This is a genomic window from Sphingomonas flavalba, from assembly GCF_047553045.1.
GTDB classification, from domain to species: domain Bacteria; phylum Pseudomonadota; class Alphaproteobacteria; order Sphingomonadales; family Sphingomonadaceae; genus Sphingomonas_L; species Sphingomonas_L flavalba_A.
Window position 1 is genome coordinate 2,843,411 of record NZ_CP180208.1, and the last position, 372,983, is coordinate 3,216,393.

A 372,983-nucleotide genomic window follows, 5' to 3' on the forward strand; every position below is an offset into this window, starting at 1 on the left:
ACTGGCGCCGCGCCGCGCATAAATGCGCCGACAGCGTCTACACCCGGCTGACCGGCGAAGGCCCCTATTTCGACACCCGCGTTGTCTATGTGTCGGAAACAGGACCGAAGAACCGCCGGATCAAGCGGCTGGCGATCATGGATCAGGACGGCGCCAACCACCGTTTCCTGACCAACGGCCAGAACATCGTGCTGACCCCGCGCTTCTCGCCCAATGAACAGGCGATCGTCTATATGAGCTATGCCGGCAACCAGCCGCGCATCTACACCTACGACGTCGGTTCCGGCCGCCAGCACATGGTCGTCCAGGGGGCGAGCACCACCTTCGCGCCACGCTTCTCGCCGGACGGTCGCTGGATTTTGTTCTCGATGACGGTCAACGGCAACACCGACATCTACCGCGTGTCGTCGACCGGCGGCACTCCGACGCGGCTGACCACCTCCCCCGGCATCGACACCGGCGGCAGCTATTCGCCGGACGGCAGCCGCATCGTGTTCGAAAGCGACCGCTCCGGCGGCCAGCAGCTTTACGTGATGAACGCGGACGGATCGAATCAGCAGCGAATCAGCTTCGGCGGCGGGCGGTACGCGACGCCGGTGTGGAGCCCGAAGGGCGACCTGATCGCCTTCACCAAACTGGGTGGCGGCTTCCAGATCGGCGTGATGGCGCCCAATGGCAGCAACGAAAAACTGCTGACCAACGCGTGGCAGGATGAGGGGCCGACCTGGTCGCCAAATGGCCGTGTCCTCATGTTTTTCCGGACCGGCCAGGGGTCCGGCAAGGCCGATCTCTGGTCGGTCGATCTGACCGGAGTCAACGAAAGGCGCGTACCGACGCCACTTGACGGTTCCGATCCTGCGTGGGGACCGTTACTACCCTGAAACCTTTTACCCCCTCATCCGGTTATGCAACGAGGAGACGGACCATGCTCAAAACCACCACCAAACTCATCATGGCGGCATCGCTGATCGCGATCGCGGGCTGCGCCAAGAAAGCGCCGGAACAGCTGCCGCCGCCGCCGCCGACCAACACCGCGCCGCCGCAGGCGACGCCGGCGCCGGTCGACACCGGCAATGTCGGCAACACCATCGTTCCCGGCTCGCGCGAGGATTTCCTGCAGAGGGTTCAGTCTGACCGCGTCCACTTCGCGCTCGACAGTTCCGATCTCGACGGCGAATCGCGCGCGATCCTCGACAGCCAGGCGCAGTGGCTGAACCAGTACGGCAACGTCCGTATCACCATCGAGGGGCATTGCGACGAGCGCGGCACCCGCGAATACAACCTCGCGCTGGGCGAACGCCGGGCCAACGCGGCCAAGAACTATCTGGCCGCCGCCGGCATCTCCGCTTCGCGGATCAACGTCATCAGCTACGGCAAGGAACGGCCGGAAGCGACCGGGTCGGACGAAGGGTCCTGGGCGCAGAACCGCCGCGCCGTGACGGTCATTATCGGCTGATTGCGACCACTCCGCCGCAGCCGGTATCAGCCGGCCGCGGCGGGGTGATTACCGGCAAGGTTTACAGGCATGCCTCAAGGAACGCCTGGTCGAACCCATATTGTTTCGCTTTTTCAAGGGTATAGGGGCGCAGGCCCATCGGCCGGTATTCGCCGATGATTTTCCCGTCGGCGGTCTCGTCCAGATATTCGAACTTGAACAGTTCCTGGGTGACGATCACCGGACCTTCCATGCCGATCACCTCGGTGATGTTGGTCGTCCGGCGCGAACCGTCGCGCAACCGCTTGACCTGAACGATCAGGTCGACGGAATCGGCGATCTGGCGGCTGATCGCCTCCTTCGGCACCTTGATGTCCGACATCATCACCATGTTTTCCATACGCGCCAGGCATTCGCGCGGGCTGTTGGAGTGGAGCGTCGCCATCGAGCCATCGTGGCCGGTGTTCATCGCCGCAAGCAGGTCGAAACATTCCGACCCGCGAATTTCGCCGAGGATGATCCGGTCCGGCCGCATACGCAGGGCGTTGATGACCAGATCGCGAATGGTGATCGCGCCCTGTCCCTCCAGGTTGGCGGGGCGGGTTTCAAGCGGCAGCCAGTGCGGCTGCTGAAGCCGCAGTTCGGCCGCGTCCTCGATGGTCAGCACGCGTTCGCCGGGATCGATCATCTTCGACAGGGCGTTCAGCATCGTCGTCTTGCCCGAACCGGTACCGCCGGAAATGACGATGTTGAAGCGGCAGGCGCCGGCGATCTTCAGCGCCGTCGCCATCTTGTCGCTCATCGACCCGCCCTTCGCCATCATGTCGAGGGTGATCGGCTTGGCCGAGAATTTACGGATCGAGATGGCGGTGCCGCGCAGCGACAGCGGCGGGATGATGACGTTGACGCGGCTGCCGTCCTTCAGGCGGGCGTCGGCCAGCGGGCTGGTCTGGTCGACGCGGCGGCCGACCTGATTGACGATCCGCTGGGCGATCTGCAGCAAATGGTCCTCGTCGCGGAACTGGATGTTGGCCAGTTCCAGCTTGCCCTTGCGTTCGATGTAGGTCTGGGTCGGGCCGTTGACCATGATATCACTGATCGCCGGGTCGGACAGCAGCTCTTCAAGCGGCCCAAGGCCGAGCAGTTCGTCGACCAGCACCTTTTCCAGCGCGAACTGTTCGCGCCGGTTGAGGGTCAGTTTCAGTTCGGCGAGCACCTCGCCGATGATCGGGTGGAATTCCTCCGCCAGTTCTTCCTTGCTGAGCGACGCCGCCGCTTCCGGGTCGACCCGTTCGAGCAGGCGGGGCAGCACCTGTTCCTTGATCCGGTGGACCGACGCCTCGAATCCCTCGACCTTGGACTGCGCCGCTTCGCCGGACGCATCCTGCCGGCTGGCGAGGCGCGCCATCGCGTCCATCGTCGCGGGGGCCGGAGCCTCGGCGACGTCGAGCGCCTCGATCGGCGGAAACTGGTCGCCACCCTGGGGTTCCGGCGCCCGCTGGGGCGCGCCGCCCTGCATCGGCCGCGCAACACCGAAGGACGGACGAGAACCGGCTGTCTTGCCGATTCCGCCCCGCTTACCGAACGCGCTCATCCCGATTGCCACTCCGCCGCTTGTTTGACGAACCAGGGTGAATAGGATGGAAACTTTGAGATTTGGCTAACCGCCGCCCGCGTGGGCCGGCGCCGTGCCCAACTGGCCCGGAAAACCTAGTCGACCGGATAGGGGATAAGGGTGCTGCGGTTTTCATCCACCGCCACCGGGCGGCCGATCGGCGGAAATGCGCGCTGCGGGCAGGCGGGGCGCTCGCACACCTTGCAGCCGACGCCGATCGGCGTCGCCGCCGCCGGATCGGTCAGGTCCAGCCCGCGCGCGTAGACCAGTCGCCCGGCGTGGCGGATGTCGCACCCCAGGCCGACCGCAAAGGTCTTGTGCGGCACGCCATAGCCCGCCTGCCCCCGCCCGACGGTGCGCGCGACCCACAGATAGGTCCGGCCGTCCGGCATTTCCGCGATCTGGGTCAGCACCCGCCCCGGCTGAGCGAAGGCTTCGTAGACATTCCACAGCGGGCAACTGCCGCCTACCCGCGAGAAGTGGAAATCGGTCGCCGACTGGCGTTTCGAGATGTTGCCGGCGCGGTCGACCCGAACGAAGAAGAACGGCACCCCGCGCGCCTCCGACCGTTGCAGCGTCGACAGGCGATGACAGACGGTTTCGAAACCGACACCGAAGCGGCGGCCGAGCTTTTCGATGTCATAGCCTTCCGCTTCCGCCGCCGCGCGGAACGGGCCGTAGGGCAGGATCAGCGCCCCGGCGAAATAGTTGGCCAGCCCGATGCGGGCGAGGCGCCGTGCCTCGTCGCCGACCAGCACCGGATCGTCGGCCAGCGCGTCGATCGTCTCGCCCAGTTCCAGAAAGGCGAGTTGCGTCGCCATCTGGAACGCCTGCTGCCCCTGACGCAGATCGGCGGAGATCGCGAGCAGCCGCCGCGCCGGATCGTAGCGGCGCTGGGCACCGCCGCCGTCGTCCCACCGCACCTCGACAGCGTGGCGCGTCCGCAGCCAGGCGAGCAGCCCGGCATGGACCGAATGCGGGGCAAGGCCTGCCTCTCGATACAGCCGCTCCGCCGCCGCATCGAGCGGCTCGATGTGATTGTGCCGCGTATAGAAGAAATCGCGGACCTGTTCGAACGGCATCCGCGCCGGACCACCGGCGATCCAGTCGTCGCCCAGTTGCGCCGCCATCGCCTCGCTGCGCTCCACCGCCTCGCGATAGCGCCGGTGCAGCGCGATCAGCGTCCGCCCGACCGCAGGCATGTTCATCGCCAGTTCGCGCATCTCGGCCAGCGACACGGTTTCGGTCCCGTCCGCCAGCACATCACGCAGGTCCGTAATCAGCCGGGCCTCGTCATCCTCCGAGAACAACTGGACGTCGATGCCGAAGGCGGCGTTCAGCCGCAGCAGCACCGGCACGGTCAACGGCCGCTGATTGCGTTCAAGCTGGTTCAGGTAGCTGGGCGAGATGCCGAGCGCATCGGCAAGCTCGACCTGCTTCAACCCCCGTTCCTCGCGCAACCGGCGGAGCCGGACCCCCATAAAGGCTTTTCGCATCGCCCGCCCAACATTTGTAAAATTCGCAAAACTTAGCGCAAAAACGCGAAATTATTCGCCAATGCGCCGATAACATCGTATCCGTATAGTGCGTATATTGCAAATTTCTTGATCGGAACTCGCCGCCTCCCCGTCAAGAGAGGGGCGGCGGAACAATCGTGCGGACGATCGACGCGTCGAGCGCCTCGTAGTCGGCAAGCCCGATCGTCTCATAGAGTTCGGCGCGGGTCTGCATGCGGTCGACCATCGCGTGGGCGCCGCCGTCGCGCCGGATCACGGCATAAAGTTCGGCCTGCGCCTTGTTGGCAATGCGCAGCGAGGAGACCGGCCAGATCACCATCTTGTAACCCATCGCCGCGAATTCGGCGGCGGTGAAGAACGGCGTCTTGCCGAATTCGGTCATGTTGGCGAGCAGGGGAACGCCCGGCATCGCCCTGGCGAACGCCTCGAACATGTCCCGCGTATTCAGTGCTTCCGGGAAGATCGCGGCGGCGCCCGCCTCGACATAGAGTTTTGCGCGGGCAACGGCAGCCTCAAAACCCTCGACCCCGGCGGCGTCGGTGCGCGCGACAATGACCAGATCACGCGCGGCCCGGCGCGCGGCGGCGACCTTTGCCGCCATGTCCTGCGCATCGGCGAGCTTCTTGCCGTTCAGGTGCCCGCATTTCTTGGGCAGAATCTGGTCCTCCAGATGGACGGCGCCGGCGCCGGCCTCTTCGAAGCTGCGGACCATGTGCATGACGTTCAGCGCCTCGCCATAGCCGGTGTCGCCGTCGACGAGCAGCGGCAGTCCGGCCGCGCGGGCGATCTGGCGAATGAAGAAGACGACTTCGTCGACGGTGATGATGCCCAGATCCGGCAGCCCCATCGACGCGGTCATCGCCGCGCCGGACAGATAAAGCCCGTCGAAGCCGGCTGCCTTCGCCTGCAGCGCGGCCTGCCCGTTATGCGCGCCGGGCAACTGATAGATGCCGGGCCGCGCCAGCGCCGCGCGGAACCGTTTGCCGGCGCTTTCCCCCGGCAGTTCGTCTGCAACCAGATAGGGCATGATACCTCCTTATGCCGCCGCCGATTCGCGCCGATCGGCCAGCGGAACGAAGGCCAGATTCTCCGGCCCGGTGTAATGGGCCGACGGGCGGATGATCTTGTTGTCCTGCCGCTGTTCGACGACATGCGCCGCCCAGCCGGAGGTGCGGGCGATGACGAACAGCGGCGTGAACATCGCCGTCGGCACGCCCATCAGGTGATAGGAAACCGCCGAGAACCAGTCGAGGTTCGGGAACATCGCCTTCGTTTCCATCATCACCGCTTCGATGCGTTCGGCGACGGCATATTGCTTCAGCGCGCCGGCATCGTCCGCCAGCGCCTTCGCCACCCGCTTGATGACGACGTTGCGCGGGTCCGACACGGTATAGACCGGGTGGCCGAAGCCGATGATCACCTCCTTCGCCGCAACCCGACGACGGATGTCGGCTTCCGCCTCGTCCGGCGTCGCGTAACGCTTCTGGATTTCGAACGCGACTTCGTTGGCGCCGCCGTGTTTCGGCCCGCGCAGCGCGCCGATCGCCCCGGCAATGCACGAATAGACGTCGGACCCGGTGCCGGCGATCACCCGCGCGGTGAAGGTGGAGGCGTTGAATTCATGTTCCGCGTAGAGGATCAGCGAGACGTGCATCGCCCGCACCCAGCTTTCGGGCGGCGGCTTGCCGTGAAGCAGGTGAAGGAAATGGCCGCCGATGCTGTCGTCGTCCGTCTCCACCTCTATCCGCCGGCCGTGATGGGCGAAATGATACCAGTAGAGCAGGATCGAGCCGAGCGACGCCAGCAGCCGATCGGCAATGTCGCGCGCGGCCGGCAGGTTATGGTCCGGCGCCTCCGGCAGCACGCAGCCAAGCGCCGATACGCCGGAGCGCATGACATCCATCGGGTGGGCGGCGGCGGGCAGCGCCTCCAGCGCGTCCTTCACCGATTGCGGCAGACCGCGCAGGCCCTTCAGCTTAGCGGTGTAGGCGGCAAGCTGCGCCGCCGTTGGCAACGCGCCGTGAACGAGCAGGTGCGCGATCTCCTCGAAGCTGCTGGTTTCCGCGAAATCGAGGATGTCATAGCCGCGATAATGCAGGTCGTTGCCGCTGCGCCCGACGGTGCAGAGCGCGGTGTTGCCGGCGGTGACGCCGGATAGCGCCACCGATTTCTTGGGCCTGAAGCCGCTGTCGGCCATGATTCCCTCCCTGCTCAGAAAATGCCGGCCGGCGCCGCCGGGCCAAGCCGGTCAGCGGGGGCGACGACGTTCAGTTGAGCCACTTCCCCGGCGCTCAGCACCGGCAAGCGATCGACCAGCGCGAGAAAGCGCTCCTGCTCCGCCGGGGCGACGATGCCGTCGGCCAGGGTGCGGAACTTGCCGACATAATCGGGCCGGCCGAACGGGCGGGCGCCGGCGGGATGCGCGTCCGCCACACCCAGTTCATCGACGATCGAGCGGCCGTCCTTCATCGTGACGACGACCTTGCCGCCGAACGCCTTGTCCGCGCCTTTCGCGTGGTAGCGCGCGGTCCAGGCCGGGTCTTCCTCGGTCGTGATCTTGTGCCACAGCGCGACCGTGTCCGGCCGACGCGCCCGTTCCGGCGCGTAGCTGTCGACATGGTGCCAGCCACCGTCCTGCAGCGCGACCGCGAAGATATACATGATCGAGTGATCAAGTGTTTCGCGGCTGGCGTTCGGGTCCATCTTCTGCGGATCGCCGGCGCCGGTGCCGATGACGTAATGGGTGTGGTGGCTGGTCTTGATCAGGATGCTTTCGACCTGCTCGAAATCGCCGATCTTCGGCCCCATTCGCCGGGCGAGGTCGATCAGCGCCTGGCTTTGATACTCCGCGGAATATTCCTTTGTGTAGGTGTCGAGGATCGCGCGCTTCGCCTCGCCCGGTCCCGGCAGCGGCAGCTGGTAGACATGGCCGGGGCCGGACAGCAGCCAGGCGATGAAGCCGTCTTCGCCCTCATAGGCGGGGGACGGCGCGCCTTCGCCGCGCATCGCCCGGTCGACCGCCTCGACCGCCATCTTGCCGGCGAAGGCGGGGGCATAGGCCTTCCACGTCGAAATCTCGCCCTTGCGGGACTGGCGGGTGGTGGTGGTCGTGTGCAGCGCCTGCTGGATCGCCTGACAGGTGATCTCAGTCGACAGGCCGAGCAGCGTGCCGATACCCCCCGCCGCGCTCGGCCCGAGATGGGCGATATGGTCGATCTTGTGTTCGTGCAGGCAGATGCCCTTCACCAGATCGACCTGAATCTCGTAGCCGGTGGCGATGCCGCGAACCAGCGCCGCGCCGTCGCGCCCCATCGCCTGCGCGACCGCGAGGATCGGCGGGATATTGTCGCCGGGGTGGCTGTATTCGGCCGCCAGGAACGTGTCGTGATAGTCGAGTTCGCGCACCGCGACACCATTGGCCCAGGCCGCCCATTCCGGGCTGACCCGGCGGCCCGCGTCCAGGCCGAACAGCGACGCGCCACGATTGTTTCCGCCGGCCGCGACCGGGTGACCGAGCGCCTGCGCCCGGGCCGAGCGGATCGGCCCGCGCGCCAGCGACGCCACCGCCACCGCCGCATTGTCGATGATCCGGTTGCCGATCATTTCAACCACGTCGGCATCGACCGCGACCGGGTCGGTGGCGACGGCCGCCAGCTTCCATGCCAACTGGTCCTCGCGGGCCAGCGGCTCCGCCGACTTGTAGGTGCGAACATCGTGAAGTTTCATGCGGGCTGCTCTTTCGTTTCAGCGGTGTATCGGGTGAAGGTGAACCGGCCGGAGCCGGCGATGCGGGCGCCGCCGCCGGGCTGCGCCGCGGTAGCGAGCACGGCCATGGTCACCGTCGCGCCGGTGCGGCGGACGACCCAGCTTTCAACCGTGACGGCGCCGGGTGCGGAAGCGCCGCGCAATTCGACCGCTTCGCAGCGCAGAAGGTGGACCGGACGGCGCGGATGCGCGCCGGCATCGGCCGCCGCGGCGGCGGCCATCCGCGTCATCAGCGCGGTTCCGGGATCGGGTTCTGGCCTGCCCATGGCCGGCACTATCGGCGCCGGCGCACCGGGCGAACATGGCTGAAACAGCGAAGATCGGCGTAGCGAACCCTGCGAAGGCGCGAAGATTGCGAAGCCGCGCCGGCGGCTAGGGGGTCGCGCCCGGCAACGGGGCGGCGACACCGACATTGGTGAACCACTGCTGCCCGGCGGCGCGGCGGCGGCGGACCAGTTCCTCATGCACCTCGAACATGCCGGGCTGCGGGTCGTAGCCCGGCACCGCGCGGTCGGCGAAGCGCATATACCCCTGATCGGCGGCATAGGCCGGCCAGACCGGAAGGCCGGACGCAGCGGGCACCCCGGTGCGGGCGAAGGCGGCCCAGTAGCCGATCATCGCGTCCGACAGCGCCCGGTCGACGGCGCCGGCGGGACGGGGCCAGTTGGGCGGCATCGCCCCGCCGGGATCGATCTGACCGAACACGAACGGCAATTCGCTGGCATGAAAGCCACACAGGCCCCGCGCCGCCGCCGCCGGATAGCAATGATCGAATATGTAGAGATAGGCGGGTAGTCCGGCTGCCGCCTGGCCGCTGACCAGCCGTTCCGTCGCCCAACCGTAAACGGCATCGCGCACCGCCGCCAGCATGCTGCCGGCGATGTCCGACGCCGGGTAGAGACGCAGGAAGGCGGGGGCGAGGGCGCCATAGCGGCGTTCGATTTCACCGACATAGGTTGCCGCGTCCGCCGGGGCCGGCGGCAGCAACCCGCGCTGCGAACGGATTTCATTGCCATTGAACCCGGCGAGAATCGGCACCCGCGCCTGCCGTCCGGCATCGAACGCATCGACCACCTGTTCCGGCAGAACCCGGCCGTCGATCGTACCCTGCGCCACAAAGCGCGCCTTGGCGGCGGCGGCAACCAGCGCGGCCGCATCGAGCGCGCGCAATCCCGGTAGATCGGCGGCGCCCACCCCCGCCGCCAGTGCCGTTCCGGTCTGTTCCGCCGGGGTGAGACCATAGGCAGCGGTCGCGAGCGGCGGCACAGCGCGAATATTCGCGCTTTCGAGGATCGCCTTGTCGAACAGGCCGCGCGCCGCCGGGCTGACCAGCAGGTAGCTGACGCTGAGCGCGCCGGCCGATTCGCCCATGACCGTGACATTGTGCGCGTCGCCACCGAAAGCAGCGATGTTCCGCCGCACCCAGGCCAGCGCGGCAATCTGGTCGCGCAGGCCGTAATTGCCGGAGGTGCCGTCGGCCGCTTCGGCGCTGAGAGCGGGGTGGGCGAACCAGCCGAGCACGCCGAGCCGATAGTTGATCGACACGAAGACAATGCCGCGCCGCGCATAAGCGGCACCGTCGTAGAACGCATCGGCGCTGCTGCCGATACGCAGCGACCCGCCATGTATCCACAGGATGACCGGCGCGTCCTTCGCCCCGGCCGGCGCCCAGATGTTGAGGGTCAGGCAATCCTCGCTCATCCGCGCCGGATTGTCCGCATAGAGCGCGTCTGGCGGCAGGGGCGGCTGGACGCAGGCGGGGCCGAAGGCGGTTGCATCACGGACGCCGCGCCAGCGTGCCGGCGGCGCCGGTGGCCGCCAACGCCGTTCGCCGACCGGCGGCGCGGCGTAGGGGATGCCCCGGAACAGCGCAAAGCCGTCCCCGGCGACACCGCCAACCCGCCCGTCGGCGATGGCGACGACCGGCCGGTCCGGGGCGGACGGCGGAGCGGCCGCTGCCGGGGCCAGCAGCAGCGCCGGGGCGACCGCAGCCAGCCACCGTCCGAAGATACCGTGCCAGCGCCGTTTCGCCATCGCCCGCCCTCCGTCCTTTTCGGCCCCGTTCAGCGCGCCGCCGTCGCCGGAATGGCGACACCGGCGCCGGCCAGTTCGCGCTCCGCCTGGAAGAAACCGTAGGCGGGCACCACCTCCCCACTGCGATCGCTGATCGTATCCCACGCGGCCGCGACCCGGCGGGCGGCGTCCGGGCCGGTGCCGCCGATCTGCGCCCCTTCCGTAAGCGTGACGTTGGCGACGGCGAAATGGCCGGCCCCCGCGCACAGGATCGCCCGGCTCGGCGCATCCGCCCCGACCAGCGCCAGCAGGCCGGGGCTGACCAGATCGGGGGCGAGCCGGGCCAGTGCCTCGCCGGCCAATATGCCGCTGGTCATCTGGGTCGCGGCGGTCGGCGCGAGGCAGTTGACACGAATGCCGTAACGATCGCCCTCGATCGCCAGCGTCTGCATCAGGCCGACCAGCGCCAGCTTGGCCGCGCCATAATTCGCCTGCCCGAAATTGCCGTACAGGCCGGAGGACGACGTCGTCATCACGATGCGGCCATACCCTTGGGCGCGCATCGTATCCCACACCGCCTTGGTGCAGATCGCGGCGCCCATCAGGTGAACCTCGACGACCAGCCGGAAATCGGCAAGGTCCATCTTGGCAAAGGATTTGTCGCGCAAAATACCGGCATTGTTGACGAGGATGTCGATCCGCCCCCAGCGCGCCAGTGTGTCGGCGACCATCGCCGCGACGGCGGTTTCATCGGTAACCGACGCGGCAACGCCCACCGCTTCCCCACCGGCGGCAACGATCTCCGCCGCGACCCGGTCGGCGTTCTCGCCGTTCATGTCGTTGACGACAACCCGCGCGCCGAGTTGCGCGAGCAGCAGCGCATGGCAACGCCCCAACCCACCGCCGGCCCCGGTGACGATGGCGACCCGATTTTCCAGCTCCATGTCCGCACTCCCTTTCATTCGCTATCTTGTTAGTGAATATTTAGACGACCAGGCGCGATCGGCCGCTGCCTTCCTCCTGCTGATGCTCATTGTCCGCGCTCGGCCTTGCGCTGGGCGCACAGCGCGTGAAATCCGCCGGCCATGAAGCTGGCCATCCGCTGCTTCACCGCGCGGAAATCACCGGACTTGCACAGGCCGTGCGACAGCTTGTCGATGCGGCCGGTGCGGGCCAGAGTCAGCATCAGCGCGCCGGTGACGAAATGGTAGCCCCAGAACACGTCCTCCTCCTCGCAATCGGGCAAGGCCCGTTTCAGGAGGTCGATCAGCCGCAGCACGACCGGATCGAAATGCTGGTCCATCAGCTCCGCGCCCCATTCAGGCGTGTTGGCGACCTGCGCGCCGAGCGCGGCATAGTTCCGCCAGCCTTCGCCGCCCTCGATATACAGGTCGAGGTCGGTATCCAGAAAGGCGTGGAGCGCGCCTTCGACCGTCGGCTGGCCGTTGGTCGCCTTGTCGTAATCGTCGAGAACCTTCATCCGCCGTTCGCTGGTCACCGCCGCACGGCGGGCGAAAACCGCGTCGAAAAGCTTCTTCTTGTCCTCGAAATAATAGTTGAGCAGCGTGTGGTGGACGCCGACCTGCTTCGCCACGTCCTTCAGCGTGACGCCGTACAGGCCATGGCGCGAGAAAAGATATTCGGCCGTGTCGAGGATATGCTCGATCGTCTCGGCGCGCTGCTCGGCCTTGCTGGTCCGCTTGCGCCGGGGCGCCTTTTCGGTCGGGCTGCTGGATTTCGTCTGGGTCGTCTTGGGCGCTGCCGGTGGTGATTTTGCCTGAGTCATGCGATGCCAAATTCCAATCTCAGGCGCTTCTTGCCGATCCCGCCGGCCATGACCAGAGGGATGTCGGCCGCCAGACGGCGCGACGCGCGGGGCAGGGCACCCGTCATTCGCACCCCGCGGCGGCCGGCGGCAGCGGCGGCGCGACGATCCCGATATTCCAGTTCCACGCGATATCGGCGGCACGGCGGCGGCAGACCACCGCCTCGTGCAGCGCGAACATCCCCGACAACAGGCCGGTTTCAGCGCGCGGCACGTCGGCGAAATGCATGTAAGCACCGTCGCGCGCATAGGGTTGCCAGGCCGGCTGCCCCGTCGCCTGCGGCGCGCCCGTCCGCGCGAATGCGGCCCAGTAATCGGCCATCGCCGTCGACAATGCGCGCTCGCCGGCGCTGTCGGGTATCGGCGGCCAGTAGCGTGGGGTATCGGCGATGGTACCGAACACATAGGGCAGTTCACCGGCGTGGAAGCCGTGCAGCCCCGCCGCGTCCGCCGCCGGATAGCCATGGTCGAACAGATAGAGGAAAGACGGCAGGCCGCGCGCGCCCTGCGCCGCAACCAGCCGTTCCGCTGTCCAGCCGTACATCGCGTCCCGCACCGCCGCCAGCATGCTCTCATCGACCGCATCGGCCGGGTAACGGGCGAGAAAAGCCGGCGCCAGCGCGCCGTAACCGGCGCGGATCGCCGCCTCATAAGCCGCCGCGTCGGCCGGCGCTGGCGGCAGCAGGAAGCGCAGCGAACGGATTTCGCCGCTGTTGAACCCGGCGAGGATCGGCACCGGCGCCTGAGCGCCCTTATCGAACAGGGTGACAAGCTGATCGGGCAAAACCTGTCCGTCAACGGCGCCGAACGGGAAGAAGCCCGCCTTCTGCGCCGCCGCGGTCAGCGCCGCCCCATCCATCGCCCGGAGCGCCGCGATGTCGCCGGCACCAAGCGCCGTGCCCAGCCGGCTGCCCGCCGCCTCAGCCGGCTCGACGCCGAAGCGCCGCCGCTTCAGATCCGGCGTGGTGATCATATAGGCGCTCTGCGCGATCGCCTTCGCGAACAGGCCGCGCGCGCGCGGCGACGCCATCAGATACATGACACTGAGCGCACCGGCCGATTCCCCGGCGACGGTCACATTCGCCGGATCGCCCCCGAAGGCGGCGATGTTGTCCTTCACCCAGCGCAGCGCGGCGATCTGGTCGAGCAGGCCGTAATTACCGGAAACGGCGTCCGGCGATTCGGCGCTGAGCTCGGGATGGGCAAGCCAGCCGAGCACGCCCAGCCGGTAGTTCATCGTCACCACCACCAGCCCGCGCCGGGCGAGGGCGGCACCGTCATACATCGGCTCCGCGCCCGAACCCGTGGTCAGCGAACCGCCATGAATCCACACGAACACCGGCGCGCCGCCCGCGGCGGCGGGCGCCCAGACGTTCAGCGTCAAACAATCCTCGCTCAACGCCGCATGATCCGCCGCATAGATGCTGCCGGGCCGCGACGGCGGCTGGATGCAGGCGGCGCCGAAACGGGTCGCCGGACGAACCCCCGGCCAGGGCGGCATCGCCACCGGCGCCGTCCAGCGCGCCGGGCCGACCGGCGGCAGCGCATAGGGCAGCCCACGGAACACGTGCAGATCGCCGGTGGCGACGCCCCGGACGGCGCCGGCCGGAGCGTGGACGACGGGGCCGTCCGCCGCCAGCGCCGGAGTCACCGCGCCGAGCAGCATGGCGCCAAACGCCGCAAGTCGAGACAGGATCGTCATCAGCCGGACCTTCCCCGCATTCCCGCACCAGCCGCCACCGGAAACGGTGTGACCGACGCTGAAGCCCGAGTCAACATTCACTATCCGGCGGGTGAATACCGGAAGAGCGGCGGCGACAAGCCGGGCCCGCCGCGCCATTTTACCCCTGCCCCGGCGGCTTCGGTGGTGTCAGCGGCGCAAGATCGGCGGTCATCAGGAAACCGGTGAGCCGGCAGAACATCGCCACCTGACGGCGGAACGAACGGGCATCGAACCGATCGATCCGCGCCGAAAACGCCCAGTAGGCGCCGAGATCGCCCTGGATGCCGTAGGCGGGAATGCCCAGCGGCTGGGCGGCGCGGCCCATGCCGTACCACGGCCCCTGCGAACGGCCGTGGACGCCGGGGCGCCCCGGCGCACGGATCACCGCGGACCGCACCCCGCTGGCCTGTGCCGCGCGATAGGCCGCGTCGATCATCGGCTGGCTGGCGGTCGCATAGACCCAGGTCGGCAGCGAGCGGCCGCTCGGCCGGATCGCATCGCCATCGGCGACATATTCGATCTGGCCGAGATGCTCCATCGCCAGCAGCGCGACGATCGGGTCGCGCGCTCGCGGATTTTTGACGAAATAGTCCTGCGCCGCCCAGGCCTGTTCCATCCCCGGCATGAAATGGCGACAATCCATCTCGATCATCAGCGTGCGCGGGCGGGCGGCACGCGGAACCCGGTTCATATAGGCGACGACGCCAAGCAGACCGAGCGCGCCGTCGTCCTGGCTGATCGACGGCCCGTCCGTGTGGGTCCGCAACTGGATCTGCTCATCCCGGTCGGTGCCGTAATGGCGACCGGGCAGATAGGCGATCAACTGATAGGCCTCGCTGTCGACGCGCTCGCCTTCGACCCGGATCGTCGCCCCGGCGCCCTGCCGCGCATCGGCGATCAGCGCATCGCCGACCAGCCTGTCGACATACAGGGCCGGGAAACCGTAATCGGCGGGCACGCGGAAGGTATACAGCCCGTCCGTCGCCGCCCGGTTCAGGTTCATCGCAAACACGACGCCCGCCGGCCCGGCATCGCGCATCGCCTCGACGAACAGACCGGTGCTGGTCATGTCGTCCCAGACCGCGCTGGAGATCGAGCCGGTGCCGTCCTGCGCCTGCGGCACCGTGCCGCCTTCCGTCGGCCAACTGTCGAACGGCGTACTATATTCATAATCGCTGTCGCTGAACGCGGTGCGCACCTCCGGCCGGGGCACCGGGCGGAAGACGACGATCTTGCCGCGCACATCCTGCTCCATGTCAGGGTCCCACAGCAGCAGCGGCGCGGTTACCCCGTCCGGCCCGGTCGTTCCGCAATTGGCGCCGAAATTGGCGACGCGGACCGGCTGGCCGCCCACGACCAGCCCCCAGCGCGAATCGTCCGGCCACAGGCTGGTTTCCAACCGCTGAAAGCGCCAGGGCGCGCGGTGGACAGCGACGCAGCCGCTGGCGCGAAGCCGGGCCTCCAGAAACGCCATATAGGCCCGCCAGGCCGGGTTCCCAGCCAGCGCCGGGCCGTTCGCGTCCTTGATCCGGTGCCAGGCCAACGCCTCTTCTTCCGACACCAGCCAGCGCGGATCGGGCGTGGTCAGCGGCGACGTAACGGCGGCCCGCGCCGGCAGCCCGATGACGGTGGCGGCCGCGCCGGCACCCAGCCCGCGCAGCATCGCGCGTCGCGGCAGCGGCGTCACCGGCCTTCCCCCTGTGCGGCGCCGCCAATTCGGCCAAGCGGCTGGTCGCGCAGCAACGCGGTGCAGACGAACGAGACCGCGCAGGCGGCGAACATATAGCCGGCGATCGCCGTGCTCGCATGGAAATGGGCGTAGAGCGCGGTGGCGATGATCGGTGCAAAGCCGCCGCCGACGACCGAACCGAGCTGATAGCCGAGCGACGCCCCGGAATAGCGCAGCTCGACCGGAAAAAGTTCGGCGAACAGCGCCGCCTGCGGCCCGTACATCAGGCTGATGAACCCCAGCTCCACGGTGATCGCGAGCAGCACTGCCCATGGCGAGCCGGTCTCGATCAGCGGAAAGAAGGCGAAGGCCCAGACCCCGGTCAGCGCGGCGCCGAGCAGGAAGGGCGGCAACCGGCCCCAGCGATCCGAAATCCAGCCGCAGAAGATCAGGAACGGCGCCATGATGATGCTGGCCGCCATCACGCTACCCAGCATCAGGTTCTTGGACAGTCCCAGCGTCGTCGTGCCGTAGGCGATCGCGTAGGTGATGCAGACATAGAAGCAGATGTTGTTGGCGACGAACGCACCGCCGGCGAGCAGGATCTGGCGCGGGTGGCTGCGCAACACCTTGACGATCGGCGAACGCGGCTTGACCCCGGCCGTGGCCGTGCGCGCCTCGACCGCGCGAAACTCCTCCGAATCCTCCAATCGGAACTGGACGTAGAAGCCGATGCCGACCAGCGCGAGACTGAGCAGGAACGGGATGCGCCAGCCCCAGGCGGCGAAATCGGCCGCGCTCATCGTCACCCCCGCGACAAGGAACACGCCGTTGGCCAGCACCACCCCCAATGGCACGCCGATCTGGACGAAACTGCCGTACAGGCCCTGTCGGCCCGGCGGCGCGCTTTCGATGGCGAGCAACGCCGCCCCACCCCACTGGCCGCCGACCGCCAGCCCCTGAACGATACGGAGCAGCGCGAGCAACAGCGGCGCGGCAACGCCGATGCTGGCATAGGACGGCAGCAGCCCGATCGCCGCGGTCGACAGGCCCATCAGCACCAGCGCCGTCGCCAGCGCCTTCTTGCGGCCGAGCAGATCGCCGAAATGGCCGAACAGCACGCCGCCGACCGGCCGCGCGATGAAGCCGACGGCGAAGGTGCTGAACGCCGCGATCTGCGCCGCGAACAACGGCATGTCGGCGGGGAAGAACAGCTTCGGAAAAACCAGCGCGGCAGCGGTGCCGTAGATGAAGAAATCATACCATTCGATCGCGGCGCCCGCCGCCGCCGCCAACGCCGTTTTCGGCGATCCGCCGCCGGGCGGCGCGGCGGCCCGGCTCTGCTGTCGGTTCAGCACTGCTTCCCTCCCTCTCCGTTGCCGCTGCCCGGCACGTGCCGGAGAGCGGCGCAAACCGGTCACGCGCTGCTGCCGCCGCCGGCATGGTCGGCCCGCAGGCGGGCCTTGTCGATCTTTCCGGTCGCGGCGAGCGGCATCGCCGCTACCGCGACCACCGTGTCGGGCAGCCACCAGTCCGGCACCTTGCCGCGCAGGCCGGCGACCAGCGCGGCGGCATCAATACCATGCCCCGCCTGCGGCTCGACAATCAGCACCGGCCGTTCGCCCCATTTCGGATCGGGCCGGCCGACAACCGCGACCTGCGCCACCGCCGGGTCGCAACCGACAATCGCCTCGATCTCCGCCGGATTGATCCATTCGCCGCCCGACTTGATCAGGTCCTTGGCACGGCCGCAGATCGTCAGATTGCCGGCGGCGTCGATCGAGGCGAGGTCGCCGGTATCGAAATACCCTTCCGCGTCGAGCGCATGGGCCGGCGCGTTGTAATAGCGGTCGAGAACGCTCGCCCCCTTCACCTTCAGATGGCCGGTGCCGGCATGCTGGTCGGGGAGCGGCACGCCGTCGGCATCGGTCAGCTTCACATCAAGGCCTATGATCACCTGCCCAGCCGCCTTGCCCGCCGCGCCGCCGGGCGGCGCGGTGACGCCGAGCGGCGACAATTCCGTCATGCCCCAACTGGTCTGCACCCGCGCGCCCAGCCCCGCCTCCAGCCGCCGGACCTGCGCGGGCGGGCAGTCGGAGCCGCCGACGATCACCCGTTCCAGCGCCGGCAGCGTGCTGCCGGTCCGCTCAAGATGGTCGACAACCCCCAGCCAGACGGTCTGAACACCGACGGCGATGGTCACCGCTTCGTCCCGCATCAGCGCGGCGAGCCCGGCGCCGTCCGCCTCGCGCCCCGGCAGGACGATACGGGCGCCGACGGCGGGAACGGCGAAGGGCAGACCCCAGCCATTGGCGTGGAACATCGGCACCGCGACCAGCACCACATCGCGCCGGTTGATCGCGAACGCATCCGGCAGCAGCGAACGCAGCGTGTGCAGATAGTTTGACCGGTGGGTGTAGAGTACGCCCTTCGGGCTGCCGGTGGTGCCGGAGGTATAGCAGAGGCCGGCCGGCGTCTCTTCCGGGAAACGGCCCCAAGCGACCGCCGCGCCATGCGTCGCCAACAACGCTTCATAGTCCCAGTTTTCCGGCTCGTGCTGCACCGGGCCGTTGCCGTCCAGCCAGATCACATGGCGCAGTTTCGGGCAGAGTGGCGCCAGTTCCGCCAGCAGCGGCGCCAGATTGACCGCAACCGCCAGCACCCGGTCGTCCGCTTCGTTGATCATCATGCTCAGATGGTCGCGCGACAGCCGCGGGTTCAGCGTGTGGCAGATCAGCCCGGCCCCCATCGCCGCGTAATAGAGTTCCAGATGATGCTGGGTGTTCCAGGCAAGGGTGGCGATCCGGTCGCCGCCGCGCAGGCCCAACGCGGCAAGCGCGCCGGACATGCGGTTGGCCCGCGCGCGCAGGTCGGCATAGCCGATGCGCAGCGGCGGCTGCCCCGCGCGCGCGGTGACGACCTGCTGCTCGGCCGCCCATCTGGCGGCATGATCGATGAATTTGTCGACGGTCAGACTATAGGATTGCATGGCCACGCGCGGTTGGAGGAATCGGGGCGCCGCCGGCGGGATACAGGCAGGCGGCGCATGGGCGGTCCGGCATCACGGCGCGCGCGGCGCGGCCGCATGGGCCCGCGCCTGACTGGCGACGATGCGGATCAGGTCACCCATCGCATGATGGACGTCGAGAATATGCAGCCCCCACGACAGATCGACGCCGAATGGGCGGACGATTTCCCCCGACAGATGATCGGTGCGGCCGCCGCCGGGGTTGGGGTTCACATGCAGTTCGAGATAATCGAAGTCGCCGCGCGTCACGCATTGCAGCGATACCAGCCCCGGCGTCTTGACGAACGGCGTGGCGATCGCGCGCAGCGGGCGGGTCCACTCCGGCCGCGCGTCGCCACCGGCATCGTTCAGCGAACCGGAAGTGGCGAAATAGGAATCGGCAGTACCGCTGCCGCCGCCAAGGCTGGCCGGGTTGGTGCAGGCGACGCGCAATCCATCGCGCGCACGGCCGAACAGCGCGTTTTCCGGCGGCGGGAACCGGTCGCGATAGGTGGCGTAGCTGATCACACAGCCAACCTGGTCCTCCGCCTCGCACAGCGGGATCGCCTTGAAGCTGCCGCCAACCGCCTTGCCGGGCGGCACCAGCACCGGCGCGCCGATGACCAGCGCCGAAATCAGCCGCGCCTGTCCCGGCCGGCCGTCGATCTCTTCGGCGAGCAGCCGGGTGATCATCGCCCCGCCCTGGCTATGGCCGATCAGCACGACGCCGCGCCCGTTATTTGCGTGCGCCATGTACCAGTTCCACGCGGCGCGCACGTCACTATAGCCACCAAAGCCGGGCGGCGGCGGATCGCCGACCGGCTGCGGCCCGCCGGCATTCCGGCGCAGCGCGGTCAGCGTCGTCTGCCGATAAAGCGGCGCGAACTGGCGACAGACCTTGCCGAAGCGGGCGAATTGCTGCCTGATGTCGTCGAATTCCATCCGGTCGGGCACGAAATCCGATTGCCAGCCTGGGTCCTTCGACACCGTCGGATAAACGAAGAAGCAGTCGAAGCCGGGATCAGCGGCTGGACGATAATGCTCGATGCTGCTGCTGCCGTCCGCCGCGATCACCGTCGCGTCGATCCCGACCCGGCAGCGGTTGATCGTCAGATCCGGCCGGCATAGCCACAGCGCAGGATCGGCATAGTCGGCATTTGCAACGGTCGGGTCTGGTGCCGGCGGCGTGGCGGCCGGGGCGGACCCGGCAGCAAGGGCGACGGCAGCGACAAACACGGCGAGACGGCCGCCGGCCGCGCGGCGCGCTGAAGGAAGCTGTCTGTCCATCGGCCTGTCCGTTGCAAAAAGCGCGGGCGAGCGCCGGGGCGCCCGCCCGCTCAGGGAGGGTCTAGAAAGTCTTCTTGATGCCAATCTCGAAAGTACGGCCGAGCGGATTGGCCATCCACGGGTCATAGCCGAACTCTTCCTGCGCCGGCGGCGGGTCGCGGTCGAACAGATTGCCGACATTGGCGGTCAGGACGAAGCCGTCGGCGACTTCGAACCGATAGGTCAGATCGGCGGTGATCCACGCGCGCCCGTTCTCGCCATATTGGATGCCGGCCCGTTCATCCTTCACCGCCGACACATAGTTGGCGCCGACGCGGATGTTGTGGCGGGCAAGGTTGTAGTTGACGCTGAAATTGGCCCGCAGCTTCGGCGCCGCCTGCGCGAAGGTCGCGAAGTTGAGCGTCCCCAGCCGATCGTCGCCGGTGGAGATGACCACGCCGTCGAGCGATGTCGCGCCGGTCTTCAGCTTGGTGATCCGCGTCGCGGTCAGCTGGAGGCCCAACTCACCTTCGCCGACCGGCAGGGTGTAGTTCGCCTGCACGTCGAACCCGGTGGTTCGCTGGCCCGGGCCGTTGCCGACCAAAGTGGTGACCGACGAGAAGGCGCCGATCGCGCTCATCCCGACCGTGCAGCCGGCGTTGAAGGCGATGCGGCTGAGCAACGGCTGCGCCGACGGATCGCAGGTGGTCGTGGTTCCGCCCGGCCCGTTGAACACCAGATTGGCGATCTGGTTCGGGTCGGCGATCTGGCCGATCTCATCTTTGGTGCGGATGTCGAAATAATCGACCATCAGCCGGAACCGGTGGTCGCTGCCCAGCCCCCGGCTGTCCCAGATCATGCCGATGTTGGACGTCCGCGCGGTTTCCGGCTTCAGATTGGCGGCGGTGATGAACTGAGCCGCCAGCCAGTTGCTGCCGGCGACGGTGTAGTTGCGCGCCGCGACGGTAAGCGCGCCGGGCACCGTGCCCAGCGGCGGCGTCTGGTAGTTGGTGCCATAGGACCCGCGCAGCGACAGCGGCCCCCAGACATTCCACTTGCCGGCCACCTTGTAGACGGTGGCGGACAGGCCACCGGAGAAACGCTCGTGCCGCGCCGCCGCCTGCAGGTTGACGCCGTCGACCAGCGGGACGTCGATTTCGCCGAACACCGAATACTGGTTGCGCTCGGCGTCGACCGGAACAAGCGGCGCGAACAGCACGAACGGCCCCGGCGCATCCGGCGTACAACCACGGAAATTCGGGCTGGTCGTCGGCAGCGGATTCGCTTCCATCGGCAGCGAGCCAGGCCCGTTGGCGCTGGTCGTGCCGTGCGGCCATTCGCACTGGACCGTGCCGTTGTAGATCGGGTCGGGAATATTCTGGCGGCTGGAGAACCAGCGGGCCTGCCCGCCAAGCGCCCAGTTGACCTCGCCGCCCGGCAGCGTGATGCCGGTCTTGCCGTTCAGCACCAGATCGATGGTCAGCGCGCTGGTCGTCGTCTCGGTCGCACGGGGGTTGAACATCCAGCGGGTCAATTCTTCCGAATTCTCGCTGCCCGCGACATGGTTGGGGTTGTCGAGGCCACGCACCGGCTGGCCAGCAAACGCGCTGGAGAACGGGTTCCACCACAGGCAGCCATTCTGGCCGGCCGCCGCCGGGTTCTGGGTGCCGAACCGGTTGGGGTCGAGGTCGACCGCCTGACAGTTCGCGCCGCCGAAACCGTTCAGCGCCTGCTGCAGGCGATAGCCGATCGTATCCGGGTGGGTGTTGTAGGTCCGCGCCTGATTGTAGGTGACGGCGAAGTCGTAATTGACGTCGCGGGCAAAATCCGCCCAGTCGCCAAGCCGCCCCTTCACGCCACCCGACACACGCCAGACCTTGTTGTCGACCCGGTCGGGCACGCCATAACCATTGTCGCTGAGCGCGGTGTTACCGCCATGGCCGAGCAGCCGATAGGTTACCGGCGTGAAGCCCTGAGCGCCGGTAATGCCGTGATCGGCGGCAAAGGCGGCGGCATAGGGGTTGGTGATCGGCACGTAGAGCTGGTAGACTGCACCGGTCGCCAGCGCCGGGCCGCGCGCAACCGGCTGCGCCGGCGAACCGAAGATTTGCGGAACCGTCACCCGGCCGTAGGACGCCTCGACATGGACCTCCATGTCGTCGGTCACTTCCGCGTTCAACTGGGCATAGGCACGATAGGTGTTGGTCGGCGAAACCAGATCGTAATAGGGAATGTAGTTGTAGGCGCAGGTATAGGCGTTGTCGTAGCGCCCGCCGACCGCGGCGCAACTCGCCGGGGTGAAATCCGACACGATGCCGGCAACGGGCGCGCCGAATTCGCCGTCCGCCGTCACGCTGGGGATTGCCGGCAACGCGCCGCGCGGCAGCCAGCCGGCAAGGTTGGTCAGCGTCGACCACGGCGCCGGGTTGTAGTCCGGGTCAGTCGGATCGAAGGACTTGCGGACGAAATCGCGCTTGATCGCCTTCAGCCGCGAGCGCCGCTCATATTCGCCCGACACCATCAGGTTGACGCGACCGGAGCCGACACCGGCGAGGAAACCGGCGTAGTAATCGCCGTTCGACCCGTTGATATGCTTGTAACGCGCCGCCGCTTCGAAACCGACATAGCGTTCGCGGGTAATGAAGTTGACGACACCTCCGGTCGCGTCGGCACCATAGGTCACCGCCGCGCCGTCCTTCAGAATCTCGGTGCGCGCCAGGGCGATCGACGGGACATTGGCGGTGTTGACGTTCATCCGCCGGCCGTTGAGCAGGACCAGCGTCTTGTCCGCGCCGATGCCGCGCAGGTTGTACTGGACCGAACCGGTCAGCGCCGGGCCGCCGAAATAGTAGGACTCACCGGTGGTCGGGCCGGAAATCGTCAGCGTCTTGGCGAAGTCGAGGGCGGTCGGCGACCCGCGCCGTTCCAGTTCGACGTTGGAATAGACCTCTACCGGCAACGCCGCGTCAACGGCGGTGCCGCGGATCAGCGAGCCGGTGACCACGATTTCCTCGTCCGAGGCGGCGGGCCGCGCCTCCGCGCCCGGCGCGACGGCCTGCAACGCCGCCGCGGCCGCCACCGCATCGACCTGGGCGGCGGCGACGCCGGGCCAGGCAAAGCCGGCAAGGGAAATCGAAATGGCAGCACGGGACACGCCGCGAAATGCGGATTTCATAATCCTCCCCCCTCTTTTATTCACTCTCGTGAGAGGGAAAATTGCCTCGTTCGTTACGGCTTGTCAAGCAACGATGACGCGCTCCGTAACGATCGACCCGCCTGTCAATTTATCGTGGATATTCCAGTAGCTTGGTTTGCAGAACTCGCCTGGAATCAAGCGGCGGGTCGGGACGAAGCCCGACCCGCCGATCAGCGAAGCAGCAAAATGATGGGGCGACGGCGCTCAGAACCCGGCGCGCAACCCGAAGACGAAATTACGGCCGCGCAACGGAGCCGCCGCCGTGATGAACGACGCGTGGTTGAAGGCGAGGGCATTGGTCAGGTTTGTCGCGCGGACGAACAGTTCCGCGCTGGCTTTCGGCTCAAAATCAAGCCGATAGGCCGCCGTCGCATTCAGCATGTCGTAGCCGGCCGTCCACGTTTCGAAAGCCGCAATCCTGTCCTGTTCGAACACGCGGTAATATTCGAGGCCGGCGGACACCGGACCCCAGGCACCATCGGCGCGCCCGCCGAGCCGCCCGGCCGGTATGCGAGGCAGATTGCCCCGGCCGTGGGCCAGCCGGGCGCGAACATAGTCGCCGAACACCGCCACCGAGACGCCGGGCGTCAGTTGCTGGCGGATTTCGCCATCGATCCCGGCGAATGTCGCGTCGGCGGCGGTGTAGCGGATCAGACGGAAATCCTCGAAACGGTCGAGGGTGTCCGCATAGATGTAATTGTCGAAATCCTGATAATAGGCGCCAAGGGTCAGCGTCGTCGCGCCCGCTGTCTTGCGGAAGGTCAGATCGACCGCCTTGCTGGTTTCCTTGCCGAGCGTTGCCGTGCCCAGTTCATAGGTGTTGGTGGCAAGGTGAACGCCACGGGCATAAAGTTCCTGCGCATTCGGCGCGCGTTGCGACCGGGTCAGCGCCAGCGCCAGCGAATAGGCGCCGCCCATGTCCCAGACGGCCGCGCCGGAAAAGGAGAAGGGACGATGGCTGGCCCTGCGGCCGAGCGTCGTCTCGATCGTCTGCCATTCCTGCCGCGCGGCGATTTCGAAGCGCAGCGGGCCGGCGCGCAGCGCTTCCTTCAGGAACAGCGCGGTGTTGCGCGTCTCGCTTTCCGGCAGGAACGCCTCTTCCCCCAGCGCGCTGAACCGGCTTTCGGCGTGCTGGACACCGACGATGCCATGCAGCCCGCCAATCGGCCTGTGAGTCAGTTCGAACCGTATGTCGCGCGCCTTGTTCCTGAAGGTGGTGGCAATCTGATCTTCCTCGATCTCATCATGGGCGTAGTTGGTGAACGCCATGCGGAAGCGCAGCTTTTCCAGCCCCGGCAGCGGATCGCGATAGTCGCTGCGAATGTCGAAGCGCTCGCTCCGCAGTTTCACGAACGGCACTTCGTCATGATCGTGAGCATGATCGTGATCGTGATCGTCGTCATGGTCGTCGTCATGGCCGTGCCCGCCGCAATGCAGGCTGCTACCGTGCGGGTGGCAGGATTCATATTCGTGGGAATGGCCGGGCAGCCCGTATTCGCTGCGCTGGCGGGTATAGGCGACGCCCAGATAGCCGTCGGCGCCGATCCACGCACCGCCGAGAGTGACGGTCGAGGTGTCGTTGTACGAACCGTCGACATGGCGGTCGCCAAAGCGCGCCGGCACCCGATAGGCGTCCGAACGGCGGCGCACCCCTTCGACGCGAAAGGCGAAGGGGCCGGCGCCGACCGTCAGCCCGCCAACCAGAGAACGTTCATCGTCCGCGGTGCCCAGCCGGCCTTCTGCAACACCGGTAATGCCGTTTTCCGGCTGTTCCGTCGGCACCTTGTCGTCGAGCATGTTGATCGCGCCGCCGATCGCGCCGCCGCCATAGAGCAGGGTGGCCGGGCCGCGCAGCACTTCTATGCCGCGCAGCAGCAGCGGTTCGGTCGTCACCGCATGGTCGGGCGATACCGCCGACGCGTCGCGGATGCCGGCGCCGTCGGCCAGCGCTTCGATGCGCGGGGCGGTCTGGCCACGGATCACCGGGCGGCTCGCGCCACCGCCGAAATTGTCGAAATGAATGCCCGGTTGGCCGGCCAGCGTGTCACCCAGCGTCGCCTGTCGGCGGTGGACAAGCGCATCGCCAGTCAGCGTGACGACCGGCGTCGCGGTTTCGTCCGCCGTCTGCTCCAGCCCCATCGCGGTGACGACGATGTCGCCTCGCGCCACGCCATCGGCATCCTCGGCTGTCGCAAAGGCGGGACTGGTCGCCAGGAACGACGCGGCGGACAGAAGCAGGACGCGTATTTTCACCATAAACCCCTTTTGCTCTCGGAAGAGGATCGCTATTACGTGACGATATAACATATCGCAATAGGCAGTAACGAAAGCATGAGCATACGGGATTTACGGACGCGACGGACGGGTGATCGGCCAGCCAATGCCATAGAAGGGGTCGCCGTTTCGGCCTCACTCCTCTGCCTCGTCCATTGCCTGGCGCTACCGCTGCTGCTGATGCTGCTGCCCGGGGCGATCGGCCTGTTCGCGGCGTCGGCCGCCTTCCACTATGTCGCGCTGGCGCTGGTCGTGCCCGCCGCCCTCGCCGCTTTCTGGGTCGGCTATCTGCGCCACCGCGCGCTGCCGCCCGCCGTGCTCGGCTGCATCGGCGCCGGCTGCCTGGCCGCCGCCCTGCTGCCGGGCATGGCGGAAGGAGCGGAGACATGGGCGACCGTCACCGGCAGCCTGTTTCTGATTGCCGGACACCTGCTGAACTGGCGGCTGCGCCGCCATGCGGCCTGACAGCCCCACGCCCCTGTGCATCATCCTCGCCGTCTCACCGGCTGACGCGATAGTCTTCCCTGTCAACGACGAGGGCTGGCGCCAAGCCGGGGTGCCAGGCTGGGAAGGCCGACGGCGTTGGCGCTCGCCAGCGCCGGGGTCTGCCGATGAACGGCCCGACGAGCAACGTCCACAGATCGTGCCGGGGCGCTTCGCCGACGGCACCGAAGGTCAGCGCCGGGCGCCGCGCCGACGGGCGGAGCAGCGTCCCGAACAGCCAGTCAAACAGCACCAGGCTGGCGCCGAAATTGCGGCCGTAATGCGCCGGGTTGCTGGAATGGTGGAGCTGGTGATGCGCCGGGCTTTGCACCAGCCGGTCGAACGGCGCAGGTGGCCTGACCCAGAAATGGGAGTGAAGCAGATGGGTGATCAGATAGAGCGCAAGCACCCCAAGCAGGTTGCGCCCGTCTATGACGTAGACCGCCGGCGCGCCGCCAAGCAGCGGCCGCAGCAGCGCCGCCGCCGTGCCGGTGACCAGCGCGACGATATTGACGAAAACGATGCTGTCGATCGGATGGACCCGGAAGTTGGTCAGCGGCGACAGCGATTCGGCGCTGTGGTGGACACGGTGAAAACGCCACAGCAGCGGCAGCCGGTGCGACAGATAATGGTCCAGCCAATAGCCAAGCTCATAGGCCAGGAACAGCAGGAGCGTCGCGCAGCAGGCGGCCAGCCAGCCGGGCAGCACAGGCGCCGCCGGCGCTGGCAACAGTCCGCCTACCCACAGCTCGATTGCGCGGGCGCTCAACAGCGCCCAGCCGAACAATACGGGAAACACCAGCAGATTGAGCAGGGTCAGCTTGATGTCGGCGCGGCTGGACGCGCTGCGGATCAGGCGACGGGGAAACAGCGCCCGCGCCAGCACCCGCGCCCGCACCGTCCGCACGCGGCGCCGCCGGCCGAGCGTCCACAGCACCGCGATCAGCAGGGCGGACAGCAGCGACTGTAACGATAACAAAGACGCCGGCGCCAGGAACAGCCGAAGCAGGCGATCGCCCGCCACGACAAGCGGCGCAAGCCAGGACGGATCGGGAAGCGCACTCCACATTGCCCGCCGCTTATCGAGTCAACCCGTTGTAATCACATTAATTAGTGGCGCGCGCCGATACGGCGCAACGCCTGCCCGGCTCCGCCGCCATCCCCGCGCCGGGGCGGACCGGAGCAATCAGGCCTTCGTCCATGCCGCGCGTCCACCATTGCCAGCCGCCACCGACATAGCGGACGCCGTCTGCCGCCGGGCCGGCCTCCATCATCATCGCCCGACCCATGAAGCGGACCAGCGCATGGTCGGCGCCGATATAACGCGCCTCGACGATACCGCCGTCCTGGCAGTGGTAAATGCGGCCGGGCGCCTCGACAGCGCTACCGGCAACGGCGGGCGCGGCGAGCAGCGCGACGGCGCATAGCACGGCGCGGGTCACGGCGCCGTCACCGCCGGAACCGACAGGCGTACCAGCTCGATCGCCGGGCAGCGGTTCATCACCACGGTCAGCCCGGCCGCCTCTGCCCGTTCGGCCGCGGCCGGGTTGATCACGCCCAGCTGCATCCACACCGCCTTCGCGCCGGCCGCGATCGCCTGATCGACCGCCTCCCCCGCCGCCGCGCTGTTGCGGAAAATGTCGACGATATCGATCGGGTCGCCAAGCTGCGCCAGATCCCGCCAGACGAATTCGCCATGAACATGGTCGCCGGTGATCTGCGGATTGACCGGAATGACGCGATAGCCGTGCTGCTGGAGGACACTCATCACCTCGTAACTCGGCCGGTTCGGCCGGTTGGAGGCGCCGACCAGCGCGATCGTCCGCGCACTGGCGAGCAGGCGGTAGATGCCGGCATCATCGGTAACAGGCATGGATCATCTCCCAACCCCCGCCCGACAACAATAGAGCGATCAACCCGGCGCGTTAAGCCATTCGTACAACCGATCGGCAACGGCACGGAACGCGGCGCCACCTTCGTCGTCATGGCGGGCGGGCGGATCGCCGGCGTCGGAGGCGGCGCGAATCGCCGCGTCGAGCGGGATGCGGCCGAGGAACGGCACGCCGAGGCGCTCCGCCTCCGCCTCCGCCCCGCCGCTGCCGAACGGGTGGCTGATCCCGCCGCAATGCGGGCAGGCATAGCCGGCCATGTTCTCGATCAGGCCGATGATTGGCACCTGGACCTTGGTGAACAGGTCGATCGCCCGGCGCGCGTCGATCAGCGCCAGGTCCTGCGGGGTGGAGACGATGACCGCGCCGGCCGGACGATATTTCTGGATCATCGTCAACTGGATGTCGCCGGTTCCGGGCGGCAGGTCGACGATCAGCGTGTCGGTTGCGCCCCAGTCGGCGTCGAGCAACTGACCGAGCGCGCTGCCGATCATCGGTCCCCGCCATGCCACCGCCTGCCCCGGTGCGACGAGCTGGCCCATCGACAGCATCGGCACGCCAAGATCGGTGGCGACCGGGAGCAACTGCTTGTCCTTCGCGGTCGGGCGCACCCCTTCCGCCTTCATCAGCCGGGGTAGCGACGGACCGTAGATGTCGGCGTCGACCAGCCCGACCGCCATGCCGCGCCCGGCGAGCGCGACGGCAAGGTTCGCCGCCAGCGTCGACTTGCCGACACCGCCCTTGCCGCTGCCAACCGCGATCAGCCGGCGCGTCGCCCGTTCGGTGGTAAAAGCGATGCGGACGGTGGCGATACCGGGCAGAGCGCCGACCACTTTGGTCAACTCGCGTTCCAGCGCCTCACATTCTGGCGGCGCAAGCCCGGTCGCGTCGACGATCAGGCTGGCAAGGTTTCCGGAAATACGCGGTCGGGCTGCGCGCCGCCCAGCGATCGGGGCGATCGCGGCGGCGATTTCGTCTGCTGTTGTCATGGCAATGACGCCGATAGGCCAGCCGTTTGATGGATGACACTGTTTTTCACGCGTCGCCATCCCTATAACGGCGGGATGAGGAAGATATTGGGCCGGCCGGCGCCGGTAGACGCGATGCTGAACGACGGCGGCGGGCCGTGGGGCGGACGCGGCGGCGGCAATGGCGGCGGGGGTAGCGGCGACGGCGGCGGCTCCGGCGGTGGCGGACCGCGCAACCCGTGGAACCAGCCGCCCGGCGGCGGCCGCCCGCGCGGCAACCGGCCGGGGGCGGGCCCGACCGCCCTCGACGAATTGCTGCGCCGTGGGCGCGCCCGCTTCGGTGGCGGTGGCGGTGGCGGCGGTTTGCCGGATTTCGGCGCCGGACGGCCGCTATGGCTTTATGGCATACTGATCATCCTCGGCCTGTGGTTTCTGCTGACCAGCGTCCACCGCATCGGTCCGCAGGAACGCGGCGTCATCCTGCGGCTGGGCAGTTATGCAGGGACGATGGGACCGGGCGTCAACCTGTCGCTGCCGTCGCCGATCGACACCGTCACCGTCCGCGACGTTGAAGAGATTCGCACGATCGACATCGGGTCGACCTCTCCCGATTCGGAAAACCTGATGCTGACCGGCGACCAGAACATCGTCGACCTCGCCTATTCCGTGCGCTGGAACATCAGCGACCCCGCCCATTACCTGTTCCAGCTCGCCGAGCCGGACGAGACGATCCGCGAGGTCGCCGAAAGCGCGATGCGCCAGGCGGTCGCCAACGTCAGCCTGAATGACGCGATCGGTTCGGGCCGCGGTGCGATCGAGGCCGAGGTGCAGGAACGCATGCAGTTCCTGCTCAACGATTATCGTGCCGGCATCCGCATTCAGGGTGTCGCCATCAAGCAGGCCGATCCGCCGCTGGCGGTGATGGACGCGTTCAAGAAGGTGACGGCGGCGCAGCAGAACGCCATCAGTTACCTTAACAACGCCCGCGCCTATGCCCAGCAGATGACCGCCAAGTCCGAGGGCGAGGCGGCGTCGTTCGACAAGGTCTATGCCGAATATCGGTTGTCGCCCGAAGTGACCCGGCGGCGCATGTATTACGAGACGATGGAGGATGTTCTGTCCAAGGTGGACAAGACGATCGTCGAGGCGCCGGGGGTGACACCCTATCTGCCGCTGCCCGAGATCAAGCGCCGCGCCCAGGCGGCGGACACCCAGACGGTAACCGGGGGGGCCAGCCGATGAACGCGATATCCTGGCGCAACCCGGTCGCGCTGATGATCGCCGCGATCATGCTGATGGTGCTGGCCAGCGCCACATTCTCGGTCGTCCCGGAAACCCGGCAGGCGGTGATCGTCCGCTTCGGCGAACCGATCAGCATCGTCAACCGTTACAAGGCGGACCAGGATTTCGGCCGTTCCGGCGCCGGCCTGATCGCCCGCGTGCCGTTCGTCGACCAGATCGTCTGGGTCGACAAGCGGGTGCTCGACGTCGAGATGGACCGCCAGCAGGTGCTGTCGACCGACCAGCTGCGACTGAACGTCGATGCCTATGCGCGCTACCGCATTGTCGACCCGCTGCGCATGTTCATCACCGCCGGCACCGAGCAGCGCGTGTCGGACCAGTTGCGCCCGATCCTTGGCTCCGAACTGCGCAACGAACTGGGCAAGCGGCAGTTTGCTGCCCTGCTCAGCCCGGAACGCGGCCAGTTGATGGACAATATCCAGGCCGGTCTGAACCGCGTTGCCCGGCAGTACGGCGCCGAAATTATCGACGTGCGGATCAAGCGCGCCGACCTGCCCGACGGTGCGCCGCTCGATTCCGCCTTCGCGCGGATGCGCAGCGCCCGCGAGCAGGAAGCGCTGACCATAGATGCACAGGGCCGCAAGCAGGCGCAGCTGATCCGCGCCGAGGCCGACGCCAACGCGGCGCGCACCTATGCCGACGCATTCAACAAGGATCCCGACTTCTACAATTTCTATCGCGCGATGCAGTCCTACCGCCACACCTTCGGCGTCGACGGCACCAACGCGGAGGGCAACGCGTCGATCATCCTGTCACCAAACAACGGCTATCTGCGTGAATTCCAGGGCAGAGGGCGGTGACGATAAGGGGTCATTCAATTTCCGTTCAGCGTGGACGCGCAAGGACAACGCGCGCATTCCGCGCCCGGGCCTGCAGTCTTTGAGAGGACAATGAACGTGCGTTACGCCTACGCGATCACGACAGCCCTTCTCGTCGGCGGTGCGGCCGCGACGATGACCATGCAGCAGCCGGTTGGCGCTCAGGTCGCTCAGAACGAGCCGAACGCCATCGGTTCCGCCCCGCCGCGCGCCGGCGCGCCGATGAGCTTTGCCGACCTTGCCGCCAAGCTCCAGCCCGCCGTTGTCAACATCTCCACCACCCAGCGCGTCGCGGTGCAGACCAACCCGTTCGCGGGCACGCCGTTCGGCAACCTGTTCGGCGATCAGGGACCGGGCGGGGCGGTCACCCGCGAGGCAACGTCGCTCGGTTCGGGCTTCATCATCTCGACCGACGGATACATCGTCACCAACAATCACGTGATTTCAGGCGGGCGGAACGGCGCGGTCGTCGAATCGATCACCGTCACCCTGCCCGACCGGACCGAATACAAGGCCAAGCTGATCGGCCGCGACGTCGTGTCCGACCTGGCCGTGCTGAAGATCGACGCGAGCAACCTGCCCTTCGTCAAGTTCGGCGATTCGACCCACACGCGGGTCGGCGACTGGGTGGTGGCGATCGGCAATCCGTTCGGGCTGGGCGGCACCGTCACGTCCGGCATTGTTTCCGCCCTGCACCGCAACACCGGCCAGGGCGGCGCTTATGACCGCTACATCCAGACCGACGCGTCGATCAACATGGGCAACAGCGGCGGCCCGATGTTCGACCTGAACGGCAACGTCATCGGCATCAACACCGCCATCTTCTCCCCCAGCGGCGGCAATGTCGGCATCGGCTTTGCCATTCCCGCCGAGCAGGCGCGCCCGGTCGTCGAAACGCTGATGAAGGGCGGCAAGGTGCGGCGCGGCTATCTGGGTGTCCAGATCCAGAACGTCACCGCCGAGATCGCCGAAGCGATGGGCCTGCCCAAGCATCGCGGTGAACTGATCGCCGGGGTCGAGCCGAACGAGGCGGCGGCCCGCGCCGGCATCCGCCGCGGCGACGTCGTCACCAAGGTCAACGGCCAGGAGGTGACGCCGGACCAGACGCTGTCCTATCTGGTCAGCAACACCCCGGTCGGCGCCCGTATCCCGATCGAGCTGATCCGCGACGGCAAGACGATGTCGGTAACGCTGACCGTCGGCGAACGCCCGCCGGAAGAGCAACTGGCCGCCAGCCTTGGCCAGGGCGAAGGCTTCGACAGCGAGGACGACGACAGCGAATCAAGCCAGCAGGCGGCGCAGGCCTCGCTCGGCGTCGCCGTCCAGCCGCTGACCCCGGCGATCGCGCGCAGCATCGGCGTCCCCGCCGACGTCAAGGGCGTGGTCATCACCGGCGTCGACCCGTCGAGCGACGCCGCGACCAAGACGCTGAAGCGCGGGGACGTCATCCTGTCGATCAACCGCCGCCCGGCGCTGACCGCACAGGACGTCGCCACCGCGGTGCGCGAAGCGACCACCGCCAACCGCAACAGCGTGCTGTTGCTCGTCCAGCGGGGTGCCGGCCGGCCGCAATATGTCGGCGTCAAGCTGAAGAGCCGCTGAGCCACGACCGGGCGAGCGCCCGGCGCGACGGCGCTAACAACACCGGCCGCGGGGCAACCCGCGGCCGGTTTTGCGTTGTTCGCCGCGCAATGCGCCGGGGGTACGGGGCGGGAAAGGCCCCGGCGGATCAGTGCCGGCCTTCGCTGTCCAGCGAATAGCCGGCGGAACGGACGGTGCGGATGATGTCCGGCAGCGAATCACCGTTGATCGCCTTGCGCAGCCGGCGGATGTGGACATCCACCGTGCGCGGTTCGATATCCGCGTCCTGGCCCCAGACCGAATCGAGCAGCCGCTCGCGGGAAAACACCCAGCCGGGATGCTCCAGAAAATGGCGGAGCAGGCGGAATTCGGTCGGCCCAAGCGCCACCGGCTTGCCGGCGCGGCGCACTTTGTGGCCGACGGTATCCATCTCGATATCCGCATAGCTGAGCTGGGCGCCGGCCAGCGCCGGCCGCACCCGGCGCAGCACCGCGCCGACCCGGGCGACCAGTTCGCGCGGCGAAAACGGCTTGGTGACATAATCGTCGGCGCCGGTTTCGAGGCCGCGAACGCGGTCCTCCTCCTCGCCGCGCGCGGTCAGCATGATGATCGGCACGTTGGCGGTGTCCGGCATCCGCCGCAGCCGGCGGCAGACCTCGATCCCCGACAGGCCCTCGATCATCCAGTCGAGCAGCACCAGATCGGGGGCGCGCTCCTGCGCGAGGAGCAGTGCTTCCTCGCCGTCGGCGGTGTGGCGGACGGAAAAATCCTCCCGCCGGAAATGCCAGACGAGCAGTTCGGCGAGGGCGGCATCGTCCTCGACCAGCAGCATGTCGGCGCGGGCCATGTCAGCTCTCCGTGCTGTCTTCGTCGCCGCCGCGCTCGCGTTCGGGCATCGGTGTGCCACGCGCGGCGTAATAGACCATCTCGGCGACGTTGGTTGCATGGTCGCCGACCCGTTCGAGATTCTTGGCGACGAACAGCAGATGCGCCGCCTGGCCGATCGTCGCCGGATTCTCCATCATGAAGGTGACGAGGGTGCGGAAGATACTGTTGTAGAAATCGTCGACGCGGCGATCCTCGTCGCAGACCCGGACGGCGGCCTGCCAGTCGCGCGCGGCGAACGCGTCGAGGGCGCCGCGCACCATGTCGACCGCCAGCGTCGCCATCGACGGCAGCACCGACAGCGCCTCTATGGTGTGGCGGCCGCCGATCAGCGGGGTGCGCCGGGCGATGTTCTTGGCATAGTCGCCGATCCGTTCGATGACGCCGGCGATCTTCAGCGCCGCGACCACTTCGCGCAGGTCGTCGGCCAGCGGCGCGCGCAGGGCGATGATCTGCACCGCCAGCCGTTCCACCTTCGCCTCGATCTCGTCGATCAGCTGGTCTTCGGCCACGATTCGCCGCGCCGTTTCCAGATCGTGGCGGACCAGCGCCTGCATCGCCTGCTCGATCGCCGATTCGGCCCGGCCGCCCATTTCGGCGATAAGGCCGCGCAGCGCGACGATCTCGTCGTCGAATGCCTTGATCGTATGTTCGGTGCCGTTCGCCATATCCTGTCCTCTCAGCCGTAGCGGCCGGTAATATAGTCCTTGGTGCGGACTTCCCGCGGGTTGGTGAAGATTTCCGACGTCACCCCGTATTCGACCAGCTGGCCGAGGTGGAAAAAGGCGGTGTGCTGCGACACGCGCGCCGCCTGCTGCATGTTGTGGGTGACGATGACGATCGCGTAGCGGCCGCGCAGTTCGTGGATCAGTTCCTCGATCTTGGCGGTGGCGATCGGGTCGAGCGCCGAGCACGGCTCGTCCATCAGGATCACTTCCGGGTCGACGGCGATCGCGCGGGCGATGCACAGCCGCTGCTGCTGGCCGCCGGACAGCGCGGTGCCGCTTTCGTTCAGCCGGTCCTTCACCTCATCCCACAGGCCGGCGCGGCGCAGCGACTGCTCGACAATCGCGTCGAGATCCGCCTTGCCGTCGACCAGGCCGTGGATGCGCGGGCCGTAAGCGACATTCTCGTAAATCGACTTGGGAAAGGGGTTCGGTTTCTGGAACACCATGCCGACACGGGCGCGCAGCTGAACGACGTCCATGTCGGGCGTGTAGATATCGGTGCCGTCGAGGGTGATCTGCCCTTCCACCCGCGCGCCGGGGATGGTGTCGTTCATCCGGTTCAGCGTGCGCAGGAAGGTCGACTTGCCGCAGCCGGACGGGCCGATGAACGCGACGACATTGTCCATGTCGACATCGATCGACACGCCGCTGATCGCCTGTTTCTGCCCGTAGAAGACGTTGACGTTGCGCGCCGACATCTTCGTCGGCCGGTCGGATTTGACGGAATGGTCTTCGATCATGGTCACCAGCGTCGTTCAAAGCGGTTGCGGAGGTAGATGGCCAGCCCGTTCATCGCGAGCAGGAAGGCGAGCAGCACGACGATCGCCGCCGATGTCTTCTCGACAAAGCCACGGCTGACCTCGTCCGACCACAGGAAAATCTGGACCGGCAGCACCGTCGCCGGATCGGTAAAGCCGTTGGGCGGGGTGGCGATGAACGCGCGCATGCCGATCATCAGCAGCGGCGCCGTTTCGCCCAGCGCGCGGGCCATGCCGATGATCGTGCCGGTCAGGATGCCGGGCAGCGCCAGCGGCAGGACATGGTGGAACACCACCTGTACCGGGCTGGCACCGACGCCCAGCGCCGCGTCGCGGATCGACGGCGGCACCGACTTGATCGCGTTGCGCGCGGCGATGACGATGACCGGCATCGTCATCAGCGCCAGGGTCAGCCCGCCGACCAGCGCCGCCGAACGCGGCAATTGCCAGGTGTTCAGAAACACCGCCAGGCCAAGCAGACCGAAGATGATCGACGGTACCGCCGCCAGATTGTTGATCGACACCTCGATCAGGTCGGTCATCCGGTTGCGGGGGGCGTATTCCTCCAGATAGACCGCCGACAGCACGCCGATTGGGAAAGCGAGCAGCAGCGTGACGATCATCGTCAGCAACGACCCCTTGAACGCACCCCAGATGCCGGCGCGGGTCGGGTCGTTGGAGTTGGACCGGCTGAGGAACCCGCCGTTGAAGGTCTTGCGGACCGCCCCGGCCTGTTTCAGCTTCGCATAGGCGGCCTTCGCCTCGGCGGTCCCATGCCCCTTGGCGGCAAGGTCGATGGCGGTCGCCGCCGCAACCCAGAAGGTCGCCTTGCCGTCGAGCAGCGCCGGATCGGCGCGGATTGCGTCGCGCACGTCGAGCCAGCTATTTTCGGACAGGTAACCGGGCCCGTCGCCGCCATAGGCCGCGGTCGCGGCGGCGTTCAGATGGCCGGGGATGCCAGCGTTGGCGAGGGCGAGGTCCGCCCCGCGCCCGGCCAGCGCCGCGCGGTCGAGCGATAGCGGCGCCGCCTTGAAATCCAGGGTGACGCGCACCTCTGTCCGCAAGAAGCCGGTGGCGCCCTGCCCGATCATCGACACAAGCAGGAAAGCGAGGAAGGCAGCGGACAGCAGTACCGCGCCCAGCCCGATCAGCCGGAAGCGCCGCTCCGCGGCATAGCGGCGGGCCAGGCGCCGCTTCATCGCCGGTCCGTTCCAGTCAGTGAGGCCAAGCCTATTCATATGCTTCGCGATATTTCTTCACGACGCGCAGGGCGACGATGTTGAGCAACAGGGTGATGACGAACAGCACCAGCCCGAGCGCGAAGGCGGCAAGCGTCTTGGCGCTGTCGAATTCCTGATCGCCGGTCAGCAACTGGACGATCTGGGTGGTCACGGTGGTGACGCTGGCGAACGGGTTCGCGGTCAGGTTGGCGGCGAGGCCGGCGGCCATCACCACGATCATCGTCTCGCCGATCGCGCGGCTGACGGCGAGCAGGACACCGCCGACAACGCCGGGGAGCGCGGCCGGGATCAGCACCTTCCGGATCGTTTCCGACTGGGTCGCGCCCATCGCCAGCGAGCCGTCACGCATCGCGGCGGGAACCGCGGTGATCGAATCGTCGGCCATCGACGACACGAACGGGATGATCATGATCCCCATCACCACGCCGGCGGCGAGCGCGCTTTCGGAAGACGCGCCGGGAATGCCGACGGCGGCGGCAAAATCGCGCAACGCCGGCGCCACGGTCAACGCGGCGAAGTAGCCGTAGACCACGGTCGGCACGCCGGCGAGCATCTCCAGCGCCGGCTTCATCCAGGCGCGCAGTCGTGGCCCGGCATATTGGGTCAGGTAGACCGCGCTCATCAGGCCGAGCGGGATGGCGACGACCATGGCGATGATCGCGCCGATGAAAATCGTTCCCCAGAACAGCGGGATCGCGCCAAACTGGTTGGTCTGGCCGGCGATGACCGCCGATTGCGGGCTCCAGCGCAAGCCGAACAGGAAGTCGACCGGCGACACCATCGAGAAGAATCGCCAGGATTCGAACAGCAGCGACGCGACAATGCCGACCGTCGTCAGGATCGCGATCAGCGACGCGACGAGCAGCGTCGCCATCACCGCGCGTTCCACCCGGGTGCGGGCACGGAAATCCGGACGGACGCGGGTGAAGGCATAGGCGCCGCCGGCAAAGGCGAGGATCAGCGCCAGTACCGCCGCAATCCCGTCGAACCGGGCCTGCGCCGCGCGATAGGCGGGGGCGAGCGCGGCCGCTTCGTCATTGAACGCGCCGGCCAGCCTGCCCTGGGCGAGCGCCCGCGCTTCGGCGAGCAACGCCCCGCGCTCAATCCCGCTTTCCGGCAGGACGGCGGCGGCAGGGGTGTCGAGCACCGCACCGGTGACCAGCGCCGGGCTGGTCCAACTCCAGACCGCCAGGAACAGCAGCGCCGGCACCGTCGCCCACAGCGCGACATACCAGCCATGGTACAAGGGCAGCGAATGCGGACGGCCCACCGCCCCGGCGGTGTTGGCGGCAGCGAAGCGGGCGGCGCGGGTCCGCGCGCTGAGCCAGCCGATAAGGCCAAGGCCGATGACGAGGAAGGCAATGGCGGCGACGCTCATTTCAGCACGGCCGGATCGAGGGGGGTGAGCGCGCTCGCCACCGCGACATTTGCCGCGCGGACATCCGGCGTCGCCGCGATCAGGCCGCGGCGCGCGAGCGAACCGCCCGGATTCCACGCGCCGGCATATTCGGCAACGAATTCCTTCAGCCCCGGTATCGCGCGCATATGGGCGCTCTTCACGTAGATGTAGAGCGGCCGCGCGCCGGGATAGGCGAAGCTGGCGATGGTATCATAGGTCGGCTCGACCCCGTCGATCGGGATGCCGGCGAGGGTATCGAGATTCTCTTCGAGGAAACTATAGCCGAAAATGCCGACCGCATCCGGGTTGGCGCCGAGCTTCTGGACGATCAGATTGTCGTTTTCGCCGGCATCGACATAGGCGCCGTCCTCGCGGATGCGGGTGCAACGGTCCTTGTGCCGGTCCTCGTCGACCGCCTTCAGCGCCTTGTTCGCCGGGTTCTGGTCGCAACCGGGGGTCATGATCAGTTCGGTCAGCGAATCGCGGGTGCCGGAAGTCGACGGCGGTCCGTAGACGACGATCGGCGTCGTCGGCAGCGCCGGGTTGATGTCCGCCCAGGTCCGCGCGCGGTTGGGCTTGCCGTCGGGGTTGGCGGCGATCGCCAGATAGATTTCGCGCACACTGAGCGCCATCCGCGAACCGCGCTTCGATTCGCCCAGTGCCAGACCGTCGACGCCAATCTGGATCTCGACGACCTTGTCGACGCCGTTTTTCCTGCACAGCGCATATTCGCTGGCCTTCATCCGCCGCGACGCATTCTCGATATCCGGATATTGCGCGCCGACGCCGCTGCAGAACAGCTTCATACCCGCGCCGGTGCCGGTGGCCTCGATGATCGGCGAACGGTAATTGGGGTTGGCGTTGACGAACTGTTCGGCGACGGCGGTGGTGAACGGAAACACCGTCGACGAACCGACAGCGCGAATCTGTTCGCGCACGCCGCCGCCCGCCCCGCCGGCCGGGTCGTGGCACGCCGACAGCAGTCCGGCCGAAGCCATCAGGATCGCTAGGCTGCGCAGCATGGGTTCAGCGCCACTCCATCGGCGGCCCCGTGGCGGGGCCGGTTCCGGCTCCGCGTCGTGCCCGCGTTTCAGGCGCCCTGTGTGATGTTTCCGTGACAGTTTGATGACAGCGCCGGCAGAAGCACGGTTACGGTGGTGCCAACGCCCGCAATACTGGCGATATCCAGCCGCCCGCGATGCCGCTCGACGATGTGCTTGACGATGGCGAGGCCGAGCCCGGTGCCGCCAAGCGCCCGGCTGCGCCCCGAGTCGACGCGGTAGAATCGCTCGGTCAGGCGCGGCAGGTGCTCTGCGGGAATGCCCTCTCCCTCGTCGGCGACGGTCAGCTGCACCATGGTCTCCGGCCCCGGCGCGAGCGTGATCGTCACCGGCGTGCCCGGCTTGCCGTATTTCATCGCGTTGCCGACCAGGTTGTGCAGCAGCTGCGACAGCTGCGCCGTATCGCCGACGACCGGCGGCGGCGCCTGTGCCATGACCACCGTCAGGTCGCGGCCGCGGTTGCCATGGCTGGCGGCGAGGGTGGCGCGCACCTCCTCGACCAGCCGGACGAGGTCGATCGGGCTGTCCGGCGCCCGGAATTTGTCCGCCTCGATCCGCGACAGCGACATCAGATCGTCGACCAGCCGCCCCATCCGCCGCGCTTCGTCGTCCATTACCTTCAGAAACCGCCGCCGCGTCGGCGGGTCACCACCGGCCTTGTCGTCGGCCAGCGTTTCGACGAAGCCGAGGATCGCGGCCAGCGGGGTGCGCAGTTCGTGGCTGGCATTGGCGACGAAATCGACCCGCATCCGTTCCGCCGCATGGCTGCCGGTGCGGTCGCTCAGATGGACGAGACGGCGGCCGTCGTCGAGCGCGCCGACCTGCATTTCCCACCGCGCCTCGCGCGTGCCGATACCAACCAGGCTGACCGGCGCGCCCGGCAATGTCGCCAGCGGCGCGGTCAGCCGTTCCGCTGCTTCCGGGTGGCGGATGGCGAGCCGGGCATGTTCGCCGACGATATGCGCGCCGAGCAGCGCCAGCGCCGCCGCATTGGCATTGGCGACCCGGTCGTCGGCGATGATCAGGATCGGCTCGGTGATCGCTTCGATCAGAAGCTGGACCCGGTCGCCGTCATCCGATGCGGCAGCGGCGCCGGTGGGCGGCGCCGGCGGCGGCGCGCGCCGGCCGAGCCAGAACAGCCCGCCGCCGCCGGCCAGCACCGCCGCGATGACCCCGGCGGCGGCGCCGGCCCACCACAGCAGCGCCGCCGTTGCCACCAGCAGGAACAGCGCCGATACCACGCGCAAGGAGTCGTCATGCCGCATCGCCATCCCTCCCTATCCGATTTCGGCGCGCGTGACCCGGCCGATTCGGTGTCGTTGATGCATCCATGCGATGTTACGATTATGAAAGCGTGACAGGCGGATAGGGGCGGGATGAGCGACGAGGTGAAGGCGGCGCTGCACGGACGCTCGCTGCCACCCACCTGATCGCCGATGGCGACCTGTCCGGCGGCCTGTGCAATCTGTGGGATATCGACCGACTGGCCCGCGCGCTCGACCCCGCGCGTTCGACGATGCGGAATTCCGGTCGCGCCTTGGCGAGCGTGCCCGGCTGCACCGGCTGACTGGCGCAGTGGCGCGGGCGTTGCGGCTGGCGGAGCGGCTGGCGGAGCGGCTTTATGCGACGGGTGGGGCCGGCCGACCCGGCCGCTCACCCGCCTTGACTTTTATGCGCGTTCGCATGGGTTGCGGATGCCGCCGGTGCTGCTCGCACGGCAGCTGTGGAGGAAATGGCGCCGGCGCGGGTAAGCGTATCCGGGCTCAGCGGCCCGGCTGCCCCAGCCGTTCCAGCGTCGGGACCAGCTCCGCATAGCTGTCGATGATCGCATCGGCGCCCATCGTCTCGATCGGCTGGTTCGGAAAACCAAAACGGACCACGATGCTCGGCACACCGGCATTTTTCGCCGCCATGACGTCATAGATCGAATCGCCGACAAACGCCGCGCGCCCGCCACCGAGCCGGCGGACCAACTCGTGGATCGGCGCGGCGCTGGGCTTGGCGTTGCCGGCACCGAGCGTGTCGCCGCCGATGATCGTTGCGAAGCGGGCGGACAGGCCGAGTGCGTCGACCAGCCGAACCGCCAGCGCCTCCTGCTTGTTGGTGACGATGCCGACCGCGACGCCCAGCCCGTCCAGCCGGTCGAGCGCCGCGAGCAGGCCGGGATAGGGCACGGTGCCAACGGCGATGTTGGCGCTGTAGTGGTCGAGCAGCGGAGGGTAGAGCCGGTCGAGCTGATCGGGGTCGCAACCGCCGCTCTCTTCCAGCCCGCGCTCCAGCATCCGCCGCGGGCCGCCGCCGATCAGCCCCTTGACCGCGTCGAGCGCGATGGCCGGCCGCCCGGCCAGCGCCAGCGCATGGTTGACCGCGGCGCCGAGGTCGGCGCTGGTGTCGAACAGGGTACCGTCCAGGTCGAAGCCGACGATCGCGAATGGAAAAGCGTTCATGCGCGGGCCATGCCCGCCGCCCACTGGCAATAGCAAGCCGTCCGTGCCAAGGGGCGCGACAAAGGACATGCCAGCGATGACCGATATTCCTGTCGCCGCCGTCATCCTTGCCGCCGGCAAGGGCACGCGGATGAAGTCGGACCTGCACAAGGTGCTCCACCCGGTCGCCGGCCGGCCGATGCTGCTGCATCTTGTCGCCGCCGTCGACGCGCTCGCCCCCGCGCGCAAAGTGGTGGTGGTCGGCAGCGGCCGCGATCAGCTGGAAGCGGCGCTGGCCGGGCATGACGCGGCGCTGGCGGTGCAGGAGCCGCAACTCGGCACGGGCCATGCCGTCCAGCAGGCGGAAGCGGCGCTGGCCGGCTTTTCCGGCGACGTGCTGATCCTCTACGGCGACGTGCCGCTGGTTTCGGCCGCGACGATGCGGCGGATGCTCGACCGGCTGCATGCCGGTGACGCTCCGGCGGCGGTGGTCCTCGGCTTCCGCCCCGCCGATCCCGCCGCTTATGGCCGGATCATCGCCGATGGTGACGGCCGCATCGTCAGGATGGTCGAATACAAGGACGCGACCGCCGACGAGCGGGCCGTGACATTATGCAATTCCGGGCTGATGGCGGTGGCGGCCGACGACCTGTTTCGCCTGCTTGCCCGCGTCGGCAACGCCAATGCCGCCGGCGAATACTACCTGCCCGACATCGTCATGCTCGCCGCCGCCGACGGGCGCGCCTCGGCGGTGATCGAGACCGGGGCCGGTGAAGTTGCCGGCGTCAACAGCCGCGCCGAGCTGGCCGCTGTCGAGGCGGCGTGGCAGCAGCAGCGGCGGGCGGAGGCGATGGCCGATGGCGTGACGCTGATCGCGCCGGAAACCGTGTATTTCTCCTACGATACCGAAATCGCGCGCGACGTGACCATCGAGCCGAACGTGGTGTTCGGCCCCGACGTTCGTATCGCGTCGGGCGCGCGCATCCACGCGTTCAGCCATGTCGAGGGCGCCAGTGTTGGTGAAGGCGCCGAGATCGGCCCCTATGCGCGGCTGCGCCCCGGCGCCGAGATCGGCCGCAAGGCGAAGGTCGGCAATTTCGTCGAGGTGAAGAAGGCCCGGCTTGGCGAAGGGGCGAAGGCCAACCACCTATCCTATATCGGCGATGCCGATGTCGGCGCCGGCGCCAATATCGGCGCCGGGACGATCACCTGCAATTATGACGGCTTTCTCAAATACCGTACCGAAATCGGCGCCGGGGCATTCATCGGCTCGAACAGCGCGCTGGTCGCGCCGGTCAGCATCGGCGCCGGGGCGATCGTCGGCGCCGGATCGGTGGTGACCGCCGATGTCGAGGCGGATGCGCTGGCGGTGGCGCGCGGGCGGCAGCAACAGCAGGGCGGCTGGGCAGCGCGGTTTCGGGCGCGGATGGCCGAACGCAAGGCGGCATTGAAGGGCAAGTAGCATGTGCGGAATCATCGGGATCCTTGGCCAGTCGGCGGTTGCCGGGCGCTTGCTCGACGGGCTGCGCCGGCTGGAATATCGCGGCTATGATTCCGCTGGCATCGCCACCGTCCACGACGGGGTGATCGAGCGGCGCCGCGCCGAGGGCAAGCTGAACAACCTGGCAGAGCGGCTGGCGGCGGAGCCGTTGGCCGGCAACAGCGGCATCGCCCACACCCGCTGGGCGACCCACGGCGCGCCGACCGAGGACAATGCCCACCCCCACATCGTCGACGACGTCGTCATCGTCCACAACGGCATTATCGAGAATTTCAAGCCGCTGCGCGACGAGCTGATCGCGGAGGGGCGCGAGTTCCTCAGCCAGACCGACACCGAGGTCGTCGCCCATCTGATCGCGCGCGAGCTGGCGCGCGGCCTGCCCCCGCGCGATGCGGTGGCCGCGGTGCTGCCGCGCCTGCACGGCGCCTTCGCGCTGGGCGTGATGTTCCGCAGCGAGCCGGACCTGCTGATCGGCGCCCGGCTCGGCGCGCCGCTGACCGTCGGTTATGGCGAGGGCGAGAATTACCTCGGTTCCGACGCGATCGCGCTGGCGCCGCTCAGCCAGCGCATCGCCTATCTGGAAGAAGGCGACTGGGTAGCCATTACGCGTGCGCGGGTGGAGATTTTCGATCGCGACAACCGGCCGGTTACCCGGCCGATCGTCGAGTCCGGCATTTCCGGCCAGCTGGTCGAAAAGGGCAACCACCGCCACTTCATGCAGAAGGAGATTTACGAGCAGCCGGTCGTCGTCGCCCAGACGCTGCGCTCCTATCTGCGCCGGCTGGAGAACAAGGTCGCGCTGCCCGACATGGATTTCGATCTGGCCGGGGTGAAGCGGGTGACGATCGTCGCATGCGGCACCAGCTTCTACGCCGGGATGGTCGCCAAATACTGGTTCGAACAGTTTGCGCGGGTGCCCGTCGACCTCGATGTCGCGTCGGAATTCCGTTACCGCCAGCCGGTGCTGGAGCCGGGCGGGCTGGCGCTGTTCGTCTCGCAATCCGGCGAGACGGCGGACACGCTGGCGGCGCTGCGCCATGCGCGGGCGGAAGGGCAGACGATCGCCGTCGTCGTCAACGTGCCGACCAGTTCGATGGCGCGGGAGGCGGATCTGCTGCTCCCCACCCATGCCGGGCCGGAGATCGGCGTCGCTTCGACCAAAGCGTTCACCTGTCAGCTGGCGGTGCTCGCCGCCTTTGCCGCCAACCTCGCCCGCGCGAAGGGCCGGATGGATGCCGACGAGGAAAAGGAAATCGTCGCCCAATTGGCCGAGGCGCCGGCGGCGATGAACGCTGCGCTGGCCCGCGACGAGGCGATCGAGGCGATCGCGCCGCTGATCGCCCCGGCGCGCGACGTGCTCTATCTGGGGCGCGGGCCGGATTACCCGATGGCGCTGGAAGGCGCGCTGAAGCTGAAGGAAATCAGCTATATCCACGCCGAGGGCTATGCCGCCGGCGAGATGAAGCACGGCCCGATCGCGCTGATCGACGACGCGGTGCCGGTCATCGTCATCGCCCCATCCGGCCCGCTGTTCGACAAGACGGTGTCGAACATGCAGGAGGTGCAGGCGCGCGGCGGCAAGGTCGTGCTGATCTCCGACGCAGAAGGGATCGCCGCCGCCGGCGACAAATGCCTGGCGACGATCGAGATGCCGTGCGTTCACCCGCTGATCGCGCCGCTAGCCTATGCGGTGCCGGTGCAGCTGCTCGCCTATCACGTCGCCGTCGCCAAGGGCACCGACGTCGACCAGCCGCGCAACCTGGCGAAAAGCGTGACGGTGGAGTGAGGCTGACCTGTGGTAACGCCGTTTCAGCCGACGATAGGCGCGGCAACCGCATCCAGCAGGCGTAGCGCGTCCGCCGGGGCGAGACGGATCTGCAGCCCGCGCTGGCCGCCGTTGATATAGACGAACGGCTGGGCCAGCGCCGTCTGTTCGATCACCACCGGCAGCCGGCGTGGCTGGCCGAACGGGCTGATCCCGCCGACCTTGTAGCCGGACAGCCGCTCGGCATCGGCCGGCTTCATCATCTGCGCGGCCTTGCCGCCCAGCGCCGCCGCCAGCGCCTTCATCGCCACCTCGCGGTCGGACGGGACGATGGCGATGGCGGGCCGGCCGTCGACCAGCGCCATCAGCGTCTTCAGCACCCGTTCCGGCGGCTGGCTGAGCGCCTCCGCCGCCTGCAGGCCGATGTGATCGGCATCGCGGTCATAGGAATAGCTTTCGACGGTGAAGGGCACGCCGGCCTTGTCCAGCATCGCCGTCGCGCGTGTCGCCCTTGCCATGCCCCGCGCCTATGCCGGGTGCCCGGCGGACGGCAGCGCACGGACTAGCGCGGTGGCGACGGCGAGCGCCGCGAGCGCGACGGCCGCCCCGAACAGCATGTCGGCCAGATAATGCGTGCCCTCGACCGGCGTCGCGAGCAGCATCGCGACGTTGATCGCGACGACCGGCCAGCGCAGGCGCGGGAACGGCCAGGCCGCCGCCATGTAAAGCACCGCGCTGCTGGTGTGGAAGCTTGGCGCGCAGACCAGCCCGCGCAGGTCGCCCAGGTTGATGACGGTCAGCGCCCGGCTGCGCAGTTCCGGAATCAGTTCGGACTGATAGAGGGCGCTGGCCGGCATGTAGGGGATCGGCCCGTGCCACAGCGTCGCCAGCGGCCCCTCCGCCGGGAACAGGGCGAACAGTAGCAGCGTCGTCACCGCCGCCAGCCAGAAGGCGACGATGAACCGCCGCGCCTCCGCCTGCCGGCCGGCCCAGGCGAAATAGCCGAGCAGCAGTGCCGGGGTAAAGAAGATGCTGGCATAAGCGGCGGCGCCCAGCCGCTGCAGCGGGCGGTGGGCGGCGACGACACCGTACCAGTCCCGCCAGTCGAAGCGCAGCATCGCGTCGATCCGTTCGAGCGCGCCGTCGTGGAAGCCGGTGCTGTAGGCGGCAACCGGGTAACTGGCGACGGCGCCGAGCAGGCAAAGCAGGGCGAACAGGCCGATCGATTCGGCGGCGTCGCGGGCGATCCGCTGCCGTTCGTTCAGCGGCTGCCGGTAAAGCCAGCGCACGCTGATCCCGACGATCGCGGTGCACCAGAACAGGATGCGGCTGCCGGGGGTGAAGACGACAGTCTGGCCGTTGGCGACGATCATCGCCGCGACGGCGAGCGCGCTGAGCGCCAGCCCGCCCGCCAGCCAGCTGCCCGGAATGACCGCCATCCGTTCCGCCGGCCTTGCCGCGCGCGCGGCAAGGCGCAGAACGCGGACGTCGCTAACCAACATCCGCCCGGTCGCCTGTCTTCATAACCTGTTTTCCCTGCCCCCGCGCCATGGCGCCATGCGGTCCTGCGCGCGCGTTCCACAACCCACGATGAACGAACGATGCGCACCCGCCAATGGCGCGGCGATGGCGGGCGGATGGATTCCGCGTCATGCCGGGGTTGATCGGTGGGCGTCGCCACGCCCATAGAACGATTCCGCCGCCGCCGAGAAGGTGCCCGATGCCCGAAAGCCGCTTTCATTCATTCCACGCGCACGGGCTGGTCCGCGTCGCCGCCGCGACGCCGGTCGCCAGCGTCGGCGATGTCGCTACCAATGCCGAGGCGATCGCCGCGCTGATCGCCGATGCCGACCGGCGCGGCGTCGATCTGGTCGTGTTCCCGGAACTGGCGCTGTCGTCCTACGCGATCGACGACCTGCTGCTGCAGGATGCGCTGCTTGACGCGGTCGAGCAGGGGATCGCGCAGATCCTGGCCGCCAGCGAGGCGCTGGCGCCGGTCGCGGTCGTCGGCGCGCCGGTCCGCCGGGGCGGGCGGCTGTACAACTGCGCGCTGGTCATCGCGCGCGGCGCGCTGCTCGGCGTCGTGCCGAAAAGCTATCTGCCCAATTACCGCGAATATTACGAGAAACGCTGGTTCGCGTCCGGCGCCGGGCTGGCCGGGCTGGAGGTGACGCTGGCCGGGCAGACGGTACCGTTCGGCGCCGACCTGCTGTTCGCCGCCGCCGACCTACCCGATTTCATTTTCCACGCCGAGGTCTGCGAGGATTACTGGGCGCCGCTGCCGCCGTCGACGCATGGCGCGCTCGCCGGTGCGCTGATCCTGTGCAACCTGTCGGCGTCGAACGTTGTCGTCGGCAAGGCGCGGGAGCGGGAGATGCTGGCCGCCGCCCACGCCACGCGCACGCTGAGCGCCCACATCTTCTCCGCCACCGGCGCCGGCGAAAGCACAACCGACCTGGCGTGGGACGGGCAGGCGATGATCCACGAGCTGGGCGATCTGCTCGGCCGTTCCGCCCGGTTCGACCGGACGCCGGAATTGCTGGTCGCCGACATCGACGTCCAGCGCCTGCGGCTGGAGCGGGCGCGCAACGGCACGTTCAACGACTGCGCCGCCGCCGCCGGCCACCCGGAAACCCGCTTCCGCCGCATCGGCTTCACCCACCAGCCGCATATGCGCGACGCCGGGCTGGAACGGCCGCTGCGCCGCTTCCCGTTCGTCCCCGACGACGCGGCGCGGCTCGACGAGGATTGTTACGAGGCATTCAACATCCAGGTCGAGGGGCTGGCCCAGCGGTTCCGCGCGACGCCGGGCGACCACATGGTCATCGGCGTGTCGGGCGGGCTCGATTCGACCCACGCGCTGATCGTCGCCGCCAAGACCTGCGACCGGCTCGGCCTGCCGCGCGCCGCGATCCTTGCCTTCACCCTGCCCGGTTTCGCGACCGGAGAGGCGACGAAGGCCAATGCCTGGGCGTTGATGAAGGCTTTGGGCGTCACCGCGGCGGAGATCGATATCCGCCCGGCCGCCGAACGGATGCTCGCCGACCTCGGCCACCCGTTCGCCGATGGCGAGCCGGTCTATGACGTGACGTTCGAGAATGTGCAGGCGGGGCTGCGTACCGATTACCTGTTCCGCCTTGCCAACCAGCGCGGCGGCTTCGTCATCGGCACCGGCGACCTGTCCGAACTGGCGCTTGGCTGGTGCACCTATGGCGTCGGCGACCAGATGAGCCATTACGGCGTCAACGCCGGGGTGCCGAAGACGCTGATCCAGCACCTGATCCGCTGGTCGATCGCCACCGCCCAGTTCGACGCGGACACAGACATGATCCTCGACGCGATCCTCGCCACGGAGATTTCGCCGGAGCTGGTTCCCGCCGGCGCCGACGGGGCGATGCAGAGCACCGAGGACCGGATCGGCCCCTATGCGCTGCACGATTTCTTCCTGCACCACATCGTCCACCACGGCCTGCCGCCGTCGAAGGTGGCCTTCCTCGCCTGGCATGCCTGGCGCGATGCCGCCGCCGGGCACTGGCCGCCCGGCTTTCCGGACGACGCCCGCGTTGCCTACGACCTTGGCACCATTGCCCGCTGGCTCCGCATCTTCCTGACCCGCTTCTTCGCGACCAGCCAGTTCAAGCGATCCGCCCTGCCCAACGGGCCGAAAGTGTCGCCCGGCGGCAGCCTGTCGCCGCGCGGCGAATGGCGGGCGCCGTCGGACGGCAGCGCCGCGCTGTGGCTGGCCGAACTCGACCGGGCATTGCCGGAAAGCGACGGCGCGCTAAACAGGTGAATTCGCACGGGTGAAACGATCGCGCGGTCGGTGCGTTCGCACCGTGTGCCGGTGGAGAAACCCATGCGCCCGATCGCCCTCGCCCTGCCCTTGCTCGCCTTCAGCGCCTGTTCGCAGGCCGCGCCCGCACCCGCGCCTGCGGATGGTGCCGCCCGGCCGTTCGCCGTCACCACCGTCGCCGATTTCGACAGCCCGTGGGCAATGGCCTTCCTGCCCGACGGGCGGATGCTGGTCACCGAAAAGGCCGGGCAGATGTTGCTGGTCTCCGCCGACGGCAAGAGGCGGCAGAGCCTGGGCGGGATCCCGCCGGTCGACAGCGCCGGGCAGGGGGCGCTGATGGATGTCGTCCTCCACCCGAAATTCGCTGACAATCATCTGGTCTATTTCAGCTATTCCGCCGCCGGAGAGGGCGGCAAGGGCGTGGTACTGGCGCGCGGGACGTTCGTCGACGGCGATGCGCCGCGCCTCGACAAGGTGGAAACGCTGTTCACCGGCAGCCCGCTGGTCTCCGGCAACGGCCATTATTCCGGGCGCATCGTCTTCGCGCCGGACGGGCACCTGTTCTTCACCAATGGCGAGCGGCAGAAATTCACCCCGGCGCAGGACCCGCAGGCGACGCTGGGCAAAGTGCTGCGCCTGAACGACGACGGCACGCCTGCCGCCGGCAATCCGCTGGCGGCGAAGGGCTTCAACCCGGCGATCTGGTCCTATGGCCACCGCAACCTGCTCGGCATCGACTTCGCCCCCGACGGCGCGCTGTGGGAGGTGGAGATGGGGCCGAAGGGCGGGGACGAGGTGAACCTGATCCTGCCCGGCCACAACTATGGCTACCCGCTGGTGTCGAACGGCGACCATTATGACGGAACCCCGATCCCCCGCCACGCCACCCGGCCGGATCTGGAAGCACCGAAGGTTTCGTGGAACCCGTCGATCTCGCCCTCGTCGCTGATCGTCTACACCGGCGATCTGTTCCCGCAGTGGCGAGGCGACGTGTTCATTGGCGCGCTATCCGGCAAGGCGCTGATCCGCGTCGATGTCGACGGCACCAATGCGAAAAAGGGCGACGAGTGGCCGATGGGCGCGCGCATCCGATCGGTGCGGCAGGGGCCGGAAGGCGCGCTGTATCTGCTCGAGGACGGCGCCGAAGAGTCCGAAGGGCGGATGCTGAAACTAACCCCGGCACAGCCCCGCTGAGCACGGCGAACGCGCCGGCCGTTTCGATTCGGGACAAATTCTCCAAATTTGCCTGCATTTTAACCAAGACAAGGTTACCACTTCGTTAGTAGTACTCTCTCAGCGTCTGGATCGAAGTGGGCGATTCAAGCGCGTCGGTCCACGTAGTTAGGGGTAAATGAGTATGAACAAGTTTCTTCTCGGCGCAGCGCTGGCGACGGCGACCGTGCTCGCGGCGCCGGCTTCGGCGGCGGTCATCGCCCTGTCGGTTCCGGGCACCGGTGGTTCGACCGGCTTCACGCAGTCCAGCAACACGTCGGGCGCCATCGCCGACGAGTTCCAGTTTACCGTGCCGGTTGCCGGGGACGCCAGCGGCTCGCTGATCTCGATCGACCTGTCGGGCGCTTTCGACGTCGTCATCACCAAGGTGTGGCTGGACGCGATTCCTTTCCATCAGGACCTGACCGGTTCGGAAGAAAAGTGGACCCTGGCGAGCGCGAACATCGGCGCCGGTACGCACAGCATCTTCGTCGAGGGCACCTGGGGCACCAACGGCGGTTCGTACAGCGGCACGCTGAACTTCCTGCCGGCCGCGGTGCCGGAACCGGCCGCCTGGGCGCTGATGATCGCCGGCTTCGGCCTGGTTGGCGGCGCGATGCGCGGCCGGCGTCGGGTGACCAGCGTCACTTACGCCTGAGCCTGAACAGGTTCGATACAGGGAAAGGGCTGGCCGGAAGGCCGGCCCTTTCTCTTTGCGGGGACGGCGGGCCGGCGCTCGCTTAGCGGATCGCCTGCGCCGCCATATAGCCGGACATGCCGCCAAGGCCGGGGCCGGGGTGGGTCGACGCGCCGATGTGGAACAGGCGCTTGACCGGGGTGGCGTGGCCGCTCGGCCCGGCATGCGGGCGCCACAGCATGAACTGGTCGATCGAGCACAACCCGCCATAGGGATCGCCACCGACCAGATTGACGTTCATTTTCTCAAGGTCGGCGGGGGACAAGGCGTGCCGGCCGACGATCTGCGCGTCCAGCCCCGGACACAAGGCGCATAACCGCGCGACGATGCGATCGGCATAGGCCTCGCGCACCGCCTCGGTCCAGCGGCCGTCCGCCGGCACCGCGATCTCACTGAGCGCGTCGCCGCGCAGCTCGCCGTTGCGCGGCACCTCCTGCAATTGAATCCACAGGATGGCGGCGCCGGCCGGCGCGCGGCTGGGGTCGACGGCGGTCGGCTGGGCGACGACGATCGTCGCCTCCGCCGGCAACAGGCCTCGTTCGGCTTCGTTGACCGCGCGCGACACCGCGTCCAGCCCGTCGGTCACATGCAGCATCGCCACCCTGCCGAGCGCCGGGTCCGGCCACACCGGCGGCGCCGACAAGGCGAGGTGGATCTGCATTTCGCCCCGGCCATATTGGAAGGCAGCGGCATCGGCCCGGACCTGCGGCGGCGTCGCTTCCGCCGGCAGCAACCGGCCGTAAAGCTGGGTGGGGGTGACGGAGGCGACGACGGCATCGGCGGCGGTGATCGTCTCTCCGCTCGCCAGCCGGACGCCGGTGGCGCGGCCGCCGGCGACGATGATCTCGGCAACGTCGGCATTGGTGCGGATCGCACCGCCATGCGCCACGATCAGTCGCTCGAACGCCTCGACGATGCGGGCGCTGCCGCCCTCAACCATCGGCGCGCCGACCTGTTCGAGCGAGAACAGCACCAGCCGGTTCATCAGTGCCGACATCGCGCTTTCCGGGGCAAGCCCGACATGCAGCACCCAGGGCGCGAACAGCCCGCGCGCCGCCGGTGACCGAAAGTCGGCCGACAACCAGGTCCGCGACGCGCGCATCGCCTCACCGAAAAAGCGGGCCAGCCCCTTTAGCCCGCGCCGCCGCGCTTCACCCAGCAGCAGCTTCAGCGTCGGCCAGGACCAGAGCTCGCCGCCGAGCATGCCGAAAACCAGCGCTGCATCCGCCTCGACCGCCGCCATCGCCCGGCGATAGGCATCGCCGTCGCCCGGCGCGATCGCGTCGAGTGCGGCGGCGTTGCGGTCGCGGTCGGTGGTGAACACCAGCGCACTGCCGTCGGGCCGGACCAGCGCGGTCGGCACGTCGGTGTTGACGAATTCCAGCCCGTGCCGCGCCAGTTCCGGCCCAAGCAGGCCGTAATGCGGCGCGGTGACGAATAGCGGGTAGAGCGTCGACAATGTGTCGTGGCGGAAGCCCGGCGCGGTCAGCTCCTCGGTGCGAATGCAGCCACCGGCAACCGCCTCGCGCTCCAACAGCAGCACCCGCTTGCCCCGCAATGCGAGCAGCGCGCCGCAGACCAGCGCGTTGATCCCGCTGCCGACGATGACAACATCGGCATCCGCCATCAGCGCGCGCCGGCGAGCAGCGGCATCAGCGGCACCCGCCGTTCCGGGCCGAGCGCCGAATAACCGCCGTCAACATTGGTTTCGCTGCCGGTCATGTAGCTGGCCTCGCCCGACGCGACGAAGCTGACTACCGCCGCGACCTCGCTTGCGTCGGCGACGCGGCCGAGCAGATTCAGGTCCGCCGATACCGCGTCGGCATGGGCGCGGTCGCCGCCGGTCAGCCCGTCGAACGGGTCCGACCAGATATGGCCGAGCGTCACCATGTTCACCCGGATGCCGTCCGCCGCATAATCGAGCGCCTGCGCCCGCGACAGATGGCGCAGCGCCGCCTTGGCGACCGGATAGGCCCAGCGCCCGACATGCGGAAACACGCCGGAGATCGAACCGATATTGACGATATTGCCGCCCGCCGCCTTCAAATGGGGGCGGGCCTTCTCCCCCAGGATTGCCGCCGACACCGCGCTGACGTTCAGCGTTTCCAGCCAGGTGGCGCGGGGTGTCGCCGGGCCGTCGTCGCCGTAGGAACAGGCGTTGTTGACCAGGATATCCAGCCGCCCGAACTCGGCGACCGTCGCCTCGACGAGTGCCGTCAGCGCCGCATCGTCGGTGATGTCGGTGGCGATGAAGCGGGCGCCCGTGCCAAGGGCGGCGGCGATCGCCTCGCCCTTGTCGACGCTGCGCGCGGCGACGACGACCTTCGCACCGTCAGCATGCAGCTTGCGGGTAATCGCGGCGCCGATCGACGCCGCCCCGCCGGTGATGATCGCGACCTTGCCATCATGGTTGGCCATGGTGTCTTCTCCTTATTTCGCGGGGACGGGGCGGCCGTGGCGGCGCAGCAGGCGCGGCAGCAGCCCGGCATAATCCTTGGCATCGATCGCGACGAACCAGTGCTTGATCCGCGTCGTCAGCGGCAGGCGCAGGTCGATCGCTTCCAGCATGTCATCCATGTGGTGGACCGAAAAGGGGATGATGTTCGTGCCTTTGGAATGTTTGCCGTCGGTGCGCGCCTCCATCCAGGCCAGCCGCCGATCGATATACGCGTTCTGCTCCGCCGCGCTCGGCAGCGTCATCCCGCCGCACAGATGATTGGCCAACCACAGCGCGCCGACCTCCGCGTTCAACTGGCTGAAAAAGGAGGAGTTGTAGCCGTTGAACGCCAGCCCCGGCACGTCGACCGGCAGCATCGAGCAATAGAGCCGGAAATTGCCGCGCGTGTCGGTGACCTTGGCGAGTGTTTCGGCATCAAGGAAGTCGCAGCGCTGGTCCCAGCCGGTGCCGCAGATGACCACATCGGCCGGCACGGTATTGCCGTTTGATAACGTCGCCTCGCCCGGCGCCAGCGCCGTAATCTCGCCGCGCACCAGCGCCAGACGACCGTCGGCAACGCTTTCATAGAATCCGTCGGTCACCAGGCTGACCGTGCTGCGCGCAATCGTCTCCAGCTTGCCGTCCGGCATCAGGCCGATCTTCTTCAGGCCGAGCTGGCGGGATATCACCGCCTGGACGCTGCCCAACATGCCGTTGCGGATCACCCGGCCGGGGCCGTCGTGCAGGAAACGTTCGAACCCGCGCACGTCGATATACCGGAACAGCCCCTCACCCAGCCGGTTGAGGAACAGATGCTTGAAGTTGACGAGCCCGCCCACCTTCTTCGGAATTTTCCAGATCAGGTGTCGGGCGACGACGGTGGTTGTCGCCGCCGTCCGCGCGCAGGCCATCGCCACGTCGCAGGACGACTTGCCATAGCCGACGACCAGCAGGTGGCGGCCGCGCACCATCTCTTGATCGTTGAACTGGCTGGTGTGGAGGACCCGGCCGCCCGCCGCTTCGAACGCCTCGACGCCGGGATAGCGCGGCACCGACGGCACAGAGAAGATGCCGTTACACACGACAAGCCAGTCGAATGTGCCGCTTTCAACCGCCCCGTCCGCGACGCCGCGGGTTTCCACCACCCAGCGCTGGCTACCATCGCCGGCGGGGCGCGCCGCCGTCACCTCACGGCCAAGGCGGAGCGCGTCGCGGAAGCCGAAATGGTCGATATAACTTTCCAGATAGGCCTGAACCTGCGCGCCGGAAGGCCATTCGGGGTAGCTGCGCGGCATCGGCCAGTCGGAAAAGGCATAGGTTTCGCGCGGGTTCTGCGTCGTTAGCCCCGGATAGCGCCGCCGCGCCGACCAGACGCCGCCGATGTCCGTTTCCTTTTCGAACACCGTCACGTCGAAGCCGAACTGGCGCAGCGTCTTCGCCGTGCTCAGCCCGGCCAGCCCGGCGCCGATGATCGCAATCTGTCCTGCCATGCCCGCCCTCTCGCTCTCCCTTCGCGCAAGGCTAGGCGGGCCGCGCGGCGCACAGCTATGCAGCGAACGCCGATCCTGTTCGCGCAGCGCGAACTTGTGCGCTCAGCAGCTGCGGCGGCGCAGCGTTTCCGACGGCGTCTCGCCGAACAGCGCGCGGTACTGGCCGGCGAAGCGGCCGAGCTCGAATATACCCCATCGGCCCGCCGCCTCCGCCACGGTCAGCGGCAGCTCACCGCCCAGCAGCTCCTCGCGCACGCGGCGCAGGCGGGTCAGACGCAGATAGGCCATCGGTGAAGTGTCACGGAAACGCTGAAACCCCTCGAACAGGGTGCGGCTGCTCACCCCGCTGACCGCGACCAGCCGGGCCATGTCGATCGGCTCGCCGGCATGTTCCTCGATATAGCGTTCAACGAGACGAACGTGACGCGGCGCGATCTGCCAGTCGCCCGCCTCCAGCGCCTCCGAATAATTATGCGGCTGGGTCTCCAGCAGGTTGGTCAGCAGCAACGCCTCCAACTGGCGGACGGTGGCGCGGCCCGGCGCCTCGCCGCTCAGTTCGTTCATCAAGGCGGAGACATAATGCCACCAGACCGCGACGTTTCCGGTCATCGGCATCGCCGCATCGAAGCGCAGCGGCGCGCGCAGAGGCCGGTCGAGCAGGATCGCCAGTTGCTGCTCCAGCGCGTCCCGCTCGATCCGCACCATCGCCTTGGCGCAATCGGCGTCCCACACCATACGCACCGGGTCGGTCGGGTTAAGCAGCGTTGCCACCTTGCGCGTGGCGACGAATTCCTGATCGCCGGCATGGATCGTCGCCCGACCGGCGATCGGCAGCATCAGCAGGTAGAAATCCTCCAGCTGGCCGGGGTCGATCTCGACATCGGCGCCATAGCTCATCGCGCCGACGGCGATGCGGTCCAGCGGAACGGCATTCTGCCAGGCGGCCAGCGCGCGCTGGCCGCCGAGCGGGTCGAGCCGGTGCGAGCAATAGACCTGCGCGACCTTGTCGCGAACCTCGTCGACGTCGGTCGATCGGAAATGCGGGTGCGCCGCCAGCGGCGCTCGGTCCATCGTCAGCATCGCGGTCGCCTCGCCAGCCGGTCCTGCTCCCGGATTGTCGTCTGCCCGAAGGATTTCATATCTTGGCGAAGGTGGCAAGGACGCCGGCGCCGCCGTCACAGCTTCCATTTCGCCGTCACATACCATTCGCGCGACCGGGCGAAGAGCTGCTCATACTGGCGGAAGGACGATCCGTAGATGCCGGTCTGGGTATAGCGGCTGTTGGTCAGGTTGGTGACGCCGCCGATCAGGCTGAACGCGCGCCCGGCGAAATCATAGGCGATCGAGGCGTTCACGATGTGATAGCCGTCCTGGTACAGTTCCGCCGTGTTCAGCGCGTCCATGAAGAAGCCGGAGCGGTAGGACCAGTCGACGCGCGGGGTCAGCTCGCTGCCGTCGCCGAGCGAAATGCTCTTCAGCAGCGAGGCGCTGAGCGTCCATTTCGATATCCGCTCGAACTTCGAAGCGAGGGTGATCTCGGTCGCCGCCGGGTCGATCTTCTTGTAGGCCGGGTCGAGATAGCCGGCGCTTGCCTCGATGAAGAAGCCGCCGCCGGGGGACAGGCGGGCCTCCAGCTCGGCACCGCGGATCTCGGCGCGCGCCGCATTCTTGGTCACCGGCGCGACGCCGGTGAACACCTGCACCTGCAGGTCGTCATATTTGGTCAGGAACACGGCGCCGTTCAGGGTCAGCCGCCGGTCGAGCCATTCGGACTTGAAGCCAAGCTCGAACGCCGTCGCCTTTTCCGCGTCATATTGCGGCGTCGCCGCCAGCGGCGGGAACACGCGCTGGACAAAACCGCCGCTCTTGAACCCCTTCGAATAGGACGCGTAGAGCATCGCCCGGTCGGTCGCCCGCCAGGCGAGGTTGATCATCGGCGTCACGTCGTCCTCGCCACGCGACACTTTTTCATAAGGCAGGACACGCGTCTTCGGCGTGTTGGGACTGCCGCCGATCAGCTGCTCGCCCGGCGTCCGGTCGATGAAGATCGTCTGGTCGGGCAGGAAGCTTTTGTCGTCCTTGGTGTAACGGACCCCGGCGGTCAGGTCGACGCGCTCGGCAAAGGTGTAGGTCAGCTGGCCGAACGCGGCATAGCTTTTGGTGGTGAAGCGGCCGCCCGACTGGAAATTCACCGGCGTGAAATCCAGTATGTTGATATTATTGCCTTTCTCGCTGAAATAATAGCCGCCGACCAGATATTTCAAATTGTTGTCCGCCGTCGCCCCGGTCAGCTGCAGTTCCTGGCTGAACTGCTTGTCGGTCAGGCTGTCGTAGAAATGGGTGATGGTCAGCGGCGAATGGTCGCCGTCCCGGGCAAAGCTGCCGTCGAGCCGGCGGTAGGCGGTGATCGATTTCAGCTTCGCCGCGCCGATCGTCCACTCGATCGTGCCGCTCGCCCCCCACAGCTTGTTACGCGAATATTGGGGCGCGGTGCCGAAATCCTCGCGGCGGCTCAGATACTGGCCGCCATAGCAGGCGGCGGCGCTGCCCTGCGGGCTGTACGGCGCGAAACCAAGGCAGGGCTGCCCGCCCAGGAAGGTGGCGATATAGTTGTTGAGCAGCGCGAAATTGTCGACCGGCGCATCGAATGGCGGGTCGATGACATAATGGCCGGGCGTTGCCGGGCTGCCCGGCGGCAGCATCGGCAGCCCCTGCGGATTGAACACCGCCGAGCGATAGTCGATGCCGGACAGGGTCAACGCGGGGCCGTGACTGCGGTCGTCGGTACCATCCAGCGCCAGGTTGACCTCGAAATCCGGCGACGCTTCCCAACGCAGTTGCAGGCGCGCGGTCTTGGTATTGACGTTGCCGAGATCCTTGCCGTCGGCGACGCGGGTGACATAGCCGTCACGGTTGAACGTGCCGACCGACAGGCGCGCCGACAGCGTGTCGCCCAGCGGCACGTTCAGCATCGCCCGCGCGTCGATCCGGTCATACCGCCCGGCGGTGACCTGGGCGCTGGCGGCCAGCCGGTTTTCCGGCCTGGTCGTCGTCAGGCTGAGCGCGCCGCCGATCGTGTTGCGCCCGAACAGCGTGCCCTGCGGCCCGCGCAGCACCTCCACCCGCTCGATATCGACCAGGTCGAGCAACGCGCCGACCGAACGGGCGACATAGACGCCATCGACATAGACACCGACGCCCGGCTCGGTCGTCGGCAGGAACTCCTTCTGGCCGATGCCGCGAATATAGATCGCCGCCGACGAACTGGCGCCGCCGAAGCTGGGGTTGTTCTGGAAGCTCAAATTGGGGGTGAAGGTGGCGATGCCGTCGACTTTGTCGAGCCCGCGCGCCGCCAGCGAATCGCCGCTGAACGCGGAAATCGCGATCGGCGTCTCCTGCGCGCGCTCCTCACGCTTGCGGGCAGTGACGACGATGTCCTGCTGGCCCAGCAGGTCGGCGCGCGATGCGTCCTGCGACGGCGGCGGCGCCTCCTGCCCCACGGCCGGGGCCGCGCCCAGCGTCGCCAGCGCGACAAGCGCCGCCGCGGCGACCATCATTCCGTCCGACGCCTCGAACCGCTTTGTCATATCCATCCCCCAATCGGCTTCGGCCCGGTCGGTGCCGGGCGCGCTTTTTCTGCGTTGGAAGGAGAACAGGAATCGGGGCCGGGCCGGTATGCAGCGAGCGCGCCGGCTGTGCGATTGTCGCGGCTATTCAGCCTATTGCCCGCCCGCCCCGCGCGGATCAGCGGCGGCGGTAGCGGAAATACCACACCTCATGGCCCTTGCGCCGGGCCTTCGCCTCATAGCGGGTCTGCGGCCAGTCTGCGGGGCGGATGCGGAAATCATCCGGGTTTTCCGCCAGCCAGACGAAATCCGGCTGCCCGTTCATCACCATCATCGCCCAGCGGCAATAGGTCGGATCGTCGGTGCCCAGGCGGAACTCCCCGCCCGGTTTCAGCTTGGCGGCGATCAGGGCGAGCGGACCGGGGTTGACCATCCTCCGCTTGGCGTGGCGCGCCTTCGGCCAGGGATCGGGATGGAGCAGGTAGACACGCTCCAGCGACGCGTCGGGCAAGCGTTCCAGCACGGTCAGCGCGTCGCCCATATGCAGGCGGATATTGGCGAGGCAGCCGTCGCGAATGTGCAGCAGCGCACCGACCACACCGTTCAGAAACGGCTCGCAGCCGATGAAGCCGATGTCCGGCCGCGCCGCCGCCTGCGCCGCCAGATGCTCGCCCGCTCCGAAACCGATCTCGAACGCCAGCGGCCGGCCGTCGCCGAACAGGCGGGCGGCGTCGAGCGGCCCGTCCGCCGGCACTGACAAGGCGGGCAGCATCGCTTCGACCAGCGCCGCCTGCCCGGCGCGCAGCTTGTGCCCCTGGCGGCGGCCGTAGAGGCGGCGGAGAGTCGTCGGGTCGTTCACCGCCGCCGGCTAGGCAAAAGCACGGCCGCCGTCAAAGGCCGCGCTCATTTTTTGCAGGGTTTACCCTCATAATGCATGCGGTGAATGTCGTAGGCCTTGCCGTTGAACCGCCAGATCGGGAAGCAAAAGCCGGGGACGCCCAGTTCGATATCCGGCCAGCCGCCGACCCCTTTTGTCGCCAGTATCGTCGGAATACCCTGACCGCCGGCGCCGGGAACCCTGGTCCACTGGCCGTTCGCCTGCTTGGTCAGCAACTGATACCCCATGCCGGTCATGCCATAGCAGAAGGAAGCGCCCTGGGTGATCAGCGCCTCGGGCCGACCATCGCCGTTCAGGTCACCGGGCGACTCCAGCGTCGCCGGTTCGCGGTGCATATCCTCCGGGCAAAGCGACCAGCCCTTGCCCATCCGCGTCGCCTCGGCTGCCTTGAAGATGGCTGCCTGCTCAGCGGCGGAAAAAGGCTGGCCGGCGACGGGGGACGGCGCCGGGGCGGGCAGTGCAGGCGGCGGCGCGGCGCGCGCTGGTGCCGCTGCGGACCGGACCGGCGGCGGCACCGGCACTGGTGCACGCGTCGGTGGGGCCTGTCCGGCACACGGGCCATTCGGCACATAACGACTGCCGTCGTAGGCGAACGGGCGGCGGCAGGTCCCTTGCGCGACCGTCATGTCCAGCCAGCCGCCGCTACGGGTCGCCTCCGCGCTAATCGTGCCGGTACCGCTGATCACCTGCCGCCACTGCTTGCCGGCCTTGGTCAGCACCGCGAAGAAACTGCCGGCACCCTTGTAGCAGGCGGCGTTGCTGTCGGTGACCAGCACCTCCGGCGCGCCATCGCCGCTGATATCGACGAAAGTCATGCGCGGGTTGGCCGGCTGGCCGCAGGCGTTGGTCGGCCGATCGTTGGTGATCGGGAAGCCGGCGGCGCCGTAAAGCTGCGCCGCCTCGGCACGGTTCATCTGGGGCACGGCCGCCAATGCGGGGCTGGCGGCGGCGACGGCGGACAGGAGCATAAGGTAACGCATGGCATCCTCCAGTGATGGATCGGGGGGTACGACTCGTTATCTATCCCCCCGCCATACAGGATGCCGGCGCTAGATCAGAGAGCCTGTTTCAGCGCGTCGACCAGATCGGTCTTTTCCCAGGTGAAGAAATCGCCGTCGGGCTGACGGCCGAAATGGCCGTAGGCAGCAGTCGGCTGGTAGATCGGCTTGTTGAGCGCCAGGTGAGTACGGATGCCCTTCGGGGTCAACCGGACCAGCTTGGGCAGCACCGCCTCGATCCGCGCTTCATCGACCGTACCGGTGCCGTGGGTGTCGACATAAAGCGACAGCGGCTCGGCGACACCGATCGCGTAGCTGAGCTGGATGGTGCAGCGGGTGGCAAGGCCGGCGGCGACGATGTTCTTCGCCATGTAGCGGCTGATGTAGGCGGCCGAACGGTCGACCTTGGTCGGGTCCTTGCCGGAAAAGGCGCCGCCGCCGTGCGGCGCGGCGCCGCCATAGGTGTCGACGATGATCTTGCGGCCGGTCAGCCCGGCGTCGCCGTCCGGCCCGCCGATGACGAACAGACCGGTCGGGTTGACGAAGATCGATTCGTCGCCCGGCAGCCAGCCATTGGGCAGTTCGTCGTTCAGAACGCCCTTCACATAATCGCGCAGCCGCGCCTGATCGACGCTCTCGACATGCTGGGTCGACACGACAAGCGCGGTCGCGCGCACCGGCTTCTCATTCTCATAGGCCAGCGTCACCTGGCTCTTCGCGTCCGGCTCCAGAAAGTCGACATGGCCGCTGTGGCGGTCCTTCGCCATGCGCTGGAGGATGCGATGCGAATAGTAGAGCGTCGCCGGCATCAGGTCAGGCGTTTCGTCGCTGGCATAACCGAACATGATGCCCTGGTCGCCGGCGCCCTCATCCTTGTTGCCGCTCTCGTCGACGCCCATCGCGATATGGGCCGACTGCGGGTGCAGGTGGTTGGCGAAATCGGCGTGCTGCCAGTGGAAGCCTTCCTGCTCGTAGCCGATCCGCTTGACGGTGGCGCGGGCCGCCGCCTCGATCTCGGCCTGCGCTTCCGGCGTTAGCACGCCGTCGGCGTCCATGATGCCCTTGCAGCGGATCTCGCCGGCCAGAACGATGCGGTTGGTGGTGGTCAGCGTTTCGCAGGCGACGCGCGCTTCGGGGTCCTTCGACAGGAACAGGTCGACGATCGCGTCCGAAATCTGGTCGGAAACCTTGTCCGGATGCCCTTCGGAAACCGACTCGGAGGTGAAGAGGTAGTTGCTGCGCATCGCTGATCCTGCAGTTGAAAGCGGATATAAAGGATTCGTTATGTCCGCCACCTAGCGCGGGTTACGGCCGATGACAACGGCGAACGCGACCAGCAGCAGAGCAAAGGCCAAAGATAAAAGGTTACCGGCGCGCGCGAATGGCGTCGGCGCCGCCGCCGGCGGCAGGCGCAGTTCGATGAAGCCGGCGGCCTCGTGCGGCACGCTGGTGCGCACCCGCCCTTGCGCATCGATCACCGCCGAAATGCCGGTCGGGGTCGAGCGGACAACCGGCATCCCCTCTTCGATCGCGCGCAGCCGCGCTTGCGCCAGGTGCTGCGGCGGCCCCCAGCGGCCGAACCAGGCGTCGTTGGACGGGTTGAACAGCATGCGCGGCCGGTGGCCCCGGTCGATCACCTGGCCGGGAAAGATGATCTCGTAACAGATCTGGATACCGATCGCGCCAAAACCGGGTACGTCCAGGCTCTGCGGCCCCGGCCCCGGCCAGAAGTCGAGGTCGCCGGGCACCAGCCGGGACAGGCCGATCGCCGACAGCACCGGCCGCATCGGCAGATATTCGCCATAGGGCACCAGATGCGCCTTGTCGTAGCGGCCGGTCAGCCGCCCGTCCGGCGCCAGCGCGAACAGGCTGTTGCGCGCGCCGATCACCCGGTCGTCCTTGTCGCCGATCAACGCAACACCGCCGGTCAGCAGCATGTCGCGCGGGCCGAGCAGGCCGGCAAGGCGCCGCCGGGCGGACGGCTGCAGCTCCAGATACTCCGGCACCGCCGCCTCCGGCCACAGGATCAGGCGCGGCACAGCACCGGGCGTACCGCTCAGCCCGGCGAGCTTGCGGAAATTGGCGCGATCGAACGCCGGGCCTTCCTTTTCCTGCTGCGGGATATTGGGCTGGACGACGCGGATCAGCGGCTGTCCGGCATCATCGCCTGGCGCGGCGGCGAACAGGCCGGGGACGGCAAGCAGCACGAGCAAGCCCAGCATCGCCGCGCCCGCCCGTCCCTGCCGCCGGGCCAGCAACCAAAGCCCACCGGCGGCGATGCAGGCGAGGCCGGACAGGCCGAATGTGCCGATCCACGCCGCCGATCGCGCCACCGGCAGCAACGGCAGCCAGACCGCGCCGAGCGGGTTCCATGCGAAACCGGTGAACAGCGTCGCGCGCAGCCATTCGCTTACGATCCAGCCGGCGGCGAATATCGGCACCATCCGCCGCGCGTCGCCGCGCCCGAACCGCCACGCCAGCCCGGCGGCCAGCGCCGGATAGACGGCAAGATACAGCGCAAGCGCCACCACCGCCAGATAACCAAGCTGCGGCGGCATTTTGTCCTGAAAGCCGAAGGCATGGGCGATCCAGTTCAGCCCGACGGTGAAATGGCCGACGCCGAACCACCAGCCGATCGCCAATGCCCGCCGCCGCGTCTCCGCCGCGGCGACCAGCGCCAGCAACAGCGCAAAACAGGCCAGCGCCACCGGCCACAGACCAAGCGGGGCGAAACCGGTGGCGGACACCGCACCGGCGGCGAGGGCAAGGATCAGCGGGCGCTTGTGCACCGCGCCGCTATCGCGTGGCGCCGGGACATTTTCAATGCGCGCCGCACCAATGGCGCTTATACCTGCCGGCGATGCGCCCGTTCCACCTTGCCTTTCCGGTCCACGACCTCGCCGCCGCCCGCGCTTTCTACGGCGGATTGCTTGGCTGCGCGGAAGGACGCAGTTCCGACCATTGGATCGATTTCGACCTGTTCGGCCACCAGATTGTCGCCCACCTCGCCCCGGCGGCGCGCCCGGCACCGATCACCAACCCGGTCGACGGGCATGCGGTGCCGGTGCCGCATTTCGGCGTCGTCCTGACCATGGCCGACTGGCAGGCGCTGGCCGATCGCCTGACCGCCGCCGGCATCCGCTTCGGCATCGCCCCGCATGTCCGGTTCAGGGGGCAGGCGGGGGAGCAGGCGACAATGTTCTTCACCGACCCCAGCGGCAATACACTGGAATTCAAGGCCTTCGCCGACGACGCGATGCTGTTCGCGCTCGACGCCTGACCGGGCGGATCAGCGCCCGAACCGCGCCAGGTCGAACGGCGCAAGGGCGACCGTCGGCGCCACGCCACTGATCAGCCCACCCATCAATTCCCCGGTCACCGCCGCCAGCGTCAGTCCCAGATGCTGGTGGCCGAAGGCGTAGAACAGATTGTCCGCCGCCGGGCTTCTGCCGATCGCCGGCAGATAATCCGGCAAAGTCGGCCGCGCACCGGTCCAGCGGCTGTGCTCCGCATCGAACGGCAGGCCGATCGCCTCCGCATGTCGGGCCAGCCTTGCCCATTTGCGCGGGTCCGGCCGGGCGTTCGGGCCGCCGAATTCGACGAAGCTCGCCGCGCGCAGGCCGGACCGGAAACCGGTGACGATGACCGCCCGGTCCTCGAACACCACCGGCGGCATTGACGCGGGCCAGTGCCCCTGCGTCGTCTGGATGTGATAGCCGCGTTCGTGGATGATCGGCACGCGGGCGCCCACTCCGCTCATCAGCGCGCCGGACGCCGCACCGGCAGCGACGAGCACCGCGTCCGCCGTCATCCGGCTGCCATCGTCGCGCGTCAGCATGGCCTTGCCGTCGACCACGGCCAGGCCAATCGCGAGACCCGCCTGCCAGACCCCGCCCAGCGCCAGGAAGCGCGCGCGCAAAGCCCCCGCCAGCGTCGGCAGGTCCGCGATCTGGCCGCTGCCGGCGAATCGGATGCCGGCAACCGGCGGCGTCCTAACGAGCGCGGCAATCGCCGCCAGCTCCGCCGCCGTCGCGTCACGGACCGTCGTCTCGCCCGTATCGGCCGCCATCCAGTGAGCACGGCCCGCCGCAGCCGTCGCCGGGCTTTCCCAGACGACGAAATGCCCGTCCTCAACCAGCACGTCCGCCGCGCCGGCATCGGCGAGCACCCGCCGCCAGGCGGGCAGCGCCGGCGCCAACAGCTCGGTCAGCGCCGCCTTGCCATGCGCGAAACGGGCCGCACCGCTGCTGCCGAGCAGGCGCAGGGCGAAGGGCAGCCATGCGCCGATCTGGCCGGGCGGAAGCGAAACCGGCCCACCACGCCAGAACAGGCGACGCGGAAAACTGCGCAGCGTCGCCGGCGACGCCAGCGGCTCGACCTGCTCTATCGCGACATGGCCGGCATTACCCCACGACGCCGCGTCGGATGAATCCGCCGGGGCGACGATCGTCGTCGCAATGCCGCGCCGTTGCAGTTCCAGCGCGCAACACAGGCCGACGACACCGCCGCCAATGACGATCGCGCTGGCCGGCGCCCCCTGATTTCCGTCTCGCATGGCTAGATATTATACGGTATACGGATGATGCGCCAGACCGCCTGTAGCGATATGGACCGGCTTTTTACACCGCCGTCGCGGTTGACCGGCGCGGCGTCCTCGCCTTTTGATGCCCCGCCCTTCCAACCGGAGTACCGTCAGATGCTCAGCCTCGCCCTTGCCGTCCTCGCCCTGCAGGCCACGCCGGCGGCGCCGCCTGCCGCCACCGCCGCCCAACCAGCGGCCGCGCGCTGGCCATCGAAGGAAGGCGACGTCACCTTGCGCGATTTCCGCTTCCGCTCCGGCGAGACGATGGCGGAACTGCGCATCCATTACACCACGCTCGGCACCCCACGCCGCAACGCGCGCGGCGAAATCGATAACGCGGTGATGCTCCTGCACGGCACCGGCGGCTCCGGTCGCCAGTTCTTCCAGCCGCAGTTCGCCGACGAACTGTTCGGCCCGGGCCAGCCGCTCGACATCACCCGATACTACATCATCCTGCCCGACAATATCGGCCATGGCGGTTCGTCGAAGCCGTCGGACGGGCTGCGCATGCGCTTTCCGCAATATGATTATGACGACATGGTGGAAGCGCAGCGCCGGATGCTGGTCGACGGGCTTGGCATCACCCGCCTGCGGCTGATCTTCGGCACGTCGATGGGCTGCATGCATGCCTTCGTCTGGGGAGAGGCGCATCCCGGCTTCGCCTCGGCGCTGATGCCGATGGCGTGCCAGCCGGTGCAGATCGCCGGGGTCAACCGGATGTGGCGGCAGGCGGCGATCGATGCGATCCGGGCCGACCCGGCGTGGAACGGCGGCAATTACACCAGTCAGCCGCTGGCCGGGCTGCGGACGGTGGCGTCGCTGTCGGTGGCGGTCGGCAGCGCCCCGCTCCTCCAGCAGAAACTCTTTCCGGAACGCGACGCGGCGATCGCCCATGTCCGCGCCCGGCTGGAAAGCGATATCGGCAGCCGTGACGCCAACGACAGCCTCTACCAGTATGAATCGTCGCGAAACTACAATCCCTGGCCGAATCTGGAGAAGATCACCGTGCCGGTGACATGGATCAACTCGGCCGACGACTTCATCAATCCGCGCAACGCCACCTTCCCGGCCGACGCGCTGAAACGGATGCCGAACGCGCAGTTCCGGTTGATCGCGGAGACCGACGAAACCCGCGGCCACAGCACCCATAGCTGGGCGGTGTTCTGGAAGGACGATCTTGTCGCGCTGCTCAAGCGCAGCGGCGACTGACCCCGCCGCGCAAGCCTCCGGCCTGCCGTCCGGCGGGCATTGCGACGGTCATCGCGGAGATGTGCGGCGTGCCACGCCGCTGCGACGCGGAGGTAGCGGTCAAACCCGCCCCGCCGGTCCGGTTCGGTTCCGCCTCCGCTGCCGAGATCGATTGACAGCCCGGATCAATCGCATACCGTATACGGTATGGAGCAGCGCGATGCCGTTGAAGGGAGGCCTGCCATGCCGTCGTCAAACCGCCGCTTTCGCCCAGTCCTGACCATCGCCGGCGCATGCGCGATCGTCGTTAACGGCGTGGCGCCGGCGCCGGCCACCGCAAGTGCCGCCGCCACCGCGAACACCGCCGACCAACGGCTGCAGGCACTGTACAACGCCGAATGGGAATGGCGGCAGGCGGAGATGGCCCGGGTCCGCGACGCCAATGGCCGGTGGAACAGCAATGCGGACCGCCTGCCGCGGGTCGACGCGCAGGCGCAGGCCGCCCGCCTCGCCTACTGGACCAGGGCGCTGGCGACGCTTGACGGCATTCCGGCCGACAAGTTGTCGGCGGACGAAAAGATCAACGCCGCCGTCTTCCGGCAGGCAATCACGACACTGGCCGACAATGTCCGCTTCAAAACCTACGAAGCGCCGTTCAATGCCGACACGTTTTTCTGGAGCGGGCTGTCACCCCGCAGCGGCGGCTTCGCCAACGCCGCCGAATACCGCGCCTATATCAACCGGATGCGCGACATCCCGCGCTATTTCGACGAACAGACCGTCAACATGCGGGCCGGGCTGAAGCGTGGCTATACGGTGCCGCGCATCGCCGTCGTCGGCCGCGACAAAACGATCGAGCCATTCACCGTTCCGGGCGCCGGCAATCCGTTCCTCGACCCGTTCAACGCGATGCCACCGTCGATCCCGACGGCCGAACAGGCGCAGTTGAAGGCGGAAGCCGCCAGCGTCGTCGATAGCGTCGTCGTCCCCGCCTACAAAAAGCTGCTGACGTTCATCCGCAGCGAATATCTGACCAAGGCGCGCACCACCCTTGCCGCAGAGACGCTGCCGGAGGGCAAGGCGTTCTACCAGGCCCAGATCAAGGGCTTTACCACCCTCGACCTGACCGCCGAACAGATCCACGCAATCGGGCTGAAGGAGGTAGCCCGGATCACCGCCGAGATGGAAAAGGTGAAGGCCGAGACCGGGTTCACCGGCACGATGCCGGAATTCCTGAAATTCCTGCGCACCGATCCGCAATTCTACCCCAGGACGCCTTACGAACTGCTCGCTTTCTCCGCCTATGTCGCCAAACGGGTCGACGGCAAGCTGGCGGAAACGATCGGCTTTCTGCCCCGCCGCCGCTTCACCATCCTGCCGGTGCCGCCGGCGCTGGCGCCGATCTACACCGGCGGGCGCGGCGGGCTGGAAAGCTGCCTGATGAATACATACGACCTGCCGTCGCGGCCGCTCTACACGCTGACCGCTCTGACCCTGCACGAATGCAATCCGGGGCACAGCTTCCAGGCGGCGGTGGCGCAGGAGGCGAAAGGGCGGCCGGACTTCCGGCGCCAGACCTCCTTTTCCGGCTATGGCGAGGGCTGGGCGCTCTACATGGAATGGCTCGGCACCAAGATGGGCGTCTACGACACGCCCTACGAGAATTTCGGCCGGCTTTCCTATGAGATCTGGCGCGCCAGCCGGCTGGCGATCGACACCGGCATCCACCATTACGGCTGGACCCGCGATCAGGCGCAGCAATATCTGCGCGACCATACCGCCCTGTCGGAGCATGAGATCGAGACGGAGATCGACCGTTATATCGCCTGGCCGGGCCAGGCGCTGGCCTACAAGCTGGGTGAAATGCTTATCCGCCGCAAACGCGCAGAGGCAGAGGCCAGACTCGGCGCCGCCTTCGATCAGCGCCACTTCCACGACGTCATTCTGTCGCTCGGCTCGGTGCCGCTGCCGGTGCTGGAGGCGCGGCTGGACGGGTTCATTGCCGACGGCGGCAAGGGTATAGATCAGGGCAACGACTGACCGGCATCCACGCCAGACGGGACCTAACGAGGGGATGACAGGCATGACCACCGGCACCGGCGGCCACGCCGCCACCATTCTCGGCCACCCGCGCGGCCTGTTTCTGCTGTTCTTCGTCGAGATGTGGGAGCGCTTTTCCTATTACGGGATGCGCGCGCTGCTGATCTTCTACCTGACCAAGCATTTCCTGTTCAGCGACGAAAAGGCCTATCTGATCTACGGCGCCTATACGGCGCTGGTTTTTATCACCCCGCTGGTCGGCGGCTATGTCGCCGATCGCTATCTCGGCGCGCGCAAGGCGGTGTTGTTCGGCGGCGTGCTGCTCAGCATCGGTCACCTGTTGATGGGGGTGGAGGGGTCCGGCGGCGCCGACCCGACCGCGCTCGCCGCCTTTTATCTGGCACTATCGCTGATCATCGTCGGCGTCGGCTTCCTGAAAGCGAATGTCGCCGTCCTCGTCGGCCACCTCTACCCGCGCAACGACATCCGCCGCGACCCGGCCTTCACCCTGTTCTATATCGGCATCAACGCGGGAGCGGCGCTGGGGCCGCTGGTCTGCGGGCTGCTGGGCGAAGTCTATGGCTGGCAATACGGCTTCGGCGCGGCCGGTGTCGGCATGGTCGTCGGCCTCGCCGCGTTCATCGGCCTGCGCCCGCTGCTCGACGGCAAGGGCGAGCCGCCGCACCCGGAGCAGTTGCGCGAGAAGGCGTTCGCCGGGATCAGCCGCGAATGGCTGATCTACCTGCTGACCTTCGCCGCCGTACCGCTGGTCTGGCTGCTGATGGCAAAGCAGGAGGTGGTCAGCCTGATCCTGATCGCGGCGAGCGTCGCCGCCGTCGGCATGATCCTCCACAAGGCGCTGTTCCGGCTGGAACGGGCCGACCGCAACCGGCTGCTGCTCGCCCTGTTCCTGATCATCGTCCAGCCGCTGTTCTGGGGGCTGTACGAACAGACCGGATCGTCGCTGAACCTGTTCACCGACCGGCATGTCGACCGGCGGATGTTCGGCGTGGAGGTGCCGGCATCGCTGTTCCTGTCGCTGACCGCGATCTACATCGTGCTGATTGCGCCGTTCTTCGCCTGGCTGTGGACCGCCCTCGGCCGGCGCGGGCTGGAGCCGTCGACCCCGGCCAAGTTCGGCCTCGCGCTGATCCAGATCGGCGCCGGCTTTCTGGTGCTGGTCGCCGGCGCCAACGCCGCCGGGCTGGGGCCGACGCCGGTGATCTTCATCTTCCTGCTCTACCTGCTCCATGTCACCGGCGAACTCTGTCTGTCGCCGGTCGGCGTGTCGGCGATGACCCGGCTGGCGGTGCCGGAAATGGTCGGGCTGCTGATGGGCAGCTGGTATCTGGCAACGGCGGGCGGCAACTATATCGCCAGCCTGATCGCCCGCGCGACCGGCGATGCCGGCGAAGGATCGGCAGCGGCAGTCGTCGCCGTCTACGGCCAGATCGGCTGGTTCGCGGTCGGCGTCGGCGTCGCCGTGCTGCTGATCGCGCCGTTCGTCGCTCGGCTGGACGCCGGCCACCGCTGAATCGTTCCGCGGTTGATCTGCCGCGCCAACACGCTAAGCCCGCGCTGGATCGCGCAACAGGCAGGACCGATGACCGCCAGTATACCCCCGCGCGGACGCAAGGTCCGCATCCTCGCCACGCTTGGTCCCGCAAGCGGCAGCCCGGACATGATCGAGGCGCTGTTCCGCGCCGGGGCCGACGCCTTCCGCGTCAACATGAGCCACGGCGCCCAGAGCGGCCATGCCGAAACCATCGCCCATATCCGCGCGCTGGAGAAGCAGTTCGGCCGCCCGTCGACGATCCTCGCCGACCTGCAGGGGCCGAAACTGCGCGTCGGCGCCTTTGCCGGCGGCTCGGCGGCGCTCGCCACCGGCGGCGCCTTCGCGCTGGACCATGACACTGCCCCCGGCGACGCCACCCGTGTCCACTTGCCGCATCGGGAAGTGTTCGCCGTGCTCGAACCGGGCACCCGCCTGCTGCTCGACGACGGCAAGTTGGTGCTGCGCGTCCTGTCGCGCACCGCCGAGCGGATCGAAACGCGGGTCGAAGTCGGCGGCACGCTGTCGAACAACAAGGGCGTCAACATCCCCGACGTCGTCGTGCCGCTGGCGGCGCTGACCGAAAAGGACCGGTCCGACCTCGCCTTCGCGCTCGACCAGCATGTCGACTGGGTCGCGCTCAGCTTCGTCCAGCGCCCGGAGGATGTGGCGGAGGCGCGGCGGCTGATCGGCGGGCGCGCCGCGCTGCTTGCGAAGATCGAGAAACCGGCGGCGGTCGACCGGCTGGAGTCGATCCTGGAACTGGCCGACGCGGTGATGGTCGCGCGCGGCGACCTGGGGGTGGAGCTGCCGCCCTATGAACTGCCGCCTTTGCAGAAGCGCATCGTCGAAACGGCGCGACGGATGGGCCGCCCGGTCGTCGTCGCCACCCAGATGCTCGAATCGATGATCCAGGCGCCGACCCCGACCCGTGCCGAGGTGTCCGACGTCGCGACCGCGATCTACGACGGCGCCGACGCGGTGATGCTGTCGGCGGAAAGCGCCGCCGGCGCCTGGCCGCGCGAATCGGTGGCGATGATGGATTCGATCGCCGTCGCGGTGGAGGGCGATCCCGGTTACGCCGCGCGTCTCCACTTCACCGAAACCCGGCCGGACCCGACCACCGCCGACGCGCTGTCGGAAGCCGCCGGCGCGATTGCGCGCACCGTGTCCGCCAGCGCGATCATCTGCTTCACCGCCAGCGGCTCCACCGCCCGGCGCATCGCCCGCGAACGGCCGATCGTGCCGGTGCTGGTGCTGACCCCGAAGCTGGAAACCGCGCGGCGGCTCGGCCTGCTCTGGGGGGTCCACGCGGTCCGTACCCGCGACATCGGTTCGTTCGAGGAAATGGTCGCCAAGGCGAAACGGATGGCGCTGCGCCACGGCCTCGCCGCCGCCGGCGACAGCGTCGTTGTCATCGCCGGCGTGCCGTTCGGCACCCCGGGGTCGACCAATGTCCTCCACGTCGTCCGCATCGCCGGCGACGAACTGAAGGGCTATCGCGGCTGAACCCCCGCGCCGGCTCAGCCGGACAGCGCGAAATCGACGGCGGCCTGCGCGTGGAGCGCGGTGGTGTCGAACAGGGGAACGGCGCTGTCGTCCGGGCCGACGAGCAGCATGATCTCGGTGCAGCCGAGGATGACCGCCTCCGCCCCCTGTTCGACCAGCCGGGCGATGACGCCGCGATAGGCTTCCCGCGATTCGGGCCGGACCCGGCCGGCGACCAGCTCTTCGTAAATGATCCGGTGGACGATGGCGCGGTCCGCTGCCTCCGGCACGATCACCGACAGGCCGTGCCGGCCGGTCAGCCGCCCCTTGTAGAAATCCTGCTCCATCGTGAAGGCGGTGCCGAGCAGCCCGACCCGGCGCAGCCCGGCGGCCCGGACGCGTTCCGCCGCCGGATCGGCGATATGGAGCAGCGGGACGGCAACCGCCGCCTCTACCGCCGGCGCCATCCGGTGCATGGTGTTGGTGCAGATCAACAAGGCATCGGCCCCGCCCGCCTCCAGCCGGCGGGCCGCGTCGACCATCCGCGCGGTCAACCCGTCCCAGTCGCCCGCGTGCTGCAACGCCTCGATCTCGGCGAAGTCGAATGACCAGAGCAGGCAGCGGGCGGATGCGGTCGGGCCGCGCCGGGCACGTACCCCCTCGTTGAGCAGCCGGTAATATTCGGCCGAGCTTTCCCAGCTCATCCCGCCGATCAGGCCGATCATCCGTATCTCAGAGCAGTTCCAGCGCCGCCAGTTCCGCCCGCAGCGCCGCCGCATCGGTGAAATGATGGCCGCGCATGCCGACGCTTTCGGCGCCCGCGATGTTGTCGGCGCGATCGTCGATGAACAGCGTATCCGCCGCGTCCAACCCGAAACGGTCGAGGGCGAGGCGATAGATCGCCGGATCAGGCTTTACCAGTTTCTCGTCACCGGACACCACGATACCGCGGAACCGGTCGAACAACGCCGCTTCGCGCTGGCGGAACGGCCCCCAGAATTCGCCGGAAAAATTGGTGATCGCGAACAGCGGCACGCCACGTGCGTCCAGCTCTTCGACCAATGCGATCATGCCGCCAACCGGCGGCCCCAGACTGTCGTTGAACCGCGGCCCCCACGCCGCGATCAGCGCGGCATGTTCGGGGAAAAGCGCGGTCAGCTCGGCACGCGTCTCGGCGAACGGGCGGCCGGCGTCATGCTGGAAATGCCATTCCGGGGTGACGACGTCGCGCAGAAACGCGGCGAGCGCCCGATCATCGGCGATCAGGCGCTCGTAGAGGAACCGCGGGTCCCAGGTGAACAGGACATTGCCGACATCAAGGATGACGGCCAGGCTGCCCTGCCCGGACAAGTTCAGCCCTGGCGGGCCTTGAACCGCCGGTTGGTCTTGTTGATGACGTAAGTGCGCCCGCGCCGGCGGATGACGCGATTGTCGCGATGCCGGTCCTTCAGGGACTTGAGCGAGTTGCGGATCTTCATTTTCGGCTCGAATCTGGCTGGAAATTTGAGGCGTCCGCCTATCGGGCGGGGCGCGCCAAGTCAAGGTCGCGACGGCGCGAGGCACAAACGAATCCTTGCGCCCTGTTCCGGCTACGATACGGTGCGCTCAGTGTACCACCGTATCGTAGCCGGAGTTCGCCATGCGCTCGTTCCGCTCGCTCCTTCCCCTTCTTCCGCTCGTGGCGCTCGGCGCCTGCGCGACCGGGCCATCCCCTATCGACACCACGCGCTTCCACCTGAACCAGGCGCTCGAACGCGGCAGCGCCATGGTCGAACCGGTCGCCGGCGGCGATGCCGACAGCCTTGAATTCCGTACCTATGCGGATGCGGTCCAGCGCGAATTGCAGCGTGTCGGCTATGTCCCGGCGGAACGGCTGGGGACCAGCCTGTATGTCGCCGTCCTCTCGATCGAGCGCGACAGCCGGGAAGGGCCGCCGCGCCGGTCGCCGGTATCGATCGGCCTCGGCGGCGGCACCGGTGGTTATCGCGGCGGCGTTGGCGGCGGAATCAGCTTCGGCCTCGGCAAGAAGGGCAGCGACGTGATCGTCGGCACCCGCCTGACGGTGCAGTTGAAACGCCGGGCCGACCAGACCGTGGTCTGGGAAGGCCGGGCCGAGACCACCGCACAGGAAGGCGCGGCGGATGCCCAGCCGGCTACCACGGCGGCGCGCCTGGCCGAAGCGCTGTTCAGGGACTTTCCGGGAGAGTCGGGGCGCACTATCAGGGTGAAATGACACTCAGCATCACCAGCTGCTTCGACAGCGGCAATATTCGCGTTCTTTCTCAAACCGACAGCGGCGCCGACCTGGAAATCGTCACCGACCACCAGTCCGATTTCTACCAGTGGTTTCATTTCCGCGTCGCCGGCGCGGCCGGGCGGCCGGTTACCCTGCGCATCGTCAACTGCGCCGGTTCCGCCTATCCGCTCGGCTGGCCCGGCTATCGGGCACGGGTCAGCGAGGACCGGGAAAACTGGCCCCTCGCCGAAACCACTTATGCCGACGATATCCTGACCATCCGCCACACCCCGGCCGGCAACGCGCTGTGGGTCGCCTATTTCGCGCCCTATGCGATGGAACGCCATTACGATCTGGTCGCGCGGATGGCGGCGCTGCCCGGCGTCAGCCAGCGTGAGCTGACCCGCACCCTCGACGGCCGCCCGCTCGATTGCCTGACGCTCGGCGAAGGGCCGAAAGCCGTATGGCTCTACGCCCGCCAGCATCCCGGCGAATCGATGGCGGAATGGTGGATGGAAGGCGCGCTGGAAAAGCTGACCGACCCGGCCGATGCCACCGCGCGGCTGCTGCGCGCGAAAGCAACCTTCCACATCGTCCCCAACATGAACCCGGACGGCAGCGCCCGCGGCCATCTGCGCACCAACGCCGCCGGGGTGAACCTCAACCGCGAATGGCACGCGCCGTCGGCCGAACGCAGCCCGGAAGTGCTGGCCGTCCGCAACGCGATGGACGAAACCGGCGTCGCCTTCGCGATCGACGTGCATGGCGACGAAGCGATCGCCGCCAATTTCGTCGCCGGGTTCGAAGGGATACCCTCGTTCGACCCGGCCAAGGCGGCGCTCTATGCCCGGTTCCGTGAAACGCTCGCCGCCCGCACCCCCGATTTCCAGCTCGACAAGGGCTATGTCGTCGCGGCGGCCGGCCAGGCCAATCTGTCGATGTCGACCAATCAGGTCGCCGAACGGTTCGGCGCGGTGTCGATGACGCTGGAAATGCCGTTCAAGGACCATGACGACAATGCCGATCCGGTCCATGGCTGGTCGCCGGCGCGCTGCAAGACGCTGGCCCATGCCTGCCTCGACAATCTCGCGGCGATGATCGACACGCTCTGACCGTTTTCCCGATAACGACGAAGGACCCGCACCGTTCATGCCTACCCTCGTGCTCATCCGCCACGGCCAGTCCGCCTGGAACCTGGAGAATCGCTTCACCGGCTGGTGGGACGTCGACCTGACCGATCAGGGCGTGGCGGAAGCACGCGCGGCAGGCGAACTGATGGCGACGCGCGGGCTGGATTTCGACCAGTGCTTCACCAGCGTTCAGACCCGGGCGATCAAGACGCTCAACCTGGCGCTGGAGGCGATGGGCCGGCTGTGGCTGCCGGTGGAAAAGGACTGGCGGCTGAACGAGCGGCATTATGGCGGGCTGACCGGCCTCAACAAGGCGGAAACCGCGGCGAAGCATGGCGATGAACAGGTCAAGGTCTGGCGGCGCAGCTTCGACGTCCCGCCGCCGCCGATGGAAACGGGCAGCCCGTGGGACCTGAGCGCCGACCGCCGCTATGCCGGCGTCACAGTACCGGCGACCGAAAGCCTGAAGGACACGATCGCGCGGGTGCTGCCCTATTGGGACAGCCGCATCGCACCGGCGCTAAAGGCGGGGGAGCGGGTGCTGATCTCCGCCCACGGCAATTCGCTGCGCGCGCTGGTCAAGCATCTGTCGGGCATCCCGGACGCGGAGATCACCGGCTTAGAAATCCCGACCGGCCAGCCGATCGTCTATGAACTGGACGACGCGCTCGGCGCCGTCGACCGCTATTATCTCAGCGAGAGAGCCTGACCTCGCGGCGGGTGCCGTACATGTCGCAATCCGCGCGGGCGAGGGCCAGCGTCGCTTCATCGTGATCCTCCGGCAGGATCGGCGCCATGCCGATCGACACCGCGACCGCGATCGAATCGAGCGGGCTGTCGGCAATCGCGCTGCTCAGCGCCAGCGCCTTCTCCCGCGCCGCGTCCGCGTCCACCCGTTCGAGCAGCACGCCGAACTCGTCGCCGCCGATCCGGGCGACCATGTCGGTCCCGCGCACGCGTTCACGCAGAATCCGGGCGACATGGATCAGCACGCGGTCGCCGGTCGAATGGCCGTATGTGTCGTTGATCGCCTTCAGCCCGTCGACGTCGATGAACAGCACCGCCGCGCTATGGCCGTACCGCGACACCTGCCGCGCCACCCGCTGCAATTCGCGCAGGAAGCAGCGTCGGTTGGCGAGCGGGGTCAACGTGTCGGTATCGGCGATCTGCTCCAGCTCGGCGACTCGCTCGACCAGTTGAGCGACGGCGATCCGCAGCGTCGCATTTTCGGCGGCCAGCGCCACCGGGTCGGTGGTCCGGTTGTCGTTCACGCTATGCGCCATTGTTGGTCTTCTCCCTGGACTCCCCCCTTTCATGCGGCGCTTATACGGGCAAACGGGCAAATCCTATAGGACAAGAGCGACAACCACCCGTCCCGCGGGTCACCGCCACCGCGCCCATCCCGCCGCGCGCCATTGCCAGCGCGGCGGAGCGACAGTAAAACGCGCCGCTCCGCAGACCCGGCGCGCGGCCGGGCAGGGTAAGGCAGGGGCATCAATGGCAGACGCGGCGCCGGTCGTCGGCATCATCATGGGCAGCCGGTCCGATTGGGAAACGATGCGGCACGCCGCCGACATACTGGCCGCCCTCGGAATTCCGCACGAAACACGGGTGGTTTCCGCCCACCGCACCCCAGAACGACTCTATGATTACGCGAAGGGCGCGGCCGGGCGCGGGCTGCAGGCGATCATCGCCGGCGCCGGCGGGGCCGCTCATCTGCCCGGCATGGCGGCGGCGATGACGCGGCTGCCGGTGCTTGGCGTACCGGTCGAGTCGAAAGCGCTGAGCGGCCTCGACAGCCTGCTGTCGATCGTCCAGATGCCGGGCGGCGTCCCGGTCGCCACTTTCGCGATCGGCCGTCCCGGCGCAATCAACGCCGCGTTGTTCGCCGCGGCGCTGCTCGCCAATGCCGACTCGGCGCTGGCCGACCGGCTGGATGCGTGGCGCGCACGCCAGACCGCGGACGTCGCGGAGTCGCCGGAATGAGCCCGGTCCCGCCGGGCGCGACGATCGGCATATTGGGCGGCGGGCAGCTGGGGCGGATGCTGGCGATGGCGGCGGCCGACCTTGGCTATCGCAGCCACATCTACGCGCCGGAGCCGAGCGGCCCCGCCGGCGACGTATCGGCGCGCTGGACGCAGGGCGCATGGGACGACGGGGCGGCGCTGGCCGATTTTGCCCGGACGGTCGACGTCGTCACCTACGAATTCGAGAATGTGCCGGTCGACGCGGTGATGACGATCGTGCCGCATTGCCCGGTCCGGCCCGGTGCGAAGGCGCTGGAGGTGGCGCAGGACCGGCTGACGGAAAAGCAGTTCGCCCGCGATCATGGCGCGCTGACGGCTCCGTTCGCCCCGGTCGACAGCCGCGCCGCGCTGGACGAAGCGCTGGCCGCGCTCCGCGCGCCCGCGATCCTCAAGACCCGCCGCTTCGGCTATGACGGCAAGGGGCAGGCGCGGCTCGCCACGGCCGGGGACGCAGCGGCCGCCTGGCAGGCGATCGGTAACCGTCCGGCGATCCTCGAAGGCTTCGTCCGCTTCGATCAGGAATTCTCGGTGCTGGTCGCGCGCAGCACGGACGGCGCGACCCGCCCGTGGGACGTACCGCAAAACCGGCATGAAGCCGGCATATTGGCGCAGTCGACAGTCCCGGCCGACGGTCGCATCGCCGAACAGGCCGACGCGGCGATCGCCATCGCCACCCGGCTCGCCGCGGCGCTCGACTATGTCGGGGTGCTGGCGGTCGAGTTCTTCGCCGGGCCGGACGGGCCGGTGTTCAACGAAATGGCGCCGCGTGTCCACAATAGCGGCCACTGGACGATCGAAGGCGCCATCACCTCGCAGTTCGAAAACCACATCCGCGCGGTCTGCGGGCTGCCGCTCGGCAGCACCGCCCTCGCCGCCCGCCGGGTGGAAATGCGCAACCTGCTCGGCGAGGATGCGGCCGACTGGCCGGCGCTGCTCGCCGATCCGGCGCTCCACCTTCACCTTTACGGCAAGGGCGCGGCGCGCCCCGGCCGCAAGATGGGCCACACCACCCGACTGTTCTTCTAAAAAGCCGAAGCGGCGGTCGGTTCGGGGGGCGGCGCCTGCTTGGGAAGGCGCCGCCGGGCCCGGCCTACGCCTTGCGCGTCCCGCTCATCGGCGACGTCCCGAACGCACCGGCGGTGACGCCACCGGTCAACGTGTCGCCATCGATTGTCGCCGTGCATTCCAGCGTCATCGGCAACGGCACCTTCATGTCCATCTTCCAGGTCAGGGTGTTGCCGTCATACTTGCCGTCAAGCACCGCCAGCGCGCCCAGCGCCCCGGCATTATCGCCGGTCCAGGTCCCGTCCGGCGCGGTCTTGACCGTCAGCACCGACTTCTGGTCGCCAAGTGGCGATTTCGTCACGCAATCCCATTCGCCATCCAGTCCGGCCATGCCCGTCACTCCTTGATGCTTGTTACTGTGCCGCCAACACCTCGACGGGCAGGCCAAGGCTGTCAAGCTGCGGCCGGACCAGCTTCGCGTCGCCGACGACCAGCCAGACGAAGCGCTTCGGGTCGAGCGCGGCGCGGATCGCCTTGTCCATCGCCGCCGGGTCAAGCCCGCGATACTGCCCGGCCAGCGTCGAATAGTAATCGTCCGGCCGCTTGAACAACGCATTATACTGCATGCCCGCCAGCACCGCGGTGCCGGTTTCGAAGCTGCTCGGCATCTGGCGGATCAGCCCCTCTATCGTGCGATCGCGCTCGGCAGCGGTCACCCCCTTGTCGGTCAGAAAGGCGGCGATGTTCTGGCGGAGCGCGGTGATCGCCGGCCCGGTCTTGTCCGCCTGCACCGGCGCCGACACCCGATAGGGCACCGGACCGGCGAGCCGGTCGAACCGGCCGGACACGCCATAGGACCAGCCTTTCGCCTCGCGCAGATCCATGTTCAGCCGCGACAGGAAATTGTCGCCCAGCACCGCGCTCGCCGCCTGCACCGCGACCATGTCGTCGCTGCCGGTCAACGCCGTCACCTCGCCGCCGACAATATAGGATTGCGGCGAATCGGGTCGGTCGATCAGCACGATGCGCTCGCGCGGCGTCGGCACCGGCACCGCGAAATTCTTGGTGCCGGGCGTCCCTTCGCCGCGCCAGTCGGCAAATTGCGCGTCGAGCGCGGCGCGTACCTCATCCAGCGGCCGGTCGCTGACCACGAACAGCGTCGCCTTGTCCGGGCGAATCCAGGCGTGGTGGAACGCAACCAGTTCGGCCCGGCTCAGCGTCTTGACCACCGCCGGGTCGCCGCTGCCCCCCGGCTTGCCGTAAGGGTGGTCGGCGCCGAACAGCAGCGGCGGCAGCGCACGCGCCGCCAGCCCGGCCGGGCTGGTCGTCTCGGCGGCGATCGCCGCCAGTTGCTGGTCGCGCAACCGGTCGACCTCGGACGGCCGGAAGGCCGGGTTGCGGACGATGTCGGCGAACAAAGCGACCGCCGGCGCCAGATTGGCCGACAGCGTGCTGAGGGTGACGGCGGTATTGTCGAGCGACGCGCCGGTGTCGATGCTCGCGCCCAGCCGCTCCTGCGCCTCGGCGATCGCAATCGAATCGCGGCTGGTCGTCCCTTCCTCCATCAGCGCCAGCGCCAGCGTCTGGGTGCCGCGGCGGCCGGCCGGGTCGGCGGCGGCCCCGGCGTCGAAACTCATCACCATGCGGGTCACCGGCACCGCGTCGCGGTGGGCATAGACGATCGGAATGCCGTTGGAGAGCCGGGCGCGGCTGACGGTCGGAAAGGTGAAGTCGGTCACCGGGGCCACCGGCGGCAGGGCGGAGCGGTCTACGACAGCAGCGGCCGGCGCGGGGCCGCCGACGCCATCCGGCCCGCGATAGAAGCGCGGACCCGGCCGGGCGGCAGCCCCCGCTTCCTGATAGGCATCGCGCGGGCCGGGCACGACGCTCAGCGCATAGACCGGGCGAGCCAGCCACCGGCCAAGCGCGGCGCGCACCTGTTCGGGGGTCGCGGCGGCATAGGCGGCCAGGTCGCGCCGGTACTGGTCGGCCGTGCCGGAATAGAGCAGACCTTCGGCCAGCGTCGCGCCCTTGCCGGAAAAGCCGCCGACATTTTCCAGCCCGACAACGCTGCCGGCGACCGCGCGCATCGCGGTGCGCTGAACCTCGTCGGCGCTCGGCCCGTTGGCGACCAGATCGGCGATCAGCGCGTCGAGACGCCGGCCGACCGCCGCCGGGTCGACCCCCGGCTTGACGTCGGCCTGGACGGTGAACCAGCCCATCTGCGCGAATTGCGCGACATAGGCACTGACCGCCACCGCCAGCTTTTCTTCGCGGACCAGCGCATTGTCGAGCCGCGAACTGGCGAGCCCGCCCAGCACCGTCGCGCCAATGCCGAGCGGCACCGCGTCCGGGTCATTCAACCCCGGCGTCGTCCACACCCGGTACAGCCGGGTATTGGCGACACGGTCCTTCATCGTCTCGACGACCGGCTGGGGCAGGGTCGGCACCGTCACGGCGATCGGCGGCTGCTGCGGCCCACGGGGAATGTCGCCGAAATATTTCTCGACCAGCGGCCGCGCCGTCGCGGCATCGATATCGCCGGCCAGCACCAGTATCGCGTTGTTCGGGCCGTAATGCCGGCGGAACCAGTCCTTCACATCGCCGAGGCTGGCGGCGTCCAGATCCGCCATCGATCCGATCGTCGAATGACCATAAGGGTGGCCGGCCGGCACCGTGCCGGCGATCTTGGCATATTCGACCAGCCCGAACGGCTGGTTGTCGCCCTGCCGCTTCTCGTTCTGGACAACGCCGCGCTGGGCGTCGAGCTTCTCCTGGCTGACCGCGCCGAGCAAATGGCCCATCCGGTCGGATTCCATGAACAGCGCCAGTTCCAGCGCACCGGTCGGCACCGTCTCGACATAATTGGTGCGGTCGAACCAGGTCGATCCGTTGGTCGGGGTCGACCCGGCGGCCACCAGCGGCTCGTCGAAATTCGGCACGTTTTCCGAACCGCCAAACATCAGATGCTCAAACAGATGAGCAAAGCCGGTCCGCCCCTGCGGCTCGTGCTTCGACCCGACGTCGTAATAGACGGTCACGCCGACGATCGGCGCCTTGCGGTCGGTATGGACCAGCACCCGCAGGCCGTTGGCCAGGGTGAATTGCGTGTGCGGGATAGCGACGTCGTCGATCAGCGCGGCCAGCGGCGCCGGCCTGTCCGCTGGCGCGGCGGCGCGGGCAAAAACAGGGGTTGCGGCGGTGCCAAGCGTCAATGCGGCAAGCAGCAGGGCAAAACGGCGCATCCGGAAAACCTCTCTTTCGGTCAGCCCATCACTCTTAGCCAAGCCGTCGGGCGGCGCAATCGCGCGGCGGCGGACGCCGTGCTTTTGGGGGCTGCCCTGCCCACGCAGCGCCGTGAAGCGACGAACCGGCTTGCCGCGCGCTGTCACCGCCGCCAATGTCCGGGGTTCGCTGCCGGTCCGGCGGAAAAAAGAGGATGGATATTGATGGGATATACCCGTTCGCTGGCCGCTGGCCTGCTGGCCTGCGTCGCCGTCGCCGCGACAGCACAGACCCCGCCGCCCGCCGCGGCCCCGTTCACGGCAGAGGGGATGCGCGCGCATGTCGCCTTCCTGTCGGACGATCTGCTGGAAGGGCGCGACCTCGGCAGCATCGGGCATGAGATCGCCGCGCGCTATGTCGCCACCCGGTTCGAGGCGATGGGCCTGAAGCCAGCGGGCGACAAGGATGACTGGTATCAGCGCATTACCTTCCGGCGCACCGTTCCCGGCGCCACCCCCGGCACCGTGACCATCACCGGGCCGGCCGGTGAAAAGCAGTGGGCGCACGCAACCGACGTGCTGGTCAGCATCGATGTTCGCGATCCCAATTACGCGATCGCGGCGCCGCTGGTGTTCGTCGGCTACGGCATCGAAGACAAGGTCGCCGGGATCAACGACTATCGCGGGCTCGACGTGAAGGGGAAAATCGTCGTCACCCTGGCCGGCTATCCCAAAGGCATGCCGAGCGAGGTCGGCGCCCATCTCTCGGCGAACAAGATCGAAGCCGCCGCGCGCCACGGCGCGATCGGCTGGCTCAGCATCGCGACTCTGCAGGCGGCCACCACCCGGCCCTGGGCGCAACGCATCCGCTTCGCCAACCAACCGAGCGTCACCTGGGTCGGGCCGGACGGCAAGCCGTTCGACCGCAGCTACGGCATGAAGGGCGGCGCCCAACTCAACGCGCCGGTGGCGGAGGCGGTATTCGCCGGCGCGCCGAAAAGCCTGAAGGCGGTGCTGGCCGAAGCCGACCGGGCCGGCGGCCGGCCGAAGGGCTTCGCGCTGAAAACCAGCGCGCGCGTCACCCAGAGCGCAACGATGACACGGGTCACCAGCCCCAATGTCGCGGCGGTCTTGCCGGGGGCCGACCCGGCGCTTGCCGGGCAATATGTCGTGCTGTCGGCGCATCTCGACCATATCGGCGTCTCCCCGGCCAAGCCGGACGACACGGCGGAAACGGACAGGATCAACAACGGCGCGCTCGACAACGCCGCCGGCATCGCGACGATGCTGGAAGTCGCCCGCGCCGCGGCCGAGGCAACGGACAGGCCGCGCCGCTCGATCCTGTTCCTCGCTTTGACCGGCGAGGAGAAAGGGCTGCTCGGCGCCGACTATTTCGCCCGTCACCCGACGGTGCCGGCGGCCGGCATCGTCGGTAATGTCAACCTGGACATGCCGATCCTGCTCTATCCGTTCACCGACGTCGTCGCCTTCGGCGCCGACCATTCGACATTGGGGCCGCTCGTCGCCAACGCCGTTGCGCCGATGGGCCTCGCCCTCGCCCCCGATCCGATGCCGGAAGAGAGCATTTTCGTGCGCTCCGACCATTACATGTTCGTCAAACAGGGGGTTCCGGCGGTGTTTCTCGCCACCGGCTTCGCAAATGGCGGCGGTGAACACTGGGGCAAGTTCCTGTCCGGCAACTACCATAATCGCGGCGACGACATGCAGCAGCCGATCGACTGGGAAGCCGGCGCCCGCTTCGCCGAGGCGAATTACCGCATCACCCGGGCCATGGCCGACGCCGACACCGTGCCGCTCTGGTATCGCGGTGATTATTTCGGCGACGTGTTCGCGGCGGACCGTCCGAAAGCGGCCATTCCAGCAAAATAATCGTTCCGAATCGAGACGCCCGAAAGGTTAAGGACGTCGCAGGATTTACCTGTTCGTGCTAGCTTTTCGGCTTAGGGATAGGGGGTGCCTGTTCTGGCGTAGTCCTGCCCGATACGGAGGCGACACATGTCATTCATCGGACGAGATATTCTGAGCGCGGCCGCCCTGCTCGGCAGCATCGGACTCGCTGCGAACGCGCAAGCTGCGTCGATCACGCTCGCTGACGGCATGTCGCCCGCAGGCGAATATCTGTCATTGTCCGCTTTTGGCATATCCCCGACGGCTGGTGCGGCGGGCAACGGGTTTGTGACCACCTCCACCCAGCCCGTGGTGTTCGCTGGCCAAAGCTGGTCCCAGGTGGCGATGGGCGAGGATGGCCTGCTGGTTTTTGGCAACACGTCCGCCATCGGGTCGACCGCGATCAACCAAAGCCTGCCGTCCGGCTCCGCGACGACGATCCTCGCGCCATTCTGGACCGACCTCGATCTGAACGCCGGCGGTGCGATGCGCATCGGTACCCTGAGCAGCGGGAGCAGATCTTGGTTGGTGTTTGATTGGGCGAATATGGCGCTTGTCGGGGGCGGCACGGCGTCATTCCAGGTCTGGATGGGACTCGGCGTCGACGAGGTAACCTTCGCTTACGGCGACGTGACGATACCGACGCAACTGACCATTGGCGCGCAGGATGCCAGCGGAACGGTGGGAACCAACTACGCCTTCAACGGTGCCGGGTCCCTCCCGGGCAAGAACACTCAGTTGCGGGTGACGACGTCCGGCCTGCCGGTCACGGCAGCAGTGCCGGAACCGGCGCAATGGGCGCTGCTGATCCTCGGTTTCGGCCTGATCGGCGCCGTGCAGCGCGGGCGGCGCAAGGTGCGCGTCCGTTACGCATAAGGCGGCGGCGCTTGCCGCTCCAGTCTGAACAGCGTATAGATAAGGCATGACAGACGAAACCGGTCGCTTGCCCTATCATCATGGCGATCTGCGCGCGGCGCTGATCGCGGCGACCGAAGCGATTATTGCCGAACGCGGGGTAGACGGCTTTTCCCTGCGCGAAGCGGCGCGCCGGGCCGGGGTGTCGCCGGCGGCGCCAGCCCATCATTTCGGCGACGCGCGCGGCCTGCTGACCGCGGTCGCCGTCCACGCCTTCAACGCCCTTGCCGACGTCACGCGGGCGGCGACGGCGGGGGTAAGCGATCCGGTCGAAAAGCGGCTGGCGATGGGGCAGGCCTATATCCGCTATGCCCTGTCCCAGCGCGCCCGCTTCGACCTGATGTTCCGCAAGACCCTGCTCGACCGCGACGACCCGGCGCTGAAGGAAGCGGGCGAACGCTGCTTCGCCGTCGTCGTCGAGGCGATCGGCGGCGACCCGGACACCGATCCGCGAACGGAAGCACGGGTCATCGCCTGCTGGGCGCTGGCCCACGGCCTCGCCCGGTTGAAGCTCGACGGCGCGCTGATCGAGGATGGCGACCCGGATTTCGTGCCGATGGTCCTCAAAACCCTTTCGGTCTGATCTTGTGTTGCGTTTAGGCAACACCATATCACAGGCCTGTCGAAGGGGAGTCACATGAACCTCGAGAAATTTACCGACCGCGCCAAGGGCTTCCTCCAGTCGGCGCAGACCGTCGCGATCCGCATGAACCACCAGCGGATCGGCCCGGAGCATCTGCTGAAGGCGCTGCTGGAGGACAAGGAGGGCATGGCCTCCGGCCTGATCCGCACCGCCGGCGGCGCGCCCGAAACCGCGCTGCGCGAAGCCGACGCCGCCCTCGCCAGGGTGCCGGCGGTATCGGGCAGCGGTGCCCAGCAGACGCCGGGGCTGGACAATGACGCGGTCCGCGTCCTCGACCAGGCCGAACAGGTCGCCGACAAGGCCGGCGACTCCTACGTGACGGTCGAACGGCTGCTGCTCGCGCTCACGCTGGCGACAACGACCACCGCCGGCAAGGCGCTGGCCGCCGCCGGCGTCAAGGCGGAGGCGCTGAACGCCGCGATCAACAGCCTGCGCGGCGGCCGCACCGCCGACACTGCCTCTGCCGAGGACCGCTATGACGCGCTGAAGAAATTCGCCCGCGACCTGACCGAGGCGGCGCGCGACGGCAAGCTCGACCCGGTCATCGGCCGCGACGAGGAGATCCGCCGCACCGTGCAGATCCTCGCCCGGCGGACCAAGAACAACCCGGTGCTGATCGGCGAACCCGGCGTCGGCAAGACCGCGATCGCCGAGGGGCTGGCGCTGCGCATCGTCAACGGCGACGTGCCCGACACGCTGAAGGACCGGCGGCTGATGGCGCTCGACATGGGCGCGCTGATCGCCGGCGCCAAATATCGCGGCGAGTTCGAGGAACGGCTGAAAGGCGTGCTCGACGAGGTCAAGGCCGCCGAGGGTGAGGTCATCCTGTTCATCGACGAGATGCACACGCTGATCGGCGCCGGCAAGTCGGAAGGGGCAATGGATGCGTCCAACCTCCTCAAACCGGCTTTGGCGCGCGGCGAGCTGCACTGCATCGGCGCGACGACGCTCGATGAATATCGCAAGCATGTCGAAAAGGACGCGGCGCTGCAGCGGCGCTTCCAGCCGGTGTTCGTCGGCGAGCCGACGGTCGAGGACACGATCTCCATCCTGCGCGGGTTGAAGGAGAAGTATGAGCTTCACCACGGCGTCCGCATCACCGACGGTGCGATCGTCGCCGCCGCCACCCTCTCCAACCGCTACATCACCGACCGCTTTCTGCCCGACAAGGCGATCGACCTGATGGACGAGGCCGCGTCGCGGCTGCGCATGGAAGTGGAATCGAAGCCGGAGGAGATCGAAGGGCTCGACCGCCGGATCATCCAGCTGAAGATCGAGCGCGAGGCGCTGAAGAAGGAAAGCGACGCCGCCTCGAAGGACCGGCTGGCCAGGCTGGAGCAGGAACTGGCCGGGCTGGAGGAACAGTCGGCCGCCCTCACCACCCGCTGGCAGGCGGAAAAGGAGAAGATCGCCGGCGAGGCGAAAATCAAGGAACAGCTTGATGTCGCCCGCCAGCAACTTGAACAGGCGCAGCGATCCGGCGACCTCGCCAAAGCGGGTGAGCTGTCCTACGGCGTCATCCCGGCGTTGGAGAAGCAGCTCGCCGACGTCGCGCAGGCGACCGCCGGTGCGATGCTGCGCGAGGAAGTGACCGGCGACGACATCGCCTCCGTCGTCTCGCGGTGGACCGGCATCCCGGTCGACCGGATGCTGGAGGGCGAGCGCGAGAAGCTGCTGCAGATGGAACAGCAGATCGGCAAGCGGGTGATCGGGCAGGAAGATGCGGTGAAGGCCGTGTCCGCCGCCGTCCGCCGCGCCCGCGCCGGTTTGCAGGACCCGAACCGGCCGCTCGGCAGCTTCCTGTTTCTGGGGCCGACCGGCGTCGGCAAGACGGAACTGACCAAGGCGCTCGCCGAATTCCTGTTCGACGACCCGAACGCGATGGTCCGCATCGACATGAGCGAGTTCATGGAGAAGCACAGCGTCGCGCGGTTGATCGGCGCCCCGCCCGGCTATGTCGGCTACGAGGAAGGCGGCGTCCTGACCGAGGCGGTCCGCCGCCGCCCCTATCAGGTCATCCTGTTCGACGAGGTGGAGAAGGCGCATGGCGACGTGTTCAACATCCTCCTTCAGGTGCTCGACGACGGGCGGCTGACCGACGGGCAGGGCCGCACCGTCGACTTCGCCAACACGCTGATCATCCTGACCTCCAACCTTGGCAGCCAGGTTCTCGCGGCGATGCCGGACGATCAGCCGCTGAGCGAGGTGGAGCCGCAGGTGATGGACATCGTCCGCGCTCATTTCCGCCCGGAATTCCTGAACCGGCTGGACGAGATCATCCTGTTCCACCGGCTGGCGCAGGCCCATATGGGGCCGATCGTCGACATCCAGGTGGCGCGCGTCCAGAAACTGCTCGCCGACCGCAAGGTAACGCTGGCGCTGACCGACGGCGCCCGCGCCTGGCTCGGCCGGGTCGGCTACGATCCGGTCTACGGCGCCCGGCCGCTGAAACGGGCGGTGCAGAAATATCTGCAGGACCCGCTCGCCGACCTGATCCTGCAAGGCGCGGTCCGCGACGGCGCGACCGTCCATGTCGATGAAGGCGACGGCAAGCTGCTGCTGACCACCGGCTGACGACCCCGGCGAACGGCGGCGACGGCGGCGCATTTTTGTGCTAGACTCGTCGCGCCGTTCGCATGGCAATTCAATGCGGTAACCCGGTCGCGGGCCGGCCTCTTGCCTCGACGGCGGCGGCCTGTCAGCGTGCCGGCAATCAGTTTTGAAGGACGAGTCGGATGAAGACAGTGATGTGGGCGCTGGTCGCGGGCGCGCTGCTTGTTCCCGGGACCGCTTTCGCCGCCAAGGACAAGCCGGGCGACGCCGGCAAGAAGGACCCGAACCGGGTAATCTGTCGGACGGAAACCGACATCGGCAGCCGCCTGTCGCGATCGCGCCAATGCTATACGGCGGCGGAATGGCAGCAGATCCGGCGTGAACAGCGGATGATGATCGACCGCGCGCAGCAGTCGAAGACCGGCACCTCCTACTGATCCGCCGCCCCGTTCGCCGCACCCCCGTCCGCCAGCCAGGCGTCGATCGCCGCCCAGCCGTGGATGCCGAGCGGCGCCAGAGCGCGGGCGCGGCGCGCGTCCATGCCGCCCAGCGCGACGACCGGCACCGCCAGGCCGCGGATCATCAACCCTAGCCGCGCCGGGCCAAGCGCCCGTGCACCGGGGTGCGACCGGGTCGGATGGACCGGTGAGGCGAACAGCAGCACCGCGCCGCCACGGATCGCGGCGATCGCCTCGCGCCGGTTGTGCGCCGGGGCGGTGCGCGGCCGGCCCGGCTTGTCGTCGCCATGGACCAGCCCACGCCAGCCCGGCGGCACCGCGCCGCCGGCGACCAGCACCAGCCCCCGCCGCCGGGCGACCGCCGCCAGCCGGACGAACAGCGCGCGCCGTTCGGCCGCCGGGGTGTGGTAATGGCGAAACACGATACCGGCGCCGCGCGGCAGGCGGGCAATCGCCGCCCACAGCCGGTCGCCCAGCCGTTCGTCGGTCATCAGCCACAGGCGAGGCAGGGCGGCGGCGGGCTGGCGGGGACGCATCCGCCTTCCTATAGCACCGCCATGACCGCAGACGACCCCGCCGCCCGGCTTGCCGAAACCCACGCGCGCATCGCCCGCGCCGCCGCCACCGCCAATCGCTCCGCCGGTGCGGTAACGCTGGTCGCCGTGTCGAAAACCCACCCGGTCGACGCGATTCGCCCGCTCATCGCCGCCGGGCAGCGCGTGTTCGGCGAAAACCGGGTGCAGGAAGCGCAGGCGAAATGGCCGGAACTGCGCACCGAAACCCCGGACCTCGCCCTCCACCTCGTCGGTCAGTTGCAATCGAACAAGGCCGAAGACGCCGTCGCCTTGTTCGACGCGATCCATGCGCTCGACCGCCCCTCGCTGGTCTCCGCGCTGGCCAGGGCGATGGATCGGACCGGCCGGCGCCCGGCGCTGTTCGTTCAGGTCAATATCGGGGCGGAAGCACAAAAGGGCGGCTGTGCGATCGCCGACTTGCCGGCGCTGCTCGCCGCCGCGCGCGCCGCCGACCTGCCGGTTGCCGGGCTGATGTGCGTGCCGCCGGCCGGGATCGAGGCAGCACCCTATTTCGCGCTGCTCGCGAAGCTGGCGCGCGACAACGGTCTGGCCGGGCTCAGCATGGGCATGTCCGGCGACTTTGAAACGGCGGTGACGCTGGGCGCCACCCATGTCCGCGTCGGCACCGCCCTGTTCGGCGCGCGCTGATGGCCGCCGCCGGGCTGATCCTCGATTTCGACGGCGTGCTGGTCGAAAGCGAATATGAGGGCAATCGTCATCTCGCCGAACTGCTGACCGCGCTCGGTCACCCGACCAGTGTCGAAACGGCGATGACCCGCTTCATGGGGCTTAGCGGCACCGCCTTCCATGCCGCGATCGAAAGCTGGATCGGCGGGCCGATCCCGCCGCGCTTCCACGCGTTGCGCGATGCGGAGGACGCGCGGGTGCTGGCGGAAGGCGTACCGCCGGTCGCCGGCGCGGCGGCGTTTGTGCGCGGCCTGCCGCCCGATCTGCCGCGCGCGATCGCCTCGTCCAGCTCCACGGCGTGGATCACCGCCCATCTCGCCCATGTCGGGCTGACCGATGCGTTCGATCCGGCACTGATCTTCAGCGGGCGCGAACATGTCGCGCATGGCAAGCCGGCCCCTGACATCTATCTGCTGGCGGCGCGGGTGCTGGGCGTGCCGATCGCGCGCACGGTGATCGTCGAGGATTCGCCGGTTGGCGTCACCGGTGCGGTCGCCTCCGGCGGCATCGTCGTCGGCCTCACCGCCGGCCGTCATTGCGGACCGGACCATGCGGCGCTGCTCCGCGGGCTGGGCGCCCGGCACATCGCTGCCGATTTTGCAGCGGTCGCGCGGATCATCGCGGACGCCTAGCGCGCCCGCACCGACCCGCGGCTGTCGCGGATGCGTCGCTTCAACCCGCGCCGGACTGGCACATTCAGTGTAGAATTGCCGCACCTCGCGACAAAGATGCCGCGCCGCCTTTCCATTCGGGGCCGAAGGCATTAGATTACGGGCCGCTCACCACTAGGGAGATCGGGTTATACGTCCTCCAATGATGCGGCGCCCCCTGGCGCCGACGCCGGCTAACGGGCCGCGCTTCAACGAATTCATCACCGTGCCGAAGGTGCGCGTGATCGACGAGAATGGCGAAAATCTGGGCGTGATGTTCACGCGCGAGGCGATCGAGCAGGCGGCCGAGGTCGGGCTGGACCTGGTTGAAGTGTCGCCCAACGCCGATCCGCCCGTGGCCAAGTTCCTCGACGTCGGCAAGTTCAAGTACGAGGCGCAGAAAAAGGCGAACCTCGCCCGCAAGACGCAGAAGACGCAGGAGATCAAGGAGATCAAAATGCGTCCGAACATCGACGATCACGATTACGATACCAAGATGAAGAAGATCATCGAGTTCATCGGCGAAGGCGACAAGGTAAAGGTAACGCTGCGTTTTCGCGGGCGTGAGCTGAGCCACGGCCAGCTCGGCATGCAACTCCTCCAGCGGGTGCAGGGCGACACCGACGAGATCGCGAAGGTCGAGGCCCATCCGCGCATGGAAGGGCGACAGATGCTGATGGTGTTGGCGCCGCGATAGGCCCAGCTGCCATTTGCGTGAATTACGGGCCGGCCGCGGCGACGCGCCGGCCCTTTTCATGCCCGCTCAAGCCGGCTTGTTGAAATAAGAAGATAAATCGGGCGCCGCGATTGCACCGCGACAGTCCCCATCGAAACCGCCCAAGCAAAGGGGGTTTACGGCAGCGAAACGACAAGCCCCGGATGCCGTAGCGTCAACCCGCTTCACTGTGGCAATAACAGCGCACTTTCCCGGAAACCCCGGATTCCCGCCCTTTGGCGGATGTTTCTTTAGCAACAGCGCGCTAGTCTAAAGGCACAGACACGAATGTGCGGCTGAATGGAGAGTGGTATGCCCAAATCTGCTTGGATGCTCACGGTCGCCTGCGCGGCTCTCGCCACGCCGGCCTTCGCGCAACAATCCGCGCCGGAACCGGATAGTGGCACCGACATCATCGTCACCGCGCAGGGCCGGGCCCAGCAACTTCAGGACGTGCCGGTCGCGATTTCCGCCGTCTCGGCCGAAGCGTTGCAGAACAGCGGTGCCAACGACATCCGCCAGCTGAACCAGGTGGCACCGTCGCTGCTGGTCTCGTCGACGGGCAGCGAGGCCAACGGCTCCGCCCGCATTCGCGGCATTGGCACGGTCGGCGACAACCCCGGCCTCGAAAGCTCGGTCGCGGTGTTCATCGACGGCGTCTACCGCTCGCGCTCCGGCATCGGCCTGAACGAATTGGGAGAAATTGAGCGGGTCGAGGTACTGCGCGGGCCGCAGGGCACGCTCGGCGGCCGCAACGCCTCCGCCGGCATGCTCAGCATCGTCAGCAAGAAACCCAGCTTCTCGTTCGGCGCAACCGGGGAGGCGACCTACGGCAATTACGATTATTACCGGTTGGGCGGCAGCGTCACCGGCCCGCTCGGCGAAACCATCGCCGCCCGGCTGGACGGTGTCTATGTGAAGCGCGACGGCTTCTACAAGGATGTCGTCAACAACACCCGGGTCAACAATCGCGACCGCTATTTCCTGCGCGGCCAGTTGCTGTTCGAACCGTCGAGCGACATCAGCTTCCGGCTGATCGGCGATTATTCGAAGCGTGACGAGGCTTGCTGCGCCGCCGCCTATGTCCGGTCGGCGGAACAGCCGTCGGTCGGCGGCCTGCTCGACCCGGCACAGAACAACATCGTCCAGGTGCTGCACGATCTCGGTCAGAACATGGGCGCCTTCAACGCCAATCCCTATGATCGCAACATCTACGTGTCGCCGGGCCGCACCTATGCCGGCAGGACGCAAGACTGGGGCGTGTCCGGCGAACTGAACTGGGATTTCGGCGGGGCGCGGCTGGTCTCGATCACCGGCTATCGTAAATACGCGTCGGACCAGGCTTCCGACACCGACTACAGCCAGGTCGACATCCTGTATCGCGACCCCGGCAAGGCCGCCTATAACCGCGAATTCAAAACCTTCAGTCAGGAATTGCGGCTGCAGGGTTCGGCGTTCAACGACCGGCTCGACTGGCTGGTCGGTGGCTATTACGCCAACGAGACGCTCGACCTGACCGACAATCTGAAATTCGGCCGCGACTATGGCCGCTTCGCCACCTGCCGCATCGTCACCGGCAGCCCGCTTGCCGCGTTCTACGATCCGACGGCGACCGGCTGCATCAGCCCCACCGGCCGCGGCTTCCTCGTCTCGACGCTGCCGGGCGCGCTCGGCCCGGTGGCCGGGCCGGCGGTCCTGGCCGGCTTCGACCGGCTCGACGCGGTGCGCCAGGTTGGCGCCAATAACGATCTCTATCGGCAGAAAAGCAACAACTTCGCCGTCTTCACCCACAATATCATCCACCTGTCCGACCGTATCGACCTGACCCTCGGCGCGCGGTGGACGACGGAAAAGAAGCGGTTCAGCGCCACCTTCGACAACAACAATACCTTCTGCCCGGCGCAGCAGGCGGCAATGGGGCCGTTCCTCGCCAACGCCGGGCTGGCGCCGATCGCCGGCGCGCTGATCGCGCTGACCTGCCAGGGCAATTCGAGCAGCGAAATCAACGGTGTCAGCGTCCACGACAAGCGCAGCGAGGATCAGCTGACCGGTACCGCGATCCTGTCGTGGAAGGTCGCCGACAACGCGCTCATCTACGCAAGCTATGCGCGCGGCTACAAGGCAGGCGGCTTCAACCTCGATCGCTCGGCGATGAAGAACCCGCTGGCGTCGTTCGGCGGCGCCACCGGCGCGCAGGCGCTGGTCGGCAACCTTCAGTTTGACGCGGAAAAGGTCAATGCCTACGAAATCGGCGGCAAATTCTCGTTCGGCCGGTTCACCTTCAACCTCGCCGCCTTCCGCCAGCAATTCTCCAATTTCCAGCTGAACACGTTCAACGGTTCGGTATTCATCGTCCAGAACGTCAACGGCTGCGGCACCGATCTGGCCGGCGGCGACCGGGATCAGAGCAAGTTCAACACCGCGCCCAATTACAATGCCGGCGCGGGCGCAACCGGCGCCTGCGCGGCCGGCGATGTCGGTTACGGCGTCGTCTCGCAGGGCGTCGAGCTGGAAGCGGTGATGAACCCGTCGCCCTATCTTCAGGTGGCGGCCGGCCTGACCTATGCCGACACCCACTATCGCAACAATCTGGTCGGGACCAGCAATGGCGCGCCGCTGGATCAGGCGCTGCGCATGCTGCCGGGACAGCGGTTGTCGAACGCGCCGGCGGTGGTTGCCACCGGGTCGTTCACCTGGACGCCGCCGATCGGCAGTTCCGGCCTGTCGGGTCTGGTCTATTTCGACACCCGGATGACCAGCGACTACAATACCGGGTCGGACCTGTTCCCGCAAAAGGGGCAGGACGGCTACGCGGTGGTCAACGGCCGCATCGGCATCCGCGGCCCGAACGAAGGCTGGGCGGTCGAGGTCTGGGGCCAGAACCTGTTCAACAAGAACTATGCCCAGGTCGCGTTCAACTCGCCGTTCCAGGAAGGCGCCACCGGCGCGCCCTTCACCGATCCGGGCTACCCCGGCGGGCGGCAGATCTTCTCCGCTTTCCTGGCGGAACCGCGCACCTACGGCGTTACCGTCCGCGGCAAATTCTGATCGGGTGGATATCGGACTGGCCCGCTTCGTCAACGCGAAGCGGGCCGGTTTTGTTTGTGCCCCGTCGCCTGGCTTGCCATAGCGCCGGACCATGATGTTCGAGTCCCTGATCGTGAAGATCGCGCTGATCGGCGTGCTTGGTATCGGCGCGCAGTGGCTGGCCTGGCGGATCGGCAAGCCGGCGATCGGGCTGATGCTGATCGCCGGTTTCCTCGCCGGGCCGGTCAGCGCCCTCGTCGTACCCGGCGGCATCATCAACCCCGGCCGCGATTTCGGCGTGCTAATGGGGCCGATCATCAAGCTCGCGGTGGCGGTGATCCTGTTCGAAGGCGGGTTGAGCCTCAATTTCCGCGATTTGCGGCTGGCCGGCGGCCCGGTCCTGCGACTGACCATCCTCGGCGTACCGATCGGCTGGGCGCTGGGCACGGCGGCGGCTTATTACGGCGCCGGGCTGTCGCTGCCGGTCTCGGCGCTGTTCGGGGGGATCATGGTGGTCACCGGGCCGACGGTGATCGGGCCGCTGCTGCGCACGCTGCGCGTACCGGCGCGGGTACGCAACACGCTGAAATGGGAAGGGATCGTCAACGACCCGATCGGCGCGCTGCTCGCCGTCGCGATCTACGCCTATGTGACCTATCAGGGACCGGACGTCGGCATCCTGCCGATCACTGCCGACGTCGCGGCCGCCAGCCTCGTCGCCGGCTTCACCGGCGCGGGGCTGGGCTTCGGGCTGACCTGGCTGTTCCGCCACGGGCTGATCCCGGAATATCTGAAGGTGCCGGTGGTGCTGGTCACCGTCATCGCCGGCTTCGTCGCGATGGACGTGATGAAGCACGAGACCGGGCTGATCACCGTTACCATCATGGGCATCGTCATCGCCAATCAGCCGCTGCTCTCCGGCCACGCCCTGCGTCGGTTCAAGGAGGATCTGGCGGTTCTGCTCGTCTCCGGCGTGTTCATCCTGATGCCGGCGACGCTGGACTGGGGCGTCGTCAGCGCGTTCAAGGCGCGCTTCCTGGTATTCCTCGTCCTGCTGCTGTTCTGCGTCCGGCCGCTGACCGTGCTGATCAGCCTGCTCGGCTCGTCGATGCCCTGGCGCGAACGCCTGTTCGTCGCATGGATCGCACCGCGCGGCGTCGTTGCGGTGGCGATCACCGGCCTGTTCGCCATCCGCATGACCGAATTCGGCGTGCCGGATGCCGACGCGCTGATCCCGCTCAGCTTCGGCGTCGTCGTCGCGACGATCATCGCCCATGGCTTTTCCGCCAAATGGGTGGCGCAGCGGCTGGGCATCTGGTCGTCGGGGCGCGACGGGGTGATGATCGTCGGCGCCAATGACTGGACGATAGAACTCGGCGCGACGCTACAGGCCGCCGGCATCCCGGTGACCATCGCCGATCCGAGCAAATTCGCGCTGCGCGCCGCGCGCAAGCGCGACATCACCGTCTATCGCGGCGACATTCTGGACGAAGTGACGCAGGATCACCTCGACCTCGGCCAGTATCAACTGTTGATCGCCGCGACCGACAACGACGCCTACAACGCGCTGATCTCGGCCGATCTCGGCCCGGAACTGGGGCCGGACAAGATCGTCCGCGTCGCCCCCAACCCGGACGCGGCGATCAAGGGCCGGGGCCGGGCGCTGCTCGAAAGCGGCGCGCCGATCGACGAATTGCTCAACCGGCAGGCCGCCGGCTGGGGCTTCACCCGCACCAAGCTGACCGAAAAATTCGGCTACGCCGCCTACCGCAAGAATCTCGCCGGCGGCGGCGAACCGGTGCTGCTGCTGAAGGGCGACCAGCGCCTGCTGCCCTTCGCCTCGAATACCGGGGTGACGGCGGAAGCCGGCGACACCGTCATCGCCTATCTTGCCCCGGCGCCGGCATCGCCACCGGCCCCCGCCCCGGCGGCGGACTGATCGCGCCTCAGGCGGCCGCCTCGCGCGGTGGCGGCGCGGTGCCGGCGGCCGCCTCCAGCATCCGTTTCTCCAGCGCCCTCAGCCGCGCCGGCGCGGTGATCTTGTCGCCGATCAGGTCGGTCAGGTAGAATGTGTCGACCGCGCGCTCGCCATAGGTGGCGACATGGGCGGAATGGATCGTCGCCTTCGACTGGAACAGCGCGTGGGCCAGGCCGTTGAGCAGCGCCGGCCGGTCGGCGGCGTTGACCTCGACCACGGTGTAGCGGTTCGACGCCTTGTTATCGATGAACACGCTCGGCTCGATGCGGAACGCCTCGGCGCGGGTACGGGCAAGTGGCTTGGCCGCCAGCCGGTCGGCCAGCCGGTGGCGGTTGGCCAGCGCATCCTCGATCCCGGCGCGTAGCCGTTCCAGCCGGTCGGCATCGTCAAACGGCCGGCCAAGCGGGTCCTGCACCAGGAAATTGTCGAGCGCCATGCCGTCGCGGGTGGTGTGGATGCGCGCGTCGATAACGCTGCCGCCGGCCAGGTGGATCGCCCCCGCGATGCGGTAGAACAACCCCGGATGGTCACTGGCGTAAACGGTAACCAGCGTCGCCCCGCGCTCCGGGTAGACCTGGGCCGAGATCGACAGCGGCCGCTCGCCCGCCTCGGCGATATGCCGGGCATTGCGGGCGAGCACGTCGATCGGCTCGGCGATCCAGTAACTTTCGGGCAGCCGCGCGACCAGTTCGGCAAAGGCCGCCGCGTCCCAGCCGAGCAGTGCCTGCAGGTCGGCCTGCTTGGCAGCGATCCGCTCCTTGCGCCCCGTCTGCTTGTGGCCCAGCCGCAGCACCTCCTCCGCCGCTTCGTACAGGTCGGTCAGCAACTGGCGCTTCCAGCTGTTCCACACGCCGGGGCCGACGGCGCGGATGTCGACGACGGTCAGCACCAGCAACAGGCGCAGCCGTTCCGGGCTCTTCACCACCTCGGCGAAATCAAGGATCGTCTTGAAATCGGCAAGATCGCGCTTGAACGCCGTCGCCGACATCAGCAGGTGGTGGCGAACCAGCCAGGCGACCATCTCGGTCTCCGCCGCGGTCAGGCCGAAGCGCGGGCACAGCCGCATCGCCACCTCCGCGCCCAGCACGCTGTGATCGCCGCCGCGCCCCTTGGCGATGTCGTGGAGCAGCACCGCGACATACAGCGCGCGGCGCGAAACGATCTGGGTGACGATCGCATGGGAATGCGGGTGATCCGCCTTCAATATGCCGCGCTCGATCTGCGACAGCAGGCCGATCGCCCGGATCGAATGCTCGTCGACCGTGTAATGGTGGTACATGTCGAACTGCATCTGCGCGACGACGCGGCCGAAATCGGGCACGAAGCGGCCGAACACCCCGGCCTCGTTCATCCAGCGCAGCACCGTTTCCGGGTCGCGGGGAGAGGTCAGCACGTCCAGGAACAACGCGTTGGCGCGCGGGTCGCGGCGGACGGCGCCGTCGATCAACCCGGCGTCGCGACCGGCGGCGCGCATCGCCAGCGGGTGGATCTCCAGCCCGTGCTTGTCGGCCAGCGCGAACATCTCGATCAGACGGACCGGGTCGGTGGCGAAGAAATCATCGGCGGGCAGCGCCAGCCGGCCGCGATCGAGCCTGAATCCCTTCAGCCGGCTCGGCCGCCGGCTGATCGACGGCAGACCGAAACGCCGGCCGCGCGCCGCGAAGCTGTCGTCGAGATGGGCGAGGAACAGCCCGGTCAGGTCGCCGACCTTCTTCGCCTCCAGGAAATAATGGCGCATGAACCGCTCGACCGGCGTCGCGCCGGGGCGGTTGGCATAACGCATGCGCTCGGCGATCTCGCGCTGGACGTCGAAGGTCAGCCGGTCCTCGGCCCGGCCGGTGATCAGGTGCAGGTGGCAGCGCACCGCCCACAGGAAATTCTCGGCGGTCTGGAACTGGCGTAGCTCGGCGCGGGTCAGCAGCCCCTTGTCGACCAGTTCGGCAACGGTGCGGACGCGATAGGCGTATTTGCCGATCCAGAACAGCGTATGCAGGTCGCGCAGCCCGCCCTTGCCCTCCTTGACGTTCGGTTCGACGACATAGCGGCTGTCGCCCAGCCGCTTGTGGCGCGCGTTGCGCTCCGCCAGCTTCTCGGTGATGAAGGCGCGGGCGGTACCCGCCGTCACCTCCCGGTCGAAACGGGCGGACGCCTCGTCGTACAGCGCCTCGTCACCCCACACATACCGCCCTTCGAGCAGCGCGGTGCGGATCGTCAGGTCGCTGTTGGCCATCCGCACCATCTCGTCCAGCGAGCGACTCGAATGGCCGACCTTCAGCCCCAGGTCCCACAGCGTGTAGAGCATCGCCTCGATGACCTGTTCGGTCCATCCGGTCTGCTTCCACGGCGTCAGGAAAGCGATGTCGACGTCGGAAAACGGCGCCATCTCGCCCCGGCCATAGCCGCCGACCGCGATCAGCGTCAGCCGTTCGGCGGCGGTCGGGTTATTGATCGGATACAGGCGCCCGGTGGTGAAATCGTAGATCAGCCGCAGCAACTGGTCGATCAGGAAGGCCTGCCCCGCCGCCGCCTCGCTGCCCCGCGACGGATGCTCGGCCAGCCGCGCGGCGATTTCGGCGCGCCCGGCGTCAAGCGCGCCGCGCAGGATCGCCACCGCCTGCGCGCGCAGCCGCGCGGTGTTGTCGCCGTCGAGCGCGGCCAGCGCATCGGCTATCGCCCGACGGTCGACGATCGCGCGGCGATTGGGCAGTGTGTCGATACGGGCGGCCATGCCGCCGATGTAAGCGGCCGGGCGGGAGATAGGAAGCAATGGATGCACAGGTGATGATCTGGTCGACCGCCGCCAATGCGGCGGAAGCGGGCGCGATCGCCCGGGCGCTGGTCGCGGAACGGCTCGCCGCCTGCGTCCATACCCATCCGGTCGCCAGCACCTATCGCTGGCAGGGCGCGGTCGAAACCGCGGCGGAAGTCGCGCTGGTCGCCAAGACCACGGCGGCACTGGCCGACGCCGTGGCCGCCCGCATCGCCGCGCTGCACAGCTACGCCGTCCCGGAAATCCTCGTCACGCCGATCACCGGCGGCTCACCCGCCTATCGCGCCTGGCTGGCCGACGCGGTCGCCGATCCCGCTCAGGGCTGATCGGCGACCAGGCCCTTCAGCCGATAGAGCGCGTCCAGCGCCTCGCGCGGGGTCAGCGCGTCGGGGTCGATCGCCGCCAGTGCCTCGGCAAGCGGATCGGTCGCCGGCTCCGGCGCGGGCGCAGCGGCGAACAGCGGCAGGTCGTCCAGCCCGGCGGCGATCCCGCCGGTCTTCTCGCGCCCGGCCTCCAGCTTCTTCAGCACCTCTCCGGCGCGGGCGAGCACTGTCGGCGGCAAGCCCGCCAGCCGGGCGACGGCCAGGCCGTAGCTGCGGTCGGCCGGCCCTTCGCCCAGTTCGTGGAGCAGCACCAGCTCACCCTTCCATTCGCGCGCGCGGACATGGTGCAGCGACAGCGCGTCGAGCCGGTCGGCCAGCCGGGTCAGCTCATGGTAATGGGTGGCGAACAGGCAGCGGCAGCGATTGTCCTCGTGCACCGCCTCGACCACCGCCCAGGCGATCGCCAGTCCGTCATAGGTGCTGGTCCCGCGCCCGACCTCGTCGAGAATGACGAAACTGCGCGGCGTCGCCTGCGCCAGAATCGCGGCGGTCTCGACCATCTCGACCATGAAGGTCGATCGGCCCCGCGCCAGGTTGTCGGATGCGCCGACCCGGCTGAACAGCCGGTCGATCAGCCCCAACCGTGCGCGGGTCGCCGGGACGAAGCTGCCCGCCTGCGCCAGCACCGCGATCAGCGCGTTCTGGCGCAGGAAGGTCGACTTGCCGCCCATGTTCGGCCCGGTGACCAGCCACAGCCGCGCCTGTTCGGTCAGGGTGCAGTCATTGGCGACGAAGCGTTCGCCCGCCCGGCCAACCGCTGCCTCGACCACCGGGTGGCGTCCGCCGGAAATCTCAAGGCAGGGCTGGTCGACCAGCAGCGGCCGGCACCAGCCCTGGGTCACCGCCAGCTCGGCCAGTGCACTCGCGACGTCGAGCCGGGCGAGCGCGTCGGCGGTGGCGGCGATCGCGTCGCGCCGCGTTACCGCCAGCGCGACCAGCTCTTCCAGATGCGCGGCTTCGGCGGCCAGCGCATGCGCCCCGGCCTGTCCGACACGCAGCGCCTGTTCGTGCAGGTCGGGCGCATTGAAGCGGACGACCCCGGCCAGCGTCTGGCGGTGGGTAAAACCCGAATCCGCCCGCATCAGCGGCTCCGCATGACGGGCCGGCACCTCGACATGATAGCCAAGCACGGCGTTGTGGCGGATCTTCAGCGCCGCGATGCCGGTTTCGCCACGATAGCGCGCCTCCAGCGCGGCGATCGCGCGCCGCCCTTCGCCGCCCTGCCCGCGCAACACGTCGAGCGCGGCATCATACCCCTCGGCGATATAGCCACCCTGCGCGGCGTCGAGCGGCGGGCTCGGCACCAGCGCCCGCGCCAGCCGGTCGACGAGCGCGCCATGTCCATCAAAAGCGGGGAGCAGCGCCGTCAATAACGGCGGCATGGCGTCATCGCGCGCCAGCCGCTCGCGCATCAGCCGCGCCTCGCCCAGCCCGTCGCGCAACTGCGCCAGGTCGCGCGGCCCGCCGCGCCCGGCGACCAGCCGGCCAAGCGCCCGGCCGATGTCGGGGAGCGCGCGCAGCGCGGCGCGCATCCCGTCGCGGGCGCCGCCGTCGCGGACATAATGGTCGACCAGATCGAGCCGCGCGTCGATCGCCTGCCGGTCCATCAGCGGCGCGCCGATATCGGCGGCAAGCAGCCGTGCGCCCGCCCCGGTCACCGTGCGGTCGATGCAGTCGAGCAGGCTGCCCGCCCGCCCGCCGCCGCTCGCCCGCGTCAGTTCCAGGCTCTCGCGGGTCGCGGCGTCGATCGTCATGTGCGCCGCCAGGCCGCGCGTCACCGGGCGTTGGAGAAAGGGCAGCGTGCCCTTGCCCGCATGGTCGAGATAGGCGACCAGCCCGCCCGCCGCCGCCAGCTCGGCCCGGCCGAACTGGCCGATCCCGTCCAGCGTCGCCACCCCGAACAGCGCCTGCAGCCGCGCCGCGCCGCCGCTGCTGTCAAAATCCGCTTTCGGCCGCACGACCGCGTCAGCCAGCGCGAAGCCCTCCGGCACCACGACTTCCGCCGCGCCGTAACGGGCAAGCTCCGCGTCCAGCGCCGCCCGGTCGATCGCCGCGATCTCGAACCGGCCGGTCGAGATGTCAGCGGCGGCCAGCCCCAGCATGCCGCCCGCCTCGCCCAGCGCGACCAGCCAGTTGGCCGCGCGCGCGTCGAGCAATGCCTCCTCGGTCAACGTGCCGGCGGTCACGAAGCGGACGATCGCCCGCGTCACCAGCGCCTTGCCGCCACGCGCCTTGGCGGCGGCCGGACTTTCCGTCTGCTCGGCGATGGCGACGCGGTGGCCGGCGCGGATCAGCCGGGCGAGATAGGCTTCGGCGGCATGGACCGGTACGCCGCACATCGGCACCGGCCGCCCGTCATGCTCGCCGCGCGCGGTCAGCGCGATGTCGAGCGTCGCCGCCGCCGCCTTCGCATCGTCGAAGAACAGCTCGAAGAAATCGCCCATCCGGTAGAACAACAGGCAGTCGGCGGCCTCGGCCTTCAACGCCAGATATTGCGCCATCATCGGGGTCGGGGCGGTCGGCTTGGCGGCGGCGGACATTGCCGGGGGCATAGCCGCCCGCCGCGCGCCCGTCATCCCTCGGCCGCATGTTTTCGGTATCATCCGCTTGCGGCGACACCCGCCCGCCGCCTAGACCGATGGCACGGACATCAGGAGAGGGGAACGCATGACCGAAGGGGCCAATGTCGAGTTTTCGGAGCGTGAGGCGCTGCTGTTTCATTCGGAAGGGCGGCCGGGCAAGATCAAGATCGTCGCGACCAAGCCGATGGCGACCCAGCGCGACCTGAGCCTAGCCTATTCGCCCGGCGTCGCGGTGCCGGTCCGCGCGATCGCCGCCGACCCGGCAACCGCCTACGACTATACCGCCAAGGGCAATCTCGTCGCGGTGGTCAGCAACGGCACCGCCATCCTCGGCCTCGGCAATCTCGGCGCGCTCGCCTCCAAACCGGTGATGGAAGGCAAGGCGGTGCTGTTCAAACGCTTCGCCGACGTCGACGCGATCGACATCGAACTGGCGACGGAGGATGTCGGCCGGCTGATCGACGCGATCGAGCTGATGGAACCCAGCTTCGGCGGCATCAACCTTGAAGACATCAAGGCGCCCGAATGCTTCATCATCGAGCAGACGCTGCGCGAACGGATGAACATCCCGGTGTTCCACGACGATCAGCACGGCACCGCGATCATCGCCGCCGCCGGCATGATCAACGCGCTGCGTATCACCGGCAGGGAAATGAAGGACGTGCGGGTCGTCGTCAACGGCGCCGGCGCCGCCGCCGTCGCCTGCACCGAACTGGTCAAGGCGATGGGCGTGCCCTCCGGCAACGTCACGATGTGCGATTCGAAAGGGGTGATCTGGCAGGGCCGGACCGACGGCATGAACCAGTGGAAATCCGCCCATGCCGTCGAAACCGACGCGCGCAGCCTCGCCGACGCGATGCGGGGTGCCGACGTGTTTCTCGGCCTGTCGGTCGCCGGCGCGGTGACGGCGGACATGGTCCGGTCGATGGCTGACAAGCCGATCATCTTCGCCATGGCCAATCCGGACCCGGAAATCACCCCGGACGACGTCCACCGCATCCGCCAGGACGCGATCGTCGCGACCGGCCGTTCGGATTATCCGAACCAGGTCAACAACGTCCTCGGTTTCCCGTTCATCTTCCGCGGCGCGCTCGACGTCCGGGCGACGACGATCAACGACGAGATGAAGATCGCCGCCGCCCATGCGCTCGCCGACCTCGCCCGCCAGCAGGTGCCGGAAGAAGTCGCCCTCGCCTATGGCCGCGCCCACAGTTTCGGCCCGGACTACATCATCCCGGCGCCGTTCGACCCGCGGTTGATGGAGGTAGTACCCGCCGCCGTCGCCCGCGCGGCGATGGATTCAGGCGTCGCCACCCGGCCGATCCTCGACATGCCGGCTTATCGCCAGACGCTGAAGGCGCGGCTGTCGCCGACCACCTCGGTGCTGTCGCTCGCCTATGAAGGCGCCCGCGCCCGGCCGAAACGGGTGCTGTTCGCGGAAGGGGAGGAGGAAGTCGTGCTGCGCGCCGCGATCCAGTTCGCCGACGGCGGCTACGGCGTGCCGGTCCTCGTCGGCCGCGACGACGTGCACGACCGGTTGCGCGCGCTCGGCATTGACGATCCGGGCCGGTTCGAAGTCCATAACAGCGTCAACTCGCCGCTGGTCCCGGCGATGGTCGACCGGCTCTACGAACGGTTGCAGCGGCGCGGCTATCTGCGCCGCGAATGCCAGCGCATGGTCAACCGCGATCGCGACATCTTCGGCGCGCTGATGCTGCAGATGGGCGAAGCGGACGCGATGGTGACCGGCGTCACCCGCACCTATGCCCAGTCGATGCGAGAGGTGAAGCGGGTGCTCGACCCGGCCGAGGGCAAGGTGCCGTTCGGCCTGCACATCATGGTCGGCCGCGCGCACACCGTGTTCATCGCCGACACCACGGTCAACGAACGCCCGACCGCCGAACAGCTCGCCGACATCGCCGAACGCACCGCCGCCGTCGCCCGCCGGCTGGGGCAGGAACCGCGCGTCGCCTTCCTCAGCTATTCCAGCTTCGGCAACCCGCCGGGCAAATGGCTCGACAACATGCGCGACGCCGTCGCTCTGCTCGACCAGCGCCGGGTCAGCTTCGAATATGAAGGCGAAATGGCACCCGACGTCGCGCTCAATCCGGAAGTGATGAAAAGCTATCCGTTCAGCCGCCTGTCCGGCCCGGCCAACGTGCTGGTCATGCCCGGCCTGCAATCGGCCAATTTGTCGGCGAAGCTGCTGCGCGAACTGGGCGGCGATTCGGTGATCGGGCCGATGCTGATCGGCATGGAACGCCCGGTGCAGATCGCGCCGATGGGCGCCAGCGCGTCGGATCTGATCACCCTGGGCGTCCTCGCCGCCGCCGGCATCGCGCGCTAAACAGGTCCAACGCTAGCGCGCGGCGGCGGCTCGTCCCCCCGCCGTTAAAGCGGATGGGTAAGCAAGCCGACGGGTCAGCCGGCGGCCGGCAGCCAGAGTGTCGCGCGCAAACCGCCTTCGGGCCGGTTGGCCAGGCTTAGCCGTCCGCCGTGTCCGGTCGCGATCGCCCGCGCCAGCGCCAGGCCCAGCCCGGCGCCGCCGGTCTCGCGGCTGCGCGACCCTTCCGCGCGGGTGAATGGTTCGAACATCCGCTCGATCTCGTCCGGCGGGATGCCGGGGCCATCATCGTCGATCTCGACGATCGCGCCGCCCGCCTCGGCCCGCACCCGCACCCGCACCGCGCCACCGTATTTGATCGCATTCTCGATCAGGTTGCGCACCGCGCGGCGGATCAGCGTCGGCCGCATCGTCACGGCAAGCCGGGCGCTGTCCTCGGCGGTCACCGGCGCGTCAAGATCGAGGAAATCGTCGACGACGCTGTCGACCAGCGCCGGCAGGTCGACCAGCGCCGGCGGCTCGCTCGGCCGGCCGAGCCGCGCCAGCGACAATATGTCGTCCAGCGTCCGGTTCATCTCATCGATCGTCGCCGCCATCCGGTCGCGCTCGGCCTCGTCGTCGACCAGTTCGGTGCGCACCCGCAGCGAGGCGAGCGGGGTGCGCAGGTCATGGCCGATCGCACCCAGCATCCGGTCCTTTTCGTCCAGCATCGCCGCCAGCCGCTCGCGCATCAGGTTGAACGCATGGACAAGCTGGCGGATGTCGGCCGGGCCACGTTCCCTGACCGGCGGCGCCGGCGCGGCGCTGGTAAAGCTGTCGGCGGCAACGCGCAGGTCGCGCAGCGGCCGCGACAGCCGCCAGACGAACCACAGCACCGGCAGCAGGATAAAGCCGTAAAGCAGGATCGTCTGGAACAGCAGCCACAGCACGACGCGGTAGTCGTGCGGCGGAAATTGCGAGACGGCGGTGACCCATCGCCCCTCGGCCAGTTCGGCCGACAGGATCAGCGCGTTGCGCCGCGGCCCCTCCACCCGGCGCAGCGCCGCCGTCGCGGGATCGCGGACATAACGATATTCGCGGCCCATCGCCTCGCCCGCCTGTAGCTGCTCGACGCCAAGGCCAAGCTCGGTCAGCGTCTGGCCGGCGCGGGCGACGACGTCGGGGCGTTTGGGCATCGCCGGCAGGATCGGGCTTTGCGCCGTCACGACGACCATCGGTTCGAACCCCGGCGGCCGCGGCGCCTCGGCGCGCGCGACCAGTTCGGCCAGCCGGGCGATGGCGACGGCGGTGGTCTGCTGGGTGCGCTGGCGCTCGCCGGCGCGCAGCTGCAACCCGAAATTGACCGCCTGGGCGACAAGCAGCGCCGCCGCCAGCAGCAGCGCCATCTGTCGGGCCAGGCTCCGCGGCCACAGCCGCTGCGCCAGCCGCCTCAAAGCCGGGTCACGTCGGCGGCCAGCGTATAGCCGCCGCCCCATACGGTCTTCAGCAGCGCCGGGGTCTTCGGGTCCTCCTCGATCTTGCGGCGCAGCCGGCTGATATGGTTGTCGATCGCCCGGTCGAACGCATTGGCCTCGCGCCCCTGCGTCAGGTCGAGCAACTGGTCGCGGCTCAGCACCTGGCGCGGGTGGGTGGCAAAGGCGAGCATCAGGTTGAACTCGCCGGTCGACAGCGGCACGGTCACCCCGTCGCGGTCGACCAGCGCGCGCTCCCCGGCTTTCAGCACCCAGCCGGCAAAGGCATAGCTCTGGGTCTCCGGCGCCTGCTGGCGCACGCCGCCGCGCGCCGCCCGGCGCAGGATCACCTTGATCCGCGCGACCAGCTCGCGCGGGGAAAACGGCTTCACAACATAATCGTCGGCGCCCATCTCCAGCCCGACGATGCGGTCGGTCTCCTCCGCCATCGCGGTCAGCAGCACCACCGGCAGGTCACTGGTCTCGCGAATGTGGCGGCACAGGCTCAGCCCGTCCTCGCCCGGCATCATGATGTCGAGAATGACGAGGTCGATCGCATAACCGGCCAGCCGGTCGCGCGCCGCCGCCGCATCCCCGGCCTGGGTGACGCGAAAGCCGTTGCGCGTCAGATAGGCGGCGAGCGGCTCGCGGATTGAACGCTCGTCGTCGACCAGCAGCAGGTGGGGCTTGTCGTCCATCGTCCTTCCTTACCCGCGCCGAAACGAAAACGCGACGGCGCCGCATACGACAAGGGCTCCGCCCCCGGGGTGGAGGGGCGGAGCCCTGATCGGGTCCTGTCGTCTCCGCTGCCGGGCGGGGTGGGTCCCTGGCGGCGGGGGGCGCCGGCGGCCGCGACACAGGGGGGAGTCGCGAACCGCCGGCTATGGAAGGCGCGGCAGGGGTCAACCACCGGGCTTCCGCACCGCGACCCGAGCCTGCTCACGCTCTGCCGCGGTGAAACGCTACGTCCGGGTCGGGGCGGAGAGGGGGGCTCCGTCGAGACCCGCTGTCTCGATGAACCCGTTATCGCCCCGCCCTGTCGCGCGAATTTGTCGGCAGCGCGGAAAATTGTCGCAATTTGTCGCGAAGGGCGGCGGGGTGGAGCGGGTAGCGGGGATCGAACCCGCATCACAAGCTTGGAAGGCTAGTGCTCTACCATTGAGCTATACCCGCATGCCCGCGCCCGCGCGAAGGCGCACGCCCCATGCCATCCCGGCGGCGGTCACGTCAACGCCGCGCGAACACCGCCGGCAACAGCCCGGCTTAGCGCACCCGCGCGGCGGTCGCCTCGATTTCGACCAGATAGTCGGGCGCGGCGAGGGCGGCGACCTGCACGGTCGACCGGGCGACGCTGTTCGGGTTGTCGGCGGAACCGAAGAACTGGCGGAACCCCTCGTTCATCCCGTCGAAATCCATCTGCCCGCCCCGCTTCGGGTCAGCGACCAGATAGACGGTCAGCCGCACGATGTCGGCCATCTCATAGCCGCGCGCGGCAAGCACGGCCTTGATCCGGTTGAGCACGCTGATCGTCTGGGTTTTGGTATCGCCGAAACGCGCTGAGCCACTTGCGGTGGGGTCGGCCGGCGCCGCCACCTGGCCGCTCAGATACAGCATCTCCGCCTTTGCCGGCACGGTAACCGCATCCAGAATCAGGCTGGGCGTCGGCTTGGCATGACGTTCGATCGCCTGGGCATGGGCGGCGCCGGCCGTCAGGCCCGCGGTGGTAGCCGCCAGCACGGCGGTAAGCAGAAATCGGGGCATGGCCTTCTCCTTCGAGTGGGCGGCACCGCCCTTTTGCGGTGACGCCGGTTACGATGCTGTCGGCGGGAATGCGGTGACGGAACGGCGTGATGTGAAGCGACGTGATGTGAAGCGACCTGGCGCGCCCCGGCAGGCCGGGACCCTCGCGATCGGCTGCCACGCTACCGGGCCGCCCCGCCGGCGTCAACGCAACGCCGGTTGCTCCGGCGCGGCGCGGCGGCTAGGCAGCCGCATGGACATCGTCGCGGTCGACATCGGGGGCACCAACGCCCGCTTCGCGCGCGCGGCGCTTGCCGCCGACGCGGCGCCGGTGCTTGATCGGCCTTTTCGCTATGACACGGCGGCCTACCCGGACCTTGCCGCCGCATGGTCCGCCTTCCTGCGCGATTCGGGGATGGCGGCACCGCAGGGGGCGGCGATCGCGCTGGCCGGGCCGGTCGGCGGCGACACGATCGCGCTGACCAACGGCGGCTGGCGCATGCGGCGGGATGCGCTGGCCGGCGCGCTCGGCGTCGACCGCCTTGTCCTGCTCAACGATTTCGGCGCGATGGCCCACGCCGTGCCATGGATCGATGCCGCGCACAGCCGCCACCTTGCCGGGCCGGGCGTCCTGTCCGTCAGCCCCCCCGCCGGGGTAACGACGGTCATCGGCCCCGGCACCGGGCTGGGCGTCGCGGTCAGCTTGCGTCAGGGCAACGCCCACCGGGTGATCGAAACCGAAGGCGGCCATGTCGCCTTCGCCCCGCTCGACGCGGTCGAACAGCGGATTGCCGACGCGCTCGCCGCCCGCCACGGCCGCGTCTCGGTCGAACGGCTGGTCTCCGGTCCGGGGCTGGTCGCGATCTACGAGGCGCTCGGCGGCGGCGCGGCCGAGGCGCCCGCGCTCTGGGCCGCGGCGATCGACGGCAGCGATCCACTTGCCGCCACCGCGCTCGACCGGCTGGTGCTGGCGTTCGGCGCGGTCACCGGCGATCTCGCACTGGCGCAGGGCGCCGATGCGGTGCTGATCGTCGGCACCCTCGCCAATCGTATCGCCGACCGGCTGGCCGACGCCGCCTTCGTCGACCGCTTCGCCGCCAAGGGCCGGCACGAAGCCCTGATGCGGCGCATCGCCATCCGGCTGTGCACCCATCCCCAGCCCGGCCTGCTCGGCGCCGCCGCCGCCTGGCAGGCGGCACACCCGCTGCCTTGAACGGCGCGCCGCGCCCGCTGCCCGCCGCCGCCGATCTCTACGGCGACCTGCTCGATGTCGAGGCACCCGCCCGGCGGCAACCGCTCTCCGCCTATCTGCCGGGGCTGGCGATCACCGGCGTCGCGTCGCTGGCGGCGGCCTGGCTGTCGGAACATTACCATGCACCGCTGATGCTGATGGGGCTGCTGATCGGCCTCGCCTTCAATTTCGTCAACGGCGACAGCCGGCTGCACCCCGGCCTGGGCTTCGCCTCGCGCACCCTGCTGCGCTGGGGGATCGTTCTGGTCGGCGCGCAGGTGACGCTGTGGCAGATCGCCGCCCTCGGCTGGGCCGGCTTCGCGGCGATCGCGGCAATGATCGTGCTGGTCACCGCCGCCGGCGCGCTCGCCGCCCGGCTGCTCGGCCTCGGCGCCGCTTTCGGCACGCTCGCCGGCGGCGCGGTCGGCATCTGCGGCGCGTCGGCGGCGCTGGCGCTCGCCACCGTGCTTGGCGAAAAACGGGTCAATCAGGCGCAGCTGACGCTGGTTCTGGTCGCGGTCTCCGCGGCCAGCGCGCTGGCGATGTCGCTCTATCCGGCGCTCGCCGCGCTGGCCGGCCTCGACGACCACGCCGCCGGCTTCCTGATCGGCGCCTCGATCCACGACGTCGCCCAGGCGCTCGGCGCCGGCTATTCGATCTCGGACAGCGCCGGCCAGACCGCGGCAATCATCAAGCTGACCAGGGTCGCCATGCTCGCCCCGGTGCTGGTGGTGGTGGCGATGCTGTTCCGGGGGGAAGGCGGCCGGGTGTCGGCGGGGGTCGCGGTGCCGTGGTTCGTCGTCGGCTTCCTGCTGCTCGCCGTCGCCAATTCCTTCGTCACCTTCCCCGCCGCGACCGCGACACTGGCCCATCAGGGCACGTCGGTGCTGCTGCTGATGGCGGTGGTCGCCACCGGCATCCGCTCGCCGATGCAATTGCTGCTCGCGCAGGGCTGGCGCGGCTCCGCTCCGGTCATCGCGGCGACGCTGGTGTCGCTGGCACTGGCGATGACAGTGGCGCTGTTGCTTCTATGAAGGGGGCGCGGGCTGGCGCCGCCTCACCTATTCGTGCCGCAGCGCCTCTATCGGGTTGAGCGCCGCCGCCCGCCGCGCCGGGAAATAGCCGAACACCACGCCGATCAATGCCGAAAAAACGAAGGCGACGATGTTGATCGCCGGGTCGAAAACGAACGGTACGCCCAGCACCGGCGCCAGCGATATCGTCGCGACAAAGGCGATGATGATGCCGATCACCCCGCCCAGGCAGGCCAGCGCCACCGCCTCGACCAGAAACTGCAGCAGCACCTCATGCCCCAGCGCGCCGATGGCGAGGCGGATGCCGATCTCGCGGGTCCGCTCGGTCACCGACACGAGCATGATGTTCATGATGCCGATGCCGCCGACGATCAGGCTGACCGCCGCTACCGCGCCAAGCAGCCCGGTCAGCACCTTGGTCGAACCGGACACCGCGTCGGAAATCTGCTTGGTGTCGAGCACGTTGAAATCGTCCGGTGCCCCGGCGGTCAGGTGGCGCCGCTCGCGCAGCAGCGATTCGAGCGAGGCCTGCACCCGGGCGGTGTCGTAGCCGTCGTCGACCGCGACCATGATCGCGCGGATGTCGCGGTTGCCGGTGAAGCGGCGCTGCACCGTCTTGATCGGCATCACCACGACATCGTCCTGGTCGTTGCCGAATCCGCCCTGCCCGCGCGTGGCCAGCACGCCGATGACCTCGCAGCTGATATCCTTGACGCGGAAACGCTGCCCGATCGGATCGACGCCCTGAAACAGGTTGGAAACGATGGTGTTGCCGATGATGCACACCGCCTTGCCGGCCGCCTCCTCCGCCCCGGAGAACAGCCGGCCGGACGCCAGCTTCCAGTTCTGGGCGACGAAATAGTCGTTGGTCGTGCCGTTGATGCTGGTCGACCAGTTCTGGGCGTTGCGGACGGCGACGGCGCTGGCCTGCGCCTGCCCGGCGACCGCCTTCACCCCGCCGATCTGGTCGCGGATCGCGTCGAGGTCGGCCATCACGAACGACGGCGGCGCCTCGCCGGAACCACCGCCCCGGCCAAAGCCCTGCCCCGGCCGCACCATCAGGATGTTGGAGCCGAGCGAGGATATCTGCTCCTTCACCGCCGCGGTCGCGCCGTTGCCCAGCGTCACCATCGTCACCACCGCCGCCACGCCGATGACGATGCCGAGGATGGTCAGGAAAGACCGCAGCAGATGGCGGCGAATCTCGCGCAGGGCAAGGATCAGCGTGGTGCCCAGCATCAGGCCGGCACCCCGCTGCCGGCGACGTGGCGCTTGTCGATCCGCTCGACCAGCCCGTCCTTGAAGTGGACGATGGTGTGGGCGAAATCGGCCATCTCCGGCTCATGGGTGACCATGATGACGGTGATCCCGCGCCTGACGTTCAGCTCGGTCAGCAATTCCATGATCTCGATCGAACGCTCGCTGTCCAGATTGCCGGTCGGCTCGTCGGCCAGCAGCACATCCGGGCTGGTGACGATCGCACGGGCGATGGCGACGCGCTGCTGCTGCCCGCCGGACAGTTCCGCCGGGCTGTGCCCGGCCCATGGCGCCAGCCCGACCTGGTCGAGCGCGGCCATCGCCATGGCGTGGCGCACCTGCTTGTCCTCGCCGCGATAGAGCAGCGGCAGCTCGACATTCTCCAGCGCAGAGGTCCGCGCCAGCAGGTTGAACCCCTGGAACACGAAGCCAAGGTAGCGGCGGCGCAGCAGCGCGCGCTGGTCGCGGTCGAGGCTTTCGACGCGGACGTCGCGGAACCAGAACCGTCCGCTGGTCGGCACGTCGAGGCAGCCGAGAATGTTCATCGTCGTCGACTTGCCGGACCCGGACGCGCCCATCACCGCGACGAAATCGCCGCGCTCGACGGTCAGGTCGACGCCCTTCAGCGCCTGGAACGCGGTCGGCCCGCTGCCGAAGGTCTTGGTGATCTGTTCCAGGCGGATGATCGGTTCAGCCATCCGTGCGCGCCCGCTGGCCGACGATCACCTTGCTGCCCGGCTTCAGCCCGCCGCCGGTCACTTCGGTCCGGCTGCCGTCGGTCGCGCCGACCACCACTTCCACCGCCTGCGGCTTGCCGTCGGCACCGACGACATACAGCGTCCGGCGGCTGCCGGCGCCGATCGTCACTTCGCGGCTGTTGCCGCCGCTGCGCCGCGCGCGCGGGCCGGGGGTGATCGACTTGACCAGACTGCTCTGGCCGCCTTGCTGCCCGCGCGTCGCCTGCTCGGGCGAAAAGCGCAGCGCCGCGTTCGGCACCAGCAGCACATTCTCGCGCTTCTGCACCGCGATGTCGGCGGTCGCGGTCATCCCCGGGCGCAGCGCCTCGTCCGGGTTGGCGACGCGCAATATCGCGTTGTAGGCGACGACGGAGGACGCGGAACTGCTGCTGGTGGTGGTGGTGGACGATGACGACGTCGCCGAATTATTGGCGCCAACGTCGACGCGGGTGATCTTCGCCGGAAAGCTGCGGCCCGGATAGGCGTCGACGGTAAAGGTCGCCTCCTGCTCCGCCTTGACCTGGCCGACATCGGCCTCGTCGATCGCCACCTGCAGCTTCATCGACGTCAGGTCCTGGGCGATGACGAACAGCGTCGGTGTGTTGAACGACGAAGCGACGGTCTGCCCCGGCTCGATCTGGCGGGCAAGGACGACGCCCGACACCGGCGAGACGATCGTCGCCCGCCGCCGCTGGGTGGTGTCCGAACTCACCTGCGCGCGGGCCGACACGACATTGGCCTCGGCGGCACGCAGATTGGCCAGCGCGCGCTGCACCGTCGCCTGCTGGGTCGCCATCTCGGTCTTGGCCGGCACCCGCCCGCCCGACAGGCGCGACACCTCCTCAAGCCGGGCGAGCTGCGCCTTCGCCTCGGCAACGCTCGCCTGGTTCTGCGCCACCGTCGCCTGCGCGGCGCTGAGCGCCGCCTGCGACCGGACGATCGCGTCGTTGAACGTCGCCGGGTCGATCTCGGCCAGCCGCTGGCCGGCGGTCACCCGGTCGTTGACGTCGACATAGACCTTGATGACCTGGCCGGACAGCTGGGCGCCGACGTCGACCTGGTTCTCCGGCTGCAGCTTGCCGGTCGCCGACACCGTCACCGCCAGATTGCCCTTCTGCGCCTCCTGCGTCGCATATTCGGTCTTGGTCTCGCCGCCGAACCGCCAGACGAGCAGCAGCACCAGCAGCAATATGCCGCCGCCGACGATCCATTTCAGCCAGCGTTTCCACGGCGCCGGCGCCGGCGTGCCGAGGAAGTCGTCGAGGTTGGTCTGGGGTTCGGCTGCGGATGCCATCATGATCCCTCATTGGGCAGGTCGGCCGGCTGCCAGCCGCCACCGAGCGCCAGGTAAAGCTGGACCAGCGCGGTCGCCGCGTCGGCCTTCGCCTGATTGAAGCCGTCGCGCGCGCTGAGCAGCGAGCGTTCGGCGTCGAGCAACGTCCGGAAATCGGTCAGCCCGGCCCGGTACTGGCTGCGCGCCAGCAACGCGGCGTTGGTCGACGCATCGAGCGAGATCGCGATCTGCGTTTCCCGCTCGCGCGCCGCCCGCAACGCAACCAGCCCGTTCTCGACATCCTCCAGCGCGGTCAACACCGTCGCCTTGTAGGCGGCAAAGGCGCCGTCGGCCGCCGCCTGCTGGGCCCGTGCCGCCGCCTGCCGCCGGCCGCCGTCAAACAGGATCTGCGACAGGTTGGCGAACAGCCCGCCGGTAATAACATCGCCCAGCCCGCCAAGGCGCAGCGCCGACGTGCCGACATTGCCGCTGATGCCAAGGCCGGGGAGCAGCGCCGCCCGCGCCACGCCGATCCGCGCCGTCGCCGCCGCAAGGCCGCGCTCGGCGCCGCGCACGTCCGGGCGCTGGCGCAACGTGTCGGCGGGGATGCCGGCGGCAACCGCCTCCGGCCCCTCCGGTATCGCGCCGGGCACGGTCAGCCGGTCGGTCACAGCGCCGGGCGCCTGCCCGGTCAGCACCGCCAGCCGGTTGGCCGCGGCGGCAAAGCTCTGCTCCAGCCCAGGGATCGACGCGGCGGTCGACGCCCGCTGCTGCCGCGCCTGCTCCTGATCGAGCGAGGAAACCAGCCCGGCCTGCACGCGGAAGCCGGCGATCTCCAGATTGTCGTCCTGGGTGACCAGCGTGTCGCGGGCGATGGCAAGGCTCGCCTGCGCCTGCCGCGCCAGCACGTAATTGCGCGCCACCTCGCCGGCGATCGCGATCCGCACCGCCTCCAGGTCGTAGGCGCTCGCCGCGCTGTCCGCCCGCGCCGCCTCCACCGATCGCCGCACCCCGCCGAACAGGTCGAGCTGCCACGCCGCGTCGGCGCCAAGCGACAGGCGGCTGGTGTCCGGCGCGCTATTGTCGAAATTGCGCCCGCCGCCCGCCGACGCATCGAGCGAGGGCAGCAGGTCGGCCCGCGCCTGGACCAGCGCCTCGCGCGCCTGCCGCAGCCGCGCCTCGCCCTGTGCGATGTCCAGGTTGCCGGCCAGCGCCTGATCGACCAGCCCGGTCAGCACCGGGTCGCCGAACAGCGTCCACCATTGGGTCAGGTCGCCCGGCGTACCGGCCGGCGAAGCGGCATGATAGGCGTCGGGCACGCCCAGCGCCGCCGGCTGCGGCCGTGCATAATCGGGTCCGGCCGCGCAACCGGCAAGCAGCAGGGGCAACAGCAGCAGGCCGGGTTTCGGCATCCATCCGGTTCGCAACGACATCGGGCCTTGTGACATGAACGCGCCTTCTGGCGAGCGGTGGCTGCACCCAGCATGAACGCAAGCGTCACGATCGGGTTGCCAGGCGGGCAAATTACCCGGTCAGCGGGCCACTGCGGCGCGTCCGCCGGCACCGCCACCGTTGGTCGAAAACACGCCGCGCCGATCCGCTTCCACCCCGAAGCGGACCGGCGCGGACACCACCGGCGCGCTACTCAGTAGCAGACGCGCACGCGGTGGCGGTGGCGCCATTCCCAGCGGCAATGCGGCCGGTAATAGGCGCCACGATGGCGGTAATATTTGCGCTTCTTGTGCCACTTGCGGTCGCGGTCGTAGCGCGGCCGATACCGGTCGCGGTAACCATCGTAATACCCGCTGTAATGGTTGCTGTAATAGCCACGGGGGCGGGCCTCGGCGGGTGCCGGTATGGCAAGCGACGCGACAACACCGGCCGCGGCCAGCGCGGCGAGCAGTTTCATGACATCCTCCTGTCGACTCTGACTGCGGGGAGGATGCTAACCCGCCAAAGCTGAACCGCCTCTGTGCCCGCTGTTCATCTGCGGTCAGGCCGGAAACGCCTCCACCATTGCGGGCCGCGCAGCGGCGCGGCGTTCCTCGGGAGGCGGCACCAGCCCACGCCCCCACCCGGCCGCCCAACGACAGTATCCTGAAATGGGCGGCCGGGTGGGGGCGTGGGCTGGTGCCGTGCCCGGATCCGGCAAAGCCGGACCCGATCCTACGCCATCTCCAGAATCACCGCGTCGACCGCCAGGCTGTCGCCGGCGGCGGCGTTGACCGTCTTGACCACCCCGGCCTTCTCGGCGCGCAGGATATTCTCCATCTTCATTGCCTCGACCACCGCCAGCGGTTGCCCGGCCTCGACCGAATCACCGGCTTCGACGTGCAGCGCGATCAGCAGGCCCGGCATCGGACACAGCAGGAATTTCGACAGGTCGGGCGGGATCTTCTCGATCATGTGGCGGGCGAACGGCGCGACATGGCCGGGCAGCACCTGCGCGACATGGCTCGCGCCGCGTGTCGTCAGCCGCCAGCCGCCCCGCGTCGGGGCGATCCGCACCGCCAGCGGCGCGCCGTCGATCTCCGCCTCGACGACGCGGTCACCCGGCGTATATTCCATCGCCAGCGCCAGCGGAGCACCGTCGACGGTGATCGCGTCACCGGCGATTGCGACCGCCCGGCTTTCTCCGCCGATCGTCACCGCCCAGCGGTCCGGCGGCGGCAGGCGGCGGCCAAGCTGGCCGTCGATCCGCCGCGCCCGGTCGGCCTCGGCGGTGGCGACGAAGGCGGCGATCGCGGCAAGCTGGCCCATCAGCGCGGCATCGGCCGGCGCGCCGGTAAAGCCGTCGGGATATTCCTCGGCGATGAAGCCGGTGGTCAGTTGCCCGGCGCGGAAGCGCGGGTGCTGCATCAGCGCCGACAGAAAATCGATATTGTGCCCCGGCCCGTCGATCTCGAAGCGGTCGAGCGCGGCGACCTGAAGGTCGGCCGCCTCGTCGCGCGTCGCGCCGTGGGTGATCAGCTTGGCGATCATCGGGTCGTACCAGATCGACACCTCGCCGCCCTCGGCGACGCCGTCGTCGACCCGCACATAGCCCCCGCCGTCGTCAGCCTCGTTTCCAGCCGCCCCCTCTTCCCTGTCCATGTCGAGCGAAGTCGAGACACCCGCCTCGCCCTCGGACGCCTGCGACTCCACCGGCGGCACATAACGCACCAGCCGCCCGGTCGACGGCAGGAAGCCGCGATACGGGTCCTCGGCATAGATCCGGCTCTCGATCGACCAGCCGTCGATCCGAACCTCGTCCTGCGTGAAGCCCAGCGTTTCGCCCGCCGCGACGCGGATCATCTGCTCGACAAGGTCGAGGCCGGTGATCGCCTCGGTCACCGGGTGCTCGACCTGCAGCCGGGTGTTCATTTCCAGAAAATAGAAACTCTCGCCGGTCGCGTCGGCGCCGGACACGATCAGCTCGACGGTACCGGCGCTGTAATAGCCGACCGCCTTCGCCAGCGCGACGCACTGCTCGCCCATCGCCTTGCGCATCTTCGGGGTGACGAACGGCGACGGCGCTTCCTCGACCACCTTCTGGTGGCGGCGCTGGATCGAACATTCGCGCTCGTTCAGGTAGACGATATTGCCGTGCTGGTCGCCGAGGATCTGGATCTCGATATGGCGCGGGCTCTCGATGAATTTCTCGATGAACACCCGGTCGTCGCCGAAACTGGCCAGCCCCTCGCGCCGCGTCGCCTCGAACCCCTCGCGCACGTCCTTTTCGGACCAGGCAAGGCGCATCCCCTTGCCGCCGCCCCCGGCCGACGCCTTCATCATCACCGGATAGCCGATTTCGCCGGCGATGCGGACCGCCGCCTCGGTATCGGCGATCTCGCCCAGAAAACCGGGGACGACGTTGACCCCGGCCGCCTTGGCCAGCTTCTTCGACTCGATCTTGTCGCCCATCGCCGCGATCGCATTCGGCGGCGGCCCGATGAAGGCGATCCCCGCCTCGGCCAGCGCCTCGGCGAAGCTGGTCCGTTCCGACAGGAAACCATAGCCGGGGTGGACCGCGTCCGCCCCGGTCGCCTTGCACGCGGCGATGATCGCGTCGGCCAGCAGATAGGATTCCGCCGCCGGCGGCGGCCCCAGCCGCACCGCCTCATCCGCCATCCGCACATGCGGGCTGCGCGCGTCGGCATCGGAATAGACCGCGACCGTCGCGATCCCCATCCGCTTCGCGGTGCGGATCACCCGGCAGGCAATCTCGCCGCGATTGGCGATCAAAATCTTCTTGAACATTGTCACTCCGCCGCCTCGCACATCCGCGCCGGCTCCTCGCCGGCCAGCGGTACCAGCCCCAGCTTCTCGAACAGCGCGGCGTCGGCGCTGTCGCCGCGATTGCCGGTGGTCAGCAGCTTGTCGCCCGTGAAAATACTGTTCGCCCCGGCCATGAAGCACAGCGCCTGCGTCGCCTCGGACATGCTCTCGCGGCCCGCCGACAGGCGCACCATGCTCTTCGGCATGGTGACCCGCGCCACCGCCACCGTGCGGACGAACTCGATATCGTCGATCCGCGCCAGCGGCGTGTCGGCCAGCATGTCGCCCAGCACCGTGCCCTTGACCGGCACCAGCGCGTTGACCGGCACGCTTTCCGGGTGGCGCGGCAGCGTCGCCAGCGCGTGGATGAAGCCGACCCGGTCCGCCCGCGTCTCGCCCATGCCGACGATGCCGCCGCAGCACACGTTGATCCCCGCCGCGCGCACCTGCTCCAGCGTGTCGAGCCGGTCCTCGAACGTTCGCGTCGAGATGATGTTGGCGTAGTTCTCCGGCGACGTGTCGATATTGTGGTTGTAGTAATCCAGCCCCGCCGCCTTCAGCCGCTGCGCCTGGTCGCCGGTCAGCATCCCCAGCGTCATGCAGCTTTCCAGCCCCATCTCGCGCACGCCTTCGACCATCGCGACAATCGCATCCATGTCGCGCTCCTTGGGGTTGCGCCACGCCGCCCCCATACAGAAACGCTGCGATCCGGCCGCCTTCGCTTCGGCGGCGCTGGCCAGCACCGCGTCGACGTCCATCAGCTTTTCCGCCTTCAGCCCGCTGTCGGCGGATGCGGATTGCGAGCAATAGCCGCAATCCTCCGGGCAGCCGCCGGTCTTGATCGACAGCAGCGTGCACAGCTGCACCTCGCCCGGCGCGTGCCATTCGCGGTGCACCGCCTGCGCCCGCCACATCAGCTCGCCGAACGGCATGGCGAACAGCGCGGCGACCTCGTCGCGGCTCCAGTCGGTCCGCACCGTCATTTCCGGCGCACCTGCAACGACAGGCTCATATGCCGGTCTGCCGGGTCGGGGTTGTAACTGTAAAGCAGGTAGACGAGCGTGTTGTCGCCATAGCCGGTTTCCTCCGAATCATGCGTCCACATCCAGCCATACTGGCCCTGGCCGCTATACCGTTTCAGGCTCACGCCCATCTGCTGGTCGAGCATCGCCTGGAGCATCGCCGACACCGCCTCATGGTCGACCGGCGTCGACGATATGCTGCTGTATCGGCAGCTCGGCGCGCCCGCTTTCCGCTGTCCCCGCATCGGATAATCGTAATCGATCACCGCGCTCGCCGATCGCCAGGTCTCGTGTCCCTCCGCCCGGTCGCCGTCGACGCGGGTGAAAGCGGGCCGGCGCTTGTCCATCGTCGCGGCAAAGGCGTTCCGGCCGGGGAAGCCGGGCAGGCAGGTCTGGGCAAAGCCCTCGACCGCGGTCTGCGGTGTCGATCGCTCGATATGCACGCCGGCAACGTCAGCGCCGTCGTCATCGCCGTCATTCTGGGCCTGGGCATGCCCGGCGGTGACAAGCAGCGCCGCGGCCAGCGCATAACGGACGCAAGGAAACTGTTTCATGCGGCATCCTCCTCATGGTCAGGCGGCATGTTGTGACCGAGCAGGCGCAGCACATCCTCGGCGCTGTCGATCACATTTGTGCCTGGCCCATATATACCCGCGACGCCGGCATTGCGCAGGAATTCATAATCTTGCGGCGGGATGACGCCGCCGGCGACGACGCGGATGTCCGGCCGCCCGGCCTCGCGCAGCAGCCGGATCAGTTCCGGGATCAGCGTCTTGTGCCCGGCGGCGAGGCTGGACGCGCCGACAACGTCGACATCGCGCTCCAGCGCCAGCACCAGCGTCTCGTTCGGCGTCTGGAACAGCGGCCCGCTGACGACGTCGAACCCCATGTCGGCATAGGCGGAGGCGATGACGTTGGCGCCACGGTCATGGCCGTCCTGGCCCATCTTGGCGATCAGCATCCGCGGCTTGCGGCCACGCCGCCGCTCGAACGCGTCGATCGCCTCGCCAATCCGCGCCCAGCGCCCGTCGCCGGCATAGGCGCCGCCATAGACGCCCTTGACCGGGGTCGGCACCGTCGCGTGGCGGCCGAACACATCCTCCATCGCCTGCGAAATCTCACCCAGCGTCGCACGCGCCCGCGCCGCCGCCACCGCCAGCGCCAGCAGGTTGGCGTCGCCCGCCGCTCCGGCGCGCAGCGCGTCGAGCGCCGCCTGGCAGGCCGCCTCGTCGCGCGCCGCGCGCATCCGCTCGATCCGGGCGATCTGGCCTGCGCGCACCGCGACATTGTCGACATCGAGAATGTCGATCGCCTCCTCGTCGGCCAGCCGGTATTTGTTGACGCCGACGATCACCGCCTCGCCCCGGTCGACACGGGCCTGGCTGGCGGCGGCGGCTTCCTCGATCATCGCCTTGGGCCAGCCGGCGGCGACCGCCTTCGCCATGCCACCTTCCGCCTCGACCCGTTCGATGATCGCCCAGGCTTCGTCGTAGAGCGCCTGGGTCAGCGCCTCGACGTAATAGGAGCCGCCGAGCGGATCGACGACGCGGGTGATGCCGGTTTCCTCCTGCAGCACAATCTGGGTGTTGCGGGCGATGCGGGCGGAAAAATCGGTCGGCAGCGCAATTGCCTCGTCAAGCGCATTGGTGTGGAGCGACTGGGTGCCGCCCAGCGCCGCCGCCATCGCCTCCACCGTCGTGCGGATGACGTTGTTATACGGGTCCTGCTCGGTCAGCGACACGCCACTGGTCTGGCAATGGGTGCGCAGCATCTTCGACCGCTCGCTCTTCGCGCCCAGCTCGGTCATCACCCGGTGCCACAATTTGCGCGCGGCGCGCAGCTTCGCCACCTCCATGAAGAAATTCATGCCGATCGCGAAGAAGAAGGACAGCCGGCCGGCAAAGGCGTCGACGTCCAGCCCCGACGCCATCGCCGCCTTCGCATATTCGCGCCCGTCGGCAATGGTGAAGGCCAGTTCCTGCACCTGCGTCGCCCCGGCTTCCTGCATGTGGTAGCCGGAAATCGATATGCTGTTGAATTTCGGCATGTTCGCCGACGTGTAGGCAATGATGTCGGCTATGATCCGCATCGACGGTCCCGGCGGGTAGATATAAGTGTTGCGGACCATGAACTCCTTCAGGATGTCGTTCTGGATGGTCCCGTCCAGCTGGTCCTGTGCAACCCCCTGCTCCTCCCCGGCGACGATGAAGAAGGCGAGGATCGGGATCACCGCGCCGTTCATCGTCATCGACACGCTCATCCGGTCGAGCGGAATGCCGTCGAACAGGATCTTCATATCCTCGACGCTGTCGATGGCGACGCCGGCCTTGCCGACATCGCCGGTTACCCGCGGATGGTCGCTGTCGTAACCGCGGTGGGTCGCCAGGTCGAAGGCGACCGACAGTCCCTTCTGCCCGGCGGCCAGGTTGCGGCGGTAGAAGGCGTTCGATTCCTCGGCGGTCGAAAAGCCGGCATATTGGCGGATCGTCCACGGCCGTCCGGCATACATCGACGCGCGCACCCCACGGGTGAACGGCGCGAAACCGGGCAGGCCGGGGTCGATTCCGGCGACGTCCTCGGCGGTGTAGAGCGGCTTGACCGCAATCCCCTCCGGCGTCTGCCAGGTCAGGTCACGGCCCTTGACCTCCTTGTCGGCCAGCGCGCGCCAGTCGTCCACCGTCGGCTTGCCGCTCATCTCACTGCCCCCTGAACGCCGCCGGCCGCCGGCCGAGGAAGGCGGTGATTCCCTCGACCGCGTCGGCGCTCGCCCCGGCAATGCGCTGGCTTTCCGCCTCGCCGGCCAGCGCGGTCGCGTAACCGTTCTCCAGCGCCGCCGCCAGCCCGCGCCGCATCAGCCCCAGCGCCAGCGTCGGCCCCGCCGCCAGCCGCGCCGCCAGCGCCAGCGCCTCATCCGCCAGCACCGCGTCATCGACCGCCTTGTAAATCAGGCCCCAGCTTTCCGCCTGTTCCGCGCCGATCCGCTCGCCGAGCAGCATCATCTGCGTCGCCCGCGCCTTGCCGATCAGTCGGGCGAGCATCCACGACGCGCCGCCGTCCGGCACCAGCCCGATGTTGACGAACGCCTGCAGGAAATAGGCGGAACGGCCGGCAATCGCGAAATCGGCGGCCAGCGCCAGGCTGCAGCCAATGCCGGCGGCCGGCCCGTTGACCGCCGCGACCACCGGCACCCCCAGCCGCGCGATCTTCAGCAGGGCGGGGTTGTAGCTGCGGGTCAGCGCGCGATAGGCGCCGTCGCCGCCGTTGACCGACTGGCGCTCGTCCCGCCCGGTCAGGTCGGCGCCGGAACAGAAAGCGCGGCCCTCGCCGGTGATCAGCACCGCCCGTGCCCCGTCCAGCCGGTCGAGCGCGTCGCCGATCTCGTCGAACATCGCCGGCGGCGCCGCGTTCAGCCGGTCGGGCCGGTTCAGCGTAATGACCAGCGTGTCGCCCTCGCGGCGGGTGACGATCGTTTCGAAACTCGACATCTGCATTCTCCGCCTCATGCCGGATGCGATCCGGCATTGATGAGCACGCCTGCATGGGCACACCGCGCCGCCCGCGCAGACCCCGGCCGGTTGCCGGAATGACGTTCAATGGCCGCCCGGCGCCGGCGTCTCCATGATCTCGGTCAGCACCCCGCCCATGTCCTTCGGGTGGACGAAGAACACCGGCGTGCCGTGCGCGCCGATCCGCGGCGCCCCCAGCACCCGCGCGCCCTTGCTCTCGAACCACGCTTTCGCCGCGTGAATTTCGGGCACCTCGAAGCAGACATGATGCTGCCCGCCGAGCGGATTCTTCTCCAGAAATTTCGCGATCGGCGAATCGGCGCCCAGCGGTTCGATCAGCTCGATCTGGCTGTTCGGCGTGTCGATGAAGCACACCTTCACTCCCTGCGCCGGCAGGTCGAACGCCTCGCGCACCACCTCGGCCCCCATCACCGCGCGATAATGCGCCACGCTCTCCGCGATCGACGGCGTCGCCACCCCGATATGATTCAGACGGCCCAGTTTCATGCCCAACACCCTTTTCCCGTCACCACCGCGCCGTCCTCACAGCGGAATATTGTCGTGCTTCTTCCACGGATTCTCCAGCGCCTTGTTGCGCAGCTTGCGCAGGCCCAGCGCGATCCGCCGCCGGGTGGAATGCGGCATGATCACCTCGTCGATGAAGCCCTTCGACGCGGCGACGAACGGGTTGGCGAAGCGCGCTTCATATTCGCGGGTCCGCTCGGCGATCTTCTCGGCGTCGCCGCTGTCCTGGCGAAAGATGATCTCGACCGCGCCCTTGGCGCCCATCACCGCGATCTCGGCGGTCGGCCAGGCGTAGTTCAGGTCGCCGCGCAGGTGCTTCGACGCCATGACGTCGTAGGCGCCGCCATAGGCCTTACGGGTGATGACGGTGATTTTCGGCACCGTCGCCTCGGCATAGGCGAACAGCAGCTTGGCGCCGTTCTTGATGATGCCGTTATGCTCCTGGGCGACACCGGGCAGGAAACCGGGCACGTCGACGAAGGTGACGATCGGGATGTTGAACGCGTCGCAGAAGCGGACGAAGCGCCCCGCCTTCTTCGACGCCGCGATGTCCAGGCAGCCGGCAAGCACCATCGGCTGGTTGGCGACGATGCCGACGGTGCGCCCCTCGATCCGGCCGAACCCGGTCAGGATATTGGCGGCATGGGCGGGCTGGACCTCGAAGAAATCGCCCTCGTCGACAACCTTGCGGATCAGTTCGCCCATGTCATAGGGCTGGTTGGCGCTGGCCGGGATCAGCGTGTCCAGGCTGTCCTCGATCCGGTCCCAGGCGTCCGCCGTCGGCCGCTCCGGCACCTCTTCGCGGTTGGACGCGGGCAGGAAGCCGACAAAGGCGCGAGTGGCAAGCAACGCCTCGATATCGTTCTCGAACGCGACGTCGGCGACGCCCGACCGGGTGGTATGGGTAACGGCGCCGCCCAGTTCCTCCTGCGTCACGACCTCGTTGGTGACGGTCTTCACCACGTCCGGCCCGGTGACGAACATGTAGGAACTGTCCTTCACCATGAAGATGAAGTCGGTCATCGCCGGCGAATAGACCGCGCCGCCGGCGCACGGCCCCATGATCACGCTGATCTGCGGCACGACGCCGCTGGCCAGCACGTTCCTCTGGAACACCTCGGCATAGCCGCCGAGCGACGCCACCCCTTCCTGGATGCGGGCGCCGCCCGAATCGTTGAGGCCGATCACCGGCGCGCCGACCTTCATCGCCATGTCCATGATCTTGCAGATCTTCTGCGCGTGCCGCTCGGAGAGCGACCCGCCGAACACGGTGAAATCCTGCGAGAACACATAGACCAGCCGGCCGTCGATCGTGCCCGATCCGGTGACGACGCCGTCGCCGGGGACGACCTGCGCCGGCATGCCGAAATCGACGCAGTTATGCTCGACATACATGTCGAGTTCCTCGAAGCTGCCTTCGTCGAGCAGCACCTGAACCCGTTCGCGCGCGGTCAGCTTGCCCTTGGCGTGCTGGGCGTCGATGCGCTTCTGCCCGCCGCCGAGCAGCGCCTGGGCGCGGCGTTCGGCCAACTGGTCGATAATCGTCTGCATGGCTTCTCCACCCTCCGCCAGCGCGCCTCTTTCCAGTGAAAGCGCGGCGTTGCAAATGTGAACTTGCAAAGTTGCGAAGGGTCGATTTGCAAACTATCCTTGCCGGGTTTCGACAGTGAGTTTACCCCGATAACCAGGCAGCGACTCTTCGCCGGCGAACGCCTCCGCGCCATCCGCCGCCGCGCCGGCCTCGGCCAGGCGGCGATGGCCGCGCGCCTTGGTATCTCGGTCAGCTATCTGAGCCAGATCGAGAATGACGATCGCCCGCTGACCTCCGCCGTCCTTGCCGCGCTCGCCCGTCACCACCCGTTCGACCTCGCCGCGATCGAGGCGGACCAGCCGACCCGCCGTTTCGCCGCCGCCCGCGCCGCGCTCGACGATCCGGTGTTCGCCGGCTCCGCCCTCGCCGCCGACGCCCTTGCCCGCATCGTCGAGCAGCAACCGGCCTTCGCCGATCGCTTCATCGCCCTCCACGCCGCCTACCGCCGCGCCGAGGAACGGCTGCAGATGGTCGACGAAGGGCTGGAGAGCGGCGGCGGCCGCCTGCCGTGGGAAGAGGTGCGCGACTGGTTCCACGAAGCCGGCAACTATGTCGACCTGCTCGACCGCGGCGCCGAATCCCTCGCCCTCCGCCTCGGCGACGGCGACGGCGCCTTGCGCGACGCGCTCGCCGAACGCGGCATCGTGGTCGCCACTAACGATGACCCGGCAACGCTGCGCCGGCTCGACCGCGCCGACGGTCGTCTCGCTATCTCCGCCGCGCTTCCGCCGGAAAGCCGCCGCTTCATGCTCGCCCACCAGCTTGCCGCGATCGCTTTCGCCGAACCGATCGCGGCGATCGCCGAAAGCGCGGCGCTCCGCTCGGCGGAGGCACGGCGCCTGCTCGCCGTCGGCCTCGCCAACTATGCCGCCGGCGCGCTGCTGATGCCCTATGAACGGTTCCGCGCCGCCGCCCGCGCCTTCCGCCACGACATCGACCGGCTGCGCCTGCATTTCTCGGTCAGCTTCGAACAGGCCTGCCACCGCCTGTCGACGCTTCAGCGCCCCGGCGCGCGCGGGGTGCCGATGTTCTTCTGCCGGGTCGACATGGCTGGCAACATCACCAAGCGGCACAGCGCCACCCGCCTGCAATTCGCCCGCTTCGGCGGCGCCTGCCCGCTATGGGCGGTGCACGAGGCGGTCGCCATCCCGGACCGGATCATGACCCAGCTGGTCGAAACGCCGGACGGGGTGCGCTACGTCTCGATGGCCAAGGGCCTGGTCAAGGCATCAGGCAGCTTCGCCCGCGCCCCGCGCCGCTATGCCGTCGCCCTCGGCTGCGAGGCAGCCCATGCCCGCGACTTCGTCTATGCCGACGCGATCGACGTCGACGGATCGGGCGCGGCGACGCCGATCGGCATTTCCTGCCGCCTCTGCCCGCGCGCCGACTGCGACCAGCGCGCCTTCCCGCCGGCTGACCGCGCGATCGCGGTCGACCCCGACATCCGGCGGATCGTGCCATACCGCCTTTAGTCAATCCCGGATCACACTTGCCTTTACCGGCCGCCACCGCGCAATATTGGCGTCAATCCGATCGGGGGAAGGCATGACTGAGCAGGAAAGTTACCCAGTTCCAGCCGAATGGGCGGCCAGGACCCAGGTCGACGCGGCGGGCTACGCCTCGCTTTACGGCCGTGCGCTGGGCGATCCGGGACGTTTCTGGCTGGAACAGGCGAAGCGACTCGACTGGATCAAGCGTCCGGAGATCGCCGGTGACTGGAGCTTCAACGAAGATGACTTCCGCATCGCCTGGTTTCCCGACGGACGGCTGAACGTCGCCGCCAACTGTGTCGACCGCCACCTGAAGACCCGCGGCGACCAGACGGCGATCATCTGGGAACCGGACGACCCCGCCGATGCGGCGCGCCGCTTCACCTATGCCGAACTGCATGCGGAGATGGGCCGTTTCGCCAACGTGCTGAAGGCCGCCGGCGTCCGCAAGGGCGATCGGGTGACCATCTACATGCCGATGATCCCGGAAGCGGCGTTCGCCATGCTCGCCTGCGCGCGGATCGGGGCGATCCATTCGGTGGTGTTCGGCGGCTTCTCGCCGGAGGCGCTGGCCGGCCGCATCCGCGACTGCGACAGCAGCATCGTCATCACCGCCGACGAAGGGCGGCGCGGCGGCCGGCCGGTGCCGTTGAAGGCGAATGTCGACGCCGCCGCCGGCCACGCCCCGTCGCTGAAGACGGTGATCGTCGTCAAGGTGACCGGCGCGAACGTGGCAATGCAGGACGGCCGCGATCATTGGTACGAGGATCTGGCAAGCCGCGCCGGCACCGATTGCCCTGTCGAACCGATGGGCGCGGAAGACCCGCTGTTCGTGCTCTACACCTCCGGCTCGACCGGCAAGCCGAAGGGGGTGCTGCACACCTCCGGCGGCTATCTGCTGTGGGCGGCGCTGACCCATGAGCTGACCTTCGACTATCGCGCACCGAGCATCTACTGGTGCGCCGCCGACATCGGCTGGGTCACCGGCCACAGCTACATCCTCTACGGCCCGCTCGCCAACGGCGGCACGACGCTGATGTACGAAGGCGTGCCGAACTGGCCGACCGCCAGCCGCATCTGGGAAGTGGTCGACCGCCACAAGGTCGAGATCCTCTACACCGCTCCCACCGCACTGCGCGCGCTGATGCGTGAGGGCGACGCGCCGGTGCAGCGGACGAGCCGTGCCTCGCTGAAGCTACTCGGCTCGGTCGGCGAGCCGATCAACCCGGAAGCATGGCGCTGGTACCACCATGTCGTCGGCGAGGATCGCTGCCCGATCATCGACACCTGGTGGCAAACGGAAACCGGCGGCACGCTGATCGCGCCGCTGCCCGGCGCCACCGCGCTGAAACCGGGTTCCGCCACCCTGCCGCTGCCCGGCGTCGACCCGCAGATCGTTGACGCGGTCGGCAATGTGCTGACCGGCGAAGCGGAGGGCAATCTGGTCATCGCCCGTTCCTGGCCCGGCCAGATGCGGACGGTGTGGGGCGACCACGCCCGCTTCTTCCAGACCTATTTCAGCACCTACAAGGGCAAATATTTCACCGGCGACGGCTGCCGCCGCGATGCCGACGGCTATTACTGGATCACCGGCCGGGTCGACGACGTCATCAACGTCTCCGGCCACCGCATGGGCACGGCGGAGGTCGAAAGCGCGCTGGTCCTCCACCCGAAGGTGGCGGAGGCGGCGGTCGTCGGCTTCCCGCACGATATCAAGGGGCAGGGCATCTATGCCTATGTGACGCTGAACGCCAACGAGGAGCCGTCCGACGCGCTGCGCAAGGAACTGGTCGCCTGGGTCCGGACCGAAATCGGGCCGATCGCCAGCCCCGACGCGATCCAGTTCGCCCCGGCGCTGCCCAAGACGCGCAGCGGCAAGATCATGCGCCGCATCCTGCGCAAGATCGCGGAAGGCGACACGTCGAACCTGGGCGACGTGTCGACACTGGCCGATCCGTCGGTGGTCGAACACCTCGTCGCCAACCGCGCCGCCTAGCGATGGCGGGCGGCGAGGGCGAGGTCCGGCGCCAGCGCATCGCCCGGCTCGCCCTTGCCGCCGCCCTCGTCCTGCTCGGCCTGTGGGTCGCGCGCGCCTTCCTGCCGGCACTGCTCTGGGCGCTGGTCATCGCGATCGCGATCGACCCGCTCTATGCGCGGGCGGAGGCGCGCTGGCCGCGCGGCCGCCGCCACGCCCTCCCCGCGCTGACCACCGCCGCGCTGGCGCTGGCGGTGCTGCTGCCGCTCGCCTTCGGCCTGCTCCGCGCCGCGCACGAGGCGCATGACCTGGCGGCGTGGCTGGCCGCCGCTCGCGCCAACGGCATTGCCGCGCCGGACTGGCTGGCACAGCTGCCGTTCGGCCGCCACGCCGCCGCCGACTGGTGGGCCGCCAACCTCGCCACGCCGGAGGAGGCGCAGCGCCAGTTCGACCATCTGAGCGACAGCGCGATGATCGAGCGGAGCCGGCTGCTCGGCACCCGCATCCTCCACCATGCGACGATCTTCGCCTTCACCCTCGTCGCGCTGTTCTTCATGCTGCGCGACAAGGCGGCGATCGCCGAACAGGCCCGGCGGGCCGGCGACCGCATCTTCGGCCCGTCGGGCGAACGGATCGGCGTCCAGATCATCCGCTCGATCCGCGGCACGATCGACGGGCTGGTGCTGGTCGGCATAGGCGAAGGCGCGGTGATGGCGGTCGGCTACGTCATCGCCGGCGTGCCCCATCCGGTGCTGCTGGGCGCGCTGACCGCGATCGCGGCGATGATTCCGTTCGGCGCCGCGCTGCTGATCGCGGTCGCGGCGGTGCTGCTGCTGATGCAGGGGGCGATGAGCGCGGCGATCGCGATCGTGCTGCTCGGTCTGGTCGTCGTCGCCGTCGCCGACCACGCCGTCCGCCCTTTCCTGATCGGCGGCGCGACGCGGCTGCCGTTCCTGTGGGTACTGATCGGCATATTGGGCGGGGTCGAGGCGTTCGGCCTGATCGGCCTGTTCGTCGGCCCGGCGGTGATGGCGGCGCTGATCCTGCTGTGGCGCGAACTGGTCGGCGCCGCCCCGCCGCAACTGTCTCCCGCCGGGACAGGGGGTCAACCGTAACCGGTCTGTAACCGGGCGGTCACACCGACGCCTCTCGCGGCCGATAGCCGACCCTTCCAGTCAACGAGGGGTTAAAGACTCTGCTCGCGGCCGGCGCCGCGCTGCTCGCGCTCGCGCCCGCCCACGCCGGAACGCTGATCCTCGCCGGCGACGCGACGATCGCCTTCCGCATCAACACCGGCGTCACCACCGGCGCCGCCAGCCTGGCCGGCAACGTCACCTTCGCCAAGGCCGTTCTCGGCGCCGGCAAGACCGTCGCCGTGCTTGGCGATAGCGAAAATTACAACACGCCCGGCCAGTTGACCGCCGCCTACAACAGCTTCGCCGGGGTCACCGCGACCAGCTTCTACGGCGCGATCACCGACGCGCGGCTGAAGAATGTCGACCTGCTGTTCGCCTTCTTCCCGTCGCGCGCGTTCAGCGCGGCAGAGACTGACGCCCTTACTGCCTTCCTCGATCGTGGCGGCACGGTGTTCCTGGCCGGCGAATCGGCACGGGATCCGTTCGGCAACCCGCTCGGCCTGACATCGAACACCCGCATCAACGATCTGCTCGTCGGGCTGGGGGCAACGATGCGGCTCGACCAGGCCTCGCTCGACATCAGCGACCAGTTCGCCGTCGGCAACGAGGTCGTCGCCCATCCGCTGACCGCCGGCATCGCCAGCTTCGGCTACGGCCTGACCACCACCGTCAACGGCGGTGAGGCCCTGTTCCTGACCAACGACCTGAAGCCGTTCGTCGCGGTCGAGACGGTCGGCACCGCCGCCGTGCCCGAACCGGCAAGCTGGGCAATGCTGATCGCCGGTTTCGGCCTGGTCGGCGGCACCAGCCGGTCGCCGCCTGACCGGGCAGCCCAAAGCTGTCGCGCAGACAACATCGGGTTAAGGCGCGGGAAACCGTTTGCGGCCCATCATCGTTGCACCAACATCGGGAGGCAGGATGATGGGCAGGCAAACGCGGCATGCAACCGGAGCGATGGCTCTTGCGGAGATGCGCGAATTCGCCGGTTTCACCGCCGGTGCCCAGCGCTATATCCGTCGTTCGCTCGATATCGGTCTGAAACGGGCCGACGCAGCAAAGCTGTGGTCGCGCGACCCGATCGAATCCGCGAGCATCGGCGCACAGGCCCGGCTCTACGCCCGGCTCGACGATCTGCGCGCGCTGGTGCCGGACGACAGCGGGATTGGGGCGATCGAACCATTCATCGCCCCCCTCATCTCGCTGTCAGCCTTCGATCTGGGCCAGGGGCGCCTCGACAGCTTCGCCGCCTATCGCTTCCTTTATGAACGGCTGGTCGGCGCCGGGGCGCGGCCATGGCTGCCGGCGGCTTTCTGCGCGGCGGCGGCACTGCCCCACCTCCACCCGGACCGGCGGCGCGCGCTGCTTCAATCGATCAGCGAGGCGGCGGCAACCGCTCCCGGCTGGTCCAGCCGCTCGCCCGGCTTCTTTCCGGCATGGGTCGAAAAGGTCGAGGCGACCGCGCTACCCAACTGAGCAACTGGCGCCGCTACATCCGCATTGCCGTCGTCACCGGCTCGCGCGCGACCGGATAGCCGCGCCCGTCCGGGATACGCAGATAGCGTTCGCCGTCGACCTCCTCGATCCACGGCGTGATCGTACTGATCGGGTGGCGGCCGGCATCGGCGACGGCATCGGCAAAGCTGGCGAACTGGGCCAGCCGCTCCAGATTGCGACGGGTGGGAAAAATCACCTTGTCCTCACCCCGGTCGCAGGCGGCAAGCACGGCGGCGGCGCTGTCCCAGAACAGCCGGACATTTTCCGTCGCATCGACCCGCGCCGCCGGGCCACCCGCCGGCGCCCGCGCCAGATAGAAGCGGGTATCGAAAATACGCGCATGCGGCATCTTCGGGCACCAGCGCGCGAACGGCACCAGCGTGTCGGTCGTCAGCCGCAACCCGGCGGCGGCCAGCAGCGGGCCGAACGGCTGCCCGGCATGCAGCCCGGCGCGCAGCGCGGCGAGGGCGGCGGCGTCCGGCGCCGGGTCCAGCCCGATCGCGATGCCGCTTTCCTCGATCGTCTCGCGGATCGCCGCGATCCGTGCTGCCGCCTCGTCCGGCGCATGTTGGCCGCCCAGGGCGGCGGCGAGCGCATGGTCGCCCGGGTCGACCCGGCCGCCGGGAAAGACCAGCGCCCCGGCCGCGAACGCCATCCCGCCGGACCGCTCAACGACCAGCAATTCCGGCGGCGCGGCGATGCGGTCGCGCAGCAGGATCAGGGTCGCGGCGGGAATGGGGGGACTGTCCATCGCCCCGATATGCGCCTTGCGCGGCGGCGATCCAAGGGCAGCGGCTATTCCCGCGGCCAGCGGCGGAACAACCGGCCGGCAACGCTCCGGTCGCCAAGGATGGCGTGGGCGGCGTTGTGGCCGGGGGCGCCGGTGACGCCGCCGCCGGGGTGGGTGCCGGCGCCGCACATGTACAGCCCGGCGATCGGCCCGCGATAGGCGCCGTAGCCGAGGATCGGCCGCGCCGCCCACAGCTGGTCCAGGCTCATATGGCCGTGGAAGATATCGCCACCGATCAGTCCGAACTTGCGCTCCAGGTCGAGCGGCGAATGAATCTGGCGGGCGATGACCGACGCCTTGAAATTCGGCGCGTGCTCGGTGACCGTGGCGATGACATGGTCGGCCGCCGCCTCGCGCGCGTCGTCCCAGCTGCGCCCGCCGGGCAGTTCCGGTGCGAATTGCTGGCAGAACAGGCTGGCGACATGGGCGCCGGGCGGCGCCAGACTGTCGTCGACGGTCGACGGTATCGTCATCTCGACGATCGGTCGGCGCGACCAGCCGTCGCGTTTCGCATCGTCGAACGCCGCATCCATATAGTCGAGGGTCGGGGCGATGATGATCCCCGCGCGGTGATGCTCGGCGCATTCGCGGCCAGGCAGCACGGTGAAGTCGGGCAGTTCGGACAAAGCGACGTTCATCCGGAAGGTGCCGGAGCCGGTGCGGTAGCCGGCGATGCGGCGGCGGAACTCGGGGGTCAGATCCGCCGGGTCGACGAGCTGGCGGTAGAGCAGCGCCGGACCGACATTGGCGGCGACGATCGGCGCGGCGATTTCGGCGCCGCCGGCCAGCATAACGCCGGCGACCCTGCCGCCGTCGACCAGCAGTCTTTCCACCTGGGTTTCCAGGCTGATCTCAACCCCCACGCCCCGGCAGGCTGCGGCCATCGCCTGGGTGATCGCGCCCATGCCGCCGATCGCGTGGCCCCAGGCGCCCTTGTGGCCGTTGACCTCTCCGAACACGTGATGGAGCAGGACATAGGCGGAGCCGGGGGTCGAGGCGCCGGCGAAATTGCCGACCACCGCGTCGAAGCCGAAGGCGGCCTTGACCGCGTCGCTTTCGAACCAGCCGTCGAGGAAATCGCGCGCACTCTGCACGAACAGGGCGAGCAGGTCGCGTTGCGCGTCGAGCGGCAGCGCGGCGAGCCGCCGCCCCTGCGCCGCGGCGGCGACCAGCGCGCCCAGCCCGCCGCCGGCATTGGGCGGCACGGTCAGCGCCATCGCGCGCAACAGTTCCGCGATCCGTTCCAGCGCGTCGGAATAAGCGGGGAAGGCGGCGGCGTCGCGGGCCGAGAAGCGGGCGAATTCCGCCTGGGTGCGCGCCATGCCACCGCCGAGCTTCAGATAACCGTCTCCGCGCGGGAAGAAATTGGCGATCGGCCGCTCGACGACGCGAAAACCGTGATCGGCCAGCTTCATATCGGCGATCAGCTTCGGCCGCAGCAGGCTGACCGTGTAGCTGGCGGTCGAGTTGCGGAAGCCTGGGTGAAATTCCTCCGTCACCGCCGCGCCGCCGACCACCGCGCGCCGTTCCAGCACCCGGACCTTCAAACCGGCACGGGCGAGGTAGAAGGCGCAGACCAGTCCGTTGTGGCCGCCGCCGACGATCAGCGCATCATAGCGCATGGGCAATGCCCCCCTTGCCGCTGCTTCTACAGCAAAGCGGCCGGGCGGCAATCGGCCCCGGCGGCGCGGGTAGTGGTGCGGGATGCTGTACCTGGCTTGGTGGAGCCGAAGGGAATCGAACCCTTGACCTCGTCATTGCGAACGACGCGCTCTCCCAACTGAGCTACGGCCCCTCGCCAGTACACGGGGCGGCGCCCGCGAGGCGCCCCTGTAGCGGCACGCCCGGCACGATGCAACAACCTGTTTTGCCGGTCAGGCCGCTTCGCGCAACGCGGATTCGGTTTCGGCGATCCAGCCGCCGCCAAGCACCCGGTCGCCGGCATAAAGCACCGCCGCCTGCCCCGGCGCGACGCCATATTCCGGCGCGGCAAAATACAGCCGGTCGCCGTCGAGCCGCGCCGCAACCGGCTTCGCCATCGAGCGCACCTTGGCGAACAGCGGACCGCGGTGATCGCCGCCGATCCAGCTCAGGTCGGTCAGCCGCGCCGAGTCGACCGCCAGCGCCCGGCGCGGGCCGACGACGACGCGGCGGGTCGCGGCGTCGAGGCGGATCACGTAGAGCGGTTCGGCCTGCCCGCCGATCTCGATCCCGCGCCGCTGGCCGACGGTGTAATGGATCAGCCCGCGATGGCGACCGAGCACCTGCCCGGCGAGATCGACGATCTCGCCCGCCGTTTCCGCTTCCGGCCGGACCTTGCGGACGACGCCGGCATAATCGCCGTCGGGAACGAAGCAGATGTCCTGGCTGTCCGGCTTGGCGGCGACGCCGAGGCCGAGTTCGGCGGCGAGGGCGCGGACCGCCGGCTTCGGCATGCCGCCGAGCGGGAAGCGCAGGAAGTCGAGCTGCTCCGCCGTGGTCGCGAACAGGAAATAGCTCTGGTCGCGGGCCGGGTCGGCGGCGCGGTGCAGTTCCGGCCCGGCCGGACCGACGACGCGGCGGACGTAATGGCCGGTCGCCAGGCAATCGGCGCCCAGTTCGCGCGCCAGGCCGAGCAGGTCGGTGAACTTCACCCCCATGTTGCACATCACGCAGGGGATCGGCGTGCGCCCGGCGAGATATTCGTCGGCGAACGCCTCGATCACCGATTCGCGAAAGCGGCTTTCATGGTCGAACACGTAATGGGCGATGCCGAGCCGGTCACAGACCTGGCGCGCGTCGCGAATGTCCTGTCCGGCGCAGCACGCGCCCTTGCGCCCGGTCGCCGCGCCGTGATCGTAGAGTTGCAGCGTCACGCCGATCGCCTCCGCCCCGGACCGGGCGGCGAGCGCCGCGACCACCGACGAATCGACGCCGCCGGACATGGCGACGACGATGCGGCGGGCGGCAAGCGGCGGGGATAACTGGAAATCGGCGGACATGCGCAACGGGCCTGACGTGTTTCTGGTGACGTGACAGCCCCATAACGCCGTTCGCCTGCCGGCGGAACCATGTTGGCCGCAGCGGTCCGGCCTTAACCCTTTCTCCACAATTTTGCGGCGAGCGGACGGATGCCGGCGACGATCTGCCGCCGAGTCACCGAAAAGGCACAGCCGGCTTTACGCCCTCTTCAGCCTTCGTCCCTACAACAAAGGGTCGGGGCGACGGTTGAAGGGCAACGACGCGGCATGGACCTGGGTTTCGCACGACTGGATCGACAAGGCGCGGTGCCCCGGCCCGCGCGCGACCTGCCCGTGCTGCTCGCCGGCCTCGCCAGCCGCCAGATGACCAGCCCGACCGCGCGTGCCCAGGCCGCGCTGGCCGCGCCGGTGCGCGTTTCGGACCCGACGCTGGACGGCATGGTCGCGCTGTTCGGACGCGGTGTTCAGCGGGTGTCAGGCAGCTTCAACCCCGCGGTCGCGGCGCTGCTAACCCAAACTACACCAACATGACCGGGGTTTTTACCTTGCCGTTTCAGCGTTCCTAAAACGGCCGGGCGTAAGAGTGTCGACGCAGTGAAGATCGGGGTGCGTATTCCCCCCGCGTACAGAGGTAAGAATGATCGAGAACCAGAAAATCCGTCCCGCCCAGGTTATCGGCCCGCTCGGCGAGCCGCTGACGTTGGAGACGCTGCCGCCTGCCGACACCACCCGCTGGGTGGTCCGGCGCAAGGCGGAAGTCGTCGCGGCGGTGAACGGCGGTCTGCTCTCGGTCGACGAGGTGTGCGACCGCTACAACCTGACGGTGGAGGAATTCGCCGGCTGGCAGCGCGCGGTCGACCGTTCCGGCATGCCGGGGCTGCGCGTCACCCGCATCCAGCATTACAAGTCGCTGTACGAACGCCAGCAGAAATACTGAGCCGCGTCGCCAGTAATCGACAGGACAATCCCGCAACCGGCCCGGCCATCGGCGGCGCGGCGCAGGACGCCGCCGAAACAATCTGGTCTTTTGACCGGAACCAGTTCATCCTCTCACGCGTCTTTGCGGACACCATCCTGGCGGATGGGGCAAAAGCAGGAGGGATGCTATGGGTATCATCATCTGGTTGGTTGTCGGTGGCGTCATCGGGTGGTTGGCGAGCCTGGTCATGCGGACCGACGCCCAGCAGGGCGTTCTGCTCAACATCGTCGTCGGCGTCGTCGGCGCGTTCATCGGCGGGCTGATCTTTTCGGGCGGTTCGATCAACAACGCCCCGCTGACCGTCTATTCTTTCCTGGTATCCCTGGTCGGCGCGATCATCTTGCTGGCCATCGTCAACCTGATCCGGCGCGGCAGCGTCCGCTGATACCGGCTATCGCGGCCGGCGCCCCGGTAAGGGCGCCGGCCGCAGCCATATCCACCGTTATTGCAGCTCGAAGCGGACGCTGAGCGTCACGCCGACCTGCTGTTCGCCAGCGACAACCTTGCTCTGCGGCGCCGCCGCCGCCATGTCGAAACTGCGCGCCATCATCACCGGCCTGGGCTGGGCGATGCCGCCGCTTTCGCTGATCGAGACGATGCGCTTCACCTGCAGCCCCGCCGCCTTGGCATAGAGTTCCGCGCGGGCGCGGGCGATCTTCACCGCCGCCAGCCGTGCTTCGTCCAGCGCCTCTTCCGGCTTGTCCAGCGTCAGGTCCGGCCCGGAGATTTCGTTCGCCCCTTCCCGGACCAGCGCGTCGAGCACCGGCCCGGCATTGGCGATGTCGCGGAAGCGGACGCTGATCTGGTTCGACGCCTGATAGCCGGTCAGCACCGGTGGCTTGTTCTGTTCATAGCGATATTGCGGGCTGAGCGCGATCCGCGCCGTCTGCATGTCACGGTCGGCGATGCCGGCGCGCTTCAGCGCGGTGACGACCCGGTCGACCCGCGCCGCATTGTCGCGCATCGCCGTCGCCGCGTCGGCGGCGGTGGTGGTGACGCCGGCGGTGATCAGCGCGACGTCCGGCACCCGCGTCGTCTCGCCGGTCGCCTCGATGTCGAGCAGCGTGCCGGCGACCGGCGTGACCGGCACCGCCGTCTGCGCGGCCAGCGGGGCGGCAGCGGCGGCCAGGGCCAGCGGAACGAGAGCGGTCTTCATACGAATATTCCTCCATACGCAACGGGATACGGGCGCATTCAGCACGCCCGGCCTGCATCGCCGATGAACGGCGGCTTCAGCGGGTGCGCGACCACATGACCAGGCGGTAGAGGATCAGCAGCACCGCCGCGCCGACCGCCGCCGCGCCGTGGATCGCCAGCCCGCCGTCGCCGCCGATGTCGGCGGCGCGGCAGGCAAAGCCCGCGAGCAACGCGCCGGCAATGCCAAGCAGGATGGTGACGATGAAGCCGCCGGGGTCGCGCCCCGGCATGGCCAGCTTGCCGACAACCCCGATGACGAGGCCGATCGCGATCCAGACCGGCACATATTCCATGCCGCCTCCTTTGCCTGACTGTATCGCCGCTGCAACGACACCGGAAAAACGTCTGCCCATATGGCAAGGAAATCAAGCGTCATGCGGCGGATCGACGACGATCCCGCTTGGGTCCGCCGCCGGTTTCGGTTATAAGCGCGGCCGCGTCCGGCGGCGGCGCATCCCCGACCAGCGACAACAGCCTTTCAAAACGTGCCTTGAGCCGGGTGACTTATTGATATAATACAGTCACGCGCCAGTCGTTCAAGGCGGAAAGTGAGAGACATGAATTACGAGGGTGGCTTTTCCCACGACGCCGACGTGATCGCGCAGGATCCGCCGCCCCGGCGCTGGACCCGCAGGCGGATCGCCATTGCCGCGGCCATCGCCGTCGCGATCGTCGCCGCGCTCGCCTTCTATCTGCACGGCAAAAGCGCGGCCCCGGCCGACGGCGCCGCCGCGCAGCAGCAACAGCCGACGGTCACCGTTTTCGTCCCCGGCCGCCAGTCGGTCGATCATGAGATCAATGCGACCGGATCGCTGGCGGCGCAGGTCGACATGCCGGTCGCCGTCGTCGGCGAAGGCGGCATGGTGACGCGGGTACTCGTTCAGCCCGGCCAGTGGGTCGGCGCCGGCGCGGTGCTGGCGACGATCGAGCGTTCGGTGCAGACCCAGCAGGTCGCCCAGCAGCAGGCGGCGCTGAACGTCGCGCGCGCCGATGCCCGCATCGCGCAGGCTAACCTCGACCGCGCGCTGCAACTGGTCGATCGCGGGTTCATTTCCAAGGCGCAGGTCGAACAGTTGCAGGCGACCCGCGACGCCGCCAATGCCCGCGTCGGCCTGGCGCAGGCCCAACTGAGCGAGATGCGGGCGCGCACCGGCCGGCTCGACATCCGCGCCCCCGCCGCCGGGCTGGTCCTGACCCGCGCGGTCGAGCCGGGCCAGGTCGTCGGTTCCGGCACCGGCACGCTGTTCCGCATGGCGCGAGGCGGCGAACTGGAGTTGCGCGCGCAACTGAGCGAGGACGACATGACCCGGCTGAAGGTCGGGGCGTCCGCCACCGTCATCCCGGTCGGTTCCGACAAGAGCTTCGCCGGCCGCATCTGGCAGTTGTCGCCGGTGATCAACCCCGACACGCGGCAGGGCATCGCCCGCATCGCCCTGCCTTACGACCCGGCGCTGCGCCCCGGCGGCTTTGCTCAGGCGTCGATCCTTGCCGGGACCGATTCGGTGCCGCTCGTCCCCGATTCGGCGGTGCAGAGCGACGACAAGGGCAGCTTCGTCTACGTCATCGGCAAGGACAATGTCGCGGAGCGCCGCGCGATCACCGTCGGCCAGGTGACCGACCGCGGCGTGTCGATCACCAGCGGGCTGGACGGCGGCGAGCAGGTCGTGATGTCGGCCGGCGGCTTCCTCAGCCCGGGGCAGAAGGTGCGCCCGGTCCCCCACAAGGCCGGCTGAGAGGCGCCCCGGCATGAACTTCCGCAACATCTCCGCCTGGTCGATCCGCAACCCGGTTCCGCCGCTGGTCATCTTCATCGCGCTGACGCTGGCGGGGATCGTCTCGTTCATGCGGATGGACGTGCAGAACGACCCCGATATCGACTTCCCCGGCGCGATGGTCATCATCACCCAGCCGGGCGCGGCGCCGACTGAGCTGGAAACCCAGGTCACTCAGCGGGTCGAGGCGGCGGTGCGGACGATCGAGGGGATCGACGAGATCAACTCGACCGTCACCGAAGGCCAGTCGCAGACCTTCATCCAGTTCGCGATCGGCACGCCGATCGACCGCGCCGTCACCGACGTGCGCGACAAGCTGTCCCAGATCCGCAGCAATCTGCCCGACGGCATTCTGGAACCGCAGGTCATCCGCCTGTCCACGTCGGGCAACACCCTGGCCTATTACGCCGCCGAAGCGGACGATATGACGCTGGAGGAACTGAGCTGGTACGTCGACAACACCGTCGCCAAGGCGCTGCTGGCGGTGCCGGGCATGGGCGATGTCTACCGCCGAGGCGGCGTCGACCGCGAAATCCGCATCATCCTCGATCCGGCGCGGATGCAGTCCTATGGGTTGACCGCGACGGCGGTGAACAGCCAGTTGCGCCAGGTCAACCTGAACGCCGCCGGCGGCCGTGCCGAAATCGCCGGTTCGGAACAGTCGGTCCGCATCCTCGGCAACGCGCGCAACGCCTATACGCTTGGCCAGACCCAGATCGCGATCGGCAACGGCCGCACCGTCAAGCTGGCCGACATCGCCGACGTGCGCGACCTGTACGCCGAACAGCGCTCGATCTCCCGCACCGGCGGCAAGCAGGTGCTGAGCTTCGGCTTCGAACGCGCCAAGGGCATGTCCGACGTCACCGTCTACGACGGCGCGGCCGAAGTGCTGAAGCAGCTGAACAAGCAGAACCCGAAAGTGTCCTTCACCCAGCTGTTCACCAACGTCGACTACACCAAGGAACAATATCATTCGGCGATGAACGCGATGGTCGAAGGCGCGGTGCTCGCGGTCATCGTCGTCTTCCTGTTCCTGCGCGACTGGCGGGCGACGATCATCTCGGCGCTGGCGATCCCGCTGTCGGCGATCCCGACCTTCTGGTTCATGGACCTGATGGGTTTCACGCTGAACAGCCTGACCCTGCTCGGCCTCAGCCTCGTCGCCGGCGTGCTGGTCGATGACGCGATCGTCGAGATCGAGAATATCGTGCGCCATATGCGGATGGGCAAATCCGCCTATCAGGCGGCGATCGACGCCGCCGACGAAATCGGCCTCGCCGTGCTCGCCACCACTTCCACCATCGTCGCGGTGTTCCTGCCGGTCGGGATGATGCCGGGCGTGACCGGCCAGTTCTTCAAGAATTTCGGCCTGACCGTGGTCGCCGCGGTGCTGATGAGCCTTGCCGTCGCGCGGATGATCACGCCGATGATGGCCGCCTATTTCCTCCACGCCCACGGCCACCAGAAACACGGCGAAGGCCGGATGATGGACCTGTACATGTCGGTCCTGCGCTGGACGCTGCGCCACCGCTGGTGGACGGTCGGCGCCGGGGCCGTGGCCTTCGCGATGACCTTGCTGGTGTTCAGCCAGCTACCGATGACCTTCCAGCCGGCGATCAATTCCGACACCAGCCGGATCGCGATCAAGATGGTGCCGGGCACCACGCTGGAACAGACGACGGCGATGGCCGACCGGGTCGCGGCGATGATGGAAAAGCGCACCGACGTGGTCGAGGGCACGTTCGAGCGCATCGACGTCGGCAGCGCCACCATCTATCTGCGCCTGCGCAAGGACCGGCCGATGTCGAGCGTCGACTTCGAACGCTCGGTCGCGCCGGAACTGGCGCGCATCCCCGACGCACGGGTCAATTTCCAGTCGCAGTTCGGCGGCGGCGGCGGCAGCAACCGCGATATATCGATCACGCTGGGCAGCGACGACCCGGACAAGCTGAACGAAACCGCGCGCCACATCCTCGATGAAATGAGCCACCTGCGCGAAATCGTCGCGCCGCGCATCGAGGGCAATCTGCAGCGCCCCGAAATCGTGCTGACCCCGCGCCTGGACCTTGCCGCCCAACTGGGCGTCACCACCCAGGCGCTGAGCCAGGCGATCCGCATCGCAACGCTGGGCGAGATCGACCAGAACAGCGCCAAATTCTCGCTGTCCGACCGCCAGATCCCGATCCGCGTCGCGCTGAACGAGGATTCGCGCCAGCGGCTGGCGACGATCCGCAATCTGCCGGTACAGACGCTGACCGGCGGGTCGGTGCCGCTGTCCGTCGTCGCCGATATCGGCTTCGGCGCCGGCCCGACCCAGATCGACCGCAACAACCAGGTCCGCCGCCTGACCATCGGCGCCGATCTGGCGCCGGGGCTGGTCAGCGGCCAGGCGATGGAAAAGATCAACAAGCTGCCGTCGTTGCAGAATCTGCCGATGGGGGTCAGCCGCCTGATCCTCGGCGATTCGAAATGGCAGCAGGAAATGCTGGTCAATTTCGCAATCGCCGTCGTCGCCGGCGTGCTGCTGGTGTTCGGCGTGCTGGTCCTGCTCTACCGCAGTATGATGGCGCCGCTGGTCAACATGGGCTCGCTGCTGCTCGCCCCGCTCGGCGGCGGGCTGGCGCTGCTACTGACCGGCAACCCGCTATCGCTGCCGGTGTTCATCGGCGTGCTGATGCTGCTCGGCATCGTCGGCAAGAATTCGATCCTGCTCGTCGATTTCGCGCTGGAGGAGATTCACAAGGGCGTTCCCAAATACGAGGCGATCATGGACGCCGGCCACAAGCGCGCCCAGCCGATCGTGATGACCACGGTGGCGATGGTCGCCGGCATGGTGCCGACGGCGATCGCATTGACCGGCGACGGCGCCTGGCGCGCGCCGATGGGCATCACCGTGATCGGCGGGCTGATCCTGTCGACACTGCTGACCCTGCTGATCGTGCCTGCCGCGTTCAGCCTGGCCGTCGGCTTCGAACGCTGGCTCGGCCCGCGCCTGTCCAAACACCTGACCAACGGCGGCGCCTCCGCCCCGCCGCCGCCCGCAAGCCAGCCGGCGGAGTGACCGCTTTGTCCGCCCGCCCTTTTCCGGTCGGGCGGACAAAGGGGTTGAACCATTCCGCCTCCGGTTCATTCTGATCGCATGAGTTTCTTTACCCGCGCCCGGCTCGACCGCCTGCACACGCCGCAAAGCTATGCCGGCATGCGCGCGACCGCGACCGGCCTACTGCTGGTGATGGCGGCGGTCTATCTTGCCGCCCGCCATTTCGAGCCTGTCCACCCGGTCGCCGGCTTCGTGCGCGCCTTTGCCGAAGCGGCGATGGTCGGCGGGCTGGCCGACTGGTTCGCGGTCACCGCGCTGTTCCGCCACCCGCTGCACCTGCCGATCCCGCACACCGCGATCATTCCGCGCAACAAGGACCGGATCGGCGATACGCTGGCGCTGTTCCTGCGCGACAATTTCCTGACCCCGTCCGTGGTCGCGCGGCGGATGCGGGGTGTCGACGTCGCCGGCGCCGCCGGCCGTTTCCTGACCGCGCCGACGGTGGGCGGCGAGGGGCGGCTGCGCGACGGCGCCTCGCGGCTCGTCGCCGACATATTGGGCGCGCTCGACCAGGAACGGCTGGGCGGCATGGTCAAGGGCGCGATCGTCCAGCGCATCGCCGCCATCGATTTCGCGCCGATTCTTGGCCAGGCGCTGAGCGCCGCGGTCAAGGAGGACCGCCACGTCCCGCTGCTCGACGGCACGATCCGCTGGGCCGGACGGGCACTGGAGGCGAACGAGCACCTGATCCGCGCGATGATCCACGAACGCGCCGGCGCGGTGATGCGGTGGACCGGGCTGGACGAAACGCTGGCCAACAAGATCATCGACGGCCTGCTGCGTCTGCTCGACGAGATGAGCGTCGACCCGGCGCACCCGCTGCGGGTCCGCGCCGAAGAAGGACTGAACGCGCTGGCCGAGGACCTGCAGAGCGAGGAACGGCTGCGCCGCCGCGTTGCCGATCTGCGCGACGCCCTGCTCGACAACCCGGCGATGCGCCACTGGATCGACGGGCTGTGGGAACAGGCGCGCGCCGCGCTGCTCGATGCGGTCAACGACCCCGGATCGGCGATGAGCGGCCGACTGGGCGAGATGGCGAAGCAGCTTGGCGAGGCGCTGCAACAGGACGAAAGGCTGCGCCTGACGATCAACCGCTTCGTTCGCCGCGCCGCCGTCGGCGGGGCCGCGCGCTACGGCGACGGCATCGTCACGCTGGTGTCGGACACGATCCGCGGCTGGGACGCACGCACCGTGACCGACCGGCTGGAAGCCGCCGTCGGCCGCGACCTGCAATATATCCGGGTCAACGGCACGCTGGTCGGCGGCCTTGTCGGCCTGACCATTCACGCGCTGAATCACATCAGCTAGGCCGGCGCGCTCCGCCGGCCCCGTGACCTGCCGCCCCTGGCAATAACGGCCCGGCTGTTCAGTCGCCGCCGGCGCGCTCGATCGCGGCGCCAACCGCCTGCAACTTTTCCTCCAGCCGCTCATAGCCGCGGTCGAGGTGATAGATGCGGGCGACATGGGTCTCGCCTTCCGCCGCCAGCCCGGCGATGATCAGGCTCATCGACGCGCGCAGGTCGGTCGCCATCACCTGCGCGCCGTGCAGCCGGTCTACCCCGGCGACGACGGCGGTGCGGCCGGAAACGCGGATGTCGGCGCCCATCCGCGCCAGTTCCGGCACGTGCATGTAGCGGTTCTCGAAGATCGTCTCGGTCAGCACGCTCGACCCCTCGGCCAGCGCCAGCAGCGCCATGAACTGCGCCTGCATGTCGGTGGCGAAACCGGGGTAGGGCGCGGTCGACAAGGTCAGCGGGCGGATCGGCCCGTTGGCGGCGACGCGGAGCCCGTCGGGCAGTTCCTCGACATGAATGCCGGCTTCGACCAGCGCGGCGATCGTCGCCCGCATCTCGTCGGCGCAGGCACCGATCAGGTCGAGCGCGCCGCCGGTCATCGCCGCGGCGCAGGCATAGCTGCCGGCCTCGATCCGGTCGGCCATCACCTTGTAGGTGGCGCCATAGAGTTTTTTTACCCCGTCGATGACCAGCCGGCTGTCGCCGATGCCGCCGATCCGCGCGCCCATCGCCACCAGGCAGCGGCACAGGTCGACGATCTCCGGTTCGCGTGCCGCATTGTCGAGGACGGAGCGCCCACTGGCCAGCACCGCCGCCATGACGGCATTTTCGGTCGCGCCGACCGATACGACCGGGAAGGTGAAATCGCCACCGGGCAGCCGCCCGCCCGGCGCCACCGCCTTCACATAGCCGGCGGCCAGCTCGATTTCCGCGCCCAGCGCCTCCAGCGCCTTCAGATGCAGGTCGATCGGCCGGTTGCCGATCGCGCAGCCGCCGGGCAGCGACACCGTCGCCTCGCCCGCCCGCGCGACCAGCGGGCCGAGCACCAGGATCGACGCGCGCATCTTGCGGACGATGTCGTAGGGCGCGACCGTCGATGTGACGCGGTTGGCGCGCAGCGTCATCACCCGGCCGAAATCCGCCGGGCTGGCGCCTTCGATCGTCGTCGAGACGCCCATCTGGTTGAGCAGATGGCCGAACGCATCGACATCGGCCAGCCGCGGCAAATTGCGCAATGTCAGCGGCTCGTCGGTCAGCAGCGCGCAGGGCAGCAGGGTCAGCGCCGCGTTCTTGGCGCCCGAAATCGGCAACCGGCCCTCAAGCCGCCTGCCACCGGTGATGATGATGCGATCCATGGATGCGATCTAAAGCATCCGGTGGAACTGTGGGAGCCGGTTTTTCGTGGGTGGGGTTGGTGCGTCCCTCGACTGCGCTCGGGATGAACGGGTTGAGGCAGGGATTGGGATCACCCGTCATCGCGCGCCGCGACGCGGCGCGGCGATCCCGCTGTGCCGGCCCGCGCCGCCTACGCCTTCTCCAGCGTGCATTGCAGCGGGTGCTGGTTCTGGCGGGCGAAGTCGATGACCTGGTTGACCTTGGCTTCCGCCACTTCGTAGCTGAACACGCCGCAGACGCCGACGCCCTTCTGGTGGACGTGCAGCATCACCCGCGTCGCCGCCTCCATGTCCATGCGGAAGAAGCGCTGGAGGACGAGGACGACGAACTCCATCGGCGTGTAATCGTCGTTCAGCATCAGCACCTTATAGGGCGCCGGCTTCTTCGTTTGCGTGCGTGTGCGGGTGGCGACGCCAAGGCCGGTGCCTTCGTCGTCCCCCTCGCCGGTCTTGCGGGTTGCCATCGTCGTGCGAAGCATTTGGTGCATGGGCTGAGAATATGGCATCGCCGGCCCCAAGGGCAAGGGCACGAATGGCTTAACCCTTTCCACCGCCGATCGCCGCCGGCCGCTTGTCATCCCCCGGCCGACTGCCCATTTCGGGCGCCCGAAGCGCCCTTGCCTCGCGCGAACAAATCTGGAACAAAGCCGGCCATGCTCACCCATATTTCCGTGCGCGGCGCGCGCGAGCACAACCTGAAGGGCGTCGACGTCGACCTGCCGCGCGACTCGCTGATCGTCATCACCGGCCTGTCCGGCAGCGGCAAGTCCAGCCTGGCGTTCGACACCATCTATGCCGAGGGGCAGCGCCGCTATGTCGAGTCGCTGTCGGCCTATGCCCGCCAGTTCCTCGAAATGATGCAGAAGCCGGACGTCGACCATATCGAGGGCCTGTCGCCGGCGATCTCGATCGAGCAGAAGACGACCAGCCGCAACCCGCGCTCGACCGTCGCCACCGTCACCGAAATCTACGATTACATGCGCCTGCTGTGGGCGCGGGTCGGCATCCCCTATTCACCCGCCACCGGCCTGCCGATCGCCGCGCAGACGGTGACCCAGATGGTCGACCGGGTAACGGCACTGCCGGAAGGCAGCCGCCTCTATCTGCTCGCCCCGGTCGTGCGCGGCCGCAAGGGCGAATACCGCAAGGAACTGGCCGAATGGCAGAAGGCCGGCTTCACCCGCGTCCGCATCGACGGGCAGTTCTACGACATCGAGGAGGCGCCCGCCCTCGACAAGAAATACAAGCATGACATCGAGGTTGTCGTCGACCGCATCGTCGTGCGCGGCGACCTCGGCACCCGGCTGGCCGATTCGTTCGAAACCGCCCTGAAGCTGGCCGACGGCCTTGCCTATGTCGACCCGGCCGATGCCGGCGGCGCCGGGGACAACGCGGAAGCGGACGGGCAGAAAGGCGGCATGAAGCTGGATTATGCACCGCCCGGCCGCATCGTCTTTTCGGAAAAATTCGCCTGCCCGGTCTCCGGCTTCACCATTGCCGAGATCGAACCGCGGCTGTTCAGCTTCAACGCGCCGCAGGGTGCCTGCCCGGCCTGCGACGGGCTGGGCGAAAAACTGGTCTTCGACGAGGATCTTGTCGTTCCCAACCACGCGCTGTCGATCAAGAAGGGCGCAATCGTCCCCTGGGCCAAATCCAACCCGCCCAGTCCCTATTACATGCAGGTGCTGGCCAGTCTGGCCGCCGAATTCGACTTCGCGCTCGACACGCCCTGGCAGGCCCTGTCGGCCGACGTCCACGACACGATCCTCTACGGCACCAAGGGCAAACCGGTCACCCTGCGCTTTCAGGACGGGCGCAAATCCTATGAGGTGAAGAAGCCGTTCGAAGGGGTGATCGGCAACCTCAACCGCCGCCTGCTCCAGACCGAGAGCGCGTGGATGCAGGAGGAGCTGGGCAAATACCAGTCGGCGGCGCCGTGCGAGGTCTGCCACGGCGCGCGGCTGAAGCCGGAGGCATTGGCGGTCAAGCTGGCGATGACCGACATCAGCGCCGCGACCCGGCTGTCGGTGGTCGACGCGCTCGCCTGGTTCACCGCCCTGCCCGACCAGCTTTCCGACCAGCAGCGCCGGATCGCCGAACGCATATTGAAGGAAATCGTCGAACGGCTCGGCTTCCTCAACAATGTCGGCCTCGATTACCTGAACCTCGACCGGACCAGCGGCACCCTGTCCGGCGGGGAGAGCCAGCGCATCCGCCTCGCCAGCCAGATCGGCAGCGGCCTGTCTGGCGTGCTCTACGTGCTCGACGAACCGTCGATCGGCCTGCACCAGCGCGACAACGACATGCTGCTCGTCACGCTGCGCCGGCTGCGCGACCTGGGCAACACCGTCATCGTCGTCGAACATGACGAGGACGCGATCCGCCAGGCCGACTATATCGTCGACATGGGGCCGGGCGCCGGCGCGCATGGCGGCCGGGTCGTCGCCAGCGGCACCCTGCCGGAACTGCTCGCCCATGAAGGCAGCATCACCGCCGACTATCTCGCCGGGCGGCGGCAGATCGCGGTGCCGGCGAAGCGGCGCAAGGGCAGCGGCAAGGCGCTGACCGTGCGCGGCGCCACCGCCAACAACCTGAAATCGGTGACCGCCAGCATCCCGCTCGGCACCTTCACCTGTATCACCGGCGTGTCCGGTTCCGGCAAGTCGAGCCTGACGATCGACACGCTCTACGCCACCGCCGCGCGCCAGCTGAATGGCGCCCGGCTGCTCGCCGGCCAGCACGCCGGGATCGACGGGCTGCAGCATCTCGACAAGGTCATCGACATCGACCAGTCGCCGATCGGCCGCACTCCGCGCAGCAACCCGGCGACCTATACCGGCGCTTTCACCACCATCCGCGACTGGTTCGCCGGCCTGCCGGAAAGCGCGGCGCGCGGCTACAAGCCGGGCCGGTTCAGCTTCAACGTCAAGGGCGGCCGCTGCGAGGCGTGCAAGGGCGACGGGGTGCTGAAGATCGAAATGCACTTCCTGCCCGACGTCTACGTCACCTGCGATGTGTGCAAGGGCGCCCGCTACAACCGCGAGACGCTGGAGGTGAAGTTCAAGGGGCACAGCATCGCCGACGTGCTCGCCATGACGGTCGAGGATGCGGCGGAGTTCTTCAAGGCGGTGCCGCCGATCCGCGACAAGATGGCGATGCTGGTCGAAGTCGGCCTCGGCTATATCAAGGTCGGACAACAAGCGACGACGCTGTCCGGCGGCGAGGCCCAGCGCGTCAAGCTGGCCAAGGAGTTGAGCCGCCGGGCGACCGGCAACACCCTCTACATCCTCGACGAGCCGACCACCGGCCTGCATTTCGAGGATGTCCGCAAATTGCTGGAAGTGCTGCATGCGCTGGTCGACCAGGGCAACAGCGTCGTCGTCATCGAGCATAATCTCGACGTGATCAAAACCGCCGACTGGATCGTCGACCTTGGGCCGGAAGGCGGCGTCAAGGGCGGCGAGGTGATCGCCAGCGGCACGCCGGAAGTTGTAGCCAGGGAACCGCGCAGCTTCACCGGCCGCTACCTCGCGCCGCTTCTCGCCGGCGCGGCGGCGGCGGAGACGGACACGGAACCGACGACGCCGGCACGCCGCAAATCTCCGCGCAAGGCTGCCGCGCGCTAGGCACCCTCCGCGCCCGCCTTTGCACCGACAACTGCCCGGTCATCGCGCCGGGCGCCGGCCTGCGGTGCCCCTCTCGCCCACGGTGCCGTTCCCGCGCTGCACATTCGCGGCGGCACCATGCGCCACCAACGCCGTGGCTCAATTACCCCGACAATCGGCCTTTGGTCGGATATGGCGGGCGCCACCCCCATGCTAGGCTCGACCGTGTCTGTGGGGAGACAGTGAATGGGCGATAGGATCGCGAGCCGGCCCTGGCACCTGTGGCTGACCGGCCTGATGGGGGTTGCCTGGAACGGCTTCGGCGCCTTTGACTATATCATGACCGAATCCCGCAACGCCGCCTATATGGCGGCCTTTCCGCAAGATCAGCTGGTGTATTTCTACGGCTTTCCGTTGTGGGCGACCGCGGGCTGGGCACTGGGCGTTTGGGGCGGGGTGGCCGGCGCGCTGCTGCTGTTGCTGCGCAGCCACTGGGCGGTGCTCGCCTTCACCATATCGCTGTGCGGCCTGGCGATCGCGACGATTTACCAGATGGCCGCGCCGATCCCCGCCAGCCTGCGTACCGCCGAGGCCCTTGCGATGACCGGCGCGATCTGGATCATCGCCCTGTTGCTGCTCTGGTACACCCTGCGCATGCGTGGGCGTGGGGTGTTGCGGTAAGCCCCGTCTGACATCTCCGTCATCGCGCGGCGCCTTTTCGGGCGGGGCGCGATGACGGAATCCGTGGCCGCTCAGTCGTGCTCCCGCCCGCCGGCGCCCATATACAGTTCCGAGCCGGTTTCGCGGAACTTCTCGCTCATCTGCTTCATCCCGGCTTCCGCGTCTTCGGCGGCGAGGAAGCCGGTGCTGTCCTGATTCTGCTTCGCGGCGAACTCCCGGACTTCCTGGGTGATCTTCATCGAACAGAATTTAGGGCCGCACATCGAACAGAAATGCGCGGTCTTGGCGCCTTCGGCCGGCAGGGTCTGGTCGTGATACTGCTCCGCCGTGTCGGGATCGAGCGACAGGTTGAACTGGTCGCGCCAGCGGAATTCGAAGCGGGCGCGGCTGAGCGCGTCGTCGCGCAGCTTGGCCGCCGGGTGGCCCTTGGCCAGATCGGCGGCGTGGGCGGCAAGCTTGTAGGTGACGACGCCGACCTTCACGTCGTCGCGGTCGGGCAGGCCGAGATGTTCCTTCGGCGTCACGTAACAGAGCATCGCGGTGCCGAACCAGCCGATCATCGCCGCGCCGATCGCCGAGGTGATGTGGTCATAACCCGGCGCGATGTCGGTGGTCAGCGGCCCGAGCGTGTAGAACGGCGCCTCGCCGCACGCCTCCAGCTGCTTGTCCATATTGGCCTTGATCTTGTGCATCGGCACATGGCCTGGCCCCTCGATCATCACCTGGACGTCATGACGCCAGGCGATCTGGGTCAGCTCGCCCAGCGTCGCCAGTTCGGCGAACTGCGCCTCGTCATTGGCATCGGCGATCGATCCGGGGCGCAGGCCGTCGCCCAGGCTGAAGGCAATGTCATAGGCCTGCATGATCTCGCAGATGTCCTCGAACCGGGTGTAGAGGAAGCTCTCCTTGTGGTGGGCGAGGCACCATTTCGCCATGATCGAGCCGCCGCGGCTGACGATGCCGGTCACCCGCTTCGCGGTCATCGGCACGAACGGCAGGCGCACGCCGGCATGGATGGTGAAATAGTCGACGCCCTGTTCCGCCTGCTCGATCAGCGTGTCGCGGAAGATGTCCCAGGTCAGGTCCTCGGCAATGCCGCCGACCTTTTCCAGCGCCTGATAGATCGGCACCGTGCCGATCGGCACCGGCGAATTGCGGACGATCCATTCGCGGGTGTCGTGGATGTTGCGGCCGGTCGACAGGTCCATCACCGTGTCGGCGCCCCAGCGGATCGACCAGACCAGTTTGTCGACCTCGCTCGCCACGTCCGACGCGACCGCGCTGTTGCCGATATTGGCGTTGATCTTGACCAGGAAGTTGCGGCCGATCGCCATCGGCTCGGTTTCCGGGTGGTTGACGTTGGCGGGGATGATCGCGCGGCCGCGCGCCACTTCGTCCCGCACAAATTCGGGCGTCACGTAATCGGGGATGGCGGCGCCGAAATCCTGCCCGTCGCGGATCTGGTTGGCGATTTGTTCACGCCCCAGATTTTCGCGGATCGCGACATATTCCATTTCCGGCGTGATGATGCCCTGCCGCGCGTAATGCATCTGGGTGACGTTGCCGCCCGGTTTGGCGCGAAGCGGCCGGCGGCCGGTCGCCGGGAATTGCGGCACCCCGCCGGACCGGTCCGGGCCAAGCTGGCCGTTGTCCTCCGGCCGGATTTCCCGCCCGCTATAGCGCTCGACGTCGCCGCGCGCCTCGATCCAGGCGCGGCGCCGTTCGGGCAGGCCGGCCATGATGTCGATCACCGCGTCCGGGTCGGTATAAGGGCCACTGGTGTCGTAGACGTTCAGCGGCGGTTCGCCGGATGACGGCTCCAGCGCGATCTCGCGCATCGCCACGCCCAGCGGGCCGACATGCACCTTGCGGCTGCCGCGAATGGCGCCGGTCGTCACCTTCAGTTCGGTACGCGCGGGAATGTCGGCCATCTTCACTCTCCATCAGGGCGGAGAGCGGACGCGGTTTTCCGGTGAAAAGCCGCTCCCTCCCTCCGCCGGTATCAACCGGATCAGGTTCAGCGGGTCGCGGCCGTGACAGCCGCCTCTCAGCCGCTCGCGCGGCCCCCCGGGGACAAGCCGCGATCCTAAGCCATCGCGCCGGATAAGGGAAGCGTCAGAAGGTGTAGCCGACGCCGACCGCGCCGACCCATTGGTTCGCGTCTCCGGCGACGGAAACCAGCGGCGATCGCTTGAAATCGCCGAGCAGCCGCGCATAGCCGCCGAGCGCGAACAGGCTCCATCCGCGCCGGAGGTCGCCGGACAGCGACTGGCCGATCAACAGTTTGGCATTAATGTCCTTCACCCCGCCGCCGGGCGTATAGGCCGGCAGGCCGCTCGCCGCCGCCCCGGCCGGGGTCACGCCGAAATAGTAGCGGGCATAGTCGCCGCCGACGATATTCGCCGCCGCCGCCAGCCCGACATAGGTCGTGCGGCTGAGCGGCGTGCCGTAGCTGAGTGTCGGCGAGACGACGAAGCTGCCATGCGCGCCGGCGACGTCATGCTGCCATGATACCGAAAGCGACAGCGTATCGTAGGCGCTGGTGACGACTCCGGTCTTGCCGATGCCGGCATAGCCGCCCAGTTCGACCGCGACCGACCGCTTGCCGAGCGCCGATACCCGCGCATCGCCAAGCTTGCGGGTCGTGCGGTTCAGGTTGACCCCGGCGACCGGCCCGAACTGGATGTCGAGCGCACCGGCCGGTTCGCGGACCAGATCGACATACAGGGTGGTGCCGACGGTCGAGAAGGCGAAGCCGGACAGCTTGCCGCGAACCACCCCGCCCGGCACGAAGCGGGTCGAATCGGCGCCGTCGTAGCGCGGCACCAATGCCCCGCCGATGCCGACCGTCACCGTGTCGCGATCCGGGTCGAACCCGTCATCCGCCTGCGCCATCGCCGGCGCCCCGCCGCTCAGCAGCCACAGCACCAGCCCCGTTGCGACCCCGCCGCGCGCGCCCGTCATCCTCACGCATGATCCTTTTCAGGTTTGTCGCGACGCCAACGTCCTGAACCCGGGGAAAGTTGCGCCGCGCTACGCCACGCCCAAGCCTTTCATTGCGAGTCGGGCAGGGGCACGGCAATCCTCACGGCTATGTCACCATTGGTGAAGAGATCGCTTCGCTACGCTCGCAATGACGGAAAAGCCGGGCGCCGAACCGCTAGATCCGCTCGCCGGTCAGCCGCTGGCAGATCAGGTCGAGCTGGTCGAGCGTAGCATAGGCAATGCTGACCGTGCCGCTGGCGCCGCTATGGGCGATCTTCACCTTCAGGCCCAATATGTCGGCAAGCTGCCGTTCCAACGCGGCGACATCGGCATTGCCTTCGCCGGACACGCGCTGGGCCTTCGTGCCATCGCCCCCCTTCGCCACACGGGCCAGGCGCTCGGTTTCGCGCACCGACAGGCCACGGGCGATCACCTCGGCGGCCAGCTTCTCCGGGTCGGCGGCGGTGACCAGCGCACGGGCGTGGCCCATATTCAGCCCACCATTGGCGACCATCGTCTGCACCGCCGGCGGCAGGTCGAGCAGCCGCATCATATTGGCGACGTGACTGCGCGACTTGTGGACCAGCCGGCCCAGCGCCTCCTGACTGTGACCGAACCGGTCGATCAGCTTGCGATAGGCGATCGCTTCCTCGATCGCATTCAGGTCCTCGCGCTGGATATTCTCGACCAGCGCGATCTCCAGCGTCTCCGCCTCGTCAAAATCCCTAACGATTACAGGAACTTCGTGTAACTGCGCCCGCTGTGCCGCCCGCCAGCGCCGCTCACCGGCAACGATCTGGTAGCCGCCGGCCAGCGGTCGGACGACGATCGGCTGAATCAGCCCACGCGCCGCGATCGACCGGGCGAGCTCATCCAGAGCATCCTCGTCGAAATGGCGGCGCGGCTGTTCCGGGTGCGGGGCCAGCGCCGCGACCGCGACAAGCTGAACACCGGGCGACCGCCCTTCCGCCGCCGGCGCGACAGGCTCCTCGCGCGCGGTTTCACCGAGCAGCGAGGACAGGCCGCGCCCCAGCCCGCTCGGCCGGCGCTTGCCCGACAGGAACGGATTGCCCGCCGCGTCGCTCATGCCGCCTGCGCAATCCGCGGCAGCCGGCCGATCACTTCTCGCGCCAGCGCGATATAGGCTTCCGAGCCGGGGCAACGATGATCGTAGATCAGCGCCGGCACGCCATAGCTTGGCGCTTCGGACAAGCGGACATTGCGGGGAATGACAGTACGGAACACGACTTCGCCGAGCACGGCCCGCACATCCTGCGCCACCTGCTCGGTCAGGTTGTTGCGCCGGTCGTACATGGTCAGCACGACGCCTAGCATTTTCAACCCAGGGTTGAAGCGCGACCGGATGCGATCGATAGTCTGGAGCAATTGGCTCAACCCCTCCAGCGCGAAAAACTCGCATTGCAGCGGCACCAGCAGCGAATCCGCCGCGACCATCGCGTTGACGGTCAGCAGGCCCAGCGACGGCGGGCAATCGATCAGGCAGATGTCCCAGCGCCCGGCCGGCGCCTCAGCCAGCGCCTTGGCCAGCCGGTGCGTGCGGTCGGCCAGCTCGATCATCTCGATCTCGGCACCAGACAGGTCGACCGTCGCTGCAATCAGGTCGAGGCGCGGCACCTTGGTCGCCAGCGCCGCGTCGACGATCGACGCGGCGCCGGTCACCACAACTTCATAGCTGGTCCGCACCCGCTCGGCGTGGGGAATGCCGAAGCCGGTGGAGCAGTTCCCCTGCGGATCGAGGTCGATCAGCAACACACGCGATCCGGTGGCAGCGAGCGCGGTCGCGAGATTGATCGCGGATGTCGTCTTGCCGACACCGCCCTTCTGGTTGGCCACCGCTACGCAGATCATCGCGTTTTCCTCCGCCGGACGGCCCGCGCCACGACGATCGCGGCATCGCGATCGGTGGCGCTTCGTTCCACGTGGAACGCACCTTGCCACGTTCGTCGCGCGCTTTCCAGTTCGTCGGCCGCCCCCCGGCCCTTCGGCAACACATAAATGGTATTCGGGCCGGAAAAGCGCTGGCAAACGCCGAAAATCCGATCGAGCGGCGCATAAGCGCGCGCCGTGATCGTCCGTGGCGGCGCCGGGATTGCCGCGGTCTCGATCTTTTCGGCAAAGACCACGATCCGATCCGCCAGCCCAAGCGCGTCAGCCGCGCGCATCAGGAATTCCGCCCGCAACCGGCGCGGCTCGACCAGCCAGACAGGCGCTTCGGTAGTCAGGGCGATAACGATACCCGGAAAGCCCGGCCCGGCACCAATGTCCAGCCAGGGACCGTTGGGATCCTCTGCCAGCCCAACCAATTGCGCCGAATCGACAATATGGCGGCCCCAGATCGTTGCCTCTGTCGAACGCGCGATCAGATTCTGTTGCTGGTTCTCTGCCAGCACCAGCGCGACAAACGCCTCGAAGCGCTCCACTGTTTCACGTGGAACAGCCCGCGCCACCAACCACGCCTTCGCTTCCTCTTCGGTCATGCCGCGCGACGGGCCATGGCAAGGATCGCCGCCAGCGCCGCCGGAGTCACCCCGCGCACGCGCTGGGCGGCCGCCAATGTTTCCGGCCGCGCCCGCTCCAGCCGTTCCGCCATCTCGATCGACAGGCCGGGGATGGCGCGATAGTCGAAATCGTCGCGCAGCTTTAGGCCGTCCGCATGAGCCACCGCCGCGATCTCTGCCGCCTGCCGTTCCAGATATGGCGCGTAACGAACGTCCTCGATCAGCTCGCCCAGCGCATCACCGTCCAGCGCCGCCAACCGAGGGTCGAACGCCCGCAGCCGTGCCGGTTCCGCGCTACCCACGGCCAGCCACGCCGCAACCGATCTCGCCTCCAGTTCACTGCGCTCCGGCATGATGGTTTCTGCGTCGACAATCCGGTCGAAGGCCCCGGCCGCGTCGGCCATCGCCGCCGCGCGTGCCCCAAACCATCGCTGCCGTTCCTCGCCGACGCAGCCAAGAGCAATCGCGGCTGGCGTCAACCGGCTGGCGGCGTTGTCAGCCCGCAAGCGTAGGCGATACTCGGCGCGCGCGGTCAGCATGCGATAGGGCTCGGTAACCCCTTGCAAGGTCAGGTCATCAACCAACACCCCGATATAGCTGTCCGCCCGATCGAACCGCACCGGCGGGCGCCCCAGAGCGCGCGCCGCCGCGTTTAGCCCGGCAACCAGGCCCTGCGCCGCCGCTTCCTCATAACCGGTAGTGCCATTGATCTGGCCGGCGCAGAACAGGCCATCCACCCCGCGCACCGCCAGGCCGCCATCAAGCGCGCGCGGATCGACATAGTCATACTCGACCGCATAACCGGGCTGGACGATCCTCGCCCGCTCCAGCCCGTCAATCGTTTCGACCATCGCCTGCTGGACGTCGGCGGGCAGCGAGCTGGATATCCCGTTCGGGTAGACCAGATGGTCGTCAAGCCCTTCCGGCTCAAGGAAAATCTGGTGCCCATCGCGATCGCCGAAGCGGTGGATCTTGTCCTCGATCGACGGGCAGTAACGCGGTCCCAGCCCCTCGATCGCGCCCGAAAACAACGGCGATCGATCGAGTGCGCCACGAATGACCGCATGGGTGCGCGCGTTGGTCCGGGTGATCGCGCATGCAAGCTGCGGCAAGCGCGGACCGCCCGGCAACGCCCCCATCGTCCAGCATTCGGCGTCCGATTCCTGCCGGCGCAAGCGGCTCCAGTCGATCGTGCGTCCATCCAGTCGTGGCGGCGTGCCGGTTTTCAGCCGGGCGAGTGGGAGGCCCAGCCCTTCGATCTGCTCGCCCAACCGGGTCGCCGCGCGCTCGCCGACCCGCCCGCCCGTACTCCGCTCCTCACCACAGAACATCCGGCCGCGCAGGAAGGTGCCGGTCGCCAGCACCACCGCCGTGGCGCTCAGCGTCGCGCCCCCGGCGAGCATCACGCCCGTCACCGCCTCCCCGACCATGGTCAGCGCCGCCGCTTCGCCCTCGACCACGGTCAGGCCGGGCTGCGCGGCGATCAGCCGATGGACGGCCTGCCGGAACAGCCGGCGGTCGGCCTGCACGCGCGGCCCGCGCACCGCCGCGCCTTTGCTGGCATTCAGCATCCGGTGGTGGATGGCGGCACTGTCAGCGGCGCGGGCAATGATGCCGTCAAACGCGTCGACCTCGCGGACAAGATGGCCCTTGCCAAGTCCGCCGATCGCCGGGTTGCACGACATGGCGCCGATCGTCGCGGCCGAAAAACTGACCAGCGCCACCCGCGCGCCAAGCCGGGCGGCGGCACACGCCGCCTCGCAGCCGGCATGACCGCCGCCAATCACGATGACATCGAAGCTGTCCACGGCCGCCCCGCTACACGATTCAGCCGGGTCGAGCAAAATGTTCCACGTGGAACGGGGGCTACTTGCCGATGCAGAATGTCCCGAACAGCGCGTCGAGCATCTCCTCGGTCCCCGCCCGCCCGGTCAGCGCGTCGAAACAGGCGCGGGCGAGCCGCAGATGCTCGGCCCGCAGCAGGTCGTCGTCCAGGGCCAGCGCCGCTGCAACATGCTCCGCCACCGCCGCGACCGCATCGCGCTGGCGGCGGCTCAGCGCCAGTTCGTCGACGCGGGGCAGCAGCGTCGCTGCGACTTCGCCCATCGCCGCGATCAATTCCGCTACACCGGCGCCGGTCGCGGCGGACAGCGCCAGTCGCCCTGGCGACGCCTCCCCCCGGCCCGGCAAGTCGGCGCGCGGGTGCAGATGCAGCAGCGCCTGTCCATTCTCCCCGTCCGCCGGCGGCGCATCGCCCAGCCACAGCACAATATCCGCACCGGCGATCGCCGCCGCCGCCCGGTCGATGCCGATCCGCTCGATCGGGTCGTCGCCCCCAGAGCGAAGCCCGGCGGTGTCGGTCAGCCGGTAAGCAATGCCGCCGAGCACCACCGGTACCTCGATCAGGTCGCGCGTCGTGCCGGCAATGGTCGACACGATCGCCGCCTCGCGCTCGACCAGCCGGTTGAGCAGCGTCGACTTGCCCGCATTCGGCGGTCCGGCGATGACGACGCTCAAACCGTCGCGCAGCCGCTCCGCCGGCGGACGGGCCAGTTGCGCCGTCAGTGCCGCTTGCAATGCGCGCAGCCGGGCCTGGACCATCGGCTCGGTATCCACTGCGTCGACATCGTCCTCGTCGGAAAAATCGAGGCGGGATTCGATCAGCGCCCCGGCGATCAATATCTCCTTCTGCCAGCCGTCGATTTGCGCGGTCAGCCCGCCTTCCGCAACGGCCAGCGCCCGGCGGCGCTGAGCCTCCGTCTCAGCACGCAGCAGATCGGACAAACCCTCGACCGCGATCAGGTCGGTCTTGCCGTTCTGGAATGCCCTCCACGTGAATTCGCCGGCGCGGGCCGGGCGCAGGCCGGGCAACGTCGCCAGCGCCCGTTCGGCAGCGGCGATCACCGCCCGCCCGCCATGCAGGTGAAATTCGACCAGATCCTCGCCGGTGACCGACTGCGGGCCGGGAAAGAACAGCAACAGCCCCCGATCGATAGGCACGCCGCTGTCCGGGTCGGCAATCCGCGCCAATCGGGCCCGGCGCGGTTCGGGGCGCTGGCCGGTCAGCGCCACCGCCGCCGCGACGGCGCCCGGCCCGCTGACCCGGATCACCGCGATCGCCGCCGGTGGCGCCCCGCTCGACAGGGCGAAGATGGTTTCGCGCGGCACGCCGGTTCGATCAGCCCTTGCCGGCGCCCTTGCTCATCTGCTCGAACATCTGGGTCCACATCTTGAAACCGGCGTCGCCCATCGGCGCCCAGCTTTTCACCATCGATTCCAGCAATTCCGGGCTTGGGCCCTTCTGCATCGTATCGAGCAGGCTCTTCACATAGGCATCGTGGACCGGCGACAGGTCCGGCAGGCCCAGGAAGCGGCGCGCCTCTTCCGGCGTGCAATCCACTTCGACATTCATCTTCATCGCCCGTTCCCTCGTGCTTGAGCCGATGCGATCGGCACTCTAGGCTGCCCGCCATGGCTTATGCGCCCGTCTCCGCCTCGATCGCAACGCCTGTCGGTACCGTCCATATTTCCGGTGACGACGATGTCGTGCACGCGATCCATATCACAGCGGCCACGGCAGAGCAGGCTCCGACCGCCCTGCCACACGCGGTGGCGGAGGCGGCACGGCAAATCGCCGCCTATTTCACCGACCCGCAATTGCGTTTCTGTCTGCCGCTGGCCCCGGCGGCAACCGCGCGCGGCATGGCATTGCGCGAAGCGATCGCCGCCATCGGCCCCGGCGCGACGCAAAGCTATGGCGAGGTTGCCGCCGCCATCGCCTCCTCCCCCCGCGCCGTCGGCCAGGCTTGCGCCCGCAACCCGTTCCCGATCGTCATTCCCTGTCACCGGGTGCTGGCGGGCGGTGGCCGGCTCGGCGCCTATTCCGCCGGCGGCGGCATCCGCACCAAATCCTGGCTCCTCCATCACGAAGGCATGAAAGGCCCGCTGCTATGACCCGTACCGTCCAGATCGACAGCCCCGCCGACGACGGCCGCTTCGCCGCCTATGTCGCCGCGCCCGCCGGTGACGCCAAGGCGGCAATTGTCGTCATTCAGGAGATTTTCGGGGTCAATGCCGGCATCCGCGCGAAATGCGACGACTGGGCGAAGGCCGGTTACCTGGCGGTGGCGCCCGACCTGTTCTGGCGGCTGGAGCCGGGGGTGGAACTCGATCCCGACGTGCCGGACCAGTTCCAGCAGGCTCTGACGCTGATGGGCCGGTTCGATCAGGATCAGGGCATCGCCGACATCGAAGCGACGATCCGCTGGGCGCGGGCGGAAAGCGGCGGCGGTGCCGTCGGCGCGGTCGGTTACTGCCTTGGCGGGCGGCTGGCCTACATGGTCGCCGCGCGCACCGACGTCGACGCGACCGTCGGCTATTACGGCGTCGGTATCGACGGGCTGCTGGGGGAAAAGCACGCGATCGCGCGGCCTTTGATGCTCCATATCCCGACCGCCGATCATTTCGTCCCGGCGGAAGCACAGGCGAAGATGCACGCCGGGCTGGACGATCATCCGAAAGTCGTGCTGCACGACTATCCCGGCCTCGACCACGGCTTTGCCGCGCAGTCGGGCAAGCGCCGCGACGAGGCGGCGGCGACGCTGGCCGACGGCCGCACCGCCCGCTTCTTCGCCGAACAGCTGAAATAGCCGCTGCCCGACGGGCAACTATGCAACGGATGCGGCGTCCGGAACCCGATTCAACCTGGGTGAATCGGGTTCAGCGCCGGCTGCCTAGCTGAACAGCGTGACCACGCCGACACCGGGGTCGATCCAGCCGTCATAGATCATCCGGACCGCGACATAGAGGATCACCGCCAGCCCGACATAGGCGATCCAGCGGAACCGCTCGATATATTTGGCGATGATGTTGGCGGCGATACCCATCAGCGCCACCGACAGGATCAGGCCGATGATCAGGATACCGGGGTGCTCGCGCGCCGCCCCGGCGACCGCCAGCACATTGTCCAGGCTCATGCTGACATCGGCGACGGCGACCGCCCAGGCGGCGGCGACGAAGCTCTTGGCCGGCTTGACGTTGCTGTATTCGTCGCCGTGAACCTCGGGCGAACCGCCCGGCGTCGCCGCCCGCGGGTGCAGTTCTCGGTACATCTTCCACGACACCCAGAGCAGCAGCAGCCCGCCGGCAAAGATCAGGCCGACGATCTGCATCAACTGGGTAACGACCAGCGCGAAGGCGATGCGCAGCACCAGCGCGGCGACGATGCCGATCATGATGACCTTGCGCCGCTGCGCATCCGGCAGCCCGGCGGCCAGCGCGCCGACAACGATCGCGTTGTCGCCGGCCAGCATGATGTCGATCATCAGCACCTGACCGAACGCCGCCAGCGCGGCCGGGTCGCCCAGGTTCGAGAAATCGTTGACGATATGCTGCCAGAGTTCAAGCATCGTGGGTTCGAACGCTCCGCCTGGCCTACTGGTTCATCGAATCGAAGAAGTCCTCGTTGGTCTTCGAATCCTTCATCTTGTCGAGCAGGAATTCCATCGCGTCGATGGTGCCCATCTGCATCAGGATGCGACGCAGCACCCACATCTTGCTGAGCTTGCCCTTGTCGACCAGCAGCTCCTCCTTGCGGGTGCCGGACTTGCCGACATCCATCGCCGGGAAGATGCGCTTGTCGGCGACCTTGCGGTCAAGGACGATCTCGGAATTGCCGGTGCCTTTGAATTCCTCGAAGATCACCTCGTCCATCCGGCTGCCGGTGTCGATCAGCGCGGTGGCGATGATCGACAGCGATCCGCCTTCCTCGATGTTGCGCGCGGCGCCGAAGAAGCGCTTCGGCCGCTGCAGGGCGTTGGCGTCGACGCCGCCGGTCAGCACCTTGCCGGACGAGGGGACGACGGTGTTGTAGGCGCGACCGAGCCGGGTGATCGAATCGAGCAGGATGACGACATCCTTCTTGTGCTCGACCAGCCGCTTGGCCTTCTCGATGACCATCTCGGCGACCTGGACGTGGCGCTGCGCCGGCTCGTCGAAGGTGGAGGAGATCACCTCGCCCTTCACGCTGCGCTGCATGTCGGTCACTTCTTCCGGCCGCTCGTCGATCAGCAGCACGATCAGGAAGACTTCCGGGTGGTTGTCGGTAATCGCCTTGGCGATGTTCTGGAGCAGCACGGTCTTGCCGACGCGCGGCGGCGCGACGATCAGCGCGCGCTGGCCCTTGCCCTGCGGGCTGACGATGTCGATCACCCGCGCTGACTTGTCCTTGATCGTCGGGTCAGCCGGATCGAGGGTCAGCTTCTCGTCGGGGTAGAGCGGGGTCAGGTTGTCGAAATTGACCCGGTGGCGCACCGCGTCGGGATCGTCGAAATTGACCGAGACGAGCTTGGTCAGCGCGAAATAGCGCTCGCCGTCCTTCGGCGCGCGGATCTCGCCCTCAACCGTGTCGCCGGTGCGCAGGCCGAAACGGCGGACCTGGTTGGGCGACACATAGATGTCATCCGGCCCGGCCAGGTAGTTGGCTTCCGGGCTGCGCAGGAAACCGAATCCGTCCTGCAGCACCTCGATCGTGCCTTCGCCCATGATCTGGGCGCCGCCCTCGGCCTCGGCCTTCAGGATCGCAAACATCAGGTCCTGCTTGCGCAGCGTCGACGCACCCTCGACGCCCAGCGCCTCGGCCATCGTCACCAGCTCGGCGGGCGATTTCTTCTTAAGTTCTTTCAAATGCATCGTTGGTTTCCGGTGGAACGCGAACGCCGATGCGCCGCGTGGAGCAGAATAAGGAGACCCGGCACCGGCAGGACGCCACGGTGCTTCCGGTCGAATCGACTAGGCGGCGGGCGGAACCAAGTCAAGCGAGCCCGGCGGGTGGCCGGCCACCGCTACTTCGCGCCGCCGCCCTTCATCTCGTCACCCAGCGCCTGCATCGCCCGGCCATAAGCGGCGATTTCGGCGCTGCATCGTTGCGCCTCGGTCTGGATGCTGGCGCTGTCCTCGTCCATCCGTTTCGCCTCGGCCTTGATCGCGGCGGCGATATCGTCGGCGGGCAGGCGGGCGCTCAGCCGCCCGTACCAGAGCAGCGCGCCCATCATCCCGGCCTGCTTCGCTTTCGGGTCCGGCGCGCTCGCGGCCAGCGCCATCACGGTGAAACAGCGCGCATCCGGCTCGATACCAGGCCCGGTGTCAGGTGCCGCCGCCTGCAACAGCAACGCGGCGACCAGTGCGGCACCGGCCATCAGAACGGCCTGACGACGACGAGGATGACGACAATCGCCACGGCAATGCCGGGAATCTCGTTCATCATCCGCAGCGTCCTGCCGCTGTAGCGCCGCTCGCCCTTCGCCAGCTTGCGGCCGTAGCCGACGATCCAGCCGTGATAGGCGGACAGCAGCACCACCACCGCGAATTTGGCGTGGAACCACGGTTCGGCGAACGCGCCGACGTTGAACGCCAGCGCCAGCCCGAACAGCCAGACGAGGATCATCGACGGGGTGATGATGATATGGCGCAGCTTGCGCTCACGCGTCACCCAGCGCGCTTCCTCCTCGGACCCGACCGGCGATTCCTGATGGTAGACGAAAAAGCGCGGCAGCATGAACAGGCCGGCGATCCAGAAGATCACGAAAATCACATGGGCGGCCTTAACCCACAGATAGGCCGCGCCCAGAAAGCCGATCATGCCGTCGAAGCTCATCCGCGCCCCCGCAGCCGGGCGACCAGCGCCTCGACATGCGCGATCGGCGTGTCGGGCTGGATGCCGTGGCCCAGATTGAAGATATGGGGCCGATCGGCGAAAGCCGCAAGCACCCGATCGATGGCAGCATGGAGTGGCGCGCCCCCGGCGATCAGCGCCAGCGGATCAAGATTGCCCTGCACCGGCAGCCCGGTGGGCAACTGGGCATTGGCCCAGTCCGGATCGACGGTCTCATCCAGCCCCAGCGCATCAATCCCGGTTTCGCGGGCATAGGCGGCCAGCTTGCCGCCGGCGCCCTTGGGAAAGCCGATGACCGGCGTATCGGGGTGGCGCACCTTCAGCCGGGCGACGATCTCGGCGGTCGGCGCGATCACCCAGCGTTCGAACGGTTCCGGCGCCAGGCTGCCGGCCCAGCTGTCGAACAGCTGCACCGCGTCGACCCCGGCATCGATCTGACCGGACAGGTAGTCGACGCTCCAGTCGACGATCGCAGCGATGATGGCGCCAAACCCCTGCGGGTCGCGATAGGCGTAGCGCCGGGTCTCTGCCTGCTCGCGGCTGCCTTGCCCGGCGACCATGTAGGTGGCGACGGTCCACGGCGAACCGGCAAAGCCCAGAAAGCTCGTCTCCGGCGCCAGCGCCGCCTTCACCCGCCGCACCGTTTCATAAACCGGGGCAAGCCGTTCCGGCCGGGCGGAAAGCGTCTCAAGCGCGCTGTCGGTCAGTTTCGGGCTCAGCCGCGGCCCTTCCCCGGCAACGAAGCGTAGATCCTGACCCATCGCATGGGGGATGACGAGGATATCGGAAAACAGGATGGCGCCGTCGAAACCGAACCGGCGGATCGGTTGAAGCGTCACCTCCGCCGCCGCCGCGCTATCGTTGACCAAATCTAGGAAACCGCCCTTTTCCGCCCTGAGCGCACGATATTCGGGCAGGTAACGCCCAGCCTGGCGCATCAGCCATATCGGCGGGCGTTCCTGCCGCTCACCGCGCAGCACGGCGAGCAAGGGTTTGTCAGCGGCGGCCAGGGCGGGGGGGACGGAACCCATCTTCATCTTTCTAAGATTCTAAATTGAAGGAAGTTGATGATTGTTGGTCGCTTGGTTGCGGGGCTTAGGCAGTTCGCCGCCGATTGCCAACAGATTGACTCCTGCTGGCGGCGGCGGCTGGCCGGAGTCGATCCCGCTTTCCCCGTTATCCCCAGATTGGGGATGAAATCATCCGCCTGTGGACGATGCTGTCAGCATTTGCGGAGAAGCGGGGATGAATCCGCCGCTTGCCGCTTGCCCGCATGATCCGCTAGCGCCGTACACAGGCTTTTCCACAGGGATGCTCCGGCTTGACGACACGGCTCCATCTCCACCTGCTGTCCGACTCGACCGGCGAGACGCTTGAAAACATCGCCAAGGCCGCGCTCGCCCAATATGACGGGGTGGAGACGATAAAGCATTTCTGGCCGATGATCCGTTCGGAAGCGAATCTGGAACGGATTCTTGCTGAAATCGCGCAAAATCCGGGTCTTGTGCTGTTCACGCTCGTCAACAGCGACATCCGCCGTACGCTGGAGACGCGCTGCCGCGGCCTAGGCCTGCCGGCGGTCGCCGCGCTCGACCCGGTGACCGACGCATTGTCGAACATGCTCGGCCAGACGGCGAAGGCGCGGCCGGGGCGCCAGCATATCCTTGACGCCGCCTATTTTGCCCGGGTCGACGCGATCCAGTTCACCATCGCGCATGACGACGGCATCGGCGCGGAGGATTGGGAGGAAGCCGACATATTGCTCGCCGGCATCTCGCGCACGTCGAAGACGCCGACATCGATCTACCTCGCCAATCGCGGTTACAAGACCGCCAACATCCCGCTGGTCGTCGAAAGCCCGCCGCCGGCGTCGCTGTTCAGCCTGCGCAATCCGTTGGTCGTCGGGCTGACGACCAGTGTCGACCGGCTGGTCGCGGTCCGCCGCAACCGGCTATTGTCGCTGAACCAGGCGCCGGAAACCGCCTATGTCGATGAGGACGCCGTGAAACGCGAGATCGCCTTCGCCCGCCGCATCTTCGCCGACAATGGCTGGCCGGTGCTCGACGTCACCCGCCGCTCGATCGAGGAAGCAGCGGCGGCGATCATCAACCTCTACAATGAGCGGATGAAGTGAGCGAACTGCTCCTCGCCTCGCAAAGCGCCGCGCGCAAGGCAATGCTGGCGGCGGCGGGCGTGCCGTTCACCGCCCGCGCCGCCGGGGTGGACGAGGATGCGGCCAAGGCCGGGATGGTGGATCTGCGCCCGCGCGATCTGGCCGATGCGCTGGCCGAGATGAAAGCGGTCAAGCTTTCCGCCCGCCTGCCGGCCACGCTGGTCCTCGGCTGCGATCAGGTGCTGGAGACGGCGGAGGGTACGACGCTGTCGAAACCGGCCTCACGCGAAGAGGCGGCGGCGCAGCTTCGCGCCCTGTCCGGCAAACGCCACCATCTGCACAGCGCGGCGGTGATCGCGGAAGGCGGCCGGGCGAGCTGGCGGTCGGTAGACCGCGCCAGCCTGACCGTCCGGCCGCTGACCGACGGGTTCATCGCCGCCTATCTCGACGCGGAATGGCCGGCGATCGCCGGCTGCGTCGGCGGCTACCGGGTAGAAGGGCCGGGCGTCCAACTGTTCAGCCGGATCGAGGGCAGCCATTTCACCATTCTCGGTCTGCCGTTGCTCCACCTGCTCGATCATCTGCGGGTGCGCGGGGTGATCGCGGCATGACCGGCTATGCGGAGGTGATCGGCGACCCGATCGCCCAGTCGAAATCGCCGCTGATCCACAATTTCTGGCTCAACCGGCTCGGCATCGCCGCCGACTATCGCCGGCAGCTGGTCGCGCCCGAAGGGCTGGCCGCCTATATCGCCAGCCGCCGCGCCGATCCGGCCTGGCGCGGTTGCAACGTCACCATGCCGCACAAGACGGCGGTGATCCCGCTGATCGACGATCTCGACCCGCTCGCCGCCGCGATCGGCGCGGTCAACATCGTCGTCCCGCGCGACGGCCGCCTGTTCGGCTGCAACAGCGACGTGCCGGGGTTTCTGGAGCCGCTGGAATCGCGGATCGCCGCGCCGGCCCGCGCCGCAAAACCGCGCATCCTCGTCATCGGCACCGGCGGCGCCGCCCGCGCGGTCGTTCATGCGCTGTGGGATGCCGGCTTCGCGATCACCCTCGTCGGCCGCACCGCCGACCGCGCCACCGCGCTGGCGGCGGAGGTCGCCGGCGCTGACGCGACGACGATCGCCACCGCGGCCCTGTCCGACGGCGACGTGCTGGCCGACGAATCGATCGCCGCTGTCGTCAACGCCACCTCGCTCGGCATGACCGGCCAGCCGCCGCTGCCGCTCAGCCTCGACCGGCTCGGCCCGGACGCTGTCGTCTACGACATCGTCTATTCGCCGCTCGAAACCCCGCTGCTGGCCGCCGCTCGCCGCCGCGGCCTGCGGATCATCGACGGGCTGGAAATGCTGGTTGGCCAGGCGGCGATGGGCTTCCGCCTGTTCTACGGCCAGCCGCCGCCGCGTGCGGACGATGCGGCGCTCCGCGCCCTGCTCCTCGCATGATTGTCCTCGGCCTCACCGGGTCGATCGGCATGGGCAAGTCGACGGTGGCGGCGCTGTTCACCGGCTTTGGCGTGCCGGTGTTCGATGCCGATGCGGAGGTCCACCGGTTGCAGGGGCCGGGCGGCGCGCTGGTCGCGGCGATCGAGGCGGCGTTTCCCGGCACCACCGGCCCCGGCGGCGTCGACCGGGGGCTGCTCGGCCGGCGGGTGCTGCACGACGATGCGGCGCTTGCCCGGCTGGAGGCGCTGGTCCACCCCGCGGTCGCCGCCGCGCGTGCCGTCTTCCTCCACCGTTATCGCCGGCGGCGGCTGGTCGTGCTCGATATTCCGCTGCTGTTCGAAAAGGGCGGCTGGCGCGGGGTCGACGCGGTGCTGGTCGTCTCCGCGCCGCACCATGTCCAGCGCCGTCGGGTGCTTCGCCGCCCCGGCATGACCACCGAGCGGTTCGATGCGATTCTTTCCCGCCAGACCCCGGATCGCGAAAAACGCCGCCGCGCCGATTTTATCGTCGACACCAGCGGCTCGTTGAATGCCACCCGGCGACAGGTTCGGCGTCTGGTGGCTTGCCTCCGCACGCGCGGCGTCCGATACTGTCGCGAATGCGTGAGATCGTCTTCGACACTGAAACCACCGGCATCCACGTTTCCGAGGGCCATCGCCTCGTCGAGATAGGCTGTGTCGAGCTGATCAACCGGGTAGAGACCGGCAACAGCTACCATGCCTATTTCAACCCCGAACGCTCCATGCCGGCGGATGCGCAGGCGGTGCACGGCCTCAGCGATGCCTTCCTCGCCGACAAACCGCTGTTCGTCGACCTGGTCGAAGACCTGCTCGATTTTCTGGAGGACAGCCCGCTCGTCGCCCACAATGCCAGCTTCGACTTCGCCTTCATCAATCACGAACTCGGCGAATGCGGCCGGCTGCATATCCCGCAGTCGCGGATGATCGACACGCTGGCGATGTCGCGCGCCCGCCACCCCGGCGCCAAGCATAATCTGGACGCGCTGTGCACCCGCTACGGCATCGACCGCAGCCACCGGGTCAAGCACGGCGCGCTGCTCGACGCCCAGCTGCTCGCCCAGGTCTATGTCGAGTTGACCGGCGGCCGCCAGATCGGCCTGCTGCTTCCCGGCGATGCCGAGCCGGCCCGCGCGCCGACCGCGACGATGGCGACGCGTGGCCCCGCCTTTGCGCCCCGGCCGGCGCGCGCCGCCCGGCCGCATGCCGCCTCGGCGGAGGAACTGGCCCGCCACGCCGCCTTTGTCGCCACGCTGAGCGATCCGTTGTGGCAGGAAGCCGAAACCTCACCCGCCGCCACGGGTTGATCTTGTCCGGGGCGGCGGCTGGCCGCTGCCTCGTTTTTGAAGGAGGACCGAATGGAGATCCGCGTTTCGGGGCATCAGACCGACACTGGCGAGGCGCTGCGCACGCATGTCGAGGACCGTCTTCAGGCGATCGCCGACAAATATTTCTCACGGGCGCTGTCGGCGCAGGTCACCTTCGGCAAGGGGCCGAAAGATTATCGGTTCCACTGCGACATCGTCGCCCATGTCAATCAGGGCGTGGTGCTGAAAGGCGGCGGCAACGGCAATGAGGCCCATGCCGCGTTCCAGGCGGCGCTCGACCGCATCGAAAAGCAGATCCGCCGTTACACCCGGCGCCTGAAATACCGCTATAACGACAATAGTGTCGCGGTCCCCGAACCCGACGGCGCCGGCTACACCGTGTTCGAAGTCGCCGACGAGGACCACGAACCGGCCGACAACCCGCCGATTATCGCCGAAACCCGCGTCGACGTGCCGGAAGCGAGCGTGTCGGACGCGGTGATGATGCTCGATCTGCGCAATACCAATGCCCTGTTGTTCATGAATTCGGTGACGGGGGTGCACAACATGGTCTATCGCCGCGGGGACGGGACGATCGGCTGGGTGGAGCCCCAACGCGCCGCCTGACGCCGACGGTCACGCCATTTCGCCCCGGCCGCCTTCGCGGCGGCCTGTTTCCATGCGTTTCGGACATGCAATGACCAATCTCTCGCACCTGATCGAGCCCGGCGCGATCGCCGCGGATCTGGCGGTGCCCAACAAGAAGAGCCTGTTCCAGCAGTTGGGGCAGATCGGCGCGCGCGTCGCCGGGGTGGACGCGCGGCTGGTCGTCGAGCGGCTGAGCGAGCGCGAACGGTTGGGGTCGACCGGTTTCGGCGCCGGCGTCGCCATCCCCCACGGCAAGCTCGACGGGCTGGCCGCGGTAACCGGCGCGTTCGTCCGCCTCGAAAAGCCGGTCGACTATCAGGCGATCGACGATCTGCCGGTCGATCTGGTGTTCATGCTGCTGTCGCCAACCGGCGCAGGCGCCGATCACTTGAAGGCGCTGGCCCAGGTCAGCCGCTGGCTGCGCGATCAGGCGTTCGTCGCCAAGTTGCGCGGCGCCGGGTCGCCCGACGCGCTTTACGCGCTGTTCGCGGCTTAGGCGCTCGCCCGGCATGTCGTCCGCCGCCGCCCCGCCGCCGTCCGGCGAACAGGCGCATTTCCGCGCGCTGGAATCGCTCTACGCGGCGGCGCCGATCAACCGGCTGTTCGATTCGCGGCTCGAAATCCTGTCGGCCGGGGTCGCGCGGATCGGCTTCACCGTCGATTCCCGCTACAATCACGCCGCCGGCGCCGCCCATGGCACGCTGTATTTCAAGATGCTGGACGACGTCGCCTTCTATGCGGCGAACAGCCTGGTCAGCGATCGATTCCTGCTGACCACCGCGTTCAACCTGCTGTTCACCCGCCCGTTGCGCGACGGCCCGGTCGTCGCCGAAGGGCGGTGGATCAGCGGCTACCGCCGGGTGTTCGTCGCCGAAGCGCGGCTGGTCGATGCCGACGGCGAAGAAGCGGCGCGCGGCACCGGCACGTTCATGCGCTCGCGCTTTCCGCTTGCCACCCTGCCCGGTTACCACCCGGCGTGACCGGCGCGCGGCTGCCCAGTCGCCTGATCGTCGACGCGCTGATCCGCGCCGTCCAGGCCGCCGGCGGCCACGCAACGGTGCTGGCGCGCGGCGACGACGGCGCTGGGACGGTGGTGATCGAATGTGCCGAAAAGGGACAACCCGGCCCGCTGCTCGAACGGATTCTCGGCCTTGACGGGCGCTATTCCTGGGTGCGCTGTGGCCCACAAAATGTTGAAAACAGGCAGGAAATATCGGAATATCTGGCCCGCCGCCGCGCCCGTGACCCCGATTTGTGGCTGATCGAACTGGATATCGTGGAAGCCGAACGCTTCGCCGCTGAAACGATCGTTCTCAGTTGACTTGACCGGCCCAAGTCCCGAAAGGCCCCGCTCACCAACTCGGTGCGTCGGATCATCGCAGGCGAATAAGCGTCGCGGATGATAACGCAGTCGGGGGTGCGATCAGGGGTGCCGAAGTTGTGGCACCTTCGTGTTTCGATCAATCCACCGCATTGTTTGATGTGTAGATGCATTTTGCTGTTCGCGCCGCGAGCCTCGCGGCCGTGACTTTTTGTGCTGGCGCCACGCTGCTCGCCACCGACCCGACCTTCGCGGGCAGCGGGACGATGGCCGCGATCGTGACCGCGCCGGCGCCGGTACTGACCATCGAATCCCAGGGCCTGCTCGACGATGCGGCGATCACCTTCGCGCCGCGGCAGGAAGTCGTCCAGACCATCGCGCCGCGGCCGGCGGTGACGACCGAACCCGCCGATCCGGCGTCGCTCGCCGCGCTGGTTTCCGCCCATACCATGCCCGACACCCTTGATCCGGAACTGCGCTGCCTGGCTGGCGCCGTCTATTTCGAGGCGAAGAGCGAGCCGCTGGAAGGCCAGCTGGCGGTGGCGGAAGTGGTGATCAATCGCGCCGAATCCGGCCGTTTCCCGCGCGGTATCTGCCAGGTGATTTTCCAGCGCAGCCAGTTCTCCTTCGTCCGCAACGGCGCCCTGCCGCCGATCCGGACCAGCAGCCGCAGCTGGAAGGAAGCGGTTGCCGTCGCGGAAATCGCGATGAACGATCAGTGGCAGAGCCGCGCCGCCGACGCGCTGTTCTTCCACGCCACCCATGTCTCGCCCAACTGGGGCAAGGACCGGGTCGTCCGCCTCGGCAATCACATCTTCTACCGCTAGGCTTCCGCGCTCAGCCGCACCCGCCCTTCCCTCCGTTCCCCGGATGTTCTATCCGGGGGCGGATGGCGACACTCTCCCCCCCACCGGTTACGGTGCCCCCGGCTGACCCGCTTTTTCAGGCGGAATCTGGCGCCGCCGCCGTCGCGCGGGGCGTGGCGCGCCTGCTCTACCGTCACGATCTGGTCGCGGTGGCGGAGGTCGCGCTCGGCAATGGCCGCCGGGCCGATCTGATGGCGGTCGATTCGCGCGGCGCGATCGTCATCGTCGAGATCAAGGTGTCGCGCGCCGATCTGCTCGGCGACGGCAAATGGGGCGATTACCTGCCCTATTGCGATCGGTTTTTCTGGGCGGTTCCGGCGGGGTTCGATCTGGCGCCGTTTTCCGGCGCCGCGCTTGGGCCGGACGTCAGCGGCCTGATCGTCGCCGACCGCTATGACGCGGCGATCGTCCGCGAGGCGCCGTTGCGGCCGATGGCCCCGGCACGCCGGCGGTCCGAAACCCTGCGCCTTGCCCGCCGCGCCGCCCGCCGCCTGCTCGAACTCGCCGATCCGGACGCCGCCAGCAGCGTGTGAAGCGCACCGGTTATCGTCGTGCCGCCCCGCGCCCGGCGCCGGGACCTACAGCTCTGGGACCTACAGCTTCGGCCCGGCGATCGGCCGCGCCGGCGCGGCCGGTTTCGCCTCGTCCAGCACTTTCTGGATCACGCCCAGCCGGGGGTTGCCGGCGGCATAGTCATGGGCGGACTTGCCGGCGACGCTGTCGGGCTTCTTCGGGTTGGCCCCGGCCGCGACGAGCAGCCGGACGACCTGCAGGTCGCCGGCCTGCACCGCCTTGATCAGCGGCGTCTCGCCCGAACGATTGGGCACGTCGACCCCGGCCTTGCGGCCAAGGAGCTGTTCCACACCGTCCGCGAAGCCGATCTGCGCGGCGTAGATCAGCGGCGTGTTGCCGTCGACGTCGCGCGTATTGGGGTTGGCGCCCTTGGCCAGCAGATAGCTGAGCCACTGGCTGTCCCGCCGCCTGACGACGATATGCAGTGCTGCCTCGCCACTGGTTATGTCCTTGGTGTCGAGATAGTTGGAATTCTTCCGCAATATGTCCTCGACCTTGCTGCCGTCGCGGTCGCGGACCGCCTTCAGAAAGGTGAAGCTGTCGGAAAACTGGGCATTCGCCGCCACCGGGGCAAGCAGTGCCGCCGCCAGGCCCAGGATCAGTACGCGCATTGTCGAAATCCCGCTCATCCCATCATCCTAATGCAAGTGGCGGCGCGACTGAACCCTTGATCTGCCACGGCGACTTGCAACCGGCGCGATAGCGAAGCATGGCTGGCTCCGCCATGAACATCATCGTCCGCACCGCCGCCCTTGCCCTGTCGCTGCTGCTTGCCGCCTGCGGGAGCGGCGCCGGCAACGGCGCGGCGGAACAAGGCCCGCTCGCCGGCGCCCGCATCGGCGGCCCGTTCACCCTGACCGATCAGGACGGCAAGCGGGTCAGCGACACCGCCTTCGCTGGCCGGTATCGCCTCGTCTATTTCGGCTACACCTATTGCCCGGATGTCTGCCCGGTCGACCTGCAGAAGCTGATGGCCGGCCTGCGCGCGCTGGAAAAGAGCGACCCCGCCGTCGCCGCCCGCATCCAGCCGCTGCTGATCAGCATCGACCCGGACCGGGATACACCGGCCGTGCTGAAAAGCTATGTCGCCGCCTTCCACCCCCGGCTGATCGGGCTGACCGGCACTCCGGCGGAAATCGCCGCCGTCGCCCGCGCCTTCGGCGTCTATTACCAGAAGCAGCAGGCCGACGGCGGCGCCGAATATCTGGTCGACCACAGCCGCGCGACCTACCTGTTCGGGCCGGACGGCAAGCCGATCGCGCTGATCCCGGAAGACGGCACGCCGGCGGAAATCGCCGCTGAACTAAAACGCTGGGCCGGCGGATGAGCCGCTTCTGGGAAGACAAGCCGCTTGAGGCGCTCGATCGCGCCGAATGGGAGGCGCTGTGCGACGGCTGCGGCCTGTGCTGCCTGCACAAGCTGGAAGACGCCGATAGCGGCGATTTCTTCCCGACCAATGTCGCCTGCAAGCTGCTCGATCTGCACAGCGGCCAGTGCAGCAATTATCGTCACCGCCGCGCGCTGGTCCCCGATTGCCTGCGGCTGACGCCAAAACTGGCTCACAGCATCCAATGGCTGCCGGAAAGCTGCGCCTACCGGCTGCGCGCCGACGGCAAACCGCTGCCCGACTGGCATCCGCTGATCACCGGCGACCCGGAATCGGTCCACCGCGCCGGCATTTCGGTGCGCGGCTGGACGGTGTCGGAAACCGCCGTCGACGATCTGGAGATGCACATTCTCGACGGCGATGCCCGGCGCTGATCCGCGCTTCGGCCCCGACGACCGGCCGCTCGCCATCGTTCGCAGCCGCCGCGCCCGGCGCATGCGGCTGGCGGTAGACCCCCGCACCGGCGCCGTCCGGCTCAGCCTGCCCTGGCGCGCCCGGCTCGGCCCGGCGCTCGCCTGGGTTGAGGATCATCGGCCGTGGATCGAACAGCAGATTGCTCGCTTGCCCGCCGCGCAACCACTTGGCGACGGCACCAGCGTCACGTTTGGCGACGACCGGCTGACCGTGGTCTGGCGCGTCGATGGCGGCCGCGCGGTCCGGCGTGACGGCGATCTGCTTCATGTCGGTGGCCCGGCGGACATGGTCGCCCCGCGCATCCTGCGCTGGCTGAAGCGGGAGGCGCTGGCCCTGCTCACCGCCGAAACGCTGGCCTGCGCCGCGCGCGCCGGCGTCTCGGTCAGCCGCGTCGCTGTCGCCGATCCGCGCAGCCGCTGGGGCAGTTGCGCCGTCGACGGCACGATCCGCTATAGCTGGCGGTTGATCCTCGCTCCGGCCTTCGTCCGCCAGGCCACCGTCGCGCATGAGGTCGCCCACCGGGTCCACATGCACCATGGCCCGGAATTCCATGCGGTCGTCGCCGAACTGCTCGGCGCGGACCCGGCGCCGGCCCGCGCCTGGCTGCGCGCCAACGGCGCCGCCCTGCACTGGTTCGGCCGCTAGAGTCTGTCCGCTTCAGGCGGAAACGGCACCGCCCTCCAGCGCCATTCCAACGATGCTGCGCATCGTCGGAGCCTTGGGCGCTTCCGCCCGCTCCCCCACCCGGCCTCCCAACGGCAGTATCATATGGGACGCCGGGTGGGGGAGCGGGCCGGTACAGCTTAAACAGGACAAACTCTAGCGGACGTCAGCGCGCCTCGCGGGTCAAATCGGCACCCGGCCCCAATCCGGTTCAGTTGGTAACGCGCGCCGGTGCCGCCGCCGCTGGCGGCGGGCCGGGGCGCGGGGTCGGCCGCGCGGATGGCGTGGCAGCCGGCGTCGGGCTGGCCGCCGGTGCCGGGCCGGCGCGCGGCGGCTGGCGCTGGCTGCGGCCGATCACCTCGTCGATCCAGCTCTGGTCCAGTCGCGGCGGCGCCTCGATATCGACGGCCCCGTCCGGGGGGGAGCCGATCGGCAGGCCATCCTCGTCGACCTGGCGGCCGGGGTCGGCGGGCGGCGGCGCTTCCGGGTCGCCGTAATAGGCCTCGTCGTCCGGTTCCAGCTGCCATTCGGGCAGGGTCACCTCTGTGTCGAAATGTTCGACCGGCCGCTTGGCGACCGCGCTGCGCATGAACGCGGCGAAGACCGCCGCCGGCGCCCGGCCTCCCTGCAACCCGGCGATCGGCCGCGCATTGTCACGGCCCATCCACACGCCGGTGGTCAGCCCGCTGGAAAAGCCGAGGAACCAGCCGTCCTTGTTCGAACTGGTCGTGCCGGTCTTGCCCGCGACCGGCCGGCCGATCTGCGCCGCGCGGCCGGTGCCGGTGTTGACCGCGGTCTGCAGCAGGTCGGTCATCTGCGCGGCAACGCCGGGGGCGACCAGTACCCGCGACATGTCGGCATGGTGTTCGTAGAGCAGCTGACCGTTCGCCGTCGTTACCTTGACGATGCCGTAGGGAACGACGGCGACGCCCTTGGCGCCAACCGAGGCGAAGGCGCGGGTCATGTCGATCAACCGCACGTCGGACGTGCCGAGCACCATCGACGGGTCGGTGAACACCGGCGTCGATATGCCGAAACGGCGGGCCATGTCGGCGATCGTCGCGGTGCCGACATCCTGGCCGATCCTGGCGGCGATCGTGTTGATCGAATAGGCGAAGGCGGTGCGCAGGGTGATCTTGCCCAGAAAGCGCCGCGAACTGTTGCGCGGGCTCCAGCCGTTGATCGTCACCGGCTCGTCGACCACCGCGTCCTCGGGGGTATAGCCCGCCTCCAGCGCGGCGAGGTAGACGAACAGCTTGAACGCCGATCCCGACTGGCGGGTCGCCTGGGTCGCGCGGTTGTAGATCGAGGTGACGTAATCGGTGCCGCCGACCATCGCGCGCACCGCGCCGTCGCGGTCGAGCGAAACCAGCGCGCCCTGCACCCCGGCGGGGACATTGGCGGCAATCGCGGTATCGGCCGCTTTCTGCATCGCCGGGTCCAGCGTCGTCCACACCTCGATCGGCTCGATCGTCTCGTCGATCAGCATGTCGAGCTGGGGCAGCGCCCAGTCGGTGAAATAGCGCACGCTGTTCTGCTTGGGCGACGGGGCAAGCTTGACGTCGTCGGCGCCGATCGCGTCGATCTCCGCCTGGCTGACCCGCCCCTGTTCGCGCATCAGCCGCAACACCACCTGCGACCGGCCAAGCGCCGCCTCGGCATCGGCGGTCGGCGAATAGTTGGACGGCGCCTTGACCAGCCCGGCGATGATCGCCGCCTCCGCCAGGTTCAGCCGGGTCGCCGGGTGGCCGAAGAACCGGCGCGACGCTGCGTCGATGCCATAGGCGCCACCGCCGAAATAGACGCGGTTCAGGTACAGCTCCAGGATGTCCTGCTTGCTGAACTTCCATTCCAGCGCCAGCGCCAGCAACCCTTCGCGCACCTTGCGGGTCCACGACCGGTTGCTGCTCAGAAACACGTTGCGGGCGAGCTGCTGGGTGATCGTCGACACGCCGCGCACCCGGTTGTCGCGCTGGAAACTGATCTTGATGCCGCGGGCGATGCCGATCGGGTCGACGCCGGGGTGGCTCCAGTAGCGCCGGTCCTCGACCGAAACCATCGCGTCCTTCATCACCTGCGGGATATCGCGATAGGGGATCCACTCGCCATAGCTGGGGCCAAGCGACAGCAGCACCGATCCGTCGGCGGCGCGCACGCGGATCATCTGGCCGTTGGGTGACGATTTCAGCGCGTCATAGCTCGGCAGGGCGGCGGCCTGGATATAGACGGTCACCGCCAGCGCGATCGCCGCGACCACGGTGGTGATCGCCCCGATCTTCAGCAATCTGCCGGCCAGGCGCCGGGCCGGGGATCGTTTCGGGGCGGATTTGCGCGCGACCATGGATGACCGAGCGATCTACGCGGCTTTGCCGGGCGGGACAAGCGCCGGTTAACCAGACGCCGCCGGTTCCCGTCCTGTCGGCGCTCGCGGCCGCTGCTACACTGGCGGCGTGCCCCACCAGCGGCCGATCACCTCGGCATGGGGGCGCCCGGCGTCGTCGGTCCGCCGCCGGACGAGCGAGGTCAGCACCTGCTCGGTGCCGCCGATGCGGGCGCGGGTGACGACGTAGAACAGGTCGGAGGTAAATCCGGTACCCGGCGGGGTGACGGTGCCGGTCTGGGCAAGGTCGGCCGGGGTCAGGAAACCGGTGGTGGTCCGCCGCGCGATCAGTTGCTGCGCCTTGGTCGAATCGTGAAGCAGCAGGCCAAGCACCGGTGCCCCGGCGGTGTTCAGGTTGATCGGTCCGTCGACCGGCAGCGCGTCGGCGATCGTCCGCAGCCTGGCGATCGTCTCGGCGTCGACCCCGCCCAGCGCAAGCTGGTCGAGGCTGGCGAGCGGACCGGACGTGACGATCAACCGGGTAATCAGCGGGCCGTATTCGGGGGGGTAGCCGAGCGCCGCCAGCATGTCGGCCAGCATCGCCTGCGCCCCCGGCACACCGCGCGCCAGCATGTTGACGTTGAACTTGGCGCGCGCGTCGACGACGTTCAGGCTGAACCGGCCGCCGGCGATCGGCGTGTCGGGCTGAATCACTGTCGCCCACGCCTCGCGCATATGGTCGCTCTCCGGCGCCTCGGTCATGTCACGGCGCAGCGCGGCGACCGCCGATGCCTCGCCGCCCAGCGCCACCGCCCGCGCCCGCGCCGCCTCGCGCATCATCAGTGACCGGTCGATGCCGGTGTCGCGCGCCGACACCATCAGCACGACGATGCTCGCCGCCAGCGCGACGATCAGCAGCACGTTGACCAGAATCATGCCGCGCTCGCCGTCACCCGCTGGCGTCATGGCTTCACCGGCAGAACGAAAACGCGGCGCAGCGTGCCGCCCGGCCGCCGCGGCGCGGGGGCAAGGCCGATGTCGAGCGCCACCGCCAGCGGCCACGGGTCGGTCGTGTCGCCGTCGGGCGGCCAGCGGTCGCGCCAGCCGCCGTCCGGCGCCAGCACGCTGATCTGTAAAGCGTCGACCCCGGTCAGCAGCCGCTGGTCGCGCGCGGTGCCCAGCCCGGTGTCGACCGCCCGCCGCAGCATTCCCTCCTCCAGCCGGTAGCGCACCGGTTGGACGCCCAGCGGCCCGCGGCTATGGCGCTTCAGGTCGAGGACATTGTCGGCCAGCACCAGCGTGCCGGAAAACTGCTCGATATCGTTGCGCGCCATGAACAGCGCCCGCTGCACCGCGCCCAGCCGCTCGATCCGCCCGGCGGTGCGCTCCTGCACGTCCATCACCGTCCGCACCAGGGCGATGCCGGCAAGCGCGATCAGCGCGAACAGCGCCAGCGACACGATCATCTCGATCAGCGTGAAACCGCGCTCGCCGGCGCGGGCGGCGGCTGTCATCCGGCGGTGCCGTGGCCGACCATCCGGTTGCCGCCGGCCTCCGCGACCAGAATCGCCATCTGGCGCAGGCAACTGCCGTCGCTGCGAAAGCGCAGCGCGCCGGACACGGCGTCGAACGGCCGGCCGAGCAGGCCGTCGCGGCCGACCGTGCCGTCACGGGCCAGCGCCCGGGCGATCGTCGCCGCGTCATAGCCGAGCGCGGCGATCATCCCCGGCTCGCCGCCATGCTGCGTCTGGTAGGCGCGGGCGAAATCGGCGAAGCGATCGGGGTCGTAACCGGCGAACCAGGCGCCGTCATAGGCGTCGACCTCGCCCGGCGGCCCGGCCAGCGTCTGCGCCGTCGCCAGCAACTGTACCCCTTCCTCGCGCAGCATCCGGGCCAGCGCCGCCATCGCCTGCCCGCCTTCTGCCAACAGCACCGCGTCGGGCAGCGCCCCGTCGCCGCGTAGTGCCGCCAGCATTGCCGCCGGCGCGCCACCGCCCGCCGCCGGGTTCAGCGCGATCCCCGCCGTCGGCGCCACCCGTTCGGCCGCCGCCACCGCCGCCCGCGCCCAGCCGCTGTCGCCACCGACAATCCCGACCCGGCGAACGCCGCGCCCGCGCGCATAGGGCAGGATCGCGCCGACCGCCTGCGCCGGGGTGATACCGATCAGGAACGCGCCCGAATCGAGCAGCGCCGGGTCGTTGCTGAAACTCAGCACCGGCGCCCGCCCGGCCGCCGCCGCGACCGCCGCCGGCACCTCCGCCGCGCCGAGCGGGCCGAGCAGCAACCCGGCACCGGCGCGAATCGCCGCTTCGGCCGCCGCCGCCGCGCCCTCGGCGCTGCCGCCGGTGTCGAAGGCGGGGATCGCCTCTACCTTCGGGTTCGGCGCCGCCGCCAGCGAAGCCGCGCGCTCGATCATGCGGCCAAGACTTGCGTTCGCGCCGCTCAGCGGCAACAGCAGGCCGGCGAGCACACGCCGTGGCCTGGCCTTGCCGGCCGCGCGAAGGGGAAGCGCATATGCGGTGGTGGACAGGACAAGGCCCGATCGCATCAGCCGCAGCATCTGCCGTCGATTCATTCTTTCCCCGGTCGCTGCTTGGCCGCCCGCGCGCGCTGGTGACAATCGGCGCCCTGGCCTATCTGGCGGGACTCGTCGCCACGGCGCCCGCCCGGCTTATAGTCGAGCCGGGGCCGGCGACCAATATCGCATCGGTCGGTGGCACGGTGTGGCGCGGCCGGGCGGTGCTGGCGGGCGGGGAAGTGGCACGCTGGCGCTGGGCGCCGCTGCGTTCGCTCGCCGGCTTCGGTTATGCCGCCGGCTTCCGGGTGGACGGCGCCGGCACCGCGCTCACGGGCCGGGTGCGGCTGCGCCCCGGCGCGACGCTGTTCGAGTCGGTCGGCGGCACGGCAAGCGCCACGCTGGTCGCCGGGGCGTTCCCGCGTCTGCCCTTTGCCTGTGCAACGGCGCTGCGCGTCGCCGTCGCCCGCTTCGGCCTCGGCGGTGATTCCGGCTTCGCCGACGGGCGGCTGGAGACGGATGCCGCCGCCTGCACCGCCCGCGCCGTTGCCGCGCCCCCGGTTTCCGCCCCGCCGCTGCTGGTGACGCTGACCGGCGCCACCGGCCGCGTCGCCCCGCGCGCCCACCCGCGCGTCACCTTCGCCACCCTCGGCTTCGCGCCGGGCCGGCTGACCATCGCCTTCACCCCGGAAGGCGCCGCCGCGCTACCCTTCGCGACACTCGCCGGTACCCGCATCGAAACGGATTTCTAGCCGGAACCGGTATCGCGCCTGCGCGGGCGCCGCCTGAACTAAAGCCCCAGCGCCGTCGCCGTCCAATAGGTCGCCCCCGCCGCGACATATGCGATGACGAACAGGTAGGAGACCATGAACAGCGGCCATTTCCAGCCGTTGGTCTCGCGTCTGGTGACGGCGATCGTCGATATGCATTGCGGCGCGAAGATGAACCAAGCGAGAAAGGCGAGCGCCGTCGGCAGCGACCATTTGCCCTGCAGCCGGTCCTCCAGCGCCATCGTCATCTGTTCCTCGTCATCGGCGTCGATCGCATAGACGGTGGCGATCGCCGATACCGCGACCTCGCGCGCCGCCATCGCCGGCAGCAGCGCCATCGCGATCTCGTGGTTGAAGCCGATCGGCCGCACCACCACCTCGATGCCGGTGGCGATTCGCCCGGCGAACGAATATTCGCTCTGCTTCTCACCGGCCGGCGCCGCCGGAAAGCTGGCGAGCAGCCACAGGATGACGGTGGTGACGGCAATGATCGAACCGGCGCGCTTCAGGAAGATCGCCGCTCGCTGCCACAGGCCGATCAGCACGTCGCGCAGCCGCGGCCATTGGTATTTCGGCATTTCCATCAGGAAACCGCCGCCGCCGCCCTTGGTCACGGTGCTGCGCAGGATCAGCGCGACGACCAGCGCGCCGATGATCCCGGCGATGTAGAGGACGAACAGCACCAGCCCCTGCAGGCCGATGCCTGGGCCGACCAGCCGGTTGGGAATGAACGCGGCGATGATCAGCGTATAGACCGGCAGCCGGGCCGAACAGGTCATCAGCGGCGCGATCAGGATCGTCGTCAGCCGGTCCTTCGGGTCCTCGATCGTCCGTGTCGCCATAATTCCCGGCACCGCGCAGGCGAAGGACGACAGCAGCGGAATGAACGCCCGGCCGGACAGGCCGACCCGCGCCATCAGCCGGTCCATCAGGAAGGCGGCGCGCACCATATAACCCGACGCTTCGAGCAGCAGGATGAAGAAGAACAGGATCAGGATCTGTGGCAGGAAGACGATGACCGCGCCGACACCGGCGATCACCCCTTCGACGAGCAGGGATCGGATGAACCCGTCCGGCAACGCCGCCGCCGTCACGTCGGCCAGCCGCTGCATCCCGTCTTCGATCCAGCCGATCGGGGTCTCGGACCAGGCGAACACCGCCTGGAACATCACGAACATCAGCGCGGCGAGGATGATCGGTCCCAGCACCGGGTGCAGCGCCAGCTTGTCGATGCTGTGGCTGATCCGCCGGCCGGTGCTCTCGCTCAGCGTCGCCTCGGCGGAAATCGCGCGCGCCCGCCGCTGCAGGGTGACCATGTCGGCCTGGGCCGGCTCCGGTGGGGGCGCGCGGTCCGCGTTGCCGACCAGCGTCGCCACCGCCGCCTTCAGTTCGTCGATGCCGCGCTTGCGGACCGCTATCGTCTCGATCACCGGCACGCCCAGCGCCGTCGCCAGCTTGCCGGCGTCGATCTCCAGCCCGTCGCGCCGCGCCAGGTCGATCATGTTCAGCGCGACGACGACCGGCCGGCCCAGCGCGATCAGCTGCAGCGCGAAGCGCAGATGATTGTCGAGGTTGGACGCGTCGACGACGACGATGATCGCCGCCGGCGGTCGCTCGCCCGCCTGTGCGCCGGTCAGCACATCGCGGGTCACCGCCTCGTCCGGGCTGGACGGGTCCAGGCTGTAGGTGCCGGGCAGGTCGACCAGTTCGATCGGTCGTCCGTCGGGCAGGGCCATCCGCCCGGAATGGCGTTCGACGGTGACGCCGGGGTAATTGCCAACCTTCTGGCGCGCGCCGGTCAGCGCGTTGAACAGCGCGCTCTTGCCGGCATTGGGGTTGCCGACCAGCGCGACGAGCGGGGGCTGATTCATGACGCCGGGTGCACCGAAACCGCGGCGGCGACGGCGCGACGGATCGCCACCGTCATCCGCCCGACCCGGATCGCGATCGGGTCGCGGCCGAACAGGCCGCCCCGGTGCAGCGTTTCGATGCGGACGCCCTCGTCAAAACCCAGCTCGCGCAGCCGCCTTGCCTCGCTCGCGGCCAGCCGGCTCCAGTCGATCGACAGAATATGGGCCACCCGGCGCAGCGGCAGCTCGTCAAGCGGAAGCGGCGAAAGAGAGGCGCTCATTATGCAAGCGATTATCAATAACGGGAAGGCAATTCCAGTGCCTTGCGCGTCCGCCCGGCTTTATGCCACCGGGTAGCGCAGCCGGCCGATGAACCGGGACAGGCTGGGGCGGTGGCCGCGCCGCTCGGCGCGCCGCGCCTTGGCGACCTCATAGGCGATGACATTGGCGATCCGCCGGTCGAGAAAGGCATGGGTTTCCGCGAATTCCGGGCTTTCGTCGTCCAGGAACACCAAAATCGTCGCGGTATAGAGCGCCGACAGGGTCAGCCGCTTGCTGTAATGGTTGAAATCGGCGGCGGTATCGCCGGCCAGCCGCCAGATACGGTCGGCGGTCCGCCAACTAATTCGTGTCGCCGCCGGGATATTGGCGGGCAGGGCGAGCACCGCGATCGCCCGGCGCAGCGCCTCGCGTTCGCCCGCAACCGCGTCGAGCCGGGCGATGACCAGCGCGCGGATGCGCTCGCGCACCTTCATCGCGATCAGCCGTTCCGGCGGCAGCGCCGCCTCCATCGCCCGGTCGACGCTCTCGAACCAGGCGTCGATCATCGCGACCGCGCCGCCGGGAAAGGCGAGTCGCGCCACCGCCGGGTCGATGCCGGCTTCCGCCGCCGCGCTGTCGATCGCCGCCGGGCGCCAGCCGTCGAACGCAGCATGCGCGGCCAGGCGCGGCGCCAGATGCGCGCGGATCTCGTCCAGGGTCGGGTCGTCGGGAAGCATCGCCATCACGTCCAGCCTGCGGGGCCTGCCCGCTTCTAAAGCCTCCACCGCCCGGCATCCACCCCCGTCATGCCGGTCGTGACCCCGCCGCCGCTCACCCCGCCGCCGGGCGCGGGCGGCGTTCGCGCACCAGCACCAGCGCGATGCCGATCGCGACCGCGCCGACAATGTCGAGCGCCCCCAGCGTCTCGCCGAACACGAAATACCCGATCGTCGCCGCGACAATCGGCTGGACGAGCAGCGCCAGCCCGATGACCAAAGGCCGGATATTGCCGAGCGCGTAGATCATCAGCCCCTGGCCGACCACCTGGCTGACGATCGCCAGCATGATCGGCGCGGTCCAGTCGCGCGGCAGGATCGCCTCGCCCATCAGCGTCGCGAACAGCAGCATCGGCAGGATGCCGGCGACGGTCGACAGCGCCAGCACCGGCCAGGGCCGCAATGTCGACCGCGCCCGTTCCAGCACGATCAGGTAACCGGCATACATCACCCCGGCGAGCACGCAGAGCAGGTCGCCGGCGACGTTCGCGGCCGAAAGCTGGTAGGACCGGCCGAGCAGCAACGCGGCGCCCCCCGCCGCCAGCAACAGTGCGATGCCCTGCGGCCGCGTCGGCCAGCTGCGCGCGACGATAAAGCCGTAAAGCGGGAAGATCAGGCTGGTTGAATTGCCGAACAGCGTCGAATTGGCCAGCGTCGTGTGCATGATACCCAGGTGCCAGCTCGCCAGATCTCCGGCGAACAGCACGCCGCTGATTGCCAGCATCGCCCACAGCGTGCCGCTCATCCGGCCGATCGGCTGGCCGGTCGCGCGGGTCAGCAGCAGCAGCATCGGCGCCGCCAGCGTCAACCGCCAGAATCCGGCGGCGATCGGGCCGATGCCGCCGGTATCGGTCGCCATGCGGACGAACAGCGGGCCAAAGGCCAGCGCGACATTGCCGATCAGCAACGCCGCGAAGGCAAAACGCACCGGTTTCGCGTAAGGCCGGTCCTTGTAAGGTGGCGTCAGGTTGACCGGCGGGTGCATGCCGTCCTCTAACCTCCTATCTGTTTCACGTCTCGTTCTAAAATCGGGAGAAATGCGTGCCCAGCCTGTTCGATCCTGTCCAAATCGGCGCGGTCGCCGCGCCCAACCGGGTTCTGATGGCGCCGCTGACCCGTGGCCGCGCCACCCGCGATCATGTGCCGACGCCGCTTATGGCGACCTATTATGCCCAGCGCGCCGCCGCCGGGCTGATCATCAGCGAAGCAACCGGGATCAGCCGCGAAGGGCTTGGCTGGCCCTATGCGCCGGGGCTGTGGACCGCCGCGCAGGTGGAGGCATGGAAGCCGGTGGTCGCCGCCGTTCATGCCGCCGGCGGGCGGATCGCCGCCCAGCTCTGGCATATGGGGCGGATCGTCCACCCCGATTTCCTCGACGGCGCACGGCCGGTTTCCGCCTCGGCGACGACCGCGCCCGGCAAGGCCCATACCTATGCCGGCAAGCAACCCTATGCGCAGGCGCGGCCGCTGGCGCTGGCGGACATTCCCCGGCTGGTCGACGATTATCGCACCGCCGCCGCCAACGCGATCGCCGCCGGTTTCGACGCGGTGCAGATTCACGCCGCCAACGGCTATCTGATCGACCAGTTCCTGCGCGACGGCAGCAACCACCGCGACGATGCCTATGGCGGCAGCCCGGAAAACCGCATCCGTCTGCTGCGCGAGGTGACGCAGGCGGTGGCCGATACGGTCGGCGCCGATCGCACCGGCGTCCGCCTCTCGCCCAACGGCGACAGTCAGGGGGTGATCGACAGCGCGCCGGAAATCGTGTTCCCGCTTGCCGCCGCCGCGCTGTCGCAAATCGGCATCGCCTTCCTCGAACTGCGCGAACCGGGGCCGGACGGCACCTTCGGCCGCACCGACCAGCCGCGCCAGTCGCCGGCGATCCGCCGCGCGTTCAACGGCGTGCTGGTGCTCAATTCCGACTATCTGGGCGCCACCGCGCAGCAGGCGCTCGATTCCGGCGTCGCCGACGCGGTGAGCTTCGGCCGCACTTTCCTCGCCAACCCGGACCTGCCCGCCCGGCTGGCGGCGGGCGCGCCGCTCAATCCTGACGTCATGGCGACATGGTACAGCCAGGGCGCGGAAGGCTATACCGACTACCCGGCGCTGGCGCCGGCGTAGCTGGTCCAGGTTCGGCGCCGGCCCACGCCCCCACCCGGCCTCCCATTTCACGATACTGTCGTCGGGAGGCCGGGTGGGGGCGTGGACCGGTGCCGCGCTTCTACCCGCCGAACCGTTCCTTCAGGCCCAGCATGGCGATGGCGGCGCGGGCGGCGTCGCCGCCCTTGTCCTTGTCGTCTGGCCGGGCGCGGGCCAGCGCCTGCGCCTCGTTCTCGACGGTCAATATGCCGTTGCCGATCGCCAGCCCGTCGAGGCTGAGCGCCATCACCCCGCGCGCGCTTTCGTTGGCGACCAGTTCGAAATGATAGGTTTCGCCGCGAATCACCACGCCGAGCGCGACGAACGCGTCATACCGCCCGGTCTCCGCCGCCAGCGCCACCGCGCCGGGCACCTCCAGCGCGCCGGGGACGGTGATCGTCTCGTGCCGGTGGCCGGCCGCCTCGATCGCGGCGCGCGCGCCTTCGAGCAGCAGGTCGTTCAGATGGGCGTAGAACCGCGCCTCGACGATCAGGATACGCGCCATCACTCCATCTCCTCGCTGATGATTGCCTGCTCGCCGACGATCGAAAGGCCGTACCCGTCGAGCGCGACCAGCATATGGCGGGTGTTGGTCAGCAAAATCATGTCCTGCACCCCCAGTTCGGCGAGGATCTGGGCGCCGACGCCGTAATCGCGCAATTCCTCGAATTCCGGGGCGCCGGGCGTTTTGCCGGCGGCGCGGGCGCGCATTGCGCGGGTCAGGCCGTCGGCCATCGGCCGGTTGATGACGACGATCACGCCCGCCCCGTGCGCGGCGATCGCCTCCATCGAGCGGGGCAGCAGCCCGCCGCGCGGGGAATTCTCGCCAAACGCGTCGGTGAACATCGACAGCGCGTGCATCCGCACCAGTGTCGGCTTTGCCGGGTCGATCCGCCCCTTGACCAGCGCGATCTGCTCGTCGCCGGTCGCCTTGTTGTAGAAGGTCATCGCCACCCACTCGCCGCCCCAGCGGCTGGTGAAGCGCATCTCCGCCCGCTTCTCGACCAGATGGTCGTGGCGCCGGCGATAGGCGATCAGGTCGCGGATCGTGCCGATCTTCAGTTTGTGGCGCTGGGCGAAGGCGACCAGGTCGTCCATCCGCGCCATCGTGCCGTCGTCCTTCATGATCTCGCAGATCACGCCGGACGGGTTCAGCCCGGCCAGCCGGGCGACGTCGACCGCCGCCTCGGTATGTCCGGCGCGGACCAGCACGCCGCCTTCGCGCGCGATCAGCGGAAAGACATGGCCCGGCGTCACGATATGCTCCGGCCCCTTCGCCGCATCGATCGCCACCGCCACGGTGCGGGCGCGGTCGGCGGCGGAAATGCCGGTCGTCACCCCGTCCCGCGCCTCGATCGACACGGTAAAGGCGGTTTCGTGGCGGGTGCCGTTGTTGCGGCTCATCAGGTCGAGGCCGAGCTGCTCGACCCGCTGCCTGGCCAGCGCGAGGCAGACCAGCCCGCGTCCGTGTGTCGCCATGAAGTTGATCGCGTCCGGCGTCGCCATCTGGGCGGGGATGACCAGATCGCCCTCATTCTCCCGGTCCTCGTCGTCGACGAGGATGAACATCCGGCCGTTGCGCGCTTCGTCGATGATCTCTTCGGGGCTGGACAGGAAGGCGTGGCGGATGCGGGCGATCTTCGGATCAGCGTTTGGCACGATATTGCTCCATGCGGCCCAGATAGCGGGCGAGGATGTCGATCTCGATGTTCAGGGCGCGACCGATCGTCAGCGCGTCGAACGTCGTCGCCGCCGCGGTGTGCGGGATGATGTTCAGGCCGAACGCGGTGTCGCCGCCGTGGTCCTCGACGCTGTTGACGGTCAGCGACACGCCGTCGAGCGCGATCGATCCCTTGGCGGCGATATAGGGGGCGAGCGCGGCGTCGGTCGTCACCGTCAGGCGGATCGAATCGCCCTCGTCGCGCAGCCCGCTGACCCGGCCGATGCCGTCGACATGGCCGGTGACGATATGGCCGCCCAGCTCGTCGCCGACCCGCATCGCCCGTTCCAGGTTCAGCCGCTGGCCGGTCTCCCACATTCCCGGCGCGGTGCGGGCGATGCTCTCGGCGGAAATGGCGACGGTGAAATGCCGCTCGTCCTTGGCGACCACGGTCAGGCAGGCGCCGGAACAGGCAATCGACGCGCCGATCGCCACGCCGGCCATATCGTAACCGCAGGCAATGGTCAGGCGGCGGTCGCCCCGCGTTTCCACGGCCTCGATGCGGCCGATGTCGGTGATGATGCCGGTAAACATGGGGGTCAGCTCCGCTGGCGCTCGTAGACCTCGATCCGGTCGCTGCCAAGCGCGCGCGCGTCGCGCAGCCGCCAGCGCCCATGGGCATCGGACAGGTCGGTCAGCCCGATCGCGTCGACCGCCGGCCGCCCGTCGCCGATGACGATCGGCGCGCGGTAGAGCAGCAGCCGATCAACCAGATCCTCGGCGAGGAAGGCGGCGGCCGCCCCGGCCCCGCCCTCGACCAGCAGGTGGTCGACCCCGTCCAGCGCGGCGATCGCGGCGGGGGCGGGCAGGCCTTCCCAGCCGTCCGGCGGCGGATCGCGGCTCAGCACCGCCCGGCGCGGGCTGCGCCCCTCCAGCCCGTCCAGCCGCACGTCCAGCCGTGGCGCGTCGGCGGTCAGCGTGCCGCGCCCGACGACGATCATCTCGGCGCGGGCGCGTTCGACATGGGCATGGGCGCGCGCCGCCGCGCCGGTGATCCAGCGGCTGCTGCCGTCGGCCAGCGCGATGCAGCCGTCCAGCGACAGCGCCAGCTTCAGCGTCACGTGCGGCCGGCCCAGCCGTTGCCGGGTCAGGAACCCTTCCATCGTCGCCGCGCAGACATCGGCCAGCACGCCGTCGGTCACCGCGATCCCGGCGGCGCGCAGCCGCGCGTAACCGGCACCGGCGGTGCGCGGGTCGGGGTCGATCATGCCGCCGACCACCCGCGCCACCCCGGCGGCGATCAGCAGGGCGCTGCACGCCGGTCCGCGTGGGCTGGCGTGGGCGCAGGGTTCCAGCGTCGTGTAGCAAGTCGCGCCGCGCGACTTCGCGCCGGCCTCGGCCAGCGCCATCGCCTCGGCATGCGGCCGTCCGCCGGGCTGGCACCAGCCGCGCCCGACGATTCGCCCGTCGCTGACGATCAGCGCGCCGACATTGGGATTGGGGGCGCTCAGGCCCCGTGCGCGCCCGCCGATCGCGGCGGCGGCGGCCATGAAACGGGCGTCGGCCGTCAAAGACCCCACCGGTTGAGCGCGTCGTCGATCTTCTTGAACTCCGCCTGCCGCTTCTTGCGCTCCGCCTCCAGCTTGGCGTCCTCGACCTTCTTCTTTTCCATGTCGATCTTCTGCTGGGCCAGGATTTCCTCAAGGCTGCGGTCGGCCGGCCAGCTTTCGATGTAGGTGATCTGGCGTTTCCACGGTGGCATCATGTTGACGAAACCGTCCAGGTAGAATCCGACCATTACCGTCGTCGTGATGCCGACGGCCAGCGCCGCGAACAGCAGGTCGTGCTTGCGCCGCGTCGCCAGAAACTGCCGCAGGTCGCGCAGCGCGGCGGCGATGTTGAAGAAACGCAGAAAGCTCATCGCCGGGTAGATAGGCGGTGCCGCGCCCGGACGCCACCCGCTTCCGCCCTCCCGTGCGGCGCTATCATCCCCGCGCGCCCGGCGAAGCGATCCGCCCCATGCCCGTCCGCCGGGGGATGCGGCGATCCGGCGCTGCGCCGAATCGCCGCATCCATGCCTACCGCCGCATCTCGAACCGCACGGTCATCGTCCGCCACGCCTCGACGGCGACGCCGTCGCGCGTCGCCGGGCGGAACCGCCAGCGGGTCATCGCCTGCCGCACGGTGACGGTGGAAAAGGCCGGGTCGTCCGACGCGACGATCTCGGTCGCCCTGACCCGCCCGTCGGTGCCGACCAGCACCTTCAGGACAACGCGGCCTTCCTCGCCCAGCCGCTGCTTGGCCGGCGGATAGGGTGGCTGGAATGCCTCGGCATGGCGCGGGTCGGGCGCTGCCTCGACCAGCACCGGCGCCGCCGTCGGCGACGGCAGGGGCAGCGGCGCCACCCGGTCGGTCGCGTCGCTGTCGCCGCCGGTCAGGATGATCGGCTCGCTCCGGTCGACGCGGATGATCGCCGAATCGTCCGGGGTCGGCGTCACCGGCGTCCGGCTGTCGACCGGCCGGTCGGTCTTCGCCCGCACCTCCGGCTGCGGGGTGGGCGGCGGCGGTGGCGGGTCCGGCGCCGGGTAGAAGCTGATCGGGAACGGGCCGTTGATCTTCGGCACATAATCGCCGCGGATCAGGACCAGCGCCGCGATCACTCCGGCGTGGATCGCGACGACCCCGGCCAGTGTCGCGGGGGAACGGGGTTTGCGGTGAACGAAGCCTCCATTGTGCATGGCACCCTCCTTCCGGCGGCGCCACGCCCTCGCGGCGTCGCATTGCGATGTTACAACATAACGGGGGCGCCACAAACCCCTTTTCCGTTTCGAAGGAATCGACCCCATCGCCGGGCATGGGTGAGGCCGGCGTTACGCCTCCAGCCGCGCGATCACCGCGTCCCGGCCGATCAGCGGCAGCAGCGCCGCCATGTCCGGTCCCTTGTCGCGGCCGGTCAGCGCCAGCCGCAGCGGCAGGAACAGCGTCTTGCCGCTCCGCCCGGTCGCCGCCTTCGCCGCGCCGGTCAGCGTGTGCCACGGGTCGGCGGCCCAATCGGCGGCCCGCGCGGCTTCGGCGGCGGCGGCGAGCAATGGCCGGTCCGCTTCGGCGGCGGGCGGCGGGGTGAACGGGCCGGTGACGATCCGCCACCATTCGGCCGCCTCGGCGACGCTGCGCAGATTGGGGCGGATCGCCGCCCAGCCCTCCGCGCCCATGCCGTCGGGTAGCCGGTCGGCAATGGCGGCATGGTCGATCTGGTGGATGATCCGGGCGTTCAGCGTCGCCAGCTCCGCCTCGTCGAACCGCGCCGGGGCGCGGCCGAAGCGCGCGAAATCGATGCCGGCGATCAGCGGCGCCGGGTCGGCGAACGGCTCGACCGGGTCGGCGGTGCCGATGCGGGCGAGCAGCGCGACGATCGCCTGCGGCTCGATTCCGGCGTCGCGCAGCGCGTCCATGCCCAGCGCGCCCAGCCGCTTGGACAGCTTGCCTTCGCTGCCGACGAGCAGCGCCTCATGGGCGAAGGCGGGCGGCGCGGCGCCGAGGGCGGCGAACATCTGCACCTGCGCGGCGGTGTTGGACACATGGTCTTCGCCGCGCACGACATGGGTTACGCCCATCGCCACGTCGTCGATCGCCGACGGCAGGATGTACAGCCACGATCCGTCGGCGCGGCGGACGACCGGGTCGCTCAGCAGCGCCGGGTCGAATTGCTGCGGCCCGCGCACCAGGTCGTCCCAGGCGATCGGCGCGTCATGGTCCAGCCTGAACCGCCAGTGCGGCTGGCGCCCTTCCGCCTCCAGCGCCGCGCGCGCGCCGTCATCGAGCGTCAGTGCGGCGCGGTCGTAGACCGGCGGCAATCCCCGGCCCAGCCGGATCTTGCGTTTCAGCTCCAGTTCCTGCGGCGTCTCGTAGCAGGGGTAGAGCCAGCCGGCGTCGCGCAGTTCGGCGAAGCGCGCCTCATACAGCGCGCCGCGCGCCGACTGCCGCGTCTCGTCGTCCGGCGCCATGCCCAGCCAGGCCAGGTCGGCGCGGATCGCGGCGACGAACCGCTCCTCCGACCGCGCGGTGTCGGTGTCGTCGATCCGCAGCAGGAAGCGCCCGCCATGCTTGCGCGCCCACAGCCAGTTGTGGATCGCGGTGCGGACGTTGCCGACATGCAGCCGGCCGGTCGGCGACGGGGCGAAGCGGGTGACGACGGTCATCGCCCGCCTCTAGACCAACGCTGCGGCCTGTAGGAAGCTTCCATTCCCCGATAGCGATAATCCCCTGATAACCTCGCTGGAAACCGCACCCCCTTCCCCCCGGCGCTGACGCTGCTAAGAGGCTTGGCGACTGCTCACGGGGATTGCGCATAATGAAACTGATGTCGGGCAACTCGAACCTGCCGCTCGCCCGCGCCATTGCCGACTATCTCGAAATGCCGCTGACCGACGCCGCGGTCCGCCGCTTCGCCGACGAGGAAGTGTTCGTCGAGATCCACGAGAACGTCCGTGGCGAGGACGTCTTCGTTCTCCAGTCGACCGGCTACCCGGCCAACGACAACCTCATGGAACTGCTGATCTGCATCGACGCGCTCAAACGCGCCTCGGCCAAGCGGATCACCGCCGTCATCCCCTATTTCGGTTATGCCCGGCAGGACCGGAAGCCCGGCCCGCGCACGCCGATCTCCGCCAAGCTGGTCGCCAATCTGATCACCGTCGCCGGTGCCAACCGCGTCCTGTCGCTCGACCTTCACGCCGGGCAGATTCAGGGCTTCTTCGATATCCCGACCGACAATCTCTACGCCGCTCCGGTGATGTCGGCCGACATCCAGGCCCGCTTCGGCGGTGAGAATATCATGGTCGTCTCGCCCGACGTCGGCGGCGTCGTCCGCGCCCGCGCGCTGGCCAAGCGGCTGAACAACGCGCCGCTGGCGATCGTCGACAAGCGCCGCGAGCGCCCCGGCGAGAGCGAGGTGATGAACATCATCGGCGACGTCACCGGCCGCTTCTGCGTGCTGGTCGACGACATCGTCGATTCCGCCGGCACGCTGTGCAACGCCGCCGCCGCCCTGCGCGAAGCAGGCGCCAAGGACGTCGTCGCCTATGTCAGCCACGGCGTGCTGTCCGGTGGCGCCGTCGCCCGGGTCGAGGCGTCGTCGCTGACCGAACTGGTCGTCACCGACTCGATCGGCCTGCCGGAATCGGCCAACGGCGCCGCCCATCTGCGGACGTTGACCATCGCCCCGCTGCTGGCGGAGGCGATCAAGCGGATCGCCGACGAAAGCTCGGTGTCGTCGCTGTTCGACTGATACGGCAAAGGAGGCCCGGGGGGATGAGCCAGGACGCGATCAACCCCAACCGCCGCGTCCTGTTTGCCAGTCTGGTCGGCACCACCGTCGAGTTTTACGATTTCTACGTGTTCGCGACGGCGGCGTCGCTGGTCTTCGGGCCGCTGTTCTTTCCCGCCAGTTCGCCGACCGCGCAATTGCTCAGCGCCTATGCGACGTTCAGTCTGGCGTTCATCGCCCGGCCGCTCGGCGCCTTCGTCTTCGGCCATTACGGCGACCGGGTCGGCCGCAAGTCGACGCTGGTCGCCTCGCTGATGCTGATGGGCGCGTCGACCTTCGCTATCGCCTTCCTGCCGACTTATGCCACCGCCGGCTGGATCGCGCCGCTGCTGCTGTGCGTGCTGCGCTTCGGCCAGGGGCTGGGGCTGGGCGGCGAATGGGGCGGCGCGGCGCTGCTCGCGGTGGAGAATGCGCCGCCCGGTTGGAAGGCCCGTTTCGGCATGGTGCCGCAGCTTGGCGCGCCGCTCGGCTTCATCGCCGCGAACGGGCTGTTCCTGATCCTTGGCCTGCTGCTGACCCAGGAGGATTTCGTCGCCTGGGGCTGGCGGCTGCCGTTCCTGGTCAGTGCGCTGCTCGTCATCCTCGGCCTGTGGGTGCGGCTGCGGCTGGTCGAGACGCCGGCCTTCGCCGCCGCGCTGAAGCAGGAGGCGCCGCCGCGCATCCCGCTCGCCGCCGTGTTCCGTCATCATCTGCGCGCGACCTTCGCCGGCACTTTCGCGGTCGTCGCCTGCTTCGCGCTGTTCTACCTGACCACCGCCTTCGCCCTCGGCTACGGCACGACGACGCGGGGGATTCCGCGCGAGACATTCCTGTCGCTCCAGCTCGGCGCGATCCTGTTCATGGCGGTCGGCATCGTCCTTGCCGGCTGGTGGTCCGATCACAGCAGTCCGCGCCGGGTGCTCGTCGTCGGCTGCATCGGCACGCTCGTCTCCGGGCTGACGCTGGCGCCCCTGCTGGGTGGCGGGCTGCCGGCAATCTTCCTGTTCCTGGCTTTCGGCCTGTTCGTAATGGGCTTCGTTTACGGCCCGCTCGGCGCGTTCCTGCCGGGTCTCTACCCGCCACTGGTTCGCTACACCGGCGCGTCGGTGGCGTTCAACGTCGGCGGCATCCTCGGCGGATCGCTGGCGCCGTTCCTGGCAACCACCCTCGCCGATCATGGCGGGCTGGGGCTGGTCGGCGCCTATCTTGCCGCCGCCGGGCTGCTCAGCCTGGCCGGTCTTGCCGCGATCGGGCCGGGGCAGGCGGAAGAGCGGCCGGCGCCGCTCACCTGAAATCGCGGGGCCGCACCTGCAAGCCATCCTCGCCGACACCGCGCAGCCAGCCGCTGTAATCGACGATGCGGTCGACGACGACGTGGATCACCAGCCACGCGCGCCGTTGCGCGCATGGGCCGGCGCGGCACACGCATGACGCCATGCGACCGTCGATCGCCACGCCGCCGAAAGGCAGCACGGTCGTGGGCGTGACCACCATCGCCGGGGCGAGCGCGGCAACCGTATGCGGAAGGCGACGAGTTCGAACGGCGGGTCAATAGGATATGCGGCGCGGGAATCCGCTCGTTCTCATCATGTTCTTACCGGGAAGAGTCGAGCGGTTTTGGCGGATAACGCCACCGCGTTGGAAAAAAGGGACGAACGCCCATAAATTATATGGCGCCCTCCAATCATATTGGGTAGCGATTTTTGGCTAAGTTCAATGTACTGGAGGTCTTTATGAAGAAATTGGGTACGGTCGCAGCCGCCTTGGCCGCCTTCACTATGTCGGCCGCGCCGGCGCTTGCGGCGGTTCCGACCTCCGCTTCGCGACTGTCGGTTGCGCAGAACAGCCGCGTCGCCGCTGCCACCGACGACAGCTCGAAGCTGGCCGGCGGCGCGCTGATCGGTATCGCCCTCGCGGTTGCCGCGGTGGTTGCGGTGATCGTGATCGCCAGCGACGACGACAAGCCGGCCAGCGCCTGATTCGCTGACCGTCAATTCGTTGCAGAAAACGCCGCGGTCCTCACGGGCCGCGGCGTTTTTCGTGTGGTGCCGCCGCGGTGCGGCGCTGGTCTTGCGCCGGCGTCTGGCTTAAGGCGCGGGCTATGCCGCACGATCCTGCCTTCATCGTCGCCGCCTGCGTCGCGGTGGCGCTGGTCGGGCTGGCCAAGGGCGGTTTCGCCGGATTGGGGGCGCTCGGCACGCCGATCATGGCGCTGGCGATCTCTCCGGTTGCCGCCGCGGCGATCCTGCTGCCGATCCTGATCGTTCAGGATATCGTCAGTGTCTGGTGCTTTCGGGCGCATTGGAACCGGCGGATCGTGCTGATCATGTTGCCCGGCGCACTGGTCGGCGTCGCCCTTGGCTGGGCGATGGCCGCGCTGGTCAGCGAGCGTGCGGTGATGGCGGCGGTCGGCGGCGTCACCCTGCTGTTCGGCCTGTCCCGCCTCTGGATCGAACGGCGCGGCCGGATTCCATTGCCCGCCGAAGGACCGGAATGGGTTGGCGGCCTGTTCGGGGTCGCGACCGGTTTCGCCAGCCAGATCGCCCATGCCGGCGGTCCACCCTTCCAGATGTGGGTGGCGCCGAAGCGGCTGCCTCACCTCGAATATGTCGGCACCAGCGCGATCGTCTTCGCACTGATCAACTGGGCGAAGGTGCCGGCTTATGCGGCGCTCGGCCAGTTCACGCGGGAGAATATGACCATAGCCGCGGCGTTGCTGCCGGTGGCGCTGCTGTCGACCTTCGCCGGCGTCTGGCTGGTCCGACGGATAAGCGGCGCGCTGTTTTACACGTTACTTTATATGCTGATGGTGCTGCTGGGTCTGAAACTGTTGTGGGATGCCTTGCCGTGACCGACGCCGCCATCCTCGCCGATGCTGCGCGGGTCCGCACACTGCTGGTCGCCGCCGCCCGCGCCGGCGAATCCGTCAGCTATTCCGGTCTGCTCGGCCGTCTCGGCCTGCGCTTCACCCGGCCGAAAATGCGGGCGCTGTGCAAGACGCTCGACCATATCGACCGGCTCGGCGCTGCTCAGGGTGAGCCGGGTCTGGCGGTGCTGGTCGTGCGCGAGGGCGACGGCCTGCCGGGGCAGGGCTGGTGGACGGGCGGCCGCGCGCTGGCCCTCGGTCATGACGGGGACTGGACGGGGCCGGCGGCGCGGGCGCTGGTGCGTGAAGAACAGCAGGCGGCCTTTGCCTATTGGCAGGCGGCCGGGCGAAAGGAGGATGGATGGCCGACGAGGTGAAACTGCACGCAAGCTGGCGCGCGCCGCTGACGGCGGAATTCGCCAGTCCCTACATGCAGGCGCTGAAGCAGTTCCTGCTGGCGGAAAAGGCAGCCGGCAAGCACATCTTCCCACGCGGCGGCGAATATTTCCGTGCGCTCGACCTGACGCCGCTCGACACGGTGCGTGTCGTGATTCTGGGGCAGGACCCCTATCATGGCGCCGGTCAGGCGCATGGCCTGTGTTTCAGCGTGCGGCCGGGGGTGCGGACGCCGCCGTCACTGGTCAACATCTACAAGGAACTGCACGCCGACCTGGGCCTGGCCCCGCCCCGCCATGGTTTTCTGGAACATTGGGCGCGACAGGGGGTGTTGCTGCTCAACAGCGTGCTGACCGTCGAGATGGGCCGCGCCGCCTCTCACCAGAAACAGGGATGGGAACGTTTCACCGACGCGGTGATCGCGCTGGTCAACGACAGTCCGCGGCCGGTCGTGTTCATGCTGTGGGGCAGCTACGCCCAACGCAAGGCGGCGTTCGTCGACCAGCGCCGCCATCTGGTGCTGAAGGCCCCGCACCCGTCGCCGCTTTCCGCCCACACCGGCTTTTTCGGCTGCCGCCATTTCTCGCAGGCCAATGCCTTCCTCGAACGCCATGGTCGCCAGCCAGTCGACTGGGCCTTGCCCGAAGACCCTATGGCAGACAGGCCCGCAGCCGCAGCCAGTCCGCCTGTTTGACCTCGGCCGGGACGGCGCAGGCGCCGCTGCTCGACAGCAGGGTCAGCGTCCGGTAGCGCGCCGCCGCGGCGCCGAGCTGCCGCAAGCCGATGCTTGCCGCCTTGACGCCATTGAACGCGATCGTCGTCAGCCCCGGCAATGTTGCGGCCATCGCCGCCAGGTCCCGTGGTTCGGGGTTGCGGATCGCGCTGTCGAGGCTGCCCTGCCGCTCGGCGGCGGCGATCACATCCCACAGGCCAATGCGGTGGGCGCGCAATGCCTCCAGCCGCGCGGGATAGGGCAGCGCGCGCAGATCGACGGCGATGACCATGCCGACCAGCGCCCAGAATCGATTGCCGGGATTGGCGTAATACTGCCGGGCGTCGAGCGAGCGTCGCCCCGGCAGGCTGCCGAGGATCAGCAGCCGCGTCCGTTCGTCGGTGACCGGGGGGAACGCTCGTTCGCGCGTCATTCCTGCGGGCAGATGTCGGTGCGCGCCTCGCGCTTGCCGCCGCTGTACCATTGGCCGGCCTCACCCATCGTCTCGGCATTATGGTAGCAGACCTGCGCCGCCGTTCCGGCCGGGTCGATCAGGATCGTCCAGCGGTGGTCGCCGCAATTATGCGCCTGGCAGCCGGTGGACAGCAGCCGGCCGTCCTTCAGGATGATCGGTCCGCTCGGCCCGGCGCCGGGGTTCAGCACCCAGTCGAGCACCGCCTTGTCGCCGACCGCCGCGGTTACCGCACCGGTCACCAGCGGGTTGGCAAGAAAAGTCGCGCCGCCGACTTCGTCGAACGGGTATTTTCCGACATAGCCCGACAACGCCGCCTCGCCGGTCGCGGCGTTGGACGGGACGGATACGGCGTCCGCGATGTTCGTTTCCGCCTCGGCGCCGCTGTTCGCGTCCGTGGCGGCGGCGTGGTTGCCGGCACCGCCGCTACAAGCCGCGCACAGCAATGCGGCAGCGAAGGGTATGACATGACGCGCTGCGATCATCGGGCATCCTCCGGTCCGGTTCCCGGCGCAGCATGCCATGGCGCCAGCGCCCGCGCACCCGTTTTCATCTCGTCAAGGCTGGTTCCGCCACCGCCGGCTTTGGCCTAGAAGCCTCGCATTCCACGGGAGTTCTTGATGCCACAATCGTCTCGCTGGGCCTTGGTCATCCACGGTGGCGCCGGGCAGATCACGCGGGCGGTGCTGGCGGCGGCGCAGGATCAGGGCGCACGCGCCGGCTTGCACGCCGCGCTTGCCGCCGGTGCCGCGCTGCTCGCCGCCGGCGGAACCGCGCTTGACGCGGTCGAGGCCGCTGTCCGCGTGCTGGAGGACGACTCCCATTTCAATGCCGGGCGCGGATCGGCCTTCACCCATGACGGGGGGATCGAGATGGACGCGGCGATCATGGACGGGCGGGACCGTGCCGCCGGGGCGGTCGCCGGCATCACCCGCACCCGCCACCCGGTCGCGCTGGCGCGGCGGGTGATGGACCATAGCCCGCATGTTCTGTTGAGCGGTGCCGGCGCCGACGCCTTTTCGGTCGAACAGGAGCTGGAACAGGCTGACGCCGGCTGGTTCGAGACCGTAGCTCGGCGTCGGCAGCTTGACGCGATGCTGGCGCGGGGCGGAGACGGTTTCGACGTCGACATGAAATACGGCACGGTCGGCGCTGTCGCGTGCGACATCCACGGCCATGTCGCCGCCGCCACATCGACCGGCGGCGTTACCGGCAAGCGCTGGGGGCGGATCGGCGATTCGCCGCTGATCGGCGCCGGCACCCATGCCGACGACCGCGCTGGCGCGGTGTCGGCGACCGGCGCCGGAGAGTTTTTCATCCGCGCCAATGTCGCGCACGAGATCGGCGCGCGTGCCCGCATGCTGGGCGAATCGATGCTGGAGGCGGGGGCGGCGGCGATCGCGGAGGTCGGCGCGATGGGCGGCAGCGGTGGCGTCATTCTGGTCGGGGCCGACGGGACCGGGGGGTGGCGGTTCAACACGCCGGGCATGTATCGTGGCATGGTTTCGGCCGGGGCGCCGGCCGTGGTCGCGATCTTCGGGGACGAATGACGATGATCCGGCGATTCGGCCTGCTGCTTGCCGCGCTGGCGGTGGTGCTTCCCGGCCCGGCGCGGGCGTTTTGGGAATATGGCCACGAAACCGTCGCCGCCATCGCCCTGGCGGACGTGCGCCCCACCACCCGGCTGGCGATCCGCCGGCTGCTGCGCGCCGCGCCGCTGCTTGAAACACCGACCTGCCCGGCGCGCACCCTGGCGGAAGCGAGCGTCTGGCCGGATTGCGTCAAGACGCTCGGCCCCCGCTTCAGCTACGCGGCAAGCTGGCATTATCAGGATGTCGACATCTGCAAGCCGTTCGCCCTGAAACCGGCCTGTCGTGACGGCAATTGCGTGTCGGCGCAGATCACCCGCAACCTTGCGCTGCTGAAAGACCGGGCGGTGCCGGTGCGCGAGAGGCTGATGGCGCTGATCTTCGTTGTCCATTTCGTCGGCGATCTGCACCAGCCGCTCCACGCCGGTGAGCATGACGATGCCGGCGGCAACCGGGTCAGGGCGGGCTATGGCATCGCTGCCGGGCGGATCAACCTGCACATGGTCTGGGACGGCTATCTGGCCGAGCGCGCCATTTCGACTCCGCCTGCCGGCGCCGCCGGGCTGCTCGCGGCCGCCACCCCCGCCGAACGGGCGGCCATGGCGGCGGGTAGCGTCGAAGACTGGTCGCGAGAGAACTGGGAAGTCGCCCGCGACGCCGTCTATGCGCCGGTGATCGCCGATCCGTGCGGGGCGGAACCGGCGCGGGTCCAGCTTGACGAAGCGAGGATCAGGGCGGCGATCCCGGTGTTGCGCGCGCAGGTGCTGCGCGGCGGCCTGCGCCTCGCCCGCCTGCTCGACGAAGCGCTCGGCTGACCGCTCTGGACCCGCGTCGTGGGACGGTTACTATGCCCTGGGGCAGGACGGGGTAACAGAATGCGCAGGCTTGAGCCGTTTCCGAATCTGGTGACGATGTTCTTCACCCGCGCCGGGCAAAAGGGCGATGCGCCGTTCCTGTGGCGCAAGCTGGACGGGCGCTGGCAACCGCTCAGTTGGCGGGCGGTGGCCGAACAGGTTTCGGCACTGGCCCAGGCGCTGCGCCGGATCGGCCTCACCCCCGGCGACCGGGTGATGCTGGTGTCGGAAAACCGGCCGGAATGGTGCATCGCCGACCTGGCGATCATGGCCGCCGGTTGCGTCACCGTGCCGACCTACACCACCAATACCGAGCGCGACCACGCCCATATTCTGGAAAACAGCGGTGCGCGGGCGGTCATCGTCTCCACCGATAAACTGGCGCGGACGCTGTTGCCGGCGATGCTGCGGTCCAGTCAGGCGGCGGCGTTGATCGGCATAGAACCGCTGCGCTTCGCCCAGAGCGGCAGTGTCGATTTCCACGATTGGCACCGGCTGATCGCGGCGGAGACGCCTGATGTCGCGGCAACGGCGGGGGCCGCGAACTTTGGCCGCGATGACCTCGCCTGCATTATCTACACCAGCGGCACCGGCGGCGCACCGCGCGGCGTGTGCCAGCATCACGGGGCGATCCTGCACAACGTCGCCGGCTGCACCGCGATCATCTCCGACGATTTCGGCTGGGATGACGAGGTGTTCCTGTCCTTCCTGCCGCTCAGCCATGCCTATGAACATTCCGGCGGCCAGCATTTCCCGATCGGGCTGGGCGGCCAGATCTACTATGCCGAAGGGCTCGACAAGCTCGCCGCCAATATCGAGGAGGTGCGCCCGACGATCATGGTCGTCGTCCCCCGCCTGTTCGAGGTGCTGCGCCAGCGCATGGTCAAGGCGATCGAGAGGCAGGGTGGGCTGGGGCCGGCATTGCTCCGCCGGGCGCTGGCGCTTGGCGGCAAGGATCTGGCCGGGCGGATGCCGCTGTGGGACCGGCCGATGGATTTCTTCATCGGCCGGACGTTGCGGCCCAAGGTGCAGAAGCGTTTCGGCGGACGGATCAAGGCGCTGGTCTCCGGCGGCGCGCCGCTCAACCCCGATATCGGCGTTTTCTTCCACGCCCTCGGTCTGACCCTGTTGCAGGGCTATGGCCAGACGGAGGCGGGGCCGGTGATTTCGTGCAACCGCCCGGCGGCCGGGCTGAAGATGGACACGGTCGGCCCGCCACTCCCCGATACGGAAGTGCGCATCGCCGATGACGGCGAGATATTGGTGCGCGGTGAACTGGTCATGCACGGCTACTGGCGCAACCCGGCGGAAACCGACCGGGTGCTGATCGACGGCTGGTTGCACACCGGCGACATCGGCGAGCTGGATGCCGCCGGCCGCATCCGCATCACCGATCGCAAGAAGGACCTGATCATCAACGACAAGGGCGACAATGTCGCCCCGCAGAAGGTCGAGGGTATCCTGACCCTCCAACCCGAAGTGCTGCAGGCGATGATCTACGGCGATCGCCGGCCCTATATCGTCGCGCTGATCGTGCCCGATCCCGAATGGACCGCCGAATGGGCGATCGCCAACGACTATCGCTGCGATTTCCGCGCGCTTGCCGACAATCCGCAATATCGCGCGGCGGTGATGGCGGCGGTCGACCGGGTCAATCAGGAATTGTCGGTGGTCGAAAAGATTCGCCGCATCATCATCGCCGACGAACCGTTCACGGTCGAAAACGCGCAGATGACGCCGTCGATGAAGGTCCGGCGCCACATTCTGCGCGACGTCTACGGCGCCCGGCTCGATGCGCTCTACAAGGGCTGAGCGGTGCGCGCGGGCGCTGGCCGGCGCCCGCTGCCCTAGTTCCGGTACGGCACGAATTCGGCCATGCTGCACGCGCCGGTCTCGATACCGGTGACGAAATCGCGCACCGTCGCGATGTCGCCGGAACAGAGCCGGGTCGACGGCGTCCGCGTTACCAGCCCGGCGCCGTTGCGCAGACCGGGGCAGCCGCCGACCGGGTCGTTGCGGTAGGTCAGCTTCGCGTTGACCCGGTAAAGGATCGTGCTGTCGCCGATATAGGTGGTGCCGTTGACCCGGTTGAGCGGAATGCAATTCACCGGCTTGCCTGCAGTTTTGCCGGCCAGCGCCTTGTCCAGTTTGGCCTGATCGGCGGCGGCGCGTTCGGCGCGGGCCGTGGATGGGCTGGCGATCAGAATCGACCCGCTGGTCAGGCTGGCCAGCCCGGCCGCGATGCAGAGGGTGAGACTATGCCGCATGACACGTTCCTCTCGATAGATTCGCTGCTGGCGACCAGTCTCGTATTCAGCCCCTGAACCTATCCTTAGCGGCGCGCCGCTCGGCGAGCTGCTCGGCGCTGTCCGCGCGCATGAACGGATTGGTCGCCCGTTCCGCGCTGATGCTGGTTGGCACCGTCGCCTCACCGGCCGCGCGCAGCCGCGCCACCTCGGCCATACGCGCGGCGATGGCGGCGTTGTCCGGTTCCGCCGTCAATGCGTAGCGGCCGTTCGCCTCGGTATATTCATGGGCGCAATAGACGGCGGTGTCGGCGGGCAACGCGGCCAGCCGCCGCATATTGGCGAACATCTGCTCCGCCGTGCCTTCGAACAGTCGGCCGCAGCCCATGGCGAACAGCGTGTCGCCGACGAAAACCGCCGCGTCGCCGGCCAGATGATAGGCGATATGGCCGGCGGTATGCGCCGGCACCGCCAGCACCGTCGCGCGGTGCTTCCCCAACACCACCACATCGCCTTCGTCGACCTGCCGGTCCAGCGTCGGGATCCGGTCCGCCTCCGTCGCCGGGCCGGTGATCGTGCAGCCGGTCGCCGCCTTGATCGCGGCGTTGCCGCCGGTGTGGTCCGGATGCCAGTGGGTGTTCCACACCTGGCCGATCCGCCAGCCGCGTCTGTCCGCTTCCGCCAGCACCGGATCGGCAACCGCCGGGTCGACCACCACCGTGTCACCCCCGACGGGGTCGTGGACCAGCCAGACATAATTGTCGTTCAGCACCGGGATTCGCGCAATTTCCAGCATTGCGCGATTGTAAGGGGTAAATCGCTGGCATGGAAGCGGCGGCGGCCGGCCTCGCCCGCGCGGCTACACCGCCCGTGGCGCCAGCAGGGCCAGCGCCTCGCGCGCCAGTCTTTCGGTCAGCAGCCGGGCCGGCTCGCCGGAACTGCCAAGCGCGGCCGCCTGCCCGGCCCAGAGTGGCGAAAAGGCCGGGTCGCCCGCTGCCTCCGCCTTGTGCCGCAATGTCGCCAGCGCGGCGGAAGCATGGGGAAAGGGCGGCGCATCCGCGCTGACCGGGCCGATTTCGCGCATCAGCCGGTTGGGCATGCCCCGCGCCATGCCGCCGGTGAACAGGTTGGTGACCATGCTGTGCTCGGCGGCATCGCTGGCGAGCAGCGCGCGGTGGATCGGGCTGATCAGGCTTTCCGGGCAATGGAGATAGGCGGTGCCGAGCTGGACCGCGCTGGCGCCCAGGGTCAGCGCGGCGGCAATGCCGCGCCCGTCACCGATGCCGCCGGCCGCGATCACCGGCACTTTGACCGCGTCGACCATTTGCGGCAGCAGCGCGAACAGGCCCATCGCGTCGCCTTCCTCCGTCAGCCAGCGGCTGGCGTGCCCCCCCGCTTCCCAACCCTGGGCGATGATCGCGTCGCAGCCGGCGGCGGCCAGTCGGCGCGCGCCATTGAGGCTGGTCGCGCTGGCGATGATCAGCGCGCCGGTGGCCTTGACCCGGTCGAACAGCGCGGCATCGGGCAGGCCGAAGTGGAAACTGACGATCTCCGGCTGCGCCGCCTCGACCGCCGCGCACATCGCCGCATCGAACGGTGCGCGCAGTGGTGGGGGATCGGCAGGCGGGGCGGTGTCATACTCGGCGTAGTACGGCGCCAGCCGCGCCAGCCAGGCGGTGTCGTCCGGCACCGGGCCAGGCGAGTGACAGAAGAAATTCAGGTTGATCGGACCGGACACGCGGGCGCGCACCGCCGCCACTTCGTCGCGCATCCGTTCGGGGCTCAGCATCGCGCAGGGCAAAGAGCCGATCGCGCCCGCTTCGATCGCGGCGACCGCCAGCGCGACGCCGCCGGCATTGGCCATCGGCGCCTGAATGATCGGCACCGTCATGCCCACCCGCGCCAGCAGCGTCGGGTCGGGCCAGCCGGTCATCCTACCAGCTTCCCGTGTTGGGCATCGACGCCCATGGCTCGGCCGGCGGTAACTGTCCGTCCTGCAGCAGTTCGATCGAGATGCCGTCGGGGGTGCGGACGAACGCCATATGGCCGTCGCGCGGCGGCCGGTTGATGGTGACTCCGGCGTCCATCAGCCGCTGGCAGGTCGCGTAGATATCGTCGACCAGATAGGCGAGATGGCCGAAATTGCGGCCGCCGTCATAGCGTTCCGGGTCCCAGTTGTGGGTCAGTTCGACCTGCGCATCCTCGTCCCCCGGCGCCGCCATGAAGATCAGCGTGAACCGCCCGGCCGGATTGTCGATGCGGCGGACTTCGCGCAGGCCGAGCAGCTCGAAAAACCGGATGGTTTCAACCGGATCGCTGACCCGGATCATGGTGTGAAGATATTTCATGCGCGGTTTTCCGGATCGTTCCGCCCCTAGCCCTCGGGCGTCGCTGACTCGGCGTCAAGCTGTTTCAGTTGCGCGGCGGCGGTTACGGCGGCGGCACTGCCCGGCTGGTTGAGGATCGCGCCCTGCCATGCCGCCCGCGCCGCCGCCGGGGCGCCGGCCAATATGGCGATATTCCCCGCCTCCAGCGCGACCGATGCGTCGTCCGGCGACCGCCTTGCCGCCTCGTCTATGTCCTGCTGTGCGCGGGCCAGGTCGTTCTGCCGCCGCGCCAGCGTTGCCGACAGCAGCCAGGCGAGCGGGTCTTCCGGTACCAGCGCCAGCGCCTTGTCGATATCGCCGCGCGCGCCCGCCAGCTCGCCAAGCGCCACGGTCGCGCGGGCGCGATCCAGATGCGCCTCGCCCAATGGCGCACCGGTCAGCTCGCCACGCGCCAGTGCCGCGTTGAACGCGGCGCGCGCCGCCTGCGCTTCTCCCCCGGCCAGGCGGGCATTCCCGGCCTGCACCCACAGCGCCGCCGGGCTGGTCTGCTGCGAAATCTCCGCCTGCCGCGCCGCCTGCTCGAACGCGGTCGCGGCGGGAATCCACCGTTCCTGCGCGGCATAGGCGAGGCCAATGCATTGGCGCGCCTCCGCCCCGCCGCCCAGCATCTGCCACTGGTTGGCCTGTTCTATCGCCCGGTCGGGTGCGTCCGCGGCCAACGCGGCGCATTGCGCGAAACGGGACGGCTCGGCCGTGGTGGGGGCAGGGGCGGCGGCCTGGGCGGCAAGAATAAGCAGGATCATCGCGGTTCCGGCATGGCGGCAACGGTGTCCAGCAGCAGCGCGATGTCGGATGGGCGCGACAGCCGGTGGTCGCCCTGCTTGATCAGCACCGTCTGCACGTCGGCTGAACGAAGCCGGTCGGCAAGATGAAGCGAGTGGTGCCAGGGCACGTCCGCATCCGCCTGACCGTGGAGCAGCCGCACCGGGCAGTCGATGGCAATCTCGGCCTGCAACAGTCGGTGCGCCTCGCCCGATTGCCAGAAGGCGCGGGTGGTGACGGTCGGCGTGTCGCTATAGGCGGAAACTTCTTCGACCCGCCCGCGCGACAGGATTTCCATCTTCTGTTCCTGGGTATAGCCCCAGTCGGTGAAATCCGGCGCCGCCGCGATGCCGACCAGCCCGGCCACCCGTTCCGGCCGGGCGAGCGCGACGAGCAGCATCAGCCAGCCGCCCATCGACGAACCGACCAGCAGCAGCGGTCCGCTGGTCAGCGAATCGATCGCGAACAGCGCGTCATCGCGCCAGCGGGTCAGGGTGGCGGTCTCGAAATCGCCGTCGCTGGCGCCGATGGCGGAATAGTCGAAGCGCAGCATCGCGCGGCCGTTGGCCGCCGCCCAGGCGTCCAGCGCCATCGCCTTGCCGCCGGTCATGTCGGACAGGTAGCCGGGCAGAAAGACGATCGTCGGCCCGGCGCCCGCCCGGCCGGCAAAGGCGATGCGGACGCCGTCGCCGCGATCGGCGTGGCCGGCGGTCAGATCACCCATTCGACCGACTGCAGTTCGATGCTGGCGCGGCGTTTCGCGCTGCGCTTGGCGACCATCGCCTCATAAAGCCGCCTGACCGTGCCGCTGCCCGTGGTGACGAACAGGCCGGGGACGACGGCGTGAACCATGCAGGCCAGCCCGCCGGCGACCATCTTCGCGCCAAAGCCGGAGGCGGCGGCAAGATGCTCGCCATAACTTTCGCCCACCTCGGCTGGATGATCGCGAAACAGCGCATTGAACATCGGCAGTTTTCCGCAAAACGAAACCAGATCCTCCTATAGCATCGCCGCTCGAAGCGGCAACCGGCGGGCCGCCGTCACCCTGCGCAGATGCGGCGGAGCGCGGCCCAGTCGGCGGCGTCCAGCGCCGGACGATATGGCTGCCTGGCGTCGTGGCTGGCGGCAAACAGGCGCTCCCGCTCCCGCGCCATTGGGTGAGTCGACAGATAGGTCGCCGCGGCGTCCAGCTTGTCGTTCAGGCGGGGCAGGCGCCGGAAGAAATCGGCAGTGGCCAGCGGCGATATCCCGGCGGCGGCGAGGCGGGCAACGGCGCCTTCGTCCGCTTCCTGCTCGGCTGTGCGGCCATAGCTGAGGCCAACGACGGTATCGATGCCGGACCCCGTCTGCCCGCCGACGCCGGCCAGCAGGATGCCGACCCCGAACCGGCGGATCAGGCCGCTCATCACATGACGCTTGCGGACATGCTCGATCTCGTGGGCGACGACCCCGGCCAGCGCATCGGGTGAGCGCGCATCGTCGATCAGCTTGCGGAATATGACGATATGCCCGCCGGGCAGGGCGGCGGCGTTGACAACCGGCATGTCGATGACGCGGATGGCGAAGCCCCCGTCCGGCGCCAATCGCGCCGTCAGCCGGTCCAGCGCGGCCTGCCCGCCGGCGCCTTTGCAGAAATGCCCGCCGAAGTCGCCGACCAGTGCGTCGCCATAGCGTTTTTCCCACTGCATCGGGACCAACGGCGCCAGCCAGTTCGGCGCGGTATAGCCGACCGCGACCAGCACCGCCGACAGGAACAGCGCGACACCGGTCGCCCGCCAGAGTCCGACCCGGTCGATCCACCCGCCATAGCGCCTGGTGCGTGGAAGCAGCGCCGCCAGTGCTGTGTCCGGCGGGTTGGTCAGCGTCAGTCGCCAGCCCTCGACATCGTCGCGCTGGAAACTTCGCCCATCCTCGTCAAGGCCGGGGGTCAGGACGGAAACCGGCACCATCAGGCTTTGCCCGTCGGGGAAAAGCACGTGGATACACGTATTGCTGGCCGTGACGGTGACGTCATGCCGCCACGCGTTCGTCCCGTCGTAGAGCCAGCCGGCTGTCATGTGCGCGGATCAGATCGCGCCGATGTCGAACGCGCTGGCCAGCCCTTCCGCATCGCTTGCCGAGCGCGTGGTCGACTGGCTGAGCGCGGCGAGGTCGATTTCGCCGGTAGCGCCCAGATGGCGGATGAAAAAAGACCAGTTGCGGTAGGGCAGGAAAATCGCGCCGATCCCCAGCGTCACGATCACCAGCCCGATGTTGCCGAGTATCAGCCCGAACCACGCCCGCGAACTGGCGGAGAATGTGAAATCCAGACCGGACAGCGACAGGCTGCCGATGACATGGCGATAATAGAGCGCGTAATAGGCCAGGCTGGCAACGAGAATGAACGCATAGAAGAAGAGGACCAGCACGGCGATGGTCGCCGCCGAACCTGGAGACGGTTTGGCGCCTTTCACGGTGCCGAACAACGCGAACAGGCCTATCGCCAACAGGATCATGGTGCCGCCCATACAGAGCAGCATCCAGCGCTTGGTCAGGCCCTGGGCCGTCGCTTCGGCGCGAAACGGATATTGCCCGAAGCTCATGCTGCCCCAGCGCTCGTTCCACAGCGAGACCATCGCCCAGGGGACCAGCACGCCCATCGGCAGAATTCCGCAAACCGTCCGCCACACCGCCGAGAAACCGTAGTGCCAGCCGGGCGCGTTGCTGCCGCCGCGAATGCCGCGCCAGTAGGTACGCGATAACCGGTAGCGCAGCGCCCGGAACAGGGCGACGCCGGTCAGATAGAAGATGCCGATGTAAAGCGACGCGATGACGAGAAAGGCGAGCACTGTTTCGCCGCGCAGGATCAGGGACTCGAACGCCGTGGTCGCGAACAGAAAGCCCGGCACCAGCACCGCCATGGCGACAAGGAAGCCGACGAACATTTCCTTGCCGGTGCCCGCCCATTCCAGCCGTTCGTCGATGAAGCGGGTGCGGCTCCACAGATAACGCCGTTCCCGCGCCCGAGCCCAGAAGCGGTAGATGCCAAGCGTGGCGATCGTCAGCAACAGGTTGGTAAACGCGATCGGCGCGAATTCACGCCAGCTGCCGACGAAAGCGAACGCATCCTCCGGCGACGCCGGATCGGAATTTTCCGAATCCATTCAATCATCTCCCCCCAATTTTCCCCGGCAGGAGACTGGCGTCGGACAGCGCAAGACGCAATACTGTTTGCGCCACCGGCCGCCGACGCGGGGGTGCCTTGCGCAAGGCGGCGTCGCGCGGGCATAAGTCGCGCGCGCGATCCTGCGCCGCTTTCAAGGTCAGACCCAATCGATGTCCGAGATGATCACGATCAGCCTTCCCGATGGTTCCGTGCGCGAAATGGCGCGCGGCACTACGCCGGCGGAAGTGGCGGCGGCGATCGGGCCGGGGCTGGCCAAGGCGGCGCTGGCGGCCCGGGTTGACGGCGAACTGCGCGACATCGGCCGGCCGATCGAGCATGACGCGGCGTTGGCGCTGGTCACCATGCGCGACGAGGCGGATGCGCTGGAACTTGTGCGGCACGACTTTGCCCATGTGCTGGCGGAAGCGGTGCAGGCGCTGTTCCCCGGCACCCAGATCACCTTCGGCCCGGCGACGGACGACGGCTTCTATTATGATTTCGCGCCGAAGGACCGCGCCTTTACGGAGGAGGACCTTCCGGCGATCGAGGAGGAAATGCGCCGGATCATCGCCGCCGACAAGCCGCTGGTCCGCGAGGTCTGGCCGCGTGAGACGCTGATCGCGCGCTGGCGCGAACAGGGTGAGACGTTCAAGGCCGAATGGGCCGCCGAACTGCCGGAGGGCGAGGAACTGACCGTCTACCGCTCCGGCGGTGACTGGTTCGACATGTGCCGCGGCCCGCATCTGGCCTCGACCGGCAAGCTCGACCCGGCGGCGTTTAGGCTGACCCGCGTGTCCGGCGCCTATTGGCGCGGCGACCAGAAGAACGCGATGCTGAGCCGCATCTACGGCACCGGCTGGCTGAACCGGAAGCAGCTCGACGCCCATCTGCTGCGGCTGGAGGAAGCGGCGAAGCGCGATCACCGCAAGATCGGCGCGGAAATGGACCTATTCCATTTGCAGCAGGAGGCGCACGGCTCGGTCTTCTGGCACCCGAAGGGCTATATCGTCTGGCGCCAGCTGGAGGCGTATATGCGCCGCCGGCTCGATGCCGCCGGTTATGTCGAGGTCAAGACTCCGCAGCTGATGGACGCGACCCAGTGGGAACGCTCCGGCCACTGGGGCAAATACCGCGAGAACATGTTCGTCGTCCCCGACGAGATTCCGTCGACCGAGGACGATACGCCGGTGCTGTCCGGCGCCGGCGATCTGATGGCGCTGAAGCCGATGAACTGCCCGGCGCATGTGCTGATCTTCAAGCAGGGGATCACCAGCTATCGCGAGCTGCCGATCCGCATGGCCGAATTCGGCTGCTGCCACCGCAACGAACCGCACGGCGCGCTGCACGGCATCATGCGGGTGCGACAGTTCACTCAGGACGACGCGCATATCTTCTGCCGGCACGACCAGCTGATCGACGAGATCGTCGCCTTCTGCGACCTGCTCGACAGCGTCTATCGCCACCTTGGCTTCGAACGCTACGCGATCAAGCTGGCGCTGCGGCCGGAGCAGCGCTTCGGCTCCGACGCCGACTGGGACAAGGCGGAGGAGATCCTGCGCCAGGCGGTCGCCAAGGCCGGCCGCGCTACCGCCGATTATGGTTGGGAGGAACTGCCGGGCGAAGGCGCCTTCTACGCGCCAAAGCTCGAATTCCACCTGACCGACGCGATCGGCCGCACCTGGCAGGTCGGGACGATCCAGGCGGATACGGTGCTGCCCGAACGACTCGACGCCTCCTATGTCGGCGAGGACGGCGCGCGGCACCGGCCGGTGATGCTCCACCGCGCCATCCTCGGCACGTTCGAACGGTTTATTGGCATCCTGATCGAACATCATGCCGGGCGCTTCCCGCTCTGGCTGGCGCCGGTGCAGGCGGTGGTCGCGACGATCGTGTCCGACGCGGACGGCTATGCGGAGGATGTGGTCGCGCAACTGACCGCCGCCGGGCTGCGCGCCGAAACCGACACCCGTAATGAGAAGATCAACTACAAGGTGCGCGAACATTCGCTGGCAAAGGTTCCGCACCTGCTGGTCGTCGGCAAGCGCGAGGCGGAGGAAGGCACCGTCGCCATCCGCACCCTCGGCCGCGAAGGGCAACGGGTGATGTCGGTCGCCGAAGCGATCGCCCTGCTCAACGCGGAGGCGACGCCGCCGGACCTGGCGCGCTAAGGTCTAATCCGCTCGCCGGATCGGCGCCGGCCCACGCCCGCCTATTTCCGCGTCGGCGGGGGCGGGGCCGGCGGGGCTGCCGGGACGCCGCGCTTCGGCAGGCCCGCTTCCTGGCCCAGTGCGTCCAGCTTGGCCTTGTCCATATAGGAATCGAGCTTGCTCAGCTCGGCGATGACGGCCGGGTCGGCCATCAGCCCGCGCGCCGCGACCTGGCCAAGGGTATTGAATGCCGCCTCGAACGCCAGCGGCCCTTCATATTTCAGCGCGTTGACCGACTGGCTGCGGCAGGTGTCGGTAATCAGCCGGACGAACAGCGTGGCACCGCTGCGGTTGACATCCTCGCGGCGGGCGTCGCTGATTGCCGCCATGTCCCGGGTCACCGGGCTGGCGGAAAGCGCGACGAACATCCACTGCATCATCTGCGCGCGGTCGTCCGTCGTCGACTTGTCGACCAGACAGCGGGTCAGGTCGTCCGAATAGACTCCGGCCGTTGCCGCCGTGCCGCCGGCCAGCAGCGCCAGCCCGGCCGCGCATCGCCCCATCCATCCCTTCATCCCGCAATCCCCCGTTTCAAATCGCCTTGCCCGCCCGTCCGGCCAGTTCGGTCACATATTGCCAGGCGACGCGGCCGGAACGGCTGCCGCGCTGGGTTGCCCAGCGGACGGCGTCGGCCGCGTCGAACGGCAGGCCGTTGGCGGCGCAATAGCCTTCGATCATCGCCAGATAGCCGGCCTGGTCGACATTGTGGAACCCAAGGCTGAGGCCAAAGCGGTCGGCCAGCGCCAGCCGGTCGTCGGCAACGTCGCGCGGATTGATCGCGCTGTCCTGCTCCGCCATGTCGCGGGCGACGATGTGGCGGCGGTTGGAGGTGACGTGCAGCCGGGCGTTGGCCGGCCGCGCTTCCGTCCCGCCTTCCAGCAGCGAGCGCAGCGCGCGGGCGCCGTCGGCCCCGCCCTCGAATGCGATATCGTCGACGAACAGGATGAAGGCGCGCGCCACCCCGGCCACCGCGTCGAACAGCGCCGGCAGTGTGTCGAGCCGGTCGCCGGGTACCTCGACCAGCGCGATCGCCCGGCCTTCCGCCTGCAGATCGCCGACCACGCTCTTGACCAGCGCCGACTTGCCGGTGCCGCGCGCGCCCCACAGCAGCACGTCGTGCGCGGCATGGCCGGCGGCCAGCCGGGCGGCGTTGTCGCGCAACGCCTGCTTCTGCGCGTCGATTCCGGTCAGCAGCGCCAGCGGCAGCGGTGCGAATTGCCGCGCGGCGACCAGTGCGCCGTCGCGCCAGCCATAGGCGGGGTGGGCAATCGGATCGGCCGGGGCGGCTGGCGGCGGCGCGAGCCGCTCAAGCGCGGCGGCGATGCGGGCAAGGCTGTCGTCGGTCATGCATTCCCCCATAACCCGGTGCGCCGCCGGGTCCAGTGCCCGCTTGCGGCGTGTTTACGGGGCGCTGGCCAGCGCCATCCCCGCGGCCCCGGCCAGCACCGCGAGCAGCGGCACCGCCAGCAGCCGTCGGCGACTAGGTTGTCGAGATGTCATACTGCTTCAGCAGATCGTACAGTGTCGGCCGGCTGATCCCGAGCAGCTTGGCGGCAGCGGAAATATTGTTTTCGGTGCGGGCAAGCGCGTGGCGAATCGCCTTGCGGTCGGCCCGTTCGCGCGCCGCCTTCAGGTTGATCAGCGCCTCGTCGCCGTCCTGCGCCTCCAGGTCGAGGTCGGCGGCGGTGAGCAGCCGGGCGTCGGCCATGATCACCGCCCGCTTCAGCCGGTTCTCCAGCTCGCGGACGTTGCCCGGCCACGACCAGGCGTCGATCGCGGTCAGCGCGTCGGGGGCGAAGCCCTTGACCGCCGGGTTCATTTCCTTGGCGAAGCGGCCAAGGAAATGCCGGGCGAGCAGCCCGGCGTCACCCGGCCGCTCGGCCAGCGTCGGAATCTTCACGACGATTTCGGCGAGGCGGTAATACAGGTCCTCGCGAAACCGGCCGTCGCCGATCATCTCATCCAGATTCTGGTGGGTGGCGCAGACGATGCGGGTGTCGACCGGGATCGCCTTGCGCCCGCCGATCCGCTCGATCACCCGCTCCTGCAGGAAACGCAGCAGCTTGACCTGAAGGGCAAGCGGAATGTCGCCGACCTCGTCCAGGAACAGCGTGCCGCCCTGCGCCTGCTCGATTTTGCCCTCGGTCGTCTTGATCGCCCCGGTGAACGCGCCCTTCTCATGGCCGAACAGCTCGGCTTCCAGCAGGTTTTCCGGGATCGCGGCGCAGTTGATCGCAACGAAGGCGCCGGAGCGGCGGCTGGTATCGTGCAGCCCGCGCGCCAGCAGTTCCTTGCCGGTGCCGCTGGCGCCGAGCAGCATCACCGACACGTTGGTGCCGGCGACCCGGTCGATCGTCCGCGCCACCTTCAGCATCTCCGGCGCGGCGGTGATCATCCCGCCGAGCAGGCTGTGGCGGCCGTCCATGCTCTCGGCCAGCCGCCGGTTCTCCGCCTCGATCGCGTGCAGGTGGAAGGCGCGGCGGACGATCAGGCCCAGCTCGTCGATGTCGACCGGCTTCTGGTAGAAATCATAGGCGCCGCCGGAAATTGCTCGCAGCGCGCTTTCGCGCGCGTCATGGCCGGATGCGACGATCACCTTGGTGTCGGGCGCCAGCGCCAGTATCTCGGCAAGGGTGGCGAAACCCTCGCTGGTCCCGTCCGGGTCCGGTGGCAGGCCGAGGTCCAGGGTGACCACCTTCGGCTCGCCCAGCCGCAGCGCGTCGATCGCCGCCTGCCGGTCACCGGCGACGAGCACCTCGTAATCCTCATAGGCCCAGCGCAGTTGCCGTTGCAGGCCCTGGTCGTCCTCGACGATCAGCAGGCGGGGTTTGTCGCTCATCACGCTACCTTCTGGACTGGGGTGCCGGCGGGCTGCGGCAGGATCAGGGTGAACCGGCTGCCTTCGCCCTCGCGGCTTTCAACTTCGATCCGGCCGCCCATCATCGCGGCCAGCGTCCGCGCCTCATAGGCGCCGATGCCAAACCCGCCTTCCTTGGTCGACGCGAACGGCTTGAACAACTGGGTGCGGATGAAATCGCCGCTCATCCCCGCGCCGCGATCGACGATCTCGACTGCGGCGTCGACACCGTGGCGGCGGACGGTGACGTGCACCGGCTCGCCGGGCGGGCTGGCGTCGATCGCGTTCTGGACAAGGTGGCCAAGCACCTGCTCCAGCCGCAGCGGGTCGGCGAAGACGAACAGCTCCGCCGGCCCGTCGAGAGTGACCGGGTGCGACGCCCGCTTGCGGCTGGCAACCGCATCGGCGGCGGATAGCAGGGGCACCGGGCGCGGTTCCGCCGTCCGCCCCTTGTTGTGCTGCGACAGGCGGGCAAGCAGGTCGTTCATCCGCGTCGCCGATTCCTTCAGCGTCGCGATCATGTCGGCGCGGAAATCCGGGTTGTCGGCATGGCGCTCGGCGTTGCGGGCGAGCAGGGTCAACTGGCTGACCAGATTCTTGATGTCGTGCATGATGAAGGCGAAGCGACGGTTGAACTCGTCGAATCGCCGGGCTTCGGACAGCGCTTCGGCCGCGCGCGCTTCGGCCAGATAACTGGCCGCCTGCCGGCCGACGACGCGTAGCAGGTCGAAATCCTCCCAGTCGAGCGTGCGGCCGATCGCCGGGCGGGCGAGCAACACCACCCCGGCCAGCCGGTCGTAATGGACAAGCGGCACCGCCGCCCAGGCCGACGGGCAGGCGGTCATCCACTCCGGCATCGCGTCGGCGTCGGCGCCGGCGCCACGGCGCACCGCATCCAGCTCGACGATCCGGCCGGTCCGCTCGAAATGGGTGACCAGCGCCGCGTCGCCGCCGATCGCCGGCGCATCGAGCGTCGGCCAGTTCCACCGGTCCTGGCTGGCCAGACCGCCGCTGTCGTCGGGCAGCAGCAGCAGGCCGCCCGGCGATTCGGTGATGTCGGCAATCGCCTGGACGACGCGCTGGTCCAGCGATCCGCCATCGGCGCCGGGGCGGCCGAGCGTTTCGGTGAAGCGCAGCCATTCGGTGCGGTAATCATAGCGGTGCTGGAAAAAATGCTTGGCCAGTTTGACCTTGAACCAGGCGCGGAACGGCGCCGCCGGCAGCAGCAGCAGCGCCGCCATCGTCGACCCGAAGACGAAGGCGACCTGCGCGCCGCGCGCCTGCTCGCCACCGAAACGGGCGAGCGCGGTCGTCACCACCACCATCACGATCAGATAGGCGCCGATTGCGGCCAGCGAGAGCGACTGGAAGGCGACGGTGCGCGACAGGCGGATTTTCCACGCATCCCGCCGCCGCGCGGCCAGCGCGAACAGCGGCGCCAGCCCCAGCATCACGACACCGCGCAGCGCCGCGATCTCGCCGGCCCAGGCCGGGGCGAGGTAGGCGACGGTGTAAAGCTGCAGGTCGTAAGCCCACATCACCGCGACGCCGATGATCGCCAGCCGGATGCCGGCGCGGGCGGCCGGCGCGGCGGCGGTATAGAGGTTGTGGACCAGCACCAGCGCGCCGATCGTCGCCATCAGCCGCAGGACCAGCGCGACGAACAGCACAACGCCGTCGACATCGCCGGTCATGCCGCGCAGCGCCAGGTCGATGACGATCTCGGCGCCGATCACCAGCGCGACGACGCCGTACAGGCCTGACACCGCCGCCTTGCGCTGGTCGCCCTCGCCCAGCCGCAGCAGCAGGAACATGAACCCCAGCCAGCCCAGATTGCGGGCACTTTCCGCCACCCGCGCGACGACCGATGCCGGGCCGAGCGCGGCGGTCGCCAGCGCCCAGGCCGCGGTCAGCGCCAGCGCCCCGGCCAGCATGCTGCGCTGGTAGGATGCGCCGCCACGGCGCGCCTGCCACACCGCAAGCGCCGCGAACAATGTCGCGGCGATCGCATGGCCCCAGATTGCGGCTGCCTCGATCATCTCAGCGCGCGCCTTCCGGGCACAGGCTCAGACGGACAGCATCCGACTGGCGCACGGAGGCGAACGGACCCCGCGCCAGTTTCGCACACTGGACATAATGCCTGAACAGTTTGACCATGCCGATCGCGTTGTCCGTTCCCGTCGGGTCCGTCCCGCGCCGTGGCGTAAGACATTCCGACACCCACCCCCCTGTCGCTCAAATTGACAAATTTTTCCTGAAGGCGCCGGATAGGGGGGAGCTTTTGCCCCGGATTCGGGGTTGTCCTCTCGCCACCGCATTCCGGTTTCAGCATGGAACACGCCGCGACATGACCCTGCCCATCACCCCGGTCATCCTCTCCGGCGGCGCCGGCACCCGGCTCTGGCCGATGTCGCGCGCGGAGCGGCCGAAACAGCTGATGGCGCTGACCGCGGCGCAGACGATGCTGCAACTGACCGCGTTGCGGACCGGCGACGCGGCGCGCTTCGCCCGGCCGGTCGTCGTCGCCAGCCGCGCCCATGCCGACATGGTCGAACAGCAACTGGAACAGGTCGGCATCCGCCCGGCGCTGTTGATCCTCGAACCGGCCGGGCGTGACACCGCGCCGGCGATCGCGCTTGCCGCCCTGGCCGCCGCCGATCCGGAAACCCCGCTGCTGGTCATGCCGAGCGATCATGTCATCGACGATCTGCCCGCCTTCCACGCTGCCATCGCCCGCGCGCTGCCCTATGTCGCCGATCGCTGGCTGGTGACCTTCGGCATCGCTGCAGACGCGCCGGAAACCGGCTATGGCTACATTGCGGTCGGCGATGCGCTGGGCGACGGCGTCCACCGCGTTGCCCGCTTCGTCGAAAAGCCGGACCGCGCCGGGGCGGAAGCGATGCTCGCCGCTGGCGGCCATGCGTGGAACGGCGGCATCTTCCTGCTGCGCGCCGACGCCTATCTCGACGCGCTCGCCGCTCATGCGCCGGACATACTGGCCGCCGCCCGCACCGCCATGGCGCGGGGCGAGCGGGCCGGCGACCGCATCTACCCGAACGGCGAAGCCTTCATGGCGTCACCCGCGCGCTCGATCGACTATGCGGTGATGGAACAGGCGGACCGGATCGCCGTGGTCCCGGTGGCGATGGGCTGGTCGGATGTCGGCTGCTGGGACGCGCTGCACGCGATGACGCCGCATGACGGTGACGGCAACGCCGTCGGCGGCGACGTGCTGGCGATCGACACCCGCAACTGCCTGCTGCGCAGCGACGGGCCGACGATCGCCGCGATCGGGGTCAGCGACCTGATCGTCGTCGCCAGCGGCAACCATGTCCTCGTCCTGCCGCGCGGCCGCTCGCAGGATGTGAAACGGATTGTCGCCGCGCTGAACGCCACCCGGTCCTGATTCGGCCGGGCCGGCCCGCAATCTATCCCCGCGCCACCGCGAAGGCGGTCATGTTGACGATGCCGCGCGTCGTCGTCGCCGGCACCAGTACATGCACCGGCTTCGACAGGCCGAGCAGCATCGGCCCGACGGCAAGCCCGCCGGTCACCGACGACAGCAGGGTCAGCGAGATGTTGGCGGCGTCGAGCGACGGCATCACCAGCAGGTTGGCGGTCCCGGTCAGCGGGCTGGCGGTCACCGCCTGGCCGCGCAGCACCGGGTTGATCGCGAAATCGGCGTGCATCTCGCCGTCCGCCTCCAGGTCCGGCGCGCGCAGGCGGATCAGCTTCAGCGCGTCGCGCATCTTGCGCGCGCTCGGCGAGTTGGACGCGCCGAAATTGGAATGGGACACCAGCGCCACCTTCGGCGTGATGCCGAACCGGCGGACCTGATCGGCGGCGAGCAGCGTCATCTCCGCCAGCTGGCCGGCGTCGGGGTCGACCATCAGATGGGTGTCGCAGAAAAACAGGGTGCTGTGCGGGGTGATGAGCGCGGTCAGCGCATAGGTGCGCGCCACCCCCTTGGCGCGGGGAATGACCTGGAGCACCATCTTCATGTCGCTCCACCAGTCGCCCGGCCCGCCGCCCAGCGCCGCGTCGACATGGCCGGCGCGCAACAGCATCGCGGCGGTGATCGTCGACCGCCGCTTCAGCCGCTTGACCGCCTCCGCCGGCGGCACGCCCCGCCGGTCGACGATCGCGGCATATTCGCCGCCGAGCGCGTCGAACAGCGCGTCGTCCGTCGTCGGGTCGACCACCTCGACATCCTCGCCGATGCGGAAGCGCAGGCCAAGTGCGTCGCGCCCGGCTTCGATCGCCGCGCGCCGGCCGATCAGCACCGGCCGGGCCAGCCGCTCGTCGACCACCGTCTGCGCCGCGCGCAGCACCCGCTGCGCCTCGCCGTCGGCATAGGCGATCCGCCGCGGCTCGCCGCGCCGCGCCGCTTCGAACACCGGCATCATCAGCTGCACCGACCGGTAGGAGAAGCGGGCGAGCGAGGCGCGATAGGCCTCGATGTCCTCGATCGGCCGGCGGGCGACGCCGCTGTCCCCCGCCGCCTTCGCCACCGCCGGCGCGACCTCCAGAATCAGGCGCGGGTCGAACGGTTTGGGGATGATGTGGTCGGCGCCGAAGATAAGCTGCTCGCCGCCATAGGCGTTGGCGACGGTCTCTTCCGGCGTCGCGCGGGCCAGCGCGGCGATCGCCTCGACCGCGGCGACCTTCATCGCCTCGTTGATCTCGGTCGCGCCGACGTCCAGCGCGCCGCGGAACATGTAGGGGAAGCACAGGACGTTGTTGACCTGGTTCGGATAGTCGGAGCGGCCGGTCGCGACGATCGCGTCGGGGCGGGCGGCGCGGACCAGTTCGGGCAATATCTCCGGATCGGGATTGGCCATCGCCAGCAGCAGCGGCTTGTCGGCGAGCAGCGGCAGCCATTCCGGCTTGAACACCCCCGGCGCCGACAGGCCGAGGAAGATGTCGGCGCCCGCCACCACCTCCGCCAGCGTCCGCGCGTCGGTGGTGCGGGCATAGCGCGCCATGTTGGGCAGCATCCCCTCGCGCCCGGCATGGATCACCCCGTCGATGTCGGTCAGGGTGACGTTGGCGACCGGCAGGCCCATCGCCACCAGCAGGTCGACGCAGGCGAGCGCGGCGGCGCCGGCGCCGGAGGTGACCAGCCGCACGTCGCCGATCTTCTTGCCCTGCAGCAGCAACGCATTGCGAACCGCCGCGGCGCAGACGATGGCGGTGCCATGCTGGTCGTCGTGGAACACCGGGATGTTCATCCGCCGGCGCAGCTCCGCCTCGATCGCGAAGCATTCCGGCGCCTTGATGTCCTCCAGGTTGATGCCGCCGAAGGTCGGCTCCAGCGCGGCGACGGCGTTGCAGAACCGCTCCGGGTCGTTCGCGTCGACCTCGATGTCGAACGCGTCCAGCCCCGCGAACTTGCGGAACAGCACCACCTTCCCTTCCATCACCGGCTTCGACGCCAGTGCCCCGATCTTGCCGAGGCCGAGCACCGCGGTGCCGTTGGTGACGACACCGACCAGGTTGGCGCGGGCGGTGTAGAGGTCGGCGCTGTGCGGGTCGGCGACGATCGCCTCGCAGGCGGCGGCGACGCCCGGCGAATAGGCCAGCGCCAGATCGCGCTGCGTTTCCATCCGCTTGGTCGCCTCGACCGATAATTTCCCCGGGCGGGGGTGGCGGTGATAGTCGAGCGCGGCTTTGCGGAAATCGTCGTCCATCGCTCCGCTATAGTCGCCGTGTCCGCGAAGACAATCGGCCGGAACCGCCTCAGCCGCCGCTGCCGTCGAACGCCATCCAGTCGCTCTCCGCGCCGATCGGCATGCCCGGCGGCACATTCGGCAGGCGGGCCTTGTCGGCGACCGCCTTGTCCAGCGCCTCGCGGTCGGCGAGCAACCGGGACAGGCCACGCGCCCAGCCCTGCTCCGCCGCGTCGCCGGGGCGTCGGGCCAGCACTCCGGCCAGCCTCTGCAAGCGGTCGTCAATGGCAACGGCCTGGTCCGGCACCAGTGCTGGGTCGCGCGCCACACGCGCCAGCGCCAGCGCGGTTGTCGTCGCCACCCGTCGCCTGACCGCTGCCCGCCGCCCGCCGTCGCGCGCGTCGAACGTCGCGGCGATCAGCCGGTCGATCAGCGTGTCGGCGCCGGGCAAGGCCGGATCGCGCTGCTGCTGCACGGCCATCCGCGCCAGCCGCGCCGGGGCGAGCAGCACCATCAGCGTCTGCGCCGCCTTCGCCTCCGCCGCTGCCAGCGGGTCGAACACCGGGCCGCCGGCGGTACGGAATATCTCGATGTCGAACTGCCGGTCGGTCTCGCCGGACCAGCCGGCCGACAGCATCGGCACCAGCGCCTGCGGCACGTCCAGCGCCGGCGCGGCCAGCGTCGCCAGCAGCGAATCGAGCGCATGGGCCTGCAGCGCCGCCGCCACCGGCTGCGCCTGCTCCCGCCCGTCGCCTGTCACCGCATAGGCGAAGTCGACGCCGCCGAGCAGCTTGCCCGTCGCCTCGATCTGGTAGCGGTCGAGCAGCCAGATCGGCACGAACTTGCGGCGAAGATTGGCGACCGGCTCGTTCGCCGCCAGCGCGCCTAGGCCGAAGCGTTCCAGCGCCGCGCGGCGGACGCCGGCCATCCGGTCCAGCTCCGCCGCCGGGTCGGCGCCGTCGTCCCACAGGCTGCCCCACGGCTGGCCGGTCTCCGGCGCGCGGGCATCGCCGTCGGTCGCGTAGCGCAGCCCTTCCCTGACTCCGGCGATCGCGGTCGCCCGCGCCGCCTCGTCGCTGGCGGAGGCGTAGAGCCAGTCGATCGCATAATCGTCCCACCGCCCGGTGCCGGTGCCATAGGCGTCCGACAGGTCGGGCGCGCCGTTGTTCAGGGTGATGCGCGGCGCCGGATAGTCCATCACCGAATACCGGCCCTGAGTGCTTGCCGCGAAGTTGTGGGCAAGGCCCAGCGCGTGGCCGACCTCGTGCGCGGCAAGCTGGCGGATGCGGGAAAGGGCCACCTGCACCGGGTCGTTCGGCCCGCCGCTGCCGACCTTGTCGGCGCCGACCAGCCCTTCGAAGATCAGCATGTCCTGCCGCACGCGCAACGAGCCGAGCATGACATTGCCCTTGATGATCTCGCCGGTGCGCGGATCGGTCACCGCCTGGCCGTAGGACCAGCCGCGCGTCGCCCGGTTGACCCAGTTGACGATGTTGTAGCGCAGGTCGAGCGGGTCGACCCCTTCGGGCAGGATCTCGACCTTGAATGCGTCGACGAAGCCGGCCTTGTCGAACGCATCGGCCCACCAGCGCGTCCCCTCGGCCAGCGCGGTGCGGATCGGCTCCGGCGCGGCGCGGTCGATGTAGAAGACGATCGGCTTCCTGACCGGCGACCGCGCGGCGGCGGGGTCGGTCTTTTCCAGGCGAAAACGGTTGGCCAGCTCATAGACCACCGGCGCGCCCAGCGGCGTACCGTAGTCGACGACCTGGGTGGCGAAGCTGCCGCCGCGCGGGTCGAAGCGCAGCGGCGTGTAGCCGGCCGGCGGCAGCCGCACGAAACTGTGGCGGACGACGAAGCTGACATTGCCGCCGACCGGCGAAATCGCCCGCGTCTCCGTCCCCGGCGTGGCGGAGGTATAGGTCTGGCGCGCCTCGATCTCGATATTGTCGGGGAACACCTTCACCGACGCCGGGTCGACCGCCGACAGCGCCGGGTTCAGCGCATAGCCCTTCTCGGCGCCGTTCAGCGCGTCGGCGATGCCCATCGTGTCGGTCGCCAGCATCGGTGCGATGTCGACGGTGAAGCCGCCGCCGGTCGTCTCGCCGTCGACCTTGCCGATCCAGACAGTCGAATAGGCGAAGCTGGCCCGCGCCGCGTCCTGCTCCGCCGCCGGGGCAGCGGCGGCGCGGAAGCGCGGATTCTCGAACTCGGCGGCGACCCGGTTGCCGATCCGGCGGAACACCAGCAGCCGCGACCCGCTATTGGCGCCGCGATCGAGCATGATCGTCGCCGATCCTAGCCCGGTCCGCAGCGCGTTGGCGTAGATGAACCGCCCGGCGATGCCGTCCTTGTCCGGCGCCGGCAGGCTGATCAGGATGCGTCCGTCCTTGCGGTCGACGGTCACCGGCAGCAGCCCGTCGAGCCGCGGCGCCGCGCTCGCTGGCGGCGAAGGCACCGCCGCCGGGGCGGGGCCGGCAAGCGCCAGCGCAAGGACAATGGCGGTAAGCGGCGGATGCGGCATGGCGGAACCCCCTGGTATCGCCCGCCGGTCGGCGGCGGACGGCATTGCCGCTTTGTTTCCACCTTTTTCGCTGGAAAATGAAGGGGGTCCGGACCGACCGGGGCAGCGCCGGGGCGAAAACCCGCCCGGCGGCTTGACCGGCGGGGTCGGGCGCGGCGAAACCGGCGAACCGGATGGTGGGAGAGTGCGATGCGTGGATGGATCGGAACAGGGGCGCTGGCCGCGGCGCTGGCGCTGGCGGGCTGCGACCGCCAGCCGCAGCAGCAGGCGGACGCCCCTGCGCCCGCCGTCGTCGATCCGGTCGCGGCGATGAAAGCGCTCGATCCCGCCACCCAGCTCGCCCGCGCCGTCGCCGTCGTCTTTCCCGACGAGCGCAGCCGCGCCGTCCGTATCGCCGACCAGAGCTATGTGCTGACCCCGGCGCGGCTGGTGTGGAGCGGCGACCGGCCGATCCTCGTGTCCGGCGGGCAGGGCGACGACTGCCATGCCTGCGCCGGCACCCTCGTCGTTCATTATCTGAAGGTCGCGGACGATAGCTTCACCGTCGAGCGCGCCTTTCCGGCCGCCGCCGCCGGCACCAGTTTCGGTGGCGCGCCCGACTGGCAGCTACGCGACGACATCGCTTCCGTGCCGGTGGTGGAGGCACGGCGCGGCGGCACGTTTCAGGGCTTCACCTGCAGCCGCGCCCAGCTGGTCGCGCTGACCGACGGCGGCCCGGTGACGATCGCCGACGATCTGCCGATCGGCTATTCCGACGCCGGCGCCGTGACGGACGGCAAGGCGGAGGAGGTGGAGGGCACGATCGTCGCCGGCGCCCGCGACCATGATTTCGCCATCCGCTATTCCGGCGGCGTAACCGGCACCACCCGCTACGAAAAAGCGGCGGATGGCGCGGCCTACACTATCTCCGGCAAGCCGGCGGCGATCCCCGCCTGCTGACCCCGGCTCAGAAGGCGGTCGACTCGAAGCGGATCGGCTCGCCGACCGCGCTGTCGGCCAGCGCCCCTTCCCACATCACCCGGTTGCCGCGCACGATCGTGCCGACCGGGCGGCCGGTCAGCGTCATGCCGGTGAACGGCGACCAGCCGCAGCGCGATGCGAGCCAGTCCTCCTCCACCGTCCAGCGCGCCTTGCGGTCGACGACGGTGAAGTCGGCGTCGTACCCGGCGGCAATCCGCCCCTTGCCGACCAGCCCGAACACACGCTGCGGCCCGGCGCTGGTCAGCTCGATCAGCCGCTGAAAGCTCAGCCGGCCGGCGGCGACATGGTCTAACAGCAGAGGCAGCAGCGTCTGAACGCCGGGCATGCCGCTCGGGCTTTGCGGGTAGGGCTTCGCCTTCTCCTCGCGGGTATGCGGCGCGTGGTCGGAACCGAGCACGTCGGGCACCCCCTGGTTCAGCCAGTACCACAGGCCGTCGCGGTGGGCGGCGCTGCGGATCGGCGGGTTCATCTGGGCGAAGGTGCCAAGGCGCGGATAGACGTCCTCGGCGGCCATGGTCAGGTGCTGCGGCGTCACCTCGCAGCTCGCAATATCCTTGTTCTGCGCGATCAGCGCGAATTCCGCCGGCGTGCTGATGTGGAGGATGTGGATGCGCCGCCCGGCAGCGCGCGCCAGCCGCAGGATGCGCCGGGTGGCAAGCATCGCACTCTCGTCGTCGCGCCAGACCGGGTGGGACGACGGGTCGCCGGGGACGCGCTCGTCCACCCGCGCGTTCATCCGCGGCTCGTCCTCGGCGTGGATGGCGACGCGGCGCCGGCCGCTCGCCAGCACCCGCGCCAGATTGCCGTCGTCGGACACCAGCAGGTCGCCGGTCGACGCGCCCATGAAGATCTTGACCCCGGCCGCCCCCGGAATCCGCTCCAGCTCGGCCAGCGCCTCGGCATTGGCGGCGGTTGCGCCGACGTAGAAGGCATGGTCGCACCACATGCGGTGGTGGGCGCGTTTCAGCTTGTCGGCCAGCGCCTCCGCCGTGTCGGTGTTGGGCTTGGTGTTCGGCATCTCGAACACGGCGGTGACGCCGCCGAGCACCGCCGATCGGCTGCCCGATTCCAGGTCTTCCTTATGCTCCAGCCCCGGCTCGCGGAAATGGACCTGGCTGTCGATCACGCCCGGCATGATGTCGAGGCCGGTGCAGTCGATCACCATCCCGGCGTCGCCATCGACGCCCAGCTCGGCGATGCGCCCGCCGGTCACGCCGATGCTGGTCGCGACCGGGCCGCCGGGGGTGTGGACGGTGCCGCCTCTCAACAGAAGATCGAAATGCGCCATGCCTTTAAGTCCTTCCACTTTCAATCCGGCCGGTGGGTGCCTAGTTTCCGTCCATGCCCGGAACCACCCTTGTCGACCGTTCGCTGCTACGCCTTTCCGGCGCCGATGTAAGAATTTTTCTGCAAGGGCTGGTGACCCAGGACGTCAACGCCGTCGCGGAAGGGCGGCCGCAGTGGAGCGGCCTGCTCTCGCCGCAGGGCAAGGCGCTGTTCGATTTCCTGCTCTGGGCCGACGGTGACGACCTGCTCATTGATTGCGAAGCGACAGAGGCGGAGGCGCTGGCACGGCGGCTTGCGCTCTACCGGCTGCGCCGGGCGATCGCGATCGCGCCCGAACCGGCGCTGGCGGTGCATTGGGCGCCGGCCGGCGATGCAGGCGTACCCGACCCGCGCCTTGCCGCGCTCGGCCGGCGCTGGCTCGCCCCGGCCGGCGCGGCGGCGGAAGGCTGGCGGGCGCACCGGTTGGGGCTGGGCGTGACCGAAGGCGTGGCGGAACTGGGCCGCGACCGCACGCTCTGGCTGGAATGCAACGCGGTGGAACTGAACGGGGTCAGCTTCGCCAAGGGCTGCTATGTCGGGCAGGAAAATACCGCGCGGATGAACTGGCGGCAAAAGGTCAATCGCCGGCTGGTTGTGGTCCATGCGACCGCCGATCCCGGCGACGCGGCGCAGGTCTGGTACCCCGAGCTGGGGCTGGCGGTGGCGCGGGTCCGGGTGGACGCGCTGGCCGCGCCGCTGCCCTTCGGCACACCGCTGCTCCCAGACTGGCTGAAAGCGGCGATCGCGTGACGGTGGCGATCGCGCTGCTGCTCGCGGCGGCCCCGGCCGCCGTGCCGGTGCAGACGGCGACTGTCGTCGCCCGTTTCCCGCATGACAGCGGTGCCTTCACCCAGGGGCTGGTCTTCGACGGCGGCCGGCTGTTCGAAAGCACCGGGCTGGTCGGCCGCTCGACGATCCGCGAAGTCGCGCTCGACGATGGCATGGTGCTGCGCGCGGCATCGGTGCCGCCGCCCTATTTCGGCGAAGGGCTGGTTGCCTGGGGCGACCGGCTGATCAGCCTGACCTGGCAGCACGGCATCGGTTTCATCTGGGACCGCGACAGCCTGCGCCAGGTCGGCAGCTTCCGTTACGAGGGAGAAGGCTGGGGCCTGACCCGTGACCGCACGGCGCTGATCATGAGCGACGGCACGGCGGTGCTGCGCTTCCTCGACCCGAAAAGCTTCGCGGTGCGGCGGCGGCTGACCGTCACCGCCGCCGGGCGGCCGGTGCCGATGCTCAACGAACTGGAATGGGTGAACGGCGAAATCCTCGCCAATGTCTGGATGACCGACCGGATCGCGCGGATCGATCCGGCCACCGGCCGGGTCAGGGCATGGATCGATCTGTCGGCGCTCGCCCGCGCTTCCGGTCGTCGCGGCAGCGATGCGGTGCTGAACGGCATCGCCTATGACAGCGCCGGCGACCGGCTGTTCGTCACCGGCAAGACCTGGCCGACCCTGTATCAGATCCGGCTCGACCCGATTCGTTGAACGAAACGGCCCCGCCCGCCGGGGCGGACGGGGCCGGTGGTGATTGCGGCCGGTTCAGGCGATGACTATGCGCGCGCGGGTGCGCGCCCGCCGCATTCCGCCGCCGATCAGGCCGAAACCGAGGATCAGCATCGCCCATGTCGCCGGTTCCGGCACCTGCGCGATGGCCAGGCCGTCCAGCGCGAACACCTGCTTACTGTCGAAGGTGTAACCCCGGTCGCCAAGGATATCGAAGCCGAGATTATAGCCGATCGCGTCGAATGCGGCGAGGTCGTTGCTGGTCAGCACCCCCATGCTGCACGCGGCGGCGGTCGGGTCCATGATGCCGATCGCCCGCGATTCGATGAAGCAGCCATTCGCGGTGGCAAAGGCGTCATTGTCCTTCCAGTGCGATGCCTGGTCGCCGTCGCCATTGTAACGGCCGGTGGCGAAGGACGCCATTTCCGCTTCGCTCTGATGATCGAAGTTGAACGGCGTCTCGCCGTCGATCGAGAAGAAGGCGGGCCGCCCCCCGGCCCCCCATTGCAATTGGCGGCTGCCGTCGGCGTTGAACCCGTTGCCGTAGCGGAACAGGTCGAGCGTCGACCCGATCGATGTATCGCCGAAATCGAAATCGAGCAGGTCGTCGGCACCCGGCCCGTCCGGCCCGCCGTAATAGTCGTACAGGTCGACGCCGCTGACGAAGCCGAGCGCATGGCCCATCTCGTGAATCGCCACCGCGACGAAATCATAGGTGCCGACCGATATGCCGTCGGTCGGGTCGAAATCGAACGCGAAGTTGGAACTGAAGGTGATGTCCGCATCGGCGTCGGCATTGTAATCTTCGCCCAGCACGTCGCGGTAATAGGCGAAGGCGGTGTCGGCATTGTCGAAACCGATGCCAAGCGCGCGGTTGTTGGCGGTGTTCTGGTTCAGGAACACGTTGTTGTAGCTGTCGTCATTGTCGAGGTAGGTCGCCGCGGCGGTGTCGATGCCGCCGCCCGCCGCATTGGCCGGCGCGTTGACCCGCATCGCCAGCCCGCCATTGCCGCTGAGCGGGGTCAGTCCGGCGACCGCGATCTGGTCGAGGGCGGACGTGCCCGTCGCGTTCAGTTGCGTGTAGACGTCGCTGATCCGGGTATCGATCGAATTACTGCCGGTCGATCCCAGCACGCCGGCGCGCAGCGCGGCGAAATGGATGTCGAAGGTCAGCGTGGTGTCGTTGGTAAGCGTCTGGTTCCAGTAATTGGCGGCTTTCTGGAACGCGTAGAGCGCCGCTGCCCCGTTCGGCGCGCTGGCGAAACTGCCGTCGGTGCTGCGCAGGACGATGTTCAGCGCCGAGGCCGGTGTCGCGAAACCGGCCAGCGCCGTCGCCGCGATCAGTGCGAATTGACCCTTTTTCATACAAAACGCCTTTCCCTGTTTGCCCGTCCCGCGACGCGGGACGGCATGAAGGGAAATCTTGATCAGGCGTTAACTATCGTCAATCACGCAATTTTTCGCCCCCGAACTGCTGCCCGGGGGCGAAACAACCGGCTCAGGAAGCCAGCTTGCGCAGCACGTATTGCAGGATTCCACCGTTCAGGAAGTAATCCAGCTCGTTAACCGTATCGATCCGGCACATTGTTTCGAAATTTTCCGTCGCGCCATTGGCACGGGTCAGCGTTACGGTAACGGTCTGACGGGGGCGCAGGCCGGCGACGTCGTTGATCGTGAAGGTCTCGCTGCCGTCCAGTTTCAGCGTCTTGCGGTCGACGCCGTCGGCGAACTGCAGCGGCAGCACGCCCATGCCGACCAGGTTGGACCGGTGGATGCGCTCGAACGACTCGGCGATCACCGCGCGCACGCCGAGCAGGGTCGTGCCCTTCGCCGCCCAGTCGCGGCTGGACCCGGTGCCGTATTCCTTGCCGGCAATGACGACCAGTGGCGTGCCGTCGGCCTTGTGACGCATCGCCGCGTCGTAGATCGGCATCACCTCGCCCTTGTAGCTGGACATGCCGCCTTCGACGCCGGGCACCATCTCGTTGCGGATGCGGATGTTGGCGAAGGTGCCGCGCATCATCACCTCATGGTTGCCGCGCCGCGAACCGTAGCTGTTGAAATCGGCGCGGCTGACCTGATGCTCCTGCAAATAGGTGCCGGCCGGGCTGTCGGCCTTGATGCTGCCGGCCGGGCTGATGTGGTCGGTGGTGATGCTGTCGCCGAGCACCGCCAGCGGCCGCGCGTCGATGATGTCGCCGACCGGCGCCGGGGTCATGCCCATCCCGTCGAAATAGGGCGGGTTGGCGACATAGGTCGACCCGGCGCGCCAGGCATAGGTGTCGGACCCCTCGACGTTGATCTCGCGCCACTTGGCGTCGCCGTCGAACACGTTGGCATAACGGGCGCGGTACATCGTGCTGTCGATATTGGCGTCGATCGTCGCACGGATTTCGTCGTTGGTCGGCCAGATATCGCGCAGATAGACGTCGGCGCCGTCCTGGTCCTGGCCGATCGGGGTGCTGATCATGTCCTCGGTAATCGTGCCCTTCAGCGCATAGGCGACGACCAGCGGCGGCGACGCCAGATAGTTGGCGCGCACGTCGGGCGACACCCGGCCTTCGAAGTTGCGGTTGCCGGACAGGACGGCGACGGCGGTCAGGTCGTGGTCGTTGATCGCGGTGGAAATCGGCCCCGGCAGCGGGCCGGAATTGCCGATGCAGGTGGTGCAGCCGTAACCGACCAGGTTGAACCCGATCGCGTCCAGATCCTCCTGCAGCCCGGCCTTGATCAGATAGTCGGTGACGACCTGCGATCCCGGCGCGAGCGAGGTCTTCACCCACGGCTTCGGCTTCAGCCCGCGGGCGCGGGCCTTGCGGGCGACCAGCCCGGCGGCGACCAGCACCGACGGGTTCGACGTGTTGGTGCAGCTGGTGATCGCGGCGATGACGACGTCGCCATTGCCGATGTCATGGCCGCGGTCGGTGATGTGGATGCGCGGCGCGGCGGTGTCGACCGCCTTGGCGAACGCGTCGTCGACCTCGGACAGCAGAACCCGGTCCTGCGGCCGCTTCGGCCCGGCGAGCGACGGCTGGACGCCGGACATGTCGAGCGCCAGCGTGTCGGTGAACAGCGGGTCGGCGGTGGTTTCGTCGTGCCATAGCCCCTGCGCGCGGCAATAGGCCTCGACCAGCGCGACCTGCGCGTCGCTGCGCCCGGTCAGCCGCATATAGTCCAGGGTCTTGCTGTCGACCGGGAAGAAGCCGCAGGTCGCGCCATATTCCGGCGCCATGTTGGCGATCGTCGCACGGTCGGCCAGCGACAGCGCCGACACGCCGGGACCGTAGAACTCGACGAACCGGCCGACGACGCCCTTGGCGCGCAGCATCTGGGTAACGGTCAGCACCAGGTCGGTGGCGGTGATGCCCTCGGCCAGCGTGCCGGTCAGCTTGAAACCGACGACCTCGGGGATCAGCATCGACACCGGCTGGCCGAGCATCGCCGCTTCCGCCTCGATCCCGCCGACGCCCCAGCCGAGCACGCCCAGCCCGTTGACCATCGTCGTGTGGCTGTCGGTGCCGACCAGCGTGTCGGGATAGGCGATGGTGGCGCCGTCGGCGGCGACCGAAGACCACACCGTCTGGGCGATATTCTCCAGGTTGACCTGGTGGCAGATGCCGGTGCCCGGCGGCACCACCTTGAAATTGTCGAGCGCCTTCGATCCCCATTTCAGGAATTCATAGCGTTCCATGTTGCGGGCGTATTCCAGGTCGACATTGTCCTGGAACGCCTTGGGCGTGCCGAATTCGTCGACCATCACGCTATGGTCGATGACGAGGTGGACCGGCACCTGCGGGTTGATCTTCTGCGCGTCGCCGCCGAGCGCGTTCATCGCGTCGCGCATCGCCGCCAGATCGACGACGCAGGGCACGCCGGTGAAATCCTGCATCAGCACCCGCGCCGGGCGGTACTGGATCTCGCGGTCGGACCGCCGCTCCTTCTGCCAGTCGACAATCGCCTGAATGTCCTCGACGGTGACGGTGGCGCCGTCCTCGAAACGCAGCAGGTTCTCCAGCAGCACCTTCATCGAAAACGGCAGGCGGGACACGTCGCCCAGCTTGGTCGCGGCCTTGTCGAGCGCGTAATAGTCGACGGTCTGCGTGCCGGCCGACAGGGTGGTGCGGGTGGAAAGACTGTCCTGTCCGACGGCGGTCATGGGGCGTTTCCTTTGTGCTGCGCTAGCGAGATTCGCTGGCGCTATAGCGAGGGGGTAGGGCTTGGGGAAGGGTGGCGCGCGCATCCCGGCGGGCTGGCCGGGCGCGGCGCGGCCGGGCATAGGGGCGGGGGGAGTTGCCGATGTCCGACCTTCATAACCCTCTTTCCGGCCGGGTCGCGCTGGTCACCGGCGCCGCTGGCGGGCTCGGTTTCGCGGTGGCGCGCGGGCTGGCGGCGGCTGGCGCCACGGTCGTCCTCCATGGCCGCGATCCGGCGCGACTCGCCGCCGCCGCGGCAACGCTGGCGGCGGACGGCTGCCGCACCGACAGCCTTGTCGCCGATCTGGCCGATGAAGCGGCAACGGCGGCGGCGGTCGCCCGGCTGGTCGCCGCCCATGGCCGGGTCGACATCCTCGTCAACAATGCCGGCGCGCGCGACCGGCGGCCGCTGGCCGAACTGGACCGGGCGGCGGTGCGCCGCCTGCTCGAAGTCAATCTGGTCGCCCCGCTCGATCTGGCGCGGCTGGTCGCGCCGCACATGCCCGCCGGCGGGCGGATCATCAACATCACCTCGATCGCCGGGCCGATCGCCCGCGCCGGCGATGCCGCCTATACCGCGTCCAAGGGCGGGCTGGCGGCGCTGACCCGCGCGCTCGCGGCGGAACTCGGCCCGGCGGGGATCACGGTCAACGCCGTTGCCCCCGGCTATTTCGCCAGCGAGGCCAACCGCGCCATGGTTGACGACCCGGCCGTCGCCGCCCATCTCGCCCGGCGCACCGCGCTTGGCCGCTGGGGCGCGCCGGCGGAAATCGAAGGGGCGGTCACCTTCCTCGCCTCGCTGGCCGCCGCCTATGTCACCGGGCAGGTCATCGCGGTCGACGGCGGCTATCTGGCGCATTTCTGATCGTGCCCGTCTCGGTCACGGTGATCGCCAGGCATCGCCCGGCAACGGTCACCGCCGGCTGATCGTCGACCAGCAACGCGTCACGCGCGTCCAGCCGGTATGTGGCGCCCCCGGCGCTCAGCACCGCCGGCGCCAGCGCCAGCAGCAGCAGGATCGCGCCCTCCGGCCGGGCCACGCTTGCGTCGTGGACCGGTAAAACCGTTGCCCGCGCCTGCCCGCGCCGGGTCATGACGTTGCAATCGGTGACGGTCCCGCCCACCGGCGTGCCGGTCGCCGCCGCATCGCCGGGAAAGGCAAGGCCCGGCTCCCCCACCGTCAGCGTCACCGTCCGCCCGGCGACCTCCAGCCGCAGCACACCGTCGAGCACGCTCAGATGCCGGTCGATGCCCGGAAAGGCGGAAAACGGCCCGGCAGCGGCGACCTCGGCCAGGCTGATCCGCCAACGGAAATCGTCCAGCCCGGCGCCGGCGGGGCCGCTGGCCACGGTCGCGGTGACGCCGCCGCCGTTCTTCCACGGCGTTGCCACCCGTTCCGCCGCCGGCAGCAACCGGGTCATCGGCCGCTCCGCCGGCGCTGATCTGCCGCCTGTCCCCGCATCCGCCGGGAATAGCACGGCAATGCCGCTCCGGCACCCCGGCGGCGGACGATTCTGACAATTTTGTTGCAATGCACAAAAACACTTGCATTTCGCCCCGGAGGATTATATTGCACCGCAACATGAGCAAAAGACGTGACGTTCGGAGCGCCGTTATGACCAGCAACAGCACCACGAACGGCAAGCGCGCGACCAAGGGCACCGGCAAAGCGCCGGCAAAGCCCGCGGTCGCGACGGCCAGGGCGGCGGATGCCGTCAAGGCCGGCGCCATCGTTCAGGACAGTGTGGAGCCGGTCGCCGGCACCACCACCGAGAAAGGATCAGAGATCGTGACCGAGACCATCACCAAGCTGACCAGCGAAGCCACCGAGCGGACCCAGGCCCTGTTCGGCGATTTCAACACCCGCTCGAAGGAAGCCTTCGAGAAGGGTACCAAGCTCGTTGAAGAGCTGCAGGCGTTCAACAAGGGCAACATCGAAGCCGTCGTCGAATCGGCCAAGGTCGCCGCGAAGGGCGCCGAGGCGTTCGGCCAGCAGGCTGCCGATACCGCTCGCAAGAACTACGAGAAGGCCACCGCGACGCTGAAGGGTTTCAGCACCGTCAAGTCGCCGACCGAGCTGTTCCAGCTGCAGAGCGAATATGCCCGCGAATCGTTCGATGCCTTCGTCGCCGACGCGTCGAAGAACACCGAAGCGCTGCTGAAGCTGGCCGGTGACGTGTTCCAGCCGCTGTCGAACCGCATCGCGGTCGCGGCCGAAAAGATCAAGACCGCTGCCTAAGGGCGGCGCTTGCCTAACGAGTAACGCGTTTCAGTAAGGCGTACCGAAGGGGCGTTCCGGGCACCCGGGGCGCCCCTTCACTGTGTCGGTCTTCGTGCCGTCTCAGCCGTACAGCCGGTCGACGGTGACGGCGGCGGGGGTAACGCCCGCCATGTCCGGCGCGGGCGCGCCGGTGATCAGCGCCGCGGCGATCGCCGCCATCGCCGGCGCGGTCTGCAGGCCGTAACCGCCCTGCCCGGCCAGCCAGAAGAACCCCGGCGCATCGGGGGCGAAACCGGCGGCTGGTACCCGGTCGCGGGCGAAACTGCGCAGCCCCGCCCAGCTATGGCCGATCCGACGCGGGACAATGGTGGTGAAATGCGTCAGCCGGTCGGCGGCGACGGCGATGTCATATTCCTCCGGCTGCGCGTCGCACGGCGCGCTCGGTGTCTCGTCGACCGGCGACACGAGCAGCCGGCCGGATTCGGGCATCAGGTAAAAATCGTCGACCGCGCTTTTGACGAACGGCCAGCCCCGCGTGTCGGCGCCGTCCGGCGCGTCGACGACGATGATCGTCCGCCGCAGCGGCGTGACGCCCAGCGGCGCCACCCCGGCCAGCGCGGCGACCGCGTCGGCCCAGGCGCCGGCGGCGTTGACCAGCACCGGCGCCGTCCAGCGCCGGCCGTCGCGCGCCGTCACCACCCAGGCGCTGCCGTCATGGGCGATCGCCGCGATCGCCGCGTCGGTTTCCACCCGGCCGCCGCCGGCGCGGACCGCCCGCGCATAGCCCTGAAGCAGCGCGTCGGCGTCGAGCTTCAGTCCGTCATGGTCGGCGAAGCCGGCGACGATTGCGTCGTCGCCCAGCCGCAGCACCGGGCACAGCGCCCGCATTCCCCCGGCGTCGAGCGATTCGACCCCCGGCGACAGGCCGCGTGTCGTTGCTTCCAGCGCGGCCAGCGTGTCCAGCATCTCGGCGGTCGCGACGAACAGCGCCGGCATCCGGTGGCACAGCGGCGCAAAGCCGTCGGGCGGGGCGAGGAAGAAACCCCGGCTCCACCGGGTCAGCGCGCGCACCGTGGCATTGCCGATGCCGTAATGGGAAAAGGTGACGCTGCGCCCGGAGCTGTGATAGCCGAGCGCCTGTTCGCCCTCCAGCACCACCGTGCGGCCCGTGCCGCCCAGTTGCGCCGCCAGCGACAAGCCGGCGATGCCGCCGCCGACGATCACGAAATCGGCACTGTCCATCCTGCCCGCCTTTCCGTCCGGGAAAGCCCCGGCGCTTCGATGGCCTCCTATCCTGTCGCCAGCCTTGCCGCACCTGCCATTTCCATCCGGCTTGACGGGTGATCCGGACCCAAGAATGATGACGCGATGACCAAGGATCCAGCCACCCCGGACGGGGCCGCCTTCGTTCGCGACATGCTCGGCCAGTGGGAGAGCATCGCCCAGGAATTCGGCAGCAGCCTGCTGAAAACCGGCGAATTCGCCCGTACCGTCAACAACGCGACCGCCGCGTCGGTCAAGGCGCGCGGCGTCGGCAGCGAAGTCGTCAGTGAGGTTCTCGCCGCCGCCGCCATGCCGAGTCGCGCCGACGTTGCCCGGCTGACCGAGCGAATCGACGCGGTCGACGCCCGCCTCGCCCGCATAGAAGCGTTGCTGGAATCGCTGGCCGGCAAACCGAAAAAGGCGAAGAAGGCGAAGGGCTAAGAGCTTTTCGTCCCTCGACTTCGCTCAGGGTGGGCGGAGTGGAGTAGAGAGGCCAGCCCTTTACCAGGCCCGTACATCCCGAGCGAAGTCGAGGGACGCTGCTACCCCCGCCAGTTCAGCCCGAACCACACCGTCCGCGGCGCCGCGCGCTCGATGATTCCGGTTCCGGAAACGGTCGCATCCACCCGCGCATTGCCGATATTCTCGCCGCGCAGTTCCATCGTCAGCCCGCCGGTCAGCGGCACCGCGATCCGCGCGTCGACGGTCATTGCGTCGGTCAGCGCCCGCATGTTCTGGTCGTCCTCATACTGGGCCGAAACATAGCGCAGCGTCGTCGACAGCCAGCGCCAGCCGACTGTCGCCGACGCCATATGGCGCGGGGTCTGCGCCGGGCGCAGCCCATCGAGCGGCGCGGCGACGCCGCGTGCGTGCACGGTGGAGCGCGTATGGGCATAGGATGCGGCCAGCGTGACATCGCCAAGCCGCGCCGCCGCATCCAGCTCCACCCCGCGGGCGGCGATGCGGTCCAGATTGCCGCGCTGGCGGTAGACGCCGGCCGCCGACACGAAGCCGACACCGGGGAAGTTGCCCGGCCCGTTGGCCAGGGTGATGTTGGCGATCGCGTCGTCCAGCCGGCTGGTGAACAGCGTCGCGCCGACGCGGACGCCGTCTGCCGGCCGCCAGTCTGCCCCCAGCTCCGTCCCGCGCATCCGTTCCGGTTTCAGCGCGGCGTTGGCGGCGGTCGCGTCGGCCCCGGCGCGGAACGGCCGGTACAGCTCGTTCAGCGTCGGCAGCCGCCAGCCGGTATAAGCGGCGGCGCGCAGGGTCAGCGCCGGTGCGGCGGCCCACGCCACGCCGGCCCGCGCCGTCGGCCGCCAGCCGCTGCGGTCGGCAAAGCGGCTGTCGTTCAGCATCGGCCCGCCGGCCAGCGGCCATTCGCGCAGCCGGCCGTCGGCGATCGCCCAATAGTCGATCCGGCCGCCGCCGGTCAGGGTCAGCGCGCCCAGCTTCGCCGACGCCTCGGCAAAGGCACCCAGCGTGTCGGTCCGCCCGCCGGCGACGCGGCCACGCGTCGGCGCGCCGGCGACGAAGGTCGCCAGCTCCTGCGTCCGCCCGCTCGTCCGCCGCCAGTCGGCCCCCAGCCGCAGCTCGATATCCGGCCCGACCGGCGGGCGCAGCTCCACCCGCGTCCCCAGCCCGGTCGCCGGCGTGTTGTACTGGTCCAGGCTCTGGCTGATGCTGTTGCGGTCGGCGGCGATGGAGGCGAACTGGCTGGCAAAGCTGCGCGCCTGCACATAGCCGAGCGCCGACCAGCCCCAGTCCCCCCGCCCGACCAGGCGGATGCTGGCGTCGGCGCCGCGGCTGCTGTTGTCGGTATAGGCGGTGCCGCGCGCGCGCCGGTCGACGAAGCCGAGCATCGATGCCTGCAGCTCGGTCTCGGCGCCAACCGGCACCACCGCGCGCGCGGCAAGGCTGGCCTGTTCGTAGGGCGCCGGCCGGTCGACGCCGCCGCGCTGCCCGGCGCGGATCGGTATGAAGCCGTCGCCGCGCGCATAGGCGGCGGACAGGCTGGCATGGCCGCTGCCCAGCCGCCCCGCCAGCCCGGCATCGGCGTCGACGGCGTCGCGGCTGCCATAGGCAATGCCGGCGGCCAGGCCGGGCAGCGTGCCCGCATCGGCGCTCTCCAGCTCGATCGTCCCCGCCAGCGCGCCCGGCCCCAGCGCGCCCGCGCCGCCGCCGCGTGTCACCCGGATCGACCCCAGCCGTTCCGGCGTATAGGCGGACAGCGTCACCGATCCGCCGAACGGGTCGCTTTGCGGCACCCCGTCGAGGACCAGCAGCGCCCGGCTCGACGCATTGCCGCCCAGCCCGCGCAGGGTCAGGCCCTGGCTGGTCGGGTGGGCGGAACGCGCGTCGGATCGGCGGAACTGCTGAAGCCCGGCGACATCGCGCAGCACATCCTCGACCCGGCCGCTGGCGGTGCCGCCAATCCGTTCGCGGTCGATGACGATCAGGTCATAGGCCGCCGCGCCGATCGAAGGGGCGAGGCCGCCGCCGGTGACGACGATGTCCGGCGTCTCGGCCAGCGCCGGGGTGGCCAGCAGCAGCGGCAGCAGGGCGAAGGCCTCACGCATCGGCGGGCTTCACCCGGTCCGGGTGGGCGGCGGCAAAGGCGGGCAGCGCCTGCGCGGCGGCGTCGGCGGCGACCAGCGCCGGGTAAGGCGCCAGGTCCACCGCCAGTCGGCGCGCATTGTACATCTGCGGCACCAGGCAGATGTCGGCGATGTCGGGCGCGGTGCCGCCCAGGAACGGCCCGGCGCCGGCGTCCCCGGCCATCGCCTCCAGCGCGGTGAAGCCTTCATCGATCCAGTGGCGGTACCAGCCGTCGCGCGCCGCCTGCTCGACCCCCAGTTCGCGGTCGAGGTAGCGCAGCACTCTGAGGTTATCGAGCGGGTGGATGTCGCAGGCGACAACCAGCGCCATCGCCATCGCGCGGGCGTGGCGCGCCGGGTCGGCGGGGAACAGCGGCGGTTCGGGCGCGCGGCGGTCGAGATAGGCGATGATCGCCAGCGACTGGGTCAGTTCCAGCCCGTCGATCGCCAGTGTCGGCACCATGCCCTGCCGGTTGCGCGCCAGGTTGTCGGGCGCGCGCTGCGCGTCGGCGAGCAACGGCACCGCAACGCTGGTATACGCTATGCCCTTCAGGTTGAGGGCGATCCTGACCCGGTAACTCGCCGAGGACCGCCAATAATCGAACAGCGTCACGCTCATCGGTTCAGCACCCGCCCGGCCACTGCGTCCAGCCGGGCGAGCAGCGCCGGGTCGCGCCGGTCGGGCGCGGTGATCAGCGCGGTGTCGAGAACGGTGTCGATCGGCGACGCCGTCCGCTCCGCCGGCAACAGCCCGGCCAGCGCGACGATCAGACCGCGCGCCTTGTCGGCATTGGCGTGCATCACCTTCAGCACCGACGGCACGTCGACATGGGCGTCGCCTTCGCGCCAGCAATCGTAATCGGTCAGCATGCCGACCAGCGCGTAGGGCAGTTCCGCCTCCCGCGCCAGCCGCGCCTCCGGCATCGCGGTCATGCCGATCACGTCGCAATTCCATTGGCGGTAAAGGTGGCTTTCGGCGCTGGTCGAAAATTGCGGCCCCTCGATCGCCACATAGGTGCCGCCTTCATAGACGGTGGCGCCGGCCCGGCGCCCCGCCTCCGCCGCCAGCACCGACAGGCGCGGGCAGACCGGATCGGCCATCGAGACATGGGCGACCATGCCGGTGCCGAAGAAGCTGTTGGGCCGGGCGACGGTGCGGTCGATGAACTGGTCGACGACGACGAAACCGCCGGGCGCCAGATGCTCGCGCAGCGATCCGACCGCCGACAGCGCCAGCAGGTCGGTGCAGCCGGCGCGCTTCAGCACGTCGATATTGGCGCGGAAATTCAGCGCGGTCGGCGGGATGACGTGGCCGCGGCCGTGGCGGGGCAGGAAGACGAAACGGACGGCGCCGATCGTCCCGGTCAGCAACTGGTCTGACGGCGCGCCCCACGGGCTGTCGACCGTGATCCACTCCGCGCCGTCCAGCGCGTCGATCGCGTACAGGCCCGATCCGCCCAGCACCCCGATCGTCCAGCCGCCCATATCTGCTCCCGTTCCTGCCTGCGCCGCAGCCACCACCTTACCGGCGGATCGCGTCGGAATGAAACGCCGTGATGGCGTCGGCCCCGGCGCGCTCAGGCAAGGCCGAGCGCGTTGCGATAGGTCTCAAGCAGCGCGTCGGCTTCCTCGCGGACATGCTTTTCCATCCGGCGCAGGCGGACGATCTGGCGCATCGTCTTGCTGTCATAACCTTGCGACTTCGCTTCGGAATACACGTCGCGAATATCGTCGGCGATGCCCTTCTTCTCTTCCTCGAGTCGCTCGATGCGCTCGATGAACAGGCGAAGCTGGTCCGCCGCGATAATGTCGCTCATTGCTTTGCTCCCATGTGGAATGAAGCGCTGGCGTCTAGGCCAATTCGCCGCGCAGCGGAACCGCCTCTGACACCCGGAATCGGTGAATAATACCAAAATCCGCCGTGGCGGGCGGCGGCGGACTCAGTCGGCGCGCGCGCCGGTGCCGACCCCGCACTGGTGCGGCGCGCCCTGATAGCCGCGCCCGCTGATCGTCAGCCCGGCGGCGCTGGCCGTCACCCCGGCCCGCAGGTCTTTCAGCTTGCCGCGCGCGCCCGGCGTGTCGTCAAGCACCGTGTTGTTGGCGACGCGGATCGCGTTGCTCTCGCGGTTCAGGATGCGGTCGGTGACATTGTCGCGGATGTCGGCGTTGCCGACCCGCAATACCGATATCCACAATGGCCGGTGGTCCGGAATCGACACCACCGTGTTGCCGGCGATCACCACGTCGTCGGTGTCGGCGACGGCAATGCCGTGATACTGGTCCTGCACGTAGACCAGATTGTTGACGATCTCGAACCCGCGGTTGCGCTTGTTTGGTTCACCGCCGATGAAAATGCCCTGAAACCCGTCGCCGCTTCCCTGAAACAGCTGGTTGTCGGCGATGCGGATGCGGTTCGATCCCTTGGTCTGGCCCTGGGTCCAGAACTGGATCGCGTCCGGGTGGTCGCCCGGTAAAGGCGAAAAGCCGGTGAAACAGTTGCCGACGATCTCGACATCGTCGACGGCGGCGAAATTGCTGCCGTCGCTGGCGATGGTGGTGAAGGAGTTGCCTTCGAATTTCAGGCCGGTGATCCGCGACGAAACGGCGCCGCGCGACAATTCGCTGAACGCGGAACGGCGCACCGTGACGTTGCGCCCGCCAAGGATATAGAGGCCCCAGCCGTCATTGCCGGGGTTGCCGTCCTTCGATCCGTGGAAATCGACATGGTCGAACAGGATGTCGCGCGATTCGATCAGGTCGGCCAGCCGGCTGTAACCCGGCTCGCCGGCATTCAGCGGCCGGCCGATCGCAACGCGCTCGAAGGTCAGGTTGCCGACGTTGTTCACGTTGAACCGGCTGATCTGGGCGATGCCGTCGCGCGATTGCGAGGTGATCGTCACCGGCTTGGTAAACTGGCGGTTGCTGAGGGTGATCCCGTAATTGCCGGGGGCAAGGACGATCCGCTCGCCCCCCTTAGCCAGCTCCAGCGCCCGGTCCAGTTCGGCCGTGTTGGTGATGACCGGGCCCGGTGTCGCGGCGTCGGCGCAGCCGCTGGTGCCGAAAGCGAGCAGCAACGCCGCGCCGATTAAGCCATGCTTGGTCATTGGTCCTCCGCCGCTTGGCCGGTTGCACCCGCCGCCAGACCCGATCTTAGCCGTCGTGGCGGCGATGCGAAAGCCGTGCGGGGCGCCCGTCGCCGGCCGTCATCCCGATTCGGGGCATTCCGGCGTCGCGCCGCCCGGCGCGGACAAGCCTTTGATTCGGCGGGCGCGCCGCCTAGAACGGCGTCGTGTCGTCGGGGAGATGTCGTATGAAAGGTCTGCTTCTCGGGTGCGCCGCCGCGCTTGGGCTGGCGGTGCCGGCGGCCGGTGCCGATCCGGCCGCGCCCGCCCGCCTCGCCGCCACCGTCCGCACGCTGACCGCCGATGCGTTCGGCGGCCGGGCGCCCGGCACGCCGGGGGAGGACAAAACCGTTGCCTGGCTGATCGCGCAGCTCGGTGCGCTCGGGCTGGAACCGGGCGGCCCCGGCGGCGCATGGACGCAGGCGGTGCCGCTGGTCCGCACCCGGATCGGTGCCGACGGCACCGTCACCGTCGCCGGTGCCGACGGGACGATGCCGCTGCAGCCCGGCCGCGACATCTACGCCACCACCGCGCGGCCGGTCGATCGCGTCGCCATCGCCGCCGCGCCGCTGGTGTTCGTCGGTTACGGCGTCACCGCCCCCGAACAGGCGTGGGATGACTTCAAGGGCGTCGACCTGAAGGGGAAGATCGCCGTCTTCCTGGTCAACGATCCGGATTTCGAGGCGGCCGCGGCCGACGGCGCCACCGGCAGGTTCGGCGGTCGGCGGATGACCTATTACGGCCGCTGGACCTACAAGTTCGAGGAAGCGGCACGGCGCGGCGCGATCGGCGCGCTGATCGTCCATGACACACCCGGTGCCGGCTATGGCTGGGACACGGTGACGGCGCCGGGCCGCGAGGTGTACGACCTCGTCCAGTGCGATCCGGCGGCGCGGGTGCTGGTGCAGGGCTGGATAGAAGGCGCGGCGGCGACCGCGCTGTTCCGCCGCGCCGGGCTTGATCTGGCGGCGCTCCGGGTGCGGGCGCGGCAGGCGGATTTCCGCCCGGTGCCGCTCGCCGGCCTCACCTTGTCCGCCGATCTGCCGGTCAGTCATGACCGGGTGTCGAGCCGCAATGTCCTCGCCCGCCTGCCGGGGCGGGATCGGCCGGATGAAGTGGTGATGGTCGCCGCGCACTGGGACGCGTTCGGCGTCGGCGCGCCCGACGCGCAGGGCCGGACGATCCGCGCCGGCGCCAATGACGACGCGCTCGGCGTCGCCGGGGTGCTGGAGGTTGCCCGCAGCGCGGTGCGCGGCCCGCGCCCGGCGCGCAGCCTGGTCTTCGCGCTGTGGACGGCGGAAGAGAACGGCCTGCTCGGCTCGCAGGCTTATGCGGCGGACCCGGTCTATCCGCTCGACCGGACAGTCGCCAACTTCACCCTTGACGTGTTCCAGACCGCCGGGCCGGCGCGCGACGTGATGCTGATCGGCAAGGGCCAGAACCAGCTGGAGGAAGCCCTTGCCGCCGCCGCCGCCGCTCAGGGCCGCACGGTCACCGCGGAGGCGCTGCCCGAACGCGGGCTGTTCTACCGCGCCGATCATTTTCCGCTCGCCCGGCAGGGGGTTCCGACGCTGCTGATGATGGCGCTCGGCGGCGCGCCCGATCTGGTTGACGGCGGCCGCGCGGCGGGTGCGGCATGGCTCAAATCCTACATGGCCTGCTACCATCAGACCTGCGACCGCCTCGACGCGAGTTGGAACTTGCGGGGCGCCGCCGATGACATTGCCCTGATAACCAAGCTGGGTACCGACCTCGCCAATTCCACCCGCTGGCCCGAATGGTATCCCGGTTCGGAATTCAAGGCGATCCGCGACCGCAGCCGCCGCTGACCGGGTTCAGCCGCCGCTCACCCGGCAGTCGGCGACGGACAGCAGGGTGGCGGTGCCGATGCCGGCGAACAGCGACGCCTCCGTGCCGGTCATCCATACCTGCCCGCCGCCGTCGGCCAGCCGGGCGAACAGCGCCGCCCGTCGCGCCGGGTCAAGATGCGCCGCCACCTCGTCGAGCAGCAGGACCGGTCGCCGCCCGGCCCGTTCGGCGACAAGGTCGGCATGGGCGAGGACGATGCCGAGCAGCAGCGCCTTCTGCTCGCCGGTCGAACAGCGCGAGGCCGGCTGCCCCTTGTCGAGATGGCTGACGATCAGGTCGGCGCGGTGCGGCCCGACCAGCGTCCGCCCGGCGGCGGCGTCGCGCCCACGCCCGGTGGCAAGGGCGGCGGCGAAGGCGCCGCCATCGCCATCGTCCCAGCCGGCCAGCGCCAGCCCGGCGCGAGCGAACGGCCCCTCCGGCGCCGCCGCCAGCCGCGCGCCGAGCGCCGCGACGACCAGCGCGCGCGCCGCGCCCAGCGCGATGCCATGTTCGACCATTCGCGCTTCCAGCGCGGTCAGCCAGGCCGGGTCCGGCGCGGGGTCGGTGGCAAGCAGCTTGTTGCGCGCCCGCATCGCCGCGTCGTAGCGGGTGGCGTGCCCGGCATGGTCGGGCGCCAGCGCCAGCGCCAGTCGGTCCAGAAAGCGCCGGCGCCCGCCCGCCGCTTCGGTGAACAGCCGGTCCATCGCCGGGGTCAGCCACAGGATCGCCAGCCACTCGCCCAGCGCCGTCGCTGCCGCCGCGGCGCCGTTGATCCGCACCAGCCGGCGTTCCGGCTGGGCCGCCAGCGTACCCGTGCCGATCTCCGCCCCGCCGACCCGCGCGGCGACCGCGAAGCCGCCGGCCCCGTCGCTGCGCGCTATCTCGCCCAGCGCGGCGCCCCGCAGCCCGCGCCCGGGGGCAAGCATCGAAACCGCCTCCAGTATGTTGGTCTTGCCGGCGCCATTTTCGCCGGTCAGCACGACCAGGCCGGGGCCGGGCGCGACCAGCGCGTCGGCATAGGAGCGAAAGTCGGTGAGGGCGAGGCGGGCGATCGACACCGCCGCTTGGTAGGCGAAGCCGCGCCAGGGCTCAAATCGTCAATGCTTGCCAGCGGCCAGCGGCCGCGACAATCTGGCAGCGTTCGTTCGCGTAAGGATATCACCGATGCTTGATCGCCCGCTTGCCGCCATGCTCGCGCTGGCCCTTGCCGTTCCGGCCGTCGCCCAGCCGCCACAGAAGCCGAAATCGTTCGACCGCCAGGCGGGGGACATCGCCACCCAGCCGCTGTCGGACACCAACCTGAAGAAGCGGGAGATCGCACCGGTGCTGGAGCAGGCGGCCATCGATCCCTATGCCAGTGGCGGCACCCGCAATTGCAAGACGCTGGGCGCCGCCATCGCCGAGCTGGATGCCGCGCTGGGCGACGATTTCGACGCGCCGCCGCTGCCGCCGGCAACGCGCGGCCAGAAGCGTGAAGAAGGTGCCGGCGCGGTCGGCAAGGCGGTAGTCAACGGCCTGATCCCGTTCCGGGGGCTGGTCCGTTACGTCTCCGGCGCCGAAAAGGCCGACCGGGCCTATAATCTCGCGGTCGATGCCGGGCTGACCCGGCGCGGCTTCCTGAAAGGGATCGGCCGGCAGAAAGGGTGCAAACCGCCGGCCGCGCCGCAGCGCAAGCCGGCGGAATAGCGTCGGTCAGACCCGCATCGGCATCAGCACGTAAAGCGCCGGCGCCTTGTCATTTTCGCGAATCAGCGTCGGCGCGGCGGCGTCGGCCAGATGGACCTCGACCAGATCGCCTTCGACCTGGCCGAGAATGTCGAGCAGGTAGCGGGCGTTAAAGCCGATCTCAAACGTCTGGGCGCTGTAGTCACCGGGCACTTCTTCCGACGCGGTGCCGTTTTCCGGCGAGGTCACCGACAGGGTGATCTTGTCGCGGTCGAGGGCCATCTTGACCGCGCGGGTCTTCTCGCTGGCGATGGTGGCGACGCGGTCGACCCCTTGCATGAAGCTTTTCGGATCGATCTTCAGGATCTTGTCGTTGCCGGTCGGGATCACCCGCGAATAATCGGGGAAGGTGCCGTCGATCAGCTTCGACGTCAGGATCGCGGCGCCAAGGCCAAAGCGGATCTTGGTCGGCGACAGCGACAGTTCGACCGAGCCGTCGACCTCGTCGAGTAGCTTGCGCAGTTCCGCGACGCATTTGCGCGGCACGATCACATCCGGCATCCCTTCCGCGCCATCGGGTCGGGGCACCGTCACCCGCGCCAGCCGATGGCCGTCGGTGGCCGCTGCCTTCAGCACCGGCTGCGCTTCGTCCGACACGTGCAGGAAGATGCCGTTCAGATAATAGCGCGTTTCCTCGGTCGAGATCGCGAAGCGGGTCTTGTCGATGATCTGGCGCAGCGTCGCCGCCGGCAGTTCGAACCGGGTCGGCAACTCACCTTCCGCGATCACCGGGAAATCGTCGCGCGGCAGCGTCGCCAGGTTGAAGCGGGCGCGGCCGGCATTGACCTGCATCTTGCCGTCGGCGGCGTGGAGCGCGACCTGGCTGCCTTCCGGCAGCTTGCGCACGATGTCGAAAAGCGTGTGAGCCGACACCGTCGTCGCGCCCGGCTGGTCGACGGCGGCGGCGACGCTGTCGACGATCTGCAGGTCGAGGTCGGTCGCCATCAGGCGGATCGCGCCGTCGGCGGTCGCCTCGATCAGCACGTTGGACAGGATCGGAATGGTGTTGCGCCGCTCGACCACGGACTGGACGTGGCCCAGGCTCTTGAGCAGCGTTGCGCGTTCGATCGTCGCCTTCATCTCTTCCCCCGGGGCCGCCCGGCCCCATAGTCGATTGGCCGGGCCGGGGCACCGCACGCCCCTTTCCGGGGCATCTTCATTAACGAGAAAAGGGGCCGGAGCAAGCGCCCCGACCCCTTCGACTGCGGTTTTTCGAGCCGCTGTCCCGTTTAGAAGCGGAAGCCGAAGCCGCCCAGCACCTGCTGGCGCGAGACGCCCTTCTCGTAGTTGGAATAGCGGTACTCGGCCTTGATGAAGCTGTTCGGGCTAAACGCATATTCGGCACCGGCGCCGACGCGCACGCCGTCGAGGTTCGTCTTGTCGCTGAAGCTGGCCGGGCCGCCGGTCACGCCGTCGTAACGGGTGGCGATGCGGGCGTTGGTGTAGCCGGCCTTGGCGTAGAGCAGCATGCCCGGCGACACTTCCGCGCCGACGCGGGCGCCGGCATACAGGTCGCGCCGCGCGCTGCCGCAGATCTTGTCGCCGATCGCGGCGAAGTCGGTGTCGCAGCCCTTGGCGTTCGAATCCATATATTCGACCTCGCCGCCGACGACGGCGCGGCCCATCTGCATATCGTAGCCGGCGCCCAGCCCATAAGCGACGGCGTTGTCGCCATAGCCGTGATTCTTGACATGGTCGTAACCGACCAGGCCCTCGATGCGTAGGCCGGTGAACGGCGCATTGCCGGCCGGTTGGGCCAGCGCGGGGCTGGCGGCGGCGGTCGCGAACAGGGCGGCAAGAATGAGAGTACGCATTAAACAACTCCTTGGTGTTCGCCATAACGTCGGCGAGCCGCTCCAATCGCACGAAGCCGGCGGGCGTTGCATGAACCTCAGACAACAGCGGCGTCTGTTGCATCGGGGGCACAATCCGGGGATGAAACGGGGCATGCACACGGTCGAAACCAGCCTTTCTGAACACCGGTTCATCGCCGTGGCGGCAATGTGGCGGGCATGACCGGCATGAAAGCGGCCGTCACGGCGCTGCTGGCACTGGCGGCGACCGCCGCGGCGGCGCGCGATTCGCTCGGCGTGTTCGAGGGCTGGGGTGCGTTTCGCGATGCCCGCCCGCCGCGATGCTTCGCCATCGCTCAGCCGCTCAGCCGGTCGTCCGCCGCGTGGAAGCCGTTCGCCAGCATCGCCTTCTGGCCGACGATCGGGGCGCGAAACCAGCTCCACATCCGCCTCAGCCACGAACGGCGGCCGGATGCGCCGGTGGCGATCAGCATCGGCGACCGCCGTTACGCGCTGGTCGCCGGCCGGGTCGACGCCTGGGCGCCCGACGCGCGGACCGACGCGGCGATCGTCGCGGCGATGCGCAACGGCGGGACACTGCGGGTGACGAGCCGGGGCAAGAACGGCGGCAGCTTCACCGACAGTTACCGCCTGCGCGGGGCGGCAACGGCGATCGATGCCGCCGCCCTCGGCTGCGCGCGGCGACGGTAGAAAATGTCCGCCTTTTGGCCTAAGGGCCGCCGATCATGAACGCGCCCATGCCCATTCCCGGCCTTGTCGACCCGGTCGTCGCCCCCCGTGTCGCCACGCCACGCGCCGACGGCCGCGTCGATCTTGTCGGCCTGTCCAAGCTGCAGATCCGCGAGGCGCTGCTCGAATCGCAGATGGAGGCGAAGCAGGCCAAGCTGCGCGCCAAGCAGCTGTGGCACTGGATCTACAACCGCGGCGCCACCGATTTCGCGGTGATGACCGATATCGCCAAGGACATGCGCGGCTGGCTGGAGCAGCGGTTCGTTGTTGGCCGGCCGCAGGTGGTGGAGGCACAGGTTTCGACCGACGGCACCCGCAAATGGCTGCTGCGCTCCGACGACGCTCAGGAATATGAGGCCGTGTTCATCCCCGACGCCGACCGCGGTACGCTCTGCGTGTCGAGCCAGGTCGGCTGCACCCTCAACTGCCGTTTCTGCCACACCGGTACGATGCGGCTGGTCCGCAACCTGACGCCCGGCGAGATCGTCGGGCAGGTGATGCTGGCCCGCGATTCGCTGGGTGAATGGCCGTCATCGCCCGATGGGCGGATGCTGACCAACATCGTGATGATGGGGATGGGCGAGCCGCTTTATAATTTCGACAATGTCCGCGACGCGCTGAAGATCGTCATGGACGGCGACGGGCTGGCCCTGTCCCGCCGCCGGATCACGCTCAGCACGTCGGGCGTGGTGCCGATGATGGCGCGCGCCGGCGAGGAGATCGGCGTCAACCTGGCGGTGTCGCTCCACGCGGTGACCAAGGAAGTGCGCGACGAGATCGTGCCGATCAACCGCAAATACGGCATCGAGGAATTGTTGCAGGCGTGCGCCGACTACCCCGGCGCCAACAACGCCCGGCGCATCACCTTTGAATATGTGATGCTGAAGGACAAGAACGACAGCGACGCCGACGCGCGCGAGCTGGTGCGGCTGATCCGCAAATACCGGCTGCCGGCCAAGGTCAACCTGATCCCGTTCAACCCGTGGCCGGGCGCGCCCTACGAATGTTCGGATGCGGACCGGATCAGGCGTTTTTCCGACATCGTGTTCGAAGCCGGCATTTCCGCGCCGGTCCGCACCCCGCGCGGGCGGGATATCATGGCGGCGTGCGGCCAGCTCAAATCGTCGAGCGAGAAGCGCAGCCGCGCCGAACTGGACCGGTTGGCGGAGGAAAAGCAGGCGGCATTGTGACCGAACTGCTGCTGGTGGCGTTCGCCGGCGTCATCGCCGGGGCGATGAACGCGATGGCCGGCGGCGGATCGTTCATTTCGCTGCCGGCGCTGATCGCGGCGGGTGTGCCATCGACGATCGCCAATGCGTCCAGCACGGTGGCGCTGTTCCCCGGCGGCCTGGCCAGCGTCTGGGCCTATCGCGACGGGTTGCGCCCGATCGCCAGCGTGCCGGTGCGGACGATGGCGGCGGTGACGGTGACCGGCGGGCTGATCGGCGGGCTGCTGCTGATCCTGACGCCGTCGCGGGCGTTCGACCTGATCCTGCCCTGGCTGCTGCTGACCGCGACGCTGGCGATCATCTTCGCCAGGCAGATCGGCGAAGCGCTGCGCCGCCGTTTCACGCTGGGCGCGCCGGTGGTGCTGGGCGTGCAGTTCGTCCTCGGCCTGTATGGCGGCTATTTCGGCGGCGCGGTCGGGCTGATGATGCTCGCCGCGTGGGGGCTGCTCGACGGCGCCGACCCCAAGAGCCTGAACCCGCCGCGCACGCTGATGACCAGCGCTGCCAACAGCGCCGCGATCCTGCTGTTCATCGTCGCCGGCATGGTTGCCTGGGGACCGGCGCTGGCGCTGCTGCTCGGCGCGCTGGCCGGCGGCTATGGCGGTGCGCTTGTCGGGCGGCGTTTGCCGGCGGGGGTGGTGCGCGGCTTCACCATCTTCATCACCGCGACGACGACGCTGGTCTTTTTCTATCGCGCGTTCGCGTAGGCCGCGCTTGACCCTGACCGGCCCTCGAACCGCCCGGCGGAAAACGGGGCTAGGATTATCGCGCCGGAATTTGATACGGCTAGGCTATGTCTCTGCTTTCCCCCTTTCTCCGCCGCCTTGTCCGTCGGGGCGAACTGGCAGTCACCAACGCTGATGGGTCGGTCGAGCGTTTCGGCATCCCGGAAGCCGGCTTCCCGACCGTCGCGATCCGCTTCACCGACCGGAGCGTGACCGGGGCGATCGCCCGCAACCCGCAGCTTGCCGCCGGCGAAGCGTTCATGGACGGGCGGATGGTGATGGAGCAGGGCGACATCCTGGCGCTGCTCCGCGTGATCCTCCACAACGCGCCGTGGGAAGGCGGCGGCGCGGTCGAGGTCGACATCGGCAACCCGCTGATGCGGCTGGTCGACCGCAGCCGGGCGGCGCTCGGCCGGCTGAACTGGGAACGACGGTCGAAACAGAACGTCGCCCATCATTACGACCTGTCTGACGATCTCTACGCGTTGTTCCTCGACGCCGACCGGCAATATAGCTGCGCCTATTTCACCGACCCCGGCAACAGCCTGGAGCAGGCGCAGGCCGACAAGAAAGCGCATATCGCCGCCAAGCTGAACCTTCAGCCGGGTAACCGGGTGCTGGACATCGGCTGCGGCTGGGGCGGGATGGCGCTCTATCTGGCGCGGGCGGTCGAGGGGGTCAGCGTGCTCGGCATCACCCTGTCGGAAGAGCAGCTGAAGGTTGCCCGCCGCCGCGCCGAGGAGCAGGGGCTGGCCGACCGGGTCCGGTTCGAGCTGCGCGACTACCGCCGGGTCGAGGAGGGGTTCGACCGCATCGTCTCGGTCGGGATGTTCGAGCATGTCGGGCCGCCCAACTACCTGACCTTCTTCCGCAAGTGCCGCGAGATACTGGCCGACGATGGCGCGATGCTGATCCACACGATCGGCCGCCTCGGCACGCCGGGGCAGACCGACCCGTGGACGCGCAAATATATCTTCCCCGGCGGCTATTGCCCGTCGCTGAGCGAGATCGTCTCGGCCAGCGAGAAGGCGCATCTGATCGCCACCGATGCCGAGAATCTGCGGCTGCACTACGCCTACACCCTCCAGCACTGGTACGACCGGGCGACCGCCAACCGCGACGCGATAGTCGCGCTGTACGACGAACGGTTCTTTCGCATGTGGCAATTCTATCTGGCCGGATCGCTGGTTGCGTTCGAAGCGGCGGAGATGTGCAACTACCAGATCCAGTACACCCGCCGCCGCACCGCCCTGCCGATCACCCGCGACTATATGGCGCAGGCGGAGGCGCGGTTGCCGCGATAGAGTTTGCGTAGGCGACACCGGCCCGCGCCCCCACCCGACCTCCCAACGACAGTATCCTGGAATGGGAGGCCGGGTGGGGGCGCGGGCCGGTGCCGCTTCCATCAATCAGTTCCGATGTTGTGACTCGCCCCGCCGCTGCCTAATAGGGCGGCGATTCCCTTCCTATCCGACAGGACCAAGCCGACAATGACCGACACGATCGACCGGGTGGTGCTCGCCTTCTCCGGTGGCCTCGACACCAGCGTGATCCTGAAGTGGCTGCAGACCACCTATCGCTGCGAGGTCGTCACCTTTACCGCCGATCTCGGTCAGGGCGAGGAGCTGGAACCGGCGCGGCGCAAGGCCGAGCTGATGGGGGTGAAGCAGGAGCATATCTTCGTCGACGACCTGCGCGAGGAGTTCGTGCGGGACTATGTGTTCCCGATGATGCGCGCCAATGCGCTGTACGAGGGGCTGTACCTGCTCGGCACGTCGATTGCGCGTCCGCTGATCGCCAAGCGTCAGGTCGAGATTGCCCGTCAGGTCGGCGCCGACGCGGTCAGCCACGGCGCGACCGGCAAGGGCAACGACCAGGTCCGCTTCGAACTGGGCTATTACGCGCTTGCCCCCGACATCAAGGTGATCGCGCCGTGGCGGGAATGGGACCTGACCAGCCGCACGGCGCTGATCGCTTTCGCCGAAGCGCACCAGATCCCGGTGCCGAAGGACAAACGCGGCGAAAGCCCGTTCTCGACGGACGCCAATCTTCTCCACACCTCGTCGGAAGGCAAGGTGCTGGAAGATCCGTGGGAAGAAGTGCCGGACTATGTCTATTCGCGCACCGTCAACCCGGAGGACGCGCCCGACGCGCCGGAGATCATCACCATCGATTTCGAGCGCGGCGACGCAGTCGCGATTAATGGCGAGGGGCTGTCGCCCGCCAGCCTGCTGGCAAAGCTGAACGACCTTGGCCGCACCCACGGCATCGGCCGGCTCGATCTGGTCGAGAACCGCTTCGTCGGCATGAAGTCGCGCGGCATGTACGAGACGCCGGGCGGTACGATTCTCCACCTCGCCCATCGCGGGATCGAGCAGATCACCCTGGACCGCGGTGCCGCCCACCTGAAGGACGAACTCGCGCCGCGCTATGCCGAGCTGATATACAATGGCCTCTGGTTCAGCCCGGAACGCGAGATGTTGCAGGCGCTGGTCGATCACAGTCAGCAGAAGGTGACCGGCACCGTTCGGCTAAAGCTGTATAAGGGCGGCGTCCACGTCATCGGGCGCAAGTCGCCTTACTCGCTCTACTCGGAAAAGGTCGTCACCTTCGAGGACGATGCCGGCGCCTACGACCAGCGCGATGCCGAGGGTTTCATCAAACTGAACGCGCTGCGCCTGCGCCTGCTCGGCCGGCGCGACTGTTAACCGGGCGGCGCCCTGTCGTCATGCTCGGCGCAGGCCGATGTCGCCAGCAGCGGCGGCGCACCCGTTCGCCGGCCGCGCTGGCAGATAGTTGTGCGCGGGCTGGGCTGCGCGATGAACAGCGGGTTGCGCGCCGGCTTGAAGCGGAGCGGCACAGGGAATAGGCCTTGGGCGTGAACCAGAGCGTGCCTCCGTCCGGACTGGATGCCCCATGGTGGCAGGGCTGGTCGTTCCTGGCACTATTGGTGGGTTTGAGCATCGTCCCGCTGCTCTACCCGTCGATCCCGCCGCTGGTCGACCTGCCCGGCCATATGGGGCGCTATCAGGTGCAGCTGATGGGCGACGCATCGCCCAGCCTGTCGGCTTTCTACAGTTTTGACTGGCAGTTGATCGGCAATCTTGGCGTCGACCTGCTGGTCGAGCTGCTGGCCCCGGTCTTCGGATTGGAACTGGCGGTGAAGCTGATCGTCATCGCCATTCCGGCGCTGACCGTCATCGGCATGATCTGGATCGCGCGTGAGGTTCATGGCCGGGTGCCGCCGACGGTGCTGTTCGCGTTGCCGCTTGCCTATGGCCATCCGTTCCATTTCGGCTTCGTCAATTTCGCGCTGTCGATGGCACTGGCGCTGAACGCTTTCGCCCTGTGGTTGCGGCTGGCGCGGCTCGGCCGGTTCCGGTTGCGGGCGGTTCTGTTCCTGCCGCTGTCGATGCTGCTTTGGGTCACCCACACCTATGGCTGGGGTACGCTGGGCGTCATGGCATTTTCGGCGGAGGTGGTGCGTATCCACGATTCCGGGCGGGCCTGGCACCGGTCGCTGGTATCAGCGGGTATCCAATGTCTCGCGCTCGCGCCGCCGGTGTTGCTGATGGCGTTGTGGCGCGGCGGCCAGCATGTCGGGGGCCAGACCGGTGACTGGTTCAACTGGGATGCCAAGGCGCTGTGGATCGAGATGACACTACGCGATCGCTGGCGCTGGTTTGACGTCGCGACGCTTGGCGCGATGTTGCTGGTCGTCGGCGCCGCGCTGTTCAGTCGCCGTCTTGGTTTCTCACGGAATCTGGCGGCGAGCGCGCTGGTCCTGCTCGCGGTGTTCCTGTTGTTGCCGCGGGTAGTGTTCGGCAGCGCCTATGCCGACATGCGGTTGACCCCGTTCATGATCGCGGTCGCATTGGTTGCTATCCGGCCCGGCACGGTGGCGAGCCGGCGGTTCCTGGGCGCCGTCGCGGTTGCCGGCCTCTCGTTTTTCGTCGTGCGCACCGCCGCGACGACGACCAGCCTTGCGCTGGCGAGCGACCGCTACGACCGCGCACTCGTCGCGCTCGACCACGTACCGCGTGGTGCCCGGCTGGTAACCTTCGTCGGCCATGGCTGTGGTCTGCCGTGGTTCAGTGCTCGCACCGAGCATCTGGGCGGAATGGCGATCGTCCGGCGCGAGGCGTTTTCCAACGACCAGTGGGCGATGGCCGGCGCCCAGTTGCTCGGCGTGCGCGATATCGGCGCGCCCGGTTTCGATCGCGATCCGTCCGAACTGGTCACCGCGCGCGATTGCGAGGGAGAACAGTGGCACACCATCGACCAGGCGCTGACCCGTTTTCCGCGCGCCGCCTTCGACTATGTCTGGCTGATCGGCCCGCCGCATATTCGCCCGGAATGGGTGCGCGGGCTATTGCTGATCTGGACCAACGGCCGCGATCGGCTCTATCGGGCGGGGCATAGCCTTCCTGTTCAGGACCAGCGATTATGACCGCCCCGCGCCCGGCGCTTTCCATCGTCGTTCCCTGTTACAACGAAGCGCCCTGTCTGGCGGAATTGCACCGTCGCCTGTCCACCGCCGCAACCGCCGTCGTCGGGACGTCGCACGAGATCGTGCTGATCAACGACGGTTCGCGCGATGGCAGCTGGGCGGTGATGCAGCGCCTGTGCGCCGCCGACCCGCATCTGGCGGCGATCGACCTGTCGCGCAACCACGGCCACCAGCTGGCGCTGACCGCCGGGCTGGATCTGTGCCGGGGCGAACGCATCCTGATCATCGACGCCGATCTGCAGGACCCGCCAGAACTGCTGAGCGAGATGATGGCGGTAATGGACGGCGAGGCCGCCGACGTCGTCTATGCCGTACGCCGCAAGCGCGCCGGCGAGACGCTGTTCAAGAAGGCGACGGCGGCGGTGTTCTACCGCGCGCTCAGCCGGCTGACCGACACCGACATACCGATCGACACCGGCGATTTCCGGCTGATGAGCCGGCGGGCGCTCGATGCGCTGCTCAGCCTGCCGGAGCAGGCGCGCTTCATCCGGGGCATGGTTGCCTGGATCGGCTTTCGTCAGGTGCCCTTTCCCTACGACCGGGCGGAGCGGCTGGCCGGCGAATCGCATTACCCGCTGTCGAAGATGATCCGCTTCGCCCTCGACGCGGTCACCGGCTTCTCGACCGCGCCGCTGCGGCTGGCCAGCCATGTCGCGCTATGGCTGCTCGCCGTGTCCTTCCTGCTGCTGATCTACATCGCCATCGGATTCTTCAGCGGCAGCGCGGTGCAGGGCTGGACGTCGCTGATGCTGATCGTCGTCGTGCTCGGCGCGGTGCAGATGTTCGTGCTCGGCATGATCGGCGAATATCTCGGACGCCTGTACATCGAGGCGAAGCGCCGGCCGCTCTACATCGTCTCCGACATCGCCGGGCCGCTCAGCAACCAGGCGCGGCTAGGTCATGTGCCGGCGGATATGATGGCGGCGAGCGATACCCCCGGGGGCAGCGGGAACCGCCCGATCGCGTGACGTTCCAGCGCGAAGACGCGCTCGAACAGGCGGTTGACCGGGGCCGGCGGCAGCGTGTCGTCGCTGTCCTGCTTGCCGCGCAGCCGCCCGGCGATCCGCGCGCCCGCCGCCAGCGGGAACAGCAGGCTGTTGAACCAGGCGAGCATTTCCAGCCGCAGGCCGGCGTCAGCGACCGCCTTGGTCAGGGTCGCGCGGGTGTAGCGGCGGTGGTGGTGGTTGACGACGTCGTGCGCGCTCCACATCCACGGGTGGGCTGGGACGGTAATCAGCACGCGTCCGTCCGGCGCCAGCCTGTCGGCCATCGCGCGGAGGGCGGCGCGGTCGTCGGCGACATGTTCGACGACATCGAGCGCGGCGATAAGCGAATAGCCGCCGGGCACCCCGGTAAGAGCGGGCAGCGGGCTGCTGCCGACAGGGCGGCCGAGTCGCTCGCTGGCGACGCCGCGCGCCACCGGGTCGATCTCGATCGCGTCAACCGTACCGAAACGGCCGAGCATCGCGAGATTGTGGCCGGTGCCGCAACCGATCTCCAGCACGCGCGCGTCGGCGGGGAGAACGATGCGCCGGGCGATCAGCGCCGCCAGCACCTCTCGCCGGGCGCGATACCACCAATGACGGGTGTCGAGCGCCGCCATCCGATCATAGACGATGCGTTCCATCAGTTGAAAACCCAGCGGCGGTTGAGCGCGAAGGTGGCGAGCGGGGTCACGAACAACATCGGGATCACCGGCCACCAGTCCGGCCCGCCCAGCCCCTTGGTCAGAACCCAGGTGAACGCGCTGTTGAGCAGGTAGCTGACCAGCGATACCGCGAAGAAACGGCCGGTGGTCCGCGCCGGGTTGTCGCGCCGGCCGTGGCCGCGAAAGCTCCATCGGCTATGCACGACATAGCCGACTGCGACGCAGATGACATAGGCGAGGAACACCGCCAGCATCGGGTCCATCGCGGTGAAGGCGACGAAGGCGCCATAGGCGGCGGTGCCGAGCGCGGTGACCGCACCGCCGGTAATCGCGTAGCGGACGAGCTGGCCGAACAGCACTTGCCGTTCGGCCGCCACCGGGGATGGGGTTTGAATCGTTTCGCGCTTCATTGCCGGCGCGCGATGCTCTAGTGCGCGGCCAAACACAAGGAAACAGGCATTGGCCGGCGTTGATCGGGCACGCATGACGATTTGGGGCGACCGGCTGACCCGCGACTGGGTGCGGGTGGTCGTGGCGCTGTGGCTGGCGGCGTGCGTCTGGTTCCTGTGGCAGCGCTGGGGCCTGATCCACTGGTTCGGCCTGCCCGATACCGACGACAATATCCGCATGGCCCAGGTGCGCGACTGGCTGCATGGCCAGGGCTGGTACGACCTGCGCCAGCACCGGCTGGACCCGCCGCGCGGGTTCGACATCCACTGGTCGCGGCTGGTCGACCTGCCGATCGCCGGGATCGTCCTGCTCGTCCGCCCGTTCTTCGGCGGGATCGTCGCGGAGAAGACGGCGGCGGCGCTGGCGCCGATGCTGCCGATGCTGGTCGCGATGGTCGCGATGGCGCTGGCGGCGCGGCGGCTGGTCGCGCCCGGCGCTTATGCGCTGGGCGCGGCGCTGGTGCTGTGCTGCGTCAACGTCGTCGCGATGTTCATGCCGCTGCGCATCGACCACCATGGCTGGCAACTGGCGATGCTGGCGGTCGGCATCGCCGGGCTGGCCGACGAGCGGCGCGCGCGCGGCGGCATCACCGTGGCGCTCGCGACGGTGTTGTCGCTGGTCATCGGGCTGGAACTGATGCCGTTCCTGGCGCTGCTCGGCGGCGCGATCGTCCTGCGCTGGGTATGGGACGAGGCACAAGCGCCGCGCCTTGGCGCCTATGCGCTGGCGCTGACCGGGGCAACGGCGATCGGTTACGTCCTTTTCACGTCGGAGGCGAACCGCGTGCCGCGCTGCGACGCGCTGACGCCGGTATGGCTGTCGGCGGTTCTGGTCGCCGGCGCGCTGCTGTTCGCGCTCAGTCATTTGCGCGGCGCCGGGCGCGGTGGGCGGCTGGCCGCCGCCGTCGGCGCCGGGGCGCTGCTGGCGGCAGGATTCGCGCTGGTCTGGCCGGATTGCCTGGGCCGGCCGGAACATGTCTCGCCCGAACTCGACCGGCTATGGCTGTCCAACGTCAAGGAAGCGCGGCCGATCACGATGCAGAAGCCCGGCGTCATCCTGCAGATGGCGTTCATGCCGGCGATCGGCCTGATCGGCACGCTGTTCGCGCTGTGGCGCGCCCGCCGCGATCCGCAACGCCTGCCCGCGTGGCTGGCGGTGTTCGCCCTTGCCGCTTTGTCCTGTGCGATGCTGTTCTGGCAGACGCGGATCGCCACCGCCGCGCAGCTGATCGGTACGGTCGGCGTCGCCGCCCTCGGCTGGGGCCTGCTGCGCTGGATCGCGGCGCTCGGCGCGCCGGTCGCGGCGCGGGTGGCGGGCGGGGCGGCGGCGCTCGGCCTGCTGTCCGGCATCGGCGCCTATTATGCGGCGAAGCTGATCCCCGCCGACCCGCCGACCGCGCGCAGCAAGGCGATCACTCAGGCGACCCGCCGCTGCCCGACCCTGCCGGCGCTGGCGCCGATCGCGCGGCTGCCGGCGACGACGATCATGACCTTCGTCGATCTGGGACCGCGGTTGATTACCGTCACCCACCACAGCGCGATCGCCGGCCCGTACCACCGCAACGGCGCCGCGATCCTCGACATCCACCATGCGTTCGACGGGCCGCCGGAGCAGGCGCGGGCGATCGCCCGCCGCCACGGCGCGACATTGCTGCTCACCTGCCCCAATATGGCCGAATCGACGATCTACCGCGCGCGCAGCCCGCACGGCTTCTACGCCCAGCTCGCCAGCGGCAAGCGCTTCGCCTGGCTGGAGCCGGTGCCGCTGCCAAGCCATTCGCCCTACCGGCTATGGCGTATCCGCTGAGGGGCGCGCCCCACGATTGAGGGAATCAGGCGAAGCTTCCGGTCAGGCCGTCGATGACGAACTGGGTGGCCAATGCCGCCAGCAGCACGCCGAGCAGGCGGGTGATGACCGCCTCTATCCGCGCGCCGAGCAGGCGCATCAGCGGCCCGGCGGCAAGCAGTGCCGCAAGGGTCAGCGCCAGGATCACCGCCAGCGCGGCCAGGATAACGAACGTGCGCTCTATTCCTTGCCCCTTCGACATCAGCAGCATGACGCTGGCGATCGATCCGGGGCCGGCGATCATCGGCATTGCCATCGGGAAGATCGAGACGTCTTCCACCTCCGGCGTGTCGATGATTTTCTGGGCGCGGTCCTCGCGGCGCTGGGTGCGCTTCTCGAACACCATCTCCAGCGCGATCAGGAACAGCATGATGCCGCCGGCGATACGGAAGCTGTCGAGGCTGATGCCGAGCGCGCGCAGAATGTCCTGCCCGAACAGCGCGAACACCACCAGGATCGCCGCGGCGACGGTGACGGCGCGGATCGCCATCGCGCGGGCATGGGCGCGCGGCGCGTCGGCGGTCAGTCCAGCATAGATCGGCGCGCAGCCCGGCGGATCGATCACCACGAAGAAGGTGATCAGCGCCGAGACGAACAGTTCGATCACCAGAGCCCGTCCGGACAAGGCACGGAGGCGCGACGGTGGGCGGCGACCAGCGTGTTGCGCAGCAGCACCGCGATCGTCATCGGCCCGACGCCGCCGGGCACCGGGGTGATCGCGCCGGCAACCGGCAAGGCGGATTCGAAGGCGACGTCGCCGACCAGTTTGCCGTCGACCCGGTTGATGCCGACGTCGATGACCGCAGCACCCGGTTTCAGCCAGTCGCCCTTGACCATTTCCGGCCGGCCGACCGCGGCGACGACAATATCGGCGCGGCGCACGACGGCGGGGAGGTCGCGGGTGCGGCTGTGGGCGATGGTGACGGTGCAGCTTTCGCGCAGCAGCAACTGTGCCATCGGCTTGCCGACGATGTTCGACCGGCCGATCACCACCGCGTCCAGCCCGGAAAGATCGCCGAGCCGGTCCTTCAGCAGCATCAGGCAGCCGAGCGGCGTGCACGGCACGAAACCGTCCAGCCCGCTGGCCAGCCGCCCGGCATTGACCGGGTGGAAACCGTCGACGTCCTTGTCCGGGTCGATCGCGGCGATCACCGCGTCGGCGTCGATCTGGGCGGGGAGCGGCAGCTGGACGAGGATGCCGTCAACCGCCGGGTCGGCGTTCAATTCGGCGACCAGCGCCAGCAGGTCGGCCTGGCTGGTGTCGGCCGGCAGCCGCCGTTCAAAGCTTTCCATGCCGGCGGCGACCGTCGCCTTGTGCTTCGCACGGACATAGACCTGGCTTGCGGGATCGTCGCCGACCAGCACCACCGCCAGCCCCGGCGTGCGCCCGGCGGCGGCGGAGAAAGCGGCGACGCCCGCCGCCACCCGTTCGCGCAGCCCGGCGGCGAACGCCTTTCCGTCGATGACCGCCGCGCTCATCCGGCGAGCAGCGAGGTGAAGATATTGGGCAGGAGGACGGTGCGCAGGATGTAGATGATCAGCAGCACGACCAGCGGCGACAGGTCGAGCGCGCCGAGATCGGGCATGATCTTGCGGATCGGCCGGTAGAGCGGCTCGGTCAGCCGGTCGAGCGCGATCAGCACGGAGCGGATCACCTCATTGTAGGTGTTGATGACGTTGAACGCGACCAGCCACGACAGGATCGCCTGGATGATGATGATCCACTGTGCGGCCGACAGCAGAATCTGCAGGATTTGGTAGAGGGAGAGAAGCATTGATACTCCGTGGGCTGCGCGGTGCGCCCCCCGAATAGCGCAATGGCGCCGCCGGTGGAACGGGGATGTCTGTAAACGCGGCGACGGCCTGGCGCCGCCCTATCGCAAGGGACTATGCCCGGATCAGCGTGCCGGCGCCCTGGCGGGTAAAGATTTCCAGCAGCATCGCGTGCGGCACCCGACCGTCGAGCACCACCGCCGCGTCGACCCCGGCGTTGACCGCCGCGACGCAGGTTTCCAGCTTCGGGATCATGCCGCCGGAAATCGTGCCGTCGGCGCGCAGCCGGGCGACGTCGCCGGGCGCGAGATCGGTCAGCAGCCGGCCGTCCTTGTCGAGCACGCCGGCAACGTCGGTCAGCAGGAAGAAGCGCGACGCGCCCATCGCCGCTGCGATCGCCCCGGCCATCGTGTCGGCGTTGATATTGTAGGTATGGCCATCGGCGCCGATCGCGATCGGCGCGACCACCGGGATGATGCCGTCGGCGGACAGCGTGTCGAGGATCCGCCGGTCGACCTGCGCCGGTTCGCCGACGAAGCCCAGGTCGATATGGCGTTCGACACCCTGCAGCTTGTCCGCCTGCCGCCCCTGCACCTTTTCGGCAACGACCAGCCCGGCGTCCTTGCCGGCGATGCCGACGGCGCGCCCGCCGGCGGCGCCGATCCAGCCGACGATTTCCTTGTTGATCGAGCCGGACAGCACCATCTCGGCGATCTGGGCGGTTTCGGCGTCGGTGACGCGCAGCCCGTCGACGAAGCGCGACTCGACGCCCAGCCGCTTCAGCATCGCGCCGATCTGCGGCCCGCCCCCATGAACGACGACCGGGTTGATGCCGACCGCCTTCAGCAGCACGACATCCTCGGCGAAATCGCGGGCCAGCTCCGGGTCGCCCATCGCGTGGCCGCCATATTTCACGACGAAGGTCTTGCCGGCGTAACGCTGCATGTAGGGCAGCGCCTCGGTCAGCGTCTCGGCCTTGGCGAGCAGGGCGGCGTCTGGCGTATGGTCGGTCATGTGCGCGCCCATAGAGGAATGCGGGCGCCGCCCCAAGCCCCTCGCGTCACCGTCCCCGGTCCAGCCGCCGGCCAAGCGCGACGAAGCCGTAGATCAGCGGCGGCACCAGCACGATCGACAGCACCACCTTCGCCAGCATCTGCCCGGCGATCAGCGGGCCGATCGCCCGTTCGCCGAGGAACGAGATCGAGATGAACAGCAGCGTGTCGACCACCTGCGACGCGGCGCTCGCCACCATCGCGCGCAGCCACAGCAGCCGGCCGCTGCCCCCGGCAAGCCTGGAGAAGATCAGCACGTTCAGCGTCTGCGACGTGCCATAGGCGATCAGCCCGGCGATCATCATCCGCGCGCTCTGGCCAAGGACGATCGGGAAGGCATCGATCGCCGGCGGATACATGCCCTGGTCGACCGGCAGCGCCAGCACCAGCCGGATCAGCAGCGCCGAGGCGACGAGCGGAACGAAGCCCAGCCGCACCAGCCGGTCGGCGGCGGCGCGGCCGTGCAGTTCCGCCACCGCGCTCGACACGACGACAAGGAGCAGGAAGGCGAAGATGCCCGCCTCCACCGCCAGCGGGCCGAGCGCGACCTGCTTCACCCCCAGCACGCCGGCAATGCAGACCATGCCGCCGTAGAAGATAGAGAAAGCGAAAAGCGATTGCGGCAAGAGGCGTCCGCCGCCCGGATCGGTCGTCATCGCCCCGGCGTATCAAGCGCCGCCGTTCGCCGCCAGCGCAAAAAGCCGTGGCGGCTCAGCGGGTCGGCACCGGCGTGTCGCCGGAATAGTCGTAGAAGCCGCGCTTCGTCTTGCGCCCGTACCAGCCGGCTTCGACATATTTGACCAGCAGCGGCGCCGGCCGGTATTTCGGGTCGCCGGTGCTGTCGTGCAGCACGCGGCAGATTTCGAGGCAGGTGTCGAGGCCGATGAAATCGGCCAGGGTCAGCGGCCCCATCGGGTGGTTGAGGCCAAGCTGGCACGCCGCGTCGATGTCGGCGATCGTCGCCACTCCCTCACCCAGCGCGAAGCACGCCTCGTTCAGCATCGGCAGCAGGATACGGTTGACGATGAAGCCGGGCGCGTCGTTGGCATGGACCACCCGCTTGCCGAGCGCCGTCGCATAGCGTTCGACCAGCTTCACCGTTTCCGGCGCGGTGGCGAGGCCGCTGATCACCTCGATCAGCCCCATCAGCGGCACCGGGTTGAAGAAGTGGACGCCGATGAACCGCTTCGGGTCCGGCGATGCCTGCGCCAGCCTAGTGATCGGGATCGACGAGGTGTTGGAGGCGAGCACCGCCTGATGGCCGAGGACGTTGCCCAGCTCGGCGAAGATCGCGCGCTTGATCTCCTCGCGCTCGGTCGCCGCCTCGACGATCAGCCCGGCGGCGGCCATCGGCGCGAACGCGCCGACCGGCTCGATCCGGCCGAGCGCGACGTCGCGCGCCTCGGCGGTCAGCTTTTCCTTCTCGACCAGCCGGCCGAGCTGCCGGGCGATGCCGTCCTTCGCCGCCGTCGCCCGTTCGATCGCCACATCGGCCAGAAAGACATGGTAGCCGGCCTGCGCCGAAACCTGCGCGATGCCCGCGCCCATCTGCCCCGCACCGATGACGCCGATCGCCCGCATGTTCGTCTCCCTGACTGGTCGCGGGCGTCCTAGCGCGGGTTGGTGTTTTGTGGAAGCGGCCCCGGCCCGCTTCTAGGGCGCGGTGCCGGGCGGCAGCGCCTCGGCCAGCATCAGCGAGAAATTGTCGCCGGGGTCGGTCCATTCGCGGATCGGCGTCCACGCCCCGGCGCTGAGCAGCAACCGGGCGTCGCGCTGGCCGTATTTGTGGCTGTTTTCGGTATGGATCGTTTCGCCCGTCGCCATCCGGAACGGCACGCCGTCGACGGTGAAGGCGACGGGGCGGATCGCTTCCAGATGCATCTCGATCCGCGCCAGCGCGTCGTTCCAGCGGGCGGCATGGCGGAACGCGTCGACCGGGATCGTGCCCGACAGTTCGCGGTTGATGCGGTGGAGCAGGTTCAGGTTGAACGCCGCCGTCACCCCCTCCGGCTCGTCATAGGCGGCGAGCAGCGTCGCTACCGGCTTGATCCGGTCGACGCCGATCAGCAGCATCGCGCCGGTCCCCAGGGTTTCGACCATCGCCCGCAGCAGGTTGACCGCCGTGCGCGGCACCAGGTTGCCGATCGTCGAGCCGGGAAAGAAGCCGAGCCGCGGCAGCCCGGCGATCGCGCGCGGCGCGGCGACCGGGCCGGTGAAATCCGCCTCCACCGGCAGGATCGGCAGATGCGGGAAATCGGACGCGAGCGCCGCCGCCGACTGACGCAGGAAATCGCCGGAAATGTCGATCGGCACATAGGCGGCCGGGCGGATCGCGGCGAGCAGGTGCGGCGTCTTGAGCGACGAACCGGACCCGAATTCGACGACGGCGCGGCCCGGCCCGACGATGCGGCCGATTTCCCTGGCATGGGCTTTGAGCAGCGCGGTTTCGACCCGCGTCGGATAATAGCCGGGAAGCGTGGTGATCCGTTCGAACAGGCGCGACCCTTCCAGGTCATAGAACCACCGTGCCGGGATAGCGCGCGGGCGCATCGCCAGCCCGGCGAGCACGTCGGCGCGAAACGCCGGATCGGCCCGGCTGGCGAGGGCGGCGGCGCTGCTCACAGGTCCTTGGCCAGCCGGACGCCGGTGAACTGCCAGCGCTGGTGCGGGTAGAAGAAGTTGCGATAGCTGGCACGCACATGGCCGCGCGGGGTGGCGCAGCTGCCGCCGCGCAGCACCGCCTGTCCCGACATGAACTTGCCGTTATATTCGCCGACCGCGCCGGCCGCCGGGCGGAAACCGGGATAGGGGCGATAGGCGCTGCCGGTCCATTCCCAGACGTCGCCGAACATCTGGCGCAGCCCGTCGCCGGGGGCGGCGGCTGTAGGCGAAACAGGACCGGCGCGGTCGAGCTGATTGCCGGAGGCGGGGTCCAGCCCCTCTGCGGCGCTTTCCCATTCCGCCTCTGTCGGCAGGCGAACGCCGGCCCAGCGTGCGAAAGCGTCCGCTTCGTAAAAGCTGACATGCGCGACCGGCACCGCCGGGTCGACCGGCCCGATGCCGTCCAATCCAAAGCGCAACCAGTCGCTGCCGTCACGCTGCCAATAGAGCGGCGCGGCGATCGCATTCGCCCGCACCCACGCCCAGCCGTCCGACAACCACAGGCGCGCGTCGGCATAGCCGCCGTCAGCGATGAAATCCTGCCAGGCGCCGTTGGTGACCGGCCGGTCGGCCAGGGCATGGGGAACGAGCAGTACTTGATGGCGCGGGGTTTCGCAGTCGAAGGCGAAACCCGGCCCGGCATGGCCGATCTCGACCACCCCGGCGCGCCCGGCGATCCAGCGCAACGGCGGCGGGGCCGGGGCGTGCCGCGCCGGGACCGACGGCCACAGCGCCGGCCGCAGCGGGTTCTGCGCGAACAGGTGCAATATGTCGGTCAGCAGCAATTCCTGATGCTGCTGCTCATGCTGGATGCCGAGCGCGACCAGCGCCAGCGCCGCATCCGGCAGGTCGGGCAGCGCCGCCGCCAGCGCACCGTCGACATGGGCACGATAGGCCTGGATGTCGGCCAGCGTCGGCCGGGTCAGCAGCCCGCGCGCGTGGCGTGGCTGGCGCTGGCCCTCCGCCTCGTAATAGCTGTTGAACAGATAGGCGTAGGCCGGGTCGAACGGGCGGTAGCCGCGGCGATGGTCGCGCAACACGAAGGTCTCGAAGAACCAGCTTGTATGGGCCAGATGCCATTTCGCCGGCGATGCGTCGGGCATCGACTGGACGGTCGCATCGGCATCGCCGAGGGGGGCGGCAAGTGCCACGGTCAACGCGCGAGTGCTGCGGAACCGCTCGGCGAGCAGAGCGACGGTCATTGCCGCTCCGCTAGCAGCCGTCGCCGGCCTTCCCTGTCGTGTCGTTCCAGTCGCCACGCATGGTGATACGCGCGGAGCGGGTGATTCGTTTCAGCGCGAGGCGCCGGGCACCCATAATATGTCGCCGCCCGACGCCTTGTTCAGCAGCCGTGCGGTGACGAACAGATGGTCGGACAGGCGGTTGATATAGGCGAGCGCCGCCGGGTTCAGCGCGATGGTCCGCGCCGCTTCGACGGCGGTGCGTTCCGCCCGGCGCGCGGTGGCGCGGGCGAGGTGCAGCGCCGCCGCCGCCGAATTACCGCCGGGCAGGATGAAGCTGCGCAGCGGCTCCAGCCCCTCGTTCAGCCGGTCGATCTCCGCCTCCAGCCGGCTTACCTGCGCCGGCACGATGCGCAGCGTCATGTCGGACGGGGTGAAATCGTCGCCCGGTGTGGCGAGGTCGGCGCCCAGATCGAACAGGTCGTTCTGGATACGGCGGAGGATAGTCGTGATTTCGCCGGCATCGAGCGCGGCGAGCGCCACGCCGATCGCGCTGTTGGTCTCGTCGACGTCACCCATCGCCGCCAGCCGCAGATCGTCCTTGGCAACACGCGAACCGTCAACCAGTCCGGTTGTGCCGTTGTCGCCTGTGCGGGTGTAGATCTTGTTCAGGCGGACCATCGCCGCGCCTTCAGCGATTGAGCAGCAGGAACAATGCGACCAGCAAAATGGCGAGCGCCTGGAAGAAAATCCGGGCCATCATCATCTTGTTCTGGCGCTGTGACGACGCGCTGGGGCCGCTGCTGCTGCTTTTCAGCTCTGCTTCCGTCGTCCGCAGGAAGGTGATGATGCCGCGCACCAGCGCAACCAGCGTCGCCAGCGCGGCGAGGACGATCAGGATCACCAGGAAAGTGTTCATCGTCTCGCTCTAGGCGCTTGGCAGGATGAAGCCAAGCGCTTCCCGCATTGCCCGCAACTCGGCGACCAATTCTGCCGGATCGGTGCCGGTGGCGCGCAATTCGGCCAGCGGGAGCGCGCCGTCGCGCTTGGCCAGCCTTCGGCCCGCCGCGTCGACGAGCAGCGGATGGTGGAAATAGGCGGGCGTCGGCAGGGCGAGCAGCGCCTGAAGCATCCGGTGGACATCGGTCGCGGCGAACAGGTCGGCGCCGCGCACGATGCAGTTCACCCCCTGCGCCGCATCATCGACGGTGACGGCCAGGTGATAGCTGACCGGTGCGTCCTTGCGCGCGATTACCACGTCGCCATGGGCCAGCGGGTCGGCGGCGATCGATCCGGCTGCGTGGTCGTGCCAGGCGAGCGGCCCGGTGCGCGCCATCGCCGCCGCCATGTCCAGCCGCCAGGCGTATGGCGTCTCCGCCATCCGTCGCGCCTGTTCCGCTGCCGGCAAACGGCGGCACGTGCCGGGATAGACCGCGCCCGCCGGGCCGTGCGGCGCCGCCGCGCTCGCCGCGATCTCGGCGCGGGTGCAGAAGCAAGGGTAGGCAAGGCCCAGCGCCTTCAGCCGGTCAAGCGCCGCTACATAGAGCGCCAGCCGCTGCGACTGGTGCACCACCGGCCCGTCCCATGTCAGGCCGAGCCAGCCGAGATCGGTGATGATGCCGTCGACATGCGCCGGCCGCGCGCGGGTCGGGTCGATATCCTCGATCCGCAGCAGGAATTGCCCGCCGCTGGCCCGCGCCAGATCATGTGCCGCCAGCGCGGAGAAGGCGTGGCCCAGGTGCAGGCGTCCGGTGGGGCTCGGCGCGAATCGGGAGATTCTCGTCGTGAAATTCGGCCCGGCACTTGACGGAGTTGCGAACGATGCTGTCATAAACGGGTCACGTTCCTCGACGATGGAGCGAGGCAGAGGGGGACGGGCAGCTTATGTACCATCCAGACCTGTTGCGTCATCCGGACAGTTGCCCGACGCTGGTGCTGAACGCGGATTACACCCCGCTCAGCTATTATCCGCTCAGCCTGTGGCCATGGCAAACCGCGATCAAGGCAGTGTTTCTCGATCGTGTCGACATTGTTTCCAGCTACGAACGCACGGTCCGCAGCCCGTCCTCGGCGATGCGCATTCCATCGGTAATCGCACTGAAACAGTTCGTCAGACCGTCGGAATACCCCGCCTTCACCCGTTTCAACCTGTTCCTGCGCGACAGGTTTGCGTGCCAATATTGCGGCGCACACCGGGACCTGACTTTCGATCATGTCGTGCCGCGCGCCCAGGGTGGGCGAACGACGTGGGAGAATGTCGCCACCGCCTGTGCGCCGTGCAATCTGCGCAAGGGCGGCCGCACCCCGCGCGAGGCGGCGATGAAACTGCATGTCCCGCCGATCCGGCCGACAAGCTGGCAATTGCAGGAAAACGGCAGGGCCTTTCCGCCCAACCATCTGCACGAAAGTTGGCGCGACTGGCTCTATTGGGATGTCGAGCTTCTGGCATGAATTTTCCGCGAAGGCGTTGACTGGAACGCTTTTGCATTGCAGCAAAGCGTCATGGCTAGCGCACCTCCGATCACCCAGAACCCCGATATCCGCTTTCTCGGCCGCTTGCTCGGCGACGTCATCCGCCGTCAGGGAGGCGAAGCGCTGTTTCGCCGAACAGAGTATATCCGCTCCGCCTCCGTCGATCGCCATCGCGGCATTGCCGATGCCGGCGCCATAGACCCCGGCCTTGGCGCGCTGACCCTTGACGACACGCTCGCCTTCGTTCGTGGCTTCATGCTGTTTTCCATGCTCGCCAACCTGGCCGAGGACCGGCAGGGGGCGGCGGTCGAATCGGACGCCGACCTCGTCCACGCGCTTAACCGGCTTGATGAGGAAGGGGTGCCGCGCGACGCGGTGGCCGCGCTGCTTGACGCGGCGCTGGTCGTGCCGGTGCTGACCGCCCACCCGACCGAAGTGCGCCGCAAGAGCGTGATCGATCACCGCAACCGTATCGCCGCGCTGATGCGCTTGCGCGACGGTGGTGCCCTGGAAACGGCGGACGGCGACCGGATCGAGGATGGAATCTATCGCCAGATCGCGCTGCTCTGGGAAACTCGGCCGCTGCGCGGTGAGCGGCTGTACGTCGCCGACGAGGTGGAGAACGCCCTCGCCTATCTGCGCGACGTGTTCCTGCCCACGTTGCCGGCTCTCTACGCCCGCTGGGAACGGTTGCTCGGCAGTCGCCCGGCGAGTTTCCTGAAGATCGGCAGCTGGATCGGCGGTGACCGGGACGGCAACCCGTTCGTGGTGGCCGAGTCGTTGCGGCTGGCGCTGTCCCGGGCGGCGGCGGCGGCGCTGTCCCACTATCTTGATTGCGTCCATGCGCTTGGCGCTGAACTGTCGCCATCGACGACGCTTGCCGCCGCTAGTCCCGCGGTGATCGCGTTGGCCGAGGCAAGCGGCGACACCGCGCCGAGCCGCGCCGACGAGCCGTATCGCCGGGCGCTCTCCGGTATCTATGCGCGGCTGGCGGCGACCTATGAGGCGCTGATCGGCCGGGCGCCGCCGCGTCCGTCGCATCTGCCCGGCGCGCCTTATGCAACGCCGGAAGCGCTGCGCACCGACCTGCGCGCGCTGGCCCAGGGGCTGGAAAGTCATGGCATCAGCGGCGGCGCGCTCGACCGGTTGATCCGCGCGGTCGAGACCTTTGGATTCCATCTCGCGACGCTGGATATGCGCCAGAATAGCGCCGTTCATGAACGGGTGGTCGCGGAACTGCTGCGCGTTGCCGGCGTCGAAGCGGATTATGCCGCGCTGGATGAGGATGCGCGGGTCGCGCTGCTCCGCCGTGAACTGGCATCGCCGCGCCCGCTGGCCAGCGCCTTTGCCGCCTATTCCGACGAGACGCGCAGCGAGCTGGACATCGTCCGCGCCGCCGCCGAGGCGCATCGTTGCTACGGACCGGCGTGCATGACCAATTATGTGGTGTCGATGGCGCGGTCGGTGTCCGACCTGCTGGAGGTGAACATTCTGCTGAAGGAAGCCGGGCTTTACTGCCCCGGTGAACCGGCGGCGGCAGCGATGATGCCGGTGCCCTTGTTCGAGACGATCGCCGACCTGGAAGCGGCGCCGGCGGTGATGCGGCAATGGTTCGCGGTGCCGGAAACCGCCGCCATCGCCGGCGCGCGCGGCCATCAGGAAGTGATGATCGGCTATTCCGATTCGAACAAGGATGGCGGCTACCTGACATCCAACTGGGCGCTGCATGAGGCGAGCAAGGCGCTGGCGCCGGTGTTCGCCGAAGCCGGCGTCCGCATGCAGCTGTTCCACGGGCGCGGTGGCGCGGTCGGGCGCGGCGGCGGGTCATCCTTCGCCGCGATCCGCAGCCAGCCGGCCGGCACCGTGCAGGGGCGCATCCGCATCACCGAGCAGGGCGAGGTGATCGCCGCCAAATACGGCAACAGCGAAAGCGCGACGACGAATCTGGAAGCGATCGCCGCCGCCACCCTGCTTGCTTCGCTGGAACCGGACTGCCTGTCGGCGGCCGACGCCGCCCGCTTCACCGCGGCGATGAACACGCTATCCGCCGATTCGATGCGCGCCTATCGCGCGCTGGTTTACGAGACCGAAGGCTTCCGCACCTTTTTTCGCCAGATGACGCCGATCGCGGAGATCGCGACGCTGAAGATCGGCTCGCGCCCGTCCAGCCGCACCAAATCCGACGCGATCGAGGATCTGCGCGCGATTCCCTGGGTATTCAGCTGGGCACAGGCACGGGTGATGCTGCCCGGCTGGTACGGCGTCGGCGAGGCGCTCACCGGATTTGCAGACCAGGGGCTGCTGCGCGCGATGGCGGAAGGCTGGCCGTTCTTCGCCGCCACGCTCGGCAACATGGAAATGGTGCTCGCCAAATCCGACATGGGCATCGCCGAACGCTATGCGACGCTGGTCGGGGACCGGGCGCTGGCGAACGGGATCTTCGGCCGGATCCGCGACGGCTGGCACAGCGGGCACGATTCGTTGCTCGCCGCGACCGGGCAGGCCCGCCTGCTGGAAAAGAGCCCGGCGCTGGACGAATCGATCCGCCTGCGTTTGCCCTATATCGAGCCGCTGAATCTGCTCCAGATCGAGCTGTTGAAGCGCCACCGTGCCGGTGAGAGCGACCCGCGCATCGCCGAAGGCATCCAGCTGTCGATCAACGCGGTGGCGACGGCGCTGCGCAATAGCGGCTGAGCTGGACCAGGCAGCGTTGGGCGGCGGTTAACCATTTCCCAACCGCTCCGCGCGTAGGCGCGGGGAATGAGCGACGTCGCTGCCCCCGTTCCCGGACCGTCCATCCTGGTGGTCGATGACAGCCGCACCAACCTGGCGGTGATGGGCAAGCGGCTTACCCGGATGGGCTATCTGGTCAGCCTGTGCGACAACGGGTTCGCCGCGCTCGACATGATGCAGGCCAGGCGGTTCGATCTGGCCATAGTCGACATGGTGATGCCGCAGATGTCAGGCCTGTCGGTGCTTCGCGAACTGCGTGGGGCGATGACGACGGCGGCGCTGCCGGTGCTGATGATCACCGCGCGCAGCGACGACGGGGCGGCGGTGGAAGCGCTTGGCGCTGGCGCTGACGATTATGTGTCGAAACCATTCGCGTTCGAGGTGCTCGGCGCCCGCATCGCCCGGCTGCTCGACCGCGCCCGCGCGTTCGAGGCGCTGCGTCAGTCAAATCTCGCGCTCGACGCGCGCATCGTGCGCCGGGCGATGGAACTGGGGGCGCTGCGCTCCGAACTGGACGAGGCCCGCGCCGATACTTTCCGTCTGCAGGCGGAGGTCGTCCGGCTTGGCGGTCAGGCTGCCGCCTGATCCCAGCGTTATTCTATGTCGACGGACAGGCCCGGCCCCGGATCGCCCGGCGGCGCGGCGCAGGCGATGCGCGGCGCGTCGGCGCGGGCGCGGTCAAGGATGGCGGACGGCACCGCCGCGCGGTGGTAGACCCGGTCAGCGCGGGCTAGCCATCGCGCCTCGCGCAGGCTCAGGTCGTCCGGATCGGGTGAACGGAGCGCGATCCGGACCAGCGCCGACGACCCGGCCGCTTCATCGCCGGCCAGCCAGCGGTCGAGCGCGCCCGCATCATGCTCCGTCAGCGGATCGAGCGCGCCGCCGGGGCCAAGCGCGGCGGCGATCGCCTGCCGCCGCGCGCCGCCATCCGGCCAGCGGGCGCGGATCGCGCCACGCGCCTGCCATAACTGCTCTGTCAGCGCACCGAGCGTGGCAGGGAGCAATGTCTCCAGCCGCTGGCGCAGCGCCCCGGCCAGACCGGCGGAAGCGCCGCCGGTGCCGATCGCGATCAGTACCGGATCGCGGTCGACGATCGCCGGCAGGGTGAAATCGCAGAGCGCCGGCCGGTCGACGGCATTGACCAGGATGCCGCGCGCCTTCAGCCGCGCGACGACCGCCTCAGCCCCGTCGGCGAGTGCAACGATCGCCAGCGCCGCGTCGCCATCCTCGCCGACGACAATCGCGCCGGCCCGCTCGAGCAGCCGCCGCTTGGCGTCGGTCGCCTCCCCGGCGCCGATCAGCATGACCGGGCGGCCGGCTAGGCGAAGGAAGACGGGCAAGCTGTGCATCGCGCCCCTTGTTGCCGGTGCGGCGCCGCTTGCCAAGCGCGGCTATGCCGCTCAGCCGCGCAGCGTCGCGCCCAGCTTGGCGGCGGCAGCGACGATCTTCGCCGAGATGGCCGACAGATCCTCCTCGGTGAAGCTTTTCTCCGCCGGCTGCAGCGTCACTTCCACCGCCAGCGACTTCTGCCCGGCCGGCACGCCCTGTCCGGTGAACAGGTCGAACAGTCGCGCGTCGACGATCGCCACCTTGTCGGCGCCGCGGACGGCGCGGACCAGCGCGTCGGCGGCCAGCGCTTCCGGCACCAGGAAGGCGAAATCGCGCGCCACCGCCTGCAACGCCGGCGGCGCATAGGCGGAGCGCATCCGCCCTGCGGCCCGCCGCGCCGGGATCGAATCGAGGAAGATCTCGCCGGCGACGACATCGCCGTCCAGCCCCAGCGTCCGGGCAAGCGCCGGGTGAAGCAGGCCGAATTCCGCCAGCACCGTCTTCGGCCCCAGCCGCAGCGTCGCCGACCGACCGGGATGATAGGCAGACGCCGCTTCGCCCATCACCTGCAGATTGTCGACCGGCGCGCCGGCGGCGGCGAGCAGCGCCAGCGCCTCCGCCTTGCCGTCGAACGCATCGAACGGCTGTGGCTTGCCGGTCTGCCAGCCACGCGCGGTTTTGTCGCCGGCCAGCACGAAGGCCAGCGTCGGTCGCTCGGCATCCGCAAGGTAACGGCGCCCGACCTCGAACAGCCGGATCGTCGCCGCACCGCGATCGACATTGCGCCGTGCCGCCGCCAAAAGGCCGGGCAGCAGCGTCGGCCGCATCACCTTCATATCCTCGCTGATCGGGTTGGCCAGCGTCCAGGCGCCGCCGCCGAACGCCGCCGCTTCGCCTTCGGCGATGAAGCTCCAGGTCAGCGCCTCGTTCAGGCCGCGCGCCGCCGCAGCCCGGCGGGCGCGGCGCTCGACCAGCTGTTCCGGCGTTGCGGTCGGCGCGGCAACGCCGGGCGCGCGATCGAGCGGCGCGGACGGCACGCTGTCGATGCCGGTGATCCGCACCACTTCCTCGACCAGATCGGCCGGGCCGTCGACATCGCGGCGCCAGGACGGCACCGCCACCTGCATCGGCGTATCCCCCGACACGGCGAAGCCAAGCCGCTCCAGGATCGCCCGCTGCTCCGCCGCGGGGACGGCGACGCCACCCAGCCGCGCGCACAGGCCGGGGTCGTAGGCGACATGCTTGTCGGTGACCGGCGCCGCGCCGGCGCGCACCACATCGGACGGCTCGCCGCCGCAGATGTCGACGATCATGCCGGTCAGGATCGCCAGCCCGTCGTCGAGGAAGGCCGGGTCGACCCCGCGCTCGAACCGGCTGCGCGCGTCGGAGGCGAGCGCCACCGCCTGCCCGGTGCGGGCAATGCGTTCCGGATCGAAGAACGCCACCTCCAGCAGCACGTCGGTCGTGTCGTCGGCGGTGCCGGAATGCTCGCCGCCCATGATCCCGCCGATGCCGTGCACCTCGCGCGCGTCGGCGATGACCGTCATCTCCGGGGTCAGGGCATAGCTTTTGCCGTTCAGCACCGTCACCGTCTCGCCCGGCGCGGCGCGGCGGGCGACGATCGGCGAGGCCAGCTTCGCCAGGTCGTAGACATGGCTTGGCCGGCCGAGCGCGAACATCAGATAGTTGCTGATATCGACCAGCGCGGAGATCGGCCGCTGGCCGATCGCGGTCAGCCGGCGCTGCAGCCAGTCCGGCGACGGGCGGTTGCGGGTGCCGCGGATCACCCGGCCATAGAAGGCGGGGCAGCCCTCCGCATCGTCGGTGCGGATTTCGATCGGGCAGGGAAAGCCGCCGGCCACCGCCGGCACCGCCAGCGGCTTCAGCGTGCCGAGGCCGGCCGCCGCCAGGTCGCGGGCGATGCCGTGCACGCCCATGCAATCCTGCCGGTTCGGGGTGATGGCGACGTCGAACACCGGGTCGTCCAGCCCTGCCCATTCGGCGTAGGCCGCGCCGACCGGCGCGTCGGCCGGCAGTTCGATGATCCCGTCATGCGCCTCGCCCAGCTCCAGCTCGCGCATCGAGCACATCATGCCCCGGCTTTCGACCCCGCGAATCGCCGCGACTTTCAGGGTGATGCCACTACCCGGCACATAGGCGCCGGGCGCGCCAAACACGCCGACCAGGCTGGCGCGGGCGTTGGGCGCGCCGCAGACGACCTGCACCGGCCCGTCGCCGGCATCGACCGACAGCAGTTGCAGCTTGTCTGCCTGCGGATGGGGTTCGGCGGTCAGCACCCGGGCGATGCGGAATGGCGCCAGCGCTTCCGCCGGGTTCTCGACGCCCTCGACCTCAAGCCCGATGCGCGTCAGCACCTCCGCCACCGTTGCCGCGTCGGCTTCGGTGTCGAGATGGTCCTTCAGCCATGACAGGGTGAACTTCATGCCCCCACTCCCCCGGACAGAGTGGGCACGTCGAGGCTGCGGAAGCCGTAATGGCGCAGCCAGCGCAAATCGCCGTCGAAGAAGGCGCGCAGATCGTCCATCCCGTATTTCAGCATCGCCAGCCGGTCGACGCCGGTGCCGAACGCGAAGCCCTGCCACACGTCCGGGTCAAGCCCGCATGCCTCGATCACCCGGCGGTGGACCATGCCGCTGCCGAGCACCTCCATCCAGCCTTCGGCGCCGCCGATCACCCGCCGGCCCTTCTCGATCGAATAGCCGACGTCGACCTCGACCGACGGCTCGGTGAACGGGAAATAGCTGGGGCGCAGCCGCAGCTGGATGTCGTCGCGCTCGAAGAACGCCTTAAGGAACGTCTCCAGCGTCCAGCGCAGATGGCCGAGGTGGATGGCCTTGTCGATCACCAGCCCCTCGATCTGGTGGAACATCGGCGTATGGGTGGCGTCGCTATCGGAACGGTAGACGCGGCCGGGCGCGATGATGCGGATCGGCGGCAGCTGGCTGGTCATCGTGCGGATCTGCACCGGCGAGGTGTGGGTACGCAGCACGCGCGCCTCCTCGCCTTCGTCCGCGCGCAGGTAGAATGTGTCGTGCATCGCGCGGGCGGGGTGGCTTTCCGGCATGTTGAGCGCGGTGAAGTTGTGCCACTGGTCCTCGATCTCCGGCCCGGTCGCGACGGCGAAGCCGAGGTCAGCGAAGATTTCCGCCAGCTCGTCCATCACCTGGCTGACCGGGTGGACGCTGCCCTGCGGCAATTCCGGCGCTGGCAGGGTCAGGTCGATCGCCTCGGATGCCAGCCGGGCGGCGAGCACGCGTTCTTCCAGCGCGGCCTTGCGTGTCGTGATCGCCGCCGTCACCGTTTCGCGCAGGCCGTTGATCCGCGGACCCTGCGCCTGCCGTTCGTCGGCGCTCATCCCGCCCAGCGTCTTCAACAGGGCGGTTACCCTGCCCTGCTTGCCAAGCGCGCCGACCCGGATCGCTTCGAGCGCGTCCAGGCTGTCCGCCGCACCGATATCCGCCATCAGGCCCTGCCCGATTGCCTCGAGATCGCTCACCGTTGGTCCCTTCGTCCTTCCCGCCGCGCCGCAGCCGGTCGGGCCGGCATGCCGTAGGCGCGGGATATGCGTTCGATCAACCCCCAAGGCCCGTGGGAGCGCGCGTGAGCTGGTTGACAGACGACTCCCCGGCCTGCGAGTCAGGTCGGGAAACCGTTTAGTGGAGCCACGTCATGTCCGATAACAAACCCGACAATCCTCCTTCCACCAGGGACAAGCGTAAATGGGTGGCCGCCGGGGTCGGTGTCGGCATCGGTTCGGCCGCGATCGCGGCGGCGCTGCTCTACGCCAACCAGAGCCGCCGTCAGCAGGCCGCTAAGCTGAAGCCGAGCGACCCGGAGGAGAAAGCGACGGACTGACGCCGAGGTACGCGGCCAATAGGAAAAGGGGCGCGGCGCCCTGGCGCCACGCCCCTTGTTCTGTTCACACGCTGTCGTTCAGGCGGCGACGCGCGCATCCGCTGGCAGCGCTGCCTTCACCTGGGCGATGATCGCCTTGAATGCGTCGCCCTCGTGCATCGCGATATCGGCCAGCACCTTGCGGTCCAGGTCGATATTCGCCAGCTTCAGCCCGTGGATGAACACGCCATAGGTCAGCCCTTCGGCGCGCACGGCGGCGTTGATGCGCTGAATCCACAGGGCGCGGAAGCTGCGCTTCTTCACCTTGCGGTCGCGATAGGCGTACTGCCCGGCCTTCTCGACCGCCTGGCGGGCGATGCGGATCGTGTTCTTGCGACGGCCGTAATAGCCCTTCGCCTGATCGAGAATCCGCTTGTGCTTGGCCTTGGTGGTCGTGCCGCGTTTTACTCGTGCCATGGTTCGCGCTCCTTACTTCAGGCCGTAGGGGGCCCACGCCTTGACCGTCGCCGTATCGGCGTCGGACAGGACGGAGGTGCCGCGATTCTGGCGGATGTACTTGGCGTTGTGGCTGATCAGGCGGTGCCGCTTGCCGGCGACGCCGTGCTTGATCTTGCCGGTCGCGGTGATCTTGAAGCGTTTCTTCACACCGCTCTTGGTCTTGAGCTTGGGCATTTTCGTCTCCTTATATGCGACGATATCGACCGGCCCTGGCAGCCCTTTCGGCCAGGCAGGTCAGCTTTTCTATCGTGCGAAGGCGGGCGCCTAGCTGGATTCTCCCGTCAGCGCAAGTCGCGGGCAGAGAATCGGCGCCGTTTCCCGCGACGGCGGATGACCTTAGTGGCTGGCGCCGTCCACCGCCTCGATGGTCAGCGCATCGAGATCCGCGTCGGGCACGCAGCGCAGGTTGATCGCGGCCATCTTCGCCCCGTCCGGCCCGGTGCCGACCGCGAAGCCCTGGCACCCGCAGACGGTGCAGAAGCGGTGGTCGATCGCGTGCTTGTTGAAATGATAGGTGGCCAGCTTGTCCTCGCCGCTGTCGAGCCGGAAGCGGTCCAACGACACGAAGGTGAGCAGCAGACCCTTGCGCCGGCAATGCGAGCAGTTGCAGCTCATCGCCGTATCGGGGATGTCGCCTTCGACCGTGTAGGTCACCGTGCCGCAATGGCAGCTGCCTTGATATGCCATGATCCGTCCTTTCCCGTTTTCAGTGGTTGCAGGCCAGTCCTTCGACAACGTCGTCGAGCCGCGCCGGGTCCCCGAGGGCGATGACATGGCCGCCGCTGGCGTCGCTCAGCGGATCGCCGTTCCAGTCGCACATCGTCCCGCCGGCGCCCTCGACGATCGGCACCAGCGCGGCGAAATCGTGCAGGCTCAACCCCGCTTCCACCACCAGGTCGACATGGCCGATGGCCAGCAGGCCGTAATTGTAGCAATCGCCGCCAAACAGCATCCGTTTGTGGGCGCAACGGCTGGCGAGCGCCATGAAATGCGCGCCGTCGTGATCGCTGAAATATTGCGGGCCGGTGGTGGCCAGTGTCGCCTCGGCAAGGTCCGCGCATCGACGGGCGCGGGCCGGGGTGCCGTTGAATAGCGTCGGTTGGCCGATCGCGCCGATCCAGCGTTCGCCGATAACAGGCTGGTCTATGATGCCAAGGACTGGCCAGCCATCCTGCAACAAGGCGATCAATGTCCCGAAACTGGGGCGGCCGGCCATGAAACTGACGGTGCCGTCGATCGGATCGAGAACCCATTGTCGGCCCGTTGTGCCGGGCTTTTCGCCATACTCCTCGCCAAGGATAGCGTCGCGGGGGGCTTCCGCTTCGATCAGCCGGCGCATCGTCGACTCGGCGGCGCGATCAGCTTCGGTCACCGGAGAGGAATCGGGTTTCGTCTCGATGTCGAAACGGGCTCGGAAATAGGGGCGGATCGCCTGCCCGGCCGCGTCGGCAAGGGCGTGGGCAAGCGCTATGTCACGATCATTCACCATCATGACCGCCTAGCCCAGCGGCGTCGCCCCGGCTAGCCGGGTCAGGATGGGACGGCGCCGGGGCATTTTTAACTATGAAATCCGCACAGGCGGGTTAGTCTTCACTCATAAACAGCATCGGGGGAGGGACACTTCGCATGCATGCACAGCACCGGAGGGTGAGCGCCGCTGACGATATCCGCGCTGATATCGACTCGCTGCGGGGCAGGGGCGGCCGTGATTACCGGTCGCCGTCCCGCAGACCGGTTTCGGCAAGCCGTATCCGCCAACACACGGGTATCTGTCTCACCGTCTTGCTGCTCGCTGCTTCGGCGCTGATGCTGTTCGGGGTCATCCGGCTGGCGATCGCGGTCGGCGGCGCCATTCTCCATTTTGCCTGGCCCAGCCACCGTCTCGGTCAGGTCCTGGTCGATCTCCTGTTCTAGAAACGGCGCGCACCGCCGGTCATAACATCGAGAGGAAGGCAATGCAGAATGCGCGCTACAACGGGGTGGCCGGCGCCCTCCACTGGATTCTCGCCATACTGGTAGTGGCGCAGCTCTATATTGGCTGGACCTTCGCCGACCTGCCGCGCGGCACGCCGGCCAAGGGCGAATGGTTTGTGTGGCATAAGACGGTCGGTATCCTGATCCTGCTGATCACCGTCGGTCGGATCGGCTGGCGGGTCGCCAACCCTCCGCCGCCTTTTCCGGCTACGATGCCGGGGTGGGAACGGGCGGCGGCACGGGCGAGTCACTTGTTCTTTTATGCGATCCTGTTGATCCTGCCGCTGTCGGGCTGGGTACTGATATCCTCGGGCAAGACGGATGTGGCGACAACGACGCTGCTCGGCGGCATGCCATGGCCGCTGATCCCCGGTGTGCCTGACAGCGCACACGAGCCAGCGGAAGTGGTTCATGCCGTGCTGATCTGGGCGACGGTGGCACTGTTCGTGGTTCATGCCGCGGCGGCCCTCCGCAACCAGTATTTTGGCGATCGGGCGCTGTCCGGCCGGATGCCGCCCTTCCGCCGGCGCGGCGATTGAGCTAGGCGGGCGGCCACCAGCCATTTTGCAGTGAGCCGCCCCGCCATGAAATTTTTCGCTGACACCGCCGACACCCGTGACATTGCCGAACTGGCCGCGACCGGCCTGCTTGACGGGGTCACCACCAACCCGTCGCTGATCCACAAGGCGGGGCGCGACTTCATCGAGGTGGTGACGGAGATCGCCGGCATTGTCGACGGGCCGGTTTCGGCCGAAGTCGTCGCTCTCGACCATGAAGGCATGCTGCGCGAGGCGGAGGTGCTGCGCCGCATCGCCGACAACATCGCGATCAAGGTCCCGCTGACCATCGACGGGCTGAAGACGTGCAAGGCGCTGACCGGCGACGGCACGATGGTCAACGTCACCCTGTGCTTTTCCGCCAACCAGGCGCTGCTCGCGGCGAAGGCCGGCGCGACCTTCATCTCGCCCTTCGTCGGCCGGCACGACGACGTCGGCTTCGACGGCATGCAACTGATCGCCGATATCCGGCTGATCTACGACAATTACGGCTTCGACACCGAGATCCTCGTCGCCAGCGTCCGCCACCCGGTCCATGTGCTGGAAGCGGCCAAGATCGGTGCCGACATCATGACCGCGCCGCCGGCGGTGATCCGCCAGCTTGCCAGACACCCGCTGACCGACAAGGGTATCGAAGGCTTCCTCGCCGACTGGGCAAAAACCGGGCAGTCGATCGGCTGACCTGTTCGGCCTACCGTGCCGCCTTGCGCAGGGCGAGGCGGACGAGGGCGTCGAGGCTGGCGCCGGGGCCAAGCTCCGCTCCCGCCGCGGCGACGGCACTGCCTGCCTCCGCTGGACGGAAGCCGAGGTTTGCAAGCGCCGAGACGGCGTCGGCGGCAAGGCCGCCCGCTGGCGCGGTGGTGGCGCCGGCATCGCCGGTCGCCGCGGCGCCGACCTTGTCGCGCAGTTCGGTGACGATGCGCAGCGCCAGCTTCGGCCCGACGCCGTTGGCGCGCGCGACCATCGCCTTGTCGCCGGTTGAAATCGCGCGAACGATCTCGTCCGGCGCCAGCACCGACAGAATGGCGAGGGCGACGCGGCCGCCGACGCCCTGCACCCCGGTCAATAGGCGGAACCAGTCGCGTTCGCCCGCCGAGGCGAAGGCGAACAGGGTCATCGCGTCCTCGCGCACCTGCAGCTCGGTGAACAGCATCACCTGCCCGCCGACCGCGCCGATCGCCTGCAGGCAGCGCGCCGACGCCTGGACGAGATAGCCGACGCCGCCGACGTCGATCACCGCATGGTCCGCGCCGATTTCGGCCAGCGTTCCGGTCAGTCGCGCGATCATCTGCCCCCCAGCGCCCTGTTGCTGGCGAGATGATGGGCGTGGGTGATCGCGACGGCAAGCGCGTCGGCGGCGTCCGCGCCGTCGATGGCGACGCCGGGCAGCAGCCGCGCGACCATGGCGTGGACCTGGTCCTTCGACGCGCCGCCGGTGCCGACCAGCGCCTTCTTGACCAGCCGCGCGGCATATTCGCCGACGACGATGTCGTGCCGGGCGGCCGCCAGCAGGCAGACGCCGCGCGCCTGCCCCAGCTTCAGCGTCGATTGCGGGTTGCTGTTGACGAACACCTCCTCCACCGCCGTCGCCGCCGGCCGGTGCCGGTCGATCAGCGCCGCCAGCGCCGCGTCGAGCGCGACCAGCCGGGCGCCGAGCGGCGCGGCGCTGTCGGTACGGATCCGGCCGTTGGCGACATGGGCCAGCCGGTTGCCCTCCGCGCGGATCACCCCCCAGCCGGTGGTGCCGAGGCCGGGATCGAGGCCGAGGACGATCAGCCCAGCCGCTCCATCACCTCGTCCGGCACCTCGTAATTGCCCCAGACGGTCTGGACGTCGTCGTCATCATCGAGCGCGTCGATCAGCTTCAGCAGCTGGCCTGCCTCCGCTTCGCCGACCGTCACCATCGTGCCGGGGCGCCAGGCGAGCTTGGCGCCTTCCGCCTCACCCAGCGCCGGCTCCAGCGCCTTGGCAACTTCGTGCAGAGTTTCGGTCGCGGTCCAGATCTCGTGGCCGTCCTCGCTTGACGCGACGTCCTCCGCGCCGGCTTCCAGCGCCGCCTCGAACACCGCGTCGGCGTCGCCGGCGGCGACGGGATAGCTGATCAGCCCCATTCGGTCGAAACCGTGGCTGACCGAGCCGCTGGCGCCCAGATTGCCGCCATTCTTCGATACGATGGTGCGGACGTTGGTGGCGGTGCGGTTGCGATTGTCGGTCAGCGTTTCGATGATCAGCGACACGCCGCCGGGGCCGAAGCCTTCGTAGCGGACCTCCTCGTAATTGTCGCCGTCGCTGCCTTCCGCCTTCTTGATCGCGCGCTGGATATTGTCGTTGGGCATCGACTGGGCGCGGGCGGCGATGATCGCCGAACGCAGCCGCGCGTTCATATCCGGGTCGGGCAGGCCGTTTTTCGCGGCGACGGTGATCTCTCGGCTGAGCTTCGAGAACAGCGCCGACCGCTTTTTGTCCTGCGCACCCTTGCGGTGCATGATGTTCTTAAACTTGGAATGGCCTGCCATAGGGGGCTTTCACGCTGGATGGTCGAACGGACGACCGTCTGTAAAAGCCTTTGCCGCGCGAATCCACTGGGGCGGTGTTTTGGGGGGTAAGATCGGCGGGTGACGGCTGTGTGGCGGAGAGGGTGGGATTCGAACCCACGGTACCCTCGCGGGCACGCCGCATTTCGAGTGCGGTGCTTTCGACCTCTCAGCCACCTCTCCGCGAGGAACACCGGTCCTTGCGGGCCGGCGCCGGGTCGATCGAAGGCGCGCTGTTAGCGAAAGCCGGCGGCGCAGACAAGCTATCTGCTTGCGTGGCCGGGCCGGCGCCCTAAATTGGGGCGCATGAACCACGCGCTGAACAGCAATCCCTCGACGCCCAACCCGCTCGCCCCGCCGATCGTGCATGCACGTTTCGCCATCGGCGACGTCGTGCGCCACCGGCTGTTCGATTTCCGCGGCGTCATTTTCGACATCGACCCGGTCTTCGCCAATTCCGACGAATGGTACGAGGCGATTCCGGAGGACGTCCGCCCGCGCAAGGACCAGCCCTTCTACCACCTGCTCGCCGAGAATGCCGACAGCAGCTACCTGGCCTATGTCAGCCAGCAGAACCTGATCGGCGATCCCGACGGCGACCCGGTCGACCACCCGGCGATTGCCGGGCTGTTCGAGGACTATCGCGACGGGCGCTACCGCCTGCGCCGCGAGCACCGGCACTGATCGGGCGGTCCGCCGGCATATCTGACGTTTGAAGAAGGACTGGGCGATGGCCGACCTCGAGATGATTCGCGCGGCGATCGCCGGGCATGAGCGCGCGAAGGTCGCGGACCTGCTCGCCGACGCCGACCGGCTGGCGCGGCTGACGCTGGAGACGGGCGGGCTGTTCTTCGACTGGTCCAAGACCCATCTCGACGCCGCGCTGGTCGGCGATTTCGCCAGGCTGGCCGAGGCGGCCGGGCTGGCGGCGGCGCGCGACGCGCTGTTCGCCGGGCGGGTGGTGAACCCCAGCGAGGACCGCGCCGCCGAGCACCCGGCCGAGCGCGGCGAGGGCGCGCCGGAGAGCGTTGCCCGCGCCCGCCAGCTCCACGCCCGGATGCGCGCGCTGATCGACGCGATCGAGGCGGAGGCGTTTGGCCCGATCCGCCACGTCCTGCACGTCGGCATCGGCGGGTCGGCGCTTGGCCCCGACCTGCTGATCGACGCGCTCGGCCGCGATGCGGGACGTTATGACGTCGCCGTCGTGTCCAACGTCGACGGCGCCGCGCTGGAGGAGGTGTTCGCCCGCTTCGACCCGTCGGCGACGCTGCTCGCCGTCGCCTCCAAGACGTTCACGACGACCGAGACGATGCTGAACGCGGCGAGCGCGGTGCAGTGGATGGCGGAGGGCGGCAGCGAAGACCCCTATGGCCGGGTGGTCGCGCTGACCGCCGCGCCCGACAAGGCGGTGGCGTGGGGTGTCGACGAGACGCGGGTGCTGCCGTTCGCCGAAAGCGTCGGCGGGCGGTATTCGCTGTGGTCGTCGATCGGCTTTCCGGCGGCGCTGGCGCTTGGCTGGGACGCGTTCGAGAGCCTGCTGGAAGGGGCGGCGGCGATGGACCGGCATTTCCGCCTTGCCCCGGCTGACCGCAACGCGCCGATGCTCGCCGCCTTCGCCGACCAATATTATGCGCAGGTGGTGGGGTGCGAGACGCGGGCGGTATTCGCCTATGACGAGCGGCTGCGACTGCTGCCGGCCTATCTGCAGCAGCTTGAGATGGAATCGAACGGCAAGTCGGCAACCGCCGACGGCCGGCCGCTCGACCGCCCGTCGGCGCCGATCACCTGGGGCGGGGTCGGCACCGACGCGCAGCACGCGGTGTTCCAGCTGCTCCACCAGGGTACGCATATCGTCCCGGTCGAATTCGTCGCCGCGATCGAGCCGGACCATCCGTTGGACGAGGCGCATCACCGCACGCTGTTGACCAACTGCTTCGCGCAAGGGGCGGCGCTGATGACCGGGCGGCACAGCGACGACGCGGCGCGCAACTACCCTGGCGACCGGCCGTCGACGACGATCCTGCTCGACCGGCTCGACCCGGCGACGCTGGGCGCGCTGATCGCCTTTTACGAGCACCGCACCTTCGTGAACGCGGTGCTGCTTGGCATCAATCCGTTCGACCAGTTCGGCGTCGAGCTGGGCAAGGACATTGCCCGCTCGATCGCCAGCGAGGGTACCGGCGGGTTCGATGCGTCGACCCAGGCGCTGATCGCCCGGGCATTCGGTCGGAGCTGAGCCATGGCGTCTTATGATTATGATCTGTTCGTCATCGGCGCCGGATCGGGCGGGGTGCGCGCGGCGCGGGTGTCGGCGGCGCACGGTGCCAAGGTGGCGGTGGCCGAGGAATACCGCGTCGGCGGCACCTGCGTGATCCGCGGCTGCGTGCCGAAGAAGCTGCTGGTCTACGGCGCGCATTTCGCCGAGGACCTGATGGACGCGCGTAAGTTCGGCTGGGACGTCGGTGCCGCGACCTTCGACTGGCCGACGCTACGCGACAATGTGCTGGCCGAGGTCGACCGGATCAACGGCGCCTACACCAACACGCTGGAAAGCCATAAGGTCGAGATCATCCTGGAGCGGGCGACGGTCGCCGGCCCGCATGAAGTGCGGCTGGCGAGCGGGCGGAAAGTGACGGCGGCGACGATCCTGATCGCGACCGGCGCCTGGCCGGTGGTGCCGGACCTGCCGGGGGCGGAGCACGGCATCACGTCGAACGAGGTGTTCCACCTCGACACGGTGCCGGAGCGCATCCTGATCGCCGGCGGCGGCTACATCGCCAACGAGTTCGCCGGCATCTTCCACGAATTCAGCTGCAAGGTGACACTGGCCAACCGCAGCGACGTGATCCTGCGCGGCTATGACGAGCAGATCCGCGACCGGCTGCTGCAGATATCGACCGCCAAGGGCATCGCCTATCGCTTCAACGCCCGTTTCACCGGGATCGAGAAGCAGGCGGACGGCACGCTGCGCGTCGGGATGACCAACCACGACCCGATCGAGGTCGACGCGGTGCTGTTCGCCACCGGCCGGCGGCCGAACACCGACGGGCTGGGGCTGGACAGCGCCGGGGTGGAGACGGACGAGAAGAGCGCGATCAAGGTCGACGCCGACAACCGGTCGACCTGCCCGTCGATCTTTGCGGTCGGCGACGTGACCGACCGGGTGCAGCTGACCCCGGTGGCCATCCGCGAGGGGCAGGCCTTTGCCGACCGCCAGTTCGGCGGCAAGCCGGCGCAGGTCGATTACGACAACATCCCGTCGGCGGTGTTCAGCCACCCGCCGATCGCCGGCGTCGGCCTGACCGAGGGGCAGGCGAAAGAGAAATACGGCGCGGTCAAGGTCTACACGTCCGATTTCCGGCCGATGAAGAACGTCCTCGCCGGGCGCAACGAGCGGGCGCTGTACAAGATGATCTGCGTGCCCGAGACCGGGCGGATCGTCGGCCTGCACATGATCGGGCCGGATGCGCCGGAACTGCTCCAGATCGCCGCCGTCGCGGTCAGGGCCGGGCTGACCAAGGCGGCGTTCGACGACACCGTGGCCCTCCATCCGACCATGGCCGAGGAACTGGTGCTGTTGCGCTAGCCCCAGGCCAGCGAAGGGCGATGCGCCCGCGGAAGTGCGGCCGGGCGCGAAAGATCGGGAGCCGCCTAGCGCCCGGTCTGGCGCCTTTTCGCTTCGGCTTTCGCATCATAGCCGGACGACGGGGCGGGACGATCCGGGCTGCCGGGTGCGGTGACCGCCGGCGGGTCGGATGCGTCCATCGATTCGTCGAGGCCGGCATCCAGCTTCGCATCCGGGTCCTTCGGTCGCCGTTTCAGCCGCTCGTCGATTCGCCGGTCCGCGCCGGCGTCTTTCGGTTGTGCGCGCTTCTTCATCGCTTCTCTCCTGTCCGGCACAACAACCGCCGGCCGGCGGGCGCGGTTCCGTTCGACGAAGCCACCAGGCGTTTCGACGGCCGCCAGTGTCGTTTCGCCGCGCAAGGCAGTAGAAGGGTGGCATGATGACCGCCTATCCCGGCGCGCGCCGGCCCCGCATCGGCCAGGAGGTGGCGCTCTATACCATTCTCGGCTTCTGGCTGTTCTACATCGCGATCACCACGCTGCGCGCGGTGATCATGGATTTTCCGGCGCAGGGGGAAATGGCGCCGCGCCGACTGGTGGTGACAGCGGTCGGCATCATCCTCACCTATGTGCTCTACCTGTTCCTGCGCCTGTTCGATCACCGCCCGTTCGGCCAGCGGGTGATTGCTGCCTTTGTCGGCGCGGTGCCGGTCGCGATGGCGATCGCGCTGCTCAATTACTACGTGTTCAATATCTACGATCCGATCTGGCTGATGCAGGACCCGGATGCGCTGCATGAAATGCAGAAGCCGGGCCATTTGGTTCAGGACATCGCCGATCTCGCCATCTCGCGCTATTTCTTCCTCGCCGCCTGGGCGACGCTGTATCTGGCGCTGTCCTATGCCGCCGAAACGCGAGAGGCGGAACGCCGCGCCGCCGCCTTCGCCCGCGCCGCGCAAGAAGCGGAGATCCGCGCGCTGCGCTATCAGGTCAATCCGCATTTCCTGTTCAACACGCTCAATTCGCTCAGCTCGCTGGTGATGACCGGCCGGCCGGAGGAAGCGGAGCGGATGATCATGAACCTGTCGACCTTCTTCCGCACCAGCCTGTCCGGCGACCCGCTGGAAGACGTGACGCTGGCCGACGAGGTCAAGCTCCAGCAGCTTTACCTGGATATTGAGGCGGTGCGCTTTCCCGACCGGCTGCGCACCGTCATCTCGATCCCCGACACGCTGCTCGATATCTGCGTACCCGGCCTGATCCTGCAACCGCTGGTCGAAAACGCGATCAAATACGGCGTCTCGCCGGCGCGCCGGCCGGTAACCGTAACCATCGCGGCCAGCAGCGCGGATGGCGTGGTAACGATCCGCGTCGCCGATGACGGCAACGGCCCGCCGGTCGGTGACACCGGCGGCGGCATCGGGCTGGCCAATGTCCGCGACCGGCTGGCAGCGCGATTCGGGAGCGCCGCCGGTATGGCCACTCAGTCGCCGCCGACCGGTGGATTCTGCGCCGTCCTCACCATACCGGAGATTCGCGATGGCTGCTGATCCTGCCGCGCTGCGCACCCTGATCGTCGATGACGAGCCGTTGGCGGTAGAGCGGTTGCAACTGCTCTGCGCGCGCGAACCGGCGATCGCGCTGGTCGGCACCGCGACCGATGGTGATGCCGCGCTGCGCATGGTCGAGGCACTGGCGCCTGACCTGCTTCTGCTCGACATTGCGATGCCGGAGCGTGACGGTATGTCGGTGGCCCGCGCCCTCAGCCAGGCGGCGCGGCGGCCGGCGATCATCTTCGTCACCGCCTTCGATGGCTTCGCGGTCGAGGCGTTCGACCTCGCCGCCGTCGATTATCTGTTGAAACCGGTCGCCGCCGATCGGCTGAACCGCGCCGTCGCCCGTGCCGTTGCCGCCCGGGCGGAGTCGCCCGCCGGCGCCGTCGCAGAGGGCGGGTCGGTCTATGTCAGCGAATTCTGGGTGCCGCACCGGGCGGAACTGGTTCGCATTGCCGCCGAGGACATCGAGCGGATCGACGCCGAACGCGACTATATGCGCCTGCATGTCGGGCAGCGCAGCTTTCTGCTCCACCAGACGATCAGCGCGCTCGAAGCGCGGCTGGACCCCGAACGCTTCATCCGCCTGCACCGCTCGACGATCGTCCGCCGCGACCGGATCGAGAAGCTGCGCCACGACGGCAGCGGCGTCTGGTACGCCGATCTGGCGGATGGTGCGGCGGTGCGGATCGGCCGTACTTACCTTGGTACCGCCAAGGCTCTCGCCGGGCGCTGACCGCGCCTGCCCTCAACAAAACACCCCCGGCCTGGGACGTGGCCGGGGGTGCCAGCAAATGGGCCGGATCGCGGTCCGGCCCGGCTGTCGGGTTCAGCGGCCGGCCAGACCGGCGGTGCCGATGCCGGCGAGACGGGTGTCACCGGTACGGCGGGCAATGACCTCGACGGCGCGGCGCTCCGCGCCGACACGGGCTGCGGTGACGCAGTTGGCGATCTCCTGGCGTTCCGCCAGCGAGACGATGCCGGTGCGACCGCAGACCGCGCGGGCGGCAATACCGATGCGGTTGTCGAGCACGGTGCGCCCGGTGGCGCTGGCAAGGTTCAGGTCGGCGTGGCTGACCATGGCGGCACGGGGTCCGTCCTTGGCATGGGCGGCGGCCGGCAGCAGCGCGACGGAGGCGGCGGCGATGGCGGAGGCGGTGAACGCCTTGGTGAGGGTGGACGTGAGCATCGGGACTTCCTTCCTGACGTGGGGGGCGTCAATTGCGTGGCGCGGCGTGGTTTCCGGGGCCGGGGAGCATCGGGAAGACCCCGCCGCGCACTGTTTGGATAGGAAGCCCGGCGGCGCGACACACGCGCGCTTCGACCAGGCGCAACCGCGTTCGGCAAACCGCCGTCGTCGCCGATCAACGGCTGACGCCGATCGACGAACAACGGGTGTCGTAAGGGAATCAGGCCTCAGGCGGTGTGCGCGCGGCGACGGTGGTTGCGGCAAGATCGTAGGCGACATTGCCGGTGGTGCGAACCAGATCGGGGATTACCTCGACCGCGATCAGCAGTGCCAGCGGCGCCACCGGCACCCCCATCGCCAACGCGATCGGCACGGTGGTGATGAAAAACGTCACCTGGCTCGGCACCCCGACAGAGGCGAGGCTGATGACCGCGGCGACCAGCACGCCGGCGGCCAGCGCCCCCGGGCCGACCGGCATGCCGACCAGCGCCGCGACATAGAGGACGATCGCCAGATTGGCTGCCGGGCTGGTCGCGCGCATCAGCGTCACCGCCATCGGCAGCACGATCGCCGGGCCGCGCTCGCCCAGCTTCAGATCGTCGCGCGCGGCGGTCAGCATCGCCGGCAGCGCGGCAAGCGATGACTGGGTGCTGAAGCCGATCGACTGCGCCGGCAGCGCGGCGCGGGCGAAGCGGCCGAGCGGCTGACGCCCGCCGATTACCGCCAGCGGATAGGCACCGGCGGTGACGATGAGCAGCAGCACGACGTAAAGCGCGACATAATGGGCTAATCCTCCGATCGCGGCGAGGCCGGTATGGGCGGCGGTGGCCAGCGCCAGCGCGAACACCCCAATCGGGGCCAGCGCCAGCACCCAGCCGACGATGACCAGCATCGCCTCGGCGATCGCGTCGAACAGCAGGGTCAGTGCGGCGCGGCGTTCCGGTGCCAGCCGGGCGACGGCAAAGCCGAAGACGATGCCGAATACGACCAGCGGCAGCATCGCCGCCTCCGCCGCCGCCTGCACCGGGTTGGGCGGGATGATGCCGCGCAGCCATTCGCCGAGCGGCGGGATGTCGGGCACCGCGGCGGCGGCGGCCAGCCCGCCGCGCAGCGCCGCCGCCGCCCGTTCCGGCTGCGGCCACAGCGCGAGCAGCGCCGGGAACAGCAGCGCCGCGACCAGCGCGGAGCAAAGCAGGATCGCTGCGAACAGGCCAACCGCGCGCGCGGCGACGCCGCCGGCTTCGGCAGCGTCGCTCGCGGTGCCGATGCCGCGCACCAGCAGCGCCAGCACCAGTGGCACGATCGTCATCTGCAGGCCGTTCAGCCACAGCCCGCCGATCGGCGCGGCGACGGCGGCAACCGGCCCAGAAAGCGTCGGCGCCCAGGCGGCGAGCACGGCGCCGGTCGCCAGCCCGGCGCCCAGCCCGGCGATGATCCGCGTCGCGGACGTCATCCTTGTCCCCCCCGCGCGCCGGATCAGAGTGTGCCGGCGAAGGTGTCGCACTGGGCCGGATCGCCCGTTTCGATGCCGCGCTTCAACCACTGCATGCGCTGGGCGGAGGTGCCGTGGGTGAAGCTTTCCGGTACCGGCCGCCGGCCGGCCGCCTTTTGCAGCGTGTCGTCGCCGATCGCGTTGGCGGCGGTCATCCCTTCCTCGACGTCGCCCGGCTCAAGCCGGTCGCGGTTGTGCGCAGCCCAGACCCCGGCGTAGCAGTCGGCCTGCAATTCCATTCTGACCTGCAGGGCGTTGCCCTCCGCCTCGCTGGCGCGTTGCTGCGCGGCGCGGATCTTGTCGGCGCCGCCGGTGATTGTCTGGATATGGTGGCCCATCTCGTGGGCGATGACATAGGCCTGGGCGAAATCGCCGGCGGCGTTGAAACGGTTCTGCAATTCGCTGAAGAATTCGGTGTCGAGGTAGATGCGGTTGTCGCTTGGGCAATAGAACGGCCCCATCGCCGATTGTGCCGCGCCGCAGCCGGACTGGCCCTGATTGCTGTAGAACACCAGCCGCGCCGGAGTGAAACGCTCGCCAGATGCCTGGAAGATGGCGTTCCACGTATCCTCGTTGCTGGCCAGCACTTGACACGAGAAGCGGCTGACCGCGTCGACCGCGCAACTCTGCTCGGCGCTGTTGCCGTTGGTCGCGGCCTGCCGTTGCGGGCCGATCGTGCCGCCGGTGCCACCGCCCCCGGCGAATGGGTTGATGCCAAGCAGCATCGCGCCGCCGATGACGACGATGATCCCGACGATGCCGAACTTGCTGCCGATCAGGCTCATGATCAGGCCAAGTCCGCGGCCTCCGCCGCCCCCGCCGAAGCCAAGCCCGCCGCCCCCACCGGTGCCGCGTTGGTCCTCGACATTGTCGCTGGTCCGATAATCGTCGAGCCGCATACACTTCTCCCCGGCGTCAAACCCATGTCAGGCGGATGGAGAATGCACTGGCTTCGCGCCGGTTGCAAAAGGAACCATTACCGGTGCCGCGCATTTGCGATATTGCACTGCAATATGACCGACTCGAAAAAGCCTTCCCGCCGCCGCGCCGCAACGCCTCTGCCGCTGCCCAGCGAGGTTGCGCTGGTGTTTCAGGGTGGCGGTGCGCTCGGCTCCTATCAGGCAGGTGTGTTCGAGGCGCTGGTCGATCGCGGTATCGCCATCGATCGGATCGCCGGCATCTCGATAGGGGCAGTCAACGCCGCGATCATTGCCGGCAACCCGCCCGAACGGCGTGTGGAACGGCTGCGCGCCTTCTGGGATCTTGCGACCAGCGCGCTGCCCAGCTTCCCGATCTGGCATGACGAGCGGATTCGGGAGTGGCTGCACGAATGGTCGGCCGGCTTCGTTGCGACCGCGGGTGTACCCGGCTTCTTTTCACCGCGCCCGATCGCGCCGTTCTTTGCCGCGCCCGGCACGCCGGAGGCGCTGAGCTTCTATGATTCGAGCGCGCTGGCCGATACGCTTGACCGGCTGGTCGACTGGGATTTGCTGAACGACGGGCCGATCCATTTGTCGGTCGGCGCCGTCGACGTCGAACGCGGCAATTTCTTCTATTTCGACAACCGCAAGCAGCGGCTCGACGCGCGCCATGTCATGGCGTCTGGCGCGTTGCCGCCGGGCCTGCCGCCGGTGGAGATCGACGGGCGGCTGTGGTGGGATGGCGGCATTGTCTCCAACACTCCGCTGACCGACGTGCTGGAGACCCAGAGCAGCGACCTGCTGGTGTTCCAGGTCGACCTGTTCCCCGCCGCGTCGGTCCGGCCGCGTACGATCATGGACGTTATCGCGCGTGAAAAGGAAATTCGCTTCTCCAGCCGCACCCGCCAGGTCAGCGACGATCTGCTGAAACTGCGCCGAACCAGAGAGGCGGCGCAGCGGGTGCTCGAAAAGCTGCCGGAGGCGCTGCGCGACGACCCGGACGTCAAGGCGCTGTGCGCTGCCGCCACCGACTACCCGGTCAGTCTGGTCCAACTGATCTACCGCGCTAATGCTTGGGAAGGCGGATCGCGCGACTTCGAATTTTCCGCCCGCACCATGCATGAGCATTGGGAGGCCGGCCGCGCCGCCGTCGCCGAGACGATGGGCAAGGCCGGGCTGCTGGCGAAGAACATCCTCGACGGCAAGACCGCCACCTTCGACCTGACCAAGGAACAGGCCGCCTGATTTTTCTCCAGACCGAAAGGCATGATCGATGTTTCTGAAAGGCAAGAGCGCCCTCATCACCGGGTCGACGTCCGGCATCGGCCTCGCCTACGCGAAGGCGCTGGCCGCCGAGGGCGCCGCCGTCATCATCAACGGCTTCGGCGACGCCGGCGAGATCGAGAAGGAACGTGCCGCGCTGGCCGAGACGAGCGGCGCCGAGGCGCTCTATTCGCCCGCCGACATGACCAGGCCGGACGAGATCGCCGGGCTGGTTCGGCTGGCCGCCGACAAATTCGGCGGGCCGGACATCGTCATTTCCAATGCCGGCATCCAGCATGTCGCGCCGGTCGAGGAATTTCCGGTCGAAAAATGGGACGCGATCATCGCGATCAACCTGACCTCGACCTTCCACCTGATGCACGCGGCGGTGCCGTTGATGAAGGCGAAGAAATGGGGGCGGATCATCTCCACCGCTTCCGCCCACTCGCTGGTCGCCAGCCCCAACAAGTCGGCCTATGTCGCGGCCAAGCACGGCATCGCCGGGCTGACCAAGACGGTCGCGCTGGAAACGGCGACCCACGGCATCACCGTCAACTGCATCTCGCCCGGCTATGTCTGGACGCCGCTGGTCGAAAAGCAGATTCCGGACACGATGAAGGCGCGCGGCCTGACCCGCGAACAGGTGATGCACGACGTGCTGCTGGAAGCGCAGCCGACCAAGGAATTCGTCACCGTCGACCAGGTCGCGGCGCTGGCGCTGTTCCTGTGCCGGGACGAAGCGAAATCGATCACCGGCGCCAATCTGTCGGTCGATGGGGGTTGGGCCGCCGAATAGCGGTTGCCGCCGGGCCGCGCCGCGATAGAATCGGCGCGGGAAATCAGGGTCGCCATGTTTTTGGGTATCGCGTCCGGCCTGCTGTTGGCCGCATCGTCTTCCGCCGCCGCCGCCGCCGCCGCCGCCACCGCCGTGGCGGTCCAGCCGCTGCCGGACTGGCACGGCGTCGCCACCGCCGGCGACCGCGCCCGGCTGCGCGGCTGGCGCGAGGCGCTGGTCAAGGGCGTCGCCGCCGCGACCGCCGCCGGCCACGCCGACAGCGTCACCCGCGAAGGCACATTGCTCCTGCCCGACGCCGCCTTGCCCGACGCGGCGCTGCCGGCCGGGGTCTACCGCTGCCGGATCGTCAAGCTTGGGGTGACGGCGACGCGGGCGAACGGCTTCATCGCCTATCCGCCGGCGGATTGCGTCGTCCGTGCGGAAGGCGCGGTCGCCAGCCTGCGCAAGACCGACGGCGCCCAGCGCCCGACCGGCCTACTGTTCGCGGACCCCGACAGCCGGATGGTGTTCCTCGGCACGATGACACTGGGCGACGAGCGCCGCGCCGTCGACTATGGCGCCGACCCGGACCGCGACATGATCGGTTCACTCCAGCGGATCGGCGAGCGGCGCTGGCGCCTCGTCCTCCCTTATCCCCGCTTCGAAAGTATCGTCGACGTGATCGAGCTGGTCCCCGCCGGCTGAGGTAACTGGTTTTGAAGCGGCGCTGGCCTACGCCCCCACCCGGCCTCCCAACGACAGTATCCTGAAATGGGAGGCCGGGTGGGGGCGTGGGCTGGCGCCGCGCACCCTGAGCGAACCTGACTCTAGACCAGCCAGTCCGGTATCTGTTCGCGCGCAATCATTGCCTCGATCGGCTCGCGGGCGCGCACCACCGCCCAGCGATCGCCGTCGACCAGCACCTCCGGGGTCAGCGGCCGCGAATTATAGGTGCTCGCCATCGCCGCTGCATAGGCGCCGGCGGTCATGAACGCGACACGGTCGCCCGCCGCCACCGCGTCCATGATCCGCGCAGTGGCAAAGGTGTCGCCGCTTTCGCACACCGGGCCGACGACGTTGACCGCCGCCGTCTCGCCGTTCGGCCGGGTAGCCCGGATGTCGTGCCATGCATCGTACAGGCTGGGACGCAGCAGGTCGTTCATCGCCGCATCGACGATGACGAACGGGCTGTCGACGCCATCCTTCAGCCGGATCACCGTCGCAACCAGCGCACCGGCATTGCCGACGATCACCCGTCCCGGCTCGAAGATCAGCCGTGTGTCCCACCCCTTCGTCGCCCGTGCCACCATGACGCCATAGTCGGCCGGGCTGGGCGGTGCCGGCAGGCTGCGGTCGTAAGGCACGCCCAGTCCGCCGCCGAGGTCGGCGGTGGTGATCGCATGGCCGGCGCCGCGCAGAGTGGCGATCAGCGCGCCGATCCGGTCGAATGCGGCCTCTAGCGGCGCGAGATCGGTCAGCTGGCTGCCGATATGGACAGCGACGCCCTGGACGTGGAGGCCGGGGAGTGCGGCGGCGCGGGTATAGGCAGCGGGTGCCGCTGCATAGGGAATACCGAATTTGTTGTCGGACCGGCCGGTGGAAATCTTGGCGTGGGTGCCGGCGTCGACGTCGGGGTTGATCCGGTAGGCGACCGCAGCGGTGCGGCCTTCCGCCACCGCCACCACCGACAGCATCTCCGCTTCCGCTTCCGACTCCAGGTTGAACTGGCCGACGCCGACGGCCAGCGCCTGACGCATCTCGTCGGCGGTCTTGCCGACGCCGGAAAACACCATCTTGGCCGGCGGGATGCCGGCGGCGACGGCGCGGGCGATCTCGCCGCCCGAAACGACATCGGCGCCCAGCCCCTCGCGCGCCAGCGTCGCCAGCACCGCCCCGTTCGGGTTGGCCTTGACCGCGAAGGCGATCAGCGGTCCGTCCGGCCCGACGCCCAGGCCAGTGACAGCGTCGCGCATCACCTGGACATGGTGGCGCAACGTCGCGTTCGAATAAACATAAACCGGCGTGCCGACGGCGTCTGCGATCGCGTCCAGCGCGACATCCTCGGCGTGAAGCGCGCCGTCCCTCAGAGTGAAATGATCCATGGTCCGGTGTGTCTGGCTCAGTTGCGGGGCGGCTGGCTGAAACGGTCGTTGCTGCGTTCCTGCGAACGGGTCAGCAACTCGTCGTTGCGGGTCGGTACCGCCTGCGACGGCGGCGCCATCATCTCGCTGGGCGTCGGCGCGGCGGTGGCGAAGGCCGGCTTCGGCGGCGGCGCATGGCCTTCCGCCGGCTTGAGTTCCCCGCGGGAGCCGCAGGCGGCAAGCAGCGTCAGCAATGCGATCGCGGTTGCGGTCCTCACGCCTCGTCCTCCATGCCGATCGCCGCCTTCGCCTCGGCGATGCGCTGTCGTACCTGATCGGGCGCGGTTCCGCCATGGCTGGTCCGGGCGGCGACCGATGCGTCGATGCCCAGCACCGCGAACACCCGCGCGTCGATACGCGGGTCGATCGCCTGCAGCACCGCCAGCGGCAGCGCGTCGAGCGCGACGCCGTCCGCCTCCGCCCGCTTGACCACCGTGCCGGTGATGTGATGCGCCTCGCGGAACGGGATGCCGGCTTCGCGGACCAGCCAGTCGGCCAGGTCGGTGGCGGTGGCGAAGCCCGCTTCCGCCGCCGCGCGCATCCGGTCGGTGCGGAAGGTGACGGTTTCGACCATCCCGGTCATCGCCGCGATCGACAGCGCCAGCAGGTCGTGCGCCTCGAACACCGGCGGCTTGTCGTCCTGCATGTCCTTCGAATAGGCGAGCGGCAGGCCCTTCATCGTGATGGTCAGCGCGGTCATCGCGCCGACGATCCGCCCGGCATGGCCGCGCACCAGCTCGGCGGCGTCGGGGTTGCGCTTCTGCGGCATGATCGAGCTGCCGGTCGAATAGGCATCGGGCAGCTTGACGAAGCCAAACGGCTGCGACGCCCACAGCACGAATTCCTCGGCCAGCCGCGACAGGTGGATCGCGGTGGTCGCCGCCGCCATCAGATAATCGAGGGCGAAATCGCGGTCCGACACCGCGTCGAGCGAATTGTCGGTCGGCCGGTCGAAGCCCAGCGCCTCCGCCGTCGCCTCGCGGTCGATCGGAAAGCCGGTGCCGGCAAGCGCGGCGCTGCCCAGTGGGCATTCGTTCATCCGCGCCCGCGCGTCCTCAAACCGGCTGCGGTCGCGGTGGATCATCTCGAAATAGGCCATCAGGTGGTGACCAAGCGTCACCGGCTGCGCCGATTGCAGGTGGGTGAAGCCGGGCATCACGCTGTCGGCGTGCTCTTCGGCGCGGGTGACGAGCGCGCGCTGCAGTCCGGCCAGCCCCTCGTCGACCGCATCGATCGCGTCGCGCACCCACAGGCGGAAATCGGTCGCCACCTGGTCATTGCGCGAGCGCGCGGTGTGCAGTCGGCCGGCGACCGGGCCGATCAGCTCGGCCAGCCGGTGTTCGACATGCATGTGGATGTCTTCCAGCGCCATGTCCTCCGGCACGCCGTCCGCCTCATATTCGGCGGCGACGCGGGCAAGGCCGTCGGCGATCAGCGTCGCGTCCCCGGCGCTGACGATGCCCTGCTCGGCCAGCATCGCGACATGGGCGCGCGACCCGGCGATGTCCTGGCGCCACAACCGCTTGTCGAACGGGATCGAGGCGTTAATCTCGCGCATCACCGCGGCGGGCCCTTCGGCGAAGCGCCCGCCCCACATTGCATTGGAGCTTGTCTTGCGCTCATCCATCGCGCTTTTCCTTGCCTTGGGCCTGATCGCCGGCTGCGATAGGCAAAGCGGCGACACCCCGCAACCCGCCCCGACGCCGGAACAGGCGGCGCCGGTTGCCCCGTCCTCCGAAAAGCCGCTGATCGACGCCAGCCACAAGGGCAAACCGGCGCCGGCCGAAGCGTTCACCGCGCCGGACGGCCGCAGCGTCACCCTCGCCGCGTTCAAGGGCAAGCCGCTGCTCGTCAACCTGTGGGCAACCTGGTGCGTGCCCTGCGTCACCGAAATGCCGACGCTGGACGCGCTGGCGGCGCGCGAGGCCGGCAAGCTTCAGGTGCTGGTTATCAGCCAGGACCTGCAGGGGCGCGAGAAAGTCGATCCGTTCTTCGCCAAGGGCGGGTTCAAGGCGCTGAAGCCCTATATCGACCCGGAAAACGCGATCGGCTTCGCCCTGTCCGGCGGCCAGCTGCCGACGACGGTGCTGTTCGATGCCGACGGCAAGGAAGTGTGGCGGGTGACCGGCGGGCTCGACTGGGCCGGCGACCAAGCAAAGACGCTGCTCGCTCAGCTTGGTGAGTGACCGGCGGCCTTGCCGCCGGCCCACTGCAATCCCGCATGTGTCGGGCCGGCTAAACGGTCAATCGCGCAGCAGCTCGTTGATCCCGGTCTTGGCGCGGGTCTGGGCGTCGACGCGTTTGACGATCACCGCGCAGTAGAGCGACGGCCCCGGCGTGCCGTCGGGCAGCGGCTTGCCCGGCAGATTGCCCGGAACGACGACGGCATAGGGCGGGACATGGCCGACGAACACTTCGCCCGTTGCCCGGTCGATGATCTTGGTCGATGCGCCCAGATAGACGCCCATCGCCAGAACCGCGCCGGTGCCGACGCGAACCCCTTCGGCCACCTCGGCGCGGGCGCCGATGAAGGCGCCGTCCTCGATGATCACCGGCCCCGCCTGCAACGGCTCCAGCACGCCGCCGATGCCGGCCCCGCCGGACAGGTGGACGTTGCGGCCGATCTGGGCGCAACTGCCGACCGTCGCCCAGGTGTCGACCATCGTTCCTTCGCCGACATGGGCGCCGATGTTGACGAAACTCGGCATCAGCACCGCGCCCTTGCCGATGAACGCGCCGTGGCGGACTATGCTGCCCGGCACCGCGCGGAAACCGGCGGCGGCAAAGGCATCGGCGCCCCATTCGGCGAATTTGGACGGCACCTTGTCCCACCAATGGGCGCCGCCGGGTCCACCGGCGATCTCTGTCATCGCGTTCAGCCGGAACGACAGCAGCACCGCCATCTTCAGCCACTGGTTGACCTGCCACCCGTCGGCGGACGGTTCGGCGACGCGGACAGCACCCGAATCGAGTAGCCCGATCGCCTGTTCCACCGCCTGACGCACTGGTCCGGCGGTACCGGCATCGATCGTGTCGCGATGGTTCCACGCGTCCTCGATCGCGGCGCGCAATGCGTCAGTCATCCTCATTCTCCAAAAGCCGTTCCAGCCATGAACCGACGTCGTCGGTCTCGAAATCGATGTAATCGGGGGCAGCGCCGTGCGCGCCCATCTCCGATCCGTTGTTGATCCACAATGTCGCCATGCCGATCGCCTTGGCCGGCCGCAGGTTGCGGGCCATGTCCTCGGCAAACAGCGATTCGGCCGGGTCGATGCCGAATGCCGCGATCATGCCAGCATAGGCTTGCGGATCGGGCTTGGGGACATAGGCGGCGGCATGGATGTCGTGGATCGCCTCGAAACTGTCGGCCAGGCCGAGCCGGTCGAGCACCCGCCGGGCATAGGGGGTGTCGCCGTTGGTGAACACCAGCTTGCGCCCCGGCAGCCGGGCGAGCAGCTGCGCCAGCCGGCGGTCCTCGGCCAGTGCGTCCATCTCGATGTCGTGAACAAAGTCGAGGAAGTCGTGCGGGTCGACGCCATGCACCGCCATCAACCCGCTGAGCGTTGTGCCGTGGTCAACGAAATATCCCTTCTGGATGCGCCGCGCCTCGACCGCATCGACGCCGAGCAACTGCTGGATATAGGCGCCCATCCGGTCGTCGATCCGCCCGAACAGGTCCGCTTTCGCCGGATACAGCGTGTTGTCCAGGTCGAAGATCCAGTTGCGGACATGGGCAAGGCGACGAAGCATGGCCGCGCGGGCTTAGCCGGGGCGGCGGCGCCCGGCAACACGCCCGGGGAGCTTGCGATACTGGCGGATCGGTAACGAACGACGTTTAAAGGAAAAGCAGGCTGCGGCTGCTAGGCGAGTCGCGTCCGACAGGGGAAGATAATGCCGCGCACCGTTTCATACCGCACCGTCCTGCTGCTGCCGCTGCTCGCGCTCGGGGCCTGTGGCGGCGGCGGTGGCGGCCCATCGCCAACCCCGGCGCCGCCTGTGGCGCCTACCCCCAGCCCGGCGCCCACCCCCGCGCCTACTCCGTCACCGACCGCCCCCGGCAGCTTCGAAACATTCGAATACAGGCAATCGACCGGGCTGGTCGCCGCCAATGTCCTGCCCGCCTACGAAGCCGGCGCCACCGGGCAGGGCGTGGTCGCCGGCGTGATCGACAGTGGCGTCGACACCGGCAGCGCCGAATTCGCCGGGCGGATCAGCAGCGCCTCCGCCGACCTCGCCGGCTCGCGCCCGATGGCGGATGAGGATGGCCATGGCACGGCGGTGGCCAGTGTGCTGCTTGGCGCCCGCAATGGCCAGCGCACCCATGGCGTCGCGTTCGAGGCGACGTTGCTTGCGCTGAAGGCCGACAAACCGGGCAGTTGCGCGACGCCGGGCGCCGACGGCGAATCGGGCTGCACCTTCCCCGATCTGGCGATCGCGCGTGGGCTGGACCTCGCCGTCGCGCAGAAGGCGCGGGTGGTCAATATTTCCCTTGGCGGCGGAGGCGCGGACAGCACGCTACGGGCCGCATTCGACCGGGCGACCGCCGCCGGAGTGGTCATCGTCATATCCGCGGGCAATGACGCCGCCGCCGATCCGGACGTGCTTGCCCGGATTGCGTCCGACCCGGTCGCCCGCGATCATATCATCGTCGTCGGCGCAACCGATTCGGCGGGCCGGATCGCCGATTTCAGCAACCGCGCCGGCGCCGACGCGGCGCATTACATCGCCGCCCTCGGTGTCGATGTCCGGGCGATCGACAATACCGGGACCCTCTATTCGTGGGAAGGAACGTCACTGGCGGCGCCGCATGTCGCCGGGGCGATCGCCCTGCTTGCCCAGGCCTTTCCCAACCTGACCGGCGCGCAACTGGTTGAATTGCTGCTCCAGTCGGCAACGGATGCCGGCGCACCGGGTACCGACCCGGTCTACGGACGCGGGGTGCTCAACATCGGCAAGGCGTTCGAACCACAGGGCACGATGCGCCTCGCTGGGTCGCTGGCGCCGGTGTCGCTGACCGCGGTCAGCACGCTGTCGCCGGCGATGGGTGACGCTGCTGACACCCGATCGATGGCGCTGGAGGCGGTGGTGCTCGACGGATATGCGCGGGCTTATGCCGCCGATGTCGGCGGCGTGGTCCGTACCGCACCGCCCAGCCGGGGCTTCGGTGCGGCGCTTGCCGGCCACCAGCGCAGCCTGGCGGCGACCAGCAATGGTGGCGCCGTCATCGCGGTGTCGATCCTGCCGGGGCGGGGCGGCGCCGGCGTCGAGCCGCTGCGCCTGTCCGGGCGGGAAGCGGATCGTGCCCGCGCGACCGCCGGCTGGGTCGCCGGGCGGCTGGGGCGCTCGCTCGACGTTGCCGTCGGTGTCGCGCAGGGCGGTGGGGCGCTGGCCGCACGGCTTGCCGGGCGCAACGAACCGGCGTTTCTCGTCGCGGCGTCGGCGGCCGATCAGGCCGGCTTTCTGCGTTCGGCGGGCGGCGCCTTCGCCATGCGCCGGTCGCTGGGGGCGACAACGCTGTGGATGACGGCGGAACAGGGCGATGCGCTGGTCTGGCGCGAGCGGGCGGTCGCGCCGGGGCGCGGCCAGTATCAGGCTTATCCGTTCGCTACCGTCACCTTCGGTGCAGACCGCGCTTTCGGCCGGCTGGGGGTGACCGCGGCGCTGGCGCATATGGTTGAAAATCGCACCGTGCTCGGCGCCAGCTTCGGCCCGGCCTTCGGCAGCGGGCAGGGGCGGAGCTGGTTCACCGACCTGACGCTACGTTACGCGCTTGGCGACGGCTGGGCCCTTGCCGCTGCGACCCGGCAGGGCTGGACCCGCGTCGGCGCCGGCGGCGCCGCCCCCGGCGCGACGCTGATTCGCACTGACGCCTACGCATTCGACATCAGCGGCTCCGACCTGTTTGCACCTGACGACCGTTTCGCTCTGCGCGTCTCGCAGCCGTTGCGCGTCCGGTCTGGCGGCTTCGCGCTCAATCTGCCGGTCGGCTACAGCTACGCCAGCGGCGTCACCGCCTTCGCGCCGGCCCGACTGAATCTCGCCCCCGCCGGGCGAGAGGTCACGACAGAGGCGAGCTATGGCTTCCCGCTGCTTGGCGGGCGCGTCGATGCCAACCTGTTCTGGCGTCAGGACCCCGGCAATATCGCGGCAATGCCCGATGATCGCGGCGGCGCCCTGCGCTTCGCGATTGGCTTCTGACGTTTGCGGTGAAAGGGTAATTGGTCGGGGAGAGAGGATTCGAACCTCCGGCCCCTGCCTCCCGAAAAGCCGGGCCAGTACGTTTTCCGCCGTTTTTTGGTGCTCGTTCCGGCTTTGTCTCCGTGAACACGACGGGAACATGCGGACGTAGCACGGACATAACTCGGACACGTCATGCTTTCCTCCTGTCGGCTGCATCGCGCGCCGCTTTCATAAAGTCGGGGTGGTGGTGCGCGTAGAGTTGCGTCGTGCGGGAATCCGAGTGGCCTAGCCATGCGCCGATCTGGTCGAGAGGTACTCCCTGCTGAGCAAGCCAAGTGCCGCAGGTGTGGCGGAGCGTATGGGGCGAAATCTCCTGCCGGAGGATCGGAGCGCCATCCTCGTCCAGCTTCGGCACCATGATCGCCTGACCGTGCTCATCGACCTCAGGTACCAGCACGGGCTTCGCCAGGCCGGCATCAATGCAAGCGGTGTTGAACGCCCGCTTCATGTTGCCCAGCTTCGCGCCGTCGCGGTGGAGCACATAGCCAAGATCCGTTCCCCGCCTACGTGCAAGGCGCAAAAAGGTCAGCAACCGGTGCGGAATCGGCTGGTGCGCCCGCCCCTTGGAAGTCCGCTGGCGGCCCGGCGGATTGAAGTTGATCCTCTCCCGCTCGAAATCGACTTGCGGCCAGCGAAGCTCAAGGATCGCGCCCTTGCGCGCGCCCGTATACAGCGCGATCAGGATGAAAAGCGGCAGATAGGCGCGCGTGCTCGGGTGGCCGTTGCGGGCGGCATTGAGCAGCGCCGCCGCTTCCGATCGGCGAAGCCAGCGATCCTTTCCGTCAGGCTTGGGGGGCAGGTGTACGGTGGGAGCGTAGGTTATTCGCCCCTCGTCCTTAACATAGTTGATTGCCGCACGGAGGGTCGCCAGCTCGCGCCGGATCGTACCGGGGGCCTTGGCGCGTTCCCGGCCATATGCCCGGCAGGTTTCCCGCGTAATGTCGCCGATCATGCGCTCGCCCCAGAACCGGATGAGTGCGTCGATAGCGTAACCGATTCGGGCCGGGTCGGCCGCCGATGGCGCGTGCTCCGCGCCGTAGATGGCTAATGCTTCGCCGATGGGAAATTGCCCGGGATCACGCGGGCCGGCGGGCTTGCTGGCTCGTTCGCGTTCGCGGATGAACTCCGCGAGTGCGACTTGAGCCGTTTCGCTGTCTCCCGTGCCCGTGCTGCGCTGTCGTGTGCGTCCGCCTTCGCTCCACTGGATATACCAACGCCCCCGGTCGCGGACGTAGTTGAGGTATGGGCCTCGGTTTGGGCGGGGCATTTTGCTTCCTTCCGACTTTCGATCCACGCCAGCACGTCGTCATGGTCGATAAAATAAGCCTTCCCGATTTTGACCGCGGGCAAGCCGGCGTGACGCATCCACCGCACGGTGCGCGCGGAGGGGAGGCCAATTTCGTCGGCGACTTGCTGGGCTGTCATCAGGCGGCTCATGTCAGGAGATTGCCGCCTCCTTGCCATCATCGCTACGGACGCCAGCGCGCGGGTTCCATCCCTCGATCTGGCGCACTTCGTCGGGGTCGAGCACGCCGGTGTCGATCGCGATCTTGTGGGCGGCCCAGCGGGTTTGCGGGTCGCCGCGCAGGAAGCCGGACAGGTCAAGCTCCAGCTCAAGGGCGCTGCCGGCCGGGAACACGCTGCGCGCGTACTCCGCCTCCAGCTTGCGCGCCCAGGGGGCCAGCGTGAACATCGCGAACCAGCGGCCCGCCGTCTCGCTGTTCGTGAACGTGTTGTGCGAATAATCCTGCACCAGCGGCGGGGGCACCTGGAACAGCCGGCAGATTTCCTCGACCCCGAACTTGCGGGTTTCGAGTAGCTCGGCATCCTCCGGACTAATCTGCGACGCCGCCCAGGTCATGCCACCGTCTAGCACAAGGGTGCGGCCGGCATTGCGCGCGCCTTCGTGCCGGCTGGCCATCTGCTCCCGCAGATGGATGCGCTGGTCGTCGTTCAAGGTGCCCGGATAGGAAATGACCCCGGACGGAGCCATGCCGCGATCGAGGAAGCTGTTGGCGAACTGGTTCGACGACTGCACGCCTGCCACCGTCTCGGCAGCCCTGGACAGGCGGGAGCGGCCGACAAGGCCGTCATCGGTGCGGTCGCGCAGGTGGATCACCTCACCCTGCAACAGGCGGCGGCGGTGCCCGCGGCCGTCCGACACATCATAGGCGAGGCGGCCGCTCGCCAGTTCGGCAACCGTCACCATGCCCCACGGGATATAGCGGAACCCGGATAGCTGGCCGGCGCTGTCGCGCAGGATCTCCGCCAGGCCGTTGCCGGTCAGCAGGGTCGAGGCGACCAGATGCTCGATGAAGTCGGGCCAGCTCATCGCCTCCGACACGCCGTCGCGGGTGATTCGCGCCAGCGGATGCCCGAGCGCCTCGATGCGGTTGCCGGCGCCATCGCGCTGATAGATCAACGCCGGGATCGAGCCGAGCGAAGTCGCAATGACCGTGGTGCAGGCGAGCACCGTGGACAGGTTCTCCGCCGCCCGCGCCGACAGGCCGGCGTGATAGCCTATGCCCGGCGCCAGCGCCGCCCAGGACGGATCGGCACCGCTGCGCTTCTCATAGCCCAGCCGGGCCGCCATGGCGTCAAGCAGCTTCACGCCATCAGCTCCGCCATGATGAGCCGCCGGCGCCGCCGGGCGCGCTCCTGCCCCGCCCCGGCCGCCCTGAGCGCGATTTCCGTGTCGGGATAGGCCGGCCAGGCCGACACGACGCTGATCTCGCGCAGCGCCACCGTCCGCAGCGTGCGGGTGCTGCCCTGCCAGCTTTCGCCGCCCTCCGGCACGGTGAACCCGAACGACATGCCGCCCAGGTCGCCGCGCTCGCCCAGCGCCAGCACGTCGCGGCCGGCCTGGGTGTCGGGCAGGTCGAGCGAGAAGGCCAGGCCCCGGCTGTCCTCGCTCAGGCGCAGGGTGCCGCTGCGCGTGCGCCCCAGCACCTTGCCCGGATCATGGTCGAGCATGGCCAGCACGTCGCCGGCCAGGGCGGCGCGAAAGGCGCCGGGGGCGATGCGCTCGTGATAGCTGCCGATATTGGCCATGCTGCCGAATACGGCGGCATAGCCCTCGATACGCCGTCCGGCGGTGCGGACCTCGGCAAAGGCCCGCCGCTCCATATCGCCCCCGGCCGCCATCACGCGATGCCCTTGGCGGTGGCGAGCACGCCGCCGACGCTGACGAACGCCTTGGGGTGGCGCACCGCGCAGTCGACCGTCGCCATCGCCCGGATCGACACATTGCCCTTGGAATAGGCGGTGCTCTCGAACGGGTTCACCAGAATGTCGATTTCCGACCAGATGCCGATCAGCAGTTCCGACCAGTCGCCATAGATCAGGCCGTGCTCATTGGTGCCTGCGCCCAGATTGGCCGGCACCTGGTTGCTGAACGTCACCGGCTCGTCATGGAACAGCGTGGCGACGCCGACGGGCAGCTTGTTGGCGTCCAGCTGCTTCATGCCGATTTCGCGCAGCAGCGGCGTGGTGAGGAAGCCGCGCCGCCCGCCGACATTCTCGGTATCCGCCTTGCCGATGGCCACCGCCGTGGTGGTGAACAGGTCGGTGGCATAGGTCGCGGTCTGGATGCCGCTGGCGGACAGCACGCCTTTCGGCTCATTGGCGCCGCCGCCCTTGATCGCCGCCTTGTCGATCGCCAGCGCCAGGTTGCGGGCGAGCATCTGGCGCAGCAGCGCCTCCACGTCCGGCGACGCCTGCAACAGCATGTTGCGCGACCATTCGCTGAGCGCGCCGGCATGCTTGGGGCTGAGGGTGATGCTGTCGAAATCGGCATCGTCGGCGCTCAGCGCGGCATTCTCCGCGACCCAGCCGATCGCGGGCGAATCGGTCTCGCGCGGGATGGACAGGTTGCCGGTAAGGCCGCCCAGCACCCGCGCGCCCATGCCGCGCACCACGGACGACGCGACCAGCGCCGAAACATACTGGTCCGGGCGATGCTCGGTCGGCACCAGCTCGGCGCCGGTCGCGGTGGTCAGCACGCGCGTCTCGAACAGTTCGGTCGGGATATACACGCCCTCGGCCGGCTTGCCGGCGCGCTTGGCCAGTTCGGCCTGCAACTCGCGCTCGCGCCCCCAGTCCACGCCCAGGCCGGCCGCGCCGGCAATGGCGCGCGACAGGCTGAACCGGGAACGGATCTCGGCATCCAGCTTGCCGTCGCCGTTGATCGGCCGGCCCGGCTCATGCCGCTCGGCTTCGTCAATCTTGCGCTGCCGGTCCAGCTTGCCGTCGAGCGCGCGCAACTCGCTCTCCGCCGCCGTAAACCCTTCGCCGTCATCGGCCGCGTGGGCCTCGGCCATGCGAGCGACGATCGCCGCCCGCTGTTCGATCAGGTCACTCGTCTTCATTTCACATCCTCATGCTGGCGGAGGGCCGAAGCCCCCCGCACGGTGAAAGCCCACTGCCTCGCGGCGTTGGCGAAAAAGTGCGACGTTGCTCGATTGAGTCCCATCACCCGGCCCAGCGTGCCGGCCGCCCCAGACATCGAGCTTTCCGTTGTTGGCCGCGTCGCACCGGCCGCAAGGAATGGGGCGGACGAACGCATCAGGAGGCGATGCCCAACGCAGCGAAAACCCGTTGCTCAATGGGATTGAGCAGGATCGTGTTCGCCGCTTCGACCGCATTCGGCTGGCCCCAGCTCAATCCCATGGCGGAAATGAGGTCGACGTCGTTGGCGGCGACCAGCCGGCCTTTCCCTTCGTCCGGCCAATAAATCAGGAGGGTTTCGCCCTTCTCGTGAATGTCAAACATATGGGCCGGGGGGCGATCCTCATCGCCAGTGTGGGCAAACTTCAACATTGCGACTTCCCACGCCGATTTGGGGTCGGCGCCGATGCTGATAAGCCGGACTGCGACGGCGAAGCCCAGCGCGTCCGTCAAGCTGAACAAGTTCGGCAACCCGAAAATGTCGGCTTTCTGAGACATTTCGCCGATGACGCGGAACTGCTGCCGCGAAAAGTAGGAGCGGAACGTGGGCGCGGGGATGCCGGCCGCTCTCGCAACCTCGGACGTTTTGAAACGGGGCGAGTGGTAATCAATCATGGAACGACTCCTGATGCGGTTGCGTCAGCTATACATGATGCATCTGCGTCAGGTCAAACTCCTGGTTTCGGCGGCTTAAACGTCGGCCGTCCTGCTCTCCCGCAGCCGATATTCGACATGATCGCGGTGGTTGAAGCCGTTGTGATAGACGATCCGGTCGCAGCGGGTCCGGCGGATGCGGTCGCGGTGCGGCTGGCGGATCAGCCGGGCTTCCCGGTCTTCCGCCTCGTCATCATGGTCCGGCTCGCGCCCGTCATGCTCGACGTCCTCCTCCGGATCGAAGCCCAGCGGATCGTCCTCGATGCCCATGTCGGCATCGTCTTCCTCCACATCCTCCAGCATCGCGAAGCCGGTTGCCGCCTCCGCGCCGCGTGCCGTCAGCTTGTGCCGGCCGCGCGTGTGCCATTCGGGATAGCTCTGGTCGCCCAGGTCATCGCCGGCCGACTCGGGCGGGTCGTCTTCCTCCCGGTCCGGGTCGCCATCCGCCAGGTCGAGCAGGTCGATCGCCACCGCGACGAACCCGGCGAGCTGGTCGCGGTCGAACGCCGCCAGAACGCGGGTAATGGCGGGCGGAGGGGCGGAAATGAAGGATGCGCGCGTCGGCGCGCCCGTGGTAGGGGCATGCGTAGCCATGATCGTTCCTCACGTGAACGGTTGCGGTCAGAGCCGGAGCAAGGGGCCTAATCCTTGCTCCGGCTCGCAATAGCTGCCATCATCAATTCACCATGTCAATTGTCGATGGCAGAAAACCGAAAAGAGGCCGCCCGGCGGTCAACGCGACAGCGGTGCAGGTGCGCTTGCCACCTGATCAGTTGGCTGCACTGGACGCTTGGATCGCCCGCCTTCCTGATCCAAAGCCTTCCCGACCGGAGGCTATCCGCCAGATATTGTGGGGTGCGCTACGTTGATACAAACGGAGGACGATGCTGCTAAGCCTGTTCACGAGATTTCGGAACACGAATTCTTTGGCGATCTCAAGAATTGGCGCACAAACATCTGGCCGAAGCATTGGCCTAAGAGTGTCCGCGTCATTTCTGTTGCGGGTCTTTCACTTATCGGCCTGGATGATGAAGGGCGAATGTATTTGAACGGAAAGCGCGTCTACACGGAGCGCCGTTTCGCATGGCAAGAGAGAGCCATCGCGTTGACCATTGCGATCGCCACCGTAGTTGCTGCGGCTGCCGCAAGTGTATCTGCAATCACCGATTGGCGATCAATGAAGGCAGTGCCCGAACAGTACGCCGTCAAACCCACTCCAGCCCTATCCCGCGATACACCTTCGGCCCCTCATCGGTCGCCGCCAGCCCGCAGGCCATGATGGCGGCAACGATGCCGTCGATCTTGTCGATCGACTTGGCCTTGCTCGGCTTGCGGTTGCCGGCGGCGTCCTGCTCGATGATGACGTTGCCGGCCTGCCATTTCAGGATCGGCGAGCCGTTATGGCGCATCCGCCGTTCCAGCACTGCCCGCTCGAACGCATCGACCGCTGCCGCGTAGGATTTGAACCCCGGCACGAACTCGCTCATCGGCAGGTCGATGCCCTCGTCGGACAGCAGCTTGGCCAGGTCCTCGAACCGCCAGCGGTCGAACGCGATGCCGGCCACGTCGTAGCACTGCCGGATGTCCGCCAGGCGCCGGGCGATGGCGACGCGATCGGTCGCCCGGCCGTTGGTCGTCTCGATCCACCCGGCATCGGCCCAGCGGTCATAGGGCACCCGGTCCCGCTCCACCCGTTCGCCGATCGTGTCGCCGGGCACGAAGTGCCAGGCCAGCAGCTTGCCCTTCGCCGGGAACCACAGCGCCAGCGCGGTCAGGTCGCGGGTGCTCGACAGGTCCAGCCCGCCATAGCAGCGTTCGCCCTCCAGCTCGGCCGGGTCGAACGGCTCGCCATTGGCCTCCCAGTCGGCGGCGTTCAGGAATCGGGCCTCCGCGTCGATCCGCTGGTTGAGCTGGAGCAGCCGGAACGACGGCTCGAACGACGGGGAGCGCATTGCCCGCGCCGCCGCGTCGGCGAACTGGTCAAGGTTCAGGAACGCGCCCAGCGCCGGGTTGGCGGCCGCCCATGCCGCCCTGTCGTCCAGCGCGCAGCCCTCCGGCGCGGCGTGCAGCTGGACATAGACCGACGGCACCGGCTCCGCGTCCAGCATCTCGGAGAAGAAATGCAGGTCGTCGGCCGCCTGGGTGCTGATCGTCACGCCCAGCGCCGACGCGCGCTTGCCCATGCCGGTCGCCAGATTGTCCCACAGCTCGCGGCTGCGCCATTGCGCCACCTCGTCGGCGATCCAGAACGACGGCGCCAGGCCATGCGCCTTGCGCGCGTCGCTGGTCAGGGCGCGCCACAGGGAATTGCTCCGCTCGTCGATGATTTCCTTGTGCCAGTCGCGGATGTTCACCCGCGCCGCCATCCACGGCACCTGTTCGACATAGGCGCGGGTCATCCGGTACAGCACGCCCGCCTGCTCGCGATCGAGGGCGGCGGCGTAGCATTCGCCATAGGGTTCCACCATCGGCCCCAGCAGGTGCGCCAGCGACAGGCCGGCGAGCACCGCCGACTTGCCGTTGCCCCGCGCCACGCTGAGCGCCGCCAGCCGCACCAGGCGCTGCCCCTCGGCGTCCAGCGGGCCATAGACGCACCGCACGAACCGCTCCTGAAACTCCAGCAGCTCCATGCGCTCCCCGGCGCGCAGCCCGGACACGATCGGCAAGGCGCGCAGGAAGGCCAGCACCTGCTCCTCCGGCGGCATCCCGTCCTGCTCCCAGGGGTGGCGCGCCGTGGCCGGCTGGAACGGCACCACGTCGCCAAACAGCGGCCCGGCGCCCGCCGGGGCAGGGTGAGGCGCCCCCCGCGCCGCCTCCCGCAGCCGCGCCGCTCCAGGCCCGCGCTTACCCACGACGCCGCGAAACTAATTGAGGATTGAGGGGGCTGTCGGTCTTCAAGGGCGCAGCTCTGAGCGATTTTCCAGCCCAGGGGTGCGCCGGGTCGAGCGGGTTGCCGTTGGCATCGCAGCCCTTGCGCGGCTGGAGCTTGCGGGTGGTGCGTACCGCGCCGGCCTCCACGCCCCGCGCCGTCTTCTGCGAGTGGCACGACGCGCACATGCTGGTCAGCCCGTCGAGCGAGGGGAAGGCCGGGCCGCCGGTGCTGACCGGCACGACGTGATCGACGGTGTTCGCCAGGGTGATGCGGCCGGCATCGACGCACGGCTCGCACATCGGATCGGCGCCCAGCTTGAGCAGGCGCAGCCGCTTCCATTGCGCGGTGTTGTACGGCCAGTCAGCCAAAGCGATGGCTCCCGGGATAGACGCAGATGCCAAGCCGCTCGTTATGGCGGTCGATCGACTTCACTGCGCCGGCGAACCCATCGGCATTGTCGAGGTAACGGCGCACCCGGTAGCACCACTGCACGTCCGACAGCGCGATCGAGTAAAGCTCGACGGTCGGGTTCGTCGTCTCGAACACGATACGGTCGCCTTCGATCCGGCGGAACCGCTTGCCCAACTGAGCACCGCCAGCACGGCGGGCCACCTTGAATATCACGAGGTCATCGGGCCGGATCGTTGCCGCCCTGTCGATCAGGCAGAGGCGGCCGTCGAGAACATGCGGCTCCATGCAATCACCGACACACCGGGTCAGCGCCCAACGGCCTTGGTGCCACCATGCCCGCTTGGGCGACATGCCGGCGTTGAATGGCGCGGTCATGCTACGCCGATCATTCCCCCGCTGCACGACCCCACCGTTGCCGACCATCATGCGCGGGGCGAGCGACTGAGAAGCGGGGCTGACCCTCGGATTCTTGGGACCAAGGCCGAGGGTTTTTGCGCCAAGACCAAGCCCGGCGGCGACGCCCAAGGCGCCTATAGCGGTCGTGATCGCGCTGGCCGCAGCAACCGCCGTGGTGGCTGCCATACCGGCGCCGAACAGCGCCGGCGCCACAGCAAGGTTGATGGCTTGGCCAATGGCGGGGATGAAATTCAAGGAGATCAGGCCGATCGCCGCAACGCCCTTTACGATTTTACCCATTTCAGATCCTTTCCATGTCGCGCGCCAGTCGGCGCAGGTCTCGCTCGATTTCAGAGCGCGTCTCGAAATAGCGTTCGGGGTTGCGCCAGTCGGGCGACAGATGGCCGACGCGACGCGCCAGTTCGGCAAGACGGGGCGCCGCGTTCATTGCCCTCCTCCCATCGGCGGCAGGCTCAGCGGGTCAGGGTCATCAGGCGCGGCGGCCTCAGGGGCCGCGCCTGTTATGTACGTAGTACATAGGGGGGTCGGTGCGTGCAGGTCGGTGCAAGTAAAATCAATCACTTGCGCCGGGGGTGTGTGCGGGTCGGTGCGGGGGGTCGGTGCAGGGTCGGTGCAAGTGTTTTCAATGACTTGGCTTGAGGGGTCGGTGCACTGATCGGACGCCTTTATGCCGAATTTCCAGGCGCGGTTTTCGCGCTTCCAAACAGGCTGATCGAGTTCGATTTTGCCAATCGCGAGCAGACGCTGCAGAGCATTCTTGAAGGCTTCCTCCTTGAAGCCTTTGCCCTCGGGCATGGCCCGGAAGATGTTCGGGGCATAGTTCACGCCGGGATTGTGCGAGACAGCTTGCCTTCGTTCCGTGGCGGCCGCCAGGCAGCGCAGGAACGCGTCGTTCTCGGCCGCCGCCTGGGCGGTGCCTGCCAGTTGCGCGACGACATTGGGCGGCAAATCCGCCTCGTTGACAAATGCCCAGTTCATCCACCGGCAACGCACCTCGGTGCCCGATTCTGCGTAATTCGCCTTCGACTTCCGAAGTGTGCGACTGTCGCGATCGACGTCGTCGCGCTCCATGTACCAGCGCTGCCGAACATGAGCGCTCCATCCGGTCGAGCCGCTATACTCGGCGCCCGCCTTGCTCGGGTGAGCCAGGATCAGAACCGTCGCGTCGGCGTCGATCGCCATACGCTCGATGGCGGCGCAGAACGCCGCGACATCGTGCCGGACGTTCTCATTGCCGGGAAAGAAATGCGCCAGGTTATCAAGCACGATAAGCGCGGCGCCGCGTTCCTTGGCGCAAGCCACGATGCCAAGGGCAACCGGTGAAAGCCGGAACTGGTTGTTCTGATCGTAGAAGCCCAGCTCGACGTTCGTATGGCCGACCAGTGACGACAGCATCGCCGGCGCCGCGCCGATCGGGACGCCCAGCGCCTGATTTATGGCGCGCTGCCGGCGCCACAATTCGTTCTCGTCATCTTCGCAGCTCACATAGAGCGCGCCGGCATGCTCGACGTTGAGGCCCAGAAACGAGCGCCCGGCGGCAACGCATGTTGCCAGCTGCTGGGCGAGCAGCGATTTGCCGACGCCATCCTCGCCGACCAGCAAGGCGCCGGTTGCCCGGGCAAGCCACCCGTCAACGACAAAGCGCCGCGCCGGCGGCTCCTTCTCGTACCACAGCGTCGCATCAATGAGCGGGAGTTCCCAGGCAGACGCCGGGTAGAGCGGGGTTACGGTGCTCATTGCCGGCTCTCCGCATCGCAATCTGGCGCCGTTTTCTCAGGCGACGACGAGGCGTAACGCGGACATAACTCGGACACGGCTACCGCGAGCGGTTCCGCGAAACGTGCTAAGCTATTGAAAAATTGGTCGGGGAGAGAGGATTCGAACCTCCGGCCCCTGCCTCCCGAAGACAGTGCTCTACCAGGCTGAGCTACTCCCCGACCGGACCGTGCGCCGAGGCGCGCGGAGGCAAGGAGGGTGCCTATAGGGGCGACAAGGCGTGGTGACAAGCGGTGGAATGCGATAGCGGATTCGGCGGCTGGTCAGCCGCCGCGCGCCGCGATCATTTCGGCGATGCCGGTGAATTTCTCACGCGGAGCGCCGTCGCGTGCCCGTGCCACTTCCGCCGCCTCGATCTTCTGCCAGTCGCGGAAGGTGACGACGTCGGCCGCCCGCTCGGCGAGCAATGTATCGAGGCCGGGGCGCCCGGTTTTGCCGCTGGCCGCACCGGTGTCGGCGGCGATCAGTTCGACCACGGCATAACCGTCAGGCCGGTTGGTGCCGATCGTACCGGTCGGCCCGCGCCGCGCCCAGCCGACGCAATAGAGGCCGGGCAGGATCCGGCCGTCGGTGTTGGCGAAACGGCCGCGGCCATGTTCGTAGGGTACGCCCGCGATCGGCGGGGTGCGGTAGCCGATGCAGGTGACGACCAGCGACGCCTCGATCGCATAGGTCTCGCCGGTGCCGACTGAACGCAGGTCGTCGGTCAGCCGCGTCCGTTCGACGATGACCCGCTCGGCGTGGCCGTCGCCCTCGACAGCCACCGGCATCGCGAAGAAATCGAAATCGATCGCGATCGGCTTGCCCTTGTGCGGGGCGGCGGCAAAATCGCGCAGGTGGGTGACCGCCTTGCGCATGCCCGGCTCGAGCAGGGCGTCGTCGCCCTCGGGCGGGAAGTCCGCCGGATCGACCACCGGCTGCGCGCGCGCCAGCTGGCCCAGTTCGCCCAGTTCCTTCGGGGTCATCGCAATCTGGTGCGGGCCGCGGCGGCCGAGGATGTGAATGTCGCGCACCCGCGCCTGCTCCAGCGCCTCCAAGGCATGGGCGACGATGTCGGAGCCGGCGAACTCCGCCGGTGTTTTGGCCAGGATGCGGGCAACGTCCAGCGCGACATTGCCGTTGCCGATGACGGCGACGCCGGGGCCGGCGAGCGGCGGGGCAAGGTCGGCGAAATCGGGGTGGCCGTTATACCAGCCGACGAAGGCGGCGGAGCCGATGACGCCGGGCAGGTCCGCGCCGGGGACGTCCAGTGGCCGGTCGTGCGGCGCACCGGTCGCCAGCACCACCGCGTCGTAAAGCTGCTGTAGCTCGGCGACGGTCACGTCCTCGCCGACCGTCACGTTGCCGACGAAGCGGACATTGTCGGTCAGCGCGACCTGTTCGTAGCGCTTGGCGACGGCCTTGATCGACTGGTGGTCGGGGGCAACGCCGAACCGGATCAGCCCGTAGGGCACCGGCAGCCGGTCGATGACATCGACGCGCACCGCGTCGCCGAAGGTCTTGAGGCACGCCTCGGCGGTGTAATAGCCCGCCGGCCCAGAACCGATCACCGCGACATGCCGCATGCCAGACCGTCCTCCCGCCATGTTATCTGACGGGATGCTAGCGTGAGGCGGGGCAAGCGCAAGCAAAAGCGCGGCGCCCTCGCCGGTCAGCGAAGGCGCCGCGCCTTACGTTTGCCAATGCGTGCGTGCGATCAGCGCGCCAGCGGCGCGGCGTCGGCCGCATTCTCCGGCAGGCCGCCAAGCTGGGTGACCAGCTTGGTATAGGCGTCGAGATAGGCAAGAACGATGACCTGGCCGATTTCGGTGTTCTGGTAGCCGCCGCCGCCGGCCGCGGCGAGGCCGCCCATCCAGCCAGCGCCGCCGCCGGCACCGAAACTCAGGTCGGACTTGCGGGCATAGCCCTCGACCAGCGCCTCTTCCTCCGTCGTGCGGGCATTGACCACTGACAGGGTGACGTTGGCTTCCTTCTTCTTGATCGAGATGCCGCCGGCAATGGCGCCAATCGTCGACCGGCCGAGGAAACCGCCGAGCACACCGCCCAGCGCGTTGCCGCCGGAATTGTTATTGGAGCTGACGATATCGGGCTGCAGGAAATAATCCGCCGCCTTCACCTGGCCCTTGCCCAGATTCGATCCGGCCTGAAGCTCGCCCGAATCGGCCATGGCGCGTTCCATGTTGCGGCTGGCCATGCTGCGGCCACGGTTGACCAGGCCGAAGCAGCCGGACTTCTGGACGAAGACCTTGATGATCGCTTCCGGGCTGCCGAGGCTCAGCTCGCGCCACCACTGGTTGTCCGGCTCGACGATGGCGATGGTGCCCAGCCGCTTGGTGCAAATCGGAATTTCCTGGGTGCCCTTGGTCTGTGCCTGGCGGCCAGACGAACCCTTCTTCTGCGCCAGTGCCGGCGCCGCGGTGGCGACGAGCGAGGCAGCGGCGACGGCGGTGATGATCTTACGCACGATTTTTCCCCCCAAAGGCGGTGGCAGTAAAAAAGAAACACGCCCGTATTTTCCGTGGCGCGGCACGCGGCCATATGCGATCCGAACTATATTATCGGTTAACCGCGAGGGCCGATCAAGTATTTGCTGTCGGCTGGGGTGGCAACTCACCTCTCCTTTTGGCAAGCGCCGGCGCCGGTGCTATCGGCGGCGCTCCTTTCTCTGAAAGAATGACCCGAACTGTGGCCGCTTCGCTCGAAAAAATCCGTAATTTCAGTATTATCGCCCATATCGATCACGGCAAGTCGACACTCGCCGACCGGTTGATCCAGCGCACCGGCGGCCTGACCGCGCGCGAGATGAGCGCCCAGGTGCTCGACAATATGGATATCGAGAAGGAACGTGGCATCACCATCAAGGCGCAGACCGTGCGCCTCGACTGGAAGGGTCAGGACGGCGAAACCTATGTTCTGAACCTGATGGACACGCCGGGGCATGTCGACTTCGCCTACGAAGTGTCGCGCAGCCTCGCCGCCTGTGAAGGTGCGCTGCTTGTTGTCGATTCGGCGCAGGGGGTGGAAGCGCAGACGCTGGCCAATGTCTATCAGTCGATCGAGCATGATCATGAAATCATACCGGTTATCAACAAGATAGACCTGCCCGCCGCCGAACCGGAAAAGGTGCGGGCGGAGATCGAGGAGGTGATCGGCCTCGACGCGTCGGACGCGGTGCTGGCCAGCGCCAAGACCGGCATCGGTATCGATGCGATTCTTGACGCGATCGTCGCCCGTATCCCGCCGCCGAAGGGGGATGCCGCTGCGCCGCTGAAGGCGATGCTGGTCGACAGCTGGTACGACCCCTATCTGGGCGTCGTCATCCTCGTCCGCGTCGTCGACGGCACGATCCGCAAGGGTCAGGCGATCAAGTTCATGAACGCCGGCACCCAGCATCTGGTTGACCGGGTCGGTTGCTTCCGCCCGAAGATCGAGCAGCTGACCGAACTTGGGCCGGGTGAGATCGGCTTCATCACTGCCCAGATCAAGGAGGTCAGCCAGACCGCGGTCGGCGACACGATCACCGACGTCAAACGCCCTGCTGCCCAGCCGTTGGCAGGGTTCAAGGAAGTGCAGCCGGTGGTGTTCTGCGGACTGTTTCCGGTCGACGCCAACGACTTCGACAAGCTTCGCGAATCGATCTCCAAGCTGCGGCTTAACGACGCCAGCTTCTCGTTCGAGATGGAGACCTCGGCGGCGCTTGGCTTCGGCTTCCGCTGCGGCTTTCTCGGACTGCTCCATCTGGAGATCATCCAGGAAAGGCTGACCCGCGAATACGACCTTGACCTGATTACCACTGCGCCATCGGTGGTCTACAAGATCGGGCTGACCCACGGCGGCGGCGAGATCGAACTGCACAACCCGGCCGACATGCCGGACCCCAACCGGATCGAGCTGATCGAGGAGCCGTGGATTGAAGCGACGATCTACGTCCCCGACGAATATCTGGGCGGGATATTGAAGCTGTGCCAGGACCGGCGCGGTATCCAGAAGAACCTGACCTATGTCGGTGGACGCGCCCAGCTGACCTACGAACTGCCGCTGAACGAAGTGGTATTCGATTTCTACGACCGGCTGAAATCGATCAGCCGCGGCTATGCGAGCTTCGACTATCATCAGATCGGCCACCGGGCGGGCGATCTGGTCAAGATGAGCATCCTGGTCAACAACGAGCCGGTCGATGCGCTCAGCATGATCGTCCACCGCGCCGCCGCCGAGGCGCGCGGTCGCCACATGTGCGAGCGTCTGAAGGACCTGATCCCCCGCCATCTGTTCAAGATTCCGATTCAGGCGGCGATCGGCGGCAAGGTGATCGCGCGCGAGACAATCGCCGCGCTGCGCAAGGACGTGACCGCGAAATGCTATGGTGGCGACGCCAGCCGCAAGCGCAAATTGTTGGACAAACAGAAAGAGGGAAAGAAGCGGATGCGTGAGTACGGCTCCGTTTCGATCCCCCAGGAAGCGTTCATTGCCGCCCTTCGTATGGGTGATGAAGGCTGAGCAGGTGCAGCGGGTGATGCATTTCTGCAACGCATAAAGTGCGTTTTTCCAGTATCATAATTATCCCCTAAACTCTGTCACACTGCGGAAATATACCGCGGCCAATGAGGGCCCGCCGCAGCGATCCGCCGCGTAGACGGGCCGTACGAGCCCAAGGGGATAGCAAGATGAAAATGTACTACCTTTGCGGGGTGGCTTTTGCCGCCCTGACGATGCCGGCTGCCGCCGGCGCCCAGTCGACCGGGTCGGTCGATTTCGACAACGAGATCGTCGTTACCGCGATCACCAGCCGGGATGTCGGCGGCGTCGTCGTTCCGGATACCTCCAAGGCCAAGGCCGTCCTGACCCAGGAATTCATCCAGCGGCAGGTGCCGGGCCAGACGGTTAACGACATCATCAACCAGCTGCCCGGCGTCAGCTTCCAGAACAACGACCCGTTCGGATCGGCCGGCGGCAAAATGTTCATTCGCGGCTTCGACAACAGTCGCATCAGCCAGACGTTCGACGGTATTCCGCTGAACGATTCGGGCAACTACGCCCTCTATTCGAATCAGCAGCTTGATCCGGAACTGATCGAGCAGGTCAACGTCAACCTCGGCTCGACCGACGTCGACAGCCCGACCGCCGCCGCCTCCGGTTCGACGGTCAACTACCGCACCCGGCTGCCTTCAGAGGATTTCAGTGTGAAGGTCGTCGGCTCCGCCGGCGATTTTAGCTTTTTCCGCGTGTTCGGCATGGTCGACACCGGCATCTTCACGCCGTGGGGCACCCGCGCCTTTTTCTCGGCGAGCAGCGCGACCAACGACACCGTCTACGGCAGCGGGCAGATCAACAAGAAGCAGTTCAACGGCCGCCTGTACCAGCCGCTCGGCTCCAGCGGCGACTTTATCTCGATCGCCGGCCACTGGAACGTCAACCGCAACAATTTTTTCGGCTCGGTGCCGCTGCGGCTCGACGCCAACCGCGTCGTCGGCCCGGCGAGCAGCAACCGCTTCCCGATCACCAGGGATGAGCGCTTCTACGAGATCGCGCCTTGTCAGGTCGACGTGCCGCAGGCTGGTGTCGCCGACACGCCGAACAGCTGCGGCACCGTCTTCGATAATCGCTTCAACCCGTCGGACACCGGCAACATCCGTATCTCGTCGCGCTTTACCCTGGCCGACGGGCTGGTGCTGACCGTCGATCCCAGCTTCCAGTCGGTCAAGGCGAATGGTGGCGGTACCGTCACCGGTTTCGAATATGCCTATGTCAACGTACCCGGCACGCCTGGCTTCAACAGCCGCAATCCGGTCACCGGCCCGGGCGGCCTGTTCGGCTATATCGGTGGCAAGCCCTATGCCGGGATCGATCTGAACGGCGACGGCGACCTGCTCGATCAGGTATCGCTGCTCGCGCCCAGTCAGACGCGGACCAAGCGGTACGGCGTGATCGCGTCGCTGCGCTACGACATCAGTGACGCGCACAGCGTCCGTGTCGCTTATTCCTATGATCGGGCGCGTCACCGCCAGACCGGGCAGGTCGGCTATCTCCAGCGGGACGGACGGCCGTTCACCGTCTTCCCGATCGACGATCCGATCGCGGACCTGAACGGGCATATCCTGCAGAAGCGCGATCGCCTGTCCTACGCGATCCTGAACCAGGTATCGGGCGAATATCGCGGCCGCTTCTTCGATGGCGGACTGATCGTCACCGCCGGCCTGCGTATGCCGTTCTTCAAGCGGGATCTGAACAATTTCTGCGCGACGACCAGCGATACCGGCTTCGTCGACTGCTTCGGCGACAATGCCGCCGACGCGGCGGCCTATGCCGCGGCCAATCCCAATTTCCAGGGGCCGCAGCAGCGGGTGCTGAAATATGACAAGCCGCTGCCTAACGTCGGGCTGACCTACAACATCAGCAACCAGTTCTCGCTGTTCGGCAATTACTCGAAGGGCCTGCAGGTTCCGGGCACCGACAATCTGTACAACGCGTTCTTCTTCCCGGCGAATACGCCCTCGGCCCGGCCGGTGCCGGAATCGACGGATAATTTCGATGTTGGCGTCCGCTACCGCTCTGGCCGGGTTCAGGCGCAGGTCAGCGGCTGGTACACCAAGTACCAGAACCGGCTGGCGGCGGCGTATGATCCCGATACCGACCGGACTCTGTACCGCAACCTCGGAACCGTCGACAAATATGGCGTCGACGGCAGTATCGCCTACAGCCCGGTGCGCGACCTGACCGTCTATGTCTTCGGCTCCTATCTGAAGTCGAAGATCAAGGACGACGTTCTGGTCGGTGAGGTTGCCGGCGTGAAAACCTACCTGCCGACCGGCGGCAAGCGCGAAAGCGGGGCGCCGGAATATACGTTCGGCGGCCGCGTCCAGGGCTCGCTCGGTCCGCTTGAACTGGGCGTGCAGGCGAAACGTACCGGCCGGCGCTGGGTGAACGATCAGAATACCCCGGTCTACCAGACGATCGGCGGCGTCCGCACCGAGGTCTACGGCGCGACCGCCCCGGCCTATACGCTGATCGACATCGACGCCCGGCTGCCGCTCGGCTTCCTGGGGCTGAACGACACAACCTACCTGCAGTTCAACGTGACCAACCTGTTCGACAAACTTTATGTCGGCGGCTTTGATGGCACGATGGATAACGGCAAGGTCACCAACGCCCAGATTGGCGCGCCGCGCACCTTCATCGGCACGCTCGTCGTCGGCTTCTGATCGGCTGAACCGCCCCGCAAAGGCCGTCGCTCCTCTTCGGGGGCGGCGGCTTTTCCGGGGTCAGGCGGTTTCGGTCTTTTTCACGTACATGCTGTTTTTCGGCGCGGCGGTCACCCGACGGAGCATCGGTTCGAAAAAGCTGAGCGGCGCGGTGTCATAGGCGGGGTCGAACGCCGCCTGATCGTACTTCTCGCAGAATTCGGCGCATGCCTCGAAATGCGGATGGCCGCGGAAATGTTCGCGCATGTCGCGGTCGAGGCCAAGGTGGTGGAAGAAATAATAGCCCTGAAACACGCCGTGCTGGGCGCAGATCCAGTGCAGCTCCTCCGACACGAACGGCTTCAGGATCGCCGCTGCCATATCCGGGTGGTTGTAGCTGCACAAAGTGTCGCCGATATCGTGGAGCAGCGCCATCACGATATAGTCCTCGTCGCGACCGTCACGGTGGGCGCGGGTCGCGGTCTGCAGCGAATGCTGCAGCCGGTCGACGGGAAAGCCGCCATAGTCGCCGTCGAGCAGGGTCAGATGGGCGATCAACCGGTCGGCCAGTTTGCCGGCGAACGGCATGAAATGCCCCGCGATGATCGCCCAGTCCTCGCGCGTTCCCTCGGTCATCGCGGCAAAGCGCGCGCGATCGGCGTGGGTGTCCCCGGCCATGATCCGCCTCCTCTCGACCTGTATGTCGGGCGCCAGTCTAACGCGAAGGCGCCCGACGTACAGGGGGCAGGTGGGGGGGGCGGGCCGGTGCCTCCCCCCTAACGAAGAACCCCGCCGCTACGCCACCTGGGCGAAACGCAGCAGGTCGACCATGCTGAAATCGTCGCCTTTCTTCGATGCGTCGACGGTCGGCAGGAACGGTTGCCATTCCGGGTCCTGCGACAGGTAGGAGGCGCGGTCGCCCTGGATCAGGCCGAGGAACACCTCCGCGACGATCCGCGCGCCGACCGGGCCGAGCCGCTCGCCATTCTCGACCACCGCCGCCTCGCGCAGGATGTAGAACCACAGCGGGGTACGGTCGTCCAGCCCGTGCGGCTTCAGGTCGGACAGGTCGCCCTTCGACAGCACCGGCAGCTTCATCGCGCTCGCCACCCGCTGGCCGGACGGCAATGAGAAGGTCAGGTGGCGCAGCAGATTGCGCTGGGCGAGCGATGATGGGTTCGCCTTCGCGTCCGGGTGCGGAACCACCGATCCGGGCAGCTTGAACAGCGCGGTCGACAGGGTGGTGTCGATCTTCTTGTTCGGCTTCACATTGCCATCGTGGAAATCGAAGAAGGTCGGCCAGTCGACGAAGCGGCGCGGCGCCCGGCAGCCGCCGGACAGGTCGTCCGGGTCCATCGGGTCGGACGGTGTCGGGGTAAAAATCATCGCGAAGAACGGCGTGTTGCCGGGGTTGCCGGTAAAATTGGCGCGGTAGGACGGCCGAATTTGGCTGTGGCCGAAACGATAGGCCGCGACGGAGAATTCGACCGGGATGAACGGTTCGTTGTGCCATTTGTAGAATGTGCGACCGTTCTGCATGATGTCGTCGACCACCGCCGCGCCGCACGTCTTCTTCAGGAATTCGTGGATGACCATCCATTGATAGTGCCAGCGAACGATGCGCTGCGCCTCGGCGAACACGTCGCCGGGCACGGTCAGCTTGATCTTGGTGCGGACATAGTCGACCGCGGCGTTGTGGAATTGCAGGAAGGCGACCTGCAACTGCGAGATGATCAGATTCTCGTCGTCGCGCGGGTCGCCGATCAGCGCGACGCGCTGGCTGTTGCGCGGCACATCGTTCCGATCGGGGATGCCGGTCGGCTCGAGCAGGAACTTGATGCCCTGGCCGGCACCCTGATCGTAGAGGTGCGGGCTGCCACCCGGTCCGGCGCCGTAGACATTGTCGAGGCCCAGGCTGGGGGTACGGAAATTGGCGATCTGTTCCGGGTCGGACTGCCGTTCCAGGCTCGACGTCGGGTCGGCGGTAATGTCATGGTCGAGGAACTGGCCGAGAAAGGTGAAGCCGGCCGACAGCGTCGGGTTGTCGCTGTTCTTCGCCGACAGACTGGCGTCGGTGATCAGCTTCTGCGGTCCCTCGCTCAGCTTGTCTTTCGCGTCCATGATCCCGCCGGCCTTGCCGATGTCGAGCAGGGCGGCGCGGATATCGGGCGTGTCTGCGGCGAATGGCGGCAGCTTGCCGAACATTCGGCCGAAGCGGCCTGAGTCATAATATTGCGATCGAGGTGGAATGATATCGTGCGGATAAACGCCGTGACGCGCCATAGTTAATCTCCCGTAAACTCAGTGTCGTTTCGAGAGACATCTTGCCGATGTACTTATAGTCAGCGCGACCTGATCGGAGCCTATGCTTATTGTGGACAGGCCAACAACGATCAATTGTGCCTCGGGCGGTGTTTCGCGCCAGGCCGCCCGGCGCGGTCGCCGAAGCGAGCGACGTGGCTGGCGATCGAGGCCGGATGTCCGCTTCAAACCCGCCTCCGAATCGACTAGACCAGCCGGCGATGGCGACGATCGGCCTTAGCGCGAAGCCCTTTTTCGACGACAAGAACCGGGCTTTCTGGAACCTCCAGACCGCCGGCTGGGCCGCCTATTTCCTGTTGCGGACGCTGTCCGGCTTCGCCAACGGGCTGACGATTTCCTTCCTGATCCCGGTCGCGGTGTCGACGGCGACCGGCTATTCGCTGACGCTGGTGCTGGCGGCGGTGTTCCGCGCGCTGCTCAACCGCGCGCCGATCGTGACGTGGAGCGCATCGATCGCGGCGCTGGCCGTCGCCGCGGCCACCTATTCGCTGATCGACGCATGGATCTTCAACACCATCCAGCGCCCCGGCGCGATCTTCGAGGTGCGGCTGCTGCTCGGCACGATCTTCCTCGACGCGATGGTCATCATCGGCTGGTCGGCGCTCTATTACGCGATCAACTTCTATCTGGTGGTCGAGGACCAGGCCGATCAGCTGACCCGGCTGGAAACGCAGGCGTCGACCGCGCAGTTGGCGATGTTGCGCTATCAGCTCAACCCCCATTTCCTGTTCAACACCCTCAACTCTATCTCGACGCTGGTGTTGCTGAAGCAGACGGAGCGGGCCAACGCGATGCTGTCGCGGCTGTCTTCCTTCCTGCGCTACACGCTGGTCAACGAACCGGCGGCGGCGGTCACGCTGGAACAGGAGATAGAGACGCTGAAACTCTATCTGGAGATAGAGAAGATGCGCTTCGAGGACCGGCTGCGCACCGGCTTCGAATGCGATCCGGCCGCCGCCAAGGCGTTGCTGCCGTCGCTGCTGCTTCAGCCACTGGTCGAAAATGCGATCAAATATGCAGTCACGCCGAAGGAGGAAGGGGCAGACATCGCGGTGACAGCACGGCTGGTCATCGATCGCGTCCACATCACCGTGGCCGACACCGGGCCGGGCTTGAATGACCGGCGCAAAAGACCCAGCTATTCCACAGGAGTCGGTTTGGCGAATATCCGCGACCGTTTGGCGCAGGCCTATGGCGCGGATCATCGGTTCGAGGCGAAGGCGCGTCCAGGTGGCGGTTTTGCGGTGACGATCGAGATCCCGTTCCAGACCGGAGAACAACCTAAGGTAGCTGCATGACCATCAGAACCATTCTGGTCGACGACGAATCCCTGGCGATCCAGGGGCTGGCGTTGCGTCTGGAGGCCCATGACGATGTCGAGATCGTCGAAACCTGCTCGAACGGCCGTGAGGCGATCCGGGCAATCAAGACCCACAAGCCCGATCTGGTCTTCCTCGATATCCAGATGCCCGGCTTCGACGGCTTTTCCGTCGTCCAGGGCCTGATGGAGGTGGAACCGCCGCTGTTCGTGTTCGTCACCGCCTATCAGGACCATGCGATCCGCGCGTTCGAGGCGCAGGCCGCCGATTATCTGATGAAGCCGGTTGAAGAGGAGCGCCTGGCCGACACGCTCGACCGCATCCGCCAGCGCCTGGCCGAGAAGCGTGGCGTCGAGGAAATCGGCCGGCTGAAGGAGGTGCTGGCAGAGGTCGCGCCGGAAACGGCGGCGGAAATGGCGGAAGGGGACGATGCGCCCGCCGCCAGCCGCTTCGAAAAACTGATCAACATCAAGGACCGCGGCCAGATCTTCCGGGTCGACGTCGATACGATCGAGCGGATCGACGCCGCCGGCGATTACATGTGCATCTACACCGGCGACAACACGCTGATCCTGCGCGAAACGATGAAGGATCTCGAAAAGCGGCTCGACCCGCGCCGTTTCCAGCGTGTCCACCGCTCGACCATCGTCAATCTCGATCTCGTCAAGCAGGTGAAGCCGCACACCAACGGCGAGTGCTTTCTTGTCCTCGATTCCGGCGCGCAGGTGAAGGTCAGCCGCAGCTACCGCGACGTCGTCGCCCGTTTCGTCCACTAGTCCGTGTTGACAAAGGGGATTCCCAAGCGGTTCGAGTTTTGATTCAGGGCTTCTTTTTGGGGAGCAGTCATGGGTCGCCGGGATTTGTCGGATGCGGAATGAGCGCTGATCGGGGCCGCTGTTGCCGTCCGAGCGGGGACGCTGGGCCCGTCCGGCGGGCGATAAACCGACGGTTCCTGAACGGGACACTTCATGTGTGTGCTGCGGGTCGGCTGCCCCCGGCGCGATATGCACGAGCGCTATGGCAAATGGAACTCGGTCTATGTCCGGTTCCGGCGCTGGACCGAACAAGGGGTTTGGGATGGTCTGCTGCAAACACTGGTAGATCTGGGACTCACCGACGACTGGCAGCACATGATCGACAGCACCACGGTCCGCGGCCATTCCCGGCCGTGGGCGGAAAAGGGGGGATTCTGCGAACGCCTTTGGTCGATTACGCGGCGGCTTTACGTGCAAGGTCCACGCCCGCCCGGACAATCAGGGACGCCCTCTGGGCTTCCTCCTGACCGACGGCGAAGCATCGGATGACGCCGCCGCCGAACCGCTGATGAAAACCCCGGTCGCCAGGCCCAGGGCGCTGCTCGCCGATAAGGGCTATGACGGTGATCGCTCCCGCGAAAGTCTGTTGATCCAGGGCATCCCGCCGCGCTCGAACCGCAAGGCGCCTGAGCATCCCGACTGTCGGCGCTACAAGAATCGCAACCGCATCGGGCACATGTTCGGCAAGCTCGAGCACCAGCGCCGCAGCGCCACACGCTACGACAAATCCATCCTGTCCTTCGAGAGCTTCCTCAACCTCGCCGCCGCCCGAATATGGCTGCCACCCTTTGTCAGCACGGACTAGAGTTTGACCAGCATTTTCCCGGTATTGGCGCCAGAGAACAGGCCGAGGAACGCGTCGACCATGCTGTCCAGCCCGTCATGCACCGTTGTCCTGGCCGTCACCTTCCCGGCCAGTACCCACCCGGCCATCTCCTGCACGAAGGCGGGCATCTCACTCAGGAAATCAGTGTAGATGAAACCCTGCATGCGGATCCGCGCCGGGATGGTGCGGATCAGGTATTTCAGGGTCAGCGCGCCGCCGTCGTTGTAACGGTCGATCATCCCGCAGATCGCGAAGCGCGCATTCTGCCGCGCCAGCGCGAAGGCGGCATCCAGATGCTCGCCGCCGACATTGTCGAAATAGACGTCGATCCCCTTGGGCGCCGCCGCGGTCAGCTGGTCCAGCACGTCGCCCGCCTTGTAGTCGATGCACGCATCGGCGCCCAGTTCGCGCACCCAGGCGCATTTGGCGGCACCGCCGGCCGAGCCGATCACCGTCATGCCCTTCAGCTTGGCGATCTGGACGACGGCGGAACCGACCGCCCCGGCCGCCGCCGACACGAACACGACGTCGCCCGCCTTCGCTTCGGCGACCCGCAGCAGCCCGAAATAGGCGGTGCCGCCGGTCAGCCCCAGATTGTGCAGCCAGGCTTCATCCGGCACGCCCAGCGCCGGCAGCTTCTGCGCCATCGTCTCGGCGCCGATCACCGCCTCGTCGCGCCACCCGGCCATGTGCAGCAGCTTGTTGCCGACCGCATAGGCGGGGTTGCGGCTCTCGATCACTTCGCCGACCGCGCCGCCGTCCATCGGCGCGCCGATCTGGAACGGCGGCACATAGCTTTTCACGTCGTTCATCCGCCCGCGCATATAGGGGTCGACCGACAGCCACAGGTTGCGCACCCGCGCCTGCCCCTCGGCCAGCGGCGCGTCGGGCAACGCTTTCAATTCGAAATTGTCGATCGTCGGCATGCCCTGGGGCCGGGACGCCAAATGCCATGCGCGCGCCATCGCTCTCTCCTGTTCACCGCTCGATAATCCGTCTTATTCCGAAACCGATCGCTACACCAAGCAAAAGCGGGCCGCCTGCGCCCATGCGGCGGCGTTTGACAGGCCGGCCGCCGAACGGCACTGTCGCCTGACCGCAATCACGACCGAGAGGAGTTAGAGGACGCGCCCTGGTGCATGGGCGCCGTCGATGAACTTTGTCATGACCGGCCTTGCCCCCACCGCCTTCGCCCTGCCCTTCCTTGCCGACACGCCGCCCTGGGCGGAAACGCTCGTCGGCCTTGCCGTGCTCGCCACGGTCGGCTTCCTCGCCAACCTGGTCGTCAAGAAGGTTGTCCTGCGTCTCGCGCTGCGCTTCCTGCCGGCGGACGGGCCGACCCCGGCGCCCATCGTCGCGCGGCTGGCCAACATCGTCCCCGCGGTCATCATTGCGCGCGGCATAGACGCAGTGCCACACCTCCACGCCGGCGTTGCCGGCCTCGTCCGCAACGGCGTCAGCGTGTTCGTCATCCTGACCATCGTTCTGGCGATCAGCGCCGCGCTCGATCTGGTCAACCAGCTCTATCAGCGCCGGCCGGACGCGGCGAGCCGGCCGATCAAGGGCTATGTCCAGGTCGTCAAGATCCTGCTGTTCGTCGCCGCCGCGATTCTGATCGTCGCGACGCTGATGGACCAGTCGCCGCTGCTGCTGCTCTCCGGCCTCGGCGCGATGGCGGCGGTGGTCATGCTGGTGTTCAAGGACACGATCCTGTCGCTGGTCGCCTCCGTCCAGCTCACCTCCAACGACATGCTGCGCGTCGGCGACTGGATCGAAATGCCGCAGCTCAACGCCGACGGAGACGTGATCGACATCGCGCTGCACACGGTGAAGGTGCAGAACTGGGACAAGACGATCACCTCGATCCCGACCCACCGGCTGATCACCGAAAGCTACAAGAACTGGCGCGGCATGGCGGAATCGGGCGGGCGGCGGGTCAAGCGCGCGCTTCTGCTCGACCAGAACAGTGTCCGTTTTCTCGACGCGGAAGAGCAGGCGGCGCTGCGCCGTTTCGCGCTGCTCGACGCCTATCTCGACAGCAAGCAGACGGAACTGGATGCATGGAACGCCCGCCTCGCCACCGACGGGCGCGATCCGGTCAACAGCCGGCGGATCACCAACATCGGCACCTTCCGCGCCTATGTGATCGCCTATCTCCAGGCGCATGGCCGCATCGCGCAGGACATGACCCAGCTCGTCCGCCAGCTCCAGCCGACGCCGCAGGGCCTGCCGCTCGAAATCTACTGCTTCACCAACACCACCGCCTGGGCCGCCTATGAATCGATCCAGGCGGACATCTTCGATCACCTGCTGGCGATCCTCCCCGAATTCGGCCTGCGCCTGTTCCAGGAACCGAGCGGCCTGGACCTCCAGAACGCCCTCTCGGCAACCTGATCCGCCCGATCCGATAAAAGCCGACACGGCACCTGCAATCACGCGTCCAGCATAGCGTGCCCGGCGCGCACGCCCCGTGCGCCGGCACCACACCCGGACTCGTATCGGAAGGCTCCAAGGCGCGCGTCCGGCCACAACACGGTTGATATAAATTTAATCGTATTTTATCAGATATTTAAATCGGCGACTCGCCAAATTCCATACCGAATCGGGTGCGTCAGTCAAACGGACGCGAGGGGCAGCGGGAGATATGGCGAACCAGCCGGATAATGCAGCGCCGGCCGGAAAATCAACTGATTTTCAGGTGATTGGCGGCGCCGGCATGGAGAATGCCCGCCTTGGGGCATGGCTGATCCTGTGGATCGCACTCCCCAACGCCGCCCTTGCCCTGCTCTGGATGATTGGCAGCCCGCCGCGCTATCCCGAAATCATTGCGACAGGGCTGATCGGCCTCACGGTCAGACGAGCGAAACCCCTGGTTATCGCCTTCGCTTTCGCGGCAACCATGGTTTACTCAATACTCCAATTCATCTCCCGCCTTTTCAATCTTTCACCGGTCGAACTGGCCACGTCCGCCCGGTTCCTCACCGAACTCCGCCCGTCTGAGGCGCCCGTCTATATCGGGGTATTCGCCGTGGTCGTCGCCACACTGCTCGCCGGCGCGCTGGCAGCGCGGAACAGCATGGCCTTCATTGCGACGCGCTCGCTGCTGATCGCGGCGGCCGCGACATTGTTGCTCGCCGCGGTCGACTTCCTCGTCGTGAGCCAGAACAAAGGCAGCTATAAGCGAGACGCGCCGGACAACGCCGCTTTTCAGTCGGGCGTGCGGCAAAGCGGCTTTCTCGCTCACACGGGTGAGGGCCGCCACCTCATCCTGATCGCCGTCGAAGCCATGGGCGCCCCGCGCGATCATATGCTGACGACGCGACTTTTTGCACCGCTGCAGGCGGATGCCGTCGCCGCCCGCTATCTGGTCACACAGGGCACAAGCCTTTTTTACGGATCGACGACCAACGCCGAGATCCGGGAGCTTTGCGGCCGGTGGGGCAGGTATGATCCGCTACTCGAAAAGGCTGATTCGACCTGCCTGCCGTTTCGGCTTGCCAGACAGCACTACCAGACAACCGCCATACACAGTTTCGATGCCGGCTTTTTCGATCGCGCCCGCTGGTATCCAAAGGTGGGCTTCCAGCACATGCTGTTCCGGGACGCGCTGCTGCAATCCGGCGTCACCCCCTGTCCGGGGCTGTTCCCTGGCGCCTGCGACCGCGACATACCCGCGCTGATCGCCCGCCGCCTCAAAACCGCGCCCCAGTCGCAATTCATCTATTGGCTGACCCTGAACTCCCATTTCCCCGTGCCAAGCCTGGCGGCGCTGCACACCGCGCGTTGCACCGCGCTGGGCAAGGACTTGTCCGCCAACAGACCTATGGTCTGCCGCATGTTCAAGCTATGGCATGAGGTGTTCGCCGGCCTCGCGCGCGAAATCACCGCCGCCGATTTCCCGGAAGCCGACATACTGATCGTCGGCGACCACCGGCCGCCCTATTATGACCGCAAACAGCGGGAGATGTTCGAAACGGACACAGTCCCATGGCTACTGCTGCGCGCCCGGCGGCGCCGCCCGGTCAGTCGCCGCAAGGCTCTGCCCGGTCTGTCGGTCGACACGTCCGGGCGCCAGGATACGGCTGCCGTGGCGATGAGCGCACATCACGCCGAATGGAACGCGCCGCTGCCATAACATGGCCATGCAGAGGCCGGCGGTGACGCCGTCATCCACCGCTCGCGGCGGCTACGCAGAACGCGGCCCCTGCGTTCGCCCCCTTCCGGCGGATTGCAATCCAACACCCGGTTCGCGATGTAGGCGCGTCGAAATCCGACGCTTCGCCCCGCTGCCCGTAAGGAGGGCCGCCATGCTGAAACCCGTCTTCGCCGCCAACATATTCGCCGGCCATCGGCGTTGCGCCCAGCCCGCGTTTCACGCCCCGCCCGTACCACGATCGGCGCGGGCCTGATCGCGACCGCCAGCCCGGCGGGCGCCTCGCCGCGCCTCGCCACCGTCGACGCCGTGCGCGGCGCGGCGGTGATGGGCATATTGTTGCTCAACATCATCGCCTTCGCGATGCCCGGCTACGCCTATGTCGACCCGCAGTATTACGGCGGCGCGACCGGCGCGAACTTCTTCGCCTGGGCGGGCGCCTACATTCTCGCCGACGGCAAGATGCGCGGCCTGTTCACCATGCTGTTCGGCGCCAGCATGCTGCTGGTCGCCGATCGGGCGCTGGCCGGCGGGGAACACCCGGCGCGGGTGCATTATGCGCGGATGGGCTGGCTGCTGGTGATCGGCATGCTCCACGCCTGGCTGGTCTGGGCCGGCGACATCCTGGTGCTCTACGCGCTGTGCGGCGCCGTCGCTTTTCTCGCCTGGCGGCTGCCCGCGCGCACGCTGTTCGCCATCGCCGTCGCGCTGTTTGCCGCGAAGCTCGCGGTCGGCGCTCTCCAGTACGACGCCGCCGCGCGCTACGAGGCGGCGGCCACCGCCCCGGCGGCCGACCCGGCCCTGCGGGCGCGCTGGCAGGCCTACCGCGATTCGATGGCACCACCGCCCGCCACCGCCGCCGAAGACCTCGCCGCCTATCGCGGCGGCTGGGCCAGCGTGCAGGCGGCGCGCGGCGACACCGCGCGCGACTATCAGCAACGTATCCTGCCGCTGGCCGTCCCGGACACGCTGGCGCTGCTCGCGCTCGGCATGGCGCTGTTCCGCACCGGCTTCTTCAGCGGCACGTGGGCCAGGCGGCGCTACCGGCAAGTCGCGCTCGCCGGCTACCTTATCTGCATACCGCTCTATCTGCCGCTGGTCGTCTGGATCACCGGCACCGCCTTCTCACCGGTCACCCTGCTGATGACGGAGGCGCTGCACCTGACCCTGCTGCGCCCGCTGCTGACCGTCGCCGACGCGGCACTCGTCATCCTGTTCGTGCAGTCCGGCCGCGCCCGCTGGCTGGCGGAGCGGCTGACGGCGGCCGGGCGCATGGCGTTTTCCAATTACATCGGCACCAGCCTGGTCTGCACCCTGTTCTTCTACGGCTACGGCCTTGGCTGGTACGGCTGGCTGGAACGCTGGCAGTGCTACGGCGTCGTCGCCGGCGTGTGGCTGCTGATCCTGCTCTGGTCGAAACCCTGGCTCGACCGATTCGCCTATGGGCCGCTCGAATGGCTGTGGCGTTCGCTCGCGCGCGGCCGGCTGCAACGCTTCCGCCACAACTGATCTCTTGCAATCTATTCGCAATAGCCGTATTCCAATTGCGAGAGAGAGGGCGAAACCAATGGTCGTCTGCGTTTGCAACGCAATACGGGAAAAGGACGTGCGAGAGGCCGCCCGTCAGGGCTGTGGCGACCCGCTTTCCGCCTATGCCAGCCTCGGCCGCCGGCCCCGTTGCGGCCAGTGTGTCCCGTTCGCGCGAGAGATTATCACTGAAGAACGGGCTACTGCATAACGCTCTCAACTGAACAAACCGCGGATTTCCGCGGTTTTTTCGAGTGATTCTTCCGCCCGGCGCGGCTATGATGCGCGCCTGCGGAAGGAGAATGTCATGCAGGGTGACGCCAAGGTCATCGAGTATCTGAACGACGCGCTCAAGAATGAGCTGACGGCGATCAACCAGTATTTCCTGCACTACCGCCTGCTCGACCACTGGGGCGTGAAGCGCCTCGCCAAGTTCGAATATGGCGAGTCGATCGACGAGATGAAGCACGCCGACAAGCTGGCGGAGCGCATCCTGTTCCTCGACGGGCTGCCGAATTTCCAGATGCTCGGCCGGCTGCGCATCGGCGAATCGGTCGAGGAAATTCTGAAGGCCGACCTCGCGCTGGAAAATGAGGCGATTCCGCTGCTGCGCGACGGCATCGCCCACTGCGAAAGCGTGCGCGACTATATCACCCGCGAATTGCTGGAAGACATTCTCGCCAATGAGGAAGAACATGTCGACACGCTGGAACGCCAGTTCGACATGATCCGCCAGATGGGGTTGCAGAACTACATCCAGCTCCAGTCGAAGCCGGAAGACGACTGACCGACGGCGGCGGGGCGGCTTCAGCCCCGCCCCATCCCCTCGGCCAGCGCCTGCGCCTTGCGCCCGAAGGCGGGGCGGCGTTCGACCAGCGGGTTGGTTTCGCGATCGAACTGGGCCAGCGTTTCGGCGAATAACGGCTTCAGCCGCACCGCTTCCGCGATCAGCTCGTCCGGGGCCTGGTGCATCTCGACACAGCGCCGGGCGACCATCTCGATCGTCTCGGCGCTGTCGGCGACCTGCCCGGCGCCGAACTGCCGCGCCTCGCCCTTCAGCGTATGGGCGGGGACGACCAGCGCCGCGGCGTTGCCGGCGCGCAACGCCTCCTCGATCTGGGCGAGCGCCTTGGCGCCATCTTCCCGAAAATAGCCGAGAATCCGCACGAAATCGGCGCCCAGCTCGGCTCGCACCTGCTGGAACATCGCCCAATCGATCAAACTGCTTTCCTGTCCGGACACTGTCGCCCGCATCCTTCCCTGGCGGCCCCGCATCCAGCCATAGGGGGGAATGGTAAAAGGCCGGTTGATGCGCGGCCTCGCCCGGCGAATTTCAGGCCTCGCTTCGCCGCACCCGCGTGCCGGCGCCGATCGGCGTCTCCTCCGCCGTCACCGCCCAGCCGCGTTCGGCGGCCAGCGCGGCAATTTCGCGCGGGGCGGTGGGGTCGTCGGCGACGATCACCGCCTCCGTCGCGCCGCGCATCGCCTTGGCCAGCATCAGCGCCGGCCACGGGCAATGCATGCCGCGCGCGTCGATCATTTGCCGCCGAACGGGTTCTTCGGCGCGCGCAGGGTCAGCCGCACCGGCACCGCGCCAAAGCCGAGGTCGCGGCGGATGCCGTTCATCAGGTAGCGGCGGTAGCTTTCCGGCAACTGGTCCACCCGCGTGCCGAACAGCACGAAGCCCGGCGGCCGCGTCTTCGCCTGGGTCAGGTAGCGCAGCTTGATCCGCTTGCCGCCCGGCGCCGGCGGCGGGTTCTGCTCGATCGCCCGTTCGAACCAGCGGTTGAGCTGGCCGGTCGACACCCGCTTCGACCAGGCATCGCGCGCCGCGAACGCCGCTTCCAGCAACTGGTCGATGCCCTTGCCGGTCACCGCCGACACGGTCAGCACCGGCAGACCCCTGACCTGCGCCAGCCCGTCGTCGAGCGCGGCGCGCACGCCGTTGAACAGCGCGCTCGGCTCCTCCGCCACGTCCCATTTGTTGAGCGCGACGATCAGCGCCCGCCCCTCCTGAAGCACCGCGTCGGCGATCCGCAGGTCCTGCGCCTCCAGCCCGCGCGTCGCGTCGAGCAGCAGCACGACGACCTCGGCGAAGTCGACGGCATGGAGCGCGTCGGCAACCGACAGCTTCTCCAGCTTGTCCTTGACCAGCGCGCGCTTGCGCATCCCGGCGGTGTCGATCAACCGCACCGGCCGGTCGCGCCACGCCCAGTCGATCGCGATCGAATCGCGGGTGATCCCGGCCTCCGGCCCGGTAATCATCCGCTCCTCGCCCAGCATCTTGTTGATCAGCGTCGACTTGCCGGCATTGGGGCGCCCGACGATCGCCAGCTTCAGCGGCCCCATCGCCTCTTCCGCCCCGTCGTCCCCGACCTCGTTTTCGCCTTCGGCGTTCTCCTCGTCGCGCTCGATGAACGGCCGCAACCCCTCGAACAGGTCGGCCAGCCCCTCGCCATGCTCGGCGGAAATCTGCACCGGGTCGCCAAAGCCAAGCGCCAGCGCCTCCAGCACCCCCTGTTCGCCGGCGCGCCCTTCCGCCTTGTTGGCGACCAGCACCACCGGCGTGTCGCCGGCACGCAACCAGCGGGCGATCTCCGCGTCGAGCGGCAACACCCCGGCGCGCGCGTCGATCATCAACAGCGCGGCGTCGGCCTCGGCCAGCGCGGCGGTGGTCTGCGCCCGCATCCGCCCCGGCAGGCTCTGCGGGTCGTCCTCCTCGAAACCGGCGGTGTCGATGATCCGGAACGGGCAGCCGAGCAGGTCGGCATCGCCCTCGCGCCGGTCGCGGGTCACCCCCGGCCGGTCGTCGACCAGCGCCAGCTTCTTGCCGACCAGCCGGTTGAACAGCGTCGACTTGCCGACATTGGGCCGGCCGATGATGGCGATGACGGGCAGGGCGTGGTGCAGGGGGCGGGGCATGGTCTCCGCGCCCTAGCCGCTATCGGTGCCGCTTGTCGAACGCGAAGGACAAGGGCGGTCGTGCCCGCCCCGTCATGCCGGTGAAAACCGGCCTCTTGCGGGTATCGCCGCCGCTTCACCGCCAGGCGGTCAGGCGCCCCTTCTCGTCGACGGTATACAGCGTCTTTTCCGCCACCACCGGTGGCAGGAAGATCGGCGTCTTGTACTTGACCGTCGCCGTCACCGCCCCGGTCGTCGCGGACACATAGGCGATCTGGCCGCGCGTGCTGACCAGCACCAGCTGCCCGCCGGCCAGAACCGGGCCGGACCAGGCGATCTGGCCCTTCTTCTTCTTTTCCTTCTCCCAGCGCGGCAGCTGGGTCACCCAGCGCACCTTGCCGGTCGCGCGCGCAATGCATAGCAGCCGGCCGTCATCGGCGACCGCATACACCCATTCGCCGGCAACCCACGGCGTCGACAGGCCGGCGACATTGATTTCCCACAAACGCTGGCCGGTCACCAGTTCGAGCGAAACCATCCGCCCGCCCTGGCCGATCGCGAATACCCGGCCCTGGTCGATCACCGGGTCGGCATCGACATCGTTGATAATGCCGACCTGGGTCGAAATACTGGTCTTGGACAGCGCGTCCTGCCACACCGGGCGGCCGTTCTCGTAGCGATAGGCGTTCAGCTCGCCGGACGAAAAGCCGGTAACCACGGTGCCCTGCGCCACCGCCGGGGCGGCGACGCCGAAAATGCCGGCGGTCTCGATCGTGCCGCTCGTCGTCCACTCCAGATTGCCGTCGCTGGCGCGCAACGCATAAAGCTGGTTGTCCTGCGACATCACATAGACATTGCCGAGCGCGATCGTCGGCGCGCCGCGCAACGGGCTGCCCGGCCGCTTCTTCCACAGCACCTTGCCGTCGGCGGCGTTGAACGCAACGACGTCGCCCAGCCCGTTCGTCGCATAGAGGTTCTGGCCGTCAATGCTGACGCCGCCGCCGAAGACAACGCCGCTCGTCCCCTTCATCTCGCCGGACCAGAAGCTCGCTCCGCCCTCGACATCCTGGGCCGCGCCGACATCGGCCTGCCACACCAGGTTGCCGGTCCGGCTGTCGAACGCGCGCAGCCGGGCACGGGTGTCGACGATATAGACGCGGCCGCCGCCGATCACCGGGGCCGAGGCCAGCCGCGCGCGGTTCGACCCGGCGTTGATCTTCGCCGACCAGACGCGCTGCGGCGTTGCTGCCAGCGCCAGATGGCCCATCGTTTTCGCCGCATTGCCGCCGGGCTGCGCCCATTCGGCATTCTCCGCCGGCGGCGGCAACTGCACGTCGACATCGGCGATCGCCGGGTCGACGTCGACGCTGGCCTCGGACACCAGCACCGGAATGCGGTTGCCCAGCACCGGGGTCTTGGGCTTGTTGCTGCCCTTGAACACGCCGCAGCCGCTCAGGCTGGCCAGGGCGGCGGCGGCTACGGCCGTGGCGATCAGACGCTTCATTTGGCTACGCTTTCCTTGGCCGCATCGACGGCATCCACTCCCAATACCCCGGCCACCTGCACCGCGCGTGAACGGATGCTGGCTGGCACGCCGGGGTCGGCGGCGATCTTGCCGAACAATTCGCCGGCCTCTTTCGGCTTGCCGGCGCGGACATAGGCGGCGGCAACCATCTCGCCGGCGCTGCCGAACCACGGATTCCCGGCCACCGCCAGCCCTTTCAGCCGGCTGATCACCGTGTCGGGCGGCAATACGTCATATTCGGCGGCGGTCTGGCGGACCAGCGCCAGGTCGCGGAACGGCTGGCCGATGCCGCTGTCCTCGGCAATCGCCTTGTACTGCGCCGCCGCGCCCTTGGTATCGTCCTTCTGCAAGGCGATGTCGGCCAGCGCCAGCCGCGCGGCGGCGCTGTAGCCGGGCCGGTCGGACTTGGCGAGTTCCTCCAGCTTCGGCTTCGCCTCGTCGACCTTGTTGGCACCCAGCGTGGCAAGCGCCGTCGCCAGTTCGTCGCCCTGCATCCCGGCGCGCCCGGCGTCGTAGTTGCGATACCAGAGGTAGCCGCCGAACAGCAGCAGGCCGATCAGGATCGCGGCACCCAGTGCAATGCCATAGGTCTTGCCGAATCGGGTCAGCTGGTCGCGGCGCAATTCCTCGTCGACTTCGCGGATGAACGCTTGATTGTCGGATGGCGTCAAAGCCAAATTCTGTCTCCGTCGGCGCTAAGCTGCGCGGACCTTAGCGATGCCCGCATGTTGAGAAAAGCCGCCAAATCGCGGTTGGGCGCCGCGGGCGGTCAGCCGGTTTTCGGCGCCGCTCCGGCGGCAGCGCGGCGATAGGTCTGGTCGGCGGTCGGGAAACGCCTTGCCCTGACCTCGTCGGCATAGGTGGCGGCGGCATCGGTGACCAGATCGGCCATCGCCGCGTAACGCTTGACGAAACGCGGCGTCCGCTCGAACAGCCCCAGCATATCCTCGGTGACCAGCACCTGCCCGTCGCAACGAGCCGACGCGCCGATGCCGATCGTCGGGCAGGCGACCGCTTCGGTGATCGCATCGGCGATCGACTCGATCACCCCCTCGACGACGATCGCGAAGCAGCCGGCCTCGGCGACCGCCCGCGCGTCGCCGATCAGCTTCTTCTCCTCCGCCTCGCTGCGCCCGCGCGCACCGTAACCGCCCAGCACATTCACCGCCTGCGGGGTCAGGCCGACATGGGCCATCACCGGAATGCCGCGGGCGGACAGGAAGGCGATCGTCTCCGCCATCGCTTCGCCGCCCTCCAGCTTGACGGCGACGGCCCCGGTTTCCTTCATGATCCGCGCCGCGCTGGCGAAGGCCTGCTTCTTCGACCCCTCGTAGCTGCCGAACGGCATGTCGACGACGACGGCGGCGTGATAGCTGCCACGCACCACCGCCGCGCCGTGGGCGCACATCATCTCCAGGCTGACCGGCACTGTCGACGGCAGGCCGTAAATCACCTGGCCCAGGCTGTCGCCGACCAGCAGCAGGTCGCAATGCGGATCGAGCAGTTGCGCCATCCGCACGGTATAGGCGGTCAGCATGACCAGCGGTTCGCCGCCCTTGCGGGCGCGCACGGCGGGAATGTTCAGCCGCTTCATCGGCGCCGGGGTCGGCGTGGCGCGGCTGGTGGCGGTGTCGATGGTGAAGGTGGTAGACATGCCGCCTGCCTAGCCTGTTGCGCTGCGGGAGGAAAGCAGATGGCGAAGAACACCCGGCGGGACGCGGCATGAGCCGGCTGCTCGTCTTCGGCCCCGGCTATACCGCGTCACGGCTGATGCGGGCGGCGGCGGCGCGCGGCTGGGCGACGCGCGCGGTCGATCGGGCGACCCTCGCCGACACCGGCGCCGTCGCCGACGCGGTCGCCTGGTCGACTCATATCCTGTCGTCGGTGCCGCCGGGGGACGACGGCGCCGATCCGGTGCTCGCCCGTCACGGCCCGGCACTCGCCGCCAGCGGCCGGATCATCGCCTATCTGTCGTCGACCGGCGTCTACGGCGACAGCGGCGGCGGCTGGATCGACGAAAGCGCGCCGCTCGTCCCCGGCCGCCGGCCGGGCCGCGCCGCCGCCGACCAAGCCTGGGCGGCGCTCTCGCCCGACAGCTTCGTCTTCCGCCTGCCCGGCATCTACGGCCCCGGCCGCTCGGCGCTCGACCGGGTCGCGGCGGGCACCGCCTACCGCGTCGAACTTTCCGGCCATGTTTTCAGTCGTGTCCATGTCGACGACATCGTGGCCGCGGTTTTGCTGGGGTTGGAAGGCGGCCCGGCCGGGTCCTACAACCTCGCCGACGACAATCCGGCGCCCCAGTTTGCCGTGATAACCTACGCCGCAACCCTGCTCGGCATCGCCCCGCCGCCGCTGGTCCCGCCCGCCGCGCTGCCCCCGGCCGCCCGCGCCTTCTACGCCGCCAGCCGCCGCGTCGCCAACGGCCGGGCGAAGCGCCTGCTCGGCTGGCGCCCGCTCTACCCGGACTTCCGCTCCGGGCTGCGCGCGCTCAGCGCGATGATCAGCCCGGCCAGCGTCAGCAGCCCGCCCGCCACCGCCGGCCCCGACCAGCGATAGCCCTCGAACAGTGTCGACAGCGCCATCGCGATCACCGGGATCAGCACGCTGGTATAGGCCGCTGCCGCCGGACCGATGTCGCGGATCAGCTGGTAGTAAAGGGCAAAGGCCAGCGCCGACGCCATCACCCCCAGATAGAGCAGCCCTAGGATATAGCCGGCCCGCATCTCGATCACCGGCGGCCCGCTCGTCGTATAGGCGACCACCGAATCGATCGCCGCGCCGCCCAGCATCGCCCAGCCGAGCAGCACCGTCATCGGCAACGCCCGCCCCCGCTCCGTTGCCTGCATGACGTTGGCGACAGACGCGAACAGCACCGCGCCCAGCGTCAGCGCCACGCCTTCCAGCACCGCGTCGCTGCCGGTGGCCGCCATCCGCGCCTCATGCGCGAACAACACGACGATGCCGGCGATAGCCACCGCCGAACCGATAATGAAGGTCCGTGCCATCCGCCGCCCCAGGAACAGCCGGGACAGCACCGCATTGGGCACCAGCAGCAGCGCGAACACCACCGCCACCAGCCCCGACGTCACATGCTGCTCCGCCCGGTAGACAAGGTTGTAGTTCAGCGCGAACTGGCCGACGCCAAGCAGCATGACAAAGCCGATATCGCCCGGCGCCAGCCGCAGGCTTTCCCCCCGCCACAGCGCGACGCCCAGCATCGCCACCCCGGCGATCGCGAAACGATAGGTCACCGACCAGCTGGACGGCACCACCCCCAGCTGGTCGCGGATGACCAGCCAGGTCGACCCCCAGATCAGCGTCACCAACACGAACGGCACCACGACGCCGGGGCGCCACCGCGCGGCGCGCGCCATACCGGCCGCCGTCGTCACAGCGCGGCGATCGCGCGGGCGATCGGCGCCACCGCCGCCACGTCCTGGTCCCAGCTCGTCACCAGCCGCACCACGCCCGGCTCCCAATCGTAAAACGCGAAACCCTGCGCGCGCAGCGCCGCCGCCTCGTCCGCCGACACCCGCAGGAAAAGCTCGTTCGCCTCGACGGGGTGGACCAGCCGCGCACCCGCCACCGCCGCGATCGCCGCCGCGCTGGCATTGGCGGCGCGGGCGTTGGCCAGCCACAGATCGTCCTTCAGCATCGCCAGGATCTGCGCGGCCAGATAGCGCCCCTTGGACAACAGATGTCCCCCGCGCTTGCGCCGGGCGGCGATCAATCCTGCAAGCTCCGGCCGGAAACAGACCAACGCCTCCGCCGACAGCGCGCCGTTCTTGACGAAGCCGAAGCTCAGTATGTCGACCCCGGCCCGCCAGGTCAGCGCCGCCGGGCTGGCGCCGCTATGGACGACGGCATTGGCGAAGCGGGCGCCATCCATGTGGAAACCCCAGCCCCGCGCCCGCGCCAGTTCGCCAAGCGCCCCGACTTCGTCAGGGCGGTAGGCGCGGCCATATTCGGTGGCGTTGGTGATCGACAACGCGCGCGGCTGAACGCGGTGGACATCGTCGACAATCGCGTCGGCGACCGCGCGCACCCCCTCCGGCGCAAGCTTGGCGCCGTCACCATCGGCGAGCAGCAGCTTGGCGCCATGAGTGTAGAATTCCGGCGCGCCGCACTCGTCATTCTGGATATGCGCGTCGCGGTGGCAGATGACACCGCCGTGCGGCGGGCACAGCGCCGCCAGCGCCAGCGCATTGGCGGCGGTCCCGGTCGACACCCACAGCGCGCTGACCGGGGTTTCGAACACGTCGGAGAAGGCCGCGTCGAGCGAGCGGCTGAGCGCATCGCCGTCATAGGCGGTATCAAGCCGGTTGGCCCGGCCGATCGCGTCGAGCACCGCCGGGCAGACCGGCGCAGCATTATCCGAAAAATACCGCATCTCCGGGCCATTGCGGCCGCCGCGCGCCAGCGTCAAGCGCACGGGCGGAATATCGCCCGCACCCAGCGCCCGCGATCACAAATCGACTCGCTCCCCCCGGTTACGCTATTGCGGGACGGTGACCGACGTGCCCCATTCCGCGGAAAACCCCACCGCGCCAGCCGCCGAGCCGGAACCGGAGCCACGCGGCAAGCTGAAGATTTTTCTCGGCGCGGCGCCGGGTGTCGGCAAGACCTACGAGATGCTGAGCAGTGCCGCCCAGCGACTCGCGGCCGGGACCGACGTCGTGATCGGCTTCGTCGACACCCACGGCCAGCCGGAAACCGACGCACTGGCCGCCCGCTTCGAATGCATCCCGCGCGTCGTTGTCGCCCATGCCGCCGCCACGCTGGAGGAAATGGACATAGACGCAATCCTCGCCCGCGCCCCGGCGCTGGTGCTGATCGACGACTACGCCCACGCCAATCCTGACGCATGCCGCCACCCGCGCCGCTGGCAAGATGTCGAGGAACTGCGCGGCGCCGGGATCGACGTCTACACCACCCTCAACATCCAGCATATCGAAAGCCTCAGCGATGTCGTCGCCGGCTTCACCCATCTGCCGGTCCGCGACACCGTGCCCGACAGTATCCTCGACGCCGCCGAGATCGAGGTCGTCGACCTGCCGCCCGACGAGCTGATCGAGCGGCTGAAGCAAGGCAAGGTCGCGGTGCCCGACGACGCGACCCGCGCGCCGCAGCATTATTTCTCCCGGCCGATTCTCTCGGCGCTGCGCGAACTGGCACTGCGCCGCGCCGCGATGCGGGTCGACAACCAGATGCTGGAGGATCTGGACGGTGCCGCACCGGCGGCGTCCTTCGCCGGGGGTGAGCGCGTACTCGTCGCGATCAGCGAGTTGCCAGGCGCCGACATGCTGATCCGCACCGCCAAGCGGCTGGCCGACGCACTGCGCGCGCCGTGGACCGCCGTCTTCGTCGAAACACCGCGCGCCGAAGGCTTCACCGCCGATGAGCGCGCCCGTCTGGCCGCCGCGTTCCGCCTCGCCGGCACGCTCGGCGCGACGCTGGTCACCGTGCCGGCGGAAAACGTCGTCGCCGGGCTGGTCGCCCAGATCGAGGGCATGCGCGCAACCCAGCTGGTCATCGGCAAGTCGCAGCGCAGCTGGTGGTTCGAACTACGCCATGGCTCGGTCGTCGACCGGCTGCTGCGCCACAGCGAGGGGCTGGCGATCCACGTCATCCCCGCCGCTCGCACCGGCGAGGCCGCCCATCGCCTGCGCGGGCGACGTACACCGCAGCGCCCCGGCTCACCCGCGACCTATGCGCTGATCCTGCTGCTGGTGGCGGTCGCCACCGGCGCGGCCGCGCTGGCGGAACCGCTGATCGGCAGCGGCGGCATCGACCTCGTCTATCTGGTGCCGACGATCGGGGTCGCCGCGCTCTATGGGCTGCGCGTCGGCCTGATCACCAGCGTAGCCTGCGCGCTCGCCTATAATTTCTTCTTCCTGTCGCCGCACTACACCTTCACCGTCGGCGATCCGGAAGGCTTGTTCACCGTCGTCATCCTGCTCGCCGTCGCCACCTTCGCCAGCAAGCTGACCGGGCAATTGCGCTCCCGCGCCGCGCTCGGCGTGCGCAGCGCGCGCGAAAACGCGGCGATCGCCGGCTTCGCGCAAACATTGGCACGGGTGTCGGACGCCGGCTCGACCGCGGCGGCGATTTGCGCGGAGGTCTCCCACCTGCTTGCCGTCAACGCGGTGGTACTGGTCCGGGGGGAAGACGGCGTCCGCATCCTGCGGTCCAACCCGCCGATCGAACGGATCGGACCGGTCGACGTCGCCGCCGCCGACTGGGCGTTCAAGCGCGGCGAGCCGGCCGGGCGCGGGACGGCGACGCTGACCGCGGCGGATTGGCAGTTCCACCCGCTGAAGACATCGCTCGGCGTGCTCGCGGTGCTGGGCATTGCCCGCGACGACGGCGACGATCCGGTACCGTCCGACCGCACCGTGCTGCTATCGACGCTGGTCGGGCAGGCGGCGCTGGCGCATGAACGCATCGCGCTAGAGGACGAGATGCGTCAACTCGGCCTGCTGAAGGCGCGCGACCGGTTGCGGACCGCCTTGCTCTCCTCGATCGGGCAGGACCTGCGCGCACCGCTCGACACCGCGCGCAAGGCGGTCGCCGAACTGAACGGCGCCCACCCCAAATCGCCGGGGGTGACAACGCTGGTGCGGGTGATCGGCCGGCTCGGCCGCTTCCTCGACGATCTGTTCGACATGGCCCGGCTCGACGGTGGCGCGCTGACCGCCACGCCGGAACCGGTCGACCTGAGTGAAGCGGTGGCGGGTGCGGTGCAGGCGCTGCGGGGCAGCCTTGCCGACGGGCGGGTCGAACTGGCGGTGCCGCCGTCTTTGCCGCCGGTGATGGCCGATCCGCGGCTGCTCCACCACATTCTGGTCAACCTGCTCGCCGAGTCGGCGCAGCACGGCGCCGGGCGCATTCGGGTGGAAGGCGCGCGCCGGCAGGGCGGGTTGAGCCTGACCGTGCTCGATGACGGCCCGACACTACCCGACGGTGACGGCAACACGGTGTTCGGTCCGTTCGGGCAGGACGCGGCGCGGCAAGGCAGCAGCGGCCTTGCCCTCGCCATCGTCAAGGGCTTCGCCGACGCGATGGAGGTCGCCGCGACCGCCACCAGCCGCCCGGAAGGCGGCGCCGCCTTCACACTCGACTTCCCGGAACCGCTGATCGTCCGTACCGGCCGGGCGAGGCCGGAAGCCGGGGCCTGACCCCCACTATCGTTCAGGCGTGACTGCGGCCGAAATCGGGGCGCTCATCATCCTGCCCCTGTTCGATGATGCTGCGCCGGATCGCGCGGGTGCGGGTGAACAGGTCGAACAGCGCGTCGCCGTCGTCCCAGCGTATCGCGCGCTGCAGGGCGGTCAGATCTTCGGTGAAGCGCTGGAGCATTTCCAGCACCGCGTCCTTGTTGGCAAGGAACACGTCACGCCACATGGTCGGGTCGGACGCCGCGATGCGGGTGAAGTCGCGAAAGCCGCCGGCCGAATATTTGATGACTTCCGACCGGGTTACCGCCTCCAGATCGGACGCGGTCCCGACGATGCTGTAGGCGATCAGGTGCGGCAGATGGCTGGTGATCGCCAGAACCAGATCATGATGGTCGGCCGCCATCGTCTCGACCTCGGCGCCCAGCGCTCGCCAGAACGCCTCGACCCGCGCGACCGCCGCCGGATCGGCATCCTCGGCCGGGGTAAGAATGCACCAGCGGCCACGGAACAGGCTCGCGAAGCCGGCTTCCGGTCCGCTGCGCTCGGTTCCCGCCACCGGGTGCGCCGGCACGATGGCGCGGCCGGGCAGTGCCGCGCGCAACGCCGCCGCGACACCGGCCTTCGACGACCCGACATCGCTGACCACGGCATTGTCGGGCAGGTCGTCGGCAATCGCGGCGGCCAGGTCCGCCATCGCGCCGACCGGCACGCACAGGATGACGCAGTCGGCATCGGTCACCGCCGCGCCGGGGGTGTCGGTCACGTCGTCGCACAGACCGAGTCGCCGCACTGTGTCGCGGACCGCCGGGTCGCTGTCATGGCCGGTAATGCGCGCGGTTGGCATCGCCTCGCCCACCGCGCGGGCCAGCGACGAGCCGATCAGACCAAGGCCGAGGATCGCGATGCGGGCGAAGGGCAGCATCAGCCGCGCGCTTCGGCCAGCGTGCGGAGCGCGGCGGCGACGCCGCGCGTCTCCTCCTCGGTCCCGACGGTGATGCGCAGCCCGTGGCCCAGTTGCTGCCCCGGCAGCCAGCGGGTGATGTAGCCTGCGTCCATCAACCCCTTATACGCCTGCTCGGCGCTCAGCGTGCCGGCGAACAGCAGCAGCAGGAAATTCGCCTTCGACGGCACCACGCTGATCCCGTGGTTGCCAAGCGCGCCGATCTCGTCGGCCAGCCACTGGCGCCAACGGGCGTTGTGGGCCCGGCTTTCGGCGACGAAGGCGTCGTCGCCAAGCGCGGCGATCGCCGCCGCCTGCCCGGCGCTGGTGATGTCGAACGGGGCGCGAATCCGGTGCATCGCCTGCACGGCTTCAGCCGGTCCGTAGCCCCAGCCGATCCGCTCCGCCGCCAGCCCGTGAATCTTGGAAAAGGTGCGGGTGACAATGACGTTAGGCGCGGTCGCCGCCAGCGCCATCGCGCCGTCATCGTCCTCGGCGTCCAGATATTCGGCATAGGCTTGATCGACGACCAGCATCACGTCGGCCGGCAGCCCGGCATGCAGCCGCGCGATCTCCGCCCGCGCCGTGAAGGTTCCCGTCGGGTTGTTGGGGTTGGCGACAAACACGACGCGGGTCCGTGGCGTCACCGCCGCCAGGATGGCGTCGACATCGGTCGCATAGTCGCGGTCCGGCGCGATAACCGGCTCCGCCCCGACCCGGCGAGCAGCAATCTCGTAAACCGCGAAGCCGTAGCGGACGTAGATCACTTCGTCGCCCGGCCCGGCATAGGCGCCGGCGGCCAAGTGCAGCACTTCGTCCGATCCGGTGCCATAGATCACCCGCGCCGGGTCGAGCCCGTATTTCGCCGCGATCGCCTCGCGCAGCAGGGTGGCGCCCGCGTCGGGGTAGCGGCTGAGCCCATCGGCGTGGGCGGCAAAGGCGGCGCGGGCGGCGCCGCCGGTGCCGAGCGGGTTTTCGTTGGACGACAGCTTGACGATCCTGCGCCCGTCACCGGCGCTCGACCGCCCCGGCACATAAGGCGCGATCGCCATGATCCAGTCCTTGGGGCGGGGGGCGTTCGCTGCATCTGTCATGGCCGCGGTCCCTAGCGCCGGCGCTGGCCGATTGACAAGGCGCGCTGCCGCCGCATAGCGGGCCTGTGTCCGACGATAACCGCTTCGGCCTTGCCCGCCATGTCCGGCTGCCCGGTCCGCTAGCCCTTGACGGCGGCGCCAGCCTTGCCGCCATCGATGTCGGCTACGAAACCTACGGCACGCTGAATGCCGATCGGTCCAACGCGATCCTCATCTGCCACGCGCTGACCGGCGACCAGCACGCCGCGTCGAATCACCCGCGCACCGGCAAGCCCGGCTGGTGGCAGCGGATGATCGGCCCCGGCAAGCCGGTCGACCCGGCCCGCCACTGCGTGATCTGCATCAACGTTCTCGGCAGCTGCATGGGGTCGACCGGCCCGGCGTCGGTCGATCCAGATACCGGCTCAGCCTATGCGATGCGTTTCCCGGTCATCACGATCCGCGACATGGTGCGGGCGCAGGCGCTGTTGCTCGACCATCTCGGCATCCCCCGGCTGCGCGCGGTGATCGGCGGGTCGATGGGCGGAATGCAGGCGCTCAGCTGGGCGGCGACCTTTCCGGAACGGGTGCAGGCGGCGGTGGTGATCGCGTCGACTGCGCGCCATTCGGCCCAGAACATCGCCTTCCACGAAGTCGGGCGGCAGGCGGTGATGGCCGATCCGCGCTGGGCGGGCGGCGACTATTACGACGGCGACGCGCCAACCGCCGGCCTCGCCGTCGCGCGGATGGCGGCGCACATCACCTATCTGTCCGAAGCAGGGCTAACCCACAAATTCGGCCGCCGACTGCAGGCGCGCGAAGCAAAAAGCTTCGGCTTCGACGCCGATTTCCAGGTGGAAAGCTATCTGCGCCATCAGGGTATCACCTTCGTCGACCGCTTCGACGCCAATTCCTATCTCTATATCACCCGGGCGATGGACTATTTCGATCTGGCCGAGGAACATGGCGGCCGGCTGGCCGATGCGTTCCGCCGCACCGCCACCCGCTTCTGTCTGGTCAGCTTCGACACCGACTGGCTTTACCCGACGCGCGAATCGCGGGCGATCGTCCAGGCGCTGAATGCCGCTGGCGCGCCGGTCAGCTTCGTCGAGCTCTCGTCGCCGTTCGGCCATGACAGCTTTCTGCTCGACGCGCCGGAGATGAACCGGGTTGTCGACGGTTTCCTGCGGGCGGGCGAATAATGGGAGAAGGACGGCATCCGTGGAAGGAACCGGGCCTCGGCGCGCTGCGGCCGGACCTTGCGATCATCGCCGCCCATGTCGTGCCGGGCGCGCGGGTGCTGGACGTCGGCTGCGGCGACGGCGCGCTGATGGCGGCGCTTCGCGACACCCGCCAGGTCGACGCGCGCGGACTGGAACTTGATGCGACGGACGTCGCGGCGGCAGTGGCGCGCGGCCTGTCGGTGATCCAGGGCGACGCCGACGTCGATCTCGCCGGCTATCCGGACAACAGCTTCGACTATGCGATCCTCAGCCAGACGCTGCAGACCACCCAACGGCCGGACCGGGTACTCGACGAACTGCTGCGCATCGGGCAGCGGGCCTTCGTCTCCTTTCCCAATTTCGCCCACTGGCGGGTCCGGCTGTCGCTGCTCTGGGGCGGGCGGATGCCGGTGACCCGGCTGCTGCCGATGGCGTGGTACGAAACGCCCAACATCCACCATGTCACCGTCGACGATTTCCGCGCCTATGTTGCCGAACGCGGGTTGAGCGTCGAAGGGGCGTGGTTCCTGAGCCGGGGCCGCCCGACCAGTGCCGCCGCCGCCAATTTCCGCGCGGAACACGCGGTGTTCCTGCTCCGCCGTGCCGCCACGCCGCCAATTCCGTCTTCCGGCGACACAGCGGCTTGAAGGGCCGCGGCCAAGGCGCTAGCCACGTCCTCTTTCCCGCAAAGGAGCACGAAGCGTGGCTGGCAGCGTCAACAAGGTCATACTGGTCGGCAATCTCGGCGCCGACCCCGATGCGCGTTCGCTCAACAATGGCGGGGAAGTGGTCAACCTGTCCGTCGCGACGAGCGAGCGCTGGAACGATCGCGACGGCCAGCGCCAGGAACGCACCGAATGGCACCGGGTGGTGATCTTCAACGAAAATCTCGGCAAGGTCGCCAAGCAGTATCTGCGCAAGGGCTCGTCGGTCTATCTCGAAGGCCAGCTCCAGACCCGCAAGTGGCAGGATAACGAGGGCAAGGACCGCTACTCGACGGAAATCGTCCTGCAGCGTTTCCGCGGCGAACTGGTCCTGCTCGGCGGGCGCGAAGGTGGCGGCGGCAGTGGCGGCGGCGACAGCTGGGGCGATAGCGGGCGTGGCGGCGGCGGCTTTTCCGGCGGCCAGTCCTCCTCCGGCGGCTACGGCCAGCGCGCACCGCGCGACTCTGGCCCGGCGGGGCGCGGCCCGTCCAGCTTCGACAGCGATCTCGACGACGACGTGCCGTTCTGATCGGCGCGGGAAACAACGGACCGGGATCGTTACTTATCCGTCCCAAGCTGGGACAGTCCCGATTCCGGTCAGTGTTAACGTTGTTTTAACCTCCCCAACCCCAGCGGTTGTGCATAAGACGCAGGCTCTGTTTTTCAGGGAGTTTGCTCAACATGCGGAAACTGATGATCGCGACGGCCCTGCTGGCCGCCACTGCCCTTGCCGGCACCGCCAACGCTTCGGTGAACATCACCAGTGTTTCCGGCAACCCCGGCTACCTGACCGGCAACCTCAGCTACACGCCCGGTTCGATCGCGCTGAACGGTCTCAGCATCGGCCGCTTCGAGATGAACGGCGTCACCGTTCCCGGCGGCGATCCGGTTTCGTACCTGACCTACTGCATCGACATCTTCAACACGGTCCATCCGGGCCTATTCGAGATTCAGCCGCTGACCACGCTGGTCACCGATTCGCTGCGCCAGCAGCAGCTGCTCGCGCTCATCTCCAACACCGATCCGCTACTCAGCTCGGCGCTGCCGCTGGCGGAACGGCAGAAGATTTCGGCCGCGACCCAGCTCGCGGTCTGGGAAATCGCGTTCGAAGGCTCGGGCAGCTACTCGCTGTCGGGTGGCCAGCTGAAGGTCACCGGCGGCACCAGCGCGGCGGCGCGCACCCTTGCCGACGAATATCTGGGCAAGATCGTCAACAACGAATGGACCCCGGTCGCCGGCCAGCAGCTCGAACTGCTCTACAGCAAGACCAACCAGAGCCAGGTCTTCCTGTCGGCGGCGGTGCCGGAACCGGCGACCTGGGCGATGCTGATCGCCGGCTTCGGCCTGGTTGGCGCCGCGACCCGCCGTCGGCGGACCACCGTTTCCTACGCCTGATTCGGCCAGGAATTCCGGTTCGAAGAGGGGCCGGCCATAATGGCCGGCCCCTTTTTCGTGTCCCCGCATAATGGTGTCTTCGACCCGCGCGCTGGGCGCTTGCCGCGCCATGCCCGGCCCGGCTTGCATCCCCCCGCCGTGGATGCTAGCAGCCCGCCAACCCATGGCGGGGCGCATTTTGTCGCCCCTTTTTGATATGGGCAAACATCCTTCGGGAAGGGCACAAGGCGCGTGGAGAATTCCGGCGGCATTCAGGCTAGCCTAGCGGGGCGTTACGCAACGGCGCTGTTCGATCTGGCGCGTGAGGAAAAGGCCCTCGACGCGGTGGAGAAGAGCCTCGCGACGCTGAGTGCCGCTGTCGCCGAAGTCGGGGACTTGCGCCGGCTGGTCACCAGCCCGGTCCTGTCCCGCGCCGAAACCGGCGCCGGTATCGCGGCTGCGGCCAAGGCGTTGAAGACCGATCCGCTGACCACCCGGTTCGTTGGCGTCCTCGCCGCGAATCGGCGCCTCGATCAGCTCGGCGTCGTCGCCACGCTGTTCCACACTCTCGCCGCCAACCAGCGCGGCGAGACGACGGCGGCGGTCACCTCCGCCCATCCGCTTACCGCCGACCAGGTCAAGGCGCTCAAGGCGCAGCTGAAGACCCGCCTTGGTCGCGACGTCACCCTCGACCTGTCGGTAGACCCCGCCATCCTCGGCGGCCTCGTCGTTCGAATCGGTTCGCAGATGATCGATTCGTCGATCCGCACCCGTCTGAACTCCCTCGCGCACGCAATGAAAGGCTGACGGCGTCAACGCCGTTGGGAAAGGCTGAACATGGATATCCGCGCCGCAGAAATCTCGAAGGTCATCAAGGACCAGATCGCCAATTTCGGCACCGAGGCGGAAGTGTCTGAAATCGGGCAGGTGCTGTCGGTCGGCGACGGCATCGCGCGCGTCCACGGCCTCGACAACGTCCAGGCCGGCGAGATGGTCGAGTTCGGCGACGGCGTTCAGGGCATGGCGCTGAACCTTGAAGCCGACAATGTCGGCGTCGTTATCTTCGGCAGCGATGCCGGCATCCGCGAAGGCGACACCGTCCGCCGCACCGGCACCATTGTCGACGTGCCGGTCGGCAAGGGGCTGCTCGGCCGCGTCGTCGACGGCCTTGGCAATCCGATCGACGGCAAGGGGCCGATCGAATACACCGAGCGCAAGCGCGTCGAAGTGAAGGCGCCGGGCATCATCCCGCGCAAGTCGGTGCATGAGCCGGTGCAGACCGGCCTGAAGGCGATCGACTGCCTGGTGCCGATCGGCCGTGGCCAGCGTGAGCTGATCATCGGCGACCGCCAGACCGGCAAGACCGCCGTCGCCATCGACACCTTCATCAATCAGAAAGCGACCAACGCCGGCGACGACGAAGGCAAGAAGCTTTACTGCATCTACGTCGCGGTCGGCCAGAAGCGTTCGACCGTCGCCCAGATCGTCCGTCAGCTGGAAGAAAACGGCGCGATGGAATATTCCATCGTCGTCGCCGCCACCGCGTCGGAACCGGCGCCGCTGCAGTTCCTCGCGCCCTATACCGGCTGCACGATGGGCGAATATTTCCGCGACAACGGCATGCACGCCGTCATCGTCTATGACGATCTGTCGAAGCAGGCCGTCGCCTATCGCCAGATGTCGCTGCTGCTGCGTCGCCCGCCGGGCCGCGAAGCCTATCCGGGCGACGTGTTCTATCTGCACAGCCGCCTGCTCGAACGGGCGGCCAAGATGAACGACGACAACGGCAATGGCTCGCTGACCGCGCTGCCGATCATCGAAACGCAGGCCGGCGACGTGTCCGCCTACATCCCGACGAACGTGATTTCGATCACCGACGGTCAGATCTTCCTGGAAACCAACCTGTTCAACGCCGGCATCCGCCCGGCGATCAACGTCGGCCTGTCGGTGTCGCGCGTCGGTTCGTCGGCGCAGACCAAGGCGATGAAGAAGGTTTCCGGCTCGATCAAGCTGGAACTGGCGCAGTACCGCGAAATGGCGGCCTTCGCCCAGTTCGGCTCCGACCTCGACGCCTCGACGCAGAAGCTGCTCAACCGCGGCGCCCGCCTGACCGAGCTGCTGAAGCAGCCGCAGTTCAGCCCGCTGCCGTTCGAGGAGCAGACGGTGTCGATCTTTGCTGGCACCACCGGCTATCTCGACGCGCTGCCGGCGGCGGACGTCGTGCGCTACGAAGCGGCGATGCTCGCCCACTTCCGCGCCCACCACGCCGATCTGCTCGCCGAAATCCGCGACAGCCGTGATTTCGGCGACGCGGTGAAGGCGAAGGTGAAGGACGTGCTCGACGCCTTCGGCAAAAGCTTCGCCTAAGGGACCCCCGGCGAATGGCCAGCCTCAAGGAACTCAAGCTTCGGATCGCCTCGGTCAAATCGACCCAGAAGATCACCAAGGCGAAGCAGATGGTCGCAGCGGCTAAGCTGCGTAAGGCGCAGGCCGCCGCAGAGGCCGCGCGCCCCTATGCCCAGCGCCTGGAAGGCGTGGTCGCCAGTCTGGCGACATCGGTCGGCAAAAGCGACAGCGCACCGCGCCTGCTCGCCGGCACCGGCCGGGACGACACGCATCTGCTGGTCGTCGCCAACGGCGACAAGGGCCTGTCCGGCGCGTTCAACGCCAATATCGTCAAGGCGGCCATCGCCCGCGCGCGCGAACTGACCGCCCAGGGCAAGGCGGTGCAGTTCTACCTCGTCGGCCGCAAGGGCCGCGCGGTGATCAACCGCACCTTCCCCGGCAAGATCGTCGGCCAGTTCGACACCAGCGCTGTCCGCCAGCCCGGCTTCACCGAGGCGCGGGCGATCGCGCAGGACGTGTCCGACCGGTTCTTCGCCGGCGAATTCGACGTCGCGCACCTGTTCTTCTCGACCTTCCGCTCCGCGCTCGCCCAGGTCCCGACCGAACAGCAGATCATCCCGGCGGCAATCCCGGCCGATGCGCCGGCCGCCTCCGGCGCGGCGGTGGAATATGAGCCGGACGAGGAGTCGATCCTCGCCGACCTGTTGCCGCGCAACATCGCGATTCAGATCTTCAAGGCGCTGCTGGAAAACCAGGCCAGCGAACAGGGTGCCTCGATGACCGCGATGGACAATGCGACACGCAACGCCGGCGATCTGATCAATCGTCTGACCATCGAATACAACCGCAGCCGCCAGGCGGCGATCACCACCGAACTCGTCGAGATCATATCGGGCGCTGAAGCGCTCTAAGGACACGAAGGCAAGGAAAGCAGCATGGCAACCGCCCCGACCACCGAGAAGCCCGCGCGCAAGCCTCGCGCGACCAAGGCCGCCCAGCCGAAGGCTGCCGGCACGGCCGCGACCGCCAAGACCGCGGTGGACGGCAATGCCGGCCGCATCTCGCAGGTGATCGGCGCCGTCGTCGACGTCACCTTCGAGGGCCGCCTGCCGGCGATCCTCTCGGCACTCGAAACCGACAATAACGGCGCCAGGCTGGTGCTCGAAGTGGCGCAGCACCTGGGCGAGAACACCGTGCGCACCATCGCGATGGACTCGACCGAGGGCCTGACCCGCGGCCAGCCGGTCACCGACACCGGCGACCAGATCCGCGTGCCTGTCGGCCCCAAGACGCTCGGCCGCATCCTGAACGTCGTCGGCGAGCCGATCGACGAGCGCGGCCCGGTCGGCACCGACCTGCGCGCGCCGATCCATGCCAAGGCACCGGAATTTGTCGACCAGTCGACCGAGGCGAGCATCCTCGTCACCGGCATCAAGGTCATCGACCTGCTCGCCCCTTACGCGAAGGGCGGCAAGATCGGCCTGTTCGGCGGCGCCGGCGTCGGCAAGACCGTGCTGATTCAGGAACTGATCAACAACATCGCCAAGGGCCATGGCGGCACCAGCGTGTTCGCCGGCGTCGGCGAGCGCACCCGCGAGGGCAACGACCTTTATCACGAATTCCTCGACGCGGGCGTCATCGCCAAGGATGCCGACGGCAATCCGGTCTCCGAAGGGTCGAAGGTGGCGCTGGTCTATGGCCAGATGAACGAGCCGCCGGGCGCCCGCGCCCGCGTCGCCCTCTCCGGCCTGACCATCGCGGAATATTTCCGCGATCAGGAAGGGCAGGACGTGCTGTTCTTCGTCGACAACATCTTCCGCTTCACCCAGGCGGGCTCGGAAGTGTCGGCGCTGCTCGGCCGCATCCCGTCGGCGGTGGGCTACCAGCCGACGCTGGCCACCGACATGGGCGCGCTGCAGGAACGAATCACTTCCACCAACAAGGGCTCGATCACCTCGGTGCAGGCGATCTACGTGCCGGCGGACGACTTGACCGACCCGGCGCCTGCCACCAGCTTTGCGCACCTTGACGCGACGACGGTGCTCAGCCGCGCGATTTCGGAACTCGGCATCTACCCGGCGGTCGATCCGCTCGATTCGACCAGTCGCGTGCTCGAACCGCGCGTCGTCGGCCAGGTGCATTACGACACCGCCCGCGCCGTGCAGGCGACCTTGCAGAAGTACAAGTCGCTGCAGGACATCATCGCCATCCTCGGCATGGACGAGCTGTCGGAAGAGGATAAGCTGACCGTCCAGCGCGCGCGCAAGATCCAGCGCTTCCTGTCGCAGCCGTTCCACGTCGCCGAAGTGTTCACCGGCATCCCCGGCAAGTTCGTCGCGATCGAAGACACGATCAAGTCGTTCAAGGCGGTCGTCGACGGTGAATACGACCACCTGCCGGAAGCCGCTTTCTACATGGTCGGCGGCATCGAGGAAGCGGTCGCCAAGGCCCAGAAGCTCGCCGCCGAGGCGTAAGGAACCATCATGGCCCTGCACTTCGAACTCGTGACCCCGGAAAGGCTGGTCCTGTCGCAGGACGTCTACATGGTCACCGTGCCCGGCACCGAAGGCGACTTCGGTGTGCTGCAGGGCCATGCGCCCTTCATGTCGACGATCCGCGACGGCGCGCTCCACGTCTATGACAGCAACGGCGCCGCCCCGCGTGAGATCCACGTCGTCGGCGGCTTCGCGGAAGTCGGCGAGAACGGCCTGACCGTCCTCGCCGAACGCGTCATCGAGGACTGATCCCGCATATGGCGGGCGAAAGCCGCTTTCCTCCGCCACCAGGACGTTCCGATCGCTCGACCCGCACCGGGCTCTCCTCTCGCACCTTGGCGGCCGACTGGCAGCTCTTGGCCTGCGTCTGGAGGTGACGGCGGCCGCGTTCTCAATCACATTTCTGGCGCCAGCGCCGGTATCGTTGGCGCGTACCAGCGCATAGCTATCGTGAAGAGAAGACGACTGCCTTGAAACATGGCCGAGGGAAGCCGCTTGGCTGTCACGGGCCGTGAAGATCCGAAATGCGCCCTGCTTCAGTCCGCTCGCCGATAGCGCGACCTGTCCGGCTGAATTTCTGACCGAAATTGGGCCGATTGCCGAATGTCGGCTCGTCAGGCCCTATGATGAACAGCCTCAGCCAGCGATCCAGTTATAATGACGATAGCGCCCCCTATCCTCTGACACGACAGGGCGTTCACCCCTGAGAAGGCGTTCGAAATTATCGGTTTGCGGATCGCCGGTTTCCTGCATGTGACGGCGTAGCAGCGCCTGCATCCTCTCTGTCCGCTCACGATATGCAGGTTGATGGATAAGATTGACCCGCTGACCCGGGTCCGCCGTAAGATCATATAAAGCCAGAGGAATGCCCATCGTGCATTGCCTTACACGATCAGCGATCGCCGGGTCCGAAACGGCCGCATTCACCAATGCGGGATACGTCAGCCCTTTATGATAGTCGACGTCACCCATTTCTCGCTCTCCATTCGCCCAAGGGGCAAAAATGAGAACAAATCGGTCATCATGAATCGCGCGTGCCGGCCGCGCACGCCCATCATAGAGGTGGTCCATATACGTGAAGTTGTAGTCGCGAACTTTGTCGGCAGCGCCTTCAATCACTGGCAGCCATGAGCGGCCATCGACTTCAAAATCCTGCGGCACACCGAGAATATCGAGAATTGTCGGGAGAACGTCGATATTGGAGGCTTGGAAACTGAATGTTCCAGGTTCTTTCATGCCTGGCCAGCTGATCAATGCCGGGGTCCGCGTTCCGTAGTCATGGCAGGTCCCCTTGGCAAAGGGGAGCGGCATACCATGATCTGACAAGAACAGAATAAGAGTGTCCCCATCGGCTCCGCTTTCCTTCAGCGCCGACAGGATATTGCCGATCGCCATATCAGCGCGAAAAGAGCTTCTGTAATATTGAAGAAGCTCCTCTCGGATATCCGGCAAATCCTCCAGGTGGGGCGGAATCACCACGTCATCCGGCCCGAAATCGCGGGTAATGCGATAAGGGCCCTGCTGCTGGCTATCCTGCGGTTCGGCCTCTGACGAGCCGTAGAATGGGCGATGCGGGTCAGTAATATTGCAGTTGATGAAGAACGGCTTGTTCTCATCCTTCGCCTTACCGATCGCATCGCGGACATGCTCCGCGATCAGGACGGGATTCCGGTCGTCCCATGTGAGAAAATTGCCATTGCTCCCGCCCCGCATAAAGTCCCAGGGGAATGCGGTGGGCGGCTGCATATGCTGCAACTTATGGATGCCGGCCGTAAAATAGCCATTGCCCTTTAGGGCCGTCGTCAACGTATTGATTTGCCCATCCACAGGGACAAAACCGATTCCGCCGCTTCTGTGAGGGATCATTCCGGTCATCATGGCCTGTCGCGAAGGCTGACAGATCGGCGAAGCCGCCCGATTATTGACGATCCGGTGTGAAGCTGAAGCCAGACGATCAAGATTGGGGGTGATGCCCGCTTTGTGCCCCATGAAGCCCATCAATGACCAGTCGAGATCATCGGTCGTAATGAACAGCACATTCAACGGCCGCCGCTTGTCCGTAGGACGCGTAGTCCGCGTGCCGCTGGCAGGGCGTTCACTTGCAATCGCGCTCGATGACGAGACCACGAGTGACCCAATCAGGAAGTCTCGCCTATCCATAATCCTGCCTCTTCCGGCCAGTGTTATATTGCTACGTTTCTAGCCATCAATGACGCCGCACCTCTTGCTCCTGAGCGCACATTATTTTGCAGAAACGGCTTGATCGGGGGCGCTTCCCTATTCCCGAAGGACACAACGAAATCCGGTATGGGATGTTGACGTGTCCACGGGTTGCGGCCAGCGCGCGGCCGGTCGATAGCGTTGACAGTAATCGGGCGAGCACAGATGCGATCCGCCTTTCAGCACCCGCCGGGAAATCGTTGGTGATGGGCCAGACCCAGCATGCGCCTCGGCTTCGTCCAATGCGTCGCAGCACCCTGAAACAGCGGAAGCTTCGACGAACAGATCGGCCGTCCACTCCCAGACATTGCCGATCATATCGAAAAGGCCAAATCCGTTCGCCGGATAAGCACCTACAGGCGAGGTGCGCTCGAAGCCTGGAGGCGCAAGATTGCGATGGGGAAATGTGCCGCACCAGATGTTCGCCATCGGTCGTCCCTGCGGTTCAAGCGTATTGCCCCAAGCATAGGGAACTAAGTCGTCTCGTCCCCCACGCGCCGCATATTCCCACTCAGCTTCGGTCGGCAGGGCCTTGCCCGCCCAGCGCGCATAGGCCCCGGCGTCCTCGGCAACAACGTGAACGACGGGATGATCGCCCAATCCAGCGAGGCCGCTCCCCGATCCGATCGGCTCACGCCAATTGGCACCAAAGACATATCGCCACCACTGGGGATTATCCGACATATCCAGCGCCGAAGAAACAGAGTCGGAGGGCATGAACACAAAAGAGCCGGGCTGCAAAAGTTCAGGCGGAGCCCCCGGATAATCGTTCGGATCAGGCTGCCTTTCGGCAAAGGTCTTATAGCCGGTTTCCTGGACAAACCGGCTGAACGCATCGTTCGTCACGGGATATACATCGATCCAGAAACCGGACACCTCCGCGCGCCGTAGTGGTCGTTCCTCCGGATAGAAATCGTCCGATCCCATCCAGAATGGACCACCTGGCACCCACTCCATATCGGGTTTCGTCATTGCCTCTCCCAAACACCTCGACGCGCCCGGCGCATGCCGCCCAAGCGCCGAATGCCCAAAATTTATCCCAGCAGACACCGCCGTGGAATAGGCAATGGCAGCCGCTCTTCATGTCTCCAGGCAAGCCGCCGTTTGTGCTGCTTAGCCCGCCTAACGGTGCCGCTTCCCGCCACCCGTCGTCCTTTCAGACCGCCCCCCCGCCCCCGAACGGATGCCCACCGTGCTAAGCCGTGCTGACAAAGGGTGTCAGCTATATTCGGGCGGCGGCGAGGTTGAGGAAGCTCTCGAAGGACAGGATGGATTTGTCGTAGCGTGTGGCGTTGCGGCGCTGTTGTTTGAGCTTGCCGAACATGCGCTCAATGCGGTTGCGGCGGCGATAGCGGCGTTTGTCGTATTTGATGGGCTCGTTACGGGATTTCGAGCCTGGGATGCAGGGTTTGATGCCCTTGTCCTCCAGGGCATCCCTGAACCAGTCGGCATCTTAGCCACGGTCGGCGAGCAGTCATTGCGCCTTGGGCAGTTCGTCGAGAAGGGCCGCTGCGCCAATATAATCGCTGATCTGACCGGCGGTCATGAAGAAGCTCAAAGGGCGACCGTTCGCATCAGTAACGGCCTCGATCCTGAATCAGATCGTAACGCTCACATTACCGGGGCCCGACCGAATGTCCTCGTCAGCTCCCCGGCCGCGCCCCGCCCCTTGCGACTCCCGTCATCAGGGTTCAGCAAGGGCGTGGAGGGGCAGCCTTGTGAGGGTTATTCCGCGCGAAGGGAGACGGCGCATGACGGACAGGATCGATCGGGCACGGGCGTTCGCCGCCCTTCATGTCCCCGGCAAGCCGGTGATCCTGTTCAACGTCTGGGACGTCGGCAGCGCGCATGCCGTGGCGGAGGCCGGAGCACAGGCGCTGGCAACCGGCAGTTGGTCGGTCGGCGCCGCCTATGGCGCGACGGCGGCGGAAGCGGTGCCGATCGCCGACGCGCTCGCCAACGCCGCGCGGATCTGCGCGGCGACCCCATTGCCGGTGACGCTCGATTTCGAGGGCGGCTACGCGACCGACCCGGCGGCGCTCGCCGACAATTTCGGCCGGGCGATGGCAACCGGCATGGTCGGCATCAATTACGAAGATCAGGTGATCGGCGGCAGCGGCATTCACCCCGTCGTTCCGCACACCGCCCGGATCGCGGCGATGCGCGCGGTCGACGGCGATGCCTTCATCAATGCACGCACCGACATCTTCCTGAAGGCGCCGCCAGAGGCGCACGACGCCGCCGCACTTGACGCGGCGCTGGAACGCGCCCGCGCCTATGCCGATGCTGGCGCCAGCGGCTTCTTCGCGCCGGGTCTCCGCGACGAACGGCTGATCGCCCGGCTGTGCGCGACGGCGCCGCTGCCGGTCAACATCATGATCGCGCCCGGCGTGCCGGACGCCCGCCGCCTCGCCGAACTCGGCGTCGCCCGCGTCAGCCACGGGCCCGGCCCCTACCGGCTGGCGATGCAAGCCGTCACCGCTGCTGCCCGCAGCGCCCTCGGCTAATTTCGGAGGCGGCACCGCCATCCAGCGCCATTCCAACGACGCTACGCATCGCCGGAACCTTGGGCGCTTCCGCCCACGCCCCCACCCGGTCTCCCAACGACAGTATCCTGAAATGGGAGGCCGGGTGGGGGCGTGGGCCGGTGCCGCACCTGATTCGGTACCGCCGATCTGCCGCTAATAACGGCTCAGCTCCACCGGTAGCTTGCGGTAGCCGTTGACGAAGCAGGCGGCGACGCGCACCGGTTCCGCCAGCACATTCACCCGCAACCTGCGCTTCGCCATCTCCTCCAGCAGGATCTGGATCTGCATCTCGGCCAGCCTTGCGCCAACGCAGCGGTGGATGCCGTAGCCAAACGCCAGATGCCGCCGTGCGTTCGGCCGGTCGACGACCAGCGTGTCCGGGTCTTCGAACACGCTCTCGTCGCGGTTGGCCGAAATATACCACAGCGCCAGCTTGTCGCCGGCGCGGATCATCTGCCCGTCCAGCTCGGTGTCGGCGGTGGCGGTGCGGCGCATATGCGCCAGCGGTGTCTGCCAGCGAATGATTTCGCTGACCGTGTTTGAGATCAGGCCGGGGTCCGCCTCCAGCTTGGCGCGCTGATCGGGAAATTTGTCGAGGGCATACATCGCGCCGGTCATCGAATTGCGGGTGGTATCGTTGCCGCCGACGATCAGCAGGATCAGGTTGCCGATGAACTCGCCGTCGTCCATGTGGCTCATCGCCTCGGAATGGATCATCATCGAGATCAGGTCGGGCGCCGGCGGCTGGTTGATCCGCTCATCCCACAGTCGCTTGAAATAGCTGGCACATTCGAACAGATGGCCCAGCCGCTCCTGCCGGCTTTCGGCATTGTGGACCAGTTCGATGTCGCCCGCCCAATCGGACCAGAAGGTCAGCTTGCGCCGGTCCTTCCACGGGAAGGCGAACAGGATCGCCAGCATCTGGGTGGTCAGCTCTATCGATACCCGGTCGACCCAGTCGAACGGCTCGCCAACCGGCAGCCCGTCCAGAATCTCCTGCGTGCGGAGGCGGATGTCATCGGCCATGCCGGCAAGCGCGCTGGGCGCGAAGGCGGGGGCGATCGTCCGCCGCTGGGCGGTGTGCACCGGCCGGTCGCGGGCGATGAACATCGGCATCGCGTAGTCGTCGTCCAGCCGGTCGGCGAGGGTGATGCCGCCCAGTTCGGACGAGAACAGCTCCGGCAGCGATTCGACATGGACGATCGGCTTGTATCCCGACACCGACCAATAGGGGCCGAAGGCGGAATGCGCGCAGTAATAGACCGGCGCCTCGGCGCGCAGGCGGCGGAACGGTTCATGCCATTGGTGGTCGCGGTAGATTTCGGGGCGGCTGACGTCGAGCGGATCGCCCGCCGCCGCCGCTACATCCTCGGCAAGCGTCGCCATGGTTCAGGCCCTCTCCAGCCGGCCGCATCGTCGCGGCTCGTACCGATGGCAGAGTGCCACTGCTTACATGAATGTCAACGGCGCGCCGGTGCCGCCCCGCCCGATTTTAGCACACCGCGCCGGAACAGCCGCGCGGCGAGCATCACCGTCGCCGCTACCCACGCCATCTGCCAGGCGATCGCGGCAAGATGCGGCAGCACCGCCGGGCTGGTCGCCGCCCGCGCCGCCATCGCGAAGGGCGAGCTGAACGGGAAGATCGCGGCGAACAGGCCGACAGCGCTGTCCGGCCGCGCCGCGGCGGCGGAGGACAGGCCGAACATGCCGACCTGGAACAGGGTAATCGGCAGCGACAGCATCTGGATCTCGCGCATCGACCCGGCCTGCGCGCCGACGCCCAGGAACACCGCGCCCAGCAGCAGGAAGGCGAGGGTGAAATAGACAAGGAAGAGCAGCACGAACAGCGGCATGCCGATCGCCGGCGCGATCCGTTCGATCAGCACCGCATGGTCCGGCAGCAGCATCAGGCCCTGGCCGATCAGCATCGACCAGAAAGCGATGAACAGCAACGCGACGCCGAACATTCCGACCAGCTTGCCGAGAAACACCGATTCGAGCGGTACGGCGGCGGCAAGAATCTCGATCACCTTGTTGGTGCGCTCCTCCGCCAGCATGCCGACTGACTGGCCAGCAAGCAGCAGGGTCAGGAAAAAGATCAGGAATACCGCGCCGAATCCGGTCGATTGCCGGCTATCGTCGGCGGTCGAAGCCGCAGCGAGGGCAACCCGGTGCGGGGTGCTGTGTCGCGCCTCTCCCGCAAGTGCCCGTTCGGCGACTTCGCCCAGCCAGTTGGCGGCGCGCTCGCCATGGGGGCGGTAGAAGATTGTGGGGGCGTCGAGCGGGCCGGTGAGCGCCGCCACGGCGTGGCGCGCCGGGGCGTCCAGCAGTGCGCGCGCCTGCCCGGCGGGATCGGCGCCGGCCGTCTCGACGATCAGTTCCGGTGGTGCCTCGCCGGGGCGGAACACTCCGCGCAGCGCGGTGTCGGCGGCGGCGAAGGCGTGGCCCTCGCCCGCTGGCAGCACGGCGATGATTCGCGCCCGCTCCGCCCCGCCGTCGGCCAGTTGCGCCGCGCCGAGTCCGCCGATCGCGGCAAAGCCGACCATCAGCAGCGGCGCGAGCAGGAACACCAGAAAGGTCGGTGTGAAAACGATCGCGGTGAAATCGCGCCGGGCGATGACCAGCGTCTGGCGCAAAAACCGGCCGGTCATCGCCCGTTCCCCCCGACGATCGCAACGAACACGTCGTGCAGCCCCGGCCGTTCGATCGACAGGCCGGCGACGCCGTGCCCCTTCTCGATCAGCCGGGCGAGCAACGCTTCCATCCCTTCGTCGGGCACTGTGAAGGCGTAGCCGTCGCCGCTGCGCTCGGCATCGGCGGGGAGCAGCAGGCGGACGGTGTCGTCGCCCGCTTTCGGCACGAAATGCGCGCGCAGCGGCAACAGCGCCCGTGCTTCCGCCACCGTGCCCTCGAACCGGCGCTGGCCGCCGGCGATGATCGCGATGCGGTCGCATAGCCGCTGGGCATGGGCCATGACATGGGTGCACAGCACAATCGTTGCGCCGCGCGCCTGCTCGCCGCGAATCAGGGCCTCCAGCCGTTCCTGGTTGACCGGGTCGAGGCCGGAAAACGGTTCGTCCAGCACCAGCAGCGCCGGCCTGTGGACCAGCGCGCCAAGCAGTTGGACGAGCTGCGCCATGCCCTTGGACAGTTTGCGGATCTTCTGGTCGGCGGCATGGCCCAGCCCCGCCGCGTCCAGCAGGTCGCCGGCCCGCGCCCGCCCGGTTTTCCAGTCCAGCCCGCGCAGCGCGCCCATGAAGGCGATCGCCTCGCGCGCCTTCATGCCGGGGTAAAGCCCGCGCTCCTCCGGCAGATAGCCGATCTGGTCGCCCGCCGCGCGCGGCCGGTCATGGCCGAGCACGCGGCAATGGCCTTCGTCCGGGTCGATAATTCCCATCAGCATGCGCAGCGCCGTGGTCTTGCCGGCGCCGTTGGGGCCGAGCACGCCGTAGATCGTGCCGGCGGGGATCGCGAAGTCGACATGGTCGACGGCAACACGGCCGCCGAAATGCTTGACCAGCCCGGTCGCGCACACCGCCAGAGCATCGTTCACCGTTGCGCGCCTTTCGTCCCCGGCATCGGCAGAGGATGGCAAGCCCGGCTTAACATCGCGTTGCCCGCCGTCACTTTCCCCCGGTCCGCCGGACGAGCGCGGCAACGCAGCTGGCGCGGTCGATATCCTGCCCGTCGGGCTGGCGGGCATCGATATAACGAACGACCGGCTCTGCCTGCGCGGCGGGCGGATAGAGATAGGCATCGAGCACGCAGATCGCGCTGGAAAATTGCAGCTTGCGCGCGCTTGCCTCGTGCACATCCAGGTCGGGCTGACCGAACAGCGCGACCAGCGCCGGTGCCGGCTTGCCCATCACCCGCTCCAGTCCAACCAGCCCGTAGGCGGGCGGGCGGACCGCCGGCGCGGTCTGCGGGCGCGGCACCACCGTCGTCGTCGCGCAACCGCCGGTCAGCAGCGCCGCCGCGATCGCTCCGCCCAGCCAGCCCTTCGTCATTGCCTACCCCCGTGAAAGCGGTGCGTGGCCAGCGCGGCGCCGATCGCCGGCGCCAGCAGGTTGACCACAGGAATCACGAACAACAGCGTCGCGACAAGCCCGATCAGCGCGCGCGGGCCTCGCGTCGCCGCAAGCCAGCCTTTCATCGCCGTCGCCGGCACATGGCGCGCCGCGACCATCTCGCCCAGGTCGCGGCCAAGCAGCGGCGCATTGACCGCGGTGAACAGCAGCGGCGCCAGCGGGGCGCCGACCGCGCTGACCAGCAGCAGCAGATAGAATGGCGCCGCGACCAGATTGGCGAGGATCGCCCGCGCTGCGGATCGCCCGCCCATCGCCAGTGCGCGGCGCAGCCGCACCGGTTGCGCCCGCGCCGCCTCCGCCGGGTAATGGCGCTGTTCGACGGCGGCGACGATCGTGTCGGCGAACAGGCCAATCACCGCGACCGCCACCGCGCGGAACAGCAGCCAGCCGGTCAGGATGGTCAGCAGCGTCGCCGCCGTCGCCGCGATCGCCCCGGCATGGCCGATGCCGGCATGGGTGAGCAGCATCCGCCCGCCCAGCCCGATCGCGACGCCGCTGGCGACGAACACCAGCAGGGTCAGCGCCAGCGAGCGGACGATGACGCCGACGATCGCCGGGTCGCCGAGCTGGCGCAGCGTCAGGATCAGCGCCCGGATCATACCGCACCCTGCGCGCCGTCGTTGTGTGCGGTCAAGTTGACGAATACGAAGCGCTCGCTATTCCGGCGCCCATTCAGCGGAACATGAAGGACAGGCAGTGGCTGCACCCCAATATGATGTCGTCGCCATCGGCAACGCGATCGTCGACGTCATCGCCAAGGCGGACGACGCGTTCATCATCGCCGAGAATCTGAAGAAGAACACGATGCAGCTGCTGTTCTCGATGGAGGCGGCCGAGGCGCTCTATGCGAAGATGGCGCCGGGGATCGAGGCGAGCGGCGGCTCGGCGGCCAACACCGTCGCCGGCCTCGCTGCGCTCGGCCACCGTTGCGGCTTCATCGGCCAGGTCGCCGACGACCAGCTCGGCGGCGTCTTCGCCCACGACATCCGCACCCTCGGCGTCACTTTCGACACGCCGATGCGCGACGGCGATCCGTCGACCGCGCGCTGCCTGATCCTGGTCACGCCGGACGGCCACCGGACGATGAACACCTATCTCGGCGCGTCGCAGTTCCTGCCGGCCGAGGCGCTCGACCCGGCGCTGATCGCCAATGCCGCCATCCTCTACCTCGAAGGCTATCTGTGGGATCCGGAGGAACCGCGCCAGGCGATGCGCGCGGCGATCGATATCGCCCGCAAGGCCGGGCGGCGGGTGGCCTTCACCCTGTCCGACACCTTCTGCATCTCGCGCCACCGTGCCGATTTCCTGGCGCTGATCGCCAATGGCGACATCGACATCCTGTTCGCCAACGAGGCGGAGATCACCGCCCTCAACGAGACCGAGGATTTCGAGGCGGCGGTCGCCGTGACGGCGGCGCAGGTGCCGCTGCTCGTCGTCACCCGCAGCGAGCACGGCGCGATCGCCGTCGCCGGCGGAGAGCGCGTCGCCGTCCCGGCCGAGCCGGTGGCCGCGGTCGTCGACACCACCGGTGCCGGCGACCTGTTCGCCGCCGGCTTCCTCGCCGGGCAGGCGCGCGGCCTGTCGCTGGCGGACAGCCTGACGATGGGCGCGGTCGCGGCGGCGGAGATCATCTCCCACTACGGCGCGCGGCCGGAAGCGGACCTGAAAGCGCTGACCGCCGCCCGCCTTGGCTGACCGGCCACACCGTCATTGCGAGCCGCGCAGCGGCGCGGCAATCGCGGAGTCGGCAACGGCCCTAACGGGACGAACTCTAGCCGCGCGGCCGGTAATCGGACCGCGCGATCAAATCGGCGCGGGCGGCGTGATACTCGCGCTCCAGCCGGTCGACCCGGTCGGCGACGCTCTCGACCTGGTCGACGGAACCGATGCCCTGGCCCGAACCCCAGATGTCGCGCCACGCCTTCTTGGCGCTGTTGCCGCCGGAACCGAAATCCATCGTCTTGTATTCGCCCTTCGGCAGATTGTCAGGGTCCAGCCCGGCCGCCTCGATCGACCCGCGCAGATAATTGCCGTGCACGCCGGTGAACAGGTCGGAATAGACGATGTCGGCGGCGTGGCCGGCGACGATGCCGTCCTTGTAGGCGGCGCTGGCGTTGGCCTCCGTCGTCGCGATGAAGGCGGAGCCGATATAGGCGAGGTCGGCGCCCGTCGCCTGCGCGGCCAGCACCGACCGGCCGTTGCCGATCGCGCCGGACAGCGCCACCGGCCCGTCGAACCAGCGCCGGATCTCAGACACCAGCGCGAAGGGAGAGATGACGCCGGCATGGCCGCCGGCCCCCGCTGCGACCGGGATCAGCCCGTCGGCGCCCTTCTCGATCGCCTTGCGGGCAAAGCGGTCGTTGATCACATCGTGCAGGGTGATGCCACCCCAGCCATGGACGGCATGGTTCAGATCCTCGCGTGCGCCGAGCGAGGTGATGACGATCGGCACCTGCCATTTGGCGCAGGTCGCCAGGTCGGCCTCCAGCCGGTCGTTCGACTTGTGGACGATCTGGTTGACCGCGAACGGCGCCGCCGGCGCATCCGGGTGGTCGCGGTTCCACGCCGCCAGCTCCTCGGTAATCCGGTGCAGCCATTCGTCGAGCAGCGCCTGCGGGCGGGCGTTCAGCGCGGGGAACGACCCAACGATTCCCGCCTTGCACTGGGCAATGACCAGTTCCGGGCCGGACACGATGAACATCGGAGAGGCGATGACCGGCAGGCGCAGCCGGTCGAACAGCGGGGGAAGGCTCATGCCCCATTCCTAACGCACGCGGCGGCGCTGTCCAGTTGTACGCCGGGCCGGGCAGAGTGGGGCAGGGTGGCGATGGCGAAACGGTCCACCACCATCGGCCGCCGCCTCCCGGCGGCTTAGGCCGCCATCAACTCGCTGATCGGGTCGGACAGGGTAATGCCGTCCAGCACGCTCGCCACTTCGTCGCGCACCCGCAGCATGACGAAATGGATGCGGCACTCTTCCTGGCTGACGCAGTTTTCGCACGGGGCATAGGCGCGGCGGCTGGCGCACGGCACCAACGCCAGCGAGCCACGGGTCAGCCGGACGACATGGCCGTAGCTGATCTCGTGCGGCGGCCGTGCCAGCCAATAGCCGCCATCCTTGCCGCGCTGGGTGTCGACCAGCCCCGCCCGGCTCATCTCGGACAGGATGACGGTCAGGAACTTGGCGGGGATGTTCTGCGTCTCGGCGATCGCGGTCAGTTGGACCGGCCCCTCGCCGTAACGGTCGGCGAGGTGGAGCAGCGCTCGAATTGCATACCGTGTCCGTTGAGAAAGCATGCCGTCCCATGACCGCGACGGGCCGGTTTTGCAAGCTCTGGCGCCGCGCCTATAGCTGAACGGGATGGACCCGTTGCACGATGCGCACACCCCGGCCCATGCCGCTATCGACCGGGCCTTGTCCCGGCATCGTGGTGGCCCGCTGATCGTCGGTATCGCCGGCGCGCAGGGCAGCGGCAAATCGACCCTCGCCGCCCGGCTGGCAAGGACGTTCGGCGCCGGCGGATTGCGCGTCGCCACACTGTCGATCGACGACCTCTATTTGCCGCGCGCCGACCGCCTCGCCCTTGCCGCGACCGAGCACCCGCTGTGGGCCACACGCGGTCCGCCTGGCACCCACGACATCGCCCTCGGCCATCGGCTGTTCGACGCGCTGGCCGGCACCGGCGCCGTCCGCCTGCCGCGCTTCGACAAGACGGCGGACGACCGGCTGCCGGTTTCTGCCTGGCCGGTGGTCGCGGCGCCGGTCGACCTGATTCTGTTCGAAGGCTGGCTGGTCGGCGCGCGGCCGCAGGACGCGGCGGCGCTGGCGGCGCCGGTCAACACGCTGGAACGGGACGAGGATGTGGACGGCCGCTGGCGTCGCCGCGCCAACGCCCTGCTCGCCACCCTCTACCAGCCGCTGTTCGCCCGGATCGCGGTGCAGATCCTGCTTGCCGCCCCCACCTTCGCTGTCGTCCACCGCTGGCGCGCGGAGCAGGAGGCGGCCCTGCCGCACCCGGCGATGGACGCCGCCGCGCTCGCCCGCTTCATTGCCCATTACGAACGGCTGACCCGCCACATCCTCGCCGAAATGCCGGTTCGCGCCGACTGTGTTATCGCTCTCGACGCCAACCGGCGGGTGGTCACGCCGCCGGGTCGGCCGTGTCATACCCCAGCCGCCTGACCCACGGCTCCAGGATCGGCAGAACCGGCGCCAGATGGGAACGATAGCGTTGCCAACGGCCGCGCGCGCGGGTGTAGAGCGGCTCGGTGACCTGGGCATAGCTGGCGGTCCTGACGTGGCCGCGTTCCAGCGCGGTCCGCTGGTGGTCGAGGGCCGCGTCCTCCCACGCCAGGCCAAGAAAGGCGAGCAGCGGTCGCACCGCCCCTTCCAGATCGGTGACCATTTCCTCATAACGCAGGATATGCGTCGGCAGGGGCAGCACCGACCGGCATTGCTGCCAATAGCCAAGCGCCAGATCGTATAGTTCGGCGGCGTCGCCCAGGTCTAGGAAACTGGCCATCGCCGGGTTGGGGCGGAAATTCTGCATGTAGCAGCTCAGCACTACGTCGCACGGATGTCGCTCGACAAAGACGACCCGCGCGTCGGGGAACAGCCGGTGGATCAGCGGTAGATGGAGGATGCTGAACGGCATCTTGTCGACGATAAGCCGGTCGCCGATCCCCGGCATCGCCGCATCGGCCGCGGCGAAATAGCGGGCGCGCAGGGTGGCGATGGTGGTGGCGTCCATCGTCGCCAATGCCGCCGGATCACCGACCGCCTCGGCCACACGTGCCAGGAACGGTTCCTCCTCGAACACCACGGTGCGGCTGTGTCCCATCAGGATCGTGTCGGACAGGGTGGTGCCGGACCGTGGAAAGCCGATCAGAAAGGCGGGGGCCGGCCGCGTCGGTTCGGGCTGGTCGGTCGTCCATCCCGCCAGCCATTCCGGCGTGGTCAGCGCGATCGCGCGGCGGAACCGGTCGCGAAACGCGGCACCGGCAATCCGGGGTGCCTCGGGCCGCGCCGCCATATGGGCATTCATTTCGGCAAAGGCGGCGAACGCCGTGTCGCTATCGCCCAACCGGTCGCTGATCTCGCCGATCAGCTTGGCGCGTCGCCCGGAATCGATCGCCGGGTCGATCCGCTGCGCCGCCGCCAGCGCAGCGGCATCGTCACCCCGCCGGCGCAGCATCAGCGCGCGCAGCAGTGCCAGTTCCGCCGTGTCGACGCCGTTGGATTGCGCCTCGTCGATCAGCCGCGCGGCGTCATCCAACCGGTTCTCCGCCTCCAGCAGGGCGCCCAGTTCCTGATAAGGCTCGGCCGCCTTGGGGTTCATGCCGATGGCGGCGCGCCAGGCGCGCTCCGCGGCCGCGCGGTCGCCGCGCAGTTCCTCGGTCAGCCCCATCTCGATGCGGAGTGCCGGGTCGGCCGGGGCAAGCGCGATCGCCTGTTCCAGCACGCGCACGGCGTCGCGGTGGCGCTGGACGCGGTTGAGCGCCCGGCTCAGTTCGAGCAGGGCGGTGCCGTCCCGCGGGGCGATCCGCGCCGCTTCGCCCATCGCCGTCAGGCTTTCGTCATACCGGCCGGCCATGGCGAGCGCGGCACCGAGATTGCTCTGGATATTGCCCTGATCCGGTTTCAGGGCGGCGGCGCGGCCGAGCGCAACGATCGCGCCATCCAGATCACCCGCCGCCCGGCGGACGTTGCCAAGATTGTTCCAGATTTCCCAGTCGTCCGGCGCCTGCGCCAGCACCTGTTCGTAGATCCGGATCGCTTCGGCGGTATCGCCGCTGCTTTGCGCGATGAAGCCGGACAGGCGGGCGAAGGCCTCCGGCGGCGTGCCGGCGGCGCAAACCGCCCGTGCTTCCGACCAGGCACGAAGCTGGATCAGCGTCCCGGCCAGCGCGGTCCGCGCCCGCCCGTCAGCCGGGTCGCCGGCCACCGCGCGGCGCAGATAACCGGCGGCGGCGGCATGGCCGCCGGCATGCGCGCACAGGTCGCCCAGAAAGCGCAGCAGGGTGGTGTTGTCGGGGTGGCCGGCGAGCAGTTGCTCCGCCGCCTTCCGCGCTTCGGCGAGCCGGCCCTGCTGCGCGAGCGACAAAACCTGGGCAAAACCGGGGGGTGGTGCAGTCATCGCCCCCGGTCTTGCCGCAATCGGATCAGCCGTTCAACCGGTTGACCGCGCTCAGCACGGCGCGGACGGAGGCCGTGGCGACGTCAAGGTCGATGCCGACGCCCCAGACGCTGCGGCCGTCCGGCGTGCGGCATTCGACATAGGCGGCTGCCTGCACCCCGGCACCCTTGCCGATCGCGTGCTCGCTATAGTCGGCGACGTCGAGGTCGACGCCGCAGCCGCTGTTCAGCGCGGCGAGCACGCTGGAGATCAGGCCGTTGCCCCGCCCTCCGACCGAGCGCAGTTCGCCGTCGACGCCGATATGGCCGGCGAAGATGCGGTCGCCGTTCGGCGCCCGGCTCTCGTCATAGGCGTCGAGGGTAAAGCGTTGCTCGCCCGACAGCCGATAGGTCTGCTCGAACAGTGCCCAGATGTCGCCGGCGTCCAGCTCGCGGCCGCCGTCATCGGCCAGTTGCTGGACATGGCGGCTGAAATCGGCCTGCAGCCGCTTGGGCAGCTTCAGCCCCTTGTCCTGTTCCAGAACCCAGGCGACGCCGCCCTTGCCGGACTGCGAATTGACGCGGATCACGGCCTCGTAGCTGCGGCCAAGGTCGGCCGGGTCGATCGGCAGGTAGGGCACTTCCCAATAATTGTCGTTGCGCTGTTCCTGCGCGGCGAAGCCCTTCTTGATCGCGTCCTGATGGCTGCCGGAAAAGGCGGTGAACACCAGTTCGCCGGCATAGGGGTGGCGCGGGTGGACGGGCAGGGCGTTGCAATACTCAACGGTCTGGATCACCGCGTCGATGTCGGAGAAGTCCAGCTCCGGCGCGACGCCCTGAGTGTAGAGGTTCAGGCCAAGCGTCACCAGGTCGACATTGCCGGTGCGTTCGCCATTGCCGAACAGGCAGCCCTCGACCCGGTCGGCGCCGGCCATCAGGCCCAGCTCGGCAGCGGCGACGCCGGTGCCGCGGTCGTTGTGCGGATGCAGGCTGATGACGACGCTGTCGCGGTTGGGAATGTTGCGGCAGAACCATTCGATCTGGTCGGCATAGACGTTGGGCGTCGCCGCCTCCACGGTCGCCGGCAGGTTCAGGATCAGCGGGTGATCCGGCGTCGGGCGCAGCACGTCCATCACCGCCGCGCAGACCTCGACAGAGAAATCCAGCTCGGCGGTGGAGAAGGTTTCCGGGCTGTATTCGAAATGCCAGTCGGTCCCCGGCCGCTTCGCCGCCTCGTCGCGCAGGATCATCGCGCCGTCGACGGCGATCTGGCGCACCTCGGCCCGGTCCATCTGGAACACGATCCGCCGCCAGGCCGGTGATACCGCGTTGTAGAGGTGGACGATCGCGCGCCGCGCGCCCTCCAGGCTCTCGAAGCTCTTCTCGATCAGGTCGCGGCGCGACTGGGTCAGCACCTGCACGGTCACGTCGTCGGGGATGCGGCCGGACCGGACGAGGCCGCTGATATAGTCGAATTCGGTCGCCCCGGCGGACGGGAAACCAACCTCGATCTCCTTCAGGCCGACGCGGACGAGCAGGTCGAAGAAACGCTGTTTCTTCTCGGCGTCCATCGGGTCGATCAGCGCCTGATTGCCGTCGCGCATGTCGGTCGACAGCCAGCGCGGCGCGCGGGTGATGGTGCGCGACGGCCATTGGCGGTCGGTGATCGGCACCTGCGGGAACGGACGGTATTTGGTCGAAGGATCGGCAATCATGATGCGGCTCTCGGAATCAGCGGCGGGCTGACATGCCCGCCTGGCTTGAAGATGCTGAACCCTTAGGCGCGGTGCGCAGCCCGAACCGGGCGCGCGACGGGGAACACGCCTAAGGGCGTGTAAGTCGAAGCAGGAGAAGACCGCCGAGCGACTGCATGGCCGCGCGATAGCCCGGCTGCCGCGGCAAAGTCCATCCTTTTCTTGGGACGGGGCGGGGCGGCCGCTACGCTTTCTCGAACGCGACGGTAATCGCCAGCGGCACCTCGTCCGACACCGCCGGTACGCCGAAGCGGATGCCGAAATCGCTGCGCCTGATCGTCGTCGTTGCCTCGAACCCTACGGTCTGTGCCTTCGACATCGGGTTTGCGCCGGCGCCGACGAAGCGCGCGTCAAGCGTGACCGGCCGGGTCACGCCGCGCAGGGTCAACACCCCGGTGATTTTTGCGCGGGTGCCATCCACCATCACCCCGGTCGACCGGAAGGTCGCGGTCGGGAAGGTGGCGGCGTCGAAGAAGTCGGGCGACAGCAAATGCTTGTCGAGGGCGGTGCTGGTTGTCACCACCCGCTTGACCGGGATGGTGATCGACACCGCCGCGTCGGCCAGCCGTGCCGGGTCGATGGTCAGCGTGCCGGTCGCGCCGCCGATCAGGCCGTGAAAGGCGTTGAAGCCTAGGTGGTTGACCGACCATGCGACCTGGGTGTGGGCGCTGTCCGCCTGATAGGTGCCGGCGGCAACCCGGCTGGGGTCGGCGATGCCGGAAACCGGCATGGGTGCCTGTGCGGTCGCGGTGACGGTGGCCAGCAGCAGAGGCAGGGCGAAGGGGGCAAGGCGCATCGTCGGGTTACTCCACAGGGCAGGCCGGAATCGAAACGGGAACCGGCGCCGCCGGTTCCCGTGTCACCCCGTAACGGTGGCCGGCCGTTTGGGGAACGGCCGGCGCATCACTTCGCCGCGTCAGTTGCGGCTCTTGTCGACCAGCTTGTTGGCGCCGATCCACGGCATCATCGCGCGCAGCTCGGCGCCGGTCTTCTCGATCGGGTGAGCGGCGGCGGCCTTGCGCGCCGCCTTCAGTTCCGGCTGGCCGGCGCGGTTGTCGAGGACGAAATTCTTGACGAAGCGGCCACCCTGAATGTCGGCCAGTACCCGCTTCATCTCCTTCTTGGTTTCCTCGGTGATGATCCGCGGACCGGTGGTGATGTCGCCATATTCGGCGGTGTTGCTGATCGAATAGCGCATGTTGGCAATGCCGCCCTCATACATCAGGTCGACGATCAGCTTCACTTCGTGCAGGCACTCGAAATAGGCCATTTCCGGGGCATAGCCGGCTTCGGTCAGGGTCTCGAACCCGGCCTGGATCAGGTGGGTCAGGCCGCCGCACAGCACCGCCTGCTCGCCGAACAGATCGGTTTCGCATTCCTCGCGGAAATTGGTCTCGATGATGCCGGAGCGGCCGCCGCCGATCGCGGAAGCGTAGGACAGCGCCAGATCATGGGCGTTGCCGCTCGAATCCTGGGCGACGGCGATCAGGCAGGGCACGCCGCCGCCACGCACATATTCGGACCGGACGGTGTGGCCGGGGCCCTTCGGCGCGATCATGATCACGTCCAGATCGGCGCGCGGCTCGATCAGCGAGAAATGCACGTTCAGGCCGTGGGCGAAGGCAAGCACCGCGCCCTGCTTCAGGTTCGGCGCCAGGTCTTCGGCATAGATCGCGGCCTGGTGCTCGTCGGGTGCCAGGATCATGACGATATCGGCCCATTTCGCCGCCTCGGCGTTGGTCATCACCTTGAAGCCGGCACCTTCGGCCTTCTTCGCGGTGGCGGAACCGGCGCGCAGCGCGATCGCCACTTCGGCGACACCGGAATCGCGCAGGTTCTGCGCATGGGCATGGCCCTGGCTGCCATAACCGAGGATGGCGATTTTCTTGCCCTTGACCAGGCCGAGATCGGCGTCGCGATCGTAATAGACACGCATGATGAAACCCTTTTTCGATGGAGAGTTGGACAGGTTATTGGCCCGACAAGCGGGCGGATTCAGGCCGGGTCGCGCCCCCGGGTGATGGCGACGATGCCGGTGCGGGCGACTTCGACCAGCCCGACTTCGCGCATCAGCCCGACGAAGGTGTCGATCTTTTCGCTGCCGCCGGTCACCTCGAACACGAAGCTGCCGGTTGTCGCGTCGACGACGCGGGCGCGGTAGACGTCGGCCAGCCGCAGCGCCTCGATCCGGTGCTCACCGGCGCCGGCGACCTTGACCAGCGCCAGCTCGCGCTCGACGTGGGGGCCGTGGGCGGTCAGGTCCAGCACCTTGTGCACCGGCACCAGCCGGTCGAGCTGGGCGATGATCTGTTCCAGCACATGCGCCGACCCGCTGGTGACGATGGTGATGCGGCTGACGCTTTCGTCCTCGGTCACGTCGGCGACGGTCAGGCTTTCGATATTATAGCCGCGCGCGGTGAACATGCCGGCGATGCGGGCCAATATGCCCGCCTCGTTGTCGACGGTGACGGACAGGGTGTGGCGCTCGACCACCTCGGTGCGGATGTGCATCATGCCTGCTCCCGCTGGGCGGCGAGGGTGCCGATCATATCGAAATGCCATTCGGTGCCGCGCCAGCGGCGGATGTTGACGGCCAGGCCAAGAATCCGTTCCGCCAGCCCCGCCAGTTGATCGCCAACATAGCGCGGCGACACCAGCAGCCGGTCGAAACTCTCATCACCGATTGTCCAGCTTCGTTCGAAATTCACAATCCATTCGCCTTCGTCTTCCGGCGTCGTCGTCCAGCCGATCAGGTCGCTGGTACCGTTCGCCGCCTCGAAATGCAGCGGCTCTGCGATGTGAATGCGCAGAGCCCGCCGCTGCATCACACCAGTGCTTTCGCCTCGTCGCCCATCTCGCCGGACACTTCCGTCTGGTCGAGGAGCATCTCGGTATGGGCTGCCCCCGACGGGATCATCGGGAAGCAATTGGCCAGCTTGGCGACCCGGCAGTCGACCAGCACCGGCCCGTCGGTTTTCAGCATGCGCGCAATGCCGTCCTCAAGTTCCGCCGGGTTTTCGATGCGCAGGCCGGTCCAGCCATAGGCCTCGGCCAGTTTGACGAAATCGGGAAGCGCGTCGCTGTAGCTTTCCGAATAGCGGCCGCCATAGGTCAGGTCCTGCCACTGGCGGACCATGCCCATATATTCGTTGTTGAGGATGAACAGCTTGACCGGCAACCGGTACTGCGTCGCCGTGCCCAGCTCCTGAATATTCATCTGAATGGACGCCTCGCCGGCGATGTCGATGACCAGCGCGCCCGGGTTGCCGATTTGCGCGCCGATCGCGGCAGGCAGGCCGTAGCCCATCGTGCCAAGACCGCCGGAGGTCAGCCATTTGTTCGGCGCGTCGAAACCAAAATGCTGGGCCGCCCACATCTGATGCTGGCCAACCTCGGTGGTGATGATCGGGTTCAGCGCATGGGTCGCCTGCCACAGCGCGCGGATCGCCTGCTGCGGCATGATTTCCTGTTTGGAAGCACGGAAGGCCAGGCTCTTCTTCGCCCGCCAGCCGTCGATCCGCTTCCACCATGCGGCCAGGTCCGGCTTCGGGTGCTGGCGCGCCTTCCAGACGCGGACCATGTCCTCCAGCACCAGCCCGACGTCGCCGACCACCGCCAGGTCGACGCGGACGTTCTTGTTGATCGACGACCGGTCGATATCGACGTGGATCTTGCGGCTGCCGGGGCTGAACGCATCCAGCCGCCCGGTCACCCGATCGTCGAACCGCGCGCCCAGGCACAGCATCAGGTCGCAACCATGCATCGCCATGTTCGCTTCGTAGGTGCCGTGCATGCCCAGCATGCCCAGCCACTGCGGCGACGACGCCGGGAAGGCGCCGAGGCCCATCAGCGTCGAGGTGACCGGCGCGCCGCTGATCCGCGCCAGCTCGCGCAGCAGCTGGCTGGCGCCCGGCCCGGCGTTGATGATGCCGCCGCCAGTGTAGAGGATCGGCCGCTCCGCCGCCGCCAGCATGTCGACGATCGCCTCGATCTCCGCCGCGTCGGCTTTCACGCGGGGGCGGTAGGTCTTGTGCTCGATCACGCCGGGCTTGCGGTAGGGCGCGCTTGCCACCTGCACATCCTTCGGGATGTCGACGACGACCGGGCCGGGGCGCCCGGCGGTGGCGATATAGAACGCTTCGTGGATCACATCGCCCAGCTTCGCGGGGTCGCGAACCAGGTAATTATGCTTGGTCACGTGCCGGGTGATGCCGACGGTGTCGGCTTCCTGGAACGCATCGGTGCCGATCAGCGTCGTCGGCACCTGCCCGGTCAGCACGACGATCGGGATCGAATCCATCAGCGCGTCGGTAATGCCGGTGACGGCGTTGGTCGCGCCGGGGCCGGAGGTGACGAGGACGACGCCGGGCTTGCCGGTCGCGCGGGCATAACCCTCCGCGGCATGGGTCGCCGCCTGTTCGTGGCGGACGAGGATGTGGCGAATCCGCTTCTGGCGGAACAGCGCGTCATAAATCGGAAGCACCGCGCCGCCCGGATAGCCGAAGATCACTTCGACACCCAGATCGGTCAGGGCTTCAACCAATATGTCCGCACCGCTGCGCTCGCGTGTCATCACCATTTCCCAAGAATCGCTGGGTTCAGCTTCTCGCGTCGCCGGCCGGCAAACGCAAGCGCGCGCCCTATTGGTAATAATATGGCATGTCAACCGTTATGACGGTAATATTCTTTCAATTTCACCGATAAGGTCGGAATCCCCTTGCGTCACCCGCCGCCACTCGGCCGGCGGCTGGTGGTGGAACCAGGTATATTGGCGCTTGGCATAGCGCCGGGTCGCGGCCTGGGCGGCGGCGATCGCGCCTGCTCGGTCGCTCTCGCCGTCCAGCCAGCCGCCGATCTCGCGCACCCCGATCGCTCGCATCACCGGCAGCGCCGGGTCCAGCCCGCGCGCGCGCAGCCGTTCAACCTCCTCCACCGCGCCGCCCGCCATCATCGCCTCGAACCGCGCGTCGCAGCGGGCGAACAGCCAGGGGCGCGGCGGCAGCAGCACCGTCGCCGCCAGCCGGATCGCGTGGCCGATGCCGCCGACCCGTTCGCCCTGCCACTCGGCCAGCGTCCGCCCGGTCGATCGCACCACCTCCAGCGCGCGGGCGACGCGGCTGGTGTCGGCCGGGGCCAGCCGCGCCGCCGCCGCAGGGTCCTCGGCCGCCAGCGCGCGGTGCGCCTCGGCAACCGGCAGCGCCCGCACCGCGCGGCGCACCGCCGGGTCGATCTCCGGCACCGGCGCGATGCCATCGATCAGCGTGTGCAGGTACAGCCCGGTGCCGCCGACCAGGATCGGCACCCGCCCCGCATCCCATGCTTCGGTGATCGCCGCCCGCGCCTCCGCCGCCCAGCGCGCGGCCGAACAGGCCTCGGCCCCGTCGACATGGCCGAACAGCCGGTGCGGTGCCCGCGCCGTCTCGGCGGCGTCGGGCCGCGCCGACAGCACCGCCAGGTCGGCATAGACCTGTGCCGAATCGGCGTTGACGATCACCGCCGGCAACCGCTCGGCCAGCGCCAGCGCAAGTGCCGACTTGCCGCTGGCCGTCGGCCCCGCGATAAGCGCCACCGTCCGACGCTCTGGGGGAATATCCGTGTTCATCGCCACGCTGATAGCATCGCAGTCCCTCGCGCGCGGCGATATTTCGGCGGCGGCCGATCGCCTCGCCGCCGCCGGCGCGGCGCCGGTGGAGGCGGTGGAGACCGATCCGGGCGTCGCCGCTGACTTGCGTTTCGGCGGCGATTCGGTCGCCGCCCGCGCCGCGCTGGAAGGGACGTTCCCCGGTGTCGACGTCATCGTCCAGCCGGCGCAGGGGCGAGAGAAGCGGCTGCTGATCGCCGACATGGATTCGACGATGATCACCGTCGAATGCATCGACGAGCTCGCCGACTATATGGGCCTCCGCGCCGAAATCTCCGCCGTCACGGAACGGGCGATGCGCGGAGAGCTGGATTTCGAATCGGCGCTCGACGCCCGCGTCGCCCTGCTCGCCGGGCTGGACGAAGCGGTGCTCGCCCGCTGCCATGACGAACGGGTTCACATCATGCCCGGCGCCCGCGCGCTGGTCCGCACCATGCGGGCGCGCGGCGCCACCGCGCTGCTCGTCTCCGGCGGCTTCACCCATTTCGCCGACCGGGTGGCGGCGGCGATCGGCTTCGATCGCGCGCTGTCCAACCGGCTGGCGCTGGACGGCGGCGTGCTTGCCGGCACCGTCCACCGCCCTATCGTCGACGCGGAGACCAAGCGGCGGACCCTGCTCGCCGCGCTCGCCGAGTTCGGTATCGAGCGTACCGCCAGCCTCGCGGTCGGCGACGGCGCCAACGACATCCCGATGATCCGCGAAGCCGGCCTCGGTGTCGCCTATCATGCCAAGCCGGCAACCGCCGCCGCCGCCGCCGCGCGCATCGCCCATGGCGACCTGACCGTCCTGCTCCATGCCCAGGGCATCCGCCGGGCCGACTGGGAAGCCGACGCCGATTAATCCGGGCGGCGCGGCCCCAGCGCCTCGATGATCCCGCATTCGGCGATCGTGCCGGCGTGGCACTGGGCGAGCAGCCCGCTCAGTTCGCGGCGCAGCGCCTTCAGGTCGGCGATCTTGTGGTCGACCATCGCCAGCTGCTCGCGCGTCATGTCGTCAACCTCGCCGCACGGCCGCGCCCGGTCGTCGGACAGCGCCAGCAGGGTGCGAACCTGATCGAGGGTGAAGCCAAGCGCGCGGGCGCGGCGGATGAAGCTCAGCCGCGCGACATGGCGCTGGTCGTAGGCGCGGTAATTGCCGGCGGTGCGCGGCGGCGCGGCGAGCAGACCGATCGTCTCGTAATAGCGGATCGTCTCGTTGCTGGTGCCGGTCAGCGTGGCGAGGCGGCCGATGGTCAGCGCGGACATGGGGGCTTGACCCTGTAGTTGCTACAGGGTGCATATGGGGCGTTGCATCGAGTCTGTCGAGGTAACTGCCCATGTCCGCCCATTGCTGTTCCAGTGCTCCCGATCCGTCGAACAGCCCGCGCTGGCGCCGCGCGCTGTGGATCGCGCTTGCCGTCAACGGCGCGATGTTCGTCGCCGAAATGGCCGCCGGCCTCGCCGCCGGGTCGATGGCGCTGCGCGCCGACGCGCTCGATTTCCTGGGGGACAGCGCCAATTACGCGATCAGCCTGATGGTCGTCGGCATGGCGCTGACGTGGCGCGCGCGCGCGGCGATGCTGAAGGGGGCGACGCTGCTGCTGTTCGGCCTGTGGATCCTGCTCAGCACCGGCTGGGCGGCGCTCCACGGCTCGGCGCCGGAACCGGCGGTAATGGGCACGTTCGGCGTCGTCGCGCTGGTCGCCAACGTCGCGGTCGCGGCGCTGCTCTACCGCTATCGCACCGGCGACGCGAACATGCGCTCGGTGTGGATCTGCTCGCGCAACGACGCGGTCGGCAACGTCGCGGTGATGCTCGCCGCGCTCGGCGTGTTCGGCACCGGCACCGCCTGGCCCGACCTGATCGTCGCGGCGCTGATGGCGGGGCTGGCGCTGTGGGGCGGCGCCCAGATCGTCGCCCAGGCGGCCGGGGAGCTACGCGGCGGCAGCGCCCCGGCCCACGGTCATTCGGCGGTCGACCCGTCGCCGGCCAGCCAGCGATAGGCGAAGCCGCCGGCAATCCCACCGACGATCGGCGCCAGCCAGAACAGCCATAGCTGCTGCAACGCCAGCCCGCCGACGAGCAGCGCCGGGCCGGTGCTGCGCGCCGGGTTGACCGACGTGTTGGTCACCGGAATGGCGATCAGGTGGATCAGGGTCAGCGACAGGCCGATCGCGATCGGCGCGAAGCCGGCCGGTACCCGCTTGTCGGTCGCCCCGGCGATCACCACCAGGAAGCCGAAGGTCAGCACCACCTCGATCAGCAGGCCGGACATCAGCGTGTAGTGGCCCGGCGACTGCTCGCCATAGCCGTTGACCGCCAGCCCGGTGCCGGTCAGCACGAAGTCCGGCGCGCCGCTGGCGATGAACAGCAGCAGCCACGCCGCCAGAATCGCGCCCAGCACCTGCGCGATCACATAGGGCAGGATCTCGCGCGCCGGAAAGCGCCCGGCCGCCCACAGGCCGAAGGTCACCGCCGGGTTGATGTGGCAGCCGGAAATATGGCCGATCGCATAGGCCATGGTCAGCAGCGTCAGGCCAAAGGCCAGCGCCACCCCGGCGAACCCGATGCCGAAACCGGGAAAGCCGGCGGCAAGCACGGCGGCGCCGCACCCGCCAAAGACCAGCCAGAATGTGCCGAAAAGCTCTGCGAACAAACGATTGGGTGAAGGCATGACGTCACTCCCCTGTCGTGCATGGCGTCGGCGATACGAACCGGTTTCGCCCGCCCGGTCAATCCCCCGCGAAGGCGAAGGCGGACAGGCCGCGCTCGCGCTCGTCGACGGTCAGCGCCCGGCCGGCGGGCGGGGCGGAACGCTGCGGGCATCCGGCGCGGGCGCAATCGCGGCAGCCAAGGCCGATCGGCGTCGCCGTGCCCTGGCGCAGGTCGATGCCGCGGGCCAGCGTCAGCGGCACTGCCAGCCCGGCCTCCAGCCCCAGCGCCACCGCGAACACCGCGTCGACCCCGCCGCTGCGCTGGCCCTGCGGGTGGACGGCGCGCGCCATCGTGAACCAGCGGCTGTCGTCCTCCAGCGCGACGAGCTGGGCAATCGTCTCGCCCGGCCGGGCAAAGGCGGCGTGGACCTGCCACAGCGGGCAGCGCCCGCCGGCCTCGACCAGCGCCGCGCCCGACGCGCCGGCATAGCGTTTGGACGCCTGCCCCGCCCGGTCGATGCGCAGCATGAAGAAGGGCAGGCCGCGCGCGCCGACCCGCTGCAGCGTCGTTAGCCGGTGGGCGACCTGCTCGAACCCGGCGCCGAACCGGCGTTGCAGCAGCGCGATGTCGTAACCGCTCGCCTCGCAGGCGCGCAGGAAGCGGGCATAGGGCATCATCACCGCCGCCGCGAAATAGCTGGTCAGATGGCGGCGGTAGAGCCGTTCGGCGATCCGGTCGGCAAAGCCGGCGCCGCGCGCTAGCGCGTCGATCTCCGCCTTCGCCTCGATCTGGGCGAGCTGGCTGGCGGCGTGGAAGCTGCGCGACGCCGGGTCCAGCATCTCGGAAAGCTGCAACTGGCGGGCGTGCAGGTCCAGCCGGCGCAGCCGGTCCGGCATCACCTCCACCGGCAGGATGCGGATACCCAGCTGGTGGCGGACGCGCAGCCGCTCGGCGATCGCGCCGTACAGGTCGCCGGCGCCCATCCGCAGCTCGTCGGCCAGCCGCTCGGCGGTGGCATCCAAATCAGAAAAATGGTTGCGCCAGCGTTCGATCTCGCGCCGGACGGCGGCGATCGCGTCGTCCTCGGCGGCGGCCGGCGCCCCACCCCCGGCGCGCAGCGCGTCGAATGCGCGGGCGAACGCCGCCGCCCCGCCCGGCGCCGCCGCCAGCCATTCCTCCACCTCCTGGCGGTCGACCGCAAGGTCGGCGAACAGCGGGTCGGCCAGCCGGCGGCGGATCGCCTCGGCGCCGCCGCCCGGCGCATCGGCGGACAGCGCCAGCGGGTCGAAGTCATAGGTTTCGGCAAGCCGCAGCAGCAGCGCCGCCGACAGCGGCCGCTGGTTGCGCTCGACCAGGTTCAGGTAGCTCGGCGATATGCCGAGCGCCTCGGCCATCGCCGCCTGGGTCAGCCCGGCGCCGCGCCGCAGCCGCCGCACCGCATGGCCGCCGAAAATCTTGCGCTCCGCCATCCGCGCCTCCCGCTGGCCAGTGTAAATTAATTTACAAATCGACACAATAGTGCAGCGCAATAGCCACGCGATGACATCAATTTACACCGCCGCCGGCTGGCACATGGCCCAAAATCCGCGCATCTGCCGGGCATCCGCCCCGTGGGCTTGTAAAGGATATACCGTGATGGCCAGCTTCTCAGACCTGATAACCTCGCCGGAAGGCCGCTTCGACGGCATCCGCCGCACCTACACCCCGGCCGATGTCGAGAAGCTGCGCGGCTCGTTCCCGATCGAATATACCCTCGCCCGCCGCGGCGCGCTGAAGCTGTGGGAACTGCTGAAGTCGGAAGACTATATCAACGCCCTCGGCGCCCTGTCCGGCAACCAGGCGATGCAGATGGTCCGCGCTGGGCTGAAGGCGATCTACCTGTCGGGCTGGCAGGTCGCCGCCGACGCCAACACCGCCGGTGCGATGTACCCGGATCAGTCGCTCTACCCGGCCAATGCCGGGCCGGAACTGTGCCGCCGGATTAACCGCACCCTGCAGCGCGCCGACCAGATCGAGCATAGCGAGGGCGGGGCGGAGCGCGACTGGTTCGCGCCGATCGTCGCCGATGCGGAGGCCGGCTTCGGCGGCCCACTCAACTGCTTCGAGATCATGAAGGCCTATATCGAGGCGGGCGCCGCCGGCGTCCATTTCGAGGACCAGCTGGCGTCGGAAAAGAAGTGCGGCCACCTCGGCGGCAAGGTGCTGATCCCGACCCAGGCGCATATCCGTAACCTGAACGCCGCGCGCCTCGCCGCCGACGTCTGCGGCGTGCCGACCGTGCTCGTCGCCCGCACCGACGCGGAAAGCGCGAAGCTGATCACCTCCGACGTCGACGAGCGCGACCATGAATGGCTGACTGGCGAACGCACGCCGGAAGGCTTCTTCCGCCTGCGCGACGGCACCGGCGTCGATCATTGCATCAAGCGTGGTATCGCCTTCGCCGAGCACGCCGATCTCTTGTGGTGGGAAACAAGCCACCCGAACCTTGAGGATGCCAAGCGGTTCGCCGAGGCGGTGCAAAAGGCGCACCCGGGCAAGATGATGGCGTATAACTGCTCGCCCAGCTTCAACTGGGAAGCAAAGCTGGACAAGGCGACGATCGCCAGGTTCCAACGTGAACTGGGGGCGATGGGCTACAAGTTCCAGTTCGTCACGCTGGCCGGTTTCCACCAGCTCAACCACGGCATGTTTGAACTGGCGCGCGGCTACAGGGACCGGGGCATGGCGGCCTATTCGGAATTGCAGCAGGCGGAATTCGCCAGCGAGGCGGCCGGCTACACCGCCACCCGGCACCAGCGCGAAGTCGGCACCGGCTATTTCGATCTGGTCGCCACCGCCGTCTCGGGCGGCGAGGCGTCGACCACCGCCCTCGCCGAATCGACGGAGGCGGATCAGTTCAAGAAGAACGCCGCTTAACCGCCGACCCCCTGTATATCCCCGACCCGGCAAGCCGGGCCGGGGCTAGAACGCCGATCCGTCCTTGCGGCGTTGCCCGACGCCGGCAAACAAATGCATGTCGATGTCGGGATAGTGGCAGTCGGTTGCTGAGGGGCGGCCGACTGCCACGAACACGCAATCCGCCCCGCTTTCGTTGACGAGGACATGGCCGTTGCCGTCGCCCTTGGGGAAGGCGGCGATGTCGCCGGGGCGCAGCAGCGTGCGGCCGTGATCGTCGACCAGCACCGCCTCGCCAGCCAGCATCACCACCATCTCGTCCTCGCCCTCGTGCCAATGACGCTGCGACGACCACGCCCCCGGCTTCAGCGTCACATGGCTCGCCCCGAAATCGCTCAGCCCGGCGGCGGGCGCGAGCCGGCGATACCAGCGCCCCTGCACCTTGTCGGCATAGGGGAGCGGATAGCCGGTGGCGTTGGTCTCGGGAATCGAATCGAGGGCAATCTTTGGCATCGGCCGGTCCTTTGCGGCAGTGACAAACGATCTTGCCTTGTCCCGGCGGAAGACAGAAGAGGGCGCGATCGCCGCCGGCACCAGGACGACGCAGCATGCCCCACGACCCGATCGCCCTCGCCAGCCAGTTGATCGCCTGCGACAGCATCACCCCGGCGCGCGGCGCGGTGTTCGACGCGCTGGAGGAGATGCTGGTCCCGCTCGGTTTCGCGGTCGAACGCTTCGTCGCCGGCGAGGCGCCGGACGGGCCGGTCGAAAACCTGCTGGCGGTGCGCGGCGCCGGCGGCCGGCATTTCGCCTTCGCCGGCCATCTCGACGTCGTGCCGCCGGGCGATGGCTGGGCCAGCGATCCGTTCGCGCCGACGTTGCGCGGCGGGCTGCTGCACGGGCGCGGCGCGGTCGACATGAAGGGGGCGATCGCCGCCTTCGTCGCCGCCCTCGCCGGGCTGGAGCAGGTAGACGGCACGATCAGCCTGATCATCACCGGGGACGAGGAAGGGCCGGCGATCCACGGCACCCGTGCCCTGATCGCGCGGATGGCGGAACGCGGCCTGCACCCCGACCTGTGCCTGATCGGGGAACCGACGTCGGTCGCGCGGCTCGGCGACATGGTCAAGATCGGCCGGCGCGGCTCGGTCAACATGTGGATCAGCGTTCCGGGGGTGCAGGGCCATGTCGCCTATCCGCATCTGGCCGACAACCCGATCCCGAAGCTGGTCCGCATCCTCGCGGCGATCGAGGCGATCCACCTCGACGACGGCACCGACTGGTTCCAGCCGTCGAACATCGAAGTCACCGACCTGACCGTCGGCAACCCGGCGACCAACGTCATCCCCGCGGCCGCCCATGCCCGGCTCAGCATCCGTTTCAACGCGCTCCACCGGGGAGAGGATCTGGTCGCGCGCATCCGCGCCGTCCTCGCGGCGGAGGCGCCGGACGCAACGCTGAAGGCGCAGGTCTCCGGCGAAGCGTTCCTCAGCCAGCCCGGCCCGCTGTCCGATCTGGTCGGCAACGCGATCGAGGCCCGGCTCGGCATCCGCCCCGACCTGTCGACCACCGGCGGCACCTCGGACGCGCGCTTCCTGTCTGCCCTCTGCCCGGTGATCGAATTCGGCCTGCCCAACGCGACGATGCACAAGCTGGACGAAGCCGCCGCCGTCGAAGACCTGCAGATGCTGACCCTGATCTACCGCGACATCGTCGCGCAGGCGCTGCGCTAGAGTCTGGTTCCGCACCGGCCCGCTCCCCCACCCGGCCTCCCATTTCAGGATACTGTCGCTGGGAAGCCGGGTGGGGGAGCGGGCCGATACCGCACCAGATTAGCTGAACCGCGCCGCCCGGTAACGGCCGGGGTCGATCCCGGCGACTATCGGGTCCTGCGCCGTGCCCAGCAGCAGCGCCGCCGCCAGCTTGGCCCCGGCCGGCGCGGTCTGGATGCCGAAGCCGCCCTGCCCGGCGCACCAGAAGAAGCCGGGCACCGCCGGATCGAAACCATAGACCGGCAGCCGGTCCGGCGCGAAGCTGCGCAGCCCCGCCCATTTGCGCTCGATCCGCTCGACCCGCCAGTCGACGACCTGCTCCAGCCGGTCGATGGCGATCGCGACGTCGATCTCCTCCGGCGCCGCGTCGCATGGCAGCGACGGCGTCTCATCGTGCGGGCTGAGCCAGATCCGCCCGCCGGCTTCCGGCTTGAAATAGAAACGCTGGGCGATGTCCAGAATCAGCGGCATCGTCGCCGGCGCCGGCGGCGCCACTGCCAGCTGCACCATCGTCCGCCGGCACGGCTGGATGCCGATCGGCCGGGCGCCGGCCAGCGCGGCGACCGGGTCGGCCCACGCCCCGGCGGCGTCGACCAGTATCTCCGCCTCATGCTGCCGCTCGCCGGCGGTCAGTTGCCACGCGCCGCCACGCCGCTCGGCCGCGCGGAGCGGGCTGGCGCGGACCAGCTCGGCCCCGGCGGCGCGGGCGCGGCCCAGATATAGGGCATGGAGCGCGGCGACGTCGATGTCGGTGCAGGTCGGCCCGGACACCGCGCCGACCCAGCCGGGGCGCACACCGGGCAGCGCCGCCGCCAGCGCCGTGCGGTCGAGCCGGTCGAGCCGCACGCCGCACCCGGCGAACTCCGCCTCGAACGCATCGAGCAGCGCCTCCTGCCCGGCGCGGGCGATGTGGAGGGAGCCGCGCGGCGCGAGTACGCCCTCCGCGCGCAGCCACGGGCCGGAGGCGGAGGTCAGCGGCTGGATGTCCGGCCCGCCATAGGTCTCGTCCCAGAACGCCGCCGACCGGCCGGTGGCGTGATAGCCGGGCTGGTCCTCCGCCTCGATCAGCAGCACCGGCGCATGCGGGGCGATCTCCGCCGCCAGGCTGGCGCCGGCCATCCCCGCGCCGACGATGGCGACGGCATAGCGGTTCATCGCGCCGCGGCCGGCGCGCGCGCGGCCAGGAAGGCGTCGATGCGGCCGAGCGCGTCGTCGCGCACCGCGTCCACCTCACGCAATATCTCGTGCGCCGACTCGGCGCCGTACACGTGCAACGCCGCGTCGGGCAGGCGCCCGGCGGCGCGGCGGATCGCCGCCGGGTCGACCAGCCGGTCCTTGGCGGCGGCAAGGATCAGCAGCGGCGTCGCGACTCGCTCCAGCACGCCCGGCCGTTCCAGTGCCAGCGTCGAATCATAGGCGCAGGCCAGCCAGCGCCAGCTCGGCGGACCAAGCGCCAGCTCCGGCTTCTGCGCCTTCCACCACAGCTCGTCGGTGTAGCGGCCATGGTCGTGGGTCAGGAACGCCTCGCGCGATGCGTTGCGGCCGGCCGGGCGCTCGTTCACCTTCCACGCCAGCCGCGCAGGCGATCCGATCCGGGTCATCATATGGGCGACGATGTGCGCGATTCGCGCCGGCAGCGGCCCGCTTTGCAGCCCCAGCATCGGCGCGACCAGCACCCCCGCGTCCGGCGCGACCTGCCTCTCCGCCAGCGCGCGCAGCAGCAGGTGGCCGCCCATCGAATGGGCGATGACGACGTGCGGCGCCGGGGTGCGCGCCCGCCAGT

347 protein-coding genes, 4 tRNA genes, 6 pseudogenes and 1 riboswitch (1 of these 358 cut by a window edge) are annotated in these 372,983 nt (G+C 68.4%); of the genes and pseudogenes, 138 read left to right on the top strand and 219 right to left on the bottom strand.

Going from position 1 to position 372,983, the window contains the following annotated elements; translation table 11 throughout:
- A protein-coding gene (gene tolB / locus ACMT1E_RS13635) for a Tol-Pal system beta propeller repeat protein TolB (RefSeq protein ID WP_414900914.1) crosses the window boundary here: on the top strand, window positions 1–881 show its 3' portion. It extends 481 nt beyond the left edge of the window; the window shows 881 of its 1,362 coding nt (coding positions 482–1,362); its start codon lies off the left edge, out of view; it ends in the stop codon at window positions 879–881.
- 44 nt (window positions 882–925) lie between these two features.
- Window positions 926–1,456: a peptidoglycan-associated lipoprotein Pal gene (gene pal, locus ACMT1E_RS13640; RefSeq protein ID WP_414900915.1), complete on the top strand. Its 531-nt coding sequence runs from the start codon at window positions 926–928 to the stop codon at window positions 1,454–1,456.
- Window positions 1,457–1,517: 61 nt separating this feature from the next.
- Here the strand turns inward: pal and ACMT1E_RS13645 are convergent, their stop codons facing one another.
- The 16 genes from ACMT1E_RS13645 to ACMT1E_RS13720 form a co-directional block, all read right to left on the bottom strand.
- A complete protein-coding gene (locus tag ACMT1E_RS13645; RefSeq protein ID WP_414900916.1) occupies window positions 1,518–3,029 on the bottom strand; it encodes a CpaF family protein in 1,512 nt (503 codons plus the stop codon).
- A 116-nt stretch (window positions 3,030–3,145) separates the two neighbouring features.
- Window positions 3,146–4,531 carry a short-chain fatty acyl-CoA regulator family protein gene (locus ACMT1E_RS13650; protein WP_414900918.1) on the bottom strand — a complete coding sequence of 462 codons (1,386 nt, stop codon included), beginning with the start codon at window positions 4,529–4,531 and terminating at the stop codon, window positions 3,146–3,148.
- Between the two features lie 148 nt (window positions 4,532–4,679).
- Window positions 4,680–5,594 carry a methylisocitrate lyase gene (gene prpB, locus ACMT1E_RS13655; RefSeq protein ID WP_414900920.1) on the bottom strand — a complete coding sequence of 305 codons (915 nt, stop codon included), beginning with the start codon at window positions 5,592–5,594 and terminating at the stop codon, window positions 4,680–4,682.
- A gap of 9 nt (window positions 5,595–5,603) precedes the next feature.
- Window positions 5,604–6,764 (bottom strand): 2-methylcitrate synthase, encoded by a 1,161-nt coding sequence (gene prpC / locus ACMT1E_RS13660; protein WP_414900922.1) that lies wholly within the window; start codon window positions 6,762–6,764, stop codon window positions 5,604–5,606.
- 14 nt (window positions 6,765–6,778) lie between these two features.
- Window positions 6,779–8,293, bottom strand: a complete 1,515-nt coding sequence (locus ACMT1E_RS13665; protein ID WP_414900923.1) for an MmgE/PrpD family protein — start codon at window positions 8,291–8,293, stop codon at window positions 6,779–6,781.
- The gene (locus ACMT1E_RS13670) at window positions 8,290–8,553 is read right to left on the bottom strand and encodes a hypothetical protein (RefSeq protein ID WP_414900925.1); all 264 of its coding nucleotides are present in this window, start codon (window positions 8,551–8,553) and stop codon (window positions 8,290–8,292) included. Before ACMT1E_RS13670 ends, ACMT1E_RS13665 begins: the two co-directional genes overlap by 4 nt.
- A 151-nt stretch (window positions 8,554–8,704) precedes the next feature.
- On the bottom strand, window positions 8,705–10,366 hold the full coding sequence (locus tag ACMT1E_RS13675; protein WP_414900927.1) for a carboxylesterase/lipase family protein: 1,662 nt from the start codon (window positions 10,364–10,366) through the stop codon (window positions 8,705–8,707).
- A 29-nt stretch (window positions 10,367–10,395) separates the two neighbouring features.
- Window positions 10,396–11,289 (bottom strand): SDR family NAD(P)-dependent oxidoreductase, encoded by an 894-nt coding sequence (locus ACMT1E_RS13680; RefSeq protein ID WP_414900928.1) that lies wholly within the window; start codon window positions 11,287–11,289, stop codon window positions 10,396–10,398.
- Between the two features lie 86 nt (window positions 11,290–11,375).
- On the bottom strand, window positions 11,376–12,131 hold the full coding sequence (locus ACMT1E_RS13685; protein ID WP_414900930.1) for a TetR/AcrR family transcriptional regulator: 756 nt from the start codon (window positions 12,129–12,131) through the stop codon (window positions 11,376–11,378).
- 103 nt (window positions 12,132–12,234) lie between these two features.
- On the bottom strand, window positions 12,235–13,872 hold the full coding sequence (locus tag ACMT1E_RS13690; protein ID WP_414900931.1) for a carboxylesterase/lipase family protein: 1,638 nt from the start codon (window positions 13,870–13,872) through the stop codon (window positions 12,235–12,237).
- Between the two features lie 139 nt (window positions 13,873–14,011).
- A complete protein-coding gene (locus ACMT1E_RS13695; protein WP_414900933.1) occupies window positions 14,012–15,580 on the bottom strand; it encodes a hypothetical protein in 1,569 nt (522 codons plus the stop codon).
- Window positions 15,577–16,920, bottom strand: coding sequence for an MFS transporter (locus ACMT1E_RS13700; protein WP_414900934.1), 1,344 nt, complete (start codon window positions 16,918–16,920; stop codon window positions 15,577–15,579). Before ACMT1E_RS13700 ends, ACMT1E_RS13695 begins: the two co-directional genes overlap by 4 nt.
- A 59-nt stretch (window positions 16,921–16,979) precedes the next feature.
- The gene (locus tag ACMT1E_RS13705) at window positions 16,980–18,551 is read right to left on the bottom strand and encodes an AMP-binding protein (protein ID WP_414900936.1); all 1,572 of its coding nucleotides are present in this window, start codon (window positions 18,549–18,551) and stop codon (window positions 16,980–16,982) included.
- A 72-nt stretch (window positions 18,552–18,623) separates the two neighbouring features.
- The gene (locus ACMT1E_RS13710) at window positions 18,624–19,856 is read right to left on the bottom strand and encodes a DUF3089 domain-containing protein (protein ID WP_414900938.1); all 1,233 of its coding nucleotides are present in this window, start codon (window positions 19,854–19,856) and stop codon (window positions 18,624–18,626) included.
- A 61-nt stretch (window positions 19,857–19,917) separates the two neighbouring features.
- A complete protein-coding gene (locus tag ACMT1E_RS13715; protein WP_414900939.1) occupies window positions 19,918–23,010 on the bottom strand; it encodes a TonB-dependent receptor domain-containing protein in 3,093 nt (1,030 codons plus the stop codon).
- A 225-nt stretch (window positions 23,011–23,235) separates the two neighbouring features.
- Window positions 23,236–25,284: a TonB-dependent receptor domain-containing protein gene (locus tag ACMT1E_RS13720; RefSeq protein WP_414900941.1), complete on the bottom strand. Its 2,049-nt coding sequence runs from the start codon at window positions 25,282–25,284 to the stop codon at window positions 23,236–23,238.
- A 201-nt stretch (window positions 25,285–25,485) separates the two neighbouring features.
- Here ACMT1E_RS13720 and ACMT1E_RS13725 point away from each other — a divergent pair, with 201 nt between their 5' ends.
- Window positions 25,486–25,770 (top strand): MerC domain-containing protein, encoded by a 285-nt coding sequence (locus ACMT1E_RS13725; RefSeq protein ID WP_414900943.1) that lies wholly within the window; start codon window positions 25,486–25,488, stop codon window positions 25,768–25,770.
- A 34-nt stretch (window positions 25,771–25,804) separates the two neighbouring features.
- Here ACMT1E_RS13725 and ACMT1E_RS13730 read toward each other — a convergent pair whose 3' ends face one another.
- Genes ACMT1E_RS13730 through ACMT1E_RS13745 form a run of 4 tightly spaced genes read right to left on the bottom strand, consistent with a single transcriptional unit; the run spans window position 25,805 to window position 28,666 of the window.
- Complete coding sequence (locus ACMT1E_RS13730) at window positions 25,805–26,857, bottom strand: sterol desaturase family protein (RefSeq protein WP_414900944.1); 1,053 nt, start codon at window positions 26,855–26,857, stop codon at window positions 25,805–25,807.
- A gap of 37 nt (window positions 26,858–26,894) precedes the next feature.
- Entirely contained in the window at window positions 26,895–27,230 is a 336-nt protein-coding gene (locus tag ACMT1E_RS13735) for an MliC family protein (protein WP_414900945.1), read from the bottom strand.
- Window positions 27,227–27,661, bottom strand: a complete 435-nt coding sequence (locus ACMT1E_RS13740) for a CoA-binding protein (RefSeq protein WP_414900946.1) — start codon at window positions 27,659–27,661, stop codon at window positions 27,227–27,229. Before ACMT1E_RS13740 ends, ACMT1E_RS13735 begins: the two co-directional genes overlap by 4 nt.
- 39 nt (window positions 27,662–27,700) lie before the next feature.
- Window positions 27,701–28,666 (bottom strand): Mrp/NBP35 family ATP-binding protein, encoded by a 966-nt coding sequence (locus ACMT1E_RS13745; RefSeq protein WP_414900947.1) that lies wholly within the window; start codon window positions 28,664–28,666, stop codon window positions 27,701–27,703.
- A gap of 75 nt (window positions 28,667–28,741) precedes the next feature.
- Between ACMT1E_RS13745 and hflK the strand changes: the two genes are divergently transcribed.
- The 3 genes from hflK (at window position 28,742) to ACMT1E_RS13760 (ending at window position 32,367) form a co-directional block, all read left to right on the top strand.
- Entirely contained in the window at window positions 28,742–29,887 is a 1,146-nt protein-coding gene (gene hflK, locus ACMT1E_RS13750; protein WP_414903437.1) for an FtsH protease activity modulator HflK, read from the top strand.
- Entirely contained in the window at window positions 29,884–30,747 is an 864-nt protein-coding gene (hflC, locus tag ACMT1E_RS13755; RefSeq protein ID WP_414900948.1) for a protease modulator HflC, read from the top strand. The genes hflK and hflC overlap by 4 nt, the downstream gene beginning before the upstream one ends.
- 96 nt (window positions 30,748–30,843) lie before the next feature.
- Window positions 30,844–32,367, top strand: a complete 1,524-nt coding sequence (locus ACMT1E_RS13760) for a DegQ family serine endoprotease (protein WP_414903439.1) — start codon at window positions 30,844–30,846, stop codon at window positions 32,365–32,367.
- 127 nt (window positions 32,368–32,494) lie between these two features.
- Here the strand turns inward: ACMT1E_RS13760 and phoB are convergent, their stop codons facing one another.
- From phoB to ACMT1E_RS13800, 8 genes are all read right to left on the bottom strand, one after another.
- Window positions 32,495–33,193 carry a phosphate regulon transcriptional regulator PhoB gene (phoB, locus tag ACMT1E_RS13765; protein ID WP_414900949.1) on the bottom strand — a complete coding sequence of 233 codons (699 nt, stop codon included), beginning with the start codon at window positions 33,191–33,193 and terminating at the stop codon, window positions 32,495–32,497.
- Window position 33,194: 1 nt separating this feature from the next.
- The gene (gene phoU / locus ACMT1E_RS13770) at window positions 33,195–33,899 is read right to left on the bottom strand and encodes a phosphate signaling complex protein PhoU (protein WP_414900951.1); all 705 of its coding nucleotides are present in this window, start codon (window positions 33,897–33,899) and stop codon (window positions 33,195–33,197) included.
- Between the two features lie 11 nt (window positions 33,900–33,910).
- Complete coding sequence (gene pstB, locus ACMT1E_RS13775; protein WP_414903441.1) at window positions 33,911–34,699, bottom strand: phosphate ABC transporter ATP-binding protein PstB; 789 nt, start codon at window positions 34,697–34,699, stop codon at window positions 33,911–33,913.
- A 2-nt stretch (window positions 34,700–34,701) separates the two neighbouring features.
- The gene (pstA, locus tag ACMT1E_RS13780; RefSeq protein WP_414900952.1) at window positions 34,702–35,955 is read right to left on the bottom strand and encodes a phosphate ABC transporter permease PstA; all 1,254 of its coding nucleotides are present in this window, start codon (window positions 35,953–35,955) and stop codon (window positions 34,702–34,704) included.
- A complete protein-coding gene (pstC, locus tag ACMT1E_RS13785) occupies window positions 35,948–37,336 on the bottom strand; it encodes a phosphate ABC transporter permease subunit PstC (RefSeq protein ID WP_414900954.1) in 1,389 nt (462 codons plus the stop codon). The genes pstA and pstC overlap by 8 nt, the downstream gene beginning before the upstream one ends.
- Window positions 37,333–38,379, bottom strand: a complete 1,047-nt coding sequence (locus ACMT1E_RS13790; RefSeq protein ID WP_414900955.1) for a substrate-binding domain-containing protein — start codon at window positions 38,377–38,379, stop codon at window positions 37,333–37,335. The genes pstC and ACMT1E_RS13790 overlap by 4 nt, the downstream gene beginning before the upstream one ends.
- A 68-nt stretch (window positions 38,380–38,447) precedes the next feature.
- The gene (locus tag ACMT1E_RS13795) at window positions 38,448–39,683 is read right to left on the bottom strand and encodes a sensor histidine kinase (RefSeq protein WP_414900957.1); all 1,236 of its coding nucleotides are present in this window, start codon (window positions 39,681–39,683) and stop codon (window positions 38,448–38,450) included.
- Between the two features lie 498 nt (window positions 39,684–40,181).
- Complete coding sequence (locus ACMT1E_RS13800) at window positions 40,182–40,865, bottom strand: HAD-IA family hydrolase (RefSeq protein ID WP_414900958.1); 684 nt, start codon at window positions 40,863–40,865, stop codon at window positions 40,182–40,184.
- 76 nt (window positions 40,866–40,941) lie between these two features.
- Here ACMT1E_RS13800 and glmU point away from each other — a divergent pair, with 76 nt between their 5' ends.
- Both glmU and glmS read left to right on the top strand, forming a co-directional pair.
- The gene (glmU, locus tag ACMT1E_RS13805) at window positions 40,942–42,306 is read left to right on the top strand and encodes a bifunctional UDP-N-acetylglucosamine diphosphorylase/glucosamine-1-phosphate N-acetyltransferase GlmU (protein WP_414900959.1); all 1,365 of its coding nucleotides are present in this window, start codon (window positions 40,942–40,944) and stop codon (window positions 42,304–42,306) included.
- Between the two features lies 1 nt (window position 42,307).
- A complete protein-coding gene (gene glmS / locus ACMT1E_RS13810; protein WP_414900960.1) occupies window positions 42,308–44,131 on the top strand; it encodes a glutamine--fructose-6-phosphate transaminase (isomerizing) in 1,824 nt (607 codons plus the stop codon).
- A gap of 23 nt (window positions 44,132–44,154) precedes the next feature.
- Here the strand turns inward: glmS and ybaK are convergent, their stop codons facing one another.
- Together ybaK and ACMT1E_RS13820 are read right to left on the bottom strand one after the other, a co-directional pair.
- Entirely contained in the window at window positions 44,155–44,628 is a 474-nt protein-coding gene (ybaK, locus tag ACMT1E_RS13815) for a Cys-tRNA(Pro) deacylase (protein ID WP_414900962.1), read from the bottom strand.
- A 9-nt stretch (window positions 44,629–44,637) separates the two neighbouring features.
- On the bottom strand, window positions 44,638–45,612 hold the full coding sequence (locus ACMT1E_RS13820) for a phosphatase PAP2 family protein (protein ID WP_414900964.1): 975 nt from the start codon (window positions 45,610–45,612) through the stop codon (window positions 44,638–44,640).
- Between the two features lie 218 nt (window positions 45,613–45,830).
- Between ACMT1E_RS13820 and ACMT1E_RS13825 the strand changes: the two genes are divergently transcribed.
- The 3 genes from ACMT1E_RS13825 to ACMT1E_RS13835 all read left to right on the top strand — a co-directional run bounded on the left by ACMT1E_RS13825 (window position 45,831) and on the right by ACMT1E_RS13835 (window position 49,773).
- Complete coding sequence (locus ACMT1E_RS13825) at window positions 45,831–47,903, top strand: NAD(+) synthase (RefSeq protein WP_414900965.1); 2,073 nt, start codon at window positions 45,831–45,833, stop codon at window positions 47,901–47,903.
- A 63-nt stretch (window positions 47,904–47,966) separates the two neighbouring features.
- Complete coding sequence (locus ACMT1E_RS13830; RefSeq protein ID WP_414900966.1) at window positions 47,967–49,097, top strand: PQQ-dependent sugar dehydrogenase; 1,131 nt, start codon at window positions 47,967–47,969, stop codon at window positions 49,095–49,097.
- A gap of 163 nt (window positions 49,098–49,260) precedes the next feature.
- Complete coding sequence (locus ACMT1E_RS13835) at window positions 49,261–49,773, top strand: FxDxF family PEP-CTERM protein (protein WP_414900967.1); 513 nt, start codon at window positions 49,261–49,263, stop codon at window positions 49,771–49,773.
- Window positions 49,774–49,855: 82 nt separating this feature from the next.
- On the opposite strand, the gene ACMT1E_RS13840 is transcribed toward ACMT1E_RS13835, so the two are convergent.
- The 9 genes from ACMT1E_RS13840 to lnt all read right to left on the bottom strand — a co-directional run bounded on the left by ACMT1E_RS13840 (window position 49,856) and on the right by lnt (window position 61,990).
- Complete coding sequence (locus ACMT1E_RS13840; RefSeq protein ID WP_414900969.1) at window positions 49,856–51,439, bottom strand: phytoene desaturase family protein; 1,584 nt, start codon at window positions 51,437–51,439, stop codon at window positions 49,856–49,858.
- Complete coding sequence (locus tag ACMT1E_RS13845; protein WP_414900970.1) at window positions 51,439–52,230, bottom strand: SDR family oxidoreductase; 792 nt, start codon at window positions 52,228–52,230, stop codon at window positions 51,439–51,441. The genes ACMT1E_RS13840 and ACMT1E_RS13845 overlap by 1 nt, the downstream gene beginning before the upstream one ends.
- Window positions 52,231–52,242: 12 nt before the next feature.
- Window positions 52,243–53,739, bottom strand: coding sequence for a flavin-containing monooxygenase (locus ACMT1E_RS13850; protein ID WP_414900971.1), 1,497 nt, complete (start codon window positions 53,737–53,739; stop codon window positions 52,243–52,245).
- 102 nt (window positions 53,740–53,841) lie between these two features.
- On the bottom strand, window positions 53,842–54,819 hold the full coding sequence (locus tag ACMT1E_RS13855) for an AraC family transcriptional regulator (RefSeq protein ID WP_414900972.1): 978 nt from the start codon (window positions 54,817–54,819) through the stop codon (window positions 53,842–53,844).
- A 95-nt stretch (window positions 54,820–54,914) separates the two neighbouring features.
- Complete coding sequence (locus ACMT1E_RS13860; RefSeq protein ID WP_414900974.1) at window positions 54,915–57,332, bottom strand: TonB-dependent receptor; 2,418 nt, start codon at window positions 57,330–57,332, stop codon at window positions 54,915–54,917.
- 151 nt (window positions 57,333–57,483) lie between these two features.
- Window positions 57,484–58,164: a tRNA (guanosine(46)-N7)-methyltransferase TrmB gene (gene trmB / locus ACMT1E_RS13865; protein WP_414900976.1), complete on the bottom strand. Its 681-nt coding sequence runs from the start codon at window positions 58,162–58,164 to the stop codon at window positions 57,484–57,486.
- A 44-nt stretch (window positions 58,165–58,208) separates the two neighbouring features.
- A complete protein-coding gene (locus tag ACMT1E_RS13870) occupies window positions 58,209–59,183 on the bottom strand; it encodes a hypothetical protein (protein ID WP_414900977.1) in 975 nt (324 codons plus the stop codon).
- A gap of 74 nt (window positions 59,184–59,257) precedes the next feature.
- Complete coding sequence (metK, locus tag ACMT1E_RS13875; protein WP_414900979.1) at window positions 59,258–60,445, bottom strand: methionine adenosyltransferase; 1,188 nt, start codon at window positions 60,443–60,445, stop codon at window positions 59,258–59,260.
- Window positions 60,446–60,496: 51 nt separating this feature from the next.
- The gene (gene lnt, locus ACMT1E_RS13880; protein WP_414900980.1) at window positions 60,497–61,990 is read right to left on the bottom strand and encodes an apolipoprotein N-acyltransferase; all 1,494 of its coding nucleotides are present in this window, start codon (window positions 61,988–61,990) and stop codon (window positions 60,497–60,499) included.
- Window positions 61,991–62,061: 71 nt separating this feature from the next.
- On the opposite strand from lnt, the gene ACMT1E_RS13885 reads away from it, so the two are divergent.
- Window positions 62,062–62,481, top strand: a complete 420-nt coding sequence (locus ACMT1E_RS13885; protein ID WP_414900982.1) for a VOC family protein — start codon at window positions 62,062–62,064, stop codon at window positions 62,479–62,481.
- Window positions 62,482–62,490: 9 nt separating this feature from the next.
- On the opposite strand, the gene ACMT1E_RS13890 is transcribed toward ACMT1E_RS13885, so the two are convergent.
- The gene (locus ACMT1E_RS13890) at window positions 62,491–63,756 is read right to left on the bottom strand and encodes an NAD(P)/FAD-dependent oxidoreductase (protein WP_414900983.1); all 1,266 of its coding nucleotides are present in this window, start codon (window positions 63,754–63,756) and stop codon (window positions 62,491–62,493) included.
- 141 nt (window positions 63,757–63,897) lie between these two features.
- Here ACMT1E_RS13890 and ACMT1E_RS13895 point away from each other — a divergent pair, with 141 nt between their 5' ends.
- From ACMT1E_RS13895 to pyk, 4 genes are all read left to right on the top strand, one after another.
- Entirely contained in the window at window positions 63,898–64,992 is a 1,095-nt protein-coding gene (locus tag ACMT1E_RS13895; protein WP_414900984.1) for an alpha/beta fold hydrolase, read from the top strand.
- A 222-nt stretch (window positions 64,993–65,214) separates the two neighbouring features.
- Window positions 65,215–67,011 carry a DUF885 domain-containing protein gene (locus ACMT1E_RS13900; protein WP_414900985.1) on the top strand — a complete coding sequence of 599 codons (1,797 nt, stop codon included), beginning with the start codon at window positions 65,215–65,217 and terminating at the stop codon, window positions 67,009–67,011.
- Between the two features lie 34 nt (window positions 67,012–67,045).
- Complete coding sequence (locus ACMT1E_RS13905) at window positions 67,046–68,545, top strand: peptide MFS transporter (RefSeq protein WP_414900986.1); 1,500 nt, start codon at window positions 67,046–67,048, stop codon at window positions 68,543–68,545.
- A gap of 69 nt (window positions 68,546–68,614) precedes the next feature.
- Window positions 68,615–70,072 (top strand): pyruvate kinase, encoded by a 1,458-nt coding sequence (gene pyk / locus ACMT1E_RS13910; protein WP_414900987.1) that lies wholly within the window; start codon window positions 68,615–68,617, stop codon window positions 70,070–70,072.
- A gap of 14 nt (window positions 70,073–70,086) precedes the next feature.
- Here pyk and ACMT1E_RS13915 read toward each other — a convergent pair whose 3' ends face one another.
- The 3 genes from ACMT1E_RS13915 to ykgO are packed head-to-tail and all read right to left on the bottom strand — an operon-like array spanning window position 70,087 to window position 71,529.
- Window positions 70,087–70,782, bottom strand: a complete 696-nt coding sequence (locus ACMT1E_RS13915; protein ID WP_414903442.1) for an aspartate/glutamate racemase family protein — start codon at window positions 70,780–70,782, stop codon at window positions 70,087–70,089.
- A 1-nt stretch (window position 70,783) separates the two neighbouring features.
- On the bottom strand, window positions 70,784–71,401 hold the full coding sequence (locus ACMT1E_RS13920; protein WP_414900988.1) for an HAD family hydrolase: 618 nt from the start codon (window positions 71,399–71,401) through the stop codon (window positions 70,784–70,786).
- Between the two features lie 2 nt (window positions 71,402–71,403).
- A complete protein-coding gene (ykgO, locus tag ACMT1E_RS13925) occupies window positions 71,404–71,529 on the bottom strand; it encodes a type B 50S ribosomal protein L36 (RefSeq protein ID WP_003046794.1) in 126 nt (41 codons plus the stop codon).
- Window positions 71,530–71,690: 161 nt separating this feature from the next.
- Between ykgO and ACMT1E_RS13930 the strand changes: the two genes are divergently transcribed.
- From ACMT1E_RS13930 to gpmA, 3 genes are read left to right on the top strand one after another with little or no spacing between them, the layout of a single operon-like run.
- On the top strand, window positions 71,691–72,284 hold the full coding sequence (locus tag ACMT1E_RS13930; protein ID WP_414900989.1) for a DUF4136 domain-containing protein: 594 nt from the start codon (window positions 71,691–71,693) through the stop codon (window positions 72,282–72,284).
- On the top strand, window positions 72,281–73,399 hold the full coding sequence (locus tag ACMT1E_RS13935) for a M14-type cytosolic carboxypeptidase (protein WP_414900990.1): 1,119 nt from the start codon (window positions 72,281–72,283) through the stop codon (window positions 73,397–73,399). Before ACMT1E_RS13930 ends, ACMT1E_RS13935 begins: the two co-directional genes overlap by 4 nt.
- Window positions 73,400–73,436: 37 nt before the next feature.
- Window positions 73,437–74,126 (top strand): 2,3-diphosphoglycerate-dependent phosphoglycerate mutase, encoded by a 690-nt coding sequence (gene gpmA / locus ACMT1E_RS13940; RefSeq protein ID WP_414900991.1) that lies wholly within the window; start codon window positions 73,437–73,439, stop codon window positions 74,124–74,126.
- Here gpmA and ACMT1E_RS13945 read toward each other — a convergent pair.
- On the bottom strand, window positions 74,110–74,688 hold the full coding sequence (locus tag ACMT1E_RS13945) for a GGDEF domain-containing protein (protein WP_414900992.1): 579 nt from the start codon (window positions 74,686–74,688) through the stop codon (window positions 74,110–74,112). The two genes, gpmA and ACMT1E_RS13945, sit on opposite strands and share 17 nt — an antisense overlap.
- 226 nt (window positions 74,689–74,914) lie before the next feature.
- On the opposite strand from ACMT1E_RS13945, the gene purE reads away from it, so the two are divergent.
- Both purE and ACMT1E_RS13955 read left to right on the top strand, forming a co-directional pair.
- A complete protein-coding gene (purE, locus tag ACMT1E_RS13950; RefSeq protein ID WP_414900993.1) occupies window positions 74,915–75,403 on the top strand; it encodes a 5-(carboxyamino)imidazole ribonucleotide mutase in 489 nt (162 codons plus the stop codon).
- Entirely contained in the window at window positions 75,400–76,470 is a 1,071-nt protein-coding gene (locus ACMT1E_RS13955; protein ID WP_414900994.1) for a 5-(carboxyamino)imidazole ribonucleotide synthase, read from the top strand. The genes purE and ACMT1E_RS13955 overlap by 4 nt, the downstream gene beginning before the upstream one ends.
- A 64-nt stretch (window positions 76,471–76,534) precedes the next feature.
- Here the strand turns inward: ACMT1E_RS13955 and ACMT1E_RS13960 are convergent, their stop codons facing one another.
- The gene (locus ACMT1E_RS13960) at window positions 76,535–76,840 is read right to left on the bottom strand and encodes a hypothetical protein (RefSeq protein WP_414900996.1); all 306 of its coding nucleotides are present in this window, start codon (window positions 76,838–76,840) and stop codon (window positions 76,535–76,537) included.
- Window positions 76,841–76,862: 22 nt separating this feature from the next.
- Entirely contained in the window at window positions 76,863–79,694 is a 2,832-nt protein-coding gene (locus ACMT1E_RS13965; RefSeq protein WP_414900998.1) for a M16 family metallopeptidase, read from the bottom strand.
- Between the two features lie 204 nt (window positions 79,695–79,898).
- Here ACMT1E_RS13965 and ACMT1E_RS13970 point away from each other — a divergent pair, with 204 nt between their 5' ends.
- The 5 genes from ACMT1E_RS13970 to ACMT1E_RS13990 all read left to right on the top strand — a co-directional run bounded on the left by ACMT1E_RS13970 (window position 79,899) and on the right by ACMT1E_RS13990 (window position 86,129).
- A complete protein-coding gene (locus ACMT1E_RS13970) occupies window positions 79,899–81,563 on the top strand; it encodes a M28 family metallopeptidase (protein ID WP_414900999.1) in 1,665 nt (554 codons plus the stop codon).
- Window positions 81,564–81,689: 126 nt separating this feature from the next.
- Window positions 81,690–82,457, top strand: coding sequence for a PEPxxWA-CTERM sorting domain-containing protein (locus ACMT1E_RS13975; protein WP_414901000.1), 768 nt, complete (start codon window positions 81,690–81,692; stop codon window positions 82,455–82,457).
- Between the two features lie 46 nt (window positions 82,458–82,503).
- Complete coding sequence (locus ACMT1E_RS13980) at window positions 82,504–83,079, top strand: TetR/AcrR family transcriptional regulator (protein ID WP_414901001.1); 576 nt, start codon at window positions 82,504–82,506, stop codon at window positions 83,077–83,079.
- 54 nt (window positions 83,080–83,133) lie between these two features.
- Window positions 83,134–85,713, top strand: coding sequence for an ATP-dependent chaperone ClpB (clpB, locus tag ACMT1E_RS13985; RefSeq protein ID WP_414901002.1), 2,580 nt, complete (start codon window positions 83,134–83,136; stop codon window positions 85,711–85,713).
- A 161-nt stretch (window positions 85,714–85,874) separates the two neighbouring features.
- A complete protein-coding gene (locus ACMT1E_RS13990) occupies window positions 85,875–86,129 on the top strand; it encodes a hypothetical protein (protein WP_414901003.1) in 255 nt (84 codons plus the stop codon).
- Here ACMT1E_RS13990 and ACMT1E_RS13995 read toward each other — a convergent pair.
- Window positions 86,123–86,686 carry a thiamine phosphate synthase gene (locus ACMT1E_RS13995; RefSeq protein WP_414901004.1) on the bottom strand — a complete coding sequence of 188 codons (564 nt, stop codon included), beginning with the start codon at window positions 86,684–86,686 and terminating at the stop codon, window positions 86,123–86,125. The genes ACMT1E_RS13990 and ACMT1E_RS13995 overlap by 7 nt on opposite strands.
- Before the next feature lie 21 nt (window positions 86,687–86,707).
- On the opposite strand from ACMT1E_RS13995, the gene ACMT1E_RS14000 reads away from it, so the two are divergent.
- The 5 genes from ACMT1E_RS14000 (at window position 86,708) to ACMT1E_RS14020 (ending at window position 93,743) form a co-directional block, all read left to right on the top strand.
- Window positions 86,708–87,373: a YggS family pyridoxal phosphate-dependent enzyme gene (locus ACMT1E_RS14000; protein WP_414901005.1), complete on the top strand. Its 666-nt coding sequence runs from the start codon at window positions 86,708–86,710 to the stop codon at window positions 87,371–87,373.
- Window positions 87,373–88,044, top strand: coding sequence for an HAD family hydrolase (locus ACMT1E_RS14005; RefSeq protein WP_414901006.1), 672 nt, complete (start codon window positions 87,373–87,375; stop codon window positions 88,042–88,044). Before ACMT1E_RS14000 ends, ACMT1E_RS14005 begins: the two co-directional genes overlap by 1 nt.
- A 181-nt stretch (window positions 88,045–88,225) precedes the next feature.
- Entirely contained in the window at window positions 88,226–88,759 is a 534-nt protein-coding gene (gene infC, locus ACMT1E_RS14010) for a translation initiation factor IF-3 (RefSeq protein ID WP_414901007.1), read from the top strand.
- A 330-nt stretch (window positions 88,760–89,089) separates the two neighbouring features.
- Window positions 89,090–91,825, top strand: coding sequence for a TonB-dependent receptor (locus ACMT1E_RS14015; RefSeq protein ID WP_414901008.1), 2,736 nt, complete (start codon window positions 89,090–89,092; stop codon window positions 91,823–91,825).
- A gap of 91 nt (window positions 91,826–91,916) precedes the next feature.
- Entirely contained in the window at window positions 91,917–93,743 is a 1,827-nt protein-coding gene (locus ACMT1E_RS14020) for a cation:proton antiporter (protein WP_414901009.1), read from the top strand.
- A 7-nt stretch (window positions 93,744–93,750) separates the two neighbouring features.
- Here the strand turns inward: ACMT1E_RS14020 and ACMT1E_RS14025 are convergent, their stop codons facing one another.
- Window positions 93,751–96,510, bottom strand: a complete 2,760-nt coding sequence (locus tag ACMT1E_RS14025) for a [protein-PII] uridylyltransferase (protein WP_414901011.1) — start codon at window positions 96,508–96,510, stop codon at window positions 93,751–93,753.
- Between the two features lie 53 nt (window positions 96,511–96,563).
- Between ACMT1E_RS14025 and cutA the strand changes: the two genes are divergently transcribed.
- Complete coding sequence (cutA, locus tag ACMT1E_RS14030; RefSeq protein WP_414903444.1) at window positions 96,564–96,878, top strand: divalent-cation tolerance protein CutA; 315 nt, start codon at window positions 96,564–96,566, stop codon at window positions 96,876–96,878.
- Here cutA and mutS read toward each other — a convergent pair.
- Complete coding sequence (mutS, locus tag ACMT1E_RS14035) at window positions 96,869–99,439, bottom strand: DNA mismatch repair protein MutS (protein WP_414903446.1); 2,571 nt, start codon at window positions 99,437–99,439, stop codon at window positions 96,869–96,871. The two genes, cutA and mutS, sit on opposite strands and share 10 nt — an antisense overlap.
- A gap of 163 nt (window positions 99,440–99,602) precedes the next feature.
- Here mutS and ACMT1E_RS14040 point away from each other — a divergent pair, with 163 nt between their 5' ends.
- A complete protein-coding gene (locus ACMT1E_RS14040; RefSeq protein ID WP_414901012.1) occupies window positions 99,603–101,864 on the top strand; it encodes an NADP-dependent malic enzyme in 2,262 nt (753 codons plus the stop codon).
- A gap of 74 nt (window positions 101,865–101,938) precedes the next feature.
- Here the strand turns inward: ACMT1E_RS14040 and ACMT1E_RS14045 are convergent, their stop codons facing one another.
- From ACMT1E_RS14045 to ACMT1E_RS14060, 4 genes are all read right to left on the bottom strand, one after another.
- The gene (locus ACMT1E_RS14045) at window positions 101,939–103,246 is read right to left on the bottom strand and encodes an ATP-binding protein (protein WP_414901014.1); all 1,308 of its coding nucleotides are present in this window, start codon (window positions 103,244–103,246) and stop codon (window positions 101,939–101,941) included.
- A 44-nt stretch (window positions 103,247–103,290) separates the two neighbouring features.
- A complete protein-coding gene (locus ACMT1E_RS14050; RefSeq protein ID WP_414901015.1) occupies window positions 103,291–104,010 on the bottom strand; it encodes a response regulator in 720 nt (239 codons plus the stop codon).
- A 401-nt stretch (window positions 104,011–104,411) separates the two neighbouring features.
- Window positions 104,412–104,485, bottom strand: a tRNA-Gly gene (locus tag ACMT1E_RS14055).
- A gap of 90 nt (window positions 104,486–104,575) precedes the next feature.
- Complete coding sequence (locus tag ACMT1E_RS14060) at window positions 104,576–105,073, bottom strand: RidA family protein (RefSeq protein ID WP_414901017.1); 498 nt, start codon at window positions 105,071–105,073, stop codon at window positions 104,576–104,578.
- Between the two features lie 232 nt (window positions 105,074–105,305).
- Here ACMT1E_RS14060 and ACMT1E_RS14065 point away from each other — a divergent pair, with 232 nt between their 5' ends.
- Window positions 105,306–106,265, top strand: a complete 960-nt coding sequence (locus ACMT1E_RS14065; protein ID WP_414901018.1) for a glucokinase — start codon at window positions 105,306–105,308, stop codon at window positions 106,263–106,265.
- A complete protein-coding gene (locus tag ACMT1E_RS14070; RefSeq protein WP_414901020.1) occupies window positions 106,262–107,317 on the top strand; it encodes a YeiH family protein in 1,056 nt (351 codons plus the stop codon). Before ACMT1E_RS14065 ends, ACMT1E_RS14070 begins: the two co-directional genes overlap by 4 nt.
- 27 nt (window positions 107,318–107,344) lie before the next feature.
- Here the strand turns inward: ACMT1E_RS14070 and ACMT1E_RS14075 are convergent, their stop codons facing one another.
- The 12 genes from ACMT1E_RS14075 to ACMT1E_RS14130 all read right to left on the bottom strand — a co-directional run bounded on the left by ACMT1E_RS14075 (window position 107,345) and on the right by ACMT1E_RS14130 (window position 121,445).
- On the bottom strand, window positions 107,345–108,556 hold the full coding sequence (locus ACMT1E_RS14075; protein WP_414901021.1) for an ABC transporter permease: 1,212 nt from the start codon (window positions 108,554–108,556) through the stop codon (window positions 107,345–107,347).
- Entirely contained in the window at window positions 108,556–109,272 is a 717-nt protein-coding gene (locus ACMT1E_RS14080; protein ID WP_414901022.1) for an ABC transporter ATP-binding protein, read from the bottom strand. The genes ACMT1E_RS14075 and ACMT1E_RS14080 overlap by 1 nt, the downstream gene beginning before the upstream one ends.
- A complete protein-coding gene (locus tag ACMT1E_RS14085; protein WP_414901023.1) occupies window positions 109,265–110,608 on the bottom strand; it encodes an efflux RND transporter periplasmic adaptor subunit in 1,344 nt (447 codons plus the stop codon). Before ACMT1E_RS14085 ends, ACMT1E_RS14080 begins: the two co-directional genes overlap by 8 nt.
- The gene (locus ACMT1E_RS14090) at window positions 110,605–111,996 is read right to left on the bottom strand and encodes an efflux transporter outer membrane subunit (RefSeq protein WP_414901024.1); all 1,392 of its coding nucleotides are present in this window, start codon (window positions 111,994–111,996) and stop codon (window positions 110,605–110,607) included. Before ACMT1E_RS14090 ends, ACMT1E_RS14085 begins: the two co-directional genes overlap by 4 nt.
- A 233-nt stretch (window positions 111,997–112,229) precedes the next feature.
- Window positions 112,230–112,493 carry a hypothetical protein gene (locus ACMT1E_RS14095; RefSeq protein WP_414901025.1) on the bottom strand — a complete coding sequence of 88 codons (264 nt, stop codon included), beginning with the start codon at window positions 112,491–112,493 and terminating at the stop codon, window positions 112,230–112,232.
- Between the two features lie 257 nt (window positions 112,494–112,750).
- Window positions 112,751–114,823, bottom strand: a complete 2,073-nt coding sequence (locus tag ACMT1E_RS14100; RefSeq protein ID WP_414901026.1) for a biotin carboxylase N-terminal domain-containing protein — start codon at window positions 114,821–114,823, stop codon at window positions 112,751–112,753.
- Window positions 114,824–114,825: 2 nt separating this feature from the next.
- Window positions 114,826–115,824, bottom strand: coding sequence for a biotin synthase BioB (bioB, locus tag ACMT1E_RS14105; RefSeq protein WP_414901027.1), 999 nt, complete (start codon window positions 115,822–115,824; stop codon window positions 114,826–114,828).
- Entirely contained in the window at window positions 115,821–116,417 is a 597-nt protein-coding gene (locus ACMT1E_RS14110) for a hypothetical protein (protein WP_414901028.1), read from the bottom strand. The genes bioB and ACMT1E_RS14110 overlap by 4 nt, the downstream gene beginning before the upstream one ends.
- Window positions 116,414–118,558: a methylmalonyl-CoA mutase gene (gene scpA, locus ACMT1E_RS14115; RefSeq protein WP_414901029.1), complete on the bottom strand. Its 2,145-nt coding sequence runs from the start codon at window positions 118,556–118,558 to the stop codon at window positions 116,414–116,416. The genes ACMT1E_RS14110 and scpA overlap by 4 nt, the downstream gene beginning before the upstream one ends.
- A 1-nt stretch (window position 118,559) precedes the next feature.
- Window positions 118,560–119,348: an enoyl-CoA hydratase-related protein gene (locus tag ACMT1E_RS14120; protein ID WP_414901030.1), complete on the bottom strand. Its 789-nt coding sequence runs from the start codon at window positions 119,346–119,348 to the stop codon at window positions 118,560–118,562.
- A 105-nt stretch (window positions 119,349–119,453) separates the two neighbouring features.
- Window positions 119,454–119,876, bottom strand: coding sequence for a methylmalonyl-CoA epimerase (mce, locus tag ACMT1E_RS14125; RefSeq protein WP_414901032.1), 423 nt, complete (start codon window positions 119,874–119,876; stop codon window positions 119,454–119,456).
- 36 nt (window positions 119,877–119,912) lie between these two features.
- Entirely contained in the window at window positions 119,913–121,445 is a 1,533-nt protein-coding gene (locus ACMT1E_RS14130; RefSeq protein ID WP_414901033.1) for an acyl-CoA carboxylase subunit beta, read from the bottom strand.
- Window positions 121,446–121,544: 99 nt separating this feature from the next.
- Between ACMT1E_RS14130 and ACMT1E_RS14135 the strand changes: the two genes are divergently transcribed.
- From ACMT1E_RS14135 to ACMT1E_RS14155, 5 genes and pseudogenes are all read left to right on the top strand, one after another.
- On the top strand, window positions 121,545–122,957 hold the full coding sequence (locus ACMT1E_RS14135) for a short-chain fatty acyl-CoA regulator family protein (RefSeq protein ID WP_414901035.1): 1,413 nt from the start codon (window positions 121,545–121,547) through the stop codon (window positions 122,955–122,957).
- Window positions 122,958–123,030: 73 nt separating this feature from the next.
- Window positions 123,031–124,971: an acetate--CoA ligase gene (gene acs, locus ACMT1E_RS14140; RefSeq protein WP_414901036.1), complete on the top strand. Its 1,941-nt coding sequence runs from the start codon at window positions 123,031–123,033 to the stop codon at window positions 124,969–124,971.
- Window positions 124,972–124,973: 2 nt separating this feature from the next.
- On the top strand, window positions 124,974–126,065 hold the full coding sequence (locus ACMT1E_RS14145) for an AI-2E family transporter (protein ID WP_414901038.1): 1,092 nt from the start codon (window positions 124,974–124,976) through the stop codon (window positions 126,063–126,065).
- A gap of 761 nt (window positions 126,066–126,826) precedes the next feature.
- A pseudogene (locus ACMT1E_RS14150) lies at window positions 126,827–126,898 on the top strand (PEPxxWA-CTERM sorting domain-containing protein); the annotation flags it as partial.
- 109 nt (window positions 126,899–127,007) lie between these two features.
- Complete coding sequence (locus ACMT1E_RS14155) at window positions 127,008–127,559, top strand: hypothetical protein (RefSeq protein WP_414903448.1); 552 nt, start codon at window positions 127,008–127,010, stop codon at window positions 127,557–127,559.
- Between the two features lie 13 nt (window positions 127,560–127,572).
- Here the strand turns inward: ACMT1E_RS14155 and ACMT1E_RS14160 are convergent, their stop codons facing one another.
- The 4 genes from ACMT1E_RS14160 to mnmA form a co-directional block, all read right to left on the bottom strand.
- Window positions 127,573–128,331 (bottom strand): NUDIX hydrolase, encoded by a 759-nt coding sequence (locus ACMT1E_RS14160; RefSeq protein ID WP_414901040.1) that lies wholly within the window; start codon window positions 128,329–128,331, stop codon window positions 127,573–127,575.
- Window positions 128,332–128,375: 44 nt separating this feature from the next.
- On the bottom strand, window positions 128,376–129,992 hold the full coding sequence (locus ACMT1E_RS14165; protein ID WP_414901042.1) for a phytoene desaturase family protein: 1,617 nt from the start codon (window positions 129,990–129,992) through the stop codon (window positions 128,376–128,378).
- Between the two features lie 97 nt (window positions 129,993–130,089).
- Window positions 130,090–130,165: transfer RNA gene (locus ACMT1E_RS14170), tRNA-Ala, on the bottom strand.
- Window positions 130,166–130,244: 79 nt separating this feature from the next.
- Window positions 130,245–131,351 (bottom strand): tRNA 2-thiouridine(34) synthase MnmA, encoded by a 1,107-nt coding sequence (mnmA, locus tag ACMT1E_RS14175; protein ID WP_414901044.1) that lies wholly within the window; start codon window positions 131,349–131,351, stop codon window positions 130,245–130,247.
- Between the two features lie 246 nt (window positions 131,352–131,597).
- Between mnmA and ACMT1E_RS14180 the strand changes: the two genes are divergently transcribed.
- The 3 genes from ACMT1E_RS14180 to ACMT1E_RS14190 all read left to right on the top strand — a co-directional run bounded on the left by ACMT1E_RS14180 (window position 131,598) and on the right by ACMT1E_RS14190 (window position 132,694).
- On the top strand, window positions 131,598–131,861 hold the full coding sequence (locus ACMT1E_RS14180) for a hypothetical protein (RefSeq protein ID WP_414901045.1): 264 nt from the start codon (window positions 131,598–131,600) through the stop codon (window positions 131,859–131,861).
- A gap of 106 nt (window positions 131,862–131,967) precedes the next feature.
- Entirely contained in the window at window positions 131,968–132,267 is a 300-nt protein-coding gene (locus ACMT1E_RS14185; RefSeq protein WP_136162891.1) for a DUF1153 domain-containing protein, read from the top strand.
- A gap of 169 nt (window positions 132,268–132,436) precedes the next feature.
- On the top strand, window positions 132,437–132,694 hold the full coding sequence (locus ACMT1E_RS14190) for a GlsB/YeaQ/YmgE family stress response membrane protein (protein WP_414901046.1): 258 nt from the start codon (window positions 132,437–132,439) through the stop codon (window positions 132,692–132,694).
- Window positions 132,695–132,751: 57 nt separating this feature from the next.
- Here ACMT1E_RS14190 and ACMT1E_RS14195 read toward each other — a convergent pair whose 3' ends face one another.
- Window positions 132,752–133,465, bottom strand: a complete 714-nt coding sequence (locus ACMT1E_RS14195) for an SIMPL domain-containing protein (protein ID WP_414901047.1) — start codon at window positions 133,463–133,465, stop codon at window positions 132,752–132,754.
- Between the two features lie 76 nt (window positions 133,466–133,541).
- The gene (locus tag ACMT1E_RS14200; RefSeq protein ID WP_414901048.1) at window positions 133,542–133,799 is read right to left on the bottom strand and encodes a GlsB/YeaQ/YmgE family stress response membrane protein; all 258 of its coding nucleotides are present in this window, start codon (window positions 133,797–133,799) and stop codon (window positions 133,542–133,544) included.
- Between the two features lie 264 nt (window positions 133,800–134,063).
- Between ACMT1E_RS14200 and ACMT1E_RS14205 the strand changes: the two genes are divergently transcribed.
- The 3 genes from ACMT1E_RS14205 to ACMT1E_RS14215 all read left to right on the top strand — a co-directional run bounded on the left by ACMT1E_RS14205 (window position 134,064) and on the right by ACMT1E_RS14215 (window position 139,686).
- Window positions 134,064–135,239: an efflux RND transporter periplasmic adaptor subunit gene (locus ACMT1E_RS14205; protein ID WP_414903450.1), complete on the top strand. Its 1,176-nt coding sequence runs from the start codon at window positions 134,064–134,066 to the stop codon at window positions 135,237–135,239.
- 13 nt (window positions 135,240–135,252) lie between these two features.
- Window positions 135,253–138,339 carry an efflux RND transporter permease subunit gene (locus tag ACMT1E_RS14210; protein ID WP_414901049.1) on the top strand — a complete coding sequence of 1,029 codons (3,087 nt, stop codon included), beginning with the start codon at window positions 135,253–135,255 and terminating at the stop codon, window positions 138,337–138,339.
- Between the two features lie 78 nt (window positions 138,340–138,417).
- Window positions 138,418–139,686 carry a DUF445 domain-containing protein gene (locus tag ACMT1E_RS14215; protein ID WP_414901050.1) on the top strand — a complete coding sequence of 423 codons (1,269 nt, stop codon included), beginning with the start codon at window positions 138,418–138,420 and terminating at the stop codon, window positions 139,684–139,686.
- A 58-nt stretch (window positions 139,687–139,744) separates the two neighbouring features.
- Here the strand turns inward: ACMT1E_RS14215 and murA are convergent, their stop codons facing one another.
- Window positions 139,745–141,028, bottom strand: coding sequence for a UDP-N-acetylglucosamine 1-carboxyvinyltransferase (gene murA / locus ACMT1E_RS14220; RefSeq protein ID WP_414901051.1), 1,284 nt, complete (start codon window positions 141,026–141,028; stop codon window positions 139,745–139,747).
- A gap of 170 nt (window positions 141,029–141,198) precedes the next feature.
- Window positions 141,199–141,546 (bottom strand): ATP-dependent Clp protease adapter ClpS, encoded by a 348-nt coding sequence (clpS, locus tag ACMT1E_RS14225; protein WP_414903452.1) that lies wholly within the window; start codon window positions 141,544–141,546, stop codon window positions 141,199–141,201.
- A 174-nt stretch (window positions 141,547–141,720) separates the two neighbouring features.
- On the opposite strand from clpS, the gene uvrA reads away from it, so the two are divergent.
- Window positions 141,721–144,693 carry an excinuclease ABC subunit UvrA gene (gene uvrA / locus ACMT1E_RS14230; RefSeq protein WP_414901052.1) on the top strand — a complete coding sequence of 991 codons (2,973 nt, stop codon included), beginning with the start codon at window positions 141,721–141,723 and terminating at the stop codon, window positions 144,691–144,693.
- A 225-nt stretch (window positions 144,694–144,918) separates the two neighbouring features.
- On the top strand, window positions 144,919–145,353 hold the full coding sequence (locus ACMT1E_RS14235; RefSeq protein WP_414901053.1) for a hypothetical protein: 435 nt from the start codon (window positions 144,919–144,921) through the stop codon (window positions 145,351–145,353).
- 71 nt (window positions 145,354–145,424) lie between these two features.
- On the opposite strand, the gene thiC is transcribed toward ACMT1E_RS14235, so the two are convergent.
- The 8 genes from thiC to ACMT1E_RS14275 all read right to left on the bottom strand — a co-directional run bounded on the left by thiC (window position 145,425) and on the right by ACMT1E_RS14275 (window position 154,275).
- Window positions 145,425–147,284, bottom strand: a complete 1,860-nt coding sequence (gene thiC / locus ACMT1E_RS14240) for a phosphomethylpyrimidine synthase ThiC (RefSeq protein WP_414901054.1) — start codon at window positions 147,282–147,284, stop codon at window positions 145,425–145,427.
- A 40-nt stretch (window positions 147,285–147,324) separates the two neighbouring features.
- Window positions 147,325–147,433: riboswitch (TPP riboswitch) on the bottom strand.
- A gap of 35 nt (window positions 147,434–147,468) precedes the next feature.
- Entirely contained in the window at window positions 147,469–148,317 is an 849-nt protein-coding gene (locus ACMT1E_RS14245; RefSeq protein ID WP_414903454.1) for a MipA/OmpV family protein, read from the bottom strand.
- 196 nt (window positions 148,318–148,513) lie between these two features.
- A complete protein-coding gene (locus tag ACMT1E_RS14250) occupies window positions 148,514–149,425 on the bottom strand; it encodes a ParB/RepB/Spo0J family partition protein (protein ID WP_414901055.1) in 912 nt (303 codons plus the stop codon).
- Complete coding sequence (locus tag ACMT1E_RS14255) at window positions 149,422–150,207, bottom strand: ParA family protein (RefSeq protein WP_414901056.1); 786 nt, start codon at window positions 150,205–150,207, stop codon at window positions 149,422–149,424. The genes ACMT1E_RS14250 and ACMT1E_RS14255 overlap by 4 nt, the downstream gene beginning before the upstream one ends.
- Window positions 150,204–150,836 carry a 16S rRNA (guanine(527)-N(7))-methyltransferase RsmG gene (gene rsmG, locus ACMT1E_RS14260; RefSeq protein ID WP_414901057.1) on the bottom strand — a complete coding sequence of 211 codons (633 nt, stop codon included), beginning with the start codon at window positions 150,834–150,836 and terminating at the stop codon, window positions 150,204–150,206. Before rsmG ends, ACMT1E_RS14255 begins: the two co-directional genes overlap by 4 nt.
- A complete protein-coding gene (gene mnmG / locus ACMT1E_RS14265; protein WP_414901058.1) occupies window positions 150,833–152,665 on the bottom strand; it encodes a tRNA uridine-5-carboxymethylaminomethyl(34) synthesis enzyme MnmG in 1,833 nt (610 codons plus the stop codon). The genes rsmG and mnmG overlap by 4 nt, the downstream gene beginning before the upstream one ends.
- 58 nt (window positions 152,666–152,723) lie before the next feature.
- Window positions 152,724–154,025 (bottom strand): tRNA uridine-5-carboxymethylaminomethyl(34) synthesis GTPase MnmE, encoded by a 1,302-nt coding sequence (gene mnmE, locus ACMT1E_RS14270; protein ID WP_414901059.1) that lies wholly within the window; start codon window positions 154,023–154,025, stop codon window positions 152,724–152,726.
- A 10-nt stretch (window positions 154,026–154,035) separates the two neighbouring features.
- Entirely contained in the window at window positions 154,036–154,275 is a 240-nt protein-coding gene (locus tag ACMT1E_RS14275; protein WP_414901060.1) for a DUF6489 family protein, read from the bottom strand.
- Between the two features lie 53 nt (window positions 154,276–154,328).
- On the opposite strand from ACMT1E_RS14275, the gene ACMT1E_RS14280 reads away from it, so the two are divergent.
- Together ACMT1E_RS14280 and ACMT1E_RS14285 are read left to right on the top strand one after the other, a co-directional pair.
- The gene (locus ACMT1E_RS14280) at window positions 154,329–154,811 is read left to right on the top strand and encodes a methylated-DNA--[protein]-cysteine S-methyltransferase (RefSeq protein WP_414901061.1); all 483 of its coding nucleotides are present in this window, start codon (window positions 154,329–154,331) and stop codon (window positions 154,809–154,811) included.
- The gene (locus tag ACMT1E_RS14285) at window positions 154,808–155,506 is read left to right on the top strand and encodes a dienelactone hydrolase family protein (protein WP_414901062.1); all 699 of its coding nucleotides are present in this window, start codon (window positions 154,808–154,810) and stop codon (window positions 155,504–155,506) included. The genes ACMT1E_RS14280 and ACMT1E_RS14285 overlap by 4 nt, the downstream gene beginning before the upstream one ends.
- An 84-nt stretch (window positions 155,507–155,590) precedes the next feature.
- Here ACMT1E_RS14285 and ACMT1E_RS14290 read toward each other — a convergent pair whose 3' ends face one another.
- The 5 genes from ACMT1E_RS14290 to hemE all read right to left on the bottom strand — a co-directional run bounded on the left by ACMT1E_RS14290 (window position 155,591) and on the right by hemE (window position 159,560).
- Complete coding sequence (locus ACMT1E_RS14290; RefSeq protein WP_414901063.1) at window positions 155,591–156,265, bottom strand: TerC family protein; 675 nt, start codon at window positions 156,263–156,265, stop codon at window positions 155,591–155,593.
- 25 nt (window positions 156,266–156,290) lie between these two features.
- Complete coding sequence (gene rho / locus ACMT1E_RS14295; protein ID WP_414901064.1) at window positions 156,291–157,547, bottom strand: transcription termination factor Rho; 1,257 nt, start codon at window positions 157,545–157,547, stop codon at window positions 156,291–156,293.
- Between the two features lie 152 nt (window positions 157,548–157,699).
- Window positions 157,700–158,053, bottom strand: a complete 354-nt coding sequence (locus ACMT1E_RS14300) for a hypothetical protein (RefSeq protein ID WP_414901066.1) — start codon at window positions 158,051–158,053, stop codon at window positions 157,700–157,702.
- Window positions 158,053–158,511 carry a CopD family protein gene (locus ACMT1E_RS14305; protein WP_414901067.1) on the bottom strand — a complete coding sequence of 153 codons (459 nt, stop codon included), beginning with the start codon at window positions 158,509–158,511 and terminating at the stop codon, window positions 158,053–158,055. The genes ACMT1E_RS14300 and ACMT1E_RS14305 overlap by 1 nt, the downstream gene beginning before the upstream one ends.
- Window positions 158,508–159,560, bottom strand: coding sequence for a uroporphyrinogen decarboxylase (hemE, locus tag ACMT1E_RS14310; protein WP_414903456.1), 1,053 nt, complete (start codon window positions 159,558–159,560; stop codon window positions 158,508–158,510). The genes ACMT1E_RS14305 and hemE overlap by 4 nt, the downstream gene beginning before the upstream one ends.
- 290 nt (window positions 159,561–159,850) lie before the next feature.
- Between hemE and ACMT1E_RS14315 the strand changes: the two genes are divergently transcribed.
- The 11 genes from ACMT1E_RS14315 to ACMT1E_RS14365 all read left to right on the top strand — a co-directional run bounded on the left by ACMT1E_RS14315 (window position 159,851) and on the right by ACMT1E_RS14365 (window position 166,784).
- Window positions 159,851–160,663: a pyruvate, water dikinase regulatory protein gene (locus ACMT1E_RS14315; protein WP_414901069.1), complete on the top strand. Its 813-nt coding sequence runs from the start codon at window positions 159,851–159,853 to the stop codon at window positions 160,661–160,663.
- A 41-nt stretch (window positions 160,664–160,704) separates the two neighbouring features.
- Entirely contained in the window at window positions 160,705–161,253 is a 549-nt protein-coding gene (locus ACMT1E_RS14320) for a Maf family protein (protein ID WP_414903457.1), read from the top strand.
- Window positions 161,250–162,092, top strand: a complete 843-nt coding sequence (aroE, locus tag ACMT1E_RS14325) for a shikimate dehydrogenase (RefSeq protein WP_414901071.1) — start codon at window positions 161,250–161,252, stop codon at window positions 162,090–162,092. Before ACMT1E_RS14320 ends, aroE begins: the two co-directional genes overlap by 4 nt.
- Window positions 162,089–162,763 carry a dephospho-CoA kinase gene (gene coaE, locus ACMT1E_RS14330; protein ID WP_414901073.1) on the top strand — a complete coding sequence of 225 codons (675 nt, stop codon included), beginning with the start codon at window positions 162,089–162,091 and terminating at the stop codon, window positions 162,761–162,763. The genes aroE and coaE overlap by 4 nt, the downstream gene beginning before the upstream one ends.
- Window positions 162,691–163,416, top strand: coding sequence for a DNA polymerase III subunit epsilon (dnaQ, locus tag ACMT1E_RS14335; RefSeq protein ID WP_414901074.1), 726 nt, complete (start codon window positions 162,691–162,693; stop codon window positions 163,414–163,416). The genes coaE and dnaQ overlap by 73 nt, the downstream gene beginning before the upstream one ends.
- Before the next feature lie 51 nt (window positions 163,417–163,467).
- Window positions 163,468–164,043: a ribosome hibernation-promoting factor, HPF/YfiA family gene (hpf, locus tag ACMT1E_RS14340; RefSeq protein ID WP_414901075.1), complete on the top strand. Its 576-nt coding sequence runs from the start codon at window positions 163,468–163,470 to the stop codon at window positions 164,041–164,043.
- A 70-nt stretch (window positions 164,044–164,113) separates the two neighbouring features.
- Window positions 164,114–164,560 carry a PTS sugar transporter subunit IIA gene (locus tag ACMT1E_RS14345; RefSeq protein ID WP_136162869.1) on the top strand — a complete coding sequence of 149 codons (447 nt, stop codon included), beginning with the start codon at window positions 164,114–164,116 and terminating at the stop codon, window positions 164,558–164,560.
- 13 nt (window positions 164,561–164,573) lie between these two features.
- Window positions 164,574–165,044, top strand: a complete 471-nt coding sequence (locus ACMT1E_RS14350) for a PaaI family thioesterase (protein WP_414901077.1) — start codon at window positions 164,574–164,576, stop codon at window positions 165,042–165,044.
- Window positions 165,041–165,385 carry a DUF1491 family protein gene (locus ACMT1E_RS14355; protein WP_414901078.1) on the top strand — a complete coding sequence of 115 codons (345 nt, stop codon included), beginning with the start codon at window positions 165,041–165,043 and terminating at the stop codon, window positions 165,383–165,385. Before ACMT1E_RS14350 ends, ACMT1E_RS14355 begins: the two co-directional genes overlap by 4 nt.
- 203 nt (window positions 165,386–165,588) lie before the next feature.
- Window positions 165,589–166,212, top strand: coding sequence for a cell wall hydrolase (locus ACMT1E_RS14360; protein ID WP_414901080.1), 624 nt, complete (start codon window positions 165,589–165,591; stop codon window positions 166,210–166,212).
- A 62-nt stretch (window positions 166,213–166,274) separates the two neighbouring features.
- Complete coding sequence (locus ACMT1E_RS14365; protein WP_414901081.1) at window positions 166,275–166,784, top strand: MmcB family DNA repair protein; 510 nt, start codon at window positions 166,275–166,277, stop codon at window positions 166,782–166,784.
- Between the two features lie 60 nt (window positions 166,785–166,844).
- On the opposite strand, the gene ACMT1E_RS14370 is transcribed toward ACMT1E_RS14365, so the two are convergent.
- Window positions 166,845–167,453 carry an ankyrin repeat domain-containing protein gene (locus ACMT1E_RS14370; protein WP_414901082.1) on the bottom strand — a complete coding sequence of 203 codons (609 nt, stop codon included), beginning with the start codon at window positions 167,451–167,453 and terminating at the stop codon, window positions 166,845–166,847.
- 80 nt (window positions 167,454–167,533) lie between these two features.
- Here ACMT1E_RS14370 and ACMT1E_RS14375 point away from each other — a divergent pair, with 80 nt between their 5' ends.
- Genes ACMT1E_RS14375 through ACMT1E_RS14385 form a run of 3 tightly spaced genes read left to right on the top strand, consistent with a single transcriptional unit; the run spans window position 167,534 to window position 169,270 of the window.
- Complete coding sequence (locus ACMT1E_RS14375) at window positions 167,534–168,151, top strand: SCO family protein (RefSeq protein WP_414901084.1); 618 nt, start codon at window positions 167,534–167,536, stop codon at window positions 168,149–168,151.
- Entirely contained in the window at window positions 168,148–168,585 is a 438-nt protein-coding gene (locus ACMT1E_RS14380; protein ID WP_414901085.1) for a YcgN family cysteine cluster protein, read from the top strand. The genes ACMT1E_RS14375 and ACMT1E_RS14380 overlap by 4 nt, the downstream gene beginning before the upstream one ends.
- On the top strand, window positions 168,572–169,270 hold the full coding sequence (locus ACMT1E_RS14385; protein WP_414901087.1) for a M48 family metallopeptidase: 699 nt from the start codon (window positions 168,572–168,574) through the stop codon (window positions 169,268–169,270). Before ACMT1E_RS14380 ends, ACMT1E_RS14385 begins: the two co-directional genes overlap by 14 nt.
- A 229-nt stretch (window positions 169,271–169,499) precedes the next feature.
- Here ACMT1E_RS14385 and ACMT1E_RS14390 read toward each other — a convergent pair whose 3' ends face one another.
- The 4 genes from ACMT1E_RS14390 to ACMT1E_RS14405 all read right to left on the bottom strand — a co-directional run bounded on the left by ACMT1E_RS14390 (window position 169,500) and on the right by ACMT1E_RS14405 (window position 174,168).
- Window positions 169,500–171,629, bottom strand: coding sequence for a transglycosylase domain-containing protein (locus tag ACMT1E_RS14390; protein ID WP_414901089.1), 2,130 nt, complete (start codon window positions 171,627–171,629; stop codon window positions 169,500–169,502).
- Window positions 171,630–171,725: 96 nt separating this feature from the next.
- The gene (locus tag ACMT1E_RS14395; protein ID WP_414901090.1) at window positions 171,726–172,574 is read right to left on the bottom strand and encodes a general secretion pathway protein GspK; all 849 of its coding nucleotides are present in this window, start codon (window positions 172,572–172,574) and stop codon (window positions 171,726–171,728) included.
- The gene (locus ACMT1E_RS14400) at window positions 172,571–173,122 is read right to left on the bottom strand and encodes a type II secretion system protein GspJ (protein ID WP_414901092.1); all 552 of its coding nucleotides are present in this window, start codon (window positions 173,120–173,122) and stop codon (window positions 172,571–172,573) included. Before ACMT1E_RS14400 ends, ACMT1E_RS14395 begins: the two co-directional genes overlap by 4 nt.
- Window positions 173,119–174,168: an ABC transporter substrate-binding protein gene (locus ACMT1E_RS14405; RefSeq protein WP_414901094.1), complete on the bottom strand. Its 1,050-nt coding sequence runs from the start codon at window positions 174,166–174,168 to the stop codon at window positions 173,119–173,121. The genes ACMT1E_RS14400 and ACMT1E_RS14405 overlap by 4 nt, the downstream gene beginning before the upstream one ends.
- Window positions 174,169–174,221: 53 nt before the next feature.
- Here ACMT1E_RS14405 and ACMT1E_RS14410 point away from each other — a divergent pair, with 53 nt between their 5' ends.
- Entirely contained in the window at window positions 174,222–174,875 is a 654-nt protein-coding gene (locus ACMT1E_RS14410; protein WP_414901095.1) for a hypothetical protein, read from the top strand.
- 38 nt (window positions 174,876–174,913) lie between these two features.
- On the opposite strand, the gene feoB is transcribed toward ACMT1E_RS14410, so the two are convergent.
- From feoB to ACMT1E_RS14430, 4 genes are all read right to left on the bottom strand, one after another.
- Window positions 174,914–176,764 carry a ferrous iron transporter B gene (feoB, locus tag ACMT1E_RS14415; RefSeq protein WP_414901096.1) on the bottom strand — a complete coding sequence of 617 codons (1,851 nt, stop codon included), beginning with the start codon at window positions 176,762–176,764 and terminating at the stop codon, window positions 174,914–174,916.
- A complete protein-coding gene (locus ACMT1E_RS14420; protein WP_414901097.1) occupies window positions 176,761–177,024 on the bottom strand; it encodes a FeoA family protein in 264 nt (87 codons plus the stop codon). Before ACMT1E_RS14420 ends, feoB begins: the two co-directional genes overlap by 4 nt.
- A gap of 60 nt (window positions 177,025–177,084) precedes the next feature.
- Window positions 177,085–177,747 (bottom strand): COQ9 family protein, encoded by a 663-nt coding sequence (locus ACMT1E_RS14425; RefSeq protein WP_414901098.1) that lies wholly within the window; start codon window positions 177,745–177,747, stop codon window positions 177,085–177,087.
- 88 nt (window positions 177,748–177,835) lie between these two features.
- The gene (locus ACMT1E_RS14430; RefSeq protein ID WP_414901099.1) at window positions 177,836–178,765 is read right to left on the bottom strand and encodes a DMT family transporter; all 930 of its coding nucleotides are present in this window, start codon (window positions 178,763–178,765) and stop codon (window positions 177,836–177,838) included.
- Window positions 178,766–178,821: 56 nt separating this feature from the next.
- Between ACMT1E_RS14430 and ACMT1E_RS14435 the strand changes: the two genes are divergently transcribed.
- Window positions 178,822–179,904 carry an alkene reductase gene (locus ACMT1E_RS14435; protein ID WP_414901101.1) on the top strand — a complete coding sequence of 361 codons (1,083 nt, stop codon included), beginning with the start codon at window positions 178,822–178,824 and terminating at the stop codon, window positions 179,902–179,904.
- Between the two features lie 100 nt (window positions 179,905–180,004).
- Here ACMT1E_RS14435 and ribH read toward each other — a convergent pair whose 3' ends face one another.
- The 7 genes from ribH to ACMT1E_RS14470 all read right to left on the bottom strand — a co-directional run bounded on the left by ribH (window position 180,005) and on the right by ACMT1E_RS14470 (window position 185,781).
- The gene (gene ribH, locus ACMT1E_RS14440; RefSeq protein WP_136163647.1) at window positions 180,005–180,427 is read right to left on the bottom strand and encodes a 6,7-dimethyl-8-ribityllumazine synthase; all 423 of its coding nucleotides are present in this window, start codon (window positions 180,425–180,427) and stop codon (window positions 180,005–180,007) included.
- A complete protein-coding gene (ribB, locus tag ACMT1E_RS14445) occupies window positions 180,427–181,581 on the bottom strand; it encodes a 3,4-dihydroxy-2-butanone-4-phosphate synthase (protein ID WP_414901103.1) in 1,155 nt (384 codons plus the stop codon). Before ribB ends, ribH begins: the two co-directional genes overlap by 1 nt.
- Window positions 181,568–182,176 (bottom strand): riboflavin synthase, encoded by a 609-nt coding sequence (locus tag ACMT1E_RS14450; RefSeq protein WP_414901105.1) that lies wholly within the window; start codon window positions 182,174–182,176, stop codon window positions 181,568–181,570. The genes ribB and ACMT1E_RS14450 overlap by 14 nt, the downstream gene beginning before the upstream one ends.
- 5 nt (window positions 182,177–182,181) lie before the next feature.
- Complete coding sequence (gene ribD, locus ACMT1E_RS14455; RefSeq protein ID WP_414903459.1) at window positions 182,182–183,132, bottom strand: bifunctional diaminohydroxyphosphoribosylaminopyrimidine deaminase/5-amino-6-(5-phosphoribosylamino)uracil reductase RibD; 951 nt, start codon at window positions 183,130–183,132, stop codon at window positions 182,182–182,184.
- Window positions 183,133–183,149: 17 nt separating this feature from the next.
- Window positions 183,150–183,503, bottom strand: a complete 354-nt coding sequence (locus ACMT1E_RS14460) for a hypothetical protein (RefSeq protein WP_414901107.1) — start codon at window positions 183,501–183,503, stop codon at window positions 183,150–183,152.
- 157 nt (window positions 183,504–183,660) lie between these two features.
- Complete coding sequence (locus ACMT1E_RS14465) at window positions 183,661–184,320, bottom strand: energy transducer TonB (RefSeq protein WP_414901109.1); 660 nt, start codon at window positions 184,318–184,320, stop codon at window positions 183,661–183,663.
- 132 nt (window positions 184,321–184,452) lie between these two features.
- On the bottom strand, window positions 184,453–185,781 hold the full coding sequence (locus ACMT1E_RS14470; RefSeq protein WP_414901111.1) for a glutamate--tRNA ligase: 1,329 nt from the start codon (window positions 185,779–185,781) through the stop codon (window positions 184,453–184,455).
- A 152-nt stretch (window positions 185,782–185,933) separates the two neighbouring features.
- Between ACMT1E_RS14470 and ACMT1E_RS14475 the strand changes: the two genes are divergently transcribed.
- Entirely contained in the window at window positions 185,934–186,869 is a 936-nt protein-coding gene (locus ACMT1E_RS14475) for a ribose-phosphate pyrophosphokinase (RefSeq protein ID WP_414901113.1), read from the top strand.
- A gap of 23 nt (window positions 186,870–186,892) precedes the next feature.
- Window positions 186,893–188,179, top strand: coding sequence for an MFS transporter (locus ACMT1E_RS14480; RefSeq protein ID WP_414901115.1), 1,287 nt, complete (start codon window positions 186,893–186,895; stop codon window positions 188,177–188,179).
- On the opposite strand, the gene ACMT1E_RS14485 is transcribed toward ACMT1E_RS14480, so the two are convergent.
- On the bottom strand, window positions 188,172–188,381 hold the full coding sequence (locus tag ACMT1E_RS14485; protein ID WP_414901117.1) for a hypothetical protein: 210 nt from the start codon (window positions 188,379–188,381) through the stop codon (window positions 188,172–188,174). The genes ACMT1E_RS14480 and ACMT1E_RS14485 overlap by 8 nt on opposite strands.
- A gap of 239 nt (window positions 188,382–188,620) precedes the next feature.
- Between ACMT1E_RS14485 and ACMT1E_RS14490 the strand changes: the two genes are divergently transcribed.
- From ACMT1E_RS14490 to ung, 4 genes are all read left to right on the top strand, one after another.
- Window positions 188,621–188,866, top strand: coding sequence for a hypothetical protein (locus ACMT1E_RS14490; RefSeq protein WP_414901119.1), 246 nt, complete (start codon window positions 188,621–188,623; stop codon window positions 188,864–188,866).
- Between the two features lie 122 nt (window positions 188,867–188,988).
- Complete coding sequence (locus tag ACMT1E_RS14495) at window positions 188,989–189,738, top strand: sulfite exporter TauE/SafE family protein (RefSeq protein WP_414901121.1); 750 nt, start codon at window positions 188,989–188,991, stop codon at window positions 189,736–189,738.
- Window positions 189,735–190,130 carry a ribose-phosphate pyrophosphokinase gene (locus ACMT1E_RS14500; protein WP_414901123.1) on the top strand — a complete coding sequence of 132 codons (396 nt, stop codon included), beginning with the start codon at window positions 189,735–189,737 and terminating at the stop codon, window positions 190,128–190,130. The genes ACMT1E_RS14495 and ACMT1E_RS14500 overlap by 4 nt, the downstream gene beginning before the upstream one ends.
- A complete protein-coding gene (gene ung, locus ACMT1E_RS14505; RefSeq protein ID WP_414901125.1) occupies window positions 190,115–190,843 on the top strand; it encodes a uracil-DNA glycosylase in 729 nt (242 codons plus the stop codon). The genes ACMT1E_RS14500 and ung overlap by 16 nt, the downstream gene beginning before the upstream one ends.
- Here the strand turns inward: ung and ACMT1E_RS14510 are convergent.
- Together ACMT1E_RS14510 and ACMT1E_RS14515 are read right to left on the bottom strand one after the other, a co-directional pair.
- Complete coding sequence (locus ACMT1E_RS14510) at window positions 190,800–191,294, bottom strand: DNA-deoxyinosine glycosylase (protein ID WP_414901127.1); 495 nt, start codon at window positions 191,292–191,294, stop codon at window positions 190,800–190,802. The genes ung and ACMT1E_RS14510 overlap by 44 nt on opposite strands.
- A complete protein-coding gene (locus ACMT1E_RS14515) occupies window positions 191,291–191,818 on the bottom strand; it encodes a hypothetical protein (RefSeq protein ID WP_414901129.1) in 528 nt (175 codons plus the stop codon). Before ACMT1E_RS14515 ends, ACMT1E_RS14510 begins: the two co-directional genes overlap by 4 nt.
- A 135-nt stretch (window positions 191,819–191,953) precedes the next feature.
- Between ACMT1E_RS14515 and ACMT1E_RS14520 the strand changes: the two genes are divergently transcribed.
- From ACMT1E_RS14520 to ACMT1E_RS14530, 3 genes are read left to right on the top strand one after another with little or no spacing between them, the layout of a single operon-like run.
- Window positions 191,954–192,883 (top strand): isoaspartyl peptidase/L-asparaginase family protein, encoded by a 930-nt coding sequence (locus ACMT1E_RS14520; RefSeq protein WP_414901131.1) that lies wholly within the window; start codon window positions 191,954–191,956, stop codon window positions 192,881–192,883.
- Complete coding sequence (locus ACMT1E_RS14525) at window positions 192,880–193,737, top strand: S1/P1 nuclease (RefSeq protein ID WP_414901133.1); 858 nt, start codon at window positions 192,880–192,882, stop codon at window positions 193,735–193,737. Before ACMT1E_RS14520 ends, ACMT1E_RS14525 begins: the two co-directional genes overlap by 4 nt.
- 60 nt (window positions 193,738–193,797) lie before the next feature.
- Window positions 193,798–195,588, top strand: a complete 1,791-nt coding sequence (locus tag ACMT1E_RS14530; RefSeq protein ID WP_414901135.1) for an AMP-dependent synthetase/ligase — start codon at window positions 193,798–193,800, stop codon at window positions 195,586–195,588.
- Between the two features lie 35 nt (window positions 195,589–195,623).
- Here the strand turns inward: ACMT1E_RS14530 and ACMT1E_RS14535 are convergent, their stop codons facing one another.
- From ACMT1E_RS14535 to ACMT1E_RS14575, 9 genes are all read right to left on the bottom strand, one after another.
- Window positions 195,624–196,043: a hypothetical protein gene (locus ACMT1E_RS14535; protein ID WP_414901137.1), complete on the bottom strand. Its 420-nt coding sequence runs from the start codon at window positions 196,041–196,043 to the stop codon at window positions 195,624–195,626.
- Window positions 196,044–196,089: 46 nt separating this feature from the next.
- Window positions 196,090–196,818, bottom strand: a complete 729-nt coding sequence (gloB, locus tag ACMT1E_RS14540) for a hydroxyacylglutathione hydrolase (RefSeq protein ID WP_414901139.1) — start codon at window positions 196,816–196,818, stop codon at window positions 196,090–196,092.
- Between the two features lie 63 nt (window positions 196,819–196,881).
- Entirely contained in the window at window positions 196,882–197,955 is a 1,074-nt protein-coding gene (locus ACMT1E_RS14545) for an NAD(P)H-dependent flavin oxidoreductase (RefSeq protein ID WP_414901141.1), read from the bottom strand.
- Window position 197,956: 1 nt separating this feature from the next.
- Window positions 197,957–198,370 carry a VOC family protein gene (locus ACMT1E_RS14550; RefSeq protein ID WP_414901143.1) on the bottom strand — a complete coding sequence of 138 codons (414 nt, stop codon included), beginning with the start codon at window positions 198,368–198,370 and terminating at the stop codon, window positions 197,957–197,959.
- Between the two features lie 26 nt (window positions 198,371–198,396).
- The gene (locus ACMT1E_RS14555; RefSeq protein ID WP_414901145.1) at window positions 198,397–199,152 is read right to left on the bottom strand and encodes a hypothetical protein; all 756 of its coding nucleotides are present in this window, start codon (window positions 199,150–199,152) and stop codon (window positions 198,397–198,399) included.
- Window positions 199,149–199,895 carry an alpha/beta hydrolase gene (locus ACMT1E_RS14560; protein ID WP_414901147.1) on the bottom strand — a complete coding sequence of 249 codons (747 nt, stop codon included), beginning with the start codon at window positions 199,893–199,895 and terminating at the stop codon, window positions 199,149–199,151. The genes ACMT1E_RS14555 and ACMT1E_RS14560 overlap by 4 nt, the downstream gene beginning before the upstream one ends.
- Window positions 199,883–200,137 carry a DUF6356 family protein gene (locus tag ACMT1E_RS14565; RefSeq protein ID WP_414901149.1) on the bottom strand — a complete coding sequence of 85 codons (255 nt, stop codon included), beginning with the start codon at window positions 200,135–200,137 and terminating at the stop codon, window positions 199,883–199,885. The genes ACMT1E_RS14560 and ACMT1E_RS14565 overlap by 13 nt, the downstream gene beginning before the upstream one ends.
- Window positions 200,138–200,211: 74 nt before the next feature.
- Complete coding sequence (locus ACMT1E_RS14570) at window positions 200,212–201,228, bottom strand: M48 family metallopeptidase (protein WP_414901151.1); 1,017 nt, start codon at window positions 201,226–201,228, stop codon at window positions 200,212–200,214.
- 9 nt (window positions 201,229–201,237) lie between these two features.
- Window positions 201,238–202,314 (bottom strand): YjgN family protein, encoded by a 1,077-nt coding sequence (locus tag ACMT1E_RS14575; protein WP_414901153.1) that lies wholly within the window; start codon window positions 202,312–202,314, stop codon window positions 201,238–201,240.
- 172 nt (window positions 202,315–202,486) lie between these two features.
- On the opposite strand from ACMT1E_RS14575, the gene thrS reads away from it, so the two are divergent.
- Window positions 202,487–204,484, top strand: a complete 1,998-nt coding sequence (gene thrS / locus ACMT1E_RS14580; protein ID WP_414901155.1) for a threonine--tRNA ligase — start codon at window positions 202,487–202,489, stop codon at window positions 204,482–204,484.
- 41 nt (window positions 204,485–204,525) lie between these two features.
- On the opposite strand, the gene ACMT1E_RS14585 is transcribed toward thrS, so the two are convergent.
- The 4 genes from ACMT1E_RS14585 to prsK all read right to left on the bottom strand — a co-directional run bounded on the left by ACMT1E_RS14585 (window position 204,526) and on the right by prsK (window position 209,419).
- Entirely contained in the window at window positions 204,526–205,038 is a 513-nt protein-coding gene (locus ACMT1E_RS14585) for a hypothetical protein (RefSeq protein ID WP_414901157.1), read from the bottom strand.
- Window positions 205,039–205,054: 16 nt separating this feature from the next.
- Entirely contained in the window at window positions 205,055–205,870 is an 816-nt protein-coding gene (locus ACMT1E_RS14590) for an ATP-binding protein (protein ID WP_414901159.1), read from the bottom strand.
- A gap of 133 nt (window positions 205,871–206,003) precedes the next feature.
- Complete coding sequence (prsR, locus tag ACMT1E_RS14595; RefSeq protein ID WP_414901160.1) at window positions 206,004–207,362, bottom strand: PEP-CTERM-box response regulator transcription factor; 1,359 nt, start codon at window positions 207,360–207,362, stop codon at window positions 206,004–206,006.
- A complete protein-coding gene (prsK, locus tag ACMT1E_RS14600; RefSeq protein WP_414901162.1) occupies window positions 207,362–209,419 on the bottom strand; it encodes an XrtA/PEP-CTERM system histidine kinase PrsK in 2,058 nt (685 codons plus the stop codon). The genes prsR and prsK overlap by 1 nt, the downstream gene beginning before the upstream one ends.
- 308 nt (window positions 209,420–209,727) lie before the next feature.
- Between prsK and ACMT1E_RS14605 the strand changes: the two genes are divergently transcribed.
- Window positions 209,728–210,786 (top strand): mannose-1-phosphate guanylyltransferase/mannose-6-phosphate isomerase, encoded by a 1,059-nt coding sequence (locus ACMT1E_RS14605; protein ID WP_414901164.1) that lies wholly within the window; start codon window positions 209,728–209,730, stop codon window positions 210,784–210,786.
- A gap of 22 nt (window positions 210,787–210,808) precedes the next feature.
- Here the strand turns inward: ACMT1E_RS14605 and ACMT1E_RS14610 are convergent, their stop codons facing one another.
- Together ACMT1E_RS14610 and ACMT1E_RS14615 are read right to left on the bottom strand one after the other, a co-directional pair.
- The gene (locus ACMT1E_RS14610; RefSeq protein WP_414901166.1) at window positions 210,809–213,070 is read right to left on the bottom strand and encodes an NADP-dependent malic enzyme; all 2,262 of its coding nucleotides are present in this window, start codon (window positions 213,068–213,070) and stop codon (window positions 210,809–210,811) included.
- A gap of 49 nt (window positions 213,071–213,119) precedes the next feature.
- Entirely contained in the window at window positions 213,120–215,570 is a 2,451-nt protein-coding gene (locus ACMT1E_RS14615; protein WP_414901167.1) for a zinc-dependent metalloprotease, read from the bottom strand.
- Between the two features lie 189 nt (window positions 215,571–215,759).
- Here ACMT1E_RS14615 and ACMT1E_RS14620 point away from each other — a divergent pair, with 189 nt between their 5' ends.
- Entirely contained in the window at window positions 215,760–216,509 is a 750-nt protein-coding gene (locus ACMT1E_RS14620) for a hypothetical protein (RefSeq protein ID WP_414901169.1), read from the top strand.
- A 7-nt stretch (window positions 216,510–216,516) separates the two neighbouring features.
- Here the strand turns inward: ACMT1E_RS14620 and ACMT1E_RS14625 are convergent, their stop codons facing one another.
- Window positions 216,517–217,839, bottom strand: a complete 1,323-nt coding sequence (locus tag ACMT1E_RS14625) for a dihydroorotase (protein WP_414901171.1) — start codon at window positions 217,837–217,839, stop codon at window positions 216,517–216,519.
- A gap of 53 nt (window positions 217,840–217,892) precedes the next feature.
- On the opposite strand from ACMT1E_RS14625, the gene ACMT1E_RS14630 reads away from it, so the two are divergent.
- The gene (locus tag ACMT1E_RS14630; RefSeq protein ID WP_414901173.1) at window positions 217,893–218,627 is read left to right on the top strand and encodes a YgfZ/GcvT domain-containing protein; all 735 of its coding nucleotides are present in this window, start codon (window positions 217,893–217,895) and stop codon (window positions 218,625–218,627) included.
- On the top strand, window positions 218,624–219,367 hold the full coding sequence (locus ACMT1E_RS14635; protein WP_414901175.1) for a glutaminyl-peptide cyclotransferase: 744 nt from the start codon (window positions 218,624–218,626) through the stop codon (window positions 219,365–219,367). The genes ACMT1E_RS14630 and ACMT1E_RS14635 overlap by 4 nt, the downstream gene beginning before the upstream one ends.
- Window positions 219,368–219,421: 54 nt before the next feature.
- On the opposite strand, the pseudogene ACMT1E_RS14640 reads toward ACMT1E_RS14635, so the two are convergent.
- From ACMT1E_RS14640 to acnA, 3 genes and pseudogenes are all read right to left on the bottom strand, one after another.
- Window positions 219,422–219,550 (bottom strand): annotated as a pseudogene (locus tag ACMT1E_RS14640) (PEPxxWA-CTERM sorting domain-containing protein); the annotation flags it as partial.
- Between the two features lie 117 nt (window positions 219,551–219,667).
- Window positions 219,668–220,750, bottom strand: a pseudogene (locus ACMT1E_RS14645) (NF038122 family metalloprotease); the annotation flags it as partial.
- A 133-nt stretch (window positions 220,751–220,883) separates the two neighbouring features.
- The gene (gene acnA / locus ACMT1E_RS14650) at window positions 220,884–223,541 is read right to left on the bottom strand and encodes an aconitate hydratase AcnA (protein ID WP_414901177.1); all 2,658 of its coding nucleotides are present in this window, start codon (window positions 223,539–223,541) and stop codon (window positions 220,884–220,886) included.
- Between the two features lie 140 nt (window positions 223,542–223,681).
- On the opposite strand from acnA, the gene ACMT1E_RS14655 reads away from it, so the two are divergent.
- Entirely contained in the window at window positions 223,682–224,443 is a 762-nt protein-coding gene (locus ACMT1E_RS14655) for an SDR family oxidoreductase (protein ID WP_414901179.1), read from the top strand.
- On the opposite strand, the gene ACMT1E_RS14660 is transcribed toward ACMT1E_RS14655, so the two are convergent.
- On the bottom strand, window positions 224,406–224,999 hold the full coding sequence (locus ACMT1E_RS14660) for a HutD family protein (RefSeq protein ID WP_414901181.1): 594 nt from the start codon (window positions 224,997–224,999) through the stop codon (window positions 224,406–224,408). The genes ACMT1E_RS14655 and ACMT1E_RS14660 overlap by 38 nt on opposite strands.
- Before the next feature lie 194 nt (window positions 225,000–225,193).
- On the opposite strand from ACMT1E_RS14660, the gene ACMT1E_RS14665 reads away from it, so the two are divergent.
- Entirely contained in the window at window positions 225,194–225,817 is a 624-nt protein-coding gene (locus ACMT1E_RS14665) for a phasin family protein (RefSeq protein ID WP_414901183.1), read from the top strand.
- Between the two features lie 102 nt (window positions 225,818–225,919).
- Here the strand turns inward: ACMT1E_RS14665 and ACMT1E_RS14670 are convergent, their stop codons facing one another.
- Window positions 225,920–227,041 carry an NAD(P)/FAD-dependent oxidoreductase gene (locus tag ACMT1E_RS14670; protein WP_414901185.1) on the bottom strand — a complete coding sequence of 374 codons (1,122 nt, stop codon included), beginning with the start codon at window positions 227,039–227,041 and terminating at the stop codon, window positions 225,920–225,922.
- A gap of 126 nt (window positions 227,042–227,167) precedes the next feature.
- On the opposite strand from ACMT1E_RS14670, the gene ACMT1E_RS14675 reads away from it, so the two are divergent.
- The gene (locus ACMT1E_RS14675; RefSeq protein WP_414901187.1) at window positions 227,168–227,503 is read left to right on the top strand and encodes a hypothetical protein; all 336 of its coding nucleotides are present in this window, start codon (window positions 227,168–227,170) and stop codon (window positions 227,501–227,503) included.
- A 101-nt stretch (window positions 227,504–227,604) separates the two neighbouring features.
- On the opposite strand, the gene ACMT1E_RS14680 is transcribed toward ACMT1E_RS14675, so the two are convergent.
- The 5 genes from ACMT1E_RS14680 to ACMT1E_RS14700 form a co-directional block, all read right to left on the bottom strand.
- On the bottom strand, window positions 227,605–229,638 hold the full coding sequence (locus tag ACMT1E_RS14680) for a TonB-dependent receptor (protein WP_414901189.1): 2,034 nt from the start codon (window positions 229,636–229,638) through the stop codon (window positions 227,605–227,607).
- Entirely contained in the window at window positions 229,631–230,275 is a 645-nt protein-coding gene (maiA, locus tag ACMT1E_RS14685; RefSeq protein ID WP_414901191.1) for a maleylacetoacetate isomerase, read from the bottom strand. Before maiA ends, ACMT1E_RS14680 begins: the two co-directional genes overlap by 8 nt.
- Window positions 230,272–231,141, bottom strand: a complete 870-nt coding sequence (locus ACMT1E_RS14690) for an S-methyl-5'-thioadenosine phosphorylase (protein WP_414901193.1) — start codon at window positions 231,139–231,141, stop codon at window positions 230,272–230,274. The genes maiA and ACMT1E_RS14690 overlap by 4 nt, the downstream gene beginning before the upstream one ends.
- 92 nt (window positions 231,142–231,233) lie before the next feature.
- Window positions 231,234–231,473: a DUF2312 domain-containing protein gene (locus ACMT1E_RS14695; protein ID WP_414901195.1), complete on the bottom strand. Its 240-nt coding sequence runs from the start codon at window positions 231,471–231,473 to the stop codon at window positions 231,234–231,236.
- Window positions 231,474–231,596: 123 nt separating this feature from the next.
- A complete protein-coding gene (locus ACMT1E_RS14700) occupies window positions 231,597–232,760 on the bottom strand; it encodes a hypothetical protein (protein ID WP_414901197.1) in 1,164 nt (387 codons plus the stop codon).
- Window positions 232,761–232,966: 206 nt separating this feature from the next.
- Here ACMT1E_RS14700 and ACMT1E_RS14705 point away from each other — a divergent pair, with 206 nt between their 5' ends.
- Complete coding sequence (locus tag ACMT1E_RS14705; RefSeq protein WP_414901199.1) at window positions 232,967–234,607, top strand: M28 family metallopeptidase; 1,641 nt, start codon at window positions 232,967–232,969, stop codon at window positions 234,605–234,607.
- A gap of 6 nt (window positions 234,608–234,613) precedes the next feature.
- Here the strand turns inward: ACMT1E_RS14705 and recF are convergent, their stop codons facing one another.
- Window positions 234,614–235,684, bottom strand: coding sequence for a DNA replication/repair protein RecF (gene recF, locus ACMT1E_RS14710; RefSeq protein WP_414901201.1), 1,071 nt, complete (start codon window positions 235,682–235,684; stop codon window positions 234,614–234,616).
- A gap of 106 nt (window positions 235,685–235,790) precedes the next feature.
- On the opposite strand from recF, the gene ACMT1E_RS14715 reads away from it, so the two are divergent.
- Window positions 235,791–236,312, top strand: coding sequence for a hypothetical protein (locus ACMT1E_RS14715; protein WP_414901203.1), 522 nt, complete (start codon window positions 235,791–235,793; stop codon window positions 236,310–236,312).
- A 6-nt stretch (window positions 236,313–236,318) separates the two neighbouring features.
- Here ACMT1E_RS14715 and dnaN read toward each other — a convergent pair whose 3' ends face one another.
- Together dnaN and ACMT1E_RS14725 are read right to left on the bottom strand one after the other, a co-directional pair.
- Window positions 236,319–237,431: a DNA polymerase III subunit beta gene (gene dnaN, locus ACMT1E_RS14720; protein ID WP_414901205.1), complete on the bottom strand. Its 1,113-nt coding sequence runs from the start codon at window positions 237,429–237,431 to the stop codon at window positions 236,319–236,321.
- A gap of 149 nt (window positions 237,432–237,580) precedes the next feature.
- A complete protein-coding gene (locus tag ACMT1E_RS14725) occupies window positions 237,581–238,165 on the bottom strand; it encodes an outer membrane protein (RefSeq protein WP_414901207.1) in 585 nt (194 codons plus the stop codon).
- A gap of 207 nt (window positions 238,166–238,372) precedes the next feature.
- On the opposite strand from ACMT1E_RS14725, the gene ACMT1E_RS14730 reads away from it, so the two are divergent.
- The 7 genes from ACMT1E_RS14730 to ACMT1E_RS14760 all read left to right on the top strand — a co-directional run bounded on the left by ACMT1E_RS14730 (window position 238,373) and on the right by ACMT1E_RS14760 (window position 246,326).
- Window positions 238,373–238,855, top strand: coding sequence for a hypothetical protein (locus ACMT1E_RS14730; protein ID WP_414903461.1), 483 nt, complete (start codon window positions 238,373–238,375; stop codon window positions 238,853–238,855).
- 47 nt (window positions 238,856–238,902) lie between these two features.
- On the top strand, window positions 238,903–240,084 hold the full coding sequence (gene rlmN, locus ACMT1E_RS14735) for a 23S rRNA (adenine(2503)-C(2))-methyltransferase RlmN (protein ID WP_414903463.1): 1,182 nt from the start codon (window positions 238,903–238,905) through the stop codon (window positions 240,082–240,084).
- A complete protein-coding gene (locus tag ACMT1E_RS14740; RefSeq protein WP_414901209.1) occupies window positions 240,081–240,830 on the top strand; it encodes a sulfite exporter TauE/SafE family protein in 750 nt (249 codons plus the stop codon). Before rlmN ends, ACMT1E_RS14740 begins: the two co-directional genes overlap by 4 nt.
- Window positions 240,831–240,916: 86 nt before the next feature.
- Window positions 240,917–242,152 carry a class I SAM-dependent methyltransferase gene (locus ACMT1E_RS14745; protein WP_414901211.1) on the top strand — a complete coding sequence of 412 codons (1,236 nt, stop codon included), beginning with the start codon at window positions 240,917–240,919 and terminating at the stop codon, window positions 242,150–242,152.
- Window positions 242,153–242,338: 186 nt separating this feature from the next.
- A complete protein-coding gene (locus tag ACMT1E_RS14750; RefSeq protein ID WP_414901213.1) occupies window positions 242,339–243,556 on the top strand; it encodes an argininosuccinate synthase in 1,218 nt (405 codons plus the stop codon).
- A 242-nt stretch (window positions 243,557–243,798) separates the two neighbouring features.
- Window positions 243,799–245,298: a hypothetical protein gene (locus ACMT1E_RS14755; RefSeq protein WP_414901215.1), complete on the top strand. Its 1,500-nt coding sequence runs from the start codon at window positions 243,799–243,801 to the stop codon at window positions 245,296–245,298.
- A complete protein-coding gene (locus ACMT1E_RS14760) occupies window positions 245,295–246,326 on the top strand; it encodes a glycosyltransferase family 2 protein (protein WP_414901217.1) in 1,032 nt (343 codons plus the stop codon). The genes ACMT1E_RS14755 and ACMT1E_RS14760 overlap by 4 nt, the downstream gene beginning before the upstream one ends.
- On the opposite strand, the gene ACMT1E_RS14765 is transcribed toward ACMT1E_RS14760, so the two are convergent.
- Both ACMT1E_RS14765 and ACMT1E_RS14770 read right to left on the bottom strand, forming a co-directional pair.
- The gene (locus ACMT1E_RS14765; protein WP_414901219.1) at window positions 246,257–246,985 is read right to left on the bottom strand and encodes a class I SAM-dependent methyltransferase; all 729 of its coding nucleotides are present in this window, start codon (window positions 246,983–246,985) and stop codon (window positions 246,257–246,259) included. The two genes, ACMT1E_RS14760 and ACMT1E_RS14765, sit on opposite strands and share 70 nt — an antisense overlap.
- Entirely contained in the window at window positions 246,985–247,416 is a 432-nt protein-coding gene (locus ACMT1E_RS14770) for a GtrA family protein (protein ID WP_414901221.1), read from the bottom strand. The genes ACMT1E_RS14765 and ACMT1E_RS14770 overlap by 1 nt, the downstream gene beginning before the upstream one ends.
- 73 nt (window positions 247,417–247,489) lie before the next feature.
- Between ACMT1E_RS14770 and ACMT1E_RS14775 the strand changes: the two genes are divergently transcribed.
- Window positions 247,490–249,262 (top strand): AcrB/AcrD/AcrF family protein, encoded by a 1,773-nt coding sequence (locus tag ACMT1E_RS14775; protein WP_414901223.1) that lies wholly within the window; start codon window positions 247,490–247,492, stop codon window positions 249,260–249,262.
- Between the two features lie 25 nt (window positions 249,263–249,287).
- Here the strand turns inward: ACMT1E_RS14775 and ACMT1E_RS14780 are convergent, their stop codons facing one another.
- The 11 genes from ACMT1E_RS14780 to gluQRS all read right to left on the bottom strand — a co-directional run bounded on the left by ACMT1E_RS14780 (window position 249,288) and on the right by gluQRS (window position 257,799).
- Window positions 249,288–249,908 (bottom strand): MarC family protein, encoded by a 621-nt coding sequence (locus ACMT1E_RS14780; protein ID WP_414901225.1) that lies wholly within the window; start codon window positions 249,906–249,908, stop codon window positions 249,288–249,290.
- The gene (folD, locus tag ACMT1E_RS14785) at window positions 249,905–250,780 is read right to left on the bottom strand and encodes a bifunctional methylenetetrahydrofolate dehydrogenase/methenyltetrahydrofolate cyclohydrolase FolD (protein ID WP_414901227.1); all 876 of its coding nucleotides are present in this window, start codon (window positions 250,778–250,780) and stop codon (window positions 249,905–249,907) included. Before folD ends, ACMT1E_RS14780 begins: the two co-directional genes overlap by 4 nt.
- Window positions 250,777–251,076: a YggT family protein gene (locus ACMT1E_RS14790; RefSeq protein WP_414901229.1), complete on the bottom strand. Its 300-nt coding sequence runs from the start codon at window positions 251,074–251,076 to the stop codon at window positions 250,777–250,779. Before ACMT1E_RS14790 ends, folD begins: the two co-directional genes overlap by 4 nt.
- A gap of 112 nt (window positions 251,077–251,188) precedes the next feature.
- A complete protein-coding gene (gene argB / locus ACMT1E_RS14795) occupies window positions 251,189–252,088 on the bottom strand; it encodes an acetylglutamate kinase (protein ID WP_414901231.1) in 900 nt (299 codons plus the stop codon).
- 46 nt (window positions 252,089–252,134) lie between these two features.
- Window positions 252,135–252,782 carry a queuosine precursor transporter gene (locus ACMT1E_RS14800; protein WP_414901233.1) on the bottom strand — a complete coding sequence of 216 codons (648 nt, stop codon included), beginning with the start codon at window positions 252,780–252,782 and terminating at the stop codon, window positions 252,135–252,137.
- Between the two features lie 55 nt (window positions 252,783–252,837).
- Window positions 252,838–253,707, bottom strand: coding sequence for a 3-hydroxyacyl-CoA dehydrogenase NAD-binding domain-containing protein (locus tag ACMT1E_RS14805; protein ID WP_414901235.1), 870 nt, complete (start codon window positions 253,705–253,707; stop codon window positions 252,838–252,840).
- A gap of 72 nt (window positions 253,708–253,779) precedes the next feature.
- Window positions 253,780–254,748 (bottom strand): L-histidine N(alpha)-methyltransferase, encoded by a 969-nt coding sequence (egtD, locus tag ACMT1E_RS14810; protein WP_414901237.1) that lies wholly within the window; start codon window positions 254,746–254,748, stop codon window positions 253,780–253,782.
- Window positions 254,745–255,989: an ergothioneine biosynthesis protein EgtB gene (gene egtB, locus ACMT1E_RS14815; protein WP_414901239.1), complete on the bottom strand. Its 1,245-nt coding sequence runs from the start codon at window positions 255,987–255,989 to the stop codon at window positions 254,745–254,747. Before egtB ends, egtD begins: the two co-directional genes overlap by 4 nt.
- A gap of 90 nt (window positions 255,990–256,079) precedes the next feature.
- A complete protein-coding gene (locus tag ACMT1E_RS14820; protein ID WP_414901241.1) occupies window positions 256,080–256,649 on the bottom strand; it encodes a cob(I)yrinic acid a,c-diamide adenosyltransferase in 570 nt (189 codons plus the stop codon).
- Between the two features lie 10 nt (window positions 256,650–256,659).
- The gene (locus tag ACMT1E_RS14825) at window positions 256,660–256,887 is read right to left on the bottom strand and encodes a twin transmembrane helix small protein (protein ID WP_414901242.1); all 228 of its coding nucleotides are present in this window, start codon (window positions 256,885–256,887) and stop codon (window positions 256,660–256,662) included.
- A gap of 9 nt (window positions 256,888–256,896) precedes the next feature.
- The gene (gene gluQRS / locus ACMT1E_RS14830; RefSeq protein WP_414901243.1) at window positions 256,897–257,799 is read right to left on the bottom strand and encodes a tRNA glutamyl-Q(34) synthetase GluQRS; all 903 of its coding nucleotides are present in this window, start codon (window positions 257,797–257,799) and stop codon (window positions 256,897–256,899) included.
- 53 nt (window positions 257,800–257,852) lie between these two features.
- On the opposite strand from gluQRS, the gene ACMT1E_RS14835 reads away from it, so the two are divergent.
- From ACMT1E_RS14835 to ACMT1E_RS14845, 3 genes are all read left to right on the top strand, one after another.
- Window positions 257,853–258,419, top strand: a complete 567-nt coding sequence (locus ACMT1E_RS14835) for an HNH endonuclease (protein WP_414901245.1) — start codon at window positions 257,853–257,855, stop codon at window positions 258,417–258,419.
- Window positions 258,420–258,470: 51 nt separating this feature from the next.
- Entirely contained in the window at window positions 258,471–261,134 is a 2,664-nt protein-coding gene (ppc, locus tag ACMT1E_RS14840; protein ID WP_414901247.1) for a phosphoenolpyruvate carboxylase, read from the top strand.
- A gap of 66 nt (window positions 261,135–261,200) precedes the next feature.
- On the top strand, window positions 261,201–261,758 hold the full coding sequence (locus ACMT1E_RS14845) for a response regulator transcription factor (protein WP_414901248.1): 558 nt from the start codon (window positions 261,201–261,203) through the stop codon (window positions 261,756–261,758).
- Window positions 261,759–261,766: 8 nt separating this feature from the next.
- On the opposite strand, the gene ACMT1E_RS14850 is transcribed toward ACMT1E_RS14845, so the two are convergent.
- Genes ACMT1E_RS14850 through pheS form a run of 3 tightly spaced genes read right to left on the bottom strand, consistent with a single transcriptional unit; the run spans window position 261,767 to window position 265,986 of the window.
- Window positions 261,767–262,522, bottom strand: coding sequence for an NAD(P)-dependent oxidoreductase (locus ACMT1E_RS14850; RefSeq protein WP_414901250.1), 756 nt, complete (start codon window positions 262,520–262,522; stop codon window positions 261,767–261,769).
- Window positions 262,523–262,573: 51 nt separating this feature from the next.
- On the bottom strand, window positions 262,574–264,946 hold the full coding sequence (gene pheT / locus ACMT1E_RS14855; RefSeq protein WP_414901252.1) for a phenylalanine--tRNA ligase subunit beta: 2,373 nt from the start codon (window positions 264,944–264,946) through the stop codon (window positions 262,574–262,576).
- A complete protein-coding gene (gene pheS / locus ACMT1E_RS14860) occupies window positions 264,943–265,986 on the bottom strand; it encodes a phenylalanine--tRNA ligase subunit alpha (RefSeq protein WP_414903465.1) in 1,044 nt (347 codons plus the stop codon). Before pheS ends, pheT begins: the two co-directional genes overlap by 4 nt.
- Window positions 265,987–266,192: 206 nt before the next feature.
- Here pheS and ACMT1E_RS14865 point away from each other — a divergent pair, with 206 nt between their 5' ends.
- Window positions 266,193–266,378: a hypothetical protein gene (locus ACMT1E_RS14865; protein ID WP_414901253.1), complete on the top strand. Its 186-nt coding sequence runs from the start codon at window positions 266,193–266,195 to the stop codon at window positions 266,376–266,378.
- Window positions 266,379–266,456: 78 nt separating this feature from the next.
- Here the strand turns inward: ACMT1E_RS14865 and rplT are convergent, their stop codons facing one another.
- The 4 genes from rplT to hisN all read right to left on the bottom strand — a co-directional run bounded on the left by rplT (window position 266,457) and on the right by hisN (window position 268,365).
- Entirely contained in the window at window positions 266,457–266,834 is a 378-nt protein-coding gene (gene rplT / locus ACMT1E_RS14870; protein ID WP_414901254.1) for a 50S ribosomal protein L20, read from the bottom strand.
- A gap of 12 nt (window positions 266,835–266,846) precedes the next feature.
- Entirely contained in the window at window positions 266,847–267,050 is a 204-nt protein-coding gene (rpmI, locus tag ACMT1E_RS14875) for a 50S ribosomal protein L35 (protein WP_136161953.1), read from the bottom strand.
- Window positions 267,051–267,212: 162 nt separating this feature from the next.
- The gene (locus tag ACMT1E_RS14880; RefSeq protein ID WP_414901256.1) at window positions 267,213–267,563 is read right to left on the bottom strand and encodes a GFA family protein; all 351 of its coding nucleotides are present in this window, start codon (window positions 267,561–267,563) and stop codon (window positions 267,213–267,215) included.
- 19 nt (window positions 267,564–267,582) lie between these two features.
- Window positions 267,583–268,365: a histidinol-phosphatase gene (hisN, locus tag ACMT1E_RS14885; RefSeq protein ID WP_414901258.1), complete on the bottom strand. Its 783-nt coding sequence runs from the start codon at window positions 268,363–268,365 to the stop codon at window positions 267,583–267,585.
- 158 nt (window positions 268,366–268,523) lie between these two features.
- Between hisN and ACMT1E_RS14890 the strand changes: the two genes are divergently transcribed.
- From ACMT1E_RS14890 to fsa, 3 genes are read left to right on the top strand one after another with little or no spacing between them, the layout of a single operon-like run.
- Window positions 268,524–268,790, top strand: coding sequence for a hypothetical protein (locus ACMT1E_RS14890; protein WP_414901260.1), 267 nt, complete (start codon window positions 268,524–268,526; stop codon window positions 268,788–268,790).
- Window positions 268,791–268,831: 41 nt separating this feature from the next.
- Complete coding sequence (locus ACMT1E_RS14895) at window positions 268,832–269,389, top strand: cytochrome b (protein WP_414901262.1); 558 nt, start codon at window positions 268,832–268,834, stop codon at window positions 269,387–269,389.
- A gap of 45 nt (window positions 269,390–269,434) precedes the next feature.
- Window positions 269,435–270,088, top strand: a complete 654-nt coding sequence (fsa, locus tag ACMT1E_RS14900) for a fructose-6-phosphate aldolase (RefSeq protein WP_414901263.1) — start codon at window positions 269,435–269,437, stop codon at window positions 270,086–270,088.
- A 10-nt stretch (window positions 270,089–270,098) separates the two neighbouring features.
- Here the strand turns inward: fsa and ruvA are convergent, their stop codons facing one another.
- From ruvA to ACMT1E_RS14920, 4 genes are all read right to left on the bottom strand, one after another.
- Window positions 270,099–270,695, bottom strand: coding sequence for a Holliday junction branch migration protein RuvA (gene ruvA / locus ACMT1E_RS14905; RefSeq protein WP_414901264.1), 597 nt, complete (start codon window positions 270,693–270,695; stop codon window positions 270,099–270,101).
- Complete coding sequence (ruvC, locus tag ACMT1E_RS14910) at window positions 270,692–271,183, bottom strand: crossover junction endodeoxyribonuclease RuvC (RefSeq protein ID WP_414903467.1); 492 nt, start codon at window positions 271,181–271,183, stop codon at window positions 270,692–270,694. Before ruvC ends, ruvA begins: the two co-directional genes overlap by 4 nt.
- Window positions 271,180–271,923 carry a YebC/PmpR family DNA-binding transcriptional regulator gene (locus ACMT1E_RS14915; protein WP_414901265.1) on the bottom strand — a complete coding sequence of 248 codons (744 nt, stop codon included), beginning with the start codon at window positions 271,921–271,923 and terminating at the stop codon, window positions 271,180–271,182. Before ACMT1E_RS14915 ends, ruvC begins: the two co-directional genes overlap by 4 nt.
- Before the next feature lie 111 nt (window positions 271,924–272,034).
- Window positions 272,035–272,124, bottom strand: a tRNA-Ser gene (locus ACMT1E_RS14920).
- Between the two features lie 123 nt (window positions 272,125–272,247).
- Between ACMT1E_RS14920 and hspQ the strand changes: the two genes are divergently transcribed.
- The 3 genes from hspQ to gorA all read left to right on the top strand — a co-directional run bounded on the left by hspQ (window position 272,248) and on the right by gorA (window position 275,527).
- Window positions 272,248–272,625 carry a heat shock protein HspQ gene (hspQ, locus tag ACMT1E_RS14925; RefSeq protein ID WP_414901267.1) on the top strand — a complete coding sequence of 126 codons (378 nt, stop codon included), beginning with the start codon at window positions 272,248–272,250 and terminating at the stop codon, window positions 272,623–272,625.
- A gap of 61 nt (window positions 272,626–272,686) precedes the next feature.
- Complete coding sequence (gene pgi / locus ACMT1E_RS14930; protein WP_414903468.1) at window positions 272,687–274,177, top strand: glucose-6-phosphate isomerase; 1,491 nt, start codon at window positions 272,687–272,689, stop codon at window positions 274,175–274,177.
- Between the two features lie 3 nt (window positions 274,178–274,180).
- A complete protein-coding gene (gene gorA, locus ACMT1E_RS14935) occupies window positions 274,181–275,527 on the top strand; it encodes a glutathione-disulfide reductase (RefSeq protein ID WP_414901268.1) in 1,347 nt (448 codons plus the stop codon).
- A 65-nt stretch (window positions 275,528–275,592) separates the two neighbouring features.
- Here gorA and ACMT1E_RS14940 read toward each other — a convergent pair whose 3' ends face one another.
- The gene (locus ACMT1E_RS14940) at window positions 275,593–275,820 is read right to left on the bottom strand and encodes a hypothetical protein (RefSeq protein ID WP_414901270.1); all 228 of its coding nucleotides are present in this window, start codon (window positions 275,818–275,820) and stop codon (window positions 275,593–275,595) included.
- A 125-nt stretch (window positions 275,821–275,945) separates the two neighbouring features.
- Here ACMT1E_RS14940 and ACMT1E_RS14945 point away from each other — a divergent pair, with 125 nt between their 5' ends.
- Both ACMT1E_RS14945 and ACMT1E_RS14950 read left to right on the top strand, forming a co-directional pair.
- On the top strand, window positions 275,946–277,055 hold the full coding sequence (locus ACMT1E_RS14945; RefSeq protein WP_414901272.1) for a sensor histidine kinase: 1,110 nt from the start codon (window positions 275,946–275,948) through the stop codon (window positions 277,053–277,055).
- On the top strand, window positions 277,045–277,794 hold the full coding sequence (locus ACMT1E_RS14950; RefSeq protein ID WP_414901273.1) for a LytR/AlgR family response regulator transcription factor: 750 nt from the start codon (window positions 277,045–277,047) through the stop codon (window positions 277,792–277,794). The genes ACMT1E_RS14945 and ACMT1E_RS14950 overlap by 11 nt, the downstream gene beginning before the upstream one ends.
- A gap of 93 nt (window positions 277,795–277,887) precedes the next feature.
- Here the strand turns inward: ACMT1E_RS14950 and ACMT1E_RS14955 are convergent, their stop codons facing one another.
- From ACMT1E_RS14955 to ACMT1E_RS14965, 3 genes are all read right to left on the bottom strand, one after another.
- A complete protein-coding gene (locus tag ACMT1E_RS14955) occupies window positions 277,888–278,247 on the bottom strand; it encodes a UrcA family protein (protein ID WP_414901275.1) in 360 nt (119 codons plus the stop codon).
- A 220-nt stretch (window positions 278,248–278,467) separates the two neighbouring features.
- Window positions 278,468–279,700, bottom strand: coding sequence for a dicarboxylate/amino acid:cation symporter (locus ACMT1E_RS14960; RefSeq protein ID WP_414901276.1), 1,233 nt, complete (start codon window positions 279,698–279,700; stop codon window positions 278,468–278,470).
- Between the two features lie 23 nt (window positions 279,701–279,723).
- A complete protein-coding gene (locus ACMT1E_RS14965; RefSeq protein ID WP_414901277.1) occupies window positions 279,724–280,638 on the bottom strand; it encodes a neutral zinc metallopeptidase in 915 nt (304 codons plus the stop codon).
- Window positions 280,639–280,752: 114 nt separating this feature from the next.
- On the opposite strand from ACMT1E_RS14965, the gene ACMT1E_RS14970 reads away from it, so the two are divergent.
- The 3 genes from ACMT1E_RS14970 to ACMT1E_RS14980 are packed head-to-tail and all read left to right on the top strand — an operon-like array spanning window position 280,753 to window position 283,402.
- Window positions 280,753–281,904: a patatin-like phospholipase family protein gene (locus ACMT1E_RS14970; protein WP_414901278.1), complete on the top strand. Its 1,152-nt coding sequence runs from the start codon at window positions 280,753–280,755 to the stop codon at window positions 281,902–281,904.
- Window positions 281,905–281,932: 28 nt separating this feature from the next.
- Window positions 281,933–282,718: a 3-hydroxybutyrate dehydrogenase gene (locus ACMT1E_RS14975; protein WP_414901279.1), complete on the top strand. Its 786-nt coding sequence runs from the start codon at window positions 281,933–281,935 to the stop codon at window positions 282,716–282,718.
- 54 nt (window positions 282,719–282,772) lie between these two features.
- Entirely contained in the window at window positions 282,773–283,402 is a 630-nt protein-coding gene (locus ACMT1E_RS14980; protein WP_414901280.1) for a DUF4893 domain-containing protein, read from the top strand.
- Window positions 283,403–283,524: 122 nt separating this feature from the next.
- On the opposite strand, the gene lysA is transcribed toward ACMT1E_RS14980, so the two are convergent.
- From lysA to argH, 3 genes are read right to left on the bottom strand one after another with little or no spacing between them, the layout of a single operon-like run.
- The gene (gene lysA, locus ACMT1E_RS14985) at window positions 283,525–284,799 is read right to left on the bottom strand and encodes a diaminopimelate decarboxylase (protein ID WP_414901281.1); all 1,275 of its coding nucleotides are present in this window, start codon (window positions 284,797–284,799) and stop codon (window positions 283,525–283,527) included.
- 17 nt (window positions 284,800–284,816) lie between these two features.
- Entirely contained in the window at window positions 284,817–285,056 is a 240-nt protein-coding gene (locus ACMT1E_RS14990) for a hypothetical protein (RefSeq protein ID WP_414901282.1), read from the bottom strand.
- Entirely contained in the window at window positions 285,053–286,435 is a 1,383-nt protein-coding gene (argH, locus tag ACMT1E_RS14995) for an argininosuccinate lyase (RefSeq protein WP_414903470.1), read from the bottom strand. Before argH ends, ACMT1E_RS14990 begins: the two co-directional genes overlap by 4 nt.
- Before the next feature lie 16 nt (window positions 286,436–286,451).
- Here argH and ACMT1E_RS15000 point away from each other — a divergent pair, with 16 nt between their 5' ends.
- On the top strand, window positions 286,452–287,024 hold the full coding sequence (locus ACMT1E_RS15000; protein ID WP_414901283.1) for a redoxin family protein: 573 nt from the start codon (window positions 286,452–286,454) through the stop codon (window positions 287,022–287,024).
- A 57-nt stretch (window positions 287,025–287,081) separates the two neighbouring features.
- On the opposite strand, the gene dapD is transcribed toward ACMT1E_RS15000, so the two are convergent.
- Together dapD and ACMT1E_RS15010 are read right to left on the bottom strand one after the other, a co-directional pair.
- Complete coding sequence (gene dapD / locus ACMT1E_RS15005) at window positions 287,082–287,921, bottom strand: 2,3,4,5-tetrahydropyridine-2,6-dicarboxylate N-succinyltransferase (protein WP_414901285.1); 840 nt, start codon at window positions 287,919–287,921, stop codon at window positions 287,082–287,084.
- Window positions 287,914–288,588, bottom strand: a complete 675-nt coding sequence (locus ACMT1E_RS15010) for a pyrimidine 5'-nucleotidase (protein WP_414901286.1) — start codon at window positions 288,586–288,588, stop codon at window positions 287,914–287,916. The genes dapD and ACMT1E_RS15010 overlap by 8 nt, the downstream gene beginning before the upstream one ends.
- 141 nt (window positions 288,589–288,729) lie before the next feature.
- On the opposite strand from ACMT1E_RS15010, the gene ACMT1E_RS15015 reads away from it, so the two are divergent.
- Window positions 288,730–291,036, top strand: coding sequence for a S8 family peptidase (locus ACMT1E_RS15015; protein ID WP_414901287.1), 2,307 nt, complete (start codon window positions 288,730–288,732; stop codon window positions 291,034–291,036).
- 172 nt (window positions 291,037–291,208) lie between these two features.
- On the opposite strand, the gene ACMT1E_RS15020 is transcribed toward ACMT1E_RS15015, so the two are convergent.
- From ACMT1E_RS15020 to ACMT1E_RS15090, 15 genes and pseudogenes are all read right to left on the bottom strand, one after another.
- On the bottom strand, window positions 291,209–292,345 hold the full coding sequence (locus tag ACMT1E_RS15020) for a tyrosine-type recombinase/integrase (protein WP_414901288.1): 1,137 nt from the start codon (window positions 292,343–292,345) through the stop codon (window positions 291,209–291,211).
- Between the two features lie 71 nt (window positions 292,346–292,416).
- A pseudogene (locus ACMT1E_RS15025) lies at window positions 292,417–292,545 on the bottom strand (hypothetical protein); the annotation flags it as partial.
- Window positions 292,517–293,689, bottom strand: coding sequence for a phage portal protein (locus ACMT1E_RS15030; protein WP_414901289.1), 1,173 nt, complete (start codon window positions 293,687–293,689; stop codon window positions 292,517–292,519). The gene ACMT1E_RS15030 and the pseudogene ACMT1E_RS15025, both read right to left, overlap by 29 nt.
- Window positions 293,686–294,222: an HK97 family phage prohead protease gene (locus ACMT1E_RS15035; protein WP_414901290.1), complete on the bottom strand. Its 537-nt coding sequence runs from the start codon at window positions 294,220–294,222 to the stop codon at window positions 293,686–293,688. Before ACMT1E_RS15035 ends, ACMT1E_RS15030 begins: the two co-directional genes overlap by 4 nt.
- On the bottom strand, window positions 294,222–295,445 hold the full coding sequence (locus ACMT1E_RS15040) for a phage major capsid protein (RefSeq protein WP_414901291.1): 1,224 nt from the start codon (window positions 295,443–295,445) through the stop codon (window positions 294,222–294,224). Before ACMT1E_RS15040 ends, ACMT1E_RS15035 begins: the two co-directional genes overlap by 1 nt.
- Window positions 295,446–295,641: 196 nt before the next feature.
- Window positions 295,642–296,139: a hypothetical protein gene (locus ACMT1E_RS15045; protein WP_414901292.1), complete on the bottom strand. Its 498-nt coding sequence runs from the start codon at window positions 296,137–296,139 to the stop codon at window positions 295,642–295,644.
- Window positions 296,140–296,214: 75 nt separating this feature from the next.
- Window positions 296,215–296,772, bottom strand: coding sequence for a hypothetical protein (locus ACMT1E_RS15050; protein ID WP_414901293.1), 558 nt, complete (start codon window positions 296,770–296,772; stop codon window positions 296,215–296,217).
- A 611-nt stretch (window positions 296,773–297,383) separates the two neighbouring features.
- Window positions 297,384–299,030, bottom strand: coding sequence for a terminase large subunit (locus ACMT1E_RS15055; RefSeq protein WP_414901294.1), 1,647 nt, complete (start codon window positions 299,028–299,030; stop codon window positions 297,384–297,386).
- Window positions 299,023–299,418, bottom strand: a complete 396-nt coding sequence (locus ACMT1E_RS15060; protein ID WP_414901295.1) for an HNH endonuclease signature motif containing protein — start codon at window positions 299,416–299,418, stop codon at window positions 299,023–299,025. The genes ACMT1E_RS15055 and ACMT1E_RS15060 overlap by 8 nt, the downstream gene beginning before the upstream one ends.
- Window positions 299,411–300,157: a S24 family peptidase gene (locus tag ACMT1E_RS15065; protein WP_414901296.1), complete on the bottom strand. Its 747-nt coding sequence runs from the start codon at window positions 300,155–300,157 to the stop codon at window positions 299,411–299,413. Before ACMT1E_RS15065 ends, ACMT1E_RS15060 begins: the two co-directional genes overlap by 8 nt.
- A 1-nt stretch (window position 300,158) precedes the next feature.
- A complete protein-coding gene (locus tag ACMT1E_RS15070; RefSeq protein WP_414901297.1) occupies window positions 300,159–300,305 on the bottom strand; it encodes a hypothetical protein in 147 nt (48 codons plus the stop codon).
- Window positions 300,302–301,615 (bottom strand): AAA family ATPase, encoded by a 1,314-nt coding sequence (locus ACMT1E_RS15075; protein WP_414901298.1) that lies wholly within the window; start codon window positions 301,613–301,615, stop codon window positions 300,302–300,304. Before ACMT1E_RS15075 ends, ACMT1E_RS15070 begins: the two co-directional genes overlap by 4 nt.
- Window positions 301,616–301,738: 123 nt before the next feature.
- Window positions 301,739–301,815 (bottom strand) — tRNA-Pro (locus ACMT1E_RS15080).
- Window positions 301,816–301,917: 102 nt separating this feature from the next.
- A complete protein-coding gene (locus ACMT1E_RS15085; RefSeq protein WP_414901300.1) occupies window positions 301,918–303,219 on the bottom strand; it encodes an FAD-dependent oxidoreductase in 1,302 nt (433 codons plus the stop codon).
- A gap of 131 nt (window positions 303,220–303,350) precedes the next feature.
- Complete coding sequence (locus ACMT1E_RS15090; protein ID WP_414901302.1) at window positions 303,351–304,118, bottom strand: CsgG/HfaB family protein; 768 nt, start codon at window positions 304,116–304,118, stop codon at window positions 303,351–303,353.
- 221 nt (window positions 304,119–304,339) lie between these two features.
- Between ACMT1E_RS15090 and lepA the strand changes: the two genes are divergently transcribed.
- Window positions 304,340–306,151, top strand: a complete 1,812-nt coding sequence (lepA, locus tag ACMT1E_RS15095; RefSeq protein WP_414901303.1) for a translation elongation factor 4 — start codon at window positions 304,340–304,342, stop codon at window positions 306,149–306,151.
- Between the two features lie 167 nt (window positions 306,152–306,318).
- Complete coding sequence (locus ACMT1E_RS15100) at window positions 306,319–308,853, top strand: TonB-dependent receptor (protein ID WP_414901304.1); 2,535 nt, start codon at window positions 306,319–306,321, stop codon at window positions 308,851–308,853.
- A gap of 60 nt (window positions 308,854–308,913) precedes the next feature.
- Here the strand turns inward: ACMT1E_RS15100 and ACMT1E_RS15105 are convergent, their stop codons facing one another.
- Complete coding sequence (locus tag ACMT1E_RS15105; RefSeq protein WP_414901305.1) at window positions 308,914–309,510, bottom strand: HD domain-containing protein; 597 nt, start codon at window positions 309,508–309,510, stop codon at window positions 308,914–308,916.
- A 117-nt stretch (window positions 309,511–309,627) separates the two neighbouring features.
- Window positions 309,628–311,037, bottom strand: a complete 1,410-nt coding sequence (locus tag ACMT1E_RS15110) for a peroxidase family protein (RefSeq protein WP_414901306.1) — start codon at window positions 311,035–311,037, stop codon at window positions 309,628–309,630.
- Window positions 311,038–311,354: 317 nt separating this feature from the next.
- Between ACMT1E_RS15110 and ACMT1E_RS15115 the strand changes: the two genes are divergently transcribed.
- The 3 genes from ACMT1E_RS15115 to ACMT1E_RS15125 all read left to right on the top strand — a co-directional run bounded on the left by ACMT1E_RS15115 (window position 311,355) and on the right by ACMT1E_RS15125 (window position 314,093).
- Window positions 311,355–312,452 carry a sensor histidine kinase gene (locus ACMT1E_RS15115; RefSeq protein ID WP_414901308.1) on the top strand — a complete coding sequence of 366 codons (1,098 nt, stop codon included), beginning with the start codon at window positions 311,355–311,357 and terminating at the stop codon, window positions 312,450–312,452.
- Window positions 312,449–313,249, top strand: a complete 801-nt coding sequence (locus ACMT1E_RS15120) for a LytR/AlgR family response regulator transcription factor (RefSeq protein WP_414901309.1) — start codon at window positions 312,449–312,451, stop codon at window positions 313,247–313,249. Before ACMT1E_RS15115 ends, ACMT1E_RS15120 begins: the two co-directional genes overlap by 4 nt.
- A gap of 382 nt (window positions 313,250–313,631) precedes the next feature.
- Window positions 313,632–314,093: an IS5 family transposase gene (locus ACMT1E_RS15125; protein WP_414903472.1), complete on the top strand. Its 462-nt coding sequence runs from the start codon at window positions 313,632–313,634 to the stop codon at window positions 314,091–314,093.
- On the opposite strand, the gene ACMT1E_RS15130 is transcribed toward ACMT1E_RS15125, so the two are convergent.
- Window positions 314,090–315,040 (bottom strand): NADP-dependent oxidoreductase, encoded by a 951-nt coding sequence (locus tag ACMT1E_RS15130; protein WP_414901310.1) that lies wholly within the window; start codon window positions 315,038–315,040, stop codon window positions 314,090–314,092. The genes ACMT1E_RS15125 and ACMT1E_RS15130 overlap by 4 nt on opposite strands.
- A gap of 238 nt (window positions 315,041–315,278) precedes the next feature.
- Between ACMT1E_RS15130 and ACMT1E_RS15135 the strand changes: the two genes are divergently transcribed.
- The 5 genes from ACMT1E_RS15135 to bfr all read left to right on the top strand — a co-directional run bounded on the left by ACMT1E_RS15135 (window position 315,279) and on the right by bfr (window position 320,581).
- Window positions 315,279–316,508 carry a mechanosensitive ion channel family protein gene (locus ACMT1E_RS15135; protein WP_414903474.1) on the top strand — a complete coding sequence of 410 codons (1,230 nt, stop codon included), beginning with the start codon at window positions 315,279–315,281 and terminating at the stop codon, window positions 316,506–316,508.
- Between the two features lie 250 nt (window positions 316,509–316,758).
- Window positions 316,759–318,249: a sulfatase-like hydrolase/transferase gene (locus ACMT1E_RS15140; RefSeq protein ID WP_414901311.1), complete on the top strand. Its 1,491-nt coding sequence runs from the start codon at window positions 316,759–316,761 to the stop codon at window positions 318,247–318,249.
- Between the two features lie 219 nt (window positions 318,250–318,468).
- Window positions 318,469–319,776 carry a DUF418 domain-containing protein gene (locus tag ACMT1E_RS15145; RefSeq protein WP_414901313.1) on the top strand — a complete coding sequence of 436 codons (1,308 nt, stop codon included), beginning with the start codon at window positions 318,469–318,471 and terminating at the stop codon, window positions 319,774–319,776.
- A gap of 58 nt (window positions 319,777–319,834) precedes the next feature.
- Window positions 319,835–320,005, top strand: a complete 171-nt coding sequence (locus ACMT1E_RS15150; RefSeq protein ID WP_136163509.1) for a bacterioferritin-associated ferredoxin — start codon at window positions 319,835–319,837, stop codon at window positions 320,003–320,005.
- Window positions 320,006–320,101: 96 nt separating this feature from the next.
- Window positions 320,102–320,581: a bacterioferritin gene (gene bfr / locus ACMT1E_RS15155; RefSeq protein WP_414901315.1), complete on the top strand. Its 480-nt coding sequence runs from the start codon at window positions 320,102–320,104 to the stop codon at window positions 320,579–320,581.
- Between the two features lie 20 nt (window positions 320,582–320,601).
- Here bfr and ACMT1E_RS15160 read toward each other — a convergent pair whose 3' ends face one another.
- From ACMT1E_RS15160 to panB, 6 genes are all read right to left on the bottom strand, one after another.
- On the bottom strand, window positions 320,602–321,036 hold the full coding sequence (locus ACMT1E_RS15160; protein ID WP_414901316.1) for an Hpt domain-containing protein: 435 nt from the start codon (window positions 321,034–321,036) through the stop codon (window positions 320,602–320,604).
- Window positions 321,037–321,127: 91 nt separating this feature from the next.
- Window positions 321,128–321,334: a sulfurtransferase TusA family protein gene (locus tag ACMT1E_RS15165; RefSeq protein WP_414901318.1), complete on the bottom strand. Its 207-nt coding sequence runs from the start codon at window positions 321,332–321,334 to the stop codon at window positions 321,128–321,130.
- Entirely contained in the window at window positions 321,331–322,716 is a 1,386-nt protein-coding gene (gene der, locus ACMT1E_RS15170; protein ID WP_414901319.1) for a ribosome biogenesis GTPase Der, read from the bottom strand. Before der ends, ACMT1E_RS15165 begins: the two co-directional genes overlap by 4 nt.
- 115 nt (window positions 322,717–322,831) lie before the next feature.
- Entirely contained in the window at window positions 322,832–324,199 is a 1,368-nt protein-coding gene (locus ACMT1E_RS15175) for a PQQ-binding-like beta-propeller repeat protein (protein WP_414901320.1), read from the bottom strand.
- Window positions 324,196–324,897 (bottom strand): tetratricopeptide repeat protein, encoded by a 702-nt coding sequence (locus tag ACMT1E_RS15180; RefSeq protein WP_414901322.1) that lies wholly within the window; start codon window positions 324,895–324,897, stop codon window positions 324,196–324,198. Before ACMT1E_RS15180 ends, ACMT1E_RS15175 begins: the two co-directional genes overlap by 4 nt.
- 92 nt (window positions 324,898–324,989) lie before the next feature.
- Window positions 324,990–325,874: a 3-methyl-2-oxobutanoate hydroxymethyltransferase gene (panB, locus tag ACMT1E_RS15185; protein WP_414901324.1), complete on the bottom strand. Its 885-nt coding sequence runs from the start codon at window positions 325,872–325,874 to the stop codon at window positions 324,990–324,992.
- Window positions 325,875–325,942: 68 nt separating this feature from the next.
- Here panB and ACMT1E_RS15190 point away from each other — a divergent pair, with 68 nt between their 5' ends.
- Window positions 325,943–326,776 carry an SDR family NAD(P)-dependent oxidoreductase gene (locus ACMT1E_RS15190; RefSeq protein WP_414901326.1) on the top strand — a complete coding sequence of 278 codons (834 nt, stop codon included), beginning with the start codon at window positions 325,943–325,945 and terminating at the stop codon, window positions 326,774–326,776.
- Here the strand turns inward: ACMT1E_RS15190 and ACMT1E_RS15195 are convergent.
- Window positions 326,677–327,594 (bottom strand): DMT family transporter, encoded by a 918-nt coding sequence (locus ACMT1E_RS15195; protein WP_414901327.1) that lies wholly within the window; start codon window positions 327,592–327,594, stop codon window positions 326,677–326,679. The genes ACMT1E_RS15190 and ACMT1E_RS15195 overlap by 100 nt on opposite strands.
- Before the next feature lie 14 nt (window positions 327,595–327,608).
- On the bottom strand, window positions 327,609–328,610 hold the full coding sequence (locus ACMT1E_RS15200; RefSeq protein ID WP_414901329.1) for a threonine aldolase family protein: 1,002 nt from the start codon (window positions 328,608–328,610) through the stop codon (window positions 327,609–327,611).
- Between the two features lie 118 nt (window positions 328,611–328,728).
- Between ACMT1E_RS15200 and ACMT1E_RS15205 the strand changes: the two genes are divergently transcribed.
- Window positions 328,729–331,398 carry a DUF4118 domain-containing protein gene (locus tag ACMT1E_RS15205; RefSeq protein WP_414901330.1) on the top strand — a complete coding sequence of 890 codons (2,670 nt, stop codon included), beginning with the start codon at window positions 328,729–328,731 and terminating at the stop codon, window positions 331,396–331,398.
- A 13-nt stretch (window positions 331,399–331,411) separates the two neighbouring features.
- On the opposite strand, the gene ACMT1E_RS15210 is transcribed toward ACMT1E_RS15205, so the two are convergent.
- Window positions 331,412–332,320, bottom strand: coding sequence for a prephenate/arogenate dehydrogenase family protein (locus ACMT1E_RS15210; RefSeq protein WP_414901331.1), 909 nt, complete (start codon window positions 332,318–332,320; stop codon window positions 331,412–331,414).
- The gene (hisC, locus tag ACMT1E_RS15215; protein ID WP_414901332.1) at window positions 332,320–333,432 is read right to left on the bottom strand and encodes a histidinol-phosphate transaminase; all 1,113 of its coding nucleotides are present in this window, start codon (window positions 333,430–333,432) and stop codon (window positions 332,320–332,322) included. Before hisC ends, ACMT1E_RS15210 begins: the two co-directional genes overlap by 1 nt.
- A 65-nt stretch (window positions 333,433–333,497) precedes the next feature.
- Here hisC and metX point away from each other — a divergent pair, with 65 nt between their 5' ends.
- From metX to ACMT1E_RS15260, 9 genes and pseudogenes are all read left to right on the top strand, one after another.
- Complete coding sequence (gene metX / locus ACMT1E_RS15220; RefSeq protein ID WP_414901333.1) at window positions 333,498–334,613, top strand: homoserine O-acetyltransferase MetX; 1,116 nt, start codon at window positions 333,498–333,500, stop codon at window positions 334,611–334,613.
- On the top strand, window positions 334,613–335,281 hold the full coding sequence (gene metW, locus ACMT1E_RS15225) for a methionine biosynthesis protein MetW (protein ID WP_414901335.1): 669 nt from the start codon (window positions 334,613–334,615) through the stop codon (window positions 335,279–335,281). Before metX ends, metW begins: the two co-directional genes overlap by 1 nt.
- 55 nt (window positions 335,282–335,336) lie before the next feature.
- Window positions 335,337–335,867 (top strand): single-stranded DNA-binding protein, encoded by a 531-nt coding sequence (gene ssb / locus ACMT1E_RS15230; RefSeq protein ID WP_414901336.1) that lies wholly within the window; start codon window positions 335,337–335,339, stop codon window positions 335,865–335,867.
- Window positions 335,868–336,631: 764 nt separating this feature from the next.
- Window positions 336,632–336,733, top strand: a pseudogene (locus ACMT1E_RS15235) (PEPxxWA-CTERM sorting domain-containing protein); the annotation flags it as partial.
- 231 nt (window positions 336,734–336,964) lie between these two features.
- A complete protein-coding gene (locus ACMT1E_RS15240) occupies window positions 336,965–337,519 on the top strand; it encodes a F0F1 ATP synthase subunit delta (RefSeq protein WP_414901337.1) in 555 nt (184 codons plus the stop codon).
- A gap of 30 nt (window positions 337,520–337,549) precedes the next feature.
- A complete protein-coding gene (gene atpA / locus ACMT1E_RS15245) occupies window positions 337,550–339,079 on the top strand; it encodes a F0F1 ATP synthase subunit alpha (RefSeq protein WP_414901338.1) in 1,530 nt (509 codons plus the stop codon).
- A 14-nt stretch (window positions 339,080–339,093) separates the two neighbouring features.
- Window positions 339,094–339,969, top strand: a complete 876-nt coding sequence (locus ACMT1E_RS15250) for a F0F1 ATP synthase subunit gamma (protein WP_414901339.1) — start codon at window positions 339,094–339,096, stop codon at window positions 339,967–339,969.
- Between the two features lie 24 nt (window positions 339,970–339,993).
- The gene (atpD, locus tag ACMT1E_RS15255) at window positions 339,994–341,532 is read left to right on the top strand and encodes a F0F1 ATP synthase subunit beta (RefSeq protein ID WP_414901340.1); all 1,539 of its coding nucleotides are present in this window, start codon (window positions 339,994–339,996) and stop codon (window positions 341,530–341,532) included.
- 9 nt (window positions 341,533–341,541) lie between these two features.
- Complete coding sequence (locus tag ACMT1E_RS15260; protein WP_136163529.1) at window positions 341,542–341,802, top strand: ATP synthase F1 subunit epsilon; 261 nt, start codon at window positions 341,542–341,544, stop codon at window positions 341,800–341,802.
- 387 nt (window positions 341,803–342,189) lie between these two features.
- Here the strand turns inward: ACMT1E_RS15260 and ACMT1E_RS15265 are convergent, their stop codons facing one another.
- From ACMT1E_RS15265 to ACMT1E_RS15275, 3 genes and pseudogenes are all read right to left on the bottom strand, one after another.
- A complete protein-coding gene (locus ACMT1E_RS15265) occupies window positions 342,190–343,590 on the bottom strand; it encodes a sulfatase (protein ID WP_414903476.1) in 1,401 nt (466 codons plus the stop codon).
- Window positions 343,591–343,830: 240 nt separating this feature from the next.
- On the bottom strand, window positions 343,831–344,745 hold the full coding sequence (locus tag ACMT1E_RS15270; RefSeq protein ID WP_414901341.1) for a formylglycine-generating enzyme family protein: 915 nt from the start codon (window positions 344,743–344,745) through the stop codon (window positions 343,831–343,833).
- 250 nt (window positions 344,746–344,995) lie between these two features.
- Window positions 344,996–345,367: pseudogene (locus ACMT1E_RS15275) on the bottom strand (IS5 family transposase); the annotation flags it as partial.
- Window positions 345,368–345,524: 157 nt separating this feature from the next.
- Here ACMT1E_RS15275 and ACMT1E_RS15280 point away from each other — a divergent pair.
- On the top strand, window positions 345,525–346,280 hold the full coding sequence (locus tag ACMT1E_RS15280; protein ID WP_414901343.1) for an isocitrate lyase/PEP mutase family protein: 756 nt from the start codon (window positions 345,525–345,527) through the stop codon (window positions 346,278–346,280).
- Window positions 346,281–346,454: 174 nt separating this feature from the next.
- Here the strand turns inward: ACMT1E_RS15280 and ACMT1E_RS15285 are convergent, their stop codons facing one another.
- The 5 genes from ACMT1E_RS15285 to ACMT1E_RS15305 all read right to left on the bottom strand — a co-directional run bounded on the left by ACMT1E_RS15285 (window position 346,455) and on the right by ACMT1E_RS15305 (window position 350,988).
- On the bottom strand, window positions 346,455–347,687 hold the full coding sequence (locus tag ACMT1E_RS15285) for a cytochrome P450 (RefSeq protein ID WP_414901344.1): 1,233 nt from the start codon (window positions 347,685–347,687) through the stop codon (window positions 346,455–346,457).
- A 74-nt stretch (window positions 347,688–347,761) separates the two neighbouring features.
- Complete coding sequence (locus tag ACMT1E_RS15290) at window positions 347,762–348,952, bottom strand: ABC transporter permease (protein ID WP_414901346.1); 1,191 nt, start codon at window positions 348,950–348,952, stop codon at window positions 347,762–347,764.
- Window positions 348,949–349,854 carry an ABC transporter ATP-binding protein gene (locus ACMT1E_RS15295; protein WP_414901347.1) on the bottom strand — a complete coding sequence of 302 codons (906 nt, stop codon included), beginning with the start codon at window positions 349,852–349,854 and terminating at the stop codon, window positions 348,949–348,951. The genes ACMT1E_RS15290 and ACMT1E_RS15295 overlap by 4 nt, the downstream gene beginning before the upstream one ends.
- A 70-nt stretch (window positions 349,855–349,924) precedes the next feature.
- Entirely contained in the window at window positions 349,925–350,308 is a 384-nt protein-coding gene (locus ACMT1E_RS15300) for a hypothetical protein (protein ID WP_414901348.1), read from the bottom strand.
- Complete coding sequence (locus ACMT1E_RS15305) at window positions 350,305–350,988, bottom strand: EI24 domain-containing protein (protein ID WP_414901349.1); 684 nt, start codon at window positions 350,986–350,988, stop codon at window positions 350,305–350,307. The genes ACMT1E_RS15300 and ACMT1E_RS15305 overlap by 4 nt, the downstream gene beginning before the upstream one ends.
- Window positions 350,989–351,085: 97 nt before the next feature.
- Here ACMT1E_RS15305 and ACMT1E_RS15310 point away from each other — a divergent pair, with 97 nt between their 5' ends.
- Window positions 351,086–352,084, top strand: a complete 999-nt coding sequence (locus tag ACMT1E_RS15310; RefSeq protein ID WP_414901351.1) for an adenosine kinase — start codon at window positions 351,086–351,088, stop codon at window positions 352,082–352,084.
- 76 nt (window positions 352,085–352,160) lie between these two features.
- On the opposite strand, the gene ACMT1E_RS15315 is transcribed toward ACMT1E_RS15310, so the two are convergent.
- Both ACMT1E_RS15315 and ACMT1E_RS15320 read right to left on the bottom strand, forming a co-directional pair.
- Window positions 352,161–353,144: an NAD(P)H-dependent flavin oxidoreductase gene (locus ACMT1E_RS15315; protein ID WP_414901353.1), complete on the bottom strand. Its 984-nt coding sequence runs from the start codon at window positions 353,142–353,144 to the stop codon at window positions 352,161–352,163.
- 116 nt (window positions 353,145–353,260) lie between these two features.
- A complete protein-coding gene (locus ACMT1E_RS15320) occupies window positions 353,261–353,686 on the bottom strand; it encodes an RrF2 family transcriptional regulator (protein WP_414901354.1) in 426 nt (141 codons plus the stop codon).
- A 64-nt stretch (window positions 353,687–353,750) separates the two neighbouring features.
- On the opposite strand from ACMT1E_RS15320, the gene ACMT1E_RS15325 reads away from it, so the two are divergent.
- Window positions 353,751–354,572 (top strand): kinase, encoded by an 822-nt coding sequence (locus ACMT1E_RS15325; RefSeq protein WP_414901356.1) that lies wholly within the window; start codon window positions 353,751–353,753, stop codon window positions 354,570–354,572.
- Here the strand turns inward: ACMT1E_RS15325 and ACMT1E_RS15330 are convergent.
- The 8 genes from ACMT1E_RS15330 to miaA form a co-directional block, all read right to left on the bottom strand.
- Complete coding sequence (locus ACMT1E_RS15330; protein ID WP_414901357.1) at window positions 354,532–356,526, bottom strand: sulfotransferase; 1,995 nt, start codon at window positions 356,524–356,526, stop codon at window positions 354,532–354,534. The genes ACMT1E_RS15325 and ACMT1E_RS15330 overlap by 41 nt on opposite strands.
- Window positions 356,527–356,551: 25 nt before the next feature.
- Entirely contained in the window at window positions 356,552–358,219 is a 1,668-nt protein-coding gene (gene leuA, locus ACMT1E_RS15335; protein ID WP_414901358.1) for a 2-isopropylmalate synthase, read from the bottom strand.
- A 223-nt stretch (window positions 358,220–358,442) separates the two neighbouring features.
- Window positions 358,443–359,054 (bottom strand): YceI family protein, encoded by a 612-nt coding sequence (locus tag ACMT1E_RS15340; protein ID WP_414901359.1) that lies wholly within the window; start codon window positions 359,052–359,054, stop codon window positions 358,443–358,445.
- A 120-nt stretch (window positions 359,055–359,174) separates the two neighbouring features.
- Window positions 359,175–360,194 carry a ketol-acid reductoisomerase gene (gene ilvC, locus ACMT1E_RS15345; protein WP_414901360.1) on the bottom strand — a complete coding sequence of 340 codons (1,020 nt, stop codon included), beginning with the start codon at window positions 360,192–360,194 and terminating at the stop codon, window positions 359,175–359,177.
- Between the two features lie 59 nt (window positions 360,195–360,253).
- Window positions 360,254–360,769: an acetolactate synthase small subunit gene (ilvN, locus tag ACMT1E_RS15350; protein ID WP_414903478.1), complete on the bottom strand. Its 516-nt coding sequence runs from the start codon at window positions 360,767–360,769 to the stop codon at window positions 360,254–360,256.
- Window positions 360,769–361,083 carry a hypothetical protein gene (locus ACMT1E_RS15355; protein ID WP_414901361.1) on the bottom strand — a complete coding sequence of 105 codons (315 nt, stop codon included), beginning with the start codon at window positions 361,081–361,083 and terminating at the stop codon, window positions 360,769–360,771. The genes ilvN and ACMT1E_RS15355 overlap by 1 nt, the downstream gene beginning before the upstream one ends.
- Window positions 361,083–362,831: an acetolactate synthase 3 large subunit gene (locus ACMT1E_RS15360; RefSeq protein WP_414901363.1), complete on the bottom strand. Its 1,749-nt coding sequence runs from the start codon at window positions 362,829–362,831 to the stop codon at window positions 361,083–361,085. The genes ACMT1E_RS15355 and ACMT1E_RS15360 overlap by 1 nt, the downstream gene beginning before the upstream one ends.
- 96 nt (window positions 362,832–362,927) lie before the next feature.
- Window positions 362,928–363,860 carry a tRNA (adenosine(37)-N6)-dimethylallyltransferase MiaA gene (gene miaA, locus ACMT1E_RS15365; RefSeq protein ID WP_414901365.1) on the bottom strand — a complete coding sequence of 311 codons (933 nt, stop codon included), beginning with the start codon at window positions 363,858–363,860 and terminating at the stop codon, window positions 362,928–362,930.
- Between miaA and serB the strand changes: the two genes are divergently transcribed.
- On the top strand, window positions 363,853–364,740 hold the full coding sequence (gene serB / locus ACMT1E_RS15370; RefSeq protein WP_414901366.1) for a phosphoserine phosphatase SerB: 888 nt from the start codon (window positions 363,853–363,855) through the stop codon (window positions 364,738–364,740). The two genes, miaA and serB, sit on opposite strands and share 8 nt — an antisense overlap.
- Here serB and ACMT1E_RS15375 read toward each other — a convergent pair.
- On the bottom strand, window positions 364,737–365,144 hold the full coding sequence (locus ACMT1E_RS15375) for a MerR family transcriptional regulator (RefSeq protein WP_414901367.1): 408 nt from the start codon (window positions 365,142–365,144) through the stop codon (window positions 364,737–364,739). The two genes, serB and ACMT1E_RS15375, sit on opposite strands and share 4 nt — an antisense overlap.
- 71 nt (window positions 365,145–365,215) lie before the next feature.
- On the opposite strand from ACMT1E_RS15375, the gene ACMT1E_RS15380 reads away from it, so the two are divergent.
- Entirely contained in the window at window positions 365,216–365,881 is a 666-nt protein-coding gene (locus ACMT1E_RS15380) for a cation transporter (RefSeq protein WP_414901369.1), read from the top strand.
- Here ACMT1E_RS15380 and aqpZ read toward each other — a convergent pair.
- Together aqpZ and ACMT1E_RS15390 are read right to left on the bottom strand one after the other, a co-directional pair.
- The gene (aqpZ, locus tag ACMT1E_RS15385; RefSeq protein WP_414901370.1) at window positions 365,842–366,552 is read right to left on the bottom strand and encodes an aquaporin Z; all 711 of its coding nucleotides are present in this window, start codon (window positions 366,550–366,552) and stop codon (window positions 365,842–365,844) included. The genes ACMT1E_RS15380 and aqpZ overlap by 40 nt on opposite strands.
- Window positions 366,553–366,610: 58 nt before the next feature.
- On the bottom strand, window positions 366,611–368,002 hold the full coding sequence (locus ACMT1E_RS15390; protein ID WP_414901371.1) for a helix-turn-helix domain-containing protein: 1,392 nt from the start codon (window positions 368,000–368,002) through the stop codon (window positions 366,611–366,613).
- 166 nt (window positions 368,003–368,168) lie between these two features.
- Here ACMT1E_RS15390 and aceA point away from each other — a divergent pair, with 166 nt between their 5' ends.
- Window positions 368,169–369,449, top strand: a complete 1,281-nt coding sequence (gene aceA, locus ACMT1E_RS15395; protein ID WP_414901372.1) for an isocitrate lyase — start codon at window positions 368,169–368,171, stop codon at window positions 369,447–369,449.
- Window positions 369,450–369,494: 45 nt separating this feature from the next.
- On the opposite strand, the gene ACMT1E_RS15400 is transcribed toward aceA, so the two are convergent.
- A complete protein-coding gene (locus ACMT1E_RS15400) occupies window positions 369,495–369,941 on the bottom strand; it encodes a cupin domain-containing protein (RefSeq protein ID WP_414901373.1) in 447 nt (148 codons plus the stop codon).
- 95 nt (window positions 369,942–370,036) lie between these two features.
- Between ACMT1E_RS15400 and dapE the strand changes: the two genes are divergently transcribed.
- Entirely contained in the window at window positions 370,037–371,161 is a 1,125-nt protein-coding gene (dapE, locus tag ACMT1E_RS15405; protein WP_414901375.1) for a succinyl-diaminopimelate desuccinylase, read from the top strand.
- A gap of 99 nt (window positions 371,162–371,260) precedes the next feature.
- Here dapE and ACMT1E_RS15410 read toward each other — a convergent pair whose 3' ends face one another.
- Both ACMT1E_RS15410 and ACMT1E_RS15415 read right to left on the bottom strand, forming a co-directional pair.
- Window positions 371,261–372,355 (bottom strand): NAD(P)/FAD-dependent oxidoreductase, encoded by a 1,095-nt coding sequence (locus ACMT1E_RS15410; protein WP_414901377.1) that lies wholly within the window; start codon window positions 372,353–372,355, stop codon window positions 371,261–371,263.
- Window positions 372,352–372,983 (bottom strand): alpha/beta fold hydrolase (locus tag ACMT1E_RS15415; protein ID WP_414901378.1); only part of this gene is annotated, 632 nt, incomplete at its 5' end. The genes ACMT1E_RS15410 and ACMT1E_RS15415, both read right to left, overlap by 4 nt.

Bases quoted from the DNA above. Each gene is read 5' to 3' on its own strand.
- hspQ (WP_414901267.1), top strand. From the start codon at position 272,248: ATGAACCACGCGCTGAACAGCAATCCCTCGACGCCCAACCCGCTCGCC.
- gorA (WP_414901268.1), top strand. From the start codon at position 274,181: ATGGCGTCTTATGATTATGATCTGTTCGTCATCGGCGCCGGATCGGGC.
- ACMT1E_RS13975 (WP_414901000.1), top strand. From the start codon at position 81,690: ATGTCATTCATCGGACGAGATATTCTGAGCGCGGCCGCCCTGCTCGGC.
- ACMT1E_RS14385 (WP_414901087.1), top strand. From the start codon at position 168,572: ATGCCCGGCGCTGATCCGCGCTTCGGCCCCGACGACCGGCCGCTCGCC.
- ACMT1E_RS14395 (WP_414901090.1), bottom strand. From the start codon at position 172,574: ATGACGCCAGCGGGTGACGGCGAGCGCGGCATGATTCTGGTCAACGTG.
- ACMT1E_RS13665 (WP_414900923.1), bottom strand. From the start codon at position 8,293: ATGAAACTTCACGATGTTCGCACCTACAAGTCGGCGGAGCCGCTGGCC.
- ACMT1E_RS14760 (WP_414901217.1), top strand. From the start codon at position 245,295: ATGACCGCCCCGCGCCCGGCGCTTTCCATCGTCGTTCCCTGTTACAAC.
- ACMT1E_RS15075 (WP_414901298.1), bottom strand. From the start codon at position 301,615: ATGAGCACCGTAACCCCGCTCTACCCGGCGTCTGCCTGGGAACTCCCG.
- cutA (WP_414903444.1), top strand. From the start codon at position 96,564: ATGATCTGGTCGACCGCCGCCAATGCGGCGGAAGCGGGCGCGATCGCC.
- ACMT1E_RS14515 (WP_414901129.1), bottom strand. From the start codon at position 191,818: ATGATCGCAGCGCGTCATGTCATACCCTTCGCTGCCGCATTGCTGTGC.
- ACMT1E_RS13730 (WP_414900944.1), bottom strand. From the start codon at position 26,857: ATGTGGAGTGCGCTTCCCGATCCGTCCTGGCTTGCGCCGCTTGTCGTG.
- ACMT1E_RS14625 (WP_414901171.1), bottom strand. From the start codon at position 217,839: ATGGCGCATTTCGATCTTCTGTTGAGAGGCGGCACCGTCCACACCCCC.
- ACMT1E_RS14165 (WP_414901042.1), bottom strand. From the start codon at position 129,992: ATGCGCTATGATGCGCTGATCGTCGGCGGCGGCCACAACGGACTGGTC.
- ribH (WP_136163647.1), bottom strand. From the start codon at position 180,427: ATGGCGCGTATCCTGATCGTCGAGGCGCGGTTCTACGCCCATCTGAAC.
- ACMT1E_RS13725 (WP_414900943.1), top strand. From the start codon at position 25,486: ATGCTGCTGCCCGGGGCGATCGGCCTGTTCGCGGCGTCGGCCGCCTTC.
- pheT (WP_414901252.1), bottom strand. From the start codon at position 264,946: ATGAAGTTCACCCTGTCATGGCTGAAGGACCATCTCGACACCGAAGCC.
- phoB (WP_414900949.1), bottom strand. From the start codon at position 33,193: ATGGCCCGCGCCGACATGCTGCTGGTCGAGGACGATGCCGCCCTCGCC.
- prpC (WP_414900922.1), bottom strand. From the start codon at position 6,764: ATGGCCGACAGCGGCTTCAGGCCCAAGAAATCGGTGGCGCTATCCGGC.
- ACMT1E_RS14470 (WP_414901111.1), bottom strand. From the start codon at position 185,781: ATGACCGTCGTCACCCGCTTCGCCCCGTCGCCGACCGGCCGGCTGCAT.
- ACMT1E_RS14345 (WP_136162869.1), top strand. From the start codon at position 164,114: ATGACCAATCTCTCGCACCTGATCGAGCCCGGCGCGATCGCCGCGGAT.
- ACMT1E_RS14675 (WP_414901187.1), top strand. From the start codon at position 227,168: ATGACCAAGGATCCAGCCACCCCGGACGGGGCCGCCTTCGTTCGCGAC.
- ACMT1E_RS14530 (WP_414901135.1), top strand. From the start codon at position 193,798: ATGCGCAGGCTTGAGCCGTTTCCGAATCTGGTGACGATGTTCTTCACC.
- bfr (WP_414901315.1), top strand. From the start codon at position 320,102: ATGCAGGGTGACGCCAAGGTCATCGAGTATCTGAACGACGCGCTCAAG.
- ACMT1E_RS14825 (WP_414901242.1), bottom strand. From the start codon at position 256,887: ATGAACACTTTCCTGGTGATCCTGATCGTCCTCGCCGCGCTGGCGACG.
- ACMT1E_RS13890 (WP_414900983.1), bottom strand. From the start codon at position 63,756: ATGCGAGACGGAAATCAGGGGGCGCCGGCCAGCGCGATCGTCATTGGC.
- ACMT1E_RS13675 (WP_414900927.1), bottom strand. From the start codon at position 10,366: ATGGCGAAACGGCGCTGGCACGGTATCTTCGGACGGTGGCTGGCTGCG.
- ACMT1E_RS14520 (WP_414901131.1), top strand. From the start codon at position 191,954: ATGCCACAATCGTCTCGCTGGGCCTTGGTCATCCACGGTGGCGCCGGG.
- ACMT1E_RS14480 (WP_414901115.1), top strand. From the start codon at position 186,893: ATGAGCCAGGACGCGATCAACCCCAACCGCCGCGTCCTGTTTGCCAGT.
- ACMT1E_RS13795 (WP_414900957.1), bottom strand. From the start codon at position 39,683: ATGCGGCATGACGACTCCTTGCGCGTGGTATCGGCGCTGTTCCTGCTG.
- ACMT1E_RS14160 (WP_414901040.1), bottom strand. From the start codon at position 128,331: ATGGACAGTCCCCCCATTCCCGCCGCGACCCTGATCCTGCTGCGCGAC.
- gloB (WP_414901139.1), bottom strand. From the start codon at position 196,818: ATGCTGGAAATTGCGCGAATCCCGGTGCTGAACGACAATTATGTCTGG.
- egtB (WP_414901239.1), bottom strand. From the start codon at position 255,989: ATGACCGTCGCTCTGCTCGCCGAGCGGTTCCGCAGCACTCGCGCGTTG.
- ACMT1E_RS15035 (WP_414901290.1), bottom strand. From the start codon at position 294,222: ATGGCGGCCGGGGGCGATATGGAGCGGCGGGCCTTTGCCGAGGTCCGC.
- ACMT1E_RS14790 (WP_414901229.1), bottom strand. From the start codon at position 251,076: ATGCTTCTCTCCCTCTACCAAATCCTGCAGATTCTGCTGTCGGCCGCA.
- bioB (WP_414901027.1), bottom strand. From the start codon at position 115,824: ATGACGGTGCGGACCGACTGGAGCCGCGACGAGGTCGCCGCGCTGTTC.
- ACMT1E_RS14005 (WP_414901006.1), top strand. From the start codon at position 87,373: ATGGCCGCCGCCGGGCTGATCCTCGATTTCGACGGCGTGCTGGTCGAA.
- ACMT1E_RS13905 (WP_414900986.1), top strand. From the start codon at position 67,046: ATGACAGGCATGACCACCGGCACCGGCGGCCACGCCGCCACCATTCTC.
- glmS (WP_414900960.1), top strand. From the start codon at position 42,308: ATGTGCGGAATCATCGGGATCCTTGGCCAGTCGGCGGTTGCCGGGCGC.
- ACMT1E_RS14680 (WP_414901189.1), bottom strand. From the start codon at position 229,638: ATGCGTGAGGCCTTCGCCCTGCTGCCGCTGCTGCTGGCCACCCCGGCG.
- ACMT1E_RS13745 (WP_414900947.1), bottom strand. From the start codon at position 28,666: ATGACAACAGCAGACGAAATCGCCGCCGCGATCGCCCCGATCGCTGGG.
- miaA (WP_414901365.1), bottom strand. From the start codon at position 363,860: ATGAACACGGATATTCCCCCAGAGCGTCGGACGGTGGCGCTTATCGCG.
- ACMT1E_RS14000 (WP_414901005.1), top strand. From the start codon at position 86,708: ATGACCGCAGACGACCCCGCCGCCCGGCTTGCCGAAACCCACGCGCGC.
- ACMT1E_RS15040 (WP_414901291.1), bottom strand. From the start codon at position 295,445: ATGAAGACGAGTGACCTGATCGAACAGCGGGCGGCGATCGTCGCTCGC.
- ACMT1E_RS14965 (WP_414901277.1), bottom strand. From the start codon at position 280,638: ATGCGGCTCGACGATTATCGGACCAGCGACAATGTCGAGGACCAACGC.
- ACMT1E_RS13825 (WP_414900965.1), top strand. From the start codon at position 45,831: ATGCCCGAAAGCCGCTTTCATTCATTCCACGCGCACGGGCTGGTCCGC.
- ACMT1E_RS14845 (WP_414901248.1), top strand. From the start codon at position 261,201: ATGAGCGACGTCGCTGCCCCCGTTCCCGGACCGTCCATCCTGGTGGTC.
- ACMT1E_RS14895 (WP_414901262.1), top strand. From the start codon at position 268,832: ATGCAGAATGCGCGCTACAACGGGGTGGCCGGCGCCCTCCACTGGATT.
- ykgO (WP_003046794.1), bottom strand. From the start codon at position 71,529: ATGAAGATCCGCAACTCGCTCAAGTCCCTGAAGGACCGGCATCGCGAC.
- ACMT1E_RS13710 (WP_414900938.1), bottom strand. From the start codon at position 19,856: ATGGACAGACAGCTTCCTTCAGCGCGCCGCGCGGCCGGCGGCCGTCTC.
- ACMT1E_RS14545 (WP_414901141.1), bottom strand. From the start codon at position 197,955: ATGACCGGCTGGCCCGACCCGACGCTGCTGGCGCGGGTGGGCATGACG.
- ACMT1E_RS14305 (WP_414901067.1), bottom strand. From the start codon at position 158,511: ATGAGCTTCGACGGCATGATCGGCTTTCTGGGCGCGGCCTATCTGTGG.
- ACMT1E_RS14940 (WP_414901270.1), bottom strand. From the start codon at position 275,820: ATGAAGAAGCGCGCACAACCGAAAGACGCCGGCGCGGACCGGCGAATC.
- dnaQ (WP_414901074.1), top strand. From the start codon at position 162,691: ATGCGTGAGATCGTCTTCGACACTGAAACCACCGGCATCCACGTTTCC.
- ACMT1E_RS15115 (WP_414901308.1), top strand. From the start codon at position 311,355: ATGGCGACGATCGGCCTTAGCGCGAAGCCCTTTTTCGACGACAAGAAC.
- ACMT1E_RS14535 (WP_414901137.1), bottom strand. From the start codon at position 196,043: ATGCGGCATAGTCTCACCCTCTGCATCGCGGCCGGGCTGGCCAGCCTG.
- ACMT1E_RS14065 (WP_414901018.1), top strand. From the start codon at position 105,306: ATGGACATCGTCGCGGTCGACATCGGGGGCACCAACGCCCGCTTCGCG.
- murA (WP_414901051.1), bottom strand. From the start codon at position 141,028: ATGGATCGCATCATCATCACCGGTGGCAGGCGGCTTGAGGGCCGGTTG.
- ACMT1E_RS14020 (WP_414901009.1), top strand. From the start codon at position 91,917: ATGATGTTCGAGTCCCTGATCGTGAAGATCGCGCTGATCGGCGTGCTT.
- ACMT1E_RS15105 (WP_414901305.1), bottom strand. From the start codon at position 309,510: ATGGCCGGGGACACCCACGCCGATCGCGCGCGCTTTGCCGCGATGACC.
- ACMT1E_RS15120 (WP_414901309.1), top strand. From the start codon at position 312,449: ATGACCATCAGAACCATTCTGGTCGACGACGAATCCCTGGCGATCCAG.
- ACMT1E_RS15110 (WP_414901306.1), bottom strand. From the start codon at position 311,037: ATGTTCGGCAAGCTGCCGCCATTCGCCGCAGACACGCCCGATATCCGC.
- pal (WP_414900915.1), top strand. From the start codon at position 926: ATGCTCAAAACCACCACCAAACTCATCATGGCGGCATCGCTGATCGCG.
- hemE (WP_414903456.1), bottom strand. From the start codon at position 159,560: ATGGGTTCCGTCCCCCCCGCCCTGGCCGCCGCTGACAAACCCTTGCTC.
- mce (WP_414901032.1), bottom strand. From the start codon at position 119,876: ATGAAACTGGGCCGTCTGAATCATATCGGGGTGGCGACGCCGTCGATC.
- ACMT1E_RS13800 (WP_414900958.1), bottom strand. From the start codon at position 40,865: ATGAACGCTTTTCCATTCGCGATCGTCGGCTTCGACCTGGACGGTACC.
- pgi (WP_414903468.1), top strand. From the start codon at position 272,687: ATGATTCGCGCGGCGATCGCCGGGCATGAGCGCGCGAAGGTCGCGGAC.
- rpmI (WP_136161953.1), bottom strand. From the start codon at position 267,050: ATGCCCAAGCTCAAGACCAAGAGCGGTGTGAAGAAACGCTTCAAGATC.
- ACMT1E_RS14250 (WP_414901055.1), bottom strand. From the start codon at position 149,425: ATGAGCGACGCGGCGGGCAATCCGTTCCTGTCGGGCAAGCGCCGGCCG.
- fsa (WP_414901263.1), top strand. From the start codon at position 269,435: ATGAAATTTTTCGCTGACACCGCCGACACCCGTGACATTGCCGAACTG.
- dnaN (WP_414901205.1), bottom strand. From the start codon at position 237,431: ATGAAGGCGACGATCGAACGCGCAACGCTGCTCAAGAGCCTGGGCCAC.
- ACMT1E_RS14205 (WP_414903450.1), top strand. From the start codon at position 134,064: ATGAATTACGAGGGTGGCTTTTCCCACGACGCCGACGTGATCGCGCAG.
- coaE (WP_414901073.1), top strand. From the start codon at position 162,089: ATGATTGTCCTCGGCCTCACCGGGTCGATCGGCATGGGCAAGTCGACG.
- aroE (WP_414901071.1), top strand. From the start codon at position 161,250: ATGACCGGCTATGCGGAGGTGATCGGCGACCCGATCGCCCAGTCGAAA.
- ACMT1E_RS14350 (WP_414901077.1), top strand. From the start codon at position 164,574: ATGTCGTCCGCCGCCGCCCCGCCGCCGTCCGGCGAACAGGCGCATTTC.
- ilvN (WP_414903478.1), bottom strand. From the start codon at position 360,769: ATGCACATCCGCACCGAGGTGGTCGAGCGCCACACCCTGTCCGTCACC.
- hflC (WP_414900948.1), top strand. From the start codon at position 29,884: ATGAACGCGATATCCTGGCGCAACCCGGTCGCGCTGATGATCGCCGCG.
- ilvC (WP_414901360.1), bottom strand. From the start codon at position 360,194: ATGCGTGTCTATTACGATCGCGACGCCGATCTCGGCCTGGTCAAGGGC.
- purE (WP_414900993.1), top strand. From the start codon at position 74,915: ATGGCAGACGCGGCGCCGGTCGTCGGCATCATCATGGGCAGCCGGTCC.
- ACMT1E_RS14610 (WP_414901166.1), bottom strand. From the start codon at position 213,070: ATGGACGACGATTTCCGCAAAGCCGCGCTCGACTATCACCGCCACCCC.
- ACMT1E_RS13870 (WP_414900977.1), bottom strand. From the start codon at position 59,183: ATGCGTTACCTTATGCTCCTGTCCGCCGTCGCCGCCGCCAGCCCCGCA.
- ACMT1E_RS14850 (WP_414901250.1), bottom strand. From the start codon at position 262,522: ATGCACAGCTTGCCCGTCTTCCTTCGCCTAGCCGGCCGCCCGGTCATG.
- ACMT1E_RS13715 (WP_414900939.1), bottom strand. From the start codon at position 23,010: ATGAAATCCGCATTTCGCGGCGTGTCCCGTGCTGCCATTTCGATTTCC.
- atpA (WP_414901338.1), top strand. From the start codon at position 337,550: ATGGATATCCGCGCCGCAGAAATCTCGAAGGTCATCAAGGACCAGATC.
- ACMT1E_RS15285 (WP_414901344.1), bottom strand. From the start codon at position 347,687: ATGGCGACGCTTGCCGAGGATGTAGCGGCGGCGGCGGGCGATCCGCTC.
- ACMT1E_RS14960 (WP_414901276.1), bottom strand. From the start codon at position 279,700: ATGACGTCCGCGACGCGGATCATCGCCGGGCTGGGCGCCGGGCTGGCG.
- ACMT1E_RS13705 (WP_414900936.1), bottom strand. From the start codon at position 18,551: ATGCAATCCTATAGTCTGACCGTCGACAAATTCATCGATCATGCCGCC.
- prsK (WP_414901162.1), bottom strand. From the start codon at position 209,419: ATGATCGAGGCAGCCGCAATCTGGGGCCATGCGATCGCCGCGACATTG.
- ACMT1E_RS15010 (WP_414901286.1), bottom strand. From the start codon at position 288,588: ATGCTTCGTCGCCTTGCCCATGTCCGCAACTGGATCTTCGACCTGGAC.
- ACMT1E_RS13830 (WP_414900966.1), top strand. From the start codon at position 47,967: ATGCGCCCGATCGCCCTCGCCCTGCCCTTGCTCGCCTTCAGCGCCTGT.
- phoU (WP_414900951.1), bottom strand. From the start codon at position 33,899: ATGGCGAACGGCACCGAACATACGATCAAGGCATTCGACGACGAGATC.
- ACMT1E_RS14235 (WP_414901053.1), top strand. From the start codon at position 144,919: ATGGGCGATAGGATCGCGAGCCGGCCCTGGCACCTGTGGCTGACCGGC.
- ACMT1E_RS13690 (WP_414900931.1), bottom strand. From the start codon at position 13,872: ATGACGATCCTGTCTCGACTTGCGGCGTTTGGCGCCATGCTGCTCGGC.
- ACMT1E_RS14475 (WP_414901113.1), top strand. From the start codon at position 185,934: ATGAAACTGATGTCGGGCAACTCGAACCTGCCGCTCGCCCGCGCCATT.
- ACMT1E_RS14835 (WP_414901245.1), top strand. From the start codon at position 257,853: ATGTACCATCCAGACCTGTTGCGTCATCCGGACAGTTGCCCGACGCTG.
- ACMT1E_RS13885 (WP_414900982.1), top strand. From the start codon at position 62,062: ATGCGCCCGTTCCACCTTGCCTTTCCGGTCCACGACCTCGCCGCCGCC.
- ACMT1E_RS14915 (WP_414901265.1), bottom strand. From the start codon at position 271,923: ATGGCAGGCCATTCCAAGTTTAAGAACATCATGCACCGCAAGGGTGCG.
- ACMT1E_RS14485 (WP_414901117.1), bottom strand. From the start codon at position 188,381: ATGGTGGTCACGCCCACGACCGTGCTGCCTTTCGGCGGCGTGGCGATC.
- ACMT1E_RS14180 (WP_414901045.1), top strand. From the start codon at position 131,598: ATGGACCTGGGTTTCGCACGACTGGATCGACAAGGCGCGGTGCCCCGG.
- pstA (WP_414900952.1), bottom strand. From the start codon at position 35,955: ATGAATAGGCTTGGCCTCACTGACTGGAACGGACCGGCGATGAAGCGG.
- ACMT1E_RS13990 (WP_414901003.1), top strand. From the start codon at position 85,875: ATGAAGACAGTGATGTGGGCGCTGGTCGCGGGCGCGCTGCTTGTTCCC.
- ACMT1E_RS15360 (WP_414901363.1), bottom strand. From the start codon at position 362,831: ATGACACGCGAGCGCAGCGGTGCGGACATATTGGTTGAAGCCCTGACC.
- folD (WP_414901227.1), bottom strand. From the start codon at position 250,780: ATGAGCGCGGCGGTCATCGACGGAAAGGCGTTCGCCGCCGGGCTGCGC.
- ACMT1E_RS14565 (WP_414901149.1), bottom strand. From the start codon at position 200,137: ATGTTCAATGCGCTGTTTCGCGATCATCCAGCCGAGGTGGGCGAAAGT.
- ACMT1E_RS14405 (WP_414901094.1), bottom strand. From the start codon at position 174,168: ATGCTGCGGCTGATGCGATCGGGCCTTGTCCTGTCCACCACCGCATAT.
- clpB (WP_414901002.1), top strand. From the start codon at position 83,134: ATGAACCTCGAGAAATTTACCGACCGCGCCAAGGGCTTCCTCCAGTCG.
- ACMT1E_RS13650 (WP_414900918.1), bottom strand. From the start codon at position 4,531: ATGGGGGTCCGGCTCCGCCGGTTGCGCGAGGAACGGGGGTTGAAGCAG.
- mnmA (WP_414901044.1), bottom strand. From the start codon at position 131,351: ATGTCCGCCGATTTCCAGTTATCCCCGCCGCTTGCCGCCCGCCGCATC.
- pstC (WP_414900954.1), bottom strand. From the start codon at position 37,336: ATGAGCGTCGCCGCCATTGCCTTCCTCGTCATCGGCCTTGGCCTTATC.
- ACMT1E_RS13935 (WP_414900990.1), top strand. From the start codon at position 72,281: ATGACACTCAGCATCACCAGCTGCTTCGACAGCGGCAATATTCGCGTT.
- ACMT1E_RS15355 (WP_414901361.1), bottom strand. From the start codon at position 361,083: ATGCAGCGGCGGGCTCTGCGCATTCACATCGCAGAGCCGCTGCATTTC.
- ACMT1E_RS14695 (WP_414901195.1), bottom strand. From the start codon at position 231,473: ATGAGCGACATTATCGCGGCGGACCAGCTTCGCCTGTTCATCGAGCGC.
- ACMT1E_RS14465 (WP_414901109.1), bottom strand. From the start codon at position 184,320: ATGCACAATGGAGGCTTCGTTCACCGCAAACCCCGTTCCCCCGCGACA.
- ACMT1E_RS14280 (WP_414901061.1), top strand. From the start codon at position 154,329: ATGGCTTATGCGCCCGTCTCCGCCTCGATCGCAACGCCTGTCGGTACC.
- ACMT1E_RS14765 (WP_414901219.1), bottom strand. From the start codon at position 246,985: ATGGAACGCATCGTCTATGATCGGATGGCGGCGCTCGACACCCGTCAT.
- ACMT1E_RS14075 (WP_414901021.1), bottom strand. From the start codon at position 108,556: ATGCTGGGCACCACGCTGATCCTTGCCCTGCGCGAGATTCGCCGCCAT.
- ACMT1E_RS15020 (WP_414901288.1), bottom strand. From the start codon at position 292,345: ATGCCCCGCCCAAACCGAGGCCCATACCTCAACTACGTCCGCGACCGG.
- ACMT1E_RS15250 (WP_414901339.1), top strand. From the start codon at position 339,094: ATGGCCAGCCTCAAGGAACTCAAGCTTCGGATCGCCTCGGTCAAATCG.
- hflK (WP_414903437.1), top strand. From the start codon at position 28,742: ATGAGGAAGATATTGGGCCGGCCGGCGCCGGTAGACGCGATGCTGAAC.
- dapD (WP_414901285.1), bottom strand. From the start codon at position 287,921: ATGACTGACGCATTGCGCGCCGCGATCGAGGACGCGTGGAACCATCGC.
- ACMT1E_RS13980 (WP_414901001.1), top strand. From the start codon at position 82,504: ATGACAGACGAAACCGGTCGCTTGCCCTATCATCATGGCGATCTGCGC.
- ACMT1E_RS14100 (WP_414901026.1), bottom strand. From the start codon at position 114,823: ATGTTCAAGAAGATTTTGATCGCCAATCGCGGCGAGATTGCCTGCCGG.
- ACMT1E_RS14255 (WP_414901056.1), bottom strand. From the start codon at position 150,207: ATGATCTGCGTAGCGGTGGCCAACCAGAAGGGCGGTGTCGGCAAGACG.
- ACMT1E_RS13860 (WP_414900974.1), bottom strand. From the start codon at position 57,332: ATGGATATGACAAAGCGGTTCGAGGCGTCGGACGGAATGATGGTCGCC.
- ACMT1E_RS15190 (WP_414901326.1), top strand. From the start codon at position 325,943: ATGAGCCGGCTGCTCGTCTTCGGCCCCGGCTATACCGCGTCACGGCTG.
- rplT (WP_414901254.1), bottom strand. From the start codon at position 266,834: ATGGCACGAGTAAAACGCGGCACGACCACCAAGGCCAAGCACAAGCGG.
- der (WP_414901319.1), bottom strand. From the start codon at position 322,716: ATGCCCCGCCCCCTGCACCACGCCCTGCCCGTCATCGCCATCATCGGC.
- uvrA (WP_414901052.1), top strand. From the start codon at position 141,721: ATGCTCACCCATATTTCCGTGCGCGGCGCGCGCGAGCACAACCTGAAG.
- pheS (WP_414903465.1), bottom strand. From the start codon at position 265,986: ATGGCGGATATCGGTGCGGCGGACAGCCTGGACGCGCTCGAAGCGATC.
- ACMT1E_RS14750 (WP_414901213.1), top strand. From the start codon at position 242,339: ATGACCGACACGATCGACCGGGTGGTGCTCGCCTTCTCCGGTGGCCTC.
- ACMT1E_RS15380 (WP_414901369.1), top strand. From the start codon at position 365,216: ATGTCCGCCCATTGCTGTTCCAGTGCTCCCGATCCGTCGAACAGCCCG.
- ACMT1E_RS14575 (WP_414901153.1), bottom strand. From the start codon at position 202,314: ATGGATTCGGAAAATTCCGATCCGGCGTCGCCGGAGGATGCGTTCGCT.
- ACMT1E_RS15085 (WP_414901300.1), bottom strand. From the start codon at position 303,219: ATGCGGCATGTCGCGGTGATCGGTTCTGGGCCGGCGGGCTATTACACC.
- clpS (WP_414903452.1), bottom strand. From the start codon at position 141,546: ATGCTTCGCACGACGATGGCAACCCGCAAGACCGGCGAGGGGGACGAC.
- ung (WP_414901125.1), top strand. From the start codon at position 190,115: ATGGCCGACGAGGTGAAACTGCACGCAAGCTGGCGCGCGCCGCTGACG.
- hisC (WP_414901332.1), bottom strand. From the start codon at position 333,432: ATGACAGATGCAGCGAACGCCCCCCGCCCCAAGGACTGGATCATGGCG.
- ACMT1E_RS14300 (WP_414901066.1), bottom strand. From the start codon at position 158,053: ATGGCCGGTGCCGCACTGGTCGCCGCGTTGCTGTTGCAGGCGGCGGCA.
- ACMT1E_RS13740 (WP_414900946.1), bottom strand. From the start codon at position 27,661: ATGCCTGTTACCGATGATGCCGGCATCTACCGCCTGCTCGCCAGTGCG.
- ACMT1E_RS13970 (WP_414900999.1), top strand. From the start codon at position 79,899: ATGGGATATACCCGTTCGCTGGCCGCTGGCCTGCTGGCCTGCGTCGCC.
- ACMT1E_RS14245 (WP_414903454.1), bottom strand. From the start codon at position 148,317: ATGACGGGCGCGCGCGGCGGGGTCGCAACGGGGCTGGTGCTGTGGCTG.
- ACMT1E_RS15300 (WP_414901348.1), bottom strand. From the start codon at position 350,308: ATGACGAAGGGCTGGCTGGGCGGAGCGATCGCGGCGGCGCTGCTGACC.
- metK (WP_414900979.1), bottom strand. From the start codon at position 60,445: ATGCGCAGCAACTACCTCTTCACCTCCGAGTCGGTTTCCGAAGGGCAT.
- ACMT1E_RS15400 (WP_414901373.1), bottom strand. From the start codon at position 369,941: ATGCCAAAGATTGCCCTCGATTCGATTCCCGAGACCAACGCCACCGGC.
- ACMT1E_RS13835 (WP_414900967.1), top strand. From the start codon at position 49,261: ATGAACAAGTTTCTTCTCGGCGCAGCGCTGGCGACGGCGACCGTGCTC.
- ACMT1E_RS15270 (WP_414901341.1), bottom strand. From the start codon at position 344,745: ATGACGAAACCCGATATGGAGTGGGTGCCAGGTGGTCCATTCTGGATG.
- ribD (WP_414903459.1), bottom strand. From the start codon at position 183,132: ATGGCCGCCGCCGCCGCGATCGGCGGGCGCGCACGGGGCCTGAGCGCC.
- aceA (WP_414901372.1), top strand. From the start codon at position 368,169: ATGGCCAGCTTCTCAGACCTGATAACCTCGCCGGAAGGCCGCTTCGAC.
- ACMT1E_RS14655 (WP_414901179.1), top strand. From the start codon at position 223,682: ATGTCCGACCTTCATAACCCTCTTTCCGGCCGGGTCGCGCTGGTCACC.
- mutS (WP_414903446.1), bottom strand. From the start codon at position 99,439: ATGATGGCGCAATATCTGGCGTTGAAGGCCGAGGCCGCCGACTGCCTG.
- ACMT1E_RS14605 (WP_414901164.1), top strand. From the start codon at position 209,728: ATGACCCTGCCCATCACCCCGGTCATCCTCTCCGGCGGCGCCGGCACC.
- ACMT1E_RS15375 (WP_414901367.1), bottom strand. From the start codon at position 365,144: ATGTCCGCGCTGACCATCGGCCGCCTCGCCACGCTGACCGGCACCAGC.
- ACMT1E_RS14690 (WP_414901193.1), bottom strand. From the start codon at position 231,141: ATGGGCGGCTGGACGATCGGGGTGCTGGGCGGATCGGGCCTGTACGCG.
- lysA (WP_414901281.1), bottom strand. From the start codon at position 284,799: ATGGATCATTTCACTCTGAGGGACGGCGCGCTTCACGCCGAGGATGTC.
- ybaK (WP_414900962.1), bottom strand. From the start codon at position 44,628: ATGGCAAGGGCGACACGCGCGACGGCGATGCTGGACAAGGCCGGCGTG.
- pstB (WP_414903441.1), bottom strand. From the start codon at position 34,699: ATGATCGAAGACCATTCCGTCAAATCCGACCGGCCGACGAAGATGTCG.
- ACMT1E_RS14615 (WP_414901167.1), bottom strand. From the start codon at position 215,570: ATGCCGCATCCGCCGCTTACCGCCATTGTCCTTGCGCTGGCGCTTGCC.
- ACMT1E_RS13840 (WP_414900969.1), bottom strand. From the start codon at position 51,439: ATGGCGGATGCCGATGTTGTCATCGTCGGCAGCGGGATCAACGCGCTG.
- ACMT1E_RS15175 (WP_414901320.1), bottom strand. From the start codon at position 324,199: ATGAAGCGTCTGATCGCCACGGCCGTAGCCGCCGCCGCCCTGGCCAGC.
- ACMT1E_RS14460 (WP_414901107.1), bottom strand. From the start codon at position 183,503: ATGAGCTTTCTGCGTTTCTTCAACATCGCCGCCGCGCTGCGCGACCTG.
- dapE (WP_414901375.1), top strand. From the start codon at position 370,037: ATGCCCCACGACCCGATCGCCCTCGCCAGCCAGTTGATCGCCTGCGAC.
- glmU (WP_414900959.1), top strand. From the start codon at position 40,942: ATGACCGATATTCCTGTCGCCGCCGTCATCCTTGCCGCCGGCAAGGGC.
- prpB (WP_414900920.1), bottom strand. From the start codon at position 5,594: ATGCCCTATCTGGTTGCAGACGAACTGCCGGGGGAAAGCGCCGGCAAA.
- ACMT1E_RS14560 (WP_414901147.1), bottom strand. From the start codon at position 199,895: ATGGGTGATCTGACCGCCGGCCACGCCGATCGCGGCGACGGCGTCCGC.
- thrS (WP_414901155.1), top strand. From the start codon at position 202,487: ATGTCCGAGATGATCACGATCAGCCTTCCCGATGGTTCCGTGCGCGAA.
- ACMT1E_RS14380 (WP_414901085.1), top strand. From the start codon at position 168,148: ATGAGCCGCTTCTGGGAAGACAAGCCGCTTGAGGCGCTCGATCGCGCC.
- ACMT1E_RS13670 (WP_414900925.1), bottom strand. From the start codon at position 8,553: ATGGCCGCCGCCGCGGCGGCCGATGCCGGCGCGCATCCGCGCCGTCCG.
- ACMT1E_RS14620 (WP_414901169.1), top strand. From the start codon at position 215,760: ATGCGTGGATGGATCGGAACAGGGGCGCTGGCCGCGGCGCTGGCGCTG.
- ACMT1E_RS14155 (WP_414903448.1), top strand. From the start codon at position 127,008: ATGGGCAGGCAAACGCGGCATGCAACCGGAGCGATGGCTCTTGCGGAG.
- ACMT1E_RS15320 (WP_414901354.1), bottom strand. From the start codon at position 353,686: ATGCTTTCTCAACGGACACGGTATGCAATTCGAGCGCTGCTCCACCTC.
- leuA (WP_414901358.1), bottom strand. From the start codon at position 358,219: ATGATTGCCGATCCTTCGACCAAATACCGTCCGTTCCCGCAGGTGCCG.
- ACMT1E_RS14200 (WP_414901048.1), bottom strand. From the start codon at position 133,799: ATGGAATATGTGCCGGTCTGGATCGCGATCGGCCTCGTCATCGGGGTT.
- ACMT1E_RS14805 (WP_414901235.1), bottom strand. From the start codon at position 253,707: ATGCGGGCGATCGGCGTCATCGGTGCGGGGCAGATGGGCGCGGGCATC.
- argH (WP_414903470.1), bottom strand. From the start codon at position 286,435: ATGTGGGGCGGGCGCTTCGCCGAAGGGCCCGCCGCGGTGATGCGCGAG.
- ACMT1E_RS14215 (WP_414901050.1), top strand. From the start codon at position 138,418: ATGAGTTTCTTTACCCGCGCCCGGCTCGACCGCCTGCACACGCCGCAA.
- feoB (WP_414901096.1), bottom strand. From the start codon at position 176,764: ATGAATCAGCCCCCGCTCGTCGCGCTGGTCGGCAACCCCAATGCCGGC.
- ACMT1E_RS13685 (WP_414900930.1), bottom strand. From the start codon at position 12,131: ATGACTCAGGCAAAATCACCACCGGCAGCGCCCAAGACGACCCAGACG.
- ACMT1E_RS14955 (WP_414901275.1), bottom strand. From the start codon at position 278,247: ATGCTCACGTCCACCCTCACCAAGGCGTTCACCGCCTCCGCCATCGCC.
- ACMT1E_RS14050 (WP_414901015.1), bottom strand. From the start codon at position 104,010: ATGGACGACAAGCCCCACCTGCTGCTGGTCGACGACGAGCGTTCAATC.
- ACMT1E_RS15260 (WP_136163529.1), top strand. From the start codon at position 341,542: ATGGCCCTGCACTTCGAACTCGTGACCCCGGAAAGGCTGGTCCTGTCG.
- argB (WP_414901231.1), bottom strand. From the start codon at position 252,088: ATGACCGACCATACGCCAGACGCCGCCCTGCTCGCCAAGGCCGAGACG.
- ACMT1E_RS14025 (WP_414901011.1), bottom strand. From the start codon at position 96,510: ATGGCCGCCCGTATCGACACACTGCCCAATCGCCGCGCGATCGTCGAC.
- ACMT1E_RS15015 (WP_414901287.1), top strand. From the start codon at position 288,730: ATGCCGCGCACCGTTTCATACCGCACCGTCCTGCTGCTGCCGCTGCTC.
- ACMT1E_RS14120 (WP_414901030.1), bottom strand. From the start codon at position 119,348: ATGTCGAGTTTCGAAACGATCGTCACCCGCCGCGAGGGCGACACGCTG.
- ACMT1E_RS14670 (WP_414901185.1), bottom strand. From the start codon at position 227,041: ATGGACAGTGCCGATTTCGTGATCGTCGGCGGCGGCATCGCCGGCTTG.
- ACMT1E_RS14970 (WP_414901278.1), top strand. From the start codon at position 280,753: ATGACCGACTCGAAAAAGCCTTCCCGCCGCCGCGCCGCAACGCCTCTG.
- ACMT1E_RS15130 (WP_414901310.1), bottom strand. From the start codon at position 315,040: ATGCCGACGATCGACAATTTCGAATTGAAAGCGTTGCCCGACGCGCCG.
- ACMT1E_RS15165 (WP_414901318.1), bottom strand. From the start codon at position 321,334: ATGATCGACGCGCGCGGCATGCATTGCCCGTGGCCGGCGCTGATGCTG.
- ACMT1E_RS15290 (WP_414901346.1), bottom strand. From the start codon at position 348,952: ATGACCGGCCGGTTTTTGCGCCAGACGCTGGTCATCGCCCGGCGCGAT.
- ACMT1E_RS14145 (WP_414901038.1), top strand. From the start codon at position 124,974: ATGGCGGGCGGCGAGGGCGAGGTCCGGCGCCAGCGCATCGCCCGGCTC.
- ACMT1E_RS14290 (WP_414901063.1), bottom strand. From the start codon at position 156,265: ATGCTTGAACTCTGGCAGCATATCGTCAACGATTTCTCGAACCTGGGC.
- ACMT1E_RS14800 (WP_414901233.1), bottom strand. From the start codon at position 252,782: ATGACGACCGATCCGGGCGGCGGACGCCTCTTGCCGCAATCGCTTTTC.
- ACMT1E_RS14285 (WP_414901062.1), top strand. From the start codon at position 154,808: ATGACCCGTACCGTCCAGATCGACAGCCCCGCCGACGACGGCCGCTTC.
- ACMT1E_RS14975 (WP_414901279.1), top strand. From the start codon at position 281,933: ATGTTTCTGAAAGGCAAGAGCGCCCTCATCACCGGGTCGACGTCCGGC.
- ACMT1E_RS14770 (WP_414901221.1), bottom strand. From the start codon at position 247,416: ATGAAGCGCGAAACGATTCAAACCCCATCCCCGGTGGCGGCCGAACGG.
- infC (WP_414901007.1), top strand. From the start codon at position 88,226: ATGATGCGGCGCCCCCTGGCGCCGACGCCGGCTAACGGGCCGCGCTTC.
- ACMT1E_RS14980 (WP_414901280.1), top strand. From the start codon at position 282,773: ATGTTTTTGGGTATCGCGTCCGGCCTGCTGTTGGCCGCATCGTCTTCC.
- ACMT1E_RS15140 (WP_414901311.1), top strand. From the start codon at position 316,759: ATGGCGAACCAGCCGGATAATGCAGCGCCGGCCGGAAAATCAACTGAT.
- ACMT1E_RS13790 (WP_414900955.1), bottom strand. From the start codon at position 38,379: ATGCTGCGCAGCCTAGCGATCCTGATGGCTTCGGCCGGACTGCTGTCG.
- rsmG (WP_414901057.1), bottom strand. From the start codon at position 150,836: ATGACCGAAGAGGAAGCGAAGGCGTGGTTGGTGGCGCGGGCTGTTCCA.
- ACMT1E_RS14495 (WP_414901121.1), top strand. From the start codon at position 188,989: ATGCCGCACGATCCTGCCTTCATCGTCGCCGCCTGCGTCGCGGTGGCG.
- rlmN (WP_414903463.1), top strand. From the start codon at position 238,903: ATGCCCATTCCCGGCCTTGTCGACCCGGTCGTCGCCCCCCGTGTCGCC.
- ACMT1E_RS15330 (WP_414901357.1), bottom strand. From the start codon at position 356,526: ATGACTGCACCACCCCCCGGTTTTGCCCAGGTTTTGTCGCTCGCGCAG.
- ACMT1E_RS14425 (WP_414901098.1), bottom strand. From the start codon at position 177,747: ATGGCGATGCTTCCCGACGACCCGACCCTGGACGAGATCCGCGCGCAT.
- ACMT1E_RS13965 (WP_414900998.1), bottom strand. From the start codon at position 79,694: ATGCGCCGTTTTGCCCTGCTGCTTGCCGCATTGACGCTTGGCACCGCC.
- ACMT1E_RS15325 (WP_414901356.1), top strand. From the start codon at position 353,751: ATGGACCCGTTGCACGATGCGCACACCCCGGCCCATGCCGCTATCGAC.
- aqpZ (WP_414901370.1), bottom strand. From the start codon at position 366,552: ATGCCTTCACCCAATCGTTTGTTCGCAGAGCTTTTCGGCACATTCTGG.
- ACMT1E_RS13680 (WP_414900928.1), bottom strand. From the start codon at position 11,289: ATGGAGCTGGAAAATCGGGTCGCCATCGTCACCGGGGCCGGCGGTGGG.
- ACMT1E_RS15410 (WP_414901377.1), bottom strand. From the start codon at position 372,355: ATGAACCGCTATGCCGTCGCCATCGTCGGCGCGGGGATGGCCGGCGCC.
- ACMT1E_RS13820 (WP_414900964.1), bottom strand. From the start codon at position 45,612: ATGTTGGTTAGCGACGTCCGCGTTCTGCGCCTTGCCGCGCGCGCGGCA.
- panB (WP_414901324.1), bottom strand. From the start codon at position 325,874: ATGTCTACCACCTTCACCATCGACACCGCCACCAGCCGCGCCACGCCG.
- ACMT1E_RS14570 (WP_414901151.1), bottom strand. From the start codon at position 201,228: ATGACAGCCGGCTGGCTCTACGACGGGACGAACGCGTGGCGGCATGAC.
- ACMT1E_RS14045 (WP_414901014.1), bottom strand. From the start codon at position 103,246: ATGGCGCTGCTGCTGGCGGCGGCGCTGCTTGTCGCCCAGGCGGTCAAT.
- ACMT1E_RS14715 (WP_414901203.1), top strand. From the start codon at position 235,791: ATGCTTGATCGCCCGCTTGCCGCCATGCTCGCGCTGGCCCTTGCCGTT.
- ACMT1E_RS13855 (WP_414900972.1), bottom strand. From the start codon at position 54,819: ATGCTGACGATGGACCGAGCGCCGCTGGCGGCGCACCCGCATTTCCGA.
- ACMT1E_RS15390 (WP_414901371.1), bottom strand. From the start codon at position 368,002: ATGGCGGAGCGCAAGATTTTCGGCGGCCATGCGGTGCGGCGGCTGCGG.
- ACMT1E_RS15210 (WP_414901331.1), bottom strand. From the start codon at position 332,320: ATGCTGCCCTTCGCCCGCATCGCGATCCTCGGCCTTGGTCTGATCGGC.
- ACMT1E_RS15315 (WP_414901353.1), bottom strand. From the start codon at position 353,144: ATGAGCCTTCCCCCGCTGTTCGACCGGCTGCGCCTGCCGGTCATCGCC.
- ACMT1E_RS15100 (WP_414901304.1), top strand. From the start codon at position 306,319: ATGAAAATGTACTACCTTTGCGGGGTGGCTTTTGCCGCCCTGACGATG.
- ACMT1E_RS15045 (WP_414901292.1), bottom strand. From the start codon at position 296,139: ATGATTGATTACCACTCGCCCCGTTTCAAAACGTCCGAGGTTGCGAGA.
- ACMT1E_RS14510 (WP_414901127.1), bottom strand. From the start codon at position 191,294: ATGACGCGCGAACGAGCGTTCCCCCCGGTCACCGACGAACGGACGCGG.
- prsR (WP_414901160.1), bottom strand. From the start codon at position 207,362: ATGAGCGACAAACCCCGCCTGCTGATCGTCGAGGACGACCAGGGCCTG.
- ACMT1E_RS14775 (WP_414901223.1), top strand. From the start codon at position 247,490: ATGACGATTTGGGGCGACCGGCTGACCCGCGACTGGGTGCGGGTGGTC.
- hpf (WP_414901075.1), top strand. From the start codon at position 163,468: ATGGAGATCCGCGTTTCGGGGCATCAGACCGACACTGGCGAGGCGCTG.
- ACMT1E_RS14730 (WP_414903461.1), top strand. From the start codon at position 238,373: ATGAAAGCGGCCGTCACGGCGCTGCTGGCACTGGCGGCGACCGCCGCG.
- rho (WP_414901064.1), bottom strand. From the start codon at position 157,547: ATGCATTTGAAAGAACTTAAGAAGAAATCGCCCGCCGAGCTGGTGACG.
- ACMT1E_RS14015 (WP_414901008.1), top strand. From the start codon at position 89,090: ATGCCCAAATCTGCTTGGATGCTCACGGTCGCCTGCGCGGCTCTCGCC.
- ACMT1E_RS14555 (WP_414901145.1), bottom strand. From the start codon at position 199,152: ATGATCCTGCTTATTCTTGCCGCCCAGGCCGCCGCCCCTGCCCCCACC.
- ACMT1E_RS14525 (WP_414901133.1), top strand. From the start codon at position 192,880: ATGACGATGATCCGGCGATTCGGCCTGCTGCTTGCCGCGCTGGCGGTG.
- gluQRS (WP_414901243.1), bottom strand. From the start codon at position 257,799: ATGACAGCATCGTTCGCAACTCCGTCAAGTGCCGGGCCGAATTTCACG.
- ACMT1E_RS14820 (WP_414901241.1), bottom strand. From the start codon at position 256,649: ATGGTCCGCCTGAACAAGATCTACACCCGCACAGGCGACAACGGCACA.
- ACMT1E_RS14370 (WP_414901082.1), bottom strand. From the start codon at position 167,453: ATGAGCGGGATTTCGACAATGCGCGTACTGATCCTGGGCCTGGCGGCG.
- ACMT1E_RS14430 (WP_414901099.1), bottom strand. From the start codon at position 178,765: ATGCACCCGCCGGTCAACCTGACGCCACCTTACAAGGACCGGCCTTAC.
- ACMT1E_RS14210 (WP_414901049.1), top strand. From the start codon at position 135,253: ATGAACTTCCGCAACATCTCCGCCTGGTCGATCCGCAACCCGGTTCCG.
- ACMT1E_RS15195 (WP_414901327.1), bottom strand. From the start codon at position 327,594: ATGGCGCGCGCCGCGCGGTGGCGCCCCGGCGTCGTGGTGCCGTTCGTG.
- ACMT1E_RS13850 (WP_414900971.1), bottom strand. From the start codon at position 53,739: ATGGCAGGACAGATTGCGATCATCGGCGCCGGGCTGGCCGGGCTGAGC.
- ACMT1E_RS14110 (WP_414901028.1), bottom strand. From the start codon at position 116,417: ATGAAACAGTTTCCTTGCGTCCGTTATGCGCTGGCCGCGGCGCTGCTT.
- hisN (WP_414901258.1), bottom strand. From the start codon at position 268,365: ATGGTGAATGATCGTGACATAGCGCTTGCCCACGCCCTTGCCGACGCG.
- ACMT1E_RS14400 (WP_414901092.1), bottom strand. From the start codon at position 173,122: ATGACAGCCGCCGCCCGCGCCGGCGAGCGCGGTTTCACGCTGATCGAG.
- ACMT1E_RS14700 (WP_414901197.1), bottom strand. From the start codon at position 232,760: ATGACCAAGCATGGCTTAATCGGCGCGGCGTTGCTGCTCGCTTTCGGC.
- ACMT1E_RS13845 (WP_414900970.1), bottom strand. From the start codon at position 52,230: ATGGCCAACCATGATGGCAAGGTCGCGATCATCACCGGCGGGGCGGCG.
- ACMT1E_RS14080 (WP_414901022.1), bottom strand. From the start codon at position 109,272: ATGGCTGAACCGATCATCCGCCTGGAACAGATCACCAAGACCTTCGGC.
- ACMT1E_RS13995 (WP_414901004.1), bottom strand. From the start codon at position 86,686: ATGCGTCCCCGCCAGCCCGCCGCCGCCCTGCCTCGCCTGTGGCTGATG.
- ACMT1E_RS13930 (WP_414900989.1), top strand. From the start codon at position 71,691: ATGCGCTCGTTCCGCTCGCTCCTTCCCCTTCTTCCGCTCGTGGCGCTC.
- ppc (WP_414901247.1), top strand. From the start codon at position 258,471: ATGGCTAGCGCACCTCCGATCACCCAGAACCCCGATATCCGCTTTCTC.
- ACMT1E_RS15200 (WP_414901329.1), bottom strand. From the start codon at position 328,610: ATGCGGTATTTTTCGGATAATGCTGCGCCGGTCTGCCCGGCGGTGCTC.
- ACMT1E_RS15280 (WP_414901343.1), top strand. From the start codon at position 345,525: ATGACGGACAGGATCGATCGGGCACGGGCGTTCGCCGCCCTTCATGTC.
- ACMT1E_RS15050 (WP_414901293.1), bottom strand. From the start codon at position 296,772: ATGGCTACGCATGCCCCTACCACGGGCGCGCCGACGCGCGCATCCTTC.
- ACMT1E_RS14550 (WP_414901143.1), bottom strand. From the start codon at position 198,370: ATGAAATATCTTCACACCATGATCCGGGTCAGCGATCCGGTTGAAACC.
- ACMT1E_RS15135 (WP_414903474.1), top strand. From the start codon at position 315,279: ATGACCGGCCTTGCCCCCACCGCCTTCGCCCTGCCCTTCCTTGCCGAC.
- ACMT1E_RS14490 (WP_414901119.1), top strand. From the start codon at position 188,621: ATGAAGAAATTGGGTACGGTCGCAGCCGCCTTGGCCGCCTTCACTATG.
- ACMT1E_RS14130 (WP_414901033.1), bottom strand. From the start codon at position 121,445: ATGCAGACGATTATCGACCAGTTGGCCGAACGCCGCGCCCAGGCGCTG.
- ACMT1E_RS13900 (WP_414900985.1), top strand. From the start codon at position 65,215: ATGCCGTCGTCAAACCGCCGCTTTCGCCCAGTCCTGACCATCGCCGGC.
- ACMT1E_RS13645 (WP_414900916.1), bottom strand. From the start codon at position 3,029: ATGAGCGCGTTCGGTAAGCGGGGCGGAATCGGCAAGACAGCCGGTTCT.
- ACMT1E_RS14660 (WP_414901181.1), bottom strand. From the start codon at position 224,999: ATGACCCGGTTGCTGCCGGCGGCGGAACGGGTGGCAACGCCGTGGAAG.
- ACMT1E_RS14590 (WP_414901159.1), bottom strand. From the start codon at position 205,870: ATGACCGACGACAGCCTTGCCCGCATCGCCGCCGCGCTTGAGCGGCTC.
- ACMT1E_RS14090 (WP_414901024.1), bottom strand. From the start codon at position 111,996: ATGCCGAAACCCGGCCTGCTGCTGTTGCCCCTGCTGCTTGCCGGTTGC.
- ACMT1E_RS14420 (WP_414901097.1), bottom strand. From the start codon at position 177,024: ATGAGCGCCTCTCTTTCGCCGCTTCCGCTTGACGAGCTGCCGCTGCGC.
- ACMT1E_RS14365 (WP_414901081.1), top strand. From the start codon at position 166,275: ATGGCGACACTCTCCCCCCCACCGGTTACGGTGCCCCCGGCTGACCCG.
- ACMT1E_RS13960 (WP_414900996.1), bottom strand. From the start codon at position 76,840: ATGGCCGGACTGGATGGCGAATGGGATTGCGTGACGAAATCGCCACTT.
- ACMT1E_RS14705 (WP_414901199.1), top strand. From the start codon at position 232,967: ATGAAAGGTCTGCTTCTCGGGTGCGCCGCCGCGCTTGGGCTGGCGGTG.
- ACMT1E_RS14195 (WP_414901047.1), bottom strand. From the start codon at position 133,465: ATGAAGACCGCTCTCGTTCCGCTGGCCCTGGCCGCCGCTGCCGCCCCG.
- pyk (WP_414900987.1), top strand. From the start codon at position 68,615: ATGACCGCCAGTATACCCCCGCGCGGACGCAAGGTCCGCATCCTCGCC.
- ACMT1E_RS14095 (WP_414901025.1), bottom strand. From the start codon at position 112,493: ATGAAACTGCTCGCCGCGCTGGCCGCGGCCGGTGTTGTCGCGTCGCTT.
- ACMT1E_RS15305 (WP_414901349.1), bottom strand. From the start codon at position 350,988: ATGATCCGGGCGCTGATCCTGACGCTGCGCCAGCTCGGCGACCCGGCG.
- ACMT1E_RS14450 (WP_414901105.1), bottom strand. From the start codon at position 182,176: ATGTTTACCGGCATCATCACCGACATCGGCCGCATCGAGGCCGTGGAA.
- ACMT1E_RS13955 (WP_414900994.1), top strand. From the start codon at position 75,400: ATGAGCCCGGTCCCGCCGGGCGCGACGATCGGCATATTGGGCGGCGGG.
- ACMT1E_RS14880 (WP_414901256.1), bottom strand. From the start codon at position 267,563: ATGGCATATCAAGGCAGCTGCCATTGCGGCACGGTGACCTACACGGTC.
- metW (WP_414901335.1), top strand. From the start codon at position 334,613: ATGGGAGAAGGACGGCATCCGTGGAAGGAACCGGGCCTCGGCGCGCTG.
- ACMT1E_RS14585 (WP_414901157.1), bottom strand. From the start codon at position 205,038: ATGAAGGGATGGATGGGGCGATGCGCGGCCGGGCTGGCGCTGCTGGCC.
- ACMT1E_RS14375 (WP_414901084.1), top strand. From the start codon at position 167,534: ATGGCTGGCTCCGCCATGAACATCATCGTCCGCACCGCCGCCCTTGCC.
- scpA (WP_414901029.1), bottom strand. From the start codon at position 118,558: ATGAGCGGCAAGCCGACGGTGGACGACTGGCGCGCGCTGGCCGACAAG.
- acs (WP_414901036.1), top strand. From the start codon at position 123,031: ATGACTGAGCAGGAAAGTTACCCAGTTCCAGCCGAATGGGCGGCCAGG.
- ACMT1E_RS14665 (WP_414901183.1), top strand. From the start codon at position 225,194: ATGACCAGCAACAGCACCACGAACGGCAAGCGCGCGACCAAGGGCACC.
- ACMT1E_RS14390 (WP_414901089.1), bottom strand. From the start codon at position 171,629: ATGGTCGCGCGCAAATCCGCCCCGAAACGATCCCCGGCCCGGCGCCTG.
- ACMT1E_RS14725 (WP_414901207.1), bottom strand. From the start codon at position 238,165: ATGCGTACTCTCATTCTTGCCGCCCTGTTCGCGACCGCCGCCGCCAGC.
- ACMT1E_RS15070 (WP_414901297.1), bottom strand. From the start codon at position 300,305: ATGAACGCGGCGCCCCGTCTTGCCGAACTGGCGCGTCGCGTCGGCCAT.
- ACMT1E_RS14630 (WP_414901173.1), top strand. From the start codon at position 217,893: ATGCCCGGAACCACCCTTGTCGACCGTTCGCTGCTACGCCTTTCCGGC.
- ACMT1E_RS14060 (WP_414901017.1), bottom strand. From the start codon at position 105,073: ATGCCCCGATTTCTGCTTACCGCCGTGCTGGCGGCTACCACCGCGGGC.
- gpmA (WP_414900991.1), top strand. From the start codon at position 73,437: ATGCCTACCCTCGTGCTCATCCGCCACGGCCAGTCCGCCTGGAACCTG.
- ACMT1E_RS15150 (WP_136163509.1), top strand. From the start codon at position 319,835: ATGGTCGTCTGCGTTTGCAACGCAATACGGGAAAAGGACGTGCGAGAG.
- atpD (WP_414901340.1), top strand. From the start codon at position 339,994: ATGGCAACCGCCCCGACCACCGAGAAGCCCGCGCGCAAGCCTCGCGCG.
- ACMT1E_RS14945 (WP_414901272.1), top strand. From the start codon at position 275,946: ATGACCGCCTATCCCGGCGCGCGCCGGCCCCGCATCGGCCAGGAGGTG.
- ACMT1E_RS14865 (WP_414901253.1), top strand. From the start codon at position 266,193: ATGTCCGATAACAAACCCGACAATCCTCCTTCCACCAGGGACAAGCGT.
- ACMT1E_RS15065 (WP_414901296.1), bottom strand. From the start codon at position 300,157: ATGGGTAAAATCGTAAAGGGCGTTGCGGCGATCGGCCTGATCTCCTTG.
- ACMT1E_RS15340 (WP_414901359.1), bottom strand. From the start codon at position 359,054: ATGCGCCTTGCCCCCTTCGCCCTGCCTCTGCTGCTGGCCACCGTCACC.
- ACMT1E_RS14085 (WP_414901023.1), bottom strand. From the start codon at position 110,608: ATGATGGCATCCGCAGCCGAACCCCAGACCAACCTCGACGACTTCCTC.
- ACMT1E_RS14320 (WP_414903457.1), top strand. From the start codon at position 160,705: ATGCTGGCGGCGGCGGGCGTGCCGTTCACCGCCCGCGCCGCCGGGGTG.
- ACMT1E_RS14950 (WP_414901273.1), top strand. From the start codon at position 277,045: ATGGCTGCTGATCCTGCCGCGCTGCGCACCCTGATCGTCGATGACGAG.
- ACMT1E_RS14275 (WP_414901060.1), bottom strand. From the start codon at position 154,275: ATGAAGATGAATGTCGAAGTGGATTGCACGCCGGAAGAGGCGCGCCGC.
- acnA (WP_414901177.1), bottom strand. From the start codon at position 223,541: ATGACCGCCGTCGGACAGGACAGTCTTTCCACCCGCACCACCCTGTCG.
- ACMT1E_RS14040 (WP_414901012.1), top strand. From the start codon at position 99,603: ATGACCGAAGGGGCCAATGTCGAGTTTTCGGAGCGTGAGGCGCTGCTG.
- ACMT1E_RS13895 (WP_414900984.1), top strand. From the start codon at position 63,898: ATGCTCAGCCTCGCCCTTGCCGTCCTCGCCCTGCAGGCCACGCCGGCG.
- thiC (WP_414901054.1), bottom strand. From the start codon at position 147,284: ATGGCCGACATTCCCGCGCGTACCGAACTGAAGGTGACGACCGGCGCC.
- ACMT1E_RS14190 (WP_414901046.1), top strand. From the start codon at position 132,437: ATGGGTATCATCATCTGGTTGGTTGTCGGTGGCGTCATCGGGTGGTTG.
- maiA (WP_414901191.1), bottom strand. From the start codon at position 230,275: ATGAGCGTGACGCTGTTCGATTATTGGCGGTCCTCGGCGAGTTACCGG.
- ruvA (WP_414901264.1), bottom strand. From the start codon at position 270,695: ATGATCGCGCGACTGACCGGAACGCTGGCCGAAATCGGCGCGGACCAT.
- ACMT1E_RS14745 (WP_414901211.1), top strand. From the start codon at position 240,917: ATGTCTCTGCTTTCCCCCTTTCTCCGCCGCCTTGTCCGTCGGGGCGAA.
- ACMT1E_RS14185 (WP_136162891.1), top strand. From the start codon at position 131,968: ATGATCGAGAACCAGAAAATCCGTCCCGCCCAGGTTATCGGCCCGCTC.